This window comes from Roseateles asaccharophilus, from assembly GCF_004362405.1.
In the GTDB taxonomy this organism is placed as follows: domain Bacteria; phylum Pseudomonadota; class Gammaproteobacteria; order Burkholderiales; family Burkholderiaceae_C; genus Kinneretia; species Kinneretia asaccharophila.
The window spans coordinates 503,325-956,486 of sequence record NZ_SNXE01000001.1 but is presented as its reverse complement, the minus strand read 5'-3'; the positions used below and the strand labels follow the sequence as shown (position 1 = coordinate 956,486).

The 453,162-nt window shown below is 68.1% G+C and carries 394 protein-coding genes, 1 CRISPR repeat array and 1 riboswitch (2 of these 396 running past the window's edge); of the genes, 181 read left to right on the top strand and 213 right to left on the bottom strand.

The genetic code is table 11. From position 1 onward, the window contains the following. Positions 1-3,757: a CRISPR direct-repeat array (repeat unit 37 nt; unit sequence GCGTCGCCCGTCAGTGATGGCGGGCGTGGATTGAAAC); it reaches 230 nt to the left of the window's first position. Between the two features lie 217 nt (positions 3,758-3,974). After that, positions 3,975-4,499, top strand: a complete 525-nt coding sequence (locus DFR39_RS04195; protein WP_133602256.1) for a c-type cytochrome — start codon at positions 3,975-3,977, stop codon at positions 4,497-4,499. Here the strand turns inward: DFR39_RS04195 and cutA are convergent. Continuing rightward, positions 4,484-4,861: a divalent-cation tolerance protein CutA gene (gene cutA, locus DFR39_RS04190; RefSeq protein ID WP_133602255.1), complete on the bottom strand. Its 378-nt coding sequence runs from the start codon at positions 4,859-4,861 to the stop codon at positions 4,484-4,486. The genes DFR39_RS04195 and cutA overlap by 16 nt on opposite strands. A 50-nt stretch (positions 4,862-4,911) precedes the next feature. Here cutA and DFR39_RS04185 point away from each other — a divergent pair, with 50 nt between their 5' ends. Beyond that, complete coding sequence (locus DFR39_RS04185; RefSeq protein ID WP_133602254.1) at positions 4,912-5,598, top strand: hypothetical protein; 687 nt, start codon at positions 4,912-4,914, stop codon at positions 5,596-5,598. A 230-nt stretch (positions 5,599-5,828) separates the two neighbouring features. Beyond that, on the top strand, positions 5,829-7,811 hold the full coding sequence (locus tag DFR39_RS20105; RefSeq protein WP_246030664.1) for a bifunctional metallophosphatase/5'-nucleotidase: 1,983 nt from the start codon (positions 5,829-5,831) through the stop codon (positions 7,809-7,811). 39 nt (positions 7,812-7,850) lie between these two features. Here DFR39_RS20105 and DFR39_RS04175 read toward each other — a convergent pair whose 3' ends face one another. Continuing rightward, positions 7,851-9,101: a nucleoside recognition domain-containing protein gene (locus DFR39_RS04175; RefSeq protein ID WP_133602253.1), complete on the bottom strand. Its 1,251-nt coding sequence runs from the start codon at positions 9,099-9,101 to the stop codon at positions 7,851-7,853. 285 nt (positions 9,102-9,386) lie between these two features. On the opposite strand from DFR39_RS04175, the gene DFR39_RS04170 reads away from it, so the two are divergent. The 3 genes from DFR39_RS04170 to DFR39_RS04160 all read left to right on the top strand — a co-directional run bounded on the left by DFR39_RS04170 (position 9,387) and on the right by DFR39_RS04160 (position 11,847). Further along, positions 9,387-9,884: a hypothetical protein gene (locus tag DFR39_RS04170; protein ID WP_133602252.1), complete on the top strand. Its 498-nt coding sequence runs from the start codon at positions 9,387-9,389 to the stop codon at positions 9,882-9,884. Positions 9,885-10,036: 152 nt separating this feature from the next. Beyond that, a complete protein-coding gene (locus DFR39_RS04165; protein ID WP_211343787.1) occupies positions 10,037-10,648 on the top strand; it encodes a TetR/AcrR family transcriptional regulator in 612 nt (203 codons plus the stop codon). Next, a complete protein-coding gene (locus DFR39_RS04160) occupies positions 10,645-11,847 on the top strand; it encodes a DUF418 domain-containing protein (protein ID WP_133602251.1) in 1,203 nt (400 codons plus the stop codon). The genes DFR39_RS04165 and DFR39_RS04160 overlap by 4 nt, the downstream gene beginning before the upstream one ends. Positions 11,848-11,904: 57 nt before the next feature. Here DFR39_RS04160 and DFR39_RS04155 read toward each other — a convergent pair whose 3' ends face one another. From DFR39_RS04155 to DFR39_RS04130, 6 genes are all read right to left on the bottom strand, one after another. Continuing rightward, a complete protein-coding gene (locus DFR39_RS04155) occupies positions 11,905-12,678 on the bottom strand; it encodes a MetQ/NlpA family ABC transporter substrate-binding protein (RefSeq protein ID WP_133602250.1) in 774 nt (257 codons plus the stop codon). A gap of 34 nt (positions 12,679-12,712) precedes the next feature. Then, positions 12,713-13,378, bottom strand: coding sequence for a methionine ABC transporter permease (locus DFR39_RS04150; RefSeq protein WP_133602249.1), 666 nt, complete (start codon positions 13,376-13,378; stop codon positions 12,713-12,715). Further along, positions 13,378-14,385, bottom strand: coding sequence for a methionine ABC transporter ATP-binding protein (locus tag DFR39_RS04145; protein WP_133602248.1), 1,008 nt, complete (start codon positions 14,383-14,385; stop codon positions 13,378-13,380). The genes DFR39_RS04150 and DFR39_RS04145 overlap by 1 nt, the downstream gene beginning before the upstream one ends. 102 nt (positions 14,386-14,487) lie before the next feature. After that, complete coding sequence (locus DFR39_RS04140) at positions 14,488-15,039, bottom strand: hypothetical protein (RefSeq protein WP_133602247.1); 552 nt, start codon at positions 15,037-15,039, stop codon at positions 14,488-14,490. Next, positions 15,036-15,839: a carbon-nitrogen hydrolase family protein gene (locus DFR39_RS04135; protein ID WP_133602246.1), complete on the bottom strand. Its 804-nt coding sequence runs from the start codon at positions 15,837-15,839 to the stop codon at positions 15,036-15,038. Before DFR39_RS04135 ends, DFR39_RS04140 begins: the two co-directional genes overlap by 4 nt. Positions 15,840-15,875: 36 nt before the next feature. Beyond that, entirely contained in the window at positions 15,876-19,964 is a 4,089-nt protein-coding gene (locus DFR39_RS04130) for a YhdP family protein (protein ID WP_133602245.1), read from the bottom strand. Positions 19,965-20,106: 142 nt separating this feature from the next. On the opposite strand from DFR39_RS04130, the gene glnE reads away from it, so the two are divergent. The 4 genes from glnE (at position 20,107) to DFR39_RS04110 (ending at position 25,191) form a co-directional block, all read left to right on the top strand. Continuing rightward, positions 20,107-22,884: a bifunctional [glutamate--ammonia ligase]-adenylyl-L-tyrosine phosphorylase/[glutamate--ammonia-ligase] adenylyltransferase gene (glnE, locus tag DFR39_RS04125; RefSeq protein ID WP_133602244.1), complete on the top strand. Its 2,778-nt coding sequence runs from the start codon at positions 20,107-20,109 to the stop codon at positions 22,882-22,884. Further along, positions 22,860-23,471, top strand: a complete 612-nt coding sequence (gene rrtA, locus DFR39_RS04120; protein WP_133602243.1) for a rhombosortase — start codon at positions 22,860-22,862, stop codon at positions 23,469-23,471. The genes glnE and rrtA overlap by 25 nt, the downstream gene beginning before the upstream one ends. Positions 23,472-23,478: 7 nt before the next feature. After that, a complete protein-coding gene (locus DFR39_RS04115; protein WP_133602242.1) occupies positions 23,479-24,378 on the top strand; it encodes a DMT family transporter in 900 nt (299 codons plus the stop codon). Positions 24,379-24,486: 108 nt separating this feature from the next. Further along, complete coding sequence (locus tag DFR39_RS04110; RefSeq protein WP_162849421.1) at positions 24,487-25,191, top strand: response regulator; 705 nt, start codon at positions 24,487-24,489, stop codon at positions 25,189-25,191. Here DFR39_RS04110 and DFR39_RS04105 read toward each other — a convergent pair. Continuing rightward, positions 25,155-25,784 carry a glutathione S-transferase C-terminal domain-containing protein gene (locus tag DFR39_RS04105; protein ID WP_133602240.1) on the bottom strand — a complete coding sequence of 210 codons (630 nt, stop codon included), beginning with the start codon at positions 25,782-25,784 and terminating at the stop codon, positions 25,155-25,157. The two genes, DFR39_RS04110 and DFR39_RS04105, sit on opposite strands and share 37 nt — an antisense overlap. A 219-nt stretch (positions 25,785-26,003) precedes the next feature. Here DFR39_RS04105 and DFR39_RS04100 point away from each other — a divergent pair, with 219 nt between their 5' ends. Together DFR39_RS04100 and DFR39_RS04095 are read left to right on the top strand one after the other, a co-directional pair. After that, entirely contained in the window at positions 26,004-27,143 is a 1,140-nt protein-coding gene (locus DFR39_RS04100) for a YjgN family protein (RefSeq protein WP_133602239.1), read from the top strand. Next, complete coding sequence (locus DFR39_RS04095) at positions 27,143-28,192, top strand: M48 family metallopeptidase (RefSeq protein ID WP_133602238.1); 1,050 nt, start codon at positions 27,143-27,145, stop codon at positions 28,190-28,192. Before DFR39_RS04100 ends, DFR39_RS04095 begins: the two co-directional genes overlap by 1 nt. 15 nt (positions 28,193-28,207) lie before the next feature. On the opposite strand, the gene DFR39_RS04090 is transcribed toward DFR39_RS04095, so the two are convergent. Then, positions 28,208-29,479, bottom strand: a complete 1,272-nt coding sequence (locus DFR39_RS04090) for an amidohydrolase family protein (protein ID WP_133602237.1) — start codon at positions 29,477-29,479, stop codon at positions 28,208-28,210. Positions 29,480-29,603: 124 nt separating this feature from the next. Here DFR39_RS04090 and purB point away from each other — a divergent pair, with 124 nt between their 5' ends. The 3 genes from purB to DFR39_RS04080 all read left to right on the top strand — a co-directional run bounded on the left by purB (position 29,604) and on the right by DFR39_RS04080 (position 33,305). Next, positions 29,604-30,980: an adenylosuccinate lyase gene (gene purB / locus DFR39_RS04085; protein WP_133602236.1), complete on the top strand. Its 1,377-nt coding sequence runs from the start codon at positions 29,604-29,606 to the stop codon at positions 30,978-30,980. A gap of 158 nt (positions 30,981-31,138) precedes the next feature. Beyond that, positions 31,139-31,378 (top strand): hypothetical protein, encoded by a 240-nt coding sequence (locus DFR39_RS20100; protein WP_246030663.1) that lies wholly within the window; start codon positions 31,139-31,141, stop codon positions 31,376-31,378. A gap of 7 nt (positions 31,379-31,385) precedes the next feature. Next, entirely contained in the window at positions 31,386-33,305 is a 1,920-nt protein-coding gene (locus tag DFR39_RS04080) for a putative bifunctional diguanylate cyclase/phosphodiesterase (protein WP_246030662.1), read from the top strand. Here DFR39_RS04080 and DFR39_RS19950 read toward each other — a convergent pair. Next, positions 33,290-34,237, bottom strand: coding sequence for a GNAT family N-acetyltransferase (locus tag DFR39_RS19950; RefSeq protein WP_211343786.1), 948 nt, complete (start codon positions 34,235-34,237; stop codon positions 33,290-33,292). The genes DFR39_RS04080 and DFR39_RS19950 overlap by 16 nt on opposite strands. A 101-nt stretch (positions 34,238-34,338) precedes the next feature. On the opposite strand from DFR39_RS19950, the gene pyrF reads away from it, so the two are divergent. Next, positions 34,339-35,166: an orotidine-5'-phosphate decarboxylase gene (gene pyrF / locus DFR39_RS04070; protein WP_133602235.1), complete on the top strand. Its 828-nt coding sequence runs from the start codon at positions 34,339-34,341 to the stop codon at positions 35,164-35,166. A gap of 148 nt (positions 35,167-35,314) precedes the next feature. Further along, positions 35,315-38,593, top strand: coding sequence for a PAS domain-containing hybrid sensor histidine kinase/response regulator (locus tag DFR39_RS04065; RefSeq protein WP_133602234.1), 3,279 nt, complete (start codon positions 35,315-35,317; stop codon positions 38,591-38,593). Between the two features lie 28 nt (positions 38,594-38,621). Here DFR39_RS04065 and DFR39_RS04060 read toward each other — a convergent pair whose 3' ends face one another. Both DFR39_RS04060 and DFR39_RS04055 read right to left on the bottom strand, forming a co-directional pair. Then, entirely contained in the window at positions 38,622-40,922 is a 2,301-nt protein-coding gene (locus DFR39_RS04060) for a xanthine dehydrogenase family protein molybdopterin-binding subunit (protein ID WP_133602233.1), read from the bottom strand. Beyond that, complete coding sequence (locus tag DFR39_RS04055; RefSeq protein WP_133602232.1) at positions 40,919-41,383, bottom strand: (2Fe-2S)-binding protein; 465 nt, start codon at positions 41,381-41,383, stop codon at positions 40,919-40,921. The genes DFR39_RS04060 and DFR39_RS04055 overlap by 4 nt, the downstream gene beginning before the upstream one ends. Positions 41,384-41,446: 63 nt before the next feature. On the opposite strand from DFR39_RS04055, the gene ypfH reads away from it, so the two are divergent. After that, on the top strand, positions 41,447-42,163 hold the full coding sequence (ypfH, locus tag DFR39_RS04050; RefSeq protein WP_133602231.1) for an esterase: 717 nt from the start codon (positions 41,447-41,449) through the stop codon (positions 42,161-42,163). A gap of 35 nt (positions 42,164-42,198) precedes the next feature. On the opposite strand, the gene DFR39_RS04045 is transcribed toward ypfH, so the two are convergent. Then, on the bottom strand, positions 42,199-44,574 hold the full coding sequence (locus tag DFR39_RS04045) for a winged helix-turn-helix domain-containing protein (RefSeq protein ID WP_162849420.1): 2,376 nt from the start codon (positions 44,572-44,574) through the stop codon (positions 42,199-42,201). Between the two features lie 375 nt (positions 44,575-44,949). On the opposite strand from DFR39_RS04045, the gene DFR39_RS04040 reads away from it, so the two are divergent. The 4 genes from DFR39_RS04040 (at position 44,950) to DFR39_RS04025 (ending at position 51,284) form a co-directional block, all read left to right on the top strand. After that, complete coding sequence (locus tag DFR39_RS04040) at positions 44,950-47,505, top strand: beta strand repeat-containing protein (protein ID WP_162849419.1); 2,556 nt, start codon at positions 44,950-44,952, stop codon at positions 47,503-47,505. A gap of 12 nt (positions 47,506-47,517) precedes the next feature. After that, entirely contained in the window at positions 47,518-48,615 is a 1,098-nt protein-coding gene (locus DFR39_RS04035) for a trypsin-like serine protease (RefSeq protein ID WP_133602415.1), read from the top strand. Positions 48,616-48,682: 67 nt separating this feature from the next. Beyond that, positions 48,683-50,083 carry a hypothetical protein gene (locus DFR39_RS04030; protein ID WP_133602228.1) on the top strand — a complete coding sequence of 467 codons (1,401 nt, stop codon included), beginning with the start codon at positions 48,683-48,685 and terminating at the stop codon, positions 50,081-50,083. A gap of 280 nt (positions 50,084-50,363) precedes the next feature. After that, a complete protein-coding gene (locus DFR39_RS04025; RefSeq protein WP_211343805.1) occupies positions 50,364-51,284 on the top strand; it encodes a GGDEF domain-containing protein in 921 nt (306 codons plus the stop codon). Positions 51,285-51,286: 2 nt separating this feature from the next. Here the strand turns inward: DFR39_RS04025 and DFR39_RS04020 are convergent, their stop codons facing one another. The 9 genes from DFR39_RS04020 to DFR39_RS03980 all read right to left on the bottom strand — a co-directional run bounded on the left by DFR39_RS04020 (position 51,287) and on the right by DFR39_RS03980 (position 66,370). Beyond that, on the bottom strand, positions 51,287-52,993 hold the full coding sequence (locus tag DFR39_RS04020; RefSeq protein ID WP_133602226.1) for a M14 family metallopeptidase: 1,707 nt from the start codon (positions 52,991-52,993) through the stop codon (positions 51,287-51,289). Between the two features lie 139 nt (positions 52,994-53,132). Beyond that, positions 53,133-53,894 carry a LytR/AlgR family response regulator transcription factor gene (locus tag DFR39_RS04015; RefSeq protein ID WP_211343785.1) on the bottom strand — a complete coding sequence of 254 codons (762 nt, stop codon included), beginning with the start codon at positions 53,892-53,894 and terminating at the stop codon, positions 53,133-53,135. After that, a complete protein-coding gene (locus DFR39_RS04010; protein ID WP_133602224.1) occupies positions 53,891-54,175 on the bottom strand; it encodes a sensor histidine kinase in 285 nt (94 codons plus the stop codon). The genes DFR39_RS04015 and DFR39_RS04010 overlap by 4 nt, the downstream gene beginning before the upstream one ends. A 35-nt stretch (positions 54,176-54,210) precedes the next feature. Then, positions 54,211-54,984, bottom strand: a complete 774-nt coding sequence (locus DFR39_RS04005) for a histidine kinase (RefSeq protein WP_162849418.1) — start codon at positions 54,982-54,984, stop codon at positions 54,211-54,213. A gap of 79 nt (positions 54,985-55,063) precedes the next feature. Continuing rightward, positions 55,064-55,822 (bottom strand): class II glutamine amidotransferase, encoded by a 759-nt coding sequence (locus DFR39_RS04000; protein ID WP_133602222.1) that lies wholly within the window; start codon positions 55,820-55,822, stop codon positions 55,064-55,066. A 172-nt stretch (positions 55,823-55,994) separates the two neighbouring features. Then, a complete protein-coding gene (locus DFR39_RS03995; protein ID WP_133602221.1) occupies positions 55,995-57,233 on the bottom strand; it encodes an NAD(P)/FAD-dependent oxidoreductase in 1,239 nt (412 codons plus the stop codon). A gap of 219 nt (positions 57,234-57,452) precedes the next feature. Beyond that, positions 57,453-60,224, bottom strand: a complete 2,772-nt coding sequence (locus tag DFR39_RS03990; RefSeq protein ID WP_133602220.1) for a TonB-dependent receptor — start codon at positions 60,222-60,224, stop codon at positions 57,453-57,455. A gap of 838 nt (positions 60,225-61,062) precedes the next feature. Beyond that, entirely contained in the window at positions 61,063-63,843 is a 2,781-nt protein-coding gene (locus DFR39_RS03985; RefSeq protein WP_133602219.1) for a TonB-dependent receptor, read from the bottom strand. Positions 63,844-64,192: 349 nt separating this feature from the next. Next, a complete protein-coding gene (locus DFR39_RS03980) occupies positions 64,193-66,370 on the bottom strand; it encodes a malate synthase G (RefSeq protein WP_133602218.1) in 2,178 nt (725 codons plus the stop codon). A 146-nt stretch (positions 66,371-66,516) separates the two neighbouring features. Between DFR39_RS03980 and DFR39_RS03975 the strand changes: the two genes are divergently transcribed. After that, positions 66,517-67,446, top strand: a complete 930-nt coding sequence (locus DFR39_RS03975; protein WP_133602217.1) for a LysR family transcriptional regulator — start codon at positions 66,517-66,519, stop codon at positions 67,444-67,446. Position 67,447: 1 nt separating this feature from the next. Further along, positions 67,448-67,903 (top strand): DUF2214 family protein, encoded by a 456-nt coding sequence (locus DFR39_RS03970; RefSeq protein ID WP_133602216.1) that lies wholly within the window; start codon positions 67,448-67,450, stop codon positions 67,901-67,903. A 59-nt stretch (positions 67,904-67,962) separates the two neighbouring features. Here DFR39_RS03970 and DFR39_RS03965 read toward each other — a convergent pair whose 3' ends face one another. Both DFR39_RS03965 and DFR39_RS03960 read right to left on the bottom strand, forming a co-directional pair. Further along, positions 67,963-68,262 carry a PsiF family protein gene (locus tag DFR39_RS03965; RefSeq protein WP_133602215.1) on the bottom strand — a complete coding sequence of 100 codons (300 nt, stop codon included), beginning with the start codon at positions 68,260-68,262 and terminating at the stop codon, positions 67,963-67,965. Between the two features lie 104 nt (positions 68,263-68,366). Next, a complete protein-coding gene (locus DFR39_RS03960; RefSeq protein ID WP_342776698.1) occupies positions 68,367-69,740 on the bottom strand; it encodes a serine/threonine-protein kinase in 1,374 nt (457 codons plus the stop codon). A gap of 37 nt (positions 69,741-69,777) precedes the next feature. On the opposite strand from DFR39_RS03960, the gene argS reads away from it, so the two are divergent. The 7 genes from argS to DFR39_RS03925 are packed head-to-tail and all read left to right on the top strand — an operon-like array spanning position 69,778 to position 77,200. Further along, on the top strand, positions 69,778-71,487 hold the full coding sequence (argS, locus tag DFR39_RS03955) for an arginine--tRNA ligase (protein ID WP_133602214.1): 1,710 nt from the start codon (positions 69,778-69,780) through the stop codon (positions 71,485-71,487). 9 nt (positions 71,488-71,496) lie between these two features. Next, positions 71,497-72,144: an SPOR domain-containing protein gene (locus DFR39_RS03950; protein ID WP_133602213.1), complete on the top strand. Its 648-nt coding sequence runs from the start codon at positions 71,497-71,499 to the stop codon at positions 72,142-72,144. A 52-nt stretch (positions 72,145-72,196) separates the two neighbouring features. After that, positions 72,197-72,865 (top strand): thiol:disulfide interchange protein DsbA/DsbL, encoded by a 669-nt coding sequence (locus DFR39_RS03945; protein WP_133602212.1) that lies wholly within the window; start codon positions 72,197-72,199, stop codon positions 72,863-72,865. 59 nt (positions 72,866-72,924) lie between these two features. Further along, positions 72,925-73,560 (top strand): lipopolysaccharide transport periplasmic protein LptA, encoded by a 636-nt coding sequence (gene lptA / locus DFR39_RS03940; protein WP_162849417.1) that lies wholly within the window; start codon positions 72,925-72,927, stop codon positions 73,558-73,560. Beyond that, a complete protein-coding gene (gene lptB / locus DFR39_RS03935; protein ID WP_133602210.1) occupies positions 73,557-74,324 on the top strand; it encodes an LPS export ABC transporter ATP-binding protein in 768 nt (255 codons plus the stop codon). The genes lptA and lptB overlap by 4 nt, the downstream gene beginning before the upstream one ends. 15 nt (positions 74,325-74,339) lie before the next feature. Then, complete coding sequence (locus DFR39_RS03930; protein WP_133602209.1) at positions 74,340-75,872, top strand: RNA polymerase factor sigma-54; 1,533 nt, start codon at positions 74,340-74,342, stop codon at positions 75,870-75,872. A gap of 59 nt (positions 75,873-75,931) precedes the next feature. Continuing rightward, complete coding sequence (locus tag DFR39_RS03925; protein ID WP_133602208.1) at positions 75,932-77,200, top strand: THUMP domain-containing class I SAM-dependent RNA methyltransferase; 1,269 nt, start codon at positions 75,932-75,934, stop codon at positions 77,198-77,200. Between the two features lie 6 nt (positions 77,201-77,206). Here DFR39_RS03925 and DFR39_RS03920 read toward each other — a convergent pair whose 3' ends face one another. From DFR39_RS03920 to DFR39_RS03840, 17 genes are all read right to left on the bottom strand, one after another. Beyond that, complete coding sequence (locus DFR39_RS03920; protein ID WP_133602207.1) at positions 77,207-77,962, bottom strand: 16S rRNA (uracil(1498)-N(3))-methyltransferase; 756 nt, start codon at positions 77,960-77,962, stop codon at positions 77,207-77,209. A gap of 96 nt (positions 77,963-78,058) precedes the next feature. Then, positions 78,059-78,577, bottom strand: coding sequence for a hypothetical protein (locus DFR39_RS03915; protein ID WP_133602206.1), 519 nt, complete (start codon positions 78,575-78,577; stop codon positions 78,059-78,061). Between the two features lie 81 nt (positions 78,578-78,658). Beyond that, positions 78,659-80,332, bottom strand: coding sequence for a long-chain-fatty-acid--CoA ligase (locus DFR39_RS03910; RefSeq protein ID WP_211343784.1), 1,674 nt, complete (start codon positions 80,330-80,332; stop codon positions 78,659-78,661). Between the two features lie 159 nt (positions 80,333-80,491). Further along, a complete protein-coding gene (locus DFR39_RS03905) occupies positions 80,492-80,905 on the bottom strand; it encodes a hypothetical protein (RefSeq protein ID WP_133602204.1) in 414 nt (137 codons plus the stop codon). Between the two features lie 56 nt (positions 80,906-80,961). Next, a complete protein-coding gene (locus DFR39_RS03900; RefSeq protein WP_133602203.1) occupies positions 80,962-82,023 on the bottom strand; it encodes a vanadium-dependent haloperoxidase in 1,062 nt (353 codons plus the stop codon). Further along, complete coding sequence (locus tag DFR39_RS03895; protein ID WP_246030693.1) at positions 82,002-82,412, bottom strand: ankyrin repeat domain-containing protein; 411 nt, start codon at positions 82,410-82,412, stop codon at positions 82,002-82,004. The genes DFR39_RS03900 and DFR39_RS03895 overlap by 22 nt, the downstream gene beginning before the upstream one ends. Positions 82,413-82,500: 88 nt before the next feature. Further along, positions 82,501-84,627, bottom strand: a complete 2,127-nt coding sequence (locus DFR39_RS03890) for a hypothetical protein (protein WP_133602201.1) — start codon at positions 84,625-84,627, stop codon at positions 82,501-82,503. Continuing rightward, on the bottom strand, positions 84,543-85,574 hold the full coding sequence (locus DFR39_RS03885) for a hypothetical protein (RefSeq protein WP_133602200.1): 1,032 nt from the start codon (positions 85,572-85,574) through the stop codon (positions 84,543-84,545). Before DFR39_RS03885 ends, DFR39_RS03890 begins: the two co-directional genes overlap by 85 nt. 73 nt (positions 85,575-85,647) lie before the next feature. Then, positions 85,648-86,208: a hypothetical protein gene (locus tag DFR39_RS03880; protein WP_133602199.1), complete on the bottom strand. Its 561-nt coding sequence runs from the start codon at positions 86,206-86,208 to the stop codon at positions 85,648-85,650. Next, positions 86,205-86,690 carry a hypothetical protein gene (locus DFR39_RS03875; protein ID WP_133602198.1) on the bottom strand — a complete coding sequence of 162 codons (486 nt, stop codon included), beginning with the start codon at positions 86,688-86,690 and terminating at the stop codon, positions 86,205-86,207. Before DFR39_RS03875 ends, DFR39_RS03880 begins: the two co-directional genes overlap by 4 nt. A gap of 3 nt (positions 86,691-86,693) precedes the next feature. Continuing rightward, positions 86,694-86,954: a hypothetical protein gene (locus DFR39_RS03870; RefSeq protein ID WP_133602197.1), complete on the bottom strand. Its 261-nt coding sequence runs from the start codon at positions 86,952-86,954 to the stop codon at positions 86,694-86,696. Positions 86,955-87,031: 77 nt separating this feature from the next. Beyond that, positions 87,032-87,646, bottom strand: coding sequence for a hypothetical protein (locus tag DFR39_RS03865; protein WP_133602196.1), 615 nt, complete (start codon positions 87,644-87,646; stop codon positions 87,032-87,034). Continuing rightward, the gene (locus DFR39_RS03860; RefSeq protein ID WP_133602195.1) at positions 87,643-88,215 is read right to left on the bottom strand and encodes a hypothetical protein; all 573 of its coding nucleotides are present in this window, start codon (positions 88,213-88,215) and stop codon (positions 87,643-87,645) included. Before DFR39_RS03860 ends, DFR39_RS03865 begins: the two co-directional genes overlap by 4 nt. After that, the gene (locus DFR39_RS03855; RefSeq protein ID WP_133602194.1) at positions 88,187-90,880 is read right to left on the bottom strand and encodes a hypothetical protein; all 2,694 of its coding nucleotides are present in this window, start codon (positions 90,878-90,880) and stop codon (positions 88,187-88,189) included. Before DFR39_RS03855 ends, DFR39_RS03860 begins: the two co-directional genes overlap by 29 nt. 477 nt (positions 90,881-91,357) lie before the next feature. Then, positions 91,358-92,782, bottom strand: coding sequence for an NAD(P)(+) transhydrogenase (Re/Si-specific) subunit beta (locus DFR39_RS03850; RefSeq protein ID WP_133602193.1), 1,425 nt, complete (start codon positions 92,780-92,782; stop codon positions 91,358-91,360). Next, positions 92,779-93,096, bottom strand: coding sequence for an NAD(P) transhydrogenase subunit alpha part 2 (locus DFR39_RS03845; protein WP_133602192.1), 318 nt, complete (start codon positions 93,094-93,096; stop codon positions 92,779-92,781). Before DFR39_RS03845 ends, DFR39_RS03850 begins: the two co-directional genes overlap by 4 nt. A 5-nt stretch (positions 93,097-93,101) precedes the next feature. Continuing rightward, positions 93,102-94,217 carry a Re/Si-specific NAD(P)(+) transhydrogenase subunit alpha gene (locus DFR39_RS03840; RefSeq protein ID WP_133602191.1) on the bottom strand — a complete coding sequence of 372 codons (1,116 nt, stop codon included), beginning with the start codon at positions 94,215-94,217 and terminating at the stop codon, positions 93,102-93,104. A gap of 193 nt (positions 94,218-94,410) precedes the next feature. On the opposite strand from DFR39_RS03840, the gene DFR39_RS03835 reads away from it, so the two are divergent. Next, the gene (locus DFR39_RS03835) at positions 94,411-94,917 is read left to right on the top strand and encodes an NUDIX hydrolase (protein WP_133602190.1); all 507 of its coding nucleotides are present in this window, start codon (positions 94,411-94,413) and stop codon (positions 94,915-94,917) included. Here DFR39_RS03835 and DFR39_RS03830 read toward each other — a convergent pair. After that, positions 94,804-95,781: a lysophospholipid acyltransferase family protein gene (locus DFR39_RS03830; protein WP_133602189.1), complete on the bottom strand. Its 978-nt coding sequence runs from the start codon at positions 95,779-95,781 to the stop codon at positions 94,804-94,806. The genes DFR39_RS03835 and DFR39_RS03830 overlap by 114 nt on opposite strands. Beyond that, on the bottom strand, positions 95,778-96,041 hold the full coding sequence (locus tag DFR39_RS03825; RefSeq protein WP_133602188.1) for an acyl carrier protein: 264 nt from the start codon (positions 96,039-96,041) through the stop codon (positions 95,778-95,780). Before DFR39_RS03825 ends, DFR39_RS03830 begins: the two co-directional genes overlap by 4 nt. Before the next feature lie 160 nt (positions 96,042-96,201). On the opposite strand from DFR39_RS03825, the gene mnmA reads away from it, so the two are divergent. Continuing rightward, the gene (mnmA, locus tag DFR39_RS03820) at positions 96,202-97,311 is read left to right on the top strand and encodes a tRNA 2-thiouridine(34) synthase MnmA (RefSeq protein ID WP_133602187.1); all 1,110 of its coding nucleotides are present in this window, start codon (positions 96,202-96,204) and stop codon (positions 97,309-97,311) included. A gap of 28 nt (positions 97,312-97,339) precedes the next feature. Here mnmA and DFR39_RS03815 read toward each other — a convergent pair whose 3' ends face one another. Continuing rightward, positions 97,340-97,798, bottom strand: coding sequence for a CAP domain-containing protein (locus tag DFR39_RS03815; RefSeq protein ID WP_162849415.1), 459 nt, complete (start codon positions 97,796-97,798; stop codon positions 97,340-97,342). A gap of 200 nt (positions 97,799-97,998) precedes the next feature. Here DFR39_RS03815 and DFR39_RS03810 point away from each other — a divergent pair, with 200 nt between their 5' ends. Further along, positions 97,999-98,448 (top strand): hypothetical protein, encoded by a 450-nt coding sequence (locus tag DFR39_RS03810; RefSeq protein WP_133602185.1) that lies wholly within the window; start codon positions 97,999-98,001, stop codon positions 98,446-98,448. A 58-nt stretch (positions 98,449-98,506) separates the two neighbouring features. Then, on the top strand, positions 98,507-99,220 hold the full coding sequence (locus DFR39_RS03805) for a 2OG-Fe(II) oxygenase (RefSeq protein WP_133602184.1): 714 nt from the start codon (positions 98,507-98,509) through the stop codon (positions 99,218-99,220). Between the two features lie 93 nt (positions 99,221-99,313). Here the strand turns inward: DFR39_RS03805 and DFR39_RS03800 are convergent, their stop codons facing one another. The 3 genes from DFR39_RS03800 to DFR39_RS03790 form a co-directional block, all read right to left on the bottom strand. Then, on the bottom strand, positions 99,314-102,460 hold the full coding sequence (locus tag DFR39_RS03800) for a S8 family serine peptidase (RefSeq protein WP_133602183.1): 3,147 nt from the start codon (positions 102,458-102,460) through the stop codon (positions 99,314-99,316). A 33-nt stretch (positions 102,461-102,493) separates the two neighbouring features. Continuing rightward, positions 102,494-103,180 (bottom strand): NF038120 family PEP-CTERM protein, encoded by a 687-nt coding sequence (locus DFR39_RS03795; protein ID WP_211343783.1) that lies wholly within the window; start codon positions 103,178-103,180, stop codon positions 102,494-102,496. 348 nt (positions 103,181-103,528) lie between these two features. Then, positions 103,529-106,207 (bottom strand): S8 family serine peptidase, encoded by a 2,679-nt coding sequence (locus DFR39_RS03790; protein WP_133602181.1) that lies wholly within the window; start codon positions 106,205-106,207, stop codon positions 103,529-103,531. Positions 106,208-106,437: 230 nt separating this feature from the next. On the opposite strand from DFR39_RS03790, the gene DFR39_RS03785 reads away from it, so the two are divergent. Further along, positions 106,438-107,013 carry a PEP-CTERM sorting domain-containing protein gene (locus tag DFR39_RS03785; RefSeq protein ID WP_162849414.1) on the top strand — a complete coding sequence of 192 codons (576 nt, stop codon included), beginning with the start codon at positions 106,438-106,440 and terminating at the stop codon, positions 107,011-107,013. A gap of 67 nt (positions 107,014-107,080) precedes the next feature. Here the strand turns inward: DFR39_RS03785 and DFR39_RS03780 are convergent, their stop codons facing one another. The 16 genes from DFR39_RS03780 to ssb form a co-directional block, all read right to left on the bottom strand. Further along, positions 107,081-107,536, bottom strand: coding sequence for a hypothetical protein (locus tag DFR39_RS03780; RefSeq protein WP_133602179.1), 456 nt, complete (start codon positions 107,534-107,536; stop codon positions 107,081-107,083). Between the two features lie 47 nt (positions 107,537-107,583). Beyond that, a complete protein-coding gene (locus DFR39_RS03775) occupies positions 107,584-108,117 on the bottom strand; it encodes a type II secretion system protein (RefSeq protein ID WP_133602178.1) in 534 nt (177 codons plus the stop codon). A gap of 11 nt (positions 108,118-108,128) precedes the next feature. After that, on the bottom strand, positions 108,129-108,524 hold the full coding sequence (locus DFR39_RS03770; RefSeq protein WP_133602177.1) for a type IV pilin protein: 396 nt from the start codon (positions 108,522-108,524) through the stop codon (positions 108,129-108,131). Further along, positions 108,524-109,036 carry a type II secretion system protein gene (locus DFR39_RS03765; protein ID WP_133602176.1) on the bottom strand — a complete coding sequence of 171 codons (513 nt, stop codon included), beginning with the start codon at positions 109,034-109,036 and terminating at the stop codon, positions 108,524-108,526. The genes DFR39_RS03770 and DFR39_RS03765 overlap by 1 nt, the downstream gene beginning before the upstream one ends. Next, positions 109,033-111,219: a secretin N-terminal domain-containing protein gene (locus tag DFR39_RS03760; protein WP_133602175.1), complete on the bottom strand. Its 2,187-nt coding sequence runs from the start codon at positions 111,217-111,219 to the stop codon at positions 109,033-109,035. Before DFR39_RS03760 ends, DFR39_RS03765 begins: the two co-directional genes overlap by 4 nt. Before the next feature lie 5 nt (positions 111,220-111,224). Then, a complete protein-coding gene (locus DFR39_RS03755; protein ID WP_133602174.1) occupies positions 111,225-111,776 on the bottom strand; it encodes a hypothetical protein in 552 nt (183 codons plus the stop codon). Next, positions 111,773-112,375: a GspMb/PilO family protein gene (locus DFR39_RS03750; RefSeq protein WP_133602173.1), complete on the bottom strand. Its 603-nt coding sequence runs from the start codon at positions 112,373-112,375 to the stop codon at positions 111,773-111,775. The genes DFR39_RS03755 and DFR39_RS03750 overlap by 4 nt, the downstream gene beginning before the upstream one ends. After that, positions 112,372-113,745: a hypothetical protein gene (locus DFR39_RS03745; protein ID WP_133602172.1), complete on the bottom strand. Its 1,374-nt coding sequence runs from the start codon at positions 113,743-113,745 to the stop codon at positions 112,372-112,374. The genes DFR39_RS03750 and DFR39_RS03745 overlap by 4 nt, the downstream gene beginning before the upstream one ends. After that, entirely contained in the window at positions 113,726-115,258 is a 1,533-nt protein-coding gene (locus DFR39_RS03740; RefSeq protein ID WP_246030692.1) for a GspE/PulE family protein, read from the bottom strand. Before DFR39_RS03740 ends, DFR39_RS03745 begins: the two co-directional genes overlap by 20 nt. Next, positions 115,255-116,469: a type II secretion system F family protein gene (locus tag DFR39_RS20360; protein WP_133602171.1), complete on the bottom strand. Its 1,215-nt coding sequence runs from the start codon at positions 116,467-116,469 to the stop codon at positions 115,255-115,257. Before DFR39_RS20360 ends, DFR39_RS03740 begins: the two co-directional genes overlap by 4 nt. A gap of 43 nt (positions 116,470-116,512) precedes the next feature. Continuing rightward, complete coding sequence (gene gspG, locus DFR39_RS03730; protein ID WP_133602170.1) at positions 116,513-116,944, bottom strand: type II secretion system major pseudopilin GspG; 432 nt, start codon at positions 116,942-116,944, stop codon at positions 116,513-116,515. A 220-nt stretch (positions 116,945-117,164) separates the two neighbouring features. After that, positions 117,165-118,271 carry an HD-GYP domain-containing protein gene (locus DFR39_RS03725; RefSeq protein ID WP_133602169.1) on the bottom strand — a complete coding sequence of 369 codons (1,107 nt, stop codon included), beginning with the start codon at positions 118,269-118,271 and terminating at the stop codon, positions 117,165-117,167. After that, on the bottom strand, positions 118,268-122,116 hold the full coding sequence (locus DFR39_RS03720; RefSeq protein WP_162849413.1) for a response regulator: 3,849 nt from the start codon (positions 122,114-122,116) through the stop codon (positions 118,268-118,270). Before DFR39_RS03720 ends, DFR39_RS03725 begins: the two co-directional genes overlap by 4 nt. 44 nt (positions 122,117-122,160) lie before the next feature. Further along, a complete protein-coding gene (locus tag DFR39_RS03715; RefSeq protein WP_162849412.1) occupies positions 122,161-123,045 on the bottom strand; it encodes an ABC transporter substrate-binding protein in 885 nt (294 codons plus the stop codon). A 161-nt stretch (positions 123,046-123,206) separates the two neighbouring features. After that, entirely contained in the window at positions 123,207-123,923 is a 717-nt protein-coding gene (locus DFR39_RS03710; RefSeq protein WP_211343782.1) for a DUF6928 family protein, read from the bottom strand. Between the two features lie 344 nt (positions 123,924-124,267). Then, positions 124,268-124,822, bottom strand: a complete 555-nt coding sequence (ssb, locus tag DFR39_RS03705) for a single-stranded DNA-binding protein (RefSeq protein WP_133602166.1) — start codon at positions 124,820-124,822, stop codon at positions 124,268-124,270. 138 nt (positions 124,823-124,960) lie between these two features. Between ssb and DFR39_RS03700 the strand changes: the two genes are divergently transcribed. Genes DFR39_RS03700 through recQ form a run of 4 tightly spaced genes read left to right on the top strand, consistent with a single transcriptional unit; the run spans position 124,961 to position 129,556 of the window. Next, positions 124,961-126,079 carry a sensor histidine kinase gene (locus DFR39_RS03700; RefSeq protein ID WP_133602165.1) on the top strand — a complete coding sequence of 373 codons (1,119 nt, stop codon included), beginning with the start codon at positions 124,961-124,963 and terminating at the stop codon, positions 126,077-126,079. Continuing rightward, positions 126,076-126,828 carry a LytR/AlgR family response regulator transcription factor gene (locus DFR39_RS03695; RefSeq protein WP_133602164.1) on the top strand — a complete coding sequence of 251 codons (753 nt, stop codon included), beginning with the start codon at positions 126,076-126,078 and terminating at the stop codon, positions 126,826-126,828. Before DFR39_RS03700 ends, DFR39_RS03695 begins: the two co-directional genes overlap by 4 nt. Continuing rightward, positions 126,825-127,643 carry a head GIN domain-containing protein gene (locus DFR39_RS03690; protein ID WP_133602163.1) on the top strand — a complete coding sequence of 273 codons (819 nt, stop codon included), beginning with the start codon at positions 126,825-126,827 and terminating at the stop codon, positions 127,641-127,643. The genes DFR39_RS03695 and DFR39_RS03690 overlap by 4 nt, the downstream gene beginning before the upstream one ends. A 38-nt stretch (positions 127,644-127,681) precedes the next feature. Continuing rightward, positions 127,682-129,556 carry a DNA helicase RecQ gene (gene recQ, locus DFR39_RS03685; RefSeq protein WP_133602162.1) on the top strand — a complete coding sequence of 625 codons (1,875 nt, stop codon included), beginning with the start codon at positions 127,682-127,684 and terminating at the stop codon, positions 129,554-129,556. A 106-nt stretch (positions 129,557-129,662) separates the two neighbouring features. Here the strand turns inward: recQ and DFR39_RS03680 are convergent, their stop codons facing one another. Both DFR39_RS03680 and DFR39_RS03675 read right to left on the bottom strand, forming a co-directional pair. Then, positions 129,663-135,548 carry a YDG domain-containing protein gene (locus tag DFR39_RS03680; RefSeq protein ID WP_133602161.1) on the bottom strand — a complete coding sequence of 1,962 codons (5,886 nt, stop codon included), beginning with the start codon at positions 135,546-135,548 and terminating at the stop codon, positions 129,663-129,665. 54 nt (positions 135,549-135,602) lie between these two features. Beyond that, positions 135,603-137,285, bottom strand: a complete 1,683-nt coding sequence (locus tag DFR39_RS03675) for a ShlB/FhaC/HecB family hemolysin secretion/activation protein (protein ID WP_133602160.1) — start codon at positions 137,283-137,285, stop codon at positions 135,603-135,605. Positions 137,286-137,540: 255 nt separating this feature from the next. On the opposite strand from DFR39_RS03675, the gene DFR39_RS03670 reads away from it, so the two are divergent. Both DFR39_RS03670 and DFR39_RS03665 read left to right on the top strand, forming a co-directional pair. Beyond that, complete coding sequence (locus DFR39_RS03670) at positions 137,541-138,338, top strand: response regulator transcription factor (RefSeq protein ID WP_133602159.1); 798 nt, start codon at positions 137,541-137,543, stop codon at positions 138,336-138,338. Further along, positions 138,335-140,764 carry a sensor histidine kinase gene (locus DFR39_RS03665; RefSeq protein ID WP_133602158.1) on the top strand — a complete coding sequence of 810 codons (2,430 nt, stop codon included), beginning with the start codon at positions 138,335-138,337 and terminating at the stop codon, positions 140,762-140,764. The genes DFR39_RS03670 and DFR39_RS03665 overlap by 4 nt, the downstream gene beginning before the upstream one ends. Here DFR39_RS03665 and DFR39_RS03660 read toward each other — a convergent pair. The 5 genes from DFR39_RS03660 to DFR39_RS19790 all read right to left on the bottom strand — a co-directional run bounded on the left by DFR39_RS03660 (position 140,730) and on the right by DFR39_RS19790 (position 144,031). Continuing rightward, a complete protein-coding gene (locus DFR39_RS03660; protein ID WP_133602157.1) occupies positions 140,730-141,044 on the bottom strand; it encodes a hypothetical protein in 315 nt (104 codons plus the stop codon). The two genes, DFR39_RS03665 and DFR39_RS03660, sit on opposite strands and share 35 nt — an antisense overlap. 256 nt (positions 141,045-141,300) lie before the next feature. Further along, positions 141,301-141,486, bottom strand: coding sequence for a hypothetical protein (locus DFR39_RS03655; RefSeq protein WP_133602156.1), 186 nt, complete (start codon positions 141,484-141,486; stop codon positions 141,301-141,303). Between the two features lie 228 nt (positions 141,487-141,714). Beyond that, on the bottom strand, positions 141,715-141,957 hold the full coding sequence (locus DFR39_RS03650) for a hypothetical protein (protein WP_133602155.1): 243 nt from the start codon (positions 141,955-141,957) through the stop codon (positions 141,715-141,717). A gap of 146 nt (positions 141,958-142,103) precedes the next feature. Further along, the gene (locus DFR39_RS03645) at positions 142,104-143,657 is read right to left on the bottom strand and encodes a hybrid sensor histidine kinase/response regulator (protein WP_162849410.1); all 1,554 of its coding nucleotides are present in this window, start codon (positions 143,655-143,657) and stop codon (positions 142,104-142,106) included. Positions 143,658-143,866: 209 nt separating this feature from the next. Next, a complete protein-coding gene (locus DFR39_RS19790; RefSeq protein ID WP_162849409.1) occupies positions 143,867-144,031 on the bottom strand; it encodes a hypothetical protein in 165 nt (54 codons plus the stop codon). A 163-nt stretch (positions 144,032-144,194) separates the two neighbouring features. On the opposite strand from DFR39_RS19790, the gene uvrA reads away from it, so the two are divergent. Further along, positions 144,195-147,113 (top strand): excinuclease ABC subunit UvrA, encoded by a 2,919-nt coding sequence (gene uvrA, locus DFR39_RS03640; RefSeq protein WP_133602153.1) that lies wholly within the window; start codon positions 144,195-144,197, stop codon positions 147,111-147,113. A gap of 58 nt (positions 147,114-147,171) precedes the next feature. Here the strand turns inward: uvrA and DFR39_RS03635 are convergent, their stop codons facing one another. Further along, entirely contained in the window at positions 147,172-147,960 is a 789-nt protein-coding gene (locus DFR39_RS03635; protein ID WP_211343781.1) for an MHFG family PEP-CTERM protein, read from the bottom strand. A 317-nt stretch (positions 147,961-148,277) separates the two neighbouring features. Between DFR39_RS03635 and DFR39_RS03630 the strand changes: the two genes are divergently transcribed. Beyond that, on the top strand, positions 148,278-148,694 hold the full coding sequence (locus DFR39_RS03630; protein ID WP_133602152.1) for a response regulator: 417 nt from the start codon (positions 148,278-148,280) through the stop codon (positions 148,692-148,694). Between the two features lie 68 nt (positions 148,695-148,762). Here the strand turns inward: DFR39_RS03630 and DFR39_RS03625 are convergent, their stop codons facing one another. The 7 genes from DFR39_RS03625 to DFR39_RS19785 form a co-directional block, all read right to left on the bottom strand. Then, a complete protein-coding gene (locus tag DFR39_RS03625) occupies positions 148,763-149,185 on the bottom strand; it encodes an SWIB/MDM2 domain-containing protein (protein ID WP_133602151.1) in 423 nt (140 codons plus the stop codon). Between the two features lie 194 nt (positions 149,186-149,379). Further along, positions 149,380-150,507 (bottom strand): alpha-hydroxy acid oxidase, encoded by a 1,128-nt coding sequence (locus DFR39_RS03620; RefSeq protein ID WP_133602150.1) that lies wholly within the window; start codon positions 150,505-150,507, stop codon positions 149,380-149,382. Then, positions 150,504-151,187, bottom strand: coding sequence for a Fe2+-dependent dioxygenase (locus DFR39_RS03615; RefSeq protein WP_133602149.1), 684 nt, complete (start codon positions 151,185-151,187; stop codon positions 150,504-150,506). The genes DFR39_RS03620 and DFR39_RS03615 overlap by 4 nt, the downstream gene beginning before the upstream one ends. A gap of 109 nt (positions 151,188-151,296) precedes the next feature. Then, positions 151,297-153,555 carry a TonB-dependent receptor gene (locus DFR39_RS03610; protein WP_133602148.1) on the bottom strand — a complete coding sequence of 753 codons (2,259 nt, stop codon included), beginning with the start codon at positions 153,553-153,555 and terminating at the stop codon, positions 151,297-151,299. Between the two features lie 149 nt (positions 153,556-153,704). After that, the gene (locus tag DFR39_RS03605; RefSeq protein WP_133602147.1) at positions 153,705-154,124 is read right to left on the bottom strand and encodes an ExbD/TolR family protein; all 420 of its coding nucleotides are present in this window, start codon (positions 154,122-154,124) and stop codon (positions 153,705-153,707) included. A 22-nt stretch (positions 154,125-154,146) separates the two neighbouring features. Beyond that, positions 154,147-154,920: a MotA/TolQ/ExbB proton channel family protein gene (locus DFR39_RS03600; protein ID WP_246030661.1), complete on the bottom strand. Its 774-nt coding sequence runs from the start codon at positions 154,918-154,920 to the stop codon at positions 154,147-154,149. Between the two features lie 32 nt (positions 154,921-154,952). Next, positions 154,953-155,723, bottom strand: a complete 771-nt coding sequence (locus DFR39_RS19785; RefSeq protein ID WP_162849408.1) for an energy transducer TonB — start codon at positions 155,721-155,723, stop codon at positions 154,953-154,955. Between the two features lie 169 nt (positions 155,724-155,892). Here DFR39_RS19785 and DFR39_RS03585 point away from each other — a divergent pair, with 169 nt between their 5' ends. Further along, positions 155,893-156,249 carry a phage holin family protein gene (locus DFR39_RS03585; RefSeq protein ID WP_133602411.1) on the top strand — a complete coding sequence of 119 codons (357 nt, stop codon included), beginning with the start codon at positions 155,893-155,895 and terminating at the stop codon, positions 156,247-156,249. 24 nt (positions 156,250-156,273) lie between these two features. Here DFR39_RS03585 and DFR39_RS03580 read toward each other — a convergent pair whose 3' ends face one another. Next, a complete protein-coding gene (locus tag DFR39_RS03580; RefSeq protein WP_133602410.1) occupies positions 156,274-157,854 on the bottom strand; it encodes a M48 family metalloprotease in 1,581 nt (526 codons plus the stop codon). Positions 157,855-157,952: 98 nt separating this feature from the next. On the opposite strand from DFR39_RS03580, the gene moaC reads away from it, so the two are divergent. Next, complete coding sequence (gene moaC / locus DFR39_RS03575; RefSeq protein ID WP_133602143.1) at positions 157,953-158,435, top strand: cyclic pyranopterin monophosphate synthase MoaC; 483 nt, start codon at positions 157,953-157,955, stop codon at positions 158,433-158,435. Between the two features lie 18 nt (positions 158,436-158,453). On the opposite strand, the gene DFR39_RS03570 is transcribed toward moaC, so the two are convergent. The 14 genes from DFR39_RS03570 to recA form a co-directional block, all read right to left on the bottom strand. Beyond that, a complete protein-coding gene (locus DFR39_RS03570) occupies positions 158,454-160,211 on the bottom strand; it encodes a PglL family O-oligosaccharyltransferase (protein WP_133602142.1) in 1,758 nt (585 codons plus the stop codon). Between the two features lie 58 nt (positions 160,212-160,269). Next, on the bottom strand, positions 160,270-161,673 hold the full coding sequence (locus tag DFR39_RS03565) for an O-antigen ligase family protein (RefSeq protein ID WP_211343780.1): 1,404 nt from the start codon (positions 161,671-161,673) through the stop codon (positions 160,270-160,272). Positions 161,674-161,750: 77 nt separating this feature from the next. Then, entirely contained in the window at positions 161,751-162,209 is a 459-nt protein-coding gene (locus DFR39_RS03560) for a pilin (RefSeq protein ID WP_133602140.1), read from the bottom strand. 225 nt (positions 162,210-162,434) lie between these two features. Continuing rightward, positions 162,435-163,220, bottom strand: coding sequence for an MBL fold metallo-hydrolase (locus tag DFR39_RS03555; protein ID WP_133602139.1), 786 nt, complete (start codon positions 163,218-163,220; stop codon positions 162,435-162,437). A gap of 174 nt (positions 163,221-163,394) precedes the next feature. Further along, the gene (locus DFR39_RS03550; protein ID WP_133602138.1) at positions 163,395-164,051 is read right to left on the bottom strand and encodes an FHA domain-containing protein; all 657 of its coding nucleotides are present in this window, start codon (positions 164,049-164,051) and stop codon (positions 163,395-163,397) included. Positions 164,052-164,115: 64 nt separating this feature from the next. Beyond that, positions 164,116-164,904, bottom strand: a complete 789-nt coding sequence (locus tag DFR39_RS03545; protein ID WP_133602137.1) for a Stp1/IreP family PP2C-type Ser/Thr phosphatase — start codon at positions 164,902-164,904, stop codon at positions 164,116-164,118. A gap of 30 nt (positions 164,905-164,934) precedes the next feature. Beyond that, positions 164,935-165,999 (bottom strand): serine/threonine-protein kinase, encoded by a 1,065-nt coding sequence (locus DFR39_RS03540; RefSeq protein WP_133602136.1) that lies wholly within the window; start codon positions 165,997-165,999, stop codon positions 164,935-164,937. A gap of 7 nt (positions 166,000-166,006) precedes the next feature. Then, on the bottom strand, positions 166,007-166,753 hold the full coding sequence (locus DFR39_RS03535; RefSeq protein ID WP_133602135.1) for a TerC family protein: 747 nt from the start codon (positions 166,751-166,753) through the stop codon (positions 166,007-166,009). 203 nt (positions 166,754-166,956) lie between these two features. After that, positions 166,957-167,850, bottom strand: coding sequence for a succinate--CoA ligase subunit alpha (gene sucD / locus DFR39_RS03530; RefSeq protein WP_133602134.1), 894 nt, complete (start codon positions 167,848-167,850; stop codon positions 166,957-166,959). 23 nt (positions 167,851-167,873) lie between these two features. After that, on the bottom strand, positions 167,874-169,034 hold the full coding sequence (sucC, locus tag DFR39_RS03525; protein WP_133602133.1) for an ADP-forming succinate--CoA ligase subunit beta: 1,161 nt from the start codon (positions 169,032-169,034) through the stop codon (positions 167,874-167,876). Positions 169,035-169,058: 24 nt separating this feature from the next. Beyond that, the gene (locus DFR39_RS03520) at positions 169,059-169,643 is read right to left on the bottom strand and encodes a DUF2889 domain-containing protein (protein ID WP_133602132.1); all 585 of its coding nucleotides are present in this window, start codon (positions 169,641-169,643) and stop codon (positions 169,059-169,061) included. A 210-nt stretch (positions 169,644-169,853) separates the two neighbouring features. Next, positions 169,854-170,417 (bottom strand): regulatory protein RecX, encoded by a 564-nt coding sequence (locus tag DFR39_RS03515; protein ID WP_133602131.1) that lies wholly within the window; start codon positions 170,415-170,417, stop codon positions 169,854-169,856. Continuing rightward, positions 170,414-170,869, bottom strand: a complete 456-nt coding sequence (locus DFR39_RS03510) for a nuclear transport factor 2-like protein (protein WP_133602130.1) — start codon at positions 170,867-170,869, stop codon at positions 170,414-170,416. Before DFR39_RS03510 ends, DFR39_RS03515 begins: the two co-directional genes overlap by 4 nt. A gap of 37 nt (positions 170,870-170,906) precedes the next feature. Then, the gene (gene recA, locus DFR39_RS03505; RefSeq protein ID WP_133602129.1) at positions 170,907-171,944 is read right to left on the bottom strand and encodes a recombinase RecA; all 1,038 of its coding nucleotides are present in this window, start codon (positions 171,942-171,944) and stop codon (positions 170,907-170,909) included. A 147-nt stretch (positions 171,945-172,091) separates the two neighbouring features. Here recA and DFR39_RS03500 point away from each other — a divergent pair, with 147 nt between their 5' ends. Both DFR39_RS03500 and DFR39_RS03495 read left to right on the top strand, forming a co-directional pair. Beyond that, a complete protein-coding gene (locus DFR39_RS03500) occupies positions 172,092-172,763 on the top strand; it encodes a response regulator (protein WP_133602128.1) in 672 nt (223 codons plus the stop codon). Positions 172,764-172,818: 55 nt separating this feature from the next. Then, entirely contained in the window at positions 172,819-174,336 is a 1,518-nt protein-coding gene (locus DFR39_RS03495) for a sensor histidine kinase (protein ID WP_133602127.1), read from the top strand. A gap of 12 nt (positions 174,337-174,348) precedes the next feature. Here the strand turns inward: DFR39_RS03495 and rodA are convergent, their stop codons facing one another. From rodA to DFR39_RS03470, 5 genes are all read right to left on the bottom strand, one after another. Next, positions 174,349-175,503 (bottom strand): rod shape-determining protein RodA, encoded by a 1,155-nt coding sequence (rodA, locus tag DFR39_RS03490; protein WP_133602126.1) that lies wholly within the window; start codon positions 175,501-175,503, stop codon positions 174,349-174,351. Next, entirely contained in the window at positions 175,500-177,524 is a 2,025-nt protein-coding gene (mrdA, locus tag DFR39_RS03485) for a penicillin-binding protein 2 (protein WP_133602125.1), read from the bottom strand. The genes rodA and mrdA overlap by 4 nt, the downstream gene beginning before the upstream one ends. Further along, the gene (gene mreD, locus DFR39_RS03480; protein WP_133602124.1) at positions 177,521-178,039 is read right to left on the bottom strand and encodes a rod shape-determining protein MreD; all 519 of its coding nucleotides are present in this window, start codon (positions 178,037-178,039) and stop codon (positions 177,521-177,523) included. The genes mrdA and mreD overlap by 4 nt, the downstream gene beginning before the upstream one ends. After that, positions 178,036-178,974, bottom strand: a complete 939-nt coding sequence (mreC, locus tag DFR39_RS03475; RefSeq protein ID WP_133602123.1) for a rod shape-determining protein MreC — start codon at positions 178,972-178,974, stop codon at positions 178,036-178,038. The genes mreD and mreC overlap by 4 nt, the downstream gene beginning before the upstream one ends. A 78-nt stretch (positions 178,975-179,052) precedes the next feature. Beyond that, positions 179,053-180,096 carry a rod shape-determining protein gene (locus DFR39_RS03470; protein WP_133602122.1) on the bottom strand — a complete coding sequence of 348 codons (1,044 nt, stop codon included), beginning with the start codon at positions 180,094-180,096 and terminating at the stop codon, positions 179,053-179,055. Between the two features lie 288 nt (positions 180,097-180,384). On the opposite strand from DFR39_RS03470, the gene gatC reads away from it, so the two are divergent. Genes gatC through gatB form a run of 3 tightly spaced genes read left to right on the top strand, consistent with a single transcriptional unit; the run spans position 180,385 to position 183,639 of the window. After that, positions 180,385-180,684 (top strand): Asp-tRNA(Asn)/Glu-tRNA(Gln) amidotransferase subunit GatC, encoded by a 300-nt coding sequence (gene gatC, locus DFR39_RS03465; RefSeq protein ID WP_133602121.1) that lies wholly within the window; start codon positions 180,385-180,387, stop codon positions 180,682-180,684. After that, positions 180,684-182,180 (top strand): Asp-tRNA(Asn)/Glu-tRNA(Gln) amidotransferase subunit GatA, encoded by a 1,497-nt coding sequence (gene gatA / locus DFR39_RS03460; protein ID WP_133602120.1) that lies wholly within the window; start codon positions 180,684-180,686, stop codon positions 182,178-182,180. Before gatC ends, gatA begins: the two co-directional genes overlap by 1 nt. A gap of 1 nt (position 182,181) precedes the next feature. Then, positions 182,182-183,639 (top strand): Asp-tRNA(Asn)/Glu-tRNA(Gln) amidotransferase subunit GatB, encoded by a 1,458-nt coding sequence (gatB, locus tag DFR39_RS03455; RefSeq protein WP_133602119.1) that lies wholly within the window; start codon positions 182,182-182,184, stop codon positions 183,637-183,639. Positions 183,640-183,654: 15 nt separating this feature from the next. Here gatB and DFR39_RS03450 read toward each other — a convergent pair whose 3' ends face one another. The 6 genes from DFR39_RS03450 to DFR39_RS03425 all read right to left on the bottom strand — a co-directional run bounded on the left by DFR39_RS03450 (position 183,655) and on the right by DFR39_RS03425 (position 192,096). Further along, complete coding sequence (locus DFR39_RS03450) at positions 183,655-185,010, bottom strand: TolC family protein (RefSeq protein ID WP_162849406.1); 1,356 nt, start codon at positions 185,008-185,010, stop codon at positions 183,655-183,657. 44 nt (positions 185,011-185,054) lie between these two features. Next, the gene (locus DFR39_RS03445; RefSeq protein WP_133602117.1) at positions 185,055-187,085 is read right to left on the bottom strand and encodes an ATP-binding cassette domain-containing protein; all 2,031 of its coding nucleotides are present in this window, start codon (positions 187,083-187,085) and stop codon (positions 185,055-185,057) included. A gap of 14 nt (positions 187,086-187,099) precedes the next feature. Continuing rightward, a complete protein-coding gene (locus DFR39_RS03440) occupies positions 187,100-188,239 on the bottom strand; it encodes an efflux RND transporter periplasmic adaptor subunit (protein WP_162849405.1) in 1,140 nt (379 codons plus the stop codon). A gap of 181 nt (positions 188,240-188,420) precedes the next feature. Further along, positions 188,421-189,095 carry a hypothetical protein gene (locus DFR39_RS03435; RefSeq protein ID WP_133602115.1) on the bottom strand — a complete coding sequence of 225 codons (675 nt, stop codon included), beginning with the start codon at positions 189,093-189,095 and terminating at the stop codon, positions 188,421-188,423. After that, on the bottom strand, positions 189,095-189,772 hold the full coding sequence (gene pyrE, locus DFR39_RS03430; protein ID WP_133602114.1) for an orotate phosphoribosyltransferase: 678 nt from the start codon (positions 189,770-189,772) through the stop codon (positions 189,095-189,097). The genes DFR39_RS03435 and pyrE overlap by 1 nt, the downstream gene beginning before the upstream one ends. 95 nt (positions 189,773-189,867) lie before the next feature. Further along, positions 189,868-192,096, bottom strand: a complete 2,229-nt coding sequence (locus DFR39_RS03425) for a TonB-dependent receptor (RefSeq protein WP_133602113.1) — start codon at positions 192,094-192,096, stop codon at positions 189,868-189,870. Positions 192,097-192,340: 244 nt separating this feature from the next. On the opposite strand from DFR39_RS03425, the gene DFR39_RS03420 reads away from it, so the two are divergent. Further along, a complete protein-coding gene (locus tag DFR39_RS03420) occupies positions 192,341-193,141 on the top strand; it encodes an exodeoxyribonuclease III (protein ID WP_133602112.1) in 801 nt (266 codons plus the stop codon). 169 nt (positions 193,142-193,310) lie between these two features. On the opposite strand, the gene DFR39_RS03415 is transcribed toward DFR39_RS03420, so the two are convergent. After that, entirely contained in the window at positions 193,311-194,219 is a 909-nt protein-coding gene (locus DFR39_RS03415; protein ID WP_133602111.1) for a LysR family transcriptional regulator, read from the bottom strand. Positions 194,220-194,325: 106 nt separating this feature from the next. Between DFR39_RS03415 and DFR39_RS03410 the strand changes: the two genes are divergently transcribed. Then, the gene (locus DFR39_RS03410; protein WP_133602110.1) at positions 194,326-195,090 is read left to right on the top strand and encodes an isochorismatase family protein; all 765 of its coding nucleotides are present in this window, start codon (positions 194,326-194,328) and stop codon (positions 195,088-195,090) included. 47 nt (positions 195,091-195,137) lie between these two features. Further along, on the top strand, positions 195,138-195,968 hold the full coding sequence (locus tag DFR39_RS03405) for a pirin family protein (protein ID WP_133602109.1): 831 nt from the start codon (positions 195,138-195,140) through the stop codon (positions 195,966-195,968). Positions 195,969-195,983: 15 nt separating this feature from the next. Here DFR39_RS03405 and gpmI read toward each other — a convergent pair whose 3' ends face one another. Both gpmI and DFR39_RS03395 read right to left on the bottom strand, forming a co-directional pair. Continuing rightward, entirely contained in the window at positions 195,984-197,639 is a 1,656-nt protein-coding gene (gpmI, locus tag DFR39_RS03400; protein WP_133602108.1) for a 2,3-bisphosphoglycerate-independent phosphoglycerate mutase, read from the bottom strand. 95 nt (positions 197,640-197,734) lie between these two features. Further along, positions 197,735-199,276 carry a methyl-accepting chemotaxis protein gene (locus DFR39_RS03395; RefSeq protein ID WP_133602107.1) on the bottom strand — a complete coding sequence of 514 codons (1,542 nt, stop codon included), beginning with the start codon at positions 199,274-199,276 and terminating at the stop codon, positions 197,735-197,737. A 149-nt stretch (positions 199,277-199,425) separates the two neighbouring features. Then, positions 199,426-199,521, bottom strand: a riboswitch (cyclic di-GMP riboswitch). Positions 199,522-199,777: 256 nt separating this feature from the next. On the opposite strand from DFR39_RS03395, the gene DFR39_RS20355 reads away from it, so the two are divergent. Continuing rightward, entirely contained in the window at positions 199,778-201,349 is a 1,572-nt protein-coding gene (locus DFR39_RS20355) for a methyl-accepting chemotaxis protein (RefSeq protein ID WP_133602106.1), read from the top strand. 32 nt (positions 201,350-201,381) lie between these two features. On the opposite strand, the gene DFR39_RS03385 is transcribed toward DFR39_RS20355, so the two are convergent. The 3 genes from DFR39_RS03385 to DFR39_RS03375 form a co-directional block, all read right to left on the bottom strand. Further along, positions 201,382-202,482, bottom strand: a complete 1,101-nt coding sequence (locus tag DFR39_RS03385) for an HD-GYP domain-containing protein (RefSeq protein WP_162849404.1) — start codon at positions 202,480-202,482, stop codon at positions 201,382-201,384. A 218-nt stretch (positions 202,483-202,700) separates the two neighbouring features. Further along, complete coding sequence (locus DFR39_RS03380) at positions 202,701-203,777, bottom strand: MBL fold metallo-hydrolase (RefSeq protein WP_133602104.1); 1,077 nt, start codon at positions 203,775-203,777, stop codon at positions 202,701-202,703. Between the two features lie 33 nt (positions 203,778-203,810). Then, the gene (locus DFR39_RS03375) at positions 203,811-204,482 is read right to left on the bottom strand and encodes a TetR/AcrR family transcriptional regulator (protein ID WP_133602103.1); all 672 of its coding nucleotides are present in this window, start codon (positions 204,480-204,482) and stop codon (positions 203,811-203,813) included. A 71-nt stretch (positions 204,483-204,553) separates the two neighbouring features. On the opposite strand from DFR39_RS03375, the gene DFR39_RS03370 reads away from it, so the two are divergent. Together DFR39_RS03370 and DFR39_RS03365 are read left to right on the top strand one after the other, a co-directional pair. Continuing rightward, positions 204,554-205,018: an ABA4-like family protein gene (locus DFR39_RS03370; protein ID WP_133602102.1), complete on the top strand. Its 465-nt coding sequence runs from the start codon at positions 204,554-204,556 to the stop codon at positions 205,016-205,018. A gap of 10 nt (positions 205,019-205,028) precedes the next feature. Further along, positions 205,029-205,805 carry a hypothetical protein gene (locus DFR39_RS03365; RefSeq protein ID WP_133602101.1) on the top strand — a complete coding sequence of 259 codons (777 nt, stop codon included), beginning with the start codon at positions 205,029-205,031 and terminating at the stop codon, positions 205,803-205,805. A gap of 49 nt (positions 205,806-205,854) precedes the next feature. Here DFR39_RS03365 and DFR39_RS03360 read toward each other — a convergent pair whose 3' ends face one another. Further along, entirely contained in the window at positions 205,855-206,298 is a 444-nt protein-coding gene (locus tag DFR39_RS03360) for a Cd(II)/Pb(II)-responsive transcriptional regulator (RefSeq protein WP_336622252.1), read from the bottom strand. Between the two features lie 54 nt (positions 206,299-206,352). Here DFR39_RS03360 and DFR39_RS03355 point away from each other — a divergent pair, with 54 nt between their 5' ends. The 7 genes from DFR39_RS03355 to DFR39_RS03325 all read left to right on the top strand — a co-directional run bounded on the left by DFR39_RS03355 (position 206,353) and on the right by DFR39_RS03325 (position 215,665). Next, the gene (locus tag DFR39_RS03355) at positions 206,353-208,620 is read left to right on the top strand and encodes a heavy metal translocating P-type ATPase (RefSeq protein ID WP_133602100.1); all 2,268 of its coding nucleotides are present in this window, start codon (positions 206,353-206,355) and stop codon (positions 208,618-208,620) included. Positions 208,621-208,670: 50 nt separating this feature from the next. Beyond that, positions 208,671-209,042, top strand: coding sequence for a DUF2946 family protein (locus tag DFR39_RS03350; protein WP_133602099.1), 372 nt, complete (start codon positions 208,671-208,673; stop codon positions 209,040-209,042). Positions 209,043-209,129: 87 nt separating this feature from the next. Further along, the gene (locus DFR39_RS03345; RefSeq protein WP_133602098.1) at positions 209,130-210,389 is read left to right on the top strand and encodes a TolC family protein; all 1,260 of its coding nucleotides are present in this window, start codon (positions 209,130-209,132) and stop codon (positions 210,387-210,389) included. Positions 210,390-210,412: 23 nt separating this feature from the next. Beyond that, complete coding sequence (locus tag DFR39_RS03340; RefSeq protein ID WP_133602097.1) at positions 210,413-210,937, top strand: hypothetical protein; 525 nt, start codon at positions 210,413-210,415, stop codon at positions 210,935-210,937. Next, positions 210,934-212,064, top strand: a complete 1,131-nt coding sequence (locus DFR39_RS03335; RefSeq protein WP_133602096.1) for an efflux RND transporter periplasmic adaptor subunit — start codon at positions 210,934-210,936, stop codon at positions 212,062-212,064. The genes DFR39_RS03340 and DFR39_RS03335 overlap by 4 nt, the downstream gene beginning before the upstream one ends. Before the next feature lie 18 nt (positions 212,065-212,082). Then, positions 212,083-215,202 (top strand): efflux RND transporter permease subunit, encoded by a 3,120-nt coding sequence (locus DFR39_RS03330; protein WP_133602095.1) that lies wholly within the window; start codon positions 212,083-212,085, stop codon positions 215,200-215,202. Positions 215,203-215,254: 52 nt separating this feature from the next. Beyond that, the gene (locus DFR39_RS03325; protein WP_246030660.1) at positions 215,255-215,665 is read left to right on the top strand and encodes a hypothetical protein; all 411 of its coding nucleotides are present in this window, start codon (positions 215,255-215,257) and stop codon (positions 215,663-215,665) included. 11 nt (positions 215,666-215,676) lie between these two features. Here DFR39_RS03325 and DFR39_RS03320 read toward each other — a convergent pair whose 3' ends face one another. Continuing rightward, positions 215,677-216,219 carry a cysteine hydrolase family protein gene (locus tag DFR39_RS03320; protein WP_133602094.1) on the bottom strand — a complete coding sequence of 181 codons (543 nt, stop codon included), beginning with the start codon at positions 216,217-216,219 and terminating at the stop codon, positions 215,677-215,679. 118 nt (positions 216,220-216,337) lie between these two features. Between DFR39_RS03320 and DFR39_RS03315 the strand changes: the two genes are divergently transcribed. After that, on the top strand, positions 216,338-217,369 hold the full coding sequence (locus tag DFR39_RS03315; RefSeq protein WP_133602093.1) for a GlxA family transcriptional regulator: 1,032 nt from the start codon (positions 216,338-216,340) through the stop codon (positions 217,367-217,369). 255 nt (positions 217,370-217,624) lie between these two features. Here DFR39_RS03315 and DFR39_RS03310 read toward each other — a convergent pair whose 3' ends face one another. Continuing rightward, positions 217,625-221,659, bottom strand: a complete 4,035-nt coding sequence (locus DFR39_RS03310; RefSeq protein ID WP_211343779.1) for a helix-turn-helix domain-containing protein — start codon at positions 221,657-221,659, stop codon at positions 217,625-217,627. 740 nt (positions 221,660-222,399) lie between these two features. Here DFR39_RS03310 and DFR39_RS03305 point away from each other — a divergent pair. From DFR39_RS03305 to DFR39_RS03275, 7 genes are all read left to right on the top strand, one after another. Continuing rightward, complete coding sequence (locus tag DFR39_RS03305) at positions 222,400-225,660, top strand: GAF domain-containing protein (protein WP_162849403.1); 3,261 nt, start codon at positions 222,400-222,402, stop codon at positions 225,658-225,660. Further along, complete coding sequence (locus tag DFR39_RS03300; protein WP_133602090.1) at positions 225,653-227,113, top strand: response regulator; 1,461 nt, start codon at positions 225,653-225,655, stop codon at positions 227,111-227,113. Before DFR39_RS03305 ends, DFR39_RS03300 begins: the two co-directional genes overlap by 8 nt. Positions 227,114-227,362: 249 nt before the next feature. Further along, entirely contained in the window at positions 227,363-227,923 is a 561-nt protein-coding gene (locus tag DFR39_RS03295; protein ID WP_162849402.1) for a GNAT family N-acetyltransferase, read from the top strand. A 61-nt stretch (positions 227,924-227,984) separates the two neighbouring features. After that, on the top strand, positions 227,985-229,436 hold the full coding sequence (locus DFR39_RS03290) for a flavin monoamine oxidase family protein (protein WP_133602088.1): 1,452 nt from the start codon (positions 227,985-227,987) through the stop codon (positions 229,434-229,436). Positions 229,437-229,506: 70 nt separating this feature from the next. Continuing rightward, a complete protein-coding gene (locus tag DFR39_RS03285) occupies positions 229,507-230,148 on the top strand; it encodes an MBL fold metallo-hydrolase (RefSeq protein ID WP_133602087.1) in 642 nt (213 codons plus the stop codon). A 151-nt stretch (positions 230,149-230,299) separates the two neighbouring features. Further along, complete coding sequence (locus DFR39_RS03280; protein ID WP_133602086.1) at positions 230,300-230,959, top strand: helix-turn-helix transcriptional regulator; 660 nt, start codon at positions 230,300-230,302, stop codon at positions 230,957-230,959. Between the two features lie 85 nt (positions 230,960-231,044). After that, the gene (locus DFR39_RS03275) at positions 231,045-231,704 is read left to right on the top strand and encodes a Crp/Fnr family transcriptional regulator (protein ID WP_133602085.1); all 660 of its coding nucleotides are present in this window, start codon (positions 231,045-231,047) and stop codon (positions 231,702-231,704) included. Positions 231,705-231,731: 27 nt separating this feature from the next. Here the strand turns inward: DFR39_RS03275 and DFR39_RS03270 are convergent, their stop codons facing one another. Beyond that, a complete protein-coding gene (locus tag DFR39_RS03270; RefSeq protein ID WP_133602084.1) occupies positions 231,732-232,688 on the bottom strand; it encodes a M48 family metallopeptidase in 957 nt (318 codons plus the stop codon). A gap of 49 nt (positions 232,689-232,737) precedes the next feature. Here DFR39_RS03270 and DFR39_RS03265 point away from each other — a divergent pair, with 49 nt between their 5' ends. Further along, entirely contained in the window at positions 232,738-233,238 is a 501-nt protein-coding gene (locus DFR39_RS03265; protein ID WP_246030659.1) for a flavin reductase family protein, read from the top strand. Between the two features lie 68 nt (positions 233,239-233,306). Further along, complete coding sequence (locus DFR39_RS03260; RefSeq protein ID WP_133602083.1) at positions 233,307-234,227, top strand: type 2 periplasmic-binding domain-containing protein; 921 nt, start codon at positions 233,307-233,309, stop codon at positions 234,225-234,227. A 46-nt stretch (positions 234,228-234,273) separates the two neighbouring features. Here the strand turns inward: DFR39_RS03260 and DFR39_RS03255 are convergent, their stop codons facing one another. After that, entirely contained in the window at positions 234,274-234,654 is a 381-nt protein-coding gene (locus DFR39_RS03255; protein ID WP_133602082.1) for a tautomerase family protein, read from the bottom strand. A 9-nt stretch (positions 234,655-234,663) separates the two neighbouring features. Continuing rightward, positions 234,664-234,834, bottom strand: a complete 171-nt coding sequence (locus DFR39_RS19780; protein WP_162849401.1) for a hypothetical protein — start codon at positions 234,832-234,834, stop codon at positions 234,664-234,666. 112 nt (positions 234,835-234,946) lie between these two features. Here DFR39_RS19780 and DFR39_RS03250 point away from each other — a divergent pair, with 112 nt between their 5' ends. From DFR39_RS03250 to DFR39_RS03230, 5 genes are all read left to right on the top strand, one after another. Continuing rightward, on the top strand, positions 234,947-235,870 hold the full coding sequence (locus tag DFR39_RS03250; RefSeq protein WP_162849400.1) for a LysR family transcriptional regulator: 924 nt from the start codon (positions 234,947-234,949) through the stop codon (positions 235,868-235,870). Between the two features lie 66 nt (positions 235,871-235,936). Continuing rightward, positions 235,937-236,350: a thioredoxin domain-containing protein gene (locus DFR39_RS03245; RefSeq protein WP_133602080.1), complete on the top strand. Its 414-nt coding sequence runs from the start codon at positions 235,937-235,939 to the stop codon at positions 236,348-236,350. A 74-nt stretch (positions 236,351-236,424) separates the two neighbouring features. Further along, the gene (locus DFR39_RS03240) at positions 236,425-236,889 is read left to right on the top strand and encodes a hypothetical protein (RefSeq protein ID WP_133602079.1); all 465 of its coding nucleotides are present in this window, start codon (positions 236,425-236,427) and stop codon (positions 236,887-236,889) included. 84 nt (positions 236,890-236,973) lie between these two features. Then, positions 236,974-237,228, top strand: coding sequence for a hypothetical protein (locus DFR39_RS03235; RefSeq protein WP_133602078.1), 255 nt, complete (start codon positions 236,974-236,976; stop codon positions 237,226-237,228). Between the two features lie 16 nt (positions 237,229-237,244). Next, positions 237,245-238,285 (top strand): transporter, encoded by a 1,041-nt coding sequence (locus DFR39_RS03230; RefSeq protein ID WP_133602077.1) that lies wholly within the window; start codon positions 237,245-237,247, stop codon positions 238,283-238,285. Positions 238,286-238,302: 17 nt separating this feature from the next. Here DFR39_RS03230 and DFR39_RS03225 read toward each other — a convergent pair whose 3' ends face one another. The 4 genes from DFR39_RS03225 to DFR39_RS03210 all read right to left on the bottom strand — a co-directional run bounded on the left by DFR39_RS03225 (position 238,303) and on the right by DFR39_RS03210 (position 245,695). Continuing rightward, entirely contained in the window at positions 238,303-240,102 is a 1,800-nt protein-coding gene (locus DFR39_RS03225; RefSeq protein ID WP_133602076.1) for an ABC transporter substrate-binding protein, read from the bottom strand. A gap of 17 nt (positions 240,103-240,119) precedes the next feature. Beyond that, positions 240,120-241,964: an ABC transporter substrate-binding protein gene (locus DFR39_RS03220; RefSeq protein WP_133602075.1), complete on the bottom strand. Its 1,845-nt coding sequence runs from the start codon at positions 241,962-241,964 to the stop codon at positions 240,120-240,122. Further along, positions 241,961-243,796 (bottom strand): ABC transporter substrate-binding protein, encoded by a 1,836-nt coding sequence (locus DFR39_RS03215; protein ID WP_133602074.1) that lies wholly within the window; start codon positions 243,794-243,796, stop codon positions 241,961-241,963. The genes DFR39_RS03220 and DFR39_RS03215 overlap by 4 nt, the downstream gene beginning before the upstream one ends. A gap of 72 nt (positions 243,797-243,868) precedes the next feature. Beyond that, positions 243,869-245,695, bottom strand: coding sequence for an ABC transporter substrate-binding protein (locus DFR39_RS03210; protein ID WP_133602073.1), 1,827 nt, complete (start codon positions 245,693-245,695; stop codon positions 243,869-243,871). Between the two features lie 382 nt (positions 245,696-246,077). On the opposite strand from DFR39_RS03210, the gene DFR39_RS03205 reads away from it, so the two are divergent. Genes DFR39_RS03205 through DFR39_RS03195 form a run of 3 tightly spaced genes read left to right on the top strand, consistent with a single transcriptional unit; the run spans position 246,078 to position 249,776 of the window. Further along, positions 246,078-247,016 (top strand): ABC transporter permease, encoded by a 939-nt coding sequence (locus DFR39_RS03205; protein ID WP_133602072.1) that lies wholly within the window; start codon positions 246,078-246,080, stop codon positions 247,014-247,016. After that, positions 247,013-248,068, top strand: a complete 1,056-nt coding sequence (locus tag DFR39_RS03200; RefSeq protein ID WP_133602071.1) for an ABC transporter permease — start codon at positions 247,013-247,015, stop codon at positions 248,066-248,068. Before DFR39_RS03205 ends, DFR39_RS03200 begins: the two co-directional genes overlap by 4 nt. A gap of 4 nt (positions 248,069-248,072) precedes the next feature. Continuing rightward, positions 248,073-249,776, top strand: coding sequence for an ABC transporter ATP-binding protein (locus DFR39_RS03195; RefSeq protein WP_211343778.1), 1,704 nt, complete (start codon positions 248,073-248,075; stop codon positions 249,774-249,776). A 154-nt stretch (positions 249,777-249,930) separates the two neighbouring features. Here DFR39_RS03195 and DFR39_RS03190 read toward each other — a convergent pair whose 3' ends face one another. Next, complete coding sequence (locus DFR39_RS03190; RefSeq protein ID WP_133602069.1) at positions 249,931-250,833, bottom strand: LysR substrate-binding domain-containing protein; 903 nt, start codon at positions 250,831-250,833, stop codon at positions 249,931-249,933. Positions 250,834-250,965: 132 nt separating this feature from the next. Here DFR39_RS03190 and DFR39_RS03185 point away from each other — a divergent pair, with 132 nt between their 5' ends. Together DFR39_RS03185 and DFR39_RS03180 are read left to right on the top strand one after the other, a co-directional pair. Further along, positions 250,966-251,409, top strand: coding sequence for a DoxX family protein (locus tag DFR39_RS03185; protein WP_211343777.1), 444 nt, complete (start codon positions 250,966-250,968; stop codon positions 251,407-251,409). 11 nt (positions 251,410-251,420) lie between these two features. Continuing rightward, complete coding sequence (locus DFR39_RS03180) at positions 251,421-251,729, top strand: hypothetical protein (RefSeq protein WP_211343776.1); 309 nt, start codon at positions 251,421-251,423, stop codon at positions 251,727-251,729. Positions 251,730-251,855: 126 nt separating this feature from the next. On the opposite strand, the gene DFR39_RS03175 is transcribed toward DFR39_RS03180, so the two are convergent. The 4 genes from DFR39_RS03175 to DFR39_RS03160 are packed head-to-tail and all read right to left on the bottom strand — an operon-like array spanning position 251,856 to position 254,885. Further along, positions 251,856-252,257 (bottom strand): DUF6463 family protein, encoded by a 402-nt coding sequence (locus DFR39_RS03175; protein ID WP_246030658.1) that lies wholly within the window; start codon positions 252,255-252,257, stop codon positions 251,856-251,858. After that, positions 252,254-253,606, bottom strand: coding sequence for an ABC1 kinase family protein (locus DFR39_RS03170; protein ID WP_133602068.1), 1,353 nt, complete (start codon positions 253,604-253,606; stop codon positions 252,254-252,256). The genes DFR39_RS03175 and DFR39_RS03170 overlap by 4 nt, the downstream gene beginning before the upstream one ends. Then, complete coding sequence (locus tag DFR39_RS03165; protein WP_133602067.1) at positions 253,603-254,148, bottom strand: DUF2867 domain-containing protein; 546 nt, start codon at positions 254,146-254,148, stop codon at positions 253,603-253,605. Before DFR39_RS03165 ends, DFR39_RS03170 begins: the two co-directional genes overlap by 4 nt. Next, complete coding sequence (locus tag DFR39_RS03160) at positions 254,145-254,885, bottom strand: TetR/AcrR family transcriptional regulator (RefSeq protein WP_133602066.1); 741 nt, start codon at positions 254,883-254,885, stop codon at positions 254,145-254,147. Before DFR39_RS03160 ends, DFR39_RS03165 begins: the two co-directional genes overlap by 4 nt. A gap of 156 nt (positions 254,886-255,041) precedes the next feature. Between DFR39_RS03160 and ubiG the strand changes: the two genes are divergently transcribed. From ubiG to DFR39_RS03135, 5 genes are all read left to right on the top strand, one after another. Continuing rightward, positions 255,042-255,794 (top strand): bifunctional 2-polyprenyl-6-hydroxyphenol methylase/3-demethylubiquinol 3-O-methyltransferase UbiG, encoded by a 753-nt coding sequence (gene ubiG / locus DFR39_RS03155; protein WP_133602065.1) that lies wholly within the window; start codon positions 255,042-255,044, stop codon positions 255,792-255,794. Further along, positions 255,791-256,501, top strand: a complete 711-nt coding sequence (locus tag DFR39_RS03150; protein ID WP_246030657.1) for an SDR family NAD(P)-dependent oxidoreductase — start codon at positions 255,791-255,793, stop codon at positions 256,499-256,501. The genes ubiG and DFR39_RS03150 overlap by 4 nt, the downstream gene beginning before the upstream one ends. A 128-nt stretch (positions 256,502-256,629) precedes the next feature. Further along, entirely contained in the window at positions 256,630-258,711 is a 2,082-nt protein-coding gene (locus tag DFR39_RS03145; protein WP_133602064.1) for a GGDEF domain-containing protein, read from the top strand. After that, on the top strand, positions 258,708-260,720 hold the full coding sequence (locus DFR39_RS03140) for a GGDEF domain-containing protein (protein ID WP_133602063.1): 2,013 nt from the start codon (positions 258,708-258,710) through the stop codon (positions 260,718-260,720). Before DFR39_RS03145 ends, DFR39_RS03140 begins: the two co-directional genes overlap by 4 nt. Positions 260,721-260,769: 49 nt before the next feature. Next, positions 260,770-262,422 (top strand): SulP family inorganic anion transporter, encoded by a 1,653-nt coding sequence (locus tag DFR39_RS03135; protein WP_162849399.1) that lies wholly within the window; start codon positions 260,770-260,772, stop codon positions 262,420-262,422. Here the strand turns inward: DFR39_RS03135 and DFR39_RS03130 are convergent. Then, positions 262,419-264,290 (bottom strand): hybrid sensor histidine kinase/response regulator, encoded by a 1,872-nt coding sequence (locus DFR39_RS03130; RefSeq protein WP_162849398.1) that lies wholly within the window; start codon positions 264,288-264,290, stop codon positions 262,419-262,421. The two genes, DFR39_RS03135 and DFR39_RS03130, sit on opposite strands and share 4 nt — an antisense overlap. Before the next feature lie 156 nt (positions 264,291-264,446). Here DFR39_RS03130 and gshA point away from each other — a divergent pair, with 156 nt between their 5' ends. From gshA to DFR39_RS03115, 3 genes are read left to right on the top strand one after another with little or no spacing between them, the layout of a single operon-like run. Beyond that, the gene (gene gshA, locus DFR39_RS03125; protein WP_133602060.1) at positions 264,447-265,976 is read left to right on the top strand and encodes a glutamate--cysteine ligase; all 1,530 of its coding nucleotides are present in this window, start codon (positions 264,447-264,449) and stop codon (positions 265,974-265,976) included. Positions 265,977-266,007: 31 nt separating this feature from the next. Beyond that, a complete protein-coding gene (locus DFR39_RS03120) occupies positions 266,008-266,343 on the top strand; it encodes an antibiotic biosynthesis monooxygenase family protein (protein WP_133602059.1) in 336 nt (111 codons plus the stop codon). A 50-nt stretch (positions 266,344-266,393) separates the two neighbouring features. Continuing rightward, a complete protein-coding gene (locus tag DFR39_RS03115) occupies positions 266,394-266,798 on the top strand; it encodes a GFA family protein (protein ID WP_133602058.1) in 405 nt (134 codons plus the stop codon). Positions 266,799-266,857: 59 nt separating this feature from the next. Here the strand turns inward: DFR39_RS03115 and DFR39_RS03110 are convergent, their stop codons facing one another. From DFR39_RS03110 to DFR39_RS03100, 3 genes are all read right to left on the bottom strand, one after another. Continuing rightward, positions 266,858-267,199: a DnaJ family domain-containing protein gene (locus DFR39_RS03110; protein WP_211343774.1), complete on the bottom strand. Its 342-nt coding sequence runs from the start codon at positions 267,197-267,199 to the stop codon at positions 266,858-266,860. Positions 267,200-267,260: 61 nt separating this feature from the next. Beyond that, entirely contained in the window at positions 267,261-268,889 is a 1,629-nt protein-coding gene (locus DFR39_RS03105; protein ID WP_133602056.1) for a phytase, read from the bottom strand. Next, complete coding sequence (locus DFR39_RS03100) at positions 268,889-271,402, bottom strand: TonB-dependent receptor (protein WP_133602055.1); 2,514 nt, start codon at positions 271,400-271,402, stop codon at positions 268,889-268,891. Before DFR39_RS03100 ends, DFR39_RS03105 begins: the two co-directional genes overlap by 1 nt. A 200-nt stretch (positions 271,403-271,602) precedes the next feature. On the opposite strand from DFR39_RS03100, the gene DFR39_RS03095 reads away from it, so the two are divergent. Together DFR39_RS03095 and DFR39_RS03090 are read left to right on the top strand one after the other, a co-directional pair. Beyond that, a complete protein-coding gene (locus tag DFR39_RS03095) occupies positions 271,603-272,529 on the top strand; it encodes a GGDEF domain-containing protein (RefSeq protein WP_133602054.1) in 927 nt (308 codons plus the stop codon). Then, the gene (locus tag DFR39_RS03090) at positions 272,519-273,553 is read left to right on the top strand and encodes an AraC family transcriptional regulator (protein ID WP_162849397.1); all 1,035 of its coding nucleotides are present in this window, start codon (positions 272,519-272,521) and stop codon (positions 273,551-273,553) included. Before DFR39_RS03095 ends, DFR39_RS03090 begins: the two co-directional genes overlap by 11 nt. Positions 273,554-273,575: 22 nt before the next feature. On the opposite strand, the gene DFR39_RS03085 is transcribed toward DFR39_RS03090, so the two are convergent. From DFR39_RS03085 to DFR39_RS03070, 4 genes are all read right to left on the bottom strand, one after another. Beyond that, on the bottom strand, positions 273,576-274,136 hold the full coding sequence (locus DFR39_RS03085) for a phosphatase PAP2 family protein (protein WP_133602052.1): 561 nt from the start codon (positions 274,134-274,136) through the stop codon (positions 273,576-273,578). 188 nt (positions 274,137-274,324) lie between these two features. Further along, the gene (locus tag DFR39_RS03080; RefSeq protein ID WP_211343773.1) at positions 274,325-274,717 is read right to left on the bottom strand and encodes a nuclear transport factor 2 family protein; all 393 of its coding nucleotides are present in this window, start codon (positions 274,715-274,717) and stop codon (positions 274,325-274,327) included. Further along, positions 274,717-275,262: a DUF2939 domain-containing protein gene (locus DFR39_RS03075; RefSeq protein ID WP_133602051.1), complete on the bottom strand. Its 546-nt coding sequence runs from the start codon at positions 275,260-275,262 to the stop codon at positions 274,717-274,719. The genes DFR39_RS03080 and DFR39_RS03075 overlap by 1 nt, the downstream gene beginning before the upstream one ends. Beyond that, a complete protein-coding gene (locus DFR39_RS03070; protein ID WP_133602050.1) occupies positions 275,259-275,912 on the bottom strand; it encodes a LysE family translocator in 654 nt (217 codons plus the stop codon). The genes DFR39_RS03075 and DFR39_RS03070 overlap by 4 nt, the downstream gene beginning before the upstream one ends. 180 nt (positions 275,913-276,092) lie before the next feature. On the opposite strand from DFR39_RS03070, the gene DFR39_RS03065 reads away from it, so the two are divergent. Then, positions 276,093-276,395 carry a 2TM domain-containing protein gene (locus DFR39_RS03065; protein WP_133602049.1) on the top strand — a complete coding sequence of 101 codons (303 nt, stop codon included), beginning with the start codon at positions 276,093-276,095 and terminating at the stop codon, positions 276,393-276,395. Between the two features lie 32 nt (positions 276,396-276,427). Here DFR39_RS03065 and DFR39_RS03060 read toward each other — a convergent pair whose 3' ends face one another. Continuing rightward, positions 276,428-276,796, bottom strand: coding sequence for a VOC family protein (locus DFR39_RS03060; protein WP_133602048.1), 369 nt, complete (start codon positions 276,794-276,796; stop codon positions 276,428-276,430). A gap of 117 nt (positions 276,797-276,913) precedes the next feature. After that, complete coding sequence (locus DFR39_RS03055) at positions 276,914-277,453, bottom strand: hypothetical protein (RefSeq protein ID WP_133602047.1); 540 nt, start codon at positions 277,451-277,453, stop codon at positions 276,914-276,916. A gap of 109 nt (positions 277,454-277,562) precedes the next feature. Here DFR39_RS03055 and DFR39_RS03050 point away from each other — a divergent pair, with 109 nt between their 5' ends. Continuing rightward, positions 277,563-277,982, top strand: a complete 420-nt coding sequence (locus DFR39_RS03050; protein ID WP_133602046.1) for a hypothetical protein — start codon at positions 277,563-277,565, stop codon at positions 277,980-277,982. Positions 277,983-278,231: 249 nt separating this feature from the next. After that, the gene (locus DFR39_RS03045) at positions 278,232-278,573 is read left to right on the top strand and encodes a 2TM domain-containing protein (protein ID WP_133602045.1); all 342 of its coding nucleotides are present in this window, start codon (positions 278,232-278,234) and stop codon (positions 278,571-278,573) included. 36 nt (positions 278,574-278,609) lie between these two features. On the opposite strand, the gene DFR39_RS03040 is transcribed toward DFR39_RS03045, so the two are convergent. Next, positions 278,610-279,176: an ATP-binding protein gene (locus DFR39_RS03040; RefSeq protein ID WP_133602044.1), complete on the bottom strand. Its 567-nt coding sequence runs from the start codon at positions 279,174-279,176 to the stop codon at positions 278,610-278,612. Continuing rightward, complete coding sequence (locus tag DFR39_RS03035; RefSeq protein ID WP_162849395.1) at positions 279,167-280,027, bottom strand: helix-turn-helix domain-containing protein; 861 nt, start codon at positions 280,025-280,027, stop codon at positions 279,167-279,169. The genes DFR39_RS03040 and DFR39_RS03035 overlap by 10 nt, the downstream gene beginning before the upstream one ends. 88 nt (positions 280,028-280,115) lie before the next feature. Here DFR39_RS03035 and DFR39_RS03030 point away from each other — a divergent pair, with 88 nt between their 5' ends. Next, entirely contained in the window at positions 280,116-281,480 is a 1,365-nt protein-coding gene (locus DFR39_RS03030) for a cytochrome P450 (protein ID WP_162849394.1), read from the top strand. Between the two features lie 23 nt (positions 281,481-281,503). Here the strand turns inward: DFR39_RS03030 and DFR39_RS03025 are convergent, their stop codons facing one another. Continuing rightward, positions 281,504-281,995, bottom strand: coding sequence for a P-loop NTPase family protein (locus DFR39_RS03025; protein ID WP_133602041.1), 492 nt, complete (start codon positions 281,993-281,995; stop codon positions 281,504-281,506). Positions 281,996-282,275: 280 nt separating this feature from the next. Between DFR39_RS03025 and DFR39_RS03020 the strand changes: the two genes are divergently transcribed. The 3 genes from DFR39_RS03020 (at position 282,276) to DFR39_RS03010 (ending at position 287,141) form a co-directional block, all read left to right on the top strand. Then, positions 282,276-283,892, top strand: coding sequence for a PAS domain-containing sensor histidine kinase (locus tag DFR39_RS03020; RefSeq protein ID WP_133602040.1), 1,617 nt, complete (start codon positions 282,276-282,278; stop codon positions 283,890-283,892). Positions 283,893-283,983: 91 nt separating this feature from the next. Then, positions 283,984-285,123, top strand: a complete 1,140-nt coding sequence (locus DFR39_RS03015; protein ID WP_133602401.1) for a PQQ-dependent sugar dehydrogenase — start codon at positions 283,984-283,986, stop codon at positions 285,121-285,123. Continuing rightward, entirely contained in the window at positions 285,120-287,141 is a 2,022-nt protein-coding gene (locus DFR39_RS03010; RefSeq protein ID WP_133602039.1) for a TonB-dependent receptor family protein, read from the top strand. Before DFR39_RS03015 ends, DFR39_RS03010 begins: the two co-directional genes overlap by 4 nt. A gap of 17 nt (positions 287,142-287,158) precedes the next feature. On the opposite strand, the gene DFR39_RS03005 is transcribed toward DFR39_RS03010, so the two are convergent. The 3 genes from DFR39_RS03005 to DFR39_RS02995 form a co-directional block, all read right to left on the bottom strand. Continuing rightward, positions 287,159-287,551 carry a YkvA family protein gene (locus DFR39_RS03005; protein WP_133602038.1) on the bottom strand — a complete coding sequence of 131 codons (393 nt, stop codon included), beginning with the start codon at positions 287,549-287,551 and terminating at the stop codon, positions 287,159-287,161. Between the two features lie 34 nt (positions 287,552-287,585). Next, the gene (locus DFR39_RS03000; protein ID WP_133602037.1) at positions 287,586-289,274 is read right to left on the bottom strand and encodes an AMP-binding protein; all 1,689 of its coding nucleotides are present in this window, start codon (positions 289,272-289,274) and stop codon (positions 287,586-287,588) included. Positions 289,275-289,435: 161 nt separating this feature from the next. Beyond that, positions 289,436-290,746, bottom strand: coding sequence for a tryptophan--tRNA ligase (locus tag DFR39_RS02995; RefSeq protein WP_133602036.1), 1,311 nt, complete (start codon positions 290,744-290,746; stop codon positions 289,436-289,438). Between the two features lie 123 nt (positions 290,747-290,869). Between DFR39_RS02995 and DFR39_RS02990 the strand changes: the two genes are divergently transcribed. Continuing rightward, a complete protein-coding gene (locus tag DFR39_RS02990; protein WP_162849393.1) occupies positions 290,870-293,209 on the top strand; it encodes a putative bifunctional diguanylate cyclase/phosphodiesterase in 2,340 nt (779 codons plus the stop codon). On the opposite strand, the gene asd is transcribed toward DFR39_RS02990, so the two are convergent. Next, the gene (asd, locus tag DFR39_RS02985) at positions 293,151-293,993 is read right to left on the bottom strand and encodes an archaetidylserine decarboxylase (RefSeq protein ID WP_133602034.1); all 843 of its coding nucleotides are present in this window, start codon (positions 293,991-293,993) and stop codon (positions 293,151-293,153) included. The two genes, DFR39_RS02990 and asd, sit on opposite strands and share 59 nt — an antisense overlap. Positions 293,994-294,276: 283 nt before the next feature. Between asd and DFR39_RS02980 the strand changes: the two genes are divergently transcribed. Beyond that, complete coding sequence (locus DFR39_RS02980; RefSeq protein WP_162849392.1) at positions 294,277-295,041, top strand: PEP-CTERM sorting domain-containing protein; 765 nt, start codon at positions 294,277-294,279, stop codon at positions 295,039-295,041. Between the two features lie 34 nt (positions 295,042-295,075). Here DFR39_RS02980 and DFR39_RS02975 read toward each other — a convergent pair whose 3' ends face one another. Next, positions 295,076-296,050 (bottom strand): GGDEF domain-containing protein, encoded by a 975-nt coding sequence (locus DFR39_RS02975; RefSeq protein ID WP_133602032.1) that lies wholly within the window; start codon positions 296,048-296,050, stop codon positions 295,076-295,078. Positions 296,051-296,288: 238 nt separating this feature from the next. Here DFR39_RS02975 and DFR39_RS02970 point away from each other — a divergent pair, with 238 nt between their 5' ends. The 4 genes from DFR39_RS02970 to DFR39_RS02955 all read left to right on the top strand — a co-directional run bounded on the left by DFR39_RS02970 (position 296,289) and on the right by DFR39_RS02955 (position 299,490). Continuing rightward, entirely contained in the window at positions 296,289-297,230 is a 942-nt protein-coding gene (locus DFR39_RS02970; protein WP_133602031.1) for a hypothetical protein, read from the top strand. A gap of 127 nt (positions 297,231-297,357) precedes the next feature. Beyond that, positions 297,358-297,711 (top strand): GntR family transcriptional regulator, encoded by a 354-nt coding sequence (locus tag DFR39_RS02965; protein WP_133602030.1) that lies wholly within the window; start codon positions 297,358-297,360, stop codon positions 297,709-297,711. Then, complete coding sequence (locus DFR39_RS02960; protein ID WP_162849391.1) at positions 297,708-298,589, top strand: ABC transporter ATP-binding protein; 882 nt, start codon at positions 297,708-297,710, stop codon at positions 298,587-298,589. The genes DFR39_RS02965 and DFR39_RS02960 overlap by 4 nt, the downstream gene beginning before the upstream one ends. Positions 298,590-298,608: 19 nt before the next feature. Continuing rightward, positions 298,609-299,490, top strand: coding sequence for a hypothetical protein (locus DFR39_RS02955; protein ID WP_133602028.1), 882 nt, complete (start codon positions 298,609-298,611; stop codon positions 299,488-299,490). 23 nt (positions 299,491-299,513) lie between these two features. On the opposite strand, the gene DFR39_RS02950 is transcribed toward DFR39_RS02955, so the two are convergent. Together DFR39_RS02950 and corA are read right to left on the bottom strand one after the other, a co-directional pair. Then, positions 299,514-300,368, bottom strand: coding sequence for a ferritin family protein (locus DFR39_RS02950; protein WP_133602027.1), 855 nt, complete (start codon positions 300,366-300,368; stop codon positions 299,514-299,516). A gap of 493 nt (positions 300,369-300,861) precedes the next feature. Next, a complete protein-coding gene (gene corA / locus DFR39_RS02945) occupies positions 300,862-301,836 on the bottom strand; it encodes a magnesium/cobalt transporter CorA (RefSeq protein ID WP_133602026.1) in 975 nt (324 codons plus the stop codon). A 475-nt stretch (positions 301,837-302,311) separates the two neighbouring features. On the opposite strand from corA, the gene hpf reads away from it, so the two are divergent. The 3 genes from hpf (at position 302,312) to hprK (ending at position 304,343) form a co-directional block, all read left to right on the top strand. Next, positions 302,312-302,650, top strand: coding sequence for a ribosome hibernation-promoting factor, HPF/YfiA family (hpf, locus tag DFR39_RS02940; protein ID WP_133602025.1), 339 nt, complete (start codon positions 302,312-302,314; stop codon positions 302,648-302,650). A 237-nt stretch (positions 302,651-302,887) separates the two neighbouring features. Further along, on the top strand, positions 302,888-303,358 hold the full coding sequence (locus DFR39_RS02935; protein WP_133602024.1) for a PTS sugar transporter subunit IIA: 471 nt from the start codon (positions 302,888-302,890) through the stop codon (positions 303,356-303,358). 19 nt (positions 303,359-303,377) lie between these two features. After that, on the top strand, positions 303,378-304,343 hold the full coding sequence (gene hprK / locus DFR39_RS02930; protein WP_133602023.1) for an HPr(Ser) kinase/phosphatase: 966 nt from the start codon (positions 303,378-303,380) through the stop codon (positions 304,341-304,343). A 27-nt stretch (positions 304,344-304,370) separates the two neighbouring features. On the opposite strand, the gene fur is transcribed toward hprK, so the two are convergent. Next, entirely contained in the window at positions 304,371-304,796 is a 426-nt protein-coding gene (fur, locus tag DFR39_RS02925) for a ferric iron uptake transcriptional regulator (RefSeq protein ID WP_133602022.1), read from the bottom strand. A 95-nt stretch (positions 304,797-304,891) separates the two neighbouring features. Here fur and DFR39_RS02920 point away from each other — a divergent pair, with 95 nt between their 5' ends. The 9 genes from DFR39_RS02920 (at position 304,892) to DFR39_RS02880 (ending at position 314,786) form a co-directional block, all read left to right on the top strand. Next, positions 304,892-305,443, top strand: a complete 552-nt coding sequence (locus DFR39_RS02920) for an outer membrane protein assembly factor BamE (protein ID WP_133602021.1) — start codon at positions 304,892-304,894, stop codon at positions 305,441-305,443. Next, positions 305,440-306,252, top strand: a complete 813-nt coding sequence (gene dapB, locus DFR39_RS02915) for a 4-hydroxy-tetrahydrodipicolinate reductase (RefSeq protein WP_281277217.1) — start codon at positions 305,440-305,442, stop codon at positions 306,250-306,252. The genes DFR39_RS02920 and dapB overlap by 4 nt, the downstream gene beginning before the upstream one ends. A 26-nt stretch (positions 306,253-306,278) precedes the next feature. Then, positions 306,279-306,932 carry a MotA/TolQ/ExbB proton channel family protein gene (locus DFR39_RS02910; protein WP_133602020.1) on the top strand — a complete coding sequence of 218 codons (654 nt, stop codon included), beginning with the start codon at positions 306,279-306,281 and terminating at the stop codon, positions 306,930-306,932. Positions 306,933-306,945: 13 nt separating this feature from the next. Further along, a complete protein-coding gene (locus tag DFR39_RS02905) occupies positions 306,946-307,371 on the top strand; it encodes an ExbD/TolR family protein (protein WP_133602019.1) in 426 nt (141 codons plus the stop codon). Between the two features lie 57 nt (positions 307,372-307,428). Then, a complete protein-coding gene (leuS, locus tag DFR39_RS02900; protein ID WP_133602018.1) occupies positions 307,429-310,083 on the top strand; it encodes a leucine--tRNA ligase in 2,655 nt (884 codons plus the stop codon). After that, positions 310,083-310,583, top strand: a complete 501-nt coding sequence (locus tag DFR39_RS02895; protein ID WP_133602017.1) for an LPS-assembly lipoprotein LptE — start codon at positions 310,083-310,085, stop codon at positions 310,581-310,583. Before leuS ends, DFR39_RS02895 begins: the two co-directional genes overlap by 1 nt. A gap of 10 nt (positions 310,584-310,593) precedes the next feature. Next, the gene (gene holA / locus DFR39_RS02890; RefSeq protein WP_133602016.1) at positions 310,594-311,667 is read left to right on the top strand and encodes a DNA polymerase III subunit delta; all 1,074 of its coding nucleotides are present in this window, start codon (positions 310,594-310,596) and stop codon (positions 311,665-311,667) included. Positions 311,668-311,766: 99 nt separating this feature from the next. Then, positions 311,767-312,357: a methylamine utilization protein gene (locus DFR39_RS02885; protein ID WP_246030655.1), complete on the top strand. Its 591-nt coding sequence runs from the start codon at positions 311,767-311,769 to the stop codon at positions 312,355-312,357. Between the two features lie 8 nt (positions 312,358-312,365). Then, positions 312,366-314,786: a putative bifunctional diguanylate cyclase/phosphodiesterase gene (locus tag DFR39_RS02880; RefSeq protein WP_246030654.1), complete on the top strand. Its 2,421-nt coding sequence runs from the start codon at positions 312,366-312,368 to the stop codon at positions 314,784-314,786. A 17-nt stretch (positions 314,787-314,803) separates the two neighbouring features. On the opposite strand, the gene DFR39_RS02875 is transcribed toward DFR39_RS02880, so the two are convergent. The 6 genes from DFR39_RS02875 to DFR39_RS02850 form a co-directional block, all read right to left on the bottom strand. After that, on the bottom strand, positions 314,804-317,524 hold the full coding sequence (locus DFR39_RS02875) for an ATP-binding protein (RefSeq protein WP_246030687.1): 2,721 nt from the start codon (positions 317,522-317,524) through the stop codon (positions 314,804-314,806). Positions 317,525-317,601: 77 nt separating this feature from the next. Beyond that, complete coding sequence (locus DFR39_RS02870) at positions 317,602-318,528, bottom strand: 2-hydroxyacid dehydrogenase (protein WP_133602014.1); 927 nt, start codon at positions 318,526-318,528, stop codon at positions 317,602-317,604. Between the two features lie 4 nt (positions 318,529-318,532). Next, positions 318,533-319,033 (bottom strand): CinA family protein, encoded by a 501-nt coding sequence (locus tag DFR39_RS02865; protein WP_133602013.1) that lies wholly within the window; start codon positions 319,031-319,033, stop codon positions 318,533-318,535. A gap of 7 nt (positions 319,034-319,040) precedes the next feature. Continuing rightward, complete coding sequence (locus DFR39_RS02860; RefSeq protein WP_246030685.1) at positions 319,041-319,532, bottom strand: phosphatidylglycerophosphatase A family protein; 492 nt, start codon at positions 319,530-319,532, stop codon at positions 319,041-319,043. A 104-nt stretch (positions 319,533-319,636) separates the two neighbouring features. Further along, the gene (gene thiL, locus DFR39_RS02855) at positions 319,637-320,602 is read right to left on the bottom strand and encodes a thiamine-phosphate kinase (RefSeq protein WP_133602011.1); all 966 of its coding nucleotides are present in this window, start codon (positions 320,600-320,602) and stop codon (positions 319,637-319,639) included. A 50-nt stretch (positions 320,603-320,652) separates the two neighbouring features. Then, a complete protein-coding gene (locus DFR39_RS02850) occupies positions 320,653-321,153 on the bottom strand; it encodes a DUF2059 domain-containing protein (protein WP_162849390.1) in 501 nt (166 codons plus the stop codon). A 204-nt stretch (positions 321,154-321,357) separates the two neighbouring features. Between DFR39_RS02850 and DFR39_RS02845 the strand changes: the two genes are divergently transcribed. Beyond that, positions 321,358-323,739 carry a fatty acid cis/trans isomerase gene (locus tag DFR39_RS02845; protein ID WP_133602009.1) on the top strand — a complete coding sequence of 794 codons (2,382 nt, stop codon included), beginning with the start codon at positions 321,358-321,360 and terminating at the stop codon, positions 323,737-323,739. 30 nt (positions 323,740-323,769) lie between these two features. On the opposite strand, the gene udk is transcribed toward DFR39_RS02845, so the two are convergent. From udk to DFR39_RS02830, 3 genes are read right to left on the bottom strand one after another with little or no spacing between them, the layout of a single operon-like run. Continuing rightward, complete coding sequence (udk, locus tag DFR39_RS02840; RefSeq protein ID WP_133602008.1) at positions 323,770-324,414, bottom strand: uridine kinase; 645 nt, start codon at positions 324,412-324,414, stop codon at positions 323,770-323,772. Between the two features lie 40 nt (positions 324,415-324,454). Further along, complete coding sequence (locus tag DFR39_RS02835; RefSeq protein WP_133602397.1) at positions 324,455-325,189, bottom strand: glutathione S-transferase N-terminal domain-containing protein; 735 nt, start codon at positions 325,187-325,189, stop codon at positions 324,455-324,457. 38 nt (positions 325,190-325,227) lie between these two features. After that, complete coding sequence (locus DFR39_RS02830; RefSeq protein WP_133602007.1) at positions 325,228-325,725, bottom strand: GreA/GreB family elongation factor; 498 nt, start codon at positions 325,723-325,725, stop codon at positions 325,228-325,230. 321 nt (positions 325,726-326,046) lie between these two features. Here DFR39_RS02830 and DFR39_RS02825 point away from each other — a divergent pair, with 321 nt between their 5' ends. From DFR39_RS02825 to DFR39_RS02795, 7 genes are all read left to right on the top strand, one after another. Further along, the gene (locus DFR39_RS02825) at positions 326,047-327,411 is read left to right on the top strand and encodes a HipA domain-containing protein (protein WP_211343771.1); all 1,365 of its coding nucleotides are present in this window, start codon (positions 326,047-326,049) and stop codon (positions 327,409-327,411) included. A 238-nt stretch (positions 327,412-327,649) separates the two neighbouring features. Beyond that, positions 327,650-329,197: a type I restriction-modification system subunit M gene (locus tag DFR39_RS02820; RefSeq protein ID WP_133602005.1), complete on the top strand. Its 1,548-nt coding sequence runs from the start codon at positions 327,650-327,652 to the stop codon at positions 329,195-329,197. A 15-nt stretch (positions 329,198-329,212) separates the two neighbouring features. Beyond that, the gene (locus DFR39_RS02815; protein WP_133602004.1) at positions 329,213-329,875 is read left to right on the top strand and encodes a nucleotidyltransferase family protein; all 663 of its coding nucleotides are present in this window, start codon (positions 329,213-329,215) and stop codon (positions 329,873-329,875) included. Beyond that, positions 329,859-330,143, top strand: coding sequence for a hypothetical protein (locus DFR39_RS02810; RefSeq protein ID WP_133602003.1), 285 nt, complete (start codon positions 329,859-329,861; stop codon positions 330,141-330,143). The genes DFR39_RS02815 and DFR39_RS02810 overlap by 17 nt, the downstream gene beginning before the upstream one ends. Positions 330,144-330,153: 10 nt before the next feature. Continuing rightward, entirely contained in the window at positions 330,154-331,428 is a 1,275-nt protein-coding gene (locus DFR39_RS02805; RefSeq protein ID WP_211343770.1) for a restriction endonuclease subunit S, read from the top strand. 1 nt (position 331,429) lies between these two features. Beyond that, positions 331,430-332,545, top strand: coding sequence for an ATP-binding protein (locus tag DFR39_RS02800; RefSeq protein ID WP_133602001.1), 1,116 nt, complete (start codon positions 331,430-331,432; stop codon positions 332,543-332,545). Positions 332,546-332,548: 3 nt separating this feature from the next. Beyond that, a complete protein-coding gene (locus DFR39_RS02795) occupies positions 332,549-335,653 on the top strand; it encodes a type I restriction endonuclease subunit R (RefSeq protein ID WP_133602000.1) in 3,105 nt (1,034 codons plus the stop codon). Here DFR39_RS02795 and DFR39_RS02790 read toward each other — a convergent pair. The 3 genes from DFR39_RS02790 to arsD all read right to left on the bottom strand — a co-directional run bounded on the left by DFR39_RS02790 (position 335,599) and on the right by arsD (position 338,577). Next, positions 335,599-336,300: a GNAT family N-acetyltransferase gene (locus DFR39_RS02790; RefSeq protein ID WP_162849389.1), complete on the bottom strand. Its 702-nt coding sequence runs from the start codon at positions 336,298-336,300 to the stop codon at positions 335,599-335,601. The genes DFR39_RS02795 and DFR39_RS02790 overlap by 55 nt on opposite strands. Before the next feature lie 103 nt (positions 336,301-336,403). Beyond that, positions 336,404-338,203: an arsenical pump-driving ATPase gene (arsA, locus tag DFR39_RS02785; RefSeq protein WP_133601998.1), complete on the bottom strand. Its 1,800-nt coding sequence runs from the start codon at positions 338,201-338,203 to the stop codon at positions 336,404-336,406. 11 nt (positions 338,204-338,214) lie between these two features. Continuing rightward, positions 338,215-338,577 (bottom strand): arsenite efflux transporter metallochaperone ArsD, encoded by a 363-nt coding sequence (gene arsD / locus DFR39_RS02780; protein ID WP_133601997.1) that lies wholly within the window; start codon positions 338,575-338,577, stop codon positions 338,215-338,217. Positions 338,578-338,685: 108 nt separating this feature from the next. Between arsD and DFR39_RS02775 the strand changes: the two genes are divergently transcribed. The 9 genes from DFR39_RS02775 (at position 338,686) to DFR39_RS02735 (ending at position 346,402) form a co-directional block, all read left to right on the top strand. Beyond that, complete coding sequence (locus DFR39_RS02775) at positions 338,686-339,012, top strand: ArsR/SmtB family transcription factor (protein ID WP_133601996.1); 327 nt, start codon at positions 338,686-338,688, stop codon at positions 339,010-339,012. 64 nt (positions 339,013-339,076) lie between these two features. After that, the gene (locus DFR39_RS02770) at positions 339,077-339,574 is read left to right on the top strand and encodes an arsenate reductase ArsC (protein ID WP_133601995.1); all 498 of its coding nucleotides are present in this window, start codon (positions 339,077-339,079) and stop codon (positions 339,572-339,574) included. 21 nt (positions 339,575-339,595) lie between these two features. After that, a complete protein-coding gene (locus DFR39_RS02765; RefSeq protein ID WP_133601994.1) occupies positions 339,596-340,099 on the top strand; it encodes an arsenate reductase ArsC in 504 nt (167 codons plus the stop codon). Positions 340,100-340,108: 9 nt separating this feature from the next. Beyond that, positions 340,109-340,816 carry an aquaporin gene (locus DFR39_RS02760; RefSeq protein WP_133601993.1) on the top strand — a complete coding sequence of 236 codons (708 nt, stop codon included), beginning with the start codon at positions 340,109-340,111 and terminating at the stop codon, positions 340,814-340,816. A 126-nt stretch (positions 340,817-340,942) separates the two neighbouring features. Further along, positions 340,943-341,461 (top strand): MarR family winged helix-turn-helix transcriptional regulator, encoded by a 519-nt coding sequence (locus DFR39_RS02755; RefSeq protein ID WP_133601992.1) that lies wholly within the window; start codon positions 340,943-340,945, stop codon positions 341,459-341,461. Continuing rightward, on the top strand, positions 341,443-343,296 hold the full coding sequence (gene arsN2 / locus DFR39_RS02750) for an arsenic resistance N-acetyltransferase ArsN2 (protein WP_133601991.1): 1,854 nt from the start codon (positions 341,443-341,445) through the stop codon (positions 343,294-343,296). Before DFR39_RS02755 ends, arsN2 begins: the two co-directional genes overlap by 19 nt. A 6-nt stretch (positions 343,297-343,302) precedes the next feature. Then, the gene (locus DFR39_RS02745; RefSeq protein ID WP_133601990.1) at positions 343,303-344,487 is read left to right on the top strand and encodes an MFS transporter; all 1,185 of its coding nucleotides are present in this window, start codon (positions 343,303-343,305) and stop codon (positions 344,485-344,487) included. 41 nt (positions 344,488-344,528) lie between these two features. Then, positions 344,529-345,872 carry a M16 family metallopeptidase gene (locus tag DFR39_RS02740; RefSeq protein ID WP_246030653.1) on the top strand — a complete coding sequence of 448 codons (1,344 nt, stop codon included), beginning with the start codon at positions 344,529-344,531 and terminating at the stop codon, positions 345,870-345,872. Then, positions 345,869-346,402 carry an ABC transporter gene (locus tag DFR39_RS02735; protein WP_133601989.1) on the top strand — a complete coding sequence of 178 codons (534 nt, stop codon included), beginning with the start codon at positions 345,869-345,871 and terminating at the stop codon, positions 346,400-346,402. The genes DFR39_RS02740 and DFR39_RS02735 overlap by 4 nt, the downstream gene beginning before the upstream one ends. Positions 346,403-346,415: 13 nt before the next feature. On the opposite strand, the gene DFR39_RS02730 is transcribed toward DFR39_RS02735, so the two are convergent. Both DFR39_RS02730 and DFR39_RS02725 read right to left on the bottom strand, forming a co-directional pair. Beyond that, positions 346,416-347,066 carry a response regulator transcription factor gene (locus DFR39_RS02730; RefSeq protein ID WP_246030652.1) on the bottom strand — a complete coding sequence of 217 codons (651 nt, stop codon included), beginning with the start codon at positions 347,064-347,066 and terminating at the stop codon, positions 346,416-346,418. After that, positions 347,020-349,176, bottom strand: coding sequence for a PAS domain-containing sensor histidine kinase (locus DFR39_RS02725; protein ID WP_133601988.1), 2,157 nt, complete (start codon positions 349,174-349,176; stop codon positions 347,020-347,022). Before DFR39_RS02725 ends, DFR39_RS02730 begins: the two co-directional genes overlap by 47 nt. A 149-nt stretch (positions 349,177-349,325) precedes the next feature. On the opposite strand from DFR39_RS02725, the gene DFR39_RS02720 reads away from it, so the two are divergent. From DFR39_RS02720 to DFR39_RS02705, 4 genes are all read left to right on the top strand, one after another. Continuing rightward, positions 349,326-351,623, top strand: a complete 2,298-nt coding sequence (locus DFR39_RS02720; RefSeq protein WP_133601987.1) for an NADP-dependent malic enzyme — start codon at positions 349,326-349,328, stop codon at positions 351,621-351,623. A gap of 379 nt (positions 351,624-352,002) precedes the next feature. After that, complete coding sequence (locus tag DFR39_RS02715) at positions 352,003-352,398, top strand: guanyl-specific ribonuclease (RefSeq protein WP_133602394.1); 396 nt, start codon at positions 352,003-352,005, stop codon at positions 352,396-352,398. Between the two features lie 57 nt (positions 352,399-352,455). Continuing rightward, positions 352,456-352,851, top strand: a complete 396-nt coding sequence (locus tag DFR39_RS02710) for a barstar family protein (RefSeq protein WP_133601986.1) — start codon at positions 352,456-352,458, stop codon at positions 352,849-352,851. Between the two features lie 304 nt (positions 352,852-353,155). Continuing rightward, entirely contained in the window at positions 353,156-354,448 is a 1,293-nt protein-coding gene (locus tag DFR39_RS02705; RefSeq protein ID WP_133601985.1) for a solute carrier family 23 protein, read from the top strand. Positions 354,449-354,466: 18 nt separating this feature from the next. Here DFR39_RS02705 and rsmA read toward each other — a convergent pair whose 3' ends face one another. The 3 genes from rsmA to DFR39_RS02690 are packed head-to-tail and all read right to left on the bottom strand — an operon-like array spanning position 354,467 to position 358,995. Next, the gene (rsmA, locus tag DFR39_RS02700; RefSeq protein ID WP_133601984.1) at positions 354,467-355,240 is read right to left on the bottom strand and encodes a 16S rRNA (adenine(1518)-N(6)/adenine(1519)-N(6))-dimethyltransferase RsmA; all 774 of its coding nucleotides are present in this window, start codon (positions 355,238-355,240) and stop codon (positions 354,467-354,469) included. 10 nt (positions 355,241-355,250) lie between these two features. Then, entirely contained in the window at positions 355,251-356,567 is a 1,317-nt protein-coding gene (locus tag DFR39_RS02695; protein WP_133601983.1) for a peptidylprolyl isomerase, read from the bottom strand. Further along, complete coding sequence (locus tag DFR39_RS02690; RefSeq protein WP_133601982.1) at positions 356,560-358,995, bottom strand: LPS-assembly protein LptD; 2,436 nt, start codon at positions 358,993-358,995, stop codon at positions 356,560-356,562. The genes DFR39_RS02695 and DFR39_RS02690 overlap by 8 nt, the downstream gene beginning before the upstream one ends. Before the next feature lie 123 nt (positions 358,996-359,118). Between DFR39_RS02690 and DFR39_RS02685 the strand changes: the two genes are divergently transcribed. Further along, on the top strand, positions 359,119-360,180 hold the full coding sequence (locus DFR39_RS02685; RefSeq protein WP_133601981.1) for an aminoglycoside phosphotransferase family protein: 1,062 nt from the start codon (positions 359,119-359,121) through the stop codon (positions 360,178-360,180). Here the strand turns inward: DFR39_RS02685 and DFR39_RS02680 are convergent. After that, a complete protein-coding gene (locus tag DFR39_RS02680) occupies positions 360,167-361,198 on the bottom strand; it encodes a LysR family transcriptional regulator (protein ID WP_133601980.1) in 1,032 nt (343 codons plus the stop codon). The genes DFR39_RS02685 and DFR39_RS02680 overlap by 14 nt on opposite strands. Before the next feature lie 111 nt (positions 361,199-361,309). On the opposite strand from DFR39_RS02680, the gene DFR39_RS02675 reads away from it, so the two are divergent. The 3 genes from DFR39_RS02675 to DFR39_RS02665 are packed head-to-tail and all read left to right on the top strand — an operon-like array spanning position 361,310 to position 364,488. Then, entirely contained in the window at positions 361,310-362,620 is a 1,311-nt protein-coding gene (locus DFR39_RS02675; protein WP_133601979.1) for a UDP-N-acetylglucosamine 1-carboxyvinyltransferase, read from the top strand. A gap of 20 nt (positions 362,621-362,640) precedes the next feature. After that, on the top strand, positions 362,641-363,543 hold the full coding sequence (locus DFR39_RS02670; protein ID WP_133601978.1) for a TIGR02285 family protein: 903 nt from the start codon (positions 362,641-362,643) through the stop codon (positions 363,541-363,543). Positions 363,544-363,552: 9 nt separating this feature from the next. Beyond that, positions 363,553-364,488: a pseudouridine synthase gene (locus DFR39_RS02665; protein ID WP_133601977.1), complete on the top strand. Its 936-nt coding sequence runs from the start codon at positions 363,553-363,555 to the stop codon at positions 364,486-364,488. Between the two features lie 21 nt (positions 364,489-364,509). Here the strand turns inward: DFR39_RS02665 and soxB are convergent, their stop codons facing one another. The 8 genes from soxB to DFR39_RS02625 form a co-directional block, all read right to left on the bottom strand. Next, positions 364,510-366,243, bottom strand: coding sequence for a thiosulfohydrolase SoxB (gene soxB, locus DFR39_RS02660; RefSeq protein ID WP_133601976.1), 1,734 nt, complete (start codon positions 366,241-366,243; stop codon positions 364,510-364,512). A gap of 56 nt (positions 366,244-366,299) precedes the next feature. Continuing rightward, a complete protein-coding gene (soxX, locus tag DFR39_RS02655; protein WP_133601975.1) occupies positions 366,300-366,950 on the bottom strand; it encodes a sulfur oxidation c-type cytochrome SoxX in 651 nt (216 codons plus the stop codon). An 18-nt stretch (positions 366,951-366,968) separates the two neighbouring features. Next, positions 366,969-367,775 (bottom strand): sulfur oxidation c-type cytochrome SoxA, encoded by an 807-nt coding sequence (soxA, locus tag DFR39_RS02650; RefSeq protein ID WP_133601974.1) that lies wholly within the window; start codon positions 367,773-367,775, stop codon positions 366,969-366,971. A 37-nt stretch (positions 367,776-367,812) separates the two neighbouring features. Next, positions 367,813-368,124: a thiosulfate oxidation carrier complex protein SoxZ gene (gene soxZ, locus DFR39_RS02645; RefSeq protein ID WP_133601973.1), complete on the bottom strand. Its 312-nt coding sequence runs from the start codon at positions 368,122-368,124 to the stop codon at positions 367,813-367,815. A gap of 143 nt (positions 368,125-368,267) precedes the next feature. Next, the gene (gene soxY / locus DFR39_RS02640) at positions 368,268-368,732 is read right to left on the bottom strand and encodes a thiosulfate oxidation carrier protein SoxY (protein WP_133601972.1); all 465 of its coding nucleotides are present in this window, start codon (positions 368,730-368,732) and stop codon (positions 368,268-368,270) included. A gap of 68 nt (positions 368,733-368,800) precedes the next feature. Next, positions 368,801-369,856: a c-type cytochrome gene (locus tag DFR39_RS02635; protein ID WP_133601971.1), complete on the bottom strand. Its 1,056-nt coding sequence runs from the start codon at positions 369,854-369,856 to the stop codon at positions 368,801-368,803. Continuing rightward, entirely contained in the window at positions 369,840-371,207 is a 1,368-nt protein-coding gene (soxC, locus tag DFR39_RS02630) for a sulfite dehydrogenase (protein WP_133601970.1), read from the bottom strand. Before soxC ends, DFR39_RS02635 begins: the two co-directional genes overlap by 17 nt. A 13-nt stretch (positions 371,208-371,220) precedes the next feature. After that, complete coding sequence (locus tag DFR39_RS02625) at positions 371,221-371,586, bottom strand: ArsR/SmtB family transcription factor (RefSeq protein ID WP_133601969.1); 366 nt, start codon at positions 371,584-371,586, stop codon at positions 371,221-371,223. A gap of 146 nt (positions 371,587-371,732) precedes the next feature. On the opposite strand from DFR39_RS02625, the gene DFR39_RS02620 reads away from it, so the two are divergent. Continuing rightward, a complete protein-coding gene (locus tag DFR39_RS02620; RefSeq protein WP_162849388.1) occupies positions 371,733-372,755 on the top strand; it encodes a GGDEF domain-containing protein in 1,023 nt (340 codons plus the stop codon). 33 nt (positions 372,756-372,788) lie between these two features. On the opposite strand, the gene DFR39_RS02615 is transcribed toward DFR39_RS02620, so the two are convergent. The 12 genes from DFR39_RS02615 to DFR39_RS02560 all read right to left on the bottom strand — a co-directional run bounded on the left by DFR39_RS02615 (position 372,789) and on the right by DFR39_RS02560 (position 385,966). After that, positions 372,789-373,607, bottom strand: a complete 819-nt coding sequence (locus DFR39_RS02615; RefSeq protein WP_133601967.1) for an HDOD domain-containing protein — start codon at positions 373,605-373,607, stop codon at positions 372,789-372,791. A 53-nt stretch (positions 373,608-373,660) separates the two neighbouring features. Next, positions 373,661-374,422, bottom strand: coding sequence for a TSUP family transporter (locus DFR39_RS02610; RefSeq protein WP_133601966.1), 762 nt, complete (start codon positions 374,420-374,422; stop codon positions 373,661-373,663). Between the two features lie 268 nt (positions 374,423-374,690). Continuing rightward, complete coding sequence (locus tag DFR39_RS02605) at positions 374,691-375,620, bottom strand: CysB family HTH-type transcriptional regulator (RefSeq protein ID WP_133601965.1); 930 nt, start codon at positions 375,618-375,620, stop codon at positions 374,691-374,693. Further along, positions 375,617-376,654 (bottom strand): sulfate/molybdate ABC transporter ATP-binding protein, encoded by a 1,038-nt coding sequence (locus tag DFR39_RS02600; protein WP_133601964.1) that lies wholly within the window; start codon positions 376,652-376,654, stop codon positions 375,617-375,619. Before DFR39_RS02600 ends, DFR39_RS02605 begins: the two co-directional genes overlap by 4 nt. Further along, positions 376,651-377,538, bottom strand: a complete 888-nt coding sequence (gene cysW, locus DFR39_RS02595) for a sulfate ABC transporter permease subunit CysW (RefSeq protein ID WP_133601963.1) — start codon at positions 377,536-377,538, stop codon at positions 376,651-376,653. Before cysW ends, DFR39_RS02600 begins: the two co-directional genes overlap by 4 nt. Then, positions 377,535-378,425: a sulfate ABC transporter permease subunit CysT gene (cysT, locus tag DFR39_RS02590; protein WP_133601962.1), complete on the bottom strand. Its 891-nt coding sequence runs from the start codon at positions 378,423-378,425 to the stop codon at positions 377,535-377,537. Before cysT ends, cysW begins: the two co-directional genes overlap by 4 nt. A 14-nt stretch (positions 378,426-378,439) precedes the next feature. After that, a complete protein-coding gene (locus DFR39_RS02585) occupies positions 378,440-379,453 on the bottom strand; it encodes a sulfate ABC transporter substrate-binding protein (protein WP_133601961.1) in 1,014 nt (337 codons plus the stop codon). Between the two features lie 152 nt (positions 379,454-379,605). After that, positions 379,606-380,076: a hypothetical protein gene (locus DFR39_RS02580; RefSeq protein WP_133601960.1), complete on the bottom strand. Its 471-nt coding sequence runs from the start codon at positions 380,074-380,076 to the stop codon at positions 379,606-379,608. 89 nt (positions 380,077-380,165) lie between these two features. Then, positions 380,166-380,729, bottom strand: coding sequence for a tRNA-uridine aminocarboxypropyltransferase (locus tag DFR39_RS02575; protein WP_133601959.1), 564 nt, complete (start codon positions 380,727-380,729; stop codon positions 380,166-380,168). Positions 380,730-380,804: 75 nt separating this feature from the next. After that, the gene (locus DFR39_RS02570) at positions 380,805-381,818 is read right to left on the bottom strand and encodes a sulfate ABC transporter substrate-binding protein (protein ID WP_133601958.1); all 1,014 of its coding nucleotides are present in this window, start codon (positions 381,816-381,818) and stop codon (positions 380,805-380,807) included. Positions 381,819-381,910: 92 nt separating this feature from the next. Then, positions 381,911-384,694: a PAS domain-containing hybrid sensor histidine kinase/response regulator gene (locus tag DFR39_RS02565; RefSeq protein WP_133601957.1), complete on the bottom strand. Its 2,784-nt coding sequence runs from the start codon at positions 384,692-384,694 to the stop codon at positions 381,911-381,913. A gap of 24 nt (positions 384,695-384,718) precedes the next feature. Beyond that, positions 384,719-385,966, bottom strand: a complete 1,248-nt coding sequence (locus DFR39_RS02560) for a YfiM family lipoprotein (RefSeq protein ID WP_133601956.1) — start codon at positions 385,964-385,966, stop codon at positions 384,719-384,721. Between the two features lie 87 nt (positions 385,967-386,053). Here DFR39_RS02560 and DFR39_RS02555 point away from each other — a divergent pair, with 87 nt between their 5' ends. After that, the gene (locus DFR39_RS02555; RefSeq protein WP_133601955.1) at positions 386,054-387,382 is read left to right on the top strand and encodes an APC family permease; all 1,329 of its coding nucleotides are present in this window, start codon (positions 386,054-386,056) and stop codon (positions 387,380-387,382) included. A gap of 185 nt (positions 387,383-387,567) precedes the next feature. Then, positions 387,568-388,374 carry a hypothetical protein gene (locus DFR39_RS02550; protein ID WP_133601954.1) on the top strand — a complete coding sequence of 269 codons (807 nt, stop codon included), beginning with the start codon at positions 387,568-387,570 and terminating at the stop codon, positions 388,372-388,374. 66 nt (positions 388,375-388,440) lie between these two features. On the opposite strand, the gene DFR39_RS02545 is transcribed toward DFR39_RS02550, so the two are convergent. Both DFR39_RS02545 and DFR39_RS02540 read right to left on the bottom strand, forming a co-directional pair. Then, entirely contained in the window at positions 388,441-389,319 is an 879-nt protein-coding gene (locus DFR39_RS02545) for a LysR family transcriptional regulator (RefSeq protein ID WP_133601953.1), read from the bottom strand. Further along, positions 389,316-390,317, bottom strand: coding sequence for an MBL fold metallo-hydrolase (locus DFR39_RS02540; protein ID WP_162849387.1), 1,002 nt, complete (start codon positions 390,315-390,317; stop codon positions 389,316-389,318). Before DFR39_RS02540 ends, DFR39_RS02545 begins: the two co-directional genes overlap by 4 nt. A 99-nt stretch (positions 390,318-390,416) precedes the next feature. Here DFR39_RS02540 and DFR39_RS02535 point away from each other — a divergent pair, with 99 nt between their 5' ends. Beyond that, positions 390,417-393,245 carry a DEAD/DEAH box helicase gene (locus DFR39_RS02535; protein WP_246030651.1) on the top strand — a complete coding sequence of 943 codons (2,829 nt, stop codon included), beginning with the start codon at positions 390,417-390,419 and terminating at the stop codon, positions 393,243-393,245. 83 nt (positions 393,246-393,328) lie between these two features. Here the strand turns inward: DFR39_RS02535 and DFR39_RS19775 are convergent, their stop codons facing one another. Continuing rightward, the gene (locus DFR39_RS19775; protein ID WP_162849386.1) at positions 393,329-393,493 is read right to left on the bottom strand and encodes a hypothetical protein; all 165 of its coding nucleotides are present in this window, start codon (positions 393,491-393,493) and stop codon (positions 393,329-393,331) included. A gap of 125 nt (positions 393,494-393,618) precedes the next feature. Between DFR39_RS19775 and DFR39_RS02530 the strand changes: the two genes are divergently transcribed. Together DFR39_RS02530 and DFR39_RS02525 are read left to right on the top strand one after the other, a co-directional pair. Beyond that, positions 393,619-393,975, top strand: coding sequence for a thioredoxin family protein (locus tag DFR39_RS02530; protein WP_133601951.1), 357 nt, complete (start codon positions 393,619-393,621; stop codon positions 393,973-393,975). A gap of 40 nt (positions 393,976-394,015) precedes the next feature. Then, entirely contained in the window at positions 394,016-395,398 is a 1,383-nt protein-coding gene (locus DFR39_RS02525) for a leucyl aminopeptidase family protein (RefSeq protein WP_133601950.1), read from the top strand. 4 nt (positions 395,399-395,402) lie between these two features. Here DFR39_RS02525 and DFR39_RS02520 read toward each other — a convergent pair whose 3' ends face one another. From DFR39_RS02520 to DFR39_RS02505, 4 genes are read right to left on the bottom strand one after another with little or no spacing between them, the layout of a single operon-like run. Next, on the bottom strand, positions 395,403-397,067 hold the full coding sequence (locus DFR39_RS02520) for a GMC family oxidoreductase (protein WP_419789832.1): 1,665 nt from the start codon (positions 397,065-397,067) through the stop codon (positions 395,403-395,405). Positions 397,068-397,074: 7 nt separating this feature from the next. After that, positions 397,075-397,716, bottom strand: coding sequence for a MarC family protein (locus tag DFR39_RS02515; protein WP_133601948.1), 642 nt, complete (start codon positions 397,714-397,716; stop codon positions 397,075-397,077). 4 nt (positions 397,717-397,720) lie between these two features. Next, positions 397,721-398,503 (bottom strand): helical backbone metal receptor, encoded by a 783-nt coding sequence (locus tag DFR39_RS02510; RefSeq protein WP_133601947.1) that lies wholly within the window; start codon positions 398,501-398,503, stop codon positions 397,721-397,723. Next, positions 398,500-399,417, bottom strand: coding sequence for a hypothetical protein (locus DFR39_RS02505; RefSeq protein WP_133601946.1), 918 nt, complete (start codon positions 399,415-399,417; stop codon positions 398,500-398,502). Before DFR39_RS02505 ends, DFR39_RS02510 begins: the two co-directional genes overlap by 4 nt. Positions 399,418-399,670: 253 nt before the next feature. Between DFR39_RS02505 and DFR39_RS02500 the strand changes: the two genes are divergently transcribed. After that, positions 399,671-400,132 (top strand): RNA recognition motif domain-containing protein, encoded by a 462-nt coding sequence (locus DFR39_RS02500; protein ID WP_133601945.1) that lies wholly within the window; start codon positions 399,671-399,673, stop codon positions 400,130-400,132. Between the two features lie 78 nt (positions 400,133-400,210). Here DFR39_RS02500 and DFR39_RS20350 read toward each other — a convergent pair whose 3' ends face one another. From DFR39_RS20350 to DFR39_RS02460, 8 genes are all read right to left on the bottom strand, one after another. After that, positions 400,211-402,571, bottom strand: coding sequence for a carbohydrate binding family 9 domain-containing protein (locus DFR39_RS20350; RefSeq protein ID WP_133601944.1), 2,361 nt, complete (start codon positions 402,569-402,571; stop codon positions 400,211-400,213). Between the two features lie 184 nt (positions 402,572-402,755). Further along, complete coding sequence (locus DFR39_RS02490; RefSeq protein WP_133601943.1) at positions 402,756-403,547, bottom strand: SDR family oxidoreductase; 792 nt, start codon at positions 403,545-403,547, stop codon at positions 402,756-402,758. Continuing rightward, on the bottom strand, positions 403,544-404,221 hold the full coding sequence (gene lptC / locus DFR39_RS02485; protein ID WP_133601942.1) for an LPS export ABC transporter periplasmic protein LptC: 678 nt from the start codon (positions 404,219-404,221) through the stop codon (positions 403,544-403,546). The genes DFR39_RS02490 and lptC overlap by 4 nt, the downstream gene beginning before the upstream one ends. Continuing rightward, positions 404,221-404,808 carry a KdsC family phosphatase gene (locus DFR39_RS02480; protein ID WP_133601941.1) on the bottom strand — a complete coding sequence of 196 codons (588 nt, stop codon included), beginning with the start codon at positions 404,806-404,808 and terminating at the stop codon, positions 404,221-404,223. The genes lptC and DFR39_RS02480 overlap by 1 nt, the downstream gene beginning before the upstream one ends. After that, positions 404,808-405,797, bottom strand: coding sequence for a KpsF/GutQ family sugar-phosphate isomerase (locus tag DFR39_RS02475; RefSeq protein ID WP_133601940.1), 990 nt, complete (start codon positions 405,795-405,797; stop codon positions 404,808-404,810). Before DFR39_RS02475 ends, DFR39_RS02480 begins: the two co-directional genes overlap by 1 nt. A 63-nt stretch (positions 405,798-405,860) precedes the next feature. After that, a complete protein-coding gene (locus DFR39_RS02470) occupies positions 405,861-406,103 on the bottom strand; it encodes a hypothetical protein (protein ID WP_133601939.1) in 243 nt (80 codons plus the stop codon). Between the two features lie 127 nt (positions 406,104-406,230). Beyond that, positions 406,231-406,896 (bottom strand): MORN repeat-containing protein, encoded by a 666-nt coding sequence (locus tag DFR39_RS02465; RefSeq protein ID WP_133601938.1) that lies wholly within the window; start codon positions 406,894-406,896, stop codon positions 406,231-406,233. 96 nt (positions 406,897-406,992) lie between these two features. Continuing rightward, on the bottom strand, positions 406,993-408,264 hold the full coding sequence (locus DFR39_RS02460; protein ID WP_133601937.1) for a Glu/Leu/Phe/Val family dehydrogenase: 1,272 nt from the start codon (positions 408,262-408,264) through the stop codon (positions 406,993-406,995). A gap of 290 nt (positions 408,265-408,554) precedes the next feature. Here DFR39_RS02460 and DFR39_RS02455 point away from each other — a divergent pair, with 290 nt between their 5' ends. The 6 genes from DFR39_RS02455 to DFR39_RS02430 all read left to right on the top strand — a co-directional run bounded on the left by DFR39_RS02455 (position 408,555) and on the right by DFR39_RS02430 (position 414,705). After that, positions 408,555-410,552 carry a monovalent cation:proton antiporter family protein gene (locus DFR39_RS02455; protein WP_409845763.1) on the top strand — a complete coding sequence of 666 codons (1,998 nt, stop codon included), beginning with the start codon at positions 408,555-408,557 and terminating at the stop codon, positions 410,550-410,552. An 83-nt stretch (positions 410,553-410,635) separates the two neighbouring features. Continuing rightward, positions 410,636-411,898: an acyl-CoA dehydrogenase family protein gene (locus DFR39_RS02450; protein ID WP_133601936.1), complete on the top strand. Its 1,263-nt coding sequence runs from the start codon at positions 410,636-410,638 to the stop codon at positions 411,896-411,898. Positions 411,899-412,003: 105 nt separating this feature from the next. After that, on the top strand, positions 412,004-413,488 hold the full coding sequence (locus tag DFR39_RS02445; RefSeq protein WP_133601935.1) for a GGDEF domain-containing protein: 1,485 nt from the start codon (positions 412,004-412,006) through the stop codon (positions 413,486-413,488). 38 nt (positions 413,489-413,526) lie between these two features. After that, positions 413,527-414,069 (top strand): adenine phosphoribosyltransferase, encoded by a 543-nt coding sequence (locus DFR39_RS02440; RefSeq protein WP_133601934.1) that lies wholly within the window; start codon positions 413,527-413,529, stop codon positions 414,067-414,069. Positions 414,070-414,080: 11 nt separating this feature from the next. Next, positions 414,081-414,314 (top strand): DUF2805 domain-containing protein, encoded by a 234-nt coding sequence (locus DFR39_RS02435; protein ID WP_133601933.1) that lies wholly within the window; start codon positions 414,081-414,083, stop codon positions 414,312-414,314. Continuing rightward, on the top strand, positions 414,304-414,705 hold the full coding sequence (locus tag DFR39_RS02430) for a DUF2237 family protein (protein ID WP_133601932.1): 402 nt from the start codon (positions 414,304-414,306) through the stop codon (positions 414,703-414,705). The genes DFR39_RS02435 and DFR39_RS02430 overlap by 11 nt, the downstream gene beginning before the upstream one ends. A gap of 16 nt (positions 414,706-414,721) precedes the next feature. On the opposite strand, the gene mnmE is transcribed toward DFR39_RS02430, so the two are convergent. The 5 genes from mnmE to rpmH form a co-directional block, all read right to left on the bottom strand. Then, positions 414,722-416,110 carry a tRNA uridine-5-carboxymethylaminomethyl(34) synthesis GTPase MnmE gene (mnmE, locus tag DFR39_RS02425; RefSeq protein ID WP_133601931.1) on the bottom strand — a complete coding sequence of 463 codons (1,389 nt, stop codon included), beginning with the start codon at positions 416,108-416,110 and terminating at the stop codon, positions 414,722-414,724. A 246-nt stretch (positions 416,111-416,356) separates the two neighbouring features. Beyond that, positions 416,357-418,015, bottom strand: coding sequence for a membrane protein insertase YidC (gene yidC, locus DFR39_RS02420; RefSeq protein WP_133601930.1), 1,659 nt, complete (start codon positions 418,013-418,015; stop codon positions 416,357-416,359). Then, positions 418,012-418,362, bottom strand: a complete 351-nt coding sequence (gene yidD, locus DFR39_RS02415; RefSeq protein ID WP_133601929.1) for a membrane protein insertion efficiency factor YidD — start codon at positions 418,360-418,362, stop codon at positions 418,012-418,014. The genes yidC and yidD overlap by 4 nt, the downstream gene beginning before the upstream one ends. Before the next feature lie 3 nt (positions 418,363-418,365). Further along, positions 418,366-418,887, bottom strand: coding sequence for a ribonuclease P protein component (locus DFR39_RS02410; protein ID WP_162849384.1), 522 nt, complete (start codon positions 418,885-418,887; stop codon positions 418,366-418,368). A 17-nt stretch (positions 418,888-418,904) separates the two neighbouring features. Then, positions 418,905-419,039: a 50S ribosomal protein L34 gene (rpmH, locus tag DFR39_RS02405; RefSeq protein WP_054021782.1), complete on the bottom strand. Its 135-nt coding sequence runs from the start codon at positions 419,037-419,039 to the stop codon at positions 418,905-418,907. A 392-nt stretch (positions 419,040-419,431) separates the two neighbouring features. Between rpmH and dnaA the strand changes: the two genes are divergently transcribed. From dnaA to gyrB, 3 genes are all read left to right on the top strand, one after another. Continuing rightward, positions 419,432-420,910: a chromosomal replication initiator protein DnaA gene (dnaA, locus tag DFR39_RS02400; RefSeq protein WP_133601927.1), complete on the top strand. Its 1,479-nt coding sequence runs from the start codon at positions 419,432-419,434 to the stop codon at positions 420,908-420,910. A 96-nt stretch (positions 420,911-421,006) separates the two neighbouring features. Then, on the top strand, positions 421,007-422,131 hold the full coding sequence (dnaN, locus tag DFR39_RS02395) for a DNA polymerase III subunit beta (RefSeq protein ID WP_133601926.1): 1,125 nt from the start codon (positions 421,007-421,009) through the stop codon (positions 422,129-422,131). 114 nt (positions 422,132-422,245) lie between these two features. Further along, positions 422,246-424,753 carry a DNA topoisomerase (ATP-hydrolyzing) subunit B gene (gene gyrB / locus DFR39_RS02390; protein WP_133601925.1) on the top strand — a complete coding sequence of 836 codons (2,508 nt, stop codon included), beginning with the start codon at positions 422,246-422,248 and terminating at the stop codon, positions 424,751-424,753. Positions 424,754-425,039: 286 nt separating this feature from the next. Here the strand turns inward: gyrB and DFR39_RS02385 are convergent, their stop codons facing one another. Next, positions 425,040-425,549, bottom strand: a complete 510-nt coding sequence (locus tag DFR39_RS02385; protein ID WP_211343769.1) for a hypothetical protein — start codon at positions 425,547-425,549, stop codon at positions 425,040-425,042. A gap of 261 nt (positions 425,550-425,810) precedes the next feature. On the opposite strand from DFR39_RS02385, the gene DFR39_RS02380 reads away from it, so the two are divergent. The 5 genes from DFR39_RS02380 to DFR39_RS02365 all read left to right on the top strand — a co-directional run bounded on the left by DFR39_RS02380 (position 425,811) and on the right by DFR39_RS02365 (position 431,613). Then, a complete protein-coding gene (locus DFR39_RS02380; RefSeq protein ID WP_133601924.1) occupies positions 425,811-426,701 on the top strand; it encodes a phosphoribosyltransferase-like protein in 891 nt (296 codons plus the stop codon). After that, positions 426,688-428,583 carry an ORC-CDC6 family AAA ATPase gene (locus DFR39_RS02375; protein ID WP_133601923.1) on the top strand — a complete coding sequence of 632 codons (1,896 nt, stop codon included), beginning with the start codon at positions 426,688-426,690 and terminating at the stop codon, positions 428,581-428,583. Before DFR39_RS02380 ends, DFR39_RS02375 begins: the two co-directional genes overlap by 14 nt. Next, the gene (locus DFR39_RS02370) at positions 428,580-429,497 is read left to right on the top strand and encodes a hypothetical protein (RefSeq protein WP_133601922.1); all 918 of its coding nucleotides are present in this window, start codon (positions 428,580-428,582) and stop codon (positions 429,495-429,497) included. The genes DFR39_RS02375 and DFR39_RS02370 overlap by 4 nt, the downstream gene beginning before the upstream one ends. Positions 429,498-429,503: 6 nt before the next feature. After that, positions 429,504-430,619: an N-6 DNA methylase gene (locus DFR39_RS20445; RefSeq protein WP_419789833.1), complete on the top strand. Its 1,116-nt coding sequence runs from the start codon at positions 429,504-429,506 to the stop codon at positions 430,617-430,619. A gap of 130 nt (positions 430,620-430,749) precedes the next feature. Next, on the top strand, positions 430,750-431,613 hold the full coding sequence (locus DFR39_RS02365) for a protein NO VEIN domain-containing protein (protein WP_246030650.1): 864 nt from the start codon (positions 430,750-430,752) through the stop codon (positions 431,611-431,613). Positions 431,614-431,616: 3 nt separating this feature from the next. On the opposite strand, the gene DFR39_RS02360 is transcribed toward DFR39_RS02365, so the two are convergent. The 3 genes from DFR39_RS02360 to DFR39_RS02350 all read right to left on the bottom strand — a co-directional run bounded on the left by DFR39_RS02360 (position 431,617) and on the right by DFR39_RS02350 (position 434,278). After that, entirely contained in the window at positions 431,617-432,558 is a 942-nt protein-coding gene (locus tag DFR39_RS02360) for a phosphorothioated DNA-binding restriction endonuclease (RefSeq protein ID WP_133601921.1), read from the bottom strand. After that, a complete protein-coding gene (locus DFR39_RS02355; RefSeq protein ID WP_133601920.1) occupies positions 432,555-433,517 on the bottom strand; it encodes a nuclease-related domain-containing protein in 963 nt (320 codons plus the stop codon). The genes DFR39_RS02360 and DFR39_RS02355 overlap by 4 nt, the downstream gene beginning before the upstream one ends. A gap of 182 nt (positions 433,518-433,699) precedes the next feature. Then, positions 433,700-434,278 (bottom strand): hypothetical protein, encoded by a 579-nt coding sequence (locus DFR39_RS02350; RefSeq protein WP_133601919.1) that lies wholly within the window; start codon positions 434,276-434,278, stop codon positions 433,700-433,702. Between the two features lie 264 nt (positions 434,279-434,542). Between DFR39_RS02350 and DFR39_RS02345 the strand changes: the two genes are divergently transcribed. Continuing rightward, positions 434,543-434,905 (top strand): hypothetical protein, encoded by a 363-nt coding sequence (locus DFR39_RS02345; protein WP_133601918.1) that lies wholly within the window; start codon positions 434,543-434,545, stop codon positions 434,903-434,905. Positions 434,906-434,974: 69 nt separating this feature from the next. Next, positions 434,975-435,229 (top strand): hypothetical protein, encoded by a 255-nt coding sequence (locus DFR39_RS02340; RefSeq protein WP_246030649.1) that lies wholly within the window; start codon positions 434,975-434,977, stop codon positions 435,227-435,229. A gap of 97 nt (positions 435,230-435,326) precedes the next feature. Here the strand turns inward: DFR39_RS02340 and DFR39_RS02335 are convergent, their stop codons facing one another. The 3 genes from DFR39_RS02335 to DFR39_RS19770 all read right to left on the bottom strand — a co-directional run bounded on the left by DFR39_RS02335 (position 435,327) and on the right by DFR39_RS19770 (position 437,795). Next, positions 435,327-435,782, bottom strand: coding sequence for a hypothetical protein (locus DFR39_RS02335; RefSeq protein WP_133601917.1), 456 nt, complete (start codon positions 435,780-435,782; stop codon positions 435,327-435,329). 173 nt (positions 435,783-435,955) lie between these two features. After that, positions 435,956-437,191, bottom strand: a complete 1,236-nt coding sequence (locus DFR39_RS02330) for an RtcB family protein (RefSeq protein ID WP_133601916.1) — start codon at positions 437,189-437,191, stop codon at positions 435,956-435,958. Positions 437,192-437,639: 448 nt separating this feature from the next. Then, the gene (locus tag DFR39_RS19770) at positions 437,640-437,795 is read right to left on the bottom strand and encodes a hypothetical protein (protein WP_162849383.1); all 156 of its coding nucleotides are present in this window, start codon (positions 437,793-437,795) and stop codon (positions 437,640-437,642) included. A 157-nt stretch (positions 437,796-437,952) separates the two neighbouring features. On the opposite strand from DFR39_RS19770, the gene DFR39_RS02325 reads away from it, so the two are divergent. Beyond that, positions 437,953-438,324: a hypothetical protein gene (locus tag DFR39_RS02325; protein WP_133601915.1), complete on the top strand. Its 372-nt coding sequence runs from the start codon at positions 437,953-437,955 to the stop codon at positions 438,322-438,324. Here the strand turns inward: DFR39_RS02325 and DFR39_RS02320 are convergent. Then, on the bottom strand, positions 438,318-439,706 hold the full coding sequence (locus DFR39_RS02320) for a Gfo/Idh/MocA family protein (RefSeq protein WP_133601914.1): 1,389 nt from the start codon (positions 439,704-439,706) through the stop codon (positions 438,318-438,320). The two genes, DFR39_RS02325 and DFR39_RS02320, sit on opposite strands and share 7 nt — an antisense overlap. 146 nt (positions 439,707-439,852) lie before the next feature. On the opposite strand from DFR39_RS02320, the gene DFR39_RS02315 reads away from it, so the two are divergent. The 13 genes from DFR39_RS02315 to phnD all read left to right on the top strand — a co-directional run. Further along, on the top strand, positions 439,853-440,809 hold the full coding sequence (locus tag DFR39_RS02315) for an NAD(P)-dependent oxidoreductase (protein ID WP_133601913.1): 957 nt from the start codon (positions 439,853-439,855) through the stop codon (positions 440,807-440,809). Positions 440,810-441,451: 642 nt separating this feature from the next. Continuing rightward, positions 441,452-442,075: a DUF2242 domain-containing protein gene (locus DFR39_RS02310; protein WP_133601912.1), complete on the top strand. Its 624-nt coding sequence runs from the start codon at positions 441,452-441,454 to the stop codon at positions 442,073-442,075. Positions 442,076-442,311: 236 nt separating this feature from the next. After that, a complete protein-coding gene (locus DFR39_RS02305; RefSeq protein ID WP_133601911.1) occupies positions 442,312-443,235 on the top strand; it encodes a dihydrodipicolinate synthase family protein in 924 nt (307 codons plus the stop codon). 10 nt (positions 443,236-443,245) lie between these two features. Next, positions 443,246-443,866, top strand: a complete 621-nt coding sequence (locus DFR39_RS02300) for a TRAP transporter small permease (RefSeq protein WP_133601910.1) — start codon at positions 443,246-443,248, stop codon at positions 443,864-443,866. A 1-nt stretch (position 443,867) separates the two neighbouring features. After that, a complete protein-coding gene (locus tag DFR39_RS02295) occupies positions 443,868-445,124 on the top strand; it encodes a TRAP transporter large permease (protein ID WP_133601909.1) in 1,257 nt (418 codons plus the stop codon). 29 nt (positions 445,125-445,153) lie between these two features. Then, entirely contained in the window at positions 445,154-446,143 is a 990-nt protein-coding gene (locus DFR39_RS02290) for a TRAP transporter substrate-binding protein (RefSeq protein WP_133601908.1), read from the top strand. An 8-nt stretch (positions 446,144-446,151) separates the two neighbouring features. Beyond that, a complete protein-coding gene (locus DFR39_RS02285) occupies positions 446,152-447,678 on the top strand; it encodes an aldehyde dehydrogenase (NADP(+)) (protein ID WP_133602389.1) in 1,527 nt (508 codons plus the stop codon). Between the two features lie 191 nt (positions 447,679-447,869). Continuing rightward, positions 447,870-448,514, top strand: coding sequence for a YitT family protein (locus DFR39_RS02280; RefSeq protein WP_133601907.1), 645 nt, complete (start codon positions 447,870-447,872; stop codon positions 448,512-448,514). A 149-nt stretch (positions 448,515-448,663) separates the two neighbouring features. Then, a complete protein-coding gene (locus DFR39_RS02275) occupies positions 448,664-449,035 on the top strand; it encodes a hypothetical protein (protein ID WP_133601906.1) in 372 nt (123 codons plus the stop codon). Between the two features lie 20 nt (positions 449,036-449,055). Further along, entirely contained in the window at positions 449,056-449,505 is a 450-nt protein-coding gene (locus tag DFR39_RS02270; protein ID WP_133601905.1) for a hypothetical protein, read from the top strand. A 75-nt stretch (positions 449,506-449,580) separates the two neighbouring features. Beyond that, positions 449,581-451,875, top strand: a complete 2,295-nt coding sequence (locus DFR39_RS20345) for a helicase-related protein (RefSeq protein WP_133601904.1) — start codon at positions 449,581-449,583, stop codon at positions 451,873-451,875. A gap of 108 nt (positions 451,876-451,983) precedes the next feature. After that, complete coding sequence (gene phnC, locus DFR39_RS02260) at positions 451,984-452,865, top strand: phosphonate ABC transporter ATP-binding protein (RefSeq protein WP_133601903.1); 882 nt, start codon at positions 451,984-451,986, stop codon at positions 452,863-452,865. A 51-nt stretch (positions 452,866-452,916) separates the two neighbouring features. Next, positions 452,917-453,162, top strand: partial view of a phosphonate ABC transporter substrate-binding protein gene (phnD, locus tag DFR39_RS02255; protein ID WP_133601902.1) — the start only. It continues 738 nt past the right edge of the window; 246 of the gene's 984 nt are visible here — the first part of the coding sequence; its start codon is at positions 452,917-452,919; its stop codon lies off the right edge, out of view.

Here is a 453,162-nt window from a genome sequence, read left to right as displayed (position 1 = left end):
TGATGGCGGGCGTGGATTGAAACAGCGCGGCATCGGCCTGCTTGTATGGGGCCAGTGCGCGTCGCCCGTCAGTGATGGCGGGCGTGGATTGAAACAACGCCAGATTGGGCTGGTTTTACACGCCAGGGAGCGTCGCCCGTCAGTGATGGCGGGCGTGGATTGAAACACTTTTCCCGCATCAGGATGCGCTGGTGCGCTGGGCGTCGCCCGTCAGTGATGGCGGGCGTGGATTGAAACACCGAAGCCCGAGCCGGAGCCAGCCCCTCAGAACTGCGTCGCCCGTCAGTGATGGCGGGCGTGGATTGAAACACCCCTCAGCAGCGAGCCAGCATGGATGGCCTTGTGCCGCGTCGCCCGTCAGTGATGGCGGGCGTGGATTGAAACATCACCGAGCATGCCCAGGCGGCGAACCAACGCACGCGTCGCCCGTCAGTGATGGCGGGCGTGGATTGAAACGGCTGCTGCGACGGGCAGACTGGTCTGGCCAGCCGGCGTCGCCCGTCAGTGATGGCGGGCGTGGATTGAAACAGAAAGCCACCCATGCGAATCATCCTTGCCCTTGGCGTCGCCCGTCAGTGATGGCGGGCGTGGATTGAAACCACGCGGTATCAAACTGAGCGAAGCCCGCTTCAGGCGTCGCCCGTCAGTGATGGCGGGCGTGGATTGAAACTATTCAAGGACGCCGCATGAACTGCATCGATCAAGCGTCGCCCGTCAGTGATGGCGGGCGTGGATTGAAACCACGCTGGCGGCCATGCTGAATCTGCGAGACCAAGCGTCGCCCGTCAGTGATGGCGGGCGTGGATTGAAACCATCCCTGAGCGCGCAAATCGTCGTCGTGCGGCGCGTCGCCCGTCAGTGATGGCGGGCGTGGATTGAAACCCTGTTCACCTCTGGCAGAAGATCGCCAGCCCGGTGCGTCGCCCGTCAGTGATGGCGGGCGTGGATTGAAACCGATGTGGTTGATGCTGTGGGCCCGGCACTCTCCGCGTCGCCCGTCAGTGATGGCGGGCGTGGATTGAAACCCTGAACGACCCGGCCAAATACCCGACGCGCTCGGCGTCGCCCGTCAGTGATGGCGGGCGTGGATTGAAACAAACCTAATCCACCGCCGCAACGAGCGTGCGATCGCGTCGCCCGTCAGTGATGGCGGGCGTGGATTGAAACAGCCACATGGAGCAGCACGTGCGTGACGTGCGCAAGGCGTCGCCCGTCAGTGATGGCGGGCGTGGATTGAAACACCCTGACCGTCACCGACGCGCAGGGGCTGACCACGCGTCGCCCGTCAGTGATGGCGGGCGTGGATTGAAACAGCCCGTATCTTTAGCAGCTACCTGCGCCGCCACAATGCGTCGCCCGTCAGTGATGGCGGGCGTGGATTGAAACACCGTCAGCGGCAACGTGCTGACGATGACCACCGCACGCGTCGCCCGTCAGTGATGGCGGGCGTGGATTGAAACAGTCCATCAAGGCCGGCGAGCATCCGCTTTACAGCCGGCGTCGCCCGTCAGTGATGGCGGGCGTGGATTGAAACCCCATCGCCATGATGTCGCGGCACTGGCGCCGGAGCGTCGCCCGTCAGTGATGGCGGGCGTGGATTGAAACCAGGCGGCGGAGTCCTCGATGATGTACCAGCCAGGCGTCGCCCGTCAGTGATGGCGGGCGTGGATTGAAACGAGCGAGTAGAGCGCACTCATGCCGCCACCTCATGCGTCGCCCGTCAGTGATGGCGGGCGTGGATTGAAACCAGGCGGCGGAGTCCTCGATGATGTACCAGCCAGGCGTCGCCCGTCAGTGATGGCGGGCGTGGATTGAAACCTGGCGGCCCTCTTGCGCGGCCAGGCTCTGCTGCGCGTCGCCCGTCAGTGATGGCGGGCGTGGATTGAAACTGGTTCTGGCCCTGCTCTGCGCGGTGCCGCTGATGCGTCGCCCGTCAGTGATGGCGGGCGTGGATTGAAACAGGATCTGGGCTAGGGCCTCGTACATGGCAGGTATGCCGCGTCGCCCGTCAGTGATGGCGGGCGTGGATTGAAACACGTCTGGGGCTGTTTCCACGTCACACCCACCTAGCGTCGCCCGTCAGTGATGGCGGGCGTGGATTGAAACGGCTGGTGCTGGTGCAACCATTCAGAGCGCGGGGACGCGTCGCCCGTCAGTGATGGCGGGCGTGGATTGAAACTTGACAGCCTCGGCGGCATCCTCGTCGGCCTTGAGCGTCGCCCGTCAGTGATGGCGGGCGTGGATTGAAACAGCCAGACGATGGAAATTTCCATGCGCGCCTACGGTGGCGTCGCCCGTCAGTGATGGCGGGCGTGGATTGAAACACCGACAGCGCCTTCACCCTGAACGGTCAGGTCGGCGTCGCCCGTCAGTGATGGCGGGCGTGGATTGAAACTAGTCGCCATCGCCGCCGCAGACCAATACCTGGGGCGTCGCCCGTCAGTGATGGCGGGCGTGGATTGAAACAACGATGACGTCTCCGACGCGGCGATGAAGCTGCGCGTCGCCCGTCAGTGATGGCGGGCGTGGATTGAAACATTGCCGAGCACGGTCTCATGCCGACTGAGGCCGACGGCGTCGCCCGTCAGTGATGGCGGGCGTGGATTGAAACTAAGGACTGACCATGACCGAGACCATCGAACTGATGCGTCGCCCGTCAGTGATGGCGGGCGTGGATTGAAACCTGTATTCGGTCCAAGCCAAGCAAGTCAAGGAGCGCGTCGCCCGTCAGTGATGGCGGGCGTGGATTGAAACTTGTCCACAGGCGAACCAATCAACACGCAATCAGGCGTCGCCCGTCAGTGATGGCGGGCGTGGATTGAAACGTCCGAGCAGCCGCCGCGCTAGGAGAGGGCATGGGCGTCGCCCGTCAGTGATGGCGGGCGTGGATTGAAACTGATCGACCTGCGGGAACATGCTGGCGGGCTGGTGCGTCGCCCGTCAGTGATGGCGGGCGTGGATTGAAACTAGTCGCCATCGCCGCCGCAGACCAATACCTGGGAGGCGTCGCCCGTCAGTGATGGCGGGCGTGGATTGAAACGTCCTCAGTGTCAGATGACGACCTGGCGGCTCACGGCGTCGCCCGTCAGTGATGGCGGGCGTGGATTGAAACTCCTGGTCCTGCAGGGGCTGGCGGCGCGCGGTGAGGCGTCGCCCGTCAGTGATGGCGGGCGTGGATTGAAACTTTGGCGGACACCATGCGCATGCGTGATCCGCGCGCGTCGCCCGTCAGTGATGGCGGGCGTGGATTGAAACTGACGGTGCCTTCAAATCGAACCAGGCCAACGCGGTGCGTCGCCCGTCAGTGATGGCGGGCGTGGATTGAAACTTAGCGTGGGTGTACTCGGGCCACACGATTGGCGCGTCGCCCGTCAGTGATGGCGGGCGTGGATTGAAACGCTCGCAACGAACTGCTCTTCCCGGCCCGCCAAGGCGTCGCCCGTCAGTGATGGCGGGCGTGGATTGAAACATTGCAGAGACTTTGCTGCAGCGAATAGCCAGCACGCGTCGCCCGTCAGTGATGGCGGGCGTGGATTGAAACCGCCCCAATCGCCACAGTGCCACCTCATGGCACCGGCGTCGCCCGTCAGTGATGGCGGGCGTGGATTGAAACACGGCATAGGCCGTGATCAGGCGCTGCTGCGCGCCGGCGTCGCCCGTCAGTGATGGCGGGCGTGGATTGAAACCACTCGGCTGGTAGGTGCCGCGCCACGCTTGGTCGCGTCGCCCGTCAGTGATGGCGGGCGCGGATTGAAAAGTTTCCGGCAGCTGGGAAATGGTCAGGCCACGGGGCATCTCCCGCGAGCAACGGCAAGTACGGATGAAGTACAGCACGATGCGTCGGTGGCTCTTGCAATTGCGCTGCCACATTTGACGCAGCGCTGCCAGACACCGCTCCCGCAAGACCCGACCCCGGTGCACAATCGACTCAGGCCGCTGCGCCTTCGCGGTGGCCGGCTCCCAAGGAGGCAGCGATGAATGCACGTGCGATCAGCAGCCAGCGTTCCCGGATTCCTGGCCTGGCCCTGTTGGGCAGCGGCGCCGTTCTGTTGACGGGCCTGGCGGGCTGCGCCGGCCATGGGCAGGTGGAGCTGGCCAACCGCAAGCCGGCCGAGCAGCTGGCGCGCGAGACGCGCGAGGCCCAGCCCTCCGCCTCGGTGTACAGCGGCTGGCGGGTGTTCCAGGACAAATGCGCGCGCTGCCATGGCAGTGACGCGCGCGGCAGCGCCCAGGCCCCCGATCTCCTGCCGCGTGTGGGCGATATGGGCCAGCGCCGCTTTGTGGGCCTGGTGCTGAGCCGCTATGACTGGGGCTTGCCGCCCGACCAGGCCCGCGGCAGCGAGGCGCAGATCGAGGGCGTGATACAGCGCCAGCAAGGTGCGCTGAGCATGCCGGCCTGGCAGGGTGAGCCCAGTGTGCAGGCGCACATCACGGACCTTTATGCCTATCTCAGCGCCCGCTCCAGCGGCGCCCAGGGGCCGGGTCAGCCCTCGCGCTGAAAGCGCGGAGCGGCCGGGGCGGTTTGCGCCGCCACCCACCGGGCATAGGGCTCATAGACCGGCCCCAGGGCCTGAGCATGGATGGCGGGCAGCTCGTAGGGATGCAGCTCGCGCAGGGCCTGCTCCAGCGCTGCATACAGCTCGGCCCGGGTCTTGAGCAGCAGGCGGAATTCGCCCTCTTGCTGCAAACGGCCGTCCCAGCGGTAGAAGCTCTCCACCTCAGAGATCTGCGCGCAGGCCGCCAGCCCTCGCTCCACCATCTGGCGCGCCAGGGCCTGGGCCGCGGCCCGCTCGGGCAGGGTGGTGAAGACGGCGATCAGGGCCGGTGCAGACGGGCCTTCTGGCGGGACATGGGCATTCATGTGCGCATTGTGCGAGCCGGGTCTTGCCGCATCAAGGACAATGGGCTGCCATGATGACGACCCAGTTCCAGGACTCCATCCAAGACCGTCTGCGCCACGCCGTGCAGGCCTCCCTGCCCTGCCAGGCCGCGCCGGTGCAACTGGCCCTGGGGGCGCTGCTCTCGGCCCAGCAGGAGCCGGTACACGCCCTGATCGCCTGCAGCCTTGATGAGGGTGATCCGACCCTGCATGTGGGTGCGGCCCTGGACCTGGTGCATATCGGCCTGCAGCGCCTGCATGCGCGCGTGGACGCCGCACCCGAGACCGCTGGCGCGGCCGCCCTGCTGGGCACGGCGGGCAATGTGCTGGCCGGCGACTATCTGACCAGCGGCGCCTTCAAGCTGCTGGTGCACTGCAACGACCTGGCGGTGCTGCAGCATGTGGCCGATGCCATCACCCAATGCTGCGAGCTGGAATGCACGGACATGGGCCGCGCCGAGGCCAAGGCTTCGGCCCGCGCCCGGCCCATGGGCGGGGCTGCCGCCCGGGCCGGCGCCATGCTGGGCGGGCTGGATGAGGCCGCCCAGACCCTGGCCCAGCGCTATGGCGAGGCCATGGCGGCCGCCCTGCTCTGCGGCGCGGCTGAGGCCGGACGGGCCAGCCTGCATGCCGCCGCCCTGCAGGCCGCCCAGGCCCTGCAGGACGCCACGGGCAAGACCCGCCCCCTGGAGCTGGCGCGCGCCCGACTGGGCGGCTGAGTGACGCGCTCAACCCTCGCGCTGGTAGGGGCCGGACTGCTCCGCATGGGCTAGCAAGCCTGTCACGCAGGGGTTGCGGGGGCTGCCTAAGCTGAAGGCTCGAGGCTGAGCAAGGCGCGGCGAACTGCTGGCACCTCGCCCCCTGGCAGGTCGCGGGGCGCGGAGGCGGTGGAAGTAATGGCGCATGGCGCGGCCAGTCTTCCACTCTCTCCTCCGGGCACTCTCGCACCATGTTCTCCCCGCAAACCTCCAAACTCGCCGCGCGCCGGCCCCTGGGCATGAGTGCCCTGAGCCTGGCGCTGTTCATTGCCTTCGCGCCGGCGCAGGCCGAAAAGCTCACCCTGCTGCATGTCGGCGACCAGGAGTCCTGGCTGCTGTCGGCCCAGGGCAATCTGCGCGACAACGCTTCCCAGGCCATTTCCTTCTACGGCGGCGTGGACCGTCTGGCTTCGGTGATGGCCAATGCCCAGGCACAGGCCGAAGCGGCCGGCCGCACTGTGCTCAAGCTCAATGCCGGTGACGCCTTCCTGCCCGGCCCGCGCTGGAATGCGAGCAAGGCCTTGCTGGGCACGGCCCACGCTGATGGCGGTCAGGATTTCTTCGATGCCATCGCGATGCGACACATCGGCTTCCATGCGGCCGTGTTCGGCAACCATGAATTCGACGAAGGCGCCGCCACGGCCGCACGCTTCGCCGCCGTCTCGGGCACGACCTATCTCTCGTCCAACCTGAATTTCCAGTCCACGCCCGCCTTCGCCAGCCTGGCCAATGCGGGCCGCGTGGCACCGTACACCATGGTCAGCACCAGCAAGGGCCACCAGATCGCCCTGGTGGGCGCCACCACGCCCTTGCTGCCGCGCATCTCTTCGCCGGGTCCGGTGTCCCTGCTCAACCACGATCCGCTTCAGAGCGAACAGCAGAACCTGATCCGCATGACCGAGCTGGTGCAGCAGAACGTTGATGCCGCGCGCGCCGCTGGCGCCAAGACCGTGGTGCTGATGAGCCATCTGCAGAACTGGAACAACGAGCGCCAGATCGTGATTCCGCGCCTGCAGGGCGTGGATGTGGTGGTGTCCGGCGGCGGCCATGAATTGATGGCCGATGCCGACGACCGCCTGCTGCCGGGAGACGCTCGCGCCCTCACGGGCCACCCCCAGCTGGTCAAGGATCGCACCGGCCGTGATGTGGCGGTGGTGACATCCTCCTTCGGCAATCGCTATGTGGGCGAGCTCAATATCGAGGTGGACGACAGCACGGGCGCCATCCGTGCCATCGAGGGCTCGCGTCTGCTGCGCGTGAGCGGCAATGCCGCCGATGCCGACCGGGTACAGGGCGACAGCTTCCTCAAGACGTCCGTGATCGATCCGGTCAAGGGCTATGTGGACGTGCTCAACAGCACCCGCATCGGCAGCTCCCAGGTGAGCCTGAACGGCGTGCGTGGCAGCAAGGGCCTGCCCGGCAGCTTCGAGGCCGGCGTGCGCAATAGCGAGACCAATCTGGGCAATCTGGTCGCTGATGCCATGCGCTTTGCGGGCAAGGCGGATGTGGCCATCCAGAACGGCGGCGGCATACGCGCCGGCATCGCGGCCGGCGATGTGACCGTGGGCGACACCTTCAATGTGCTGCCCTTCACCAATCTGGTCCGCCGGGCACCCAGCGTGGACGCCGGCCAGCTCAAGCAGATCCTGGAGCACTCGGTCGCCACGGCCTCGGCGGCAGGCGATGTGAATGGCCGCTTTGCCCAGGTTTCGGGCCTGCGCGTGATCTATGACACCCAGCGCAATGCCGGCAGCCGGGTGCTCAAGGTGACGCTGGACGATGGCACGGTGCTGATCGACAACGGCGTGGTGGTGAACGGACTGCGCCGCTTCTCGCTCTCCACCATCGACTTCACGGCCGCCGGCGGTGACGGCTACCCCTTCGCCGCCGCGGGCGTGTTGTTCGAGAACGCCGTGGACACCATCACCTACCAGGAGGCGCTGGAGCGCTTCATCAGCAGCCCCCTGGCACAAGGCGGCCTGGGCGGCCTGATCACCGCGGAACGCTATGGCACGGCCAACCCCTTGGACGCCGCCGGCCGCCTGGTCGATGTGGCCCTGGCGCCCATTCCCGAGCCCGGCACCTACGGCATGATGGCGCTTGGCCTGGGCCTGCTGGGCTGGCTGCAGCGCCGTCGCCGCACGGCCCACCCAGCGGCTGCGGCAGCGGCCTGATGAGAGCGGGCTGCGGCGGCAACCGCCGCAGCCCGCGCTTTACTTGAAGAACCAGTAGCCCACGCAGATCGCACCGATCACGCCCACCACATCGGCAATCAGCCCGCAGGTCAGGGCGTAGCGGGTCTTGGCGATCTTGACGCTGCCGAAGTAGACGGCCAGCACATAGAAGGTGGTCTCGGTGGAGCCCTGGATGATGGCGGCGAGCTTGCCCTCGAAGCTGTCCACGCCATAGGTCTTCATCACATCCACCATCAGGCCGCGCGCACCGCTGCCCGAGAGCGTCTTCATCAGGCCTACCGGCAGGGCCGGCACGAAGTCGGTGGGCAGGCCCAGGGCGCCCACCACCCAGGCGATGCCGCCCACCACATAGTCCATGCAGCCGGTGCTGCGGAACACCGAGATCGCCACCAGGATGGCCACCAGATAGGGAATGATGCCGATGGCCACGCCAAAGCCTTCCTTGGCGCCCTCGACAAAGCTCTCGTAGACATTGATGCGGCGCCAGGCGCCCACCGCGATGAAGAGCACGATGATGGACAGGATCACCAGGCTGCCCAGCAGGCCGATGTACTTGGCCATCACCTCGGGCGGGTACTGGTGCAGCCAGCCGAAGAGGCCGGCCATCAGGGCGACGAAGCCGCCGAAGAAGGCCACGACCGGCGCGCTGAAGAGATTGATGCGCTGGTACACCGCCACCGCCACCAGGCCCGCCATGAAGGAGATAAAGGTGCCGATCAGGGTGGGCAGAAAGATGTCCGCCGCATTGAAACCCACCAGGCCCTGATCCACCGCCAGGGCCTGGCGGATGGCGATCACCGAGGTGGGGATCAGGGTGATGCCCGCGGTGTTCAGCACCAGGAACATGATCATGGCGTTGCTGGCCGTGTCCTTCTGCGGGTTGAGCTCCTGCAGCTCCTTCATGGCCTTGAGCCCCAGCGGCGTGGCGGCATTGTCCAGGCCCAGCATATTGGCGCTGAAGTTCATCACCATGGAGCCACCGGCCGGGTGGCCCTTGGGCACCTCGGGGAAGACCTTGGCAAAGAAGGGCGCCATCAGGCGCGCAAAGATCTGGATCACGCCCGCGTGCTCGCCGATCTTCATGATGCCCAGCCACAGGCTCATCACGCCCACCAAGCCCAGCGAGATGTCAAAGCCCGTCTTGGCCATGTCGAAGATGCCGGTCAGCACCTGGGTAAAGATGGCCATATCCCCGTTCAGCAGCAGGCGCGCCAGGGCCACGCCAAAGCCGATCAGGAAAAAGGCGATCCAGATGTAGTTGAGCACCATGGGCGGGGAGAACAGGGTTGGCCGGGAAAGGTGCCCATTATTCCGGCTGTGCAGGGCCTATCCATGCCGGTTGACGCTGGCGTGATAACCGGGAGTGATGCGGCGGTCCTGCCCGCGGCGTCGGCAGCCATGCTGCAGCTCATCCTGCCGATGCTGCATCTGGTCGTGCGCCGGGTGACAGGAGCGCCCCCCGTCCATAGGGTAGGCGTTCGTCCGACACACCAAGCCGAGCTCACAATGCCGAACACCCTCGCTCCCGCCCCAAACACCCGCCGCCTTCGCGCCATGATCATCCTGCTGGTGGCCGTGCTCGCGCTGCTGCATCTCGGCTGGCAGTGGACCCACGGCGGCATCGTCAGCCATCACCTGCTCGCCAATCCGGCGCTGCCGGCCGTGTCCAACGGCTGGGGCATCATCGCCCTGCCGGCCCTGGCCTGGGCCCTGTCCGGCAGTTTCCTGCGCCGCGCAACATCCCGCCCGGCCGCACGTGCCATCCTCGTCGCCGCCTTTGCCGGGGCCGCAGCCGGCACGGCCCTGTCCCTGGCCTTCAGCCTCGGGTCCACCGATCACGCGACGCTCGTGCTGCTCGCGATCCTGCTCGCCGGCGTTGCATGGCCGGTCTACCGCGCCGAGTACCTGCTGGGCTTCGTCCTCGCGATGAGCTGGGTCTTCGGCCCCATCCTGCCCATCCTGGTGGGCGCGGTGGTCGCGCTGGCTTCCTTCATCGTCCGCCGCATCGCCTGGCCCGCGATAGCCTGGATGGCATCGCGGCTGCGGGCCTGAGGCAGGGCTGGAACCGGCAGCCCGGCGCAGCAGTACCTGCGGGCGTCGGTGCCGATGAACCGGTGCAAGGCAGACGTGCAAGCACCGACAGGCGCGTTACGCGCGGCGATTTAAATTAACATACCGATCACTCTGTTAATTAATTACGTCACGTGGCTCGCACCATCAATCCCGACGAATACGACGCCCGCTACCGCGCGCTGCTGGAGGCGGCCAAGGTCTGTTTCGCGCGCAAGGGCTTCCACCGCACCAGCACCGCGGAAATCTGCGCCGAGCTGGGCGTCAGCTCGGGCAGCCTGTTCCACTACTTTCCGAACAAGAAGGCCCTCATCAGCGCCATCGTCGAGCAGGAAGGCCTGGAGACGGCGCAGTACCTGGATGGACTGCAGGCACAGCCGGACCTGGCGGCGGCACTGCGCGACTTTGTCGATCTGGTCATCAGCCTAGCCAGCGATGCGAGCTTTGGCCGACTGGCGCTGGAGATTGCGGCCGAGGCGGCGCGGGATGCCGAGATCGGCGCCCTGGTCGCGCGCAACGACGCGGAGTTGCGCCGCCGGCTGGCCCTCTTGGTCGGCGAGGCCAGGGCACGCGGCCAGATTGCGCCGACCAGCACGCCGGCCGCCGTGGCCCAGGGCATCGCGGCGCTGATCGACGGCATCTTCAGCCGCGTTGCGATGGACCCTCAGTTCCGCCCGAGCAAGCTTCGGCCCGTCTTTCAGCAGATGCTGGCCGGCATGCTGCAGCCGTCGGGAGCATCGCCATGAGGGCCGCTGAGCCGGACCGGATCGACAGTGTCGACGCGCTGCGCGGCTTCGCCCTGCTGGGCATCTTGCTGGTCAATATCGGGGCCTTTGCCTCGGCCTTCTACGGCAAGGACATCCCCGACCCGGCTTTTGACGCGCCGCTGGACCGTAGCCTGCGCTTTGTGATTGCGCTGCTGTTCGAGACCAAGTTCTACCTGCTGTTCTCCTTTCTGTTCGGCTACAGCTTCACGCTGCAGATGCGCTCGGCGGACAAGGCCGGGGCCTCGCTGGCGCAGCGCATGCGGCGGCGCCTGGCCGGCTTGGGGCTTTTTGGTGCCCTGCATGCCGTCTTGCTCTTCCACGGCGACATCCTGACCAGCTACGCCGTGCTGGGCTTGGCGCTGCTGGCGCTGCGGCACAGGCCGGACCCGCAGCTGCTGCGCCTGGCAGCCTGGCTGATCGGCCTGACCGCCCTGGCCTGGGGCCTGCTCGCCGGACTGCTCAGCCTGCTGGAGCCCCTGCCGCCGGACCGCGCTGCAATCTTGGCCGAGGCGCAGGCCGCCACCCACGCCTATCGCGACAGCGCGGCCGGCGTCGTGGCCCAGCACCTGCGCGAGCTGCCCGGGGTCGCCGCGCTGCTGCTGTTCGTGCAGGCGCCCTGCGCGCTGGCCATGTTTCTGCTGGGCTTGGTGGCGGGCCGGCGCGAGTTCTTGGCGCAGCTGCAAGCGCATCGCGACGTGATGCGGCGGCTGCTGGGCCTGGGGCTGGGCATAGGCCTGCCGGGTGCGGCCTGCTATGCCTATAGCGCGGTCTATGCAGCCGACTCACCCGCCCTCGCCCTGGCCGGCTTCGCCATCAGCCTGGCCAGCGCGCCGCTGCTGACCGGCGCCTATATCGCGCTGGCAATGCAGAGCTTAGAGCGCAGCCCGGCGCTGCGCCGCCTACTCGCGCCGGCCGGGCGCATGGCGCTGTCCAACTACCTGCTTCAGTCCTTGGCCTGCGCGCTGATCTTCCACGCCTACGGACTGGGCCTGATCGGCCAGCTGGCGCCGCTGCCGGTGCTGGGCATCGCACTGGCGCTGTTCGCGCTGCAGCTGCTGCTGAGCCGCTGGTGGATGGGCCGCTTTGCCTACGGCTGGCTGGAATGGCTGCTGCGTGCGATCACGCTGGGCCGCTGGCCGGCCTGGCGCCACAGTCCCGGTCCGGCAGAGGGGCGCTGAGATGAAAAACGCCCGGCCAGGCCGGGCGTTGCGCAGGTGCTCAGGGGGCGACGGCAATCAGAAGGCCGGCACCACGGCGCCGCTGTACTTGCCCTCGATGAACTTCTTGACCTCGGCGCTGTTGAGCGCGGCGGCCAGCTTCTTCAGGGCTTCGCTGTCCTTGTTGTCGGGACGGGCGACCAGCCAGTTGGCGTAGGGCGAGCGGGCGTCCTCGATGGCCAGGGCGTTCTTCACCGGGTTGAGCTTGGCCTCCAGCGCGTAGTTGGTGTTGATCAGGGCCAGGTCCACCTGGGGCAGGATGCGCGGCAGGGTGGCGGCCTCGATCTCGCGGAACTTCAGCTTCTTGGGGTTCTCGGCAATGTCGCGCGGCGTGGCCAGGATGTTGTCGGTGCTCTTGAGCTTGATCACACCGGCGCGGTCCAGCAGCAGCAGGGCGCGGCCGGCATTGCTGGGGTCGTTCGGGATGGCCACGGTGCCGCCGGCGGGCAGCTCGCTCAGAGCCTTGTGCTTGCTGGAGTAGGCGCCGAAGGGCTCCACATGCACGGCGGCCACGGCGACCAGATTCGTGCCCTTGCCCTTGTTGAACTGCTCCAGATAGGGCTTGTGCTGGAAGAAGTTGGCGTCCAGGCGCTTCTCGGCCACCTGCACATTGGGCTGCACGTAGTCGGTGAACACCTTCACCTCCAGCTCCACACCCTGCTTGGCCAGCTGGGGCTTCACGAATTCCAGGATCTCGGCATGCGGCACGGCCGTGGCGGCCACGCTGAGCTTCTGGGCAGCGGCCAGGCCGCTGAGGGCCAGGGCGGCCAGGGCGATAGCGATCTTTTTCATGGGTACAACTCCTCTAGGTACTACGGGAAAAAATTCAACGACGGGTGTAGCGGCGCACCAGCCAGTCACCCAGCATCTGCAGCAACTGCACCAGCAGCAGCAGCAGGGCCACGGTCACCACCATCACCTCGGTCTGGAAGCGCTGGTAGCCGAAGCGGATGGCCAGGTCGCCCAGGCCGCCGCCGCCGATCACGCCCGACATGGCCGTGTAGCCCACTAGGGTGATGGCGGTCACGGTGATGGCCGAGAGAATCGCCGGCCGCGCCTCGGGCAGCAGGGCCTGCCAGACGATCTGGCGCGTGCTGGCCCCCATGGCCAGGCCGGCCTCGACGATGCCGCGGTCCACACCGCGCAGCGCGCCTTCCACCAGGCGGGCAAAGAAGGGCGTGGCCCCCACCACCAGGGGCGGAATGGCGCCCGCCACGCCGAGAGACGTGCCCGCCACCAGCAGGGTGAAGGGGATCAGCACGATCAGCAGGATCACAAAGGGCAGGGAGCGCAGCACGTTCACCACCAGGGACAGCAGCGCATACAGGCGCGGCGCCGCCAGCAGCTGGCCGCGGTCAAACAAAAAGAGCGCCACACCCAGGGGCAGACCCAGCAGCACGGTGAAGAGCAGGGAGCCGCCAAGCATCAAGAGCGTGTCCCAGGAGGCCAGGACGATCTCGGCCCAGTCAATGGCGTTGAGCAGGGCGTCCATCAGCGTTGCACCTCCACGCGCACGCCGCGCTCTTGCAGCAGGGCCGTGGCCGCGGCCAGATCGCCGCCGGACACCGAGATCACCAGCTGCCCATAGGGCTCGTCCTTGATGCGATCAATGCGGCCCGAGAGGATGCCGAAGTCCAGGCCCGAGCGCCGCGCCACCTCGCCCAGCAGGGGCTCGTAGGTGCGCTCGCCACGGAAGGTGAGCTGCAGGATGCGGCCGGGCACATGGGCGTAGTCATCGCTGAGCTGACCCTCGTCCACCTGCTCGGCCTCCTGCACAAAGCGCCGCGTGGTGGCGTGCTGGGGGTGCAGAAAGACCTCGGCCACCGGGCCCTGCTCCACGATCAGGCCGCCGTCCAGCACGGCCACGCGGTCGCAGACGCGGCGCACCACCTCCATCTCATGCGTGATCAGCACGATGGTCAGGCCCAGCTCGCGGTTGATCTCGGCCAGCAGGGCCAGGATGGAGCGGGTGGTCTCGGGGTCCAGCGCGCTGGTGGCCTCGTCGCACAGCAGCACGCGCGGCTCGGTGGCCAGGGCGCGGGCAATGCCCACCCGCTGCTTCTGCCCACCGGAGAGCTGGGCGGGGTATTTGTGGGCCTGGTCGGCCAGGCCCACGCGCTGCAGCAGGGCGGCCACGCGGGCCTCGCGCTGCTCGGGTGAGAGCAGGCCGGCGATCTTCAGCGGCCAGGCCACGTTCTCGGCCACGGTCTTGCTGGCCAGCAGATTGAAGTGCTGGAAGATCATGCCGATGCGCTGACGCGCGCCGCGCAGCCCCGCCTCATCCAGGGCCAGCAGGTCCTCACCCGCCACCTGCACGCGACCGCTGTCGGGCCGCTCCAGCAGATTGATCAGGCGCAGCAGGGTGCTCTTGCCGGCGCCCGAGGCGCCGATGATGCCGAAGACCTCGCCGGCCGCAATCTGCAGATCAACCCCGCGCAGCGCCGTGACGCGCCGCTCACCCAGGGCATAGGACTTGTGAATTTGTTCGAGAGAGATCACCGGGACTGCCAACCCGGGTCACCGGGGCCTTGCGAAGAACACAGGGCCCGGATGCTAGTGAAAACCCTAGATCAACAGAAGAACGGATTAGTAATTAGCAAATTACAGCGCCAGATTCGGCAGATCGCGCAGCATGATCTCCAGGGTGGCGCGGATGGCGCCCTCGTTGGCCAGCTTGATGCGCTCGGGCTGGGAGAGCATGGCCTCGCTGAACTCGGCCTTGTAGGCGGCGCGCACGCTGCGCTGGTAGAGCACGGTGCCGCTGGCCCGCTCCACCAGGCTGTAATGCACATTGGCGCCCACCGTGGTGTCCAGCGACACCATGGGCTGGACCAGGCTGAGCAGCTGGACCTTGAGCTGGTAGCGCGAGACCTCGGGCTTGTCGGCCCACAGGCCCACGGCGCGCAGCGAGTCTTCCAGGGCATGGCCCAGGGCCGGATTGCTGACCTTGGAGCCCCAGAAGCGGCCGGTCTCGGCACCGCCCGCCACCGCCTCCAGTGCCACCTGGCCGCGCAGGGCGACCGGCATGAAGCTGCGCAGCTGCAAGGCCGTGCCCGCCGGCACCCCCATCTGCAGCGACTGACTGGGCGTGCCGCAGCCCCCCAACAGCGCCAGGGATGCCAACCAGGGCAAAACGGTTGCGTGTACCTTCATAGACGTCGGTGTTGCAGGGCCGGCAACTGCTGGCGCACCCGGGCCAGACGCTCCAGGTCCAGCTCGGCGATGGCCAGGCCCTCGCCCTCCGGCAGGCAGGCGAGTACCTCGCCCCAGGGGTCCACGATCATGCTGTGCCCCCAGGTCCGGCGCCCATTTTCATGGAGCCCGCCCTGGGCCGGTGCGATGAGATAGGCGATGTTTTCGACCGCACGTGCGCGCAGCAGCAGCTCCCAGTGCGCCTGGCCGGTGGTGTGGGTGAAGGCGGCGGGCACGCTGATCAGGTCCAGCGGCGCCGCCTGGCCCATGGCGCGGTAGAGCTCGGGAAAGCGCAGGTCGTAGCAGACCGAAAGCCCCACGCGCAGGCCCGCGGCCTGGGCCACCACCGGAGCCTCGCCGGGCTCCAGCACACGGGCCTCGTCATAGCGCTCGCGGCCGTTGTCAAAGCAGAAGAGATGCAGCTTGTCGTAGCGCGCCACGCGACTGCCATCGGGCGCAAACACCAGGCAGCTGTTGCGCACCCGGGCCGGGTCGGGCGTGGCCAGGGGCAGGGTGCCGCCGATGATCCACAGGCCCAGCTCGCGCGCCGCCTGGCTCAGCATCTGCTGGATGGGGCCCTGGCCCAGGGCTTCCGCGATCGCCAGCTTGGCGTCGTCGCGCAGGCCCATCAGGCAGAAGTACTCCGGCAGGGCCGCCAGCTCCGCCCCCTGGGCGGCGGCCTGCTCCAGCCAGTGGCGCGCCCGCGCCAGGTTGTGAGCCACATCGGGGCTGGACACCATCTGGATCGCGGCAAGCTTCATGGACACGGTCCTCGCTCAGGGAAGGCTGTGGGGCGGCTAGGGGGCGGAAGCGGCTGCGGCGGACGGTTCGGCCGCGGCCTTGGCGCGCGACACGCGCTCGACCTTGGGGTCGTCCCAGCTGCCGCTGACGCGGAACTCGCGGGTATTGGCCGCCATCATGGGCCGGCGCAGCACCAGCTGGGCGAGGAACGTGCCCAGCCCCACGGCGGGGTTGATGGCGGCATAGGCCAGGGCCGCGCCGCCGGCATTGATCTCGGGCACCACCAGCACGCGCAGGTCCTGGGTTTCGCGCGCCAGATCGGCCTGGCCCTCCATCAGCACCACGGCCTGCACCCCGCTCATGCGCAGGTTCTGGCTGCTGGCCACGCCCTGGGCAATCTTGATGTCACCGCCAAACCCGTCGAAGGCAAAGCCCTCGCTGAACACATCGCGGAAGTCCAGCGCCAGGCGGCGCGGCAGGGACTGCAGGCTCAGAATGCCCAGCAGCCGCCCCACCCCCGGCTCGGCCTGCAGAAACTGGCCGGCGTCCAGGGCCAGATTGAGCTGGCCGGCCATGCTGGGATAGTCCGGCGCCAGGGGCGAGCCCTGCCAGCTGAGCTGGCCCGCGGCCTGGCCCTTGCCGCCACGCAGGATGCGGCCCTGGCCCAGGCGTTCCAGCAGATTGCCCGCGTCCGCCACATCCAGCTTCCAGTCCAGCACGGTGCGGCGCTGGCCGCGCCCCGGCTCGGGCAGCCATTGGCCCGTGGCATTGAGCACGGCGTCGGGGTGGCGCAGCTGCAGGCGGGTCAGGCGCCAGTCACGCTGTGGCCCCTGGGCCTGGGCCTCCACCTCCAGCCGGCCCAGGCGCTTGCCGCGCAGCTCGAAGTCTTCCACCACGATGTCCAGGGCCGGCACCTGGGCCTGGCTGCTGGCGGCCGGCGGCCCCTGCTCCAGCAGGGCGCTCACGCCCTCGGCCTCGCTCTTGGGCAGGGACAGGCGGGCCAGGCGTGCATGGATGCGCGGGGCCTGGCTGCCGCGGGCCTGGCGCATCTCGAGATAACCGCTCAGCTGTTCGGCCTCCAGGGTGGCGCGCCAGATGCCGGGCTCGCTGCCCCGGCTGATGCCCGCCACCACCTTGCTCAGGGGCCGGCCGGCCACGCGCAGGGACGGGGCCCGCAGCGCGATCTGGCCGGGCGCGTAGCCGCCCTCCAGGGCCTCGGCCCCGCTGGCGCCCGCGCCCAGCAGACGCTGAGCCACGAGCTGCCAGGCATCCAGATCGAGCTGGGGCGGGCTGGCCTGCATCACCACGCCCTGGGCCGGCAGGGCCGGCAGCCGGTCTTGCAGGGCCAGCGCCCCGGCCAGCACCCGCGGGCTGGCCCCGCTCAGATCGCGCTGATAGTGCAGCTGCAGGGCCGTGCCCAGCTCCAGCTTCAGCTCGTCGCGCCCCTGGGGCAGCAGGCTGTTCTGGTAGCGCAGGGGCAGGCTGGACTCGGCCGTCTTGCCCAGGGGCGCGGGCAGCTCCGAGGCCAGGCCCTGCAGGCTGCTGCTCAGGCTCAGCTCGGTGCCGCCCTCGCGCAGACCCAGCTGCAGGCGGTAGCTGGTCTGCCCGCTCAGGGACTGAGCCAGGCGCGAGACCGGCCCCAGTTCCGTGGCCCGCCGCAGCCCCTCGGCCGTGAGCAAGCCCTGGCCGCTGATGCGCAGGCTGCCGTCGCGCTGGGTGCTGCCCTCGAAGCTGGCGTCACCCCCCAGCACGCGGGCCTGGCCGCCCTGGATGCTGACGCTGCGCCGGTCAAAGTCGATGCGCGCCCGCGCATTGGCCAGCAGGGGCACATCGGGCCGTATGCGCAGCTCGTTGCCGCCCAGCACGACCTGACCCTTGACCTGGGTCTTGTCGGTCTCATTCAAAGGCATCCGCAGGCCCAGGCGCAGCTGGGCGGGGCCGTTGCCGCTGGCCTCGCGCAGGCCGCCGCCTATCCACTCCCCCACCGGCGAGAGCTTGAGATAGCGCAGCAGCTCGGGCAGCGGACCACGCCCCTGACCTTCGAGCTCCAGCACCTGCTCGTGCATCAGGTCCTTGATGCCGCCATTGACGCTATGCAGCTCATAGCCCAGCACGCGGGCGCGGGCATTGCGGATGCGCATGCTGCCGCGCTCGAAGACCAGCTCGGCCTGCAGCTTCTCCATGGGCGGCCAGGCCGGCTCGGCCCCGGCCACGCCCGGCACATAGGCCAGGCTCAGGTCCTGGGCCTGGGTGCTGATGCGGAACTGGCCCTGCTGCGCCACGTCATAGGGGAAGTCCCAGAGGTCGCCGCTCAGCTTGAACTGGGTGTTGCGGGCCTCGCCGCTGCGGATGGCGTCGCGCACATAGCTGCGCGCCACCGGCCCCACGCCCAGGGGCAGATAGCGGGCCACGCGCGCAGCCTGGGCGCGGTCCAGCCGCCCCTTGAGCTCCAGATGCCCCGGGAAACGCCCGGCACGCCCGCGCTCCAGCCCGCTGGCGCCACCGGGGCCGGTCTTCCACAGCGCCTCCAGCTCGCCGCGCACATCCTCATTGGCCAGCCGCACGTCCGTGAGCTTGAGCTCGATGGCCGGGGGCTTGCCACCGGCTGCGGGCTCGATGCGCCAGCTGAGCTGGGCGGACAGTCGCTGCATGGGCAGGACGGGCTCCTCGAACACGCCCGGAAACTCCAGCTGCCCGTCCCGGATCTGCAGCCGGGCCTGGCCGCCACGCTCGCTGGCCTCCAGCTGCAGGCTGGCGCCCGCGAAGCCGGGCCGCCCGACCGCCTGGTCCGGCGCCGGGCGGGCCGCCAGGCGCAGATCGCTGAGGCCGGCCTTGAGCCGGTAGCTCGTCGGGTTCTGCAAGGCCCCTTCCCAGCTGGCCTTGAGCTCGCTCACCAGGCCCTGGGGGGCCAGCTCGGCCAGCCACTGGCGCTGCGCCGCGCTCAGGGGCAGGCGGCTGGCAATGCGGTTCATCAGGGCCAGGTCCAGACGCTGCGCGCTGAGTTCACCAGCCCGCACCGCGCCGGGCAGGCCCTCGGGCCCGGCCGGGGCCCGGCGCAGGCTGAGGGACCAGTCGGAACGCGGCCACACCAGCTCGCCGTCCGCACTGTCCTCCAGTTCGAAGCCCAGCTGGCGGGCGCTGAGCACCGTCCCCTGGCTGGTGTTCTGCAAGGCCAGCCGGCCCTCGATGCGCGACAGCGCCAGCGGCTCCATCTCGGCGCCCAGACGCAGGCGCACGGCACGCAGGCCCATGTCCAGGGTCAGGCCCTGGGCCTGGCCGTTCTTGATCTCGGCCCAGGCACGCAGGGCACCATCGCCCTCGCTGAGCTCGAAGGGCAGATCCACATGGCGGCGCAGCTGCCGCACATCGGCGCGCGGCAGCTCGGCATAGAGCTGGCCGCTCCAGAAACGCAGCTCGCCCGGCCGCTTGAGCAGGGACTGGTTGAAGCGACCGCGCAGGCTGAAGCGCTGCCCCCAGTCGGCCGGCGGCGTGGCATCCAGGCGCAGCTCGTGCCGGCGCAGGCCGTTGCGCATCACCAGGTCCAGGTCCACCAGCTCCAGGGGGGCGGCGCCACGCTTCTCGTCCCGCCAGCGCACCCGACCGCGCTGGATCACGAACTCATGCTGGGAGAAGAACCAGTCGGCCAGGGCCTCGCCCCCGCTGCTGCCGTCCTGGGCCAGACCCGCCACAAAGACCCGACCCTGGGCATCGCGACGCACCTCCAGCTCGGGCGCATCGATCAGCAGTTGCTCGAAGCGCAGCTCCAGGGCCCAGATCGAGCGGGCCGACAGGGCCGCCGCCACCCGCGGCAGCCGCAAGGCCTCGCGGCCGCTCGCATCGCGCAATCGCACATCCCGCAGCTCCACCGCCGGCACCCAGCTGCCCGAGCGCGCCGCGATCTCGCCGATCTCGGCCTGAAGCCCCAGGCTGCGCGAGGCCAAGCGTTCCAGCTCGGGGCGCCAATCATTGATGTGGGGCAGAATCGCCCAGTGCAACAGCAGCCAGGCCGCCAGCAACAGGCCCCATAGCAGCAGGAGCAGGGCCAGCGCCCAGCGCATGCCGCGCAGCAGCCACCGCAGCGCCCGCCTGGTCGCTCGCCCGGCGGCATGATCGAAGGCGGCCGTGACAGTTGCAGTGAACGACATGAAATTGGGAGCGCGCCGTGGAGCAGAGATCGACAGGGGAAGATGGCATCACCGCCGGTGCCGCTTGCCTCGATGTTCTCGGTCTTGACGCAGCCCGGCACTCCCAGGTTGGCCGAGATTCTGGCACAGCGTGCCCCCTCACATGAGTTCGACCCAGCATCCCTTGCAGTCCCATCCGCCCGCCACGGCAGCCCAGGCCGAGCACAGCCGCTTTGTGCAGCGCATACGCCGCCGCTACGCTCAAGAGCTGACCCTGCTGCCGCCCGGCCTGCCGGACCTGGCCGGCATCCAGGCCCTGGTGGCTGAGCTGCAGGCGGGCGGTCGGGCGCTCGCCGCGGCCTTGCGCGTGGCACGCCAGCTGGTGCTGGAACGCCTGGCGGTGCTGGACGTGGAGCAGGGCTGCTCCATGGCCGACATCACCCTGGCCATGACCCATCTGGCCGAGGCCACCCTGGATCTGGCCCTGGCCGAGGCCCGCAAGGCCCAGGACGAGATCAACGGCCAGCCGCGCAATGCGGCGGGCGAGGTGATCGACTTCTGGGTCGTGGGCATGGGCAAGCTCGGTGCACGCGAGCTCAATGTGTCTTCGGACATCGACCTGATCTATGTCTATGACGACGAGGGGCAGACCGACGGCGCCAAACCCATCACCGCCCACGAGTACTTCGCCCTGGTGGCCAGGCGCCTCTATGCCCTGATCGGCGAGGTGACCGAGGACGGCCAGGTCTTCCGCGTGGACCTGGCCCTGCGGCCGAACGGCAACTCCGGCCCGCCGGTGGTAAGCCTGGCCATGCTGGAGGAATACTTTCTGGTGCAGGGCCGCGAGTGGGAACGCTTCGCCTGGCTCAAGAGCCGGGTGGTGGCGCCGCTGGACCCGGCCGCCAAGCAGCGCGCCCTGGCCCTGCGCAGCCTGGTGACGCCCTTCGTCTACCGCCGCTATCTGGACTACGGCGTGCTGGAGGGCCTGCGCCAGCTGCACCGCAAGATCCGCGACGAGGCCGGCCGCCGCGCCGCCGGGCGGCCCGAGCGCGCCAATGATGTGAAGCTCTCGCGCGGCGGCATCCGCGAGATCGAATTCACCGTGCAGCTGCTGCAGGTGGTGCGCGGCGGCCAGTTCCCCGAGATCCGCACCCGCTCCACGGTCAAGGCCCTGCGCCGCCTGGCCGCCCGCGGCCTGATGAAGCCGGACATGGCCGAGCAGCTGATCCAGGCTTATGAATTCCTGCGCCGGGTGGAGCACCGCATCCAGTATCTGGACGATCAGCAGACGCATTGCCTGCCCTGCGAGGATCGCGACCTCTCCTGGATCGCGCACAGCCTGGACCTCAAGCCAGGCTCCAGCCGCAGCGGCTGTGCGCCCGGGGTCTGCGAGCTGCTGGACCGGCTGTGCGAGGTGCGCGAGCTGGTGGCCACCGAGTTCGATGCCCTGCTGCACGACGGCCAGTCCCCCAAGCCCGGGGCCTGCAAGGGCGGCAACTGCGGCGGACCGGCCCTGCCGGTGGATGCCGAGGAATTTCTGGAAAAACTGCCGCCCGAGCTGGGTGAGGCGGTGCGTCGCTGGGCCCTGAGCCCCCGGGTGCAGGCCCTGCGCGAGGAATCGCGTTTGCGCCTGGCCAAGCTGGTGGGCCGCGCCGCCCAGGCCGTGCAGGAGCAGGAGTGCGAGCTGGCGGGGGCCCTGCGCTTTGTGGACTGGATCGAACCCCTGCTGCGCCGCGAGAGCTATCTGGCCCTGCTGGTGGAGCGGCCTGCCGTGCAGACGCGCCTGCTGCGCCTGCTGGGCCTGGCCCGCTGGCCCATGCGCTATCTGATGCTGCACCCCGGCGTGATCGATGAGCTGGCCGACACCCGGCTGCTGAGCCAGCGCTTCGAGGGCGCGGAGTTCATTGCCGATCTGCACGCCCGCCACGCGGCCTGGGAGCGCAGCGGCGAGGCCGACGAGGAAGCCCTGCTCGACACCCTGCGCCGCGCCCATCATGCGGAAGTCTTCCGCACCCTGGTGCGTGATGTGGAGCGACGCATCACCGTGGAGCAGGTGGCCGACGAACTCTCCGCCCTGGCCGACGCCACCCTGCAATGCGCCATCGACTGGGCCTGGGCACGCCTCAAGCAGGCCCACCGGCCGGCACCGCGCTTTGCCGTGGTGGCCTACGGCAAGCTGGGCGGCAAGGAGCTGGGCTATGGCAGCGACCTGGACGTGGTCTTCCTCTTTGACGACGAGGACGAAAACGCCCACGAGATCTACGCCGCCTTTGTGCGCAAGCTCATCACCTGGCTGACCCTGCGCACCGCGGCCGGCGAGCTCTTCGACATCGACACCGCCCTGCGCCCCAATGGCAACTCGGGTCTGCTGGTCACCTCGCTGCAGTCCTTCGAGAACTACCAGACCGGCCGCGGCAGCAACACCGCCTGGACCTGGGAGCACCAGGCCATCACGCGGGCGCGCTTCTGCGCCGGCGACCCCGCCCTGGCCGCACGCTTCGAAGGCGTGCGCCGGGCCGTGCTGACCGCACCGCGCGACGCCGCGGCCCTGCGTGCCGAGGTGCAGGCCATGCGCGAGAAGGTGCGGGGCGCGCGGCCGGTGCGTGCGGGCGAGTTCGAGCTCAAGCACAGCCCCGGCGGCATGATGGATGCCGAGTTCGCCCTGCAGTACCTGGTGCTGACCCAGGCCGCCGCACACCCGGAGCTGCAGGACAACGCCGGCACCATTGCCCTGCTGCAGCGGGCCGAGGCCGCCGGTCTGCTGCCCATGGGCGTGGGCCAGGCCGCGGCCGCGGCCTACCGCGAGCTGCGCCGTGCCCAGCACCGGGCGCGCCTGGATGAGCAGCCCACCTCCCTGCCCGAGGACCGCCTGGAAGCCCTGGATCTGGCGCGCCACCGCGATGCGGTGCTGGCCCTGTGGCACAGCGTCTTCCCGGGCTGAGCGCGCGGCGAGCGTCGGGCGCCTGGCCGGCCCTGGCCGCAGCCCTGGCCCTGCTGGCCCTGCTGGTCTGGCCCCTGCCCCGCAGCGGCCTGGACTGGCAGCCCGGCCTGGCCTGGCAAGAGCCCTGGCGCGCCTGGAGCGCCGCCGCCGTGCATCTGAGCCTGCAGCATCTGCTGGCCAATCTGGCCGGCTGTGCCGTGCTGGCCTGGGTGGGCTGGCGCGCCGCGCTGCCGCCGCGCGCCGCCCTGGCCTGGCTGCTGGCCTGGCCGCTCACCCAGCTGGGCCTGCTGCTGCTGGCCCCTTCCCTGCCACACTACGGCGGGCTCTCGGGCGTGCTGCATGCCGGCGCCGCCGTGCTGGGCCTGGCCCTGACGGCCGCCGGCCGCCCGGCGCGCGAGCGTCATATCGGGCTCGCCCTGCTGCTGGGTCTGGCCCTCAAGCTGGCGCTGGAGCAACCCCTGGGCACGCCGCTGCGCCAGGTGGAGGGCTGGGACATCGCCATCGCGCCCGCCGCCCATCTGAGCGGTGCGCTCGCCGGTGCGATCTGCGCGCTGCTGCTGCAGCGGTCGCCCGCGCGCCCGGCATGATGCGCAGATGAACCGCGACCAGCGCCACAGCCATCTCGACACCCGCGCCATCACCCTGCTGCTGGGCTGCTGCGTGCTCTGGGGCCTGAACCAGGTGGCGGCCAAGGCCGCGCTCAGCGAGATCACGCCGCTGTGGCAGGCCGGGCTGCGCTCGGCCGGCGCGGCCGTGCTGGTCTGGCTCTGGGCGCGCTGGCGCGGCATCGCCCTCTTCCAGCGCGACGGCACCCTGCCCGGCGGTTTGCTGGCCGGCGCCCTCTTCGCGGCCGAGTTCGCCTGCATTTTTGCGGGCCTGCAGTACACCACCGCCTCGCGCATGGTGGTCTTCATCTACCTCAGCCCCTTTGTGGTGGCCCTGGGCATGCCCTTCATCGCGCGCAGCGAGCGGCTCTCGCTGCGCCAGGCCGGCGGCCTGCTGCTCGCCTTTGGCGCCGTGGCCTGGGCCTTTGCCGAGGGCTTCGGCACCAAGAGCGGCTCCGAGCTGCAGTGGCTGGGCGACAGCCTGGGCCTGCTGGCCGCCCTGCTCTGGGGCGGCACCACCCTGGCAATCCGCGCCACGCGCCTGTCCAGCGCCAGCGCCGAGAAGACCTTGTTCTACCAGCTGGGCGTCTCGGGCCTGGCCCTGATGCTGGCGGCCTGGGCCCTGGGCGAGCCCTGGCCGACGGCCTGGAGCGCACGCCTAGCGGGTCTGCTGGGCTTCCAGACGGTGATCATCAGCTTTGCCAGCTATCTGCTGTGGTTCTGGCTGGTGCGTCACTACCCGGCCACCCGCCTGGCCAGCTTCACGCTCGCCACTCCGCTGTTCGGCCTGCTGGCCGGCGCCCTGCTGCTGGGCGAGCCCATCAGCGCGCGGCTGGGCCTCGCCCTGCTGGCCCTGGCCGCGGGCATCGTGCTGGTGAACAAGCGCTGAGACGCGAACGGATCCGTGCGCAGAGCGCGCAGCGTGACACACCCGGTCGCGGGATTGTCTCGTCACATGAAGTCGGGACAATCAGTACGCCATCCGAATCCCGTCCGCATGCCTTCCGTCTTTCTGCTCCGTCGCAACCGTCCCGCGCTGCTGAGTGCCCAACGCGCGCTCTTCGGAGCACCAGAGCAGGATCGGGCGATGCGCTGGACTTGCGTGGGCGCCAGCGACCGGCTCTACGAGGCACTGCCCCGTATCGCGGAGCTGGCCCCCGATGTGCTGGCCTGCGATCTGCGTCTGGCCGATGGTCATGTGCTGGCCCTGCTGCAGCGCCTGTCGACGCGGCCCCGGCCCCGCCTGCTGCTGCTCAGCAGTCTGGTCGACGACCCCCTGCTCTTCGAGGCCCTGGCCGCCGGAGCCCAGGGCTACTGGGTGGATGCGGGCGCCAGCGCCGGACTGGTGGAGGCCCTGACGGCCTGCCAGGGCGGCCAGGCTCCCATGTCGCCGGCCCTGGCCCGTCAGACGCTTGAGACCCTGGGGCTGCCGCGCAGCGAGCTGCTGCTGGCCCACAATGTGGCCGCCTCGCAAGACCTGGCCCCCGCAGTGCCGGGCGACATCAAGGGCCTGGCGCGCTGCGAGCAACATCTGCTGACCCTGGTCGCCCAGGGGCTGCTGATCGAGGAAATCGCCCAGCGCTGGCAGCTGCAAGTCAGCGAGATTGCGCGGCGCCTGGCCGACATCTACACCCTGCTGCAGCGCCGGCTCGCGCTGCGCCGGCCTCAGGCGGCGGGCGGCGCGGTATCGATGAAGCTCTGACGGGTGGACAGCTTGTCCAGCATGCGCGCCAGGTTGGGATAGGGCGTGCGCCAGTCCACGGCTGGGAAGCGGAAGTCCAGATAGGCCAGGGCGCAGCCCACGGCGATATCGGCGAGGGTGAAGTGATTGCCCGAACACCAGGCCTTTTCGCCCAGGCCCATGCTCATGGCCTTGAGGGCCGCCTGCAGCTTGCCCATCTGACGCTCCACCCAGGCCTCGCAGCGCTGCTCGGCCGTGCGACCGGCCCAGGTCTGCTCCAGCCGAGCGGCAATCGCCGCGTCCATCAGGCCATCGGCCAGGGCTTCCCAGGTGCGCACCTCGGTGCGCTCGCGGCCACGCTCGGGAATGAGCTTGCCCACGGGCGAGAGCGTGTCCACGTACTCGCAGATCACGCGCGAGTCGAAGACGGCGCCGCTGATCGAGTCCTGGCCTTCCATGACCAGGCAGGGCACCTTGCCCAGGGGGTTCATCTTGAGGATGTTGTCATTGCCCCAGACGTCTTCCAGCACGAACTGGTAGTCGAGCTTTTTCTCCGCCATCACGATGCGGACCTTGCGGACATAGGGGCTGGAGAGTGAACCGATGAGCTTCATGGGGTGATATTGCGGGCATGGCGCCTTGTTGTCGCGGATTCTAGCCAAGCACCTGTTGCGCCGCGGGCTGGACAAAGCGGCGCGGCTGGGGCATGCACATATCCCTCCAAGGGGGTCTTGTGAGGCGCGCTCGCGCCAACGAGACTGGCGCTCCGGCCCAGGTCATCGCCCTCGTGGCTTCCCCACGGCCACATCGCACAAGCTCTGGACCACTCACCCATGCATGACACCTCCCTGTTCGGCCCCAGCAGCCAGAACCCGGCCCGCTATTTCCGCGTCGAATTCACAGGTTCGGGCAGCGAGTACTTCCGCATCTGGATCGTCAATCTGCTGCTGATCATCCTCACCCTGGGCCTGTACCTGCCCTTCGCCAAGGCGCGCCGCCTGCGCTACTTCTACAGCAACACCCTGATCAATGGCCAGGCCCTGAGCTTCCACGGCGATCCCTGGAAGATGTTTCGCGGCTTTGTGCTGCTGGCCCTGCTGATGGGCAGCTACGCCCTGGCCGGTCAGCTCTCGGCCCTGGCCGGCGCGCTGGCCTTTCTGATCCTGTGCGCGATCTGGCCGGCCCTGTGGCGCGCCGGGCTGCAGTTCCGCCTGGCCCATACCAGCTGGCGCGGTCTGCGCATGCGCTTCGAGGGCAATCTGGCCGGCGCCTATCTGGCCTTTGCCCCGCTCTACCTGCCGGCGCTGCTGATGCTGCTGGTCGGCACGATCTGGGCACCTGCCCTGCAGGAAGGCCCGGCCGAGTTCGCCGCCCCGCAGGCCCTGATGCTCGTGGCCCTGGGCCTGGGCGTTGTGCTCCTGCCCCTGAGCCTCTACCTGATCAAGCGCTACCAGCATGGCCACTACGCCATGGCGGCCCAGCGCAGCTATCTGAAGGCCGGCCCCGGCGACTTCTATCGGCTGGCGCTGAAGGCTCTGGGCCTGCTACTGCTCTGCCTGGCCCTGTTCGCCGGCCTGGTGACGCTGAGCATGGGCCTGCGCAGCATCTTGCTCTTTGTGCTGCTGGCCCTGGCCTTCTACCTTGGCCTGGGCCTGCTGATCGGCCCCTATCTGGGGGCGCGCCTGCAGAACCTGGTCTGGAACCGCACGCGCAGCGAGGAGCTGCGCTTTGACAGCGATCTCAGCGCCCGGGCCCTGATCAAGCTGAGTCTGAAGAACTGGCTGCTGACCCTGATCACCCTGGGCCTGTACCGTCCCTTCGCCGCCGTCCACACCGCCCGCCTGCGCCTGGAGGCCGTGCGTGTGCGCGTGCAGGGCGAGCTGGACGCCTGGGTGGCGGAGCAGAGCCTGCAACAGCCCGACGCCGCCGGCGAGGCCGCGGGGGACTTCTTCGGCATCGATATGGGCCTGTGATGCCGCAGTCCCGGGCGGGCCCTAGCCCCAGGCTGTGCCTGCAGTACTTTGACGGGCGCCATGCCCGGGTGCAGCGCGCCGAGATCTGGCGCGAGGGCCAGGAGCTGCTGCTGCAGCCCGAGCTCGGGGCGCTCCAGCGCCATGCCCTGCGCCGGGTGCAGTGGCCCGAGCGCCAGCGCCACGGCCAGCGCCAGGTCTTGCTACCCGACGGCGGCGTGCTCAGCTGCACCCAGGCCGCCGACTGGGACCGCTGGGCCCGCGCCTCCGGCCTGCGGGAGTCCATGGCCGTGCATTGGGCACAAAGCTGGCGCCTCACGCTGACCGCGGGGCTGCTTCTGGTCGCACTGCTGGCCCTGCTGTGGTGGCAAGGTCTGCCCCTGGCGGCTCGCAGCCTGAGCGAGGCCGTGCCGGCGAGGCTGGAAGCTCAGCTGGGTGAACGCACGCTGGACGGCCTGGATGGCCTGCTGCTCATGCCCAGCGCCCTGCCTGCCTCGCAGCAGGCCGCCATCGCCGCGGACTTTGCCGCCCGGCTGACGCGCGCGCGTGAGCGTGGCGAATCCTGGCCGGAGTACCAGCTGCTCTTTCGCGCCGCTAGCCCGAGCCTGGGGCCCAATGCCCTAGCCCTGCCGGGCGGGCAAATCGTGCTCACGGATGCCCTGGTCCATTTGCTGGCCGACCAGCCCGACGCCCTGGCCGGCGTGCTGGCCCATGAACTCGGGCATGTGCGGGGCCGCCACGGTCTGCGGATGACGGTGCAGGCCGGTCTGGCCAGCGCCTTGGGCGCCCTGATGCTGGGCGACTTCTCGGGTGTGCTGGCCTCGGCCCCGGCCCTGCTGCGCAGCCAGGCCTATTCGCGCGAGCTGGAACAGGAGGCCGATGCGGCCGCCCTGCAGCTGCTGCGGGGCGATGGCCGCGACCCACGCGTCATGCTGGTCTTCTTTGATCGCATCGAGCGGCAGCACCCCGAGCAGCGTTCATCGGTCTGGGCCACGGCGATTGCCAGCCACCCCAGCGGTGAGCAGCGGCGGCGCTTCTTCGGCGGCGAGTGAGGCGCCGAGCCCGGCTCAGCGCGCCAGGGTCCAGTCCACCGTGGCCGGGCGGCCGGGCAGGCTGAGCTGGGCCGTGGCGGGCGCGCAGCGGCTCAAGACCCGGCCCCCGCGCACCACCAGCAGGCGCTGGGCGCGCAGGCGCACGGCCTCCACCGGATCGCGCGCCTGCAGCAGCACGAAGTCGGCCTTGCAGCCGGGCGCTAGGCCATAACCCTCCAGGCCCAGGATGCGCGCGTTGTTGACCGTGACCGCCTCGAAGCAGGCCCGCATGCCAGCTTGCGATGTCATCTGCGCCACATGCAGGCCCATGGCCGCCACCTCCAGCATGTCGCCGCTGCCCAGCGAGTACCAGGGGTCCATCACGCAGTCGTGGCCGAAGCCCACGTTCACGCCCGCGGCCAGCAGCTCGGGCACGCGGGTCATGCCGCGGCGCTTGGGATAGCTGTCGTGCCGGCCCTGCAGGGTGATGTTGATGAGCGGGTTGGCCACCGCATGCAGCTGGCTTTCCGCCATCAGCGGGATCAGCTTGGAGACGTAGTAGTTGTCCATGGAATGCATGGACGTGAGATGGGAGCCGGTGACCCGGCCCTGCAGGCCCAGGCGCCGGGTCTCATAGGCCAGGGTCTCGACATGGCGGGACAGGGGGTCATCGCTCTCGTCGCAGTGCATGTCCACCCTCAGGCCGCGCTCGGCGGCCAGCTCGCACAGCAGGGTCACGCTGGCGGTGCCATCCGCCATCGTTCGCTCGAAATGCGGAATACCACCCACCACGTCCACGCCCAGGTCCAGGGCGCGCTTGAGGTTCTCCAGCGCGCCCGGCGCGCGCAGCACGCCGTCCTGCGGGAAGGCCACCAGCTGCAGGTCCAGATAGGGCTTCACGCGCTCGCGCACATGCAAGAGGGCCTCCACGGCCAGCAGGCGCGGGTCGCAGATGTCCACATGGGAGCGGATGGCCAGCAGGCCCTTGGCCACCGCCCAGTCGCAATAGGCCAGGGCACGCTCGACCAGGGCTTCCTGCGTCAGCAGGAGCTTGAGCTCGCCCCACAGCGCGATGCCCTCCAGCAGGGTGCCGCTCTGGTTGACCCGGGGCAGGCCGTAGCTGAGCGTGGCGTCCATATGGAAATGGGCGTCCACAAAGGGCGGGCTCAGCAGCCAGCCCTGGCCGTCGATGATGTCCACCCCCTCGGGTGCGCTCAGCTGGGGGCCCAGCGCGGCGATGCGGCCCTCTTGCACCAGAAGGTCCTGGCCGCGGCGGCCATCGGGCAGACAGATATTGCGGATCAGCATGGGACAGGCAGGAGCGCGGGCACGGCGCCCGCTGCCAGCCATGGTACGCAGGGCGGGCCGGGCCGGATAAAATCCGCGGGTTTGCCCCAAGCCTGTGCGGCCCTCGCTCCGCGCCCAAGCCATCATGACCTCTTCCGCCTTCTCCAGCATCAGTGCCCTCTCGCCCCTGGATGGCCGCTACGCGTCGCGCGTGGCCGCGCTGCGTCCGCTGCTCTCCGAGTTCGGCCTGATGCACCGCCGCGTGCAGGTCGAGGTGGAGTGGTTCATCGCCCTCTCGGACGCCGGTTTTGCCGAGTTCAAGCCCCTGAGCGAGGCCGCCCGCGGCCTGCTGCGCGGCCTGGTGACACGCTTCTCCGAAGCCGATGCCCAGGCCATCAAGGACATCGAGAAGACCACCAACCACGACGTCAAGGCCGTGGAGTACTGGCTCAAGTCGCGTTTCGAAGGCAATGCGGAGCTCAAGGCCGCCGGCGAGTTCGTGCACTTCGCCTGCACCAGCGAGGACATCAACAACACCAGCCACGGCCTGATGCTCAAGGCCGCGCGCGAGCAGGTGATGCTGCCCACCCTGGACCGCATCGTGGACAAGCTGTCCGGCATGGCCCACGCCCTGGCCGCCGTGCCCATGCTCAGCCGCACCCATGGCCAGACCGCCAGCCCCAGCACCGTGGGCAAGGAGATCGCCAATGTGGTGGCGCGCCTGGCGCATGCGCGCGCCCGCATCGCCGACGTCAAGCTGCTGGCCAAGATGAACGGCGCCGTGGGCAACTACAACGCCCACCTCAGCGCCTGGCCCGAGCATGACTGGGAGACCTTCAGCCGCCGGGTGATCGAGCAGCAGCTGGGCCTGACGTTCAACCCCTACACCATCCAGATCGAGCCGCATGACTACATGGCCGAGCTGTTCGACGCCTTCACCCGCGCCAACACCATCCTGATCGACTGGTCGCGCGATGTCTGGGGCTATATCTCCCTGGGCTACTTCAAGCAGCGCACGGTGGCTGGCGAGATCGGCAGCTCCACCATGCCGCACAAGGTCAACCCCATCGACTTCGAGAACGCCGAGGGCAACTTCGGCCTGGCCAATGCCCTGCTGAGCCATCTGAGCCAGAAGCTGCCCATCAGCCGCTGGCAGCGCGACCTGACCGACTCCACGGTGCTGCGCAATATGGGCGTGGCCCTGGGCTATGCCCTCTTGGGCTATGAATCCCTGCTCAAGGGTCTGGACAAGCTGGAGGTCAACGAGGCTGCCCTGGCCGCCGACCTGGACAGCGCCTGGGAAGTGCTGGCCGAGCCCATCCAGACCGTGATGCGCCGCTACGCCCTGCCCAACCCCTATGAGCGCCTGAAGGAGCTGACCCGCGGCAAGGCCATCACCCGCGAGTCCATCCAGGCCTTCATCCAGACCCTGGAACTGCCCGAGGCCGAGAAGCAACGCCTGCTGGCCATGAGCCCGGGGGACTACACCGGCAAGGCTGCCGAGCTGGCTCGCCGGGTCTGAGCGCCCGACCACGGGGCACGTGGCGGCGAGGCCGCAGCGTGCCCCAGCTCCGGGCAGGACGGGCCGGAATCGCCCACAATCGCTGCATCCCAGCCTGACGCCACCGGATGCACAGCCACGTTGCCACGCCCCCCGCACAGCCCGGCATGAGTACAAGCATGCAGGCGGAACGCGAGCGCGATCTGCTGCTGCAGTTCGCCGGCGTAGGCATCGTCTATGTGCGCCAGCGCATGCTGCTGCGCTGCAACGAGCGCTATGCCGAAATCTTCGGCTACCCCAACCCCCAGCACATCGAGGGCTGCAGCGCGCTGGAGATCTACCCCAGCGAGGCCGACTACAAGCAGCTGGGTGCCGAGGCCTACCCACGCCTGGCCGAGGGGGGGCAGCTACAAGTCTGAGCGCCTGATGAGGCGGCGCGGCGGCCAGCTCTTCTGGTGCAGCCTCACCGGCCGCCTGATTGATCCCGCCCATCCGGAGGCCGGCTCGATCTGGATCGTGGACGATATCGACGACCGCAAGCGTGCCGAAGCGGGCCTGGCCCAGCTGATGCTGGAGCAGCAGCTGATCTTCGACCACGCCATGGTGGGCATCGTCTTCCTCAAGGACCGGCGGGTGACGCGCTGCAACCGGGCTTTCGAGCAGCTCTTCGGCTACGCGCCCGGCGAGCTCAACGGCCTGAGCTCGCGCAGCTGGTATCTGGACGACGAGGGTTGGGAGCAGGCCGGCCGGGACTGCTATGCGCCCTTCAGCGAGGGGCGCGCCTTCCAGGGCGAGATGATGCTGGCCCGTAAGGACGGCAGCCCCGTCCATTGCGAGGTGCGCAGCAAGGCCATCGAGCCCTCGGACCTGTCCCAGGGCTCAATCTGGATCACCATGGACATCAGCGCCCGCAAGCAGGCCGAGGCAGCCGTGCTGCAGGCCAAGGCCGAGCTGGAGGCCCTGGTGCAGGAACGCACACAGCAGCTCAGCCAGACCGTGCAGGCCCTGGAGGACAAGATCCGCGAGCAGCATGCGGCCGAGGCCCGCATCCAGAGCCTGGCCCATTTCGACTCGCTCACCGGCCTGCCCAACCGCCTGCTGCTCAAGGAACGCGCCGAGCAGGCCCTGGAGATCGCCCGCCGGCAGGGGCATCAGCTGGCCCTGATGTTCCTGGACCTGGACCACTTCAAGCGGGTCAATGACTCGCTGGGGCATCGGGTCGGGGATGTGCTGCTGCGCCAGCTGGCCCAGCGCCTGCGCAGCGCCTTGCGCGAGCCCGATACCGTGGCACGGCTTGGCGGCGACGAGTTCGTGATGGTGCTGCCCGACACCGATGCACAGGGCGCCGCCCATGTGGCGCGCAAGCTGCTGGGCCTGTGCGCCGAACCCTTTGTGGTGGAGCAGCATGAGCTGAGCACCTCACCGTCCATCGGCATTGCCATCTTTCCCGAGGACGGTCAGGACTTCGACACCCTGTGCGCCAGCGCCGATGTGGCCATGTACCGCGCCAAGCGCGATGGCCGCAACGCCGCCCGCTTCTTCACCGCCGAGATGCAGGCGCAGACCCTGCGCGCCCTGACGCTGGAGAACGCCCTGCGCCGCGCCCTGGAGCGCGAGCAGCTGCATCTGTGCTACCAGCCGCAGGTGGAGCTGGAGCGGGGGCTGATCACGGGCGCCGAAGCCCTGCTGCGCTGGGAACACCCCGAGCTGGGATCGGTCTCGCCCACCGAGTTCATCCCGGTGGCGGAGAGCTGCGGCCTGATCCTGCCCATGGGCGAATGGGTGATCCGCGAGGCCACGCGACAGATCCGGCAATGGATGGCGCAGGGACTGGGGCCGGTGAAGGTGGCGGTGAACCTGTCCTCGGTGCAGTTCCGCCATCTGGAGCTGCCCCAGCTGATCGATCAGATCGTCAAGCAGGCCGGCATTGATCCGGCCCTGCTGGAGCTGGAACTGACCGAGGGCATGGCCATGCTGGAGCCGCAGCGCGCCATCGAGACCATGCGCGAGTTGCACCGGCGCGGCCTACAGCTGGCCATGGACGACTTCGGTACCGGCTACTCCTCGCTGAGCTATCTGAAGAAGTTCCCGGTCTACAAGCTCAAGATCGATCAGAGCTTTGTGCGCGACCTTACCGAGGACCCGGAGGACCGGGCCATCGTCGCCGCCATCATCAGCATGGCCACCAGCCTGGGCCTGCAGACCCTGGCCGAGGGCGTCGAGACCCAGGGCCAGCTGGACATCCTGCGCCAGCAGGGCTGCCGCGAAGCCCAGGGCTGGCTCTTCGGCCGCCCGCTGCGCGCCCCCGACTTCGCCGCCCTGCTGGCGGCTCAGCGCACCGGCTGAACGGGTGCGGCATCGTCCTCCCAGACCAGGGAGGCAATGCGCCAGCGCCCCTGCTCACACAGCAGCTGCAGGCCCTTGCGGCCCTCGCCACCATAGGGCTGACCATCCAGCAGGCCCTGTTTGCGATAGCGCATCCAGACCTGGGCCAGCCCCCCGGCCTGGCGCACCTCGGGGGGCTGGCTCATCTGCTCATGAAACTCACGCAGCCGCCCGCCCGGCATCAGCAGGGTGGCGCGAGGCGGCAGGAACTGGCGCAGATCCATGTGCTGGGACAAGCCGCCGTTCAACACATGGATGCGCGCATCCTCGGCAAACAGGGCCGGCAAGGCGGCCAGGGGCGGCAGGGCCCCGCCGCGGTTGTCAAAGGCGGCCCAGAAGCGCGCCAGCAGCCCCTCCAGGCCCGCGGGCCAGGGCGAGGGCTCAGGCCGGCGCCAGCGATACAGACGCGAGGGCTCGTCGTAGGCCTCGGTGGACTGCAAGCCCTCGTCAACAAAGCCGATGTCCAGCAAGAGCCGCCCCGAGTCCTGGTTGTGGGGCGCCGTGGTGGCCAGCAACTCATCCAGATCCAGGACTCGACGGGCGTAGTCCAGGCAGGCACGGGCCGCCTCGCGGGCATAGCCTTGACCCCAGTACCGGCGCAGCAAGGCATAGCCCAGGTCCGGCAGGGGGAGGCCGGGGCGGTGGATCAGACCGCACAGGCCCAGCGGCACCCCGTCCCCGCGACGCTCCACGAGCCAGAAGCCCTGCCCCTGCCGCCAGTAGACGGGCAGCAGCTTGTCCTCGATCCAGGCCCGGGCTCCGGCCTCGTCACGCACCCCGGCATCCGAGATATTGGCCTTCCAGGCCGGCTCATTGATCAGCTCCAGCGCGAACGCGGCATCCGCGGGCTCAAACCAGCGCAGCCGCAGACGCTCGCTCTCCATGACCTGCATGGTGTCCCCTCCCCTGCCTGAGGCCCAAGACTCATCAAATCCGGGTAAAAGCAGGACAATACGCCACCTCAACCCGCCCTGACCTCGGTCGCAACCCGCCCATGAATTTCATCCAGCAGCTCTCCAAGGCCGAACAGCTCAACGACTCGATGCTTTGCGTGGGGCTGGATCCGGAGCCGGGCAAGTTTCCCGGCGCCTGGAAGGGCGATGCGGGCCGCATCTACGACTTCTGCGCCGCCATCGTGGACGCGACCAAGGACCTGGTCAGCGCCTTCAAACCCCAGATCGCCTACTTCGCCGCCCACCGCGCCGAGGACCAGCTCGAGCGCCTGATGGCCCACATCAAGCGCGTGGCGCCCGGCGTGCCGGTGATCCTGGACGCCAAGCGCGGCGATATCGGCTCCACCGCCGAGCAGTACGCCAAGGAAGCCTTCGAGCGCTACCAGGCCGATGCCGTGACCGTCTCGCCCTTTATGGGCTTCGACTCCGTCGAACCCTATCTGCGCTACCCCGACAAGGGCGTGATCCTGCTGTGCCGCACCTCGAACGCCGGCGGCAATGACTGGCAGATGCAGCGCCTGGCCGATGTGCCGGGCCAGCCCCGCCTGTTCGAGCACCTGGCCCATCTGGCCCAGACCCAGTGGAACAAGAACGGCCAGCTGGGCCTGGTGGTGGGCGCGACCTACCCCGAGGAGATCGCCCGGGTGCGCGAGCTGGCGCCCAGCCTGCCCCTGCTGATCCCGGGCGTGGGCGCCCAGGGTGGCGACGCCGCGGCCACCGTCAAGGCCGGCTGGCGTGCCGGCGGCCCCATCATCGTCAACAGCTCGCGCGCCGTGCTCTACGCGGGAGCGAGCTTGGAAGACTTTGCCAGCGCAGCCCGGCGTGCTGCTCAGGCCACCCGAGAGCAGCTACAGACCGCCCGTGGCTAAAGATTGCTGGCGAGAACTATTCCTCAGTTGGTCGCATCGGCTGCGAACAACCCCGGCTTTGAGGGGCTGAACGGATGTTCAGCCGGTCGGTTTCTGGCGGAGACTGCGGACCTTTCATGAGCCAAGGCCCTTTGTGCGCGCCAGCCCCGTGAGCAAGGACATACCCGACGATCTGAGCAGCCTGGTTGGGCAGGATCTGGAGCCCAACGGCCCCCAGGGCCGTCTGGTACTGCGCGTGCAGCAGCATGCGCGCCCCCTGCTGCTGGGCAGCGGCAGCCTGCTGTGCACCCTGACCGGCATTCTGCTCTGGCTGGGGCGCGCCCCCGGCGAGCCGCTGCACGGCCTGCTGCCGCCCCTGCTGGCCTGGGGCATTGCCCTGCTGTCGGCCCTGGGGCTGTGGCGGCTGCGCGCTCTCGTGACCGACAGCTTCGCCCTGCTGCTGATGGCGCTGATCACGCTCTTGCCGGTGTGCATCGCCCTGTCGCGGCAGCAGGGCCTGTCCAGCATCGGTCTGGGCTTGCTGGGCCTCATGGTGGCCCTGGCCACGCTGCTGCAGGGCCCGCGTGGCGGCCTGCCCATCTTCGGTCTGGCCCTGCTGGGCCTGGGCGGCCTGAGCTGGGCCGAGCTCGATGGCTGGGGCCCGCCCGGCGCCCCCCAGCTGGGTTCACGGCTGGCCGCCCACCTGATGATGCTGTTCGGTGGCCTGGTAACAGGTCTTGCCGCCACCCGCATGCTGGGTCACTCCCTGCGCGAGGCCGGTGAGCGCAATGCGCGCTTCCGCCACCTGCTGTCCATGGCCGCCGACTGGTACTGGGAAATGGACCGCGAGTTCCGCTTCACCCACCTGGCCGAGGCCGCGGACAAGCGCTCCGGTCTGGAGCTGGACAAGCGTCTGGGCAAGACCCCCTGGGAAATTGCCGATATGGGTCTGAGCGACGAGGAGATGGACGCACACCGTGCGGACCTGGAGGCCCGTCGCGCCTTCCACGGCCTGGTGGCCCGGCGCCGCGCGCCGGATGGCAGCCTGCGCTTCGTCTCCATCAGCGGGGAGCCGCGCTTCGACAGCCAAGGCAGCTTTCGCGGCTACTGGGGCGTAGGTCGCGACGTGACGCACGAGGTCCAGGCCGAGCAGGCCGTGACCGCCACCGAGACCCGCTACCGCGAACTCTTCCGTCGCTCGCCCAGCCCCTTGGTGCTGCACCGCTGGGGCCGTGTGCTGGACGCCAACCCGGCCGCCATGGCCATGTTCGGCTACACCCAGCGCTCCAGCATGATCGGTCAGGACCTGTTCTCGCACTACGAGCCCGGCGACGACGAACGCGCCCGCCAGCGCGCCGCCAAGCTGGAGAGCCTGCCCGTGGGCGGCATGCTGCCCATGGCCGAGTTCCGCCTGCGCACGCTCTCACGCCGCCGCCGGCTGGTACAGGCCACCAGCGTGCGCGTGGATGCCACGGCCGGCCCGGCCACCCTGTCCTTCTTCATTGACCAGACCGAGCAAAGCCGCGCCCAGGAGGCCCTGCGCCGCAGCGAGGGCCTGCTCTCGCATCTGGTGGCCACCAGCCCCGATGTGATCACCCTCACCGAGATGGAGTCCGGCCGCTTTGCCATGGTCAACAAGACCTTCGAGCGGCTCTCGGGCTACAGCACCGAGGAGGTGCTGGGGCGCAGCTCCGAAGATCTGGGGCTGTGGCAGCGGGCCGGCGAGCGCGAGCGCGTGATCCAGGGCGTGCGGGAGATGGGCCGCGTCACCGAGGTTCCAGCCAATTTCGTGACCAAGAGCGGCGACGTGGTCTCCATGGTGCTCTCAGCCGCCCCCTTCAATATGGATGGCCAGGCCTATCTGGTCATCAATGCCCGCGATGTGACCGAGAGCGAGCGCACCCGCCTCGTGCACGCGGCCATTCTGCAGAACGCCTCCATCGGCATCGCGCTCACCCGCGACCAGCACTTCGTGCAGGCCAACCCCCTGGTGGAGCAGATGTTCGGCTGGCCGCCGGGCGGCCTGATCGGCCAGCACGGCTCCGTGGTCTGGCCAGGTCCCGAGGCCTATGCCGCGGCCGGCGAGGAAATCGGCCAGCGCCTGGCCTTTGGCGAGCAGGTCGAGGTGGAGCGCCCCATGCGCCGGCGCGATGGTTCCACCTTTCTGTGCCGCATTCTGGCCAAGGCCGTGGATCCAGACCACCCCAGTCGCGGCGGCACCATCTGGATCATGGAGGACGTGACCGAGAAGCGCCGCGTCGAAGCCGCCCTGGCCCAGGCCAAGGACGAGGCCCAGGCCGCCAACCGGGCCAAGAGCGCCTTCCTGGCCAATACCAGCCACGAGATTCGCACCCCGCTCAACGGCCTGCTGGGTCTGGCCCGCATGCTGCAGCAGCCCGATCTGGACGATGGCACCCGCCGCCAATATCTGGACCAGATGCTGGACAGCGCCGAGAGCCTCTCGGGCCTGATCTCGGACATCCTGGACCTCTCCAAGATCGAGGCCGGCCGCCTGACCCTGGAGTCCGTGCCCTTTGCCCTGCGCGACATGCTGGCCACCATGCGCATGGCCTATCTCACCCTGGCCCAGGCACGCGGTCTGGGCTTCCGCATCGATGTGGACGAGGCCGTGCCCGCCTGGGTGGTGGGCGACCCGGTGCGCACGCGGCAGATTCTCTCCAACTACCTCACCAATGCCCTCAAGTTCACCGAGAGCGGCTCGGTGGCGGTGCGGGTGCGCCAGCTCGACGAGGAACGCCTGCGCATCGAGGTCAGCGACACCGGGCCCGGCATCGCGCCGGCCATGCAGGCACGCCTGTTCCAGCCCTTCACCCAGGCTGATGAATCCACCACACGCCGCTACGGCGGCACGGGCCTGGGCCTGTCCATCTGCCGCGAACTGGCCGGCCTGATGGGCGGCACGGTGGGCGTGGAGAGCACACCCGGCCAGGGCTCCACCTTCTGGGCCGAGCTGCCCCTGCCCGGCACGGCCACCCCCATCAGCACCCAGCTGCGCGAGGCCCGCGACAACCAGGACCTGCAGGGCCTGCGCGTGCTGATGGTGGAGGACAACCCGGTGAACATGATGATCGCCGTGGCCCTGCTGGAGCAGTGGGGCCTGGAAGTCTCCCAGGCCAGCGACGGCGCCCAGGCCGTGGAAGCCATCAACGCCCAGGCCAGCATGGGCAAGCCCTTTGATGCGGTACTGATGGATGTGCAGATGCCCGTGATGAGTGGCCATGAAGCCACGCGCCAGATCCGGCGGCGCTTCAGCGCCGAGGCCCTGCCCATCGTGGCCCTGACGGCCGCCGCCCTCCTCTCCGAGCGCGAGGAGGCTCAGGCGGCCGGCATGAACGACTTCCTGACCAAGCCCATCGACGCCCTGCGCTTGCGCGCGACGCTGGTGCGCCTGATCGGGCACCACGACAACGACCAGCGGCGGTCCTAGAGCGCCTGCGCGGCGCCGTGAGACGGCCTCAGCCCCACAGCGGCAGACGCCGCCGCCGCTCACCCGTGAGCGCGAACAGCGCATTCGCCAGGGCCGGCGCCACCGGCGGCACGCCCGGCTCACCCACGCCGCCCGGCGGATTCGTGCTGGCGACCCGATGGGTTTCGATGCGCGGCGTCTGGGCCAGGCTGAGCAGGGGATGGTCGGCAAAGCCGCTCTGGCGCACCGCACCATCGGAGCCGATATCGATGCGCCCCCACAGCGCGGCCGTGAGGCCGAAGATGATGGCGCTCTCCATCTGCCGCTCGACGATGGCCGGGTTCACCACCTGGCCGCAGTCCAGGGCGCAGACCACGCGCAGCACGCGCGGCTGAGCATCGGGCTCCAGGCGCAGCTCCAGCACCTGGGCGACGATGCTGCCAAAGCTCTCGTGCAGGGCCAGGCCGCGCGCCACGCCTTGGGGCAAGGCCTGACCCCAGCCGGCCTTCTCGGCCGCCAGGCGCAGCACCGCCGCATGACGCGGCAGGGCCGCATCCAGCCACTGCAGGCGGAAGTCCAGCGGATCGCGGCCCGCCGCATGGGCCAGCTCGTCCACAAAGCTCTCGATGAAGAAGGCGTTCTGCGAATGCCCCACCGAGCGCCAAAAGCCCACGGGCACGCCGCTGTGCGTGGCCAGATGGGCAATGCGCTGGTGGGCCAGGGCATAGGGATGGTCCAGCAGGCCCTCGGCCGTGGTCTTGTCGGGCGCCTCGAAGCGGCTGCTCAGGGCCGGCAGCACGCGCTCCATCCAGCGCGGCGAGATGGCGTCGCCCGCGCTACCGACAAGCAGGGCCTGGGGCCGGCCCTGGGCGTCCAGCCGGGCGCGGCAGAAGGCGGCGCCTGCGGGGCGGTAGAAGTCGTGGCGAAAGTCTTCCTCGCGCGACCACAGCAGCTGCACCGGCGCGCCGCCGGTCTCCAGGGCCACGCGCACGGCCTGACCCACCAGGTCCACCTCCAGGCGCCGGCCGAAGCCGCCGCCCAGATACGTCACATGCACCTCCACCGCCGACTCGTCCACCCCCGCCACCCGCGCCGCCAGGGCGCGCGCCAGACCCGGCACCTGGGTGGGCAGCCAGAGCGTCACCCGGCCATCCTTCACCTGCGCCGTGCAGTTCATGGGCTCCAGGGTGGCGTGGGCCAGATAGGGTGCTTCGTAGAGCGCCTCCACCAGGCGCTCGCCCTCGGCCAGGGGCTGGTCCAGCTGGGCGGCCGCATCGCCGCTGCGGCGAAAGGCCGTCCCCTCGCCCGCCGCGGCGCGGCGCGCGGCCTCGCGCAGCTGCTCGGCGATGCGCTCGCCGTCCAGCGCGCCGGCCGGGCGGCCCTGCCACTGCACGTCCAGGGCCTGGGCTGCCTGCTGGGCGCGCCAGCTGTTGCGCGCCACCACGGCCAGGGCCGGCGCACTGCCGGCATAAGGCGGCAGGCGCACCAGGCGCAGCACATCGGGCAGGCGCAGGGCCGCGCTGGCATCCACCGCGCCGGGCGAGCCGCCCAGCATGGGCGCCTGGCGGATGGCGGCGTAGAGCAGGCCCGGCGGGCGCTGGTCGATGCCGAAGCGCGCCGAGCCATCCACCTTGGCCGGCACATCGCGGCGCGGTGCGGGGCGGCCGATCAGGCGCCAGGCCTCGGGCGGGGTCAGGCTCACCTCGCCGGGCGGGGTGGCGGCCGCCGCGCGGGCCAGCTCGCCGTAGTGGGCACGTTTGCCGATGGCATGGCTGACCCAGCCCTGCTCCAGCTGCAGCTCGGCCAGAGCCTGGCCCCATTGCAGGGAGGCCGCGCCCAGAAGCTGCTGACGCGCCGTGGCCGCAGCCCAGCGCAGCGACTCCCAGGCATCGGCCACGCTGGAGCTGCCGCCGGTGGCGTTGACGCCCAGCTCGCGCGCCAGCTTGGTCACGCTCCACTGGCCCAGGCGGGCCAGTATGCTTTCATGCCCCGGCTCGGTGTGCTGGGGCGCCAGGGGCAGCTGGCCCACGAACATGGCCACATTGCCGTAGAGGCTCTCATTGCCGGCCGGAATCAGGCGCACCCGCGCCAGCGGGAGGCGCAGCTCCTCGGCCACCAGCTGGGCCAGGGCCGTGTGCACGCCCTGCCCCATCTCGCTGCGCGGCATGGCCAGCAGCACATCGCCGCTCTCGGCCTCGATCTTGATCCAGGCGTTCAGGCCCAGCTCGCCTTCGACCCGCGGCAAGGTGTCGGCGCGGCCCAGGCGGCTGCGCGGCGGCAGGGCTGCCACGCCCACCAGCAGGGCCCCGGCGGCGGTCAGCCCCGAGAGCAGCAGGGTGCGACGCCTCATGCCTTGGCCCCCGCCAGCTGGGCGGCCGCGGCATGGATGGCGGCGCGCACGCGCGGATAGGTGCCGCAGCGGCAGAGATTGGTGATGGCCGCATCGATCTCGGCATCGCTGGGCTGGCGGTTCTTGCGCAGCAGGGCGGCGGCGGCCATCAGCATGCCGCTCTGGCAGTAGCCACACTGCGGCACCTGATGCGCCACCCAGGCCTGCTGTAGCACATGGTCGGGGCCCAGGCCCTCGATGGTGGTGATGGTGCGCCCGACCACGCTGGACAGGGGCGTGACGCAGCTGCGCCGGGCTTCGCCGTCCACCTGCACGGTGCAGGCGCCGCAGGCCGCCACACCGCAGCCGAACTTGGTGCCGGTGAGATCCAGCCCGTCGCGCAGGGCCCAAAGCAGGGGCATGGCGGGATCGCTGGCATGTTCGGGCAGACGCTGGAGCTGCCCGTTGACTTTGAGTTCCATGATGTCCTTGAGCGCCTGATAAGGCCGCCGCGCAGCATAGCGGGAAGGCGCGACAATTGCGGCATGAATGCCTATTCCGCCCCTGCTCTTGCCCTGCTGCCCGCCGGCGGCGCAGCGCCCGAGTTGCTGTTCCTGCTGTTTCACGGCCTGGGTGCCGATGCCCAGCAGATGCGACCGCTGGCCGAGGCCCTGCGCACGCAGTATCCGCAGGCTGCGGTGCTAAGTTTCGATGCGCCCGAGCCCTTTGATGGCGTGCCGGGCGGCGGCAGTGGCTACCAATGGTTCTCGGCACAGGGCCTGGATGATGAGAATCACCCGGCGCGCGTCGCCGCAGCGCTGCCGGGCTTCATCGCCCTGGTGAGGGCCTGCGCCGCCCAGCATGGCCTGGCCTGGGAGCGTGTGGCGCTGGGCGGCTTCTCCCAGGGCGCCATCATGGCGCTGGAGGCGGTGCAGGCCGAGCCCCAGCTGGCCGGCCGGGTGCTGGCCTTCGGCGGCCGGCATGCGCAGCTGCCCGCGCATGCGCCCGAGCAGGTCTCGGTGCATCTGCTGCACGGCATGGCGGACACGGTGCTGCCCTACCAGTACGCTGTGGAGTCGGCCCAGACCCTGGTGCGGCTGGGCGGCGATGTCACGGCCGATGTGCGCCCCGGCATCGGCCACGAGCTGCATCCGGTCCTGATCGACAAGGCCATGGAGCAGCTGCGCACCTTTGTGCCAGCGCGGCTGTGGCGCGAGGCCATGCTGGCTGCGGCCGAGCAGGAGCGCCAGCAACAGAGCTGAGCGCAGCCCCTCCCCCGCCGCTGGGCGGCGCTCACTCAGGCCAGCAGTCTTTGGCGCTGCTGGCGATTCGAGTCCTCGATGCGGGCCAGCACCGCCTTGAACCTCGGCAGCTCTCGTAGGCTTTGCAGTGCCGGGTCTTGCGCCAACCACCAGCCCCGTCGCCAGCCCAGGCGAACCGCATCCTCCAAGGCCGCCAATGCCGCCTCGGGCTGGCCTCGCATCGCGGCCATGCGGGCGCGGTGGTAGCCGATGGCATGCCAGACATTGCCCTGTTTGGCATAACGCTCGACAAAGCTGGACGCTTGCTCGATGAAGGGTTCCGCCTCTTCGCGGCGCCCGGTGGCGTGGTAGACGGCGGCCACATCAAGCCAGGCATGCTGGCCCAGAAAAGTTCCCCATTCGTTGTACAGCGGCACGGGGTCGGCCAGAACCAGGCCCACGACAGACGCCAGGATCTTGTGCGCCTGCTCGGGCTGCCCCAGCAGCAGGCGCAGCAGGGCGAGCTCGATGACCGCGTCGCGCTCCTTGCTCTGCGCGGGCAGAGCGTCCACCGCCTTGCGCAGGGCCGCCTGATCCTGCGCACAGACCCATGTGCGCAGCGCGGTCACGCGCGCCCAGGCCGGCTGCGCGCTCTGCGCCTGGAACTGTGCAAAGGCCCGACCGGCTTCGTCGACCATGCCCAGATCGAGGTAGACCCATGCCAGCTGCTCCCACAAGTAAGCGCGGTTCGGGTTGATCAAGAGGGCTTTGCGATAGCCTTGCACCGCCTCATCGAGCTGCCCCCTGGCGAAGCCGATGATGCCCAGACCCCACTGACCGTTGGGATGCTGGGGCGCCAGGGTGATGGCGCGCCGATAGGCTTGCTCGGCCAGCTCATAGCGGCCCGCGTTGGTTGCCGCCACACCCCTCAGATGCTGGATTTGCGGCGCCAAGGGGCTCAGCTCGGCGGCGCGGCTGTAGTAGCTGAGCGCGCGGGCCGGCCAGCCGGCGCTGTTCTCGGTGCTTCCTGCCCAATACAGCAAGGTGGCGTCGTGCGGCGCCTTGGCCAAGGCCCGTTCATGCCAGAGCCGGGCTTCGTCATGCTGGCCGCGATGGGACAGCTGACTGCCTTGCGCGCCCAGGGCCAAGGGCAGCTCCGGATCCAGCTTCAAAGCCCGATCGATCAAGGGCTGGGTGCGTGCGTCCATGGCCCTGAAGCTCAAGCCCGTGCCGTAGAAGTACTCGCCCGTCCAGGTCACGGCCAGGCCCACATAGGCCAAGGCAAAACCTGGGTCGGCATCGACAGCGCGCTGGAAGTAATCGCGCGCCTTCAAGATGCCCTCGATCTGCCCCCCGCGCTGGTGGTGCAGACCCAGCAGGTAGAACTCATAGGCATCGGCCAAAGGCACCGGCTTCGCATGGGCTGGCAAGGGCGCCACGCCCAGGGCCCGAAGCGCCGCATTGGCCACGCTTTCGGCCAGGCTGCCCAGGGCGGCAGCGGGCGACTCCAGCACCTGCTGCCAAAGCACTTCGCTGTCCGCAGCACGGTGCAGGCTGAGCTTGAGTGAAAGGCCCTGCTGCCAGCGCCGCAGCTCACCCCAGAGCACATGGGTCACCGCCAGTTGCGTGGCCTGCGGCGCCAGATCCTGGGCACTGCGGAACTGGAAGGACGTAGCACGAGCCGCCACCCGAATCTGCTGATGGCGAGACAGGGCGCCGATCACACTTTCGGCAAGGCCCTCAGCCAGGGGCTGCTCCAGCTCTTTGGGCGAGGCGTCATCAAAAGGAAGGACGGCCAAAGTGATGTCAGCGGCCGGTGTGCGCGTAGCGCGCTGCCAAGCCCACCATCCGCCTGCGCCGAGCAAGGCCGCCGCAGCCGCCGAGCCGCCGAGCAGAAGGCGCCGGCTCGGGACAGATGGCAAGGATGGTGCGGCGGAGGCAGGAAGGGTGGGCGGCACCGGCGGGGCCTCGCGTTGATCGGTCGCGCGCCGCCGTGGTTCAAGCTCAGGTTCAGACTGCAGCGGCTGCAGTGTCGCCCCCGCAGCCGGGGCCGGAGTGGCTGGGCCCCCCACCTCGCTGACCGCGGCCACCAGGCGATAGCCCTTGCGCGGCACGGTGACGATGTACCTCGGCTGACTGGCCTCATCGCCAAGCACGCTGCGCAGCTGCGAGATCGACTGGTACACCGAACTCGGGGTGACCACCAGGTCCCCCCAGACCTCGTCGAGCAGCTGATCCAGGGTCACCAGTTGCTGCGGCCGGCGCGCCAGGGCCATCAGCAAGCGCATCTTGCGGGGCTCCAGCTTGAGCACCTGCTCACCCCGTCGCAGCTCGTCCAAGACCGGATCGGCCTGCCATTCGCCGATCTGCAGGGTCCGCTCGGCCGAGGAATCGACGCCTCCACCCGGACCCAGAGACTCGGGCCTGCTCATGAGAAGTGCCGGTAAGCCATTGATTTCATTGAAAGAATAAAACCTTGAGAGAAACGCAAGAGTTCCATCAGGACTTACCGGGGCGTGGCCGCCGACCATGGCGACAAATTGACATCAAGTCAGGGAGCCCCGATGAGCAACAAGCAGCCTCAGCCAGAGTTTCGGAGTCGCACACAAGATCAAGGCAGCGAGCCGAGAGATTGTGTGGGAGCGCAGCACGAAGTTCGGGCCCTTCGCCCCCCTAACTTGGAATTGGGCGGAGTCTCTCCTTCTCGGCATTGCACACTCACTGGACTGGCTTCGAAACAACGGCAAGCGCAGCGCGCGAAGGCGGCGAAGCCCAAGCTGACGCACATCGCCATTGCCTGGCTGCCCTTGCTGTTCATCGGCCACGCTCACAGCGCCACCCTGACCTGGACCGGACCGCAGGGCGGCAGTTTCTGGGATGTGGTCAACAACTGGAACAGCGGCAGTGCCGGCCTGCCGCGGGCCGGCGACACCGTGCTGCTGGGCAACGCCAACACCGTGATCCGAGCCGTCTTGCCCATGCCGGCGGCAGCCACCATCACCGGCACCGGCACGCTGACCATCCACAGCGGTGCCGCCCTCACGCTGAGCGACAGTGCCAGCCTGGGCGGCCTGAACCACAGCGGCACGCTGAACAACACCGGCCGGGTGCTCGTGACGGGGGCCAGCACCCTAAGCGGTGCCATCCTCAGCGGCGCGGGCACCACGCGCTACGAGGGTGCGCTCACCATTCAAGGCAACCGCAGCGCGCTCACCGGCGGGCAGACGCTCGAACTGACAGGCAGCACCACCATGCTGGCGAACATCGCCACCGGCCTGTCGGTCGGGTCCGGCGCGCGCATCGTCAACCAGGGCAGCTGGCTGGACACCACCAGCGTCAACACCAGCCTGAGCGGCAACGGCGGCACCAGCGTCTTTGACAACCAAGGTAGCTTCAGCAAAGCCAGTGCCAACACCACCACGACCGTGGGCGGCTTTGGCCTGAGCTTCAACAACAGCGGCAGCGTCAATGTCGAGGCGGGCACGCTGAGCCTGATCGGCAGCGGCGCCAGCACCGGGCAGATCCGCGTGGCCAGCGGCGCCACGCTGGACTTTGTTGGCCATGGCGCCAACTTTGACTTGAACCGCGACGTGAGCAACTCCGGGAGCTTCCAAATCCGTGCTGGCGTCGTCAACGCGGCACAGGGCTTGGCGCTGGGCAGCCAGACCGTCTTCACCAACGGCGCGCTGAACCTGGGCGGCGACAGCCAGTTCGATACCTTCAACTTCGTCGGCGCCGGCCGGCTGAACAACAACGCCGACCTCCTCGTTACCGGGCCCACCACCTGGGGCGGCGGCACCTTCGCGGGCACGGGCACCACGCGGCTCGAAGGCCCGGTGAGCCTGGTAGGTACCTCGTCCAGCACGATCAGCGGTGGCACGCTGGTGATGGCCGGCACCACCACGCACACGGGCAGCGGCGGCATCAACATCAACGCCAGCAACACCCGCCTCCTCAACGAAGGCAGCTGGCTGGACCAGGCCGGCGGCAACGTGGGCATAGGCGGGAGCGGGGCCGCCGTGTTCGACAACACCGGCCGCTACCTCAAGACCGGCGCCTTCACCACCAGCATCGGCACCTCTGGGGCGGCGTTCAACAACACCGGCACGGTGCAGGTTGAGGCCGGCACGCTGAACGTCTTGGGCGGCGGCAACAGCCCCGGCCAGTTCACCGTGGCGGCTGGCGCCACGCTGCAGTTCAGCGCCGGCACCATGACCTTGGGGCGGTCAGTCAGCAACCTGGGCAGCTTCCGCGTGGGGGGCGCCGCCATCGTCAACGCCGCACCAGGTCTTGAGCTCGGCGGCAACACCGTCGTCAGCGCCGGCCGGCTCAACCTGGGCGGCAACAGCCAGTTCGAGCGCCTCGACTTTGTCGGCAGCGGTACGCTCGCCAACAGCGGCAACCTCGTCGTCACCGGGCCCACCACCTGGGGCGGCGGCACCTTCGCGGGCCCGGGCAGCACGCGGCTGGAAGGCGCGGTCAGCCTGGCGGGTGCCGCCACCAACACCGTCAGCGGCGGCACGCTGGTGCTGGCCGGCACCTCCACCCACACCGGCAGCGCCAGCATCAACACCAATGCCAGCAACACCCGCCTCGTCAACGAAGGCCGCTGGCTGGACCAGGCCGCCGGCAACATCAGCATCGGCGGCAGCGGCGGCACGCGCTTCGACAACACCGGCCACTACCTCAAGACCAGCGCCTTCACCACCAGCATCGGCAGCTCCGGCACCGCGTTCAACAACACCGGCACGGTGGACGTGCAGGCCGGCACGCTGCAGGTATTCACGGGCTTCAACAACACCGGCCGGGTGAACATCGCCGCCGGCGCTGAGCTGCAGGGCAACTTCACCGGCTTTGCCAATGCCGGCACGCTGGCGGGCGACGGCACGGTGCGCGTGGCCGACCAACTCACCAACACCGGCACGCTGGCCGCCGGCGGCCTGAGCGACGCCGGCACGCTGAGCCTCATCGGCGGCCTGACGCAGCAAGCCAGCGGCATCTTCCTGGTGGACCTGGGCGGCACGGCGGCCGGCAGCTTCGACCTGCTGGCCATCAGCGGGGCTGCCACGCTAGGCGGCACCCTGGCCGTGAACCTGCTGAGCGGCGCGCAATTCAACGTGGGCGACAGCTTCACCGTGATGACCTGGGGCCAGCGCCTGAACAACAGCCAATTCGCCAGCCTGGACCTCTCGCATGCCGCGGGCTACACCTTTGCGGCCGACTACGGCGACAACAGCCTGACGCTGCGCGTGATGACCGCGCCCGTGCCCGAGCCGGGTAGCTGGGTGCTGATGGCCGTCGGCCTAGCAGGTCTGGGCGCGCTGCAGCGCCGCCGTCGTATCCCGTCCCGCCCAGAAGCCTGAGGTGCCACGACCATGCCACACAGCCTCCGCCCCATCACATGCCCCGATCAACCGCAGCCCGCCACGACGGCCCGCCTCACGCTGGCGCTGCTGGCCGTGCTGTGTAGCGCCGTCAGCGCCCCCTCGGCATCGGCCATGTCCAACACCAGCAATCCCGTCAACTGGCGCATCGAAGCCTCAACCCGCTTCAACGAGGTCAGCCTCGACGGCCTGGCGCGGCTGAGCTACACCTTGCCCAGTGGCTCGGGCTCGATGTGTTCGGGCAGCTTGCTGGACGGCGGTCTCTATGTGCTGACGGCTGCGCACTGCGTGGACAACGGAAAATCCAATTTCCGCTTGGAGTTCGGCGTGGTCAACGACGTAGCCAAGGCCAACAGCAGCGTCAGTCAGGTGATCATGCACCCCAGCTGGGCCGGAGATGTGACCACTCAGGCCGACCTGGCCCTCCTGAAGCTGAGCACACCCCTCACCGGCGCACAGGGCTTTCAGATCCACCGCAGCAGCGCCCTCGGCCAGTCCGTCCTGATGACCGGCTACGGCACCACGGGCTTGGGTGGCAGCAACAGCCCTCCCAGTTTTTCCGATCGGGCCTATGGCCACTGGGGCATGAACACCTTCGACGCCACGGCCATTCAGTTCATCGACGCCGCCCAAGCACAGGGCTTGCCCGATCTGGGTACCTGGTCGAACGCCCATGGCGAGATCTATGTCGCCGACTTCGACAACGGGGACAGCCGCTACAACACCCTGGGCCGCCTCAATGGCCTCAGCAGTGGCTTGGGCATTGCCAACGAGGCCTTGATTTCCGGTGGCGATTCCGGAGGCGGCGACTTTGTGTGGGACGGCAAAGCCTGGTTGCTGACGGGTGTCCACAGCTGGAGCTGGGGTTTCTGCAGTGGCCGGATCACGAATCCGAGTTGCGACTTCAGCAGAGCCAACGAAAGCGGCTTCGGCGATCTGATGGGCAGCACGGCGGTCTACAGCCATGTTGACTGGATCAGCTCCGTGACCGGCATGACAGCCCCCGTGCCCGAGCCCGGCAGCTGGGCGCTGATGGCTGCAGGTCTGGGTCTTCTAGCCTGGCGCCGGAACCCGCAGCGTCCGGCCTGAGCCGTATGAGCTGCACGCCCTTGCCTCGCGCAACTTCTTCTGTCTCACAACTCAGGGAGCTCTCATCATGGCGCTGCACAAGACCCCCTACCGCCGTGTCCAAGGCCTTGGCACTGGGCTGGCGCTGATCGCAGCCGGTATCGCCGTATGCCTAGTCGGACCGGGCTCCGCCTCGGCCCAGGGCGCTATCCAGATCGTCAGCATCAGCGAGCCCGAGGGGCAAAGCGGACAGCGCGAGGTCTGGCTGCCGATCAGCTTGCCGGCCGATATCCACCCACAGTCCCAGCTGCGGCTGAGTACCCTCCCGGGACCTTCACCAATGGCCGTCGGCGGCAGCAGCTGCACGCCGGGCGTGGACTTCATCACCGTGGTGGACAAGCCCTTCCGGGTCAATCCCAGCTACCCCTTCGTGCCAGTGACGATCTGCGGCGATACCGTGGCCGATGGCAACAAGTACGTCCGGGTGCAGGTCGCGCATGGCACCCGCACCGGCGAGGGCCAAGTGCTGATCGTTGACGAGGACGGGCCGCCGCGCGTGATCTCGCTTTCGCGGGTTCGGGTGCAACGCAGCGCGATCCCCTTCATCCGCACGCCAGCCACCTTTGAGCTGCGACTTAGCCATCCGGCCCCCAACGACGCCGAGGTGCAGATTCCCTACTTCACCGAGAACGGCACGGCCGTGCCCGGTGCCTGCCGTTTTGAGCGTCGGTCTGAACCTTTGCCCCCGCCCCTGAGCCAGGTCGGCTTCGTGATGGTCTGCACGGGCGACTATGAGGCACGGCGGGATGTGCTGCGCCTGCCGGCGGGCGCCACACAAGGCAGCTTCAGCATCCAGGTGCTGGGCAGCAGCAGCCAGCAAAGCAGCTGGTTCGGGGTGCGGCTTGGCCAGCCCGTGAATGCCCAGCTTGGACCAGCCAATGCCTGGAGCAGCATCGCCAACATCGAGCCGGCGGCGCCACTGACAGGCGTCACGACCAGCGCCGCTCCCCTAGGGCGCAGCCGTGCGATGGTGCCAGCCGAACGGCTGCTCAGCGGTCGCCCCTTCGTTCTGTCTATCGGCTGGCGGGCGCCAGACGCTCAGGGCTGGAACGCTGTCGAGCATCTGGATCTGCGCCCAAGAGAGTCCGCCGCAGGGGACGGGTGGTGGCGCTGGGAGCGGCACAGCGGCCAGTTCAGCATCTGCCAACCCAGCCAATCGGACGGACCGCGCTCACGGCTGAACGCGCAGTGCCGGCACGCAGGCCCCGAGGAGGTGCTGGCTCTGGGCGAGGCGCGACTGCATCCCGCTCTCAGCCGGGTGCAGGGCCAGGGGGATGGGCTGAGCCTGCGGCTGACACTGAGCTTCGCAACCCGGCGTCCGGCGGGCAAAGCGCAGCTTGAGCTGGCCGCCACCGATCGCTTCGGCAATCAGGGCGGCTTCGAGACGGTGCTGGATGCGGCTCTGGCTCCCGATAACCCGAGCCACTGATTCGCCTCCACGCCCCGACCCGCCCGCCTGCTTGCAGAGGGGCGATCTCAGTCCAGCACCACCTCGGTGCACAGCCGCTTGAGCTCGGGCTGGGATAACGCGACCTGGCTCATCCTGCGCGGGCGAGCACCTTGACCTGGCGACGCCGGCCTGCCCACAATGGGCCAAACAAACGGTCGCCGCGCCGGTAGATATGCAGGTCTCTCTCAACCACGAGGCGGCTGGCGGTGCCGCCCCTGACGCCGCCGAGGCTCGCTTGCTGGCACCTTTGCTGGCCTTGATGAGCCAGTCTCAGCAGGGTTTCGCCCTGTTTGACGAGCACGACCGGCTGCAGTGGGCCAATCCCGTCTTCCGCGAAATCCTGGGGCTGCGGCCCGACGAGTTTCCGAGCTGGCCCGATCTGATGCGCCTGGGATGGATGCGTGAGAAGGGCACCCAGGTGGTCACCGACGACTTCGAGCACTGGCTTCGGTCCGCCCAGCTGCGACGTGGCAAGCTGCCCTTCCGCACCATAGAGACCAGCCTGATGGACGGGCGCTGGGTCATGACCACAGAGACCACGGCACCCAATGGCTGGATGCTCTGTGTGATCAGCGACATCAGCGAACTCGGGCGCGACTGGCGCGTACTGCGCCAGGAGCGGGACCAAGCGCGAAAAGCCGCGTTCAGTGACGAGCTGACCGGCCTGAGCAACCGACGCTACCTTCTGGAGAACCTGCGGCGCAAACTCGGCCCGCACAAGGCAAGCGCGGCGGCGGTGGTGCTTCTGGACCTCGATCACTTCAAGCAGGTCAATGATGTTCATGGGCACGAAGTCGGCGATGTCGTGCTCAAGCACTTCGCAGGCCTGCTACAGGCGGAGGTCGGACGACAGGAACTGGCGGGTCGTCTGGGCGGCGAGGAATTCCTGCTGGTGTGGGATATTGGCGACACCTCGCTGCTGCGGGCGCGCATGGACCGCTTGCTGGAACGCGTACGTCAGTCCAGCCCCGCCTACCAGGGCGGGGTCTTGCGCTACACCTGCTCAGCAGGCGTCGCGCAGGCGCTGCCGGGCGAGTCAGAAGCCCAGCTGATACGCAGGGCGGATGCGGCGCTCTACCAAGCCAAGCAACAGGGCCGGGATCGTTGGGTACTGGCCGACGCCACCGCCGTGATGCCGGAGCGGCGAGGGTCACGCAGCCAGCGAGCCACACCGGACTGAAATCAGTCCAGCACCACCTCGGTGCGCACCGTGCCGGCACGATCGGCGCTGGCGCTGAGCGCCAGGCGCGTGCCCTTGGGCGCGCGCACCACCCATTCGCCCACGGCGCGGTCGGCCGTGATCTCGCGGCTGGGCAGAAAGGCCTGCTGGCTCTGCTTGGGCGCGTGGCCTTCCAGCTGCGGGCCTTCCATGCGCTCCTTGCCGCTGACCAGGCTGACCTCGGGGGTGCCGGCGGGCAGATGGATCTCGAACATCAGGCCGCGCACCACCTTGCGCTCCAGGGCGCGCTTGGTCACATAGGCGGGCAGATAGCCGCTATTGGCCACGGCCAGGCGCACGCGCCAGGTGTCGGGGCCCAGGGCGCGCACCTCGGTGCGCAGCAGCTCCAGCTTGGGCAGGGAGAGCGCGATCTGGTTCATCCAGCGCGGGAAGCGTGCGGCCTCGCGCTCGCGCAGATGCGGCGGCGGGTTGCGCCAGAAGTTCATCTTGTCCCAGCCGCCGATCTCCACCGGGCCCAGCTGCGGGTGGAGGAAGGGGCGCCAGTCCACATGGGCCTGGCCGCCGCACTGCTCATCGCTCCACTTGAGCAGCTTGAGATCGTCTTCCACCGGGTGCTCGCGGAACCAGTCGATCCACTTGTAGCCCTCGATGCCGGCTTCCTTGTTGGGCGACCAGAGCTCCACCACCCAGAACAAGGCGCCCAGATGCTCGTAGACCCAGTCCTGGGTGCCGGTGATGACTTCCTTGGGGTGGTACTTGAACTCGTGCCAGATGCTGATGGCGGGGTAGCCGCTGTGCTGCTCGCCCAGCTTGGAGAACTGCTTGTAGGCCCAGAGGTCCTCCGGGATCATGTCGTCGTCGCTGCAAGTGCCCATGGGGCGCAGGATCACGCCGCTGTGCGTGTGGTAGCTGATGGCGGCGCCGATGTTCGGGTGGGTGGTGATGAAGTCCACCATGGCCCGCACCTCGGGCTCGCTGGTCGGGTAGGGGCCGGCGCCGACCTGCTTGAACTCCTGGCGCCACTCGCTGGGGAAGTTGCGGTTCAGGTCCAGGCCCTCGCGGTCCTTGTTCACCGTGACGGTCAGGCCGTCGTGGTTCTTGATGAAGCCCTCGGGCATCAGGCGGTAGTACTCGCCGCCAAACTCGCCGGGCTCGCGCGCCACCATCAGGCGCGGGTCGCCGGCATGCTTCTTGTAGCCGCCGTGGGGGTCTGGCACACGCATGGTGAGGATGCGGCCGTCGCCATCCACGTCTTCCATGGTGAGACCGTCCACCGGCTCCTCGTCGAAGGGGTAGCGGCGGGTGGAGGAGCGGATGTGGCGCGGCCGGTCGGCCAGGGCCAGTTCGGCGCCGTCGGGGTTGAGGCGCGGCACCATGTAGATGGTGCGGCTGTCCAGCAGCTGGGTGACCTGTTCATCAGCGCCGTAGAGCAGGACCAGATGGTGCAGGTAGTACAGACAGGTGGTGCAGGCGGTGAGCTCGGCGGCGTGGATATTGCCGTCCAGCCAGAAGGCGGGCTTGTCCACATCGGCACCGGTGGCGGTGTTGGTCAGCACCAGCACCCAGATATCGCGGCCCTCGTAGCTCTGGCCGATGGAGCGCACGGAGACCAGATTGGGCCGCGCCTCGGCATAGGCGAACAGCAGCTGGGTCAGCTCCTCGTAGCGCGGAAACTGATCGAAGCGCGGTGTGGGCAAGGGCAGGGTCATGATGCGCTGAACCGGCCAGGCGGTTCTTCAGATGGTCTTGCGCGCCGATTGTGCCGAAAGCGCCCCGCCCGCGCCCCTGGGGATGACCTGGGCCGCGCGGCGTGCGAACGAGCGCGCGGGCGCAGGCTGAGCCCTCACCCTACTGGCCCTTGAACAGGCCCTGGAACTGGCGCGACACCGGCAGCTTCTCCTCGCGACCCTTGAGCGTGAGCTGCATGGTGCTTTCGTCCACGCGAATGGCGCTGGCCACACAGCGGCAGTTGACGATGACCGAGCGGTGCACCTGCCAGAACTGCTCAACGTCCAGCTGGGTCAGCAGCTCTTTCAGCGGCGTGCGGATCAGGGCCTCGCCGCCCTGGTGGACCACGCGGGTATAGCGGCTGTCGCTCTCGAAGTAGATGATCTCGTCCGGGGCAATGAGCTTGATCTCGCGACCCAGGCTGGCCTGTATCGGCCGCTGACCTGGCCTCGGCGCCCCTGGCAGCAGTCGCTGCAGAAGATCCCGCAGGGCGCCCGAATCCGGAGTCAGGGACATGCGCGAGGCCCGCTCACGCACCCTGCCGAGGGTCTGCAGCAGGCGAGCATCATCCACGGGCTTGAGCACATAGTCCACCGCGCCCGCCTCGAATGCGCTGAGCGCATGGTCGCCATGGGCGCTCACGAACACGATCTGGGGCGGTGCCTCGAGCTGCGACAGGCGTCTGGCGACCTCCAGACCATTCAGACCGGGCATGCGGATATCCAGGAGGCAGACATCGGGTTCATGTTGCAGGGCCTCATCCCAGGCGTCCACACCATTGCAGCTCTGTGCTACCAACTGAACGTCTGGGGCCAGCCTCTGGAGCGCAGTGCGCAGTTGCTCGCGCGGGCCTTCTTCATCGTCGGCGATCAGTACTTTCATGCGGCTTGCTCCCGGCTTGAAGGGATCATGATCCGGGCCAGGCATCCCGGGTCCTGCGGCTGGAGTTCAAGGCGGGCCGCCTCGCCATGGAGCTGGCGCAGGCGATTGCGCGTATTGGACAGGCCCAGTCCTTCATTGACCCGTTCCGCGGTCATGCCCTGGCCGCTGTCCTGCACCTCCAGAGTCGCCCACCCCTGAGCCTCATTCAGGGTCGCCCTTACATCGACCGCCCCGCCGCGCAATGCCGGCTCGATGCCGTGCACGATGGCGTTCTCTACCAAGGTCAGCAGGGCACCAGGGGGCAGGGCCAGCTCACTCAGCGCTGGCGCCGCCGACACGGACCACACCAAGCGCCCCCCAACCGAGCCTGCATGATCTCGAGATAGCTTCGGACGATCTGCAACTCCTGAGCCAGCGAATGACTCTCCCGCTCAAACATCGGCAGGGTGGCACGCAAGTACTGGGTGAATGCGCGCAGGGTGCTGCCGGCACGCGGGTCCCGGGTGTCGACCCAGTGCTGGAGCGAGGCCAGGGTGTTGAAGAGAAAGTGCGGCTGTATCTGTGCCGTGGCCAGGCGGCGAGCAAGCCGCGCTTGCTGGGCTTGATCATCCAGCTCCCGCAGGCGAGCTTCGATCTGCTGCACCCGCATCAGGCTCAGCATCCACCAGGCGCTGCAGGACACCAGCACAATGGCGGCATAGCTCAGCAGATGGACTTGCGCCGCTTCGCGACCGAGCAGCCAGCGAAGCCCCAGGGCGCATCCGACCAGGCCCAAGCCCGCAGCAAGGGTGTAGAGATTGAGTCTGAGCCGGGTAGGCTGAGCCCAGAGCTGCTGGGCTACCCAGAGCGACAGCAGGGTCAGCAGCAGGGCCCCGGCAGCCAGCCCCGGAGCCAGACCGGAGGGGATCTCCGCGTAGTTGATAGCCAGCAGCGTGATCACATTGGCCAGGACATAGTGATTGATAGCCTTGGGCCAGGGCTGTGCGCCGGCACGGGCCATCTCTTGCGCGCTGAAGACACGCCTGGGCCCAGGCCACAACCACTGGGACCAGTGCAGGATCGCCTTGCCGGTGTCGGAGCTGGGATGCATGACGCGCAGTCTAGTCACGCTGCACAGGACCAGATCCACGATGGGATGACTGGCCCTGGCAGCCGGCGAACCCCGTGAATCAGGCGGCGAACAGCGCCCCGCCCACAAAAACCTTGAGCTCCCCGGGCTGGAAGGCAACCCAGTCCTCATTGGAGGTCAGGGGCTCGGTGGCGATCACGGCCACACGGTCTTGATGGGTGGTGTGCTGGGCAAAGTCTATGCTCAGGTCCTCGTCCGCCAGCTGGGCCTGGCCGAAGGGATGGCGGCGCAGCAGATAGTGCAGCTTGGTGCTGCCATGCGCCCACAGGGCCTCGCCGTTGGACAGCAGCATATTGAAGGTGCCATGGCGGTTGAGCCGGGGCGTGAGCTCGGCCAGGGTGCGGCTGAGCTCCTCAATGGTGGGCACGGCGCAATGGGCCTTGGCCAGCTCCTGCATCAGCCAGCAGAAGGCCCGCTCGCTGTCGGTATCGCCCACGGGCTTGAAGGCGGCGTGCAGCTGGGGGTGAAAGTCCACCAGATTGCCGTTGTGGGCAAACACCCAGTAGCGCCCCCAGAGCTCGCGCTGGAAGGGATGGGTGTTCTCCAGCGCCACGCGGCCCTGGGTGGCCTTGCGGATATGGGCGATGACGTTGTCGCTCTTGATGGGGTAGCGCTTGACCAGCTCGGCCAGGGGCGAGACGCGGGCACTGTGGTGGTCCACGAAGTGGCGCAGGCCCCGGCCTTCGAAGAAGGCGATGCCGAAGCCGTCCTTGTGCTCATCGGCCCGCGTGGCCAGGCCGGTGAAGCTGAACATCACATCGGTCGGCGTGTTGGCATTCATGCCCAGCAACTGGCACATATCAGTTATCCATGGTGGCTAGAGCCGGCAACTGCAGCGTATGAAACTCGCGGGCCGAGCGCCGGGCCGCTCCCAAGCCGGCCCGCCATGGCGATGCTTGCCGGTCAATCCGGCAAGCATCGCCGCCCCCTCGGGGGGCCGGCCAAGATAGGCCTTGGACGAGGGGCTCACACTACTCCCAGATGATTCGCGTCAGCCCGCGCCAGCTCACCAGATTGCCGGGGTTGCTGGTCTCGTTGAGTACGCCGCTCATACGACGCAGCAGGCGCTCGCTCTTGTGGGCGCGCCAGATCAGCAGATCGGTGAGCCAGGGATAGGCGTTGATGCGGTTGGCCCGCTCGTAGAGCTCGTACTTGGGCTTGAGGGCGCGCAGCCCCGCTTCGTACTGCGCTCGCACGGCGGCGTCATCGTCACTGCCATGCGCCAGCAGGGCTTCGGCGGCCAGCATGCCGGTTTCCATGGCCTTGCCAATGCCCTCGCCGGTGAAGGAGTAGGTGGAGCCGGCGGCCTCGCCGATGACCATCAGGCCGGGGCGGCTCCAGCGCGCGCCGGTCAGGGTGCAGCGCAGGGGGGCACCCTTGAGCTCGCCCACCAGCTCGCCCACGCGCATCAGCTCGGCGGCCGGTGCATAGTGCTCGACGAAGGCATCGAAGATGGCTCGCAGGTTCACGTCCTTCTTCTGCCCCTTGCCGGCCAGATCGCGGTGGCTGTCAGTCACACCCACGCCGATATTGAAGTGGCCGTCCGGCGCGGGAAAGATCCAGCCGTAGCCGGGGCGCACCGACTTGTCCCAGACCACCTCCAGGGCCTTGATGCGCCCCACCATCTGCGGCGCCTTCACATAGCCGCGCAGGGCGACGCCGCTGGGGGTGTGGCGCTCGCACATGCCGGCGGCCGTCAGGGCCTTGGGCACGGCGCCGGTGGCCAGCAGCACGCAGCGCGCTTGAATCTCATGCAGGTGGCCGTCGGGCAGGCGCAGGCGGGCCCCGATCACGCGGCCCGAGGCATCCTCCAGCGGCGCCTCGAAGCGGGCCTGCCGAAACTGCGCCCCCGCCTCCTGGGCGGCCTCCAGCAGCAGACGGTCCAGCTCGCGGCGCGGCAGCACGGCCAGGGTTCCCGGCACATCGATGCGACCGCCGCGCGGGCCGATGCAGCCCACGTGCGCCACGGGCTGGGCGCGTGCCATCACGGCCTCCAGCAGCCCTAGCTTGGCCAGGGCCTGGTGGGCATCGGGAATGAGGCCATCGCCACAGATCTTGTCACGCCCGGGTGCATGCTGGTCCACCAGCAGCACCTCAACACCCCCACGCGCCAGCTGGCGGGCGGCGGCGCTGCCGGCCGGGCCGGCGCCGATGATCAGCAACTCGCAGCGCTGCGGCATGGGCATGAGCTGATCCGGCGATTCCGACATATTCCCCTCCTTGTGTGGGCTGACATTCTAGAAAGACTGTGGGGCTGTGCCAGCGATGCCGACACCGCAGTTGCTCATCACGCCTGCATAGGTACTTGGTGACCGTTTCGGCCCAGCGATGGGTCTGCCGAAGGAACAGTCTGCCCGTCAAAAACGAAGAAAGGCCCCGAGGGGCCTTTCAAAATGGGCCGGACTTGCTCCGACCCGACTGCGGTCACATCAGAACTTGTAGGCCACGCGACCGTAGAAGGTGCGCAGGAACGAGTCCGTGTAACGCGGATCGTAGCCCACATGGTGGGAGCCACCGGTACGCAGCGACAGCGGGGGCGCCTGGTCGAACAGGTTCTTGATACCGAACTGGAAGTCCAGAGCCTTGTTGTGCTTGTACTGGGTCAGCCAATCGAAGGTGTAGTACTCGGGCACCTGCAGACGCATGGCGGGCGCGAGGACCGGGCGCTTGGCCGCGGCGCTTGCAGCCACATCGATCACGTCCGTACGCTCCATGTCGGAGTAGCCAGAACGGTAGTTGAAGGACAGGGTGTTCGTGAACTTGCCGCTCTGCAGGCTGGCGGAAGCGCGCAGGATGTTGCGGAAGGACACGGCATTGTTGATGCCGAACTTGCCCAGGCTGGATTCCCAGACATCGCTGGTACCCGGCCGGGTATAGCTGGATTCGATCAGGTAGGTGCCCGAGACCGTGGTCGTCAGGCGACCCAAGCCGGTGTCCACGCGACCGGTGATGTCCCAGTCAATGCCGCTGTTCTTGGCACGGCCGATGTTCACCGAAGCCAGCTTGAAGGCGTAGTAGTTCTTGCCGTCACCCGGATCGGTGAAGGTGGTGAACAGATCCTTGTAAGTGGCCGGATTGCCGAAAGCCAGGGCTTCGGAAACCGACGACACCTGGTCACGCATCTCGACGTTCCAGTAGTCCATGCCCATCGAGACCGCGTTGGTCGGCTCGAAACGCATACCCAACAGGAACTGCTTGGAACGCTCGGGCTTCAGCTCCGAATTGCCCTCGCTCAGACGCTGGTACTGGGCACGGCCCGGACGGCAGAACTCGGTGCCCGGGAAGGGGCAGGCGTAGGGGTTGCTCGTCACGCCGGACGGGGTGCGGGGACGGGCCACATCCAGCATGCTCGGTGCCTTGAAGCCGGTACCGTAAGAGGTACGGAACATCAGCTCACGGCTGGGCTGATAGCGCGCCGAAATCTTGTAGGTCGAGGCGCTCATGTCCTTGCTGGCCGTCGCACCCGTGTCCTTGTCGGTCACGCCATCGATGGTGTCGTAGCGCATGGCCGCCGTCAGCTCAAGCTGCTTGCTCACAGGCATCAGCAGTTCGGCGAAAGCACCGGCCGTCTTGCGCTCCAGATTGAACCGCGGAATGGCAGAAAAGTTGAAGAGCACGGTCGAGGTGCGGGCCGCCTCGGTGGGGATCTGGCTGAAGTGATAGTTGCGCACATCACCGCCGACGCCCAGCATGGCGTCGCCGCCAGGCAGCTTGAACACCGAGCCCGACGCACGCACATCGGCGCCGGTCAGCTCGGTCTGCTCGGTACGCACCGAGCCATTGAAGATGGTGGCGCGGATCTTCTCAAGGGTCTGAGGGGTCTGCTGACCAGCCAGCGCAAAGGGATTCAGCTCGCCACTGGAAATCAGGGCATTGGTGGGCGTGCGCAGGGAGTAGCCGTCGACATACTTCTCGTTGATGTCATTCTTCGAGTAAGTCAGACCACCCGACACGTTCCATCCGGCGATCTCCGACTCACCGCCAACCACAAAGTGGGTGGAGTCGGTCACCGTCTGGGAGGTGCGCCCGCCGAAGTCCAGGTTGCGATAGGTCGCCGTCACCGAGGAGACGTTCGCATCGGGGATGCTGCCCAGGTAGGGGCGCACGTAGGTGTTGTACTGAGCCGAACCCTTCGCGATCGGGATATTGACGGCGTTGGCCGCAATCTTGGCGGTCAGGTCATGACGCGAAAGAGACAGGTCCGTGAACAGACGCGTGTTAGGCGTCAGCATGAAATTGGCGGTGCCAAAGAAGCTGTCGCGGCTGGACTCGGGGAAGATCTCCAGCGTGGATGCAAAGTCAAAGTAGCACTGCGCATCCTTGCCTTGGGCGAGGGGGTTGGCCTGCACAAACAGCTCGTGTGCCGGAGCGCACTTACCGGTCTTCTCGTACTCGGGGTTGAATGCGGTGTACTGACCGGCGTAGATGCCACCCGTCAGGGCCACCGAGACGTTGCCCGGAATGGCGTGGGGCGCGCCACGGTTGTAGAAGTATTGCTTGCCGTTGTTCTCGAAATTGATGAACGCGCTCTTGGCGAAATCGCGATCCGTGGCCAACAGCTGACGTTGCTCATCGTGGCGATACGACAGCAGAACGTTGAAGCGATCCTTCTCCAGATCACCAAAACCCCAGGTGCCGCTGGCATTCCAGCTTTCACCACCGCCGCTGGGACGATCCATACGGAAATCCAGATCGCCGCCCTGGTAGTTGCGCTTCAGGATGAAGTTGACCACGCCGGCAATCGCGTCCGAGCCGTACAGCGCCGAGGCACCGTCGGTCACCACTTCGACGCGCTCAATCGCGCTCATGGGGATGGCGTTCAGGTTCACCGCGCTGCCGGAGCCCGAAGGAGCCACGCGACGGCCATTCAGCAGGGTCAGCGTGTACTCTTCGCCCAGGTCATGGATCGAGGCCGTCGTGCGACCGCCCGAATTGGTACCGACAGCGGTAGTCGTGACAGAGAAGCCCTGCATGGCGGGCAGCTTTTGGATCAGATCCGTCACGGTCGTCGCGCCGCTGCGAGCGATGTCAGCAGAGGTCAGGACTTGAATGGGCACAGCACCCTCAGCCGCAATGCGCTTGATGCTGGAGCCGGTGATGGTCACACGCTCAAGCGTTTCTTGAGCGAAAGAAGGCAGGGCTGCTGCTGCACCCAGGGCGATCAGCACCGCGGTGCTGACTGCTTTACGTTTGTAGTTCATTGAACACTCCGAAAAATCACTTGATTGATGGCCTCTTCGTGAGCGGCATCATCTGCATTGAGGTGCCGAGGGCCCGTCCGCCCTTCGCACGCCGGACCACACTGTTAACGAATCGTTAACCGCACCCTCTCGGGGGTTGCCCCAATTGAGGCGCCCCGCGCATCCCTAGGAAGCTCCAAACACCAGCTTTCTAGAGAAAACCCCTAGATCGACAGGACCCCAAGAAAGGCAAGAGTTGTTGTCAGACAACGCCGATGTGCGAATACGGGTTTATCACTATCCGACTCGTCAAGCTACGCCGGCGCATGGTCCCGTCTTGGCGTGTGGCCTGCGCCCCCCCAATCGGCGTGATAGACCCAAGGACCATTGATCGTGTTGAATCGCAACGCTAGGCATCCGTGGCGATCCAAGCTTCGGGATAGGTCTGACGAGCAGCGCGGGGCTTACAAGGCAACGCAGCGCACCTTCAACAACCCTTTACTCATCGATCTCCCAATGAACATTCATCTCTTGCTAGCAGGTGTGGCGGTCTTATTCACGGCGTGCGCGTCAAACTCGGATCAATCGCCGCAGCAAGCGATGAGTGCCCCGGCCCGTTGCACCAGTGAAACGCCTATTGGCTCCAGCATCCCCACGGTGCGCTGCCGCACTGCTGAGCAGATGGAGCGAGATCGCATGGAAGCCCAGAAGATGGACTCCACGCTGCGAGCCGCCACACCGCGACGCCCCGGCGAGTAAGCCTCTCGTTGCCGATCAGGCCGCACTGGCAAGGCAACAAGGCTGACCAACAAAAGAAAAGCGGGCCTCGGCCCGCTTTTCAGTTGCTGCGCTTAATCGCTCAGAACTTGTAGGACGCGTTCAGATACACCGTACGGCCGCGGGGGTCGTACTGAGTGACGTCGTAGCCGCTCTGGAACTGGTTGCTCACCGGGACAAAGATGTCAGGCACCTTGTTGAACAGGTTCTTCACGCCCAGGCCCAGGGTCAGATTCTTCACGCCGCGATAGAACACTGCGGCATCGAAGATCGAGTAGTCGCCCACATAGGTTGCGTCACCATTCAGATCGTTACCGGCGCGGTAGCGCGAGGTGTAGTTCTGGGTGAGCGCCCCCGTCCAAGCGCCTTGCGTGTAGGCCGCCGTGAGCGAGTGCTTCCAGCGCAGGATAACACCGCCATTGTTGGCACCCAGCACGGGAGCACCGTTAGCCTCCACCAGGGTACCGACCTTGCGAGACAGATTGCCACCGGCGCTGGTTTGATCAAACTTGATCATGTAGGTGCCGTTGAGCAGCACATCCAGTCGACCTGCACCCAGTTGGGTCTTGAAATTCGAGAACAGATCAACGCCCTGCACCTTGGCCTTGCCCAGGTTGGAGGTGACGGTCAGCACCTGATCGATGTCGTTGCCGGCCAGAGTCACCAGGCCCTGGTAGGCCGGATCGCCAGCGCGGAAGCGGGAAACCACTTCCTGGGCGCTGGGCGTATCGATGATGTTATCGATCTGGATGTTGAAGATGTCCAGGCCGATCGAGAAGTCACGCGTCGGGTTGAACACCACACCGATGGTGTGGGCCTTGGACTCCTCGGGCTTCAGCTTGGGGTTGCCGCCAGTCACGCCCTTGACCTGCAGATCGGTCTGGCCGGTCGCCGGATCATCGAACTGCTCGGTAGTGCCGATGACTTGAGGCTGCCACAGCTCGGGCAGGGACGGCGCGCGGAAGCCGGTGTTGTAGGACGCCCGGACCAGCACCTGTGGCACGGGACGGTAGGTCGCACCCAGCTTGTAGGTGTTGGCGGTACCGAAGTCGTTGTAACGGTCGGTACGCACGGACGCCGTCGCCTCCAGATTCTTCAGCACCGGGGCCACCACTTCGCCGAATGCGGCGCGGATGGTGCGGCTCTTGTCGATCGCGAAGGCTGCGCCGCCCGCACCAGCGATGTCGCCGCTGCCCGGAATGGGCGCGGGAGTGCGCTGCAGGCTGTCCTTGCGCGACTGCAGGCCAGCCGCGTACTGCACGGCACCGGCGGGCAGTGCGAACAACTCACCCGACAGGCGGGCATCCATACCCTGGTTCTTGGACACGGCGTCCAGCGAGGGGCCCACGTAGGCGGCTGCCTTGAGCTTGTCGGCCAGGGCGCCGGTCTGCACGCCGCCGGCAATCCACGGGTTCCAGTTGTTGGCCGGGTCATTGATGATGCGGTTGTAGTCCGTCACCGAGAAAACGCCGCCCGTCCACTTGCCTTCGAGCTGGCTCTTGTTGGTGAAGAAGCCGACCTCGTAGTCCTGGTTGGCGATCACGCCCTTGGAACCCAGGACCAGACGGCTTTGCTTGGCGGTGTCGGTGGTCTGGCGGCCGCCGTAGTCAAACACCCGCGCCGTGATGGCCAGCGGCTGGCCCACCAAAGCGGTGTAGCCGTACTTGGTAAGGTAGTCCGCTGCGATCTTGTAGTTGGGGTTGCTGGGGTAAATGATCAGGGAAGGATCAACCTTCTCCTTCTCCAGCCGCGCATTCGAACCTGCCGCGAAGCCGCGGCGCAGCGGCGGCGTCTGGTAGGTCATCTGCACTTCGCTTTGCGCAAAGAGCAGATCGGCGAACAGTTCGTGGTTGTCATTGATCCGGAAACCGAAGTTGCCGGTCAGCGCAGCCAGTTCACGCTTGGGCGTCAGCCCCACGAAGGAACCCGTATCGAACGCGCAGAAAGGTGCGCCGACATTCAAGGTCGGGGAGATCTTGTTGGTGCGGGTCGGGTTCAGCGCCATATTGATGTCGCCGCACTTGCCCTGATCGGCCAGCGGGTTGCCGTAGCCGGTGCCGGGCGATGTGCCGAAATTGGGCTGGCGATCATTGGGGTACTGCCCCGGGAACACCGCACCCTCGATATTGCCCTGACCGGTCGCGCCCGAAGAGTAGTAGGGCAGCACCGTGGCGGTCTTAGAGAAGTCACGGTCCTTGCCGAACAGGGCGGTTTCCTTCTCGAAGGTCCCCGAAACAACGGCGCGGAAAGGCGAGTTCTCGCCGAAGCCGGCCGTGATGCTGGCGCGCTGGGTCTTGCCGCCGCCCGAGGTGGTCGGGGCGCTGGTGTAGGCGGCCAGCTCGACACCGCTCATGGACTTGGTCAGGATGAAGTTGACCACGCCGGCCATGGCGTCCGAACCGTAAACGCTGGAGGCGCCGTCCTTGAGGATTTCAACGCGCTCGATGGCCGCCAGAGGAATGGTCGCCACGTTGACAGCGGAGCTGCCATCGGCAAAGGAGGCCATGCGACGGCCATTGACCAGCACCAGCGTGCGGGCGTCGCTCAGACCGCGCAGGGAGATGGTGGAGTTGCCATAGGTCGAGGAGCCGGCGCCCTCGGCGGCAGACGTGCCACCTGCGGAGGACATGGACGAAATCGTCTGCAGCAGCCCTTCCACACTGGTGACACCCGTGCGAGCGATGTCCTGCTTGGTCATCACTTGCACCGGCAGGGCCGAATCGGCCTCAATGCGACGAATGGCCGAGCCGGTGATCTCGATGCGCTCCAGCTTCTCCTGAGCCAGAGCCGGAGCACTGGTCAGCGAAAAACCACCACTCAAGACAAGCAGCGCGGCGGCGCTGACTTTCGTTTTCTTAAACATGCAGACTCCTGAAAGTTGAGGGTTTTGACCCTTGTGAGCGCGCGGGCGCTTTGTGGGCGACACGGGCGAACTGAAAAATTTGCCACCCTGATTCTCCGAATCCGTTCTTGGGCAGCGAGGGCGTGATTCCCCTAGCCCGCCAGGCGGAAGTGCGACTTGAGCACCGCAGCAAGCATTTCGGAGTGCATAAATACTTCTTTCACATCAATCACTTAGCACCAGAAAACTCATTGCGCCACTGCACACTCATCTGTTGCGGGCGAGCCTGAATGCGATGTCTTTGCGCCGCGATTTCCGCAACTTCGTAGCTCTGCCGCAACAGTCCCCCCCCACCGCGCCTTGATCAATCTCAGCCCTGCTTCACCTTCAGCCGCCACGCATGCAGCAGCGGCTCCGTGTAGCCGCTGGGCTGGACCTTGCCCTTGAAGACCAGGTCCAGTGCGGCCTGGAAGGCGGCACCCTGGGGGTTTTGCGACAGGCTCTTGTAAGCCGGGTCGCCGGCGTTTTGCTGGTCCACCACGGCGGCCATGCGGGCGAAGGTCTCGCGCACCTGGGCTTCGGTCACGATGCCGTGCTCCAGCCAGTTGGCGATGTGCTGGCTGGAGATGCGCAGGGTGGCGCGGTCTTCCATCAGGCCCACGCCGTTGATGTCGGGCACCTTGGAGCAGCCCACGCCCTGGTCGATCCAGCGCACCACATAGCCCAGGATGCCCTGGACGTTGTTGTCCAGCTCCTGCTGGCGCTCCTGCGCGCTCCAGCTGGGCTTGGCGGCCACGGGCACGCTCAGCAGCTTGTGGAGGATGTCCTCGCGTTCGGCGTCCAGGTCAATCTTCTCCAGCTCCTGCTGCACCGCGGCCACATGGACCTGGTGGTAATGCAGGGCATGCAGGGTGGCGGCCGTGGGGCTGGGCACCCAGGCGGTGTTGGCGCCGGCCTTGGGGTGGCCAATCTTCTGCTCCAGCATGGCGGCCATCAGATCGGGCATGGCCCACATGCCCTTGCCGATCTGGGCACGGCCGCGCAGGCCGCACTGCAGGCCCACCAGCACATTGCTGCGCTCATAGGCCTGGATCCAGGCGCTGCTCTTCATATCGCCCTTGCGCAGCATGGGGCCGGCCAGCATGGCGGTGTGCATCTCGTCGCCGGTGCGGTCCAGGAAGCCGGTGTTGATGAAGGCCACGCGGCTGGCCGCGGCGGCGATGCAGGCCTTGAGGTTGACGCTGGTGCGGCGCTCCTCGTCCATGATGCCCAGCTTGACCGTGCTGTCCGGCAGGCCCAAGAGCTGCTCCACGCGCCCGAAGAGCTCGGCCGCGAAGGCCACCTCGGCCGGGCCATGCATCTTGGGCTTCACGATGTAGATGGAGCCGGTGCGCGAATTCCCGCGGCGCTTCAGGTCATGCAGGGCGATGGTCGTGGTGATGACCGCATCCATGATGCCCTCGGGAATCTCGCGGCCGCCCTGCAGCAGGATGGCGGGATTGCTCATCAAGTGGCCGACATTGCGCACGAACATCAGCGAACGGCCATGCAGGCTGAGCTCGCCACCGGCGGGCCGCTGGTAGACGCGGTCGGCGTTCAGGCGCCGGGTGAAGGTCTTGCCGCCCTTGCTGACTTCCTCGGTCAGGGTGCCCAGCTGGATGCCCAGCCAGTTGCTGTAGGCCAGCAGCTTGTCCTCGGCATCCACGGCCGCCACCGAATCCTCTAGGTCCAGGATGGTGGACAGGGCGGCTTCCAGCACCACATCGGCCACGCCGGCGGCGTCGCTGCGGCCAATGGGCGTGCTGCGGTCGATCTGGATATCCAGATGCAAGCCGTTGTGCACCAGCAGCACCGAGCGCGGCGCCGCGGCCTCGCCCTGGTAGCCCACGAACTGGGCCGGATCAAGCAGGCCCGTGCTGGCACCGCCAGCCAGGCTCACCTGCAGGCGGCCATCCTGCACGGTATAGGCCGTGGCGTCCTTGTGCGAGGCGCCGCCGGCCAGGGGCGCTGCCTGGTCCAGCACCTGGCGGGCAAAGGCGATGACCTTGGCGCCGCGCACCGGGTTGTAGGCGCCGGCGCGTTCCGCGCCGTCGGTCTCGGGAATGGCATCGGTGCCGTAGAGCGCGTCATAGAGCGAGCCCCAGCGCGCATTGGCCGCATTCAGCGCGTAGCGGGCGTTCAGGATGGGCACCACCAACTGCGGGCCGGCCTGCAGGGCCAGCTCGGCATCCACATTCGCGGTCGTGGCCTTCACCTGGGCCGGGACGGGCACCAGATAGCCGATCTGCTCCAGGAAAGCGCGGTAGGCCGGCATGTCGGCAATGGGGCCCGGATGGGCGCGGTGCCAGGCATCCAGCTCGCTTTGCAGGCGATCGCGCTCGGCCAGCAGGGCCGCGTTCTTGGGCGCCAGATCGTGGGCAATGGCATCAAAACCGGCCCAGAAGGCGGCGCTGCTCACGCCGGTGCCCGGCAGCACCTGCTCCTCGATGAAGCGGTAGAGCGCGGAATCGACCTGCAGGCGATGGGCGGGGGTGCGGGAAGCGGTCATGGCGGAACTCCTGACTGAGCTGATGAAGAGAAAAGACATTGCGATGCAATTTATGCGAGGCGGCAGGCCGGATTCATCGCGTCCAACGCATGTAATGATGCTCAAAAACGCAAAAATAAGCGCGACGGCCATGCACAATCACGGGCATGGACCGCTTGAAGCAGATCGAATCCTTTGTGCTGGTCGCCACCAAGGGCAGCCTCACGGCGGCCGCCCAGACCGAGGGCGTGGCCCCCGCCGTGATGGGACGGCGCATAGATGCCCTGGAAGAGCGCCTGGGCGTGAAGCTGCTGGTGCGCACCACGCGGCGCATCACCCTCACCCACGAGGGCAGCAGCTTTCTGGAGGACTGCCAGCGCCTGCTGGTGGAGTTTGCCGATGCCGAGGCCGGCGTGAGCGCCGGGGGCATCAAGGCCAGCGGACACCTGCGCATCACGGCGCCGGCGGGCTTCGGACGCCGCCATGTGGCGCCCCTGGTGCCCGAGTTTCTGGCCCGGCATCAGGAGCTGAGCCTCTCGCTCAATCTCTCGGACCGGGTGGTGGACATCGTCAACGAGGGTTTCGACTGCGCGGTGCGCGTGGGGGATCTGGCGGATTCCAGCCTGGTGAGCATGCGCCTGGCGGACAACCGGCGCCTGTGCGTGGCCACACCGGCCTATCTCAAGCGCGCCGGCGTGCCCCAGCACCCCAGCGAGCTGGCGCGGCATCAGACGCTGAGCCTGTCCTCGGAGGCCAGCCAGGCCCGGGGCTGGGCCTTCTGGGTCGACGGCCAGCTCTATCACTGGCGCCCGCAGGGCCGGCTGGACTGCAGCGATGGCCAGGTCCTGCATCAATGGTGCCTGGCCGGCCTGGGCCTGGCCTGGCGCAGCCTCTGGGAGGTCGAAGCCGATATCAAGGCCGGGCGCCTGCAGTCGGTGCTGGATGCCTTCGCCGCCCCACCCAATGGCATCTACGCCCTGGTGCCCCAGCGCAAGCATCTGCCCTTGCGGGTCCGGCTGTGGATAGACTTTCTCAAACAGCATTACGGCAGCCCGGCCTACTGGCAGCAGGCCGCCGCCGCCGCCAACGGACCCTGACATGACCCTGGAAGCCCTGCTCGCCGGCCTGCACCTCGTGGCCATCCTCAGCCTGGTGGTCTTTCTCAGCAGCGAGGCGGCGCTCTGCCGTGTCGAGTGGATGAATGCCGCCGTGGTGCGGCGGCTGGCGCGGCTGGATGCCATCTACGGCATCACGGCCGTGGCCGTGCTGCTCACGGGCCTGGCCCGCGCCTACTGGGGCATGAAGGGCGGCAGCTGGTACTGGAGCCAGCCCCTGCTGCACGCCAAGCTGGGCCTGTTCGTGGTGATCGGCCTGCTCTCCATCCAGCCCACCCTGCGCTTTCGGCGCTGGCTGCGCACGCTGGAGGCCGACGGCACCCTGCCCGCCGAGGCGGAGATCCGCAGCACCCGCGCTCGCATCATGCTGCAGGCTCATCTGCTGATCCTGATCCCCATCGCCGCGGTGATGCTGGCGCGCGGTGTGGGCACCCGCTGAGAACGGCGCCCCATGCAAAACGGCCCCGCGAGCGGGGCCGTTTCGTTGCTGGCCGGAGCTCAGCTCTTGTTGCTGAGGCATTCCTTCATGAAGGCCTTGCGCTCATCGCCGGTCTTGCCCTTGGCGTCGGCATTGCAGGTCTTCATCTTTTCCTGCTGGGGCGTGCTGGCGGCTGCGGCGGGCTTGGCGGAGAGGCATTCCTTCATGAAGGCCTTGCGCTCATCGCCCTTCTTCTCGCCCGCGTCCTTGTTGCAGGCCGCCATCTTGGCCTGCTGGGGCGTGGGCGCTTTCTTCTCCTCGGCCTGCGCACCGGTCGCAGCGGCAAAAGCCAGGGTCAGCAGCGCGATATGAAGCTTCATGGTGAGGTTCCTTCCTGATGAGTGTGGGCACCATGCAGCACGGTGCCGCATGAATTCCAACACAGCAACGCCCAGGGCTCAAGCCGGTTGACCCGGGCGAACGATCACATGATGCGCCGGGGATGCGCCAAGGCCTCGTGGGCGGCATGCAGGCGCCGCACCAGCACCTGGATGAAGGCCCGGTCGAAGCGGTGCTGGCACTCGGGGCTGAGCTGGCCCAGGGACTCGGGCGTGAAGGAGATGGTGGTGCAGACCTCGCTCACCTTGATGTCGGTGCTGTGGCGACGCAGGGCGGGATTGGGCGCCAGATAGGCCATCTCACCCACCGAGGTGCCCTTGCCCAGGGTCACCACCAAGGTGCCGTCGCGGAAGACCTGCACCTCGCCCTGGGCAATGATGTGGAAGCTATTGCCCTCCTGGCCCTTTTTGTAGAGCGCATGGTCCACGGGGTAGCGGCGCCAGCGCGCGCGATGCACCACCTCCCACAGCTCCACATCGCCAAAGTCATGGAAGAACTCCAGCTCGCGCAGCAGATTGAAACGCTCGGAGTCCTTGACCTCGTAAAGCCGGGCCAGGGGGACCAGCTGGCGCGCCACCAGCTCGGACAGGGCGCGGCCGAAGTCCTCCCAGTTCTGATAGCGCTCGCCCGGATGCTTGGCCAGGGCCTTGAGCACCACGGCATCCAGCTCCGGCGTCACGCCACCCCGCTGCCCGATCAGGGATGCCGGCGCCTGGTGGTAGATCTGGTGCATCAGCGCCATCTGGGTGGGCGCATCAAAGGGCGGCCGGCCGGCTATCAGGTGGTAGAGCACGGCGCCCAGGGAGTAGATGTCGGCGCGGCAGTCCACATCCCCGCCTTCGATCTGCTCGGGCGGCATATAGGACAGGGAGCCCACGCGATGCACCTGGGTGGCGTCGGAGCGCAGATTCAGGGCACTGCCGAAATCGCTGACCTTCACATCGGTGAGCTGGCCCTGCGCATCCAGCACCGCCAGCAGATTGGCCGGCTTCACATCGCGGTGGATCAGGCCCTGCCGGTAGACATAGGACAGGGCCATGGCGCACTTGAAGCCCAGCTCCACGATCTGATCGAGGGGCAGGAGGCGGTCGCTGCGGCAGAAGCTCTTGAGCGTGACCCCCTGCACATACTCCATGACCAGGTAGGGCGCGTCCGGGTCGGGCACGGCGTCCAGGATTTGCACCACGTTTGGATGCTGGAGCCGCCCCGCCAGCGAGGCCTCGGCGGCGAAAAAGCGGTGGCTGATCTGCCCCTCGGAGCCGCCATGCTCGCTCAGGGCCCAGGCCCGCACGCGCTTGACCGCCACCTCCAGCCCCTGGAAGTCGTCGCGCGCCAGGAAGACATCGCTGGTCGCGCCCTCGCCCAGGCGGCGTACCACGCGGTACTTGCCGATGTAGGCGGGCAGGTCTCCCCCGCCGGGGCCGCTTGTGCTCAGCGTGCTGCTGCTGTCCATGACCATGGGCGCCATCATATGCGCCGCCCGTAGAATTCGAACCATGATTCAAGCCAAGCAGGATTTGCTCGCCGCCCTGGGCGAGGCCATCCAAGAACTCAGCCCCGGCGCCGCGCTGGCGCCCGCCTTCGAGTCGCCCAAGCAGGCCAGCCATGGCGACTACGCCATCACGGTGGCCATGCAGCTGGCCCGCCCGCTGAAGAAGAACCCGCGCGAGCTGGCCGAAGCCCTGGTGGCGGCCCTGCAGCGCCGCCCCGCCTTCCAGACCTGGGTCGAGGCCCTGGAGATCGCCGGCCCCGGCTTCATCAATCTGCGCCTCAAGCCCGCCGCCAAGCAGGCCGTGGTGGCCGAGGTGCTGAGCGCGGGCCCCGCCTTCGGCGACCAGCCGGCCAATGGCCGCCATGTGATGGTGGAGTTCGTCTCGGCCAACCCGACCGGCCCCCTGCATGTGGGCCATGCCCGCCAGGCAGCGCTGGGCGACGCGATCTGCAGCCTGTTCCAGACCCAGGGCGCCCAGGTCACGCGCGAGTTCTATTACAACGACGCCGGCGTGCAGATCGCCACGTTGGCCAACTCCACGCAGATGCGTCTGAAGGGCGTCAAGCCCGGCGACGCCGACTGGCCCGAGGCCGCCTACAACGGCGACTACATCCAGGACATCGCCGACGCCTTCCTGCGCAAGGAGACCGTCAAGGCCGATGACCGAGAGTTCACCGCCAGCGGCGACGTCGAGGATCTGGAGGGCATCCGCCAGTTCGCCGTGGCCTATCTGCGCCACGAGCAAGACCTGGACCTGCAGGCCTTCGGCCTCAAGTTCGACAACTACTTCCTCGAGAGCAGCGTCTACGCCGGTGGCCAGCTGGAGAAGGCGGTCGAGCGCATCGTGGCCAGCGGCAAGACCTATGAGGATGGCGGCGCGCTGTGGTTCAAGTCCACCGACTACGGGGACGACAAGGACCGCGTGATGCGCAAGTCCGACGGCGGCTACACCTACTTCGTGCCGGACGTGGCCTATCACGTCAACAAGTTCGAGCGCGGCTACACCAAGTGCATCAACATCCAGGGCACCGACCACCACGGCACCATTGCCCGCGTGCGCGGCGGCCTGCAGGCGCAGAACCTGGGCATCCCGCAGGGTTTCCCGGACTATGTGCTGCACAAGATGGTCACGGTGATGAAGGGCGGCGAGGAGGTCAAGATCTCCAAGCGCGCCGGCAGCTATGTGACCCTGCGCGATCTGATCGACTGGACCAGCCGTGACGCGGTGCGCTTCTTCCTGATCAGCCGCAAGGCCGACACCGAATTCACCTTCGATGTGGACCTGGCCCTGAAGCAGAACGACGAGAACCCGGTGTTCTATGTGCAGTATGCGCACGCCCGCATCAGCTCCATCATCCGCAACTGGGGCGGGGACGAGGCCACGCTGACCGCCGCCGATCTGTCCCTGCTGAGCGCGCCCACCGAGGCCGCGCTGATGCTCAAGCTGGCCGACTACCCGCGCGTGCTCAGCGCCGCGGCCGAAGGCCTGGCCCCGCACGACATCGCCTTCTACCTGCGTGACCTGGCCGCGGCATTCCACAGCTACTATGCAGCCGAGCGCGTGCTGGATCAGGCACCCGCACTGACCCAGGCGCGTATCGCGCTGCTGGCGGCCACCCGCCAGGTGCTGCGCAATGCGCTGGGCGTGCTGGGCGTGAGCGCGCCGGAGGCGATGTCGCGTGACATCGCCACGCAAGACCAACCTTCCGCTTGAGGAGCGTGCATGTCTAAGGCCCAGGCCAGCCAGCGGGGCGGCTTTGTCCTCGGTTTGATCGTCGGCCTGTTGCTGGGTCTGGGCCTGGCCCTGGGCGTGGCGCTCTACGTCACCAAGGTACCCATTCCCTTTGTGAACAAGGTGCCCCAGCGCACCGCCGAGCAGGACGCCGAGGAAGCCGCCCGCAACCGCAACTGGGATCCCAATGCGGCCTTGGGCGGTCGGGCCAGCGCCAAGGCCGCCAGCGGCGTGGTGGGCGGCGCCAGCCCCGAGCCGGTGCCCGCGGCCACCGCACAAGCACCGGCTGCGGCCTCGGCACCTGCTGCCAAGCCGGCCTCTGCGCCAAGCGCCAACGTGCCGGCCGCCAAGCCGGCCGCCAGCGCCCCTGCGCCCACAGGCACGGCCGCAGCAGGCGGCGACCCCTATGTCTACTTCGTCCAAGCGGGCGCCTACACCCGCAGCGAAGACGCCGAGGGACAGCGTGCCAAGCTGGCCATGCAAGGCTTCAGCGCCAAGATTTACGAGCGCGAGCAATCCGGCCGTACCGTCTATCGCGTGCGTCTGGGGCCGTTGGACAGCCGCGATGAGGCCGAGGGCCTGCAGCGCAAGCTCGAATCCGGCGGCATGGAAGCCAATCTGGTGCGCGTGCAACGCTAAGGCGAAGGCCTTAGGATGCAGCCGCAGTTTTCAACGCGCAGAGGAATTCGGAATGAAGCGTCGTGAGTTTTCGGCCCAGCTGGGCCTCGGTACCCTGGCCCTGAGCCTGCCCGGCCTGAGCCTGGCACAGGGCGGTCCGGTCGAGGGCCGCCACTACCAGCGCCTGGCCCAGCCCCTGCCGGGCACGCCGGGCAAGATCGAGGTGGTGGAGTTCTTCTGGTACGGCTGCCCGCACTGCAACACCTTCGAGCCGGCCCTGGCCGACTGGGCGGCCAAGCTGCCCGCCGATGTAAGCTTCCGCCATGTGCATGTGGCCTTCAACGCCCGTGTGCGCCAGCACCAGCGCCTGTTCTACGCCCTGGAGGCCCTGGGCAAGGAGAAGGAAGCCCGCGCCCGCGTGTTCGCGGCCCTGCACCTGGAAGGCAAGCCCCTGGACAGCGTCAAGGCCATGGCCGAGCTGGTGGCGCCCTTCGGCATCGAGGCCGCCAAGTTCGAGCAGGCCTACAACTCCTTCGGTGTGCAGACCAAGTGCCAGCAGGCCGAGAAGCTCAGCGAGGCCTACCGCATCGACGGCGTGCCCGCCATCGGCATCGGTGGCCGCTTCCTGACCTCGCCCGCCATGGCCACGGGTGGCCAGCGCATGAGCGAGCTGGAGTCGGGCCAGCGTGCCCTGCAGACGACCAATTTCCTGATCGAACGCCTGCGTAGCGGCAAGGCCTGACCCCGGGGATCGCACACTCCCCCGCCGGGGCTAGAATGGTCTGCAAGAAACATGCCTTTATGACCTTGTCGCCATTCTCGCCCCCCTTGCTCCGCCGCCATCTCCTGCTGCCCGCGCTGGCCCTGCTGCTCAGCGTCGGGGCGGCGATGGCCGAACGGGCCGATCGCGACAAGCCCATCAATATCGACTACGACCGCGGCGGCGTCGATCTGGTCAAGCAGCGCACCGAGTTCAGCGGCAATGTGGTCTTGACCAAGGGCAGCATGCAGCTGCGCGCCGAACATATGGACGTGCGCGAGACCGCCGATGGCTACAAGCAGGCCTATGCCAACGGCGCCACGGGCAAGCCGGTACGCTTCCGCCAGGCGCGCGACGTGCCCGGCGAGTTCATCGAAGGCTGGGCCGACCAGGTCGAGTACGACACCCGCTCCGACACCATGCGCTTCATCGGCAATGCGGTGCTGCGCCGTCTGCGCGGCAGCACCGTGGCCGACGAGGTGGCAGGGGCGATCATCCATTACGACAACCGCTCCGAGGTCTTCAGCATCGAGGGCGGTCAGGCCTCGCCACATCCCGCCGGTCGCGGCCGTGTGGTGATGATGCCGCGCGCGGCCTCGGCGCCCGGCCCGACCGCTTCCGAGCCGGCCCTCCCCCTGCAGCCCAGCCTCAATCTGCGCCCGCGCCAGCCCTCATGAGTTCCGTCGAAGCCCAGGCAGCGCCCAGCCGACTGGAGGCCGAGGGCCTGCAGAAGACCTATGGCGTGCGCAAGGTGGTGAAAAACGTCCACCTTGATGTGCATAGCGGCGAGGTCGTGGGCCTGCTGGGCCCCAATGGCGCGGGCAAGACCACCAGCTTCTATATGATCGTGGGTCTGGTGCGCGCCGATGCCGGCGAGATCCGCATCGACGGTCAGCCGGTGCAGCGCCTGCCCATCCACCAGCGCTCGCGTCTGGGCCTGTCCTACCTGCCGCAGGAGGCCTCCATCTTCCGCAAGCTCAGCGTGGAGGAAAACATCCGCGCCGTGCTGGAGCTGCAGCTGGACGAACGCGGCCGCCCCTGGCCCAAGACCCGCATCGATGAGGCGCTCAACAGCCTGCTGGCCGAGCTCTCCATCGAGAAGCTGCGCGACAGCCCCGCGCCGGCCCTGTCCGGCGGTGAGCGCCGTCGCGTGGAGATCGCGCGCGCCCTGGCCACCCAGCCGCGCTTCATCCTGCTGGACGAGCCCTTCGCCGGCGTGGATCCCATCGCCGTGCTGGAGATCCAGCGCATCATCCGTTTCCTCAAGCAGCGTGGCATCGGCGTGCTGATCACCGACCACAATGTGCGCGAGACCCTGGGCATCTGCGACCGCGCCTACATCATCAGCGAGGGCACGGTGCTGGCCGAAGGCACACCGCAGGAAATCGTTGAGAACGCCGACGTGCGCAAGGTCTATCTGGGCGAACACTTCCGGATGTAAGGGACGGCGAGCCGCATGAAGCCCTCCCTGCAGGTTCGCCTCAGCCAGCATCTGGCGCTCACGCCCCAGCTGCAGCAATCCATACGCCTGCTGCAGCTCTCGACCCTGGAGCTGAACCAGGAGGTCGAGCAGATGCTGGCCAGCAATCCCCTGCTCGAAACCGAGGAGGAGTTCGGCCACAGCAGCGCCATGGAAGTGAGCGCCCCCGAGCTGAACCCCAGCCGCAGCCAGGAGGCGGAGGCCGCCGCGTCGGAAAGCGGCGGCGGCGAGGCCGAAGCCCCGGCCGAGGAAATGCGCGCGGAAGACTTCGGCACCACCGAGCGCGAAGACTGGGAGAACGGCACCGAGGGCGACGACTTCGACGGCATTCGCGAGCTGCCCGGCAGCAGTGCCGGCAGCGGCAGCGCGGGCGATGAGGATGGCGAGCGCCCCGAACAGGAGGCGTCCGGCATCAGCCTGCAGGAGCATCTCTACCAGCAGATGGCCGGCATGATGCTGGGCCCCGAGGATAGGGCCGCGCTGCAGGTGCTGATCGAGTCGCTCAACGAGGACGGCTACCTGGAAGACAGCCTGGACGAGATCGCCCAGTCCCTGGCCGGCGAAGATGCCGCGGCCGAGGACCTGGAAGAGCTGCAGGACCGCCTGCGCTGTGCCCTCAAATGGCTGCAGAGCATGGAGCCCGCCGGCGTGGGCGCACGCGATCTGGCCGAATGCCTGGTGCTGCAGCTGCGTACCAAGCCGCGCAGCACCGCCCAGGCGGTGGCCATCCTGATCTGCAAGCAGCATCTGGAGCTGCTGGCCAAACGCGATGCACGGCGCCTGATGTCGCTCACCGGGGCCGACGAGCCCCTGCTGCGCGAGGCCCAGGCCCTGATCACGGGCCTGGAACCCAAGCCCGGCCGCCCCTTTGCGCGCAGCCAGGCCCAGGCCGTGGTGCCGGACGTGATCGTGCAGAAGGTGGGGCGCGAGTTTCGCGTCATGCTCAACCCCGAGGTGGCGCCCAAGCTGCGCATCAACGAGCTCTATGCCCAGGCCCTGCGAGCCCAGCGCGGCGGCGTGAGCAACACGCCCCTGGGTGCCCAGCTGCAGGAGGCGCGCTGGTTCATCAAGAACATCCAGCAGCGCTTCGACACCATACTGCGCGTGTCGCAGGCCATCGTGGAGCGGCAAAAAGGCTTCTTCACCCACGGCGAGCTGGCCATGAAGCCCCTGGTGCTCCGAGAAATAGCCGACGAGCTGGGCCTGCACGAGTCCACCATCTCGCGCGTGACCAATGCCAAATACATGGCCACGCGCTTCGGCACCTTCGAGCTCAAGTACTTCTTCGGCTCGGGCCTGTCCACCGAGGCCGGCGGCAATGCCTCCAGCACCGCGGTGCGCGCACTGATCAAGCAGTTCGTGGCCGCCGAAGACCCGGCCAAACCGCTCTCGGACAATGCCCTGGCCAGCATGCTGGAGGAGCAGGGCATCCAGGTGGCGCGCCGCACCGTGGCCAAGTACCGCGAGGCGCTCAAGATCGCGCCGGCCAATCTGCGCAAGAGCCTCTGAAACCGCAGCCGGCGCGCGTCGGGGACAATAGCGGCTTTCCCGCTGTCCCCCTCCCGCCCATGGCCCGCCCCGAAACCCTGTATCTCTTTGCCTCCTGCCCCGCCGGTGTCGAGCCCTGGCTGGAGGCCGAGATCAAGTCCATCCTGCCGCGCGCCGGCGTGGAGGCGCTGCGTGGCGGGGTCTCGGTGCACAGCGATGCCGAGGGCGTGATGAAGCTCAATCTCGAAAGCCGCCTGGCCCAGCGCGTGCTGGTTGAGGTGATCGAGGGCGGCTACCGCCACGAGGACGATCTCTACGCCCTGGCCCGCCGCGTAGACTGGGAGCGCTGGATCACGCCCCAGCACACCCTGCGCGTGGACACCACGGCCCATCGCTCGCCGCTCAAGAGCCTGAACTTCGCCACCCTGCGCATCAAGGACGCCATCTGCGACCAGCTGCGTGAGTCCCAGGGCGAGCGCCCCAGCGTGGACACCCGCGCCCCTGACCTGCCCGTGGTGCTGCACCTGGGCGCCGAGCGCGCGGCCCTGTATATCGACACCTCGGGCGAGCCCCTGTTCAAGCGCGGCTGGCGCGAGGACAAGGGCGACGCCCCGCTCAAGGAAACCCTGGCCGCCGCCATGCTGGCCGCCGCCGGCTGGAAGGGCACGCCCGAGACCGGCGGCGCCCTGCAGGACCCCTGCTGCGGCTCCGGCACCATCGCGGTGGAAGCCGCGCAGATCGCCTGCGGCATCGCGCCCGGGCTCTCGCGCCGCTTTGCCTTCGAGCGCCAACTGCCCTTCCAGCCCCTGCGAGAGCGCTGGGCCCAGATCAAGCAGGAGGCGCGGGCCCGCATCCACGCCCCGGCCGTGCCCATCTACGCCAGCGACGTGGCCTTCCGCATGGTGGACTTCGCGCGCCGCAATGCCGAGCGGGCCGGCGTGGCCCAGTACATCCAGTTCAACGGTGGTGACGCCCTGGAGCGCCCCGCGCCCAAACTGCCCGAGGGCATGCCCGGCAGCATCCTGATGAACCCGCCCTATGGCGAGCGCATCGAGGTGCGCGGCAAGGCTGCGGCGGTGCGCGATGCCGGCGGCTCCGAGGCGCGCGACGGCGGGGACGACTTCTTCCCGCGCCTGGCCGCGCACTGGAAGCGCGCCTACACCCAGCACAACGCCGGCTGGACCGCCTGGCTGCTGTGCCCGGACATGAAGCTGCCGAGCAAGATGCGGCTCAAGGAATCGCGCCGCATCCCGATGTGGAACGGCCCCATCGAATGCCGCATGTTCCGCTTCGACCTGGTCGCCGGCTCCGCGCGCAAGCAGCGCGGCGAGGACGCCACGGAGCGCTGAACCCGCTCAGGGCTGCGCGCTCAGCTCCTGCAGCGACAGCCAGCCCAGCACCGCCAGCGGTGCGGTATCGGCGCGCAGGATGCGCGGCCCCAGCAGCAGGGCCTCGAAGCCCTGGGCGCGGGCCGCGGCCTCCTCGGCCGGACTCAGGCCGCCCTCGGGCCCGCTGAGCACCAGGACATCGCCCCCCGCCACGCCGGCACGCTCCGCAATCGGGCGCGCGGCCGTCGGGCTGAGCAGCCAGCGGCGCTGCGGCGGCTGTGCCTCTTGCGGGCCCAGGCCCTGCAGCCAGGCGCCCAGGCTCTGCACCGGCGCAATCTCGGGCAGCACGCAGCGCCCGCTCTGCTCACAGGCCGCAATGGCCACGCCGCGCCAATGCGCCACCTTCTTCTCGGCGCGTTCGCCGGCCAGGCGCAGCACCGAGCGCTCGCTCATCAGGGGCTGGATGCGCGCGACACCCAGCTCGGTGGCCTTCTCGACCAGGCCGTCCATGCGGTCATTAGCGGGCATGACCACGGCCAGGGTCACGGCCTGGGCCAGCTCGCGCGCGGGGCGCTCGCTGCCCAGCAGACGCACCTGGACCTCGCTGCGCCCGCGCATGGCCAGCACCTCGGCCTGCCACTGCAGCCCCGAGCCATCGAACAGCAGCAAAGGGCTGCCCGGCTGCAGGCGCAGCACCTGCACATGGCGGGCGGCGGCGGCGGGCAGGGTGAATTCGGGGCTCGCGCTGGCGAGCGGCTCATCGACGAAAAGGCGCGCAGGCATGGACAAGATGCGGTCAGGACGGTGGGGTCCGCGCCCGGGCCTGGCGGCCACGAGGCGCGATAGCTGCGCATTGTGCGCCCTGCCGGCGCCCCTGGCTCAGTCCAGCCAGGCGACCATCCCTTCCCGCAGTTCCTGGGCAGCGGCAGGCCCCTTGGCCTGCTGCACACGCACGAGCAGGTCGGCGGCCAGCTTGCGCAAGGCCGGCAAGTCCTGGCACTGCTCCAGCTCCAGGGTGAACACATAGCCCTTCATCAAGCCCAGCTGGCGCGGGGCCTGGGCGGTGAGGTAGGCATAGAGCTCGCTGTAGAGCCGGGCCACATCCGCCCCGGCGGGAGGGTTGGGCGCCTCGGCCTTGGGAGCGGGAAGCTCGGCGGCGGGCTCGGGCGCGCGCGCGGTGGCCCGCACGCCGCCGGCCTGGGCGGCGACCAGGCCCTTCTCGAGCAGCAGGGCAAGGTCCTGCTCGCCCACGCCCTGCACCAGGGCCAGCCACTGGCGGGCCGGCTTGCTGGCATCCATCACCAGCAGCAGATTGCGCGCGCTGCGCGATAGCGGGAGGCTGCGCGACTTGATTTCTTCGCGTCCCGCCTCGGTCTTGGAATAGTTCTGATCCAGCATGCCTGTGTCTCCTCCGGGTGGCTGCCGGCTGGAATCTAGCGCGCGCGGTCTCCGCTGGGGCGAGCGCGCGGCGCCAGAGTCTTATTTTTTGTCGCGGAGTTCACGCCGCAGGATCTTGCCTACGGGCGTCTTGGGCAGCTCGGTGCGGAACTCGACGATCTTGGGGCGCTTGTAGCCGGTCAGATTGGCCTCGCAGAAGGCCCGCACCTGGTCCTCGTCGATCGCCGGATCCTTCTTGACGATGACCAGCTTGACCGCTTCGCCCGCCTTGGCATCGGGCACACCCACGGCCGCGGCTTCCAGCACGCCGGGCATCTGGGTGATCACGTCCTCGACCTCGTTGGGGTACACATTGAAGCCGCTGACCAGGATCATGTCCTTCTTGCGGTCCACGATGCGGAAGAAGCCGCGCTCGTCCACCATGCCGATGTCACCGGTGCGGAAGTAGCCGTCGGCCGTCATGACCTTGGCGGTCTCGTCCGGACGCTGCCAGTAGCCGGCCATGACCTGGGGCCCACGGATGGCGATCTCGCCGGTGCCGCCAATGCCCACTTCCTTGCCCTCGTCGTCCAGCAGGCAGAGCTCGGTGCTGGGCATGGGCAGGCCGATGGAGCCGGTGTAGGCCGTGCTGTCGGTGGGGTTGCAGCTGGCCACGGGCGAGGTCTCGGAGAGGCCATAGCCTTCCACGATGGGGCAGCCGGTCTTCTCCAGCCAGAGCTTGGCCGTGGCCTGCTGCACCGCCATGCCGCCGCCCACCGAGATCACCAGGCCGCTCCAGTCCACCGTGCTGAACTGCGGATGGTTGGCCATGGCCAGGAACAGGGTGTTGACCGCCGGCAGGCTGTGGAAGCGGTGCTTGGACAGCTCCTTGAACACCGCGGGCAGATCACGCGGATTGGGGATCAGGATATTGCAGCCGCCCACATGCATGGACAGCATCATGTTCGTGGTGAAGCCGAAGATGTGATACAGCGGCAGGGCGCAGACGCTCATCAGCTGCTCGCCCTGGGGCACCTTCTTGAGGGCCGGCTGGTACCAGGCCTCGGCCTGCAGGGTGTTGGCCACCAGATTGCGGTGCAGCAGCACGGCGCCCTTGGACACACCGGTGGTGCCGCCGGTGTACTGCAGCACGGCCACATCGCCCGGGCCCACCTTGGGCGCGGTGTAGCTCAGGCCGCGGCCCCGGGCCACGGCCTCGTTGAAGCGCACGGCGCCGGGCAGCTCGAAGGCCGGCACCAGCTTCTTCACCTTGCGCACCACATAGTTGACGATCAGGCCCTTGGGGAAGCCCAGCATCTCGCCCATAGAGGCCAGCAGCACATGCTTGACCGGGGTGTTGGCGATGCACTGCTGCAGGGTGGCGGCAAAGTTCTCCAGGATGACGATGGCCTTGGCGCCGGCGTCCTTGAGCTGGTGCTCAAGCTCGCGCGGGGTGTAGAGCGGGTTGACGTTCACCACCACCAGGCCGGCGCGCAGCACGGCGGCCACGGCCACCGGGTACTGCATCACATTGGGCATCATGATGGCTACGCGGTCACCGCGCTCCAGGCCCAGGCTCTGGAAATAGGCGGCCAGGGCACGGGAGGCTTCATCGATTTGCGCAAACGTGATGGAGCGGCCCAGCATCTTGTAGGCGGGCTGCTGCGGGTACTTCTTGAACGCCCCCTCCATCAGGGCCACCAACGAGGGGTACAACTCCGCGTTGATGTCCGCCGGCACGCCAGCGGGGTAGTTCTTCAGCCAGATCTTCTCCATCAATAGGTCTCCATTTGCGGCCCGGATTCTCCCTGATGCTGGTAAACACCAGCATCAGGGGATTCGATAGCGGTGCGTAGAGAGGGCTCTCGGGTGCGCGGGGCACCAGGATGGGGACTGGTCTGGTGGCTGTGGCGAAAAACCCTCAATCCGGGCGTCTCATACCCCCACGCTGGCGCAGCGCAGCGGACCGTCAGCCTGGTAGACCGACAACTGCGCCGGCATCGCGGGCAGCAGCTGCTGCAGCGCCGCGCGCACCAGTTCAATGTCTGGGCAGACAAACCCGCCCAGCGCCACCAACTGCCCGCTCGCACGGCAGCGTCGTTCCCGGCCGCACTCATCGATGAAGGACAGATCGATCCAAGGTGCGGGATTGAGCTGCTCATACGGCCCCATATACCGCCCGCTCAGTTGGACCGGCTCCAACGCTATGCCATGGGCAAGGGCCTGGCCATGGCGCGGCCCCGCCTCAAGGTAGAAGCTGACTGCGGCCCAGGGCGTGCTCAAGGCGAGCCATGCCGGGAATTCGAACACCAGGATCCATATCAGGCGATGACCGACCAGCCATTTCAAGAATTCGGCTTTGGTCTTCCTGGTGGTGCTCGTCGTGCAGTACCCTGAGGTGGGGCTTACGGCGACGCGCCCCAGGCCGGCGAGGCGAGAACCTTGTCGGCGACCTGGCGGCCGAGCTTCAGCCCATCTTCGTTGTCGTGGCGGAAATGGATGCCCGCGAGCAGGCGCGACAGCGCTGCCTCCTCGGCCATGGCATCGAGCGCCGCCGCTCGTGCCGGGATGGTCCGTCCCAGGATGCGCGCCGCAGCGCCGCTGAACGCGGCATGGCCGGAAACATACGAGGGAAAGGGCGGCGTGAGCAGCGCAGGTTTGAGCGGCTGTCCGGTCAAAGGGGCTGCCACCGTGACCGGCCGCGCCGTCCAGTAGTGGTATTTGCAATCCCAGACCGCCAGAAAAGTGTCGGCCAAGGCCACGTTGAGCTGAGCAAACAGCCGCGCCGTCGCGGCCGCACCCAAGCCGACCCGTTTGACCTCTTCCAGAGCGATCTGGTTCCAGTGCCCGGGCGGCGTCACGGAGCCATGCCCATCCACCCAGAACTTCGCAATCTCAAGCTGGGCGGGTGACAAGCTACGCGCGACCTCCTGGACCTCTTTCAGATCCTGCAGATAGCGCGGCGAGCCATAGGCCGGTGGTACCGGGCGAAACTCGGCATTGGATGAGAGCATCCAGGGCGTCCAGCCAGGCGCAAACGGCTCATCGGGGGGGTAGTAAAAGTAGGGCGGCGTCGGTTCCCAGGCGCCAGGGCCGTAGTAGCGCTGCTCCCCGTAATACTGGAGCCGCAAGCCATTCCAGCCACGCTGGGCGCCGTCCTGCTCGGCATATTGCACCACGGTGCGTCCGACTTGATAACCGAGCAGCATGGCTTGCCGGTCGGCATCGTTGAGTTCGCCCAGGGCCTGACCCGACAACTTTGCGGCGATTGCGAAGCCGAGCCGGTCAAAAGCCCGTTCTTCGGCCGCAAACAGATAGCCCAAGACCTGGGCCGCCGCCATCGAAAGCGCCAGCCGGCTGTCCTGCCCGCGCGCCAAGGCCAGTGCCTGAGCGTCATGCATGGCCACATGCATCAACGCGAGTCCACGTGCCCCTCGGGTCGGCATCATCTTGTGCTTGACGAACATGTCAAGCTGGATGCGAGTCCAGGCGAGTGTCGGCGGCTCTGCCCGCCATGAACAGCGTTGATGAGCGGCGTCAGCCCGCGCCAGTCCTGCGCATTGACCTCGGCCTGATGACTCAAGAGCAGATCGACCATCTGCAGCTGACCCAGGGCAGCGGCGCTGTGCAGGGCCGTGGTCTTGCGCAGAGGTTCTCGCGCCGACGGTGCGAGACCGGTCGCCAAAAGGGATCCGACCGTGCGGACTTCACCCTGCGCCGCGTACTGCACCAGGCTCATCGCAGCAATGGGCACCTCCGCCCGCGCCAGCCGAGCCCGGGCTTGTTCCGCAGCGCTTTGCGCATGGGCCGCACCGGCAAACCAGGCTGCGAGCAGCACTGTCGTCAACCTCTTCATCAAGGACGCACTCCCGATTCTTTGCGCAAGTTGTTGTGAAACTGAGCCAAACCGGTCTGGTTGGACTTGGCCCCGATGGCATGGGCTTTCAAGCGGCCACCGTCAGTAAAGCCGAACAGCTGCGGCAGGACGGACCCCAATCCCAGGTGTCGCCATTGAGCGGCCGTCGTTTGGTACTGCTGCAATGTCGGGTAACACCGCTAGTCGGCAGTGCCAAGTCCAGCTGGATGCGAGCGCCGTCGTCGCCGACAATCTCACGTGCCGCCACGATACGGGCATTGCGTGGGTGGACGAGCTTGACCGTGCCCCGGTCGCCAATGACTGTCGTCTCGACGGCCGCAGTCACTGCTACGGGTTCGAACACAAGATCAACACGCCGCTGATTCAGTTCGTCAACAAGTTCCAGCGGCACCGTGCCGATGGGTCCATCGCTCAGCAAGGCGTCGGACAGACGCAGATTCAAGGCCAACGTCGTGCGGGCAGACAGCTGCAGATCACGAAGCAACCGCTCGCCGTCGGCATCCAAACTACCTTGCGCTTTGACCAGGGTCAGCCCGGCTTCGTCATGAACGCTTAGCTGCACAGGTCCGAGCGGCAAGTTCTGGTGCTCAAAGTTGCCGTCCACATCGGCCACGATCTGTTCGACCAGCTGGATCTGGTCTGCCACGCCGGCGCGCACCAACACGGGCCGGCCCGCTGCGGGCGCACCATTGCGCTGGAAGACACGACCGGCGGCCTGGGCCCCAAAACGGGCCGGCGCTACGGCCGTCCAAGCTTGCGCCAGGGTGGCGCGACCCGCCACGGTGACCAACATGCCGTAACTTCCCAGATTGACAGCCTCAGGCGTCAACGGCGACACGATCAAGGTGTGGCGACCGCTGGACTGCGCGTAAAGACCGCGCAAAGCTTGCGCCGCAGGCGCTGGGTTGCGGGCTGGATCAAAGCCTCGGCCTTCACCCAGCTTGGCACCGTCAGGTCCGTACAGCTCCAGCTTGACCGCGCGCGCAGCGGGCGAGCTGTCGACCGCCAAGCCCAGCACGGTCGCATCGATGGCTTCACCGGCTGTGGCCTCAAAGGAGAACAGCGAGCGCTGCTGCGTGATGCGCTGAGTCCCGCTGGCTTCGGCGGGGAAGTCGACCAGCCGCTCCAGCGTCTGACCGTCGCTCGCGCTGTTCACCTCAATGGTGAAGGCTTGGACGCGTCCCTTCCAGCGCAGCTCGAATTCATTGCTTCCCTGCGGCAGCAAATCGGTCTCGAAACGGTCGCCGGTGGAACGCAGCAGACCGACGGCACAAGCCGAGGGGCAGACCGAGTTCTTGACAAAGAGCTGGGCATCGAGTGCGCCGTAGTTGGCTGCACCCATCACCGCGGCGCGCAGGCCGAGACGGGTTTGGACGATCTTGTCGTTGAGCTGGATTCGGACGTTCTGCAGGGTTCCAGGTGCAGCAGCACTCAGGTCGACATCGATCCGCCCGCTGGCGCCGTCGCTGGTCACCGCCTCCAGACGGTAGGCTCGTGCCCCCAGATAGCGCCAGCCGAAGGCGCCGTCCGCGCGACTGCTGCCCGTGGCCGCAATGATCCAGGTCCGCAAGCCCTCGTTGTACCAGCTGAGTTGCAGCGTGGCGCCGGCGACCGCCGTCACGCCGTCCTTGGCGAAGACCTGTCCGAGCATGCCCAGTTGCGGGTCGAGCAGGAAGTCCTGCCGGCGCTCGCCACCAGGGCCCGCGGTTTGGATCCAGGTCTCGCGCACGAGCTCGGTCCCAAGCTTGAGCAGGAGCCGGTATGAGCTGTTGGCTGCCAGGCCGCGGAAGGCGTAGCTGCCGCTTCCATCAACAATTTGGCGCAAAGGCGCGCCCGTGCCGTCGCGCATCAGCTCCACGCTGACACCAACAGCGGGAGCGCGGTTCGGTCGTTGCTGCACGTCGCCGACCAGGGCTGCCGCCAGGGCCGGGCTGGCTCCACCGCCACGCAGAACAAAGGGCAGGACGGAGCCGGCGCTGAGATAAGCAACGCCCGGCTCAGCGACATAGCCTGCGCTACCGCTCAGCACCGAGACCTGACCGGCGTTGACCTGGTCGAAGAAGGCGTCGCCATTCGAATCGGTGCGCTGCAACGGCAGTGAACCGCCCTCTACAGCGCGCGCATAGGCATCGCTGACGCCGACCTCGACACCGGGTTGAGCAGCACCGGCCGCATCCACAACCCGGACGCGCACCAAGCCAGTCCCCCCCCATTGAGCTGCAACTGGAGCTTCTCAGGCGCTACGCCGCCCTGGTGATCGAAATAGAACGCCGAACTGGCGGCGCGCCGCTTGACCCGATCGACCACCGTCACCTGCCCCGAACGGGAGGCGAGGAAAGGCAAATCGGTGAAACGATAGTTTCCTGAAGCCTCGGTTCGAACCAGCTTGTCTTCATGGCCCGGGATGCTCAGGCGAACTTCAAGATTGCCCGCAGAGCTGCCATCGGCCTGAGTCACGCGGCCGTTCAGCTGCGCCGGGCCGACCAGCTTGAGCATGCGGCTGGTGCTGACGCCATCGTTCTCGGCCGTGATGGTCACGAATGCCGGAATGGGCATCATGGCAGCGAAGGTCTGGAATGAGTTGCCCTGCAGGAAGACCTTGCCCTCTTCATCAACGCCGACGAAACCGGGGGCCGAGGAACGATAGCCCGTGCCGCTGGCGCGCGCCGTCACGCTCTTCTCGCTGCCGTCCGGGTAGCGGGCCGTGGTCGAGCCGCGAAGCTGCGCATCCGGGCCGATCACGCTTTTCGAGAATTCAAGACGAAGTGAGCTGGGAACCGGCGTCTTCAATCCCCAGACGATGGGGTCGGGGGTGATCAGCTGTTGTTCGAAGGCCGGGAAGGTCAAGGGGGTTTCGCCGACCGTGCCGTCATCGCAGGTCACGCGCACGCGGAATGGCTGGCCACTGGCGCCAACACCGAAAGGGGCGATCCCGCTGCCGGGCAGATTCTCAAGCACGTAGTCGCCACTGGCGGTGAGCGGCGTACTTCGGTTCTGGGCGCTGGCGATGCAACTGACGCCGGGCGCCTGCCCGGCTGTTGCCGGCCCCGCCAGCACCAGCATCGCAGTCACAACGCCACACAGCAGCAACTTGCTCCAAGGGCGCATGCTGCCGGACAGCCGTGCGAACAAATGGACCAAACTCGTTCTCATTTTTCTCCTCCCGATCCGTATCGGTGACTGAGCGTCTGGATGCCGATCAGCTTCGGTCGAACTACTTGGCCAACCTCTGCACGCGCTTCGTCTCGTTGCGCCAGCCCTGCATCACAGCCGATTCGACAGGCTTCATGGTGAGTTGATAGCCGCTTGGCGTCTTCGTCACCGCCACGGAATCAGTCAGTGCGACCTTGCCGTTCGCGGTCAGTGTGAACTCGACAAAAGTCAGATCGCGGTATTCGGCCTTGCGTTGCAGCTGCATCGCGCGGTCCTTGAACAACGTGGCCCACTGCGCAAGGCGTTGGGCCTTGTTCCGGCCCATTCGCTTCTCGTTTTCTTCGATCATGCGCACCGACTCCGCGTCCCAGCCGCCAAACGCGGCCTCCTCGTCGCCGGCCGCCATGGCCTTGAGGTAGCGGATCACCGCCGCCTCGGGCGTAGGCGCTGCCGGCAGCTGCGCCCGGGCCACGTCCACCGGCGGCTGGTACTGGTAAACCTTGACGGGGTGCACCAGCTCCTCGATCACGTTGATGTGGCTGGGTCCGCTGGTTGGAAAGCCCTGCGCCATGCAGGCGGGCGCGAGGGAGAGCAGCAGGCTCAGAAGGGCGATGGGTTTCATGATTCACGCTCTCCTTGTGTAGCGGGCCAGGCCCGCCGTATGAATGTCCAGGCCACCACAACCAAAGCGGCCAGGGCGATGGCTCGCAAGGCGACGGCGACGATCACGGAGTTCCAGCCGCTCTGGTCGCCAAACCAGGCGATGCCGGGCAGCCCGTGCATCACCCGGGCGGGCTGATCACGGCAGTTGTCGGCAATCCAGGCCCGACCGCGCTCAATGTCCTCGGGCCACTCGCGCTTACGGGGCGAGTCCTCCAGCGGGAAGAACATGCGATCGCCCTCATATACCCGGCCTTGCCATTCGTACTGCATGCGCAGGAAAGCAAAGCCGCGCCGCGACGCGGCACCATCCACCCACTTGCCCTCCAGGCAGCGCGCAGGCACTGGGTGGAAAAGCTGGTCACGCAGTAAGAAGGTCAGCCCCACCGCCGCTGCGCAGAAGCAGCAGGCGGTCAGCAGGAACCGAACAAACAGCGAGCCCATGGCTCAGAAACCGACCGAGAACGAGATCGACTTGCCCTGCCAGATCGGCACCTGGATATCCAGGATGGTCCAGCTCAGCAGGCCGTAGTTGATGGACGACTTGATGAAGAACTGGGCAAAGGCATCGTTGATTAGTGAGTTCGTTTTGGGGTAGGCCGAGCCCGCCGTATGAAAGCCCAAGCCGCGGCGAATCACATCGACCAGCGCATTGCTTTCCGTGCACCAGTGCCGCTGCACCGTCCTCGAAGCAGATGTTGTCGTCATACGTCCTCCCACCATTCCCGCGCATCCCGACGGGTCGTCTTCTTTGAATCAAAGCCCCAAGGCGCTCCAAACCCACCCTATCGCAACGCTTCGAGCAGTTGCTTGAAGTCGCCGCCAGGGACGCCAATGCGCTGAATCCGGGAGTTCGGCGCAGCGCGGCAACACATCACGGGATCATCGGCAAGCGCTTGCGTCAGACGCCATTCGCCGTCCTCTCGAGTCAGCGCATAGGCATCGGTTGCGACCGTCTTACTCAATTCCAGGCGCGAGGACTGCAGTTCGATGATCACGTAGTCACCATACGAGATCTGCTTGCTGAACTCGTAACGAGTGCCAGCATGCTGGGCTTTCGCCGCCGCCACGAGGTCTGCGGTAGCGAATTTGGCGTTGCGCTTCTCGATGAACCGCTGGGACGACGCCGTCCAGGACTTCAGCGCGCCATCCATGTCGCCAGCCGCGAGCTTGTTGAGGTAGCTCGCCAGTACCGCAGCAGGCGTCCTGCCTGAGAGCGGCGCGCCACCCTCTCCCGCCACGAAAACGACAGGCGTCCGGTAGGCCGAAACCTGGTAGGTGTGCAGCGTCTCGACGATCAACTGCTGCATTCTGGGCGGCTGCAGCTCCTGCGCCTGGCATGGATGGGTCGCTAATCCTGCGATGACCCATGCTGTGGCCCGAAACACCTGCAACTTCATGAAGAGCTCCTTCCAGAACATCCATTGCGTAGCGCCCTCACGGTCGCCACCGAAAAACCTATGGTCAGCAGCAGAAACGGAAGCAGGACGAGCAGCCGCCCCCAATCGATGTCCTTGCCTACCGCGCACCGGTCCAGTTGATCGGAGCGGTGGAACGCGATCTCAAGCTGCCAGCGAGCCATATGACGTCGCAACTCACGCTCCACTGTTTCGCGATCCTCAGAAATCCAGTCGCCGAAGACGTCCGCCTGCCCCCTGAGGCGGCACCGCATCGCCACGCCATCGCCTTCGCTGAACGTGATGTCGACCCACGGCACAGGATTGGATTGACTCCAAGGCCCAACGTATCGCCCAGACAGCCCAACATCTTCGGTATCGACACCGTAGGTCGCAACATGGCCCCGCAGCGGCCGGGCATCGACGAAAAACTGAATGTCGGTCAACCAAGCACCCCCCAGATCGAGGGTCGGCAACCCGAAGACAAGAATCCACAGGACCCGATAGCCAAACAGCCATGACCAGAACCTCCAGGTCTTCCGCTCACAGGTTGCCGAGGGACGAGATTCCACTGACGGTCCCCTTGTCTGACAGCGTGACGTTGACGAGCGTGAACTTGAAGTCGCCGAGCTTGTATTCGCCGATCTTGAAGAAGGCGTTCCAGTACCAGTCACCTAACTCCCTGAGCGCGCGTTTCGAGATCGGAGAAGCCGTGGTCGAGGATCCGCCTCCACCACCGAACGACAGGGCCGTGAACTCCAAGGGCACCTCCTTGCCGTTGATCGGTGCCGTTCCCTTGATGGTCGCGTCGAGCAGGGCCACGGTGACCCCCCCTCCGTAAGAGATGCTGCCCGCCCCCTTGCGCTCACACTCGTCCCAGATGAGCTCGCCGCCCGTCCCAGCTGTACCGAAGTACGCCTTGATCTTGGTAAAGGCACCGAGCTCATCGACGCCGCCGGCCTTTGCGAGATGCGACAGGCCCGGCGCCTTCAACCAGTTCCACTTGAACTCGATCTCGATGTCGCCGCCGATGTTGATGTTGGTCGACAAGGCGCCTTCGCGCTTTGAGCAGCAGATATGGCTCTCGCGCAGGGAGCCCGCGATCTTGCCCTTGACGGACAACTCGGCGCCACCCATCTTGCCCAGCCAGCTTGCGATCGAACCCTTGTAAAGCTCCTTCAGCTTCGGCTCGAACGACACATTGATGACATTGACATCGAAGCGCGTGTCACGTTGCCCGTCCTTTCTTTTGTCCGCCTTGCAGTTGCCGCCTTGACAGGTCTTGCACGGACTGTCCTGGCACATCTTGTTCTCCTGAGCAGGATCAGGCACGCAGGTCGGACAAGGCGGTGAGCCCCTGTTCTCGAACTTCTGGCATTCCGGACATTTGGTCGCGGCGGTCTTGCAGTCGTCATAGCGACACAGGCCTCCCCAGCCGGCCTTGGTCACACCGGATCCCGCATCGGTGAGCAGCCAGGCTCCGTCGCTCGACACGGTCGCGCGCCCCATCGGCACGTACTGCCCCAGGTCGTGATCCCACTGCACCACCGGCAGGTTGTCGCCCGGCTCTTCAAGCGTGCTGTTGGGCATCTGCACCTCGATCGGCGGATCGAAGCGCGTGCCCGCCGGCTGGATGGTCCAGGCCGGCACGCCGAACTGCGCCCCACCGGCGGGAGGTGCCATCGGCAGCTTGTCGGCCGTCACCGGACTCACCACCAGGGTGCCGGTGCGCGAGCCGTCCGGGAAGGTCACGCTATTGGCCTTGACCTTCATCTGGAAGCCTTCCAGGCCCGGAATCGTCAGCACCACATCCTCGGCTCCGCCCACCACCTTGGCCTCGCTGACCAGCAGCGCCGGCAGATAGATCGCATGGGCCAGCTCGTTCTTCTGCCCCCGCACCACATAGGCCTCGAAGTGCAGGCTGGGCCACTGCGGCTTGGCCGGGTCGTTGCTCGGATTGACCGCCCGGCCATCGATGAACAGATCGATCCGCCCCGGCGGCACATTGCCGATCTCGAAGTAGCCCTTGTCGTCGCTGGTCGCAAGCAGCGGCGTGCGGCCGATGCTGACCTTGACGCCCTCGATCGGCGCTCCCTTGTCGCTGTAGATGAAGCCGCCGAAGGTGGCTGGTCCATCGCTGGCCTTCTTGGCGCGGATCACGAAGCTCGCGCCCCCGACACTGGCGGCTGGACCATCGAAGCTGGGGGCGTCGCCCGTGGCCGCTCGGGCGCTGATGCGCACGATGCCGGGCTCGCTGCCGATATGCGGGCGCACACCGACCACGCCGTTCTTGTCGGTCGTCACGACGATGCTCTGCCCGTCAGGTGCAGCGGCAGCGCCCGGCGTGTCGGCAAAAAAGGCCGCGCCCTCGGTGACACGGAACTCGACCTTGACATTGGGGAGGTAGTTGTTGCCGCCGTCGCGGACAACGGCGCTGAGGATCTCCATCGCCTGCGCATCGGTCTCGGCGATCTGGTTCAAGCCAAGGTCGGCGGTGATCCGCGCTGGCACGCCGCGTTGCGTGTTAGCAATGAACAGCACCGCCTCGCCGCCAAGCATGGGCGCAATCGCACGCACGAGGTTGGCGCCGGGTCCGCTCTGCTTGCCGGCGGTGAACCAGGCTGCTGCACGCCCTTGCGCGTTGGTGCGCACGGAGATCGCACGCGCCGTGTAGTTCGCATCGCCGCTGGCCGACTGACCCGTGTTCGGGCTCAGCGATCCGGTGCCACGCTCGACCACGAACTCGATCTGCTGGTCCTTCACCGGCTCGCCATCCTTGTCGAGCGCCAGCACCGTCAGCGGCTTCGGCAGCTCCTTGCGGCCCGGACCGGTCTGGTGATGCCCGTCGACGATCAGCAACCCGGCCAGGCCGGTATCGGCGCGGTGCACATCGAGCGTCTGCGCGCGCTCGTTGCCGAGGTGGTCGATCGCGCGCACTTTGATGCGATTGAGGCCCTCGCTCAGCGCCACCCGGCCGAGCAGGAAATAGCGGTCGGCAACAACGGCCTCGCGTTCGGCCTGGTCGTTCACGGAAATGTAGACCTGCGGCTCGGGCGCACCGAACATGGCCTCGACCGCGTCATTGACCATGCCGCGCACATCGACCCACGCCGCGCGCGTGATCTGGCCGCCGCGCGGCGACTCGACGTTCAAGATTGGTGCCGTCTGGTCAACCGACACGCTGATCGCGGCCGACCCAACCCGCCCCTTGGCGTCGGTCGCCACCGCGGTCTGCAAATTGACCCCTTCGTGGAGAAAGAAGCGCGGAAAGGTGAAATTGAGCCCACTGGCATGCTCGCGTTCTGAAGCTCGTAGCGGTACTCGTAGCGCGACGGCTCGGCCAGCGACTCCAGCTCGAAGCGCAGGTACACCGGCGCTGCCCATGCCGCAACGCCGCTGACGGCGAGAGCGGCCAGGCAGACAGCGCGCCGCCCCAAAGCAGCAACGATGCGGATTGACATCGGAGTCATCCCTCGGACCAGAGCTTTTGTGGGGGCCCAACCAAGTCAGGCCGTGCGAATGTCGCACCATACTAACGGCAAGTCGTAAGCCTGCGAAGCGCTGTTACCTGCCCTCCCACCTTTTGGGGGTCAGGTGTTGCCAACAGGCATTCATTCACACGACCGCCATCAACCAGCCAGGCCGCTTGTCCCTGGCCATGACGGCCGTCCTTGCACTGATGAGGGAGCCCGTGAGACCGCGGCGACCAAGCCCCTACTCCACCGCCTTCAGCATGTCTTCCACCACCTTCTTGGCATCGCCGAAGACCATCAGGGTCTTGTCCATGTAGAAGAGCTCGTTGTCTAGGCCCGCATAGCCGGCGGCCATGGAGCGTTTGTTGACGATGATGGTCTTGGCCTTGTAGGCCTCCAGGATGGGCATGCCATAGATGGGGCTGCCCTTGATGTGCGCCGCGGGGTTGACCACGTCGTTGGCACCCAGGATCACGGCCACATCGGCCTGGCCGAACTCGGCGTTGATGTCCTCCATCTCGAAGACCTGGTCGTAGGGCACCTCGGCCTCGGCCAGCAGCACATTCATATGGCCGGGCATGCGACCGGCCACCGGGTGGATGGCGTACTTGACGTTGATACCCTTCTCGCTGAGCTTGTGGGCCAGCTCCTTGACCGCGTGCTGGGCACGCGCCACCGCCAGGCCGTAGCCCGGCACGATGATCACGCTCTCGGCATTGCCCAGGATGAAGGCGGCGTCATCGGCGCTGCCGCTCTTGACCGTACGCTGCACCGCTGACCCCGCGGCGCCGGCCGCGGCATCGCCACCGAACCCGCCCAGGATCACGTTGAAGAAGCTGCGGTTCATGGCCTTGCACATGATGTAGCTCAGGATGGCCCCCGAGCTGCCCACCAGGGAGCCGGCAATGATCAGCATGCTGTTGTTGAGCGAGAAGCCTATGCCCGCCGCTGCCCAGCCCGAGTAGCTGTTGAGCATGGACACCACCACCGGCATGTCGGCCCCGCCGATGGGGATGATGAGCAGCACGCCCAGGGCAAAGCCCAGGGCCAGGATCAGGGCAAAGTCTGTCCAGCTCTGCGAGTGCCAGAAGCCGAAGCAGAAGAAGGCCGCCGCCAGGCCCAGGGCCAGGTTGAGCTTGTGCTGGCCGGCAAAGACCACCGGCGCGCCCTGGAAGAGGCGGAACTTGTACTTGCCGCTGAGCTTGCCGAAGGCGATGACCGAACCGCTGAAGGTGATGGCGCCGATGAAGGCGCCCAAAGCGAGCTCGATGCGGTTGCCGCCGGGTATGGGGCCGCCCTTCTCCGTGATGCCGAAGGCCCAGGGCTCCAGCACCGCGGCCGCCGCGATGAAGACCGCCGCCAGGCCGATCATGCTGTGCATGAATGCCACCAGCTCGGGCATCTTGGTCATCTCGACCTTGTTGGCCATATAGGCGCCGATGCCGCCGCCGATCACCAGGCCAGCCAGCACATAGGCCAGACCCGGCCCCTGACCGCCGGCCAGCTTGAGGATCAGGGCCGCCGTGGTGAGCACGGCAATCGTCATGCCCACCATGCCGAAGACATTGCCGCGGATGGAGGTGGTGGGATGGGACAGGCCCTTGAGCGCCTGGATGAAGCAGACGCTGGCCAGCAGATACAGGAGGGTGACAAGGTCCAGGCTCATGGCTTGACCCCCGTGCCGGACTTCTTGTCCTTCTTTTTGAACATCTCCAGCATGCGCCGGGTCACGAGAAAGCCGCCGAACACATTCACCGCGGCCAGGGCCACGGCCAGGGTGCCCAGGATCTTGCCGGCCTCGGTCTCGGTGAGGGCCGCCGCCAGCATGGCGCCGACGATGACGATGGCCGAGACCGCATTGGTCACCGCCATCAGCGGCGTGTGCAGGGCGGGCGTGACGTTCCAGACCACGTGGTAGCCCACATAGATGGCCAGCACGAAGATGATCAGATTGGTGATGGTGGGTGAGATCAGTTCCATGCTCATCAGCTCCGCAAGACCTGGCCCTCGCGGCAGACCAGCACGGCCGCCACGATGTCGTCATCCATGGGCACCTGCAGCCCGCCCTCCTTGGGGAGCACGAGCTTGAGGAAGTCCAGCACATTGCGTGCATACAGCGCCGAGGCGTCCGCCGCCACCAGGGCCGGCAGATTGGTTTCGCCCACCAGGGTCACGCCATGCTTGAGCACGGTGCGCCCCGGCTCGGTCAGCGGGCAGTTGCCACCGGCCGGGGCCGCCAGGTCCACGATCACCGAGCCCGGCTTCATGCTGCGCACCATGTCCTCGCTCACCAGCACCGGGGCCGCGCGGCCGGGAATCAGGGCGGTGGTGATCACCACATCGGCCTGGGCCACGCGCTTGGCCACCTCCACCTTCTGGCGCTCCAGCCAGCTCGGCGGCATGGGGCGGGCATAGCCGCCCACGCCCTCGGCGGCCTCGCGCTCCTCGGCCGTCTCGTAGGGCACGTCGATGAACTTGGCGCCCAGGCTCTCCACCTGCTCCTTGACGCTGGGCCGCACATCCGAGGCCTCGATCACCGCGCCCAGGCGCTTGGCCGTGGCAATGGCCTGCAGGCCCGCCACGCCCACGCCCAGAATCACCACCCGCGCGGCCTTCACCGTGCCGGCCGCCGTCATCAGCATGGGGAAGAAGCGCTGGTATTTGTCCGCCGCGATCATCACGGCCTTGTAGCCGGCGATATTGGCCTGGCTGGACAGCACATCCATGCTCTGGGCCCGCGTGGTGCGCGGCGCCGCCTCCAGCGCAAAGGCCGTGAGGCCGGCCGCGGCCAGGCGCTCCAAACCCGGCCGGTCAAAGGGATTGAGCATGCCCACCAGGGCGCTGCCGCGCTGCATCAGGGGCAGTTCCTCGGGCTCGGGCGCGCGCACCTTGAGCACCAGGGGCGCGGCCAGGGCCTGGGCCTGCTCGCCCAGCTCAGCGCCGGCGGCGGCAAAGGCCTCGTCGGTGATGCTGGCCGCCAGGCCGGCGCCGCGCGCGATGCACAGCGTGTGGCCCTGGGCCTTGAGCTTCTTGACGGTCTCGGGGGTGACGGCCACCCGCGTCTCGCCGGCCGCGCACTCGCGCGGAACTCCAATCAACATCGGGACTCCCTCCTGTTGTCCGGCACCTGTTGTGGGCAGGGCCGGTCGGACATGCTTGCACGGAGCTTACATGGCCGATTGCCGCCGCCTAGCCGCCGGCGCGACAGGGTTTGTCCTAGCGTGGGAACTTGACCACAGGCCCGCAACAGGGGCAGCATGCGCGGCCTGCACCGCCCACCCCAACGAGCCTTTCATGAGTCCGCAACGCTTCAAGCCCTCCGTCACCGTGGCCGCCATCATCGAGCGCGAGGGCCGCTATCTGTTGGTGGAAGAGGAAACGCCCGAAGGCCTGCGGCTCAACAACCCGGCCGGCCATCTGGAACAGGGCGAGACGCCGCTGCAGGGCGCGGTGCGCGAGGCGCTGGAGGAGACCGCGCACCGCTTCCGGCCCGAGGCGCTGCTGGGCCTCTATCTCTCGCGCTTCCGGCGCGAGGCCAGCGGCGAGGACGTGACCTATCTGCGCATTGCCTACTGCGGCGGCCTGGAGCGCGATGGGCCGGTGCCGGGCCTGGCCCTGGACCAGGGCATACGGCGCTGGCTCTGGGCCAGCCCCGAGGAGATCGCGCAGGCGCGCGATGCCGGCCGCCTACGCAGCCCGCTGGTCTGGCGCTGCCTGGAAGATCATCGAGCCGGCCGCCGCCTGCCCCTGGATCTGATCCAGGCCGACGACAGTCTCTTCCAGCCCGAGCTGCGACCCTGAGCGAGCCCGAAGGGCCTCTGGGCACGGCTGGTCTTCTGGCCGCCAGCGCCGATAGGACCAGTCCCAGTGCGAGGGGTGGGCTCGGATCACCTGTTCCAGGCGCTGGTACAGGCGCTGCAAGGCCCCCGCCAGCGCGGCGCCCTGCCGCCCCGGCGGCTGGGCTTCCAGGGTCTCGAAGCGCACGCGATAGCGCCCCGCGCCCTCCTGCCAAGCATAGCCCAGCAGCAGCGGCTTGCGGGCCAGGGCCGAGAGCAGCAAGGCCCCGGTCGGCGCCCGCGTGTTGCGGCCAAAGAAGCGCACCGGCAGGTCCTGCCCATGGTGGTCGGCATGCAGGGCGATGTAGCGCCCGGCGCGCGCGGCGTCCAGCAGCCGGAAAAAGGCGCCGGGCTGGCGTTTGTCCAGGCAATCGATGCCCACCCGGCCGTACAGCATCTCACCCTGTTGGAGCCAGGCTGGAATCTTGGCCAGGGTGCTGCAGCGCCCGGTCAATCGCTGCAGGGCCAGGGCCACCACCTCGTAGCAGCCCATGTGCAGGGTGGCCACGCTGGCGCCGCCCCCGGACTGCAAGATGGCGCGCGCCTGCTCATCACCGAACTCGATGTCCAGCGCCAGCTGCTCCAGCCAGAAGCTGTCCAGCACGCCCTGGCAGATGTGCTGGCTGACCTGACGCGCCATGCGCCGGCGAGAAGGCGGCGCCAGCCCCGGCAGGGCCAGGGCCAGGTTCTCGTCAAGACGGCGACGGGTGCGTGGGGCGAGCTGCAGCAGCACGGGACCCAGCCCATGGGCCAGGCGCTGGCGCCAGCGCATGGGCAGACCGCGCAGGGCGCCCATCATCAGGCGCAGTCCGGCATGCTTGATCTTCATGTGCCGCCCCAGCCGCACAGCCTCGCGCAGAGGTAGTTCTCCAGACTGCCCAGGGTGGCCAGGCTGCCAGCGGGCATCTCACCCGGTTCGATCAGCAGGCCGAAGCGATCCTCCAGGGCCTGCAGCAAGGCCAGCTGCCCCAGCGAGTCCAGCGCCGGCACGGCGCCCAGCAAGGGGCTGGCGGGCTCCAGCCGCGCCGCCTCCACACCCAGGGTGTCCGCCAGGATCTGGCGCAGGGTCAGGCCTATGGTCGTCATCATTCCTCTCTCCCTCGGCAGCGCGGCCGGGCGGCAGCGCTGCCGTGTTCATTCAGCCGGCGCACTCTAGCGAGCCGTCGGCCGGAGCGGATGAAGATCGCATGAGTGCCGGCTTAAGCCCCGTCCGGGCGCATGTGCTGCGCCCTTGGGGGAAAATCGGGGCATGAGTGAGAAGAAGCACCGCATCGTCGTCGGCCTGTCCGGCGGCGTCGATTCCGCTGTCAGCGCCCATCTGCTGAAGCAAGCCGGCCACGAGGTGGTCGGTATCTTCATGAAGAACTGGGAGGACGATGACGACAGCGAGTACTGCTCGTCCAATATCGACTTCGTGGACGCCGCCGCGGTGGCCGATGTGATCGGCATCGAGATCGAGCATGTGAATTTCGCCGCGGACTACAAGGACCGCGTCTTCGCCGCCTTCCTGCAGGAGTACCAGGCCGGCCGCACGCCCAACCCCGACGTGCTGTGCAATGCCGAGATCAAGTTCAAGGCCTTTCTGGACCACGCCATGCGCCTGGGCGCCGAGAAGATCGCCACCGGCCACTATGCCCGGGTGCGCGAGCTGGGCGGCGAGTTCCAGCTGCTCAAGGGCCTGGACCCGCTCAAGGACCAGAGCTACTTCCTGCACCGCCTCAACCAGGCCCAGCTGGCCAAGACCCTGTTCCCGGTGGGCGAGCTGCCCAAGACCGAGGTGCGGCGCATGGCCGAGGAGATCGGCTTGCCCAATGCCAAGAAGAAGGATTCCACCGGCATCTGCTTCATCGGCGAGCGGCCCTTCCGCGAGTTCCTCAACCGCTATCTGGCCCACCAGCCCGGCCCCATCAAGGACGAGCGTGGTCGCAAGCTGGGCGAGCATGTGGGCCTGTCCTTCTACACCCTGGGCCAGCGCCAGGGCCTGGGCATAGGCGGCATCAAGGACAAGGGCGCGCCGCGCGGCGGCGGCGAGCACGCGCCCTGGTTCGTGGCCCGCAAGGACCTGCAGACCAACACCCTGGTGGTGGTGCAGGGCCATGACCACCCCCTGCTGCAAAGCCATTCCCTGCTGGCCGACGATCTGAGCTGGACCAGCGGCCGCATGCCGGAGTTCGGTGGCTACGGCGCCAAGACCCGTTACCGCCAGGCCGACGCCGCCTGCGCCCTGCAGCCCGGCGAGCGCAGCATCCGCCTGGACTTCCCGCAAGCCCAATGGGCCGTCACGCCCGGCCAGAGCGCGGTGCTTTACGCCGGCGAGGTCTGCCTGGGCGGCGGCGTGATCGCCGAGGCCCTGCCCTGAGTCCCGCGGCCGCCCCGGCGAGCCGCCACTAGCGCAGGGTGTCGGAGCCCCGGGCCTCGCTGCGCTGGGCCTGGGTGCGCAGGCCGCGGCCCATGTGCAGCACCCAGAAGCGGCCGTAGCGTCCCGGCGCGGCCACACAGGCCAGGCCCATATGCTCATAGTCCGGCTGCATCAGGTTGTCACAGTGCTCGGGGCTGTCCAGCCAGAGGGCCAGGGTCTCCTCCAGATCCACAGGACCGGCGGCCAGGTTCTCGCCAGCCGTGCGCAGCAGATAGCCCGCGGAGCGCAGGCGCTCGCGCAGGGTGGCGGCCTGCTCGCCGCGATGACTCAGCAGATCACGCCGCGCCAGCTCCTCGGCATAGCGCCAGGCCGAGCGCGCCAGGCTCGGGTCCCATTGCAAAGGGCCGGCCGGCAGCAAGGTCTGGCTGCCGCAGCGATGGGCCTGGGCGCGCAGACGGTTGATCTGCTCCAGCACCTGCTCGGGCATGGGACGGCAATCGCCAGGCAGGGGGCCCTCTGCCCGGGCCTGCATGCCCAGACACAGCCACAAAACCCAGCACCACCCCAAGCGCATTGCCGCTCCCTACTGCTCCAAGGAGCGGGCATTCTGGCGCAAAAGCGGCAGGGTCCAGCCCGCCGAGCTGCGCCCTATTGCACACAGTTACCAGCTGGTTCAGCATATCCGGCATGACAGCCCCTATCCGCCTCACCCCAAAGCTCCCATCCTGGCATCTTGGCGCAGCGCTGCTGCTGAGCTTGGCGCTGCCGGCCTGCGCCGTGGAACCCAAGGCGGCCGGCCTGCCGGCCCGCAGCGCCCCCGAGCTGCTAAGCCAGATGCAGGCCCAGATCGGCGATGCGGCTTGCGATACCGACCAGCAATGCCGCAGCCTGGCCGTGGGCAGCAAGGCTTGCGGCGGACCTGAGGCCTATCTGGCCTGGTCCACACGCCGAAGCCAGGAGTCTCGCCTGCAGGCACTGGCCGCGGAGCACACAGCGGTGCGCCAGGCCGAGAACCAACGCAGCGGCATGGCATCCGACTGCGCCCTGCTCACGGACCCGGGCGCCCGCTGCCAGGCCGGGCGCTGCGTGCTGCGCGGACCGCAGCAGGGCGGAAGTCCCGGCGGCAGCGCGCGCTGAGTCCGGTCACGGGCGCTCGGCCTAGAATCCGCCCGCCCCAGCACTCCGCCGCCACACCATGTCCGCTCCCGATTTCATCGAGGTCTACGACGATGTCCTCGATGCCGCCACCTGCCAGGCCTGGCTGCAGCGTTTTGAGGAAGGCGGCCAGGCCCAGCGCGGCGCCACCGGCAGCGGTGTGGACCTGAGCATGAAAGACAGCTGGGACATCCAGCTTGATCGCGTGCCCGGCTGGGGCGACGTCCAGGCTCAGCTCAACCAGGCGGTGCTGCACTGCCTCAGACGCTATCTGCGCCGCTACGCCCATGTGGCCCTCGCGCCGCTGCAGCTCAAGATGCAGGACCCGGGCAGCGGCGAGCTGCGGGTACTGGATGCCGAGGCCGTTGCCGGCCTGAGCGATGACTTGCTCAACGGTCTGGTGGCCAAGGTGTTCCGCCCCGGCAGCATCAATATCCAGAAATACCTGGCCGGCCAGGGCGGCTACCCGCACTGGCATTGCGAGCAATACCCCAGGCAGGATCAGGGCGAGGCCCTGCACCGCGCGGTGCTCTGGACGCTCTACCTCAACGATGACTTCGAGGCCGGCGAGACGGAGTTCCTGTACCAGCAGCGCAAGATCAAGCCACGCCGAGGTAGCCTGCTGATCGCGCCGACCGCTTTCACCCACACCCACCGCGGCAACCGTCCCGAGGGTGGCGACAAGTACATCGCCACCAGCTGGGTGCTCTACCAGCGCGCGGAACAGCTGTACGCCGGCCAGGCAACACGCTGAAGGCCGGACGGGCCAATGCAAAGGGCCGCAAGCACCTGAATGCCTGCGGCCCTTGTGCGGAGCTGCCAGCAGCTCCGCGGGGATGATCCCGGCTTACTCCTGCGCGTTCACAGGACGACCGCTCTTGGCCAGCGGCACCGGATCATTGGTCAGCACCTCCAGCAGGGTCACGCCCTGACGCACGCCACCCACACGGTAGGCCGCGGCACCCAGATAGCGCTGACCCAGCGGCAGACCCGACCAGCTCATACCCACCGTGGCTGTGCCGCCGATGACGGCATTGGCCGGCGCCAGCACGCGGAAGTTGCCTCCCACATCGCTGGGACCGACGATCCAGGACGACAGGGTGTAGTTGGTGGAGGGACGACCCTGCAGGCTGTACGAGATCACGCAGACCTTGTAGTTGCCGGCGGCCGGCGAGGTCAGCTGCACGCTCTCGTTGGAGCCGTCGTTCAGGCTGCCCGCCAGCGCGTTGCCGGCGTTGTCCAGCAGCAGCATGTCCAGATCGTCTTCCTTGCCCGCGAGCTGACCACCCGTGGTGTCCGCGTTGAACAGCGAGAAGCGCATCGCCAGCGTGCCGGCCGGCACGGCAACGTCATGCACCTTCACCGCGGGCGAATTGTTCGCGCGGCAGATGGTGGTGGCCGTGCCGGTGTTGGTGCCGGTCAGGGTTGCGGCGCTGCGGGTGGCCGCTTTCAGACCACCCCGCTCCACCACCATGGAGCCGGCAAAGCCGGTGCCGATGGTGAAGAGCTTGCTGCCGGAGGCGGCTTCGCTGTAGACCGAGGCCGGAGCGGCCAGGGCCGTGGCGCGGGCCGTCAGGGGGCTGCGCACATTGCGCGTGCCGTCCGACCAGGTCAGCGAGCCATAGACCCAGGTATCCAGCGGCGCGGTGCTGCGGGTCAGCTTGACCGTGTAGGTCTGCTTGGCACCCGGTGCGATGGTGAAGCTGCTCGGCGACACCTCCACATTGAAGCCAGGCATCTCTACCTTGGCGGTGTAGGTGGCCGAGCTGTCGCTGACATTGGTCACGGTACGCGTCAGGGTCTGCGAGCCCATCACGCTGGCCGCGGTCAGGGAGGCCAGGTTCAGGTTGTGCGGCTGGATGGTGCCCACGGCCGCGCAGGTCGCGGCACTGAACATATTCAGACTCAGGCCGCAGGTGAAGCGCGCGTAGTCGATGGCCGTGGCGTCATAGACCAGGCCCGGATCGGTCGCCAGATTGGGGCGTACCTGACCGGAACCCTGAGCCCAGGGCAGACGGCCATTGGCATTGGCGGTGGCACTCCAGGCCAGGGGCAGGTTGACACCGTCGTTGTAGGTGTCGCCCGCCGTCGTGGCCAGGGCCGACTTGATCATGGCCGGCGTCCAGCTCGGGCGCTGCTGCTTGATCAGGGCCGCCAGGCCGGCGACATGCGGGCTGGCCATGGAGGTGCCGGAGATCATGCCCTCGGCCGTCTTGCTGGTGCTGGCGCCGCCGCGGATGGCACTGGCTTCGGCAGCCGTCAGGCCGGGCACATAGCCCGCCACGATGTCAACACCGGGCGCCGCGAAGTCGGGCTTCAGGATGTTGTTGTTGGCGACGTTGGGGCCGCGCGAGGAGAAGCCTGCCGTCTGGGGCGCCAACACATCGCCAAAGCGCACCTGGGCCACGCCGATGGAGCCCTGGGCGGCCGGGTTGGCGGCCACGAAGTTCTTCACCGCGACACCATCTGCCGCATTGATGTGGATGGTGGGCACCGAGTGCGGCTCGGCCACCAGACCCGCGCCGTTGTCGGCCAGGATCATGCCGATACCACCCGCCTGCAGCACGGCCAGGCTCTTGTTGACACGAGCCGTCGCGCCGCGGGTGCAGACCACGATCTTGCCCGCCACCTTGACGGGGTCCAGGGTCACCACGCCGTCGGCAGCGCCGTAGCAGAGATCGGCCTGGGTCGGATTGGCCCCGGACAGGGCTGCGGCCGTCGCCAGGATCAGATTGCTGCTGGCCACCGGCGTCTGGTTGACGGAGGCGCCCACATAGCTGCCGCTGCCTTCCACCACTGCCTCTGCACCCACGGTGCGGTCATGCGTGGATGCGGCCACCGTGGCATGCCAGGGGCCGAGATTAGACACCGGGTTGGTGTTGGGGCCGGAGTTGCCACCGGCCGCCGCCACGAAAACACCCGCATTCGAGGCATTCAGGAAGGCGGCCTGGATGGCGTCATTCAGCGTGCCGCCGCCGGCGGTGGGGCCGATGGAGTAGTTGATAACGTCCGCGCCATCCTTCACCGCTTGGTTGATGGACGAGACGCTGCTGGCCGTGGCGCAACCGCCGTTGGTGGCCGTGGTTCCGGTGAAGCAGGTCTTGTAGGAGGCAATACGGGCACGCGGCGCCACACCGGACATGGAGCCCATGTCGATGCCGTTGATGGTGGACGGCACATTGGCATTGCCACCGGCCGTGCTGGCCACGTGGGTGCCGTGGCCACCACCATCACGTCCGGTCAGGAACTCGGTCGCAGCGATGGGCGCATTCAGGGCCACAAAGGAGCGCACCCCCAGCAGCTTGTTGTTGCAGTTGCTGGCCTTGACGCTGCCGCTGTCGCTGCCGCGCGAGGTTTCGCACCCAGCGCCCTTCCACTTGGCCGGCGGCGGGCCGTAGGCCAGGGTGCCGCTGGGGTCATGGGTGGGCACGCCGTTGGCGTCCACGCGGTCGGCAAAGCTCAGGTTCTCGGGCCAGACACCGCTGTCCACGATGGCGATGATCATGTCCTCGCCGGCCTTGTCCTTGCCACCGGCCTGCTCCCACAGGCCCGCAGCCTTGTCCAGGCCCAGGAAGCTGGAGGTGTAGCTGGTGTAGGGCTGCAGCATCTCGTCAGCCTCGATCCGGGCCACGCCGCTGTTCTTCTTCAGCGCGCGGACCTCGGAGTCGGTCAGCATGGCGGCAAAGCCATTCAGCACCACGTCGTAGCGGTGCGTGATGTGGGCCGGATTGATGGTGCTGATGACGTCGTTCTGCTTCTGCTCCAGATAGGCGATATAGGCCTTCACATCGGCCGCGCTCACATCCAGACGCGAGCCCGGTGCGGGCTTGGTGGCCGGCAGGCCGGCGATGCCGCCCTCATAGGATGCGACCGGCGCATTCGCCAGTTGCACGATGTAGGAGCGACGAGTTTCCTGGGCCTGGGCACTCATGGCCATGGCGGCCAGCAGGGTGGCCACCGCCAGCGAGGCGGGACGCAGTTTCTTGCTGTTCATAGTCTGTCCTTGTTCCGGTTGGTGCTCGCGGCCTCAGATGGAGGAGCGACGGCGACGCAGCGCGGCCAGACCGGCCAGGCTAAGGCCCACCAGGGCGATGCTGCTGGGCTCGGGCACGGCATAGGCCAGGTTGTCGACGGCAAACTGGGCCTGGTTGCCGGCGGGGTTCTCACAGTCCCCATTGGCGGTGTAGAGGCAGGCGTAGACGTTCACGCCGCTGAACCAGGTGCTGGCAAAGCCGGCAGACAGATCCCAGGAGGCGAAGCTGAAGTTACCGTTGGCATCGGCAGCGCCGAACTCGCGGCTTTCAAACACGCTGGCGCCATCCAAGCCCAGACCCTCGACCACCAGTCGGCCGAAGTTCGCCAGGCCGGTGATGGGCATGGGGCCGACGAAGCTGAAGTCCAGCGACTTCAGGCTCACAAAGCGGCCACCGGCGGACAGGTTCAAACCGCCATCATTGAGGCCGGCAAAGTAGTTGCTGTCATTGCCGACCGGGCAAGCGGTCACAAAGCAGCTGAGGGGATCGGCGCCATTGGTCAGCGCACCCGCGAGACCCGAGGGGTCACCCAGGACGGTGGCGCGCACATCGGTCTGGGAGACCAGCTCGCCACCCGCATAGATGGTGGGGGTCAGGTCTTCAAAAGTCAGCAGACCGGCCGAGGCCGTACCGCAAGCGGCCAGGGCCGCCAGGGCCAGGGCTTTTTTCATCAGCTTCATCATCTCAATCCTTTTGCTATCCCGAAGTCTTTTGGACCAACCCATTGGCCCGAACTCACTTCACTGACTAGCGGGTTGCTTGCCAGGGCGGGTTGCGGGCTCAAGCTGCGGACAGATCGGGATAAGGCCCCCAGCTTGGAGAGGCCATTCTCATGACAAGCTTTCGTGAAAGAACCCCGAATTCCCCGACGCTCAAGCAGGGGGGCACAGGGTTTTCCTAGCCAAACCCGAGGCTATGGCATCGTCCGTTTGGGTTATAGAAAAGCGATCGAGGACGGCGCCGGCACAAGAAGCGGGCAGAAAAAAACGGGCCCGAAGGCCCGTTTCATTTTTTGAAGTGCTGGGGAATCAGAGCGCGGCGGGACGCGCAATCTGCACCGGCACCGAGTTCCAGGTCTCCCAGTGCGAGGGTTCCGCCGCATTGCCCAGGGCCTTGAGCACCGAGACGCGGATCAGATAGTTCCCGTTGGGCAGCGTGCCTTGGCTGGTCGTGCCGTTCCAGGCGCTGCTCTGGAAGCCATTGGGCGTGCCGCTGCGGCCCAGGAAGTGCTCCTCGCTGATCACGCCGCGCGGCGCCAGCGTCGCAGCATCGAGCGCCTCGACCTTCAGCGTGCGCGGCTGATGATCCAGATGCAGCAGCACATAAGGCACATCGCTACCCACCATGGTGAAGCTGGCGGCTTCCGTCTGCCTTTGGAACTGATTGGTCGCGGTGTTCAGACGCGCCAGCCAGGGGAAGCCGCTGGTACCGGGCGACAGCACCTGCAGGGCCTGGTAGTCACCCTTGAAGCCGGCATAAGGCACCTGGATGGGCGAGCCATCACCCTGCGGCGTCAGCGTGATGTAGCCACCATAGAGCGACGAGTCCTGCAGCGCGGCGTTGGCTGCAATCGTCACAGTCACGCTGGCCGTGCCCTTGGCGGGCACCACCACGGTCGGGCTGCTGAAGCTCACCGTGGCGGGCGCATTGTCATAGCCCGTCGGCGCATAGCTGGCGCCCGTATTGGCGTTGTTCTTGCGCGCAGCCACACCTGCGGTATGGCCCAGCTGGTAGGTGACCGGCACGGCAGCATCATTGCGAATCGTCAGGCGCTGCACTGTGGGGCCAGCCTGGCTTTCGCCGGTGGAGATCTTGGCGGGCAGCACGAACTGCTGGCTCTGCACCGCGGCCACCACGTCGACCATGCCCGCACCCTGGCGGAAGCTGTGATCCAGCAGGCCCGATGCCGGATTGCCCGACCAGGCCTTGGGCTTGGCGGTATTCAGCAGACGGGTGTGCATATTGATGGCCGGCGGCGCATTGCGGCCCACGATCACGCTGTCGCGGCCCGTGGCTGAGGTCGGAATGGCCTGCAGCACCAGGGCCGCCACACCCGCCACATGGGGGGCCGACATGGAGGTGCCGCTCAGCGTGGCATAGCCGCCGGCCTCCAGCGGATAGGCCGAGTAGATGCCGCCACCCGGGCCGCCGATATCGGGCTTGAAGCTCAGATCGGCCGCCAAGCCGAAGGAGCTGAAGCCCGAGATCAGGCCGCCCGTGCCGAAGGGGTAGCCGACGGAATCGCCCGTCCAGCTCAGCAAGGTGTCACCCGCGCCGATGGCGTCATGCAGCACCTTGCCCTGGGCGGCCGTGATGCCGACCACGGGAATGGTGACCGCGGGCGCGTTGGGCGGATTGGGGGCGGCATTGGCATTCACCGCACCGGGCTGGTTGTTGTAGAGCACCACGGCCACGGCACCTGCCGCCTGGGCATTGAAGGCCTTGTTGTAGAAGCCGCAGGACCCGCGCCGGATCAGGGCAATCCTGCCGCTCAGGCTGCCCTCGGGCAGGGGGCTGCAGGCATCGGGAGCGGTGATGGCCAGGTCCGGCTGGTTGGCCGCGCCGGTGCGGGCCATCAGCGCGCCGCCGGACAGGGGCGGCAGCGGCACACCGCTGGCGGGGTTGTATCCATACGGCGTACCGCCGACCTTGAAGGAGGTCTGGGCATTGTCGAAGGAGGCCACGCCAATCACGCCATCGCCCACACCCGGGGCGCCGGCGGCATACAGACCATCGGGCTGGCTGCCGCCAGGACCGCTATTGCCGATGGAGGCCACCATCACCACGCCCTTGCGGGCCAGTCGCGCCGAGGCCTGGGCCGTAGGGTACTGCGGCCACTGACGTGAGGCGCCCAGACTCTGGTTGATCACCTGCATGCCATCGGCCAGAGCCTGTTCCAGGGCCGCCAGGATGATGTCCGAGGTGGTGCTGCCATTGCAGCCGAAGACCCGGTAGGCGCCCAGCTTGACGTCGGGAGCCACACCCTTGAGTCCGCCGCCATTGGCACCCACGATGCCGGCCACATGCGTGCCATGGCCGCCGCAATCGTCGGGTCGGGCATCGGGCGTGGGCGTGGGGTTGTAGCTGGCGCTGGTGGGATCGGCGTTGAAGCTGTCGCCCACGAAGTCCCAGCCGGCCACGATGCGGGCACTGGGGAAGGGTGTGCTGCCATTGCTGCCGGAGCCGCCAAAGGCCGGGTGGTCGATATCGATACCGCTGTCGATGATGCCGACCTTGATGCCAGCCCCCGTGAGACCCAGGGAATTCTGGGCCACATCAGCACGGCTCAGGGCCAGGGCGCGGTTCAGATCCTGCACCGAACCCGCCACCTGCTCGGGCGTGGGCGCGTGCACGACCTCGATGGGATGCAAGGCCTTCACACCGGCCATGCGTGCCAGCTTGGCGCGCTCGGCGGCGCTGACCGACACGGCCAGGCCATTGAACAGGGAGTTGAAAGCCCGACGTTCGGTGTACTGGAGCCGAGCCTGGCTGGCCGCGGCACGAAAGGCGTTCTGCTCCGCTTGCACCGCCGCGAGACTCGCGCCGTCGGCCACGGGTCTGCCGGCCAACTCGACGAACCACAGCTGGCTGCTCTCCGCGGCCGCGGCCGGCAGGGACTGGGCCAGGGAAACGCTGGCCGATGAAATCGCACCGATCATGCCGATGGCCAGCACCACCGGCTTGACACTGAACTTCCACGCAGACATAGAGCTCTCCGGTTTTCGAAAGCACAAATACTCGCCAGACCGGCTCGACAACGAACTGGTGCTTACCCGGGGCCAGGGGGGGGATCCCCCCCCAAAAGAGGGGGATGCGCCGAAAACCTCAGGCATCACCGCTTGTGGCGACCTGCGCGTGGTGGCAGATTGGGCCTCCCAACGTGCTCGCAAACACGGCAACGCTCAAGCGCGAGCGTCAACAATTCTGGAGCGATGAAATGCAGATGAGTCTTTTCAAGCGCAGCGCCATCAGCATGGCCCTGGCCGCTGCCGCACTGGGCGCCAGCGGCGCCGCACAGGCCGGTCTGACCACCACCCTGGACATCGGTGGCATCTTCAGCAACGCCGAGCTGGGCAGCGCCGAGAACGAGGTCCGCTTCCTGAACCTCACGGGAGGCGCCCACATCACCGGCATCTCCTGGGATGTGCATCTCACGGCCAACGAAGTCAACGACTTGCCGAGCTGGCTCTCTGACATCGGCGTGGACCTCAACAATGGCGGTCTCGACGGCTTCTCCCTGTTCGCCGGCCTGGGCAACAACGTTCCCGGCTCGGGCCGCTTCACCGGCAGCGCCAACCTGATCGATCTGGGCGTCGACTTCTTCCTGGGTCAGGACGGCCGCCTCAATTTCGAGTTCTTCGAGTACTTCGACGACTTCGCCGGCCAGGCCGATGGCCGCTGGGATCGCGGCACGCTGACCGTGAGCTATGTGCCCGAACCCGCCAGCTACGGCCTGGTGGCCCTGGCCCTGCTGGGCGCGGGTCTGGGCGCACGGCGCCGCAAGTCCTCCTGAGACTCGCTCAAGCCAAGACAAAGGGCCGCAAGACGCGGCCCTTATTTAATGCCGGCCGCAAGGCCGGTCAGATCCGGCTGTCGCCGCTGCCGGCTCTGGGCGTCGGGTCCGCGCCGGGGCACAGCAGCCATTGGCCCCGCTGACTGGCGTGATAGACGGCCACCCGGCCCTGATGCCTGAGCAGCAGGCGCCAGCCCGGCACCAGGGCCTGGGTGTAGGACAGGCCGGGCTGGGGGCAGCCCAGGGAGCCGTCGGGCCACACCACGGCCTCAACGCGGACATCCAGCGCCGCGTCGGCGCGCAGACGCCAGCGGGCCATCGCATCGGCGCGCACGGCCGCCTCAATGGCCGCCACACTGGCACGACCATCCGGTCCGGGCGGGACCAGCCCCCCGCCGCGCTGGACGGGCACGGCGTTCTCGGCGGCATCGGCCGGCAGGGACTGCGCGTCCGTCATGCCGGGCAGCACGCCAAGGGCCAGCGAACACAGACTGAAAAGCGCATGGGCGATCCTGAGCTTCATGTCTGGGCATTCTAGGCTTGGGGGCGGTTCAAGCCTAGGCACCGACCCTAGCCCGTCGTGAGCGGCGGCGCCCCAGGCTCCACGGGTTGCACGGGCAACGCCGGCGCATCTGCGTCCGCCCCCGGGCCACGCTCATAGGGCAGGCTCAGGAAGCGCCAGTCGCTGGCCTTGCCCAGGGCGCTGCCATCGGGCGCCGTCTGGCGCAGCAAGAGACGCTCCTCGCGGCTGTGCACGCCGCTGAAGCCGCCGGGCTGGCTGGCCTCGGGCAGCAGCACCCAGTCGGGCTTGCCGCTGAAGGGGTCGACATAGGCGCGGCGCAGATGGTGCAAGGGCTTGGGGCCGCGCACATCCAGCAGCAGGTCCTCCAGGGTCTGGGGGTAGCGGGGCATGCCGCTAGGCGTGGCCTTGGCATAGCGCGCGATCGCGCGTGCGATCTCCCCGCCTCGGAATTCCAGCTCGCGCTCGCGCTCACGCTGGGCCGCCGTGCTCCAGAGCTGACCCAGGCCCGCCAGGGCCGCGCCCGTGATGGCCACGAAGAAGAGCAGGCCCAGATAGGTGAAGCCGCGCTGCCGCCCTGCCATGCGCGCCCCGCTCACCAATCGGCGTAGAGCCGGCCATCACTGGCGCGGCCGGCGGCGCCGCTGCGCACATCGTAGAGCTGGCCCTTGAGCTGGGCGTCGGGCGGTGGGGGCAGCTCCACCCAGGCATCGCGGCGCCCGGCCACCGGATCTTCGGGCACCTCGCGCACATAGCGCGCGCTGGCCAACTCCTCCAGGCTGTCGGGATAGCGGCCGCGGTCGGCGGCAAACTGGTCGATGGCATCGCGCAGGGTGGCCAGCGAGCTGCGCAGCGCCACCTCCTTGGATCGATCCAGGCTCTGGAAATAGCGCGGCGCCGCGATCGAGGCCAGCAGGGCCACGATGGCCATCACCACGATCAGCTCGATCAGGGTGAAGCCCGCGGCGGCTCTTGGGGTCTTGCGCTTCATCACCAGTCCCGGTAGCGGCTGCCGTCCAGCGCCTGGCGCTCGGAGCGGGAATAGACATCGAACACATCGCGGCCCTCGCGCGGCTCGTTGGGCGGGCTGTCCGAGGCGCGCAGGCCCCAGCTCTGCTCCGCCTCCAGGGCCGGGTCGGCAAAGGGGTCGCGTGGCAGACGACGCAGAAAGTAGAGCTTGCGGCCCTCGGCGGACTTCACATCCGGCACGCCGCGCACCAGATCGCCCAGGCTGCGCGGGTAGCCGCTCTCCTGGGCTCCCACCTCGATCTGCCCCGCCTCGGCCGCCCTCTTGTAGGCATCGATGCCCCCGCGGATCTGGCGCAGGGCCTCGCGCAACTGGAACTCCTGGCTGCGCTGCACCGAGAGCAGCAGCATGGGCCGCGCCGCGGCCGCCAGCACGCCCAGCATGGCCAGCACCACCAGCATCTCGATCAGGGTGAAGCCACGGCGGCGCCCAGGCTCAGCGAGCCTGGGCGCCGCGAGTGGCCGGGGCTGGCTCATTTGTCGACCGTCACCAGGCCCGTGCCTTCCAGACGCACCGGCGGGGTCTCGCCGTTGAGGCCGGAGGCGCTGAGATTGCCCACGCCCACATTCAGCACCTGGCCCGCCGCCGCTGGCAGGGCGCGCAGCACCAGCACGCGCTCGCCGCGCGGCGTCAGCTCGAAGGGCAGGCGACCGGGCGCCGCATTGCTCACCGCCTGGGCGGGCTGCAGGCGCGTGGCGTCAAACTCCAGCTCGCCCTTGACCGAGAAGCCGCTCTCCTGGCGCAGGGTCACGCTGACGGTGCCGCCCGCGGCAATCTGCGGGCTCACATCCAGCTTGAGCACGGCCTCTTCATTGCCCGGGGCGGCATTCACCGCCGCGGCGGGATTGGCACCCGGCGCCGGCAGCGCGCGCGCGGCCGCGCCCGCCAGGCCCACACCGGCACGGGCCTGCTCGCGCAGCCGGCTGCTGAAGGCGCCGGGCGAGGCGTCGGTGCCACCGGGCAGGCGGGTCAGATGCGCATCGGGCAGGGAGACATTGCGCACGATGCGCGGCGTGATCAGCAGCACCACCTCGGTCTTGTTACGCTTGTCCTCCTGCACACCGAAGAGCTTGCCCATCAGCGGCAGGCGCGAGAGCCCGGGCACGCCCACCGAGTTGCGGCGGTCGTCATCGCGGATCAGGCCGGCCAGCACCTGGGTCTCGCCATCGGCCAAGCGCAGCGAGGTGGAGGTCTGGCGGGTGCCGATCTGGTAGGCCGTGGTGCCGCCCGGGCCCTTGACCTCGGCGATCAGATTGCTCACCTCCAGGCCCACCTTGATCACCACCTCGCTGTCGAGCTGGATGGTGGGTTCCACATCCAGCTTCAGGCCCACATCCAGATAGGAGACCGAGGCCGCCACCGAGGTGCTGCCGGTGAAATTGGTGGTGGTGGTAAAGACCGGCACCTTCTCGCCGATATGCACCTTGGCCTTGTCGCGGTTGCGCACCCGGATCTTGGGATTGGCCAGCAGATTGTTATTGCCCGCCGTGCCGCGCAGGGTGGCGGTGAGCGCGGGGTTGGCCACCGTGGTGCGGAAGTTGTTGCGGTTGCGGATGTCGATCTGCCCATCCCCGCCCGGAATGCCGTAGCGCACTTCCTCCGGCCACTTCAGGCCCATGGCCTCCACCTGGTCCGAGGCCAGCTCCATGACCTCCACCTCCAGCATCACCTCGGGCTCGGCCAGATCGATGGAGGCAATGAGCCGCTCCACCAGACGCATCACCTCGGGCGTGTCGCGCACCACCATCAGGTTCAGGCGCTCATCGATATGGATATCGCGCACCTTGGCGATGGTGCGCACCATGGCCTGGGCCGATTTCACATCGGCATTGGAGAGATACAGGGTGCGCGTGATCAGCTCCTGGTGCTCGCGCTGCTTGGCCTGGGTGTTGGGGAAGATCAGCACCGAGCTCTCATTGAGCAGCTTGCGGTCCAGCTGCTGGGTGCTGAGGATCACGCGCATGGCCTCGTCCAGCGTGACCTGGCGCAGAAACACCGTGACCTTGGCATCGCCGCGCACATCCTTGTCGAACACGAAGTTCACATTGCTGGAGCGGGCCAGGGCCTCGAAGATCTGGCGCAGCGGCGCATCGCGGAACTCCAGGGTCACCGGCTTCTGGAAGGCCGCGCCCAGCTCGCCGCCGCCCAGGGCTTCCAGCGGCCGCGCCTGCGCCATCTGGCTCAGCAGGGCGCGTGCGCCGGGATGGTTGGGCGACTCGGCCAGGATCTCACGGGCCAGGGCCTCGGCCCGGCTCAGCTTGCCCTCGCGCTGAGCCTGGCGGGCCTGGGTCAGCAGGGCTTCATGGCGCTGGCCGCGCTCGATCTCCAGCTCGAAGCTGGACAGGCGCGGGTGGGCCGCATCCACCTCGCGCAGCTGCGCCATCCCGGCGCGCGCCTCGTCCCAGCGGGCGGCGCTGCGCTGGGTCTCGATCTGCATCACTAGGCGGTTGGCCAGCTGCTCGCGTGTGCGGCGCTCGGCCGCGCGCAAGGCCTTGTCATCGGGGTTCTGGCGCTGGGCCTGGGCCAGCACGCCATGAGCCTCGCGCAGCTGGTTGCTGCGCGACAGCTCCTCGGCCTCGCGCAGGGCCGGATGGGCACAGCCCGCCAGCGCCAGGGCCAGGATCAGGGGGAGCAGGCGCCCCGTCGTCGGCTTGTTCATCGTGTTCACGAGGGTCTGAATGTGAGGGTCTGAGTCTGCTGGCCGGGCAGCCAGGTCAGGGCAAGGCCGTTGGGGCCCACGCTGTCCACGCGCCACTGGCCGTCGATCACGTCGCCGGCCTTGGCCGCCAGGCTGCGATTGCCACTGGCCAGCAGGGCCTGGGCCGGCGCACCGGCCTCTTCCATGCGACCGATCAGCTGATAGGGAAAGGGTGGGGCCGGCGGCGGGCCCGGATTCACCGGCGTCACCGGGGTGGCCGCCACGGGTGGCGGCGGCGGCGGTGGCGGGCTCCAGGCCGCCAGCTGTGTGCCGCTGGCCTCGGGCCAGGGCGCACGCTCGGCCAGGCTCCAGGCCGGGGCCGGCGCATCGCTGGCGGAGGCCGCCTGCGCAGCGGGCCGGGGGGCGGAACGGGTGGGCGCGGCCAGACCCGCTGCGGTCTCAGCGCCCTCGTCCTCCAGCTGGGCCGCCCACATGGTGGCGGCCACGGCCGCAGCCAGGCCGGCGGCGAGCAGGTACTGGCGCGGCCCCAGGGCCTTGGGCTCGGCAGCTTCGCTCATCGCGCGCCTCCTTCGCTGAGTGCCGCGCGCCCATGCAAGGACCATTGCAGCTCCGCTTCCAGCTCCGCACTGGCCGGATGGCTGCGGCGCAGCTTGAGCCCGTCCAGGCTCAGGGCCGGGTCTTGCCTGAGCGCCTGCTCCAGATAGGCGCGCACGGTGGCGTAGCTGCCCTGCACCGGCATGCTCACGCGCAGGCGCTCCAGGCCGGTATTGGCATCGACGCTGAGGCGGTGCTCGGTGCGCGGCGTGGACACGCCGGCGCGCAGGGCCGCTTCCAGCAGATCGGCCAGGCGCTGCTGGCGCAGCTCGGGCCCGGGCAGGCCGGCCCGCCACTGCTCGGGCGTGCCCTGATCGGCCGCGGCGCCGCTGGCGCGCTGCAGGCGCAGCTGGCGCTGCAGCTGCTCGGCCTGGGCCTCCAGGGTCTGCTGCTCCTGATGCCAGCGCTGGACCAGACCCAGCTCCAGGCCGCCGGCCACGAGCAGGGCCAGCAGGCCCAGGGCGCCGGGCCAGCCCAGGCGACCCAGCCGGCGCAAGACCGGCATGCGGGCCAGCAGCGCTTGCACGGGCAGAGGCAGGGATGAGAGCTTCAGGCGCTTCATGGCTGCCCTCCCCGGCTGCGGGAAACCTGGGCCAGCTCGGGCCGCAAGGCCTCGGGCTGCAGGCGGGCGCTGAGGTCGAAGCGTTGGCCCGGCGCGCCCTCGGTGGCGGTCTGGAAGCGGGCCAGCACCACCTCGCCCCAGCCCGGCGCGGCCGAGAGCCGCTCCACCAGCTGCAGGGCCTGGGCCTGGTCGCTGGCCAGGCCGTTCAGGCGCAGCTCGCGGCGGCCGGCACTGTAGTCCAGGCCCAGCCAGGCGATGTGCTGGCCGGCCGCGGGATCCACCAGGCCGGCCTGCTCCACATTGGCCAGCAGGGCGCCCCAAGGCTGGCGCAAGAGCGCCTGCACCTCGACGCTGCTGCGCAGGCGCTCCTGCTCCAGCGTGGCCTGGGCGCGTGCGGCGGCCTTGGCCGCGGCGGGCGGCGGCGCCACCGGGCGGCGTTGCAGCTGGGCCTGCAGATGGGCCTGGCGCTCGCGCGCCGTGCGCAGCTCGGCATGGGCACTCCAGGCGCTCCAGGCCGCCGTGCCCAGCACCAGCAGGCCGCAGGCCAGCAGGGCCCAGGCCAGGCGGTGGGGTGGCTCGGCCGGGGCGGCAAAGTCCGGGCGCGGGATGGGCGCCTCACCGGCGGGCGGCACACGCTCGAACTCATCCGGACGCGGTGCCGCGGCGTTCAGATCGCCCAGCTGGCGCACGCCCGGCAGGGCCGGCATGCGCGGCGCGTCCAGACCGTAGCCGGCCAGCAGCACGGGCAGCTCGGGCGCGTCCACACGCAGCTCGGCCAGCAGGTCCATCAGGGCCTCGACCCGCGGCCCGGCCAGGCGGCGGTGTTGCAGCAGGCGCAGCTGGCCGGCCTCAAGCCGCATCCAGCTCAGCAGATCGCCCTCCACCCAGGCCAGGGCGGCCTGCGGGGCGCGGGCCCAGTCGGGCTGCTGGCTCAGGCAGCGCTGCAAGAGTGCTGCCCAGGCCGGGCGCAGGCCACGCAGGGCCACACCTCGCTGCACCAGGCCCTGGCGCAGGGCCGCGAGGTCCAGGCCATGCAGGGCGCTGGCACCGGCGGCTTCACCGGCCCGCCAGGGCGCCAGGGCCCAGCGCTGGGCGGCGGCGCCGAAGTAATGCGAGAGCAGCTGGCGCGCATAGGCCTGCAGCGCGGCCTCGTCCTCCAGGGGCAGGCCCTGCTCGCAGACCAAGTGCTGCAGGGCGCGCTCCGAGACCACCAGGTCCAGGGCCTGGCCCGCGCGCAAGGGCTCCAGACCCTCCAGGCCGCGGCCGTCCAGCCAGGCCAGGCGCGGCTTGGCCAGGCGGGCGCTGAAGGCCTGGCGCCAGCGCAAGACCTGGCCCCCCGGGGCGGGCGGGCTACTCGTCGAGAGTGACACGCTCGAGCTCCTCGAAAGTGGTTTCACCGCGGCAGACCGCGGCCAGGGCCATGGCGCGCAGCGGCTTCATGCCGCGGCTGCGCGCCGCCTCCTTGATCTGGGACATGGGGGCCCGCGCCGCGATCAGGTCGCGCAGGCCGTCGTCCAGGCGCAGCAGCTCGGCCACGGCGCGGCGGCCGCGGTAGCCGCTGCCGCGGCAGTGGCCGCAGCCCTCGCCGCGCAGAAAGCGGTGGCCCGGGTCCGCGCGCAGGCCGTGGCGGGCCAGCAGCGCGGCATCGGGCTCATGCGGGCGCGCGCAATGCGGGCAGACCAGGCGCACCAGGCGCTGGGCCAGCACGGCGTTGAGCGCCGACACCACGTTGTAGAGGTCCAGGCCCATGTGCATGAAGCGCCCGATCACGTCGAAGGCATTGTTGGCGTGCACGGTGCTGAAGACCAGGTGGCCGGTCAGCGCCGCCTGCACCGCGATCTGGGCGGTCTCGGCATCGCGGATTTCGCCCACCATCACGCGGTCGGGGTCGTGGCGCAGGATGGAACGCAGGCCGCGCGAAAAGGTCAGGCCCTTTTTCTCGTTCACCGGGATCTGCACCACGCCGGGCAGCTGGTACTCCACCGGGTCTTCGATGGTGATGATCTTGTCCTGACCGGTGTGGATCTCGGCCAGCGTCGCGTAGAGCGTGGTGGTCTTGCCCGAGCCCGTGGGGCCGGTGACCAGCAGCATGCCGTGGGGCTGGCGCGCCTGGGCGCGGATGGCGGCGCGCTCCTCGGCGCCGAAGCCCAGGGCGTCCAGCGTGAGCGAGCCCTGGTCCTGCTCGATGCGCGCGCGGTCCAGCACCCGCACCACCGCGTCCTCCCCGAAGACGCTGGGCATGATGGAGAGGCGGAAGTCGATCTCGCGGCCCTGCACGCGCAGCTTGAAGCGGCCGTCCTGCGGCAGGCGGCGCTCGCCGATGTCCAGCTCGGCCATGACCTTGAGGCGCGAGACCAGCTGCTCGGCCACGGCCGCGCCGTCCACCGCGCGCACCTGGGCCATCACGCCATCGATGCGGAAACGGATATTGGCGCCGCGCGCGGTGCACTCGATGTGCACATCGCTGGCCCCGTCCTGCAGCGCGTCGTAGAGCGTGGCATTGAGCAGGCGCACCACCGGCGAGGCCTGCTCCGAGAGGCGCAGGGCCGAGAGCTCCTCGGCCTGCTGGCCGGCCGCCGCACCCGGGTCCAGGCCCTCGTCCACATCGGAGAGCGCGCGGAAGTCCGCCTCGCCCGCGCCCAGCCAGTGTTCCACCGCCGCGGGCTCGCAGCGCAGCCAGCGCACCGGGGCCTGCAGCCGGGTCTCCACGCTCTGCAGCAGCAGAGCGTCCTGCTCGCGCTCGGCCAGCAGCACCAGGCGCTCGCCCTGGCCCATGGCCAGCACCGCGCGCCAGCGCTGCGCCTGGGCCTGGGGCCAGCGCTCGAAGTCCAGATGCCAGGGGCCGTGCTCGGCGGGCAGCCAGTCGGAGAGGGAATGCGTCACTGCACTTGCTCCACCAGTTGGAAGATGGGCAGGTACATCAGGACGATGATGCCGCCGATCAGCACGCCCATGATCAGCATCAGGGCGGGGTTGATGGCCCGGGTCAGCAGCTCGGTCAGGCGGGCCGCCTCCTCGTCGTGAAAGGCCGCGGCCCGCTCCAGCATGGCGGGCAGCTCGCCGCTGCGCTCGCCCACGCGCACCATGCGGCGCGCCACGGGCGTGGCCAGGTCCTGCGCTTCCAGCGCGTCGGAGAAACGGCCGCCCTGGGCCACCTGCTCGGCGGCCGCGGCCACGGCCGGGCGCCAGGGCGCGGCCACCACATCCTGCACGATGCGCAGGGCCGGCAGGGCCGGCACGCCGGCACCCAGCAGCATGGCCAGGCTGCGGTACAGGCGCGCCAGGGCCAGCACGCGCAGGCGCGGGCCCAGGCCCGGCAGGGTCCAGAGCCGGGCCTGCAGGCGGGCGCGCAGGCCGGCATGGCGCCACAGGGCAAGACCTGCCCCCGCCAGGGCGGCGATACCGCCCAGCACCAGCCAGGGATGGGCGCCGGCCGTCTGGCCGAAGCCGATGAGGACGCGCGAAGCCCAGGGCAGCTCGGCGCTGGTGGCCTCCAGGATGCCGGCAAAGCGCGGCAGCACAAAGAGCAGCAGGAAGAGGATCACGGCCGAGCCCACCAGCAGCAGCATGGCCGGGTAGACGCAGGCTGCCACCAGGCGCGAGCGCAGGCTCTCCACCCAGGCCAGATAGCGCGCATGCTGGGCCAGGGCCACGCTGAGCTGGCCGGTGCGCTCATTGGCCGCCACGATGGCGCAGACCAGCTCGTCAAAGGCCAGGGGCTGGGCGCGCATGGCGGCCGAGAGCGGCTGGCCCTGCTGCACCGCGTCCACCACACCGTCCAGGGCGGCGCGCACGCCGGGCTGGGTTTCCTTCTCGCGCAGGGTGCTCAGGGCCTCCAGCAGGGCGATGCCGGCATCCAGCAGCACGGCCAGCTCCTGGCTGAAGAGCTGCAGGGGAAAGCGGGCACGGCTGCCACGGCGCCAGCGCGGGCTGCGTTCGGCGGCCGAGACGGCATCCAGCTCGCGCACCTCCAGCAGGTGCTGGGGCAGGACGCCGGCCGCGGCGGCCACGGCCTGGCGGTCGCTGGCCTCCACCCGGCGCGAGGCGGCGGCCCCACGCGCGGGGTCGAACACACGAATCAGGTACTGCGGCATGGGGAGCGCGAGGCGGGCGGGTGCGCGGAAGCGGCCGGCCCGCTCACCAGCTGGTCAGATCGGCATCCTCGCCCTCGCCGCCGGGGCGGCCATCGCGGCCCAGGGAGATCAGGTCGTAGTCGCCATGCTCGCCGGGCGAGCGGTACTGGTAGTCCTTGCCCCAGGGGTCCTTGGGCACGGCCTTGGAGAGATAGGGCCCGGCCCAGCGCGGCTCGTCGGCCGGCTTGGCCACCAGCACGGCCAGGCCCTGCTCGGTGCCGGGGTAGCGACCCACATCGATACGGTACTGGTCCAGGGCCTTGCCCAGGGCGTCCATCTGGGCGCGCGCCGCCTTGACCTCGGACTTGCCAATCTGGCCAAAGAACTTGGGCCCCACATAGCCGGCCAGCAGGCCGATGATGACCATCACCACCAGCAGTTCCAGCAGGGTGAAGCCACGGACGCGACGGAGGGGCTTGGATACAGCGGCGGACATGGGCGACAGGGTGGACAACAAGAAGACGAAGCAGGTCCCGGAAAGGAAGCGACTATCCCCGGCTCATTCCCCAGCCGCAATCAGGACTTGCGCCCCCCCTGTTTCGGGTGGACAGCGAACTGTATGGCGCCTAGATGACAGGAGTGCGAGACATGGCGAGCGGCGATTTGCGCGAAGAACGCACAAATCAGGAACTTCGGCGAGCGGCGGGAGGGCTGGCTCAGCCCGCCCGATCCTGGAAGCGCGCCGCGATCGCGATGAACTGGGATTCCACGCGCAGAAAGGCATCGACCACATCGGGATCGAAATGCTGGCCCCGTCCCTTGAGGATGATGGCGCGGGCGTCCGCATGGCTCATGGCGGGCTTGTAGACCCTGGCGCTGATCAAGGCGTCGTACACACCCGCGAGCGCCATCAGCCGCGCCGACACCGGGATGGCCTCACCCGCCAGCCCCTGCGGGTAGCCGCTGCCGTCCCACTTTTCCTGGTGCGAAAGCGCGATCTCCTTGCCGAAGCGCAGAAAGGGCTGCTCCTCATCCAGGCTCTCCTCGGCGCGGCGTATGGCCTCGTAGCCCAGTGTGGTGTGCGTCTTCATCACCTCGAACTCCTCCGGCGTCAGCCGTCCCGGCTTGAGCAGGATGGCGTCGGGGATGCCGACCTTGCCGATGTCATGCAAGGGCGCGGACTTGAACAGCAGGCGGATGGCGTCCGGCGTCAAGACCTCGGCGAAGCGAGGGTGCGCCTGCAGCTGTTCGGCCAAGGCCTTCACATAGTGCTGGGTGCGGCGCAGGTGGTTGCCCGTCTCGTTGTCGCGCGTCTCCCCCAGAGACGCCATGGCGAGCACCACCACGTCTTGCAGGACCTCGTTCTCCCGGGCACGCCGCGCCACTTCAGCCGCCAGGTAGGCGCTGCGATCACGCAGAAAGTCCGCTGCCGCCTTGAGCTGCAGCTGGGTACGGACGCGGGCTTCCACAATGGGCGGGCTGATAGGCTTGGTGATGTAGTCCACCGCCCCCAGTGACAGTCCGAAGGTCTCGTCCTCGACTTCGGACCTGGCGGTGAGAAAGATCACCGGGATGCCCTGCGTGAGTGGGTCCGCCTTGAGGCGTCGGCACACCTCATAGCCGTCTGTGCCCGGCATCATGATGTCCAGCAGTATCAGATCGGGCTGCGGCGACTGGGCAGCCAACTCCAGCGCCTTGAGTCCGCCATTGGCCACCTTGACCCTGTAGCGGAACTTGAGCAGTCCCACCATCAAGGCCAGGTTGTCGGGCACATCGTCCACCACCAGCACGGTGGCGCGGTCGCTGGGCTCTGCTTCAGTCATGAAGGCTCCGCTTGGATGTAGGGGCTGATGAGCGCCAAGGCCTCGTCGTACTTGAACTGGTGGACCAGCGAGAGCAGCCTCCCGGCCTCGCTGCCGAGACGGGACTGGAGCGCCGCGCCGTGCTGGTCGACCCAGACCAGGGCCTCCGAGTCGCCTTCGCGCAGCAGCGCGTCCAGGGCCCTCAGATCGGATGCGGCGGCCACCGGCCTGGCACCGGCCTCAGCGCTGCCCGCATCAGCTTGGTCGCTGCGATGCATGCGCAGGGCCTTGGAAAGGGCATCGCCCAGGGTGCGCGCCGCATCCTCCATGACCGCGAGCGCTTCCACGGCCGACTGCGGTTCGGCCAGCAGGCGGCGCTCCACCAGTTCGCAACGGTTGTGGAGCAGGGTCGCTCCCAGATTGCCGGCCACGCCCTTGAGCGTATGCACATGCAGGCGCAGCGGCTCGATGTTCAGCGGTGGACGAGCGCCTGAACGCAGACTGGCACTGAGCGCCACCAGCTCCGGCAGGGTGACCGCCTGGCTGTCCACGAAACGGCGCAGCAGATCGAGGTACAGCTCGGTCTTGTGCCCGCAGCGGCGAAGACCATCGCGAAGATCCAGCCCATGGATGCCTTGCAGGGTGGCCAGGCGCGGGTCGTTGGCCACAGGGGCCGGCCCCGCAGGCGCCGCGCTGCCGCGATGGCCGGGCAAGCAGCGACGCACGACGGCGGCCAGGGCGTCGGCATCCACGGGCTTGGCCACAAAGTCGTTCATGCCCGCCGCCGCACAGCGCTCGCGGTCTGCGCTCATGACATTGGCGGTCATGGCAATCACGGGCAGCTGTTCCCAGCGGGCATCTCGGCGCAGGGCCCGCGTCGCGGCCAAGCCGTCCATGACAGGCATGTGCATGTCCATGAACACCAGATCGAAGGGCTCGGCCTGCTCCAGCCGTGCCAGCGCCTCCTGCCCGTTGGCGCAGATCTCAACCGTGAGGCCCAGATCCTGCAGCATCTCGCGCGCGATCTGCTGATTGATGGCGTTGTCCTCCACCACCAGCGCCCGCCCTTGCACCGGCGCTGGCTGGGCGCGAGCGGCGACATCCACGGCAGGCGCCAGCGCCGCTTGCGGCAGCAGACTCAGCAGCAGGTTGTCCAGCAGTACCGAGGCGTTCAAGGGCTTGACCATGACGGTGGAAAAGCCGCTCTCCAGCGCATCGCGGAGCACCTCTTCGCGGCCGCGGCCGGTCACCAGCATCAGCCGAGGCTTGTGCGCCATGGGCAACGCACGGATCGCACGCCCGGCATCGATGCCATTCATATGCGGCATGCTCCAGTCCAGCAACACGAGGTCATAGGGCTCACCCGCCTCGTGGGCAGCCCGCACGGCGGCCACGGCCTCATCGCCATCCTGGACGGCGCTGGTGCTCAGTCCCAGATGATGCAGCAGCCCTTCGAGCACCTGACGGGCCGCGGCGTTGTCATCCACGACCAGCGCACGCCGCCCCAGGAGTTGCGCCGGATCACCCTTGGAAGTCGGTTCCTGAGCCGGGCGCTGGCCGGCTTGCAAGCGAACCTTGAACCAGAAGGTGGAGCCTGCCCCCAGTTCGCTGCGAACACCGAGTTCACCGCCCATCAGATGCACCAGGCGCTGCGAAATGGCCAGCCCCAGACCGGTGCCCCCATGCTTGCGGGTCGTCGAACTGTCGGCCTGCTGGAAGCTCTGGAACAGCTGTGCCATCTGCTCCGCGCTCAGGCCGATGCCGGAGTCCTGCACCTCGAAGTGCAGCCCCAGGCCCGCCGCCTCGTCGCGCTCGCGGCTGACCCGGATCACCACCTGCCCGTGCTCGGTGAATTTGACGGCGTTTCCGCACAGATTGATGAGCACCTGCCCCAGACGCAACGGGTCGCCGATCAGGAAGTTGGGCACATCGGGCGCCACATCCAGGACCAGTTCAAGCCCCTTCTCGGCGGCCTTGCCGCCCACCAGGGTGAACACATTGTCCAGCACCGGCAGGAGCTGGAAGTCCACCAGCTCCAGGGCCAGCTTGCCGGCCTCCACCTTGGAGAAATCAAGAATGTCATTGATCACCCCGAGCAGATGCTCGGACGAGAGCTTGATCTTCTGGAGGTAGTCCCGCTGCGCATCGTTCAGCTCCGTGCGCAGGGCCAGATGGGTCATGCCGATGATGGCATTCATCGGGGTGCGAATCTCATGGCTCATATTGGCCAGGAACTGACTTTTCGCTTCGTTGGCCTTCACGGCCTGGGCCTGGGCCGCCGCGAGCGCCTCGGCGGCGGCATGTTCGGCGCTCAGGTCTTCAATGATGGAGAGCGCCAGCGACTCACCGCCGCGCTCCAGGCGCCGCGCGGAAAAGCGAACCCAGAACTGGCTGCCGTCCTGGCGTCGAGCCTGCATCTCGCCGCGATGAACCTTGCCAGCCGCCAAGTCCGCATACATCTCGCGGCCGACCTTGTCGTAGTCTTCCTGGCACACATACCAGTCGCGCGCACTGCGACCGACGGCCTGCCCGGGTTCGTAGCCCAGCAACTCCTCGGCCTTGGCGTTGGCGCGCAGCACCCGCCGGTCCTTGATCAGCAGGATGCCGACCGGCGCACTGTCCACGATGAGGGAGACCTCGTGGGTCAGATCGGCCAGGCGATCACGCTCTTGCGCCAAGGCTTCGGCCGTGGCCTGCAAAGCCGCCGTGCGCTCCACCACCGTGGCTTCCAGCGAGGCATTCAGCGTACGGATGGCCTCCTCGGCGCGCTGGCGCTCGGTGACATCGCGCAGGATCACCGTGTAGAACTCTTCAGCCCCCACACGGCCGTGGGAAATGGAGGCCTCAGCGGGAAACTCCTCGCCGTTCCAGCGGCGTCCGCGCACCACGGCGTTGGCGCTCATCTGTCGCCCCGTCGCGCCGCTGCGGCCAAAGCGATGCACCAGCTCCGGGTGGCTGGCGCGGTAGCGCTCGGGCAGCAGCACTTCCACCAGCTGACCCAACAGCACCGCTTCCTCGACGCCGAACATCGCCGTCGCGGCACGGTTGGCCATCACGATGCGCCGCTCGCCATCCACGGTGATGATGGCGTCCATGGCCGAGTCAACCAGCGCGGCAATGCGCGCATGCGCCGTCTCGATGTCCTGCCGCGCAGACTGGATGTGCTGCGCCATGGTGTTGAAGCGCTGGGCCAGCCCCTTCACCTCCGCGGGGCCGACCTCAGGCACCGGCTCGCTGAGATGGCCCGAGATCGCCAGTTCCTGGCTCGCATGGCCGATGATGGCCAGCGGTGTGGTGACCTGGCGCCGCAGAAAGATCGCAAAGCCCGCGCAGACGAGCATGGCCGCCAACAGCACCGGCATCACATCCTTGAGGGCATCGAAGCGCGCCCGCTGCAGCTCGTACGAGAGGTCAAACACCAGCCACACCACGCCGCGGTCGTGATTGCGGATCTGCCCCGATGCGGCCTGACCGTCCAGCACACCGAAGGACAGCGCGATACCGGCGGTGCTCTGGTCCGTCCACAGCAAGGGAAGGCGCGTCTGCAGCGCCTTGGCAAAGCGCTGTGCGTCAAAGTCGCCCAGGGCATCCTGGGCCGGCTTGCCTTCCAGACGCCGGGCGGGGTGGGCCAGCACCACCCCCTGCTGGTTGATGATGGCCAGCTCGCGCGCACGCGGCTCGGTCGCGGCCAGAGCCACCTCCGCAGACAGGCGCTCAGGAGCGCTGCCGAGCTCGTAACGGGCCGAGCGCGACAGCTTGTCCGCCGTCGCCAGCAAATCACCCTCAGCGTTTTTCCACACATCGCTGCGGTGCGAGTTCCACTGATGCACAAAGGAACTTCCAACGGCCAGCAGCAGTATCAGCAACAGAGCCAGAGGCAGGAAAACCCGCAGCTTTATGGGTCGACGGCTCATGCGCCGCCCCGCAGCCAGCGGACATCAATCAGCGCCGAAGCATCCACAGGGCTGGCGATCAGCCCGTTGCGGTGCAGCAAGGCGGCGAGCTCGGGCAGACCCTCCGCCACCCGCCCGCCGGGCGCGAGCAGCGCCTGGTTGGCCGCGCGATTGGGCAGCTCCAAACCCCTGAAGGCGGCCGGAACGTCCTGCGCATCGACTTGAAGATGTGCCGCCAGTTGCTCCACCACGCTGCGGGGATCGCTCTGAAAACGGGCCAGGGCGCCGAAATGGGCCTCCACCAGGCCGCGGATCGCATCGGGGCGCGTCGCAAGCATGTCGGTACGGACGGCCAGCACATCAACGATGCGACCGGGCGCTTCCTGGCTGTCGAACAGACGTACCGCCCCTGCGGCCTCCAGCTGGCTGACCCAGGGTTCTGCGGTCACGGCCAGATCCGCCGCACCGCTGCGCAATGCGGCGGCGGTTTCGGGAAGCGGTGTGGTCACCAGACGCACATCATCGGGACGGAGTCCCGCCGATTCGAGAAAGGCCGAGAGCATCAGCGCCCCCACCGCGCTGCCCTCCACCGCCACGCGCTTGCCACGCGCCATCTCCGGACGACTCAGCCCGGCGCGCGCCATCACGGCATCGGCACCCGCGGACACATCAAGCACCGCCACCACCTTGAGGGGCAGACCGTCGTGCAGGCCCGTGAGCACCTCATCCAGCGTCAAGGCCGCCGCCTCCAGCCGCCCCAAGGCCAGGGCGCGCAGCACATCCGTGTTGGAGCGCAGCTCCTGCAAGCGAATGCCGCCGGGCTGCAGCAGGCCCAGATCCTCGGCCAGAAACAGAAAGCTGTATCCGGCAAAGGGGATGGCCCCCACCCTGAAAGGCGCCATGGGCGCCCGGCAAGCCCCAAGTCCCGCGCCAAGCGCCAAGCATCCGCCCAGCAAAAGCCGGCGCCGAACCGACACAGAACGTGCTTTGAACGGTATGGCCATGGGTGGCTTGAGCATACAGCGATCACGCCGCCTCGCGCCAAGCCCCTCTGCTCAAGACTTCACCAAAACTTCCACCAGGGCTTGGGCGTGCTCGGCTTGGTCGGCTCAGACGCCGAGGCTGGTAGGGCTATGGCGGGCGGACGGGCGGGCTCAAACCTGAGCAAGCGAATGCGCTCGGGCTGTTGCACCGGCAGCGCGGGGTCTACTGCGCCTTCCAGCTGAAAGCCCAGCAGTTCGCGCAGCACGACCTCACCGAGCTCCAGCGGGTGAAAGGGCAGCGGATAGGGCTCGCCTCCTTCCTCGGCCTCTTCCTCGGGGTCACCTGCGGGATGAGCGCCCTGCCAGTAGGGCAGCTCGAACGCGAAACGCTCGCCCAAGTCCTCCATCACCCCGCCATCCGGCGCAACACTGAGGGATCGCCTCAAGACGCCGTCCTCCCAGACGGCAAAGGCCAGCCAGTCCACCACACTGTTCATCGAGTGCAGAATGGTTCGGCCCTGGGCAGCGATGAAGCGCGGTGGCAAGCGCGAGGGCTCGTCGATCGCCACCTCGGCCGCCACCAGAATGCGCAAGCCCTCGGAACAGCCCGCCAGCACCAGACCGTCGCGCACATAGGTCCAGGACAGATCGGCCTCGCCGGGGCGCAGAAAGGGCGTGTCGGGAAACAGCGAAGCGACAAAGCCTGCCGTGGCGGCTTCATCGGGGGCGGGCAGGGTCGCCAGCGCCTGGCGGGCATCACCTTGAGACTGGATCAGCAGGCAGGTCTTGGAACCCATGGGATTTCCTCACGATGCGTTTCACACTTCGGGTGGCCCTGCCCACTGCCGACCAGGTCGCGGGGGGGCTCCCAGAACTCGTGGTGGATTGGAGGCAAGGCGGCCGGTCTCGTCAATCGCTCCTGGGAGGGGTGCGAGCCCGGCAAGGGCCTTTATCCGCGAGCGCGTGTCAAAACAAGAGCAAGTCCTGACCCTTGGCCCCGCCGTCCGAGATGCGGCGCACCATAAGCAAAAAGCCCCAGACGCCGGGCGCCTGAGGCTTGCTATCTGTCCATCACCGCTGCCGTCGTGACTCCCGTCTCGCGGCTGGGGCGAGTCTGGGGGCCATGGGCGCGATCAAGCGGTCAGAAGGGGATATCGTCGTCCATATCGTCAAAGCCCGTGGCCGGGCGGGGTGCCGGTGCGGGACGCGGGGCCGGGGCGCGCGGTGCGGCTGCGCGCGGGGCCGGGGCGTCGAAGTCGCCACCGCCCATATCGCCACCGCGGTCGCCGCCACGGCTGGCACCGCCGCCGCGGCTGTAGCCACCGCCGCCGCCAGCGCCACCACCCATCTCGTCACCGCCGTCGCGGCTGCCCAGCAGCTGCATCTGGTCGGCAATGATTTCGGTGGTGTATTGGTCGCGGCCTTCCTTGTCCTGCCACTTGCGGGTGCGCAGGCGGCCTTCCACGTAGAGGGGGCGGCCCTTCTTGCAGTACTGGCCCACGATCTCGGCCAGCTTGTCGTTGAACACCACGCGGTGCCACTCGGTCTCTTCCTGGCGCTCGCCGCTCTCGCGGTTCTTCCAGTTGCGGGTGGTGGCCAGGCTGATGGTGCAGAAGGCCACGCCGCTGGGGTTGTAGCGCAGCTCGGGGTCGCGACCCAGATTGCCGATGAGAATGACTTTGTTGACCGAGGCCATAGATGCGCTCCGCTGGCGTTTCCTGATTTCTAAGCCTGGGATTATGCCGCCCCGTCCAGCCGCACCCCATGCCCAGGATCCCGCACTTGGTCACCCTGGACCGCTAGACCCGGGAGGCGCCCCTAAGATGCCGCCACCATGCGCCAGCCTCCTGACCCTAGCGACACCAGCAACCGCCGACTCTGGCTGGCCTACGCCGGCTTGTGCCTGCTGAGCTGGATGCTTTACGCCATGGCCGGGGCCGAGCTGCAGCGCGGGCTCTGGCAGCTCTGGGCCGCCGCCTACCAGGCCACGCTGAGCCTGGGTCCGGCCATGCTGCTGGGGCCCCTGGTCTGGCCCTGGGTGGCGTGGCTGGAGCGCCGCGGCGAGCACAGCGCCACCACCGCCCAGCCCCTGTGGCTGCTGCTGCACGGCCTGGGTGCGCTGAGCTTTGCCGCGGCCTGGCAGCTGCTGGAGTTCGCTCTGGCCCGGAGCCTGTTCGGGGCCATGCATGCCGGCGCGATGTTCGAGCAGACGGTGCTGTGGCGGGCCATCTGGGGGGTGTTCGTCTACATCGCCCTGGCCTGCGGTTTCACGGCGGTGCTGCATGCGCGGCGCGCGCGGCGCAGCGCGCTGGCGGCGGCGCAGGCCGAGTCGGCCCTGGCGCGGGCGGAGCTGGCGGCCATCAGCGGCAAGCTCAATCCGCATTTTCTGTTCAACACCCTGAACTCCCTGATCGCCCTGACCCGCAAGGACGCCAAGGCGGCCGAGGCGGCCCTGCTGCGCTTCTCGGGCATGTTGCGCTATGTGCTGGACAGCAAGCGCGGTGCCGACACCCGGGTCAGCCTGGCCGAGGAGCTGGAGTTCGTGCGCGACTACCTGGCCCTGGAGTCGCTGCGCCTGGGCGAGCGGCTCACGGTGCGCTGGGAGGTGGAGCCCGAAACCCTGCAAGACGAGATCCCGCCGCTGAGCCTGCAGCCCCTGGTGGAGAACTGCGTCCAGCATGGCGTGGCACCGCGCGCCCAGGGCGGCAGTGTGCGCATTGCCGCACGTCGCGACGCGCTCAACGAGGGCCTGGCCCTGACCGTGCAGGACGATGGCCCGGGCTGCGACCCCGCCTTGCTGGACGCAACACCCGCGCCCGGGGCTCGGCGCGGCATCGGCCTGAGCGCCCTGCGGCGCCGCTTCGCCCTGGACTACGAGGGCCGCGCCCGCCTGAAGATCCACTCCGCCCCCGGCGCGGGCTTTCGTGTCGACCTCTGGATACCCCAAGCATGAACAAGATCCGCACCCTGATCGCCGAGGACGAACCCCTGGCCAGCGAGGCGCTGGCCGACTGGGTGCGCGAGCTGCCCCAGCTGGAGCTCGTCGCCTGCTGCGCCGACGGGGCGAGCGCGCTGGCGCAGATCCGCGCGCTGCAGCCCGAGCTGGTGCTGATGGATATACAGATGCCGGGCATGACCGGCTTGCAGGTGCTGCGCGCCCTGGGCGAGGCCGGGCTGGAGAAGCGCCCTGCCGTGATCTTCACCACCGCCTACGACGAGCATGCGCTGACCGCCTTCGAGCTGCATGCGGTGGACTATCTGCTCAAGCCCTTCGCGCAGGAGCGCTTTGTCGAGGCGGTGGAGCATGCGCTGGGCCAGCTCGGTGCGCCCCTGCCCACCCAGGCGCTGGAACACAGCCTGCAGCAGCCCGAGGCGCCGCTCACCCGCATTCTGGTGCGCGACCAGGGCAAGATCTTTCCGCTGGCCGTGGAGGCCATCGAGTACCTGCGCTCCGACACCAAGTACACCGCGATCGCCAGCCGTGGCCGCCAGTTCCTGGTGCGCCTGCCCATCACCAGCTTCGAGCAGCGCCTGGACCCGGCGCGCTTCCTCAAGCTGCAACGCAGCTGCATCGTGAACCTGGACTTCGTGGAGTCCATGACGCCGGACGAGAGTTCGCAGCTGGTGGTGCAGATGCAGGACGGCATGCGCTTCACGGCCAGCCGCGAGGTCTCCAAGAAGTTGAGGGAGCAATCGATATGAGCAGCCATCCCCTTGCCCCGCCGCTGCGGCCCCTGTGCCGCGCCCTGGCGCTGCTGGCGCTGGCCCTGCCGGCCCTGGCCCAGCAGCCCTCGCAAGCGCCGCAGTCCCCACAGCCTCCCCAAGCCGTCCAAGCCCCGCAAGCTGCCCAGGGCCCACAGGCGCCCCAGAGCCCTGGCAAGGCCTACGCCCCAGGCCCCTTCCAGCGCCTGGTGATCAGCGGCGCCGCCGAGGTGCGTCTGCAACAAGGCGAGCGGGACACGGTCTTCATACGGGGCGACGAGGCACTACAGAACAGCGTGGAGCTGCGGCTGACCGGCAATGAGCTGCTGGTCCAGCCCTCGGGCGGCTGGAAGTTCTGGCGCAGCAGCCGCCTGCAGATGGAGGTGACGATGCGGCAGCTGGATAGGCTGGCGATCACGGGCAATGGCGAGGTGCATGCGCCGGCCACCTTCCGGGCCGATCGTCTGGATGTGAGCATCTCGGGCTCGGGCCTGGTGCGCTTTGACGATCTGCAGGCGCAGCGCCTGAGCTTCGCCATTGCCGGCTCCGGCGAGGGCCAGATGCGAGGCCAGACCAACGCGCTCTCGCTGGCCATCTCCGGCAAGGGCAAGCTAGAGGCCGCGCAGCTGCGCAGCGAACGCGCGGCGGTGGCCATCAGCGGGGTGGGCGATGTGCAGCTCTGGGCCACCCGGGTGCTGAGCGTAAACATCATCGGCGCCGGCACGGTGGAGTACTGGGGCAGCCCCCAGATCAGTCGCGCCATCTCGGGGGTGGGCAAGCTCAATGCGTTGGGAGAGTCGCCGCCCGGGCCGTGAGCGGTCGAGGGTCGGCTAGGGCGACAATAGCGGGCTCCATGACCGATCCCCACGCCCCGCAGCAGATCCTGCAAGAAGTCTTCGGCTACAGCGCCTTTCGCGGCGCCCAGGCCGATATCGTCCAGCATGTGACGGCGGGGGGCGACGCCCTGGTGCTGATGCCCACCGGCGGGGGCAAGAGCCTGTGCTACCAGGTGCCGGCCATCGCCCGGCACCGCAGCGGCCAGGGCCTGACCCTGGTGGTGAGCCCGCTGATCGCCCTGATGCACGACCAGGTGGGCGCACTGGAAGAAGCCGGCGTGCATGCCGCCTTCCTGAACTCCACGCTCAGCAGCGAGGACGCCAGCCGCATCGAGCGCGAGATGCTCAGCGGCCGCCTGGTGCTGCTCTATGCCGCGCCCGAGCGCATCACCAACCCGCGCTTTCTGGCCCAGCTGGACTCGCTGCATGAGCGTGGTCTGCTCTCGCTGTTCGCCATTGACGAGGCGCATTGCGTCAGCCAGTGGGGCCATGACTTCCGCAGCGAGTATCTGGCGCTGTCGCTGCTGCATGAGCGCTACCCCGATGTGCCGCGCGTGGCCCTCACCGCCACCGCCGACGACATCACCCGGGCCGACATCATTGCCCGCCTGCAGCTGGAGCAGGCGCGCGTTTTCATCAGCAGCTTCGACCGGCCCAATATCCGCTACGCCATCGTCGAGAAGGACGCCAGCCCGCGCGAGCAGCTGCTGCGCTTCATCCGCGAGGAGCATGAGGACGAGGCCGGCGTCGTCTACTGCCAGAGCCGCCGCAAGGTGGAGGAGACCGCCGCCTGGCTGGAGGCTGCGGGCCTGAAGGCCCTGCCCTATCACGCCGGCCTGGACGCGGCGGTGCGCCAGCGCCATCAGGACCGCTTTCTGCGCGAGGACGGCATCGTGATGGTGGCCACCGTGGCCTTCGGCATGGGCATCGACAAGCCCGATGTGCGCTTCGTCGCTCATCTGGACCTGCCCAAGAACATCGAGAGCTACTACCAGGAGACCGGCCGCGCCGGCCGCGACGGCGCCGCCGCCGACGCCTGGATGACCTATGGCCTGGCCGATGTGGTGAACCAGCGCCGCATGATCGACGAAAGCCCCTCGGACGAGGACTTCAAGCAGGTGCAGCGCGGCAAGCTCGATGCCCTGCTGGCCCTGGCCGAGGCCACCGACTGCCGGCGTGTGCGCCTGCTGGGCTACTTCGGCGAGCACAGTCAGCCCTGCGGCAACTGCGACAACTGCATCAGCCCGCCCGCCACCTGGGACGCCACCGAGGCCGCGCGCAAGATGCTGTCCTGCATCTACCGCTTCCACCAGAACGGCGGCCAGCGCTTCGGTGCCGGCCATCTGATCGATGTGCTGCGCGGCAAGAGCACCGACAAGGTGACGCAGTACGGCCACCACAGCCTGTCCACCTGGGGCATAGGCGCGGACCTGAGCGAGCAGCAGTGGCGCGGCGTGCTGCGTCAGCTGATTGCCCTGGGCCATGTCTTCACCGAGGGCGAGTACCACACGCTGGCGCTCTCGGAATCGGCTCGCGCCGTGCTCAAGGGCGGGGTGCAACTGCTCTTGCGCGTGCCCAGCGCCGCGCCGCGCCGCGGCAGAGGTGGCAGCAGCTCGCGCAGCGGCAGCGCCGGCAAGAGCCGCGCAAGGGCCGAGGCCCTGGACCTGGACGCCAGCGCCCAGCAGCGCTTCGAGGCGCTCAAGGCCTGGCGCGCCGAGGTGGCCAAGGAGCATGGTCTGCCGGCCTATGTGATCTTCCAGAACGTCACCCTGGCCGAGATGGCACGGGTGCATCCGCACAGCCTGGACGCGCTGGGCGGCATCTCCGGCGTGGGCGCCAAGAAGCTCGAGGCCTATGGCCGCGAGATCCTGCGGGTGCTGGAAACCCTCTAGGACGGCGGCAAAAGAAATGGGCGGTGAACGCGCCGGCATCGACGCGCCCACCGCCCACCAGAGGGCGCCGACATCAGCGCCCTCGGCTCCTCCCTGAGCGCGGGAATCAGCCCTCGAAGCTCAGCAGCACGGCACGCACCTGGTTGGGCGAGACACCGGCTTGCTGCTTGAGGGTGCTGAGACTGAAGGTGCTGAGCGCCTCGTGACCCAGGCTCTCGGCCAGACGCGGGGCCAGGGTGCGCAGGGTGCCGTCCTCCAGCCACTCCAGACGCAGCCAGACGCTTTCGCCATTGGCAAGCTCCAGCAAGGTCTCGGCGCGACGGCTGACCGCGGCACGCGCCGCCTCGCGCTGGGGCGCGGCGGAGGCCACCGGATTCACCGCCAGGCTGTCGCCCAGATCATCCACACGCAGCTGGGCCAGACCCTGGGGCTGGGTATTCCCGCTCTGCTCGCGGTAGACCGGCAGCAGGCTCTGGCGCGGCTCGCTCAGGGCCTCACCGCTGGTGGCCAGGCTGAGCTGGCCCTGGTGGCTGATCACCTGCTCCATGGAGAAGGCGCTGGCCGCAGCCAGGCTGTTGCCCGGGCCACCTTGAGCGGCGCCGGCGGCAGCTCCCCCACCGGTCGAGCCGGCCGCCAGGGCGGCATCGCCCGCCAGGGCCGAGGCATCCACCAGCCCGCCGATGAAGCCGGCGCCTCCCGCAGCCTGAGCCGCTGCCGCGGCGATGCCGGTGGCCGCCGAGCCGGAGGCCGGCGCAGCGCCCGGCACGGCGCCGGACTGGGTGCCATTGCCACCCAGAGGCTTGACCAGCAGGGCCGTCGTGGCCTGTGCGCTGCTGGCCGGCAGGATGCTGGCCAGGGCCTGCAGCAGAGGCTGGCTCAGGCGGTAGTTGGCGGCGTCCGCGCCGCTCAGGCTGAGCTTGATCTGCACGGGCTTGCCCAGGGCAACGGCAGGCGTGTCAAACAGCCCTTCGCCCTGCAGACCCAGCTGGTCTCCCGCCACCAGGCCCTGCAGGGCGGGCAGCAGCAGCTCGGCATCGTGCTTGCCGTCGTAGATCTTGTCCTTCACCCCCACGGCCGGCAGCTCCAGGGTCTTGGCACGGATCTCGCCCTTGGCCTTGGGGGCGGCGTCGGCCAGCTGGTAGTTGCCGGCATCGGCGCCGCTGAGCGCCAGCTTCACCGCCACGTCCTTGCCCTGACCCGCGTTCTTGGTGTCGAACTGGCCCTGGGTCAGCAGGCCCAGCTGATCACCCGCCACCGTGCCGGAGAGCTTGCCGCTCACCGTTGCGTCGCGCAGACCGTCGTAGACCTTGCTGGCCACGGCCAGCTGCTCCACCGTCACGGTCTTGGGCGTGATGGCGGCCTCGCTGGCCACCACACCGCCGACAAAGCGGTAGTTGCCGGCATCGGCACCGCTGAGCTGGCCGTCAAGCACCAGCTGCTTCTTGCTGCCCACATGCTTGTCGGCAAAGCGAACGCTGGGTTCCTTCATGCTGATCGCGTCGCCCGCCACCAGACCCAGCACCTCCAGCTTGGCACCCACGGCCGCGGTGCTGCCGTCATAGACCTTGCTGGCCACGTCGGCACGCAGCGTCACCTCGCGCGGCGTGATGCTGGCGCTGGTCTGCTGGGCCAGCGTGTAGTTGCCGGCGTCGGTACCGCTGAGGGTGAAGCCATCCAGCGTGACGTTCTTGCCCTGACCCACGTTCTTGTCGGCAAAACGGGCCGTGCCCGAGGCGAGGTCCAGGCTCACGCCATCGCCGGCCACCATGCCGATGAACCGGGCAGCGCCGATCTGGGCAAGGGTGCCGCCGTCATAGACCTTGTCGCTCACGCTGCCGGCCGCGAGCGAGAGCTGCTTAGCCGTGATGCGGCCAATGGCGCCACTGGCCGTCGTGCTGGCCAGGCGGTAGCCATAGACCTGCACCGCGCCCTTGCTGGCGCCGCTAATGGCCAGGCCATCCACCGACACCTGCTTGGCATTGCCCACGTTCTTGTCGGCATAGCGGGCCGGACCGCCCACGGTGTAGTTCACCGTGTCGCCGTCGATGGCGCCGCTGCTGGCGAAGTTGCCCGCACCCAAGCTCGCATCGCGCAGGCCGTCGTAGACCTTGCTGATGCTGCCGATCAGCGTCACCGTGATGGTGGGCGCCACGGTGTAGAGGAAGCCATGGCCCGTGCCCAGCACGCTGCTGGACGGCGTGGCGTCGTACTGCTTGAAGGCGCTGCTCAGGCCGCCACGGGTGTCCGCCGTGGGCGTGGTGGAGTACACCAGCCAGCGGCCCGCGCCGCCGGCCGTCAGGGCCGAGGCCCCGGCGTTGTTGACGAAATTGCGACCGGCCTGCAGCAGCAGGGGCGTGCCGGCCGCGCTGCTGTTGCCGGCGCTCACCGCCTGGTTCAGGATGAGGTCCGAGTTCGCGCCCAGGGCCCGCAGGTCCACGCTGTCACTGGCGCTGACACCGTTGAGTCCATCGGCCGTGCCCACCGTCAGGCTGGTCTCGTTGCTCAGCTTGAGCTGCGCCACACTGGCGGCGATCTCGCCGACCTGGTGGTTGCTGGCGCTCAGCACGGCATTGCCCGTGCTGCGCAGTGCCAGCTTGGCGGCCGTGATGCGGCCGCTGCCGCTGATGCCGACGCCCGCCTTGTCGTTCAGCGACAAGGTGCCCGTGGCTTGCACGGCGTTATTCAGCATCAGGCCGCCCTGCTCGCTGCTGATGTGCAGACTACCGGTGACAACGCGCTGTGTGCCGGCTTGCGTCAGATTGCGGGCTCGCACATCCAGCTTGTCAGCCACCGTGACCTGCAGCGCATTCAGCGTCACGTCGTGGTCCTGCGCATCGATGCGCATCACCTTGACGTTGTTAAAGGCCTGCAGGCTTGCCTCGCTGAGCTTGCTGGCCACACCGCCCACCGTGAATGCGGTGCCGGCGCCCGGCCGCGCGAACTCCACGGTGGCCAGCGATTGACCGCTGACCGTGGCCTTGTCGCCCGGCACGGAAGCGTTCGCCGCGACAAACTCGTCGGCTTCCAGGCGCAGCGTGGACGCGGTGCTGTTGAAGTTGATCGGCGCCTTCAGGCCCAGCACGCCATTGCCGCTGGATTTCAGCGTGACGCTGCTGGCCCGGTCGATGCTCAAGCCCGCCAGGCCGTCCACCGTGCCCAGACCCCAATTGGCCTGCGAGCTGGTGACGCTGCTGTCCCCACCGGTCTTGAGCGCCAGGGTGCTGAAGTTGAAGGTGCTGTCGCTGATCTCGGCGCCTGCACCGGCCGTGACGGCCAGATTGGCCGCCGCCACACCGCCGTTCACGCCCAGCACGCGCTGGCCGCTCTTCAGATGCACCGAGCTGGCCGTGGTCGTGATGTCGCTGTCGAACACCAGATTGCCACCGTCGCTGCGGCCCACCTCCAGCGTGCCCGCATTGACCTGGCCGATCGTGGCATTGTTCAGGCCCGTGCCCAGATGCAGCTCGTTGGCGGCCGTCATCTGGCGCAGCGTGACCTTGCCGGCGCCGCTGTTGGCGGTGACGGCCTTGCTGATGTTGATGGTGTCGCCAGTCAGGGTCAGACCGCCTGCGGTGTTGGTCAGGGTGCCCGCGGTGATGTCCACGGTCTTGTTGACCATCTCGAAGAAGCCGCTGGCATTGAAGCTGAAGTCGCTGCCCACGCTCACCGTGCCCGTGCCGTCCTCGCGGCCGATGGTCAAGTTCTTGATGCCGGGCAGCTTGGCCAGGGTGGCGGCCGAGGCAAAGCCGCTGGCATCGCCCAGCACCATATTGGTGGCCGCATCAAAAGGCTCCAGGCGCAGAGAGGCTGTGCTGAGGTTGTTCAGCGTGGCGCTGCCCCAGTCGATGGCGCCGGCGCGCAGGGTGAGCACGCCGCTGCCGGTGTCCAGTTTCACACCCACATTGCCGAAGCGGATGGTGCCGTCCGTGTAAATCTTGGAGCCGCCCTTGAAGGTGAAGGCTGTGTTCACGTCCACGTCGCCGCTGGCCTTGAGGAAGCCGCCCAGGACTTTCTCACCCGAGCTGTGGCTGCCATCAGCCTTGAAGAAGATGCGGCCAGTGCCCAGATCCATATCGGAGTTCAGCACCACCGCACCCGTACCCGCGGACAAGTGCAGATGGCCGCCGCCCGTGCTCAGAGGCTTGCTGAGCGTCAAGCCGCCGCCACTCATATTGTCGGAGTCGGCCCACATGCGGACATAGCCGCCATGGGTGGTGATGGAACCACCCACCGTGATGCCATCGGCCCCGAACAGCGTGATGGACGCGTCCGCAGGCGTGCCACTGCCGACGCTGCTGACGTTGTGGGTCGGCAGGGTGGCGACATTGGCACCCGTGCCATGGGCAATCAGATTGGGCGCATTGATGATTTCGCCGGTATCGGTACCGCCGGCCACCATCATGATGCTGCCGCGCCCAAAGACCTCGATGGTGTTGTCCTTGTTGGCAAAGCTGATGTTGCCGCCAACACCGCCCGTCTCCACACGCAAGCTGACATCGGGCTGCATGCTGATCTTGCCGTCACCGCCGTTCTGGCTGAGATCGGTGAAGCTGATGTTGCCGCTGGCCTGCAGCAAGACGTTGGCAGCCTGCGCCTCCAGATCCTTCTCGAAGACCTCGCTGCCGCTGATGTCGCCACTGCCGGCGCCGCCCTTGACCGTGATGGTGGCCGGATCCAGCAGCAGATCGCCGGTGCGTCCCTTGGCCGCGCGGGCATCGGTGTGGCCGCGGTAGGCCAGCTCCTGCTTGCCCGAGACCTCGGCGCGGCCGCCGTCGCCGCCCTGGGCGCCGCCGCGCACGCCAATCGTGCCGGCGAACTCGGTGCGGCCGTCGGACCAGAACACCACCTCGCCGCCGTGGCCCTGCTCGCGCGCGTCGGCGCGGGCCGTGCTCGCGGCATCGACCTTCAGGGTCTGGGCATTGCGCAGGCTGGCGTCCTGGCCCTGCCAGCCACCGCCCACATGGATCAGGCCGCCGCCGGTGGCGCCGCTGGCCTCCAGGTTTGCACCGTTCAGGCTGATGTCACGACCCTGCACCTCGATGCGCCCACCCTGCCCCTGGGTCGAGCCGGCGTCCAGCGTGCCACGCAGCTGCACGCTGCCCTGCTCGCCGCCGTCCAGCATGATGCGACCACCCTGCAGGCTCAGGCCGCGGGCTTCGATCACACCGTCCATGTTCAGCACGCTGGCGCGCAGTGCGCTGGCGCCCTGAGCGCTGAGCAGCACGCGCTCACCCTCGATGCGACCGCTGTGGCGCAGCTCGGCGTCCAGCGCGGCACGCTCCACCTGCACCTGCAGCAGACCATCACCGCCAAAGTCCAGGGCCACCTTGTCGGCCGCCACCAGGGCCGTCTGGCGGGCCTGCACCGTGCCGCTGTTGTCCAGGCTGGGCGCCAGCAGGGCCACCACCTCGCCTTGCAGCCGACCTTCGTTGCGAATGGCGCCGGCATGGCCCTGGCGCTCGAAGCGCGCGCGCCCAGCCAGGAAGTCCTCGTCCTTCACGCCCAGGCTGGCAGCCACCAGGGCCCCCACCTGCACCTGGGCGCCCTTGCCGAAGGCCACGCCCTGGGGGTTGATCAGCCAGACCTGACCATTGGCCGTGAGCTGACCGTCGATCTGGCTGGCGCCGCCGCCGAGCACGCGGTTGAGGACCACGGCGCTGGCATGCGGCTGTTCGAAGCGCACGCTGGCGCCGCTGCCGATATTGAAGCTGTTCCAGTTCAGGATCAGCTTGTCGCTGCCCTGCTGCACCGTCATCTGGCCACCCTGGCTGTTGATCTGGGCCTGACCGGCGCCTATCTGCGCCCCGCCCGGCAGCACCTGGGCGCTGCTCAGGCCCGTCAGGCCCAGCAGCACGCCGGCCAGCAGGCCGCGGCTGAGGCCGCCGCTGCGCTTGCCGCGTGCCTTGGCGTTCTCGGGTACCGGCACATAGCTGGCGCTCTCATCACTCCAGACCAGGCGGAAAGCGTGGTTCATCGAAGCCTTGCTTGTCATCTTGCGTTCTCTCGTAGTCGTGCGTGCTTGGGTTCAGGCCTGCGGCGTCGGCGCTCAGAAGCGCAGGGCGGCCTGGACCCACAGATGGTTGCGGCCGCTGCGGCCGTCGGCGTTCAGACCCTTGGGGCTCAGGCCCGGGTTGTCGCCCAGAGCACGGGCATAGGCCGAGCGCAGGGTCCAGCGCTCGCCATAGAGATTCAGGCCCAGGCCGGCGCCGGACAGCGCATAGCCGTTGCTCTGCGTCGCACTCAGGGCGCCCGTCCAGGGACGGGTGTGGAGCTGGATGCGCCCGTGGTCCACAAAGCCCAGGGCTTGGGCCCGCAGGCCCTGGGCCAGGCTGAAGTCGCGGCGCAGTTCCAGATTCATCAGCCAGCCGCTGTCGCCGCTGGCCTCACCCATGGCCTGGCCGCGCACGCCGGCCGGGCCGCCCAGGATGAACTTCTCGGAGGAGTCCAGATTGCGCCCGCCCTGCTGGCCGCTGGCGCCCAGAAAGAGGCTCCAGTCCGGCGCAGCTTCGAAGGACTGGACGCGGGAGGCACGCCAGAACAGTTTGCTGAAGCCGCCGGCGGTGCGGGCGCTCAGGGCGTCGACCAGGCTGTCGGCCGCGTTGTTCAGCTTGAGCTGGCCGCCGGCCAGGCCCAGGCTCATTTCATGCTGGGCCAGCTGACCCAGCTGGGGCGCGACCAGATTGCCGCTCAGGGTGGCCGAAGCCTTGACGATGCGACGGGCACGTATCTCCTGGCCCAGCGCCTTGTCGTTCATGGACTTGCGCTCCAGCTCCACCGAGCCCCAGAGGTTGGCGCCACGCGCGCGCAGCAGCGGGTAGCTCAGGCCGGCGCTCAAGCTGCCGGCCGTGCCACTGAGCCCCAGGGGGGCCGAATCGCCGCCCAGCTCATAGCGCAGCAGGCTGGTGTTCAGCTGGGCGCGCAGGCCCTGCGGATTCAGGCCCAGGCCATAGCCCAGGGCCAGCTGATCATTGCCGCGGGCATGGCTGAGCGAGGCGCTCAGCACATCGTCGGCAGCGAGGGGTCGGTACAGCTGGGCCTGGGCGCTGCTGCGCCATTCGCCGGTGTAGCGGTTGCCAAAGCTGTCCAGGCCCAGCTGGGCATCCCAGCGGCGGCTGCTGTCGGCGCGCACCAGCATGCGGCTGCTGCCGGCTTCCTTGCCCTTTTCCAGGCTGGCGCGTGCCTGTACGCCCGGCACATCGTTGATCAGCAGCAGGGCGCGCTCCAGCTGCTCGCTGCGCACCGGCCCGGGGGGCAGGGCGGCATCGGCAATGGCCGCCAACCAGGCGGCCAGCGCGGGCTCGGCATTCAGCACCTTGATGCGCTCGGCGCCCGACTGCAGACGGCCCGGCAGCACCGCAATCTCCAACTCGCCCTCACTCAGATCCTGGCGCGGCAGATAGGCCCTGGCCAGCGGATAGCCCGCGGCCTGCAGGGCCTGGCTCACACGGCCAGCCAGCTGCAGCAGCTGGGCGTGGCTGAGGGTGCGGCCCCGCGCATCGGCCACCAGGGCCTGCAGGCTGGCTTCCTCGACCAGGCCATCCGCGCCCGTGAAGCGCACGCGCTCGATGCGGGCCCGCAGACCCGGCTGGGCCGCCACCGCGTCCAGCGAGGGCAGCTGCACGGCCGGAGCACTGGGCGCCGGCAGGCGCGGCGCACTCTGTTCCAGGCGCTGCTGCTCGTTGAGCAGCTGACCGGCGTCCGGCGCAGCTTGTGCGGATAGCGCCCACATCATGGCAGGCAGCACGGCCGGCGCCCAATTCCTTTTGCGTGCGCCAACCGCACGCGACAACGACTTCTTGTTCTTGCCCATGGCCTGGTCCTCGGGGGTAATTCCAATCAAGGCCACGTTTATCGGCCAGGCGCGTCCGGCGGGGCTTTGCCAATCCGCCCGGGACTTTTGCCAATCCGATAGGGGCGCATACAAGCGTCGGGACTTCGTGGATTCCTCACGCACGCCGCGACATGCCCGACAATCACGGCCGTGATGAATCGCGCAGTTCCAGAATCGACACCCCTGCCCCTGCTGCTGCTGGTGGATGACAAACCCGAGGAGCTGCGCTGGCTGATCCCGCTGCTGCAGCCCCATTTCCGCCTGGCCCTGGCGGCGGACGGACTCTCGGCCCTGCACAAGGCCGAAAGCCTGCAGCCCGAACTGGTACTGCTGGACATCAATCTGCCGGATCTGGACGGCCTGACCCTGGGCCGCCGCCTCAAAGCCAGCCCCAGCACCGCCGAGGTGCCCCTGATCTTCCTGAGCGCCCACAACGAGCCCGCCGCCCGCATCGAAGGGCTGGGCCTGGGCGCCGTGGACTTCATCGGCAAGGATGCCCACCCCGAGGAGGTGCTGGCCCGGCTGCGCCTGCATCTGGCGCTGTCACGTCGCCTGCGGGCCGCGGAGCGCCCGACGCGCGACGCGCCGACCAGCACGCCCGACCAGACCCTGCTGCGCAGCATCTGCAGCCATGTCCAGGCCCATCTGGACCAGGGTCTGAGCGTGGCCGCCATCGCTCGCCACTTCGGGCTGAGCGACAAACGCCTGCTGAGCCTGTTCCGCGAGCAGCTGGGACAGACGGTGTCGGGCTATATCAGCGAGGAGCGCATGCGCGCCGGCCAGCGCCTGCTGCAGCAGACCCGGCTGGAGGTGCAGCAGATCGCGCAGATGGTGGGCTATGCCAACCCGGCCAATTTCGCCACCGCCTTCCGCGAGCGCCATGGCCTGAGCCCGCAGGCCTACCGACAGTCCTTGCGCCAGGGCTCGGAGCCTGCCGAAGCCTGTCCATGAGCCGGACCGCAGGCCGGCTCGCACAGGCGCTGCTGGCTCAGCTGTTCCTGATGCTGTGCCTGCTCGGGTCGGCGGCGCTGCAGGCGCAGCCCCTGCTGACGCTGAGCACCACCACCGATCAGGCGCCCAGCCTGGATCTGCGATCCAGCATGAGTCTGCGGGTGGAGCCGGGCCCCAGCGGACCGGCACCCGATCAAGCGCCGCCAGAGCTGCGTGAGGGCCGCGGCTTCAAGCCGGCCAGCACCGCCGATCTGAACCCGGGCTACACCCGCGACACCTACTGGCTGCGCCTGCGGCTGCACAACCCGCAGCCGCGCCCCGAGCAGCGCGTGCTGCTGCTGGAGCCCGCGCGGCTGGAGTCTGTGACCCTGTATTGGCATGGCGCAGCGGCCGCTGGCTGGCAACGCAGCCGCGCCGGCACGGACCAGCCCTTTCATCTGCGCGAGCTGCCCCTGCGCGACCAGGCCTTTGTGCTGAACCTGGCGCCTGGCGAGGAGCGGGTGCTGTTGCTGCGGGTGAGCAGCCGCAGCGCCCTGGCCCTGCGCGCCAGCCTGTGGCAGCTCGGCCCCCTGCTGCAGCGCCAGCAGCAGCTGCTCTGGTTCGACGGCATGCTGCACAGCCTGAGCCTGGGTGTTGGACTGATCGCCCTGCTGCTGAGCCTCAGCCAGCGCTCACCCGGCTATGCGCTGACGGGGCTCTTCCTCGTCGCGGCCACACTCTATGAAGGCTCGCTGCGCGGCACCAGCTTCATGCTGCTCTGGCCACAGGCCACCGACTGGGCCCAGCGCGCCCTGGGCGTGAGCGGCGTGCTGGCCACCCTGCTGCAGGCCATGGCCCTGCACGTGCTGCTGGCACTTCCGCGCCTGCAGCCGCGCCTGGCTCGCATCCACCAGCTGCTGATGGCTCTGAGCCTGCTGCTGATCCTGTACGCCTGCGTGGGTGACTACCATCTGGCCACCCAGATCGCCAATCTGGGCAATACCGCCCTGGCCGCCTGCGGCCTGATCGCCGGCCTGCGCGCGGCGCGGGACGGTCACTTCATGGGCCGCATCTGGGCCGTGGTCATTGCCACCCAGCTCCTGGGTCTGCTGCCCCGCTATCTGGTGCTGAGCGGCACGATTCCCTACCTGCCCCTGCTGGACTATCTGGGCACCCTCGTGGCCCTGGCCGGCGGGCTGGCGGTGCTGATCGGCATGGCCCGCCATGTCGCGGACGAGCGTATGCGTTACGCCCAGGGACTTGAAGCCGCCGTGCAGGCGCGCACGGCCGAGCTGGCCAGCGCCCATGCCGAGCTGCGTGCCAGCGACGCCGCCAAGGGCAGGCTGCTGGGCTATCTGGGCCATGATCTGCGCGCGCCACTGGCCTCGGTGCTGCAGCTGGCTCGGCAGCTGCAGCCCGGTGCGGACTTCGAGAGCAATCGCCGCGCCATCGAGCAGGGCGGCCGCATGTTGCTGGACACCCTGGACGAGCTGCAAGGATTTGCGCGCCAACCGGAGGCCGTGCTGCCGCGCGAAGCCCTGCCTGCACCGCTCTACCTGCCGGGTCTGTTGCGGGAAGTCGGGGACCAGGCCCAGGCCCTGATGCGCAGCCGGGGCCAAGCGCTGCAGCTGCTGCCGGCCCCGGACTTGCCGGGCGTGGTGGAACTGGACGGGCGCCGACTGCGTCAGGTGCTCTTCAATCTGCTGTCCAACGCGGCCAAGTACGGCGACGGCGCACCCGTGCAGCTGCAGGCCTGGTCGGAAGGTGCCAGCCTCATCTTGGCCGTCCGGGATCATGGCCCGGGCATTCCCGAGCCCGAGCAGGCCCAGATCTTCAAGCCTTTCCATCGCCGTGCCAGCAGCCGCGGGCTGCCGGGCCTGGGCCTGGGCCTGAGCATTGCCCAGCAGACGGCCCAGGACATGGGCGGCACCCTGAGCCTGGAGAGCCGGCCCGCCTGGGGCAGCCGCTTCATCCTGCGTCTACCCCTGCAGCTGGCGCTGGAGTCTCAGGTGCTGTGGCCCACGCCGAGCTCCGAGCTGCCTGCGGATCTGGGCGAGGGGCTGGCGGCTCTGGTGCTGGACCCCTGCGAGAGCGCCGCCGAGGCGCTGTGCGAGCGCCTGCTGATGGCCGGCTTCGAGGTGGAATGCTGCAGCCATGTCGAGCAGCTGGAACCCGCCTTGCAAGGCCTGGCACGTCGTGCCACGCCCTGCCTGCTGGTGCATGAGCCCGCCATGCTGCAGGCCTTGCCCGGCGGCTGGCAGGCCCTTGTTGCCCGCTGGCCGTCGCTGCAGGCCCTGGCCTGCGCCGCAGCCCCAGCTGACGAGCAGTGCCTGGCCAAGCCCTTGAGCGATGGCGCTTGGCGGCTGAGTTTGATGGCGATGACCGCCAACGCACGCAGGGCCATGAGCAGGCTCAGCACTGAGCCACAGCCTCCTGCTGCGGCCTGAGCGACTTGCCGCAATCCAGCGCCAGCAGGCTCGCAGGCTGGGACCAGCCGCTGCTGCGCCCCTCGATCAACACCCGGGGAAGCCGGGCCGTCACCACGGGCGCGGCCTGCTCCGCACTGGGGCGCTGGCTCTTGCCCACGATCACCACGCGTTCCAGCACCATGACGGGATGCTGCGGGGTGGAGATGTAGTCCGCCATGGCCAGCACCGAGCCCCAGGCGAGCACGGCACCCAGGCCTGCCACGCAGGAATGTGCAAAGGCGTGCAAAGCGAGTTTCATGTGAGGCTCCTTGACTGCTGGCCGGGACATCCGGCGCCTGCGATGAAATCAGTGTCGGCGCCCGGGCTCGCGATCACCAGGCAGATGCGACGAAGCGCAGCGGCGCCACGCCCAACTGCCGGCAGCGCCGATGAAGCCGCTGCGGCAAACGCCCTCAACACGGGGCTGGGCCCAGTGTCAGAGCCAACAAAAAGCCCGGCCTGAGCCGGGCTTGATTGAAAGGGTGTGAGAACGAGGGCGCAGCCTGCCTCCGAGCTCAGAGCGCCGCCTGCTCGGGCTGCGGCAGGGGCGGCAGGTTCTGACCCGGTGCCTGGGCGGCCTCAAGCCGCACCACGCTGTGGTGCTCGCGGGCTTGCAGGCCCTCGGCCAGCAGCAAGGCCGTCAGGACGGCGCTGGCCACGGCTGCGATGGCGGTCAACAAGGTCTTGGTGCTGGCGCTCATGCGTGACTCCATGGGGTCTTGTCAGGCGAGATCCTGGCGGCAGTCTCGGGCCTCGGCGTCGGGCCTGCCACTGCGGCGCGACGAACTGCGGTCCCGTGGGACTGAACGGCTGTGGGGATGGCGCGAAAAGGGCGGGAAGCCGAGTCAGGGCCGCACCTGCGATGCGGTCTTGGCTCGGCTCCCCGGCGGCGGTGACGAGGGCAACTCATGCTGGTGCACGGCTGCACATCAGACGCGGCGCTGCGGCTTGGCGGCAGCCAGCTGGGTGTTGCCGGCGCTGCCCAGGCTGCGGCCCTCGATCACCACGCGCGGCAGCTGCACCACCTGCTGGGCCTGGCTGGCGGGCACCGACTTGCCGGTGATGACCACGCGGGGCAGCTGCTCGATCTTCTGGGCCGAGGCGGCACCGGCAAACATCAGGCCGGCGGCCAGGGTGAACAGGACTTGGACGAGGGCTTGCTTGCGGTTCATGTTCTGACTCCTTGCTGTGTTCGACACGGCACCGTGCTGTATCGATGGAGTCAGTATCTGCAGCCTGCGCGGCCGCCGCGAGCGGGCTGCGACGAACTGCAAGCATGGGCGACCGAATGGTCGCTGACGGCGACCAGCGTCGGCGCTCAGCGCGCGCGTTCGAGCTCGCGACGCACCACGCCGGCCAGGTCTTCCAGGGTCTTCTCCTTGCGCAGCAGGGCTCGCACGCCCAGGCGCTGGGCCTGCTCGCGCAGGGACTCGGTGATATGCCCCGAGCTGATGACCACGGGCAGCCATGGCCTCTTTCGCTGCAGCTCGGCCGCCAAGTGCAGGCCCGAGCCGCCGGGCATATTGAAATCGCTGACCAGCAGATCCACATCACCGGCGGCCACCCGATCCAGGGCCTCGGCGGCATCGCCGGCCAAGCTGACCCGGTAGCCCTGGCGCCGCAGCAGGCCTTGCACGGTCAGGCGCATCACCTCGTCATCATCCACATAGAGGACATGCTGCCCCTGCCCCTCGCCCGACAGGCTCAGCAGGGGTGCCGGTTCGGTCACCGGGCCTTCCCAGTCCAGCAGGGGCAGGTAGAGATGAAAGCAGCTGCCCTGGCCGGGCGTGCTGTCCACCTGGATCTCACCCCCATGCGCCAGCACGATGCCATGCGCCACGGCCAGACCCAGGCCCGTGCCCTCGCCCTTGGGCTTGGTGGTGAAGAAGGGCTCGAACAGATGGCTGCGGGTGATGGGGTCCATGCCCTTGCCGTCGTCACGCACCCACAGATGGGCACGCGGCGCCGCACCCTCGTGCTGTACATCAAGGCCCAGCTCCACCGTGCCAGCCTGGCCCTCGAGGGCATGCCAGGCATTGGTGCACAGATTCATCAGCACCTGTTGGATCTGGGTGGCATCGGCCTGCACATAAAGGGCTGGCTCGGGCAGGTCCAGTTCCAGCCGCACATCGCGCGGCACGGCGGCCCGCAACAGGGCCACGCTCTCTCGGATCAGATCCTGCAAACGCACCGCCTTGAGCTGCTGAGGTTGACGTCGCCCGAAGGCCAGGATCTGCTGCACCAGGCTGCGAGCGCGCTCGCCACCAATGCGGATCAGGCCCAGATGCACGGCCGCCGGGTGGGTGGGTGGCAGCTGCTCCAGCGCCAGGGCCACATTGCCCAGCACCGCCCCCAGGAGGTTGTTGAAGTCGTGGGCGATGCCGCTGGCCAGACGGCCTATGGCCTCCAGCTTCTGGGCCTCGCGCAGCTGGGCCTCCAGCTCCTGGCGCCGCGCCTCGGCCTGCACCCGCTCGCTCAGGTCGATGTCCACACAGTAGAGCTCGGCCTCACCACGGCAATTGCGTTGCATCGTGTGGCTGGAGAAGACGTGGACGGGGCGACCATCCTTGCGGCGCAGCACCAGCTCCTCGGCCGGTATCGACACCCGGCCCGAGGCCAGCCACTCGCGGGTGCCCACGATCACCTGCTCCCGCATCTCCTGCGGGATGATCAGATCCTCCAGCTTTTGCCCCAGGGCCTCCTGCTTGCTGTAGCCATAGAGCTGCTCGCTGGCGGCGTTCCAGAAGATGACTCGCCGCTCGGCGTCGTAACCCTGCACCGAGACCTTCTCCACCCCTTCGAGCAGAGCGCGAAAGCGCTGCTCGCTCTCCAGCAGTGCGCGCTCCAGACTTTGCGTGTGCAAGCCGCTCATGTCATCGCTCCCTGTTGGCATGACACCAACACAGCGGCGTCTCCTGCGGGAGACGCCGCTGCGTTCCGAGATGCAAGGGCATTGTTGCGCCCGCTTGCGCAATACGACAAGCCGTAAAAAAGGGTGGCCCCCCAGCACGGGACAGCCCTGCCCCTTACATCGGCTTCAAAGCAACAGTCTTTGAACCGGTGAAGGGCATGAACCGGCCCTCAGTGGGCCGTGCCCCCGATCAGGCGCAGCAGCAGGGGCATGCGGCCGGCGCTCAGGTCCTGGGCTGCGGACAGCTGGGCAGCATCACCCAGATCAAAAGCGCCCAGCAGCAGCGTCCCGACCAGGACCAGGCCAAGCAAGAGGAGCAGGAGGCGGGGCTTCATGGTTGCGCAGTATCCATCAGCCGCTGGCGCGGCGCTCTCCCCCTCAAGATGGAGAGCCGCAGCGTGCTGACAGCACATGTCAGCAAGGCTGGCACCGCTTGGCCCCAGCGGCCTATGATGGCGGGTTTTCCCGCGTCGCCACGGCCGGCTGGCCGCCTCTCCCATGCCCGACTCCAAGCCCTTCACCCCCGTGCCCGAGGCGCAGCAAATCCGCGTCCGGGGCGCGCGCACCCACAATCTGAAGAACATCGATGTGGACCTGCCGCGCAACCAGCTGGTGGTGATCACGGGCTTGTCGGGCTCGGGCAAGTCCAGCCTGGCCTTCGACACGCTCTACGCCGAGGGTCAACGCCGCTACGTGGAAAGCCTCTCGGCCTATGCCCGCCAGTTCCTGCAGCTGATGGACAAGCCCGAGGTGGACGTGATCGAGGGCCTCTCGCCCGCCATCTCCATCGAGCAGAAGGCCACCAGCCACAACCCCCGCTCCACCGTGGGCACGGTGACCGAGATCCACGACTATCTGCGCCTGCTCTACGCGCGCGCCGGCACGCCCTTCTGCCCCGACCACCACCTGCCCCTGGAGGCGCAGAGCGTGAGCCAGATGGTGGATGCGGTGCTGGCCATGAAGGACGAGTCGCGCCTGATGCTGCTGGCCCCGGTGGCGCGCGACCGCAAGGGCGAGTTCGTGGAGCTGTTCCAGGACCTGCAGGCCCAGGGCTATGTGCGCTTCCGGGTGGACGGCATCACGGTGGAGGCGCCCGACATCCCGGTGCTCAAGAAGGCCGAGAAGCACGATATCGACGTGGTGGTGGACCGCATCAAGCTCAGGCATGAGGGCGCCGACCAGCTGCGCCAGCGCCTGGCCGAGAGCTTCGAGGCCGCGCTGCGCCTGGCCGAGGGCCGCGCCCTGGTGCTGGACCTGGACAGTGGCGCCGAGACCCTGTTCTCCAGCAAGTTCGCCTGCCCCGTCTGCAGCTACTCCCTGCCCGAGCTGGAGCCGCGCCTGTTCTCCTTCAACTCGCCGGTGGGCGCCTGCCCCAGCTGCGAGGGCCTGGGCCAGGTCACGGTCTTCGACCCCGAGCGCGTGGTGGCCTTCCCCTCGCTGAGCCTGGCCAGCGGCGCAGTCAAGGGCTGGGACCGCCGCAACCCCTATACCTTCTCCCTGCTGGAGACCGTGGCCAAGCACTATGGCTTTGATATCGAGCTGCCCTTCGAGGAGCTGCCCGAGCAGGCCCGCACGGTGCTGCTCAACGGCTCGGGCGAGGAAGAGATCGCCTTCAGCTACCAGGGCGAAACCGCCAGCGGCAAGAAGCGCAGCATCAAGCGATCCCATCCCTTCGAGGGCATTCTGCGCAGCCTGGAACGCCGCTACAAGGAGACGGACTCCTCGGCCGTGCGCGAGGATCTGGCGCGCTACCAGGCGGCCAAGCCCTGCCCGCATTGCGAGGGCTCGCGCCTGCGCCGCGAGGCCCGGCATGTGGTGCTGCAACCCGCCGATGCGCCCGAGGGCCATATCGGCCGCCCCATCTACGAGGTGGAGCACGCCACCTTGCGCGAGGCCCTGGACTATTTCGAAGGGCTCAAGCTCAAGGGTGCCAAGGCCGAGATCGGCGCCAAGGTGGTGCGCGAGATCGCGGCGCGCCTGCGCTTCCTCAACGATGTGGGCCTCAACTACCTGAGCCTGGACCGCAGCGCCGACACGCTCTCGGGCGGCGAGGCCCAGCGCATCCGCCTGGCCTCCCAGATCGGCTCGGGTCTGACCGGCGTGATGTATGTGCTGGACGAGCCCAGCATCGGCCTGCACCAGCGCGACAACGACCGCCTGATCGCCACCCTGCGCCGCCTGCGCGATCTGGGCAACTCGGTGCTGGTGGTGGAGCACGACGAGGACGCCATCCGCGCCGCCGACTATGTGCTGGACCTGGGCCCCGGCGCCGGTGTGCACGGCGGCCGCATCATCGCCCAGGGCACGCCCGACGAGGTGGCCGCCCATCCGGAGTCGCTCACCGGCGCCTACCTCAGCGGCCGCGCACGCATCGAGGTGCCGCGCGAGCGCCACAGCCTGGCGCGCCAGGACAAGCCGCAGACGCTCCGGATCGTCAATGCCCGCGGCAACAACCTCAAGGGTGTGACGGTCGAAGTCCCCGTGGGCCTGCTGACCTGCGTGACCGGCGTCTCGGGTTCGGGCAAGAGCACCCTGGTCAATGACACGCTTTACGCGGCCGTGGCCAAGAAGCTCTACCAGGCCCACCAGGACCCGGCGCCGCATGACGAGATCGAGGGCCTGGAAGCCTTTGACAAGGTCATCAATGTGGACCAGAGCCCCATCGGCCGCACGCCGCGCTCCAACCCCGCCACCTACACCGGCCTGTTCACGCCCATCCGCGAGCTCTTTGCCGAGATGCCCACGGCGCGCGAGCGCGGCTACGGCCCCGGCCGCTTCAGCTTCAATGTGGCCGGCGGCCGCTGCGAGGCCTGCCAGGGCGACGGCGTGCTCAAGGTGGAGATGCACTTCCTGCCGGATGTGTACGTGCCCTGCGATGTCTGCCACGGCAAGCGCTACAACCGCGAGACCCTTGAGGTGCTCTACAAGGGTAAGAACATCACCCAGGTGCTGGACATGACTATCGAGGACGCGGCCGGTTTCTTCAGCGCCGTGCCCAGCATCTCACGCAAGCTGCAGACCTTGATGGACGTGGGCCTGGGTTATGTGAAGCTGGGCCAGAGCGCCACCACGCTCTCGGGCGGTGAGGCCCAGCGCGTGAAGCTGGCCCTGGAGCTGAGCAAGCGCGACACCGGCCGCACCCTCTACATCCTGGACGAGCCCACCACGGGCCTGCACTTCGGCGATATCGCCCTGCTGCTCAAGGTGCTGCACCAGCTGCGCGATGCGGGCAACACCATCGTGGTGATTGAGCACAACCTGGACGTGATCAAGACCGCCGACTGGCTGATCGATATGGGCCCCGAGGGCGGCTCCGGCGGCGGCCAGCTGCTGATGGCGGGCACCCCGGAGGCTCTGGCCGAATGCGCGGCCAGCCACACGGGCCGGTATCTGAAGCCCCTGCTGGCGCGGGGCTGACGGAAGGATCGGAACAGGGATCGAGACCGGGGCCGGCACAGGCCGGCCGGTCCGGGCATCAGGCTTGGGACTGGCGGCGACGCGCCCAGAAAGCCAGCCCGACCAAGCCCGCCAGCATCATGGCCCAGGTACCGGGCTCGGGCACGGGCGGCGGCGGGGTGACGGTGGTGATGGCCCCCGGCGGCAGGGGCGGAATGCCCCCGAAGCCCGCGGAAGGCGGCGGCTGCAGGATGCTGCCACCGCCCACGGGGATGCCGGCGCCCGTGGGGGGCAGGCTGGCACCCGTCACGGGTACACCGGAGATCTGGGCAAAGGTGGGCTCGCCACCACCGCCGGCCACACCGGCGCCGGTCGGCTCCATCTCAAGCAGGCCCTGGGGATCTTCACCGGCACGTGTGGAGGACGCCACATTGCTCGCCGTAGCGGGCGCGGCGGCACGGGCCGGCGCTTCGCGGGTGATGCGGCTCACATTGCGGCAGACCGTGGGCACCAGGATGCAGTGCCCGTCCTCGCAATAGACCAGGCCTCGCTCCTGCATCTTCTCGGTCCAGCCGGTACGGATCACGGTATTGCAGAAACTCGACTTGCCGAAGTGCATATCGCGAATCTGTGCACCGTAGCGAGCCTGGCCCTGGATGGCATCACGCGTGATGGTGACCATCTCGTCATACTGCCGCGCCTGCATGCGCTGCTTGAGCTTGGCGCGAGTCGCCGCCGGGATGTCCTGGTAGCGATCCACGGCCGCGACCACATCGCCCATGAAGGGATTGACCCCTGGGCGGTCCCAGGAGCACTGGGGCAAGGTGGCGCCGGAGGCGGCCAGAGCGATGGCGGCAAGCATGGACATGGACCTGAACCCTCGTGAACCGCCTGTGGAGGCAGCGGATCGGGACTTGGTTTTTAGAGGTCTGCAGTGTAAGAGTCCGACCGGGCATGGGGCCGGACAAGCCCCCCCAGGCGCGGGAGGGCGCGGCGGACTTTTGTCACGCTAGCGGCCTCCGATGCAGGCCAGACCCCTGTCACGACCCCGGCACCTGCGGCCAAGACCGGAATTCCCGCTTGCTGGACCCAGAGATTGCCGGCTTAGGCCCCCGAGGCTGATATCGTGCGGGCTGCGCCACCTTTGGCGCTTCGCTTGACCTCCGACTACCGTCCCTGCGCTCCATGTCCGTCCACGCGTCCCGGCGTCATGTCCTCTACGTCGAGGACGACCGCATCAATATCGTGCTGATGGAAGAGGTGTTTCGGCGTCTGCCGGATGCCTGGTCGCTGGACTGCGTGGAAGATGGCGCCCAGGCCCTCAGCGTACTCGGCGAGCTGCGGCCGGACCTGCTGCTGGTGGACATGAATCTGCCGGACATGAACGGGCTGGAGCTGCTGACGCGCCTGCGGGCGCAGTACCAGGGCCTGACAGCCCTGCCCTGCGTGGCCCTGTCCGCGGACGCCCTGCCCGAGCAGGTGCAGGCCGCACGCGCCGCCGGCTTCACGGACTATTGGATCAAGCCCATCGACGTGCTTCAGTTGGCCGAGGCGCTGCAGGCGCTGGACTTGTCCGGCTGCGGCGGCAGCCAGCGGCCATAAAAAAAACCCGGCCGGAGCCGGGTTCTGCGTGCATCGCGGCCGCCTCGGGAGGCGACCGGACAGCGAGCTCACTTGAGGTGGCTGTTGATCAGCTTGGTCATCTCGAACATATCGGCCTTGGCCTTGCCGAAGATCTCCTTCAGCTTGGCGTCGGCATTGATGATGCGCTTCTGCACCTCATCCTGCAGCTTGTTCTTCTTGATGTACTCCCAGACCTTCTTGGTCACGTCGGTGCGCGGCAGAGGGGCGGCACCCACGATGGCGGCCAGAGCCGCGCTGGGAGTCAGGGCCTTCATGAAGGCGGCGTTGGGCGTGCGCTTCTTGGCAGGCGCGGCGGCCTTCTTGGCCGGGGCCGCCTTCTTCGCCGGTGCTGCTGCCTTCTTGGCCGGAGCGGCCTTCTTCGCCGGTGCCGCCGCCTTCTTCGCCGGAGCGGCCTTCTTGGCCGGCGCCGCCTTCTTGGCGGGCGCAGCAGCCTTCTTCGCAGTTGCCATGTCGATTCTCTCCATCAAAGTTTGGTTGATGTGCCGGGTCCGGGCGAAGGTCGCGTACCTGCGTACAAGCCTTCAATCTCTCTGGCACCTAGCGCAGGCAATGGTACTGCGCGCCTACCGCATTGAGAAGGCTCTGCAAGGGGAGGAATGCCCCAAAAGACCGCCTGGAATGCGCTCTTTGTCGCGGCCCCGCATCAGATGCGCGATGGCCAGAGCAAATGTGCCCCCGCCTCGCCCACATCACGGCATCCGACAAGTGCCATGGCGATCTCGAATTCATCGCGCAGAAGACGCAGCGCCTGGGCCACGCCCAGTGCACCCGCCGTGGCCAGGGCATGCACATAGGGGCGTCCCAGCAGCACCGCGTCGGCACCCAGACACAGGGCCTTGAGCACATCGCTGCCACGCCGGATGCCGCCATCCACCAGCAGCGGCAGGTCCGGTCCCACGACCTCGCGCAGCAGGGGCAGCAACTCGGCGGTGCTGGGCAGCGCGTCCAGGGTGCGCCCGCCATGGTTGCTCACCACCAGACCGGACACACCGCGTCGCATGGCCTCGCGCGCATCCTCGGGATGGCACAGGCCCTTGAGCAGCAGGGGCAGCGGGCTGCGCTCACGCAGCCAGTCAATCTCGGACCAGGTGGCGGCGCGCGGCATCAGGCCATCAAACAGGGCACTCTGCCCCGGCGCCAGGTCGAGCGGCTTCTTGCGCCCGCCCAGATTGACGGCACGTACATCGTCAGGCAGCTGAAAGCCGGCGCGGCGCTCGCGGTCGCGCGCCCCCTGCACCGGCGCGTCGACGGTCAGCACCAGGGCTTCAAAGCCAGCGGACTGAACCCGCTGCAGCAGCTCGGCCATGAAGCCCCGGTCATCGCGCCAGTAGAGCTGGAACCACAGGGGGCCGCTCGTCGGCTCCTGGCGCATGGCGCGCGCCACGGCCTCCATGGGCACGCTGGCCTGGGCGCTGAGAATCATGCCGGCGCCCTGGGCGGCCGCGGCATAGGCGCTGGCCAGCTCGCCGTCGGGATGGGCCAGGCGCTGATAGGCAATCGGGGCCAGCAGCAGGGGCGTCGGCCAGGTCTTGCCGAACATGCTCGTGCGCGTGTGGCCGCCGCAGAGATCGCGCAGCACGCGCGGCCACAGCTTGAGGGCGTCCCAGGCCGCGCGGTTGGCCCGCATGACCTGCTCATCGGCGGCACCGCCATTGAGGTAGGCCCAGGCCGAGGGCGTCATGCACGCCTGCGCATGAGCCTCGAAGTCGGCCAGGTTCACGATGCCTTCGGGCAGGCTTTGCAGCGCGGGACGCTCGCCGGACTCGCTCATGTGTCGGCCCACATGCGCAAGAGGTTGTGATAGGTGCCGGTGAGCTGCACCGTGGCCTCGGACTCGCCGTGTTCGGCCCGCAGCCGCATCAGACTCATGTCCATCTCGTAGAGCAGGCGGCGCTGCTCGTCGCTGCGCACCATGCTCTCGATCCAGAAGAAGCTGGCCAGGCGCGCGCCGCGCGTGACGGGGCTCACATGGTGCACGCTGGTGCCGGGGTAGAGCACCATATCGCCGGCGGCCAGCTTGACGCGCTGCTCACCGAAGGTGTCCTGCACCACCAGCTCGCCGCCGTCGTAGTCCTGCGGATCGGCCAGGAAGAGGGTGCAGGAGATATCGGTGCGCACGCGCTGCTGCCCACCGGGCAGGTAGCGCACAGCCTGATCGACATGGGGGCCATAGAAATTGCTGGCGCCGCCATAGCGGTTGAACAGGGGCGGCAGCACCCGCTTGGGCAGGGCGGCCGAGAAAAAGATGGGGTGCCGCTCCAGGGCCTGGAGCACCAGCTGCTGCAGGGCCTGGGCCTCCCGGCTGGCACCCGGGAGCTGCTCATTGTTCTTGACCAGGGCGGCCTGGCTGCCGGCGGTGTTGCGACCATCTTCCCAGGCCGCGCTGCGCAGCAGGGCCTGGGCCTGGCTCAGGGCTTCGGGGGACAGGACTTGCTCGATCTTCAGGAGCATGGGCTGTGGGTCCTTCGCAAAAAAAAGGGCCCGAGGACGGGCCCCGGGCCAACAAAGGCCTTGATGGAGAGGAGTTTAGCGAACCGGCGCCGGCCGGCTCTGTCCTGGATCAGAACTTGTGCGCCAGGGTCAGCTGGTAGTTGCGCGGCTTGCCGGGCACATAGTGACCGCGGTAGAGCACGTCGGCATACAGCTTGTCCGTGATGTTGGTGGCGTTGAACTTGAGGGACAGATTGCCCTGCACGTACTCGGCCATCAGATCGGCGGTGATGAACTTGGGCGCGATGATGGTGGTGGACAGCTGGGGCGTATCCGAGCTGCGGGCATTGAGGCCGCCGCCGACACGCCAGTGTTCGTTCAGCTTGTAGGTGGTCCAGATGGTGCCGCTGTGGCGCGGGGTCAGGCCCGGGCGCGAACCCACGGCCTCGCCCTGCAGGCTCACACCGTTGACGGCCGAGCCCTTGGTGACCTTGGCATCCGGGATGTAGGCGTAGGAACCGAAGACCTCCCACTGCGGCGTGATGCGACCGGCCAGGTCCAGCTCGAAGCCGGCGGCACGACGAGCACCGGACAGCACATAGTTGGTGGCATTGACCGTGAGTTCGTCGCGGTTGCGCTCGTTGTACTTCTCCGAGTGGAACAGGGCCAGGCGGGTGCTCAGGCGGCCCTCAAACAGGTCCAGCTTGGCGCCCAGCTCGATATTGCGGCTGCCCTCGGGCGGGGTGTTGCTGCCCAGCGCGTCGAAGCGGTAGGTATCGCCCGAGGTGTTGAAGGAGGTGCCGTAGGAGAAGTGGTAGGACTGGGTGGCCGAGGGCTGATAGATCACGCCGGCGCGCTTGCTCCACAGCGAGTCCACGCGGGAGCGAACAGCCGCCACCTGTGTGACCGCACCCGCGGCGCTGCGCAGCTCGGGCTGGCTGTAGCGGCCATCAAAGCGGTCCCAGCGCAGGCCGGCCAGCAACTTCCACTGCGAGCTCAGCTGGATCAGGTCCTGGGCATAGAGGCCCAGGGCCTTGGCGTCGAAGTCGCTCACCAGACGGGTGATGCGGCGCGACTCGTCGACGCTGGCACCGTCATTGGGCGTGCCAATGGTCGTCGAGGGCTTGAGCATCGTGGGGCTGTTGGGCGCGATGCCGTAGTTGTTGAACTTCTCCTGCGCCAGGTCCAGGCCCGCCTGGATGCTGTGGTTCAGATCGAAGAAGCGGTGCTTGCCGCTGTAGTCGCTCTGCAGATAGGCCGTCTCCATGTCCATGATCTTGGCGTGCACGCCGCCGCCGGAGCGGTTGAGTCGCGTGTCGGGTGTCAAGGTCGAGGCAAAGACCGGCGTGGCAAAGCGGATGGCGCTGGCGCGCTGGTCACGCTCGTAGTTGCCCACGCGCAGGGTGGTGCGCAGCTCGCGATCGCTGCTGAAGCGGTGCACATGGCCCAGGGTGGCCAGAGTGACGGTGCTGGCGTTGTAGTCGCTGGCCGCGCCGTAGTAGTTGCGCGCGTCGATGGGCAGCATCACCGGGGTGGAGTCCGTGGGGGACTTGCGCACCCAGGGCAGGCCGTAGTTGATGCCGTTGTCGTTGTCCAGGAAGTAGAAGCTGGCCAGGAACTCATCGGCCGTGCCCACGCCCATGCGATAGGCCGCGGCCACGCCCTGCTTGTTGATCTTGTTGCCGTAGTTGTTGGCATCGGTGACCATGGCGTTCACCCGCAGGGCGGCGTCCTCGCCGGTCTTGAGGTTCAGGTCGGCCGTGAGGCGGAAGTAGTCGCCCGAACCGATGGTGCTGGCCACCTCGCCCTTGTTGATCAGCACCGGCTCCTTGCTGACCTGGTTGACCGCGCCGCCGGTGGAGCCACGGCCGAAGAGCATGGAGGCCGAACCACGCAGCACTTCCATGCGCTCGTAGTTGAAGGTGTCGCGCTCGTAGAAGGCGGGGTCGCGCATGCCGTCCAGGAAGATGTCGCCGGTGGCCTGCAGGGAGAAGCCGCGCAGACGGATGTCTTCCTCGCCGCCCTCGGCCGCCAGGAAGGAGATGCCGGCCGTGTTCTTGAGCGCGTCCTTGAGCGTGTCCAGATTGCGGTCATCGATCAGACGCTCGGTCACCACGGTCACCGATTGCGGAATGTCGCGCAGCTCCTGCTTGCCCTTGCCGATGCGGGTTTCGGTGGCCTGGTAGTCCTCCTTGCCGGCGCGCTCGGTGCTGGCCTTGGCGCGCACCACGGGCAGGGCGTTCTCGGTCTTGGCCGGCTCGGCGGGGGCGGTCTGGGCCAGGGCGGCCGAGGCCAGGCCGAAACCGGCGGCCAGGGCGCCCAGGGGCAGCAGGGCCGCGGCCGGGCGCGACAGGCTGCCTGAGGTCTTGAGATGCTTGCGACGGGACATGGAAAAGGTACTCCGTTGGGTTTTGAGGGCGTGACGCCGCCTCGGCGGGCCTGGCTTCCGGCTTGGCCTGCCGAGACGCGGTCGTCCGCGTTGTGTGAAAGCAGTGACGCTGTGGAGCGCGGCCCGCAGGCCGCGCGGCGATTCGGGGTTTACTGAACCTCGGGCTCGCTGACGAAGCCCACCTTGCTGAGACCGGCCTTGGAGGCATCCCCCAGGGTCTCGGCCACCAGGCGGTAGGGCACGTTCTGGTCGGCGCGCAGATGCACCTCGGGCTGGTTCGGCTTCTGGCCCTCGGCCGCAAAGCGGGACTGGGCCTCGGTGCGGCTGACGGCCTCGCCGTTCCAGAAGCGCTGGCCGGCGGCATCGATGGCGAACTCCACCTTCTCGGGCTTGAGCTCGTTGGCGGCGGCACTGACCTTGGGCAGGTCCAGCTTGACGGCATGGGTCAGCAGCGGCGCGGTGACGATGAAGATCACCAGCAGCACCAGCATCACATCGATGAGCGGGACCATATTGATCTCGGCCACCGGCGCGTTGCTGCGCTTGCTGTCAAAGGAGGCGAAGGCCATGACTTGCTACTCCCCCTGCGGCTCAGGCGGTGGCCGGCTTGAGCGGGCGCACATTGGCGCCTTGCTGGGCGGCGGCGCCGGGCGCCTCGCCCAGGGTCAGGAAGCTGTGCAGCTCGTAGGCAAAGGCGTCCAGGCGGGCGCTGAACACGCGGTTGCCGCGGTTGAAGGCGTTGTAGGCAATCACGGCGGGAATGGCCACGGCCAGACCGATGCCGGTCATGATCAGGGCCTCGCCCACCGGGCCAGCCACCTTGTCCAGGGTGCCGGCGCCGCTCATGCCGATGGCCAGCAGGGCGTGGTACACGCCCCAGACCGTGCCGAACAGGCCCACGAAGGGCGCGGTGGCGCCGATGGTGGCCAAGGTGGTCAGGCCAGACTCCAGGCGGGTGGTCTCCTCATCCAGCACCTTCTTGATGGTGCGGGTGATGAAGTCATTGGCGCTGCCGGCCTCGGCCAGGCGCGCCGCGCCGTGGCGGGCATGGTGAGCCTGGGCGTGCAGGGCATGGGCGCTCAGGTGCGAGAAGGGATCACGCGCGCCGTGGGTGCTGATCTCGGCCTGCACCGCGTCCAGGGAGCGGGCATTCCAGAAGAAGTCCAGAAAGCTCGCGCTGCGCTTGTTGCGCAGGTACTGGGTCAGACCCTTGGCGGCGATCAGGGCCCAGGAGGCCACGGACATGACAACGAGCACGCCCAGCAGAAACTTGCCGACGGCGTCGGACTGGGCGATGAAGTGGCCGAAGCCGGGATTGACGGGCGCCACGGTGGCGGCGGTGGTGAGTGCGGTGCTTGCGTCCATGGGAACTTCTTGCTTGGGATTCGGGGGTGGTCTCAGCGGTCCAGCTCGTAGGACAGCAGGGCCGTGGTCTCCCATTCAATGGGCTGACCGTTCTCGGTATAGGGGGCGAAGCGGGCGCTGCGGATGTCCTGCAGGGCCTGCTGGTCCAGGCGGGCAAAGCCGGAAGACTTCTTGATGGAAGCCTCCTTGAGCAGGCCCCGGGCATCCACCACCACGCGCAGATGCACCAGGCCCTGCTCGCCCAGACGGCGCGAGAGCAGGGGCACGGTCATCTTGGGCTCGACCAGATAGCGCACGGCGCTGGGCGGAACCAGCTTGGGCGCAGCCGGGGCCGCGGGTGCCGGCGGGGCGGGTGGCGCCGGGGGCGCGGGCACGGCGGCCACGGGCGCCGGGACCGGTGCCGGCTCGGGAGCCACGAAGGCCGGCGGCGCCGGCGCCGGCGAAGGGGCGGCGGCAATCACGGGCGTGGGCGCCGGGCGTGGCTTGACAGGCTGGGCCGCGGGCGGCGGCGGCGGGGCGGGCTTGGGCGGCTCGGGCGCCTGGATCAGGCTGACCATGATGGGCGCGGCCTCCACCACGGCCTGGCGCACCGCATCCACCTGCAGCAAGGCCCAAACACCCAGCACATGGGCCGACAGCACGCCGCCGGTGAGCAGGCGCCGCGCGATGGCCCCCAGCTCATCCCGAGGCACGGCATGCACGGGCGGCGCCGAGCGAAAGCCTGCGCCCGATGGTGGCGTCGGGAAGCGGGGCTCGGTCGGTTCGTCAGTGGCCTGGAAGAGGGCCGAGGAGGCTTGGGTCACGGGCTTGGAGCGCCTGAGGCGCCTGCGGGTTCACAGCAAGCCAGATCGTAACATTAATGCGAACTATTCTTATTAGTAATCAATAAGTGGCCCTCGGCGGCGCAGATTCTTGTCCACTGCGCGCAACAGCGGCATGGTGTGCGCATAGCGCTTGTATGCTTCCCGCATGATCAAGACCCTCTCGCGTTGGCTGCTGCTGGCGGGCGCCCTGCTGCTGGTGGCCAGTCTCTATCCCGGTGTACAGGTCAAGAGCTTCGGGGCCGCGCTGATCGCGGCCTTGGTGCTGGGCCTGCTCAACACCTTGCTTCGCCCCATCCTGGTGCTGCTGACCCTGCCGGTCACGGTGCTGAGCCTGGGCCTCTTCCTCTTCGTGATCAATGCCCTGATGTTCTGGGCCGCCGCCTCGGTGCTGGACGGGCTGGCGGTCACCAGCTTTGGCGCCGCCCTGATCGGATCCCTGATCTACAGCCTGTGCGGCATGGGCATCGATGTGATCATCGAGCGCCTGTTCCCCGAGGTGGACTGAGTTGCGGCGGCAGCGCCGCCCTGCTCAGGGCGCGGCGCTGCTGCGCAGGGGCAGCTCGGCGCCGGGCGGCGCTCCGCGCGGGTAGAGCTCGGCCAGCAGCTGGCGGCGCTCGTAGATCAGGCTGCGCAGCCGGGCATCGATGACGGCCGCCTCGATCTGGTCGACCTGGGGTCCGCGCGACTGGTTGAGGCCGGAGCGCAGACGGTCGATGGCGCCGTTGAGATCGCCCATAGCCGCCCTCGCCTCGCCCAGGGCGCGCACCGAGCGCAGGGGGCGGTCCAGCTTCTGCCACAGCTGGGCCAGCAGATTCCAGGCCAAGGCGTCGCGGGGATTGAGGCTCACATGGGTCTGCAAGGCCTCGGCGGCATCGCGCGCCGCTTGCGGATCGGCGTCGTAGATGGCGAGCTGGGCGCGCTGCATCATCAGCGGACGTGAGCGGTCCTTGGCCAGCGGGGCCAGGGCGGCATAGCCACGATCGGACTGCTCCTGGGCCTGGGCCAGTTCGGCACGCAGCAGGCGCAAGGCGCGGCGGGCCCGGGCCTCGTCGCCGATGAGCTCCAGCAGCTGCTCCGCGCTGTGCAGGGCCGTCTCGGCACGCGGCCAGTTGCGCAGCTTGATGGAGGCCAGGGCGCTGGCATAGCGTGCGCCCAGCTGCTCATAGGCATTGCCGCGGGTGCCCGCGTCCAGGCCCTGCTGCTGGGCCAGGATTTCGGCGCGGCCGTCCATCAGCACGCGGGCACGTGCCGCCATCAGGGCATGTTCGGCCAGCCCCTGGGGGCGAACCGGGGCCACCGCGCCCAGACGCGAGCGCGCCTCACCGATGCGTTCGCTGGTCAGGGGGTGCGAGCGCAGATAGGGGTAGGCCCCCGAATCCATCAGGTGATAGGCCTGCTCCATGCGCTCGAACATGCTCATCATGCCGGCCGGGGCATAGCCTGCATGGCCCATCAGATTGAAGCCCACACGGTCGGCCTCGCGCTCCATATCGCGCGAGAAGCTCAGCGATGCCGCCGCCGCCGCGGCCTGGCTGCCCACGATGGCCGCCTGCACCGCATTGGCATTGCCTGAACGTGAGGCCGCGAGGATGGCGGCGATCATGCCGGCCGTGGCCAGCAGGCTGTTGCGAGAGTCCCCCACCATGCGGCGGGCGATATGGCGCTGGGTGACGTGCGAGAGTTCGTGCGCCAGCACCGAGGCCAGCTCGTCCGGCGCGCCGGTCATGGCGATCAGGCCCAGATGCACGCCCACAAAGCCGCCCGGCAGCGCAAAGGCATTGACGCTGCGGTCGCGCACCAGAAAAACTTCCCAGGCGAAGCGGGTGCTGGTGTCCTCGCCGATATGACCCAGCTGACGCCCCGAGGCCACCAGCGGCGCCCACAGACGCTGCACGTATTCGAGCAGCATGGGGTCATCCAGATAGTCCGGGTCGACACGGATCTGCCGCATGATCTGATCGCCGAAGCGGCGCTCGTCATTCACATCCAGGTCTTGCGAGACCGAATCCCCCAGAGCCGGCAGACTGACTTGGGCCTGCGTCAGGGGCGTGGCCGACAGGCTCAGGGCAGCCACCAGGGCCACCGCGAGACGGCGCGGCCGATTCATCATGCGGGTCAAGGGCGTCACTCCCGAGGCACGGAGCCGGAAAACAAGGTCACTATGATGACAGACCTTTGATTGCTCGATTGTTTCCAGCCGCCATCATCATGAGCTCACCGCTGACGCATTTTGACTCCCAGGGCCAGGCCCATATGGTGGACGTGGCCGGCAAGTCCGAGACCCATCGCGTGGCCCGCGCGGCTGGCCGCATCCGCATGCAGCCGGCCACCCTGGCCCTGATCGCGCAGGGCTCGGCCAAGAAAGGCGATGTGCTGGGTGTGGCCCGCATTGCCGCCATCCAGGGTGCCAAGCGCACATCGGATCTGATCCCGCTGTGCCACCCCCTGCCCATCACCCGGGTGGCGGTGGAGTTTGAGCTGGATGAGGCCGCCAGCGCCGTGATCTGCAGCGCGCAGGTCGAGACCCTGGGCCGCACCGGCGTGGAGATGGAGGCCCTGACCGCCGTGCAGATCGGCCTGCTCACCGTCTATGACATGTGCAAGGCCGCCGACCGCGGCATGGTGATGGAACAGATCCGCGTGCTGGAGAAGCAGGGCGGCAAGAGCGGGGCCTGGCACGCCGAGGTCTAGGCCGCGGCGCGCCGCGCCTCAGCGCATCTCGCGATAGCCGAAGTCGCGCGCCGCCGGCTCGCACTGGAAGGGCAGGTCGCGGAGGCCGGCCTCGCGCAGGGCCTCGCACTCAAGCAGCCATTCCTCACCCTGCTTGCTGCGGAACTCGCGCAGGCGCGCCACCACGTACCGGGCTCGCTCCACATCGCCGCTGGCGTTCAGCGATTTGGCCCAGGCCATCATCAGGCGTACGTCGATGAGGTTATGGGCCGTGCGCTGGGCGGCCTCCAGGGCCAGGGGGCCCGGGATCCAGGTGGTGGCTGCCGCATAGTCGGCCTGGGTCGCAAAGAACACACTGCCCTGCCCTCGCTCTATACGCGACTCCAGCGAGGCTGCCTTGGCGGGCGGCATGTAGATGTCCACCACACGCAGATAGTCCCAGACCGCCAGCGCGCTGCCGGTCAGCATCAGCACACCGCCCATCCTTAGCAGGCCGGCGCCGACGGCGGGGCGCGGAGCCGGCGCGCGCTCCGGAGCCAGGCAGACACCCAGCGCGAACAGCGTGGGCAGCAGGAAGTAGGCATACCAGAGCGGGTACTCGAGCAGGCTGTGCAGGCCGATCATCAGCACCACCATGAAGGCGCAGCGCCTCATCAGCGCCAGCTCCCCGCCCGGGGCGCGACGACTGCCCAGCCAGGCCGCGAACAGCACCCAGGTCAGCAAGCCCAGCACCAGCAGCCCCAGGGGCCAGCCCAGCTCCACCAGCAGCTGCATGACGATGTTGTGCGTGTGATCGAAGAAGGCCACGGGCCGATCCGGGAAGGGCGTCATGGTCCAGGCCAGATTGAATTCACCCCAACCCACGCCGGTCCAGGGATGCATCTTGAGCAGGGTCCAGGCATTGGCCAGGATGGCCAGGCGCGAGGGCGAGCCCGCGCCCTCGGCCAGACGGGACTCGGCCCCGAAAGCCTGACCGCTGGCATGCGACCAGCCGGAAAGCACCGCCCAGCTCAGGGCCAGCATCAGGGGCGTGGCCATCAGCGCCCAGCGCTCGGCCCGCGGCAGACGCCGGTCGAGCAAGCCCCACAGCGCTAGCAGCACCACGCCCAGCATGCCGGTGCGCGAAGCACTTAGCACTACACCGAACACCAGGGCGAACAAGAGCACAGGCAGCAACCAGGGCCGGCTGCGGCGGCCGAGTTGCCCCGCGGCCGACAACCAGACCGCGGCCACGCAGGCCCACATCAGCAGGCTGGCCAGATGATTGGGCTGGCGCAGATTGCCCACGGCCCGACCGGCGATGCCGGAGCGGGCAATGAGATTGCCGTCGGCCAGCTGGGGCGCGAAAACCTGGATCACGCCGATGAGCAGGGACAGCAGGCCCGCCGCCAGCAAGCCCCAGCAGAATCCCGCCCACAGGCTCGGTGCCGGGCCGCTCCAGCCCGGGCCGACGCGCGCGCCGTACTGCAACACCAGCAAGGCCGCCACCAACAGGGCGCCGGCCTGCCAAGCCAGGCTCATGGGCAGATCATTGAGCCAGGGCGACAGCAGGGCGCTGCCCAGGAGCAGCAGCAGCGCCAGCACCGCGGCACGCATCGCGGCGCCGCCGCCACGCAGCGATGGACCACCAGACGCCACCGGCCAGAGCAGCAGCGCGGCACCCCAGGCGCCCAGGGCCAGGAGTTGATTGAAGAGCGTGGCCGAGGGTGTCAGGTTGTAGGCCAGCAGGGGCGGCAGCGCGGTGGCCAGCAGCGGCCCCCAGGCCGGGCGGCCCTGCCCTTGAGACATGGATTGCATGGGGGCGAATGATGGCATGGCGCCGCAGCTTCACCGCGCGGCTCCGGTCATCGACGTCCTAGAACCAGCCGTCTTGCCAGAAACGGGGGCTGTAGTGCGTGGCGCCCACGGGCTCCTGGGCACCCTGAATGCGCACCGGGGTCTGTCGGAACTCCTGCCACGCACCCACCAACACATAGAGCTGCGCCAGCAGCAAAAGCGTCAGCCCCACGCGCCAGAGGGCCAAACGCAGCCGAGAGGGTCGCGTCGTCCCCGAGTCTGCCAGGGGCTCCTGCGGCAAGCGCTGCAGCAGCAGGATCACCGTGATCAGGATCCAGAGCTGGGACAAGGGCATCACAAAATTGCCCGAAAAAGCCCCATCCACCAGTGCGCCCACCAAGCCGGCCCAACAGCCCAGCGCCAGGGCATCGGGCGTCTGCGAAAGGTGCTGACGCAGTCGCTGCGTCATGCGCCAGAACCAGCGCAGCAGCACGAAGATCAGGATCAGGAAAAAGGGCAGGCCGTACTCCGCCGCGATCTGCAGATAGATGTTGTGGGGGTGGGCCGCCTCACCGTTGAACTGGTTCGCATAGTGCATGGGCCCCACGCCCAGCCAGGGATGGGCGGCAATCATGTCCAGGGCAATGCGCCAGAGGTAAAAGCGCGCCTCGATGCTGCCCCGCTCGCCCAGCTCGCGAAAAGCCGGAACGGGCTCCATGCCCAACAGCCACGGCAGCAACTCGATGATGAGCAGATATAGAGCACCGCCGGCCGCGAAGGCCAGAACAAATCGCCGCGCATAGGCGCGTCCGGCCGGACCAAACCAGAGCAGCACCAGCAACAGACCCACGACCAGAGCCAGCAAGGTGGCACGCCCCATCAGCAAAAGCAGAAAGAAGGCGTTTGCCACCAAGGCGAATGCAGCCAACCCACGCCACAGCCCACGCACGGCCGACCATCCCAGCAACCCCAGCAGCAGGGGAATCAGCAGGGTCTGCACGTGATTGAAGAAGCGGGGGTTCACGTAGCCGGCGAATACCCGCCAGTAGTCCAAGGTCCGATCCAAAATCAGACCAGAGACGATGAGCAAAAGCTCCAGGATCGCGTAAGCGAACACGCCGGCAACAAGAAGCTGGGTCAGCGCCATGTCGTGCGATTCTTTTCGCTGCGGCCTTATGCCGGCGGCGCAGCCGAGAATCACAGCAACAGCGACTGCAAATCCACACTCTCGCAACGCTACGTCCGGGCGGGCACTGAAAGCGACCGAGGCGCCGCCTAGCAACAGCAACCCCCAAGCCCATGTCTGTGCCCTAGCTAAATGCAGTCCGGGCACATCACTGGACAGCAAACACGCACCGACCCAAGCCGTGCTCAGCAGACACAACACAAGGCGTGGCACATCATGTGCAAGCCCTTGCCCCCATGGAAGTAAAGGCAACACGAGAGCCGCCAACAACAACAGGGCAAAACGTAGAGCGTCCAAGGTGTTGAGACCAACGCTGGGGTGCAAACGAAAAAGGGGCCTAAGCCCCTTTCCCGTTAACCGAATCAGGCACCAACTCAGGAGCCGGTGTTCTTCTCGATAGCCGACTTCAGGTTGGTATTCTGGACATCGGTCGAGATCGACCACTTGACCGAGTCCGTACCAACGATAGGGGCAAAGGTCACCTTCTTGCCGCTCAGGTCCGTACCTGCGGCAGAAGAGAAGGTCAGCTCAATCGCCGAGGCAGAGGTGGTGGTGATGGAGGAAACCTCCTTCGCCGGAGCGGTCGTTGTGTTGGCGGGCACGCCGTCGCTACCAGCCGTGCAAGTCGTCAACGCCCCCGAATTCGTTTGGGCGCAGATGGCGATCGCCTTCTTCCAGGGATCCACCACGGCCAAGGCGTTAGCGATACGAGCCTTGCTGGTGTAATCCTTGTACTGAGGAATGGCCACAGCAGCCAGGATGCCAATGATCGCCACGACGATCATCAGTTCGATCAGGGTGAAACCCTTTTGGACTTTGCGCTTCATGCTCATGTCAGACTCCTGCGGAAAGAGAGGTTGGGGAAGAGACATCCCCCCTGAATGCAGGGGTCGTGCCAGCTTGTGAAGCGCTCCACGGCGTGATGAAGATCACGGACACCCCGCATCCGGAGGCTCGCAGCTGACCATTTTTGTCAGCCCGACGGGCGCGTTTTGTTGCCCCGGCGCTCAGGCTGACAAATTTTGTCAACCCCTTCGAAATCCTTTCGTAACAAGGACTTACAGCTCGATGAGCTGGCCGGCTCGCAGGGCGGCGATGCGGCGCGCGCCGGCAAGAGCCCCAATCTCGGCCATCACCGCCTCCACCTCGCCCGGCTTGATATGGGTGATGTGGATCTGCGGCTCACCCTGGAGCTGGGCCAGCTCACGGCCCAGGGCCGCGGGGCAAAGGTGGCGGCTGATGGTGGCGAGTTGCTGCTCCTCGTCGCTGAAGGCCGTCTCAATGACCAGATGCGAGACCCGCAGCTGGGCCAGGCGCTGCCAGAGCAGGGGGTTGGGGCCGGTATCCCCGGTGTAGACCCAATGGGCGTGATCCCGACCGCCCCCCGCGTCCACCGCAAAGCCGCAGGCCGGCACGGTATGGGCGGCGCTGAGCACTTCGATCATGCGGCCGCCCAGGTTCAGGCGCTGCCCCACCTCGAAGGGGTGCAGGGTCAGCACGGGACGCTCGGCGCTGGGCAGGCGGGTGAAATCGGGCCAGATCACGCCGTTGAAGAGGTGCTGACGCAGAGCCTCCAGGGTGGGCGCCAGGGCATGGACCTGGATGGGTGGGCGGCCGGCCTGGGCCCGCAGGCGCAGCACCGAGTCGGCCAGCAAGGGCAGGCCCAGCACATGGTCAAGATGGGAATGGCTCAACAGCACATGGTCCACCCGCGCCAGGGCGGACAAGTCCAGATCGCCCACGCCGGTGCCGGCGTCGATGAGCACATCGTCGTCCAGCAAAAAGGCGGTGGTCTTGTAACCGGCGGCGATGGCGCCGGAACACCCCAGGACTCTGATCTTCATGCGCGGCGTTTTCTTGAGCCCGGGGCTCGTTCAGCAGGGCTCCCAATTTACGCGGCCCTGCCGCCAGCGCGAAGCCTGATGCCGTGAGATTGTCCCGACTTCATGGGAGAAGCCTGTCGGAGCGTGACTTGCTGCACGCGGCGTAGCAGGCAGCGGGCGCCGCCCCGCTGAGGCTCAGCCCGGCTGAACAAACTGCATCTGCGTGCCCGCCAGCTCGATCACATCGCCGCTCTTGAGGGCGATGGACTCGCCCGTCAAGGGCGCGCCGTTCACCGTGGGACGGGCGCCGCCTTCCACATGGGCGAAGACATAGCCGCTGGGCCGCTTGGTGATGGAGGCCACCTGCACGCCGGGCTTGCCCACGGTGGTGACCACCTTGGTGAGGCTGACCTCGCGGCCGGCAGCTGCACCCGTCAGCACCCGGATGGAGGCCGGGCTGGCTGAACTCGCGGGGGTGCCCAGGGGACCGAAGGCCGAAGGCATGCCGAAGCCACTGGGCGTACCGCCCGGCTTGAGAATCATGGTCTTCTCGTAGTCGGCACTGTCCTCGAGCAGAAACTTGATCTTGTACTTGCCGACCTCGACGACATCGTTGCTGTTGAGCAGCTGCTTCTTGATGGCCTTGCCGTTGATGTAAGTACCGTTGGTGGAGTTCAGGTCTTCGATGAAGACGTCGTTACCCACCATCTGGAGCACGGCGTGCTCGCCGCTGACCGCCAGATTGTCGATGACGATGTCGTTGTAAGGCCGCCGCCCGAGCGTGGTCTTGTCCTTGGTGATCTGCACCTCCTTGATCACCACGCCGTCGAGCGAAACCACCAGTTTGCCCATGCTTGACCTCAGTCCTGTTATCTCATTGTTGTGCCGCCCGGGACGGACGGCGCCGGCTGCGCCTTCAGCGCCGGCCGAAAGGCCACCAGGTCCGGCTGACGGGCTTGACGCGCCCCTCGGCGCGAGCCAGCACGATCGCAATATTATCCTTGCCGCCCATGTCATTTGCGGCGGCAATGAGTGCCTGGGCCGCTTCGGACAGCGAAGGGTGGTTTATCAACAACTGTGCCAGGGCATCGTCGTCCAGCATGTCGGACAGGCCGTCGGAGCAGAGCAGGAAGAGATCGCCCGGCTGCACCTCATGCTGATGCAGCTCCAGCATGACGGTGTCTTCCACACCCACGGCGCGGGTCACCAGATTGCGATTGGCAGAAAAGGCCGCCTCTTCGGGCGTCAGCAGGCCCGCATCCAGCTGCTCCTGAAGCAGGGAATGGTCACGGGTAAGCTGGGTGAACTGGCCGCCACGCAGGCGGTAGGCGCGTGAGTCGCCCACATGTCCCAGCAGGAGTCCATCCTCGCGAAACACGGCCACCACCAGGGTGGTACCCATGCCCGCATAACGCGGGTTGGTGTTGGCGGCATTGAAGATGGCGCGGTTGGCGTTGTCCACGCAGATGTCCATGGCCCGGCGCACATCGGCCGGTCCGGCCTTGCCGCCCGTTTCCTTGAGCCAGCGGCCCAGCTCGGCCTTGATGAAGCTGGTCAACATCTGGCTGGCGACCTCGCCGGCGTTGTAGCCGCCCATGCCATCGGCCAGCACGGCCAGACCCACGTCCGCCTCCACGGCCACCGAGTCCTCATTGTTGTCGCGGGCGCGGCCAACATCGGTAGCGCTGTAGATCTCCACGGTCATGGGCTGAGATAGTTGGTCGGAACGACGAGCTCAGGCATTGTGCCCCGGTTCACCACGATCAAGTCGCGCGGTCCGATCGAAGGGGGCTGCAGGCGTGAAATCCTGAGCGGCTGGTGCCGGGTCTTGCCACGTAGCCCCCATCTGGGCCAGCACGGCATCCAAATCCTCAGCCATGGCCTCGCCACCGGCATAACGCAGCTCGGGTCGCTTCTCCAGGGCCAGAGCAAGCACCAAGGCCAGGGACTCGGGCAGGCCGGGGCGGTAATGCCGCACATCCGGCGGAGCCTGTCTGGCAATCTGCTGCATCAGCGCCGCCATGGAGTCGGCTTGATGCGGCAGGCGCCCCGTGAGCAGCTGGTAGAGCATCACTCCCAGTGAGTAGAGATCACTGCGCCCATCCACGTGCAGACCTGCCAGCTGCTCGGGCGACATGAAGGACGGCGTGCCCAGGACCAGACCGGTACGCGTGCGGCTGCCGTCGGCCAGACGGGCCACGCCAAAGTCCATGATCTTGAGCGAGCCCGAAGCGGGCTCGTACATCACATTGCTGGGCTTGATGTCGCGGTGCACCACGCCGTGAGCATGGGCATAGGCCAGGGCCCGGGCCAGGCGCCCCCCCATGGCCAAGACCTCACGCACCGGCAGCAGCCGGTCCGCCACCGCGTAGTAACTGAGGTCGCGGCCCGGGGCGTACTCCATGGCGATCCAGGCATCCTGGCCGGACTGCCCAGCATCCAGAACGCCGAGTATGTCGGGATGCCGCAGCTGACGCGCCGCACGCGCCTCGCGCATGAAGCGCTGGCGCACATCGATCAGATCCTCGGCGGCGAACTCGCGCTGCAGAGCCAGGCGCTTGATGGCCACTTGGCGGCCGCTGGATTTCTCGGTGGCCAGACAGACCACGGCCATGGCCCCACGCCCGAGCTCGGCACCCAGGGTATAGGCCGAGAGATCACCCGCCCCCTCCTGGCCCGAGGGCTGGCGGGGCGAGCTTGTGGCAGGGGCACTGGGCCCTTGTGCAAGCGGCTCGGCCTCCGGCGCGCGACCGGCACCGCTCAAGCGGTCCAGGGTGCGCTTCCAGAAGCCGGATGCCATGATGCGATCAGGCAGCGGCGCTACCGCCGCCTCCACCCTGGCGGGCAGCAACAAGCTTGCCCAGGGCCAGGACCAGCAGCGCCCCGGCAACGCCGCATCCGTAGTACAGGGCGGGCAAGACCTGGCTGCTGCCCGGCTTGTCGCCCTCGACCATGGGCACATAGGCCGAGAACGCGGGATCACCCACCATCATGGTGCCGGCAATCCAACCCAGCAGCATGGCGCCCAACACGATGACCATGGGGAAACGGTCCATCAGCTTGATCACCAGCTGGCTGCCCCAAACGATGATGGGGATGGAGACCAGCAGACCGAAGATCACCAGCGGCATCTGATGACCACCGCCCGCGCCTTCGGCTGCGCCCGCAATGGCGATCACATTGTCCAGGCTCATCACGAAGTCCGCCACGATCACCGTCTTGACGGCGGCCCAGAGCTTGTCGCTGGCCTGGATATTGCCGTGCTCGTCCTCGTCTTCCGGGACCAGCAGCTTCATGCCAATCCACAGCAGCAGCAGACCGCCCACCAGCTTGAGGAAGGGCAGCTTGAGCAGGGTGAGGGCGAAGAAGATGAGCACGACGCGCAGCAGGATGGCTCCTGCGGTGCCCCACAGGATGCCCATGCGCCGCTGGGCCTCGGGCAGCTTGCGGCAGGCCAGTGCGATCACGACCGCGTTGTCGCCGCCCAGCAGAATGTCGATCATGATGATCTGGCCGACGGCAAGCCAGAACTCGGGGCTGGTGAACATGTCCATGTGAGGAGCTTTGTAATAAGGGGTTACCACGACCCGTGCCGGACTATAGCCGGGCCTCTTGCGCATGGGGTGCGCCAATGCAAAAAGGGGCCAAAGCCCCTTTTTGCTTGGCCGCAAAGAATGCGACCAAATTGTGCGCTGCGGTAGGCCGGGCGCCGATGCGTGGATTTACGCATCGGGGACCGAGCCCCGCGGCAGGTCGATTACAGCAGGCCCTTGAGCAGGCGGCCCATCTCGGACGGATTGCGGGTCACGGTGAAGCCGCACTCTTCCATGATGGCCAGCTTGGCGTCGGCCGTGTCAGCACCGCCGGAGATCAGCGCGCCGGCGTGGCCCATGCGCTTGCCCGGAGGGGCGGTCACGCCAGCGATGAAGCCGACAATGGGCTTCTTCATATTGGCCTTGCACCAACGGGCGGCTTCCGCCTCGTCCGGGCCGCCGATCTCGCCGATCATGATCACGGCATCGGTATCCGGATCGTCGTTGAAGGCCTTCATCACATCGATGTGCTTCAGACCGTTGATCGGGTCGCCACCGATACCGACGGCCGACGATTGACCAATGCCCAGCTCGGACAGCTGCGCCACGGCTTCATAGGTCAGGGTGCCGGAACGCGACACCACGCCGACGCGACCCTTCTTGTGGATGTGGCCGGGCATGATGCCGATCTTGATCTCGTCGGGCGTGATCAGGCCGGGGCAGTTGGGGCCCAGCAGCAGGGTGCGCTTGCCGCCGGCGGCTTCCTTGGCCTTCATCTTGTTGCGCACTTCCAGCATGTCGCGCACGGGGATGCCTTCGGTGATGCAGATGGCCAGATCCAGATCGGCCTCAACGGCTTCCCAGATGGCGGCGGCAGCGCCGGCGGGCGGCACATAGATCACGGAAACAGTGGCACCGGTCTGGGCAGCGGCTTCCTTGACCGTGGCGTAGATAGGAATCTCGGAGAACTTCTCGCCCGCCTTCTTGGGGTTCACGCCGGCGACGAAGGCGTTCTTGCCGTTCGCGTAGGCCTGGCAGCCCAGGGTGTGGAACTGACCGGTCTTGCCCGTGATGCCCTGGGTGATGACCTTGGTGTCTTTGTTGATGTAGATCGACATGATTTCTTTCCTTGCAGCAGGGCTTACTTGACGGCGGCGACGATCTTGGTCGCGGCTTCGGCCATGGTGTCGGCGGCGATGATGGGCAGACCGGACTCGGCCAGCATCTTCTTGCCCAGCTCTTCGTTGGTGCCCTTCATGCGAACCACCAGCGGCACGGACAGGTTCACGGCCTTGCAGGCGGTGATCACGCCTTCGGCAATGGTGTCGCACTTCATGATGCCGCCGAAGATATTGACCAGGATGCCCTTCACTTCCGGGTTCTTCAGCATGATCTTGAAGGCCTCGGTCACCTTCTCGGCCGTGGCGCCACCGCCCACGTCCAGGAAGTTGGCCGGCTCGCCACCGAACAGCTTGATGGTGTCCATGGTCGACATGGCCAGACCGGCGCCGTTCACCAGGCAGCCGATATTGCCGTCCAGGCTGATATAGGCCAGATCGAACTTGGAAGCCTCGACTTCGGCCGGATCCTCTTCGTCCAGATCGCGGTAGGCCACGATCTCGGGGTGACGGAACAGGGCGTTGGCGTCGAAGTTGAACTTGGCGTCCAGGGCGATCAGATTGCCCTTGGAGTCGCAGTTCAGCGGATTGATTTCCACCAGCGACGCGTCGGTGTCCATGTAGCACTTGTAGAGCTTGGCGAACAGGTCCACGGCCTGGTCGATCGAAGCGCCGGTGAGGCCGATGGCCGCAGCGATCTTCTTGCTCTGCTCGGCGGTGAGACCCACCAGCGGATCGATCATCTCGGTGATGATCTTCTCGGGGGTGGAGTGCGCGACCTCCTCGATGTCCATGCCGCCTTCGCTGGAAGCGATGAAGGCCACCTTCTGCGTGCCGCGGTCGGTGACCAGCGAGACATACAGTTCGTTCTTGATGTCCGCGCCTTCTTCGATGTAGAGGCGGCGGACCTTCTGACCGGCCGGGCCGGTCTGGTGCGTGACCAGCTGCATGCCCAGGATCTGCTCGGACAGGGTCTTCACATCATCCATCGAGCGGGCCAGCTTGACGCCGCCGCCCTTGCCACGGCCACCGGCGTGGATCTGTGCCTTGACCACCCAGACCGGGCCGCCCAGCTTCTGCGCGGCTTCCACCGCTTCTTGCACGGTGAACGCGGGAATGCCGCGCGGCACCGGCACGCCGAACTGGCGCAGGATTTCCTTGCCCTGGTACTCGTGAATCTTCATAGGGGTCTCGCTTAGAGGGAAAAGTCAGGAAGGGGATGTGGTCAGCGCGGCGGCCGGAGCCGGGCGATACCAACGCGGGTAATGGGTTTGCACCACGGGGCCATCGCTGCGCAGGGCGTGGCATTTGTCGATCTGGAAGGGCGCACGGCCGGTGCCGGTGTCGCCCTCCTGGGTATCGAGCACGACACCAGCGAAAGCCTGGATCACCGCCGTCGGCAGAACCTGGCTCAGTTCGGTGAGGTGGGTGCAGGCCCGGGTACCGGCCAGGCGCTCTTTCACGCCGGCGCGGAAGCCTTTGAGTAGATTGAGTCCGGCCAGACCGGCATAGGCATCACCGTGCTCACCGCAGTAGCCGGGATAGGGCATGCCCATGGTGGTCGACGTCGCGGCCAGCACATTCAAGGCCCGGTCCACCACCAGGCGCAGCAGCATGTCGTGCACCGGCTCGCCGGCGCGGCGCAGACCCGAGGCCAAGGCGATGTCCCGGGTCTTGATGTCCTGCAAGGTGGCTTCAACGTCGAACAAACCGTCCTCGCGCGCAAACACCTGCACATCGATCGCGCGACGGTGCAGCAAGCGGCGCTCGGCAACAGGATTGAGCAAGGACATGGAGCGTTGAAACTAAGGCGCAATCAAGCCCGCCAAACCGCCAACAAGGGGGGGCGGGCACAACTGCCAAAGACCATCAATGTAGCATGCTGCGCTGCCGCAAGCCTTTCGCCAGGCTGTCAACGCGCACCGCGGGGTCGCAAAACCGACCAACCGGTCGATTCTGCACCCGTCCGCTCGCGGCCCGCAAGCATCCAGCTGTGCGCCGGTTCAGTCATGATCGCCGCGCAGCACGCGACGCACCACCTCCGGCGAAAAACCGCGCCCGACCAGGAAGCGGGTCTGCTTGGCCCGCGCCGACGCGTCCTCGGGCGTCACGCCGCCGAACTTGCGCTGCCAGACCTCCCGGGCCCGCCCCAGCTCGCTGTCCTTGAGCCGCGCCTGGGCCTCGGCATCCAGGCTCAGCCCATGCTGGGACAACTCCTGCTGAATGCGCCGGTTGCCATAGCGGGCCGCACGGGCATGCACGCGCGATTCCACGAAGCGGCTTTCGTCCAGATAACCTTGGGCCTGCAGCCAAACCAGCAAGGTGTCGACTTCGACCTCGATGTCAACGTCGACCTCAGGCGAGTCGGCGCCGGACACGGGTTCGAACACCGCCCGCGGCTGCGCATCCCCTTCCTCAGCGAACGCGGCGGCCGCCTCGGCCTGCGCCGCCCGCTCGGCCGCCCGAGCGCGGGCCAGACGCAGCAGCTTGCCGCGCAGCTCCATCAGGCTGTGCTCGCGCTGCGCCAGCAAAGCGATGGCTCGCATCTTGAGGGACAGCGGCTTCACCCGTCCTCCGGCAAGCGCAGGCTCAGACCGGCGCGGCGATCCGGCGGCAGCAGCTCCCGGCCCGGCAGACCGGACTGGCGCCAGGTGGGCGGCGCCTGCACATCGCTCCAGTACTCGTCCAGCGCCGTGATACGGCCGCCCCTCAGCTGGAAGTAGCTATTGGCGTAAAAGGAGCGACCCTCCTGGTCCACGCGCAACAGGCTCAGCACCTGGCCAGGCGCCAGGCTGTGCAGGGCCAGCAGGTGCAGGCGCCAGCCCTCGGGATAGATTTCGTTGACGTGCACCACCGCGGCCGCGCCCACAAAGCGTTCGCCTGTGGCCCACCACTGGCAGCAGGCCTCGGGATGCAGCAGCTCGCGCGCCTCGCCCCAGCGTCGGGCCTGGTACAGGGCCCAGAAGCGCTGCACCAGGGCACGCTCCTCGGCCTCGGGCCCGGTGAGAGGCGCTGGCACGTTCTGCGGCGAGCTCACAGCCTGAACGATGCCGGCCTTACTCGGCGTCCACCCCGCCCAGCAGGGGCACGCCCAGGGATTCGCGGATCTTGTTTTCTATCTCGCGGGCGATGTCGGGGTTCTCGCGCAGGAACTCGCGGGCGTTGTCCTTGCCCTGGCCAATCTTCTCGCCGCCGTAGGCATACCAGGCGCCGGACTTGTCCACCACCTTGGCGACCACGCCCATATCGATGATCTCGCCCTCACGGCTGATGCCCTCGCCGTAGAGGATGTCGAACTCGGCGGTCTTGAAAGGAGGCGAGACCTTGTTCTTGACGACCTTGACCTTGGTCTCGGAGCCGATCACCTCCTCACCCTTCTTGATCGAGCCGATGCGGCGGATATCCAGGCGCACCGAGGCATAGAACTTGAGGGCATTGCCGCCGGTGGTGGTTTCGGGCGAGCCGAACATCACACCGATCTTCATGCGGATCTGGTTGATGAAGACCACGGTGCAATTGGTCTTCTTGATGGTGGCGGTCAGCTTGCGCAGGGCCTGGCTCATCAGACGAGCCTGCAGGCCGGGCAGGGCGTCGCCCATCTCGCCCTCCAGTTCGGCCTTGGGGGTCAGGGCGGCCACCGAGTCGATGATGATCAGGTCCACCGAACCGGAGCGCACCAGGGCATCGACGATTTCGAGCGCCTGCTCGCCGGTGTCGGGCTGGCTGATCAGCAGGTCTTGCAGGTTCACGCCCAGCTTCTGGGCGTACTGAACGTCCAGCGCATGCTCGGCGTCGATGAAGGCGCAGACGCCTTGCAGCTTCTGCATCTGGGCGATGACCTGCAGGGTCAGGGTGGTCTTGCCCGAGGATTCCGGGCCATAGATCTCGATCACGCGGCCGCGCGGCAGGCCACCCACACCCAGGGCAATGTCCAGCCCCAGGGAGCCGGTGGAGACCACCTGGATGTCCTCGATCACCTCGCCCTCACCCAGGCGCATGATGGAACCCTTGCCGAATTGCTTCTCGATCTGGGCAAGTGCGGCCTGCAGGGCCTTGGCTTTCTCGGTATTGGCGTTCTTGACGGGGGCGTCCATGGGCTATCTCCTGTTTCGGCTGTGCGCATTATGGCGCAATCTGTATATGCGTACAGTAGTTTAGACAGACCCTGCTGCCATTCAATGTCAGCAGTCCCGGCCTCCCTAGAATGTCGGTCCATAGGCGGAATAGAACTGGGGACAAGCATGCGCATCCTGATCGCGGAAGACGACCAAGTGCTGGCCGATGGACTGCTGCGCGCCCTGCGCGCCTCCGGCTATGCCGTGGACCAGGTCAGTTCCGGCACCGAGGCCGATGCCGCCCTGGCCTCGCATGAATTCGATCTGGTGATCTTGGACCTGGGATTGCCCAAGCTGCATGGTCTGGAAGTGCTGCGCAAGCTGCGCGCCCGCGGTGCCACCATGCCGGTGCTGATCCTGACGGCCGCGGACAGCGTGGAGCAACGCGTCAAGGGGCTGGACCGGGGCGCCGATGACTATATGGCCAAGCCCTTTTCCCTGCAGGAACTGGAGGCGCGGGTGCGCGCCCTCACCCGCCGCGGCCTCGGCACCGCCTCCTCGGTGATCAAGCATGGCCCGCTGAGCTTCGACGCCACCGGGCGCGTGGCCTACATCAATGACCAGATGGTGGAGCTCTCGGCCCGTGAGCTGAGCCTGCTGGAGGTGCTGCTGCAGCGCGCCGGGCGCCTGGTCAGCAAGGACCAGCTGGTGGAGCGCCTGTGCGAATGGGGCGAAGAGGTGAGCAACAACGCCATCGAGGTCTACATCCACCGCCTGCGCAAGAAGATCGAGCAGGGCCCCATCCGCATTGCCACGGTGCGGGGTCTGGGCTACTGCCTGGAGAAGATTCCCGGATGATGGCCTCAGCCCGCCGGAGCCCGGCATGCCCGCGCGTCTGATCCGGAAAGACTAGATGGCCGAGCGCGAGCACCGCTCCCTGTTTGGCGAGATCCTGGACTGGATGCTCGCCCCCTTGCTGGTGATCTGGCCCATCAGTGTGGCGCTGACCTGGCTGGTGGCCCAGGGCATTGCTGGGCGGCCCTATGACCGCGAGCTCGGGGAGATGGCCCGCAATCTGGGCCTGCAGGTGGCGGCCGCCCAGGCGCCCGAGGGACGGCGCTCGCGCTACGCCCTGGCCCCCGAGGCCGCCGCCCTGCTGCGCGCCGACGAGGCCGACACGGTCTTCTACCAGGTGCTGGGCCTGCGCGGCGAGTTCCTCAGCGGCGATCGGCATCTGCCCGTGCCGGAGGCTGAAGCGCCCATCGTGCCCTGGGTGCTGCACTTCCGCGACGATGAGGTGGGCGGAGAGAACGTGCGCGTGGCCTACCTCTGGGTTGCACCCGAGGGCATGGCCGGCAGCACCCAGACCATGCTGGTGCAGGTGGCCGAGACCCTGGGCAAGCGCTCACGCCTGGCCAGCGAGATCATCAAGGGCGTGATCCTGCCGCAGTTCGTGATCCTGCCGCTGGCCGTGCTGCTGGTGTGGATGGCGCTGGCGCGCGGCATTGCGCCACTCAATGACCTGCAGCGCCGCATCCGCTCGCGCGAAAGCTCGGACCTGAGCCCGATCGACGAGCGCCGCATTCCCGACGAGGTGGCCCCTCTGGTGCGCGCCATCAATGATCTGCTGGGCCGGCTGGACCAGTCCATCAGCGCGCAAAAGCACTTTCTGGCCGATGCGGCCCATCAGCTCAAGACCCCGCTGGCCGGTCTGCGCACCCAGGCCGAACTCGCGCAGCGCGAGATCGACGAGGGCCGCAGCTCGCCGGCCGAGCTCAAGCGTTCGCTCAAGCAGATCGCCCTGTCCAGCCAGCGTGCGGCCCATATGGTGAACCAGCTGCTGGCCATGGCCCGCGCCGAAGACCAGGAGCACGCCCAGCGGCGCAGCGATGTCAACCTCTCCGGCCTGGCCGTGGAAACCGTGCGTGACTTCGTGCCGCGCGCCCTGGACAAGCACATCGACCTGGGCTTCGAAGGGCCGGATGCCAGCCAGAGTGCGCTGCGCGTGCATGGCCATCCGCTGCTGATCCGCGAACTGATCCGCAATCTGGTGGACAACGCCCTGCTCTACACCCCGGCCGGGGGCACGGTGACGGTACGGGTGGTGGAGGATCCCTTCGGCCAGGTGGTCGTGCTCCAGGTGGAGGACTCCGGCCCCGGCATTCCCGAGAGCGAGCGCGAGAAGGTGTTCCAGCCCTTCTATCGCGCCCTGGGCACCAATGTGGATGGCTCGGGCCTGGGTCTGGCCATCGTGCGCGAGATCGCCCAGGCCCATGACGTGGAAATCACCCTGGACGCAACCCGCAGCCTGCGCCCCGGCCAGGGCACGGAGGACGGCCAGGGGCCGGGTGCGCGCTTCACCATGCGCTTCGGCGCCAGGCCACGCGCCGAGGGCAGCACCGCCGAGGGCGATGCGGGCCTGGAGCCCTGAGCGCCGCCCGACTCAGCCCTTCTTGCCGCGCCGGCTCTTGGCGATCGCCAACAGAATGCCCAGGCTCAGACCCAGGGTGACCATGGCGGTGCCGCCATAGCTGATGAAGGGCAGGGGCACACCCACCACCGGCAGGATGCCGCTGACCATGCCCATATTCACGAACACATAGGTGAAGAAGGACAGGGTGATGGCCCCCGCCATCAGCCGGCCAAACAGGGTCGGCGCCTCGGAGGCGATCATCAGCCCGCGCAGGATCAGCGCCGTGAAACCCGCCAGCAGGGCCAGCGCGCCCATCAGACCGAACTCCTCGCCATAGGCCGCAAAGATGAAGTCGGTCGTGCGCTCGGGAATGAACTCCAGATGGGTTTGCGTGCCCTGCATGAAGCCCTTGCCGGTCAGCCCGCCGGAGCCGATGGCGATCTCGCCCTGAATGATGTGAAAGCCCTTGCCCAGCGGGTCCTTGTGCGGGTCCAGCAGGGTGCAGACCCGGTGCTTCTGGTACTCACGCAGCACCGGCCACTCGACATCGGGTTGACAGATCTTCTCCTCGCTCATGACCAGGGCGGTGATGCCGGCCGCTCCCAGAATCATGGCCGGCAGGATGATGCGCCAGGGAAAGCCGGCAAAGAACACCACGAAGAAGCCGGCACCGAAGACCAGGATGGACGTCCCCAGGTCGGGCTGCTTGGCCACCAGCAGCGTAGGCACGGCCAGCAGCGCCAGGGCAATGCCAAAGTCCATAGTGCGCAGCTGGCCCTCACGGCGCTGGAACCACCAGGCCAGCATCAGGGGCGTGGCGATCTTGAGGATCTCGGAGGGCTGGATCACGATGCCCACATTGAGCCAGCGCGTCGCGCCCTTCTTGGTGATGCCGAACAGGGCCGTCGCCACCAGCAGGGCCACGCCCAGGGTGTAGAGCGGCACGGCAAGGGCCATCAGGCGCTGCGGCGGCACCTGGGCCACGACGAACATGATGGCGGCCGCCAGGGCCATATTGCGCGCATGGTCCACAAAGCGGGTGCCATGGTCGAAGCCCGCCGAATACATGCTCATCAGGCCCAGGCCGGCCAGCCACAGCATGGCCAGCAGCAGGGGGGTGTCAAAGCCCTCCAGCAGGGGCTTGAGCCGCTGTCGCAGCGGCGGCTTGCTCAGTACCGCATTCATGGACGCACTCCTGAGGCGGCCGAGGCTGCAGCCGACGGGGCCGACGCGGCCGCAGGCGGCGGTGCCGAGGCCGCCATGCCCGGCAGGGCCAGGGCCGAGATGGGGCGCGGCGCCCCGATCGGGGCCATGCTGCGCCCCTGCTGGGTCAGGGCAATATCTTCCTCGCTGGGCAGCTGCGAGGCCAGCACAAAGTCAAAGACCCGACGTGCAATCGGCGCGGCGGCCGCCGAACCCCAGCCCGCGTTCTCCACGATCAGGGCCAGGGCGATGGTGGGCTGCTGTGCGGGCGCGAAGGCCACGTAGAGCGAGTGGTCGCGCTTGCGCTCGTCGGTCTTCACGTCCTTGTACTTCTCGCCCGCACGCAGGCCCACGGCCTGGGCCGTGCCGGTCTTGCCACCGCTGGTATAGGGTGCGCCCGCGAACACCAGGCGCGAGGTGCCTTCCTGGGTCACGCCAAACATGGCGTCGCGGATCACCGTCACATCCTGGGGCCGCAGCGGCAGGGGACTCAGGGCGTCACTGGAGATATGGCGACGCTCATGGCGCACCACATCCTCGATCTCGCGGACCAGGCGCGGCCGGAAGCGCTGTCCACCGCTGGCCAGCACGGCGTAGGCCTGAGCCAGCTGCAGCATGGTGAAGTTGTTGTAGCCCTGGCCGATGCCCAGGGAGATGGTCTCGCCGGCGTACCACTTCTGCTGTTCCGGGCGCCTGAACTTCTTGCGCTTCCAGTCGGTGGAGGGCAGATCCCCCGTCACCTCACCCTGCAGATCGATGCCGGTGCGCTCCCCCAGGCCAAACGGGGCCAGCTCGTCGTGGATGAGGTCCACGCCCATCTCATTGGCCAGGGTATAGAAGTAGACATTGCTGGAGCCCACGATGGCCAGGCGCATGTCCTTGGGACCCGGCCTGTCGGTCTCCGGGCTGCCAAAGGTGCGGCCGCCGAAGTTGAAGGTCAGGTTGTCCATGATGACCGTGCCCGGCGCCCGCTTGCCGCTGGTGAGCGCGGCCATGGCCATCAGCGGCTTGTAGGTGGAGCCCGGCGGGTAGGTGCCGCGCAGGGCACGGTTGAGCAGGGGCTTGTCGGGGTTCTCGTTGAGCTCGCGCCAGTTCTCCACATCGATCCCATCCACGAAGAGGTTGGGGTCGAACGTGGGCTTGGACACAAAGGCCAGCACCTCGCCATTGCGTGGGTCCAGGGCCACCAGAGCGCCACGGCGGTCCTTGTAGAGCTCCTCCACCAGGGCCTGCAGGCGGATATCGATGGACAGCACCAGGGTGTTGCCGGGCGTGGGCGGCTTGTGGGCAAGGCGGCGCACCGCACGCCCGCCGGCACTGGTTTCCACCTGCTCGAAGCCGGTGATGCCATGCAGCTCGCGCTCGTAGGCCTGCTCCAGCCCCAGCTTGCCGATGTACTCGGTGCCGCGGTAATTGGCGATGTCCTCCTCGTCCCACTCGTCCATGGCCTTCTTCTCGGCCTGGTTGATGCGGCCGATATAGCCGATCAGGTGGCTGCCCACCTCGCCCAGCGGGTAGTGCCGGAACAGGCGCGCCTTGATCTCCACGCCGGGGAAGCGGAAGCGCTGGGCGGTGAAGCGGGCCACCTCTTCATCGCTGAGCTTGGTGCGTATGGGCAGGGACTCGAAGCTCTTGCTCTCGTCCATCAGGCGCTTGAAGCGCCGGCGATCCCGGGCCTGGATCTCCACCACCTGGGACAGGGCGTCGATGGTGGCCTCCAGATTGCCGGCCTTGCTGGGCGTGATCTCCAGGGTGTAGGCCGAATAGTTGCTGGCCAGCACGATGCCGTTGCGGTCCTTGATGAGGCCGCGATTGGGCACGATGGGCACCACGGTGACGCGGTTGTTCTCGGCCCGCTCCGCCAGATTGTCATGCTGCAGCACCTGCAGATAGACCAGACGGGCCACCAGCAGCCCGAAGCAGAAGAGCACGAAGACCGCCGCCGCCAGCACCCGCAGGCGAAAGCGCGACAGCTCCTGCTCAAGGTTCTTGAGAACGGTCACAGCGGTCTATGGGCATCGGGATCGGGCGGACGGCGCTGGGGCGCGAGCAGCAGCCAGCTGGCCAGGGGCCAGAGCGCAGCCTCCAGCACCGGTGCCAGCACGAGGGTCCAGCCCGGCCACATGCCCCCCACCATCAGGCGCACCAGCACGGAAATGGCCTGGGCCAGCAGGAAGAGCGGCAGCACCTGGGCAGCCTGGCCCAGCAGGCCGAACCAGAGCAGACGCCGGTGCAGGGCAATGGCCCCGAAGCTCAGCACGCTATAGGCCAGGGCATGCTGGCCCAAGAGGGCGCCATGCTGCACATCCACCAGCAGACCGAACACAAAGGCCCAGCCCACACCCACACGGCGGGGCTGGTGCACATTCCAGAACACCAGCACCAGGGCCAGCACATCGGGCATCCAGGCCTGACGTCCCACGGGCACCATGTCCACCAGCAGGGCCAGCAAGAGGCTGAAGGCGATGAAGAGGGGGTTGGCCGGCAGCAGCAGCTGGTGGCCACGCGGCATGATCATGGCTTGCCTCCCGAAGCCTTGGCACCGCGAGCGGGCGCCGAGGCCGCAGCCGAGGCGGCTTGGGCCTGGGTCCGCATCTTCTCCAGCTCCTGCAAGGGCCCCAGCACCAGCACATGACGCACATCATCGAGCTGGGCCACCGGCTGCAGGCGCACCCGAGCAAAGCTGGTGTCGCCACGACGCTCCACGCTGGCGATGCGCGCCACGGGCAGGCCGGGCGGATACACCCCGTCCAGGCCCGAGGTGGTCAGCAGATCGTTCTGGCGCAGATCCGCATTGGCCGCCATGAAGCGCAACTCCATGGCCCCACCCTCGGCCCCGCCGAATGCCGCGCCGCGCTGCTGGCTGCGCGTGTTGAGCACCGGGATGGCGGCATCCTTGTCCGACAGCAGGGTCACCTCGGCCGAGAGCAGATAGACCCGCGTCACCTGGCCCAGCACCCCGGCATCGTTGATGACGGGCGCGCCCAGGACCACACCCTGACGGCTGCCCCGGTCGATGACGACGCGGCGCGAGTAAGGGTCCGAAGCCTCGTACAAGACCTCCGCCGCCAGCGAGGGCACCTGCAGGGCGGGCCGCAGGTCCAGCAGGGCGCGCAGGCGCTGGTTCTCCTGCTGCAGCTGTTCGGCACGCGAGAGCCGCTCGGCCTGCTGCACCAGCTGGCGGCGGGCCTGGTCCTCGGCGGCCATGGCGCGCTCGGTACCGCGCAGATAGTCGCCGGCACGCTCCCAGGCGTCCACCGGGGCCAGCAAGGCGCGCTGCAGGGGATGCAGGGCCAGGGCCAGGGCGGCCCGGGCCGGCGCGGCCAGCTTGAAGCGCGCATCCGCCACCATCAGGAAGATGGCCAGGGCGGCGCAGAGCAGCAGCTTGCTCAGCGCCGTCGTGCCCTGACGGAAAAAGGGCGGCGGGGTGCGATCCAGGGTGCCCAGTGGCATGGCGTGAAAAGAGTCAGACCGCGTTCAGACAAAGATCCAGGCAATGAACAAGGGGCCCGCAGGCCCCCTTGCTGGCGTTTACTCCGAGGTGAAGATGGAGCCCAGACGCTCCATGCGCTCCAGCGCCATGCCGCAGCCGCGCACCACGCAGGTCAGCGGGTCTTCGGCCACCAGCACCGGCAGGCCGGTTTCCTCGGCCAGCAGGCGGTCCAGATCGCGCAGCAGGGCGCCGCCGCCGGTCAGCATCATGCCGCGCTCGGCGATGTCGGCACCCAGCTCGGGCGGGGTCTGTTCCAGCGCGTTCTTCACGGCCGAGACGATCTGGTTCAGCGGATCGGTCAGGGCTTCCAGGATCTCGTTGCTGGAGATGGTGAAGCTGCGCGGCACGCCCTCGCTGAGGTTGCGGCCCTTGACTTCCATTTCCTTGACCTCGGAGCCGGGGAAGGCGGAACCGATCTGCTTCTTGATGGCTTCGGCCGTGGGCTCGCCGATCAGCATGCCGTAGTTGCGGCGGATGTAGTTGATGATGGCTTCGTCGAACTTGTCGCCGCCGACGCGCACGCTGCCCTTGTAGACCATGCCGCCCAGCGAGATCACGCCCACCTCGGTGGTGCCGCCGCCGATGTCGATGACCATGGAGCCCGAGGCCTCGGAGACCGGCAGGCCCGCGCCGATGGCAGCGGCCATGGGTTCCTCGATCAGGTAGACCTCGGAGGCGCCGGCGCCCAGGGCGGCGTCACGGATGGCGCGCTTTTCCACCTGGGTGGAGCCGCAGGGCACGCAGATGATGATGCGGGGCGAGGGACGCAGCAGCTTGGTGTCGTGCACCATCTTGATGAACTGCTTGATCATCTGCTCGGTGACCACGAAGTCGGCGATCACGCCGTCCTTCATCGGGCGGATGGCCTCGATATTGCCGGGCACCTTGCCCAGCATGGCCTTGGCCTCGGCGCCCACGGCCTGGATGGTCTTCTTGCCGTTGGGGCCGCCCTCGTGGCGGATGGCGACCACCGAGGGCTCATCCAGCACCACGCCCTTGCCGCGGACGTAGATCAGGGTGTTGGCGGTGCCGAGGTCGATGGCGAGGTCGGTCGAGATGTAGCGACGCAGGGAAGCGAACATGGTGTGTCGGGAGAAGCCTTCAGGGGGGCGGGGCCAGAAAACGGATTCGCGCTGAAGGCGGGCTGTAGGGCTCGTCGGTTCAAAAAAACGGCAGCCTCAGGAGGGCTGGCGGCTGCCGCCGGACTTGTTCGTCGTCCCATGCGCAAAGAGGCTGCTCGACCTGGGCAGGCCGTGCAGCCCCGTTGCCATGGAGATAAGCGGAGATAATACCCGATCACCCCTGCTTTTCCGGGTAGCGCAAGCCCGTATCGGGGCTTTGAATTTGCCACTTTTCGATACCGCCGACCCATGGCCCTGACCCCCCAAGATGTGAGCCGCATCGCCAATCTGGCGCGGCTGGAGCTTTCCGAGCAAGAGCAGACCGCGATGCTGGGTCAGCTCAATGGCTTCTTCTCCATCGTCGAGCAGATGAGCGCGGTGGACACCAGCGGCGTCGAGCCGCTGTACACCCCGCTGTCCGCGGTGCAGGAGGTGCAGCTGCGCCTGCGCGCAGACGATGTCACCGAGACGGATCAGCGCGCGCTCAACCAGCGCAGCGCCCCCGCCGTCGAGGACGGTCTGTTCCTGGTGCCCAAGGTGATCGAGTGATGAGCCCCAAATCCCTGCATGAGATGGGCGTGGCCGAGCTGGGCCGCGCACTGGCCGACAAGGCCGTTTCCAGCCGCGAGGCCACCCAACAGCTGCTTGCAAGAGTTACCGCCCACGACGCGGGTCTGGGCGCCTTCCTGCATGTCGATGCCACGGCCGCCCTGGCTGCGGCCGAGGCGGCCGATGCACGCCGTGCCGCGGGCGAAAGCGGTGCCCTGCTGGGCGTGCCCCTGGCGCACAAGGACATCTTCGTCACCCAGGACATGCCCACCACCGCCGGCTCCAAGATGCTGAGCGGCTACCTCAGCCCCTTCGATGCCACCGTGGTGGCGCGTCTGAAGGCCGCGGGCACCGTGTCCCTGGGCAAGCTCAACTGCGACGAGTTCGCCATGGGCTCGGCCAACGAGAACTCGGCCTACAAGCCCGTGGCCAACCCCTGGGACGCCACGCGCGTGCCCGGCGGCTCCTCGGGCGGATCGGCCGCCGCGGTGGCGGCCCGCCTGGTGCCCGCCGCCACCGGCACCGACACCGGCGGCTCCATCCGCCAGCCGGCCAGCTTCACCGGCATCACCGGCATCAAGCCCACCTATGGCGTGTGCTCGCGCTACGGCATGATCGCCTTCGCCTCCAGCCTGGACCAGGCCGGCCCCATGGCCCGCTCGGCCGAGGACTGCGCCCTGCTGCTCTCCGCCATGAGCGGCTTCGACGAGCGCGATGCCACCAGCGTGCAGCAGCCCGCCCAGGACTTCCACGCCCAGATGCTGGCCGCACGCGAAGGCGCCACGGCGGCCCAGCCGCTCAAGGGCCTGCGCATCGGCCTGCCCCGGGAGTTCTTCCCCGCCGGCCTGTCGGCCGATGTGGCCAAGGCCGTGCGCGAGGGCCTGACCCAGCTGGAAAAGCTGGGCGCCACCCTGGTGGACGTGAGTCTGCCCCGCACCGAGCTGGCGATTCCGGTGTACTACATCATTGCCCCGGCCGAGGCCAGCTCCAACCTGAGCCGCTTCGACGGCGTGAAGTTCGGCCACCGCGCGGCCGAGTACAGCGATCTGCTGGACATGTACAAAAAGACCCGCGCCCAGGGCTTTGGCGCCGAGGTCAAGCGCCGCATCATGATCGGCACCTATGTGCTGAGCCATGGCTACTACGACGCCTACTACCTGCAGGCGCAGAAGCTGCGCCGCATGATTGCCGACGACTTCCAGCAGGCCTTCGCCCACTGCGATCTGATCGCCGGCCCGGTGGCGCCCTCGGTGGCCTGGCAGGCCGGCGAGCAGGGCGACGACCCGGTCAAGGCCTATCTGGCCGACATCTTCACCCTGCCCGGCTCCCTGGCCGGCCTGCCCGGCATGAGCGTGCCGGTGGGCTTTGGCGAGGGCGGCATGCCGGTGGGCCTGCAGCTGCTGGGCAACTATTTCAAGGAGGGTCAGCTCTTGCACACGGCCCACGCCCTGCAGCAGGCAACCGATTGGCACCAGCAGACTCCGGCCGGATATTGATATGACGAGCAGCCCCAGCAAACTCATCCGCGGCTACGAGGTGGTGATCGGCCTCGAGAACCACGTCCAGCTCTCCACCCAGAGCAAGATCTTCAGCGGCAGCTCCACCGCCTTCGGTGCCGCGCCCAACACCCAGGCCAGCCCCGTGGACCTGGCCCTGCCCGGCACCCTGCCCGTGCTCAACCGCGCCGCGGTGGAGCGCGCCATCCGCTTCGGCCTGGCCGTGGGCGCCAAGGTGGCGCCGCTGTCCATCTTCGCCCGCAAGAACTACTTCTACCCCGACCTGCCCAAGGGCTACCAGATCAGCCAGTTCGAGATCCCGGTGGTCCAGGGCGGCACGGTGGAGTTCTTCCTGGGCGAGGAAAAGAAGACCGTGCGCCTGACCCGCGCCCACCTCGAAGAGGACGCGGGCAAGAGCCTGCACGAGGACTACCACGGCCAGTCGGGCATAGACCTGAACCGCGCCGGCACGCCCCTGCTGGAGATCGTCTCCGAGCCCGATATCCGCTCGGGCGCCGAGGCCGCCGAATACGCCAAGACCCTGCACGCCCTGGTGATGTGGCTGGGCATCTGCGACGGCAATATGCAGGAAGGCAGCTTCCGCTGCGACGTCAACGTCTCGGTGCGCAAGCCCGGCCAGCCCTTCGGCACGCGCCGCGAGATCAAGAACCTCAACAGCTTCCGCTACCTGGTGGACGCGGTGAACTACGAGGTGAACTGGCAGATCGACCAGATCGAGGACGGCCTGGCCATCCAGCAGGCCACGGTGCTCTACAACCCCGACACCGGCGAGACCCGTGCCATGCGCAGCAAGGAAGACTCGGCCGACTACCGCTACTTCCCCGACCCCGATCTGCCGCCCCTGGTGATCGCGCCGGAGTGGGTGGAGCAGGTGCGCGGCGAGATGCCCGAGCTGCCCTCGGTGATGGCCAAGCGCTTCGTGGAGGCCGACGGCCTGCCCGAGTACGACGCCAGCATGATGACCCAGAGCCTGGCCACGGCGCGCTACTACGAGGCCGCCAAGGCCGCGGGCGCCGCGCCCAAGCTGGTGGCCAACTGGGTGATGGGCGAGATCAGCAAGCGCCTGAACAGCGAAGGCATCGAGATCACTGCCGCGCCGGTGGGCCCGCAGCGCCTGGCCCAGCTGATCGCGCGCATTGCCGACGGCACCATCTCCAACAACGCCGCCAAGCAGGTCTTCGAAGCCCTGTGGAGCGGCGAGGGCTCGGAGGTGGATGCGCTGATCGAGGCCAAGGGCCTGAAGCAGATGAGCGACACCGGCGCGATTGAAGCCATCCTGGACGAGGTGCTGGCCGCCAACCAGAAATCGGTGGACGAGTTCCGCGCCGGCAAGGACAAGGCCTTCAACGCCCTGGTGGGCCAGGCCATGAAGGCCACCAAGGGCAAGGCCAACCCCGCTCTGGTCAACGAGCTGCTGAAGAAGAAGCTGGGCAGCTGAGCGTCACGGGCCGCCTCAGCCGCTTGCCAATGCCATCTGCAGCGCCAGCCGATTGAGCCATTGGCGCAGACGCAGCTGTATGGCCTCTTGCTCAACAGACAGGCGGGCGTTGCGGGCCTGCAGCCAGTCTGCGCGGGCGATCACGCCCAACTCATAGCGCAGGGCGGCCAGCTTCTCGGCTTGCTGGGCCTCGGCGAGGCGGGCGCCATTGGCCAGCGCCTGCTGGCGCAGCTCGCGGCGCTCGGCCGCCAACTGCTCCACCTCGACCAGGGCCTTGTGCACCGTGTCGCGCAGGCTCAGGGCGGCGCTCTCCACCTCGTTGACCGATTGCGCGCGCTGCAGGTCCAGGCGGCGCCAATCGACCAGGGGCACGATCAGGCTGGACGAGAGTGTGGCCACGGGCCGATCCAGCCAGTCGCGCCAATGGCCGCCGCCGGTGCCCACGCCCAGGCTGAGACTTAGGCTGGGATAACGCGCCGCTTCACTGGCGCGCCACTGCGCCAGGGCGCTGTCCACCTGGGCCCTGGCGCGTTGCACATCGGGGCGGCGTTCCAGCACCTCGGCCGGTGCGCCGGGCTGCCAGTCGCCCGGCTGGCTGGCAGGCAGCTGCGGTGACTCGGGCAGCGACGGCGCCAGCTCATCCAGCAGCAGGCCCAGGTTCAGGGTCTGCTGGCTGCGCTCGCGTGACAGCTGGGCCAGGCGCGACTGCAGGCCCTGGAGGCTGATGGCCGCCTTGTCCACCTCGATGGGCAGGAGCTTGCCCTCGCGCACGCGCAGCCGGGTCAGGGCCAGCACCGCCTCGGCACCTTGCAGCTGCTCGCGGATCAGCGGCTCTTCCAGCGCCAGCGCAGCCAGGCTCCAGTAGCTTTCGGCGACGCGCTTGCGGATCAGCAGCTGGGCCGCGGCCCAGTCTGCCCGCTGACCGGCCACCTGCGCGGCCTGAGCCGCCTCGCCATGGGCCAGGCGCTGCCACAGATCGACTTCATAGCTGACGCTGGCATTGAGCGCGTAGCTGCGCTTGAGGGCCCCCTGCTCCAGCGCGCGGCTGCCTGCCGCACTGCCGCTCAGGCTGGGCTTGAGGCCACGCTCCAGCTGGCTCTGGCCCAGCTGCTGCTGGGCTCGCTCCCAGCGCTTGAGCGCCAGAGCGATGTCGCGATTGGCCCGCAAGGCCTGATCCTGCAGCGCGCTCAAGCGCGCATCAGCGGGGACGGCGCTTTCCGCCGGGCCATGGGACTCAAGCTGCTGCCACTGCGCCGGCAGCACGTGGGGGCTCACAGCCCTGGGGCCAGTTGCCGTGGCCGGCCCCTGGGCGCAGGCCGACAGCAGGACACCGATGCCCAGGGTGATCAAGGCCGGGGTCCGGGATTTCAAACTTTGCTTCGCCCACATCGCGTCTGTTTCCGTCTTTGCGCTCATCATTCGCGCGTCAGTGCTTCAACCGGGCTCAGCGCCGCAGCACGGCGTGCCGGCACGGTGCCGAAGACCAGGCCCACCACGCTGGACACGGCGAAGGCCACGCCCAGGGCGGCCCAGCTGACCTCAACCCTGAGCTCCTCTTGCGCCACATTGATGCCCTGCGCGCACAACCAACTCAGGAACACGCCCAAGGCCCCACCCAGGCAGCACAGCAAGACCGCCTCAACCAGGAACTGCAGGCGCACATCGCCCTGGCGGGCGCCGATGGCCATGCGAATACCGATTTCCCGGGTGCGCTCGCTGACCGAGACCAGCATGATGTTCATCACACCGACCCCGCCCACCAGCAGCGAGATTGCGCCCACCCCGGCGAACAGCAGCGCCATGGCGCCCGTGATTTGCTGGAACTTGCGGAACTCCTCATCGGCGTTCCACGCCTCGAAGTCCTCCACCCCATGCAGGGCCTTGAGCCGGTAGATCAGCTGCTTGCGCACTTCGGCCGGGGGCACGGTGAAGTCCAGCAGCACATTGAACTGATCCGCGTCCACACGCACATCCAGCTTTCGGCTGAAGGTGGTGTGGGGCGTCAACACCTGACCCAACCAAGGACCGAAGGAAAGGGCTCCGCCGGTTCCCGGTGCGACCACACCGACGATGGTGAGGGGCAAGGCCACGCCAACGGGCACAGCGGCGCCACTGGTGCCGGCAAGTGCTGCGCCGCCTTCGGCCGGCGTGCCTTGCGGGGCCACCAGAAGCGTGCGCCCCAAGGGTGACTCTCCCGGCTTGAAAAGGGCTTTGCGTGCCTTCTCGTCAATCACCGCCACTTGAGTGGTCGCCGCAAAGTCCATGGCGTTGAAGTAGCGCCCCTCCACCAGCTTGAGCTTGCGCCCGACCAGGGTCTGGGCCTCGGCGCCGAGCACACTGACCATGGCATCGCGCGAGGCGTGGCGCGCGGTCAGCTGGATCTCGCGCTCCACCGTCACGGCCTTGACCCCGGGCAGGGCGCGAACGGCCTCGATCTCGCTGGGCCGGAAGGGCTGAGCCTGGGTGCCCGGTGGCAGCTGGGAATTGCCGCGGGACACCGGAATGCGGCCAGACATCAAACTGCCCACATCTTTCTCGATGCTGCCGCGGGCGGCCCCCGTCAGGGCCAGGATAGACACGACCGCCGCAATGCCGATGCTGATGCCCAGCATGGACAGCGCGGTGCGCAGCCGGTTGCCCCGCAGCGACTGCACGGCCGATTGCAGGGCCTCGCGCCACTGCATCTGCAGCCGGCCCCACCGACTGCCACGCGACCACACCATGGACTCCTTGGCCTGGGGATCGACCGGACGGTGCTCAGCCGGCGTGCCGCTGTCCCTCAAGACCTTGCCATCCCTCAACTCGATGATGCGATGCGCATGGCTGGCCACATGAGCGTCGTGGGTGACCAGGATGATGGTGTGGCCGCGCTCGTTGAGTTCGCGCAGCAGGACCAGCATCTCCTTACCGCTTTGCGAATCGAGTGCGCCCGTGGGCTCGTCGGCCAGGATGATCTGGCCGCCGTTCATCAGCGAGCGGGCGATGGACACGCGCTGCTGCTGTCCGCCCGACAGCTCATTGGGCTTGTGGTGCATGCGCTCGCCCAGGCCCAGACGCGTGAGCAAGGCCTCGGCGCGCTCACGCCGTGCGCTGCTGCTGGCGCCGGCATAGACGGCCGGCAGCTCGGCATTGGCGCGCGCATCCATATGCGGCAGCAGGTGGTAGCGCTGGAAGATGAAACCGAAGCGCTCGCGCCGCAGGCCGGCCAGTTCGTCGGGCCCCAGCTGGCTGGCATCCTGGCCATCGATCAGGAACTGGCCGACGGTCGGGCTGTCCAGGCAGCCCAGCACATTCATCAGCGTGCTCTTGCCCGAGCCAGATTGGCCAATCACGGCCACGAACTCGCCGGCCTGGATGCTGAGGTTGATGTCCACCAGCGCGGGCACCTCGATGGCGCCCAGGCGGTAGTGGCGGCCGACGCCGCGCAGTTCGATCAAGGGGTGCATGGGTTGCAGCCCGCTTACTTCGAGACCGAGGCCGAGGCGGCGGACGCAGCCTGCTCAGCCGCCGAGGGCGGCGCCAGCAGCACCTTTTCGCCGGCCTTCAGGCCATCGAGCACCTGGACACGGGCACCGTCCTGCAGGCCGGTGCGCACCTGGCGCGGGTGCTGCTTGTTCTGCGCATCGAGCACCTGTACGACAAAGCGACCGTCTTCACTGCGTTCGCCCAGGGCCACCATGGGCACGCTGAGCACCTTCCTGGCCGCGCCCGTCTCGACATTGACCTGCACCGTCATCTCGGGCAGCAGCTTGCGGGCCTTGTTGTCCACCTCGAATAGCACGTTGTAGAAGACCGCATTGCCGGCCCGTTCGGGCACCGGCTGGATCACCCGCACCTTGCCCTCGTAACGCTGCGCCTCACCGGCCAGGGTGATGAAGCGGGCCTGCTGACCGACCTTGATCTGGGCAATATCGGCCTCGGGCACGCGGGCACGCACGGTGATCTCGTCCAGATTGGCCAGGGTCACCATCACCGGCGTGATCTGGGCGGCGATCACGGTCTGGCCTTCCTGCACCGGCAGATTGACCACGGTGCCGTCCATGGGTGCGGTGATGGAGGTATAGCCCAGGGAGAGCTTGCGCTTGTCCAGCTCGGCCTGCAGGCGCTTGAGGTTGGCGCTCTGACCACGCAGATCGGCCTCCAACTTGGCCAGTTCGGTATCCGCGCGCTCGGCCTCGGTGGCGGCCGTGGCCTCACCGGCCAGCAGACGGCGCTGGCGCTCCACCTCGCGGCGGGCAATCTTCAGATCGGCCTGGCGGACCTCGATCTGCGCGAACTGCTGGGCCACCGCGGCCTCGGCCTGCGCGACTTCGCTGCGTGCCAACTCGGGGTCCAGGCTGACCAGCAGCTCGCCTTTCTTGACCTGCTGGCCCAGCTGCACATGGAGCTGGCGCACCTGGCCGCTGACCTGGGCGCCGACATCGACCTTGAGCCGGGGCTGCAGCACGCCAGCCGCTTGCACGGTCTGCGTAATGTCGGCCAGACTGGCTTCGGCGCTGGGCGGTACCGGCGATGGCGCGGCGGGTACAAACTGCCGGTAGGCGATGTAGGCGCCCAGCAGCACGAGCAGCACAGTGGCACGCAGGCGCCAAGACTTCAAGCGGCGCCCAGGCGTCGCCTCAACCAGATTTTTCCGCACAGACTCTTCCCCGTCGCATCGTTAGGTTTTGATGCGGCGGCAATGTATCAATGCGCTCCTGCGAACCCGATGACAGGCACCAAGGTATCGGAATCTGCGTCTTTGCGGCTCAATCGCTGAGCCGCACTCGACTCAAGCCCAGTCAGTCCAGGCTGCCTGGCGCAGCACCCGCCCAGAGCCTCTTGAGCCGGCCCAGCTCGGTGTCGTAGAGCTTGTTCACGCGCACCAGCTCGGCCTTCTGGTTCTCGATCAGCAGGCGCTGGGCGTCGGCGGCCGCCTCGTTCTCGGCCAGCTGCTGCTTGAGCTTGGCCGGCAGGGTCTTGCCCTTGTAGAACTCGGCCTCGTCCAGCAGGGGCTTGCGCTCGGCCGCCAGCTCCTGCAGACGGCGCTCGGACATCTGCGTGGCCTTGTTCACATCATCCAGCGCCGCTTCGCGGGCGGCCTGGTGAGCCGCTTCATTGCGGTAGCGCTGCAGCAGATTGCGGTCGCGCCGGATCGCATCCTGCTGCGCCGCGCGTTCCGCAGCGGCTCGGCGCTCACGCGCTTCGTTGGCCGCTTTTTCCTCGGGCGACATGGCCGGCGGCAGCACGGTGCGCAGGGAGCCATCGGAGTTGAGGACGCGCTGCTCGCGGCTGTTGCACTCCGCAATCCATCGATCCGATGTCAGGCGGCGACCATCCGGGGTGACGCAGGTGTAAATGCCGCCCCCTCCACTCTTGCTCTGAGCCCATGCCGCCGGCAGATGGAAGGCAGTGCCCAGGCAGGCAAGCGCCAAGACGGGCAGCGCGGCGGGCAGCGAAGAGGGGCGGGACAGCATCACACTCCGTAGCGGTCTCGGTAAGCCTGCACCGCAGCCTGATGGCCCGCGGCGCCGGGATGGCTGGTGGTCTTCAGATACTGCAGCAGGTCGGCCAGGCCGGCAATGGCGCAAACCGGCAGTTGCAGCTGCTGGGTGACGTACTGCACGGCCGACCAGGGCATGTCCACGCCGTTCTCGGCCGCCTTTTCCTGGCGGTCCAGGGCGATGGCCACACCACATGGGGTGGCACCGGCGGACTTGATCATCGCGATGGACTCGCGCACCGAGGTCCCGGCCGAGATCACGTCATCGATGATCAAGACCCGACCCTGCACCGGCGCGCCCACCAGGGTGCCGCCTTCGCCATGGTCCTTGGCTTCCTTGCGGTTGTAGGCAAAGGGCTTGTTGTGCCCCAGGCGGGCCAGCTCCATGGACACCGCGGCGGCCAGGGTGATGCCCTTGTAGGCCGGGCCGAAGATCATGTCGAACTGCAGACCCGAGGCCAGCAGGCGCTGGGCGTAGAAGCTGGCCAGACGGCCCAGCTTGGCGCCGTCATCAAACAGGCCGGCATTGAAGAAATAGGGCGAGAGCCGGCCGGCCTTGGTCTTGAACTCGCCAAAGCGCAGCACGCCCGCCTCCACCGCGAAGGCGACAAATTCCTGGGCCAGGGGATCGGGTTGGGTGCTGCTGTTCATGGCGGGGCTCTGGTTCAAATCGTTGCGGATTGTAGAGGCCGAAAAAAGGCCCGGCCCCTTGCGGGACCGGGCCTGTTGCACAGCGGGGCCGCGGCTTAGAACAGGGCCTTGAACTGCACACCGTAGGTGCGCGGGTCGTTGATGAAGCCGGTCAGGTTGTTGAAGTCGATGGCGCCGTTGACCACCACCTTGTCGGTGATGTTGCGCACAAAGCCGGCCACCTCGTACTTGCCGTTGTTCCACAAATAGCCCACGCGCAGGCCGCCTTCGGTCAGCGGCTTGCCGGTGAACTCCACCGCGCGGTAGAGGAAGAAGTTCACCTTGGAGCGGTAGGCCCAGTCCGTGTAGATGTAGTACTCGTTGCCGTCGGCGGTCGGGATGCTGTAGCGGGCCGTCAGATTGGCGATCCACTTGGGCGCATTGGGCAGGGGGTTGCCGTAGATGCTGTAGTTGCCCTGGGCGTCGGGCGTGCCGATCATGGTGGCGCCGCTGCCGGCCGGGGGCATGGCCAGGCTGCGGTCCTTGATCTCGGTGTCGTTGTAGCTGGCACCCAGGGTCAGCAGCAGATTGTCGGTGGGCAGCAGTTCCAGGTTGAGCTCAAAACCGCGGCCCTGGCCCTTGCTGGCGTTCAGCAGGGTGTTGACGTTCTGCGTGCCACCCACGGCGGTGAGCTGCTGGTCCTTGACGGTGTAGCTGAACACGGTGGCCGAGAGCCGGCCGCGACGCTGCCAGAACTCGCTCTTGGCACCCAACTCGTAGGAGGTCACCGTCTCGGGACGCGCCTGGCTCTGCGGGCCAAAGCCGCTGGCCGGGTAGATGGAAGCGGCACGGAAGCCGGTGGCCACGCGGGCGTAAAGATTCGTCTCGGGGCTCAGGGTGTAGGTGCCCGAGAGATCCCAGCTGACCTTGCTGTTGTCGGTGCTGGCGCTAGTGCCGGCGCTGGTGTTGACCTTGCCGGTGGTGGACAGGTTCTTCTTGTCCTGGGTGTAGCGCAAACCGCCACGCAGATTCAGATCGGCGCTGAGGCGGTAGTTCACCGAGCCGAACACGGCCCAGGCGCGGTTGGTCTGGCGGGTGCTGACCAGGGCGTCGGCGGGCGCGGCCAGGTAGTCGATCGACTCCATGGTGTAGCGTTCGTCGAAGAGGTAGAGGCCGGCCTGCCAGCGCAGCGGGCCATTGCCGCTGGACTCCAGGCGCACTTCCTGGCTGAGCTGGCGGTGGTCGCGCAAGGCGTCGGAGGTCTCGACCGGGAAGAACACCTCGCCTTCCTTGTCATAGGGCGGCAGCTTGAAGTTGCTGGGAATGACACGCAGGATGTAGCCGCCGTCCACATCGGCGCGGCTGAAAGGCTTCACCGTCTCGATGCCGGTGATGGAGTGCAGGGTCATGCCATCCAGCGCCCACTTGATGCGCAGGCTGCCGCCGGTGGCGTGCAGGCTCTGCTCATTCTTGGCATTGAGATAGGACTTCTTGGGATCGAAGCCCGCAATCAGATCGTTCGTGCCGGGCTTGATGATGCTGGCGCGGAAGAGGCGCGGGCTGCCCTCCAGCTCGCGGTTGTGCAGATTGAACAGGGCGCTGAAGCCCTGGTTGGGCTCGTACAGGGCCTGCAGGCGCACCGCGCGGTCTTCATAGCCCTCGGTCTTGCTCGTGGGGCTGTTGGGCACCTGGTTGGTGACCCAGTCGTCGCGGCGCTGCAGCTGTGCCGAGACGCGGGCCGACCAGTCGCCGCCCAGGGGCAGATTGGCCGCGCCTTCCAGCGTAGCGCTGCCAAACGTGCCGTAGGAGGCGCTGATATAGCCGTCCTGCTTCTTGGACGGGCGCACCGAGTCGAACTTGACCACGCCACCCGGGGTGTTGCGGCCGAACAGGGTGCCTTGCGGGCCGGCAATCACTTCCACCGACTTGACGTCAAAGACCGGGAAGCCTTTGAGGATGGGGTTCTCCTGCACCACATCGTCATAGATCAGGGAGACGGGCTGGGAGGCATTGAGGCGGAAGTCGGTATTGCCGTAGCCGCGCAGATAGAAACGCGGAAAGGCTCGGCCAAAGGAGGACTCGATGTTCAGGCTGGGCACGCGGCCGGACAGGAAGCGCACGTCCTGGCCGCCAGAAGCCAGCACATCCAGCTTCTCGCCGGACAGGGTGGACACCGCGGTGGGCACGTCCTTGATGTTCTCGACGCGGCGCTCGGCCGTGATGGTGACGGTTTCGAGCTGGGTCTTGTCGCTGCTCTGGGCCAAGACGGGCCAGGCGCTCAGGGCCAGGCTCACGGACAGGGCCAGCTGCACGGGACGCAGGGCTTGGGGCTTGATGTCGCGCATGCGCATTACTCCGGGGAAGAGATGAGAGGGCTTGGGGCGGATCGGGCTCTGAGGGCCGCAGCGGCCTGACGTGGGCCGGCAACGATCTGCGGCCAATCTAGCAAGCCGGGCGTGGAGCCGTCATCCCAAGTTAGCGTTCCGGCCCGGTCGCTGTTGCCAAAACCCCGCATTCGTTTGCGCGCCGTTTGCGCAAAGCGGCGCTGCGATACTTGCGCTCCGCTTGTTGCCCCGCCTCATCCAGACCATGCGCTTCATCACCGCCAACCTCAACGGCATCCGCTCCGCCGCCACCAAGGGCTTTTTCGACTGGCTGCCCCAGCAGCAGGCCGACGCTCTGGGCGTGCAGGAGCTCAAGGCCCAGGCCGATGCGGTCGAGGGTCAGTTCTGCAGCCCCGACGGGCTCAAGGGCCATTTCCATTACGCGCAGAAGAAGGGCTACTCCGGCGTGGGCCTCTACACCCGCGAGGAGCCCAGCGATCTGATCGTCGGTTTCGGCGTGCCCGAGTTCGATGACGAGGGCCGCTGGATCGAGAAGCGCTTTGACAAGCCGGGCCGCAAGCTCAGCCTGATCTCCTGCTACTTCCCCAGCGGCAGCAGCGGACCCGAGCGCCAGGAGGCCAAGTACCGCTTTCTGGCGGCCATGGCCCCGCACCTGGCCGCGCTCAAGGCAGAGCGCGAGTTCATCCTGGTGGCCGATGTGAACATCGCGCACAAGGAGGCCGACCTGAAGAACTGGAAGGGCAACCTCAAGAACAGCGGCTTCCTGCCCGAGGAGCGCGCCTGGCTGGACCAGCTCTTCGGCCAGGCGGACGGTCAGGGCGGCCTGGTGGATGTGTACCGCCAGCTGCACCCCGACACCACGGACGCCTGCTACACATGGTGGAGCAACCGCGGCCAGGCCTATGCCAAGAATGTGGGCTGGCGCCTGGACTACCACTTCGCCACGCCCAAGCTGGCGGCCCTGGCGCAGCGTGCGGCGATCTACAAAGACCAGAAGTTCAGCGACCACGCGCCGCTGACGGTGGACTACGACTTCGCGCTGTGAATCGAGCAAGCGTGAGTCACTCAAGCGCCATTGGATTCAACCGTGTCGCAGCGATGAATCAGCGGCCCGCATGAACTGCTCAAACTCTGGAAGCACCAGGGGCCGACTGAAGAGGTAGTGCTAGCCCTAGGAGTCAGTAGGCCATGCCGAGTGCGGCGGACACCACCCGTCAAGTCGGCAGAGGTTCGCCTCGCAGCTGTGCTTCCAGCAAGGGCAGGAACTGCCGCAGACGGGCCGGCATCAGACGCGAGACCGTCACCAGATACACCGGCACGGGCCTGAGCCGCCACGCGGGCAGCACAGGCAACAAGCGCCCAGCTGCGACATCGGGCGCAACCAGCAGCTCATCCAGGGCGGCGATTCCGGCCCCACGCAGAACCAACTCCCGTTGCATGCCCATGCTGCCGGCCACAAAGCGAGCCTGCACAGGCACCGACAACGACGACACCTCGGGCTCGCGCCGCTGCAAGTGCCATTGCGGCTGGGAAGCGCTGCGGCGCAGACCGATGAGCACATGGTCTGCAAGATCTTGCGGCTTCTGCGGGCGTGGCTTGCCATTCAGGTAGTCCGGCGAGGCATACAGCGCCCGGCTCAGCTGCCCCAGGCGCCGAGTCACCAAGCTGGCCTCGGTTGTGGGGCCCAGGCGTATGGCGGCATCAAGCTGCTCGCTGAACAGATCGGCATAGCGCGCACTCAGATCCAGTTCCACCCCCACTTCGGCATGACGCCGAGTGAAGGCCAACAGCGGCTCTGGCAGGTACAGGCTGGCAAATTCTGGCGTGCAACTCAGACGCAGCACGCCGCTCACCCTGTCCTGCAGGACGGCCAGATCCGCATGAGCCTGGCGGGCCTCCTCGACCAGCGGTGAGCAACGGGCGTAGTAGGCCGAGCCCATCTCGGTGAGTTCCACACGGCGCGTCGTGCGGTTCAGCAGCCGACTGCCTATGGCTGTCTCCAGCTTGGCAATGCGGCGTGACAAGGTGGAGGCGGGCAAGTCCAGACGCTCCGCCGCGCGCGAGAAGCTGCGCGTGTTCACCACTTCCACAAAGAGGGCGATGTCGCTGAGACTGGGCTCCACAACTATTCCAAAAATGAAATATTAAGTTTTATTAAATCTATTTATCTTGATTTTGCACGAATCTAGACTGCCGCTCGTCGAGATCACCCATCGCACGAGAGCACCCATGAACTCCAAGGACAGACGTCACTTTATGGCCGGCAGCGCCGGTGCCCTGGCAGCACTGAGCGGCCTGGCCGCAGGCTCGGCGCCGGCCAATGCCGCCCCCTCGAAACCCGCCCGCAACACCAAGGACCAGCCCATGATGCAAGGACACGCCGCCTGCAAGATCGACAACACCGCCGTCGTACTGATTGACCACCAAGTCGGCACCATCGGCTGGGCCGGCGAACTGGCCAACGACGAAGAACGCCAACAGCTCAAGATGTGGGTGCGCGTGATGGCCGGCTTTGCCAAATCGGCCGGCATGCCCGTGGTGCTGACAAGCAGCCTGGAGAACGAAGCCCAAGGCCCTCTGCTGCCCGAGTTCAAGACCTTGCTGCCCCAGGAATACGAGGCTCGCATCCAACGCACCGGCGTGATCAACGCCTGGGACGATCCGGCTTTCGTCAAGGCCGTGCGGGCTACCGGCAAGAAGAACCTGATCATGGGCGGCTTGACCACCGACGTCTGCCTGGTGCCGCCGGCCCTGTCGGCCAAGGCTGATGGCTTCAACGTGGTGGCCTTGATGGACATCTCTGCGGCCTGCACGCGCATTGCGGCACAAAACTGCCGCGAGCTGCTCGGCAAAGCGGGCATCGATCTGATGACCGTCACGCCCATGATCACCAGCCTGCTGGGCAACTACAAGAACCCTGCGTCGGCGGGCTTCTTCAAGGCCTTTGAGCGTGAGGGCGTGTTCCAGGCCTTCGGCAAGGGCAATCTGCGCTGAGAGACCGCCGATCCCTGCGGCCGTGCTGAAGGGACCGGCACACCATCATGACCAGCTTCAGACACCTGCTGTCGCGCACACGGGGCCAGTCACAGGGCGCCATCACGCGCCTGATCGACCCCTATGTGTTGGGCGAAAAGCTCAAGCCTTTCGTTTTTCTCGACTACTTCGAAGCTCGCGTCCAGCCAGGGTTTGGCTTCGGCATGCACCCACACTCGGGCCTGGCAACGCTGACCTGGCAGCCCCACACGGACGTGCGCTATCACGACACAACCGGGCAAAGCGGTGTTCTGCCCGCTGGCGGCGTCGAGTGGATGAACGCCGGCGGCGGTGCCTGGCATCGCGGACATCTGTTGGGCCAAGGAATGGCGAAAGGCATACAGCTCTGGGTGGCCATGCCACCCGAGATCGAGGAAGCCACAGCTGTCGGCCTGTACATCCCCCCCGCTGCCGTCCCGCTGCAGGCCTTGCCCGATGGACAGATGCGCGTGCTGCTCGGCCGCTACGGCAACAGCGGCAGCAGCATTCCAGCGCACCAGGATATGTTCTGCGGGGTACTGGAACTGCGAAACGCCACCGAATACCACGTGGAGGTTCCCTCCGGACACGATGTCTGCTGGGCCTGTCTTTTTGAAGGACAGGCCATGATTGCAGGTGTTCGCGCCAGCCGAGCCGAGCTACTGGTACTCGGCGGTGCAGGCCGCATCAAGGTCAAGACTTCCGGACCGGCTGCCGTGCTGATAGGCACGGCCAAGCGCCACGAGTTCCCGCTGGTGCTCGGTGGAAGCTCCGTGCACACCAATCCGAAGTCTCTGATGCGGTCTCAACACCGCATACGGCAGCTAGGCCGAGAGCTGGCCCAGGCTGGCCAGCTGTGAGGTCTGCTGCGGCCCTCAACCCTTCAAAGTCAGCAGGCTCTCGTCCCAGTCCGGGTGCTTTTCATAGCCCAGCAGATGGGCCGTGGTGGCCGCCACATTGGACAGGCCGGCCTCGGGCGTCTGCTTCAGGCCCAGCTTCAGGCCCGGGATGTTCTGGTACAGGATCAGGGGCACCGGGTTGAGCGTGTGGGCGGTCTTGGCCTTGGGGCTGCCGTCCTTGTTCAGCGCGGGCTGGCCGGTCTTCTTGTCCAGCTCGAACATCTCGTCGGCATTGCCGTGGTCGGCCGTGATCAGGGCCACGCCGCCGGCGGCATCCACGGCCTTGAGCAGGCGGCCCAGGGCCAGGTCCACCGCCTCCACCGCCATGGTGGCGGCGCGGAAGTTGCCGGTGTGGCCCACCATATCGCCATTGGCGAAATTGCAGCGCAGCAGCTTGTGGCGACCGCTCTGCAGGGCCTCGATCATGGCGTCGGCAATCTCGGCGGCCTTCATCCAGGGGCGCTGCTCGAAGGGCACCACATCGCTGGGCACCTCCAGATAGGTCTCGCCCTCGAACTTGCCCGAGCGGTTGCCGTTCCAGAAATAGGTCACATGGCCGAACTTCTGGGTCTCGGAACAGGCGAACTGGCTGATGCCCATCTTGCTGAACCACTCGCCCGAGGTGTTCTTGATGGCGGGCGGCGCGACCAGAAAGCGGGCCGGCAGCTTCAGATCGCCGTCGTACTGCAGCATGCCGGCAAAGGCCACCTTGGGGCAGCGCCGACGCTCGAACTTGTCGAAGCCGGCGCCTTCCTCGAAGGCACGGGTGATCTCCAGCGCGCGGTCGCCGCGGAAGTTGAAGAGCACCACCGCGTCGCCATCCTCGATGGTGCCCACGGGGCGGCCGTTCTCGGCAATCACGAACTCGGGCAGGTCCTGGTCGATCACGCCAGGGTGCTGGGCGCGCAAGCCCTCGATGGCCGCCGCGGCCGAGGCGAACTGCTGGCCCTGGCCCAGCACATGGGTCTTCCAGCCGCGCTCCACCATGGGCCAGTTGGCGTCATAGCGGTCCATGGTGATGGTCTGGCGGCCGCCGCCCGAGGCGATGCGGGCGTCAAAGCCGTCCGTGCTCAGCTCGGCCAGCAGGGCCTCGAAGGGCAGGACATAGTCCAGGGCGCTGGTCTCGGGCACATCGCGGCCGTCGATCAGGGCGTGCACGCGCACCGACCGGATGCCCTCCTGCTTGGCGCGCAGCACCATGGCCTTGAGGTGGTCGATATGGCTGTGCACATTGCCATCAGACAGCAGGCCCATGAAGTGGATGCGCCCCGTGCCGGCCTTGGCAAAGGCCACGATCTCCTGCCAGGCCTGCCCCTGCCAGAGCTCGCCCGAGGCAATGGAATTGGCCACCAGGGCCGCGCCCTGGGCATAGACCTGGCCGGCGCCCAGGGCGTTGTGCCCCACCTCGGAATTGCCCATGTCATCGTCCGAGGGCATGCCCACCGCCCGACCATGGGCGCGCAGCTGCACATGCGGGTACTCGGCGAACAGGCGGTCCAGCGTGGGCTTGTTGGCGGCGGCAATGGCGCTGCCCGCGCCGGTCTTGGACAGGCCGTAGCCGTCCATCACGATGAGCACGACGGGGCCGATGGCGGCGCGGGTCTCGGAAAGGGCTTGAAGGGTTTGCAGCATGGGATGTGCCTGGGAAATGAGCTGGCTGTTCACCGCGTGTGAACAGCCGCCATTCTGACCCAGGGCCAGCCCGCGAGGCGCCGCGCGCCGGTAACTCAGCGGAACACGCCGATGGCATCGGCCAGCAGCTCGGCCTGCTGGCGCAGGCTCTGCGAGGCCGCGGCGCTCTGCTCCACCAGGGCCGCGTTCTGCTGGGTCACCTGGTCCAGATGCCCCATGGCCGTGCCCACCTGGACTATGCCCTGGGACTGCTCGCGGGTGGCCGCGCTGATCTCGCCGATCAGGTCCGAGACACGCCGCACCTGGGCCACGATGCTTTCCATGGACTTGCCGGCCTCGTCGGCCAGGGCCGTGCCGGCCTCCACACGCTCCACGCTGCTGCCGATCAGCACCTTGACCTCACGCGCCGCCTCGGCGCAGCGCTGGGCCAGCATGCGGACCTCGCTGGCCACCACGGCAAAGCCGCGCCCCTGCTCGCCGGCACGCGCCGCTTCCACCGCCGCATTGAGCGCCAGGATATTGGTCTGGAAGGCGATGTCGTCGATCACGCCAATGATGTCGGCCATCTTGCGGGAGCCCACCGAGATCTCGCCCATGGTCGCCACCACCTGGGCCACCACGCGGCCACCCTGGGCCGCCGACTCGCGCGACACCCCGGAGATCTGGGTCGCCTGGGCCGCCGTGTCGGCATTGTTGCGAACCGTGGCCCCCAGCTGCTCCATGGACGCCGCCGTCTCCTCCACGCTGGCGGCCGACTGCTCGGTGCGCACGCTGAGGTCCTGATTGCCCACCGAAATCTCGGTGGCCGCGGTCTGCACCGTCTGCACCTGCTGGCTCACATCGTCCACCAGCCAGCGGAACATCAGGCCCAGCTGACCCAGGCTGCGCAGGGTCATGCCGATCTCATCCACGCGGTCCAGGCGCAGCACCTCACGGCTGGCGCCGCTGGCCACGGCCAGGGCCTGCGCGCGCAGCAGCTCCAGGGGCCGCGCCAGCTGACGCTCCAGCAGCAGCGACATCACCACGGCCGCCAGCGCACCCACGCCCGCCCAGGTCGCCAGCTGGGCGGGGCCGCCGATCAGCCCGCCGGCCAGGCTCAAGCCCAGCCACAGCCCCAGCATGTTCAGGCGTATGCGGCCGCGCACCGACAAGGTCTTGCCCAGGGTGAACAGCGCCTTCCAGCCCCGGTTCAGCAGCACGCCCTTGTGCAGCCGCACGTCGCCGGCCCGCCCCTCGCGCATCTCGCGGTACAGGGCCTCGGCCGCATCCACCTCCTCCCGCGAGGGCTTGGTACGCACCGACATATAGCCCGTGTGGCGCCCGTCACGCACCACCGGCACCGCATTGGCGCGTACCCAGTAGTGATCGCCGTTCTTGCGCCGGTTCTTCACCAGGGCCGTCCAGGGCTCGCCGCCCTTGATGGTGGCCCACATATCGGCAAATGCCTCGGCCGGCATATCGGGGTGACGCACCAGATTGTGGGGCTGGCCCCTGAGCTCCTCGCGGCTGAAACCGCTGGCAGCGACAAAGGCGTCATTGGCATAGCTCACATGGCTGCGGGTGTCGGTGGTCGACATCAGGGTGCAGTCATCGGGCAGCGGGTACTCGCGTTGCGTAACGGGCGACTTCGTGGTCATGAAATGGATCAGCAATGGCAGGCCTGTCCTGCCGGCGCAGTCTGCGCCAGGCGGGATGAGTCAGGGGCTCGATGAAGACGGGGCACCCGCAAGCCAGAGCACGCAGACCAAGATCTGCCGGGCCGCATGAGCTGATGACGGCCATAGCGGCCGGCAACCCCGCTATCGTGGCTCGCCTGCAGGGGAGAGCGGTAGACCGGAGGCTTTGCGACCCCGTCTTTCAAGCGGGTGTGCCGTAATCGTGTGGGCCCGGATTGTCATTGATACAGATCGAAACACCGGGGCCATCGACCTGACACCCTCCCATGAGCGGCCTGGGTCGTGAATTGCTCCACGCGATGACTGCGCCACCGTGTCTGAAGAAGAAGGGGCCTCGTCGGGCACTGTGGCCCAAACACCGCAGAGCCCTCGGCAAAGTGCGCAAAGCGGCATATAACCGAGAGCGGAAACAAGACAAATGAGCCAGGGGCCGGCAGGGCCCGCCAGCCAAGGAGACACCTCATGAACGGGAACGCTTGGAGCTTCCGGCGTCGTATCGGCCTTTTGATTGCGAGTGCCGTCATCGGCATTCTGGCGATCGTGGCCTACGGCGCCATCAAGTCCTATCAGTCCGTGATGGAGCAGCGGCGCGAAGTGTTGAAGGCTGCCGTCGAGTCGGTACACAACACCGTGATGCACTACCGCAAGCTCGCCGTGGACGGCAAGCTGGCACAGGACGCCGCCCAGGCCGCGGCGCGCGAGGCGGTGCTGGGCGCGCGCTTCGGCGGCAAGGACAGCCGGGCCGAGTACTTCTATGCCTGGACCCTAGAGGGCGTGAGCGTCGCCCACCCGGTCAAGCCCGAATGGGCCGGCAAGAACATGGCCGACACGATCAAGGACGCTCAGGGGCGCTACACCCTGAAGGACATGGCGGCCGGCCTGCGCAGCAGCGGCGCCAGCGGCCGCGCCTTCGTGGACACCCATTTCCCCCGCCCGGGCGGCACCGAGGCCCTGCCCAAGCTGCAGTACGTGATCCAGGTTGAGGGCTGGAACTGGATGGTGGGGTCGGGACTCTATATGGACGATGTGAAGGCCGAGGTCTGGCGTGCCGTGCTGAACGAACTGGCCGTGGGCATGATCGCGCTTGTTGCCGTCGGGCTGATTGGCCTGGCCATCATGCGCGGCGTGCTGCGCCAGCTGGGCGGTGAGCCCGCCCAGGCCATCGCAGCCATGCAGGCCGTGGCCCAGGGCGATCTGAATCTGCGCATTGCCGACCCCCAGGATCCCAGCCTGATGGGTCGGCTGCAGGCCATGGTGGACTCGCTGCGCCAGACCGTGGGCCAGGTGCGCGGCGCCACCGACTCCATCAGCACGGCCGCCGGCGAGATTGCCCAAGGCAATCACGACCTGTCGGCACGCACCGAGCAGACCGCCTCCAATCTGCAGCAGACGGCCAGCTCCATGGAGCAGATGAGCGGCACCATCGCCCAGTCGGCCGATACCGCGCGCCAGGCCAACCAGCTGGCCGTTTCGGCCGCCGAGGCCGCGCAGCGCGGCGGCGAGGTGGTGGAGCAGGTGGTGCGGAGCATGGACAGCATCACCCAGAGCTCGCGCAAGATCGCCGACATCATCGGCGTGATCGACGGCATTGCCTTCCAGACCAATATCCTGGCGCTGAACGCCGCCGTGGAAGCGGCGCGTGCCGGCGAGCAGGGCCGTGGCTTTGCCGTGGTGGCTGGCGAGGTGCGCAGTCTGGCCCAGCGCAGCGCCGAGGCGGCCAAGGAGATCAAGAGCCTGATAGGCACCTCGGTGGGCAATGTGGAGCAGGGTGCCACCCTGGTGGAGCAGACCGGCCAGGCCATGCAGGACATCGTGGCCAGCGTGCGCCGGGTCTCCGACCTGATCGGCGAGATCGCCGCGGCCTCCAGCGAGCAGCGCGACGGCATCCAGCAGGTCAATCAGGCCGTGACCCAGCTGGACCAGATGACCCAGCAGAACGCCGCCCTGGTGGAGCAGTCGGCCGCGGCCGCACAGTCCATGCGGGATCAGGCGCAGCGCCTGGCCGAGGCCGTCTCGACCTTCAAGCTGGGTTGAGGCGGTGAGTGAGGGGCGCGGTCGGGCGGCCCTCAGGGGCTGCCCACCAGCGCCGCGACCTGCTCTTCAGACAAGCGCATGGGCAGGGCCTGCGCCGGCAGCAGGGCCACGATGGCGTAGTCATCGCGCGCGCTGTCGCGCAGCTGCGGGCTCAGGCGCGGCTCGCCGGCCGCATTGGTCAGGGCGGCCACACGCGGCTGGTGGGCCTTGTCCCCCACGCCCACCACCAGACCCAGCTCGCCCGAGGCCAGGCGCACCACGCTGCCCGGCGGGAAGATGCCAAAGGCCTTGATCACCGCCGCCGCCAGCGGGCTGGTCTCGGCCATCTGGTGCAGCTCCCGCCCCGCCTGCTGAGCGCTCATGGCAGGGCGGTTGGCACGCGCGCTCAGGCGTGCGGTGTAGACATCGGCATAGCGCAAGATTTCAGCCAGCTCGCCCACATCGCTGAGCTTGCGCGGATAGCCCGCCCCACCCGGCACCTCATGGTGCTGGATCACCGCCTCCAGCCAATCAGCGTCTTCGATCCCGGCCTCGGCCAGCATCTCGGCGCTGCGTATGGGATGCTGGTGGATCTGTTCGCGCTGCAAGGCCGTGAGCGGCGACACCTGGGTGGCCAGCTTGGCTTGCAGATCCAGCATGCCCAGGTTCATGGTCAGTGCCGCCTGAAAAGCACGGCGCTGAGCCGCCACATCCCAGCCCAGATAGCGCGCCGCCGCGTGGCAGGCCGTGGCCGCGTGAATGGAGTGATCCACCCCATAGTGCCCGCCGCCGCCATCGGGCTGCCGCACCACCTGCGCAAGCGCCACATTGGGAGAGCTGTCGATCAGGGACATCAGCAGATCGGTGCTGCTGCGTACCGCCGCAGCCAGCTGATCCGGCCGTGTCCCCAAGGCGCGTCGCACATCCCCGCCGGCCTGCTCCCAGGCGGCGGGCAATTCGGCCGCCGAGCGCTGCGTCCGCCGCTTGCTGCGCACCGGCTGCTGCATGGCACGCGCCAGTTCCTCCACCTCCACCAAAGCGCCACGCTGGAACAGCTCGTCCAGCTGTGCGTCATCGGCGATCACCTGCCCTCTTGCGAGCAGGAGCATTCGGCCGGCATCGCGCACGCTGAAAGGCAGCGGTTCGCCCAGCACGATGCGATTCTTGACAGAGGCAAGCGAACAGACACGCATGACAGGCGCAGGAGCGGGAAGGGGATGGGCGCCCGCTGTGTTGCGGGTCTGGAGTGCTTCTCACTCTACATCGGATACGCGGACGCCAACTTGACAAAAAGGCTGCCCATCCCTCCCTTGGCACACCGCCAGAGCTGCTATTCGCCCGCAGCAGCTCGGTGCAGCCGGATCGGAGCCGCTCAGTCGCGCCCGCCCTCCACAGGCAGCCCTTCCGCCCGCCAGCGCAGCATGCCGCCGCGCAGATTGGCCACGCGCTCCAGGCCGGCCTTGCGCAAGAGCACCGTGGCCTGGGCCGAGCGGGCGCCGGAGCGGCAGATGGTGACGATGGGGCGGCTGGCGTCCAGCTCAACGATGCGCGCACCGAGCTCACCCAGGGGCAACAGGCGCGCGCCGGGCAGATGACCCAGGGCGTCCTCGAACTCCTCGGGCTCGCGCACATCCAGCAGCTGCAGACCGGCCGCGGGAGACAGGCGCTCGGCCAGGGTGGCGGGGCTGATCTCCCAGATGCCGCCAAAGCTCAGCTCCAGCGGCGCCCAGTCGGGCTCGCCGGGCACGGCCTGCTCCTGCTCGGGTCGGCCGCAGCGCAGATTGGCCGGCACGGCGATGGCCATCTGCTTGGGATGGGGCAGGCCCAGATGATTCATATAGCCGCTGAAGTCGGCCTCGCTGGCATCGCCGCCCAGGCGCGGGTTGTAGCGCAGCTCCTCGGCCACGCTGGTGACGGTGAGGCCGCGGTAGTCATGACCCGGGTAGAGCAGGCAGGCCGGCGGCAGGCTCAGGATCTGCTCCCGCACCGAGCGGTAGAGCTGGGCCGCGCTGCCCTGCTGGAAGTCGGTGCGGCCACAGCCGCGGATCAGCAGGGCGTCGCCGGTGAAGGCCATGCTGTGGTCATCCAGCACATAGCTCAGGCAGCCATTGGTGTGGCCCGGCGTGGCCCGCACTTCCAGGTAGCGCCCGCCGAACGACACCTTGTCGCCCTGGCGCAGCAGGCGGTCGGCGTTCTCGGCACCGGCCGCCGCCGAGAGCAGGATGGCGCTGCCGCTGCGCTGCTTCAGGCGCCAGGCCGCCGTCACATGATCGGCATGCACATGCGTGTCCAGCGTGGCCACCAGGCGCAGGCCCAGCTCGCGCAAGAGGGCCAGATCGCGCCGCTCCTGCTCGTAGACCGGGTCGATCAGCAGGGCCTCGCCCGCCGATCCCAGCAGATAGGTGTAGGTGGATGAGGTGGGGTCGAAGAGCTGGCGGAAGATGAGCATGGCGGGGCCGGAACAAGGGCTGGGGCCCTCACTTTAGCCCTGCGGCAGATCGGCGGCCAGGCCTCGCAGCTGCTGCTCCAGCAGCGGTGCCAGGGTATCGCGCAACACCGACTCGCGCGGCGCGCCCTGCAGCGCATCGTCCAGCTGATGAGCCAGCTGCAGGTGGGCAAAGCCGTGAACCACGGACCAAACGGCCAGCAGGCCCTGCAGCTGCGTCGCGGACAGCGGCGCCTGCGGCGGCAGCCGGTACAGCGCCCGCATGCCGTCCTCCAGCACGCCATAGGCCGCCCGGCCGCTCTGCCGCAGCTGCGCGTCGTGGTTGTCCTCGCAGCGGAACATCAGCCCGAAACGACCCGGGTGGCGCAGGGCAAAACCCACGTAGCCCAGGCCCTGCTCGCGCAGCCGCGCGATCGGGTCGTCGCCGCCGCGCGCATTGCCGGCCTCCAGCGCCTCGCGCAGTCCGTCAAAAGCCTGGATCGCCACCGCGGTCAGCAGGCCATGCGCATCGCCGAAGTGATGGGCCGGTGCGGCCGGGGACACGCCCGAGCGGCGTGCTACCTCGCGCAGCGAAAAGCCCTCCAGGCCGCGCTCGGCCAGCAGGCCCTCGGCCGCCTCAAGCAGGGCTTCGCGCAGCGCGCCGTGGTGGTAGGCGTCTCGCGGCGCAGCGCTGCGGGCGCGTGAAGGTTTCGAGGGCGAGGCGGACATGGCAAAAGACTTAACTTGACAGCGTTCAAATCATAGTCGAGACTGCATCTGAACGTTGTTTAGATAAATCCATGCTCATCCCCTTGCTCGACCCCGACACCGTCTTCAACTACGGCAGCCGCCTCGCGATGCTGGGCTGGCTGCTGCTGGCGCTGTCGCCGCAGGGTGCGCGCTGGACGACCCGCGCCCGCTGGATCAGCGGCCGGCTCATCCCCGGCCTGCTGGCCCTGGCCTATGTGGCGCTGTTCCTGCAGAACGGCATGGGCGATGGCGGCTACGACTCGCTGGCGGCCGTGCGCCGCCTGCTGGACCAGCCCGCCCTGCTGGCGGCCGGCTGGTTGCACTACCTGGCCTTCGACCTCTTCGTCGGCCGCTGGATCGCCGAGCGCTGCGGCGCGATGGGTGTGGCCCACCTGCTGCTGCTGCTGCTGCTGGCGCTGACCTTTCTGTTCGGCCCGGCCGGCCTGCTGGCCTACGCGCTCTTGCGCGCCGGCTGGCCGCGCCGTCCCGAACCCACCCCTGCACAGCCTGCTTGAGGAGCCACGGATGCAAGCCCTGACCCTGATCCCGTCGACCACCGGCCCGAGCTGGTGGCGCGAACTGCTGCGGCGCGAGCGCCGGCTGGCGCTCTACGGCGCCCTGCTGCTGGCCCTGGTGCTGCCCATGGCCCTGGCCTGGAGCCTCGATGCGCGTGAGCTGCGCGGGGTGAATGTCTGGATCAAGCCGATCAAGTTCGCCCTGTCCATCGCCCTGCTGGCCTGGACCACGGCCTGGTTCGCCGGCCACCTGCCGGCCGCGCAGCGCCGGGGCCGGACGCTGAGCGCCCTGGTGGCAGTGCTGATCGCGAGCGCCAGCTTCGAGTTCATCTACATCACGCTGCAGGCGGCCCTGGGCCAGGCCTCGCACTACAACACCGGCGACGCCTTCCACGGGCTGATGTACACGCTGATGGGCTTCGGTGCCCTGCTACTGACCGCCACCCAGCCCTGGCTGGCCTGGCTGCTGTGGCGCCACCCGGATCCGCGCCAGCCGCCCGCCTTGCGACTGGCCATGCTGCTGGGCCTGGTGCTGACCTTCGCCCTCGGGGCCAGCGCGGGCACGCTGCTCGGCCCGCGCCAGCCCCCCGAAGGAGGCCTGCCGCTGCTGGGCTGGGTACTGTCCGGCGGCGATCTGCGGCCGGCCCACTTCCTCGGCATCCACGCGGCCCAGCTGCTGCCGCTGCTGGGCCTGCTGTGGCCGCAGCGCGGCTGGGTCTGGGCCTGCGCCGGCGCCTACACGGCCGGCTTTGCCGGGCTGGTGGCGCTGGGTCTGTCCGGCACCTGAACACCGGCCGCCGCGAGAGCGGCCATGCGGCGGGGTGCGGGGGCGAGGCTCATGCGGGGCTGCCTTGACCGTGGCAGGCGCAGGCCTCGCCATGGGCAGCGGCCACCAGCTCCTCCAGGATGCCGCAGCCGTGGTGGGCATGGTCGGCGTCGCAGCGCGCGCGCAGGGCCACCAGCTGCTTTTCCAGGGCCTGCATGCTGGCCAGGCGGGCGCGCACCTTGGCCAGCTGGGCGGCCACCAGGGCATCGACCTCGGCCAGGCGGCTCGCGTCCGTGGTCTGCAGGCTCTCCAGCAGCAGGGCCACATCGGCCAGGGACATGTCCAGGGCCCGGCAGTGCCGGATGAAGGACAGGCGCTCCAGATGCTGCTGGGTGTAGGCGCGGTAGCCGTTCTCGCTGCGCGCGGGCGCGGGCAGCAGGCCGCTCTTCTCGTAGAAGCGTATGGTTTCGATGTCCACCCCGGTGGCCTGGGACAAGGCGCCGATTCGCATCATGATGCTCCGAGCATAGCTTGACTCTGGAGTCGCTACAGACTGTGTAATCGCGTCATGGCTCATCAACACCCGGACCCCACCGCCCCGGCCGCCGTCTGCTGCGGGGGGCATGACCACCCCACCCACCACGAACCGGGCGCCGCGCCCGCCCCCCACGCGCCGGCGCCCGCGGCCGTCGCGGGCCAGCGCCGCAGCCGGCTGCACATCGCCGGCATGGACTGCCCCACCGAGGAGGCCCTGCTGCGCCAGGCCCTGGCCCCTCTGCAAGGCGTGAGCGCCCTGCATTTCGACCTGATGGGCCGGGTGCTGAGCGTGGACCACAACCTGGCCGACGAGGCCCCGCTGCTGCGCGCCATTGAAGCCACCGGCATGCAGGCCAAACCCCTGGAGACCGCCGCCGCGCCCCCGGCGCCGGGCCCCGCCGTCTCGCGCCGCCAGCGCTGGATGATGGGTCTGGCCGGTGTGGCCGCCGTGGGTGCCGAGGCCCTGGCCTTTGGCGGCTGGGGCGACCGCCATCCCGCGGTGATCGCCCTGGTGCTGGCCACCCTGCTGCTGGGCGGCCTGCCCACGCTGCGCAAGGGCCTGATCGCGCTGCGCCATCTGCAGCTCAATATCCATCTGCTGATGAGCCTGGCCGTCATCGGCGCCATCATCCTGGGCCAGTGGCCCGAGGCGGCCATGGTGGTCTGGCTCTTCGGCCTGGCCGAGATGCTGGAGGCCCTGAGCCTGGAGCGCGCCCGCAAGGCCATCCAGGCCCTGGCCGAGTTGGCGCCGGAGAGCGCCCTGATGCTGCAGGCCGACGGCCAGTGGCTGGTGCGCGAGGCCGCCACCATTCCCCTGGGTGCGCGCCTGCGCCTGCGCCCGGGCGAGCGGGTGGCGCTGGACGGCCGCGTGCTCAGCGGCGAGTCCAGCGTGGACGAGGCCGCCATCAGCGGTGAGAGCCTGCCCGTGGCCAAGGGCCCAGGCGATCTGCTGCTGGCCGGCAGCGTCAACCAGGCCGGCCTGCTGGAGATGGAAGTCACGGCGCCCAAGGGTCAGACCTTGCTGGACCGCATGGCCGAGGCCGTGCAGCAGGCCCAGGGCCAGCGCGCGCCCACCCAGCGCTTTGTGGACCGCTTTGCCCGCATCTACACACCCATCGTGGTGCTGGGTGCCGTGGCCCTGGCCCTGCTGCCGCCCCTGCTGATGGCCGGCCAGGACTGGAGCACCTGGTTCTATCGCGCCCTGGTGCTGCTGGTGATCGCCTGCCCCTGCGCCCTGGTGATCTCCACCCCGGTCACCATCGTCAGCGGCCTGACCGCCGCCGCGCGCCGCGGCCTCTTGATCAAGGGCGGGCTCTATCTGGAGCAGGGCCGGCATCTCAAGACCATTGCCCTGGACAAGACCGGCACCCTGACCGAGGGCCGGCCGGTGCTGAGCGAGGCCCTGGCGCTGGAGCCCGCGCTGGAGCGGGGTCAGGTCTTGCATATTGCCGCCTCCCTGGCCGCGCTCTCCACCCACCCGGCCTCGGCCGCCATCGTGGCGGCGCACGACACCGAGACCCTGCCCCTGCTGGCGGTGGACAGCTTTGAATCCCTGGCCGGCCGCGGCCTGGCCGGCCGCATCCAGGGCCAGACCTGGCTGCTGGGCAGCGCACGCCTGATGCGCGAGCGCGGCCTGCCCGATGGCGGGGCCGAGCGCGAGCGCCTGGAGGCCGAGGGCCAGACCGTCAATGTGCTGGCCCGCGAGGGCCTGCCCGTGGCCCTGCTGGCCGTGGCCGATCCGCCGCGCCCGCACAGCGCCGAGGTCATCCGCCAGCTGCACGCCCTGGGCCTGCGCTGCGTGATGCTCTCGGGCGACAACCCCGGCGCCGCGGCGGCCGTGGGCCGGGCCGTGGGCCTGGATGTGGACGGCGGCGAGGTGCGCGGCGGCCTGCTGCCCGAGGACAAGCTGGCCGCCATCGCCCAGCTGCCGGGCCCGGTGGCCATGGTGGGCGACGGCATCAACGATGCCCCGGCCCTGGCCCGCGCCGATATCGGCATCGCCATGGGGGCGGGCGGCACGGCCATTGCCATCGAGGCCGCCGATGTGGCCCTGATGCAGGACGATCTGCGCCGCCTGCCCGAATTCATCGCGCTCTCGCGCCACAGCGCGGCCGTGCTGTGGCAGAACATCGCGCTGGCCCTGGGCATCAAGGCCGCGGTGCTGCTGCTCACCCTCTTCGGCCTGGGCTCGCTGTGGCTGGCGGTGTTCGCCGATGCCGGCGCCAGCGCCCTGGTGGTGCTCAACGGCCTGCGCCTGCTGCGCTGGCGCGCGCCCCGGCCGCAGATGACGGCGGCGTAATCCCGCAGCCGACACGCCGTCATTCCCCGCCGCTACACTCCGCCCCCATCATGCTGCGCCGTCTGGTCCTGATCCTGATGCTTGCCCTGCTGCCGCTCCAGTGGACCTGGGCGGCCGCGGCCAGCGTCTGCCAGCATGAGGAGATCGTGGCCACGGCGGACGGCAGCCTGCCCAGCCCGCATTTCGGCCACCACGAGCACCAGCACGAGCAGGAAGACGGCCATGAGCCGGGCCAGGCCGGTCCGGACCTGGACTGCCCCAGCTGCCATGTGGCCACGCCCGCCCTGCTGCTGCCCCGGCTCGATCCCCAGCCGCCCCTGCTGGCCGCGCGCGTGGCCACGCCCTACCAGCGCTCCATCACCGCCGGCCTGCCCGAGCGCCTGATCCGACCGCCCCACAGCCCGCGTCTCGCCCGCGATTGAGACGCCGCGGCCCGCCTGCCGGACCGCGCCCATCCATCCCGCCGCCGGGCCTGCCGTGCCCGGCGCTGAGAGAAGGCTGTGCTTTTCATGTTGACGAGATTCCGGACGGGCCTGCGCCGTCTGAGCGCCGGGACCGGTCTGGCCGGCCTGGCGCTGCTGAGCGCCGGGGCCCTGGCCCAGGCGGACACGCCCCCCATCACCCTGGCCCAGGCCTTCGAGGCCGCCTGGGCCCGCCAGGCCGAGGCCCTGAGCGCCCCCACCCTGCGCGAAGCCGCCCGGCAGCAGGGCCAGGCCGCGCGGCGCTGGAGCGCCGAGCCCCCCACCCTGGAACTGGGCCTGGCCAGCGACCGCTATCTGGGCCGCAACAACGGTCAGCGCGAGCAAAGCCTGGGCCTGGCCCTGCCGCTGTGGCGGCCGGGTGAGCGCCAGAGCAGCCAGGCCCTGGCCGATGCCGAGCTGGCCGCCGTGGACAGCCGCAGCGCCGCCGCGGCCTGGCGCCTGGCCGGCCAGCTGCGCGAGGCCTGGTGGGCCCGGCAGCGCGCCCGCCAGAACGAGGCCCTGGCCCAGGCCCGCGAGCGCAGCGCCGCCGCCCTGGCCCGCGATGTGCAGCGCCGCGTGGCGGCCGGCGAGCTGGCGCGCAGCGATGCGCACCAGGCCGAGGGCCTGCTGGCCGCTGCCCGCGCCGAGGCCGCCCTGGCCCGGGCCGAATCCACCCAGGCCCTCCTGGCCCTGAAGGCCCTGGGCGTGGGCACCGAGCCCGAGGAGCGGCCCGAGCCCCTGCCCGAGCTGCCGCCCGAGTTCGTCGAGCCCGACCTGACCCACCCCGCCCTGCGCGAGCTGCAGGACCGCCGCCTGCTGGCCGAGCGCCAGCGCGCCCTGGCCGCCACCCAGGGCCGCGCCAGTCCGGAGCTCTCGCTCAGCAGCAGCCGCGAGCGCGGCGCCTTGGGCGAGGCCTATGGCCGCAACCTCAGCCTGGGCCTCAAGCTGCCCCTGGGCAATGAGGCCGGCCAGCGCGCCCGCCTGGCCACGGCGGGCTCGGCCCTGATCGAGGCCGAGGCCCAGCTGAACCTGGAGCGCCAGCGCCTGGGCAGCGAGCTGGCCGGCGCCCGCGCCCGCCTGGACGCCGCCGAGCAGGCCCTGGACGCCGCCCGCCAGCGCGCCCGCCTGGCCACCGAGGCGCACGGCTTCATCGAGAAGTCCTTCCGCCTGGGCCAGAGCGATCTGCCCGCCCGCCTGCGCGTGGAGCTGGAGGCCTTCGAGGCCCAGCGCCAGCAGGCCCTGGCCCAGCTCGCCCGCCATCAGGCCGTCTCCGCCCTGCGCCAGGCCCTGGGCCTGCTGCCGCAGTGATGTCACGCATCCGAGAACCGCAGATGAAACACCGCTTGCTTCTTCCCCTGCTGCTGGCCGCGCTGCTGGCCGCGCCGGTCCAGGCCCATGAGGGCCATGACGAGGCCCCCGCCGCCGCCACGGGCCAGGCCCTGCCGCGCTTTGCCGCCAGCTCCGAACTCTTCGAGCTGGTGGGCGTGCTGGACGGCCGCCAGCTCACCCTCTATCTGGACCATGCGGCCAGCAATGCGCCGGTGCAGGGCGCCACGCTGGAGCTGGACTTCGGCGGTGCCAAGCTCAAGCCCGTCCCCAAGAGCGAGGGCGAGGGCCAGGGCGAGTTCACCCTGCAGCTGGAGCGCGAGCCCCAGCCCGGCCTGATCCCGGTCACGGCCACCGTGCTGGCGGGCAACGAGAGCGATCTGCTGGCCGGCGAGCTGGACCTGCATGCGCACGAGCCGGCCGCGCCGGCCGCCAGCGCGCGCTGGAAGTACATCGCCGCCGGCGCCCTGGCCCTGCTGGGTCTGGGCGCCGGCCTGCGCCTGGGTCGTCAGCGGAGGGCCGCCGCATGAGCCGCACCGCCCTGATGTCCCTGCTGGCCGCCAGCCTGGCCCTGAGCCTGAGCTTGAGCCTGCCCGCCGCCTGGGCCGGCCCCGGCCATGACCATGGCGACGCCCCGCCCGCCCCCAGCGCCAAGGGCCCGCAGCGCCAGAGCGATGGCAGCGTCTTTGTGCCCAAGCCCGCCCAGCGCCAGATGAGCCTGCGCACCCAGCCCGGCGAGGTCCAGGCCCTGCCGCGCGCCTTCACCCTGAACGGCAAGGTGCTGATGGACCCGAATGCCGGCGGCAAGGTGCAGACCATGCAGGCCGGCCGCCTGGAAGCCGGCCCGCGCGGCCTGCCCAGCCTGGGCCAGAGCGTGCGCAAGGGCGAGCTGCTGGCCTATGTGCAGCCGGCCAGCGACAGCCTGGAGCGCGCCGCCCAGGCCGCCCAGCTGGCCGAGCTGCGCGCCAGCCACAGCCTGGCCGAGAAGCGCCTGGCCCGCCTGAAGGAGCTGGCCGACAGCGTGCCGCGCCGCGAGATCGAGGCGTTGGAGAGCGAGCTGGCCAGCCTGAGCGCGCGCATGGCCGCGGTGGGCGGCGGCCTCTCGGGCCGCGAGGCCCTGCTGGCCCCGGCCAGCGGCGTGATTGCCGCGGCCCATGCCGTGGCCGGCCAGGTGCTGGACGCCCGCGAGCTGGTGTTCGAGATCGTGGACCCCACGCGCCTGCAGGTCGAGGCCCTGGCCTTTGACGCAGCCCTGGCCGCCGATGTGGCCGGCGCCCATGTGAGCGTGGGCGGCAGCGCCCTGCCGCTGCGCCTGGTGGGCGCGGCGCGCGCGCTGCGCGAGCAGGCCCTGCCCCTGCGCTTCCAGGTCGAGGGGCCAGGTCTTGCCGGCCTGGAGAAGCTGGCCGTGGGCCAGCCCCTGCCGGTGGTGGTGCAGACCAGGAGCCAGGTGCAGGGCGTGGCCCTGCCGGCCGCGGCGCTGCAGAAGAACCCGGCCAACCAGCCCATTGTCTGGGTCAAGCACTCGGCCGAGCGCTTCGAGCCCCGCGTCGTGACGGTCCAGCCCCTGGATGGCGCGCGGGTGGCGGTAACGCAGGGCCTGGCGGCCGGTGAGCGCGTGGTGGTGCAGGGCGCCGTCCTGCTCAACCAGATCCGTTGATAGAAAAGGTAGCCTGTCATGTTCAAGTGGCTACTCGACAACAGCCTGGCCAACCGCCTGCTGGTGCTGATCCTGGGCGCGGTGATGATGGCCTACGGCCTGTTCACGCTGACGCGCACGCCGGTCGATGTGTTCCCCGATCTCAACAAGCCCACGGTCACCCTGATGACCGAGGCCGGCGGCATGGCCGCCGAGGAGGTGGAGCAGCTCATCAGCTTTCCGCTGGAGACCGCGATGAACGGCATCCCCGGCGTGGAGGCGGTGCGCTCCAGCTCCAGCGCCGGGCTGGGCTTTCTCTACATCACCTTCGACTGGAGCACCGAGATCTACCGGGCGCGCCAGATGGTGTCCGAGCGCCTGGCCGCGATGGAGGGCGGCCTGCCGCCGGGCATCGTGGCGCGCATGGGGCCGGTGAGTTCGGTGATGGGCGAGATCATGCAGATCGCCATTCCGGTGGACAGCGCCCGCATCAGCCCCATGGCGGTGCGCGAGTATGCGGACTGGGTGCTGCGCCCGCGCCTGATGGCCCTGCCGGGCGTGTCCCAGGTCATTCCCATCGGCGGCGAGGTGCGGCAGTTCCAGGTGCAGCCCGACACGGCCCGCCTGGCGGATCTGGGGCTCACGCTGGAGCAGCTGGAGGCGGCCCTCAAGGGCTATGCCGCCAACAGCTCGGGCGGCTTTCTGGAGCTCAACGGGCGTGAGTACCTGATCCGCCATCTGGGCCAGAGCTCGGCCCTGGAGGACCTGCAAAACCTGGCCCTGGGCGCCCGCAACGGCCAGCCCCTGCTGCTGCGCCAGGTGGCCGAGGTGCGCTTTGCCGCCGCCCCGCGCCGCGGCGATGCGGGCTTTGGCGGCCAGCCGGCGGTGATCCTGGGCGTGCAGAAGCAGCCGGGCGCCGACACCGTGGCCCTCACCCAGCGCATCGAGGCGGCGCTGCAGGAGCTGCAGCGCTCCCTGCCCGCCGGCATGGAGACGCCGCGCGTGACCTTCCGCCAGGCCAGCTTCATCGAGGCCTCCATCGGCAATCTGCAGGGCAAGCTGCTGGCCGCGGCCGGCTGCGTGGCCCTGGTGCTGCTGCTCTTTCTGGGCAATCTGCGCAGCACCCTGATCGCCCTGGTGGCGATTCCGGTGTCCATCCTGATGACGGTGCTGGTCTTCCGCTGGCTGGGCCTGTCCATCAACACCATGACCCTGGGCGGTCTGGCCATTGCCATCGGCGGCCTGGTGGACGACGCGGTGGTGGACATCGAGAACGTGCTGCGCCGGCTCAAGGACAACCGCGCCCGCCCCGAGGCCGAGCGCCTGAGCCCCCTGCTGGTGGTGGCCCGCGCCACCATGGAGGTGCGCTCGGCCATCCTCTACGCCACGGTCATCATCGTGCTGGTCTTTGTGCCCCTGTTCGCCCTGCCGGGCATCGAGGGCCGGCTCTTCATGCCCCTGGGCGTGGCCTTCATCGTCTCCACCCTGGCCAGCCTGCTGGTCTCGGTGACGCTGACGCCGGTGCTCAACGCCTATCTGCTGCCGGGCATGAAGTCCCTGGACCATGGCGACACCCGCCTGCTGGTCTGGCTCAAGACCCATTACCGGCGCGGCCTGCAGCGCGTGCTGGAGCGCCCGCGTGCCGCCCTGGCGGCGGGCGGCCTGGCGGTGCTGGCCGCGGCCGCGGCCGTGCCCTTCTTTCCCACCACCTTCTTGCCGCCCTTCAACGAGGGCACGCTGCTGATCGGCATGCGCCTGAACCCCGGCGTCACCCTGTCGGAGAGCGCGGCCCTGGCCCGCCAGGCCGAGACCCTGGTGGCCCAGGTGCCCGAGGTGGTCTATGTAGGCCGGCGCAGCGGCCGCGCCGAGCTGGACGAGCATGCCGAGGGCGTGCATGTGAGCGAGCTGGACGTGGGCCTCAAGCCCGCCGCCGAGCTGAGCCGCTCCATGGACGCCATCCAGGCCGATATCCGCTCACGCCTGGTGAACCTGCCGGCGGCCATCGCCATCGGCCAGCCCATCTCGCACCGCATCGACCACATGCTCTCCGGCGTGCGCTCCCAGATCGCCATCCGCATCTTCGGCGAGGACCTGGACCAGCTGCGCGCCCAGGCCGATGCCCTGCGCACGCGCCTGGCCGGCATTGAAGGCCTGGCCGATCTGGAGATCGAGAAGCAGGTGCTGGCGCCCCAGATCAAGGTACGGGTCGATGCCCAGGCCCTGGCGCGCCACGGCCTGGCCGCGCCCCAGCTGCTGGCCCAGCTGCAAGGCCTGGTCGAGGGTCAGCAGCTGGCCCAGATCAGCGAGGGCAGCCGACGCTTTGCCCTGGTGCTGCGCCTGCCCGAGGCGGCGCGCGCGCCCGGCGGCCTGGAGGGGCTGATGATCAGCACCCCGCTGGGCAGCGTGCCCCTGTCGCGCCTGGCCCAGGTGGAGGAGAGCGACGGCCCCAACCAGATCAGCCGCGACGACGGGCGCCGCCGCATCGTGCTCTCGGCCAATGCCCAGGGCCGGCCGCTCTCGGAGGTGGTGGCCGATATCCGCGCGGTGGTGGGCCAGACCCCCCTGCCCGAGGGCTACTTCATCACCCTGGGCGGCCAGTTCCAGGCCCAGGAGGAGGCGGCGCGCCTGGTGGGCCTGCTGTCCCTGGTCTCGCTGAGCCTGATGTTCGTGGTGCTCTACAGCCGCTACCGCAGCACGGTGCTGGCCCTGCTCATCATGGGCAACATCCCCCTGGCCCTGGTGGGCGCGGTGCTGGGCCTCAAGCTCTCGGGCCAGCCGCTCTCGGTGGCGGCCCTGGTGGGCTTCATCACCCTGGCCGGCATCGCGGTGCGCAACGGCATCCTCAAGGTCAGTCACTACGTCAACCTGATGCGCTTCGAGGGCGAGGCCTTTGGCGCGCCCCTGATCCTGCGCGGCTCGCTGGAGCGCCTGGCCCCGGTGCTGATGACGGCCCTGGTGACCGCCTTCGCCCTGGCGCCCCTGCTCTTCGAGGCCGAGCGCCCCGGCACCGAGATCCTGCATCCGGTGGCGGTGGTGATCTTCTCGGGCCTGATCAGCGCCACCCTGCTGGACACCTTCCTCACGCCCCTGATGTTCAAGCTCTTCGGCCGCGCCCCGGCCGAGCGCCTGGCGCGCGACAGCCAGGGCGAGGCGCTCTGAGCCCTGCTGATTGATCCCCTCCCCCCATTTCCCCCATCCAAGGAGAACACGCATGTCGATGATCAAGAAAACGCAGCCCTATCTGTACGGCCCCCTGCTGGCCCTGACGCTGCTGGCCGGCACCGCGGCCCAGGCCGGCGGCAATCACCAGCACGATCACAAGCCCCTGCATGGCGGCATCGTGGCCGAGGCCAGCGATCTGGACTTCGAGCTGCTGCTGAGCCGGCCCGGCCAGATCACGCTCTATGTGCGCGACCACGGCAAGCCCCTGGCCCTGAACGGCGCCAGCGCCCGCCTCACCCTGCTCAGCGGCAGTGACAAGCGCGAGGCCAGCCTGGTCGCGGTGGGCGGCGAGCGGCTGGAGGCCCAGGGCGACTTCAAGCTGGCCGCCGGCAGCAAGGTCGTGGCCCTGGTGCAGCTGCCGGGGCGCAAGCCGGTGAATGTGCGCTTTGCGCTGAAGTAAGGGCCGGGCGGCTAGCGGGCCTCGGGCGCGCCCGGCAGCGCCTCGGCCACCGTCGCCAGACGGACCCGGGTGGACAGGGCATTCAGGGCGATGGCATGCAGCATGGGGCTGACCGTGGTGCAGGCATCGCTCAGCACCGTGACCTGGCGGTACAGGTCGGCCCGGCGCGAGAGCGCGGTGTGGGTCACGCAGTTCTGGGTCATCATGCCGCACAGCAGCAGCTCGTTCACCTGCAGCTGCTGCAGGGTTTCGTGCAGCGTGGTCTGCTCGAAGCTGTCGGCAAAGTGCTTGATGACGACGGGCGCCTCGGGCACGGCAGCCAGGACGTCCGCGTGGATCGCGACACCGTGGGTGCCCGCATTGAAGAAGGGCGAGATGCCCTTGCTGCCATCGGCAATGTGCTGGACGTGAATCACCGGCATGCCTTGCTGCCTGGCGCGGCGCATGGCCTCGAGGACGCTGGCGAGCGTCTCGTCGGGCTGGTGCAGGGGGAAGGCGCCCCCGGGGAAATAGTCGTTCTGCAGGTCGATGACGATCAGGGCGGGCCGGTTCATGCTGTTGTGCCTTGGTTGAATGGGTCTGAGCCTGCATTCTTGGAGCGCGCCGCCGATCCGCCCATTGGCCTGAACAATGGTTTGCGGCAAGATCGGGCCATTCGATGGCAGCTTCTTGATGGCGAAGAAAGAAAACAAGCAAGCGGCGGCCGCTGCTGCGGCGCCCCCCGCGATCCGGGTCGCCGTGATCGCCTTCCGGGGTGTCAGCCCCTTTCATCTGGCCATTCCGGGCGTGGTGTTCGGTGAAGCCTTCGGGCCCTCACCGGCCTTCGAGGTCTTTGTGTGTGCCGCGGAGCCCCAGCCCTTGCGCACCAGCATGGGCTATGAGCTCTCGGGCCTGCGCGGTCTGGCGCAAGCGGCGGCGGCCGATGTCATCGTGGTGCCCAGCTGGCGCGACGTGGAGGAGCGGCCGCCCGAGCCGCTGCTCAAGCTCCTGCGCCAGGCGCATGCGCGTGGTGCGGACGTGATCGGCCTGTGTCTGGGCGCGCATGTCCTGGCGGAGGCGGGCCTGCTGGCCGGCAAGCGCGCCACCACGCACTGGGAGTACGCCCAGCGCATGGCCGCGCGCTACCCGGAGGTGGAGCTGCTGCCCGATGTGCTCTATGTCGAGGAGCCCGGCCTCATGACCTCGGCGGGCACAGCGGCCGGCATCGATGCCTGCCTGCAGTTCGTCCGCCAGCGCCTGGGCAGCAGCAAGGCCACGGAGCTGGCCCGGCGTCTGGTCGTCGCGCCGCATCGGTCTGGCGGTCAGGCCCAGTTCATCCACCAGCCCCTGCCGCTGACCCAGGGCAGCAGCCGGCTCTCCCAGCTGCTGGCCGATGTGCGCGCGAGCCTGCACGAGCCCCACACGCTCGACACCCTGGCCGCCGCCGCCTGCATGAGCCGGCGCCACTTCACCCGCCTGTTCCGGACCATCACCGGCACAACGGTGCATCAGTGGCTGCTGACCGAGCGGCTTCAGCGCGCGCAGAACCTGCTGGAGCGCACCGACCAGTCGATCGAGGCCGTGGCCGGGCTGGCCGGCTTCGGGTCCGCCGAGTCCTTGCGGCTGCACTTTCGGCGCAACTTCAAGACCTCACCGCAGCAGTGGCGGCGGGCGTTTCAGGGGGAGTTGGCGGCTGGGGCGGCGCCGACCGCCTTGGCGAGGTAGTCCACGAAGGCCCGCACCCGCTGCCCGAGCTGCCACCGGCGTGCTGAACTGGTGGCCGAGGTCAAGAACCGGGGGCTGGGCTGTGAGGTGGGGCGGCTTTGCAGCGGTTGCTGTCCGTCAGGATCCCAAGCGGGATGACTGCTTCCGGCCAGGAGCGGTCTTTCGCATGCTCCCCTGAAAGCGGTTGCTCTCGCAGCGACGCCTCTTGCACCGCGATGCCTGGCGGGTAAGCGGTGCCATCGGCTCGGCTCTCAGCTAGTCATCTTCTTCCTCAATAGCTTCCTTTGACTTGCGCTGACGCGCTATCGCATAGCGAGCGTCCTTGAGCAGTCTGTCGTATAGGTCGAACGCTGGTTCGGCTCGGCTAAGCGACGCCAACATCCGCTCGCAGTGCTGTTCCATTCGGAGGTCCTCCGGGAACGGTTCCCCAGGAGTTCCTCCACGAATTCCGGAGTGTGTTGCCGCGGCGATTGCCGACCGAATCTCATCCAGAGCTTCCTCGCCAACGAGTTCGGCCGCGTTGAGGATGTCCTGGATAAACTTTGAGTGTTCATAAATGAGAGCTGGCTGGCTCTCCTGCAGCACTCTGGCAACCAGCATGGCATGGGCTTGGGTGCCCGAGGACATCCAATCAAGCAGAAGGTTGAGCAGGGCTTCACCGTAGTCTCCGCAAAGGCCGGAGACTGTCTCGCCAACCTGGCGTGTGCTCGGAATGACCTTCGACTCTTCGAGGGCCCAGTCGAGGAAGTCCCGCAATAGCCGTGGCCCGGCCTCGACTTCCATCAGGCCAAGGCCCTTCCCGTTGTGCTCTTTGCTCAGTGGCTCGTAAGACCAATCGTTTCGTCGTTTCGCTTCCACGAGTCGTGCCATAGCCAGCGTGATGACCGACAAGGGATCTTTCTTGATTGATGCTGCGAGGAATGCACGGACCCAATAGTCGTCTAGCTCCTTCAGCACAACTAGCTTCCTCAGCAACTCGTTCCGTCGGCTCGCGACGTCAGCCTCCGAAATAGCCTTGTCGCCGGAGAGCCACATGAACATGTCGTGAGTTGCGCGCGCGTTGACCGCAAAGTCCGCCAAACAAATGAGCTCGACGGCCAGCGCTGGACTTCTGCTGGCCACCTGGCGAGTGAGGTTCGAAGCGAACAATAGAACGGTCGGGTCCTTCGACTCAAAGATGCGCTTGAACAGCTCCACTTCTTGGGGCGTGTAGGGACGGGAGGGCTCGAACCGCATATACGCCTCAGCGAGCTGCGCCAACACCTTAGCGGACCTCTCTGATCGGATGACATATTCGTTTACGAGACTTGAGTCGCCGGCCTCAACGACCGCGCTCAGTGCTGCGCCTACGTACTGTTCGAGACGACCGGATCGGCCCTCGTTGCTCCTCAAGAGGAGTTCGGTAGCAAGGCCGTTTACCGAAGCAAGTAGATGGTTGACGAGAAAGATCGACGACCCAAATCCGTCGTGTGCGACGGTGGCAATTTCCTCCAAGGAGGCATGTAGTTCTTCAAACAGGCGGCTTGGCTCTGGGAACGCGGCGATGAGATCTGCCGTGAGGAGTTGACGGTCCTTCACGTGTTCTTCGCGTTCGAGATCTTCGCTTAGCCTCCATGTATCCGTCCCCCAGCCGTCTACGAGTGCGCGTGTGAGTCGAGTCCGAATGTCTCTGTTCAACAAGGAGAGGATGGCTTGAGCCTCAACTGAGGCCTCGGGCCAGCCGTGAAACGCATGCCAGGAGATGGACTGCGCGACCCGAACCAGGACGACGGGCGACACGTGAACTTCGTTCAGAACAACCTTGAGTTCTCGCAATAGTTCTACTTGCTGTTGCTTCCAAGCATGGTCGGGCGTGCCGCCATGCATAGGCCCCCGCAGGGCCTGGGCTATCGTCTGCGCCGAGAGAAACGCTCGTCGTGGAGGCCCCTCCCGCAGGTACTTGAGTAATGCACTAGTTACTTCGTCCCTGACTTTTCGGGCCCATTCCAACGGCAGTTGGTAGCGGGTAATGGTCAAGGCCGAGCGGGAGAAGCGCCTCGTCTCCATCTCGGTCCGCAGCGCTCCTTCCAGAATGGAGAAGGGCGTATAAGTCGACTTGAGCGAGGCAGGACGTTCCAGAAGCGCGAGCGCGAAGTGAACGACCTCTCGCACGTACTCGATTGGCTTGTTCAACTGGAACTCGGCCAGCTCCTTGAGGATTCGAATGCCGTGGCTGGGCTGCTGGTGAAGCGCGCGGGCGTCGTTGCGTCCAGCAGTCCACAGCAGCCGACATGCTTCTTGGACGTGGTCGTAGGTGTACGCCGCGTAGCGCACCATGTTGCATACGGATGAGCTGTCCCCATGCCCCTCGGCGATGAGTCGCTCCGCGAAGTCCAGCGCAAAACTGGGTTGATAGTACGCAACGGCCTCGACTGCCTCTACGTGGGGATTGCTGTACCGATCACCCCACCGCAGCTTGGGGCCAAGACTGGTCAGTAGCGCGCTGTCATCTGTCTTGCCCCTGCGCAGGCGCCAGTCTAGGCGACCAAGATTAACGAACATGTTTTTCAGGTGGTCCGCACCGGCGAGGTCGAAGACTTGGGTGACGCGCTCGTTGGCTGTGCCATCCGCGTTGAGGTAGTTCGAGCGAATGATTTCATCGGCCAACAGGTCTGGAGCGAGCCTCGAGCGAAGCCCACGCTTGAACAGGACGCCGGCTTCTCCGAGAAGTCGCATTAGGCGACTGGCGTCCGGCGGCGCTATCCCCTCGGCTTTCAACAGGATGTTGAGCAGGCCTGGGTCGTCCGGGATGATGGGTTGAAGGAGTCCGATTACGCGCAGGATTGCCCTCAGCCTTGGAACGTCCTGCCCTGTAACTAAGGTAACGGTGATGACGTCCTGAAGGCTTCTCAGCACATAGATACGGAACTCCTCTGCATTGCCAAGAAGCGCGAGCGACACACCATCGCGTGCGACCAACTGCGCTGCCAAGACAGTGACGAGCGGCGTGGTGTACGTTGCGCGCGCAATCTCGACAGCCGCTGCTGGTGGTGCCTTGCATTCGGCGAGGACGGATTCGGCCAGTGCTTGAGCTTGCTCCCGAGTCTGCGGACGCATATCAGCAAATCTGACCGAAGGCCCAGAGAGGCTTACGTCGGCAGCCTGCAGCCGCAGCGCTTCTTTCCCATAGGGGCGAAGCGATAGGAGCAATCGCGAGCGGTTCTCGGGAACAGCCGCGTACCTGAGGAGGATGCCGAGATCTTCGCGTTCGTGCGCATCATCGACGACGAGTAGCGTGGCGGACCCTCGGCTGTCGCGCAGCCTGTCCAGATGGTGGGCCTTGACCTCTTCGGTCGCAGACACAAACCGAACATGCAGGGGCGTGCTCTGTGGAAGCCGTTGGGTCACTTCGCGTAGAACACGACTCTTGCCAGAGCCGGGTGCACCTACGAGACACGTTAGGACGACAGACTCGTCTTGGACGCAGTCAACAACCTGTGAGATTTCCTCATCGCGACCGACGAGCGCCCAGGAGTGGTTGAAGAAGCGGTCGGAAACCAGGAACGGTTTGAAGAAGTCCTCGGGACTCTGAATGGGCCCCGGCTCATCAATGCCAAGCAGGTCGAGGCGCTGGCCACTGAAGTACCGGTCGACCAGGTCGAGGCGGTCGACCAACGGCAGGTCGTGAAGCCGTCGGGTAATGTCCTCTCGGTCCCACAACTCCCAGCCAGCGTGGGCTGCCATCGCATCGCGAGAACTTGGGCTCGCAACGCTGGACAGCAGGAGCACCTTGAGGTCTGCGGCGTAGGTCTGCTCGGCCACCGCGGTATGTACCTTCTGGGCGCCGAACTCATTGACGCGCTTGCACTGAAAAGAATGGGTGCCGAAGGGGCCGGTGGCGAAGATATCGATGCCGTGCTGCTTGTGCCCTGTGCCCCCATAGCGATGCACCGTGCCTCCGTGGGGCTGGTACATCCGGTGCAAGAGGGCGGCGCAGAAGCTCTCAAACGTCTCCGGCGGAAGGGCGGAAAGCGGCAGAGGCCGGTCGTGCGAGGTGGCGGTCTCGGCGCGAGCGTCCACAGGTGCCGCTTGGTACCCGGCCGCCGCCAGGAGTTCGTTGTCCTTGGCCCGCACCAGCCGCTCCAGCACCGCGATGTCGGTCAACCGAGGGCGCGCAAGCCCTCTCTCCCAACGGCTCACCGACTGCTGGGTGACACCAAGAGCGGTTGCCAGCTCTTGCTGCTTGGTGAACCCGGCAGCAACGCGAAGTCGAGCCAGAAGTTCGCCAAAGGCCGGGTAGGGCGCGGGCATATGAGGCGCTTGCATTGATTTGTGGCTCTTCACACACACACAGAATAACGTACCGTCTGAGCATCGTTTCTCGACCCGAGACGATCAGGTGTCGGAGGCACCATGGCGCACAACCCAAGCTCGACCGCGGAAGGGGTGTGCCAAGCCGCGCTTCAACTAACGACACGTACTGCGCGTTCAGGGACGGACTGGGGTGGCGGTCGCGACAAGCACCCGTCTCAAGAGGTAGCCGCAGAGTACCTATGGGAGTTGTTCATCAAGCAGGCGCAGTCCTGAACACTGGCTGCAGCCACTGTTCTCAGCAGCAGAAAGTCAGTTCAGCACGTCTTTAGAACAGAAGCTATCAAATCGGCGCCCGTAGTTTTCGAATGGCCGGTTTCGCAGTAGGTCGGTGGCTGGAAAGGGCCCGCAGAAGACATCCGCGTCGAGTAACTGCCTTTGCGAACTCTGTACTACCGCTGCGGGTCGTGAGCGGCCATTCATGTGGCGAGGACCAGCGACTGTCACCAGCCTGAAGCTGACACAACCTAGCTCACGGCCGCTCTGCAGCAGCGACCCAGATACGCTGCGCAGCAGCGCTCACAGCCCGCCCAGCGCCCCGCCCTTAGGAACTTTTAGGCCGCGTTTAGCAAGATTTCAGAAGCACTGTCGGCTGCAGGAAACAGCGCGCCAGCGGCCCGTGATTTGCGAGCAGGGCCGCCGCAATGAGGGCGGCAATCGCCCACATAATCCCGGCGCCCATGCCTAGCAAACCGACTTCAGCCCGCAGCAGCATCCCCACCCCCTCATGGCCCGACAGGCTGGACCGCCTGGCGCGGCTGCCGCTGCGGCTTGGGGGTTTGAAGCGCGAGTCGGCGCTGCTGAGCGCGGTGCTGGACGAGGCGCTGCAGCTGCTGGGCGCCCAGCGGGTGTTGCTGGTGCTGCAAACGCGCCTGAGCCCGCCGGCCATCGCCGGCGCACGCCTGCCGGGCCAGGAGCGCGCCGAGGCCCTGCTCGACGCCGTGGGGCCCTGGCTGCAGGAGGCGCTGGACAGCGGCGCCAGCCGGCTGCGCCACGGGCCGCCCGGCGCGGAGCCCAAGCGGCAGCGCAGCTGCCTGGTGGCGCCCCTGATGGCGCCCGAGGGGCCGCTGGGCTGCCTGTATGCCGATATCGAGGGGCCGCAGGGGCGCTTTGAAGCGGCGCACGGCGCGCTGCTGTCCGCCCTGGCGGCACAGGCCGCCCTGGCGCTGGCGCAGCAGCGGGAAATGGCGGCGCTGCAGCAGGCGCTGGCGCAGCGCCAGGCCGCCGCCCAGGAGGCCGCGGCCGCGCTGAAGGCCAGCGCCGAGGTGCTCAAGGTGATTCAGGGCGCGGCGGCAGACAGCCAGCCGGTGTTCGACAAGATTCTGCAGAACTGCAAGCGCGTCATCCCCTGCTCCGACATGGGCCTGCTGGTGGTGGACGACGAAGGCAGCATGCGCATCGGCCGCGTGCAGGGGCCCCACGGGCGCCTGATGGCCCGCAACTACCTGCCGCAGCCGGTGGGCCGCAGCATCATCGGCGAGGCGGTGCAAAAGCGGCGCGTCATGCATTACCCGGACGCGCTGAACGGCGCGGACGTGCCCCGCAGCGTTCGCCGCGTGGCCGAGGCCCTGGGCAATTTCGCGGGCCTGGTGCTGCCCATGGTGGTGCAGGGTCGGGTCATCGGGGCCTTGGTCATCGCGCGGCTATTCGCGCAGCGGGCCTGGCCGCGCTACACCAGCAGCGAGATCGCGCTGGCCCAGTCCTTCGCGGACCAGGCGGTGATCGCGCTCCAGCACGCGCGCTTGTACCGCGAAACCCAGGAGGCGCTGGAGCAGCAGGCCGCCAGCTCGGAGGTGCTGCAGGTCATCACCTCGTCGCCGGGCAATCTGCAGCCGGTGTTCCATGCGATTGCGGGCAAGGTCGCGCGCCTGTGCGAGGCCGATGACGGCGGGCTGTGGCTGGTGCGGGGCAGCCTGGCCCGGCCGGCCGGGGGCTGGGGCGATCTGGGCAACTGGCCCGAGGCCGTGCTCGATATGCAAAGAGAGTTCCCGCTGGAACATCTGCTGGGCCCCGAGCCGCTCAAGCGCGCCTATGTGCATCTGAGCGATCTGATGGACACGCCCGCCTACAAGGCCGGCCTGGCGGTGGCCACGGGCTTTGCCGACCGGGGCGGCGTGCGGACCTGCCTGATGGTGCCCCTGGTGGACGACGGCCAGGTGGTGGGCATTCTGAGCGCGATCCGGCGCACCGTGCGCCCCTTCAGCGACCGGCAGATCGCGGTGGTGCAGGCCTTTGCGGCCCAGGCCCAGCTGGCCATGAAGAACGCGCGCCTGATCAACGAGACCCAGGAGGCCCGCGAACAGGCGGAATGCGCCAAGCGCCAGGCCGAGGCGGCCAATGAGGCCAAGACCGCCTTTCTGGCCACCATGAGCCACGAGATCCGCACGCCCATGAATGCGGTGATCGGCCTGAGCGGCCTGCTGCTGGACACGCCGCTGAACGAGGTGCAGCTGGACTATGTGGCCACCATCCGGTCCTCGGGCGACGCGCTGCTGGACATCATCAACGACATCCTGGACTTCTCGAAGATCGAGGCCGGGCGCATGGAGGTGGAAACCCAGCCCTTCGATGTGCGCGCCTGCATCGATTCGGCCCTGGATCTGGTGGCCTCGCGCGCGGCCGAGAAAGGCCTGGCGCTGCGGCTGCGGGTGGACGAGGCCGTGCCCGGCGCCGTGGCCGGCGATGTGACACGCACGCGGCAGGTGCTGCTCAATCTGCTGGCCAATGCGCTGAAGTTCACCGAGGCGGGCGAGGTGCTGCTGAGCGTGGACCTGGGGCCGGAGCCCGGCAGCCTGCACTTTGCCGTGCGCGACACGGGTATCGGCCTCTCCGCGGCCGACCACGCGCGCCTGTTCGAGAAGTTCAGCCAGGCCGACTCCAGCACCACGCGGCGCTACGGCGGCACCGGCCTGGGGCTGGCCATCAGCAAGCGCCTGGCCGAGGCCATGGGCGGCGCCATGTGGGCCGAGAGCGCCGGCCCCGGCCTGGGCTCGACCTTCCACTTCAGCATCAGGGCGACACCCTGCGAGCGACCTGCGCATGAGCCGGCGGGCAGCGCCCCCGGCCGGGCGGGCCCCGCGCCCGCAAGCGCACCGGCGAGGGCGCAGCAGGGGCCCGAGGCCCAGGGCCTGGCCGCGCGCCACCCGCTGCGCATCCTGCTGGCCGAAGACAACACCGTGAACCAGAAGGTGGCGCTGCGCCTGCTGCAGCGCATGGGCTACCGCGCCGATGTGGCGGCCAATGGCCTGGAGGTGCTGGACGCCCTGGCCCGCCAGCCCTACGACCTGGTGCTGATGGACCTGCACATGCCCGAGATGGACGGGCTCAGCGCCACGCGCGAGATCGTGCGCCGCATGGGCGAGCACAGGCCGCGCATCGTGGCCCTGACCGCCAGCGTGCTGCCCGCCGAGCGCGAAGCCTGCCTGCAGGCGGGCATGGACGGGCATGTGGTCAAGCCCATCGAGGAAGACATGCTGGCCACCGTGCTGGCGGCCAGCCCGCTGCGGCGGCCGGCCCGCGCGCGGGCGCCTGCGCCTGCGCCTGCGCTGGTGCCTGCGCCTGCGCAGGCGTCTGCGCTGGTGCCTGCGCCTGCGCAGGCGTCTGCGCTCATCGATCACGCCATCCTGGCGCGGCTGCGCCAGAGCGCCGGCCAGGACTTTGTGGCCGAGCTGGTGCAGGCCTTTGCCGAGGATGCGCCGGGCCTGCTGCAGGAGCTGGAGCGGGCCCAGGCGGCCGGCGAGGCCGGTCGCTTCATGAGCGCGGCCCATGCGCTGCGCAGCAATGTGCTGACCTTCGGGGCCCTGGGCCTGGGCGAGGCGGCGCGGGTGCTGGAGCACGAGGGCCTGCCCGCCGACCCGGCCGCACTGCACACGCTGAGCACCGGCCTGGCGCCGCTGGTCGCGGCGCTGCGGGCCTTCATCGAACCGAACTCCCATGTCTGACTGTCACGACTTCGGCCACTTCTGTGTGCGCCTCGCTCAACGCCAGGTGCTGGTCCACGGTGAGCCGGCCGCGCTGGGCAGCCGCGCCTTCGAGGTGCTGCGCGCCCTGCTGGAGCGGCGCGAGCGCGTGGTGAGCAAGGACGAGCTGATGCAGCTGGCCTGGCCCGGCGTGGTGGTGGAAGAGAACAATCTGAGCGTTCAGGTGGCGGCCTTGCGCAAGCTGCTGGGCGCCAGCGTCATCACCACCGTGGCCGGGCGGGGCTACCAGTTCACGCCGCCCAGCGCGCCCCGCCCGGACGGCATGGCCGCACCCGCCGCGCCCACCGCGCCCACCGCACTGGCGCCGCCCCGGCACGGCACACGGGGGCATCTGCTGGTGGCCGAGGACAACCGGGTGAACCGCCTGCTGCTGGTGCGCTCGCTGGAGCTGCTGGGGCATCAGGTCACGGCCGTGCTCGACGGCCGCCAGGCGCTTGAAGCCCTGCGCACGCGGCGCTTCGACCTGCTGCTGCTGGACCTGGCCATGCCGCATATGAGCGGCTTTGAGGTGCTGGAGGCCATGGCCCGCGACCCGGAGCTGCGCGACGTGCCGGTGGTGGTGACGAGTTCGGTGGAGGCGGTGGACCAGGTGGCGCGCTGCATCGAGCTGGGTGCGGATGACTATCTGCACAAGCCCGTGGACCCCACGCTGCTGAAGGCGCGCGTGGCCTCCAGCCTGGAAAAGGCGCGCCTGCGCGAGCAGCAACGGGAGTTGATCCAGCGGCTGACCGCGGCCGCTGCGGCACAGGCCCCGCGCGCCAGCGAGAGCAGCGTGATGCAGCAGGCCGAGCGTGTCGAGGCGGTCGTGCTGGCCGTCAAGCCGCGCAGCGCCGCCCAGGCGATGTGCGCCACCCAGGCCGCCGCCGAGCAGATGCGCTGGCTGGACGAATGCCACACCCTGTGGCGCGACGCCGTGGCCAACCACGGCGGCGTGCTCATGGGCGAGCTCGGGGGCACCCTGCTGGCGCGCTTCGGCGTCGGGAGCGGCGCGGCTGAGGCCGCCACCATGGCCCAGGCGCGCCTGTCCGCCACCCGCGCCGCGCTGGACATGGCCGAGATGCAGGACCTCTTCAACGCCGAGCGCCTGGCCCTGGGCCGCGCGGGGGGTGGCCTGGCCGTGGGCATTGCCAGCGGCGCGCTGACGCTGGTCGCGCCCCCCGCCGCCGCGGGCCTGCCCGCGCCGGGGCGCTGCACGGGCGCAGCGCTGGATGCCGCACTGGCGCTGAGCTGGCAGGCCGATGCCGCCGGGCCGGACGGCACAGAGGACGCGAACGCGCACCAGATCTGGCTGGATGCGGCCACCCAGGCGGCCCTGGTCGGCCGGGTGGCCACGCGGGCGCAGCCCCTGCCGGCCGCCATGGCGCCCGGCGCAGCGCTGTGCCACGCGGGCGTCTTTGCCGTGACGCTGCGCTGAGTCCGCATCCGATGGGTAGGCCTGTTTAGCAAGACTTAGGCGCAGCCTTAGCAAGGCTGAAGGACGGCAGGCGGGGATGGCGAACACAGTTCAGCCATCGACCACGAGGGCCCACCGGGCCCCTGCCTCGGAGCACCGTCCATGCACGCCTGTACACACCGCCCGACGATTGCCTGGGCACGCCGCCGCCAGCCGCTACAGGCTGGGCATGGGGCTGGGCCTGGGGCTGGAGCTGGGGCCCGGCGCCCCTTGCGGCAGCGCCTGCTCGCCGCCCTGCGTCACCATGCCGCCCGTCTGGCCCAGGTCTGGGGCGCGGGCGGCAGTGAGCCCGCGCCCCGGCTGCGCCCGGTCGACGCCCAAGACCTGGGCGCCATGGGCCGCTATCTGATGGACCTGGGCACAGAGCGGCGCCGGCTGCGCTTTCACGGCGGCGTGAATCCGTCCGAGCGCCTGCTCTCGCAGATGACGCGGGTGGATGGGCGCTCCCAGCTGGCGCTGGTGGCGGTGGTGCCTGCCGGCGAGGGCGAGCTGATCGTGGGCGAGGCCTGCTGCCAGCTCGACCGCAGCCGGCGCTGCGCGGAGTTCGCGATCTCGGTGGCGCAGCTCTGGGAGGGCAGCGGCCTGGCGCGAGCACTGCTGGAGGCCTTGCTGCGGTCCGCCGCCGCCTCGGGCATGGGCCGCATGGCCTGCGAGGTGCTCGCCGACAATGCGCGCATGATCACGCTGCTGGCACGCACGGGCTTCGAGCCCGAGCCGGTGGCCGAAGCCGGCGTGCAGCGCTGGCAGATCAGCCTGGCGGAGCCCCGGTGAGAGCGGGTGGCCAGTGCCGCTGAAAGCGCCGCCCCTCAGCACCGCAAGCAAGGATCTCCGCATGAAACGACGCCAGGCTTTGGGAGCCACCGGACTGGGGCTGGGATCGATCTTGAGCATGGGCATGGCTCCGGCCCTGGCGCAACTGCAGCGGGCCAGTGACCGCCAGCCCGTACATGCCGCCGATGCGCCGCGCGTGATCGTGGTGGGCGCGGGCATTGCCGGCCTGGCGGCGGCTCAGCGTTTGCGGGCCGCCGGCCAGCGGGTGCTGGTGCTGGAGGCGCGCGAGCGCAGCGGTGGCCGCATCTTCACCAGCCAGGCCTGGCGCGGACCGGCCATGGACCTGGGCGCCTCCTGGATCCATGGGGCGGGCCCGGCCAATCCGCTGACCCAGCTGGCGCGCCGCATCGGGGCGCGCACCTTCAGCACCGATATGGAGAACGCCCAGGCTTATGACGGCCTGGGCGGCGAACTCCGCGCGGCGGAGCAGCGGCGCCTGGCCGATCTGCGCGGCCGGATCGGCGAGCTGCTGGCCGAGCGCGAGCTGGAGGCCCGCGATGTCTCGCTGCAAGCCCTGGTCTATGAGGCCCTGGACTACACCGAGCGCCCGGCCCCGCAGCAGCGCCTGATCGACTTCCTGCTCAATAGCGAGTTCGAGCATGAGTACGGTGCCGCGACCCGCCAGCTCTCGGCCCGCTGGTTCGATGCCGGCAGCGCCTACGAGGGCGGGGAGCTGATCTTCCCCGATGGCTACAAGGCGCTGATCGATCATCTCTCGACCGGGCTGGACATCCGGCTGCAGCATGAGGTGCGGGAGATCGACTACCAAGGGGCGGCCGGTGTCACGGTGCGCACCCAGCACGGCAGCTTCAGTGCGCCGCAGCTGATCGTCACCCTGCCGCTGGGCGTGCTCAAGGCTGGCAAGGTGCGCTTCAGCCCGGCGCTGCCCAGCCGCAAGCAGATCGCGATCGAGCATCTGGGCATGGGGGTGCTGAACAAATGTTGCTTGCTGTTTGAGCGCGCCTTCTGGGATACGCAGCTGGACTGGCTGAACCATTTGCCACCGACGGGTCGGGCGGGGCAATGGACCGAGTGGGTGAGCCTGGCGCGCCCCAGCGGTGCCCCGGTGCTGATGGGTTTCAATGCGGCGGACCATGGCCGTCGCATCGAGGCCATGAGCGACGCGGCCCTGGCGCAGGACGCCATGGCGGTGCTGCGGCGCATGTTCGGCAGCCAGATCCCGGCGCCGCAGGACGTGCTGGTCAGCCGCTGGGCCAGCGACCCTCATGCCCTGGGCGCCTACTCCTGCCATGTGCTGGGATCGCATCCGGCGCAGCGCGACGATCTGGCCCAGAGCGTCAACGGGCGTCTGTTCTTTGCCGGCGAAGCCACCGACAGGCAGCACTACCAGACCGTGCACGGCGCCTACCAGTCGGGGCTGCGCGCGGCCCAGGAGCTGCTGAGAGCGGGCGGGGGCCAGCAGGCCCGCGCCCCTGTGTCCCACAGCGCTTGAGACCTGGCGCCGGCAGACGGGATCTCATTTGGAACAATGAGGGATCCATTGTTCCCCGCACCCGACCCGCATGAGCCTGCGCTACCTCACCCTGCCCGTCACGCCCTTTGCCCAGAACTGCTCCCTGCTGTGGTGCGACCAGACCCAGGAGGCCGCCCTGGTGGATCCGGGCGGGGAGCTGCCCCGGCTGCTGGCGGCCGTGGCCGAACGCGGGCTCAAGCTCCAGGCGATCTGGCTCACGCACGCCCATATCGACCACGCGGGCGGCGCGGGTCAGCTGGCGCGTGAGCAGGGCCTGCCCATCATCGGGCCGCATCGCGGTGACCAGTTCTGGATTGACGGCCTGCCCCAGCAGAGCGCCATGTTCGGCTTCCCGCCGGCCGAGGGCTTCACGCCCACGCGCTGGCTGGAAGACGGGGACACGCTCAGCCTGGGCCGCGAGACGCTGACGGTGCGCCACTGCCCGGGCCATACCCCGGGCCATGTGGTGTTTCACTCGGCCTCGGCCCGGCGCTGCTTTGTGGGCGATGTGCTGTTTGCCGGCAGCATAGGCCGCACCGACTTCCCGGGCGGCAATCATGCGGAGCTGATCGCCTCCATCACCCAGCGCCTGTGGCCCATGGGCGATGACACGGTCTTCATCCCCGGCCACGGCCCGGAGAGCAGCTTCGGCGCCGAGCGCCGCAGCAATCCCTTTGTGCGGGACCGCTGAGCCCCAGACCTGCGGCGGGACCCGTGTCGCCGATGTGAATTTTTCACAAAGTTCGGCAGCAAGATTCACCGCCGCCGCGGGGCATCCCTCCTTAAGCTTGACCCCATCAAGAACCGCGCCGCTGTGACGGCCGCTCACCAGGGAGTTCAATATGCTGGAGATGCTCGCCCCCTCGCCGCCGTCCCGCGGCCCCGGCCCGCAGGCCCGCCCAGAACGCCGCAGCGCCGCCTCGCTCAGCAGCCACTGGCTGGGCCTGGTGCTGGAGGAGTTGGACTATGGCGTGCTGCTGCTCAACCAGCGCGGCGAGGTGCTGTACAGCAACCGCGCTGCCCGTCAGGCCATGAATCAGGGACATCCGCTGCTGCTGCAGGGCCATCTGTTGCGCACCCGCAGTCCCAAGGACGGCAAGCCCTTCTTCGATGCCCTGGCCCAGGCCGAGGACGAGGGCCGGCGCTGCCTGCTGCGCCTGGGCGAAGGGGCCGAACAGGCGAATGTGGTGGTGGTGCCGCTGAACCGCGATGTGGAGCAGGCCGCCGTGCTCCTGGTGCTGGAGCGCCGCCAGCTCTGCGGCGCCCTGGCCGTGCAGTGGTTTGCGCTGCGCTACGGTCTCACCCCGGCCGAGACCGAGGTGCTCAAGGCCCTGAGCGACGGCCATGAGCCCGCCGGCGTGGCCCAGCAACAGGGCGTTGCCATCTCCACGGTACGCACGCAAATCCAGAGCATCCGTGCCAAGTCCGGCACGCCCAGCATCCGCGAGCTGCTGCGTCAGCTGGCTGTGCTGCCGCCGTTGATGTCGGCCTTGTACAACTAAGTTGTGACTGACGCCGGCGTTTGCATCTCTTAACATCCGACGCTCGGGCCGGGCTGTTCGCCATGCGCCCAAAGGGAGAGCGTCCATGGACACGCCGGTTCTTGCACAAGCCCTGATCGCCAGCCCCGTGACGGGTTCGGTCGAGCCCGCCCTGGCGGCGCTGCCACCCTCGCTAGCCGCCCTGGCCGTACGCGGCTGCCCCCGCAGCTACCGCAAGGGCACCCTGCTGCTCGAAGAAGGCGCCCAGGGCGACAGCATCTATCTGGTGCTCTCGGGCCGCTTGCGCGCTTTCGGCTGCGATGCCCGCGGTCGCGAGATCACCTATGGCAGCTATGGGCCTGGCGACTATGTGGGCGAGATGAGCCTGGATGGCGGCCCGCGTTCGGCCAGCGTGATCACCGAGGACGCCAGCCGCTGCGTGATGCTCAGCCGCGAGTCCGTCCTGGCCCATATTGCCCAGCATCCTGAGTTTGCACTGGACCTGCTCACCCGCGTGATCCGCCGCGCGCGCGCCGCCACCCTGTCCACCAAGCAGCTGGCGCTCAACGATGTGTACGGTCGGCTCAAGGCCCTGCTGGAGAGCACGCCCGATGAGCGCCTGACACACCAGGCCATGGCGCGCCGCCTGGGCTGCTCGCGTGAGATGGTGTCCAAGCTGATCAAGGATCTGGAGCAGGGCCAGTACCTGGCGCGCAACGGCGCCGGGCGCTACACCCTGCTACGCCCGCTACCCGGGCGCTGGTAGATCGCGGCCCGCGGGGGTGTCGGCGCCTCAGCCGGCGCGCTTGGGCAGGGGCGGCGCCACCTCGAAGCGCTGCGCCGGCTTCTCGGCCCGGGCGTACAGCCCCTCCACCTTGGGCAGATTGGCCTGGATGTCGCGGATGCGGCTGGGGCCGGCCGGGTGGGTGGACAGCCATTGCGGCGGCGCGCCCTTGCTGGCCTCGCCCATCTTCTCCCACAGGCTCACGCCGGCGGCCGGGTCATAGCCGGCGCGGGCAGCCAGTTCCATGCCCACCAGATCGGCCTCGCTCTCATCCTCGCGGCTGAACTTCAGGGTCAGCAGCTGGCCGCCCATATTCAGCACCGCATCGCCCACATTGCCCAGACCCAGCAGGCTGGAGACCAGGCCCGCCCCGATGCGGGTGGCCGTGGTCTTGGCCATGCGCTCGCGGGCATGCTCGCGCAGGGCGTGGGCCACCTCATGGCCCATGATGGTGGCCACCTCGTCGTCATTGAGCTTGAGCTTTTCCAGGATGCCGTAATAGAAGGCGATCTTGCCGCCCGGCATGCAGAAGGCATTGAGCTCGGGGCTGCCCAGCAGATTGACCTCCCAGCGCCACTGGCGGGCACGCGGATTCCAGCCATAGGAATGCGGCACGATGCGCTGGGCAATGGCGCGCAGGCGGCGCAGCTGCGGGTTGCTGTCGGGCGCCAGCGCGCCCTGCTGGCGCGCCTGGGCCAGCATCTGCTGGTACTGCTGGGCGCCGGCCTGCTCCACCTGCTCGGCAGGCACCAGGCGGGCGATGCTGCTCTGGTTGCCGACCTCCACGCCCTCGCGCGCCCAGGCCGGCGTGGCCGCCAGGGCCCCCGCGCCCACCAGGCCGCTGAACAGACGGCGGCGCGAGAGCCGCGCGGCCGGGCGATGGCAGTCGCAGCGACCGAAGCCGTAGTCCGGTGCGGCGCTCAGATCCAGGGTGTCGGGGCAGTGAAAAACGTCATCGTGCTGCATGATGGCCGTATTCTGAGCCAGATCAACGGGCTGACCGACAATAGGGGCCATGGTCATGCCGCCCCTGTCTCCTCCCGACGCCCAGCAGTTTCGCGCCGCCCTGGGCATGTTTGCCACCGGTGTCACCATCGTCACCGCCCGCGCCGCCGACGGCAGTCTGGTGGGTCTGACGGCAAACTCCTTCAACTCCGTCTCCCTGAGCCCGCCCCTGGTGCTGTGGAGCCTGGCGCGCAGTGCCGGCTCCATGCCGGTGTTCAGCCAGGGCTCGCACTACGCCATCAACATCCTGGCCGCCGACCAGAAGGAGCTGGCCCAGCGCTTTGCCACCCGCAATATCGACCGCTTTGCCGGCGTGGCCTGGCGCGAGGGCGCGGGCGGCGCGCCGGTGCTGGACGGCGTGGCCGCGGTGTTTGAATGCGCCAACCGCAGCCAGTACGAAGAGGGCGATCACGTCATCTTCGTGGGCGAGGTCGAGTCCTGCGCAGCCCGCCCCGGCAGCCAGCCCCTGATCTTCCACGGTGGCCGCTATTACACCGAACTGCCGCTCTGAGCGGCGCCCCCGAGCTTTCACCTAGCGCCAGCTTGATGCAAGCCAGCCCGTTTGCAATGGCATGAATGATGCCCCTCATCTCCCCTGAACCCACCGGCCTGCGGCGAGCGTGCTCGCGCCGACGTCTGCTGGCCGGCCTGGGTGCCGGCCTCGGCCTGGGCATGCTGGCTGGCAGCCCGGCGCTTGCAACGACGCCCGAGCGCCTGCCCATCGTGGTCTCGGACGATGTGCTGCGCGACTACCGGCGCTTTCTGGCCGGCCGCGAGCCGCTGGAGGTGCAGGACTTCGGCGGGCCGCACGGGCGGCGCGATGTGGCCGAGCTGGTGCTGCTGCACAAGGCCCTGGCCGAGGGCGGCGGCCCCCGCAGCACCGAGCTGCTGGAGCGCCCCACCTCCACCCGCCTCAAGGCCGATCTGCGCGCCGGTGTCGGCGCCTGCACGGGCACCAGCTACTGGCGTCGCGACTTCGAGGATGAGGACCCCGACCTGCTCTTCAGCCAGCCGGTGCTGGAGAACGGCGAGTTCGAGGTGGGGCTCTACACCATGCCCGGCAATCATCTGGCCCAGAGCGCGCGCGGCCTGGACGATCTGCGCCGCCTGCGTCTGCTCTCCAACCGCGAGTGGCGGGTGGATTGGGAGACCCTGGTGCAGCTGGGCCTGGGGGACAGGCTTCACCACGTCAGCAACTGGAGCAATATGCCGCGCATGCTGCAGGGCGGCCGCGCCGATGCCTTGCTGGCCCCCTTCCAGCCCGGGGTCGATATGGCCCTGCAGGTGGACGGCATCACCCTGCTGCCCATACGCGGCCTCAAGATCTCGATGCGGGGCACGCGTCACTACGTGCTGTCGCGCCGCCACCCGGCCATGGCCGCCCTGCTGCGCCAGCTCGACACGGGCCTGCAGAACCTGCGCCGCAGCGGCCTGATCCGCCAGGCCTATACCCAGTCCGGTTTCTTCCATCCCGAGGTCAAGCGCTGGACCCGGCTCTGAGTTGCCGCGGGCCAGGGCCAGGCGGGCTGGCATGGGCCCGTGAGGGCTAGACGTGCAACAGCCGCCCGCCGCCGAATGACCAGCTCTCCCAGCCCGTCTCCACAAAGACGAGCATCAGCTGCTCGGTATCGATGCCGGCCTGGGCCAGATCGGTCTTCAGCTGCTGCAGCAGCTTCTGCTTGACCTTGGCACTGCGTCCGACCGACCAGAGGATTTCAATCAGCACGAAGTCGGGGCCGCGATCGGCCTGCAGATCCGGGTAACGCGGGTCGACGCGCAGATCCTCGGCCGGCAGTTCCAGCACCCGCTGGAAGCGGTCGGTAGCCGGCACACCGACCGCGACCAAGGCGGCATGCACCGCGTCCAGCACGGTGTTCTTGAAGCTCGCCGGCTTGGGCTGGCGGACGGTGAGCGTGACCAGGGGCATGGCGGGCCTTCAGTAGTAGCGCGAGTGCGGATAGCCGGGCTGCACCCAGCGGACCTCGGCCTTCCGAGCCCAGGCCAGGAGCCAGCGGTCCAGCACGGAGCCGGACGGCTGCGCGGCGGCAGCGGCGAGGGCCGGCGGCCGGTGGGCGGTGCGAAAACGCAGCAATGAGAGGGTGCTCATGAGGAACTCCTGGGACGGTCAAGCGCGGTTTGCACTCGATGGCATGGATGCTATGTTTGCGTCGACGCACAAACAACGCCTCAAACCGCAGACAGAAATTGCAAATTTGCACATGACAAGCCGTTCTACCGACCATCCCGCCGAATCCCTGAACTGGGACGATCTGCGCTATGCGCTGGCGATTGCCGAGGCCGGCTCCCTGGCCGGGGCGGCCCGCGCCCTGGGCGTGCAGCACACCACGGTGCTGCGCCGCCTCGATGCCCTGGAGCAGCGCCTGGGGGCGCGCTTGTTCGAGCGTCACCGCCAGGGCTATCGCTCCACGGAGGCCGGTGAGCTGATGGCGGCTCAGGCTCGCGCCATGGCGCCGGGAGTGGCTGAGCTGCAGCGTCGCATCCTCGGGCGTGACACCGCGCTGCAGGGCCCGCTGCGCCTGAGCACCGCCTTCGTCGCCATGCTCTACCTGCTGCCCCGGCCGCTGGCCGACTTTGCTCGCGCCCATCCGGGTATTGCGGTCGAGATCAGCGAGAACTCGGCCCTGGTCGATCTGTCGCGGCGCGACGCCGACATCGTGCTGCGCTTCAGCGCCCAGGTGCCCGAACATCTGGTGGGACGCCGACTGGGCGAGATGCGCATGCGCATCTATGCGGCGCGGGGCGCACGCCATCTGCCGCAGGTCCAGACCCCGGTGGCGCAGCTCTGCCAGAACTACCCCTGGATCGGCTATGAACGCGACCGCAGCTCACGCTTTTACGACCGCTGGCTGCGCCGCCATGTGGCGGACGAGCGTATCGTGATGCGGGCCGACCTGATGCAGTCGGCCGCCGCGATGGCGCGCACCGGCCTGGGCCTGGCCTTGCTGCCGACGCTGATCGAGCCCCATGAGCCCGAGCTCCTGCCCGTTTCCGAGGTCCTGCCGGAAATGGACATTCCCGTCTGGCTGCTGACCCATCCGGATCTGCGGGACACCGCCCGGGTGCGAGTCTTCATGCAGCAGATGGGGGACGCGCTGGCCCGCTGCCTGGCGGCGGCGCCCTGACAAGCCGTTACCGCCTGGCACGCTCTTGCAACGCCTGCGGCGAGGCAGCGGCTCAACAATCCGGCCATGCGTCTCACCTGCCCCCACTGCCAGACACGCAACGTCGTCCCCGAGGCCGCCGCCGGGCTGGACCCGAGCTGCGAGCACTGCGGCAAGACCCTGCTCAGCGGTGAGGTGGTGGAGCTCTGCGAGACGAACTTCGATGCCGTCGTCGCCGGCAGCGACTTGCCCATCCTGGTGGACTTCTGGGCCCCCTGGAGCGGACCGGCCCGCATGATGACGCCCCAGCTCAAGCAGGCCGCGCGCCAGCTCAAGGGACGGGCCCTGCTGGTGCGCATCAACAGCGACACCAGCCCGCACCTGGCCCGGCGCTACGCCATCGCCAGCATTCCCACCCTGACCCAGCTGCGCGGCGGTCAGGAGGTGCAGCGCATCAACGGCCCGCTGCAGGCGCCCGAGATCCTGGCCTGGATGCAGTAAGCCAGGGTTCACACAAACGTCATCCGCCCGCCATCAGCGCGGGGCAGCATGGCAGGGCAACACCTGCTGTGCCCATGAACCCTGACTTCATCCCGTGCAAGACCGAAGCCGGCCGGCAGCGCCTGGCCGAGCGCGCCTCCCTGCCCGCGGCACTGCGCGCCCTGCTCATCATGGTGGATGGGCGCAAGTCCATGGCGGCGCTGCGCCCCCTGGCACAGGGCCTGGGCCTGGCGGCCGACGCCGCCTTCGCCCAACTCCAGCAGCAAGGCCTGATCAGCCAGCCAGCCGCGCCCGCCACGCCCGGCACCACAGGCCCATCGGCCGCCCAGCGCCTCTTGCGCAGCAAGGTCTACGCCCTGGATCTGGCGGCCCGCATGCTGGCCGGACGGGACGAGGCCCTGCGCGAGCTGGCCCGTGAAGTCGACTCCGAAAGCAGCTTCCAGCGCTGGCTGGACGAGTGCACGGCCGAGATCGGCCGCCGCGCCGATGCGGAGCGGGCCGATCTGTTCCGTCAGCGGGTGCTGCTCAACACCGCCTGAGCTCCGCGAGCCGGCTTCATCAAGCGGTCACCGGAGGCCTTCATCATGCGGCTCTGTTGCAACCCCAGCCTCAACCCGCCCGCCATGGCCCGCCTCGATGATCTGCCGCAGGACCCGCTCTGGGCACCGCTGTCCAGCACGCTCAGCCGTGCCGGCTTCGAGCCCCGGGACTTCGAGCTGCGCAGCGGCCCGCGCAGCGAGCTGGGCCATCTGATCACGCTGCGCCGCCGCTCCACCGGCCAGCGCCGCCACTACACCGTGATGCCGGGCAGCCCCTGGCTGTTCAATGCCTTTGCCGACCTGACCGGCGGCTGCTTCGGTCAGCCGGCCCCGCACTGAGGTCCGCATCCAGCCCATGCCCGGCCTGCCTGGCGCTCCCGCCGCCATCTCCAGCTACGGCTGCGATGCCGACGGTCTGATCTGCGGCTACCGCCTGCATCCGGAGCGCCCGGCCCAGGCCCTGAGCCAGGCCAGCGAGGCCCTGCCATTGCATCCGGACAGCGCCGCCGCCGACGGCAGCGTGCTGTGGCTGCACTTCAATCTCAGCCATGCCGGCGCCGAGGCCTGGCTGCGCAAGCACGCCACCGATCTGCCCGAGAGCTTCTTTGAAGCCCTGCACGAGAGCGCCTCGCGCTCCACCCGCATCGAGCGCGACGGCGACAGCCTGCTGGCCGTGATCAACGACGTGACCTTCGACTTCAGCTTCGAGGCCAGCGATCTGGCCACGCTGTGGCTGGCCCTGAGTCCGGGCCTGGTGCTGAGCGCCCGGCGCCGTCCCCTGCGCGCGGTGGACCGGCTGCGCATGGCCGTGCGGCGCGGTGAGCCCCTGGGCTCGGGCCTGGAGCTGCTGACCCATCTGCTGAATGACCAAGCCGATGAGTTGCAACGCATCGTGCGCCAGGCCACCCAGCGGGTGGACGAGATCGAGGACGCCTTGCTGGCCGGCCGCCCCGAGGCACAGACCGCCGAAATCGCCTCGCTGCGACGCCTCATGGTGCGGCTGCAGCGCCTGCTGGCGCCCGAGCCCAGCGCCCTGATGCGCATGCTCAGCAGGCCGCCCGCCTGGGTGACGGTGGAGGCTCGCGAGCAGCTGCGCCGGGCCAGCGAGGAGTTCGCCCTGGTGCTGGGCGATATCGCGGCCCTGCAGGAGCGCATCAAGCTGATGCAGGACGAGAACGCCACCCGCGTGGCCGAGGCCAATAACCGCAGCCTCTTCACCCTGACCATGGTCACGGTGCTGGCCCTGCCCATCAATCTGGTCTCGGGCCTGTTCGGCATGAATGTGGGCGGCATTCCCCTGGCCGAACATGGCCGGGGCTTCTGGATCATGCTGGCCCTGATCGCCGGGCTGACCGGGGCCATCGCCTTTCTGGCCCTGCGCCGCATGCGGCGCTGACCAGCGCCTGCCGGGCCTCAGCCCTGCAGATCCACGTAGCGCCACCAGTCGCGGTTGAAGGGGTGGCGGCGGTAGCCTTGAACCCGGGGCTGCCAGAGGTCCACGCGGATGGCGTGGGAGTGCGCGATATAGGGCATATAGGCCAGCATCAGCCGGTTGGCCTCGCGCATGGCGGCCAGGCGTTCGGGGCCGTCGGGCAGGCGGCGCTGGCGCTCGTAGAGCCGGTCATAGGCCGGCAGCTGCCAGCGCGCGTCATTGGACTGGCCGGCATTGGGCCCGTAGGCCATGGCCAGGAAGAAGTCGCCGTCGGGCGCGCTGATGTCCCAGCTGAAGCCCCACATCATCAGCTGGCCGGCCAGGCTCTTCTTGATCAGCTCGCCAAACTGGCTGGTCTCGAACTCCATGCGCAGGCCCAGGGCGTCCATGCGCTTTTTCCAGAGCTCGTTGACCGCGCGCTGGTTGGAGTGCGCCGTGCCGGCCATGCGCAGGGTCAGGGGCTGGCCATCGGGATGCTCGCGCCAGCCGTCGCCGTCGCGGTCGCGGTAGCCGTAGATGTCCAGCAGGGCGCGGGCACGCGGCAGGTCGGCGGCACTGAGCTCGCTGCGCAGCTGGGGGTCATGGCCGTAGATCACGGGCGGCAGCAGGGACTGGGCCGGCACGGCCTGGCCCTTGAACACCACGCGGATCTCCTGCTCGCTGTCATAGGCCAGGGCGATGGCGCGGCGCAGGGCCACGCGCTCGGGCGTGTTGCCGCCCACCTGGGGGTCCTGGCAGTTGAAGAAGGTGAACTTGACGTCGGGACCCAGGCTGGTGCGTGCCTGCATGCCACGCTTGGCCAGATGCGGCGCCAGCCGCCCCCCGGGCATGACCACGGGGGCCAAGCCGGGCGGCAGGGTCAGCACATCGAGCTCGCCGCCCTGGAAGGCCAGCCAGCGCGGCTGCGACTCCTCGATGATGGCGACATGCACCTCGTCCAGCAGGGGCAGACGCCGGCCGGCCAGATGCGCGGCCATGGCCTGGGCCTGGGCATCGTCCGGCGGGGCCACGCTGTCAAAGCGCTGCTCGCGAAAGCCGGGGTTGCGCTCCAGCACGATGAGGGAGCCGCGCCGCCAGCGCGCCAGCCGGAAGGGGCCCGTGCCCACGGGGTGGGCCATCAGCTCCTCGCCATAGGCCTGCACCACCTCGCGCGCCACCGCGCCGGTCAGGCCCGCATTGGCGAAGTGGTGCACAAAGCGCGGATCACCCTCGGCCAGGCGGATCTCGAAACGGTAGCGGTCCAGGGCGCGCAGGCCCGGCACCGGACGGTCGTAGTCGAAGGGACGCTGGCTCTTGATCGCCGCCTGGCGAAGCTCGTTCAGGCCCAGGATCTGGGCACCCTCGAACTGGTAGAGATGCTCGGTGCGCAGGCGCGGATCGAAGAAGCGCTTGATGCTGTAGACATAGTCCTCGGCCACCAGCTCACGGCGCTGACCCTTGAAGGCCGGATCGTCAGCAAAGAAGATGCCGGGCCGGATGCTGAAGACGAAGTGCCGCGCATCGGCGCTGATCTCGGGCAGGGCCGCCGCCGTCAGCGGGCGCAGCACCGCCCCCGGGGCCAGCGGGTCGTAGCACAGCGGCGGCTCAAAGATATGGGCGTTGATGTGCACCGAGGTCTGGTCCGAGACCTGGGGCGGGTCGAAGCCCACCTCCGCGGTCTGGAAGGCGACGCGCAGCACCTTGCGGCCGGTGGCCGCCAGGCCCGCGCCCGGCAGGGCCACGCCGGCGGCGGCCAGGCTGCCCAGCAACAGATCGCGGCGACGCGGGGTGATGCAGCTCATGGCCGGCATGCGCAGGCTCAGCGCGCGGTCTCGCGCTTGCTCTCGTCAATGTCCACGTACTGCCACCAGACATTGCCGAAGGGCGGGCGCTTGTAGCCGATCAGCCAGGGCTGGCTGAGGTCGTTGATGATGCGGTGCACCGTGTACTTCTGCGGCATGAAGGCCACCGTGATGCGCTGCGCCTCGCGCAGCAGGGCCAGGCGTTCGGGGCCGTCCGGCAGCTCCTGCATGCGCTTGTAGATGGCGTCGAAGCGATCGTTGCGGAAGCGCGCCAGGTTCTGGCCACCGGCGTCCGGGCCGTTGAGGATCTGCAGACCGTCCTGCACATCGGGCGAGGCGGCGCTATAGCCCAGCTGCCAGATCTGCAGCTGGCCGGCGCGCGCGCTCTTGAGCTGCTCGGGCCACTTGCCGGCCTTGATCTTGAAGCGCACGCCCAGGGCGTCCATGTTCTTCTTCCAGAGCTCGTCGAACTGGCGCGAGAGCGCGTCGGGCTGGCTGGCGTACTCGATCTCCAGGGGCTTGCCATCGGGCAGCTCGCGCCAGCCGTCGCCGTCGCGGTCCTTGTAGCCGTACATCTCCAGCAGGGCCTTGGCGCGCGGCAGGTCGAAGTCGCTGTTCTCGGTCTTGAACTCCGGGTCGTAGCCGTAGGAGAAGGGCGCCACCACGGACTGGGCCACGATGGCCTGGCCGCGCCGCGCCAGACGGATCTCGCGGCCCACATCGGTGGCCAGGCTGATGGCGCGGCGCAGCGCCACCTTATCGGCCGTGTAGCCGCCCACCACCGCATCTTCCATATTGAAGTAGTAGAGCACCCGGTCGGTGTTGAGCACGCGCTCCAGCTGCACACCGCGCTTGGCCAGGTTGGGCGCCAGCTTGCCGTGCGGCAGGGCCACGCCGCTGAATTCCAGGGGCACGGACACCAGATCGAACTCGCCGTTCAGAAAGGCCAGCCAGCGCGGCTGCGACTCTTCGATGATGGAGATGTGCACCTCGTCCAGCATGGGCAGGCGACGGCCCTTGAAACGGGCGGCGAACTCCTGGGCCCGCGCATCGTCGGCATTGGGCTCGGCGTCGTAGACCAGCTCGCGGTAGCTGGGGTTGCGTTCCAGCACGATCTGGGAGCTGCGGCGCCAGCTCTTGAGCTTGAAGGGCCCCGTGCCCACCGGATGCTCCATGATCTTGTCGCCGTAATGCTCCACCACCTCGCGGGCCACGGCGCCCATCAGGCTGTTGTCCGCCAGGGTAAAGAGCAGGCGCGGGCGCGGCTCTTTGAGCTTGATCTGCAGGGTGTAGCGGTCCAGGGCGCGCAGGCCCTCGACAGGGGTGTCGTAGTCGAAGGGCTTCTTGTTCTTGAGCGCGGCCTGGCGCAGCTCGTCCACGCCCAGCATGCCGATCGAGGCCATGCCGGCGTAGACGGGGCTCTTGGTGGCCGGGTCGAAGAAGCGCTTGAAGGCGTAGACAAAGTCCTCGGCCACCAGCTCGCGCGGCTTGCCCTTGAAGACCGGGTCATCGGTGAAGAAGATGCCGGGCTTGAGCTTGATGGTCCAGGTCCGGTAGTCGGCGCTGACCTCGGGCATATCGGCCGCCACATTGGGCTTGATCTTGTAGGGACGGGCCAGATAGTCGTACTTGTACAGGCCCTCGAAGAGATGGCCGGTGACGATGCGCGAGTACAGATCGCTGAGCTGGGCGGGGTCGAAGCCGGTCTCGGAGGCCAAGAAGGCATAGCGCAGCACCTTGGGCTCGGCCGGCGCCTCACTCTTGTTCGCCAGGGCCTGGGGCACGGCGCCGCTCAGCAGCAGGGCGGCGGCAAGAGGCGCAAGGGGCGCCAAGGCGCCGGCAAAGAGTTGTCTGCGTTTCATGGTTGGGCTTTCAGGGTCGGGTCCACATCCACGTACTGCCACCAGTCCTGCCAGAACAGGGCGCGACGGTAGCCGATCAGCCAGGGCTGGTTCACATCGGTGATGAGCCGGTGCACATGGTTGCGATAGGGCAGGTAGACCGCGGCGATGCGCTTGGCCTCCTCGATCAGGGCCAGGCGCTCGGGGCCGTCGGGCAGGGTCTGCATGCGCTCGTAGAGGCGGTCAAAAGCCGGCAGCTTGAAGCGCGAGAGATTCTGCCCGCCCGTGGCCGGGCCGTAGAGGCGCTGCAGCGCCGCCTGCGCATCGGGCTTGTCGGCCGAGGAGGCCACGCCCCAGATCTGGAACTTGCCGCCGCGCACGCTCTTGAGGTTCTCGGGCCATTTGGCCGTCTTGAACTCGATGCGCAGGCCCACAGCCTTGAGGTTCTTCTGCAGGATCTCGTCGAGCTGGCGCGAGGCGCTCTCGGGCTGGGTATGGCGGGTCAGGGTCAGGGGGCTGCCATCGGGCAGTTCGCGCCAGCCATCGCCATCGCGGTCCACATAGCCATAGAGCTCCAGCAGGGCCTTGGCCCGGGCCGGATCGAAGTCGCTCATGCTGCTCTTGAACTGCGGCGCATAGCCGGTGGTGTGAGGCACCACGGGCGACTGCGCGGGAATGGCCTGGCCGCGGCGCACCAGACGGATCTCGCGGTCCACATCGATGGCCAGGCCGATGGCGCGGCGCAGGGCCACCTTCTCGGCCGTGTAGCCGCCCACCACCGGGTCTTCCATATTGAAGACGGTCATGGTGGACTCGGGGCCCACGATGCGCTGCGCCTGGATGCCGCGGCGCGCCAGGCCGGGTGCTAGCTGGCCATTGGGCAGGGCCTGGCTGATGAACTCGGCCGGCACGCGCTCCAGATAGTCCTTCTCGCCGTTCAGAAAGCTCAGCCAGCGCGGCTGGGCTTCCTCAATCACCGAGATCTCCACCCGGTCCAGCATGGGCAGGCGGCGGCCCTTGAAGCGGGCCAGCAAGGCCTGACCCTCGGCATCGTCGGCCGCGGGCTCGGCGTCGTAGAAGCGCTCGCGGTAGCTGGGGTTGCGCTCCAGCACCATGCGCGAGCTGCGCCGCCATTCCTTGAGCACAAAGGGCCCGGTACCCACCGGATGCTCCATGCTCTTGCCGGGATAGGCCTCGATCACCTCGCGCGCCACCGCGCCATAGAGGTCGGAGCCGGTCAGCAGGGCCTGCAGCAGATGGGGTCGCCCCTGCTGCACCCGGATCTGCAGGGTGTGGCGGTCCAGGGCGCGCAGGCCCTCGATGGGGCTGTCGTAGTCAAAGGCCTGCTTGCTCTTGAGCGCCTGCTCGCGCAGGGCCTTGAGGCCCAGGATGCCCGCGTCCTCCATCGTGGCCCAGGCCGGGCTCTTGAAGGCCGGGTCGGCAAAGCGCTTGAAGCTGTAGACATAGTCCTCGGCGACCAGCTCACGCTTCTTGCCGCCAAAGGCCGGGTCGTCGGCAAAGAAGATGCCGGGCTTGAGCTTGATGGTCCAGGTCCGGAAGTCCTCGCTGACCTCGGGCATGGCCGCCGCCGTCAGCGGCTTGAGGCGCACCGGCCGGGCCAGATGGTCGTACTGGTAGAGGGCCTCGAAGATGTGGGCGGTGATGGTGCGCGAGTAGATGTCGGAGAGCTGGGCCGGATCAAAGCCCGTCTCCGCCACCTGGAAGGCGTAGCGCAGCACCTTGGCCGCGGGGGGCGGCGCATCGGCCGCCAGCGCCCGGATGGGCCCCAGGGACAGGGCCGTCAGGGTGCCCAGAGCGGCCAGAGTGCAGAGTTGGCGACGCAGGATCTTCATGGTGGCTTACACGCTTCTCGCTAGTCGGGCCGCCCGGTCGGGCGCTGCACTCGGGGGCTCTGGGGCGCAGGCTCAGCGCGCCTGCTGCTTCTTGAGCTGTTCGGTGTCGATGTCCACGTACTGCCAGAAATCGCGGATGAAGACATTGCGGTCAAAGCCGATCACCCAGGGCTGGGCCAGGTCGGTGAAGAGGCGGTGCACCGTGATCTTGTAGGGCATGTAGGCGATCATCAGCTTGGCCGCCTGCTCCATCAGGGCCTGGCGCTCGGGGCCGTTGGGCAGCAGCTTCTGCTTCTGGTAGAGCTCGTTGTAGGCCGGCAGGTCGAAACGCGACTTGTTGGCCTGGCCCTTGGCGCGGCCATCACCCAGGGCCAGGAAGGTGTCGCCGTCCGGCGCGGTGGCCACCCAGGACACGCCCCACATCATCAGCTTGCCGGCATTGGCGCTCTTGAGGTTCTCGGGCCACTTGGCGGTCTTGAACTCGATGCGCACGCCCAGGGCGTCCATATTCTTCTGCCACTGCTCGATGAGCTGGCGGCTCTGGCTGTCGGGCTGGGTGGCGTACTCGATGACCAGGGGCTTGCCGTCGGGCAGATCGCGCCAGCCGTCGCCGTTCTTGTCCACATAGCCGTACAGATCCAGCAGGGCCTTGGCCTTGGGCAGGTTGTACTCGCTCATCTCGGACTTGTAGTCCGGGCGGTAGCCGAAGGTGCCGGGGCCGAAGGGGCCCTGGGCCGGAATGGCCTGGCCGCGGCGCGGCAGGCGGATTTCCTTGTCGATGTCCACGGCCAGCGAGATGGCGCGACGCAGGGCCACCTTCTCGGGCGTGTAGCCGCCCACCACCGGGTCTTCCATATTGAAGTAGCTGAACGCCACTTCCGGATAGGGGAAGCGCACCGAGCGCATGCCTTCCTTGGCCAGATTGGGCGCCAGCTTGCCGTTGGGCGTGGCGATGCTCACGTACTCGGAGGGCACTTCCTCCAGCACATCGGCCTCATGGCGCAGGAAGGACAGCCAGCGCGGCTGGTTCTCCTCGATGATGGCGATCTCCACCCGCTCGGTCAGGGGCAGGCGGCGGCCCTTGAGCTTGGCGGCCTGGGCCTTGAGCACCGGGTCGGCATCGGCGGGCGGCTGCTCGTCGTAGAGCTCTTCGCGATAGTTCGGGTTCTTCTCCAGCACGATGCGCGAGCTGCGGCGCCATTCGGCCAGGCGGTAGGGCCCGGTGCCCACCGGGTGCTCCATGATCTTCTTCTCGCCGTAGTACTCCACCACCTCGCGCGCCATGGCGCCCAGGAAGGCCGAGTCGGCAAACTGGTTGATGAAGCGCGGATCGCCCACGCCCAGCTTGACGCGGAAGGTGTAGCGGTCCAGCAGCTGCAGGCCCTCGACCTCGCGGTCGTAGTCAAAGGGCTTCTTGGCCGCCATCAGCTCCTTGCGCAGCTCGGACAGGCCCAGGATCTGCACGTTCTCCAGCAGATAGAGGTTGCGGCTGTTGAGCGCCGGGTCGTAGTGGCGCTTGATGGAGTAGATGTAGTCGGCCGCGGTGAGCTCGCGCTTCTTGCCGCCAAAGGCCGGATCGTCCGAGAAGTAGATGCCGGGCTTGATGCGGAAGGTCAGGGTCTTGAAGTCTTCCGAGATCTCGGGCATGGCCGCGGCCGTCGAGGGGCGCAGCTGGTAGGGGCGGGCCAGATAGGCGAATTCCAGCGGCGCCTCGAAGATGCCGGCGGCCACCGTCTTGGAGTAGCGGTCCGAGATCTGGGCGGGATCGAAGCCGGTTTCGGCCACGCGGAAGGAATACCTCAGCGTCTTGGTGGGCTGGGCCGTCTGGGCCGCCACAGTCAGGGAGAAGGCGCCGAGCAGGGCGGCCAGGCCAGCAGCCCTTGCAAATCCACGTCGCATCACGTCAAGAATCCTTATCTCGCAAACCACAACGCCACCGGCCTTGTGGGCGGCGGGGCGCATCACTACAGGGGACCGGCGCGGATGGGCGCGGGCTCCGGGCGAAGCCGCGCAGTCTAAGGCGCCGGGAGGCTAAAAGCCATGCACGGCAACCCCAGGAGCGCGGCCCCCAGGGTGCATCGGGCGCGCATTTTCGCCCAGAAATGCCCGGTTTCGCCCCTGTTCATGGGGTTCACGCGGGGCTTTTCCCGAAAACCAAGGGCAAATGCGGGTTGTCCCCAGGTCCGCGTCCATTAGACTCCCGCCTGTTTTCGCCCTGGGAACCCCGGTCGCCACAAGTGCCCGGGGTTTCGTTTTAGACCTTGCTTGGAGACCGACAGCGATGGCGGCATACCTGATAAGGCGCCTGTGGCAAATGATTCCCACCCTGCTGGGCGTCGTGCTGCTGGTGTTCTTCCTCTTCAAATACTTCGGTGGTGACCCCGCCGAGATCCTGGGTGGCCTGAATGCCAGCCCCGAACAGATCGAAGCGATCCGCGAACAGCTGGGTCTGAACAAGCCGGTCTGGGAACAGCTCTTCATCTTCCTGAAGCAGATCGTCACCTTCGACTGGGGCAAGAGCTGGGCCACCAACGAGTCGGTCGCCAACCTCTTCGCCAGCCGCCTGCCGGCCACGCTGACGGTGATGCTGCCCATCCTGGTGCTGGAAGTGCTGCTGGCCATCCCCTTCGCCCTGGGCGTGGCCTATGTGCGCGGCAGCCTGACCGACCGCTCGGTGATGATCATCACCACGGTGGCCGTGTCCATCTCCCTGCTGGTCTATGTGATCGTGGCCCAGTATGTGTTCGCCTTCCGCCTGGGCTGGTTCCCGGTGCAGGGCTGGACCGACAGCGTCTGGACCAACCTGACCACCTATGCGCCGCTGCCGGTGCTGGTGGCCGTGGCCGTGGCCCTGGCGCCCCAGACCCGTCTGTACCGCACCTTCTTCCTGGATGAGATCGGCCACGACTATGTGCGCACCGCGCGCGCCAAGGGTCTGACCGAGAAGACCATCCTGCTCAAGCATGTGCTGCGCAACGCGATGATCCCCATCCTGACCAATGTCGCGGTGGCACTGCCGGGCGTGTTCGTGGGTTCCTTCCTGCTGGAGGTGTTCTTCTCCATCCCGGGTCTGGGCCGCGAGATCCTGCTGGCCGTGAACCGCAGCGACTACCCCGTCATCCAGGCCTTCGCGATCTACATCGCCTTCCTGACCATGGTGGTCAACCTCCTGACTGACCTGCTGTACAAGCTGGTCGACCCGCGCGTGGTGCTGAAATGAGCGCAGTGCTTTCTACCCCCAACACCGCTGCGGCCAAGCCGCAGCGCTCCGAAGGCGTCTGGGCCGCGTCCTGGCGCCGCATGCGTGCCGACAAGGTGGGCATGGTCTGCATGACCATCGTCGGCCTGTTCCTGCTGCTGGTCATCGCCTCGGGCGCCGGCCTGGTGGCCAAGGACTGGCAGAAGGAAGTGGGCGTGGCCAATGCGCCGCCCACCTTCATGGGTCCGGCTCCGGCCGAAGCCATGGGCACCATCGCCACGCCCAAGGGTCCCAATGTGGACCTCTCGGACATCGACCCGCTGGCCCCGCGCTACCAGGAATGGGAAGAGCGCGCCAAGCAGTTCAAGACCGAGGAAGTGGTCAAGGCCGAGACCCTGCCGCTGGGCGGTGACCGCCTGGGCCGCGATGTGCTGGCCAAGGTGATCAAGGGCGCCGAGGTCTCCATCATGGTGGGCGTGCTGGCGGCCGTGGTGGCCACCATTATCGGCACCGTGCTGGGCGCCATCTCGGGCTTCTTCGGCGGCAAGGTGGGCGACTTCCTGGAGTGGCTCTACAACGTCTTCACCGCCATCCCCGGCATCCTGCTGATCTTCGCCTTCGCCGTGATCTTCGGCCGCGGCGTGCTCTCGGTGGTGATGATTCTGGGCCTGGCCGGCTGGCCCGGCATCTACCGCCTGATCCGCGCGGAGTTCATGAAGCATTCGGTGCGCGAGTATGTGCGTTCGGCCGAGGCCATTGGCGCCTCCAAGACCAGCCGCATGTTCAAGCACATCCTGCCCAATGTCTCGCATGTGGCCCTGGTGCAGCTCTCCCTGCATGTGGTGGCCTTCATCAAGAGCGAGGTCATCCTGTCCTATCTGGGTCTGGGTGTGGGCGTGGACCAGGTCTCCTGGGGCACCATGCTGTCCGAGAGCCAGAGCGAGCTGATCCTGGGCTACTGGTGGCAGCTGGCCGCCGTGACCGGCTTCATGGCCATCTTCGTCACCGCCTTCGCGCTCTTCACCGATGCGCTGCGCGATGCGCTGGATCCCAAGCTGCGTGGCCTGGAGTAAAGACATGCTTCTGAGTATTCAAGACCTGAAGGTCGCCTTCCGCATGGGCAAGGTCGACGGCCAGATGCAGCGCCAGCTGGCCGTCAAGGGCGTGAGCTTCGACATCCCCGAGAACAGCACCGTGGCCCTGGTGGGCGAGTCGGGCTCGGGCAAGAGCGTCACCGCCATGTCCATCCTCAACCTGCTGCCCAGCAACGCCGAGCGCGAGGGCAAGATCCTGTTCCAGGGTCGTGACCTGCTGCAGACCTCGCTGTCCGAGCTGCAAAGCGTGCGCGGCCGCGAGATCGCCTGCGTGTTCCAGGATCCCATGACCTCGCTGAACCCCGTGTTCACCGTGGCCGACCAGATCATGGAGCCCCTGATCAAGCACATGGGCATGAGCCGCAAGCAGGCCCTGGTGCGCGCCGAGGAGCTGCTCAACGAGGTGGGCATCCCCGAGCCCAAGCGCCGCCTCAAGGCCTACCCGCACGAGATGTCGGGTGGCCAGCAGCAGCGCGTGATGATCGCCGTGGCCCTGGCCTGTTCGCCCAAGCTGCTGATCGCCGACGAGCCCACCACCGCGCTCGACGTGACCATCCAGCGCCAGGTGATGGAGCTGATGGCCAAGCTCAAGGAAACGCACAAGATGAGCATGCTGTTCATCTCGCACGACCTGGGCGTGGTGGGCGAGATCTCGGACCAGGTGGTGGTGATGCGCCACGGCCAGATCCGCGAGAAGGCTCCGGTGGCGCAGATCTTCAAGAACCCGCAGGACAGCTACACCAAGGCCCTCTTGGCCTGCCGCCCCTCGCTGAGCGAGAACCCGGCCCGCCTGATGGTGATCGACGATCACATCGCCGGCCAGAACGGCGAGCAGCGTGCCCGCGTGGAGGGCAAGGCCAAGGACCCGAACGCCCCCGTCATCCTGGAGGTGCGCGGCCTGAAGAAAAGCTTCTTCTTCAAGGAAGGCCTGTTCGGCAAGAAGGAGTTCAAAGCCGTCAAGGGCGTGAACTTCCAGCTCAAGAAGGGCTACACCCTGGGCGTGGTGGGCGAGTCCGGCTCGGGCAAGACCACCATGGGCCTGACCCTCTTGCGTCTGCACGAGCCCACCGGCGGCGAGGTGATGTTCGAGGGCAAGGACCTGCTCAAGATGAGCGGCAACGACTGGCAGAAGATGCGCCGCCGCATCCAGGTGGTGTTCCAGAACCCCTATGCCTCGCTGAACCCGCGCTTCACCATCGGTCAGACCCTGGTCGAGCCCATGGAGATCCACGGCATCGGCGCCAACCACAGCGAGCGTCTGGCCACGGCCAGCGCCCTGCTGAAGAAGGTGGGGCTGGACGACAGCGCGCTCAACAAGTACCCGCACGAGTTCTCCGGCGGCCAGCGCCAGCGCATCGCCATTGCGCGCTGCCTGACGCTCAAGCCCGAGGTGCTGGTGCTGGACGAGGCCGTGTCGGCCCTGGACGTGTCGGTGCAGGCCCAGGTGCTCAACCTGCTGAAGGATCTGCAGGACGAGTTCGGCCTGAGCTACATCTTCATCAGCCATGACCTGGCCGTGGTGAAGTTCATCTCCGACGAGGTGCTGGTGATGCAGAACGGCGATGTGGTCGAGCAAAGCGAGACCCAGGCCCTGCTGGCCGCCCCCAAGCAGGAGTACACCCGCCGCCTGCTCGGCGCCGTGCCGCGTGGCTACCAAGAAGAAGGCGCCGAGGTCTCGGCAGCCTGAGCGCCAAGCGCTCGCAGCGCCGGGCCGGGAGGCCGCGGGTGATGCGAGCGCTGCCGCCTGCGCCCGCCGAGGATGAGCATGCGGGCGCCCCGATCAATAGCGCCGAGGCCGCGGTACTGACCGTGACCTCGGCGGGTGCCATCCCCGGGCAGCCTCACAGCGACGGGCGGGTGGCATCGCGCAGCAGCGCATCGCGCACCCACGCCACGGCTTCCTCCGGCGCCGTGCGGCACATCAGCATATAGGGATGAGGCGCCGGCAATGCCGGTCCCGGGAGCGGCAAGAGACTGCCCTGGCGCACCGCGTCTTCGCAGAGGTCCTGCGGCAAGAGCGCCACGCCCGCACCGAGCATGGCGGCATGGGCCGCCAAGTGGGCCAGATTGAAGCGCAGACCAGGCAGAGGCCCATGCACCGGGACGCCGGCTTGCTCAAACCAGTCCGCGAAGCCCGGCGAGGGCCAGCCGCGGTCCTCGATGCTCAGATGCAGCAAAGGCAGCATCGCCACGTCGGCAGGACGCAGATCGCGCCCGCGCCCGAACAGCGCCGGTGATGCATAGGCGCGGAAGGGACCGCTCAGCAGAGGCTGCTGGCTGTGGCCGGGTAGCTCGCCGCGCTGGAAATAGATGCCGATGTCAGCATTCATCGCACCGCTGGCTCGGTGCTCGGCCGCAATCACCCGGATCTCAAGCTCGGGGCGCTGGCGACTCAGGGATGCGACACGCGGCGTCAGCCAAAGCGCAGCGACGCTGAATTGGGTTCGGATTTTCACCACCGGGCGCAGCTGGTGATCACGTACCGCGCAGCTGGTGCTGACCAGGCGCTCGAAGGCATCGCGGATGCGCAATGCATAGTCGCTGCCCGCCGGCGTCAGGCTCACGCCATTGGCACTGCGCTGAAACAGCGCACGTCCCAACCAATGCTCCAGCTGCTTGATCTGATGGCTGACGGCCGCCGCGGTGACATGCAACTCACCGGCCGCGCGCGCAAAGCTCAGATGCCGGGCAGCCGCCTCAAAGGCCCGCAGCGCGGGCAGGGGAGGAAGCGCTCGTTTGTCCATGGCACGAGTAGACACCAAATTCAGCTAAGCCTGTGGCTCAAGAATTTCAGTTTGCGGCGCATGAGTCAGCGGGCGAAGATGAGATTCATCGCATCGAGACCTAATTGGCCTTGGGCCAATCCCAATTCGACCATGAAGTTCAAGCCCTTCCCTCAGCTCGCGCAGCGCCAGCACATGGCTTGGGCCGCGCTGCGGTGCACGCTGGCCTTGCTCGTGGCGGCCCATGGCGTTGCGCGTCTGACCCATGGTGCGGTACGTCCCTTCGGCGACTGGTTGCAAGCGCAGGGCTGGCCAGCGGGGATCTGGCTGGCCAGCGGCATCACGGCACTGGAAATTGCCGGGCCGCTGCTGCTTGTGCTGGGTCGCGGAGTGCGTCCGCTATGCCTGCTGCTGGCAGGCCTGTATGCGATGGGCATTGCACTGGTGCACGCGCGGGCGGGCTGGTTCGTGGTCGGACTGGGTCGCAATGGCGCCGAGTACTCGGTGCTGCTGATCGTTTGTCTGCTGCTGCTGGCCTGGGTGCAGCCGACAGCCCCCGCCTCATCAACCCACTCCAGGCGTTTCGAGACCCCATGAATCCTTCTTTGTTGCCATTCTTCTCAATCTCGCGTGCGCTGACCCTGGGCGCCAGCCTCATCTGCCTGCTGCCGCTGGTGGCCTGCTCCTCGCTGGCGGAGAAGAGCAATATGCTCAGCGACGAGCGTGTGATTGCGGAGTCTGCGGGCGCGCTGGGCCTCGCGCCAGCCGAACTCAGCTTGCAATCGCGGCACACCTCGGGGACCAACACCTACGCGGTGCTTCGAAGCCGTGCGGGCAAGGAGTACAGCTGCACCATCAACGGTGGCAACTTGCTGTCCTTCGGCATGAGCAACCCGCCGAGCTGCCAGCGCAAGTAGCGCAGGCGCTGAGCCGCTGCCGCAACCGCAGCATCGCTGCGGCATGCGCGGAACGCCGCCCCACACCGCCAACAACCATCTGGCCACCCCGCCGGACGTGGCCGCGCAGCAAGCGCGCGCGGCCGATCAGGGCCAGGAAGTCGGCGACGCCCCGCCGGCCACCGGGCGTGGACGCAGCAGTGCCCACGCCACCGGCAGCAGCAGCCAGAAGCCCGAGGCCGGCATCAGCACGATGCCCAGCACGCTCAGGGCCAACAGCCCCCAGCCCAGCGGGCGTAGCGATGCCGCATCCACCCGGCGCTCCAGCAAGCTCAGGGCCTGTCCCAGCAAGGCCAGGGGTGCGCCAAACAGCAGGAACCAGGTGACGGCGCCCAGCAAGGGATCGACACCCACGGCATCGAACACCCCCAAGTGCAGCAATTGCTGCAGCGGCCCCGCGAACACCAGGAGCCCGAACAGCGTGTGCAGCGCGGCCACGGCCAGCAGCCAGCGGCCCATCCAGGGGCGAGTCGGCGACAAGGTCTTCATGCGGTCTCTCCGTTGATCCAGGGATTGCGGGTGCACACCCGGGCGCCCAGCTGCGCCAGCAGCTGGTTCAGGCCCAGGAAGGCGCGGTCGAAGTAGGGCAACTCGGGAGGCAGGTCGTGCAGATGCCGGATCGCCAGGCGCTGCTGCGCAACGTCCAGATTGGGCAAGGGCGCACGCATGCGGAAATCGAATCGGGGCTGGCGAAAGGGCGCCAGCTGCCAGTCCAGCAGCGGCGCCAGCGCGGGCCGCAGCTCGCGGCGGAAGGCGCTCAGGTCCAGGCCCACATCGATCAGGCCCAGGTCTCGATAAGCCTGGTGCAGGGCTGCATCACCATCGGGCCTGAGGGCGGCCGACCAGGCCCGTGCCAGCGCCCCGACAAAGCGGGGCGGCAGGACCCGCGTGCAGCCAAAATCCAGCAGGCCCAGGCGGCCCTGCGGCATGAAGAGGTAGTTGCCGGGATGGGGGTCGGCATGCAGGCGCCCCAGCTCGAAGACCATCTGCATGAAGCTGTCAAAGATCAGTTGGCCATAGTGATCGCGCTGCGCCTGGCTGGGCTCGCCCGCCAACCATTCGGCCAGGTGCAGGCCCGGCAGGGCCTGCATGGCCAGCAGCTGGGGGGTGCTGAGCTCGTGGCAAACCACGGGCACGACCAGCTGCGGCAGACGCGGCGCCAGCGCGGCCCGAAACTCATCCATCGCACGCGCTTCCTGCGCATAGTCCAGCTCGGCCGCCAGGCTGGCCTCGATATCGGCCAGGACCCGACCCAGCAAGGCCTCATCGGGCAGGGCAGCCTCGCCCAGCGCCAGGCTGCGCAGGGGACCGAGCAGCAGACCGCGCAGCAGACGCATATCGCTCGCCACGGTGGCGGCGATGCCGGGGTACTGGAGCTTGAGCGCCAGCTCGCGGCCATCGGCCAGCCGGGCCCGATGCACCTGCCCCAGGCTGGCGGCCGCAAAGGCCTGCGGCTCGAACACAGCAAAGCGCTCGCTCCAGTCCGGCCCCAGGGCCTGACGCAGGCGTTTGCCCACCAGGGCCTGATTCATGGGCGTGGCCTGGTAACAGGCCCGGGCCAGCTGCGCACGCAGGGCCTCGGGCAGCAGCCGGGTGTCGCTGCTCAGCAGCTGGGCCGCCTTCAGCGCCACCCCCTTGAGCTGATTGAGTGCAGCAAACAGGATGCGGCCCAGCTCGGCCTCATGGGCCGTTCGGGCCGCGTCGCGCTCAGCCCCATCGCGCGCCAGCTCCTGCGCCTTGTGACTCAAGCGGGCGACGCCAGCGCGTGCCAGCGCGGTACCGGCGATGGCGCCGCGCGCGAGGCGTCCGGTGCGCGGAGGCCGGCTGGCGGCAGTCATGCCCGGCGCTCACGCCGCAGCTGGCGCATCACCTGACGCAGCATCAGCGGCACGATCAGGCTGTGGACGGGCCCCACCACCGCCATGTAGAGCCAGCCCAGGCGGTTGTACTCATGCACCACCGTGCTCAGGGCCAGGCGGCTGCCACCGTCAGGCTGGGTCAGGCGCAGCAGGGACAGGCGCACATGCAGGTGCTTGTCTCTGTCACCCAGCACGAGCTCCCCCGGCCAGCGCTCCTCCAGCGTGAAGATGCCGAGCCGATCACCGATACGGAAATGCTCGGCCGGCTTGCCACCCGTCTGAGCGGCCAGGCCGCCCAGGTCCTTGAGTCCGACCAGGCGCACGACCCGGTTACGCAAGCGCATGAGCGCCCCCATCCAGGCCGGCGTGCGCCCACTGAGTTGCAGCCAGATCGACAGCAGGTCACGGCCCGGGTCGGGATCGGGCAGCAGGTAGCAGTCGGCAAAGTCGGCCGTCGCCAGACTGGGCGCGAGCACGCTTTGCGCCGGCACGGCGATCTTGCTCAAGGTCCAGGACTTCATGGACGGGCCTCCCTGGCGGCACCCAGGCCGCGTCGCGCCAGGCTCAGCAGCTCCAGCGCACCGCCCCCCTGAAGCAGGCGGGCCAGCTGGTTGCGCAGCAGAAAGCCGCCCAACTCGCCCAGCTTGTTGATCAGCCCGCTCTCCAGCATCAGCACCAGCAGACCCAGGCTGAGATCGGTGAGCTGGGTGGTGTCGGAGAACTCCGCGCTCTCGTCCTGCAACCAGTAGACGACGATGGCGAACACATAGTCGGCCATCAGCCCGGCCAGCAGGCCCTTGAAGCCGCAGGCCGCAATCTGGCCGGCCGCCTCCGCCTCGGCCAGCCAGGCCTCGAACTGAGCCTTCAGTGCCGCCTTGCCGGGCAGCGCATCGCCCAGCAGCAGCAGCGGGTTGTCGCGTGCCAGGCCGCGGGTGATGGCGACGAACTCTCGGTCCGGCAGCAGGCACTCAAGCACCGCATCCACCAGGCGCTGCAGACGCTCCTGCAAGCCGTAGTCCGCCAGACCCTTGGTCTTGAGCGTCTGGGCCAGGGCCTCGCGCACAGCCAGCTCGTAGTAGCCCAGCACCAGCTTTTCCTTGCTGGGAAAGTATTTGTAGATCGTGGCATCCCCCAGGCCGGCGGCGCGCGCGATCTGCTTCATGGTGGTCCGCTCATAGCCCTGGCTGACGATCAGCTCCACCGCAGCCGCCAGCAGCTGGCGCTGGTTCTTGTCCTGCTGGGATTTTGAAATCCTCATTTGCTATCCATTAAATAAGCAATGAATCAATTTATTGGATAGTACGCATGCAAAACAAGAACTGCAAGCGCTGGCCAAGCCGAGACAACCCCAGGCCGGCATGGGTCGGGGCCGCCCAGCACAATGCTAGGACCTTGCTGACCCAGCCCAGCCCCCATGAGCGCCGCCGCCCCAAGCCCCACCATTGACCCGGTCGAACGCCAGCGCTACGAGCGCCTGGCCGCCCTGTGGTGGGATCCGCGTGGCCCCATGCGGCCCCTGCATGTGCTCAACCAGCTGCGCAGCGCCTATCTGCTGGAGCATCTGGCCGCGCACTTCGGCCGGGCCGCGGCTGATCTGCGCGGCCTGCGGGTGCTGGACCTGGGCTGCGGCGCCGGACTGGCCAGCGAGGCCCTGGCGCGGGCAGGCGCCCAGGTCCTGGGCATCGATGCCGCGCCCCGCAATATCGAGGTCGCCCGGGCCCACGCGGCCGCCCAGGGGCTGAGCATCGAGTACCGGGCCGGCGAGCTGGTCGAACAGCTGCGCCCCGAGGAAGACTTCGACGTGGTGCTGGTGCTGGAGGTGGTGGAGCATGTGCAGAACCTGCCCGGCTTCTTTGCCCAGGCCGCGGCCCGGCTGCGCCCGGGCGGCACCCTGGTGGCCTCCACCATCAACCGCACGCCCATGAGCTGGCTGCTGGCCATCGTCGGCGCGGAATATGTGTTGCGCCTGCTGCCACGCGGCACGCACCGCTGGCAGCAGTTCGTCAAGCCCGCCGAGCTCGATGCCCTGGCCGCCGCCAGCGGCCTGCGCCTGGCGGAGAGCCGCGGCCTGCGCTATGTGCCCCTCTTGCACCGCGCGGGCTGGACGGGCTCACGGGCGGTGAACTATCAGAGCCGCTACATCCGTCCGGCGGCCGGCGGCGCATGACGATGTTGGCGCGCCTGCCGCCGTCCTATCGCGCCCTGGTGCTGGGCGCCAGCGGCACGCTGGGCAGCGCCTTTGTGCGAGCCCTGCGGGCCGATGCCCGCTGTGCCACGGTGCAGGGCCTGTCGCGCAGCGGGCAGCCCGCCCTGATCCTGGAGCAGGAAGACAGCCTGCGCGAGGCCGCGGCCGCCGTGGCGTCCGAGGGCCCCTATCACCTGATCATCGATGCCACCGGCGCGCTGACCATAGACGGGCGCGGTCCCGAGAAGCGTCTGGCCGAGCTGGATGCCACCGGCCTGGCCCGCAGCTTCCAGATCAATGCCACAGGGCGGGCCCTGCTGCTCAAGCATTTCATTCCCCTGCTCGCGCCGCGAAATCAAGCCAGCATCCTGGCGGTGCTGTCGGCCCGGGTGGGCAGCATTGCCGACAACCGGCTGGGTGGCTGGTACGGCTACCGTGCGGCCAAGGCGGCCGGCAATATGCTGCTGCAGACCGCCGCCATCGAGGCCCAGCGCAGCCGGCCCTTGGCCGTCTTTGCCGCGCTGCAGCCCGGCACCGTGGCCTCGCCCCTGTCCGCGCCATTCAATGCCGGCCACGCCCTGACCGATGCCGATGCGTCGGTCGCCGGCCTCCTGCAGGCCCTGGGCCGGCTGGAGCCCGCCGCCGGCGCCCGTTTCATCGATCACCGGGGCCTGCCCATCCCCTGGTAGGCCGGTCATCGCACGGTCAAACGTGCATATTCACCACGCTCGCCCGTCTAGGGCGCACCCCAGTCTGTGCGGGCCGCCCATACTTCTACACTGCAGGCATAAAGACAAGGGAACCGCCGCCGCGCGCGATGAATCGACCGAGCCTCTGCCAGCCCCGGGCCGGGCGCAGCCATATCGCCGCCTTGCTGCTGGCTGTCAGCCTGGGCCTGAGCGCCTGCCAGCGCGACACCGACACGCCACCCCCTGCCTCCGCGACGCAGAGCGAAGCACAACAGGCGATCTGGCAGGAGTTCGGCCGCATCGAGCGCGAGGGCCGGGCGCGGGCACGGGAGAGCGAGCAGCGCCTGCAGGCATTGCAGGCCAGCACGCAGCCGGCCAGTGCCGAGCGGCTGGAGCTTCTGGCCCTGCGCGGCCTGATGGCCGCCTACAACCGTGATCGCCCGACCCTCGAGGCCGTGCAGCGGGACCTCGATCACTGGCCCCTGCCCGCTGCGCAGCCCTCCGCCGAGCTGGCGATTGCCACCATGCGGGCGCTGGACCATCAGGTGCGCGGTGATCTGCGTGAGGCGGTCGCCGCCCTGGCCATGCAGGCGCTGAAGTCCCAGCAGCAACAACAGCTCAGCCCCCAGATTCTTTGGCGGGCACGTCTGGCCTGGGCCTCCATCAAGTCCGACAGCGGCATGCTGGATGAGGCCCTGAGCATGGCGCTGGAAGCCGTCAAGCAGGCCGACAGCATGGGCCAGTCCTGGCGCCGTGCCGTGGCGCTCAACGAGCTGTCCTATGCCTATACCCGCGCCCAGCAACCCGAGCAGGCCCAGCGCGCCAGCGCCGAGGCCCTGGCCGCTGCCAAGGAGGATCCGGCACCGCTGCTGATGCACAGCATCTTCACGATGCGCGGTATCGCCTATGCCCAGGACGCCGACCCCAGCCACACCCAGCGGGCCTGGGAGCAGGCGCTGCAATACGCCCGGGAGGCCGGTGCCGACGGCGCCCTGGCCCTGTCACTGGCCAACTACAGCGACCATCATCTGCGCCGCGGCGAGTACGAACGCGCCCTAGAGCTGGCCAGCCAGGCCCTGCCCCTGGCCCGGCGGGAACAGGCCCTGAGCATCGAGGTCCTGGCTTTGCACAATATGGGCCTGGCCAAGATCGGTCTCAAGCGTGTGGCCGAGGGCACACGCGATGTGCGCCAAGCCATCACCCTGGACGAACAGCAGGGCGCCCTGGCCTATGCGGCTGAAGGCTGGCGCGAGCTGGGTCAGTACCTGGAGAAGGCGGGCGATTGGGGCGGCGCCATCGAGGCCCACCACGCCTACCGCCGCCTGATTGACCAGGTGCTGCGCGAAGACACGCGCAAGACGGTGCTCGAAACCCAGGCCAGCTACGAGGCCGAGCGGCGCGCCAAGGAGATCGAGCTGCTCAACCATGACAACAGCCTCAAGGCCGAGCGTATCCGCGCCCATGAGCTGGAAATCAAGCTCTGGGCCACGCTGGCGGCTTGCGTGCTGATCTGCGCCGTGCTGCTGGGCATGAGCTACCGCCGCATCAGGCGCACCAATGCCGCCCTGGCCAGCAGCAATGAAAGCCTGAAGCTGCAAAGCGAACGCGACCCGCTCACCGGCCTGTCCAACCGCCGCCACTTCCAGGCCGCGATCAAGCGCCTGGCGGATGCCGGCGGGCTGTCGGGCACCGTCTACCTCATCGACATCGACCACTTCAAGCGCATCAACGATCAATGGGGTCATGCCGCCGGCGACAGCGTGCTGATCGAGGTGGCCCGGCGCCTGCGCAGCGCGCTGCGCGAGGACGATCTGGTGGTGCGCTGGGGCGGCGAGGAGTTCCTGATCATCGTGCCCTCGCGCGAAGCCGAGGGCGCCAGCACCCTGGCCCAGCGCCTGCTCAGGCTGCTGGCCCTGCCGGTGCAACATGGCGCGGTGGCCGTGCCCATCAGCGCCTCCATCGGTTTTGCCAGCTTCCCCGTCGCCCCGCATGGACTGAGCCTGGGCTGGGAACGTGCCATCGATCTGGTGGACACCGTGATGTACATGGCCAAGGCGCATGGGCGCAACAAGGCCTATGGCGTGGAGCATGCCGATGCCCGCAACGAGCAGGAGCTGGACGCCCTGGCACGGCAGCTGGAGCAGGCCTGGCAGCAGGGCCGCGTCGGCCTGGTCGCCATCAATGGCCCGGTTCTGGAGGGCGCGCCATGAATCGCCGGCTGCTCGTCTTCTTGCTCAGTCTTTGCGCCCCCCTGCTCGCCCAGGCCGAGACGCGCCTGGCCGCCGCGCTGGACCGCGAGCTCGACCGTGAGCTGTCGCATCTGGTGGCGCGGGCCTACGACCGGCCCGATGCAGCCCTTGAGGCCTTGCAGGCCTTGCGGCAGTCCCGCCCCGCGGGCAACGCACTGGGATTCACGTTGGCCGAGGGCCAGATCCTGGTACACCGCGGGGACATTCAGGGGGCCGAGGCCATCGCCGGCATCTTGGAAGGCGAGCCGCAAGGCCAGGCTCTGGGCCTGCTGCTGCGCGCGCTGATCGCTGATCGCCTGGGGCGTCGGGCCGAGGCGGCCGAGCTCGCGCGCGCCAGCCTGCAGAGCCTGGAGGCCGGCTGCCGGGATCAGGGTCTGGCGCAGGCCATCGAGCGAGGGCAGTGCGAGTTTCGCGCTGTCTGGTCCGCACTGCGCGTCCTGGAGCGCGAGCAAAGCGCACAAGGGCGGCTGGCGGAGGCCGAGTCCATTCTGAGGCGCTCGCTGGCGCTCGCCCAGGCTGGTGCAGACCGACATCTGAGCGCCATCAGTCTCAACAGACTGGCTGTGCTGAGCCAGGACCAGGACCAGCCCGATGCCGCCAGGCGCTGGCTGATCGCAGCGCAGGAGCAGGCGAAAGAGCTGCCCGGCACCCTGGCTCGGGTCAAGCAGTCCGAGGCCATCGTGGCCTCCAAGCGAGGCGACGCACAAGGTGTGCTGAACGGCTACGAGGAGGCGCTGGCCCTGGCGCAGCAGGCCGACGCCCCGCGCACCGAGGCTCAGATACGTGTCAATCTGGCGGATCTGCATATGCACAGCGGACGGCCAGCCTTGGCCGTTCGCGAGGCGCGCCTGGCCCTGCCCGTGGTGCTGGCCTTCAAGGACCTCCGGCTGGAGCGCACCCTGCGCCACAACCTGGCCGTGGCCCTGCTGCTGCAGCGGCAGTTTGAGGCTGCCCGCCGCGAGCTGGTGCGGGCCGAGCAACTGGCACGCGAGCTGCCGGACCCGGCCCGCCGCGCCGAGGAGCTGCGCGAGATCGGTCACGCCTGGGCCAGCAGCGGCCAAGCCCGGGAGGCCATCACCGTGTTCCATGCGGAGCGCGAGCTATCGGCCCAGATCCACGCCAGCCAGCGCGAGGCGCAAATGCAGCAGCTGCAGCTCAAGTACGACAGCGAGCGCAAACAACGTGATCTGGAGCTGCTGACGCGGGAGCGCAGCCTCAAGGACCAGCAGCTGGCCAACCATGCCATGGCCCAAGGCGTGGGACTGGCGCTGGCGGTGCTGCTGGGCCTGTCCCTGGTGCTGGTGGTGGTGATGCTGCAGCGGGTGCGCGCGGCCAATCGCCAGCTCAAGGCCAATCAGCAGCTGCTACGCGCCCAGAGCGAGCGCGACCCGCTCACCGATCTGGCCAACCGCCGCCACTTCCTGGCCGTGATGCAGCAGCAGTCCGAGCAGCTCTTCGCCGGCGGGCTGCTGATGATCGATATCGACCACTTCAAGCATGTGAACGATCAGCATGGCCACGCGGCCGGCGATGCGGTGATCCGTGAGGTGGCCCAGCGTATACGCAGCTCGGTGCGGGACCAGGATCTGGTGGTGCGCTGGGGCGGCGAGGAGTTTCTGGTCTTCACCCCCAATGTGGAGCCCGCCGATCTGGCGCGCCTGGCCGAGCGGGTGCTGAACAGCGTGGGCAGCCAGCCCGTGGCCACCGACAACGGCCCCCTGCGCGTGACCGTCTCCATAGGCTTTGCGCATTTCCCCCTGCCCCCGGCCAAGCTGCGCCAGCATTGGGAGCAGGCCGTGAACTGGGCCGATATGGTGCTCTACACCGCCAAGGCCCAGGGCCGCAACCAGGCCGTGGGCCTGGCGGCGGTGGACGCCCGAGATGCCGCGGTGCTCAGCGAGATCGAGGCCGACTTCGACGCCGCCTGCCGGTCGCAGCGTGTGCGCCTGCAGCACATCCCGGGCCCCTGAGCGGGCATACTCGCCGCCTTCGTCCCGCCATGGAGCTACAGAATTGAGCATGACGCGAGATCCAGCACCCCAAGGCGGTTGGCGCACCTACCGCCAGCAATATCTGCGCGAAGACCTGCTGGCGGCCCTGGTCGTCAGCGTGCTGCTGATCCCGCAGAGCATTGCCTATGCCATGCTCGCCGGGCTGCCGCCGCAGGTGGGCCTGTACGCCAGCCTGCTGCCCCTGATGGCCTATGCCGCCCTGGGTTCCAGCCCGCATCTGGGCCTGGGCCCGGTGGCGGTGCTGGCCCTGGTGATTGCCCAGACCCTGGCCCAGGCGCCGCCGGGCGTCAGCCCCAGCGAGGCAGCCCTGGTGCTGGCGGCCGAGGTGGGCATCATCCTGGCCCTGGCCGCCGCCCTGCGCCTGGATGCGCTGGCGGCCTTGCTCAGCGTGCCGGTGCTGCACGGCTTCGAAACCGGCGCCACCCTCTCCATCGCGGCCAGCCAGCTGCCGGTGCTGCTGGGCAGCCCGGCCAAGGGCTTTGAGCTGCCGGCCCTGCTGGAAAGCGCCGCGGCCAGCGGCTTCGCCTTCCAGCCCCTGGCCGCCGCCTATGGTCTGGCGGCCCTGCTGCTGCTGCTGGCCGCCAGGCGCTGGCTGCGCGGCATGTGGGCGCGCCTGGCGCCGCTGGCCGTGCTGCTAGGCGCCATGGCCCTGGCCGCGGCCAGCGATGCCCTGAGCCGCGGCGTGCCCCTGGTGGGCACCCTGCCGCCCCTGCATCTGGGCCTGTCGCTGCCACGCCTGGATGCCCAGCTCTGGCTGGCCATGCTGCCCGGCGCCCTGATGGTGGCCCTGGTGGGCTATGTCTCCAGCCTGGTGGTGGCCGAGTCCCTGGGCCGGCGCGCCAATGTGCGCATCGACGCCCGTGCCGAGCTGCGCGGCCTGGCAGGCGCCAATATGGCCGCGGCACTGAGCGGTGGCATGCCGGTGGCGGCCAGCTTCTCGCGCAGCGTGCTGATGGCCGATGCCGGCAGCCGCACCCGCATGACCGGCGTCTTCATCGCCTTCGCCATGGGCGGCGCCATGCTGGCCCTGGCCGGCCCCCTGGCCCTGCTGCCCAAGGCGGTGCTGGGCGCCACCATTCTGGTGGCCGTGCTCTCGGGCCTGAAGCTGGGCCCCTACCGCGATGCCTGGCGCTACGCCAAGCCCGAAGGGCTGCTGATGGTGGCGGTCAGCCTGATGGTGCTGTGCTGGAGCGTCACCGCCGCCCTGGGCCTGGGCGTGCTGGGCTCCATCGCCCTGCTGCTGCAGCGCACCGCACGGCCCCATGTGGCCCTGCTGGGCCGCGTGCCCGGCACCGAGCATTACCGCAATGTGGACCGCTACGAGGTCGAGCGCCTGCCCGGCGTGCTGGCCCTGCGCATCGACGAGAGCCTGCTCTTCACCAATGCCCGCAGCCTGACCGATGTGGTGCAGACCTATCTGGCCCCCCACCCCGAGACCCGGCGCGTGGTGCTGCAGATGACGCCGGTCAACGCCATCGATTTCAGCGGCCTGGAGGCCCTGCGCGAGCTGCACGACACCCTAGCCCGGCGAGAAATTCGCCTGGACCTCAGCGAGGTCAAGGGCCCGGTGCTGGACCGGCTGCGCGCCGGCCACTGGGAGCGCTGGTTCCGCGGCCGGCTCTTCCTGAGCCACCACCAGGGCATGGAAGCGCAGGACTAGGGCCGCCCCGGCGCCCGCGCCTCAAGCCGCTGCGCCAGCAGATCGTCCAGGCCGCGCAGAAAGCGCCCCATCTCCAGGGGCTTGGTCCAGTAGTCATCAAAGCCCAGGGCCAGGGCGGCCTGGATATCGCGCTCCTGGGCGTTGGCCGAGAGCGCGATCACCTTGCAGTGCGCCAGCTCCGGCGCCAGGCGCAGGGCGCGCAGCACCTGGCTGCCATGCAGATCGGGCAGCTGCATGTCCAGCAGGATCACATCGGGCCGCAGCTGCAGGGCCAGGGCCAGGCCGGCGCGGCCGCAGTCGGCGCTGCTGAACTCGAACTGCGGGCGCAGGGCCATCAGCTGGCGCACCAGCAGCAGATTGGCCGGCGTGTCCTCGATATAGAGCAGCTTGCGTCGACACCCCGATGCCGGCGCCGGATCCTGGATCAGGGCGGGCAGCTCGTCCAGCGGCGCCGGCTGGGTGTCTTCTTGATCGGCGGGCAGCCAGACTCTGAACTCGCTGCCGCGACCCGGCTCGCTGTCCACCTCGATGCGTCCGCCCATGCGCTCGGTGAGCTGGCGCGCAATGCTGAGCCCGATGCCCGTGCCCGCAATGCCCTCCAGCTCGGCACCCAGGCGGTTGAAGGGCTCGAACAGGCGTTGCCGGGCCTCGGGGCTGAGTCCGCGCCCGCTGTCGCGCACGCACAGGGCCCACTGGGCCGAAGCCGCCTCGGCCCAGCCGGGCTCGCTGCCGCGCACATCCACCTCCACCCAGCCCTGGGGCCGGTTGTACTTGATGGCATTGGTCAGCAGATTCAGCAGCACCTGTCCCAGACGCCGGCGGTCCGCACGCACCCGGCCGCCCAAACGCGGGCGCGCCAGACGCAGGCTGATGCCGGCGGCCCGTGCCTGATCGTCCACCCAGCCCAGGGCTTCGCGGGCCAGCGCGTCCAGCGCCACGGGCTCGTCACGTAGCTGCTGGCGGTCGGCCTCCAGGCTGGCCAGATCCAGCACATCGTCGATCAGGGCCAGCAGATGGCGGCCGGCCCCCTCGATATGCGCCAGGCGCTCGTGCTGGCGCTCGCTGAGGAACTCGCTGCGGTCGTAATGCATCAGCTGGGCAAAGCCCAGCACCGCGTTCATGGGCGTGCGCAGCTCATGGCTGACACGGGCCAGAAACTCGGACTGGGTGCGCTTGAGCTGGGCCAGGCGCTCGTTCTCTAGGGCCAGGGCCTGGGCACGTCGCCGCTCGGTGACGTCCATATTGATCCCGGTCATGTAGGCCGGGCGCCCCTGGGCATCGAAGACTGTGCGCCCCCGGCTGACCAGCCAGTGCAGTGAGTCGTCCGGCCAAAGCACGCGGAACTCCCACTCATGCGTCTCGCGAAATCCCGTGCCCTCCACATAGTCGCGGGCAATGCGCTGCCACTGTTCGCGATCCTCGGGGTGCAGGCACTGCAGGGCCAGCTCGTCCGGGGCACGGGGATCGTCGGGCTGCAGGCCGCGCAGGTGATACATCGCATCGCTCCACTGGGTGCGCTGCCCGGGTGCCCGCCGCCACACACCCACCCCACCGGCCGCCAAGGCATGCAAGACACCCGCGGGGGCCGCCGGCGCCAGCCATAGCAGCAGGGCGCCCTCATCCGCGGGCAGCACCTGGGCCTCGAAGTCCAGGGTCGCGCCCTCCATGCGCCAGCGATGACTGCGGGCATCGGTGACGGCCAGCACCTCGGGCGCCAAAGCCTGCCAGGCACGCTCCTGGGAGGCGTCGTCGAGGCCCTGCTGTGCCGCCCACTGCCTGGCCGCGCCATTGGCTTCGGCCAACAGGTCACCGTCGCGCCGCCAGATGCGCAGGGCCGGATGCAAGACCAGACGCCAGAACTCATCCATGGAAGTGGCCGCGGCTGTTGCCGTCGAGAGTCTCAGGCCAGTGTAGCCCCAGGGCCGGGGAGGCCGGGGCGCTGAACCGTCGGAAAAAGGCCCGATGGCTGCACCCTTCATCCGCATCTGGTAACTTCCGCGGTCTAGAACGACAAGGACCGCCGCATGAGCGAAGCATCCAAGCAAGCGCCGCAGGCACCGGCCATCACACAACTACAAGGCATACGTCGAGGCATCGAGAAGGAAAGCCTGCGTGCCCTGCCGGGCGGCATGCTGGCGCTGACGCCACATCCGCTGCAGCTGGGCTCGGCGCTGACGCACGACAAGATCACCACCGACTTCAGCGAAAGCCAGCTGGAGCTGATCACCGGCGTCCATGCCAGCGCGGACGCCTGCCTGGCCGAGCTGCAGGAAATCCACCAAGCCGTCTACCAGGTGCTGCAGACCGAGGGCGAGGAGCGCCTGTGGGTCAGCTCCATGCCCTGCGGCCTGCCCACCGACGAGACCATTCCACTGGGCCGCTACGGCAGCAGCAATGTGGGCCGCTCCAAGAGCATCTACCGCATGGGCCTGGGCCAGCGCTATGGCCGGCGCATGCAGACCATCTCGGGCATCCACTACAACTGGAGCCTGCCCGAAGTCAGCACCGAGCAGTACTTCGGCCTGATCCGCAATTTCCGCCGCCACAGCTTCCTGCTGCTGTACCTCTTCGGTGCCTCGCCGGCGCTGTGCTCCACCTTCGTGGCCGGCCGCCAGCATGAGTTGCAGGCCCTGGGCAGCCACACCTTCCACATGCCCTACGGCACCTCGCTGCGCATGGGCCGGCTGGGCTACCAAAGCGATGCCCAGTCCTCGCTGTGCGTCAGCTACAACTGCCTGGAGCGCTATGCCGCCTCGCTGCAAGACGCGCTGACACGTCCCTACCCTGCCTATGAGGCCATCGGCGTGCGCAACCCCGGCGGCGACTACAACCAGCTCAGCCCCACCCTGCTGCAGATCGAGAACGAGTTCTACGGAACCATCCGTCCCAAGCGCGTGATCCGCCAGGGCGAGCGCCCCCTGCATGCCCTGCGCGAGCGCGGCGTCGAATACGTCGAGGTGCGCTGCATGGACCTCGACCCCTTCGAGCCCCTGGGCATCAATGCCCAGACCATGCGCTTCCTCGATGTGTTCCTGCTGCACTGCCTGACGCAGGCCAGCGCGCCGGACACGCCCGAGGAAATCGCCGCTCTGGGCGCCAACCAGCACCGCACCGCTGCGCGCGGCCGCGAGCCGGGCCTGCGCCTGCAGCGCGGCGGCGCCGAGGTCGATCTGCGCGAATGGGGCGCCGAGATCGTCGAGCAATGCGCGCCGCTGGCGGCCCAGCTGGATGCCCTGCAGGGCGGCAGCGAGCACGCCGAGGCCCTGGCCATGGCCAGGGCCCGCCTGGCCGACGCCGCGCTGACGCCCTCGGCCCGCGTGCTGGCCGCGATGAAGCAGGACTTTGGCGACTCGCACGTGGCCTTCATCCGCGCCCAGTCCGAGCAGACCCGCCAGCGCCTGCTGGCCCTGCCCTGGAGCGAGGCGCAGACCGATCGCTATGTCCGCATGGCGGCCGAATCCATCGCCGCACAACGCCGCATCGAGGCGGCCGACACGGTGGACTTCGAGACCTATCGGCAGCAGTACCTGGCGGCGCAGAGCCTGGTGGTCTGAAGTCGGGCGACAAGCCGGGGAGCGAGCATCCGTGATTCTTGAAATCGCCCAGCTGCAGATCAGGCCCGGCCAAGGGGCTGAGTTTGAAGCGGCGTTTCTCCAGGCGCAGCGGATCATTGCGTCGATGCCGGGCTACCTGGGCCACGAGCTCCAGAAGTGCCTGGAGCATGCTGACCACTACATGCTCCTGGTTCGCTGGGCCTCGGTGGAACACCACGAAGTCGGCTTTCGCAAGTCGCCGCAGTACCAGCAGTGGCGCGAGCTTTTGCATCACTTCTACGACCCCTTCCCGACGGTGCTGCACTACACCCACGTGGCGGGGCCTGGCCTGAGCACGCCCGCTGCCACTGAAGCGCAGCGTCCCTGAGTCCATACCGCGGCCTAGGATAGGTCTGCCCGGAGTCGGACCGCCCGCCCATGAATCCACCTAGTCCTCCACCCCCTCTACACGGTTCCTGCAACTGTGGTGCCGTGCGCTTCACACTGATGCAGCCGCCCACCGAAGCCACGGCCTGCCACTGCACACAGTGCCGCAAGCAGTCGGGCCACTACTTCGCATCGGCCAATCTGCCCAAGTCGGCGCTGCAGCTGTCGGGAGCGGAGCACCTCAGCTGGTACCAGGCTTCCGACAAGGTGCGCCGGGGGTTTTGCTCACGTTGTGGCTGCTGGCTGTTCTGGGAGCCCATCCACAGGGACTGGACCTCGGTCGCGCTGGGGGCGCTAGACGGCGCCACGCACCTCGCCCTGGAGCGCCACATCTTCGTGGCGCACAAGGGCGACTACTACGAGATTGCCGACGGGCTGCCGCAGAACCAGGACTGAGCGCGCCAGTCCCTGGGCTCGCTCATCCACCATCGACGCCGGTCGGCTGCCGAGCGGCGCTAGAGGGAGCCGCTGGCTCGCAAGGCTTCGAGCCGCAGGGAAATCCGCTGCTCCAGCTCACTGAGAGACTTCTGGAGCGCCAGCCGATCCGGCTCGGTGCTTGCCGCTGCAAGCGCGGCGCGCAGCTGGGCGCGTTGATGGAACAACTCCACCTCGGGCGGCACCACGCCGGCGTTCTTGAGGATCTTGAAACCCATCCTGAACTCGTCCGGCGTCTGCACCCAGCCCGCGTCGCTGAGCATGGGCTTGCCATAGCTCTGCGCCGTGCTCAGCTCGCCAGATCGATGGGCTTCGTCGAGCTTTCGTCCGATCTCGTCTTCACGCAGTTGAAGCGGATTCACAAGCATCTCCAGCGATCGATGGAAATGCCATGCTAACCCGTGCCATGCGGCCCCCAGGGCCTCACAGCCCCAGCTTGTCCGCCACCTCGCGCCAGGGCACCAGCTTGAAGTTCTGCGTGCCCTGGGGCAGGCGCTTGCGGCCGTCCTGCACCACCAGCAGGCCCTCGCGGTAGGGGCCGCCCAGATTGGCCGATGTCAGGTCCAGGCCATCGGTCTCCGAGGCGCCGTCTATGCCCAAAGCGGCATTGATGCCAATGCGGAAGGTTCCGCGCAGCGCGTGCGGCGCATCGGCCTCGTAGACCGCATAGCTGTCATTGCCCTGGGACGACACCACCAGGAAGCGGCCCTTGGGTGAGTCGTGGATGGCCAGGCCCTCCACATCGCCGTGCAGGGACTCGCTGACCGGGATCACCAGCTGCGGCTGGGCCTCGGCCACATCCAGCGCCACGCGCCAGACACCGCGCTTTTCCTCGCCCACAAAGAGCTGCTGCTTCGCCTCGTCCACCACGCAGCCCTCGGGCTGGCTGGGCAGGCGGAACTCGCGCACCAGGGTGGCGCTCCAGCCGCCCTTCTGCACGGCATCGCGCTTCAGGCGGAACTGGCGCACACGGCCGTCCTTGTCGTTGGGAAAGGCGTCCAGCCCGCCCTCGGCATTGCGGCCCACGCACAGACCGTAGATATCGTCCAGGCCCGTGGGCAGGCGGGCCAGCTCGCGCACGCGCCCGTCCTGGCGCGAGATGCCGAACAAGACCAGGGCATGCTCATCGCGCTGGGTGGCCACGGCCAGATCCAGGGACTGTGCGCCATAGCGCAGACCCTGGCGCAGATCCACATTGTTGATGCGGCCCACGGGCAGGAACTGGCGCTCGCGCCCCTGCAGGTCATAGACGGCCAGGCCCAGCTTCTTGTCGGTGCCCAGGATCAGGCTGCGCTCGCCCCGGAGCGGATGCACCCAGATGGCCGGATCGTCGGCCGCATCGCCCTGGGCGCGCACCGGCTCGGTCTGCGCGCTGGGCAGCACGATGGCCGGCGCGGGCGCCGTGGCCTGCGCCACCGGCGTGGCGGCCAGCCAGGCGTCCAGGCGCTGCAGCAGGGCCTTCTCGTCGGACTGGGCATCGGCCAGCACCAGGCGGCGGCCCTCGCGCTCGGCATCGGCCGCATAGCGCCACAGGCCCACGCCCGGCTCGGCGATGTAGAGCGCCGCCTCGGCATCGCGCACCCGGCAGGCCAGGGGCGCGTGCGGCGTGGCCAGACGGCGCAGCTGGCGCGGCGCGCTGCGGCCGCTCTCGTCCAGCAGCCATTGCTCCGAGAGCCCGTCATCACCCAGCAGGAAGAGCTGCAGCAGGCCTTGCGCATCGCGGTGCAGGCAGAGCTGCTCGGTGGCATAGGCCGGGCCGCTCCAGCGTGCCAGCTGCTTCAGCTGCTTGCCATCCGGCTCGGCGCGCAGCAGCAGCAGGCGGCCGCTGTCGGCATCCTGCACCAGGGCCAGTGTCCGGCCCTGGCTGTCGAGGCGCTGGTCCCAGCGCTTGATGCGCAGCTTGAGCTGGTCGCTGAGGCGGCCATCGGCCGCACGCAGCTCCAGGCCCTGCTTGCCCAGGCTCAGGGTCTGGGCTTGGGTCGGGGTGAGGACTGCAGCCAGGCTCATGGCCAGAGCCGCCAGGGCCAGGCCTTGCTTGATCACTTGCTTCATCAGAACACCGCCGCCTTCACACCGATCTTGATGCTGCGACCATACTGCTCGAACTGCGCGTTGCGGGCCTTGTCGGCCTGGTAGACGTAGTACTTGGCATTGGCCAGGTTCAGGGCCTCGAAGCTCAGCTCCACGCGCGGATTGAGCTGGTAGCGCAGCGAGAAGTCCACCTGCTTCTGGCTGTCCACCTTCAGATCGCGGGCAGCGTCAAACACATCGCCCACTTCCAGCAGATAGGGCGATTTGTGGTTGAGCGCCAGGCGGGTGCTCAGGCCATGGCCCTCCCAACCCAGGCTGAGATTGAGCGTGCGGTCCGACTGGCTGGGCAGCGAAATCTCGCGCGACTTCCACTGGCCGCCATCAAAACCGCCGATGCGGGCCGTGGAGTCGACGAAGGTGGCATTGGCACCCACGATCAGGCCGTTGAGGGGCGCGGGCAGCTGGCGCAGCAGCTGGCTGTAGGCCAGCTCCAGACCGCGCACCGTGGCCTTGTCGCCGTTGGCATAGCTGTGTACCGCGCTGAAGGCCTCCCAGCCCTTGCTGCCGGCCAGATCGGTCTGGAACACGAAGTCCTTGATGTTCTTCTGGAACACATAGGCCGAGATGGCGCCATCGCGGCCGCCCTGGCCCAGCGCGTGCTCGATGCCCAGATCCAGATTGCGCGAGCGCAGGGGCTTGAGCAGGGGGTTGCCCAGCTCGGCCTCGTCACCATCCACCACGCGGCCGGGCGAGAGCTGGCCGAAGCTGGGGCGCAGCACCGAGTTCGTCAGCGCGGCGCGCAGCTGCGTGTTCTTGCTCATCAGGTCCTGGCGCAGCAGCAGGGCAGGCAGCCAGTGGCTGCTGCGCGTGTTGGCCTTGCTGGCGCTGATCACGTCGTCCAGCGCCGCGAAGCCCTCGGCGCTGAAGGCAATGCGCTCGTAGCGCAGGCCGCCCAGCAGCTGGGTGCCGCCCCGCTCCCAGCGCAGCTGGGCATAGCCGGCGTCCACGTCTTCCTGCATGGCGAAGTCGTTGGAGGACGAGTCCACGGCATCGCGGAACTTGGCGGGGTCAAGACCCGACACCAGGCGGCGCAGCGCGTCGGCATTCAAGGCCGGCCCAAAGCTGCCCCAGGCATAGTCCACCGCGCCGCCAGCCAGGAACTGGTCCATGGCCAGGGCGCTCTTGGCAATGCCGGCCTTGCTGAGGTTCTTGGCGCTGTAGGCGTAGGTCTCCTGCTCATTGCGCTTGTCGCGGCGCGTGGCCTTGAGGCCGGTCTTGAGCTCCAGCTCGGCGCCGCCGGCCAGCTCGAACTCGCGCTGCAGGTCCAGCTTGGCGTGGCGCACACGGTCATTGGCCTTGGAGTCCTCGATCTTGAACTTGTCCAGCGCGTAGCCGCTCGTGCCGGCCAGCGTCGCGGGGCCGAGCAGCTGCGGGCGCTGCGTGCCGCTAAAGCCCACGCCGCTGAAGCTGCTCTTGAAGGCCGAGGAAGCCAGCGCATTCGGCTTGGCCTCGCTGGCGCGGCCCTGGCCGGCCTCGGCATTGAGCTGCCAGTCGCTCAAAGCCAGATGGCTGCCCAGCACCAGGGAGTTGCTGCGGTTGTTCTCCACGCGCGACTTCAGGCCGCGCAGCACGCTGGCCTTGCCCAGGGCGCCACTGGCCTGTGCATCATCGAACTCAATCGCCTGCGACTGGCGGGTCTCGGTGTCGTCGAACTGGCTGGCAAAGCCGCGCAGGTAGAAGTGCCGGCCCTGAGCCGGCTTGTAGTCGAGATTGATCGCGGCGCCCAGGCGCTCGCGCAGGATCTCGTAGCGGCGCAGCTCGAACTCCTCCAGCTTGCTGCCGTCCCAGGCGCCGCCGGTCTCCACATTGTCGCTGGCAAAGCGGCGCTGGTCGGCCGAGAGCGCCAGGGCGAGGCCCAGGGTGTTGCCCAGGAAGCGGTCGGCAAAGGTCAGCGAGCCGCGGGGCCGGGTCTTGCCGGCATTGGCATCGTGGTTGGCGCCCAGATCCAGGCTGAGCAGCTTGCCGGCCAGGTCAAAGGCCGAGAGCGTGTTCACCGCCACACTGCCGCCGATGGAGTTGGCATCGTCGGCCGGCGTCAGCGTCTTGGCCACCACCAGGGAGCGGATCAGGCCGGCCGGCACCACGTCCAGCCCGGGCGCGCGGCGCTCGGCCTCGGAGGCCGGCACGGTGGCGCCGTTGATGGTGACGGCGTTGTAGTCGGGGCCCATGCCGCGCACGCGGATGAAGCGGCCCTCGCCCTGGTCGCGCTCGACCGAAACGCCCGGCAGGCGGGCCAGGGCCTCGGCGGCATTGTTGTCGGGCAGGGCGCCGATGGCATCTGCATGCACCACGCTCATCACACCCAGGGCAGCGCGCTGCTTGTCCAGCGCCCCACGCAGATTGGCGCCCTGGCCGGTCACACGCACCGTGTCCAGCTTTTCGGGGGTGGCGGTCTGGGCTTGGGCGGACCAGGCCAAGGCCAGGCTGAGGCTGAGCAGGCTGAGCCGGAGGGGATGGGCAAAAGAGGCAGACATGAGGGTGTGAGGGCGCTGACGCCGGGCAGTCGAGGAATGGCTGCGCATGCTGGTCGGCCGCCATGGCAGTTGCGTGACAGCGCGCCCGGCCCGGGCACAGCGGCGCAGCCACGGGCCCAGGCTGAGCTTTTGGGACTCCCCCCGCATCTTGCCCAGGCTGTGTGACAGCCCTGTCACACAGGCCGCCTAGCATGGCGCCCATGTCCCTGCTCAAGCTGCTGCGCGCCGGTCTCTTGCCCGCCCGCGCGCCCATGCCCCTGCTTGCCCCGGTGCTGGGCCTGCGCCATTTCGGCCATGGCCTGCTGCTGCTGGCGGCCTTGCTGCTCCTGCCCTATGCCCTGCTGGGCACGCCCCGGCCGCTGGCCCAGTGGCGCTGGATGGATGTGCTGGGCGAGGGCGGCATGAGCCTCATGGTGGCCGTGTGGCTGGCCTATCTGCGCGCCGCAAGGCCCGCCGGTCCGGTGACCGATCGCCTGTGCCTGGGCATGGCCGGCATGCTGCTGGGCGGCTATGTGGACCTGCTGGACGAGTTCTGGCTGCTGCCCAAGGCCATGGTCTGGGACAACTGGCTGGAGTCCCTGCTCACGCCCCTGGGCATGGCCGTGCTGACCTGGGGCCTGCATCTGTGGCGGCAGGAGCAGCTGGCCCTGAACCGCCAGCTGGGCACGCGCGAGCGCCTGTTCCGGGATCATCGCCGCATCGACACCCTCACCCAGCTGGGTGACGCCGCCTATATGGCGGCCCAGATCGAGCTGGAGCGCCAAGCCGGTCGCGGGGGGCACCTCTGCATGCTGGGCTGGCCCGGCTTCGAAGCCGCCGTGGCCCGACAGCAAGGCCTGGCCGCCGCCGACCAGCTGCTGCGCAATGCCGGCAGCCTGCTGGCCCTGCATCTGGCACCGGGGGAGCTGCTGTGCCGCTATGCCGGCGACCGCTTCGTGCTGCTGCTCCCGGCGCAGCAGGGCGGCGCGGCACGCGCCCGGGCCGAGCTGCTGCGCCGCGCCCTGCAGGACTGGGCCCAGGGCCCCGCGCTCACGCCATGCCTGGTCGGTCTGGACCTGGCGCCCGATGACCGCCTGGCGCCCGAGCAGCGCCTGCAGCAGCTCGCGAGTGGCCTGCATGGCGCTTGAACTGCCCTCGCTCTATCCGCCACCGGCGGCGCCCGGTGCGCCGGCCGCCGCGCGCTATGAGCTGGACAGCCCCTGCCTGGCCTGGACCGACCAGGCCGTGCTGCTGGCCGAGTTCGCCCGCAGCCGCGACCTGAGCCCGCTGCAGCCGCCCAGTGGCAGCGGCCTGATCAGCCCGCGCCAGCTGCTGGCCCTACTGGAAGCCCTGCGCACCGAGGGGGGGCCCGACACCGCCTTCGTGATCGGCCGCCACTGGCTGCCGGGCCATTACGGCCTGGCCAGCCAGGCCTTGCAGGAGGCGCCCGATCTGCTCACGGCCCTGCAGCTGCTGTGCCGGCATGCCGGCAGGCTCTGCCCCCTGCTGACGCCGCGTCTGCTGCTGGACGATCAGGAGCTGATCCTGGTCTGGACCGAGGCCTGCGGCCTGCCGCCGGGCCTGCGCGGCTTTGTGATTGACCTGCATATGAGCGCCGTGACCGGCCTGGCCGACTGGCTGGGCGGTCAGCGCCTGCCCTGGCGCTACAGCTTCAACCGCACGGCCCCGCGCGATCTGGCCCAGCATCTGGTCTATCTGCAGGCTGGCGAACCCGCCGACCTGCGCTTCGGCTGCCAGGCCGATGCCATGCGCCTGCCCCTGGCGCTGGCCCGCCAGCCCTGGCCCACCCGGCCCGGCCGGGCCGCCGCGGCCCTGGCGGCGGGGGCCGACCCCGGCTCCCAGGCCCGCGGCCTGATCGCGGCCCTGCACGACCGCCTGCTGCCCGCCCTGGACAGCCCGCCCAGCCTGGAGCAACTGGCCGCGGAACTGGGCATGAGCCCCGCCACCTTCAAGCGCCGCCTGGCCCAGCATGGCAGCCACTACCAGGCCGAGCTGGACCAGCTGCGCGCCCTGATGGCCCTGTACCTGCTGCAGCTGCGCGGCCAGCCCAACGAGGCCGTGGCCCAGGCCCTGGGTTTCTTCGACGGCGCCAACTTCCGCCGCTTCTTCAAGCGCTGGACCGGCCTGCTGCCCAGCGCGGTAATGCGCTGAGCATGTGCCAGCGGCCCCGGGTTCAGGGCTGCCAGTGCAGGCTCAGGAACACACCGCCGTCCTGCACACTGAGCTGGGCCTTGGCGCCCAGGGGCTCGACCCGCCAGCGCGCCATGCCATAGGCCAAGCCGGCCGAGGCCAGCACCTCGCTCCAGCGATGCCGGTCAGCCTGCACCCGGGTGTGACCCACATAGGTGGCCGCCAGATAAAGGGGCCAGGCCTTGTCCAAGCCATGGCGCAGATGCACATAGCTGGCGGCGCTGAAGGCACGCGCCGCATGACCGCTGGGAAAGCTGGTGTCGCCCTGCCCGTCGGGGCGGGTGACGCCCGTGCTCTTCTTCAGCAGCTCGGCCACACCCGTGGTCAGGGCAAAGGTCTGGGTCAGCTGCCAGGCCCCCTCCCAGTCGCCGCGCCAAGCCTCCACCGCCAGGGTGCCCAGGGGCAGCGCCAGGCTCAGATGGTCACCCAGACGCCGCTCGCTCATGGCCGCCAGATCCAGGCTGGTGCCGGCCAGCAGACCCGCCAGGACCGGACGCCACCCGCGCCGCGAGCAGCGGTACAGATCGGAATGCAAGCTGTTCATGGGGGACCAGCCTAGACGGTGCGGCTTGGCCCGGGCGGCAACAGGGTTTTGAGGCCGCAGCGGCCTGGGCCCTCAGGGCAGCCGGATCACTGCCAGCCGGTATGGCCCTTGCGGTTCAGCAGCATGCCCTGGACTTTTCCAGGGGCGGCAACTTCCGCCGCTGCTGCAAGCGCTGCAGCCGCGACTGTTCATGCTTCAAAGGGCTCACAGGGTGTGCCCTGATGGAAACGCATCTGCCAATCCGCGCCGGGCTCGCGGCTCCAGATTGAGCAGCGGTTGCTGTGGCCCTGCAGCGTACCGTCTGCCTGGCGATGGGCACTGCGGTAGGTGAGCAAGTACTGCCCCTCGGCCAAGGCTTGCAACTCCATGTCCTGCGTATGCACCGTGACCTCGGCTTGTTCAGCAGTCAGCCGGTCCAGGATCTGCTCACGGCTATAGCGTCGGCCGGATCGGCCATGCTCGCGAAACGCAGGGTGCAACAGTTGCTCCAACCTGGCCCGGCTCTGGCGCGTCGCCAGGCCATGCAGCTCGCACTCCAGGCGCCACACAAGGGCAGTCTGTGTCTCGTCCAGTTTCATCATCAAGGCAACCTCATCTCCGCCAGGCGCCAGCCGATCAGCCCCTGGCGGTGCAGCACCAGGGCAATCGGCTCCTCGCCGTCGCCCTCGCGCCGCAGGCTGAAGACAAAGCGACCCGGGCTCTCGTAGCCCATCTCGGTCAGCAGGCGCGGCCGGTCCTCCTGGGAACCGGCCGGCGGCTCACGGCCGCCGGGCAGGCCCAGGGGCGACTCGCCTTGCAGGATGCGACCCAGGGTCTCGGGGGTGATCAGCACATCGACCATGGGCCCCAGCAGGGCGGCGGCCACGGCCGCGCCCATGGCGGCGGCGGGTGTGGGGTCGCCGCGCTCATTGCGCTCGCGCCCGGCCAGGCGATCCTGGACGCTGAGCTTGAGGTGCTGCCGCAGGGCCGGAAAGTCCACATGGACGGCCAGGGCCTGGGCATCGCGCTCCCGGGCGGCCTCGCGCAACTGGTGCACGGTCAGATAGGGCGTGGCGTACAGGGCCAGGCCCGCCACCAGGGCCAGGGCCAGCAGGGCGGTTTTGAGGGGCCGGCGTGTCTTGCTCATCGTTCCGACAGTGCAAGCTTGAGCCCGAAGCTCAGAAACAGGGCCCCAATGGCCCGGTTCAGCCACTGCGCCAGGGCCCCGCCCACCCGCAGACGTGCGCTGGCGAAAGCCGTGGAGAGGGCCAGGAAATGGCACCACAGCATGCCGTTGAAGTTGAAGATGGCCCCCAGCACGATGAAGGCCAGGGCCTTGTGCGGCGCGTCCGGGGCGATGAACTGCGGCACAAAGGCCAGGAAGAACAGGGCCACCTTGGGGTTGAGCACATTGCTCAGAAAGCCCTGGACGAAGACCTTGCGCAGGGGCAGGGCCACGCTGGCAGCCGCCTCCCCGCTGGTGGACGCCGCTTCGCCGTCCCGGCGCCGCCGCGCCAGCAGCATCTGCAGGCCTATCCACACCAGATAGGCCGCACCCACCCACTTGAGCAGGGTAAAAGCCCAGCTGGACGCCGCCAGCAGGGCCGAGAGCCCCAGGGCCGCCGCCAGCACATGCACGCAGGTGCCGGCGCCTATGCCCAGCGCCGCGGCCGAACCGGCCCGCCAGCCCTGGGTGGCGCTGCGCGTCATGATCAGGATGGAGTCCGGCCCCGGCGCGATGTTCAACAGCAGGCCAGAGACGATGAAGAGGGGGATGTCGTGGATGCCGAGCTGCATGGTGTGGCCAGCATAACCGCGGCTGCCATGCGGCAGCGGGCGACGTCCTGCCACTGGCACCCGGCGCCTGACGCTTCACGCCGCCGGCTTGCCAGTCGTCGCAAGCCGCTGGGCGAGAGGCGCGGCAGCGCGCAAAGTCCAGCCATCGACAGCAACACGCACCACGCCCAAGGAAACGCCATGATCACCAGCAACAACGCCGCCACCGACAGCCTGAGCCGCGAAGACGCCCAGCTGCGCCGCCAAGCCCGCCGCCGCGTGGAGCTCAAGCTGGGCTGGCTCAAGCACGCCACGATCTTTGTGCTGGTGAATCTGGGCCTGCACCTGCTGGGCGATGGCCAGCGCTGGACCCAGTTCCCGCTCTGGGGCTGGGGCCTGGGCCTGTCCATCCACGGCCTGGTCACCCTGATGGCCCTGGGCGGCGGCGATCTGCGCGAGCGCATGCTCAGCAGCGAGCTGGCACGGATGAAGGCCCGCGGCTGAGCGGCGCCGCGGGCCGAGTCGGCACCGACCCGTTACTTCATCGAATGCAGGCCCACCTTGTTGCCCTCGGTGTCGATGAAGTGGGCGAAAAAGCCGTAGCCATTGCCGATCTCGGTCTTGGGCACGGCAATCCGGCCTCCCGCGCCTTCGACACGCGCAAGCATCGGCGCGAGGTCGTCTCCGCCGTTCAGATACACCAGCGTGCCAAGGTCCGAGGGCTCCCCGCCCTCACCGTGCACCAGGGCGCCACCCACGGCCTCGGGGTCGCTGGACAGCATGCCCAGGGTGAGCGGCCCCATGGTCATGGGCTCGATGCTGATGCCCAGCACCGTCTCGTAAAAGCCCTTGGCGCGGGCAAAGTCCGTGACGGGGATCTCAAACCAGTCCAGTGCGTGTGCCATGTGGATTGCTCCGGGTTTCGGGTGGGCTTGAAGCCTAGCACCGGGAGCGCTGATTGGCGCGGCCTTGTCCCCAATCCAGGCGCCGCTCACGGCGCCGCGGGCCGAGCCGCAGCCCCCTCAGGGCGCCCGCGGCACCGGCACATCGACGCGCCGCTGCAGGGGGTGGCGTTCAGCCAGGGCTCGCGCCTCCTCGCGCCGACGCTCGAAGTCGGCGTCGCTGTCAAAGCTGAAGGCGCCCGCGGCCGGTTCGCAGTCAGGCCCCGCACAGCGCAGCAGCAGGCTCGACGACGCGCCGGCCCGGAGTTCCGGCAAGCGGCTGCGGCCCGGCCCCGGGCAGCGGTACTCGGCCTCGGTGTAGCGCAGGGTCAGCGGCCGGCCCACGGCCAGCTCGCCGCGCAGCACCTTCTGCACCTGGACTTGCGCCTGCACATGCTGCAGGGCCGGGCAGCCATTGCCCGGCTCCTCACGGCGCTCCACCGTCAGCACGGTGGCCCGGATGCTCAGCGGCGCCGCCGCACGCTCTCTTGACCCCTTCTCCAGCCGCTCCAGCAGGGCCTGCGCCTCGTAGGCCGGGGCCATGACGGCCCATGTCCGGACGGGCCCGAGCGCGCCCAGCAGCAGGACGCACAACAGCACAACAGGGCGGACTGGCTTCATGGGCGACACTCCCGACATCGCATGACGATTTCAACAAGGCTCAGCGCCGATGCTAGCGTGCCGCCGCATTCGACTGATCCCAAGCCGCGATGGAGAAGCTGCTGTGCCCATGAACAAACACGATCCGCGGCGGCGTCCCGCGCTGGGTCTGCTTCTGGCCCTGCTCAGCCTGGGGGCAGGGCCCGCCTGGGCCGACAAGGCCCAGCCTCTGGATCCCCGTCAGGCCCAGGCCCTGTGGCAGGACGGACGTTGGCTGGCCTTACAGGCCGCCATGAAGTCCGCCCTGCAGATGCAGTGTGAGATTCCCCCGGCGTCCGCCACCCTGGCGCGTGAGATCACGCCCCCGGCCGCGACCTCCACGCCGAGCGCGTCCGCGCCCGCCAGCGCCGACTGGCGCTCACGGCAGCACGAGCTGCTGCTGCCCTGCACGGGGCAGCAGGGGCTGCGCGCCCTGCGAATCCGGGCCGAATATCTGCCCACGGTCTCCGAGCCCCTCAATCTGGAGCTGAGCCTGCTGTTCCAGCGCTGAGCCCACGCGCAATTCGCGAGCCCGGCGTACCGATCGCGCTCACCCTTGAGCCGGGTAGGCCAGGCCCCACCCCCTTGGCAGGCTTGCACGCGCGGTAGCGACCCAGCCATCGGCGCTACGCCGCTGTCGATCCACGCCGTGCGCTGGCCATCCGTCGCAAGCGCCTGGGCCGCAAGCCAGGTGCCCGGCAAGATGCGCTCATCGCTCGCCACCGCGGGCACAACACCCACCGCACCCCGGGAGACCCAGATGAACAGCACCCTGCACAACAGCCAGCCCAACAACAGCCAGGACAGCGAGGCCCTGGCCCAGCAAGAGCAGGCGGAGCGCCAGCTGCTGCGCCAGGCGCGCCGCCGCGTGGACCTCAAGATGGGCTGGCTCACGCACGCCTGCGTCTTCGTGCTGGTGAACCTGGGCTTTGCGCTGCTGGGTGACGGTCAGCGCTGGACCCAGTTCCCGCTCTGGGGCTGGGGCCTGGGCCTGGCCATCCACGGCGTGGTGACCCTGCTGGCCCTGAACGGCGGCGGCCTGCGCGAGCGCATGCTGGCCAAGGAGCTGGAGCAGCTCAAGCGACACAAAGCTCAGCCGTGATCAGGGCCAACGGTGTGCTCCAGGCCCCTCTCGGGTTCAGGCGCCATCGGCCTCGGCACGGAGTGGCTTGCCATTGAGCACCAGCTCAAGCCCTGGGTTAACCTCTTGCACAGCGCTCAGCCACTTGACAAGGGCAGCCACGTCCATGGCTTGAGCGGCAAGCCCGGCCAACACTTCTCCGGCAAGGCAATTGCCGGTTTCGAGGTTTTGCTCGTCGACAAGCTGATGCGCGAGAAGCGTGCCACGCCCGAAACGTAGACGAAGCGTCTGCGTCGACTTCCGAACGGTGACATCCAGGCTTTCACACAGCTGGTTCAGCAGCGATATACCCAGTCCCTGCAGCTGTACCGGCGGCGAGTCCGCACGGCCAAACGGAAACGCCAGATGCCCATAGATGAAATCCAGGTATGGCGCGCCCTCGACCGTGCGAGAGACGGAATGCCCTCGCCCATCGTCGGAAACCGAGAACTCGGTCCCGGAACAGTTCACGACGATACGCCTCGCGTGTCCGAGCTGATGCTCGCCGAGCGCGTACAGCACGAGGGTCTGCACGATCCGAAGGGGCAAGTCAAGTTCGGTGTGTTGCAAGGCGCTCAAACCCATACCCGATATGCCCAGAACGCCTCGTGGCTGAAGATGCGCCGGCGCAGCTCCTCGGGGCTGAAGCCGCTGACGCGGCGGATTTCCCTGCACAGATGGGCCTGATCCGCGTAGCCGGCGTCCTGGGCCAGGGCGCTCCAGAGCACGGCGCCTGCTTCCAAATCGCCGCGCGCCTGATGAAAGGCGGCCTCCGCACGGCTGATGCTGCGCAAGGCACGCAGGCTCTGCCCGCTCCAGCGCTTGATACGACGCTCGACCTGGCGCAGGCTCTCGCCATGACCACCGGCCACGGCCTTCAGCGCCAGGTTCTCCATCCAGTCGCGGTAGCGTCGCGGCGGCGCCGTCTGGGACTGAGCCAGGGCACGCCAGCGGGGCAACAAGAAGGCCTCGAGCCTGGCTTGGCAGGCATGCTCATCCGGGGCCGCCAGCAGGGACGCGCTGAGCGTCTGCCACTCCGGCCCCAGCACCGACTCGATCGACTCGCAGCCATCGACCAGGGATGCCAGGTCCAGGCCGGTCAGCGCATGCAAGGCATCGGGCAGCCACGCCACCATGAAGCAGCGCGTGCCGGCATCCGAGCGGAACTGTGCCGGCCGGCTGCGCGGGCCGCCCACCAGGGCGCGACCGGGCAGCCGCCGCTCGCTGCCGTCGTCCAGCACCTGCACGCCATCGCCATCGAGCACCCAGGTCATGCCGCAGTAAGGCGTGGCCGGGAAGTGGCTGCTGCGCTGCTCGTCCGTCAGGGCCCCGGCCGCCAGCGTGTCTCGCCACATTGAGGCATACAGGCAGCCGCTGAGCGCCAGGCTGGGGGCGATCAGCCGGGCGATGGCATCGGGGTGGCGATCACTGTCCATGCCCGCAGTGTAGTGAGCCCGCCCACGTCGCCCGCCCATGTCGATTTCGTTCAAGACGCCGCTTGAGCCGACGCTCATGATGCGCAGCATGAACACACAAACCCTGCCTAGCGCCTCCGCAAGCCGGCCGCCGGGACCCACCGGCCTGGGCTTTGACCGCCTGCGTGCCATGAGCCGCGACTACCTGGGAACCCTCGGCGCCCTGCATGCGCGCCATGGGGACATCGTCCGCCAGCGCTTCATGCACCTGGTGGACTACAGCTTCCTGCACCCTGAGCATGTGCGCGACGTTCTGGTCGCCTCGCATGACAAGCTGATTCGATGGGAACGCGGCACCGAGGTCTTTGCCAGTGCCCATGGTCACAGCGTGCTGGTGGCCGAAGGCGCGGCCTGGAAGCGCCAGCGCCAGATGCTGCAGCCCGCCTTCTCGCCACGTCGGGTCGAGGGCTTCGTGCCGCGCATGGTGCAGGCCAGCCAGGACAGCCTGGCCGGATGGGCAGGCGCATCGGAAATCGACTTCGAGGCGGCCATGACGCAGACGACCATGGCCGTCATCATGCAAACGCTGTTCTCGCGCACGGATGCGACGCAAGGGCGTGCCATCGCCGCCGCCGTGCACGATCTCAGCATCGAGGGCATGAAGGAGTTCTACTGGCCCGTGAGCGCTCCGCTGTGGGCCCCCTGGAAGGCGCGCAAGCGCCGCGCCCTGGCGCTGCTGGATCAGTACATCGAAAGCCAGATCCGTGAGCGCCTGGCCAGCCCGCAGACGCACCAGGACCTGCTGGGCCTGATGCTTGAGGCCCGCGACCCCGAGGATCAGGGCCTGAGCGCCCGCGGCCTGCGCGACGAGTGCATGACCACCTTTCTGGCTGGCCACGAAACCACCGCCGCGGCGCTGACCTGGTGGGGCTGGTGCATGGCCGCCCATCCCGAGGAACAAGCCCGCATCGCCGATGAGGTGCTGTCCCTGCTGGCCGATCGCGCACCCACGGCCGCCGATCTGCCGCTGATGCCGCGCCTGGCCCGGAGCTTCAAGGAAACCCTGCGCCTCTTCCCGCCGGCGGCCGGTCTGCTGTCGCGGCGAACCACCGAGCCCCTGCGCGTCGGCGGCTACGAACTGCCCCCCGGCAGCATGGTCCGCCTGACCCCCGCCCTCACCCACCGCGACCCACGCTGGTTCGAGGACCCCGAGGCCTTCCGCCCCGAACGCTTCGACGCAAGCAGCGGCCACCCCGAGATCCCGCGCGGCGCCTGGCTGCCCTTTGGTGCCGGTCCGCGGGTCTGCCTGGGCAGCCACTTCGCGCTGACGGAAATGGGGGTCATAGCCGCGCAGATCCTGCAGCGCTACGAGCTGCGGCCGCTGGCCCACCGGCCACCGCCGCGGCCAAGACTGGATGTCACGCTGCGGCCCGACCAGCCCCTGCGGCTGGGCCTGCGGCGGCGCGGCAGCTAGGCGGAGCGGCTCCGACGCCGGGGCTAGACCTCATCGGTGCGCACCAAGACCGGATGCTCGACCTTGGCCCCTAGGTGGGCGTCAAAGATGCGGCGGTGCGCGGCATAGGACCAGGCGTCATCCCGCGTGTAGTAGGCCGCCACCCAGTCCTGCAGCGCGGCCAGCATCGAGTTCTGCGCCTCCATCGAGGCGTATTTGTGCGGCTCCCAGGGCCGCCGCAGATTGTTGGCTAGGCAGGCCTCGAGGCCTGGGTTGAGAAAGACCAGCTCGGTGCAGTGGCTGGCCGCCGTCTGGACCAGCTCGCCATAGCAGCCCTCGATCACCCAGCAATCTTCGCTGTCGATGAAGGCCTGCAGGGACGCAGCAATCTCCTGCGGCTGGCGCTGAACCGCGATCTGACCCGGCTCCCACACGATGGCGTCCAGGTCCAGGTGCGCAAGCCCCTGCCGCGCCGCCACGGCCTTGGCATAGCTGCTCTTGCCCGAGCCGGAATTTCCGTAAACAAGAATTCTCATGAACGACCTCGGCGCTGTGAAGCGCGGCACCAGCACCTGCACGACCCGCAAGCGACAACGGCGCCGATTCTAGGCAGCGCCTGGGGCGCCTGCACCCGCTGTCCGGCCTCGGCAACACGCGTGACAGGGCTGAGGCGACACCGCGCAGTCCGTGATCCGGTTGTGGCAAGACCTGGCCCTTGCGGGCGACTTGCGGGCGACTTGCGGGGCGAACAGCGGACCAGCGCGCTGGGGATGTCGCTAGACTGAGCTCTGTAACAGGAATCGTCCCCAGCCCCTCATGCGCCAGACCGCGACCGAGCCGACCATCAGCACCGACCTGCTGGACAGCCTGGCCCAGCAGCTGCCGGGCGTGCTCTACCGCTGCGCCCTGGACCCGGACTGGACCATGCGCTACATCAGCTCGGGAATCACGGCGCTGGCGGGGCATCCGCATACCGACTTCATCGGCAACCGGGTGCGCAGCTATGCCAGCCTGATTCATCCAGAGGACCGCGCCCATGTGGAGCGCTGCGTGCGCGAGGCGGTGGCCGCGCAGCAGGCCTATGACATCGAGTACCGACTGATCGACGCGCGCGGCGAGCAGCGCTGGGTGCAGGAGCGCGGCCGGGGCGTGTTCGACACAGCGGGCCAGCCCCTGCATCTGGACGGCGTGATCCTGGAGACCACGGCCACGCGGCGGCTCAGCGCCCAGCTGCAGGCCATCATCGAGCATGCGCCGAATGTGGCCATCCAGAGCTATGACGCGCAGGGCCGTGTTCTGAGCTGGAATCCGGCGGCGGAGCGGCTGTTCGGCTGGCGCGCCGCCCAGGTGCTGGGGCGGCGCTTGGACGAGTTCCTGCTGTCGGCCGAAGACTTCCAGGCCTTTCTGGCCGGCCTGCGCCAGGTGGCGGCCCAGGGCGGCGCCTCCACGCCCAGCGAATGGAGCTGCCAGCGCCCCGATGGGGGTCTGGCCCATTGCCTGGCCACGCAGTTCGAGATCCCGGCCCTCAGCGGCGAGGAGCGGCTCTTCATCTGCATGGACGTGGACATCGGCGAGCTGCACGAGGCGCGGACGGCCCTGGCGCGCAGCAACCTGGAGCTGGAGAGCCGGGTGGCGGCACGCAGCCAGGAGCTCCAGCAGGCCATGACCCAGCTGATGGAGGCCGAGAAGCTGGCCGCGCTGGGGCGGCTGGTGGCGGGCGTGGCCCATGAGCTGAACACGCCCATCGGCAATGCACGCACCGTGGCCAGCACCCTGGTGCAGCAGATGGCCGACTTCAAGCGCCGGCTGCGCGAGCGCGAGCCGCTGCGCCGCAGCGAGCTGGAGCAGTTCCTGGAGGCCAGCGAGCAGGCGGCCCGGCTGGTGGAGCGCGGCATGTCGCGCGCGGCCGAGCAGATCAGCCGCTTCAAGCAGGTGGCGGCCGACCAGCACAGCACGCAGCGCCGCCGCTTTGCCCTGCGCGACGCCCTGGGCGATATCGTGTCGGCCCTGCAACCCCAGTTCCGCACCGGGCCGCACCGCCTGCATCTGGATGAGATTGCGCCGCTGAGCCTGGACAGCTATCCCGGGCCGCTGGAGCAGATCATTGCCAATCTGGTGCAGAACGCGCTGATGCATGGCCTGGATGGGCGCAGCGAGGGCGGCGAGGTACGCATCGCGGCCGAAGCCGGACCGGCCGGCAGCGTGCTGATCACGGTGCGCGACAACGGCCGCGGCATCCCGAGCGAGATGGCGGGCCGGGTGTTCGAACCCTTCTACACCACCCGGCTGGGGCGCGGCGGCACGGGACTGGGCCTGCATATCGCGCACAACCTCAGCAGCGGCGTGCTGGGCGGCAGCCTGCAGCTGCTGCCCCCGGATGCGCAGCGCCCCGGCGCCTGCTTCCGGCTGCGCCTGCCCCTGGTCGCGCCCTGAGCCCGGCAAAGCCCTGCACCGGCAGGGATACGGTGGCTTGGGCAAGATGCGCGCACCGCTTTACCGCCGCTCAACGCCGCCCACCGCCGCCATGTCCCTCAAGCCCTCACCCGCCGCCTGTCTGCTGATCTGTGCCGCCGCCCTGTCCGGCGCAACGGCCCTGGCCCAGACACCCGCCCCTCGCCATGTGGAAACCGTGGCCAGCGGCCTGGAACGCCCCTGGGCCCTGGCCTTTCTGCCCGGCGGTGACTTCCTGGTGAGCGAGAAGCCGGGCGCGCTGCGCGTGGTGAGCGCCCAGGGCCGCATCGGGGCGCCGCTCACGGGCCTGCCGGCCATCCAGTTTGCCGGCCAGGGCGGCCTGCTGGATGTGGTGTTGGACCGCGACTTCGAGCGCAGCCGCGCCCTGTCCTTCTGCTTCACCGAGGCGGGTGCAGGCGCCGACAAGGGGCGCAATGGCACGGCCCTGGCCCGTGCCACGCTCAAGGCCGACCGCACGGGGCTGGAGCAGGTGCAGATCATCTTCCGCCAGGCTCCCAAGATGGAAGGGCGCCACCACTTCGGCTGCCGCATCGTGGAGTCGACCGATGGGCAGAGCCTCTTCCTGACCCTGGGTGAGCGCTTCACCGGCATGCAGCGGGCCCAGACCCTGGACAACCATCTGGGCAAGGTGGTGCGTGTGCTCAAGGACGGGCGCCCCCACCCGGACAACCCCTTTGTGAAAACCGCCGGGGCCCTGCCCGAGATCTACAGCCTGGGCCACCGTCACCCCCAGGGCGCCCTGCTGGACGCCACCGGCCAGCTCTGGATCCATGAGCACGGCCCCCAGGGCGGGGACGAGATCAACCGCGTGCTGCCCGGCCGCAACTATGGCTGGCCCGTCATCACCTATGGCGAGAACTATGGCGGCGGCAAGATCGGCGTCGGCATCACGCACAAGGACGGCCTGGAGCAGCCGGTGTGGCAGTGGACGCCCTCCATCGCCCCCTCGGGCTTTGCCCGCATCAGCAGCAGCGCCTATGGCAGCGACTGGCAGGGCAGCTATGTGGTGGGCGCGCTCAAGTTCCGCCAGCTGCAACGCGTGAGCCTGGACGCCGAGGGCCGCATCGTGGGCAAGCCCCTGGTCTTTGCCCAGGACATCGGCCGCGTGCGCGATGTGCGTGAGGGCCCCGATGGTCTGCTCTATGTGCTGACCGAGGACGAGCCCGGCCGCCTGCTGCGCCTCAAGCCTTGATCGCCACCCTGCTGCTGGCCCCGGCGGTGGCCCTGCCGCCGGTGCAGATCAGCGGCGGCCTGCGCGCCGGGCCGCTGCTCGAGACACCGGCGGCCGTGGCCCTGCTGGATGCCCAGGCCCTGGCCCAAAGCGGTCCGGGGGTGCATCTCAGCGAGTCCCTGGGGCGTATGCCCGGCGTGTGGGCGGCCGATCGCGGCAATGCCGCGCAGGATCTGCAGCTCAGCGTGCGTGGCTTCGGTGCGCGCGCCAGCTTCGGCGTGCGGGGCCTGCGCCTTTTTGTGGACGGGCTGCCGGCCACGGCGCCCGATGGCAGCGGCTCCGTGAGCCATTTCCCGCTGGATGCGGCAGCGCGGCTGGAGCTGCTGCGCGGCCCCTTCAGCGCCCTGCACGGGGTGCACAGCGGCGGCGTGCTCAGCCTGCACACGCGCGCACCGCAGGGCGGACCCACGCGCTGGCAGGGCGATGTCTGGGCCGCCAGCGACGAGCAGCAGCAAGTGCGCCTGCAGGCCGAGGGCGGCGCCACCAGCGCGCCCTGGCGCCTGGGCCTGGCGCATTGGCGCAGCGCGGGCCAGCGCCCGCAGTCGCAGGCCGAGCGCAGCCTGCTGGACGCGCGCTGGGACTTTGTGCCCGGCTGGAGCGCCCGCCTCAATCTGCAGAGCCAGCCGGCCGAGGATGCGCTGGGCCTGAGCCGCGCCCAGTGGCTGAGCGATCCCGAGGGCGTCACGCCCGCGGCCCTGGCCTTCAACAGCCGCAAAACGCTGCAGCAGCAACAGCTGGGCCTGAGTGGCAGCTGGGGCGGGGGCTGGCAGCTGCGCAGCTGGCTGCTAGGCCGGCAGGTGTGGCAGTGGCAGGCCCTGCCGGTGGCCAGCCAGCTGCCGCCCAGCCACCCCGGCGGGGTGATCGCGCTGGAACGGCAGCAGCTGGGCGCCGACCTGCGCCACGAGGGCCCCGTCTGGACCCTGGGCCTGCAGCTGGACACCCAGCGGGAGCAGCGGCGCGGCTATGAGAACTTCATCGGCCCCAGCCTGGGCGTGACGGGCACGCTGCGCCGCGATGAGCGCAACCAGGCCCTGGCGGCCGAGGTCTATGTGCAGGGCGAACACCGGCTGAGCCCGGATCTGGTTCTGCACACCGGCCTGCGCCTGGGGCAGCAGCGCCTGCGCAGCCAGGACCGCTTTCTGCGCAACGGTGACGACGGCGGGCGAGCCCGCAGCCCGGTGGCCCTGCCCGCCCTGGGACTGGTGGGCAGCATGGCGCCCCAGACCCGCTGGTTTGCCAGCCTGGGCCAGGCCCGCGAAACGCCCACCCTGGCCGAGCGTGCCTACCGGCCCGACGGCAGCGCCGGCCTGAACACCGCGCTGCGCGCCCAGCGCAGCCGGCAGGCCGAGGCCGGGCTGCGCCAGAGGGGCGGCAGCGGCGAGCGCGCCTGGGCGCTGGAGGCTGCCGTGTTCGTGGCCCGGACCAGCGACGAGATCGTCAGCGCCCGCAACAGCGCGGGTCGCAGCGCCTTTGCCAATGCCGGCAGCACCCGTCGCCAGGGTCTGGAGCTGCAGGCGCAGGGCCCCCTGCCTCAGGGCTTGGAGGGACTGCGCTGGGCCCTGGCCCTCAGCAGCTTGAGCGCACGCGTGAGCGAGGCCTACACGGTCTGCGGCGCGCCCCCCTGCGGCACGGCCAGCTTGATCGTGCCGGCCGGCGCCCGGCTTCCCGGCGCACCGGCGCGCACGCTGCGCCTGGACCTCTCCACCGCGGACGGTGCGCCCTGGCAGGCGGGGCTGACGCTCAGTGCCCGCAGCCGCCTCTGGGCCGATGAACGCAACACCGAGGCCGCCCCCGGCGTGGCCCTGCTGTCGGCCTGGTGGCGCTGGCAACTGGCTGCGGACAGCAGCCTGAGCCTGCGGGCCGACAACCTGGCCGACCGGCGCCATATCGCCAGCGTGATCGTCAATGAGAGCAATGGCCGCTTCTACGAGCCGGGCCCCGGACGGCGCCTGAGCCTGCAGCTGCAGCAGCGCTGGTGAGGCGGCGGGCCGCCGGTTCAGGCCCCGTCCAGGTAGCGGACCAGCCAGACGATGAGCACCGCAGCCAGCAGCAACCAGATCAGCACCACGCCGGCCGCGGCGGCCCAGCTGCGCGGGCGCGCCAGCAGCTGCTGGGCGCGCACGCGGGCCCGGGCCATCACGGGTGGGGGCATAAGCTTGAGCACCAGCCACAGGCCCAGGGGCACCAGCAGCAGATCGTCCAGCCAGCCCAGCACCGGAATGAAGTCGGGGATCAGGTCGATGGGGCTGAGCGCATAGGCCGCCACCAGCAGGGCCAGCAGGCGCGGGCCGCGGGGGGCGGCCGGATCGCGGGCCGCGAAATAGACACTCAGAATCTCGCCCTTGAGCAGCAGGGCCCAGCTGCGCCACAGGCCTCGTCGTTTTGCCATGCCGGCATTCTGCGGCAGGCCGGCGCGGCCCGCCTCAGTCGCCCATGATGACCTTGTCGCGCTTGGCCACCCACTTCTCAAACTGCGTGGCGTAAGCCTCTTCGACCTTGTTGCGTTTGACCTTGAAGGTGGGGGTGATGAAGCCGTTGTCCACCGTCCAGGGGGTCTTGAGCACCACCAGGCAGTCGAGCTGCTCATGCGGGTCCAGGCGGGCGTTCACATCGTCCAGATGCTGGCTGAGCTGGGCCATGAGCTGCTCGCGGTCGGCCTGGGAGCCGCTGCGCTGGGCGGCGTCGGGCGAGAGCATGACCAGACCCAGGGGCTGGCCCAGATTGGCCCCGGTGACCATGCAGGCCTCCACGGCCGGGTGCATGACCAGACGGTCCTCGATGGGCGCAGGCGCCACGTACTTGCCCTTGCTGGTCTTGAACAGATCCTTGACCCGGCCGGTGATGCGCAGGCAGCCGTCGGCGCGCAGCTCGGCCTTGTCGCCGGTGCGCAGCCAGCCGTCCTCGGTGATCGCCTCGCGGCTGAGGCCGGGCTCCTTGTAGTAGCCCAGCATCAGGGCGGGGCTGCGCATCTGCAGCTCGCCATTGGCCGGATCGATGCGGGTCTCCACCCCGTCATAGGCCGGGCCCACCGTGCCCTGCTGGTTCTTGCCCGGCACGGTGATATGGGAGACCGCCAGGTTCTCGGTCATGCCATAGCCCTCGTTGATGGGCAGGCCCAGGCGCTCGTACCACTGCAGCAGGGCCAGGGGCATGGGCGCGGCACCGCCGGCGGCGATGCGGCACTGGTTCAGGCCCAGGGCCTTGAGAATCTTGCGCCGCACCAGACCGCCGATCAGCGGGATGCCCAGCAGGCGCTCCAGCTTGGCCGGCGGCATCTTGGCGTGCACGCCCTGCTGGAACTTGACCCACAGGCGCGGCACCGAGAAGAAGACGGTGGGCAGGGCGCGCTGCAGGTCGGCGGTGAAGGTGTCCAGGCTCTCGGCAAAGAACAGGTGCATGCCGGTGCGCAGCCAGCCATGCTCCACCAGCACCCGCTCCACCACATGGGCCAGGGGCAGGTAGGAGAGCATGCGGTCCTCGCCATGCAGGGGAATGCGGGCCAGGCCGCTCTGGATGGCCCAGGCAAAGCCGGCAAAGCTGTGCATCACGCCCTTGGGGTTGCCGGTGGTGCCCGAGGTGTAGATCAGGGTGCAGAGCTCGTCCGCGCCGCGCAGGATGTCGCCGCTGAGCGGGGCGGTGCGGGCGCAGATGGCGTCCCAGCCCTCGTACTCGGCGCGGGCCGAGTCGGGCGAGAGCGGGTAGCTGTAGCAGGGCAGACCGGCGGGCACGCCGGGCTTCATGCCGTCCCAGCCGTCGAGCTTGCCCACGAACAGGGCCTTGGCCTCGCTGTGCTCCAGGATCTGGCGGATGGTGTCGGGCGCCAGCGTGGGATAGAGCGGCACGGAGACATGACCGGCCATCCAGATGGCCAGATCGCTCATCAGCCACCAGGCGCAGTTCTTGGACAGGATGGCCACCTTGGAGCCGGGCTCCCAGCCCTGGGCCTTGAGGTGGGCGGCCATGCGCCGCACCTGATCGGCCACCTGGGCCCAGCTGAAGTCCTGCACCCGGCCGCCGCCCATGGGCTGGCTCAGGGTGATGCGGTCGGGGGTCTGACGCTCCCAGTGGTACAGGCGCTGCAGGGCCAGGCTGTCGGCGGGGATGGTGGCCATCCGGGTCTCCTCTTGTAGGTCTTGATAGGCAGGATAGCCCGGACCCAGAGACCCGGCGCACCCTTGTCAGGGTCTCTAGGCTAAAGACCCCGGACCGGTGCGCCTAGGGGGTTTTCGCGGCCCTGCCGCAAGTCAGAGAGAACTCTCTAAAACCGGGCGTCTCAGTCCTGGGACTCGGCCGCCTGCAAGGCCTGCAGGGCCTCGTGCAGCTGGACCTCGGCCACGCCCTCGGCGCGCTGCACCGGCGCCTGCGCCAGCGCGGCCACGCCCTCCTTCTTCAGCCGGGCCACCCATTGGCCGGCCTCGCGGCCCTGGGCAAAGCCCTGGCTCTGCAGCAGCAGGCCGCCGTCGGCGGCATTGAGCTTGAAGTAGAACTGGCCGTCGGCCTCGCGGTACTGCTTGAAGACCGGCAGGGCGGACTTGGCCTTGGCCTGGGGCGCGGCCTTGGCCTGCAGGGGCTGGAAGCGGCGCAGGCCCACGGCCTCGCGCAGGCGCTGCAGCAGCGGGGCGGCCAGGGCGCGGGCGCGGGCCGCGCCTTCCATCAGGATGGTCTCGATGCGCTCGGGCTCGGCCATCAGGGCGTCGTAGCGTGCGCGCATGGGGCCGATCTCGGCCTCGATCAGCTCGAAGAGCTGCTGCTTGGCCTCGCCCCAGGCCAGGCCGGCGCGCAGCGCGGCGCGGAAGGCCTCGCGCTGGGCAGGGGTGGCAAAGGCGTCGTAGATCTGCACCAGGTGCGAGCCCTCGGGCTCCTTGGGTTCGCCGGGCAGCTTGGAGTCGGTGACGATGCGGGCGATCGCGTCCTTGAGCGCCTTGGACCCGCCCTCGAAGAGCGGGATCACGTTGTCGTAGCTCTTGCTCATCTTGCGGCCGTCCAGGCCCGGCAGCAGCTCCATCTCTTCGTCGATGCTGGCCTCGGGCAGGACGAAGAAGTCCTCACCGCGCCCGAAGAGGTGGTTGAAGCGCTGGGCCACATCGCGCGCCATCTCGATGTGCTGCACCTGGTCCTTGCCCACGGGCACGCGGTGGGCGTTGAACATCAGGATGTCGGCCGCCATCAGGATGGGGTAGCTGTACAGGCCCATGGTGACGCCGGCGTCGGCGTCCTCGCCCGCGGCCAGATTAGCGTCCACCGAGGCCTTGTAGGCATGGGCGCGGTTCATCTGACCCTTGCTGGTGACGCAGGTCAGCAGCCAGGTCAGCTCGGGGATCTCGGGGATGTCGCTCTGGCGGTAGAAGACCACGCGCGAGGTGTCCAGGCCCGCGGCCAGCCAGGTGGCGGCAATCTGCAGGCGCGAGGCCTCGATGCGGTCGGGCTCGTCGCACTTGATCAGGGCGTGGTAGTCCGCCATGAAGAAGAAGCTCTCCACGCCCGGCGCGCGGCTGGCCGCGATGGCGCGGCGCACCGCGCCCACGTAGTTGCCGAGATGCAGGGTGCCGGTGGTGGTGATGCCGGTGAGAACGCGTTGGGTCATGTCGTGGAAGAAGAGCTGTGGGCGGCGGGCGCAGCCGCGCCGGTGCAACACGTATTCTCGCCCAGGCTTCCGACCCGGACCGGGCTTGGGCTAGCATCCCCCAGCGGTACTCCAGGAATGGTGATGACCCCTTTGCTGCTGGTCAGTGCGATCCAACTCGCCATGTTCGGCTTGGCCATGCTCTTGCTGTGGCGCCAGGAGTACCGCTACCGCTACGTCCGGCTGTGGGGCTGGAGCTGGGTGCTGCTGGCCCTGGGCCTGACCGGGGGGCCGCTGATGCAGGACCACTTCGCCCCCGGTGGTGCGCTGCGTGCGCTGCAGGCGCTTCTGGCCTCGGCGGCCCTGATGGGATCGCAGCTGCTGCAGCTGATGGGCAGCCTGGACTTCCGCGGCCGGCGCCTGCGCCTGGGGCTCTGGCTGCCCGGCCTGCTCGTCGTGATGACGGTGCTCGCCACCCTGGGCACCTGGCATATGCCCAGCGCCGTGCTCTTCGGCGGCCTGGTTCTGGGGCTTGGCGCCATGGTCAGCGCCTGGCTGCTGTGGCAGCAGGGTTCTTCCCAGGCGCGCTGGGTGGGGGTCTGCTTCGTGGCGGCCGGCTTGGTGCACGCCACCGGCCCCCTGCTCGACCCCTCGGGCCGTTCGGTCGTGACCTACGGGCTCGGGGCCATTGTCCAGCTGGTGCTGAGCCTGGCGCTGATCCTGCTCTCGCTCGAACGCGCACACGCCCAGGCGCGCCTGCAGGCCGAACGCTTCACACGCCTGGCCGAACGCTCGCTGCAAGGACTGGTCGTGTTGCGCGGTCGTCAGCTGCTCTACGCCAACCCTGCGGCCCTGAGCATGTTCGGCTACACCGAGCTGCAAGCCGCGCAGCAGAGCGATGTGCTCGATGCGCTGGTCGCCCCCGAACAGCGCGAACAGGCCGTGCGCCGCCATCTTGAGCTGGTGCAGAACCCCGAGGCGCATTTTGAGTGGGAGGAGACCCGCCGCCGGCGTGACGGCCGGCTTCTGCACCTGCATGGCTTGTCCAGCCAGATCATCTGGGACGGTGCGCCGGCGGAGCTGCTGGCCCTGATCGACGACACGGCCCGCCATGTCGCTCTGGAGGCCCTGCGCCACCAAGCCCTGCATGATGATCTGACCGGGCTGCCCAACCGCAATTTCACAGTGGAGCGTCTGCGCGATCTGACTCGCCCGGGCGCCGCGCCCTTTGCGCTGGTGTCGGCCGATATCGACCGCTTCCAGCTGGTCAATGAAACCCTGGGCCACGCGGTGGGCGATGCCCTGCTGCTGGCCGTGGCGCAGCGGCTGCGCAGTGAGCTGGCCGATGTGGCGACCGTCGCGCGTTTGGGTGAGGACCAGTTCGTGCTCCTCGTGCAGGGCCCGCAAGCGGGCGAGCGCGCCGCGGCCCGCCGCTTTGTCGAGCGGCTGCTGCAGCTCTTTCAGCGCCCCTTCGCGGTGGAGGATGCCGAGCTTCATGTGCACATCTCGGCCGGCGTGGCCCTCTTTCCACTGGATGGCAGCGACGGCGCCGCCCTGCTGCGCGCGGCCGATACCGCGGCACACCGCGCCAAGGCGGAACCGGGGCCCAGCTATGCGTTCTTCGAGGCGTCGATGAACCAGGCGGCTCAAGAGCGCATGCTCGCCGAACAGTCGCTGGCCAAGGCCCTGGAAGCCGGAGAGTTCGAGCTCCTGTACCAGCCCAAGGTCCGGGCCGGCTCGCGCGAGCTGCTCGGCTTCGAGGCCCTGGTTCGCTGGCAACGACCCGGGCACGGCCAGGTCAGCCCGGCGGAATTCGTGCCGGCCGCCGAGCGCACCGGGCAGATCCAGGCCCTGGGGGCGCTGATCGTCGCACTGGCGACGCGTCAGCTGCGCGACTGGCTCGATCGCTTCGGGGAGGTGCTGCCGGTGGCCATCAACGTCTCGCCGCTTCAGTTCGAGGATGCGCGCTTCGTGCCGCGCCTGCTGGCCGCCATCGAGGCGATGGATCTGCCGCGAGGCAGCCTGCAGATCGAGATGACCGAGTCGGCCGCGATCGGCCATATTGAAGAGGTCCGACCGCAGCTGGAGCGGCTGCGGCAGGCCGGCGTGCTGTGTGCGCTGGATGACTTCGGCACCGGCCAGTCATCGCTGACCATGCTGCGCCAGCTGCCGATCTACTCGATGAAACTGGACCGCAGCATGATCGCGCCCCTGCCTCAGCATGAGGCGAGCGCGGTGGTGCGCGCCACCTGCGCCCTGGGTCATTCGCTGGGCCTGGAGGTCGTGGCCGAGGGCGTCGAGACCGAAGAGCAGGCCCTGGCGGCCGAGGCTCTGGGATGCACCCAGCTGCAGGGCTATCACCTGGGACGGCCGCTGCAAAGCACGCAGGCCGGCGAGCTGCTGGCGGGCCGGCTGAGCGCGGCGCTCAGCGCGCCATCGTCTCGCCCAGACGCACCGGCCCCGCCGGGGCCCAGGCCGGGTTGAAGTTCAGCTGCTGGGCGGCCGGGAAGAGCATCACGACGGTGGAGCCCAGCAGGAAGCGGCCCATTTCCTGCCCTTGCTGCAGGCGGATGTCCTGATCGGCATAGGACCATTCGCGCACCTGGCCGGGGCGGGGCGGGTTCACCACGCCATGCCAAGTGGTGAACATGGAACCCACCACGGTGGCGCCCACCAGCACCAGCACGAAGGGGCCTTGCTCGCCCTCGAACACGCAGACCACGCGCTCGTTGCGGGCGAACAGACCCGGCACGCCGCGCGCCGTGACCGGATTGACCGAGAACAGCTCGCCCGGCACATGGATCATGCGCAGCAGGCGCCCGGCGCAGGGCATGTGGATGCGGTGGTAGTCGCGCGGGCTCAGATAGAGATTGGCAAAGAAGCCGTCCTGAAACTGCGCCGCCAAGCCGGCATCGCCGCCCACCAGGGCCGTGGTGCTGAAGTGATGCCCCTTGGCCTGGAAAATCTGATCGCCCCGGATCACGCCGAACTGGCTGATGGCGCCATCCACCGGGCAGATCAGCGAGGCCGATGCCAGCGGACGCGCACCCTGGCGCAGCGGCCGGGTGAAGAACTCGTTGAAGCTGGCATAGGCGGCCGGATCGGGCTGGGCCGCCTCGGCCATATTGACGCCGTAGCGGGCGATGAAGCGACGTATGGCCCACTGCGTCAGGCCGCCCAGGCGCGCCGAGGCAAAAGCCCCCGCCAGCCGGGTCAGAGCCTGCTTGGGCAGCAGGTGTTGCAGCAGCACGGCAAGACGTTCGGACAAGGCGGGCCCCGGGGCTTGAGTTGGGTGAGGCGCGGATTGTAGAGGGCCAAAGAGCACAGGGGCTGCACACCCCGGCTCAGCGCAAAGAGCTCGCAAATGTCGTCATTCTTTGCGCAAATTTGCGCAAACGGCGCCAACCAGCGTCGATGCCCCCGCATTCATGGGATGCCGGCCCTCGGCGTGTCGCCATGACACAGGAGATTCACGCTTTCCCTGAAGCATGGGCCTTTGCTGCACTGCAGTATGCCCACCACAGGTTTTCCATCACCGAGGGAGTCTCCCCATGTCCAAGCGTTTCTTTGCCCTGGCCGCCTTCGCGGCGGCCAGCCTGTCGGCCCAGGCCCAGGTCCAGCTGACGGCTGCTTCTCTGAACTACAGCCAGAACTTCGACACGCTGGCCAGCAGCGGTACCAGCAGCAGCCTGCCTGCAGGCTGGGCCTTTTTGGAAGGCGGCAGCAATGCCAACACCACTTACGCGGCTGGCACCGGCAGCGACACCGCAGGCAACACCTACAGCTTCGGCAAGGCAGGTAGCACCGAACGCGCCCTGGGTGGCCTGCGCTCGGGCAGCTTGGTGCCGCAGTTCGGCGTGTCCTTCGTCAACCTGGCCGGCCGCGCCATCGAGAGCGTGAGCATCGGCTACATCGGCGAGCAGTGGCGTCTGGGCGGCACGGGTCGCACTGACCGCCTGAGCTTCCAGTACAGCACCGATGCCACCACGCTGAACAGCGGCACCTGGACCAACCTGAGCGCCCTGGACTTCATCGCCCCCAAGAACAGCACACCCACGGGTGCCCTGGACGGCAATGCCGCCGCCAACCGCAGCGCGCTCTCGGGCAGCATCGCCGGCCTGAACCTGGCCCAGGGCGGCAGCCTCTGGCTGCGCTGGAGCGATGTGGACGTCAGCGGCTCCGATGACGGCCTGGCCATCGACGACTTCAGCTTCAACGCCACCCTGGCCCCCGTGCCCGAGCCCAGCACCTATGCCCTGCTGCTGGCCGGCCTGTGCGCCGTGGGCCTGATGAGCCGCCGCCGCCTGGGCCGCTGAAGCACCGGCCGCCGGGCTGCCGGGCTGCCGTCTTTCAGCGCGGCCCGGCCAGCTTGCGCGCGCGCTTGGCCTCGTACATGGCCTGGTCGGCCGCGGCCAGCCAGGCCTCGAGGGTGGCATGTCGCTCGCGGTCATAGGGCACCGCGCCCACACTGAAGTCCAGGGCATATCCCCGCGCGCTGCTGAGCTTGTAGGCCTGCAGCAGGCTGCGCAGGCGCTCCAGCGCAGCGCTGGCCTGCTCGGGCGAGCTCTCGGTCAGCAGGACCAGGAACTCGTCCCCCCCTTGGCGGGCAATCACATCCGAGCCCCGGAAGGCTTCACCCAGACACTGGGCAAAGGCCCTCAGGGCCAGATCGCCCTCGGCATGGCCGAAGCGGTCATTGATGGGCTTGAACTCGTCCAAGTCCATGTAAAGCAGGGTCGCGGGCTGGCGATGCCGCTCGCACCACTGCAGCGCATGCTGGGCCAGCGCCATGAAGCCGCGCCGGTTGGACAGACCGGTCAGCTCATCCAGCGTGGCCATCTGCACGGCAGCCAGTTCTTGCTCGGCCATGCGCGCCAGGTCGCGCAACAGGGCCAGATCATCCGCGCTCATCTGGCGCGGCTCGGTGTCGATCAGGCACAGGGTGCCCAGACGCCCGCCCACGCCGACCGACAAGGGGCAACCTGCATAGAAGCGGATATGGGGTTCACCCGTCACCAGCGGGTTGTCGGCAAAGCGCGGGTCTTGCGTGGCATCGGGAATGAGGAAGATCTCGTCGGCCAGGATGGCATGACCACAGAAGGAGACTTCCCGCGGAGTTTCGGTCGCGTTCACGCCCACGCAGGACTTGAACCACTGCCGGTGCGCATCGACCAGGCTGATGAGCACGATGGGAACCCCGAACAGACGCTTGGCCAAGCGGGTCAAGCGGTCGAAGCGCTCCTCCGTCGGAGTATCGAGAATGTTCAGGGACCGCAGAGTGGCAAGGCGCAGTGCCTCGTCAGGGGGCAGATCCGGTGCTTGCATGGCGGCGGAGGATCGATGGAGGGGCGGCCACAGTCTAGCCCGCAGGAAGCCTGCACACCACAGGACGCTGGGTATCGAGCCAGGTGCAACAAGACCGCTGCTTGCCCCACGGCCGCGGCGACTCAGAGGGCAGTCATGTGCAGCGCGCCTGGAACTACAAACTGTCTCAATCGGCGACGGCACTCGTCGTACGATGCCCTCACACTCCAACAATCAACGAAAAAAGAAGGATCCTCCCATGCGCATCCTGCTTGCTGTGGCGCGCGGACTGTCCGCCGCCTTCGTCCTCCCATGCCTGCTGTTGCTGGCCAGCCCCGGCGCACAGGCATTCGGCGATGGCTGGCGCCGCTGCGCCAGCGAGGGCTCCGTGTGCCAGATATCGGGGTCCGCCCTGGTGAGGTACGGCGTGCCCGGCAACTGGACCACGCGCTCCGTACGTGGCGACGTGATGTGCAACAACGATACCTTTGGTGATCCCGCCCCAGGTTCGCCCAAGCAGTGCGAAGTGGCGGGGCGCCACGGCGGTGGCAATCAAAATGACGATGACTATGTCTTCTGTGCCACCGAGGGTCAGATTTGTCGCTTCCGAGGCTCGGCCGATGTGCGCTTCGGGCAGGGAGACCGCTTCTCCACGAGGCGCGCTTACGGCAGCGTCCGCTGCGATGTGACCGCCTTCGGCGATCCTGCTTTTGGGGTGACCAAACACTGCGAAGTACCGCGCCGCGCACTGCTCGACAACGGCAGCGGTGGATCGGGCGGCTCCTGGGGCCAGGATGATGGCTGGCGCTATTGCGCAGCAGAAGGGCAGACCTGCAAGGTGCGCGGGCGGGCCACAGTCCGCTTCGGCGATGGCCAGCGCTTTGCCAAACGTGATGTCCGCGGTGAGGTGGCCTGTACGACCGACGTATTCGGCGACCCCAGTTTCGGCGTGATCAAGCACTGCGAGGTCCAGACTTCGGGCTGGGGTGGCGGGTGGGGTGGCGAAGGCGGCAGCCAACGCTGGCAAGCCTGCGCCGACGAGGGCGGGTACTGCCGCTTCAGCGGCCGGGCCCAGGTGCGCTACGGCACGGACGGGCGCTACCAGTACCGTGATGCCTGGGACGGCGTGCGCTGCAACAACGATGCCTTTGGCGGCGACCCCTACCCGAACCGCCGCAAGCGCTGCGAGGTGATGCGCTAGGCGCTGCACAAGTCCGCCCCCCCTGTGCAGCCTGTACTCGCCCGGCTGCAGTCTGTCGCAGAGCGCTGGGGCGGCCCGGCATGGCTTGATATGGTGTGCTACATCAGCAACACACCTGGATCCCACCATGCCGGAACGCTGGAATGATTCGAGTCCCATCTACCAGCAGCTGGCCGACCGTCTGGCCGTGCAGCTGCTGGACGGCGAGCCGCCCGAGGGGCAGGCCCTGCCCTCGGTGCGCATGCTCGCCAGCCACTACCTGATCAATCCGCTGACCGTGGGCCGTGCCCTGCAGGCCCTGGTCGAGCAGGATCTGGTGGAAGCCCGGCGCGGGCTGGGCATGTATGTCAAGACGGGCGCGCGTGCCCGTCTTCGCCGCTCGGCCCGCGAGCAATTTCTGCGCGAGGAATGGCCCGCCCTGCGGGCCAAGCTGCGCCGCCTGGGCCTGGAGCCCCAAGATCTGAACTGGGAGATGCAATGAGCAACGAGAACCTCGTGCAGGCGCGTGGTCTGAGCCTGCGCTATGGCAGCAAGACGGCGGTCGACAATATCGGCTTCAGCATTCCCAAGGGGCGGGTGGTGGGCCTGCTGGGCCACAACGGCGCGGGCAAGACCTCGCTGATGAAGGCCCTGGTGGGACTGATGCCCGCCCAGGGCGAGCTCCAGGTGCTCGGTCTGGACCCCTTGCGCCAGCGCGAGCAGCTGCTGTCCGGCCTGTCCTATATCCCGGATGTGGCGGTGCTGCCGCGCTGGGCACGGGTAGACGAGCTGATCCGCCTGATGAGCGGCTTGCAGCCCAATTTCTCGGCCGATCGCGCACGTGCGCTGCTCAAGCGCACAAGCGTGGGGCCGCGCGACAAGGTCAAGACCCTTTCCAAGGGCATGGTCACCCAGCTGCATCTGGCCCTGGTGGCCGCCATCGACAGCCGTCTGATGATCCTGGATGAACCCACCCTGGGCCTGGATGTCATGTCGCGCAAGGGCTTCTACGAGATGCTGATCGACGAGTGGTGCGACGGCGAGCGCAGCGTGCTGATCTCCACCCACCAGGTGGAGGAGATCGAGACCCTGCTCTCGGACGTGATGATGCTCGATGAAGGTCGCCTGGTGCTGAACATCAGCCTGGAGGAGATCGACTCACGCTTTGTCGCGCTGAGCCACGACCCGGCGGCCGCCGAGGCGGTGGCTGCCGCCCACCCCTTGCTGCGCTACCGCCAGCAGGGACAGGCCATGGCCTTGTTCGATGGCGCGCCGCCGCTGCAGGTCGAAGCCCTGGGCCGCCGCATGCGCCCCAGCCTGGTGGACCTGTTCATGGCGCTGACGCGCAAGCCCGAAATCCAGCCCAGTGCTCAGGTCTGAGCGCAAGGAGACACCCATCATGTGGACACAACGATTCAAGACCCTGATGCTGCGCGAGTGGATGCAGCATCACCGCGGCTGGCTGCTCCTGATGCTGGTACCGCCCCTGCTGTTCATGGCCCTGCTGCCCGTGGGCCATGTCGAGATGGACGAGGACCTGCATCCGACCGTGCTGGCGGATATGGTGGTGTCCGCCAGTGCCGTGCTGATTGGCGCCATCATCTGGGTCACGACGGTGTTTCAGCTGCCCGGGCTGGCACGGCGCGACCAGCAGGATCGCTCCATCGAGTTCTGGCGCTCCCTGCCCGCCAGTCATAGCGAGAGCCTGGGTGCCCTGCTGACCATGCACGTGCTGCTCCTCCCGATGCTGGCCGTCTTGGTGGGCAGCGTGGTGGGCCTGCCGGTCGCCGCCGGCCTGGTGCTCAAGCTGGGCGGCACGGCCGCCCTGGCCGAGGTGTCCTGGTCAGGCCTGCTGCTCAGCACCCTGTTCGGTGTGGTGCGCCTGATGCTGGGCTCGCTGCTGATGGCCTTGTGGCTGGCGCCCCTGCTGCTGCTGCTGATGGCCGCCTCGGCCTGGCTCAAGCGCCTGGGAGTGCCCGTGGTGCTCGGCGTCTTGGGCATAGGGGGCCTGGTCCTGGACAAGGTCTACGGCCTGCCCATCGTGTGGCAGCTGATGAAGACCCAGCTCGAGGGCGCCCTCAAGGCCTTCATGAATCATCTCAGCGAGTTTGAGCATGCGCAGCACAGCCCCGAGAAGCTGAGCGCCGCCGCCGGCCGCTGGGCCTGGGACGATGGACTCGCCGCACTGGGCGGCCTGGCTTCACCCCACCTGATCGGCGGCCTGGTGCTGGCCGGCCTGTGCTTCTGGCTGCTGGTGCTGCAGCGCCAGCGCAGCCACTGAGCCGCACGCAAGCAGCCTGCCGCTCAGGCGGCGGGCTGGGGCTGGGCCGCCAACTGGGCGCCCAGCTCCTTGCGATAGCGATTGAGCTCCTGGACGCTGGCAAAGCTGCGCTCCATCAGCAGGCTCATATTGTGGAGAATGCGCTCCACCACCTTGCCCTCCCACACGGCATCGAACTGGATCTGCTTGTCCAGCCAATGCTCGAGCCACTGCGGATCGGGCAGACGGCTCTGGATGGTGTCACGCGGGAAGAGTGCGGCGTTGACATGGAGGTTGGTCGGGTGCAAGGCCTGGGCGGTGCGTCGGGCACTGGCCATCAGCACCCCGACCTTGGCGAATGCGGCGCGTGCCTCGTCACCGAACTTGCCCATGGCCCGCTTCATATAGCGAAGATAAGCGCCGCCGTGGCGGGCCTCGTCACGCGACAGGGTCTCGTAGATGGCCTTGATCACCGGCTCGGTATGCCACTCGGCAGCGCGCCGATACCAGTGGTTCAGCCGGATCTCGCCGCAGAAATGCAGCATCAGCGTCTCCAGCGCCGGCGCCGGGTCGAACTCAAAGCGGATCTCGTGCAACTCCTGCTCGGTGGGTACGAGATCGGGGCGAAAGCGCCGCAGGTACTCCATGAGCACCAGGGAATGCTTCTGTTCCTCGAAGAACCACACGCTCATGAAGGCCGAGAAGTCGCTGTCCTCCCGGTTGTCACGCAGGAACATCTCCGTGGCGGGCAAGGCGGCCCACTCCGTGATGGCATTCATCTTGATGGTGTGCGCCTGATCGTCGCTCAGGCGTGCCGGGTCAAAGCTGGACCAAGGGATGTCGGTGTCCATGTTCCAGCGCACGGCCTCTAGCTGCTTGAAGAGTTCGGGATAGAGCATGGCCTGTCCTTGCTTGAGCGTCTCTGAGCACTTTTTGATTCTATGCCCGGCCCCTGGCGGCAGGCCGGGCCAACGAAACAAGACCCCGCGCCGGCGCCCGGCTCTTGAAAATGCCTAAAGTCAGCCCAAGTACTGCCGTACAACAGTACAGGCTCTTGGCTGTAGCGGCTTGAAGGGACAAATCCCCCGGGGGCTGCTCATCAAACCTGAACACAAGGTACACCTAGCATGCTGGACTGTCGTGGCACTTGCCAGCGCCAGCACCGAGAACATAGTTCCCAAAGGCCGCACAGCAGCTATATATTTGGAGCAAGATTTCGATCGTGAGACCGCCTCCACACGGAGGCAGAAATCCCGAGGCCCTTCTCCTCCTCCTCCCTCCCTCCCTCGTTGGGCTCGGGGCGTCTTGCGATCTCTTTTATGCCCGGGGCTTCCGCATTCGCGGAAGCCCTTTTCGCTTGGAGGAACCGCCCGGCCGAGGCAAAAATGAGCCTCAGCGCATCCAGCCCTTGCGGCGGAAGTAGATCAGCGGAGCGGCCACCGAAGCGGCCATCAAGAGCAGGGCGTAGGGGTAGCCCAGGCTCCAATCCAGCTCGGGCATGAACTTGAAGTTCATGCCGTAGATGCTCGCAATCAAGGTCGGCGGCAGCAGGGCCACGCTGGCCACCGAGAAGATCTTGATGATCTTGTTCTGATTGATGTTGATGAAACCAACCGTGGCATCCATCAGGAAGTTGATCTTGTCGAACAGGAAGGCCGTGTGGCTGTCCAGCGAGTCGATATCACGCAGGATCTGGCGCGACTCCTCGAACTGCTCGGCATTGAGCATGCGGCTGCGCATCATGAAACTGACGGCGCGCCGCGTATCCATCACATTGCGGCGGATGCGCCCGTTCAAGTCTTCCTCACGGGCGATGGCGGCCAAGACCTCGGCGGCCTCGGCATCATTCACCTCGCTCTTGAGCACGCGAGCGCTGACCTTCTCCAGGCTGTCGTAGATGCCCTCCAGCACATCGGCCGAATACTCGGCGTCGGCATCGTAGAGCTTGAGCAGCACATCCTTGGCATCCTCGATCAGGGCCGGGATGCGCCGCGCCCGCAAGCGCAAGAGCCGGAAGACAGGCAGATCCTCCTTGTGGATGGAGAACAGCACATTGTTGAAGAGGATGAAGGCCACACGCACATTGCGCGGGGAGCTGTCGTCATCAATCAGGAAGTCCGAGCGGATATGCAGCTCGCCGTTGTCTTCCTCGTAGAAGCGGGCGGACTCTTCCAGGTCATCGTCAACGATGTCTTCGGGGATGTTCAGGCCGAAATGATCACGGATCCAACCCTTTTCCTCGGCACTGGGATCTTCAAGATCCACCCAGATGGGGCGAACCTGGGACAAGGCCTCGGAACTGGCGATCTCTTCCTGGAACAGTCCGCCCCGCAGGCGGCCATTGTCCAGCGTGAAAACATTGAGCATGCAGAAAAACTCCAGCGCACCAGCGCCGTCGGGTGAGGACGGGCGGGCCGTCCGGATGGGTCTGAGGTCGGGGCTACCGTCTCACTCCGGACTGGCGGTCGGCACAACACGCGTGCTACCGGCTGCAGGCACTGGAGTGGACGGTCACCGCGGGTGATCGCTGTCCAAGAATGACTCCAGAGATGGGGCGAAAGAATTATCACATCCGCCACAGGGTGGCGCAAAGGCCAACAGCGCATTGAAGCACAGCTATGCCCGCTTGGGACGGGCAACACTCCGATTGGGTAGGGCATTGGCTTCAAATTCTTGTCACATGGCAGAGGGCGGCGCACACTGGACTCGACAGCTCAGCAGCCAAGCCTCCGCTACCCACCGCCCCTCAGCATCCGACACCCCGCACCCGATTCAGCATCTTCCGTCCCTGCCTAATTCCCTGAATTCGGCTTTTCCGTCCACCCTCGTGAAAGGAGGCTCTATGAACCTGACAATCAGCGGCCACCATCTTGAAGTGACACCGGCGCTGCGTGAGTACGTGCTTACAAAGTTGGACAGGGTGACCCGCCACTTTGACCAGGTCGTCGACATCAACGTCCTGCTCACCGTGGAAAAGCAAAAGGAGAAGGATCGCCGGCAACGTGCCGAAATCAATGTTCACGTCAAGGGTCGTGACATCTTCGTGGAACAGTCCCATGAAGATCTTTATGCCGCGATTGATCAGCTGATGGACAAGCTGGATCGCCAAGTCTGTCGACACAAGGACCGGGTGCAGGACCATCATCACACCTCGCCCAAGCGTCTGGAGCTGGGCGCCTGAGTCCCAGACCTGCACCCTCTGATACTGGCGGCCTGCGGGCCGCTTTTTCTTGCGCGAACCCGGCTGTGCGCAGAGCACGCTTGTTGTTGCTGCGCCGCCGCAAAGACGCGCACAAGTACCGAGCCTTGCAAGACTCGGAAACCAAGATCGGGACGATGATTCCTATAATCCGGCTCCTAGCTACCGAAAAAGCGTCCCGCCCAAGGCCCATCAAGCCCTAACCGGCGCTGCGACCCGATGAACCGTCTTGCCGCCATCCTGCCCGCCAGCAATGTGCTGGTGAATGTGGACGCCTCCAGCAAAAAGCGTGTCTTTGAGCAGGCTGGCTTGCTGTTCGAAAACAATCACAGCATCGCGCGCGCCTCGGTCACCGACAACCTCTTTGCCCGGGAGCGTCTGGGCTCAACCGGACTGGGCCATGGCGTGGCCATTCCGCATGGCCGCATCAAGGGCCTGAAGAACCCGCTGGCCGCCGTGCTGCGTGTGCAGCAGTCCATAGGCTTCGATGCGCCGGATGACGAGCCCGTCAGCCTCCTGATCTTCTTGCTGGTTCCCGAAGCCGCCACCCAGCGCCATCTGGAAATCCTCTCGGAAATCGCCGAGATGCTCTCCGACCGCGAGCTGCGTGAACGCCTCAAGACCGAGCATGAAGCGGCCGATCTGCACCGCCTGATCTCGGCCTGGGAACCGCTGAAGTCGGTCGCCTGAGTCACAGCCCCAGAGCCGCGTGAAAGTTACCTCCATCAGCGCTGACCGGCTCTTCGAGGAGCACCGACGGTCTCTTCGCTGGGAGTGGGTGGCGGGGCACGCTCACCCCGAGCGCCGCTTCGACGAGGGCGCGCTCCGCGAAGCACAGTCCGCCGCCGACCTGGTGGGCTACCTCAACTACATCCACCCCTACCGGGTCCAGATCGTCGGCCGGCGCGAAGTCGCTTACCTGAGCGAGGCCTCGGGCGAGGTGCTGGACCGGCGCATCGCGCGCATCGTCACCCTGGAGCCGCCGGTCATCATCGTGGCGGACGACCAAACGCCACCCGACCGCCTGGTGGCCATGTGCGACCGCGCCGATATCCCGCTCTTCATCACCGCCGACTCGGCCGGCCACGTGATTGATGTGGTGCGCGCCTATCTGGCTCAGCTCTGCGCCAACCGGACCACGCGGCACGGCGTCTTCATGGATATTCTGGGCCTGGGCGTGCTGCTGACCGGCGAGTCCGGCCTGGGCAAGAGCGAACTGGGCCTGGAACTGATCTCGCGCGGCCATGGCCTGGTGGCCGACGACGCGGTGGACTTTTTCCGCATCGCCCAGACGGCCATCGAGGGCCGCTGCCCCGAGCTGCTGATGAATCTGCTGGAGGTGCGCGGCATCGGCCTGCTGGACATCAAGGCCATCTTTGGCGAGACGGCGGTGCGCCGCAAGATGCGGCTCAAGCTCATCGTGCATCTGGTCCGCAAGGAAACCATGGAGCGCGATTTCGAGCGCCTGCCCTATGAGCCCCTCTACGAAGACGTGCTGGGCATGCCGGTGCGCAAGGCCGTGATCGCCGTGGACGCGGGCCGCAATCTCGCCGTGCTGGTGGAGGCGGCGGTGCGCAACACCATCTTGCAGCTGCGTGGCATTGACACCTACCGCGAGTTCGTCGAACGCCACCAGCGCGCCATCGAGAACGGCCAGCTCGACGACCCCAGCTAGTGACTCACGCCGGGTTGATCAGCGTGATCAACCCCGATGCGGGCAGGCCTTCTTGGTGCAGCTCGCGTACAGCGCCAGGGAATGCTCCTGCAATGCGAAGCCGCGCTCCTTGGCAATGGCGTGCTGGCGCTCCTCGATCTGCGCGTCGTAGAACTCTTCCACGCGGCCACAGCTCAGGCAGACCAGATGGTCGTGGTGATGGCCCTCATTGAGCTCGAACACCGCCTTGCCGGACTCGAAGTGGTTGCGCGAGAGCAAACCGGCCTGCTCGAACTGGGTCAGCACGCGGTACACCGTGGCCAAGCCGATATCTGCCCCCTCGGTCAGCAGGGCCTTGTAGACGTCTTCAGCGGTCATATGGCGCTGCGCCGTGGTCTGGAAGATCTCCAGAATCTTGATACGGGGCAGGGTGGCCTTGAGGCCGCTGTTCTTGATTTCTTCGGTCCGGTCCATGGGGTTCTGCGCTGGGCAAACCCCCTTGGGCCTGCCGCTAGAATGGGGCAATCATAGCCAGCAATGGGCGTCCTGCGCCCCAAGGCCCCGAAGATATGCGTTCCATCATCCCGACGTCCCTGGCCGCCCTGGCCCTGCTTGGCCTCGCCGGCTGCTCCTCACTGCCCTCGTGGGACAGCCTGCCCTCGGTTTCCGGAGACAAGGTGCTGGGCCTGGTCACCCCTTACCGCTTGGAAGTGGTGCAAGGCAATGTGCTGACCAAGGAGCAGGTCGCCATGGTCAAGCCCGGCATGAGCCGCAACCAGGTGCGAGACCTCTTGGGCTCGCCCCTGCTGACCGATATCTTTCACGAGAACCGCTGGGATTACGCCTTCTCCATCCGCCGCCAGGGTGCCGCACCACAGGCCCGCCATCTGGTCGCTTGGTTCGAGGGTGACACGCTGAAGTCCGTGGATGTGCCGGACGATCTGCCCAGCGAAAAGGAATTCATCGCCTCGATCAACACCTTCAAGGCCGGAAAGGTGCCCAAGCTGGAGCTGAGCGAGGAGGAGCGCAAGGCTCTGCCCGTGCCGGTCAGGCCGGCCGCCCAGGCCCAGGAGCCCGTGGGCCCGGTGCGCAGCTACCCGCCGCTGGAGCCTCGCTCGTGAGCGCGCCCGTTCTGAATATCGCCATTGCCGGGGCCTCCGGCCGCATGGGTCGCATGCTGATCGAGGCCGTGGTCAACGCCCCCGACTGCCGTCTCAGCGGCGCGCTGGACCGGACCGACAGCCCGGCCCTGGGCCAGGACGCCAGCGCTTGGCTGGGCCAGGCCAGCGGCGTGGCCATCACCGCCGACCTGCGCCAGGGCCTGGCCGGCGCCGATGTGCTGATCGACTTCACCCGCCCCGAGGGCACGCTGGCCCATCTGGCCATCTGCCGCGAGCTGGGCACCAAGGTCGTGATCGGTACCACCGGCTTCACCCCCGAACAGAAGGCCGAGGTGGCTGCCCATGCCCGCGAGATCGGCGTCATGATGGCGCCGAACATGAGCGTGGGCGTGAACGTGGTGCTCAAGCTGCTGGACCTGGCCGCCCGCTCCCTGTCCACCGGCTACGACATCGAGATCGTCGAGGCCCACCATCGCCATAAGGTGGACGCCCCCAGCGGCACCGCCCTGGCCATGGGCGAGGTGGTGGCCCAGGCCCTGGGCCGCGACCTCAAGAGCTGCGCGGTCTACGGCCGCGAGGGCGTCACCGGCGAGCGCGATCCCTCCACCATTGGTTTTGCCACCGTGCGCGGCGGCGATATCGTGGGCGACCACACCGTGCTCTTCGCCGGCATCGGCGAGCGCATCGAGATCAGCCACAAGTCCAGCAGCCGCGTCACCTATGCCCAGGGCAGCCTGCGCGCCGCCCGCTTCCTGGCCGCCAACGGTCCCGGCCTCTATGGCATGGACGACGTGCTTGGCCTGAAGTAAGGGCGGGGCAGGGAGGGACTCCATCCATGCAAGCGGGCTTCGCAGGCTACTGGGCCCAGGCCGATGGGGTCTCGCGTGGCGTGGCCCTGCTGATGCTGCTGATGTCCCTCAGCGCCTGGGTGCTGATCTTCTGGAAGAGCTGGGCTCTGCGGCGCGCCCGACGCGATCTGCAGCGCGCCGTGCCCGCCTTCTGGGCGGCGCCGGACCTGGACGCCGGTCGCCAGGCCTTGCTGGGCCTGGACCGCGAGCAAATCCTCCTGCCCCTGCTCGATGCGGGGCGGGCAGCCCCGGCCGGCCCCTGTCTGGAAGCCGCCGGCCGGCTCGAATCCCAGCTCACCCGCCGACTGCGCGACGCCCTGCATGCCGTGCTGCAGCGCCTGCAATACGGTCAGGTCATGCTGGCCTCCATCGGCGCCACAGCGCCCTTTGTGGGCCTGTTCGGCACCGTCTGGGGCATCTACCACGCCCTGCTCCAGCTCTCCGCGGGAGGGCAGCTCAGCATCGAGCGCATTGCCGGCCCGGTGGGCGAGGCCCTGGTGATGACGGCGGCCGGCCTGGCCGTGGCCATTCCGGCCGTGCTGGCCTACAACGTGTTCGGCAAGCTCGTCGCCGCCTGCGAGGCCGAGCTGGAAGGCTTTGCCCACGATCTGCGCGAGCTGCTGCAGAGCGCGGCCGGCTGAAGAGGGCCGCAGCATGGCTTTCGGCCGCCTGGAACGCCGCGAAGCGCCCAAGCCCATGGGCGAGATCAATATGACGCCGCTGATCGACGTCATGCTGGTGCTGCTGGTGATCTTCATGATCACCGCACCGCTGATGAGCAGCTCCCTGCGCCTGGACCTGCCGCGCAGCGAGGCCGCCACGCCCAGCGAGGCGCCGGCCTTCATCGGCGTGACCATGCTGGCCGATGGCAGCCTCTATGTGGACGACGATCGCGTGGAGATCGGTCTGTTCCAGAGCCGCATGAAGATTCTCGCGACGGCACAGCCCGGCCTGGAAGTGCAGCTGCGCGCCGACAAAAGCGTGTCCTATGGCCAGGTGGCCCAGCTGATCGGCTGGATACAGGCCGCCGGCCTGAGCCGCATCGCCTTCGTTGCCGAAGCGCCCGCCGCCCCGCGCTGAACTGCCGGTGCGGCAGCGCCTCCTACAATCGGCGGCTTCAGCGCCCCGTGCTCCATCATGAACGACAAGTACGCCCCGAACGAGATCGAAGCCGCCGCCCGGCAATACTGGCAGTCCCGCGACGCCTATCGCGTCAGCGAGGACCAGAGCAAGCCCAAGTTCTACGCCTGCTCCATGCTGCCCTATCCCAGCGGCAAGCTGCACATGGGCCATGTGCGCAACTACACGATCAACGACATGCTCACGCGTCAGCTGCGCATGAAGGGCTACAACGTGCTGATGCCCATGGGCTGGGACGCCTTCGGCCTGCCGGCCGAGAACGCCGCCATGAAGGGCAAGGTGCCGCCGGCGCAGTGGACCTACTCCAACATCGCGTACATGAAGTCGCAGATGCAGGCCATGGGCCTGGCCATCGACTGGTCGCGCGAAATCGCCACTTGCCAGCCCGAGTACTACAAGTGGAACCAGTGGCTGTTCCTGAAGATGCTGGAGAAGGGCATCGCCGAGCGCCGCACCCAGGTCGTCAACTGGGACCCGGTAGACCAGACCGTGCTGGCCAATGAGCAGGTGATCGACGGCCGCGGCTGGCGCTCCGGCGCCCTGGTCGAGAAGCGCGAGATCCCCGGCTACTACCTGAAGATCACCGACTACGCCGAGGAGCTGCTCTCGGCAGTCAGCAATCCCGAGGACAAGAACTACCTGTCCGGCTGGCCCGAGCGCGTGCGCCTGATGCAGGAGAACTGGATCGGCAAGAGCCAGGGCCTGCGCTTCGCCTTCCCGCACGACATCAAGGGCGCTGACGGCGCCCTGATCCAGGACGGCAAGCTGTACGTGTTCACCACCCGCGCCGACACCATCATGGGTGTGAGCTTCTGCGCCGTGGCGCCGGAGCACCCCCTGGCCGCGCATGCCGCCGCCGGCAACGCCGAGCTGGCCGCCTTCATCGAGGAATGCAAGCAGGGCGGCACCACCGAGGCCGAACTCGCCACGCAGGAAAAGAAGGGCATGCCCACGGGCCTGGTGGTCACGCACCCGCTGACCGGCGCCCAGGTGCCGGTGTGGATCGGCAACTATGTGCTGATGAGCTATGGCGACGGCGCTGTGATGGGCGTACCCGCCCATGACGAGCGCGACTTCGCCTTTGCCAACAAGTACGGCATCGAGATCAAGCAGGTCGTCGCCGTCGAGGGCCAAAGCTTCTCCACCACGGCCTGGGCCGACTGGTACGGCGACAAGACGCAAGGCGTCTGTGTCAACTCCGGCGTGCTCGATGGCCTGGGCCACAAGCAAGCCGTGGACAAGGTCGCCGAGCTGCTCGGCGCGAAGGGCCTGGGCGAGAAGAAGACCACCTGGCGCCTGCGCGACTGGGGCGTGAGCCGCCAGCGCTACTGGGGCACGCCCATCCCCATCATCCACTGCGAGGAGCATGGCGCCGTGCCGGTGCCTGAAGATGCCCTGCCGGTGGTGCTGCCCGAGGAATGCATCCCGGACGGCAGCGGCAACCCGCTGGCCAAGCATGAGCACTTCCTGAACGTGCCCTGCCCGGTCTGCGGCAAGCCCTCCCGCCGCGAGACCGACACCATGGACACCTTCGTGGACTCGTCCTGGTACTTCATGCGCTACTGCGATGCGCAGAACCCCGACGCCATGGTCGGCGCCGGCACCGAGTACTGGATGCGCCCCGGCGCCGCCATGGACCAGTACATCGGCGGCATCGAGCACGCCATCCTGCACCTGCTCTACGCCCGCTTCTGGACCAAGGTCATGCGCGATCTGGGCCTGGTCAAGATCGACGAGCCCTTCACCAAGCTGCTGACCCAGGGCATGGTGCTCAACCACATCTACTCGCGCCGCAGCGACAAGGGCGGCATCGAATACTTCTGGCCGCACGAGGTCGAGAACGTCTTCGACGAGAAGAGCGGCAAGATCATCGGCGCCAAGCTCAAGAGCGATGGCTCGGCCATCGACTACGAGGGCGTGGGCACCATGTCCAAGTCCAAGAACAATGGCGTGGACCCGCAGGAGCTGATTAACCAGTACGGCGCCGACACCGCCCGTCTGTTCGTGATGTTCGCCAGCCCGCCCGAGCAGACCCTGGAGTGGAACGATGCCGGCGTCGAGGGCGCCCACCGCTTCCTCAAGCGCGTCTGGGGATTTGCCGCCAAGCATGCCGAGGTGCTGAAGGCCGCGGGCAGCGACTTCGCCGCCCTCAGCGAGGAGGGCAAGGCCCTGCGCCGCGAGGTGCATCTGGTGCTCAAGCAGGTCAGCTACGACTACGAGCGCATGCAGTACAACACCGTGGTCTCCGGGGCCATGAAGCTGCTGAATGCGCTGGAAGGCTTCAAGGATGTGGGGCCCCAAGCCGCCGCCGTGCGCGAAGGCGTCTCGGTGCTGCTGCGCGTGCTCTACCCCGCCTGCCCGCACATCAGCCACACCCTGTGGCAGGACCTGGGCTTTGCCGCCGAGCTGGGCGATCTGCTGGACGCCCCCTGGCCCCAGGTAGACGAGGGCGCCCTGGTGCAGGACCAGATCGAGCTGATGCTGCAGGTCAACGGCAAGCTGCGCGGTTCGCTCAAGGTGCCGGCCCAGGCCGACAAGGCCGCCATCGAGGCCGCCGCCCTGGCGCATGAGAAGTTCGCCGAGTTCAGCGAAGGCAAGCCGGCCAAGAAGGTCATCATCGTCCCCGGCCGCCTGGTCAACCTCGTCGTCTGATGACACTGCGCCGCCGCACCCTCCTGCTCGCCACCCTGCCCCTGGGGCTGGCCGCCTGCGGCTTTGCGCCGCGGCGCGAGCCGGAACTGCGCTTTCGCAGCCTGGGCCTGCAGGGCTTCAGGCCCGGCTCGCCCCTGGCGGCGGAGCTGCGGCGCCAGCTGCTGGCGCGCACCTCGGTGCAGGTGCCCGAGGACTTCAACCGTGCCGAGCTGGTGCTGGAAGCGCGACGCGACGACCGCGACAAGCGGGCCCTGGTGACCACCAGCGCCGGACAGGTGCGGGAGTGGGAGCTGCGCCTGCGCGTGGACTATCTCTTGCGCACCGCATCCGGCGAGATCCTGCTGCCACCCACCGAGCTGCGCCTGAGCCGCGAGATGAACTACACCGAGACCCAGGCCCTGGCCAAGGAGCAGGAGGAGGCCCAGCTCTTCCGCGCCATGCAGTCCGATGCGGTGACCCAGATCCTGCGCCGCCTGGCCACGGTGCGCCTCCCCGGCTGAGCCCCGCGCCGTGCAGATCCGCCCCGACGCACTCCCGGCCCAGCTGGCCAAGGGCCTCAAGCCCCTCTACACGGTCTACGGCGACGAGCCCCTGCTGGCCCAGGAGGCCTGCGACGCCATCCGCGCCGCGGCGCGAGCCCAGGGCTATGGCGAGCGCAAGGTCTTCACCGTCAGCGGCGCCTATTTCGACTGGGGCCCGGTGCTGGGCGCGGCCCAGGCCCTGAGCCTGTTTGCCGAGCGCCAGTTCATCGAGATCCGCATTCCCTCGGGCAAGCCCGGCAAGGAGGGCTCCGAGGCTCTGCAGCGCTACTGCGAGGCCCTGCCCGAGGATGTGGTCACCCTGGTCAGCCTGCCCCGCCTGGACAAGACCCAGATGAACGGCGCCTGGTTCGGCGCCCTGGACGCTCATGGCCTCACCGTGCGCGTGGACCCGGTGGAGCGCCGCGCCCTGCCGCAGTGGATCGCCCAGCGCCTGGCGGCCCAGGGCCAGCCCGTGGCCGAGGGTGAGGAGGGTCAGCGCGCCCTGGCCTTCTTTGCCGACCGGGTGGAGGGCAATCTGCTGGCCGCGCACCAGGAGTTGCAGAAGCTCGCCCTGCTGCACCCCCAGGGGCCGCTGAGCTTCGAGCAGATCGAGCAGGCCGTGCTGAACGTGGCGCGCTACGACGTGTTCAAGCTCAGCGAGGCCGTGCTGGCCGGCCAGCTCACCCGGGTGCTGCGCATGCTGGACGGCCTGCGCGCCGAGGGCGAGGCTGCCGTGCTGGTGCACTGGACCCTGGCCGAGGATGTGCGCGCCCTCAAGCGCGTGCGCGAGGCCGTGGAGGCCGGCAAGCCCCTGCCCATGGCCCTGCGCGAGGGCCGCATCTGGGGTGCCAAGGAAAAGCTCTTCGAGCGCATCGTGCCCGGCCTGCGCCTGGCCCAGCTCACGCCCCTGGTGGAGGCGGCCCAGGTCTGCGACGGCATCGTCAAGGGCCTGCGCCATCCCGGCTGGCCCCTGGAGCCCTGGGACGCCTTGCAGCGCCTGGCCCTGATGCTGATCGAGGTGGCCGCAGCCCCGCGCGCGCCCAAGCTGGCCCTGCGCCCCTGAGCGCACGGCCGTGTCGCGCGGTTCCCCGGGTCAGCCCCATTCCGGCTAGAGTCAGTGCCGTTGCGTTGAACGGCACCACGTGCCGAAAACATGCGGGCTTTGTATCGACATGCGCTGATCCTGGGATGGCTGGGTGGCTGCGGCTGCAGCATGGCCCTGCCCTGGGCCATTGAGGTGCTTGATGCCAAGGGTCAGCCCCTGGCCAACGCCGTGGTCGCCGTCGAGCTGCAGGGACAGGCACGCACGGCGCCCCGTGGCACGCGGGCCGAGATGGTGCAGCGCGAGCGCCAGTTCCAGCCCGCCATCCTGACGGTTCAGACGGGCACGGCGGTGTTTTTCCCGAACTTTGACACCGTCCGCCACCACGTCTATTCCTTCTCCCCGATCAAGCCCTTCGACATCAAGCTCTACTCGGGCACACCGGCCGAGCCCATCGTGTTCGACAAGCCCGGTGTCGCGGCACTGGGTTGCAATATCCACGACCGCATGAGCGCCCATATCGTCGTCGTCGACACGCCCCTGTTCGCCCTGACCGACGCCACTGGGCGCGTGCAGCTGGACCTGCCGCCGGGGCAGCACAGCGTGCGCCTGTGGCATGCCAGTCTGCGCAAGCCTCAGCTCCAGATGCAAAACCTGATGGTCAACGCACAAATGTCCGCCCCCAGCCGACTCCGACTTGCCGAGGACTGAGCCCGCCCATGCCGCGCCCACTTCCCGCCTTCCTGAATCCGCGCCGCATCGAAGGCCGCATCGTCGCCCTCTTTCTGGCGCTGCTGCTGCTGGTGCAGCTCGCCAGCCTGGCCTTCACGCGGCAGACCATCGAGGCCAACGCGGAGCGTGCCATCGACGCCAAGCTGGCCACGGCCGGCCGCATGATGCAGCGCCTGCTGGTACAGCAGGCTGCCCGCGAGCAGGCTGCGGCCGAGCTGCTGGCGGCCGACTGGGGCTTCCGCGAAGCCCTGGGGCGGGGCTATGGCGAGCAGGAGGACCGGGACACCATCAGGGATGCGCTGGCCAACAACGGGGAACGCGTCGGAGCGGCCCTGGTGGCCTACACCGACCTGGATGGTCGCCTCGTGGCGGCCACCCGCCCTGGCATCGAGGCCTTGCTGAAGTCCCTGCGCGAGGGCGCGGACCCCGAGTTGCCCGCCATGGTGCTGCTGGACGGCCAGCTGCTGCAGCTGGCCACCGTGCCGGTGAAGGCTCCGACCTTGATGGGGCATGTTCTGATGGGTTTCGCCCTGGACGACACGCCCCTGCAGGACCTCAAGCGCCTGGTCAATATCGACGCGATGTTCCTGACCGCCCCGCGCGATCAGCCCTGGGTCGAACTCGTGTCCCTGCTGGAGCCCCGTGAGCGGGAACAGATGGGCAGTGTGCTGAACCACCAGGAGCCCGGCCTCACGGTCATGCGGTCCTGGGGTGATCAGCGCTGGGAGCTGCGCCTGATGAGCCTGCCCCTGCGCGATCTGGCCTCTGGCCCGCCAAGCCGAGCCGCCGTGGCCATGTGGGCCTCGGTAGATGAAGAAATGGCGCCCTACCGCCAGCTGCAACTCAGCCTGCTGGCCCTGACCCTGGCAGGTCTGCTGGCTTTTGCGGTGGGCAGCATCTTCACGGCGCGCCGCATCAGCCGGCCCATCGCCTCCCTGGCCGAATCGGCCGAGCGCCTGGGCCGCGGCGACTATGAAACCCCGGTCACGGCCAGCTCCACGCTGGGCGAGGTGAGCGAGCTGGCCAGCGCCTTTGAGCTCATGCGCCACGACATCCGTGACCGCGAGGCTCAGGTGCACCGCCTGGCCTTCTGGGACCCGCTCACCGGCCTGCCCAACCGCGAGCAATTCAGCCAGCGCCTGAGCGCCCGCCTGGCCGAAGGGGGCGAACACCCCTGCGCCGTGCTGATGCTGGACCTGGACCGCTTCAAGCATGTCAACGATGTGCTGGGTCACGCCTTCGGTGACCGCCTGCTGCGCAGCGTGGCGGTGCGCCTGCAAGCCTTGCAAAACACGGAAGGCAGCCTGCTGGCCCGCCTAGGGGGTGACGAATTCGCCCTGCTGCTGGAGGGCGCCGACGAGGCGGCCGCCCTGGCCCAGGCCGCACGCATTCACCAGGACTTCGTCACACCGCTGTGCATAGACGACCAGACCGTGGACCTTGGGGCCGGCATCGGCATTGCGCTGGCGCCCTCGCAGGGCCGTGACACCCGCATCCTGCTGGCCCGTGCCGAGCTGGCCATGTACGCCGCCAAACGCCGCCAGAGCGGCAGCATGGTCTACGAAAGTGCGCTGGACGCCGGCAGCCAGGAGGCCCTGTCGCTGCTGAGCGAGCTGCGCCGTGCGATCGAGCGCCAGGAACTGCGACTGTTTCTGCAGCCCAAGGTGGACTTCAAGACCGGCCAGGTGCACAGCGCCGAAGCCCTGGTGCGCTGGGAACACCCCGAGCGTGGCCTGGTGCCGCCCATGCAGTTCATTCCCTTTGCCGAGCAGACCGGCTTCATCCGCCAGCTCACGGCCTGGGTGATCGAGGAATCGGCCCGCTTTGCGCAGCAGGCCAGGGCGCGGGGCCTGTCGCTTCGCATCAGTGTCAACCTCAGCACGCGCGACCTGCTGGACCAGGAACTGCCTGCCAAGATCGCGGCCCTGCTGGGCCGGCACGGTACCGACCCCTCCATGCAATGCCTGGAAATCACCGAGAGCGCCATCATGGACGATCCGCAGCGCGCGCTGCAGACCCTGGAGCGCTTGTCGGAGATGGGCTTCAAGCTCTCTATCGATGACTTCGGCACCGGCTACTCCTCCCTGGCCTACCTGAAGCGCCTGCCCGTCAACGAGCTCAAGATCGACCGCAGCTTTGTGATGGCCATGGAGCGCGATCTCGATGACGCCAAGATCGTGCGCTCCACCATCGAGCTGGCGCACAACCTGGGCCTGTCGGTGGTGGCCGAGGGCGTGGAGACCGGCAAGGCCTGGAAGCTGCTCGCGGCCCTGGGCTGCGATGAGGGCCAGGGCTACTTCATCGGGCGCCCCGTGCCCGCCGCACAGCTCTTGGACTGGTTGCCCCGCTGGAAGGCGCCGGACCTCGGCGACGAATCCCTGGATACCGTCTTCGCCGGCCTGAACTGAACCGGCCTCGCGCCGGCTCAGGGCGTGCGCAGCGGCAGGGACATGATGAAGCGGCTGCCGCGTCCCGGCGCGCTGTGGGCATGGATCTCGCCACCCAGCACATGGCAGACGATGGTGTGGCAGATGGCCAGGCCCAGTCCATTGCCGCCCTGGCCGAAGCGGGTGGAGAAGAAGGGGTCGAACACCCGCTCCAGCACCGCCTCGCTCATGCCACGCCCGTTGTCGCGCACCTCCAGCCGGCAGCGCCCCTCGTCCAGCGGCGCCGCCAGCACCGTCACCACGCCGGGCCGACCGGGCTCCAGCCCGTGCAGCAGGGCATTGCCCACCAGGATTTCCAGCGCCTGACCCAGGGGGCCGGGATAGCTGTCCAGCCGCAGCTGGGCGTCGATTTCCAGGCGCAAAGCGTGTCCGGCACGCGTGGCCCGGGTCGCCAGGACATGAAGCCGCTCCGCCGCCAACTCGGCCAGGAGGAACTCACGGCGCTGCTGGACATCCCGCTCCTGCACCACCTGCTTGAGGTTGTCCACCAGGCTGGCGGCGTTGTGCATATTGCGCTCGATCATCTCCAGGCCGCTGAGCGAATCGCGCGCATAGCTCTGCCAATCGCTGCGCCTCAGCGCACCACCTCCCTCAACCCGCTGCACCATCTGACGGGTCGCTCCCAGCAAGGTGCCGGTGGCCAGCAAGCTGTTGCCAATCGGTGTGTTGATTTCATGCGCCACCCCCGCCACCAGGGCGCCCAGGGCCGCCAGCTTCTCCTGGGCCAGCAGCTGGCGCTGCAGGGCCGAGAGACGCTGGTAGGCGTGGGCATTCTCCAGCGCGATGGCGGCATAGGCCGCCAGGCTGCGCACGATGAGTTGCTCGCGCTCCCCATAGGCCGCGCTGCGCGGCGACTGCAGGCTCAGCACCCCCACCAGGCGCTGCGCCACCATCAGGGGCATGAACACCAGGCTCTGCGGCTGCGGCGTGTCGGCCACCTGGGCGGCTACGGCCAGCTCGTCGGGCGCATCCAGCACGAACTCGCGACGCTCGCGGGCGCAGCGGGCCACATAGGAATCGGGCGCATCCAGGGCAATCGGCGGGTCCTGGAAGGGCTGCCCGTCCTCCACGCCGAACTCGCACTGCAGGCGGCTGCCGCCCTCGTCCAGCAGATAGACCATCATGCAGCTGGCATGCAGCAGGGCGTGCACACGGCGCTCCAGCACCTCCAGCACACGATCCACCTGCAGCTCGGCCGTGATCTCCTGGCCCACCCGGCCCAGATGCTCCAGCACCGCATGTGCATCCTTGAGCGCCTCGAAGCGCGCCGCCTCCGAGGCCGCCAGGCGCCGCAGATGCTCGCTCTCGGCGCGGGCACGTTCGATCTGGTGATGGGTGTGCATGGCGCGCGAGCGCTGGCGGGCGTCCTCGCTGAAGCCCTGCTCGCGCAGCGCACCGGCCCGGCGCGAGAGCTCGAAGGCCGTCTCGTACTGGCCCAAGCTCGCATGCGCGCGTGCGGCACCATCCAGCAGAGCCGGTGGCAGGCGGTAGCCGGGCAGGGCCTGCGCCTCCTCCAGGGCCTGGGCATAGCACTGGCGCGCCTCCTCGCCGCGCCCCAGGCGCAGCAGCAGCTCACCCAGCTGGCCGTGCAGCTCCGGCAGCTGGCCGCGCTCATGCTGGGACTGACACAAGGCCAGGGCCTGCTGCACGGCCTGCACGGCGTCCTCGGCCCGCTCCAGGGCCGGCAGGACGCGGGCGCGCCCCCGGGCGGACTCGATCTGCAGATCGATCCACCCCCCCACCACGGCCTCACGCCCCAGCTGCTCAAAGCCCTGCAGCGCGGCCTGGGCATCACCCAGATCCATGAACACATCAGCCAGATACTGGCGCCCCAGGGCCGTGGTGCGGGCCTGGGGCCGCGCCGCCTGCAGCTGCAGGCATTCCTGCAAGAGCTCGCGCGCCTCGCCCAGCTGCCCCAGGCGGCGCAGGGCCTCGCCGGTATGGGCCAGACACAGGCTGATCATGCCCGGCCAGCGCGCCGAGCGGGCCAGCTCCAGGGCCCGCCGCAGCCAGTCGATGGCGCTCTCGTAGTCGTGCATCCGGGTGAAGGTGAAACCCAGATTGGTGGCCAGGGCGATGGCGCGGCGCAGCTGACCGCTGTGCAGGGCCTGGCTGTAAGCGGCGGAGCAGGCCTCGATGGACTCCAGGAACTGGCCCCCCAGGGCCGCCAGCATGCCGCGAAAGTCGTTCAGCGCCGCGGCGCACAGGGCATCGCGCTCATCGGCCGGCGGCAGACTCGTAGCCCAGCGCGATTCGGCCTCGGCACGGTCACGCAGCACCTCGGCCCGCGCCAGGCTGGCCTCGAAAACAAGGCGGCGGCGCGCATCGCCCCCGCGCTCGGCCAGGGCAATGGCCTGTTCCAAGGCGCGGTGCAGACCCGGGGTGTCGCCGCGGTCGGCCGCCAGGTAGTAGTGCAGCCACTGCACATCGGCCAGGCCCAGCGCGTCCTGCGCGGCCGCGAAACCCTGCTCGGCACGCTGGAGCAGCCGCTCGGACTCGTCCAGCCGTCCCAGCAGCAGCACGCATTCGGCTTCGGTCAGCCACAGGCGCGGCGAGGGCGGCACGCCGCGCAGCAGCTGCAGGGCCCGCCCGGTGTCGCGCTGGCGCAGGGCCCAGGCCAGCTCCAGGGCCAGGCCCGGCTCGGGGGCCGCCCGGTAACGCGCCTCCAGGGCCTGCACGGCCTCCTCGGTGGCAAACATCTCGATCAAGGCCTGGACTCCAGCCATAACGCAGATGGTCTATGTATCCCAACGTGCATCAAGGCTAACCCAGATGCTCAGTAAGCGCGCTCCCGACTGACCCCATGGGCCAGGGGGCTTCCGGCACGCCAGGCCCGCACATTGGCGGCCACCAGGGCGGCGGCGCTGCGCGCATCGGTCTGGGCCGCGGTGTGGGGCAGCACGGTGATCTGCTCATGGCCCCAGAAGGCATGCTCCGCCGGCAGGGGCTCCTGCTGGAACACGTCCAGCACCGCGTGGCCCGGCCGGCCCCGGGCCAGGGCGTCCAGCAGATCGGCCTCCTGCACATGGGCGCCGCGTGCCAGGTTCACCAAGCCGGCCCCGGGCTTGAAGCGGGCCAGGCGCGCCGCGTCGAAGAGCCCGCGCGTGGCCGCGGTCAGGGGCAGCAGATTGATCACGGTATCGGCCTCGGCCAGGGCGGCATCCAGCACCTCCAGGCCGCCATGCAGGCAGCGCACGCCGGCCAGCGCTGCCGGGCTGCGGCTGTAGCCGCTCACCGCATAGCCCTGGGCCGCCAGAGCCTGGGCCACGCGGCCGCCCAGCTCGCCCAGGCCCAGCACCAGCACCCGCCACTCGGCGGCGCGTGGCTGGGCGGGCTGACGCCATTCGCGGCGGCGCTGCTGCGCCTGCACCTGGAAGAAGCCGCGGTGCAGGCCCAGCACGGCCCAGAGCGCGGTCTGGGGCATGGCCTCGTTCATGGCCGGGTCCACCATGCGCGCCAGGGGAATGCCCGGCGGCAGGGTCTCGTCCGCCAGCAGCTTTTCCACCCCGGCCCAGAGCGACTGGATGAAGCCCAGGCGCGGCAGGCCCTGCAGGGCACCGGGCGCCGGATTGGCCACCACGGCGATCTCCACCTCGGGCTCGGGCGCCAGCACAAAGCGCTCCTCGGGCAGGGCAGCACTGAGCAAGGCCAGCCACTGGTCCCGCTCGGCCTCGGGCCAGCGCCCGCTCAGCAGAATGCTCATGGGCTCAGGCTTCCCGGTCTTCCAGGGCCTCGCACAGGGCCATCAGGCCCGAGCGCAGGGTGGCGACACGCACCGCATGGCGGTCGCCCGCGAAATGCTCCTGCCAGACACGGGGCGGCTCGCAGCCATGGGCCAGGGCCAGCCAGACCGTGCCCACCGGCTTCTCGGCGCTGCCGCCGCTGGGGCCGGCAATGCCGGTCACGGCCAGGGCCCAGTCCAGCGGCGCATGGGCCAGCAGGCCGCGTGCCATATGGGCGGCCACCTCGGCGCTGACCGCGCCATGCAGATCGATCAGGGCCGCCGGCACGCCCAGCAGCTCGGTCTTGGCCTGGTTGCTGTAGCTCACCACACCGCGCTCGAACCACTGGCTGGAACCCGAGAGGCTGGTGCAGGCCGCGGCGATCAGGCCGCCGGTGCAGCTCTCGGCCGTGCCCATGCGCTCGCGGCGCCGGATCAGGGCCACCGCAATGCGCTCGATCAGCTCATGTTCTTCGGGAAACAGCATGGCTTATTCACCCCACAAGACTGCGCCACAAGGCGATGACGAGCAGGGTACATCCGGCCGCCACGAAATCGTCGAACAAGATGCCAAAGCCCTGGGCCCAGCCCACGGGCCGGCCGCGCTGACCCTTGAACAGGCCGTCGGCCCAGCGCACGGGGCCGGGCTTGGCGGCATCGAAGAAGCGGAACAGGGCAAAGGCCACGGCCTGGCCCCAGAAGCCGGTGGGCATCACCAGCCACAGCACCGCCCAGAAGGCCAGCACCTCGTCCCAGACGATGGCACCCGGATCGGGCGTGCGCAGGTTGCGGGCCGTCACCGTGCAGGCCCACCAGCCCAGCAGGGTGCCGCCAGCGATCAGCCAGCCCCACTGCGCGTCGCTGAGCCAGACATCCAGCACCAGAAAAGCCGCCCAGGCCCAGAGCGTGCCCACCGTGCCCGGTGCCTTGGGCGCCAGACCGCTGCCAAAACCCAGAGCGATCCAGTGCGCCGGATGGCGCAGCATGAAGCCGGCCGTGGCGCGGCGCGGGGCCAGGTCTTGCTCGGGGGCGCTGGCCGGCGCCTCGGTCCTTGCTTGCTCGGTGTCCGTGCTGCTGCTGCTCATCGTCATCAGCTCTTGAAATGGTCGAAGGAGGCCACGGCCCAGTCCAGGGCCTGGCCCTGGGCGTCGAGCAGGCGCAGTCCCGGCTCGGCCTCCAGCCGGCCCACGCGCGTGACCGGCGTGGCGCTGGCCGCGCTGGCCGCCTGCACCGCGGCGCGGGCCGCGGGCGGGGCGCTGAAGATGAGCTCGTAGTCATCGCCCCCGGACAGCGTGCACAGGCGCTGCAAGGCCAGGGGCTGATGCGCCAGGGCAGCGCCGCGCGGCAGGGCATCGGCCTGCACCGTGGCGCCCAGGCCGGAGCGCGCCAGCACATGGCCCAGATCGCCCACAAAACCGTCCGACACATCGATGGCGCTGTGCGCCAGGCCGCGCAGGGCCTGGCCCAGGGCCACGCGGGGCTGGGGGCATTCCATGGCGCGGCGGGCGGTCTCGAAGTCCTGGGCGCTCAGCGACACGCTGCCACGGAAGGCCTCCAGGGCCAGGCGCGCATCGCCCAGGCTGCCCGAGACATAGAGATCGTCGCCCGCCCGCGCGCCGCTGCGCAGCAGGGCCTGGCCGGCCGGGGCCTCGCCCATCACGGTGATGCAGAGATTCAGCGGGCCGGCCGTGGTGTCACCGCCCACCAGGGCGATGCCATGCGCATCGGCCAGCGCGAACAGGCCGCGCGCCAAGCCTTCCAGAAAGACCTCGTCCGCCCGCGGCAGGGCCAGGGCCAGGGTGAAGGCCCGGGGCGTGGCGCCACAGGCGGCCAGGTCCGAGAGATTCACCGCCAGGGCCTTGTGGCCCAGGCGCTCCGGCGCCACGGTGGACAGGAAGTGCCGGCCCTCGACCAGCATATCGGTCGAGACCAGCCACTGCGCGCCCGGTGTCGGGCCAAGCACGGCACAGTCGTCGCCAATGCCGAGCGCAACACCCGGCTGCGGCGCCCTGGTATCGCGCGTGAAGAAGCGTTTGATCAGGTCGAATTCACCCATGGGGTGGATTGTCTCAGCCTGGGCCTGCTGCGCGGGCAGGCCGACGCGACTCAGCGAGTGCTGGAGAGCTTGGCTTCTTTGATGGCCTCTTTCAGGGCGACCTGCATGCGCGGCATGGCGGACTGCATCAGGGTCTGGGAGAGCTGCATGGACTTCTGCATCACCACGGGCATCTTGTGGATCAGGGCCTGGCCCGCCGGGCTGGCATAGAAGCTGAGCATGCCATCGACCTCCGCCTGTTCGAAGGTCTCCTGGTAGAGCTTGACGAACTGCGGCTTGAGCGTCTGCCAATTCATCTCGCTGCGCATCACGCTGATGAACTTCGCGGGCACGGCATCCAGCACACGCTGCTGCTCTTCGCTCAAGGTCTTGCCTCGGGTGGCCTGCTGCATGCCAGCCCGCATCACCTGTTCCATGTGGACGAACATGGCATCCATCATCGACTCGGCCTTGGTCACCTGCAGCAGGGCCTCCACCGAGGCCTGGCTGGCGGGGGCGGCATGCACGGCACAGGCACTTGCCAAGGCCAGGGAGAGGAGCAGTCGACGCATCTGAATTTCCTTGGGGGTCTCGGGTGTGGACAGCGATGCCGTGTCAACGGCACGGAGCGCACATCTTGCCAGCCCCGGTGCACGCAGCATGCCCCCCGGAGTGGGGAAACCCCAATCGGCGGCCAGCACAGCCCCGCGCTTGGTTAGCATCGCTCAAGCCGCGGTTCACAGCTGCGCCCAACCTTGCCCCGGAGAACTCCGCCCATGCGCCTGCCCCTGATGCTTCTCTCCCTGAGTCTGCTGGTGGGCTGTGCCAGCTGGGTGTCGGGCGCCCTGGACGCGCGCTACGGCCCGGCCGAGCCCACGCGCTTTGACCAGGCACGTCTGGCGCCGCCGGGCGTGCCCAGCTACCAGCAGCACATCAAACCCATACTGGACGGGCGCTGCGTGGTCTGCCATGGCTGCAATGACGCCCCCTGCCAGCTCGACCTGAGCAGCTGGCAGGGCGTGGCGCGCGGCATGAGCAAGGCCAGCGTCTATGGCGAGCTGCGCCTGGACCCCGCGCCGCTCACCCGGCTGGGCCAGGACGCGCAGCGGGCCTCGCAGTGGCGGGGCATGGGCTTTGAGCCCGTGCTCAACGAGCGCCTGGCCACGCCGGAGCAGCAGCTCTCGGCCAGCATCCTGTGGCGCAGCCTGGTGCTCAAGCAGCAGAACCCGCTGCCCCTTGGCGATGTACTGCCCGCCAAGGACTTCGACTTCTCGCTGGACCGCGCCCACAGCTGTCCGCGCCTGGATGAGTACGAGAGCTATGCGGCGCGCCATGCGCAGGCCGGCATGCCCTATGGCCTGCCCGGCCTGAACGCGGCCGAGCAGGACACGCTGCGGCGCTGGCTGCTGGCCGGCGCGCCGGACGATGCGCCCGCGCCGCTCCCCGCCACGCTAATGGCTCAGATCCAGGCCTGGGAGCGCCTGCTCAACGGCAGCAGCCGCAAGGACCGCCTGGTCGCCCGCTATCTGTACGAGCATCTCTACCTGGGCAATCTGGTCTTTGCGGGCGACGCCGAGCGCCATGTCTTCAAGCTGGTGCGCAGCAGCACGCCGCCCGGCCAGCCCGTGCAGCTGATCGCCACCCGCCGCCCCTTTGACGACCCTGGCCTCGCGCGGCCCTACTACCGGCTGCAGCAGGAGCGGCGCACCGTGCTGGCTAAGACCCACATGCCCTATGAGCTGAGCCCGGCGCGCCTGGCCCGCTGGCAGCAGTGGTTCTGGCAGACGCCGTACCAGGTGGACAGCCTGCCGAGCTACGAGCCCGAGCTGGCCTCCAACCCCTTCAAGACCTTTGCCGACCTGCCGGTGCAAAGCCGCTACCGCTTCCTGCTGGATGACGCGGGCTACTTCGTCGCCAACTTCATCAAGGGCCCGGTCTGCCGTGGGCAGACGGCGCTCAATGTGATCAACGATCGCTTCTGGGTCTTTTTCGTCGACCCCGATTCCGCCGCCAGCGAGCATGCGGCCCAGCTGCTGGCACGCCAGGCCGAGGTGCTGCACATGCCCGCGGCCGAGGGCAGCGACGCCAGCCTGCTGGCCTGGCGCGCCATGGCCGCGGCCGACGATGCGCTCAAGGCGGCCAAGACCCAGCACATGGCCCGGCTCTTCGGCAGCGGGGAGCGCAAGCTGGACCTGAGCTTTGTGTGGGACGGCGACGGCCACAACCCCCATGCCGCCCTCACCATCTTCCGGCACTTCGACAGCGCCACGGTCGAGCAGGGCCTGCTGGGCGATCCGCCCAAGACGGCCTGGCTGATCGGCTACCCCCTGCTGGAGCGCATCTTCTACCTCCTGGTCACCGGCTTCGATGTCTATGGCAACACCGCCCACCAGCTGCAGACGCGCCTGTCCATGGACTTTCTGCGCATGGAGGGCGAGGCCAACTTCCTGATGCTGCTGCCCCATGCCGCGCGCCTGCCCCTGCGCGACGCCTGGTACCGCGGCTCCAGCGAGGAGGTCAAGGGCCGCGTGCTGGGCCGGCAGTACCAGTTCGAGGCCGAGCCCGGCATCGCCTACCCGCCCCAGGTCGATCCGCAGCAGCACCTCTACGGTCTGCTGAACCAGCGCCTGGCCGCCGTGCTGAGGCCCGAACGCCATCAGATCACGCCTGCGCTGGAGCCCGACCCGAAGGCCCGCCGCGCCCTGCAGGCCCTGGCCGCCCTGCGCGGCAGCGCCCTGCAATGGCTGCCCGAGGCCACGGTGCTGCGCGTTGACGAGAACCCGGCCCGCGCCGACGGCGGCCCGGGCGCGCGCTACTACAGCCTGTTGCGCAACACGGCCCACCTCAATGTGAGCACCCTGTTCCGCGAGCGCGCCATGCTGGTGCCCGAGGAGAACACCCTGACCCTGCTGCCCGGCTTTGTGGGGGCCTATCCCAATGCCTTGCTGCGCGCCAGCCCGGCCCAGCTGCCCGAGCTGCTGCGGGCCGTGGAAGGCCTGCAGTCGGAGGCGGACTACCGGGCCCTGGCCGACCGCTTTGCCATACGCCGCAGCCATGCGGATTTCTGGGCGGCCAGCGACGCGCTGATGCAGGCCTACCAGCGGCACTCACCCCGCGAGGCCGGCGTGCTGGACTGGTCGCGCCTGGAAAACCGCTGATGAAGGCCGGGCGCCCGGCCGCGGCGCTCCTCAGCCGCGCTGCGCGCCGTTCGACAGCAGGCTCATCACCTTGGTGGTGATGATGTCCACCGCCGGGCCATTGGCCCCGTGCGGCAGGATCACATCGGCATTGCGCTTGGTCGGCTCGATGAACTGCTTGTGCATGGGGCGCACGGTTTCCAGGTACTGGTTCACCACCGACTCGGTGCTGCGGCCCCGCTCCGAGATATCGCGCTGCAGCCGGCGGATGAAGCGCACGTCCGAGGCCGTGTCCACATAGATCTTCAGCGACATGGTGTTGCGCAGCTTGGTGTCGTACAGGGCGAACAGGCCCTCCACCACGATCACCGGCGCGGGCTTCACGGTGATGGTCTCGCGGGACCGGTTGTGGGCCGCGAAGTCATACACCGGCATCTCGATGGCCTCGCCCTTGCGCAGCGCGGCCAGGTGCTGGGCCATCAGCGGCCAGTCAAAGGCATCCGGGTGGTCGTAGTTCTGATTGCAGCGCTCCTCGGGCGGCATGTGCGACTGGTCGCGGTAGTAGTCGTCCTGCATCACCACCGCCACGTTCTCCGCCCCGATGGCGGCCACCACCTGGCGCGTCACGGTGGATTTGCCGCTGCCGCTGCCCCCAGCGACACCGATGACGAAGGGCTTGTGAGGGTTTTTGGGCATGGTGTGTGGGGGCGGCTTGGGAAAGAAACGGCCCGGGACTTTACAGCGTGATGACGGAATTATCCGCGGGCGGCTTGTGCATGCAGGCCAGGAACAGCGGGGCGCTGAGCCAGCCCTCCAGCCAGGCCCGCAGCGCGCTCAGGTCCAGGCTGGCAAACCAGGGCGGGTCCACCGCGGCGAACTGCCGCACAAAAGGCATCAGGGCCAGGTCGGTGGCGCAGGGCGTGGCGCCGCCCAGATAGGGCGCGGCGCCGTCTTGCAGGCGCCGATCCAGGGGCCGCAAGAGCAGATCCACGGCGCGGTCGCGGTGGGCATGGGGCGGCACCGGCTCGCCGGGCTCGCTGGCATAGCGCTGGGGATACTTCCAGCGATCCAGATGGCGCTTGAAGTCGCCGTCATTGAGCTGCAGCAGGGCGAGGTTCTCGGGCGTCTGCGCCCGCGCCCACCAACCCTGCGCATCGGGGGGCGCTGTGGTCGTCGCCGCCGCCTCCAGCAGCGCCCAGCGCATGATCTCCCAGCTCTCCTCGATCACGCGGCCATCCGGCAGCTGCAGCACGGGCACCGTGCCCTTGGGCGAGAGGGCCAGCAAGCTGGCCGGCTTGTCGCGCAAGCTGACCTCCACCGCCTCGAAGGCCTGGCCGGCCTGCAGCAAGGCCATGCGCGCGCGCATGGCATAGGGGCAGCGACGAAAGGTGTAGAGCCGCGGCAAGGACGGCGCCGCGGGCCGCAGCGCGGGGTCTGTGGAAGTAGGGGCTGTGGGCGTGGGTGCGTGCATGGCCAACAAGACTTTCTGTTTGTTTGCTTGCCTGCGGGTCACTCGACGCGCAGCACCTCGAACTGCTGCCGGCTGGCCGCCACCTGGATGCTCAGCTCATCCCCCTCGTGCTTGCCCAGCAGGGCCCGGCCCAAGGGGGCGGCGCCGCTGATGACCTGCACGAACTGGCCGTCCTCCAGCGCCAGCTTCATGCTGCCGCCGTCCGGGCCCAGAAACAGCAGTTGCTGCTGCTGTTTCTCATCGTCATCGGCATGGCCCAGGCAGACCAGGGCGCCGAGCTGTATGCCTTGGCCGGCGTCGTAGGCGCGGGGGCGGAACTGCTGCCACTGGCCGATGGCCTGGCGTATGGCCTCGGCGCGGCGCGCCTGGCCGGTGGCCAGGTAGGACGCTTCGAGGCCCAGGGTGTCGTACTTGTTCTCGGCGATGTTTTCCTCGTGGGTCGCCGTTTCATGCGCCGTGCGCGCGCCCTGCTCGGCCTGCAGCAGGTCTTCGGCCAGCCGCTCCAGCACCAGCCGCTGCAGCAAGAGTTTGTCCATGGTGATCAGCAGCCCAGCCCGGTTCTTGCGGGGCCTGGGACGAAAAGCCTGCCCCGGCGAAACAGGGCGTGCGTGGGTTCCTAGATAGGGGATTCGCGGCGGATTCCGGGCGCATCTGGGAGAGGCCCGAGAAGCTGCAACGCGTACGGCGGGATTATGTGCGGGCGCGAAAACAGGCCAAACCCAGGCGGACTCAGGCCGCCCTCGGCGGGCGTGTCCTCTGAGCGCCCGGTCCGCAGCCGGCATCGCCCTCGGCCCGCGATATGCAGGGCCGAAAAGGTGTGCATATAAAATGCGCCGAACTATTCACGAGAAATTCAAGTGAACGCCGCCAGCCGTCCATCGAGCGCCGAACTCTCACAGGAGATTGAGCGGCAGCTTCGCTACGGGCCACGGACGGCTGCGCAACTCATTGCCGCGCTTGGCATCAGTCAGCCCACGCTTTCCCGAACTATTCAGGCTCTGTCGAGCACGGTGACGAGTTTCCGTGTCACGGGGGTCCGAACGCCCCTGTACGGCCTGCTGCGTCAGCTGCCCATGGGCCTGAGTGCGCGCCAGCGCATCTACCGGCATCTGCGCGACGGCCATATCGAGCCCTTTGCCGACGTCGAGTTCCTGGCGGGCGGCGCCACCGTGGAGCGGATCGGCACGCTGACGCGCCTCTATGAAGGCCTGCCGCCCTATCTGCTCTTCGCCGCGCCCTCGGGCTTTCTGGGGCGGCAGCTGGCCCATGAGGCCGCGGCGAAGAGTCAGCCCTTTCCCAGCAGCCTCAAGGACTGGAGCGACGACCATCGGGTGGCTTACCTCTTCACGCAGGGCCTCAACCTGCCCGGCAACCTGATTTTCGGCAGCGCCCCGCTTGAAAGGGAGCTGGCCTTCTTGGCCCTCACGCCAACGCCGGCAGAAGACAAGATCGAGTACTACGTCGGCATGGCCAGCGCTCTGCGTGGCGCCGCCTATGGCTCCAGTGCCGGTGGTGAGCAGCCCAAGTTCCTGTGGCTGACGCAGGACAGCGGGCACGTCATCGTCAAGTTCGCCAAGCTCGGCAGCCGCATGGCCGAGCTCCTGCCGCTGGAGCACCTGGCCCTGCGATCGCTGGCCGAGGTCGGCGTTCCCGCCAGCCGCACTCAGTTGCTGGCAGGCGGCGGCTCTGTCTTTCTTGAAGTGCAGCGCTTCGACCGCATCGGCTTGAAGGGCCGTGTCGGCATGCTGTCGGCCGGCTCCGTGGACGACGAGTTCTTTGGCATGCGGGACTCCTGGTCCGAGTTCGCAGCACGCTGCGAGCGAGAGCGCTACCTCAAGGCCGAGGACGCCCGGCACGTCGATGTCATGGCCGCCTTCAGCGAGCTCATTGGCAACAACGACCGGCACTTCGAGAACATCTCGCTGCTCATCCGCGAGGACGGTGAGTACCAAGGCGTCGCGCCGGCCTACGACATCCTCCCGATGCGCTACGCCTCGCTCGGCGGTGGCCTGGACCCGGACCTGAGGCCCATCGAGCCCAAGGTCGGCACCATCGGCGCCCAGCCCGCGGTGTGGGCACGCGCGGCCGCGGCGGCCGAGCGCTTCTGGCTGGCGGCGATGAACGAGGATCTACCGGCCCCTCTGTCGCCGGAGATGCGTCAGCTGGCGCACGAGAACCTGAAGGCCGCCCGGTCCTTTGTCGGGCCACTCCTTCCGCGCTGAAATGAAGTGGGCGGGGAGCCCGGTCACCGGCTGCTACAGGCCGATCAAGGGCTGGCTCGGATAGGGGTGGTCAGTGACACGGCTTGCCGTCGGCCGGCTGTTTGGCAACAGGCGCCATGGCAAGCACGCCCGACCCACGTAGACTCGCGGCCAAAGCCGCGGCCACGGTAAGCCCCATCAGTTTGGGCCACCGCGTGGCCAGCAGACCGCCGATCGGCAACGCCTTGCACCACGAATCATGACAAGCCAACAACAACGCGCAGCACTGCAAAGTCAAATCTGGAAAATCGCCAACGAAGTCCGCGGCGCGGTCGATGGCTGGGACTTCAAGCAGTACGTGCTGGGCACCCTGTTCTATCGCTTCATCAGCGAGAATTTCGTCGACTACATCTCGGGCGGCGACACCAGTGTGAACTACGCCGCCATGGCCGACGATGACGAGAACATCGAGGCCGCCAAAGACGATGCCATCAAGACCAAGGGCTACTTCATCTACCCCAGTCAGCTCTTCGTGAACGTGGCGGCCAATGCCAACACGAACGAGAGCCTGAACACCGACCTGGCCAACATCTTCAAGGCCATCGAGGCCTCGGCCAGCGGCTACCCGTCCGAGCTGGACATCAAGGGCTTGTTCGCAGACTTCGACACCACCAGCAACCGCCTGGGCAACACCGTTAAAGACAAGAACTCACGGCTGGCCGCCGTGCTCAAGGGCGTGGCGGAACTGGACTTTGGCGACTTTGATGCCAGCCACATCGACCTGTTCGGCGATGCCTACGAATTCCTGATCTCCAACTACGCCGCCAACGCCGGCAAGTCAGGCGGCGAGTTCTTCACGCCGCAGCAGGTGTCCAAGCTGATTGCGCAGCTGGCCATGCACGGCCAGACCAGCATCAACAAGATCTACGACCCTGCCTGCGGTTCGGGTTCGTTGTTGCTGCAGGCCAAGAAGCAGTTCGATGCGCACCTGATCGAAGACGGCTTCTATGGGCAAGAAATCAACCACACCACGTACAACCTGGCGCGGATGAACATGTTCTTGCACAACGTGAACTACGACAAGTTCCACATCCAGCTGGGCAACACGCTGGAAGAGCCGCACTTTGCCGATGAACGGCCCTTTGATGCCATCGTCTCCAACCCGCCGTATTCGGTGAAGTGGATCGGCAGCGACGACCCCACGCTGATCAACGACGAGCGCTTTGCCCCAGCCGGCGTGCTGGCGCCCAAATCCAAGGCCGACTTTGCCTTTGTGCTGCACGCGCTGAACTACCTGTCGGCCAAGGGGCGTGCGGCCATCGTGTGCTTCCCCGGCATCTTCTACCGGGGCGGGGCTGAGCAGAAGATTCGCCAGTACCTGGTGGACAACAACTACGTGGAGAGCGTGATCTCGCTGGCGCCCAATCTGTTTTACGGCACCACCATTGCCGTGAATATCTTGGTGCTGTCCAAGCACAAGTCCGACACCACCACACAGTTCATTGACGCGAGCGGGTTATTCAAGAAGGAAACCAACAACAACGCGCTGCTGGATGCCCACATCGAGCAAATCATGGCCGTGTTCGACAGCAAGGCGAATGTGGATCACTTCGCTTTATGTGTGCCGTTCGAGAAGGTGGCGGCCAACGACTACAACCTCTCGGTCAGCAGCTATGTCGAAGCCAAGGACACCCGCGAGGTGGTGAACATCGTCAAGCTCAATGCCGAGTTGAAAACCACCGTGGCCCGCATTGATAAGCTGCGCAATGACATCGATGCCATCGTGGCAGAGATTGAAGGCGCTTGAATCAAGGTCAACCCCATGACACTCAGCAACAGCCAGATCACACAGCTGGGCGACAGGCTGCGCGGCGGCGAATTCAGCGATGCCGATTTGGCGATGCTTGATGAGTTTCGGCAAACCTTCACTGAGATCGATGACCGGGCCTATCAGCTCATCCAGCGCACGCTGGCATCCACCCCTGGGTGGACCGGCACCAAACGCAAGCGCAAGACGCAGCAATCGATTGTGGACAAGCTGCGGCGCCAGCCCAAGTTGCGACTGCCCCAAATGCAGGACATCGCCGGTTGCCGGGTTGTGATTCAGGGTGGCAATCAGGCGGCAGACAAGCTCAGCAAGCTGCTCGTGGGTGCATTTGAGACGCTGCAATGGCAGGTGGAGCGCAAAGAGCGGCACGCTCATGGCTACAGGGCGACCCACATCATCGCTAAAGACGGCCAGAAGTTTTACGAGATACAGCTGCGAACCTATGCGCAGGACATCTGGGCCAATTTGGTGGAGAGCTTGTCGGATGAGAAAAACACCCTCAAGTACGGTGGCAACGTCCAAGAGCAAGCACTGATCAGCCAGTTGCAAGTTTTGGCGGAGCGGTTTGCCTTGATTGACCAGCATGCCCATATGGTGCCGCTTGAAGGCTATCAGCAGCAGCTAGAGGAAGCGATTCGCCATGTATTTACTCATTGAACATAATCGCACCACCAAAGAAACGCACTGGACAGAGTTCAGTGATTACGCCGCGGCCCAGCTGGCTTGCCTGCAAAAAGAGCAAAGCTACTTTCACGCCCATCGCCCCGAAATGGAAGTGGTGGTTTTTGAAGCCAACTCCATCGAGGACCTCAAGCGAACCCACAGCCGCTATTTTGTGGCTGAAGGCCAAAAAGACAATGCGAAGGATGCATTGGTGGCCATTGGGCTAATTGGTTTGGCGATTTATCTGCTGAATAAGAAGTGAGTTGGTGAGTATGGCGTTTTTGCAAAGGCTATTGGCTGGGGCGAAGGTAGAGTGGCTGGCGCTAGGGAATGTCACATTACCTACAAGCAACATCAGGTGGCGCGACGCTGAACGTGCTTATCGTTACATTGACCTCACATCCGTGGATGTCGAGACTAAAGCTATTGGCGAGACTACTGAAATTCGAGCAAGCAACGCCCCGAGTCGTGCCCAAAAGCTAGTTGAAAAAGACGACCTAATTTTTGCGACAACACGCCCAACACAACAGCGTTATTGTTTAATTGGTGACGAGTATGCAGGCGAGGTTGCCAGCACTGGCTACTGCGTTTTACGTGCCAAGCGGGAAATTGCCCTGCCAAAATGGATACTTCATTGGGTTTCTTCCCGTGATTTCAAGACATACGTCGAAGAAAACCAAAGTGGATCTGCATATCCCGCTATTTCAGATGCAAAAGTAAAGGACTTCAAAATCCCAATCCCCTGCCCAGACAACCCCAAAAAATCGCTTGAAATCCAAGCCGAAATCGTCCGCATCCTGGATGCCTTCACCGAGCTGACCGCCGAGCTGACCGCCGAGCTGACCGCCGAGCTGACCGCCAGGAAGAAACAATACAACCATTATCGGGATCATTTGTTGAGTTTTGAAGATGGGGAGGTGGAGTGGAAGCCTTTAGGAGAAATTGGCGAATTCATTCGCGGGAAGCGCTTCACCAAGGCAGATTTTTCTGAAGACGGAATTCCCGTCATCCACTATGGCGAGATATACACCCACTACGGGGCATTCGCAGATCGAGTCTACTCCAGGGTCAGGGCTGAATTGGAGAGTTCACTTCGTTATGCACAGCCTGGTGATGTTGTGATCGCGGGCGTGGGTGAAACTGTTGATGATGTTGGCAAGGCGGTGGCCTGGATTGGGGCTGAGCCGGTTGCGATTCACGACGACAGTTATGCCTTTCGGCACTCCATGAATCCCAAGTTCGTTTCCTATGTGATGCAGACCGCGGCATTTATTGACGAGAAAGCCAAACATGTGTCGCGCGGCAAGGTGAATCGATTGCTGATCAGCGGATTGGAGAAGGTCAATATCCCTGTCCCGTTCTCCGATGACCCCGAGAAATCGCTCGCCGAACAAGCCCGCATCGTCGCCATCCTCGACAAATTCGACGCCCTCACCAACTCCATCACCGAGGGCCTGCCCCGCGAAATCGAGCTGCGCCAAAAGCAATACGCTTACTACCGCGACTTGCTGCTGAGCTTCCCTAAACCAGTGGTCGTAGAGGCGTGACATGGGCAAGAAGCTCGAAGAGATAGCCCAGCAACTGAAAGACACCAACAAGAAGGTGCAGCTGATCTATGCCTTCAACGGCACGGGCAAGACTCGCCTGTCGCGGGCGTTCAAGCAGTTGATTGCGCCAAAAGGGGATGGTGATGACGCGTCGCCGTCGGATTTGGCCGACAAGAAAATCCTCTACTACAGCGCCTTCACAGAAGACCTGTTCTATTGGGACAACGACTTGGGGCGGGATGCTGAGCCCAAGCTGATGATTCAACCCAATGCGTTCACCAAGTGGGTGCTGGAAGATCAGGGTCAGGACCAGAGCATCACCACCACCTTCCAGCGCTACACCAGCGACAAGTTGACGCCACATTTCAGTGCAGACTTTTCATCCGTCAGCTTCTCGTTTGAGCGCGGAAACGAGGCACCAGAGCCGCACATCAAGATCTCCAAGGGCGAAGAGAGCAACTTCATCTGGAGTGTGTTCAATGCTCTGCTGGAACAGGTGATTGCCGAGCTGAACATCCCAGAAGCGTCCGGCAGATCCACCGACGCCTTCAATAAACTGACCCATGTCTTCGTGGATGACCCGGTGAGCTCGCTGGACGAAAACCACCTGATCGAGCTGGCGGTGAACCTGGCCTCGTTGATCAAATCGAGTCAATCGGACCTGAAATTCATCATCACCACGCACAGCCCGTTGTTCTACAACGTCCTGTTCAATGAGCTCAACAGCAAGACGAGCTACTTGCTTGAGCGCTTCGAAGATGGGAGCTTCGAGCTCACCGAAAAGCAGGGGGATTCCAACAAGAGCTTCTCGTACCACCTGCACTTGCTGAAGACCATTGAGCAGGCCATTGCGGAGAGCAAGGTCGAGCGATATCACTTCACCTTGCTGCGCAATCTCTACGAGAAGACCGCCAGCTTCTTGGGCTACCCGAGATGGTCCGAGCTTTTGCCTGATGACAGGCAGCTCTACCTGAACCGAATCATCCAGTTCACGAGTCACAGCACGCTGTCCAATGAAGCCGTTGCGCAACCAACGCCGGCTGAAAGCGCGACGGTCAGGCTGCTCGTGGAACATCTGAAGAACAACCATGCCTTTTGGCAGCCGCAAGGTGCCTGACTCATGAACGACTACAAGGCCATCGCCGAGTCCAAGAACTTCATCGTCCTTGACCAGTACACCCGCGAATGGAAGGTCGCAGAGAGCTACCAGAGCGAAAGCGATCTGGAGCGTGAGCTGATCCAGGATCTGGTGAATCAGGGCTACGAGTTCGCTCAGTTCATCAAGACGCCTGTTGACCTGCTGGCCAACGTGCGTGTGCAACTGCAGACGCTCAACGCCGTGCAGTTCACCGATGGTGAATGGCAGCGCTTCGTCGAATCTTGGCTGGACAAGCCCAGCGATGGCATCGTCGAGAAGACCCGCAAGATCCACGACGACTACATCCACGATTTCGTGTTTGACGACGGGCGCATCCAGAACATCTATCTGCTGCACAAGAGTGAGAAGAACATTGCCCGCAACAAGCTGCAGGTGATCAAGCAGTTCGAGCAAACGGGCACGCACGCCAACCGCTACGACGTGACCATCCTGGTCAACGGCTTGCCACTGGTGCAGGTGGAGCTGAAGAAGCGCGGTGTGGCCATCCGTGAGGCCTTTAACCAGGTACACCGCTACAGCAAGGAGAGCTTCAACAGCGACCAGTCCCTGTTCAAGTTCTTGCAGCTGTTCGTGATCTCGAACGGAACCGACAGCCGCTACTTCGCCAACACCACCCAGCGCAACAAGAACAGCTTTGACTTCACCATGAACTGGGCGAAGTCGGACAACACGCTGATCAAGGATCTGAAGGACTTCACGGCCACCTTCTTCCAGAAGCACACGTTGCTGAACGTGCTGCTGCACTACTCGGTGTTCGACGTCAGCAACACGCTGCTGGTGATGCGGCCCTATCAGATTGCTGCTACGGAACGCATTCTGTGGAAGATCAAGAGCAGCCATCTGGCCAAGCGCTGGAGCGACGTGGAGAGCGGCGGCTTCATCTGGCACACCACGGGCTCTGGCAAGACCCTGACCAGCTTCAAGGCGGCGCGCCTGGCCACCGAGCTGGACTTCATCGACAAGGTGTTCTTCGTGGTGGACCGCAAGGATCTGGACTACCAGACCATGAAGGAGTACCAGCGCTTCTCGCCGGACAGCGTGAACGGCTCAGACAGCACGGCGGGCCTGAAGCGCAACCTCGAGAAGGACGACAACAAGATCGTCGTCACCACCATCCAGAAGCTCAACAACCTGATGAAGAGCGAGGCGGACCTGCCCATCTACGGCAAGCAGGTGGTGTTCATCTTCGACGAGTGCCACCGCAGCCAGTTTGGTGAAGCACAGAAGAACCTCAAAAAGAAGTTCAAGAAGTTCTGCCAGTTCGGCTTCACCGGTACGCCGATCTTCCCGGAGAACGCCTTGGGCGCCGAGACCACGGCCAGCGTGTTTGGCCGCGAGCTGCACTCGTATGTGATCACCGATGCCATCCGGGACGAGAAGGTCTTGAAGTTCAAGGTGGACTACAACGACGTTCGCCCGCAGTTCAAGGCCATCGAGACCGAGAAGGACGAGAAGAAGCTGAGTGCAGCAGAGAACAAGCAGGCGCTGCTGCACCCCGACCGCATCCGCGAGATCACCCAGTACATCCTGACCCACTTCCGGCAGAAGACCCACCGGCTGCATGCAGGCAACAAGGGCTTCAACGCCATGTTTGCCGTCAGCAGCGTGGATGCCGCCAAGCTGTACTACGAAAGCTTCCGGGAACTGCAGAAGGCCAGCGACAAGCCGCTGAAGGTGGCCACCATCTTCTCGTTCGCCGCCAACGAAGAGCAGGATGCGATTGGCGACATCCAGGACGAGAGCTTCGATGTCTCGGCCATGAACAGCAGCGCCAAGGAGTTCCTGAGCGCGGCTATCGCCGACTACAACACGCTGTTCAAGACCAACTTCAGCGTGGACAGCAACGGATTCCAGAACTACTACCGAGACCTGGCCAAGCAGGTCAAGGCCAAGGAAATCGACCTGCTCATCGTGGTGGGCATGTTCCTGACGGGCTTCGACGCCCCGACGCTCAACACGCTGTTTGTCGACAAGAACCTGCGCTTCCACGGGCTGATGCAGGCCTACTCCCGCACCAACCGCATCTTCGACGCCACCAAGACCTTCGGCAACATCGTCACCTTCCGCGACCTGGAGCAGGCGACCATCGACGCCATCACCCTGTTCGGTGACAAGAACACCAAGAACGTGGTGCTGGAGAAGAGCTACAAGGAGTACATGGAAGGCTTCACCGATGCGGCCACCGGTGAGGCGCGGCGTGGCTTCAAGGAGGTGGTGCAAGAGCTGGAGGCCCGCTTCCCTGACCCGGCAGCCATTGAGAAGGAGTCCGACAAGAAGGCCTTCGCCAAGCTGTTTGGCGAGTACCTGCGCGTTGAGAACATCCTGCAAAACTACGACGAGTTCGCCAGCCTGAAGGAGCTTCAGACCGTCGACCTAACGGATGCTGCGGCGGTGGAGGCGTTCAAGGCTAAGCATTACTTGAGCGATGAAGATCTGGCGGCTCTGCAGGCTATCACGCTCCCCGCTGAGCGGAAGATCCAAGACTACCGCTCCACCTACAACGACGTTCGCGACTGGTTGCGCCGTGAGAAGGCGGGCGCCGAGAAGGAGAAGTCGACCATCGACTGGGACGACGTGGTCTTTGAGGTGGACCTGCTGAAGTCGCAGGAGATCAACCTCGACTACATCCTCGAACTGATCTTCGAGCACAACAAGAAGATCAAGAGCAAGAGCGAGTTGGTGGATGAGGTGCGCCGGGTGATCCGCGCGAGCCTGGGTAACCGCGCCAAGGAAAGCCTGTTGGTCGACTTCATCAACCAGACCGATCTGAATCAGCTCGGCGACAAGGCCAGCGTGATCGCTGCGTTCTTCAAGTTCGCCCAGGCTGAGCAGCAGCGTGAAGCCCAAGACTTGATCGCGACGGAAGGCCTCAACGCCGACGCAGCGAAGCGCTACATCACTACCTCACTGAAACGAGAGTTTGCCAGCGAGAACGGCACCGAACTCAACGCGGTGCTGCCCAAGATGAGCCCCTTGAATCCGCAGTTCAAGACCAAAAAGCAGACCGTCTTTCAGAAGATCGCTGCCTTTGTTGAGAAGTTCAAGGGGGTGGGTGGGATGCTCTGACACTCCCACACATACTCCTCATCATCCACCGCCTCCCCCCGAATCACATCGTTGCCGGGCAGGATGCGGTGGAAGTGAAAACCGGCCTTGAGCAGCACGCGGGCGGAGGCCTGGTTGCCCACGGTCACGGTGGCGGCGCAGCGCTGCGTGCCGCAGCCGGCCAGGTGGGCCAGCACCGCGCTCACGGCCTCGCTGGCGTAGCCCTGACCCCAGAAGGGGCTGAAGAAGTAGTAGCCCAGATTGGGAGCGAGCAGCGCGGCTGCAGATGCAGAGGCAGATGCAGTTACGGCGGCAATTGCGCTGGCCGCTGCGGCTTCATCAGGCACCTCCGCCTGGGCGGGCGCTGCAAGCAGCAGCTCGGCATCCACACGCCCCAGCAGCTGGCCGTCGCTGGCCCGGAGCACGGCCCAGACGGGCCAGGCACAGAGTCCGTCCGGCGAGCGGTAGCCGCGCTGTGCCAGGCGGCACCAGTGCTCGGCCAGCTGGGCCTCACTCTCGGGTGGGTCCAGGGAGATCCAGCGGTACAGGGCGTCGTCCTGGACCAGGGCGGGATAGAAGGCCGGTGCGTGGCGCTCGTCCAGGGGTTCGAGCCGCAGGCGCGGGCTGGACAGGGCGGCGCACAGGGCCCGCGCAGTCTCGGGTGGCATGGCTACTGGCATCGGCCGCAGTGTAGGAGGAGAGCGGGCGCGCGTGACCGCCCCCGCCCACCCCCAAGGCTCAGCTCAGCTCAGCACGGCGGCTCAGCTCAACTCAGTCGGGCCGCCGCCCCAGCAGGGCCTGGAGCTTGTCGGCGCCCACGGGTTCCTCGGCCAGCAGGGGCACCAGGGCATAGCGCACGGCATGCTGGCGCGCCACGGCCTCGATAAAGGGCTGTTCCTTGGCGGCCCGGGCGCGCAGCAGGGCCGAGCGGGCCCCGGTGGCGGCCACGCTGTTGTTGATGATCCAGGCCCAGGGTTCGATGCCGGCACGCCGCAGGTCTTGCTGCAGGCCCGCCGCCTCCTGGACCGGGGTGTTCTCGGCCAGGGTGACGATCAGCACCTTGGTGCGGCTGCTGTCCTGCAGCTGCATCATGGGCGTGGTGTAGTGCAGGCCCGTGCCCTCCATCTGGCGGGCGATCTCGCGGTGGTAGGCGCCGGTGGCGTCGAGCAGGAGCAGGGTGTGGCCGGTGGGCGCCGTGTCCATGACCACGAACTTGCGGCCCGCCTCGCGGATGATGCGCGAGAAGGCCTGGAAGACGGCGATCTCTTCGGTGCAGGGCGAGCGCAGGTCTTCTTCCAGCATGGCGCGGCCCTGGGCATCGAGGCCCTTGCCCTTGGTGGCGAGCACCTGCTCGCGGTAGCGCTGGGTCTCGCGCTGCGGGTCGATGCGGCTGACGCTGAACAGGCCCGGGTCCACGCCCAGCTCGCCGGCCAGGGTGTCGCTCAGATGGGCGGCGGGGTCGGAGGTGCTGAGATGGACCGGCAGCCCGCGCCGGGCCAGCTCCAGGGCCAGGGCGGCGGCCAGGCTGGTCTTGCCCACACCGCCCTTGCCCATGACCATGATGAGCCCGTGGCCCGGGGCGGCCAGGCCGTCCACCAGCTGGGCCAGGCTGGGCGCCGCCTCGCCGGCCAGGGCCGGGGCGGCGTCCGGCAGGGGCGGCGGGCTGGTACTACTGGCACCGGCGTCGCCCGCATCCAGCAGCTGGCGCAGCGCCGCCAGGCCCACCAGATCGAAGGGCATGAGCGCGATCTCGTCGCGCGGCAGCTCGCGCAGCACGGCGGGCATGGCGGCCAGGGCCGCCTGCTCGCGCCGCAGCACGGCGGCGGCCAGCGCGTCCAGCGGCGCCTCGCTGGCCGGCATCAGGCCGTTGATGACCAGGTGCTGGCGGCTCAGGCCCACATGCACCAGCTCGTCGTGGGTGCGCGCCACTTCGCGCTGGCTGGAGGCCTGGGCCCGCGCCACCAGGATCAGGCGGCTGCGGGCGGGGTCGGCCAGGGCCTGCACGGCGGCCTTGTACTGGCTGCGCTGCTTCTCCAGACCGGCCAGGGGGCCCAGGCAGGAGGCGTCGCCCTTGCCCGCCTCCAGAAAGCTGTCCCAGGCGCCGGGCAGCTGCAGCAGACGGATGGTGTGACCGGTGGGCGCGGTGTCGAAGAGCACATGGTCAAAGCGCTGCTCCAGCGCGGCATCGGTGAGCAGGCCGGTGAACTCGTCAAAGGCGGCGATCTCGGTGGTGCAGGCGCCGGAGAGCTGCTCCTCGATGCTCTTGACCACCTCGCTGGGCAGCACGCCGCGCACCGGGCCGGCAATGCGGTCACGGTAGGCCTGGGCCGCCGCCTGGGGGTCGATCTCCAGGGCCCAGAGGCCGGGCACCTGGGGCACGGGCGTGATCTGGTTGCCGATTTGCAGATCAAAGACCTGGCCCACATTGGAGGCCGGATCGGTGCTGACCAGCAGCACGCGCAGCCCGGCGTCCGCCAGCCTGAGCGCGGTGGCGCAGGCCAGGGAGGTCTTGCCCACGCCGCCCTTGCCGGTGAAGAAGGCAAAGCGCGGCAGCTGTTCCAGATAGCGCATAAGGCCTCCGCTCAGCAGCACTTGCCGCCGCTGCAGCAGGCACCGGAGGCCGGCACCGGCGCCGGCTGCGCCGCCAGACCCAGCCACTGCGCCAGCTGATCACGGCCCGGGTAGCGGCCGGCCAGCACCAGCTGCCCGTCCAGCAGGGTCAGGGGCAGGGCGCCCTGGCCGGCGCGCTCCAGAAAGCCGCGCACCAGCGCGCTCTCGGCAAAGGCCAGGGGCTGCTGGGCCAGATTGAAACGCTCGACGCTGCCGCCCTGGCTGCGCGCCCAGTCGATATCGGCCGCGGCACGCACCAGCTGCTCGTCCAGCTCGGGGCCGCACACACCGCTGCTGCAGCACAGGGCGGGGTCATAGATCTGGATCTGGGGCATGGAGAACTCCTTGAAGTCTGCCAACCGGCACGGGGCCAGTTTGCGCGGGTTTTCTGACGCTAGGCTTGTGTTGCGTCAACATTTCCAATTCTATAGAATTATCCAACTATGGAAGAGACCGACGTCATTCGCGCCCTGGCCGCCCTGGCCCAAGCCCACCGGCTCAAGGTGTTTCGCCTGCTGGTGGTGGCCGGTCAGCAAGGCCTGACCCCCGGGGCCCTGGCGGAGGCGCTGGAGCTGCCCGCGGCCACCCTGTCCTTTCACCTCAAGGAGCTCAGCCACGCCGGCCTGGTGACGCAGGAGCGGGTCAGCCGCCATCTGGTCTACCGCGCGGCCTTCGGGCAGATGAACGAGCTGCTGGCCTATCTCACCGAGAACTGCTGCCAGGGCCAGGCTTGCCTGACCCCGGCCAGCGCGAGCTGCCAATCCTGCTGAACCAGGGCTGAACGCCTGCCGAATTCCCACCCCGTCCGCCAACCCCGCGCTTGAAGGAAACCCCGTGAGCTCCCCCCAGACCTACAAGGTGCTCTTCGTCTGCACCGGCAATTCCGCCCGTTCCATCCTGGCCGAAGCCCTGATGAAGCAGCTGGGTCAGGGCCGCTTCCAGGCCTTCTCGGCCGGCAGCCACCCCAGCGGCAGCGTCCACCCCCTGGCACTGCAGACCCTGCAGTGGCTGGGACTGCCGAGCGAGGGCTACCGCAGCAAGGGCTGGGAGGAGTTCAGCGGCCCGCAGGCACCGGCCCTGGACTTCGTGTTCACCGTCTGCGACCGCGCGGCCGGCGAGCTGTGCCCGGTCTGGCCCGGCCAGCCCCTGACGGCCCACTGGGGTCTGCCCGATCCGGCGGCCGCCCAGGGCACGCCCGAGCAGCAGCTGCAGGCCTTCCATGACACGGCGCTGGCGCTGAAGCGCCGCATCGAGCTCATGCTGGCCCTGCCCCTGAGCACCCTGGATCGCATGTCGCTGCAGCAGGCCGTGCGCGATATCGGCCAAGCCTGAAACACCCACACCCTGATCGCCATGAGCATCCACGTCCTGATCCTTTGCACCCACAACTCCGCCCGCAGCGTGCTGTCCGAGGGCATGCTCAACCATCTGGCCCGCCGGCTGGGCCGGGATGTGCAGGCCCATAGCGCCGGCAGCGCCCCCAGCGGCCGGCTCAACCCCTTTGCCCTGGAGGCCCTGCAGAACGCGGGCGTGGACACCAGCGGCTACCGCAGCAAGAGCTGGGACGAGTTCACCGGCCCCGAGGCGCCGCCCCTGTCCATCGTGATCACCGTGTGCGACAGCGCCGCGGCCGAGCAGTGCCCCGTGTTCTTCGGTGGCCAGGGCCAGCCGGTCAAGGTGCACTGGGGCTACCCGGATCCCTCCAATGCCGAGGGCGGCGATGAGGGCAAGCGCCGCGCCTTCGAGCTGACGCGCCAGGCCATCGGCTACCGCATGCTGCAGCTGCTGGCCCTGCCGCTGGAGCGCATGGACCGCAGCGAACTGGCGGCCGCGCTGAACGCCATCGCCAAGAGCTGAGGACGCCGCATGAGCTCGCGCACTTCGCAGAAGCTGCTGGCCGAGGGCCTGGGCACGGCCCTGCTGCTGACCGTGGTCATCGGCTCGGGCATCATGGCCGAGCGCCTGTCGGGCGGCAATGTGGCCCTGGCCCTGCTGGCCAACACCCTGGCCACGGTGGGCGGCCTGTATGTGCTGATCGAGGTCTTCGGTCCGCTCAGCGGCGCGCACTTCAATCCGGCCGTGTCCCTGGTGATGAGCCTGCGTGGCGAGCTGGCGCCGCGCCTGCTCCTGCCCTATGTGCTGGCCCAGCTGCTGGGCGCGGCCTGCGGGGCCTGGCTGGCGCACGCTATGTTCGAGCTGAACCTGCTGCAGTTCTCCAGCAAGCTGCGCGGCGGCACGGGCCAGTGGATCGCCGAGGCGGTGGCCACCTTCGGTCTGCTGCTGGTGATCCTGCGCGCGCCGGGCACGCGGGTGGCGGCCATGGTGGCCGCCTATATCGGCGCGGCCTACTGGTTCACGGCCTCCACCTCCTTCGCCAATCCGGCGGCGGTGTTCGGCCGCATGTTCAGCGACAGCTTTGCCGGCATCGCCCCGGCCAGCGCCCTGGGCTTTGTGCTGGCCCAGCTGCTGGGGGCCCTGGCCGCCCTGGGCGTGCATCGCCTGCTGAGCGCCGCCGCAGGCCGCCCGGCCCCCGAACAGAAGACCATGACCGCCGCCAGCACCCAGCGCGGCTGAGCGAACCGAGTGCGCTGAATGGAGCTCAGGGGGCTGCGGCCCCCTTGCTTCAAACCAGATAGTTGCTATTGACAACCGAAAGGGCGGACCGCATGCTGCGCCGAGATAGTTGCTACACACACCCACATGCCCGAATTGAATCTGCCCTCGGACGCCAGCCCCGGCAATCTGCTGCGCGAGGTGGCGCGTCTGTACACCCGGGCCCAGCGCGTGGTGGCCGACTGCTGCCGCAGCACCAGCACCCAATGCCATCTGCTCACCGAGCTGGCGCGCTCCGGCCCGCTGCCGCTGTCGGAGCTGGGCCTGCGCCTGAGCCTGGAGAAGAGCTGGGTGTCGCGCGCGGTGGAGGCCATGGCTGCCCGTGGCTGGGTGAGCAAGGTGCCGAACCCGTCCGACGCAAGGAGCTGGCTCGTCACGCTCACCGACGACGGCGTGCGCACCGTCAATGAGCTGAACCAGACCCTCGACGCTCATGCCGAGCTGCTGCTGAGCCGCCTGGGCGCGCCCGAGCGCGCAGCCGTCGAGCAATCCCTTCTGATCCTGCTGAAGGCCCTGCGCAGCGATCCGGCAGCCAGCTGCTGCCTGCCGCCCGGGGCCGATACCGCACAAGCCAAGGACGATTCATCATGTTGCCCACCTCCCTGACCCTGCGCCAGGCCGGCCCCGCCGACTGGCCCGCCATCCAGGCCCTGCTGCAAACGCTGGGGCTGCCCACGGCGGGCGCCCAGCACCATCTGGCCACCTTTGTGCTGGCCCTGTCCGGCGAGGAACTGCTGGGCTGCGCCGGCGCCGAGGTCTATGGCCGCCATGCCCTGCTGCGCTCCGTGGCCGTGGCGCCCGCCTGGCAGGGGCGCGGCCTGGGGCGCCGGCTGCTGCAGGTGCTGCTGCAGCAGGCCCGGGCCCGCGAGATCGCCAGCCTGCATTTGCTCACCCAGGGCGCCAGCGGCTATTTCACGCGCCTGGGCTTTGCGGTCGCCCCGCGCAGCAGCGCGCCGGCGGGCCTGCAGGCCTCGGCCGAGTTCCGCGGCGCCTGCCCGGCGGACGCGGTGTTCATGAGCCTGGCGCTGCAGGCGCCGGCCCCGGCCATGGCGGACGATCTGCCGGTGGCGGTGCTGGGCGCGGGGCCGGTGGGCCTGGCCGCCGCCGCGCAGCTGCTGGAGCGCGGTCTGCCCTTTGTGCTGCTGGAGGCCGGCGACTCGGTGGGCCGCAATCTGCTGGATTACGGCCATGTGCGCCTGTTCTCGCCCTGGCGCTACAACATCGACGCCAGCATGGCGCGGCGCCTGAGCGCCAGCGGCTGGACGGCACCACCCGAGGACGAGCTGCCCCTGGCCGCCGAGGTGGTCGAGCGCGTGCTGCGGCCCTTTGCAGCCCTGCCCGAGCTGGCTCGCGCGCTGAAGCTGGGAGCGCGCGTCAGCGCCCTGAGCCGCGAGGGCATGGACAAGGTCAAGAGCGCGGGCCGGGAGCGGGCGCCCTTTGTGCTGCGCTACCAGCAAGACGGCCGCGAGCATGAGCTGCGCGCCCGCGCCGTGCTGGACGCCACCGGCACCTGGAACCAGCCCAATCCCCTGGGCGCCAACGGCCTGCCCGCCCGCGGCGAGGCCGAGGCGGCGGCGCAGATCCACTACGGCATTCCCGATATCGCCGGGGCCCAGCGTGCCCGCTATGCCGGCCGGCGCACCCTGGTCGTGGGCGCCGGTCACTCGGCCGCGAACGCCCTGCTGGACCTGGCCGCGCTGGCCCGCGAGGCGCCCGGCACCCGCCTGGCCTGGGCCCTGCGCTCCAGCGCCTTGCACAAGGCTTTTGGCGGCGGCGCCGCCGACGCCCTGCCGGCCCGCGGCGCCCTGGGCAGCGCCCTGCAGCAGCTCAGCCAGGAGGGCGGGCTGGAGGTCCTGAGCGGTCTGCGCATCGAGGCCGTGCAGCGCGAGGCCGATGGCCGGCTCACCGTGTCGGGCCGCGATGAGCAGGGCCAGGCCCTGAGCCTGGCCGGCTTTGATCAGATCATCTGCGCCACCGGCCAGCGCCCCGATCTGAGCCTGGGCCGGGAGCTGCGGCTGCGGCTGGATCCCTGGCTGGAGTCCACCGAGGCCCTGGGCCCCCTGATCGACCCCAATCTGCACAGCTGCGGCACGGTGCGTCCCCACGGGCACCGCGAGCTGGCCCACCCGGAGCCGGGCTTCTACACCCTGGGCGTCAAGAGCTATGGGCGCGCGCCCACCTTTTTGATGGCCACGGGCTTTGAGCAGGCCCGCTCGGTGGTGGCTGCCCTGGCGGGTGATCTGGAGGCGGCCGACCGGCTGGAACTGGCGCTGCCAGAGACCGGGGTCTGCAGCCTGGGGGGCAGCGCCAGTGCACCCGCAGCACCGGCCAGCCCGGCCGCGGCGGGCTGCTGCCCCACGCCGGCATCGGCTCCGGCGCCCGCGGCCTGCGCCACCGCCTGCCAGCCGGCCACGCCGGCACGCAGCGCCTGCTGCGGCTGAGGCGCCATGCAGCTCGACACCCGCCGCAGCGGCACGGTGCTGGCCCTGGGCACGGCCCAGACCCTGGCCTGGGCCTCGTCCTACTACCTGCCCGCCGTGCTGGCCCAGCCCATGGCGGTCGCGGTGGGCCTGCAGGGCGCGCATGTGTTCGCCATGTTCTCGGCCGCGCTGCTGCTGGCGGCCCTGATCGGCCCCCTCGCCGGGCGCCAGATCGACCGCCATGGCGGGCGCCCGGTGCTGGCCCTGAGCAATCTGGGCTTCGCGGCGGGCCTGGCCCTGATGGCCCTGAGCGAGCAACCCGCCAGCCTGATGCTGGCCTGGGCCCTGATGGGCCTGGCCATGGGGGCCGGGCTCTACGAGGCGGCCTTCGCCACCCTGGTGCACCTGCACCGGCAGGACGCGCGCGGCATGATCACCGGCATCACCCTGATCGCCGGCTTTGCCAGCACGGTGGGCTGGCCCCTGAGCAGCTGGCTGGCCGTGCAATGGGGCTGGCGCGAGGCCTGCTGGACCTGGGCGGCCCTGCATCTGCTGCTGGGCCTGCCCCTGAACCTGAGCCTGCCCCGGCGCGGGGCCGCGGCGCCGGCCAGCCCGCCCGGCGGGAGCGCGGCCCCCGCCCAGGAGGCGCGTGGCGGGCAGGGCCGGGCCATGCTCGCCCTGGCCCTGGTGTTCGCGCTCAACGGCTTCATCGCCACGGCCATGGCGGCCCATGGCCCGCGCCTGCTGCAGGCCCTGGGGCTGGGCATGACCGCCGCCGTGGCCGTGGCCGCCCTGATCGGGCCGGCCCAGGTGGCGGCGCGGCTGTTCGAGTTCGGCGCGCTGCGGCGGGTCCATCCCCTGCAGTCGGCGCGTCTGGCCACCCTGGCCCATCCCCTGGGCGGCCTGGCGCTGCTGCTGCTGGGCGCCCCCGCCGGCCTGGCCTTCGGCCTGCTGCATGGCATGGGCAATGGCTTGCTCACCATCAGCAAGGGGGCCCTGCCCCTGGTCATGTTCGGAGCCCAGGGCTATGGCCAGCGCCAGGCCCTGCTGCTGGCGCCGGGCCGGGTGCTGCAGGCCCTGGCGCCCTGGCTCTTCGGCCTGGCGCTGGAGCGCTGGCAGGGCCAGGCCCTGTGGCTGAGCACGGGCCTGGGCCTGCTGGCCCTGCTGGTGCTGCTGCGCATGCGCCCCCACAGCAGCAGCCCCAGCGCCTAGCGGCGACACTATCGGCCTGCCCAACGCCTGGATTTCTGCTCTTGCGCTCCGCGACTTCTGCCTCGGCACACCTGCCCACCCCCTGGTTCAGCACCCTGACCAATGGCCTGCGCCTGGTCGCCATTCCCATGCCCTGGCGCGCCACGGTAAGCCTGTCCGTCTTTGTGCGCACCGGCAGCCTGCATGAGCATCTGCCCCGGCTCAATGGCATCAGCCATGTGGTGGAGCACATGGCCTTCAAGGGCACGGCCACGCGCGACTGCCAGCGCATCAATCTGGACGCCGAGGCCCTGGGCGCCGATGTCAACGCCCACACGGACAAGGACCACACGGCCTTCCATATCGAGGGCCTGCCCGAGGATCTGCCGGCCTTTGTGGACCTGCTGGCCGACATCGTGCTCAACCCCAGCTTTCCCGAGGAGGAGCTGGCGCGCGAGCTGCGCGTGATCGAGCAGGAGTACAACGAGTACGAGGAAGACCCGTCGGCCCTGGCCTTCCGCCTGTTCGACCAGGCCTGCTACGGCAGCAGCCACCCGGCCGGGCGCCCCATCATCGGCACGCGCGCGAACATCCGGCGCTTCAAGCGCCGGGACCTGCTGGACTATGTGGGGCGCCAGTACAGCGCCTGCAATGTGGTGATTGGCGTGGCGGGCCCGCTGGATGCGCGCCGGTTCAAGGCCTTGCAGCGCCAGATCGAAACCCAGACCGGCTTTGGCGCCATGCCGGCCGGCACGCCCAATCTGATCGAGCAGCCGGCCTGGCAGGGCGGCCTGAAGGCCAGGCGCCTGGCCGGCAGCGGCCAGACCCAGCTGGTGCTGGGCTTTGCGGCGCCGGCCCTGCCCGAGGGCGAGGCGCGCACCCTGCCGCATGTGCTGGCGGCGGCCCTGCTGGGCGAGGGCATGAGCTCGCCCCTGCTGGACGAGATCCGCGAGCGCCGCGGCCTGGCCTACAACGCGGGCTGCGCGGCCGATATCTGGCCGCATGGCGGCCAGTTCGTGATCGATGCCGCCACCTCGCCGGAGCAGGCGGTGGAGCTGCTGGAAGCGGTGCATGCGCTCTTGCGCCGCCACGCCGACGGGGCCGACCAGGGGGTGGCGCTGGAGCGCGCGCGGCGCCAGCTGCGGGTGCGCGCGCTGCGCGGCCTGGAGCAGCCCTCGCGCCGGCTGGAGGCGGCCGCCCAGGACCTCTTCAGCTTTGGCCGCCTGCGCGACACCCAGGACTGGCTGCGTCATCTGGACGCGGTGACGCCGGCCCAGGTGCGCGCGGTGTTCGAGGCCATGCAGGAACAGGACCGCGCCCGGCCCGCCCTGGCGCTGGCCGGCAGCGTGCCGGCCAAGGCGCGCGAGCGTGCGGCGGCCCTGTTCGGACTGGATGGCGCGGCATGATGAAAAACAGCGGCCAGGACTTCCCGCCGGCGCTGAACCCCGGGCCCGGCCTGAGCTTTGTGCGCGGCGGCGAGGGGCGCGGCAAGACCCGGCTGCTGGCCCAGCTGGCGGCGCAGGCCGCGGCCGAGGGCCGCAGCGTCTGGCTGGAGCAGCCGGCGGATGCGGCGCACGACGCGGTGGTGGCGCGGGACTGGCTGGCGCAGCGGCAAGGCCCGCAATGGAGCCCGGCGGTGGCGGCGGCCCTGGTGCAGGCCTTTGCGCTGGCGGAGCATCTGGACAAGCCGCTGTACATGCTGTCCGCCGGCTCCCGGCGCAAGCTGGGGCTGCTGGGCGCGGCCGCCAGCGGCGCGGCCCTGACCCTGCTGGAGACGCCCTATGCAGCGCTGGACGGCCGCTCGGCGCGCGTGCTCACCGAGCTGCTGGCCGAGGCGGCCGAGGGCAGTGAGCGCGCCTGGGTGCTGGCCGATTACGAGCTGCCGGCCGGCCTCGCCGGCGTGCGCCTGGCGGCCACCGTGGACCTGGGCGACTGAAGCCGGCCGGCGCTCAGCCCGGCTGGCGCAGCAGATTGGACAGCTCCACCGCGGACTTGACGTTCATCTTCTCGAACACCCGCGCGCGGTGGACCTCGACGGTGCGCACGCTGATGTGCAGCTGGTCGGCGATCAGCTTGTTGGGCAGACCCTGGATGACCAGGTTCATGACCTCGCGCTCGCGTTCGGTGAGATCGCCCATGCGCGAGGCCAGCTGACCGCGCGAGACACGCGCGGCAATGGCCTCGGCACTCCGGGCCAGGGCCTGCTCCACGCGGTCGACCAGGGCGTTGTCGGAGAAGGGCTTCTCCACGAAGTCGAAGGCGCCGCGCTTGACCGCGGCCACGGCCGTGGGCACATCGCCATGGCCGGTCAGGAAGATCACGGGCAGCGAGGCGGCGAGGCCGCGCTCGATCAGGCGCTCGAACAGGGCCAGACCGCTCATGCCGGGCATGCGCACATCCAGCAGCAGGCAGCTGGGTGCATCGGGCCAGCCCTCGCCCTGACCGGGGCGGGCATCCAGCATGGCCTCGAAGGCCTCGGCGCTGGGAAAGCCCTCGGAGAGCAGGCGGCGCGAGCGCAGCAGCCAGGCCAGGGCGTCGCGCACCACCTCCTCGTCATCGACGAGGTACACCATCGGCAGCTTGACCGTTGTCTGTTGCATGCGGGTCTGTCTCCTGCGGGATCGGGTCGGGCGCACGGCCGGTGGCGGCACCACCGGCGGGATTATCGGCGGGCAGGGTGAAGCGGAATTCGGTGCCCCGGCCCTCGGCCACGGGGCTGCTGAAGTCCATGGCCCCGCCATGCTGCTCCACCACCGTGCGGCACAGGCTCAGGCCCAGGCCCATGCCCTCGCTGCGGGTGGTGAAGAAGGGGGTGAAGAGCTGCTTGGCCACGCCGGGGGCGATGCCGGGGCCGCGGTCGATGATGGCAAAGCTGACCCAGCGCGGGCCGGCACGGCGCACGCGCAAGACCAGCACGCGCTCGGCCAGGGGCGTGGCGGGGTCCATGGCCTGGATGCCGTTGCGCGTGAGGTTGAGCAGCACCTGCTCGACCATGGTGCGGTCGCAGCGCAGGCGCGGCGGCGGCTGCTCGATGTCCAGGTCGATGCGCGCCCCGCTCTTGCGGGCCTGCAGGCGCACCAGGGGCAGCACGGCCTCCAGCACCTGATCAGCACCGACGGCCTCGCGCGCCTGCTCGCGGCGGCGCACGAAGTCATGCACGCTCTTGATCACGCGGCCGGCCCGCTCGGCCTGCTCGGCGATGCGGGTGACGGCCTGGCGCACCATGGCCGGGGTCTGCGGGTCCTCGGCCTCGCGGGTCATCAGGTTCAGCGAGGCGGTGGCGTAGCTGGCAATCGCGGCCAGGGGCTGGTTGAGCTCGTGGCTGAGCAGGGAGGCCATCTCGCCCACGGTGGCCAGACGGGCCGTGGCCTGCAGGCGCTCCTGCTGCTGGCGCGAGAGCTCCTCCATCTTGCGCTGGCCGCTCACATCCAGCACCGCGCTCATCCAGCCGGTCTGCTGGCCCTGGGCGCTGACCAGGGGCGCCTCGTAGATCATCACCGGGAAGCGCTCGCCGCTGCGGCGCATGAACACCGTCTCGAAGCCCTGGCGCTCCTGGCCGGCCTCCCAGCGCTCGACCCGGCTGCCGTGGCGGCGCCAGTACTCGTCCACGTGCTCGGGCGGCCAGTAGGGCGGAGCCTGGGGCGGCGCACCGCGGCCCAGCAGCTCCTCGCGCTCAAAGCCCACCAGCTTGCAGAAGGCCGGGTTCACATAGGTGATGCGGCCCTCCATATCGCGGGCGCGCAGGCCCGTGATCAGGGAGTTCTCCATGGCCTGGCGAAAGCTCAGCGATTCGGCCAGCGCATGCTCGGCAAAGGCGCGGCGGCGTCCGTCGCGCGCCAGCAGCAACACAACGGCGAACAGGGCCAGCGACAGGCCCATGACCAGGGCCGTGGCCAGATTGGGAATCAGCTTGGGCTGGCCGCTGGCGCTGTCCACGCGCAGCTGCAGGGCCTGGCCCGGCAGATCCACCACGCGCTCGGCGATGTAGACGCCGGCCCCGCGGCTCAGGCCCACGCGCGCCAGGCGGGTGCCGTCGCCCTCCACAAAGGAGATCTCGTAGCCGCGCAGCAGCTCGGGGGGCACCGAAGACTCCAGCAGCTGGCGCAGGCCCACGGTTGCCACCAGAAAGTGCTGCAGCTCACCGGCACGCAGCTGGGGCAGACACAGGTCCAGCACCTCCTGGCCATCGCCGCCGGGCAGGGGCACGAAGTAGCTGCGCGAGTAGATCTGCGAGCCGTGACGCAGGGCGGCCGTGCAGGCCAGATCGGTCTCCAGCTGCAGCTGCTCGCGCGGGATCTGGACGAAGAGGGGCGCGGAATAGGGCGAGTTGGCACTGTCCTGGATCTCGCGCTGCGCATCGCGCAGCTCCAGCCGCAGCAGCGGGCGGGTGCGGCGCAGCAGCTCGGAGGCGTCATCGCGCCAGCGCGGGTCCTGCTGGCTTTGCCAGAGCAGGGACTGCAGGCCTTGCAGATCTCGCCCCGCCAGCTGCTTGGCCCGCACCGCGACCTCGGCCGCCGCCAGTTCCACCTGCTCCTGGGCCTTGGAGGCCTCGTAGCTCAAGGTCAGCAGCACCAGCAGGGTCTGGGCCACCAGCAGCAGGGCCACCAGGGCGCCCCACAGCAGGGCACGGCGCCAGCGCCGCCAGCCGGTGGCGGCGACGGGCGGTGCGGGCGGGGGCGCGGCGGGCGCCGGGTGTTGCGGTACATCCATGCAGGGCGCAGTATCCTGTGGGCTCATGCCGAGCAGATGCGCAGTTTCGCGTATCCGAGGCTGCGATTCCCGCGCCACACTGCAGGCTTTCGCACGGCTCCCTACAATCCCTGACCCGCTTTCGCGGTGCTCAGACATCGAATACGCCTATGCCCACGTCCGAAGAAAAACGCGCCCAGCTGCGCCAAGCTGCGCTGGAGTACCACGAGTTCCCGACCCCGGGCAAGGTGGCGATTGCGCCGACCAAGCAGCTGGTGAACCAGCGCGATCTGGCCCTGGCCTATTCGCCCGGCGTGGCGGCGGCCTGCGAGGAGATCGTGGCCGATCCGGCCAATGCCTTCCGCTACACCTCGCGCGGCAATCTGGTGGCCGTGATCACCAACGGCACCGCCGTGCTGGGCCTGGGCGATATCGGCCCGCTGGCCTCCAAGCCGGTGATGGAAGGCAAGGGCGTGCTGTTCAAGAAGTTCGCCGGCATCGATGTCTTTGACCTCGAGATCGACGAGAAGCACGATCTGGACAAGCTGGTCGATGTGATCGCGGCGCTGGAGCCCACCTTCGGCGGCATCAATCTTGAAGACATCAAGGCCCCGGACTGCTTCTACGTGGAGCGCGAGCTGCGCAAGCGCATGAAGATCCCGGTCTTCCACGATGACCAGCATGGCACCGCCATCGTGGTGGGTGCGGCCCTGCTCAACGGCCTCAAGGTGCAGGGCAAGGACATCAAGTCGGTCAAGCTGGTGACCTCGGGCGCGGGCGCTGCCGCCCTGGCCTGCCTGAACCTGCTGCTCAAGCTGGGCCTGCCGCGCGAGAACATCTGGGTGACGGACCTGGCCGGCGTGGTCTACGAGGGCCGCACCGAGCTGATGGATGCCGACAAGGCCCAGTTCATGCAGAAGACCGAGGCCCGCAGCCTGCGCGAGGTGATCGCGGGCGCGGACGTGTTCCTGGGCCTGTCGGCCGGTGGCGTGCTCAAGGCCGATATGGTGGCCAGCATGGCCGCCAAGCCGCTGATCTTCGCCCTGGCCAACCCCACGCCCGAGATCCTGCCCGAGGAAGTCAAGGCGGTGCGCGACGACGCCATCATGGCCACCGGTCGCACCGACTACCCCAACCAGGTCAACAACGTCCTGTGCTTCCCCTACATCTTCCGCGGCGCCCTGGACTGCGGCGCCACGACCATCAATGACGAGATGGAGATCGCGGCGGTGCACGCCATCGCCGAGCTGGCCCAGGCCGAGCAGAGCGAGGTGGTGGCCGCGGCCTATGCCGGCGCCAACCTGAGCTTCGGCCCCGAATACCTGATTCCCAAGCCCTTCGATCCGCGGCTGATGATGAAGATCGCCCCGGCCGTGGCCCAGGCGGCCGAGGCCTCGGGCGTGGCCAGCCGCCCGATCCAGGACAAGGAAGCCTATCTGGAGAAGCTGCAGAGCTTCGTCTACGCCTCGGGCACGACCATGAAGCCCATCTTCAACCTCGCCAAGCGCGCGCAGCACAAGCGTGTGGCCTATGCCGAGGGTGAAGAGGAGCGCGTGCTGCGCGCGGTGCAGGTGGTGGTGGACGAGGGCCTGGCCCGACCCACCCTGATCGGCCGCCCGGCCGTGATCGCCCAGCGCTGCGAGCGCTTCGGTCTGCGCCTGCAGGAGGGCCGCGACTACGACGTGGTCAACACCGAGTACGACGAGCGCTACCGCGACTACTGGCAGACCTACCACCAGATGGCCGAGCGCAAGGGCGTGACCCAGCAGCTGGCCAAGATCGAGATGCGCCGCCGCCTGACCCTGATCGGCTGCATGATGCTGCACAAGGGCGAGGTGGACGGCATGCTCTGCGGCACCTGGAGCACGCCCTCCATGCACCTGCAGTACATCGACCAGGTCATCGGCAAGCGCGCCGGCGTCAAGAACTTCGCCTGCATGAACGGCCTGCTGCTGCCGGGCCGCCAGGTCTTCCTGGTCGACACCCACGTCAACTACGACCCCACGGCCGAGCAGATCGCCGAGATCACCGTGATGGCGGCCGAGGAGCTGATGCGCTTCGGCATCCGCCCCAAGGCGGCCCTGCTCTCGCACAGCAATTTCGGCTCCAGCAACTGCCCCTCGGCCCTGAAGATGCGCGAGGCCCTGGGCCTGATCCAGGCCCAGGCACCCTGGCTGGAAGTGGACGGCGAGATGCATGGCGACACCGCCCTGGACGCCAACTACCGCGCCCAGCTGATGCCGCGCTCCACCCTCAGCGGCGAGGCCAATCTGCTGGTGCTGCCGAACATCGACGCCGCCAATATCAGCTACAACCTGCTGAAGACGGCGGCCGGCGGCGGCATCGCCATCGGCCCGGTGCTGCTGGGCGCGGCCAAGCCCGTGCATGTGCTGACGCCCTCGGCCACCGTGCGCCGCATCGTCAATATGACGGCCCTCACCGTGGCGGACGCCAACGCCGCACGCTGATCGGACCGCGGGGCCCCGGCCCCGCCTCGGTGCATCGCCCCGGAGTGCCGCTGGCCTGAAGCGGCACGCCGGGGCGCACTTTTTTGCGCCCTCGCCGGACCCCGCGCGGCCCGTCGCTGCCGCAAATTTGCGCACCACAGCGGTGCATACCCCCCGGGCCAAGCGCCGGCCTTTACAAAAGTTTGTAAGAGCTCACCAGAGAGTTTGATGGCGCCATGGCGCAGTGAATTCGCCGTCTAAGTCGAGTGTGTGCGCACGCTAACAAAACCCTTTATGACGCTCTAGGGGCCGGTCCCGGCTTGAGCTTTTCGGGCTCATTCGGTACCATCTTGCTTTCAAAGTTCAGGGTAAACCCGTGTTTTTGCTCGATCGGTCACCGATGTGGCCATCTTGGCGCAGGCTAGGACTGGCCGCCACCTTGGTGGCGACACTGGTCTCCGGCGCCCCGGTACAGGCCAAGCCGCCGACCGATGCGACGCAGGACACGGTGGCTTTGGCAGATCTGCCTCGCGAAGCCCGACACACGCACCGTTTGATTCTGGCCGGGGGTCCTTTCCCCTACGAGAAAGACGGCAGCGTGTTCGGCAACCGCGAACGCTTGCTGCCCGCCAAGGCCAGGGGTTACTACCGCGAATATACCGTCAAGACGCCCGGCTCCCGTGATCGGGGCGCGCGTCGACTGGTCTGCGGCGGCACACCTCCCACCACACCCGACGCTTGCTATTACACCGACGATCACTACAACAGTTTCAGGCGTGTGATTCCCACACCCTGAAGCCAGCGCAGTGAGCGGCGGCCAGAGTTCTTGTGACTATCTAGGAGGATCGCGACCATGCTTTTGCAGAACGTCCGTCCCAATATCGTGCAGGCCATACGGGCCTACCGCGTGGAGGACTTGATGCGCGCCGCCCAGGAGGCTGGCCATCACTTCCTCTACGCCAATCTGAGCGAGGCTCAGTCGAAGCAGGATGTGCTGGAGCTCATCGCCCAGTCCTTCCTCTTCCCCGCACATTTCGGCAAGAACCTGGACGCCCTGCATGACTGCATGACCGATCTGGTCCACAAGTCCGGCGCGCAGCCGGGCTTTGTGGTGGTGCTGGAGCAGCTGCCCGACAACATCCGCTTTGACCGCGAGGCCCGCGAGCAGCTGCTCGATGTGTTCCGCGACACGGCCGATTACTGGGCCGACCGCAAGGTCCAGTTCCGGTGTTTCTATTCTTTTCAGTAGCCCGCTCCCAAGAAAACGGGTCATGGGAGCGGGCTGCTGAGGTGGCCCCGGTTGCTGAAAAGCCCGCTGCAAAGAGCAGCAAGACAGCGGCGAACGCCAACTTCGGCATGAATATGCCGATGATGAGCAGCGCCTTTGATACCTCCATGTGGCTCAGCGCCGCATGAGCGAGCGGGGCCTACGCCCCGCTGTGCGCACAAGCACAAGGCCTCCGCAGCGCGGAGGCCTTTTTCTTTGGTAATCCCGGGTGGCGAGCCTGAGCGCCACTCCTACACTGCCCCACGTCACAACAAGAGCAAAACCCATGAGCAACAACGCCCTGTTCCGCTGGCGCGAAGTCAGCCCCGCCGCCGACGCCGTCGTCGCCCCCGATGAGCGCCTGCCCTGGCCCCAGACCCTGGCCATGGGCGTGCAGCATGTGATCGCCATGTTCGGCGCCACCGTGCTGGCCCCCATCCTGATGGGCTTCAACCCCAATGTCGCCATCCTGATGAGCGGCATCGGCACCCTGATCTTCTTCCTGCTGGTGGGCGGGCGCGTGCCCAGCTATCTGGGCTCCAGCTTCGCCTTCATCGGTGTGGTGATCGCGGCCACGGGCTATGCAGGATCGGGCGCCAACGCCAATCTGGGCCTGGCCCTGGGCGGCATCATCGCCTGCGGCCTGCTCTACACCTTGATCGGCTTCGTGGTCATGGCCACCGGCACCCGCTGGATCGAGTCCCTGATGCCGCCGGTGGTGACGGGTGCCGTGGTCGCCGTCATCGGCCTGAACCTGGCCGGCATTCCCATCAAGAACATGGCGCCCACGCCTTTTGACGCCTGGATGCAGGGCCTGACCTTCATCAGTGTGGCGGCCGTGGCGGTGTTCACCCGCGGCATGGTGCAGCGCCTCTTGATCCTGGTCGGCCTGATCCTTGCCGCCCTGATCTATGCGCTGCTGACCAATGGCCTGGGCCTGGGCAAGCCCATCGACCTCAGCGGCGTGGCCAACGCCGCCTGGTTCGGCATGCCCAGCTTCACCGCCCCGGTCTTCGACGGCAATGCCATCCTGCTGATCGCCCCGGTGGCCCTGATCCTGGTGGCCGAGAACCTGGGCCATGTGAAGGCGGTCGGCGCGATGACGGGCCGCAATATGGACCCGCTGATCGGCCGCGCCTTCGTGGGTGATGGCATTGCCACCATGGTCTCGGGCTCGGCCGGCGGCACCGGCGTGACCACCTATGCCGAGAACATCGGCGTGATGGCCGCCACCAAGATCTACTCCACCGCGGTCTTCGTGGTGGCGGCCCTGATTGCCGTGCTGCTGGGCTTCAGCCCCAAGTTCGGCGCCCTGATCCAGGCCATTCCGCTGGCCGTGATGGGCGGTGTGTCCATCGTCGTCTTCGGCCTGATCGCCGTGGCCGGCGCCAAGATCTGGGTGGACAACAAGGTGGACTTCTCCGACAACCGCAATCTGATCGTTGCGGCCATCACCCTGGTGCTGGGCACGGGCGACTACACCCTGAAGTTCGGCGGCTTCACCCTGGGTGGCATCGGAACCGCCACCTTCGGCGCGCTGATCCTGTGGGCCCTGCTGGGCCGGGGCCGACGCGCTTAAGTCGGAGTTCGGCGCCGCTCAGGCGCCGACGGCCTGCGCCAGCGCCACGTACTCGGCCACCGGCACCTCCTCGGCGCGGCGTTGCAGGTCGAAGTGGCCGCCGTAGCCACGGCCTTCGAGCCAGCGGCCCAGGCTGTGACGCAGCAGCTTGCGGCGCTGCGAGAAGGCGCTGGCCACCAGTTCTTCGAGCAGGGCCGGATCCAGTGTGGCGGGCTGCTCATAGGGCAGCATGCGCACAATGGCCGAGTCCACCCGCGGTGGCGGATCGAAGGCCTCGGGCGGGACATCCATGATGGACTCCACCTGATAGCGCCACTGCAGCATCACCGACAGGCGCCCGTAGTCCTTGCCGCCGGGGCCGGCGGCCATGCGGTCCACCACTTCCTTCTGCAGCATGAAGTGCTGGTCGACCACACGGTCGACGAAGCTCAGCAGATGGAACAGGATGGGCGTCGAGATGTTGTAGGGTAGGTTGCCCACCACGCGCAGCCGGCGCCCGCGGGCATCGGCCAGCGCACCGAAGTCCACCTTCAGCACGTCCGACTCGACCACCTCGATATGCTCGCGCTTCCTCATGCGCGCAGCCAGGTCGCGGTCCAGCTCGACCACCGTCAGCGGCCGGCTGCTGGCAGGCATGCGCTCCAGCAGGGGCAGGGTCAGCGCACCGAGCCCGGGGCCGATCTCGACCAGGGCATCGCCCTCGGCCGGGGCAATGGCATCGACGATGCCATCAATGATGACGCGGTCAGTCAGGAAATGCTGACCAAAGCGCTTGCGCGGGATATGGGCCATCAAGTGCTTCTTACTGCCACTCGCGCAGCTCGACGAAGGCCCGGGCGCGCAGGTCGCGCACCCATTCCTTGTAGGCGTCTTCGTACTTCTGCTCGCGCAGGGCATTGCGGGCCTGCTCGCGCAGCTGCTTGGGGTCCACCTCGACTTCGCGGCGCTCCTCCACCTTGATCAGGTGCAGGCCGAAGCGCGAGACCACGGGATCGGACAGCCCACCCACGGGCAGGGCGTTCATGGCCTCCTCGAACTCGGGCACAAAGGCGCCCGGCACGACCCAGCCCAGATCACCGCCCTGGGGCGCACTGCCGTCCTCGGAGTTGTCGCGGGCCACGGCCTCGAAGCTGACACGACCGGCCTCGATGGCACGCTTGAATTCCTGCAGGCGACGCGCGGCCAGCTCGGCCGGCAGCTGGGGCGAGGGGCGCAGCAGCACATGGCGGGCGCGGGTCTGGGTCACCAAATTGCCGCCCTCGCTACCGTCGCGGCGTTGCACCAGCTTGAGCACATGGAAGCCGGCGCCCGAGCGCAGCAGCTGGGGCGCCAGCTCACCGCTCTTGAGGTCACGCACAAAGTCCACAAAGGCATCGGGCAGTCGGTCGGCCTGGCGCAGACCGATCTCGCCACCGCGGGCCTTGTTGCCGTCTTCCGAAACCTCGCGAGCCACGGCAGCGAAGTCCTCACCGGCCTTCACGCGCTGCAAGGCCGCCTCGGCCTTGGCGCGGCGCTCGGCCACCACGCTCTCGGCCGCGCCCTCGGGCACGGTCACCAGGATCTGGGCCAGATTGAGCTGCAGGCCACCGGCGCGCTGCTTGCGCTGCTCGGCCAGGAACTGGTCGATCTCGCCATCGGTGACGCGGATGCGCCCCTGCACCTCGCGCTCGCGCACCCGCTCGGTCATCATCTGGTCGCGCAGGTTCTCGCGGAAGCGCTTGTAGTCGATGCCCTCTTCCTTGAGCCGTGCACGCAGCTGTTCCATGCTCAGGCGGTTCTGGGTGGCCACATTCGCCACCACGCGATCCAGTTCGGGCTCGTCGACCCGGTTGCCGTTCTCACGCGCATGGGTGACGATGACGCGATCCTCGATCAGGGCCTCCAGAGCCTGCTTGCGCAGGGCCTCCGGGTCCGCCGTCTCGCCGCGCTGACGGGCTTCCGCGCGCAGACGCTCGTAGCGCTGGTTGACCTCGCTGGCCGCCACCACGTCCTGGTTGACCACCGCGGCGATATGGTCGCCCGGCTTCAGGGAGCTGGCGCCGCTTTGCGCCACGGCGACGCCGCAGGCCAGAGCCAGGCTCAAGGCGCCGGCCAGGGTTCGAATGGACAGATCAGTCATAGGATCGATTGGACGAGCGGGGATCGCTCAGCTGGCGGTAACCGGGAATATTGTCTCTCAGGACCCCCAGGGCATTGGAGCCCAGGCGGGACAGTCCCACGAACTCCAGCTGCAGCAGCAGCCGGGTATTGGTTTCGGCGCGGCCGGTGGACAGGCGCTCGGCGCCCATGCGCAGGATCCAGCAGCCGGCGTCGTATTCCACGCCCACCACCGAATCGGTCAGGCGGCGGTCCTTGAGGCTGTACTGCAGGCGGCCCGCGCTGTACCAGGCGCCGCCGCCCTTGCAGCCCACACCGCCCGAAGCCGCGTCATTGAGGCTGCGCGTCTGCTCGCGCGCGGCCGCGGCACCGAACAGCGGCCACTGCCAGCCCAGCTCCAGCTGCTCACTCTGATCCCGCACCAGGCGGTAGGCGGCGCTCAGGGTGCGGTAGGCACCGGGTGAGTAGCGTGCGCGCAGGCTGGTGCGCACATTGCGACCGCTGTCGGGGTTGTATTGCAGGGCGCCATCCAGCCACCACCGTTGACTCAGGTGTGCGGAGCCCAGCAGCAGCAGATCGGAGAACTTCTGCGTGCTCGGCAGCCCATCGGGCGTGAGCTGCTGGTCACGGAAGCGATAGCGCTGCACCAGACCCAGGCGCAGCAGCTCCTCGCCGCGCTCGGACTCCAACCAACGCGTGGTCACGCCTGCGGTCAGCTGGTGGGCATCCGAGACCCGGTCCACGCCCGAGAACTGGTTCTCGGTGTAGATGGAGTCGAAGTTGAAGTCCTTGGGCGCGGCATCGAAATTGGGCAGTCGGCTCTGGTCTCGATAGGCCGTGTTCACATAGAGCAGACGCGGCTCCAGGGTCTGCTGCAGCTCGCGCCCGAAGAAGCGGGTCTGGCGCTCCAGGATCCAGCCATGGTCCACACTGAAGCCCGGCACCGTGCGGCCGGCGCTGCGGCGGCCATCGGCCAGGGGGCGGTCCAAGGCATAGCTGGCGGCGTTGACCGAGAGCTTGGGGATCAGCCACCAGGCCGCCCCCCCCATGGGCAGGCTGACATGGCCCAGGGCATGCACCCGCTCACCCGTCATCAGCTGGCTGGACAGGGCCTCACGGGGCAGGTCGAAGCGGTTGTACTCCAGCTCCAGGCTGCCCTCGAGACGGGCCTGCCGCCCCCAGGGAATGAAGCCAGCCAGCACACCCTCGTCCGCCGCCGTGGACAGGCGCATGCCGATCTGAGGGCTGCGCTGATAGGGCGACTCAAAGCGCGCCGCCGGATCGGTCCCCTGCAGCAGCTGCCACTGCTGCACCCGGGCATAGCTGCTGGCCTCGCCCCAGGCAAAGCTGCGGCTGCGGCTCAGCTGCAGATCGCTGGCCAGCAGGCGCTGGGTGGGGCTGCTGATGCGCTTGGGCAGGTCCTTCCAGTAGTCGTCGTCCGACACCCGCTCGGCCTGCAGCCGATACAGCCAGCCCGGCCCCAACTCCCCCGCATTGGCCAGATTCAGGGCCCAGCGCTTGCGCTCGGCCACCCGGTCCCAGGGCAGCCAGGCCAGATTGAGCTGACCCTTGTGATGAGGCTCCAGATAGCGGAATTCGCTGTCCAGGCCCACGCCGCGGCGGGTCATCACGAAGGGCGTGAGGGTGGCATCGCGCTGCGGCGCGATATTCCAGTAATAGGGCAGTCCCAGCTCAAAGCCGCTGCGCTTGTCCAGGCCCACATCGGGCGGCAACCAGCCCGACTTGCGTTCCGAGCCCAGGGGAAAGCTCAGGGCCGGCGCAGCCAGTATGGGCAGGCCCTGGAAACGCAGCACCGCCCCCGTGGCCAGTCCCTCGTTGGCCTCGAAGTCCATGCGCAAGGTCCGGGCGCTTAGCTCCCAAGCCGGCGTCTGTCCCGGCTCGACAGCGGGGCAGCTGCTGTAGGTGGCGGCCTCGGCGCGCAGGCGCTGAGGCCCCAGGAAATGCAGGCTGCGCGCCTGCCCGCCCCCCCCGGTCTGGGAAAAGAAATAGCTGGGCTGGGCAAACTCGCCCTCGAAGCGGTCCACAAAGAGCTGGACGCTGGGCCCGCGCACCACGGAACCGTTGCGGCTGAGCTCCACACCGCCTTCGGCCCGCGCCAAATCGGTGGGCATCTGATAGCTCAAGGTATCGGCACGCAGCAGCAGATCGCCGTAGCGCAGCTCCACCGCGCCCTCCGCCTGGGCCTGCTGATCCACCTGAGCCTGCAAGGCGCGCGCACTCAGCACCAGGGCCGGCTTGCTCTGCTGCCCGGGCGCACCCGGCGGCGTCAGCAGGCGCACCGGACGCAGGCGCAGCGGCTCATCGGCCGCCTGCAGCTCCACGGGCTGCGGCTCGGCCGCGGCCTGGGCCCAGGATGCGCCCGCCAGGCCCAGGGCCAATAGCAGCGGATGCAGGGAAAACTTGGCGGGGGGCGTCAGGGGGCGCAGCACGGCGGCGACGAACGACTTCTTCGAACGTGGAGGGTGGGAATCCGCGGCCGCTTGCCGACGGTTTGTAGAATTCATTATCCATGAGGGCCCCGACCTGGCGCGCCCCGTTCTCGCCCCGCCCGCATGAATCCCATCGACTGGCCCGAACCGGCCCGCCAAACAATACTTCTCGACTGGTTGAACGCCCTGGCCGAAGCCCAGGGCCTGCGGCCCGAGACCCTGCGACTCGCCCACGCCGACGCCAGCACCCGTCGCTATCTGCGTGTCGACCGCCAGGGCGGTGGCAGCCGCATCGTGATGGACGCCCCGCCCCAGCACGGTTCCATGCGCGCCTTTGTGGAAGTGGGTGCCCAGCTGGCCGCCTGCGGCCTGCATGTGCCCGAGGTGCTGGACTTTGCCGAGGACCGCGGCCTGCTCCTGCTCTCCGACCTGGGCGAGCAGCCCTATCTGCAGGCACTGCAGCAGGCCTCGGCCGGCGAGGCCGACCGCCTGATGCGCGACGCCATCGGCGCCCTGATCCGCTGGCAGCGCGGCGGCGACGCCAGCCGCCTGCCCGTCTATGACGAGGCCTTCATCCGCCGCGAGCTGCAGATCTTCGTGGACTGGTGCGTGGGCCGCGAGTTCGGCCGCCAGTGGAACGAGACCCAGCAGGCCTGGTGGGAGAAGACCTGCGCCGCCCTGGTGCGCTCCATGCTGGCCCAGCCGCAAGTGCCCATGCACCGGGACTTCATGGTGCGCAATCTGATGGTCTGCCCGGCCGAGGCCGGCAATCCCGGCATCCTGGACTTCCAGGACGCGGTGCGCGGCCCCATCGCCTACGACATGGCCTCCCTGCTGCGCGACGCCTTCATCTCCTGGGACGAGGAGCGCGAGCTGGACTGGGCCATCCGCTACTGGGAGCAGGCGCGCAAGGCCGGCCTGCTGGCGGACCACGAGTTTGGCGAGGACTTCGGCGCCTTCTGGCGCGCCCTGGAATGGGCCGGCCTGCAGCGCCACCTCAAGATACTGGGCATCTTCTGCCGCCTCAAGCACCGCGACGGCAAGCCCGCCTATGCCGAAGACCTGCCGCGCCTGTTCGCCTACGCGATCAAGGTCTCCACCCGCTATATCGAGCTCTCGCCCCTGACCCGGCTGCTGGAAGATCTGCAGGGCCATCTGACGCAGACCGGCTTCAGTCTGCGCTAAGCGGCTCGACCAGGGCCTGGGCAGGCGCGGCGGCTTGCGGCGCCGCCGCGCCACAGACCTCCACGCGGGTTTCACAGCCGGCCGCGGCCAGCCAGGGATCGCGGTCCTCGCCGCCAAAGACCTCGAGCAGAAAGTCCAGAAAGGCCCGGGTGCGGGCCGGCATGTGCTTGCGCGAGGGCATGGCGGCCCAGATGTCCACGCTGAAGAGCCGCCACTCGGGCAGCACCCGCTCCAGGGCATGCTCCATCAGCGCGTCCTCGATCAGGAAGGAGGGCAGGCCCGCCACGCCCAGGCCGTGCAGGGCGGCGGCGTAATTAGTGTCCAGATGGCTGGTGGCCAGCACCGGCTTGCGTGGCACCAAGGTATGGGTCTCGCCGGGGGGCTCATCATCGCCCCAGGCCCCGCGCTGGAACACGATGCCGCGCTGCAGCTCGGAGCGCGGGGGCAAGAGGGTGTCGTGCTCGCGCAGCTCGTCCGGATGTCCGGGACGGCCGCGCCGGTTCAGATACTCGGGCGAGGCACACAGAATGACCTCGGTACGCGCCAGGCGCCGCGCCACGAAATCCCCGTCCAGGGGATGGCGGGTGTGCAGGATGGTGATGTCGAAAGACTCGTCCACGGCCTCCACCCCGCCGGGCGAGCTCAGTTCCACCGTCACCTGGGGAAACTGCTTGTGAAAGCGCGGCAGGTGCTTGGCCAGCTGGTGCACGGCAATGGCCGGCGGCACCAGCACCCGCAGATGGCCGCGCGGCTCGGTGCTGGCACTGGTGGCCAGGGCCGTGGCCTCGTCCACCTCCGACAGGATGCGCCGGGCCCGCTCCAGATAGGCCTCGCCGATATCGGTCAGGGCCAGGCGCCGTGTGGTGCGGTTGATCAGCCGGGCCCCCAGATGGTCCTCCAGCTCGGCCACCAAGCGGGTCACCACCGCCGGCGCCAGATCCAGGGCCCGTGCCGCGGAGGCAAAACTGCCCTCGTCGATCACGCGCACGAAAACTCGCAGAGCCCTGAGCTGATCCATGCCTAGCCACTCCTGAAATGCGCTGCAAGTCTAGTTGAGCCGCTGGGGTGGCCGGCCAAGGTCGATAATTGCGGCCCAGCCTCCCGCATTTCCCTCGGCAATCCGCGCAGCATGTCCAATCTGATCGTCCACGGCGGCAACCCCCTCAAGGGCCGCATCATTCCCTCGGCCAACAAGAATGCCGTCCTGCCCATACTCTGCGCCACCCTGCTGAGCGCTGAGCCCATCCGCCTGCGCGGCGTGCCCGAGATCACCGATGTGAAGAAGATCCTGGAGGTCTTCCGCAAGCTGGGCAGCTCGGTGCAGATGGACTTCAAGACCGGCATCCTGGACATCCACCACCGCGACACGCATTTCGACCCCGCCGTGGACCGCCTGCCCGAGGAAATGCGCAGCTCCATCATGCTGGTGCCGGGCCTGATGGCGCGCTTCGGCGCCGCGCGGGTGGAGGACGACGTCAAGGGCTGCACCCTGGGCGCGCGCGAGATCGATCCCCATGTGGAGGTCTTCGAGCGCTTTGGCGCCCGCGTCGAGCGCCTGGCCGACGGCCTGTCCCTGCATGTGGCCGGCAAGCTGCGCGCCAACGACCACTGGACCGACTACGCCTCGGTCACCACCACCGAGAACTTCGTGCTCTGTGCGGCCCTGGCCGACGGCAGCTCCACCCTGATGAATGCCGCCAGCGAGCCGCATGTGCAGGAGTTCTGCCAGTTCATGCAGATGCTGGGCGCCAAGCTGGAGGGCCTGGGCACCTCGCGCCTGAGCATCCATGGCGTGGAGCGCCTGGGCGGCGGCGACTTCACGTTTGCCGAAGACTTCCACGAGATCGTCACCTTCCTGGCCCTGGGCGGCATCACTGGTGGCGATGTGCAGGTAAAGAACTCGCACCCCGAGCAGTTCCCCCTGATCGACCGCACCTTCGCCAAGTTCGGCGTGCAGATCACGCATGAGGACGGCTGGTCGCGCGCCAGCATCGTGGCACCGGACGGCCGGCTCAAGGTCAAGGAACCCTTCACCCGCAACATCCTGCAGAAGGTGGAGGCCGCGCCCTGGCCCTATCTGCCGGTGGACCTGCTGCCCATCTTCGTGGCCCTGGGCGTCAAGGCCGAGGGCAGCATGATGTTCTGGAACAAGGTCTATGACGGCGCCATGGGCTGGACCTCGGAGCTCTCCAAGTTCGGTGCCCATGCCTTCCTGTCCGACCCGCACCGCATGGTGACCTTCGGCGGCAAGCCGCTCTCGCCCGCCGAGGTGGAAAGCCCCTACATCATCCGCGTGGCCATCGCCCTGCTGATGGTGGCGGCCAGCATCCCCGGCCGCTCGGTGATCCGCAACGCAGCGCCCATCCGCCGTGCCCACCCGCACTTCGCCGAGAACATCGGCAAGCTGGGCGTGCGCGTCGAGTGGGTCGAGGGCGACTGAGCCTGTCGCCAGCGCGCGCCATGCCGCTTCGCCGTCTCGCCGCCGGGCTGGCCCTGCTGGCCACGGCCACCCTGGCCATGGCCCAGGACCCGCCGCGCCTGCGCTGGCTGGTCCAGGACGTGCCGCCCTACTTCAGCTACCTGGGCAGCCGTGCGCCCAGCCGTCCGGAGGAGCTGGGCCAGGGCGAGGTGGACGGCTTCTTGCGCCTGCTGATCCAGCGCCTGCCGGACTACCGCCACGAGTTCGTGGAGGCCAGCACGCCCCGCTATGAGAGCTGGTCGCGGCAGGGCGAGACCCTGTGCAGCGTGCTCCATGTGCGCCGGCCCGAGCGTCTGGACTGGCTGCACTTCACGCCCCTGCATCCGGCCTTGCAGGCGCGGCAGATCCACATCATCGTGCGCAAGGAGGCGCTGCCACGCTTCGAGCAGGATGGACAGGCCCTGCAGCTCGCCGAGCTCCTGCAGCGGCGCGACCTGGTGGGCCTGCTGCCGCGCGACCGCAGCTTCGGCCCCCGCATCGACAGCCTGCTGGCCGAGCAGGGTCCTCGGGGTCCGCACACCATCGCCGTGACCCGCAACACCCAGCTGCTGGCCATGTTGCGCGCCAAACGCATGGACTACACGCTGGAGTACCCCAGTGTGGTCCAGGAATTTCTGCGCCAGCAGGGCGGACCGGCCGATCTGGTCCGCCTGCCCCTGGCCGAAGGCCGCAGCACCCAGCTGGCCACCGCCTCCTGCAGCCGCACGCCCGAGGGCCGGCAGCTGATCGAGGCCATAGACCTGGCCATGCGCCAGCTGGCCCAGGATCCGCAGCGTGAGCGCCTCCTGCGCAGCTGGCGCGGCAGCGCCATGGACGAGGCCGAGCAGCAGAAGCTGCTGCGCTATCTGGACGAGCGCGCCCGCGGCGGCCCGCAGATCGAGTAGGCACGCGCCATGGCTCGCCCGCCCAAGCTGGCCCTGCCTCTGCGCGAGGGTGTGGCCGCCAGCGCCCTGGCCTGTCCGCCCGGCCCCTGGCCGCGCCTGCTGGACTTTCTGGCCGAGCGCCTGCCCCTGGTGAGCCGCAGCGACTGGGCCGCGCGCCTGGCCGCGGGCGAGCTGCTGGACGAAGGGGGCCAGGCCTTGCCAGCCGACCCGCCCTACCGCGCCGGCTGCCGCATTTACTACTACCGCCAGCTGGCCCAGGAGCCCGAGATCCCCTTCGCCGAGCAGATCCTGTTCCAGGACCCGCATCTGCTGGTGGCGGACAAGCCGCATTTCCTGCCCGTCACGCCCAAGGGACGCTATGTGCAGCAGACCCTGCTGACGCGGCTGCGCCGTCGCACCGGTCTGGCCACACTCACGCCCATCCACCGCCTGGACCGCGAGACCGCGGGCCTGTGCCTATTCGCCATCCGGCCCCAGGACCGCGATGCCTACCAGGGCCTGTTCCGCAAGCGCGCGGTCGAGAAGGTGTACGAGGCCATCGCGCCCGCGCCCGAGCGTTCAGGGCAAGACCTGGCCCTGCCCCTGCGCTACCGCAGCCGCCTGCAGGAGCGCGCCGAGGCCTTTATGCAGATGCAAGAGGTGGCGGGCGAGCCCAATGCCGAGACGCTGATCAGCCTGCTGCAGTGCCTCCCCGGCGGCCTGGCACGCTACGAGCTGCGCCCCAGCACCGGCCAGAAGCACCAGCTGCGCGCCCAGATGAGCGCCCTGGGCCTGCCCCTGCTGGGCGACCGCATCTATCCCCTGCTGCAGCCCGACGAGGCGCAGCCCAGCTTCGAGCGCCCGCTGCAGCTGCTGGCGCGCGAGATCGCCTTCACGGACCCGCTGACGGGCCAGGCGCGGCGCTTTCACAGCGCGCTGCGCCTGCCCTCCTGCACCCTGCCCTGATCAGGCCGGGCGACGGCGGTATCAAGCCATGCCGGGATTGCCGGCCGCGCCCACCAGGGTGGGGCTGTTGAGCCGGCGTGGGGCCACGCGCCCGCCGGGGCTGGCCTTGAGCCAGCCCTCCACCAGCTCCCACACCGGCTTGCTGCCGGCCTGGGCGGCCTCTTCCGACACCGGGGCCCAGCCCGCCACCTTGTAGCGCTTGCCGGCCTCGATGAGCCGGCCGTTCAGGCGCATCTCGTCGATGCGCGCGCCCATGCCGGCCGTGGGCGTGCAGCGATAGCTCAGGCCGCCCACCCGCACCATGTCCCCGCCCTGCTGGTAATAGGGGTCGGGGTTGAAGAGGTTGTCCGCCACGTCCTCCAGCACGGTCTTGATCATCTCGCCGCTCATCTCGGTGAGCGTGGTGTGCGGATAGGTGATGGCGGTCTGGTCCATCAGGAATTCGCGCGTGATGGTCTGGCCCGGCAGCAGGGTCGTGCCCCAGCGAAAGCCCGGCGAGAAGGCTACTTCAGCCCCCTGCGCCTGCATCAGCGCGTCGCAGAGGAGCTGGTCCCAGCTGCCATTGAAATTGCCGCGGCGGTAGAGCAGACCTTCGGTGACGGCCAGGGGTTCGGCCAGCCTGGCCGCATAGGGCGCGCGCAGCTTCGTGATCAGGGCCTGCATCTGGGCGTCGGCCGGCAGCAGATTGGCGAACACCGGCAGCAGGCGGTAGTGGAACTCGGCCGCGCGGCCGTTCCTCACCTGCACATCCAGCACGCCCAGGAACTTGCCATTGCTGCCCGCATTGGTCACCAGGGTCTGGCCGCCGCGGTTCTTGACCGCCACCGGCAGCGGCACGCCGTCATGGGTGTGGCCGCCCAGGATGACGTCCAGGCCCGAGACTCTGGCGGCCAGCTTCAGGTCCACATCCATGCCGTTGTGGCTGAGCAGCACCACCAGTTGCGCCCCCTTGGCCCGCACCGCGTCGATCTGCTGCTGCAGCTCCTGCTCGCGGATGCCGAAGCTCCAGTCCGGCACCAGATAGCGCGGGTTGGCGATGGGCGTGTAGGGAAAGGCCTGGCCGATGATGGCCACCGGCACGCCGTTGATTTCCCTCAGCGTGTAGGGCGCGAACACATCGTCGCCAAAGTCATGGGTCTTGACGTTGTGGGCCACGAAGTCCAGCCGGCCCTTGAAGTCCTTGTCCAGGATCTCCTGCACGCGCTGCTGGCCGTAGGTGAACTCCCAGTGCCCGGTCATCACGTCCACGCCCAGCAGCTTGCAGGCCTCGACCATGTCCTGGGCCTGGGTCCACAAGGAAGTGGCCGAGCCCTGCCAGGTGTCGCCGCCGTCCAGCAGCAGGGCGCCGGTCCGGCTGGCCTTCAGGCGCTTGACCAGGGTGGCCAGATGGGCGAAACCGCCAACCTTGCCGTAGCGGCGCGCGGCGCGCTCGAAGTCCAGATAGCTGAAGGCATGGGCCTCGGCCGTGCCGGGGCGTATGCCCGCCGCCTTGAGCAGCTGCTCGCCCACCAGATGGGGCAGCTGGCCCAGTTGGGAGCCGAAGCCCAGATTCACGCTGGGCTCGCGGAAATGGATGGGCAGCAGCTGCGCATGGCAGTCGGTCATGTGCAGCAGCGACACCGCACCCGGACCCTTGAAGGGCGGTGGCAGCTCATAGGGAGAGGCCGCCGCCGCGTGGGCCTGGCGGCCGAGGCCGAAACCCGCCACCGAGGCGGCGCCCAGCAGCTGGACGAATTCGCGTTTGCTGAGGTTCATGAGGGCAAGGCTCCGCCGGCCCCGCGGGGCCGATCAAGACAGGGGGGACGAACGCGCTACTGCGCGTTGACAGGGGATTTGGGGTCCAGCAGCAGGGCCATGATGTCGCGCACCTGGGCCTCGGTCAGCACGCCGGCGTGGCCGAAGCGCGGCATGCCGGAGCAGGCGTTGTAGGCCTTGGCGTTCCAGATCTTGCCCCAGGTGTATTGCACGATGGCGGCCGTCTCGGGGGCGGCGGGATCGCTGACGCCGCGCAGCTTGCCGTACTGGTAGAGGCTGGGGCCGATGGTGCCGAAGCTGATCTCGGCCTTGCTGATCTGGTGGCAGTTGTAGCAGTTGCCGCCGCTGGGCGCGCCGGCCGCATCGGTCCAGGTCATGCCGCGGCCATTCTGTGCCAGCTTCTCGCCCTCGCGCCAGTCACCCAGGTACTGGCCGCCGGCAGGCCACTTGATCGTGGCCATCTGCTCGGCCTCGATGCGCTGCTGGGTGGCCGCGTCCGGCTGGTTCTCGGCGGAGCAGGCTCGCTGGGCCAGGTCTTGCTCGACCCGGTCCATCTTGGCGATGCCCTGCCCACGGAAGGATGCCTTCATCATGGCCTGGGCCTCGGCATCCAGCTCGGCGCTGCTGGGCAGGCTGGCGCAACCGACCAGGGCCAGGGCGCTCAGGCCGCCGGCCAGGGCCAGCATCTTCTTGTGCTTGCTGTGCATGGGACTCTCCTGCGGGCTTCAGCGCTTGATGGAAGGGGCGATGGAGACGGCCCCCTTGCTGTTGACGCCCATATAGGTCGCCAGGGCGATGGTCACGTCCGAGGCATAGCCCGGGAAGGGGAAGCGCTGCTGGCGGAAGCAGTCGTTGAGGCGGCGCTGCATGCCCCAGAGCTCGCCGCTGGAGACGCGGTAGGCCGGCCAGGCCGCGAAGCCCACGCCGTCACCCGGGTTCTTGGTCAGATTGGGCAGGTCCTGCAGGCGGATGCGCTTGCCGTCCTCGCCATGGCAGGAGGCACAGGCGAAATCGTAGGGGCCGCCGCGGAAGAAGAAGGCGCGCTTGCCCAGCTCGTAGCTGCGACGCTCCTGCTCATGCGCCTGGGGCAGATTGAACTTGAGTCCGCGCGACTCGGCCGAGATCCAGGCCACCAGGCCCTCGAGGTTCTTCTGCTCCTCGCGGCCAAAGGGGGTGGCGGCAATCTGCTTGGCGTCCAGGCCCTGCAGGGTCTCCATGCAGCTCAGCAGGCGGGACTCCAGGTCCTGCATGCGGCCGGTGTCGGCAAAGTAGCGCGGCAGCTCCACGAAGGCGCCCTTGACCACGCCGGGGCCCTTGCCCAGATCGCAGCGCTCCAGCGAGGCGTTCTTGGGCCCGCGCCTGGTCTTCCACAAGTCCTCGCCCCTGGCCTCGAACAGCTCGGCCGGGTTGCCATCGGCCAGCATGGCGCGGTATTGCGCGATACCGTCGGCCGAGCTGGTCTGGGCCAGGGCCGGCGCGGCGCACAGGCCCGCCAGCATGCAGGCCACGGCGGTGCGAACGAGTTTCCGCATGCGTGTCTCCTTGTGCTTGTTATCGGCCCGGTGGGGCTCAGGCGACCGTGGCCTCGTCCGTGCGCTTGTCGCCGCGGTTGTCGACCCAGCTGACGCTGAGCTTGTCGCCGGCCTTGGCGCCCTTGACCGTGAACTGCAGAAAGGGGTTCTTGGAAACGGCCGGGCCCCATTGCGCCGTCATCACCGTCTTGCCATTCAGGGCCGCGCTGACGTCGGTGATGTACCAGGCCGGAATGGTCTTGCCGGCGGCATCCTTGCGCTGGCCGGTTTCCATCTCGTGGCTCATCAGCACACGCACCACCGCATTGCCGCCTTGCGCCTGGGCGCGAATTCGCATCGGATCTGCCATTTGTCTATCTCCTGTTCGTATTCAAGTCGTTCGCCGGGCCGCCCCAAGAACGACGCCTGCAAGCGACCATGGGGCCAGGGCCCCGAGGCGCTTGCGCCCCCTCGGGGGGCCGCTCGCGTACCCGCGAGCGAGGGGCTGACACTTCACCCGCCGCAGCCACCCAGGGTGACCTTGACTTCCTTCTGGGCAAACAAGACCTTGTTGTCGGCGGTGATGGCCACGGCGTAGACATTGGAGGTCTGACCCATCTTCACCCGGGTGGACATGCTGGGCTCCACCGCATCGCTGACCTCGAAGGCCGCTGCCAGCACATTGGGATTCTTCTCGACCAGGAGCAGCAGGCGCTTGACGCCCGCAGCCGCACTGGCCACCCCCAGGGGCACGACCGCACCGTTCTCGGCGATGTCCGGACCGGTGAGCGTGACTTCCTTGCTCTCCACCGGCTTGGCCGTCAGGCCCATGGCCTTGAACATCTCGTCCATGCTCTTGGCATCGAAGGCGGCCCGGTTGAGCGCCTGGGCCTGGGCCAGGCCCGGCAGCAAGCCGGCGCTGGCCAGCAGGCCAGCCACCACGGCGCTGTGTTGCATCATGTCTCGGCGATTCAGCATGGCGTCTCCTTGATCTCGATCATCTATTGTCGGGCTTGAGTGCCCCGTCCGCAGCGTGGGCGTGCGCATCACGGCCTGGCCCCCTCGGCCAGCCAATCCACGATGGCCTTGAGATCGGCCTCGGGCACATGGGCCTGGGCCGGCATGGGCACCGGCCCCCAGACGCCGGCGCTACCGCTTCTGAGCTTCTCACTGAGATAGTCGCGCCGATCCGGCCGATCACGGTAGCGCGCAGCCACCTCGCGCAGAGAGGGGCCGACCAGCTTGCCGTCCACCTGGTGGCAGGCCAGGCAGGCGTGCTGCTGCAACAGGGCCGTGACCGGCTTGGCCACGGCCGGCGCCGCCGTGGCCTGGGCGGCCGGGGCCGCCGCCTTGCGCAGCGTGTCCTGTCCGCGCTGCGGCCCCACCAGGCGCTGCTGCTGGGCCAGATTGCCGTGGGCATCGCGGGCGAACTCCGGCAGGTAGGAGCTAATCCTGGGCTCGGTTGCGCAGTTCTTCATGCAGGCCGACCCCTGCACATCGGGCTGGCGCCGCTGGCCATCGGGCCACATGGTGAGCGTGTTGATCTTGCCGTGACGGTTGGGCAGGCGCTGCTGCACCTGGGCCATATTCTTGTCGGACAGCTCGCCGTCGGCCGGCAGCACATCGGCCAGGGAGAGCAGATAGGCCGTGACCGCATAGACCTCGTCCGGCTTCAAGGTCTTGGGCGCGGTCCAGGGCATGGCGCGGTTGATGTAGTCCCACAAGGACGTGATCTCGGACACCTTCATCATGGTGGTCCGGCCGGGATAGCTGTTGTTGCGCAGGGCCGCCACGCGGCCGGTCCTGATGTCTTCTTTCGTGGTGCCGCCCACCAGGGGATTAAAGACCTCGTTGGACTCGCCGAACACGCCGTGGCAGCCGGCGCATTTGGCCTCCCAGAGATCCTGGCCCTGGGCCACGGTGCCGCGGCCCGGCGGCAGGCCGCGCAGATCGGGGCGCACATCGATGTCCCAGGCCCTGAGCTCGGCCGGGGTGGCCGTGCGGCCTATGCCCTCGAACCTCGGGGCCGATGTCTGCGCCTGGGCCAGCGAGGCTGCGGCCAGCAGCGCGGCCACCAGCAGGCGGCTAGGAGAGCTGAACATTCTTCACCTCCCCGGACTCCTGCACCAGCCAGGTCTGGATGGCGTTGTTGTGATAAATCGAGCGCGTGCCGCGCACCGCGCGCAACTGGCCGTAGTTGGGCTGCACATGGCCGGTCTCGTCGGTGGCCCGACTCATGACCAGGGCGGGCCTGCCGTCCCAGACCCAGTCCAGATTGAAGCGGGTCAGGCATTTGTCCATCACCGGGCCCTGCAGACGCGCCGCGCGCCAGTTGCGCCCGCCATCCACCGAGACATCCACCTTGGCGATGCGCCCACGGCCCGACCAGGCCAGGCCGCTGATGCTGTAGAAGCCCTTGTCCAGCAAGACCTGACCCCCGCTGGGCGTGGTCACCACGCTCTTGACCTCCTGGATGGAGGTGTACTCGCGGTGCAGGCCGTCGGGCATCAGGTCGATATAGTGGATGTTCTCGTCCTTGGTCGCCCAGGGCTGGTCCCCCACCTCGATGCGGCGCAGGTATTTCACCCAGCTCACGCCCTGCACACCCGGCACCACCAGGCGCAGCGGGTAGCCGTTCTCGGGGCGCAGCATCTCGCCGTTCTGGCCATAGGCCAGCAGCACCTCGCCGCGCCTCACCAGCTCCATGGGAAGGGTGCGGGTCATGGAGGAGCCGTCGGCGCCCTCGGCCAGCACGAAGCGGGCGCGCTTCAGGTCGACGCCGCACATTTCCAGCACATCGATCAGGCGCACGCCGGTGAACTCGCTGCAGCTGAGCATGCCGTGGGTGTACTGCACGGTGGGCACGGCCACATTGCCCCACTCCATGCCGGTATTGGCGCCGCACTCGATGAAGTGAAAGCGCGAGACGCTGGGCAGGCGCATCAGCTCGTCCATGGTGAAGACCATGGGGCGCTTGAGCATCTTCTCGTCCGAGCCGTTGACCATGAGGCGATGGCCGCTGGGATCGATGTCCCACCAACCCTGGTGATGGCGCTCGAAGTGCAGGCCGCTGGGCGTGACGATGCCGAACAGGCCCTGCAAGGGCGCGAAGGACACCGAGGCCTGGCGGGTCTGGGTCAGCCCCGGACTCGGGCGGCGCTGCAGATTGGCCTCGTACCTGGAGGGCTTGCCATAGCCCTCCAGCGCCACCGGCTGGCCCAGGGCCGTGGAGTGCGGCGGCAGATTCAGGATGTTCGGATCACCGCCCCCGGCCGGCACGGGATTGGCCTGGCCGCGCGCGGCCCCCGCCAGCAGGGCCGCACTGGCCGCGGCAAAGGCAGCGCGCAGCAGGCCGCGCCGCGCCGGCAGCGATGCTTCGCTCGCCAAGCGCTGGAGATCGAGGAAATGCTCCGGGGCCGGCAGCAGGCGGGCGGGTCTCAGGGGCGCGCTCATGACAATCCGGCGCTCAGTGACGCGGCGCCAGCAGGCGCTGCTCGGGGGCCAGGGCGGCCGGGTCCTCGATCTCGATGGCGATCTGGGTGCAGACCGCGCGGCACAGGGCCACGGCGCGCTCGTTCTGCACGCGGTAGAAGATCTGTACCCCCTCCCGCCGCCGGGCCAGGATGCCGGCCCGGTAGAGATGGGCCAGATGCTGGGAGACATTGGGCTGGCTGCTGCCCAGCTCGCTCACCAGCTCACCCACCGTCTTCTCGCATCGGCACAGGGCGCTGATGATCTTGAGGCGCAAGGGGGTGGCCATCAGGCCGAACAGCTCGGCGGCCATCTCGTAAACGCGATCGGCCTCGTCGGGGGCGGATTGAGCGCTGTCCATGTCTACCAGCTTTCCATCCAAATATAAGTAATTACGAATTTAGTTCGTGATCCCGCCCCCGCACCCCGGACATACCCGGAGTCGATGCCCATGCCGCGGCATCCATGCCGCGGGCACAATTTCACGAGTCCCCGCAAGCCCTTCGCATGAAGCTCAGCCCCCGCCTCCTCCGCAAGGCCCTGACCTCGCCCGCCGGCGCATCGCTCAAGACCCGGGCGATGCTGCTGATGCTGAGCGTGGGGCTGTCCGGCGTGGGCCTGGCCAGCCTGATACGCAGCCACCACGAAGCCAGCCTCGGCACGGATCAGGTCCTCGGCATGGCCTTGCAGGATCTGCTGCTGGTGCTGGCCGTGGGCCTGGTCTTCATGCTGCTGCTGGAGAACGCCCTGCTGCGCCCGCTGCGCCGTCTGGCGGAGCAGGCCCATGCCTTCGACCCCACCCAGCCACCTCCCAGCTGGCTGGAGAAGCAGGACGGCGGTCCGCGCGAGCTGCAGCAGATCAACCAGGCTTTCGAGCGCGTGCAGCAGAGCATGGGGGCCCAGCTGCGCCGCGAGCAGAACCGGGCGGAGCAACTGCGCCTCGAGGTGGAGCAGCGCAGCCTGGCCCTGGAGCAGGCCCGGCTGGCCCTGGAGTCCGCCCAGCGCGAACTGGCCAGCCTGAGCCGCCACGATGCCCTGACCGGCCTGGCCAACCGGCGCGAGTTCGATGATGCGCTGCGCCGCGAGTTCAAGCGTGCGCAGCGCCAGCAAGGCCTGCTGGCCTTGGCGGTGCTGGACCTGGACCACTTCCGGGCCTACAACGAGGCCCTGGGGCGGGAGGCCGGCGACGCCGTCCTGCGGCAGATGGCCCAGCTGCTGGCGGACCGCTTCAAGCGCGACACCGATCTGGTGGCGCGCCTGGGCGGTGAGGAATTTGGCGTGCTGCTGCCGGGCTGTGACCGCGATCAGGCCCAGGACCTGCTGGAACAGCTGCGCGAGGCTCTCGCGGCCCTGGCCATCCCGCATCCCAAGGGCTCAGCCACAAGCCCTCGGCTCACGCTGAGCGTAGGTCTGGCCGTCTTCCGCCCGGCGCAGACCTATCTGAGCCCGCAGGCCCTGCTGCAGGCGGCCGACGAGGCCCTGTACGTGGCCAAGCACGCCGGTCGCGACCGCCTCAGCCTGGCGGCCTGAATCTCACCGCCACCGCCGGACGCCGGCCCGGGCTTATCGGCCGTGCGCCTGCGCTTCCTGCAGCTGCTCGCTGACCCGGCGTGCGGCGCGCAGCACCAGGGTCTCGTCCAGCTGGGCCTGGGGGGCGATGGCGCGGGCCACGTCTTCCAGCTCCTCGGGCTTGTGCATCAGAGCCCAGGCCATGACGGAGATGGCGCAGACGCTGCGGCGCTGCACCAGGTCGGGAATGATCAGGCTGTCCTGCATCTGCACATGGTGGCGCACGCTGGCCACCGCGGCCTGGGCCAGGCCCCAGCTCTCGCACAGGGCGGCGCCCAGGGCATCGTGGCTCACGCCAAAAGCCGTGTGCTCCAGCTGCACCAGCTCGGCGTCGCGCGTGGCGGCGCGAAGCATGGCCGGGTAATGGGCCGAGGCATGACGGTACAGCACGGCCTTGCCACATTCCTCGAACAGGCCGGCCGAGTGTGCGGCCCAGGGGTCCACACCCAGCATCTGGCCCATGCGCCCCATCAGCAGTCCGCGTCGCGAGGCGCGCTGCCAGACCGGTTCCAGCTCGGCCGCCGAGGGAAAGGCGGCACGCAGGCCCATCTCGAAAGTGATGGCCGCGACCTCGCGCATGCCCAGATAGGTCAGGGCCTGGTGCACGGTCTGCACCCGGCCCTGCAGGCCGTAAAGCGAGGAGTTGACCGCCTTGAGGACCGCCGCGGCCAGGGCCATATCGGACTCCACCAGGGCCGAGATGGCCGGCAGGTCCACATCCTCATCCGCCATCAACAGGGACAGCTTGACCAGCACCTCGGGTTGGGTGGGGATCTCGATGTCAAGCGAACGGAGTTGGGGATCGACGGGCATGAGGGCGTGATTTGCGGAGATGAGCAGTGGGCGAATGGTAGCGCCAGCCGCGGCTAGCGCATGAAAGCATCCCAGCCGGTCTTCAGGATCAGGGCACTGACCACCAGCACGAACATGCCGCGCACAAAGCCCGCCCCATGCTTGAGGGCCAGCCGGGTGCCCAGCAGGCTACCGAGCACATTGGTCACCGCCATGACCGCCGCGATATGCCACCAGACATGGCCCTTGAGCGCAAACAGCAGCAGGGCCGAGGCATTGGTGGCCGTGTTCAGCAGCTTGGCACTGGCCGAGGCGTGCAGGAAATCAAAGCCCAGCAGGCGCACGAAGAGAAAGACGAAGAAGCTGCCGGTGCCGGGACCGAAGAAGCCGTCGTAGAAGCCGATGGTGAGCCCGATGGCGCTGGCCACCAGGGCCTCGCGCCCGCCGCGGTAGCGCGGTTGATGCTCGCGGCCCAGGTCCTTCTTGAGCAGGGTGTAGATCAGCACCGCCAGCAGAATCAGGGGCAGGGCCTTGCGCAGACCGCTGGGATCCACCAGGGTCACGGCCCAGGCCCCCACAAAACTGCCCCCCAGGGCCGCGCCTGCGGCGGGCAGCAGCGCGTGCCAGGGCAAGGTGACGCGGCGGGCGTACTGCAGACTGGCCCAGGCCGTGCCCCAGATGGCCCCGCCCTTGTTGGTGCCGAACAGGGTGGCCGGCGCCGCGCCCGGAAAGACGCTGAACAGGGCCGGCACCAGGATCAGCCCACCGCCACCCACGATGGCATCCACAAAGCCGGCCATCAGGGAGGCCAACGCCACGGTCAGAAGTTCAAGCATTCAACAAGCCGGCGCCAAGCGCAATAAAAACGGGCACCACTGAGGTGCCCGCGAATGGTGACAGTGTCACCGAATTCTCTTGTCTTGATTCTGAACGCTTTGCTTTGTTTGTCTCCTCAGCCCCGCCTGGCAGCCGCTGTTCGCACAATGACCGCATCGAGTGCCTTGCAATGTAGGCACTTGGGCTCATGCACGCACTTGGGGTTTTCACTTGTGAAGATGCACCGCAATGGTGCGATGCGCGGCGGGGGGTGGACGGCGCCCGTCCTCAGACCGGCTCACCGTCCAGGGCGGCGCGCACCACCTCCTCGCTGAGCTCGGCCACGCATTCCTGCAGGAAGCGATAGGCAAAGCCGCGCAGATAGTGACCGCGCTTGAGCGCGATGCGGGTGGTGTTGGCCTGGAACAGAGCCGAGGCGTCCAGCAGCTGCAAGCCCTGGTCGCGCTGGGGCTCGAAGGCCATGGCCGCCACGATGCCCACGCCCAGGCCCACCTGCACATAGGTCTTGATCACATCGGCGTCCAGGGCCGACATCACGATGTCCGGGCTCAGGCCCGCGGCGGCAAAGCTGGCATCGATGCGCGCCCGGCCGGTATAGCCCTCGTGATAGGTGATGAGCGGATGCTCGGCCAGCTGCTCCAGACTCAAGGCCCCGGCGCGCGCCAGGGCATGACCCTCGGGCACGACCACGGCATGGCGCCACTCGTAGAAAGGAAAGGTGACGAACTGATCCTGGGCCTGCAGGGCCTCGGTGGCGATGCCGAGGTCCGCCTCGCCCGACTGCAGCAGGGCCACGATCTCGGCCGGGCTGCCCTGATGCAGCACCAGATGCACCTTGGGAAAGGCCGCCTTGAAGCGAGCCACCACCTGCGGCAGGGCGTAACGCGCCTGGGTGTGGGTGGTGGCGATGGTCAGCCTACCCTGCTCAGCACCCGAGAACTGCTCGGCCAGGCGCTTGATGTTCTTGGCGTCCAGCAGCATGCGCTCGACGATGACGGCCAGCTCCTTGCCCGGCTCGGTCAGGCCCAGCAAGCGCTTGCCGCGGCGCACGAAGAGCTCCACGCCCAGCTCGTCCTCCAGATCCTTGATGTGCTTGGACACCCCGGACTGCGAGGTGAACAGGGCCGCGGCCACATCGGTCAGATTGAAATTCTGCTGGACCGCCTCGCGAATGATGCGCAGCTGCTGGAAATTCATGCGGCCTGGACCTTGTGCTCGAACAGGCTCAGGCGCGAGGCGCTCAGGCGCACTGCTTGGCCGGACTGCAGGTTCAGCGCCGCCGCCTGCTCGCGGCTGAGCTCGGCCTCCAGATGACGGCCGTCGGCCGCGCTCAGTTCCACACGGCTGGCCGCACCAAAGCTCAGCACCCGCTCCACCCGGGCCGCTAGGCCGGCGGCGGCCGGGTCGGTGATGATCTGCAGCTCATGCGGGCGGGCATAGGCCAGCACCGGACCGGCCGCGCCGGCGCCATGACCCAGCTGGCCGATCTCCTCGGCGTGCTCGAAACGGTTGACCGCGCCGAGGAAGCCGTAGACGAAGGGCGTGGCCGGGCGCTCATAGACCTCGGCCGGCGTGCCCACCTGCTCCACCTTGCCGTGATCCATCAGCACCACGCGGTCGGCCACTTCCAGGGCCTCTTCCTGATCGTGGGTGACGAAGACGCTGGTGATGTGCAGCTCATCATGCAGGCGGCGCAGCCAGCGGCGCAGCTCCTTGCGCACCTTGGCGTCCAGGGCGCCGAAGGGCTCGTCCAGCAACAGCACGCGCGGCTCCACGGCCAGGGCGCGGGCCAGGGCGATGCGCTGGCGCTGGCCGCCGCTGAGCTGGGGCGGAAAGCGGTCGGCCAGCCAGTCCAGCTGCACCAGGTTCAGCAGCTCGTGCACCTTCTTGCGGATCACGGCCTCGCTGGGCCGCTGCTTGCGCGGCTTGACGCGCAGACCGAAGGCCACGTTGTCGAACACCGTCATGTGGCGGAACAGGGCGTAGTGCTGGAACACAAAGCCGACCTGGCGCTCGCGCACATGGGTGTCGGAGGCGTCTTCGCCATCCAGCAAGACCTGGCCCCGGTCGGCCGTCTCCAGACCCGCGATGATGCGCAGCAGCGTGGTCTTGCCGCAGCCCGAGGGGCCCAGCAGGGCGACCAGCTCGCCGGTCGGGAAGTCGAGGCTCACATCGCCCAGGGCGGTGAAGCTGCCGAAGGACTTGTGGACATTGCGGACTTGAATGCTCATGGCTGCGTTTCCAGGCGGGCCCTGCTGGCGCGCCATTCGATGAATTGCTTGAGAACCAGGGTCACCAGGGCCAGCAGGGCCAGCAGGGACGCCACCGCAAAGGCCGCGGCAAACTGGTACTCGTTGTAGAGGATCTCGACATGCAGGGGCAGGGTGTTGGTCTGGCCGCGGATATGGCCCGAGACCACCGAGACCGCACCGAACTCGCCCATGGCGCGTGCATTGCACAGGATCACGCCGTAGAGCAGGCCCCATTTGATATTGGGCAGGGTCACATGCCAGAAGGTCTGCCAGCCACTGGCGCCCAGCACGGTGGCGGCCTCCTCCTCGTCGCGGCCCTGGGCCTGCATCAGCGGGATCAGCTCGCGCGCCACGAAGGGGAAGGTGACGAAGACCGTGGCCAGCACGATGCCCGGCACCGCGAAGATGATCTTCACATCGTTCGCCTGCAGCCAGGGGCCGAACCAGCCCTGGGCGCCGAAGAGCAGCACATAGATCAGGCCCGCCACCACCGGCGAGACCGAGAAGGGCAGGTCGATGAAGGTGATCAGGAGCTGCTTGCCGCGGAAGTCGTGCTTGGCAATGGCCCAGGCCGCGCTGACGCCAAAGACCAGATTCAGCGGCACCGAGATCAGGGCCGCCAGCAGGGTGAGCTTGATGGCCGAGACCGCGTCGGGCTCGATCAGGGCGGCCAGATAGGTGTCCCAGCCCTTGCGCAGCGCCTCGGTGAACACGGCCACCAGGGGCAGGATCAGGAAGAGCACAAAGAAGCTCAGGCCCAGGGCCAGCAGGGTGTAGCGCACCCAGGGCGCCTCACGCGTGGCGGGGTTGCTCTGGTAGCGGCCCTTGGGCGCGCCCAGGGTGGAGCTGACGGCGCCGCTCATTTGCGACCCTCCTGGCCATTGCGGCGCGCACTCCAGGCCTGCAGACCATTGATGGCCAGCAGCAGCACGAAGGAGAAGATCAGCATCACGGTGGCAATCGCCGTGGCGCCCACATAGTCGTACTGCTCCAGCTTGGAGATGATCATCAAGGGCGTGATTTCACTGACCATGGGAATGTTGCCGGCGATGAAGATCACCGAGCCGTACTCGCCCACGGCGCGGGCAAAGGCCAGGGCGAAGCCCGTCAGCAGGGCCGGCAGCACGATGGGCAGGACCACCAGGCGGAAGGTCTGCCAGCGATGCGCGCCCAGGGAGGCTGCGGCCTCCTCCAGCTCGGTCTCCATGTCTTCCAGCACCGGCTGCACCGTGCGCACCACAAAGGGCAGGCCGATGAAGATCAGGGCCACCAGAATGCCCAGGGGCGTGAAGGCCACCTTGATGCCCCAGGGCGCCAGCAGCTGACCCAGCCAGCCATTGCCGGCATAGAGCGCCGTCAGGGAAATGCCGGCCACGGCCGTGGGCAGAGCGAAGGGCAGGTCGATCAGCGCGTCCACCAGCTTCTTGCCCGGGAACTCGTAGCGCACCAGGGACCAGGCCAGGATCAGGCCAAAGACCACATTGATGGCCGCGGCCAGCAGGGCGGTGCCAAAGCTCAGCTTGTACGAGGCCAGCACCCGCGGCGCGGTGGCGGCGGCCCAGAAGGCCTCAAAGCCATGACCGGCCGCCTTGATGAAGACCGCCGACAGCGGGATCAGCACCAGCAGCGAGAGATAGAACAGCGTGAAGCCGAGCGTAGGCCCGAAACCGGGCAACACGCGGCGCGGCTTGCGGCGTGGCGCGCTGGCGGGCGCGGCCGCACCAGAGCCGAGAACGGCGGTGGTGGTCATGGCAGAGGACTCGCTCAGCGCTTGGCGTTGGCCAGCACCAGCTGGTCGTACACGCCGCCGTCGGCGAAGTGGGTCTTGGAAACGGCCGGCCAGCCGCCCAGCAGGGAGTCCACGGTGAAGGTCTTCACCTTGGGAAAGCGCTGGGCATGGCGGGCGGCCACGGCGGCATCGCGGGGACGGAAGTTGTGGCGGGCGATGATCTCCTGCGCCTCGGGCGAGAACAGGAAGTCCGCATAGGCCTTGGCCGCCGCGGCCGTGCCTTTCTTGGCCACCACCTTGTCGACGATGGCCAGCGGGGCCTCGGCCTCGATGGTGATGCTGGGATAGACCACATCGAACTTGCCCTTGCCGACCTCGTTCTCGATCAGCTCGGCCTCGTTCTCGAAGGTCACCAGCACATCACCGATGTCGCGCTGGGTGAAGGTGGTGGTGGCGCCGCGGCCACCGCCGTCCAGCACCGGCACATTGGCCAGCAGCTTGCCCACGAACTCGCGGGCCTGGGCCTCGCTGCCGCCCTTGGAGATCACCGAGCCCCAGGCCGCCAGATAGGTGTAGCGGCCATTGCCCGAGGTCTTGGGGTTGGGCACGATGACCGAGACCCCGCTGCGCGCCAGATCGGCCCAGTCCTTGATGGCCTTGGGATTGCCCTTGCGCACCAGGAACACCGTGGTGCTGGTATAGGGCGCGGCCCCATGCGGGAAGGCCTGGCGCCAGTCTTTGCGCAGCAGGCCCTTGTCGGCCAGCAGATCCAGGTCGGTGGCCTGGTTCATGGTGACGATATCGGCCTCCAGGCCGCCCGCCACGGACAGGGCCTGACGGCTGGAACCACCGTGGGACTGGCTCACGGTCACGGTCTTGCCCGTCTTGCCCTGGTAGTGCTTGGCAAAGGCGGGGTTGATGTCCTTGTAGAGCTCGCGGCTCACGTCGTAGGAGACATTGAGCAGGGCTTCCTGAGCCAGGACGGGGGCGGCCGCCGCGGCACTCAGGGTGAGGATCAGGAGGGATTGGCGAAGGGCGGGGAGCAGCATGCGATTCTCGTACTCGGGCTCGGTGAGCCTGGGCCTGTGGGTGCGAAGGCCGCCAGAGTGCCAAGAAGCGCTTATTCGTGGAACAACAGTTTTTGTATTTGCTAATTCGGAAATTGCTTATAAGCCAAGGTCCATAGCCAGCAGGCCCATGCTCAGCCCTGCGGCCTGAAGCGGCGCGCCAGGCTGCCCGCCGTCACCACGCCGGCCAGGGCGGCCACCATATTCAGCAAGCCCCACAGCGGCGGCACCAGGGAGGACAGCAGCATGGCGGTCAGCGAGAGACTGCTGTAGTGCGGCATCTGGGCCGCCGCAAAGACGCCGTAGAACAGCCAGCCCAGCCAGGCCACACCCATGCCCCAGATGCAGGCGGCGGTGGTGGGGCGGCGGCCGCGCCGCTGGGGCCGGACCGTCAGATAGCTCCAACCCAGGGCCAGCACAAAGACCGGCAGGGCATAGACCAGGGACTCCCCCATGATGCGAGAAGCGCTGTCCCGGCCGCCAAAGACATAAAAGAGGTCATTGGGACCGAGCAATTCGGCCAGCAGACGGCTCATCAGCATGGCCGCGCAGTAAAGGGCCAGGCCGGAGAAGAAGGCGCCAATACGCCGCGTGTGCAGCATCATGATGAAACTCGCTGGAATGAGAGCAATGTCCCATTCTCGGGCGACACGAAGGCATGTGCCAGCCGCCCCCCCCTGTCCAGAGGGGCGTGCTAGCCCCGATGCCGGCGCTCGGCCAGGCGACTCACCAGGCTGTCGAAGGCCCGCCACAAATCATCCAGCCCCTGAATTCCGGGGTCCAGCTCTTGCAGGGCCAGGGCGGCAGCCTCCAGCGTGGAGAGTTGGTCCGGCCGCTGCGCCCGGCGCACGCTGTAGCGCGAGACAGCCGGCCCGGCCCACGAAAACCTGGGCAGGGCCTGCAGGGAAGGGTTCAAGGCGAGCATCTTGCGGCTCTTGCGCCAGGTGCCGTCCAGCAGCACCAGCCGGCTCGGCTGCCAGCCCCGGGGCCAGGGCCCATCCCCCTCACCGGGGTAGAGCAGGGCCGCACCGCTCAGCCGGGCCGGGTCCAGCAGGCCCGGGCCGAACTGTTCGCCCACCAGCAGCTCGCTGCGCGGCGCCAGACACAGATGCAGCAGGCGCGCGGTGTTCTTGGCCTGCAATTCCTCCAGCGGGTGCTGCAGGATCAGCAGCTCGATGCGGCTGCGGACCGGCCGCACCAGATCGCAAAGGCAGGTGCTCGGCGGGTGCAGGCAAGCAGGGCAACGGGGGCGGGACATGACAGGGGCGGACGGACCAGGGAGCGATCATGACACGCCCCCCTGCGCCCCGACCGGCGCCCCGACCTGCACTCTTTAGCGACCCGGCGCGTAGATCTGGTCGAAGACGCCGCCATCATCGAAATGGGTCTTCTGCGCGGTGCGCCAGCCGCCGAAGACCTCGTCGATCGTGATCAGCTGGGTGCGCGCGAACTGCTTGCTGTACTTGGCGGCAATCTTGGCGTCGCGGGGGCGGTAGTAGTGACGGCCGGCGATTTCCTGCCCCTCCGGGCTGTACAGATACTCCAGATAGGCCTGGGCCTGCTTGCGCGTGCCGCGCTTGTCCACCACCTTGTCCACCACGGCCACCGGCGGCTCGGCCAGGATGGAGAGGCTGGGCGTGACGATCTCGAACTTGTCCGGGCCCAGCTCCTTGACGGCCAGATAGGCCTCGTTCTCCCAGGAGATCAGCACATCGCCGATGCCGCGCTCGGTGAAGGTGGTCAGGGAGCCGCGGGCGCCCGAGTCCAGCACCTTGGTGTTCTGGTAGATGCGCTTGACGAAGGCCTTGGCCGAGTCGGCATTGCCACCGGGCTGCTTGAGCGCATAGGCCCAGGCCGCCAGATAGTTCCAGCGCGCACCGCCCGAGGTCTTGGGATTGGGGGTGATCACCTCCACACCGCTGCGCGCCAGATCGGGCCAGTTGTTGATGGCCTTGGGATTGCCCTTGCGCACCAGGAACACAATGGTCGAGGTGTAGGGGGCGGCGTTGTGGGGCAGGCGTTTTTGCCAGTCGGCCGGGATCAGCTTGGCCTTGTCATGCAAGGCGTCAATGTCATAGGCCAGGGCCAGGGTCACCACATCAGCCTCCAGGCCATCGATCACCGAGCGTGCCTGCTTGCCCGAGCCGCCGTGCGACTGCTTGACGTTGATTGTCTCGCCCGTCTTGGCCTTCCAATGCTTGGCAAATGCCGCATTGAAGTCCTGGTAGAGCTCGCGGGTGGGGTCGTAGGAAACATTGAGCAGGGTGGTCTGGGCCTGGACGGCCAGGGTGCTCGCGCCCAGTGCCAGGGCCAGCAGGGCGCGACGCAGCAGGGAAGTGGCTTGCATATTCACAGGGTTCTCGGTGCGATGTTCGGAAGCGGGTGGACATCACTCTAGGGATGCCGCCCGCCGCGCGGAACCAAGAACTTCTGCTTTGCTTATTCGCGCCGCGCAGACTGCCAGCTCGGCAGCTCGTCCAGCAGGGCCAGCAGATGCCCCACATCCAGCGGCTTGGTCAGGTAGTCGTCAAAGCCGGCCGCCCGCCCCCGCGCCACATCCTCGGGCTTGGCATTGGCGCTGAGGGCCACCACACGCAGATCCGCGGTCAGCGGGTCGGCACGCAAATGCGCCAGCACCTGATAGCCATCCATGCCGGGCAGGTTGATGTCCAGCAAGATCAGGGCGGGCCGGCGATCGCGGGCCAGGGCCAGGCCCTGGGCAGGCTCCAGGGCCTTGAGCAGCTGCACCTCGGGCCTCAGGGCCACGATGCTCTCGATCAGCAGCAGATTGGCCGGGTTGTCCTCGATGCAGAGCAGCTGCTGGATGCCGGCGCGGGGCTGAGCGGGGGCCGGCCCCTTCATCAGCGCCGGCAGGGGCCGGGCCTGGGGTTCGGGCGCCAGGGGCAGCTCGATCCAGAACTCGCTGCCCGCGCCGGGGCGGCTGTCCACGCCCACCCGCCCTTCCATCAGCTCCACCAGGCGCTTGACGATGGCCAGGCCTATGCCTGTGCCCTCGATGGCGGCCTGATCGGCATCCAGACGCTCAAAAGGCACGAACAGCCGAGCCTGCTGCTCGGGGCTCAGGCCGCGCCCCTGGTCGCACACGCTCAGGCGCAGGCGAGGCGCCGATCCCTCGCGCAGCAGGGCCGCGCGCAGCCCCACCTCGCCCTGGCTGCGGTTGTACTTGATGGCGTTGGACAGCAGATTCAGCAGCACCTGCTTGAGCCGCACCGGGTCGGCCCAGACCTGCGCCTGGGGCAGGTCCTCGGGCCCGGGCAGGCGGACGGAGCGCACCCGCGCCTGCGGGCGCAGCAGGGACAGACAGTCCTGCAGCACGGGCGCCAGGGCCACGGACTCGGGCTGCACGCTGAACATGCCGGATTCGATGCGCGCCAGATCCAGCACCTCGTTGATCAGGTGCAGCAGATGCTGTCCCGCCTTGAGGATCTCGTTCACATAGTCGTCGCCGCTGGGCTCGCGGGCCTGCATGGCCATGAGCTGGCCAAAGCCCAGGATGGCATTGAGCGGAGTGCGCAGCTCATGACTCATGCGCGAGAGGAACTCGCTCTTGGCCGCATTGGCCCGCTCCGCCTCCTGCTTGGCACGCAAGAGTTCGGCGGTGCGCTGCTGCACGCGCTGCTCCAGCTCCTCGTTGAGCTGCAAGAGCCGCGCCTCGGCCTGCTTGCGCTCACTGATGTCGGTGATGGAGCCGCGCACCAGGCGCTGGCCGCTGGCCGGCAGGCGCACCAGGCGGACCTCACAGGGCACCGGCTCGCCGTCGGCGCGCAGATGCACCCACTCGAACACCGGCTGACCGCCATCCAAGGCCTGCAGCATCCAGCCCATGGCAGCCAGATCGCTGGGTCGGCCATCGGGTTGCTGCGCGGGGCTCAGCTCGGCGGGGCTCAGGCGCAGCAGGGTTTCGCGTCCGTGACCGAACAGACGCAGCGCTCTCTCGTTGACCTCGACAAAGCGGCCGATATCGAGATCGAACACCACGATGGCCTCGGGCGCCAGCTCGATCTGCAGGCGAAAGCGGGCCTCGCTCTCGGCCAGGGCCTGGGCGGCGCGGCGGCGCTCCGTCACATCCAGGGTGGTGCCGAACATGCGCAGGGGCTTGCCACTGGCATCGAAACGGACCTCGCCCACCTCCTCCAGAATGCGTTCGCCATCGGGCCGCTGCACGCGGAACTCGGCGTGGTAGTAGCCGTCGCGCCCCTGGGCCAGCAACATGGCCAGTTGGGCCTCGACCTGCTCGAAGTCCTCGGGATGAACCAGCTGTTGGAACAGGGCCTTGCTGGGCTGCACCGAGCCCGGTGCGAAGCCGAAGAGCCGGTACTCCTCATCCGACCAGCTGGCCTCGCCCGTCTGCAGGTCGATATTCCAGTTGCCCTGGTGGGCCAGGGCCTGGGCCTCGGCCAGCTGCTGCTCGCTGCGCGACAGCTGCTCCAGGGCGCGTCGCTTGTCGCTGACATCGCGCAGCACCACCAGCAGGCAGGGCCCCTCGGCCAGATGAACCAGGCTGGGGCTGACATCGGCGTGGAACACCTCGCCGTCGGCGCGCTGGAAACTCAGCTCCTGCACCGGCGCCACATCACCACGCTGCAGCAGGGCCATCAGCTTGCGCAGCCGCCCCAGCGATTCCGGCGCCAGCAGCTGGTCCGGTGCGAGCAGCAGCAGCTGCTCCTCGGCATAGCCCAGCATGCGGCAGCAGGCGGGATTGGCCATCAGCAGCCGCCCCGCCGCCAGGTCCGCCAGCATGATGCCCTCCAGCGCCTTGTCGTAGATGACGCGCAGCTTGGCCTCGCTGTCGCGCAGGCGGCGCTCCAGACGCTGCTGCTCATCCACATCCCAGAAGCTGCCGCAGATGCCCACCACCCGGCCGGCGGCATCGAAGAGGGGGGTCTTGACCGTGTGCACCAGGGCGTCGCGCCCATCGCCCCGATGCAGCTCCTCGAAGCTCGCGGGCAGGCCACTGGCCATGACGCCCAAATCATCGGCGCGGTACTTGTCGGCCAGCTCGCCGGGGTGGAGATCCTGGTCTCGTCGGCCCAGGATCTGCTCCCGCGCCATTCCCTTGGAGGCGGCATAACGGCGGTTGACCGCCACATAGACCCCTTCAGCGTTCTTGATGAAGACGCTGTAGGGGTAGTGCTCCACCAGGGCCGCATAGCGGGCCAGGGTGTCGTGCGGGGGAAGGTCGTCGCGCAGGGCCGGGGTCACATGCCGCAGTATGCGAGGCCGGCCTCAGGGCAACAAGGGGGCCAGAAGGGGGGAGGCATCCAGCCGCGTCTCGATGCTCTGCTGCATGGCCTGGTAGGCCGGACTGCCGATCTCGCCATAGCGCTGGCGGAATTCGGCGGCACTCAGATACTCCGGCAGGTCGGACACATCGGGCAGCAGGGCCGACTCGGCCACACCGGACGCCAGGCGCTGCTGCAGGCGCTGGGGCTGCTGCACCGCCAGCAGGCCCAGGCGGCTGCCGGCACGGTCGGCCGCGATGTCATTGAAGCTGAAGCCGCTGCCATCGCGGCTGTCGGCAATCTCCTTGTAAAGCCCGATCGCATCGGCCAGCGGGCCGCCGGCATGGGCCGACAGCGCGGCCGAGATCAGCCAATGCATGGGAAAGTCCGGCCGGCCGTGCAGGCTGAACTCCACAACGGGCCGCGGCCAGCTGCGCGCCGCGGGCAGCAGGGTGCCCAGGCCGCGGCCGCTGGCCTGGGCCGCCAGCACCAGGAGCAGGGCCCGGTTTTCGGCCGTCGCATCCCCCGTGGCGCTGCGTTCGGCGGCCAGGGCAAACAAGGGGGGCAAGACCTGGCTCAGGGACACCGGTCCCCGCCACTGGCGCGACAGGCGATGCAAGGCCTGGTGATAGGCCTGCAGCCGGGCCTGCTCCGCCGCGGGCATCAGGCTGTCCAGCAGGCGGCGATAGCTGTCATGGCGCCATTCATAGACCAGCTGCAGCTGCCCGGGGCGCACACTCACATGGCGCAGGAGCTGGCGGGCCAGGCGCAGTTCCTCGTTCATGGCCAGGCGGGTGAGCAACTGCTCGCGCAGCCAGGCCGCCAGCCCATCGGGCACAGGCAGAGCGCCCAGACGCAGATCGCGCAGGGCGGGCAGGCCGGCGTCCTCCTCCAGGCGGGCCCGGACATTGAGCCAGAAGGGGCCGCCCAGGGCCCAGCTGGCCTCCAGTTCCGCCGCCCCGGCCGTCAGACGCGCCTGGGCCGCGGCCTGCGGATGGCGGCTGGACAGATAGGCCAGCAGCAGGCCCAGCTCCTGTTCGCTCACCCTGAGGGTTCCCAGACTCCCGGGCGCCAGCTGGCGCGGGTCATTGCGGCGCAGAAAATGCTTGGCCTGTTCCACATCGGCCGGCGAAATGGCGGCCGGCGGCGGCGGGACCAGGGGTCGGGTCTGCACACCCAAGCCCACAGCCACGAACAGGGCCAGCACCAGCACAAGCAGGGTCCAGCCCAGGTATTTCAAGAAGCTTCTCATCGGCCGGCCAGTCTGCCAGCTTTGTCCGACAGTCTGGCGAATGGGAGCCAAGTAGGCGCCAAGTTCCAGCGGTTAGCATCGCCGCCCATGTCCAAAACCGCCCTGCCCCAGCCCCAGCTTGATGTGCGGCATGCCGTGTCCGTCTGCGTCGGCATGGTGATAGGCGCTGGCATCTTCAAGACCTCGCCGATGGTGGCCGGCGCGCTGGCCAGCGATACCCAGCTCTACCTGGCCTGGGCCTTCGGCGGCCTGCTGTCCCTGGTGGGGGCGCTGTGCTTTGCCGAGATGGCAGCGGCCTTTCCCGATGCCGGCGGCGACTATCACTTCCTGCGCCGCGCCTATGGCCAGCGCCTCGGGTTTCTCTTCGCCTGGTCGCGCTTCGCGGTCATCCACACCGGCTCGATGGCCCTGCTGGCCTTTGTGTTCGGCGACTATCTGGCCCAGGCCATCGACCTCAGCCCCTGGCTCGGCCCCTATGCCAACGCGGTGCTGGCGGCCGGCCTGATCCTGCTGCTGACCGCGCTGAACCTGGCCGGCGTGCGCGTGGGCCTGGGCACCCAGCTGGGCCTGATGAGTGTGGTGCTGGGCGGGCTGGCACTGCTGGGCGGGGCCGGCGTGTCGCTGGGCGACATGCCGCCGCAAACACCGCTGAGCACGGCCGGCGCCACGCCCGACTGGGGCACGGCCATGATCTTCGTCTTCCTGGCCTACGGCGGCTGGAGCGATGCGGCCACCCTGTCGGCCGAGATGCGCGATGCCAAGCACGGCATCGCCCGCGCCCTGCTGATCGGCCTGGCCCTGGTGATGGGTCTGTACCTGCTGGCCAACTGGGCCTATCTGCAGGGCCTGGGCCTGGCCGGCCTGGCCGCCAGCGAAGCGCCGGCCGCCGACCTGATGCGCGCGGCCTTCGGGCGCGGCGGCGAGTTGTTGATCGTGGGCATCGTCACCCTGACCGCGCTGTCGGTGATGAACGCCATCCTGATCGCCGGGCCGCGCACCACCTATGCCGCGGCGCGGGATCTAGCGCGCGAGCTCCACCTCGGCAAATGGAACGCCAAGCGCGGCACGCCGACCGCCGCCGTGCTGGCCACCAGCGGCGTGGCCCTGGCCCTGGTGGGCTTCGGCGCGGCCACGCGCGGCGGCTTCTCGACCATGGTCGATTACCTGTCGCCGGTCTACTGGTTCTTCTTGTGCCTCAGCGGTGCCGCCGTCATCGTGCTGCGCCGGCGTGAGCCGGATGCGCCGCGACCCTTCAAGGTGCCGCTGTACCCGCTGCTGCCGCTGCTCTTCGTGGGCTGCTGCGCCTATTTGCTCTATGCGAGCCTCGTGTATGTGAAGGCGGGGGCGCTGGTGGGGGTGGCGGTGCTGGGGGGGGGGGCGATGCTGTTGTGGCCCATGACGAGGAAGGGCCGCTAGGGCGTGGGTGATGCCTGGCCGGCGGCTGCACTGGGAATGTGTGGCAGGTCGAGGCTGTGCGCAGCCGATCAAGCCACGGCCATCCAAGGGCAGCTATCGACCCGGAGAGATCTTTGATGAGCCCGAATACACCTTCACTGTCACCGACAAATAGGTCGCCACGCCCAACTCAGCAGGAAGCATTGATGCAGCTTATCTTCAGCTCCCGGACTCGCCGCAAGAGCTCCTCGTCAGGGCAAGCCCAGTTTCAACAGCACCGGCACATGGGGGGCTTGGTGCTGGCGGTGGCGTTCGCACTGCTGGGTTGCCGGCCCAGTGCCGAGGAAGAAGCCAAGACGGCTGCGCGCTTGAAGGCTGAGGCGCAGCGGCAGGAGGAGCTTTGCCGTGATCGGGCCGACTGTGGCGAGAAGCCGCCGGCGGAGCTCAAGGTTGACTACAAAAAACACGCCCTTCGCAAGTGGAACAACCATTGGTTCTTGGTGCCCAGGGACTACAACGCGGCTCAAGGCATGGGCTTTCTGTGGCCCCTTGAGAGGGCTCGCCTCAAGGGGCCGTCCGGGTATGACCCCAATGTGTGGGCGATTGAACTGCATATCCGTTCCCACGACATCCCACCAGAGCCTCGTGGCTACGTGCGCATCCGGCTTGCCGAGCGAGAAGGGCGCGTCAGCAACAGAGTGACGCTGCGGCCCGGCCTGGATCGCCTGCGGTACCGATATGTGGATGACGAAACGGGCAAGCCTTCGCTTTCACCGAACGCGGTGTTCACTGAGTATGTCGCCACCGATAGGAGCGACCCCGAAGGTCAGCCACCGGTGTTGCGGTGCAAGACCAATGCTGCGGACCCAAAGCAGGCCGGAGGCGGCGGTGGCTTCATGTGGCGGGATGGCATTTACGTCGGAGTCTTGATTCGCGCCGGAAACATCTGCGAGGACTGGCCCGCGATTTACGACGAAGTGATCCGAGTTCTTCAAATGACTGAGAAGGTTTGAACGTGTTTCTGAGCGCTCAAACGATGAGTTGGCGTCAGAGGTAGAGTCGGGGCGACGGTCTGCGGCTCAGGCCGCGCGGCTGAGCGCCGGCCCGCCCCAGGCGCGGGCGACTTCCAGCACCCTGGGCAGCAAGCCCTCAGCGCTGCCGGCATGGGCCAGTCCGATCTCGCGCCGCTGGCCCTGCAGGGCCGCCACGTCCTGGCGCAGCACCAGACCCGGCGGCAGGGGCCCCAGGGGGCGCGGCGCAATGCTCAGGCCCACGCCCGCGGCCACCAGGGCCAGAGCCCATTCCTCGCTGTGCACCTGGGCGCAGACCCGCGGCCGCAGCGCGGCCAGGGCCTCGCGCCAGTCGGCCACTCGCTCGCAATGGCAGCGTTCCACAAAGGGCTGGCCCACAAGATCCGAGGGCTGCAGCCGGGGCTGCCGGGCCAGGGGATGGTCGGCCGGCAAGAGCAGCACATAGTCTTCTTGCCACAGGGGCTCGAAGGCGCCCAGCCCCGCCGGTGCGCAGCCGCGCGCGCCCAGCCAGACCTCCGGGGTGTCGCCATCCTCGGGCGCCAGCAGGCGCAGCTCCAGATGGGCGATGCCCTCGCGCAGCGCGGCCAGCAGCTGGCCGCACAGGGCCGGGCTCAGCGAGGCCTGCAGGCCCAGGCTCAGGCGCGGCCGCGTCTCGGCGGGCCGGAAGGCCGCCGCCATGGCCTGGGCATCGGCCAGCAGACGCTGGGCCATGGGGTAGAGGCGCTGGGCCGCCGGCGTGGGCGCCAGGCCGCGCTGCTGGCGCACAAAGAGCCGCTGGCCCAGCTCGGCCTCCAGCTGGGCGATGGCGGCCGAGATGGCCGGCTGGGACACATGGCAGCGCCGCGCCGCGGCCAGGGCGCTGCGGGCCTCGTAGGCAGCGGCGAAGTAGCGCAGATTGCGCAGGTTCAGGGCGGGACTCGGGCTCATGGGCGGGTGGGCGCCGTCAGCCGGGGCAGGCGCGGCAGCAGGGTTTCGTCATGGGCGGGCACGATCTGCAAGCCCGGATGCGCGCGCATCAGGCGGTGCAGCTGCACCAGGGTGGCCTGGTTGCGGGCCTCGTCGTGATCCAGATGCAGGAGATGCCGGGCCAGCCAGCTGCGGTCGGCCGGGCGGGCAATGCCTTCCAGGGTCCAGCTCACATCGCCGCTGAAGAGATAGCGCGCGCCCGAGGGCAGGGTCAGAAACAGGCCGATCTGGCCGGCCGTGTGACCGTCCAGGGGCACCAGAACCGCCGAGCCATCGCCGAACAGGTCCTGGTGGGCCGGGAATCCGAGATAGGGCCCGCCCTCGAAGCGCAGCTCGCGCCAGGCCTGATGCCCCTGGAACTGGCTGCGCAGAAAGTAGGGCGCCGCGCCGGCCTCGGCCTCGGCACGTTCGGCCGCCGGCACCCACAGGGGCAGACCGGGAAAGTCGGGCAGTCCGCTGACATGGTCCCAATGCAGATGGGAAACCAGGGCAAAGTCGGGCCGCGGCGCCCCGATGGCCGCCAGCTGAGCGGCGGCCGGCCGTACCGGCCCGTAGCCGAAGACCAGACGGTGGAAGAGATGGTTGACGGCGAACTGCTGGTCCACCCCGGCCCCCAGGCCCAGGTCGAAGAGGAAGCTGGCCCGCGGGTGGCGCACCCACACGGCCATATGCACGGGCTGGCGCAGGCGCAGCCAGCTGCCACCACCCAGGATCAGGGCCTCCAGCGTGCCGCGGGACTGCGAGGTCTCGATCACCCGGAAGTCCAGGCCCGCCGGGGGCCGGGCGGGCGGCAGCTGCGCCGGGATCTCGGGCAGGCCGGCCGCGACGGCAATGGCCTGGGCATCCAGGGGCCGGTCCAGCCAGGCCAGGCTCAGACCCAGCAGCAGCAGCAGCAGCAGCAGGGCGAACAGCACAGCCAGACGGCGGCGCCAGGGGCGCTTGGAGAGGGTTTCTTGCATGGCCGCCACGATAGGCCGGCGCCTGTCATCAGTGAAGTCGTATTTTCTTAGATGAGTGCAAAGTTCAGCTGATAGCAGCAGCAAGGACAATGCGCCCCCATGTCCGCCACGCCACCCGCCCTCCCGACCCGGCTCTGGCCGCCGGAGGCCGAGGCCCTGCCCCGGCTCTTCAGCGCCGCGCGCCTGCGCCGCGGCCGGGCCCTGCAGGCCGAGCTGCGCGAGGTCCGGGCCGACGGGGAAGGCGCCAGCGCCCGCCTGGGCTCGCACGAGCTGGTGCTGCAGGGCGTGGCCGACGCCCAGGGCCAGCCGCGTTACAGCGCCCTGTGCAGCTGCAAGACGCGCGAGTTCTGCGAGCATGCCGCCGCCCTGATGCTGCGCCTGGTGGAGGAGGCCGATGCGCCGCGCCGCGAGGCCCTGCTGCAGACCTGGGTCCAGGCCCTGCGCCGGCGCGCCAGCCGCGCGGAGCTGCAGGCCCTGCCGCGCCTGCCCGAGGCCGATGCCGCCCGGCTGATGGATCTGCTGGTGCATCAGGAAGAGGCCGCCCGGCCGGAGCCGGAGCCACCGCCCGAGCCTGCGCCCCCGGCCGAGCCCGCGGGGGAGAGCGGGCGCTTTCGCCCCCGCCTGATCCTGCAGACCCTGGGCCGCGGCGAGGGCCTGCTGGGCCTGGCGCCGCGCGGCCCCATCGGCCCGCGCGGCGAGCAGGTCAGCGTGGCCCAGGTGGACTGGACCTACCAGCTGGCCGATGGCGAGCTGCTCAGCCTGCCCGCGCCGCGCCGCCTGCTCAACAGCCGCCCGGCCGCCCGGCTCAACCTGGGCGCCCGCTGGCTGCAGCGCGATCTGGCGGCCGAGGCCGAGGCCCGCGACCAGCTCTGGGCCACCGAGCTCATCCCCCTGGAGCCCGAGCTGCTGCAGTGGCGCAGCCCCCTGGCGGCGCGCGGCCACGAGCAGCTCTGGACCCTGGCCCAGGAAGACTTCTTTGCCGACTTCTTTCTGGAGCAACTGCCGCGCCTGCGCGAGCAGGGCTGGCTGGTTGAGGTGCGGCCGGGCTTTGCCCACCGGCCCCAGCCCGCCACGGCCTGGACCCTGGACATCCAGCCTCTGGGCCTGGCGCGGCGCCAGGGCTCCTGGCTGCTGAGCCTGGGCGTGGAGGTGGACGGCGAGAACCTGGACCTGGCTCCCCTGCTGGCCGATCTGCTGCGCCGCGACGCGCGCTGGAGCAGCCGGGCCGAGCTGGCCCGCATCCCGGACGAGGCCCTGATCCCCTTGCGCGCCCCGGGCGGGCGCCGGGTGCTGGCGCCGGCCGAGCTGCTCAAGAGCATTCTGGGCGCCCTGGTCGATCTGCTGGACCGGCGCGAGGCCCTGGAGGGCGGCCCCCTGCCGCTCTCGGACTGGGACGGCCTGCGCCTGGCCACCCTGGACCCGCGGCGCTGGCAGTTCCGCGGCGAGGGCGAGCTGCGCCGCCTGGCCGAGCGTCTGCTGGCGGCCGGCAGCCCGCCGCCGGTGGACCCGCCCGCCGGCCTGGGTCTGGCCCTGCGCCCCTACCAGCGGCACGGCCTGGCCTGGCTGCAATACCTGCGCGCCCAGGGCCTGGGCGGCATCCTGGCCGACGAGATGGGCCTGGGCAAGACGGCCCAGACCCTGGCCCATCTGCTGCTCGAAAAAGAGGCAGGCCGCCTGGACCGACCGGCCCTGGTGGTGCTGCCCACCTCCCTGCTCTTCAACTGGCAGGCCGAGGCTGCGCGCGTGACACCCGGTTTGCGGGTACTCACCTTGCACGGCGCCGAGCGCCATGCGGACCTGGGCCGGCTGGGCGAGTTCGATCTGGTGCTCACCAGCTATGCCCTGGTCTGGCGCGACCAGCAAGCCCTGGAGGCCCAGCCCTGGCATCTGCTGATCCTGGACGAGGCCCAGTGGGTGAAGAACGCCGCCGGCCGGGCCGCCCAGGCCCTGCGCCGCCTGCGCGCCCGCCACCGCCTGGCGCTGACCGGCACGCCGCTGGAAAACCATCTGGGCGAGCTCTGGGCCCAGTTCGACTTCCTGATGCCCGGCTTTCTGGGCGATGAGCGCGGCTTCCAGCGCCAGTGGCGCAAGCCCATCGAGGAGGGCGGCGAGACGCTGCGCGCCGAGCTGCTGGCGCGCCGGGTGCGGCCCTTCATCCTGCGCCGGCGCAAAAGCGAGGTGGCGAGCGAGCTGCCGCCGCTGAGCGAGGCCCTGCGCCGCGTGAGCCTGGAGGGCCGGCAGCGCGAGCTCTATGAGAGCGTGCGCGTGGCGGCCGATATCCAGGTGCGGCGTGCCCTGGCCAAGCAGGGTCTGGGCGCGGCCCAGATCACGGTGCTGGACGCCCTGCTCAAGCTGCGCCAGGTCTGCTGCGACCCGCGCCTGCTGGCCGGCAGCCCGCCCGAGGCCGGCAGCGCCAAGCTGGACCTGCTGATGGCCATGCTGCCCGAGCTGCTGGCCGAGGGGCGGCGGGTGCTGGTGTTCTCGCAGTTCACCCGCCTGCTGGATCTGGTGGGCGCAGCGTTGACGGAACGCGGCCTGGGCTTCGAGACCCTCAGCGGCCAGGTATCGGCGGCGCGACGCGCCGAGATCGTGGCCCGCTTCCAGGCCGAGGAGCAGCCCCTGCTGCTGATGAGCCTGAAGGCCGGCGGCGTGGGCCTGAACCTCACCGCGGCCGACACCGTGATCCATCTGGACCCCTGGTGGAACCCGGCCGTGCAGGCCCAGGCCAGCGCACGGGCGCACCGCATCGGCCAGAACAAGCCGGTGCTGGTCTACAAGCTGGTGGTGGAAGGCAGCATCGAGGAGCGGATGCTGGAGCTGCAGCAGCGCAAGGAGGCGCTGGCGCAAGGCCTGCTGGGCAGCGACCCGGCCGAGGCGGCCAAGTTCAGCGAGGCGGATCTGCGGGTTTTGCTGGCGCCGCTGGCTTGATTTGAGGCACCAGTATGGTGCCCAAGTCGCCCGCCGGTCCCCCAGGGGGACCGCCTGCGTACCCGCAGGCGAGGGGCGTCAATTCAGCGCTTGCGGTCAAACCGCAGCGCGCGGGCCAGGCTGCGGCGGTCGCAACCCAGGCTGGCGGTCTCGAAAGCCTCGTGCTTGCGGCCCTTGTTGTCGCAGTGCCACTCAGGCAGGGGCAGGCGACGGGGTTGCGGTTCGGTACGGAATTGGCTTTTCATCATGGCTTTACTGCCCCAACATGGTGCCCAACGGGGCTACCGTGCCTCCCTAACGCCGGTCCGCAATGGACGGTTGACAGCGGGGTGCAACAAATCGTCGGGCCGGATTTCTCGCTACAGTCGGCGCCATGTCCAGCCCTGCCACCCCCGCCCCCCTGCTCGTGGCCTGCCTGTGCGCCGCCTGGTGCCGGGTCTGCGAGGGCTATCACGAGGTCTTTGCCCAGCTGCGCGAGCAGCATCCGGACTGGCGCTTCCTCTGGGTGGACATCGAGGACGACGCCGAGCTGGTGGACGATCTGGAGGTGGAAACCTTCCCCACCCTGCTGGTGGGCCGCGGCGCCGAGCTGCTCTTCCTGGGCCCGGTGACGCCCGAGCTGGCCACGGTGCAGCGCCTGCTGGCGGCGCTCGAGACCGCAGCGGCCCAGACCCAGGCGAGCCCCGCTGGCCGTGCGCTACTCGCCCGTTTGCGACAGAGCTGCTGCTGAGACAATCCCCGGCTGTTCATTCCCCACCAGGACAGCTGCCATGACGGTTCAATTCAAGAACAAGACGCCGGCCGCCGCGATCGCCATTACCGTGGTCGACCGCGCCGCCTTCCAGGCCCTCAGCGCCTCCTTGCCCGCCCCGACCCGACAGTGGCTGGCCACCGTCGGCTTCAGCGGTGCGCCCGACACCCAGGCCCTGGTGCCCGGCCCGGACGGCAAGCTGGCCCAGGTCTTTGCCGGCGTGTCCGGCGCCAACGCGCCCTTCGCCCTGGCCCATCTGCCCCTGGCCCTGCCGGCCGGCAGCTACTGGCTGGACGCCAGCGCCGGTCTCAGCGTGGACGCCGAGGCCGCGGCCCTGTCCTGGGAACTGGGCGGCTACCAGTTCGATCTCTACAAGAAGGCCAAGCGCGAGCCCGCCACCCTGGTGATGGCCGACAGCCCCGAGGCCCAGCGCGGTCTGGCCCTGGCCACGGCCATCACGGCCACGCGCGATCTGGTCAACACCCCGGCCGAGCATATGGGCCCCGAGGAGCTGGCCAAGGCCGCCCAGCTGCTGGCCAAGCAGCATGGCGCCAAGTTCAGCCAGATCGTGGGCGATGCCCTGCTCAAGAAGAACTTCCCGGCCGTGCACGCCGTGGGCCGCGCCGCCGCGCGTGCACCGCGCCTAATCGAGCTGAACTGGGGCAACCCCAAGCATCCGCGCATCGCCATCGTGGGCAAGGGCGTGTGCTTTGACACCGGCGGCCTGAACATCAAGGGCGGCGAGGGCATGCGCCAGATGAAGAAGGACATGGGCGGTGCCGCCAATGCCCTGGGCCTGGCCACCCTGATCATGGCGCTCAAGCTGCCGGTGCGACTGCAGCTGCTGATTCCGGCGGTGGAGAACGCGATCTCGGGCAATGCCTACCGCCCCGGCGATATCGTGCCCACCCGCAAGGGCCTCAATATCGAGATCGGCAACACCGATGCCGAGGGCCGCGTGGTGCTCAGCGACGCCCTGGCCTATGCCAGCGAAGGCAAGCCGGAGCTGATCATCGACCTGGCCACCCTCACCGGCGCCGCCCGCGTGGCCCTGGGTGCCCAGCTGCCCGCCCTGTTCAGCAAGCATTTCGACACCGCGCGCGATCTGGTGGACCTGGGCCTGAAGCTGGACGACCCGCTGTGGCACATGCCGCTGTGGGCGCCCTACAAGGGCGGCATCGAGAGCACGATCGGCGACATCGTCAACACCGGCAAGAGTGCCCTGGCCGGCGCCATCAACGCGGCCCTGTTCCTCGAGTACTTCGTGCCCGAGAACCAGGACTGGCTGCACATCGACCTCTTCGCCTGGAACGACGGCGCTCGCCCGGGCCGCCCCGTGGGCGGCGAGGCGCAGACCATCCGCACCCTGCTGGCCTATCTGGAGCAGCGCTTCACGGCCTAAGCGCTCAGGTGCCGCCGAGCACCCACTCGGCGGCCTTCTCGGCAATCATCAGCGTCGGCGAATTGGTGTTGCCGCTGGTGATGCTGGGCATCACGCTGGCATCCACCACGCGCAGGCCCGCCACGCCGCGCACGCGCAGGCGGCTGTCCACCACGGCCATCGCGTCCTCGGCGCGGCCCATCTTGCAGGTGCCCACGGGGTGGAAGATGGTGGTGGCGATATCGCCCGCCAGGCGGGCCAGCTCCTCGTCGCTCTGGTACTGCGGACCCGGCTTGTATTCCTCGGGCCGGTAGGCGGCCAGGGCCGGCTGGGCCACGATGCGCCGAGTCAGGCGCAGGCTCTCGGCCGCGATGCGCCGGTCGTCCTCGGTGCTCAGGTAGTTGGGTGCGATCGCCGGAGCGTCCGCCGCATCCGCCGAGCGTATGCTCACCGTGCCGCGGCTGGTGGGATTGAGATTGCAGACGCTGGCCGTGAAGGCCGGGAAGCCGTGCAGGGGCTCGCCGAAGGCATCCAGCGAGAGCGGCTGCACGTGGTACTGCAGATCGGGCCAGGTCTTGTCCGGCGAGCTCTTGGCGAAGGCGCCCAGCTGCGAAGGCGCCATGCTCATGGGCCCGCTGCGGCGCAGCAGGTACTCCAGGCCGATGGCGGCCTTGCCCCAGAGGCTGTTGGCCAGGGTGTTCAGGGTCTTGGCGCCCTGCACCTTGAAGACCGCGCGGATCTGCAGATGGTCCTGCAGATTGGCGCCCACGCCGGGCAGGTCCTGCTGCACCTCGATGCCCAGGCCCTGCAGCAGAGCCGCCGGCCCCAGGCCCGAGAGCTGCAGGATCTGCGGGGAGCCGATGGCGCCCGCGGCCAGCAGCAGCTCGCCGCCGGGCTTGAGCCGCACCGTTTCCAGGCCCTTGGGCGTGCCCACCTCGGCGCCGCGGCAATGCAGGGCACCGTCCTCGCGCTCCAGCAGCAGGCGCCGCACCTGGGCGCCGGTCCAGAGCTCGAAATTGGAGCGCCCCAGGCACAGCGGGCGCAGAAAGGCCTTGGCCGTGTTCCAGCGCCAGCCCTTGCGCTGGTTGACCTCGAAATAGCCCACGCCCTCGTTGTTGCCGCCATTGAAGTCTTCGCTGGCCGGGATGCCGGCTTGCTGGGCGGCCTGGGCAAAGGCGTCCAGGATGTCCCAGCGCAGGCGCTGCTTCTCCACCCGCCACTCGCCGCCATGGCCGTGGCGGGCGCGAAAGTCTTCCGACACCGGTGCCGCCCCGGGATCCAGGCGCCAATGGTTCTCGTGCTTCTTGAAGTAGGGCAAGACCTGGCCCCAGCGCCAGCTCTCATCGCCGCAGGCCTGGGCCCAGGCCTCGTAGTCGCGCGACTGGCCGCGCATATAGATCATGCCGTTGATGCTGGAGCAGCCGCCCAGCACCTTGCCGCGCGGGTAGCGCAGGCGGCGCCCGTTCAGGCCCGCGGCGGCCTCGGTCTGGTAGAGCCAGTCGGTGCGCGGATTGCCGATGCAGTGCAGATAGCCGACCGGGATATGGATCCAGTGGTAGTCATCCACCCCGCCGGCCTCCAGCAGCAGCACGCGCCGGCGCGGGTCGGCCGAGAGGCGGTTGGCCAGCAGGCAGCCGGCCGTGCCGGCGCCCACGATGATGGTGTCGAACAGCGCGGCGTCCTGGCTCACAGACACCTCAGCGCGCCAGATGCGAGGCCAGCACCGGGAAGAGCTTGGTCAGGCCGTCGGCCAGCAGTTCCACCGCCAGGGCGGCCAGGATCAGACCCATCAGCCGGGTCATGATGTTGATGCCCGTCTGGCCCAGCACGCGGGCGATGCGGCCCGAGGCACTGAACACCGCGAAAGTCACCAGGCCCACCACTACGCCATAGCCCACCAGGGCGGCTTGCTCCCACCAATGGCGGGTCTTCTCTGCGTAGATCACCATGGTGGAGATGGTGGCCGGACCGGTGAGCAGGGGAATGGTGAGCGGCACCACGGCGATGCTGGCGCCGGCATCCACCTTGCTGGCGCCCTCCTGCACGTCCTCCTGCCGGGATTCGGCCGGCTGGGCGTTGAGCATCTGGATGGCACTGATCAGCAGCAGGGTGCCCCCGCCCACCTGGAAGCTGGGCAGGGAGATGTTGAAGAACTCGATCACCTTGAGGCCGGCCACCGCGCTGACCGCCACCACGATGAAGGCGGTGAAGGCACTGACGCGTATGGTGTGCTGGCGCTGCTGGCGCGAGAAGTTCTGCGTGAAGTGGATGAAGAAGGGGATGACCCCGATCGGATTGACGATCGCCAGCAGGGCGATCAGGGGCTTGAACAATTCCATGAACTCATTGTGAGTGCTGGGCCAGGCCTCGCAAATAGGCCAGACCCTGGGCCGCGCGCGGGCCGTACCAGCTCAGCAGCTCGCCATCCACCAGCTGCACCCGGGCCTGCGGGCACAGGGCCTGGGCAATCGGCAGGTGTTCGGCCTCGAAGCGGTAGGGCTCCGAGCTCAGCAGCACGCGCTCTACCCGCGCCAGCCAGGGCTCATCACCACGCAGCACCGGGTAGCGGGCCGCGCCGGACTCGCCGCCCAGCACATCGGGCCAGCTGAGCCAGCCCACGCGTGCGAGCATGCGGGCGATATAGGTGTCGCGCGCCACCGTCATCCAGGGCTCGCGCCAGATCAGGTAGAGCACCGCCTCGCCCGGCCAGGCCTGGGCGGCGCAGCGCGCCAGCTCGGCCCGCAGGGCTTCAGCCAGGGCCGCGGCGCGCTCGGCCACACCCTCAAGGGCACCGAAGGCCACGCGCATTTGCTCCAGCAGCGCCAGGTTGTCGGCCGGGCCCTGCGGGTGCGTGACGATGATGTGGGGCACGAACTCGCGCAGGGCCTGCACGGTCTCCAGCCGGTTCTCGTCCACATTGACGATCACATGGCTGGGCGCCAGGCGGCGCAGCTTGTCCAGGTTCACATCCTTGGTGCCGCCCACCTTGGGAATGGCGGCCATGGTCTGGGCCGGGTGGATGCAAAAGCCGGTGCGCGCCACCATGAAGGGCGCCAGGCCCAGGGCCGCCAGCAGCTCGCTGATTGAGGGAACCAGGCAGGCGATGCGCGGGGAGGCCGGGCTCATGACGGGTCCGATGCCTGCAGATCGCGCAGCACCAGATAGACGGCACAGCAGCCCCGCAGATACACCAGGCCCGGCAGCACCAGGGCCAGTGCCGCCACCACCCCCCCGCCGGCCATGGCCGCCTGGCTCATGGGCGTCTCGGGCAGCGGCGCACCGCTGGCGCCCAGGCTGCGCAGACCGTAGCCCAGGAGTGCGGCCATCAGCTGCTGGGGCTGCAGATCGATGTCCGCCCCCCAGATGGCCAGCAGGGCCAGAACCCGCCCCCCGGTCAACACCACAAAGCTCACGGCCGCGCTGGCCAGCGCGGTCAGCAGCAAGACGGCCGCCATCAGCACCAGCGCCTCCGGCAGGCGCTCACGCGCCTGGCGGCGCAGCAGGGCCAGGGTGTCCCGCACGCCCTGGCCGGACCAGATGGCCGGACCGGTGAGCGGCCCCACCAGCAAGGCCACCAGCAGGGCCGCCATGCCCAGCAAGAGCACGCCCACGGGCACGGTGAGCGTGAACAAGGCCTGGCCGATGGCCGGCAGGCGTGCCGCCCAGAGCAGGCCAGTCAAGGCGGCCACCAGCAGTCCCAGCAGGATCAGCACCGCCAGCACACAGAGCAGCACCCGGTGTGCCTGCCCCAGGGCATCACGGAAGGCATCGCGCACATCGCGCACCGGGCGCCCCTGGCTCTGATCCATGAGCAGCAGGCCGGTGGTGTTGACCCCGTAAAAGGCGACAAGCAGTGCGAGCGCCGCCCAGGCCATGCCCCAGCCGCTCTCCTGCCGCGCCAGGGCCGCCTCGGCCGAGGCCAGCAAGAGGCCGGTCAGACACAGGGTGCTGAGCAGGGCATAGAGGGCGGGCCCGTTGCGGGCCGCATCCAGACTGGCGAGAACCCGGTTGAGGGCCTGAAGCGTCAATGATTGGGACATGGTGTGCGAGGCAGGGGGAGGCCATGATAGCCAGCCCCGGGCGGGCGAACTTTTGCCCGCTTTGCGGCAAGAAACCGCGTTTTACGGGTTTTCTCGCGGAACCGAAAAACAACAGTTGCCCGGTGCGCTGTGCGCATCGACGAAGCGCACACCGCATAATGGGTCGGCCTGTGTCTGGACGCCACGCCGTCGATTGAATGTTCACGATGGGTTGAAGCTCGACATGGTTTTTAGGTATTGAAAGGGCTTCCCCATGGGAAACAAGCTTTATGTGGGCAATCTGGCCTACACCGTGCGTGACGAGTCTCTGCAAGAGGCGTTCTCGCAATTCGGCACCGTGACCTCCGCAAAGGTCATGATGGACCGCGAAACCGGCCGTTCCAAGGGCTTCGGCTTCGTGGAAATGGCTTCGGATGCCGAAGCGCAATCCGCCATCAACGGCATGAACGGCCAGCCTCTGGAAGGCCGCGCCATCGTCGTGAACGTGGCACGTCCCCGTGAAGAGCGTCCGGGCGGCTTCGGCGGCGGCGGCAGCCGTGGCGGCTTCGGCGGCGGTGGTGGCGGCGGCTACGGCGGTGGCCGTTCCGGCGGCGGCGGCTTCGGCGGCGGTGGCCGTTCGGGCGGCGGCGGCTTCGGCGGCGGCGGCGGTGGTGGCTACGGCGGCGGCCGCTCCGGCGGTGGTGGCTACGGCGGTGGCAACCGCGGCGGCTACTGAGCCCTCCAGCTCCACAAGCAAGAAGGCGCCCTCGGGCGCCTTTTTTCATGGCCGCTGAATGACGCGGCCCCCTCTCGCTCACTCGTAGCCCAGCACCGCCTTGGCGAAGAGCTCGGTCTGCCACTGCTGTCGCTGCCAGTCGCGCGAGCGCGCCAGGCCCAGGCTGAAGACCCGGTTCAGGCCCTGGCGGTGCTGGGCCACCAGGGAAACCTGGCGTTGGCGCTCCCGTGCGCCCTCCAGGGCCGGCTCGGCCAGGGGCTCGGCACGGCGCCTGAAGTGGCTGTTCTGACCGATCAGGCGCAGCGAGTCGCGTGGGCTGAGGTGCAGCACGGCCAGGCTTTGCAGGGCCAGGTCGCGGAAGGCGCGGCGCGCTTCGGGCCCGCGCACAAAGCCCTGTTCGGCGCGCTGCTCGAACTCCAGCCAGGCGCCGCGCGGCAGCTCGGTGCGCAGCTTGGCCTCCAGCAGCAACCAGGCGCCGCGGCCGGTGCGATCGGCCTCCACGTCCAGGCGGCGGCCCCACTCCAGCTCGGCCGCCAGCCAGGTGAGCCAGGGCGCGGGATTGCTGCCCGTGCCCAGGCTGAGGGTGCGCAGCGCATGCAGGCGGCCGCCGCTGCGGGCGCGCTGCGCGTCCAGGCCCAGATGGCCCCAGAACTCGCTGTTGCGCGCCGAGGTGAACCAGAAGCCCGGCTGCACCCGGCGCTCCAGCAGCTCGCCGCCGGACACGCCGTGGCGGGGGTCGCTGAGGGTCTGGGTCTGCAGCAGCTTGAGCTGCAGCTCGGACTCATAGACCGGCAAGCCCGCCAGCAGGCCACCGCCCAGGCGCCGGTGCGTCTGCAGCAGCAGTCGCTGCACGCCGGACTGGGGCACGAAGCCGTTGTCATGCGCGAAGCGGGCGCTGATGCGCTCGTAGTAGGCGAGATTGTTCCAGTCCTCGTTGCGGCGCTGCCAGCTCAGCCAGAGGTGCTGGCCCGGCTCGGCGGCCTGGGCCTGGGCCTGGGGGCGATCGTCCTGCGCGGCATCGAAGCCCACGCTGGTGCTTGAAAGCAGGAGCTGGCCGCGCAGCAGATCGCTGCCGCTGGCATGCCAGCTGGCCTCCAGGCCCAGCACGCGGTTGCTGCGCCCGGCGCCATAGTCGCGCTGCGAGAGTAAGCCGCCCAGGGACCAGGGCCCCTGGTGCCAGCGCCCGCGCGCAAAGCTGACCGTTGAGCCGGCCGGCTGGCGATAGGACTCGGTGCCATAGGCATGGGCGCGCAGCAGCTCGCCGCCGCCGGCATCGCGCAGCTGCATCAGCGTGGCCTGGGCATCGCTGCCGCGCCAGGTGGCGCGCAGCCCCCAGTCGGGGTCGGTGATGGCGCGGGAGTAGAAGGCGGCGAGCGAGCGCAGGGAGCCGCTGTCGTCCAGCTCGGCCGAGCCGGCGATATCGGTGCTCTCCAGGAAGAAGGGCCGCTTCTCGGGCACCGAGAGCGCAAAGCGCGTGTTGCCGGCCAGCTGGGGCGTGTCCAGCTCCACCTGGGAGAAATCGGGGTTGAGCGTGGCGTCCAGCACCCAGTCGGCGCGCGGGCGCCACTTGATCTCGGCGCCCAGGGTCAGGTCTTGCTCGCGCTGCCGCCCCGCGGGGTCGCGGCTGCGGCTGGCACGCGCGGTGAGCTCGGGGCGCAGGTTCAGAAAGCTGCGCTCGCGCACCGTCTCCACCAGATCGCCCAGGCCCTCCAGGGGCTGGAGCTCGGCGATGAAGTTCAGGGCCTCGCGCGTGAGCGGGGCGCTGACCAGCAGATGGCTGGCCTCGCGCGGCACGCTGCGCGTGACCATCAGGCGCCAGGGGCGTGTGCCGCAGTCGGCCTGGGGCGGCGCGCCGGCAGGGCAGTTGGCGTCCGGGTAGCGCAGGGCCGCCAGGGGCCAGCGCAGCTCCACGCTATAGCCATCGTCCAGGCGCCGGGTGGCGGCCTGCACCTCGAAATCGGGGGCGAAGTCCTCCACATCGTCCTCGGCGGTGAATACGCCGTCGGCCAGCACGCCCGCGGCATTGATACGCACGAACTGGGCCGAGCGGCGCAGGCCCACCGGGTCCAGCAGCACGGCCACGAAGTCCTGGTCGCGCCGGACCTGGTCGCGGCGCGTCAGCGGCGCGCGGATACGCTCGGGCGCGTCGTCATGGGCGCGGATGCCAAAGACCAGGGCATCGCCCTGCACCAGCACCTGCACCGTGGTGCGCCAGGGCGGACGCTGGCCGTCCTCGGGCAGAAAGGTATGGAAGGCCTCATGCACGGGCGCGCGGGCCCAGGCGGGCTCGTCCAGCGCGCCATCGATGCGCAGGCTGGCCGCCTCGGCCGCGGGCAGGCGCAGGGCCTGGGGATTATTGGAAGCGGCGGCGGGCAGGCTGGCGGCCAGGCACAGCAGGGCGCCCAGGGCCAGCGGGTTCAGTCGCTGTTTCATCATCATGGTCTCGGGGGCGCAGCCATGGGGCGGCGCCGCAGCTCGTCACGGGCAGGCCGCGCTAGGCTGTGGGCGGGCCGGGGTGGCAGAGGTCGCGTGAGCGCCCCTAGCAGGGGTGGAGAACCTTGAGCATGGTGAGGGCCTTGTTCGGGCGGGCAAGCGTGCGCAGTGTAAGCCCGCGCGACCCGCTTCAGCCGCCCGCGCGGTGCTTGCGCGGGCGCCCGGCCAGCAGCTTGTCGAACAGGGCGTTGGGTAGCAGGCGCAGCAGCTTGGCCACCACGCCCATCTGCCAGGGGATGACGCGGTAGCTGGCCCCGGCCGTGATGGCCTCGAAGGCGCGATCGGCAAAGCCGGCCGGCTGCATCAGAAAGGGCATGCTGTAGCGGTTTTGGCGCGTCAGCGGGGTGTCGATATAGCCGGGACAGATGGTCACGACCTTGACGCCGGAGGGCCGGCACTCGCCGCGCAGGCTCTCGCAGTAGCTGATCACGGCGGCCTTGCTGGAGCAGTAGGCTGCATGGCCGGGCAGGCCGCGGATGCCGGCCACGCTGGCAATGCCCACCAGGGCGCCGCTGCCGCGCGCGTTCATGGCGGCGATGAAGGGCTGGAAGGTGGCGGCCAGGCCGAGATTGTTGGTCTCGTAGATGCTGCGCATGACTTCCAGGTCCTCAAAGACCGCGCTGTCGATGCCGATGCTGATGCCGGCATTGGCGATCACCACATCGGGCAGGCCCTGGGCCGCCAGACAGGCGCGGCCGGCGCCGGTGATGGAGGCGATGTCGCGCACATCGGCGCCGTAGACGGCCCAGCGGCCGGCGTCCAGGCCCTGCTCGCGGGCCCAGGCCTGCAGCTCGGCCTCGCGCCGCGCCACCAGGGCCAGGCGGTAGCCGGCCCGGTAGTAGCGCAGGGCCAGGGCCTGGCCGATGCCGCTGGAGGCGCCGGTGATGAAGACCAGGGGGGCGGCGGAAACGAGAGCACTCATGGGCGGGGGCTTCGGGGGGCTATACGCGCGTGGCTGCGGCCGCCGAAGCTCAGGCGTCCGTCCAGGTGGTTGTACTCAAAGCTGCGTGCCTGGATGTCGCCGCCGGCATAGCGCAGCCGGGTGGGCAGATGGGAGCGCAGCAGCTCGCGGTTGAGAAAGGCGTGCAGGAACTCGCCGTCCATGCGCAGGCGCGGCTGGTCGGCCAGCACGCCGTCCTTGCCGGCCTCGTAGCGCTCCACGCTCACATCCCCCATGAGCTGCAGCTCGCTGCCATCGCCATTGCCCACCGCGCGCTTGGCGGTCGCCAGGGTCAGGCTGCCATCCGGCCCGGTGGCGCTCAGGCGCACCTGGTCAATCTCGATGGTGTCGGTATCGGGGTAGTGGCGCATCTCGGCACCCTCGATGCGAAAGCGCAGCTGGCCCTGGGCATCAAAGCGCTGCAGCTCAAAGCCCTCCATGCGGTAGTCGGGCACATGGCGGGGCGGCACCGGCTCCATGGGCCCGTCCGGCGCGGGCGTGTTCTTGACCAGCCACCAAGTGCCTGCGGCCAGCAGGGCCATCAGCAGCAGGGGCAGGTAGTTGGACAAGAGCAGCTGCAGGCGCCACAGCCAGGACTGGCCCACGCGGGGCCGGACCGCTTGCGAACCGCTGGGGGGCGGCGCCAGGGTGGCCATCAGGGCTGGCCCCCATCCAGGGTGGACAGATGGCCGTTGAGCAGATCACCATAGCGACCGGCCGCCATCAGCAGCAGATCGCAGCATTCGCGCGCGGCGCCATGGCCGCCGGGGGCGGCGGTCACATGGTGGGCCACGGCCTTGACCTCGGCATGGGCCTGGGCCGGGGCGCAGGCAAAGCCGGCGCGCAGCATCAGGGGCAGATCGGGCCAGTCGTCGCCCATGGCGGCCACCTGATCCCAGGCCAGGCCCAGGCGGTCCAGCAGGGGCTGGGCCACGGCCAGCTTGTCCTTGGCGCCATAGACGGCGTGCTTGAGGCCCAGATCCGCCACGCGGCGGCGCACGGCCGGCGAGTCACGGCCGGTGATCACGATGGGCGTGATGCCGCCCTGGTCCAGCAGCTTGAGGCCATGGCCGTCCAGGGTGGAGAAGGCCTTGAAGCCCTCGCCCTGCTCGCCGATGTAGATGCGGCCATCGGTCAGCACGCCGTCCACATCGAAGATGGCGGCCTTGAGCCCCAGTCCGGGGCCCTGGGCCTTGAGCAGAAGTTCGGGGGCGAAGCGCAGGGCGGGTGTCAGGCTGTGCATCAGATGACCTTGGCTTGCATCAGATCGTTGATGCTGATCGCGCCTATCAGGCGCTGCGCCTCGTCGGCCACCAGCACCAGGGTGATGCGGGCGGATTCCATCAGGTCGGCCGCGTCCACGGCCAGGGCCTCGGCGGCGACGGTGCGGGGGTTCTTGGAGGCCACATCGGCGGCCGTGAGCGCGCGCAGATCGCTGCCACGCTCCACCAGGCGGCGCAGATCGCCATCGGTGAAGATGCCCAGCACGCGCTGCTGGGCGTCCACCACCACGGCCGCGCCCAGGCCCTTGGCGGACATCACGCGCATCATGTCGGTGAAGGGCGTCTCGGGCGCCACGGTGGGCAGAGCCTCGCCGCTGCGCATCAGGTCGCGCACATGGGTGAGCAGCTTGCGGCCCAAGGCGCCACCGGGGTGGGAGCGGGCAAAGTCCTCGGGCTTGAAGCCGCGTGCATCCAGCAGAGCCACGGCCAGGGCGTCGCCCAGAGCCATCTGGGCCGTGGTGCTGGCCGTGGGCGCCAGGTTCAGGGGGCAGGCCTCCTGGCCCACCTGGCTGTCCAGCACGATATCGGCATGGCGGGCCAGGCTGGACTCGGCGCGGCCGGTCATCGCAATGATGCTCACGCCCAGGCGCTTGAGCACGGGCAGGATGGCGTTGAGCTCGTCGCTCTCGCCGGAATTGGACAGGGCCAGCACCACATCCTTGCCCGTGACCATGCCCAGATCGCCGTGGCTGGCCTCGGCCGGATGCACAAAGAGCGCGGGCGTGCCGGTGGAGGCCAGGGTGGCGGCGATCTTGCGCCCTACATGGCCGCTCTTGCCCATGCCCATCACGGCCACGCGGCCCTGGCAGGCCAGCACGGTCTGCACCGCACGCACAAAAGACTCACCCAGACGCGGCGCCATGGCACTGATGCCGGCGGCCTCGATCTCCAGGGTCTGGCGGCCCATGCGCAGGGCGAGGGCGGCGTCAAAGGCGGGAACTGCGCTCATAGGCCGGCAGTGTAGCGGCGTCGTACCCGGCAATGACCCCGCCGCGACAGCGCAGCCGCCGGCTCAGTTGATCCCCTGGCTCTTGGCCTCGATCAGCTCGGCCATGACGCGCAGCGCCTTAGCGACCTGCATCTGACGCTCGCTGCGGCCTTGAATGACGTGGTGGGTCACCGCGAGACCCGATCCATGCAGGCCGTTGAACACGAAGAGGCCCACCATATCGGCCTCAGCCTTGTTCAGGATGTCGCGGCTGTAGTCGTCGTAGAGCGATCCGCTCTGACCTGCAGCCTCCCTCTTCTTGCCCATGATTCGATTCCCCCTGGCTGTCGTGGCTTCGATATCCGGCAAGGCATCGGGACCTTGGACGCCTGACGCCGGTTGAAAGCCTCATTTCAGCAAGAGGGCGTGCCGGAATCTGGCAGCAGGGCTGCCCTCAGACCCCGTAGTTGAAGTCAAAGCGCTGCTCGAAGACATGGTCGCCCGGGCACTCATAGCGCTCTCGTAGCGCCAGCTGGACCGCAGTCACCAAGGTCCGTTGGACTTCCCGCGGAATCTCTTTCTCCAGTGCGCGCACTTCTATGCTCACCACCCGACCGCCCTTCACGACCGCCAGCGCGCGATAGGCTGCGCGCCCCTTCCAGTCCAGCGCAGGGACATCGGGCTTGCCCATACGCGTGCAGACTTCCTCGGCCTTGCCGGTGATGTCCGGTCGGCTGGCGGGCTTGACTTCGCGGCGCTCGCCACTGGCCGAGACAAGCTGGGTCGACCCACGCGACTTGCCATCGACAAATTCACTCTCAAGCAAGGAGCCATTGGCCAGGAGCAGGGCACCCTTGCCCTGACGCACCCCCCCTACCAGCGTTCCAACAAAGGCCAGAGCCGGCGCGCCCCGGGCAGACACCCATTGCTGCGTGCCCTCGCCCTCGGCCAGGTTGTTCACGCAGCCGCCGGTCCAAGTCACTGTGGCGCCGGGCTGACCTACGAGTGCATGCTTGCAGCCCTTGTCATCGGTCACCCAGGAGTCCTGGGCCTGAGCCCCGCCGATGCACAGCATCAGCAAGGCCGCGAGCGCGCCGCGCCCCTGTGTTCGAAACTGCATACATCCTCCCTTTGGCATCTTGTTGAAGTGGCGGTGTAGTGTGCCAACAAAAAAAGGGCGCCATTCGGCGCCCCTGTGGCTAGATGCCCTGGCAGGTCAGGGATACAGACCGCGTTCTTCGCGGGCTTCCAGCACGCGGGTGCAGGCCACGGTGAAGGCCGCCGTGCGCAGGGAGATGCGGTGCTTCTCGTGGGTTTCCCAGATGCCCTTGAAGGCGCCGATCAGGATCTGGTCCAGACGCACATTGATCTCGTCCTCGGTCCAGAAGAAGCTGGAGAAGTCCTGCACCCATTCGAAGTAGGACACGGTCACGCCACCGGCGTTGGCAATCACGTCCGGCACCACGACGATGCCGCGGTCGGCCAGCACGGCGTCGCCGTCCGGGGTGGTGGGGCCGTTGGCGCCTTCCAGCACCAGGCGAGTCTGCAGGCGCTGGGCGCGCTCGGCCGTGATCTGGCCTTCCAGGGCCGCCGGGATCAGCACATCGCTCTTCACATCCCAGAAGCTTTCGTTGGACGCATGGTCGGCCCCCTTGAAGCCGGCCACGCCACCGGCCTGGGCCACATGGGCCAGCAGGTCGGCCATGTCCATGCCCTTGTCATTGACGATGGTGCCGCTGTGGTCCTGCACGGCCACGATCTTGGCGCCATTGGCGGCAAACATCTTGGCCGCCACCGAGCCCACATTGCCAAAGCCCTGGACCGCGATGCGCGCACCTTCCATGGGCACGTTCAGACGGCGCATGGCCTCGCGCCCCACCACGAAGACGCCGCGACCCGTGGCCGCCACGCGGCCCAGCGAGCCACCCAGGGGGATGGGCTTGCCCGTGACCACGCCGGTGGCGGTGGCGCCCACGTTCATGGAATAGGTGTCCATCATCCAGGCCATGATCTGGCCGTTGGTGTTCACGTCCGGCGCGGGGATGTCCTGCTGCGGGCCGATGATGATGCCGATCTCGCTGGTGTAGCGGCGCGTGACCTTTTCCAGTTCCTTCATGGACAGGGTCTTGGGATCCAGGCGGATGCCGCCCTTGGCGCCGCCATAGGGCAGATTGACCGCCGCGTTCTTGACCGTCATCCAGGCCGACAGGGCCATCACCTCTTCCAGCGTGACGTCGGGGTGGTAGCGCACGCCGCCCTTGCCCGGGCCGCGGGTCAGGCTGTGCTGCACGCGGTAGCCCTCGAAGTGCGCGATGGTGCCGTTGTCCATCTCAATGGGGATGTCCACGATCAGGGCGCGCTTGGGACGGCGCAGGGTCTCCACCCAGCGCGCCAGCTTGCCCAGATAGGGCTCGACCGCGTCGATCTGGGAGAGGTAGGTGCCCCAGGGACTGTTGCGCGTGGGAGAGACGAAAGACAGGTTGGGCATGAATGAAATGCTCCGTAACTTTTGAGTGGCGCGAACGGTATCGCGAAGCCGGCAGCCCGAGGAGCCCGTCTCGAAGCCGAGTGCACATGCGGCCATGCGGCCCGTGCATAGAGATGCAAACTATTCTCTCGACCGCACTTCAGCGCAATTTTCTTGCGTCAAAAATAGGAGGGCTTACCCTGATGGCCGTCAGCCAGGGCATGCACATGCAGGCTGTGCATGAGCATGCCCGACCCTACCCCGGGGCAATGCTGGCCGCCCGGGCGCTGGCCAGCCCTTAATATGCCCCGATGATCACCTCGCTGGACCTTGCCCTGCTGTATCTCGTTGCCGCCGTTCTCGGGGTTGTGGTCTGCCGCTCGCTCAAGCTGCCGCCCATGCTGGGCTATTTGGTTGTGGGGGTGCTGATCGGGCCCAATGCCCTGGCCCTGGCGGGCGACAACGCGGCCATCCGCTATCTGGCCGAGTTCGGCGTGGTCTTCCTGATGTTCGTGATCGGGCTGGAGTTCAATCTGGCCAAGCTGCGCAGCATGCGCCACCTGGTCTTCGGCCTGGGCCTGCTACAGGTGCTGCTGACCATCGCGGGCACCTTGCTGGGCCATGTCATGCTGCTGCACGGCCTGGCCCTTTTGGGTGTGCAGTGGGAGCTGTCCTGGCAAGGCGCGCTGGTGCTGGGCGCGGCCATGGCCATGAGTTCCACCGCCATCGTGGTCAAGCTCATGGCCGAGCGCCTAGAACTGGAGAGCGAGCATGGCCGGCGCGTGATGGGCGTGCTGCTGTTCCAGGATCTGGCCGTCGTGCCCCTGCTGGTGATGATTCCCGCCCTGGGCAGCGAGGGCGGCAGCATGCTGCAATCCCTGGGCTGGGCGGCCATCAAGGCCGCGGCCGTACTGGGCGTGCTGCTGCTGGGCGGACAGAAGGTGATGCGCTGGTGGCTCACCCTGGTGGCGCGGCGCAAGAGTGACGAGCTCTTCATGCTCAATCTGCTGCTGGTCACCCTGGGCCTGGCCTGGGTGACCGAGCACGCCGGCCTGTCCCTGGCCCTGGGCGCCTTCGTGGCCGGCATGCTGATTGCCGAAACCGAGTACAAGCACCAGGTGGAAACCGACATCCGCCCCTTCCACGATGTGCTGCTGGGCCTGTTCTTCATCACCATCGGCATGATGCTGGACTGGCGCCCGGTCTGGGAGCAGTGGCCCCTGGTGCTGGCCTTGACTCTGGCGCCCACCCTCGCCAAGTTTGTGCTGATCACGGGGCTGACCCGCCTGATGCGGGCCCCCACGGGGGTGTCACTGCGCACCGGCCTCTACCTGGCTCAGGCGGGCGAGTTCGGCTTTGTGCTGCTGACCCTGGGGGCCGCACACCATCTGATCGCCCCCCAATGGGTGAGCCCCGTGCTGGCCAGCATGGTGCTGTCCATGCTGGCCACGCCCATCCTCTTCATGTACAGCAACCGCATCGTGATGAAGCTCTCGGCCAATGACTGGCTGATGCAGTCGGTGCAGCTGACCACCATTGCCAAGAAGTCCATCAAGGCCGATGCCCACGTCATCATCTGCGGCTATGGCCGCAGCGGCCAGAACCTGGCCCGCCTGCTGGATGCCGAGCACATCCCCTACATGGCCCTGGACCTGGACCCGGACCGCGTGCGCCAGGCCGCCGCCGCAGGCCAGAGCGTGGTCTTCGGCGACGCAGCGCGGCTGCAAAGCCTGATGGCCGCGGGCCTGGCCCGCGCCAGTGCCGTGGTGGTGAGCTATCACGACACGCCCTCGGCGCTGAAGATCCTGCAGCTGGTGCGCTCGCACGCGCCCCAGGTGCCGGTGGTGGTGCGCACCATCGATGACACCGATCTGGAGCGGCTGCGCGCCGCCGGTGCCACCGAGGTCGTGCCCGAGGCCATCGAGGGCTCCCTGATGCTGGCCAGCCATGCCCTGGCCCTGGTGGGCGTGCCCATGCGGCGCGTTCTGCGCCTGACCCGCGATGCGCGCGATGCCCGCTACGGCCTGCTGCGCGGCTATTTCCACGGGGCGGATGACGACACGGCGGATGAGCGCGAGCAGGCCCGCCTGCGCTCCGTCACCCTGCCTCCGGCCACACCGTTTGCCCAGCAGCCCCTGGGCCATCTGGCCCTGCATGCCACCGGGGTCTCGGTCGTCTCCATACGCCGCCTCAGCGGCGCGGTGGTGGCGGCCACGGACGAGCTGCTGCTGGACAGCGGCGACACCCTGGTGCTGTCCGGCCGCCCGGAGGCCCTGGCCCTGGCGGAAGAGAAGCTGCTGCGGACCTGAAGAGGGCTGGCGCCTGCGCGACAGCCAGGCGCTGCGGGCTGCGCGACACTCATTCGTCATCGCAGCCCAGGACGCCGCCCGCCATGCACTTCGACTACAGCCCCAAGGTCCAGCAACTGCGCGAGCGACTGCTGGCCTTCTTCGACCAGCACATCTATCCGAATGAGCGCCGCTTCCATGAAGAGGTGGAGGCCAATCGCCGCGCCGGCAATGCCTGGGTGCCCACGCGCCTGATCGAGGAGCTCAAGCCCCTGGCGCGCGAGGCCGGGCTGTGGAATCTGTTCCTGCCCCGCTCGGCGCGCGCCCCCGAGGGCCTGTCGAATCTGGAATACGCGCCGCTGTGCGAGATCATGGGCCGCGTGGCCTGGGCGCCCGAGGTCTTCAACTGCTCGGCGCCCGACACCGGCAATATGGAGACGCTGGAGCGTTACGGCAGCGAGGCCCAGAAGGTCCGCTGGCTGGAGCCTCTGCTGCACGGCGAGATCCGCTCGGCCTTTCTGATGACCGAGCCCGATGTGGCCTCCAGCGACGCCACCAATATCGAGTGCTCCATCGTGCGCGAGGGTGAGGAGTACCTGATCAATGGCCGCAAGTGGTGGTCCAGCGGTGCGGGCGATCCGCGCTGCAAGCTCTTCATCGTGATGGGCAAGACCGACCCCACGGCGGGCCGGCATGAGCAGCAGTCCATGATCCTGGTGCCGGCCGATGCGCCCGGCGTGCGCGTGATCCGGCCGCTCAGCGTGTTCGGCTATGACGATGCGCCCCACGGTCATATGGAAATCGAGCTGAAGAACGTGCGCGTGCCCGCCAGCAACATCCTGCTGGGAGAGGGCCGCGGCTTCGAAATCGCCCAGGGCCGCCTGGGCCCCGGCCGCATCCACCACTGCATGCGCTCCATCGGCGCGGCCGAGCGTGCCCTGGCGCTGATGTGCCAGCGCGCCATCGCCCGCCACGCCTTTGGCAAGACCATCGCCCAGCAGACGGTGACGCAGGAACGCATCGCCGAGGCGCGCTGCAGCATCGAGCAGGCGCGCCTGCTCACGCTCAAGGCCGCCTACATGATGGACACCGTGGGCAACAAGGTGGCCAAGGCCGAGATCGCCATGATCAAGATCGTGGCGCCGAATATGGCGCTCAAGGTCATCGACTGGGCCATCCAGGTGCATGGCGGCATGGGCGTCTCGGACGACACGCCCCTGGCCTATATGTGGGCCTTGCAGCGCACCCTGCGTCTGGCGGATGGTCCCGACGAGGTCCACCGCAATATGCTGGCCAAGCTGGAGCTGTCCGCCCACATGAAACTGCCCGCCGACAGCGTGCAGCCCCCCATCACCCGCGGGGCCTGACAGGCGGCGCTCAGGGCCGCAATCCCCCCATGGGAGGGCCCTGGCGCCATTGCGCTCGGGGGGCTAGCATCGCCTGCTTCATCGGTCAGCACACGCCCCCCGCCCATGTCCCGACCCCTGCCACCGCGCACCTGGCTTCCCCTGGCCCTGGGCCTGGGCCTGCTGCTGCAGCTGCTGGTCTGGCTGGGCGCCCTGGGTGCCGAGGCACTGGCGCCGCGCCTGCCCTGGCTGGCCGGGCTCAGCCTGGCCCTGAGCCTAGCCGTGGCGGCCCTGGCCCTGTTTGCGCTGGCCTATGAACGGGCGCGTGCCGAACGGGCGCGCACCACGCTGGAAGAGGCCATAGACGCCCTGCCGGCCAGCGTGGAGATCTTCGACGCCCGCGACCGCCTGGTCGCCTTCAACAAGCGCCTGGTGGAGCTCTACCCCCACAAGCTGCGCGAATTCCAGCGCGGCGCCAGCTTCGAGCAGCTGGTACGCGCCTCGCTGGAAAACGGCGGCGTGCCCGAAGCCCTGGGCCGCGAGTCCGAGTGGCTGGCCGAGCGCAAACGCCAGCGCGGCACCCAGACCGCTCCCCTGCTGCAGCGCGTGCACGACGATATCTGGCTGCATATCTTCGAGCGCCGCACGCCCTCCGGCGGCATTGTGGGTGTGCGCCTGGAGGTGAGCGAGCTGGTGCGCGAGCAGCAGCGCCTGGCCGCCAGCCAGGCCCATCTGCAGGCCCTGATCCACGCGGCCGGCAGCGGCATCGTCTCCCTGGACACCGAGGGCCATATGCTGGAGGTCAATCCGGCCTGCGAACGCCTGTTCGGCTTTCCGGCCGCCGAGCTGCGCGGCAGCCACCTCAGCATGCTGGTGAACAATCTTCCTGCGGGTCCGCAAGACCTGGCACGAGCCCGCGACGGCCAGGAATTCAGCGCCCGCCACCGCGACGGCCACGAGCTCTGCGTGCACCTGGTCGTGGCCGAAGTCCGTACCGCCACCACCCATATCTTCGTGGGCATGCTCACCGACCTCAGCGAGCGCAAGCGCCAGGAGCTGCGCCTGCGCCAGGCCAATGAGCTGCTGGCCCGCCAGTCCACCACCGATGGCCTCACAGGCGTGGGCAACCGCCGCCTCTTCGACCAGGCCCTGCAGATCGAGTGGCAGCGCAGCGCACGCGCCGGCACCCCGCTGGCCATGCTGCTGGTCGATATCGACCACTTCAAGCAGTACAACGACCACTACGGCCATGTGGCCGGCGACGACTGCCTGCGCCGCGTGGCCACCCTGCTGCGCTCCTGCGTGGGCCGCGGCGGCGAGCCGGTGTGCCGCTACGGCGGCGAGGAATTCGCGGTACTGCTGGTGGACACCGATCTGGCCGGCGCCCAGGTCGTGGCCCAGCGCTGCCTGGACAGCGTGCGCCTGGCGGCCATTGAACATGCGGCCTCGCCGCTGCGGCCGGCGGTCAGCCTGTCCATCGGCGTGGCGGCCTGCGTGGCCCAGGCCGATCATCCCGCCCAGCGCCTGATCGAGGCGGCAGATGCCGCGCTCTACCAGTCCAAGCAGGGCGGACGCGCCCGCATGAGCAGCCACATGCAAAAAGTCTGCTGAATCGGCCCAGCGGCGCCGCCCGCGCGACAATCGGGCCCATGCAAGACGCCCTCGCCTTCTTGAAACAGCAGATCCGTACCGTGCCCGACTGGCCCGAGCCGGGTGTGCAGTTCCGCGATATCACGCCCCTGCTGTCCAATCCGCGCGCCTTCCGCGTGCTGATCGACCAGTTCGTGCACCGCTACTTCGACCAGCAGCCCACGGCTGTGGCCGGGCTGGACGCGCGCGGCTTCATCATCGGCTCGGTGCTGGCCTACGAGCTCAACATCGGCTTCGTGCCCATCCGCAAAAAGGGCAAGCTGCCCTTCACCACGGTGGAAGAGACCTATGAGCTGGAGTACGGCAATGCCACGGTGGAGATGCACACCGATGCCGTGAAGACCGGCGACCGCGTGGTGCTGATCGACGACCTGATCGCCACCGGCGGCACCATGATGGCCGGCAAACGCCTGCTGGAGCGCCTGGGCGCCACCGTGATCGAGGGCGCCGCCATCGTGGACCTGCCCGAGCTGGGCGGCTCCAAGCGCCTGCGCGACAGCGGCCTGCCGCTGTTCACCCTGGTCGACTTCGAGGGCCACTGAGCCCCCCACCCATGGCCAAACCCATTCCCCGCCTCAGCCCCGAGCAGATCCAGGCCGTCGTGAAAACCGCCTGGGAAGACAGCCCGCCCTACAACAAGGTGCTGATGGAGCATGGCGTGGGCGCCGGTGCCCTGGTGCAGCTGATGAAGCGCGAGCTCACCAGCAGCGCCTTCAAGCTCTGGCAGGCCCGTGCCAAGGCCACCAAGGCGCCCACCGTCAAAGCCCGCTGGCCCTATGGACGCTGACCGCGAAAGCTCCGCCCAGGAGCCGCCCCTGCCCCTGGGCGCCCTCAATGTGATGGGCACGCCCCTGGTGCCCTGCTCCTACGACCCGCTCACCGGCTTCTTCCGCGACGGCTGCTGCAACACCGACGCGCAGGACCTGGGCAGCCACCTGATCTGCGCCCGGGTCACCGAAGAATTCCTGCGCTTCTCGCAGGCCGCAGGCAATGACCTGAGCACCCCGCGGCCCGAGTACCGTTTTGCCGGCCTCAGGCCCGGCGATCGCTGGTGCCTGTGCGCCCTGCGCTGGCTGCAGGCTTATGAAGCCGGTGTGGCTCCGCCCGTGGTGCTGGAGAGCACCCACATCCAGGCATTGAAGTTCGTGACGCTGGAGCAGCTCAGGGCGGCGGGCTGAGGGGCTGCCGCCCGCCTCACTTGCCAATACAAAAGCTGCTGAAGATCACCCCCAGAAGCTCATCCGCCGTGAAGGCGCCGGTGATTTCGCCCAGGGCATCGTGGGCCAGGCGCAGCTCCTCGGCCAGCAGGTCCAGTGCGGGAGGCTGCTGGGTGGAGACGGCGTGGGCCAGCTCCAGATGCTCGCGGGTGCGGCGCAGGGCCTGCACATGGCGCTCGCGCGCGATGAACTGGCCCTCGGGCACGGTATGCCAGCCCACCTGCTCGAGCAGGCGCTTTCGCAGCGCTTCCAGGCCCGCGCCGGTCTTGGCCGAGAGCGTGAGCGCGCCGGCGGGCAGGGCCTCGGCGGCCACGGCATCGGCCTTGTTGTAGAGCTGCAGGATGCGGGCCGGGTCCACGGCGGCCAGGCGGGCGCGGATCTCGGCGTCCTCGGCCTCGTAGGCGGGCTCGCCCACGCGGGTGAGGTCGTGCAGGAAGAGCACCACGTCGGCGTCCTGGATGGCCTCCCAGCTGCGCGCCACGCCGATGCGCTCCACCACGTCCTCGGTCTCGCGCAGGCCGGCGGTGTCGCTGATGTGCAGGGGCACACCCTCGATCTGTATGGTCTGGCTGACCTTGTCGCGCGTGGTGCCGGGAATGGGCGTGACGATGGCCAGCTCGGCGCCGGCCAGGGCGTTGAGCAGGGAGCTCTTGCCCACATTGGGCTGGCCGGCCAGCACCACCTTGATGCCCTCGCGCAGCAGGGCGCCCTGGCGGGTGCGGTCCAGCACGCCGTCCAGGCGCTCGGTCAGGCGGGCCAGGCGGCCCAGGGCGTCGGCCTGCTGCAGAAAGTCGATCTCCTCTTCGGGGAAGTCCAGCGTGGCCTCGACCAGCATGCGCAGCTGGATCAGGGCATCGCGCAGGGCCCCCACCTCGCTGGACAGCGCGCCCGAGAGGGCGCGGCTGGCGCTGCGGGCCGCGGTCTCGGTGCTGGCGTCGATCAGGTCGGCCACGGCCTCGGCCTGGGCCAGGTCCAGCTTGCCGTTGAGAAAGGCGCGCTGGGTGAATTCGCCGGGTTCGGCCAGGCGGATGTGCTTGAGCTCGGGCGTGGCACCTGCCGCCTCCAGGCAGCGCGCCAGCAGCAGCTGCAGCACCACGGGCCCGCCATGGGCCTGCAGCTCCAGCACATGCTCGCCGGTATAGCTGTGCGGCGCCGGAAAGAGAAGGGCCAGGCCCTGGTCGATGGCCTCGCCGGTGGCGGCGCGAAAAGGCAGGTAGCTGGCCTCGCGGGGCTTGAGGCTGCGGCCGCACAGGGCCTGCACCAGCGGGGCCAGGTCTTGCGGTGAGGAGACACGCACGATGCCCACGGCGCCCCGTCCGGGGGCGGTGGCAATGGCGGCGATGGGGTCCTGGTGACGCGAGAGCATGGCGCGATTGTCTGACGTTTGTCAGCCCTCACCCGGCACAGAAGATGGCGCGGGGGAGGCTGCGCCGGAAACTCTCGTGAGCGTCCGGTGCCAGCCCAGCCCGCCGCCCCAGGGTTCAGACATCGAACCGGTCGGCGGGTCACTGCCCCGCATGAGCCCATTAAAGCCCCCAGCGCCCCATGAAAAAAGCCCCCAGACGGGGGAGCGTCCGGGGGCTTTCGTGATGGAGTGGCGTTTGGGCCGGCTTCAGTGCTGTACGCCCATCTGCTTGTTGATCATCCACTGCTGGGCAATCGACAGGATGTTGTTCACCAGCCAGTAGAGCACCAGGCCCGAGGGGAAGAAGAAGAACATCACGCCAAAGGCCAGGGGCATGATCCACATCATCTTGGCCTGCACCGGATCCGGCGGGGCCGGGTTCAGCCAGACCTGGAACAGGCTGGTGACCGTCATCAGCACGGGCAGGATGTAGTACGGGTCCTTGGCCGAGAGGTCGGTGATCCACAGAATCCAGGGCGCGTGGCGCATTTCCACGCTGGACAGCAGCACCCAGTACAGGGCGATGAAGAAGGGCATCTGCAGGAAGATGGGCAGGCAGGACCCAATGGGGTTGACCTTCTCCTCGCGGTAGATGCGCATCATCTCCTGCTGCATCTGCTGCGGCTTGTCCTTCAGGCGCTCGCGCAGCTCCATGATGCGCGGGTTCACCGCCTTCATCTTGGCCATGCTGCGGTAGGCGCTGGCATTCAGCCAGTAGAAGGCGATCTTGAGCAGCACCACCAGGGCGATGATGGCCCAGCCCCAGTTGCCCAGCAGCTTGTGCAGCTGGTCCAGCAGCCAGAACAGGGGCTTGGACAGGATGGTGAACCAGCCATAGTCCTTCACCAGCTCCAGACCGGGGGCCAGCACGGCCAGCTTCTTCTCTTCCTGCGGACCCACGAAGAGCAGGTCTTCGGCGCTGACGCTGGCACCGGGCGCGGCCTGGCCCATGGGGAAGACCATGCCGACGGTGTAGAGGTTGTTGTCCACCTTGCGCGCGAAGAACTCGCGCGGGCTCTGCGCATTGCGCAGCCAGGCACTGGCGAAGTAGTGCTGCACCATGGCCACCCAGCCATCGCTGGCGCTCTTCTCGAACTCGGCCTTGTTCTTGCCGATGTCCTCGAAGTCCAGCTTCTGGAACTTGGCCTTGTCGGTGTAGACGGCCGGGCCGGTGAAGGTGGCGTAGAAGCTCGACTCGCCGGGGCCGGCGCTGCCGTCACGCATCAGCTGCACATAGAGCTGGGGCGACAGGGGGGCCGCGGAGAGGTTCTGCACCTCGTGCTTGACCGAGACGGCGTAGTCGCCGCGCTTGAAGCTGTAGGTCTTGATCAGCTTGACGCCGCCCATCTCGGGCGACTCGAAGCGCACCACCAGCTCCTGCGCACCCTCGGCCAGCTCGCGGGCGCCGGGCTGCACGGTCATGGCGTTGAGGTGGTTGGGCGCACCGGCAATGCCCACCAGACCGGTCTGGGCCACATAGGTGTGGCCGGCGCTGCGCTTGAGCAGCACCACATTGCCGCTGGGATCGCTCTCGTCCTTGTGCTTGAGCAACTCGACGCGCACCAGGCTGCCGCCCTGGCTGTCCAGGGTGGCCTTGATCACATCGGTGCGGATCTCCACGGTCTCGCTGGCCGGTGCCTGCACCGTCGTGGCGGGTACGCCGGGGCTGCCGGCTGCGGCGGTGGCCGCCGGCAGGGCCGCCGAGGCCGGCACGCCGCCCGCGGGCGCCGACGCGGCCGCGGCCGGCTTGGCCGGCGCGGGACTGAACATGGAGGGGTGACCGTTGTGCTTTTGCCAGCCGTCCCACAGGAGGACCAGCGACATGGTGAACACCACCCACAGCACGGTGCGGCGTATATCAGTCATGGGGAAGCTTCTTGGTTGGAAGAAGAAGAGGGAGAGGAAGGGGCATCGTCGCGCCTGAGACCGCCGCCGAAGCGGCTGAACAAGCGTGGCGGATTGTCGGGCACCGGATCATGCCCGCCCAGACAAAATGGATTGCAGCGCAGGATGCGCGCTGCGGCCAGATAGCTGCCGGCCAGGGCGCCATGGCGCTCCAGGGCCTGCAAGCCATAGTTGGAACAGCTGGGCTGGTAGCGGCAGCCGGCCTGCAGCCAGTGGCTGAACAGCAGCTGGTAGCCACGCACCAAGCCCATCAGCAGGCGCTGACCCAGGCTGCGGGGCTGCGGATCGGTGCTGCTGGCGTTGCTCATGGCTCAGGCACCCGTGGGGGCGGCCGGCGCGGGGGCCGGCTTGGCAGGAGGCAGGGGCCGTGGCGGCCGGGCCAGCTTGCCCACCAGCTGGGCCAGCTCGTCGCGCGCAGCCAGGCGCAGCGCCTCGGAGGCGGCGCTGGGGTACTCCTTGCGATCGAAAGGCGCACGCAGGCGCACCACCCAGAGACCGGGCGGCACCACACCACGTTCGGCACCGCTGGCGAAAGCGGCGCGAATCTGGCGCTTGAGCAGGGAGCGGGTCACGGCGCGGCGGGCGTGGCGCTTGGGCACCACCAGGCCCAGCCAGCAACCCTGGGGCAGGGCCTGTACCAGGGTTTCATCCACAAGGCTGTGGGCCACCTGTGCATCAGCTGTTGATAACTCAGCAGCTTCTGTGGACAAGTTTCGTCCAGGCAGGCTGGGAACGGCCGTGACATGGTAAGCGGCGAAGTGGGGGCTTCGCACCCGACTGGGCGCCCCCAACACGCGCTCAAAGTCGGCCGATCGCTGGATGCGGCCGATCACGATCTTTGCGTCCCGGCTTAGACGGCCAGGCGCTTGCGGCCCTTGGCGCGGCGCGCAGCGATCACGGCGCGGCCGCCGCGGGTCTTCATGCGAACCAGGAAGCCATGGGTACGGGCGCGACGGGTCTTGGAAGCTTGGTAAGTGCGTTTCATGCTGGAACCTCTACGAAGGCGAGTAATGCTAGGTGCGCTAACTGCGCCTAGGGGGCTGTGTTTGCAGCCCAGGTCGGTTAGCTCGGAGGAGATGGGCGGCTGCCATCGCGCCGGGCTTCTGAGCCCTCTCAGATCGATGCAGCCCCGGGCCCTGGCAGCTTGCGGCAAGCCCGAGTCCGACGCCGGCACCCGATGCCCGGCACCCGCGCGCCTGAACCTCCAGCGCCCGGAAAACCCGCGATTACACCAAAAATCCCCAGGGCGGTCAACGAGCGTCAAGCCCCAACTGGGGATTAAGAGGGATTGACCCGGCCGAAATTTCTGTGGATAACCTGGGGTCTGGCGGCCCCAAGACCCGTACAATCCGGCCGCTCAAGAACAAGTTTTCCACAATGAGCGCTGATCTCTGGCAGCGCGGCTGCGAACGGCTGGCCGCGGAACTGCCCGAACAACAATTCAACACCTGGATCCGCCCCCTGCCGCCGGCCGACGTGGCCGATGGCGGTGCCGATGGCGTGCTCGTCTCCCTGCGTGTGCCCAACCGCTTCAAGCTGGACTGGATCCGCAACCAGTACGCCGGCCGCATCGAATCCATCCTGAGCGAGCTGGCCGGCCGCCCGGCCCGGCTGGAGCTGGCCCTGGCCCCGCGCGAGCCCCTGGGTCGCGTGGCCCAGCCCGCCAACCAGCCCGTGGCCCTGGGCCAGGTGCTGCACAAGGGCATGCACCCCGCGTCCACCCCCGCCGCGCCCTCGTCCGCGGCCCCGGCCCAGGTCTCGGTGGCAGCGCCGGCCGCCGTGGCCGCCCAGCCGGCCCCGAACCTGGCGGCCCAGACCCCGCCGCCCAGCGCCAGCCGCCACCGCATCAACCCGGCCCTGACCTTCGACACCCTGGTGCCCGGTCGCGCCAACCAGATGGCCCGCACCGCCGCCCTGCATGTGGCCGGCGCGCCGGGTGCCATGTACAACCCGCTCTTCATCTACGGCGGCGTGGGCCTGGGCAAGACCCACCTGATCCACGCCGTGGGCAATGCCCTGCTCAAGGACAAGCCCGATGCGCGGGTGCTTTACCTGCACGCCGAGCAGTTCATCTCCGACGTGGTGAAGAACTACCAGCGCAAGACCTTTGACGAGCTCAAGGCCAAGTACCACTCCCTGGACCTGCTGCTGATCGACGATGTGCAGTTCTTCGCCGGCAAGGACCGCACGCAGGAGGAGTTCTTCAACGCCTTTGAAGCCCTGCTGGCCAAGCGCGCCCACATCATCATGACCTCGGACACCTACCCCAAGGGTCTGGTGGACATCGACGAGCGCCTGACCAGCCGCTTCGACGCCGGCCTGACGGTGGCCATCGAGCCGCCCGAGCTGGAGATGCGGGTGGCCATCCTGATCAAGAAGGCCGAGGCCGAACAAGCCCCCATGCCCGAGGACGTGGCCTTCTTCATTGCCAAGAACGTGCGCGCCAATGTGCGCGAGCTCGAGGGCGCCCTGCGCAAGGTGCTGGCCTACAGCCGCTTCTCGCACAAGGAAATCAATATCCAGCTGGCCCGCGAGGCGCTCAAGGACCTGCTCTCCATCCAGAACCGCCAGATCTCGGTGGAGAACATCCAGAAGACCGTGGCCGACTTCTACAAGATCAAGGTCGCGGACATGTACAGCAAGAAGCGCCCGGCCAGCATCGCCCGGCCGCGCCAGATTGCCATGTACCTGGCCAAGGAGCTGACCCAGAAGAGCCTGCCCGAGATCGGCGAGCTCTTCGGCGGCCGCGACCACACCACCGTGCTGCACGCGGTGCGCAAGATCGGTGGCGAGCGCCAGAAGAACACCGAGCTGAACCAGCAGCTGCATGTGCTGGAGCAGACGCTCAAGGGCTAGGGTTCCTCCAGCCAGAAACACCCCTTAACTGGGTGAAAATAGGCGGCATTGCCCAAAAGGCGGCTTAACTGCCAAAACCAGCGGAGAGAGGTCGAGATGATTGTGTTGAAAGCCACCCAGGACAAGGTGCTCGCGGCCCTGCAGGCCGTGGCCGGCATCGTCGAGCGGCGCCACACCCTGCCCATCCTGGCGAATGTGCTGATACGCAAGCAGGGCTCGCAGATCGAGCTCACCACCTCGGACCTGGAAATCCAGGTCCGCACCACGGCCGAGCTGGACGGCGACGCCGGCAACTTCAGCACCACCGTGGGCGCGCGCAAGCTGATCGACATCCTGCGCTCCATGCCCTCGGACCAGACGGTCAGCCTGACGGCCAATGCCAGCAAGCTCACCCTGCAGGGGGGCAAGAGCCGCTTCACCCTGCAGACCCTGCCGGCCGACGACTTCCCCCTGGTGCAGGAGGCTGCCGACTTCGGCCCCGCCTTCAGCGTGCCGCAGAAGACGCTCAAGGGCCTGATCAACCAGGTGCACTTCGCCATGGCGGTGCACGACATCCGCTACTACCTCAACGGCATCCTCTTCGTGGCTGAGGGCAAGACCCTCACCCTGGTGGCCACCGACGGCCACCGCCTGGCCCTGGCCCAGGCCCAGCTCGAGACCGAGATCCCCAAGCAGGAGGTGATCCTGCCGCGCAAGACCGTGCTGGAGCTGATGCGCCTGCTCAAGGACGGTGGCAAGGGCGAGGAGGAAGAGCAGCCCATCGAGATGCGCTTTGCCGGCAACCAGGCCAAGTTCAGCTTCTCGGGCATGGAGTTCGTCACCAAGCTGGTCGAGGGCAAGTTCCCCGACTACAACCGCGTGATCCCCAAGAACCACAAGTTCAAGGTCACCCTGGGCCGCGCGCCCCTGCTGGCCAGCCTGCAGCGCGCCGCCATCCTGACCAGCGAGAAGTTCAAGGCCGTGCGCCTGAGTTTCGAGCCCGGCCTGCTCTCCATTGCCTCCAGCAATGCCGAGCAGGAAGAGGCCAAGGAGGAGATCGAGATCGACTACGGCGGCGACCTGATCGAGACCGGCTTCAACGTCACCTACCTGATGGACGCCCTCTCGAACATGAGCCAGGACATGGTCTCCATCGACCTGAACGACAGCGCCGCCAGCGCCCTGATCACCATCCCGGACAACGACGGCTTCAAGTACGTCGTGATGCCGATGCGGATTTGAGGCCCGCCGGCCTCAAACCCGCTTTGCGGTGCATGTTTGCACCCCCTGCCCCCGCCACGCGGGGGTTCTAGTTAGTGAGTTGTAGCGGCCGCTACGCGGCCTTGAGTACCTGCCATGAGTGACAACACCACCCCCCAACAGCCCACCGACGGCGGCGATTACGGCGCCAGCTCGATCCAGATCCTGGAAGGCCTGGAGGCGGTGCGCAAGCGCCCCGGCATGTATATCGGCGACACCTCGGACGGCACCGGCCTGCACCACCTGGTGTTCGAGGTGGTGGACAACTCCATTGACGAGGCCCTAGCCGGCCACTGTGACGACATCATCGTCACCATCCACACCGACAACAGCATCAGCGTCATCGACAACGGCCGCGGCATCCCCACCGGCGTCAAGATGGACGACAAGCACGAGCCCAAGCGCTCGGCCGCCGAAATCGCCCTGACCGAGCTGCACGCCGGCGGCAAGTTCAACCAGAACAGCTACAAGGTCTCGGGCGGCCTGCACGGCGTGGGCGTGAGCTGCGTGAACGCGCTCTCCAAATACCTGCGCCTGACCGTGCGCCGCGATGGCAAGGTGCACCAGATCGAGTTCAAGAAGGGCGTGCCGCAAGACCGCGTGCTGCAAATGCGCGACGGCTTCGAGGTCAGCCCCATGCGCGTCATCGGCGACACCGACAAGCGCGGCACCGAGGTGCACTTCCTGCCCGACACCGAGATCTTCCAGCAGAACAACGAGTTCCACTACGAGATCCTGGCCAAACGCCTGCGCGAGCTCAGCTTCCTGAACAACGGCGTCAAGATCCGCCTGGTCGACGAGCGCAACAACAAGGAAGACAACTTCGCCTACGCCGGCGGCGTCAAGGGCTTTGTCGAGTTCATCAACAAGGGCAAGACCACCTTGCACCCCAATATCTTCCACGCCGTGGGCGAGAAGGTCAGCGAGCAGGGCACGAACATCGGCGTGGAAGTGTCCATGCAGTGGAACGACGGCTTCAACGAAAACGTCCTCTGCTTCACCAACAACATCCCGCAGCGCGACGGCGGCACCCACCTCACCGGCCTGCGCGCCGCGATGACCCGCGTCATCAACAAGTACATCGAGGACAACGAGCTGGCCAAGAAGGCCAAGGTCGAGGTGGCCGGCGACGATATGCGCGAAGGCCTGGCCTGCGTGGTCAGCGTCAAGGTGCCCGAGCCCAAGTTCAGCTCGCAGACCAAGGACAAGCTGGTCTCCAGCGAGGTGCGCGCGCCGGTGGAAGAGATCGTCTCGCGCCTGCTGACCGACTACCTGCTCGAGAACCCGCTGGACGCCAAGACCATCTGCGGCAAGATCCTCGACGCCGCCCGCGCCCGCGAGGCCGCCCGCAAGGCCCGCGAAATGACCCGCCGCAAGGGCGTGCTGGACGGCCTGGGCCTGCCCGGCAAGCTGGCCGACTGCCAGGAAAAAGACCCCGCCCTGTGCGAGATCTACATCGTGGAGGGTGACTCCGCCGGCGGCTCCGCCAAGCAGGGCCGCGACCGGAAGTTCCAGGCCATCCTGCCCCTGCGCGGCAAGATCCTGAACGTGGAGCGCGCGCGCTACGAAAAGCTGCTCACCTCCAACGAAATCATCACCCTGATCACGGCCATGGGCACCGGCATCGGCCGCGGCGCCGGCAGCGATGACTTCAACCCCGACAAGCTGCGCTACCACCGCATCATCATCATGACCGACGCGGACGTGGACGGCGCCCACATCCGCACCCTGCTGCTCACCTTCTTCTACCGCCAGATGCCCGAGCTGGTGGAGCGCGGCCACATCTACATCGCCCAGCCGCCGCTCTACAAGGTCAAGGTCGGCAAGCACGAGCAATACCTCAAGGACGGTCACGAACTCGACGCCTTCCTGCTCAAGGTGGCCCTGCAAGACGCCGAGCTGCGCACCAGCGCCGAGGGCGGCGAGGTGCTCAAGGGCGAGGCCTTCGAAACCCTGGCCCGCAAGTACGTGCTGGCCGAGAACGTGATCGAGCGCCTGTCCAACTGGATGGACTTTGAAGCCCTGCGCGTGCTGGCCTCCGGCCTGGCCATCAACCTCGACACCAAGGAAGCCGCCGAGGAAGCCGCCCGCGCCATGCAGGCCGCGCTCAACGAGGCCGAAGTCACCAGCGAGTACGACGCCCGCACCGACAAGCTCTTCCTGCGCATTGCCCGCAAGCACCACGGCAACACCCGCGCCAGCATCATCAATGCCGACTTCGTGCACGGCGCCGACTACGAGGTGCTGGCCGAAGCCGGCCGCACCTTCAAGGGCCTGGTGGGCGAGGGCGCCGTGGTCAAGAAGGGCGAGGGCGAAAAGGCCAAGGAAAGCGCCGTGGCCGACTTCCGCGCCGCCATGGCCTGGCTCATGCAGCAAGCCGAGAACGCGGTGGGCCGCCAGCGCTACAAGGGCCTGGGCGAAATGAACCCCGAGCAGCTCTGGGAAACCACCATGGACCCGAACGTGCGCCGCCTGCTGCGCGTGCAGATCGAAGACGCCATCGAAGCCGACCGCGTGTTCACCATGCTCATGGGCGACGAAGTGGAGCCGCGCCGCGACTTCATTGAGACGAATGCGCTCCGCGCAGCGAATATCGACGTGTGATTCGTCTTAGCCGTCGGGGGCAAGTAGTACTTTGCGCGGCCCGTACCCCGCAAGTTGGCGAAGGGCCCGTGTAGTGGACACCGCAACGCAGGCTCATCGCACCCCAGCGCAGCGGCACTGGCAGGAGCCATAGGGTTGACAAGCGCTTGACACGGAGTGCCACCCCGTAAGCTGGCACGACAAGAGCTGCTGGTCTGGCTCAATTCGCGTGCGCACTTGGCGGAGGAGCGCACTAGTTTCAGCGCTAGGTGCCCAGATGACTGACGATGTCCCAGAGCTACCGACATCATGCCGCACCTGTACAGCCCACCGATATAGCGATTGCATGGTCAAGCTCGCGTGGCTGATTGGAGCCGCTCGCCTGCAAGTTGACCTGGCGGAATTTTCGCCATGCGTAGTATTCGGCCGACACGTTGTTCTTGTTCCATCCGTGGTCGGCCGTAGCAACCCTTGCCTCCTTGGGTGTCACCGTCGGATTGGCGTCCAGCCAATCCCATACTGCTCGGCAGACACCTCCGGGTGCGGGTCGCCTGACGCCATTGCGCACCTCCAGCTGCGCTCGGGCAGTCGGTTGGCGTTCAATTTCGGCACTTAGAGTCGCTGACATCGGCACAGTGGGCGGCGCAGCGCCTTGAACACACTCGCAGCCAGCCTTACCGTCCACGAAACCGAAGCGCACATCGTCGCCGTCCTTGTGAACCGTGATGACCACGTGCTCTGCGGGGATCCCGGCTTGAACACCAGCGCGCCGTGCGTTCGTCCGTTTCGTATAGGCCCAAGTTTCCATGTTGCCCATATCAGTTGATGGAGGGCAAACGGTAGGGCTGCGAACGAAGGCGGCGCAAGCGATAGACCGACGCCGCGTCAGTCAATGACGGCCCGCTTCCTCGAAACCGCCTCCTTCTGCGCCCAACGTCCAAGAGAACCCCACCCCCAACCATGCGCCAGGCATGGAACAATTGCAAATCAGAGCAGGCGCCAACGCCTAATGGCTGACGAACCAAATAATGCTGATGCTCCGTTCGATTCAAATAATATTCATCCAGGGGGATGACCGGTGCGCGTAGACGTATATGTAAAGGATGTCCTGGCCCGCTGCGAGGCGTTAAAGCGAGCAGGAATGTGGCTATCGGAGCCAACGATTCGGCCGCGAGCTTGGATCGAGAATTTTGACGATAACGACAAAATCCTAGCCGCTCAATTGCTAGAACGCTTCGTCTTCTATAATCAGAGGCTCACTGATTCACTATTAACAACGTCGTTTTACAGCATTGCCGATGGACTGAAGAAAGGCCCCACCGCGCCCGCGAGAGAACAGCTGCTGCAAGCATTACCAAATGCCGTCTTCACGCCCGTTTCCGGCGAGACCCCGAATCCTACAGATTCGGGCTATTTTTTATGCCGCCGTACACGCCAAGTCCTGAATGTTGATGAGGCCCAAATAAAGATTACGAGTGAAGCGATTAAAGCAGCAGAAGCCGGGCAGCCCGTCGTTTTCGTAGATGACTTTATTGGCTCCGGTGATCAGTTTTTAACCACATGGCAAGACAGCAGCACCGGGACCTCTTTCGAGGCGATTCAGTCCAAGGTCGGTTTCACTGCCATCTACGTCAGCCTTGTCGGCACCGAAATGGGCATCACCAATATTGGTAATAAGGCGCCTTCCGTGGCAGTATGTGTAACGCACAAAATCGACGACCGCGGAACACTCTGGGGGCTTCAGGCGTCAAATCAATCGCTGTATAGCCAGATCGATTCACTATTAAAAAGATACACGCCGAGACTTACACCGCACGATGCATACATGCATCAGCAGCAGTATTTAACATATGGGTACAAGCATCGCGGGCTCTTCTTTGCCTTCGAACACTCCGTGCCCGACGCAACATTGCCGATTTTCTGGTGTCGTGGCACCAATAACTGGGAGCCATTAATTGAGCGAACCTAACCCTCAAACCCAGGCCGCAACACTTCGGCAACTATTTGGGGACAACAGAGCCGAGTGGCCAGCCGCCAACTTTCGAGATCTGTTCGTCACTCCAACCTACTTGACAAAGCTGGAGGCACGCCGCCCGTGCATACTGGTTGGTGGACGTGGCACTGGCAAAACGACCGCACTACAGTCTTTAAAGTTTGATTCATGTCTTGAACGGCTGAAAGATGCTGGGCAGTCATTCGGCGATCAAGAGTACTTCGGATTCTTAATTCGAATCAATAAGAATCGAGTCAGAAGTTTTCATGGACGGGACGAGACTTTAGATTGGGCGAAGTACTTCTCACACTACTTCAATCTTCTCGCATGTTTCGAGCTCAGCTCGCTTACAAGCTGGCTGCAGGATCAATCAGGCAAGGCCTTTCCTAAGGAGGCCATTCAAGCCATTGCGACTGATCTCGGGATTCTTGACTTCTCTGGCACATCTGCACCAGAGCTGGACACTGCGATCAAGAATCAGATCTCAAAGCTCCAGCTCAAAGTAAACAATCCAACGAGTTCACTAGAAGTCGTTCTGTCCATGGCTGAGTCGCCTATACGTACTTTTGTGGATGCATTGGAAGAACACGGGTTGTTAGACGGGCGCATCATATTTTGCTGCATTGACGAATATGAAAACTTGCTTGATTATCAGCAAGCAATCCTGAATACCTACATCAAGCATGCATCGCCGCCCTTGTCATACAAGATTGGCGTCCGAAAGAATGGCTTAAGAAATCGACAAACTCTGGACGGACAAGATCTACTGAAGACACCGGACGATTACTATGAAATCGAGATTGCCGACGAAGGTTTTGAATATTTCGCCAAACAAGTTGCCTCGGTAAGACTAAGGGCAGCGCGCGCTAGTGGCGTCCCTGTCCCTGGAAAACTCTCTGAATTCTTGCAGGACCTTAGTTTTGGCGAAGAAGCCGAACTACTGGGAGCGAGCCGTGTGGCGAGAGCGGTTCTGCAAGAACTACAAGGCACTGACGAATTTGAATATTTTCAGTCAAAACCTGCCCATGAGACTTATTTCCTCAAATACTGGCAATCCAGCGAAGGCAGCTCCCTAACCAACCTCGCAAAAGACTGGATCGCAAACGAGCGCGAATGGCAAGTCCGCCTCGGAAACTATGGATACGCGAGCTTGTTCTGGCTGTCAAAGGGCAATAAAGGGGCCCGAATTAGGAAGTATTACTGCGGTGAGCGGATTTTTTTGGCGCTCGCGAGCGGCAACATCCGTTACTTCCTTGAACTAATTGACTGCTCGGTTACTCACGAATTATCAGATGGCAAGGCATTCCCGACCATTCTCAGCCTCTCACCAAAATCTCAAACACTAGCGGCACGAGAGGTCGGAGAACGGCGACTAAACCAGCTAGAAGGCCTTGCGGACCACGGAGTTCAGCTAAAGCGACTAGTTCTTGCCATCGGCAAGGTGTTCTTTGAGCTCGCACGCGAACCATTAGGAAAAACTCCTGAGGTAACGTCGTTTGTCTTATCGGGCAAAGCAAATGAGATTTCAAAGATATCTGACATGCTCAGTGAAGGTGTGGGCCACCTAGCGTTTGAGGTGGAGCCGGGGACCAAGCTTACGAGCCGAGCCGAAACTCGTGAAGACGAGTACAGACTCCATCGTATATTCAGTGCATTCTTCGAAATCTCTCATCGAAAGAAGAGACGAATGACATTTGATGCTCAGGACCTGATCGCCGTGCTTGGCGATCATCCCGGGCGGGCAATCTCATCGATGCTTGAGAACAAGCCACAAGTCGAAGAGGACGAGCTTCCCGAACAGCTGGCGCTCTTTTCAGCGTTCTATGGCGACACCGAAACTGGGGCCGCGCAGAAATGAAAATGCCGCCGGAACACACCCTGAGGTTCGACAGCTTCAGACTTACGGACCTGCTTGTCGACGAGACTGTTATTTCAATTGAAACCTCGCCAGAAGAGCGTGGCAGGATCGATGCTTGGGAGGAATTGAAGCGCGCAAAATCTGACCGCCTCATCCTAGTGCAGGACACCACCCCCGACACAGTCACAGTGTTGAGCAGGAATGAGAGCCAAACTGTCCAACTAACAGATGGCGCTCGGCTTGTTTCGCTGGCCGATAGCGACAATGTACTCATTGATATCACCGCTTTGCCGCATCATGTTTGGGCGCCGGTATTTCAGGCCCACCTTAAGGCGGGCAAGCAGGTTCGCGTTCTATATGTCGAACCTGACGGCTATAAAACACATCCCTCCCCAGCATCAGCAAACCTATTCGATCTGAGCATATCATTTGGCGGCCTTTCGCCCCTACCCGGTTTTGCGAAGCTCGCTGGTCCAGCCGATGACGAACCCGCGCTCTTTGTTGCATTTCTTGGTTTCGAAGGGAACCGTGCTGAACGAATAATTAATCAGCTAGAGCCACAGCCAAGAGTAATTCCCGTAATTGGGGCACCTGGATTTCAAATCAACTATCCAGCGATAACAGTTGCCTGCAACCGATCCTTTCTTAACGAATTCGACTGCAATGCCGACATTCGACTAGCTAAAGCAAGTTGCCCGTTTGAGGCGTTTGAGACGCTAGCCTCAATACGCCAAGACTTTCCCGATCATTACTTGTACATAGCTCCTGTAGGTACGCGTCCGCATGCGCTTGGAGCACTGCAGTACGCGATAGCTAACGAGAGTCATTGCGAGATACTATTTGATCACCCTGTTCGACAATCTAACCGAACCAATGGCCGAGGTCTCATTCACGTCTTCAGCTTCGCCCCTTGAGAAGATATGACAGCTGGGATTGACTCCGACAAATACTACACACCGCCTGCTATAGCCAGCCGCGCGCTTGAGCGTGCGCAACTTGCAAGCACACCCACCATCTGTGCCGACACGGCTTGTGGTTCGGGAAGCCTGCTCGCTGCAGCAGAAGAAGTACTGGAAGCAAGGCACTGCTTGGGGATTGATAGTGACCCTCTCGTGATTCGGCAGCTTCGGCGGGAAAAGCCGGACTGGCGCCTGTATGTTGGAGACCTCCTAAAACGGCATCGCCCCCCACCCACTGATTTCCCTGGAACGTGCTATGGCGTAGATTTGCTCGTCCTGAACCCACCTTTCAGTTTGGGTTCGAGGAAATATGTCACTGTCAAATACTCAGGGCACTCGGTGAAGTGTAGCGTCGCAATGGCTCATATCTTGCGAAGCTTGGAACTATTCAGACCAAACCAGGGCGCTATTGCGGTTGTACCTGAGTCACTGCTTTATTCGAACACCGACCAAGACGCTCGCGAGCTTCTTGATCAGGACTTCTCTCTCACCGAATTACTGCAACTTAGCATTTACACCTTTAAAGGCGCGCGGGTCAATTCGTCATTTGTACAATTCAGAACCCCGAGTGGCAGACCTCTTTCTTCGATCGAAGTTATGCCACAGCCAGAAGATTCAATCCCAACAACCGTAGTACGCGGTGGGTTGCAGATGCATGCCTTTGAGCGAGCTCCATCTGGCGTTCGAGTTATTCATTCAACAACACTCAGATCTATTGCAGATGCCGGAATTACCGCGGCCACCGAAAGGACATGCGCTGTCGCCAAGGGTCGAATATCTGGATGGATGTTGCTGCTACCGAGAGTCGGCTCACCTAAAGAAGAGGCATTTCGCGCCTTCTATTCCAAAGACGCAATTCAACTATCAGATTGCGTGATAGGAATGAAGTTCCCCTCAAAGGTCGCAGCATTTAGCGCTCAGCGGCGAATTCGAGCCCATTGGAAATCCCTCCTATGCCTATATAGAGGGACAGGCGCGCGATACATCACAATTGATCGCCTTGTTGACTGGCTGTATGGTATTGGCATTCATGATCGCAATGCCATGAAGGAAATGAGTGAGCTCACCCTTATTTAGCTCAAGGGAATCTTGCGCACCAATGAGAAAGGGCCCCGCCTAAACGACAGGGCTTTGAATACCTATCAGGGCCCACATTCCAGACTTCTGAGTTGACGGACGCAAGCAACTAACCACGGACCGCGCTTCGTTGAAGCGGCAGCTAAACGGCGCGACTCGACCGCCAAATTCGGAATTTGATGTTCTCGGCCGGCAACGGATTGATCTCGTCCGATTGGTGCTGGACCTGAATGGGCAGAGCTTCAACAAGGCTGAGCGGCGGCGTCGCCTGCAGCCCCTGCTCCATCAGCGCTCGGACGCGTCTATCGAATTCAAGCGGCGCAATATCAGCGCCGTACTCCAAGGGCTCGGGATTCCGCCGCTACGCGGCTACTTGCCCGCGAGCAATGTTCAGCGCGAGCTCGTTGAAGAAGTAGGGCGGCAGCTTGGTTCACGCAAGGACGTTGATACCTCGGCCCTGTCCGCCGTTGAACGCCCGACACACGTACCAGACCAGTACGACTTTTCGAAAGTGCGTTCGGACGCGCCCAAAGTCAATCATCGAACCGCTGAGCCATCACCCGCGTACTTGCGCACGCCGATCAAACGCGATTACTTCGAGCGCGAGGCCAGCAATCGCAAGATGGGCCTTGCCGGTGAGGAATTTGTTTTGCGCTACGAGCAGTGGCGGCTCGCCCACCTCGGACTGGGGCAGTTGGCTGACAAAGTGGAGCATGTCGCTGTGACCCAAGGCGACGGCCTGGGCTACGACATTCGCAGCTACGCACTGGACGGCAGCGAGCGGCATCTGGAAGTTCAGACCACGGCCTTTGGGCAAATGACGCCGTTCTTCGTGTCCAGCAAGGAAGAGCGGTTTTCACGGGATCACGCCGAATCCTTCGTGCTCTGCCGAGTTTTTGACTTCCGCTCGTCGCCTCGATTGTTTGAGCTGCCCGGTCAAATCGCACAGCACTGCAATCTCGATCCCGTGACATTCCGAGCTAGTTTCCAGTAGCCGCTACTGCCGCGCCGGTGTCTTGAAAATGTTCTTCTGATTCCAGGCTAGATACTCGGCACCTGGGTTCATGGCGGGTGACTGCGGCGAAATCATGGGCCGGCCATGGAACTGCATTTGAGCCGCGCCAATTGCGTGCTGGCTGAAGACGATGCGGCGCTCCAAGGGTTCGACGGTAAACGCCCCCATATCGAACATCTTGTGATGCGTAGCGCACAGGCTCAGGCCATTGACCACCAAGTCGGGACCATCAGCCGTGTGCCATTGAATATGGGCAGCCTCCAGGCCCACTGGCATGTGGCTCACACGCAGATCAAAGCCGCAGATACAGCAACGGTATTCATAGGCCCGCAGCACCTCGTCTCGGAAGCCCGCATCCCTGCGGCGCTTGGATACAGCGGGCTTGCCATAGGCGGGTGCCTCAGGCTCGGCCAGCCGCCGAGCATCAGATGACATGTCGAGACCCAGGACCTGGATCAGGTCTTCGTGCAGGCTGGGAGGAAACGTGGTCGTCAGCAACCGGGCGGCGACCTCAACCAACAAGCCGGGGTCTCGTCTTAGTGCCTCATAGACGGCCGGACTGAACCCCGCCTCAATCCCCGCGCTTCGAAGTTCGCCGAGATTGGGCGTTGCCGCTGGCGGTCGCTCCAGCAGGGTGGCTGGCCCCTTCAAATCCCACAGCGAGCCGTTCCCGTCGGTGCGCAAATGCCAGAAAGGGTAATGCCGTGAACCCGGAGCACTGCTCGGGCCGAATTGGGTCAATAGCGCTTTGAGCTCTTGGTCGTAGGCGGCAAATGGTTGCAGGCGAGCTTCACCCCGCTGGAGGTGCGCCAAGGCCAGCAAGAGCATCAATGGCTTGTGAGGCGCATAGACCCCGCGCCGCAGCGCCCGCCGAATCTGATCGACCTCAGCAAGTACCTGCTCCCGCTGAGTAGCCGCGTTCATGCAGCCTCCGCCTGGTGCGCGCGGCAGAACTGCAGCCCGCCGAACCGCCTCGGGTTGTTCCAACAGAACTTGCCCTCGGCGTAGCTAATCTTTGAATGGCATTTCACACATTCCAGCTTGCGGTAGAGCGGATGGTCTTCGACCGACTGGGTGGCTTGCGGACTTGCCTCAGACTTGGCACGAGCCTCGACGCTATTGGCCGTGGCCGGCTGGGCCGACTTGGCAGGGCGAGGTGCCATGAACGCCGGTAGCGCCAGAGGATCTTGAGGCCGATGCTGGCGAGCAAGCTTTTCGGCCCAGCTCTTGAGTGTGTCGCTGCTGTGCACATTCATCAGCATGCCGAACGTGGCACCGACGCCCATGCGCTCATTCACATAGCGCTCATGCCAGCTGGCGATTTGGTCCGCCTTGATCACGTCGCGAGTATCAAAGGCATTGGGTTTCGGCCGCTCAATGATGGCCTTCGGGTGGAGCAGCACTGCGTGATGAAAGACTGGCTTCAAGCCTGCCCGGCCCGTGATGTCCAAGCGCTCCAACAGACGGGTAAGCACCCGCTCATGTCGCCTGCTTTGCTCCAAGGGGGAGGGGATCCCATAGGCCTTGGTATTGCCATAGCGCACCGTGAACTCACCGTGCTCATTGATCTGTAAATGGCCGCTGAAGCACTTGGTCTCAAAGAGATAGATCTGCAAGGTACGGTGCAAAACCAGATGGTCGATCTGGGCCACCTCACCGTCGACACTGACCCGCAGGTCATGCAGTACCGCACTGTTGCTGCTGTCCTTGAGCCAGTTGTCGATGTAGTAGGCGGCGTCGCGTTCGCCCTGCAGGCCCAGTTGCAAACGATCCAGCTCCTCGCGCAGCCATTGCCGCTGCCGGGCGTCCAACTGCGTGGACTGTTGGAGATCGTTCAGAAGTTGTATGCGCTTGCGTTTGTCGTCGGCGGTCTTGATCAGCACGGTTGTTTGCGAGGGGCTGCTGCTGCCACCATATCCACTGCTGCGGATGCCGCATCAGCTCCACCCTCGTCTTGTAGTTCATATCCCTATGCGGCGGATTCTGCCGCTTTCGTGGACCAACAAGCGCGATGCTGGCCTGCGCGTCCTGTGCTGAATGTCACCACTTCGGCACAGCGGGCTGATCAATCAGCCCCGACCCCCACCTCATACACCCTCACCTCCCCACCCCCATGCATCACCCGCTCGCGCAGCCGCCAGCCGGCGCGCAGCATCAGGCTGTCCGAGGTGGCGGTGGCGCAGAAGAGGGTGGTGGCGTGCAGGGCCTGGTGGCGGTAGAGCGCACGCGCCTCGCTCACCAGGGCCTGCAGCAGCAGCAGGCCTATGCCTTGGCGGCGCAGGGCCTGGGGCACCAGGGCGGCGCCGGCCCAGGGGCCCAGGCCGGGGCAGGGGGCAAAGGGCTCGGTCTTGATGGCGGCAAAGCCGCAGAGACGCTCGGTGCCATCCGAACCCTTGGCATCGGTCTGCAGGGCCACCAGGCCCAGGGGCAGGGCGGCGGGGTCGGGCTGGGCATAGGCCAGCAGATCGCGGCGGGCGTCGCCCGGGCCGCCGGGGCCGTAGTAGCCGGGCCATTCGGCCTGGAACCAGGCTTGCAGCTCGGGGATGAGCTCGGGGCGCTCGCGCAGGGGCTGCACGCGCAGATGCCGCAGCGGCGAGGGCGGCTGCGCAGCGCTTGGGTGGCTGGGTGAATGAAGCAGGCTCATGGCCGCCAGCCTAACCCAGCGGCGGCCGACCTCGCGTCAATCAATGGTCAATAGTCGGCTTTGCAATATCGCCACAAGCCGCATGAACATTGACGTTGCGGGGTCGATGCCGATGGTCAGAGCTCCTGGAAACCGATGCAATAGGCATCAGTTTCTGGGAGTTCCGGAGCAAGGCTTGCTTGATGGCTGCCAATGACTCCAGCGGCGCCTCAGGATAATCCCGCCCATCACGCTTCCCCCCCATTTCAGCCGCCTCCACCCCCCATGAACGATGCCGCCCTCCCCGACCGCCTGCAAGCTCTGATCGACGAGCGCGTGTTCAACTTTGCGCAGGCGGCGCAGCGGCACTTCAAGACCAATGACTTGGTGGTGCTGCTGGACTTCCGAGCCGAGACGCCGGAGCTGGAGGCGCTGCCGCGGCAGGCGCTGGCCGAGGCGCAGGAGCTGTCGCTGGAGGTGAAGCTGAAGCTGGCGCGGCCGGCCTCGGCCTTGAGCCCGGTGTTCGGGGCGCCCGAGCAGGCCTTCTGGTTTGTGGTGATCCACGAGGATGAGGATGCCGACTGCGGCGCCATCAGCGCGGCGGTTCAGGGCGCGCCGTTTGCGGACAAGCTTTCGGGCCAGGGCTGAAGGACTGTCGCTGACGCCCTTTTGCACTCTTGCACGCTTGCCTGCTTGTCTGCTTCCCGTACCGCATCGATGAACAAACCCTCCCCCCTGCGCCGCCTGCTCTCCCTGCGCGCCCCTTCCCCAGCGCCCGCGCCGGCCGGGCCGGTGGATGATCTGGCGCAGGCGCGCGCCCTGATCGCGGCCATCGATGCGGGCGGCATTCCGCTGTACCCGGGCAAGGTGAACCAGATCGCGCGGGCGCTGGGGCTGGAGGTGTCGCGCGAGGCGCCGGTGGAAGAGACCGTGGCGCGGATACGGGCGCACTTGCAGGCTGAGGGCGGCTGAGGAGAGGGCCCCGCCGCAGACGAGGTGTCAGCGGGCAGGTGAGCCGCCGCCCGCCTCAAGCAGCGGCGGCCGGCCTCGCGTCAGTCCCTCGCGTCAATCAATAGCGCCAGGGGTTCTCGGGCCGGCGGTCCCAGCGGTCGGGCACGCCGTCGCGGTCGCTGTCGCGGCGGGCTCCGCGGCGGTAGGCACCGCGGTCATCATCATCGTCGTCATCACGCTGGTAGTAGTGATGATGGTGATGGTGGTGCTTGTGCTGATGCCGGCGCTCGCGGTAATGGCCGTAGGCGGGCGGGCCGTAGACGATGGGGGCGGGGTGAACATAGATGCCGCGCGGGGGCGGCAGGTACACCACACCCGGGTGGCCAGGGTGGCCGTGGCCGGGCGAGCCTATGGTGACGGACCAGCGCACATCGGGGTTGGCCTGGGTGCTTTGCAGGGTGGCCAGGCTGCCCAGAACCATCAGCAGCAGGGCGGCTGCGGCCTTCTTCTTCCCGCAGCAGCTGGCAGGCGCGGACACGGGCAGGTCTTGGGCATGCGGTGAGTTCGGCAACATGGGCGCACTCCTTCCTGGCTGGTGAGGTGGCAAAGGGTCAAGGGGCCCGCGGAAGGGCGGGCAACGAGCGCTCAACGCTGCTGCGCCGAGCCTGGCTGACAGGCAATTTGTAAGCGCCGGCTTCGAGATGTGAAGCCGACGCTGCCGCTGCCCAGCACCCCGGGTGCTCTGGCTCAGCCCTTCACGCACACCACCTGCTTCAGGGTGTGCAGCACCTCCACCAGATCCTGCTGGGCGGCCATGACGGCGTCGATGTCCTTGTAGGCCGCGGGCGTCTCGTCGAGCACGTCCTTGTCCTTGCGGCATTCCACGCCCTCGGTGGCCGCGCGGTGATCGGCCAGGGTGAACTGGCGCTTGGCATCGCCGCGGCTCATCACGCGGCCGGCGCCGTGCGAGCAGCTCTCGAAGCTCTCGGGGTTGCCCTTGCCGCGCACGATATAGCTGCGCGCGCCCATGCTGCCGGGGATGATGCCCAGCTGGCCGGCCTTGGCGCTGACGGCCCCCTTGCGGGTGACGTAGACCTCCTCGCCGAAGTGGCGCTCCTTCTGCACATAGTTGTGGTGGCAGTTCACCGCCTCGATGTGCGACTGGAAGTTCTTGCGGATCACGGTCTTGGCCGCCTCGATCACGCGGCGCATCATCAGCTCGCGGTTCAGGGCCGCGAACTTCTGGGCCCAGCCCACGGCACGCACATAGTCGCCGAAGTAGCGCGCGCCTTCCTCGAAATAGGCCAGGTCGCGGTCGGGCAGATTGGCGTTGTGGCGCAGCGCGTCCTGCTTGGCCAGCTCGATGAACATGGTGCCGATGGCATTGCCCACGCCGCGCGAGCCCGAGTGCAACATGAACCAGACAGCGCCGTCCTCATCCAGGCAGACCTCGATGAAATGGTTGCCGCTGCCCAGGGTGCCCAGATGGTTGCGGTGATTGGTCTTGGCCAGCTTGGGGTAGTCGCGGCAGAGCTCGCTGAACTCCGGCTCCAGCTGGGCCCAGGCCGTGTCCACCGAGCCCGGCACCTTGCCCCAGGCGCCCGGATCGCGGGCACCGGGCGCGCGGCCATGGGGCACGGCGCGCTCGATGGCGCTGCGCAGAGGCGCCAGATTGTCCGGCAGGTCTTCGGCACGCAGCGTGGTCTTGGCGGCCATCATGCCGCAGCCGATGTCCACGCCCACCGCCGCCGGGATGATGGCGCGCAGCGTGGGAATGACCGAGCCCACCGTGGCGCCTATGCCCAGGTGCACATCGGGCATGGCCGCGATGTGCTTGAAGACGATGGGCAGGCGCGCGGCATTGGCCAGCTGACGGCGTGCCGCGTCTTCCACCGGCACGCCGCGGGTCCACATCTTGATGGGCACGCCACCGGGCACCTCTTCCTGCAGATGGTTCTCTTGTTGTTCTTGCTTGTTGTTCATGGTCTTCTCCCTGAGGCCGTTTGCCAGGCGGGCCTCGCATTTGAATCAAGGTCATCCCTCACGATAGTTGAGGGTGGCCGGTGACGGGTTCCGGCGCCGCCCAATCCTCGCGGCCGGTTTGGCTTCGCGAAGCGCGAGCTCCACGCGAAGCGGTCTGGTGAAGCACAGGACCCGAGGATCCGACTTCGGCTGTGCCCGAGCGCGACGCTCCCGTCGGAGCTGGTGTGTCGCTGCACGTGGGGCTGGCCCTTGCGATCGGCCCCGCGCACATCCCGGACCGCCAACACCATTGCAGCGCGGCCACGGAGTGCAAGGACACAGCCGAAGTCGGACGGCGACTCCCTGTGTCTTCTCAATCAAGCGACGCCGCCTCGGCGTCCAAAAGCAAGAGGCCCGGATCCTTGCGGAATCCGGGCCTCTGGGTGACAGAGCTTGGAGTGCTGACGCCCTAGGCGCCGCGCTCTCCCGGATGCAGGAACTTCCGACCTTCTGCTGCTTCAGCAGCGCGAATACCGACACGCGCGCTCATCCCGCCCAAGGCGGCCATGCGCAGCGCGCAAGCGGCTGTCAGGCGGGCGTTGATGAGAGGGCGGCGGGTCTTCACGATGGGTCCTTTCCTGGAAATCTGTGGCTGATCTTGTCGGGCAGCCGGCTTGGCCTGTCCCGTGGCTGCGCACTGTAAATAGTCTTTACTCCACGGTCAAGCCCTTGCGACAATCGCGCTGTTGTCTCTTTGCCTCAGCTGTCCGCTGGCTCCCACCGTGGCCGATACCACTCTCGCGCGTCGCCAGAACGTGCTGATTCTTTTCCAGGCCTTTGCCGAGCAGGCCCTGGCCGCAGGCGCGCCGCCCAAGGGCCTGGAGCAGGCCTTTGCCGCGCAGCTGCAGATCTCGCCCAGCATGTGGAGCCAGATCAAGAGCGCCCGCCCCATTGGCGACAAGCTGGCGCGCCAGATCGAGGCGCTGTGCGCGCGGCCCGTGGGCTGGCTGGACGAGGACCATCCCGAGGCCCCGCCCAGCCCGGCCGAGCGCGAGTTCATGGCCCTGGCCCTGGCTGCCTGGCGAGCAAGCAATGGCGCGGGACGCAAGCTCCTGCGCCAGGAGCTCAAGCGCGTGCTGGAAGACGCTCAGTAGCGCTCATCGAAGGCGAAGATGGGCTTGCGCGTTTTCCAGGCACCCGCCGTGAAGTCCGGAAACTCCAGGGTCTTGAAGCCCTGGGCGATGGACTGCTCGGAGAGCGGCGTGATGGCGCTCCAGGCCACGGCGTCGTAGATGTCGATGGGCATGGGCGCGCCGGCCTTGAGCGCCTCCACAAAGGCATGGATCACGAAGAAGTCCATGCCGCCATGGCCCGCGCCCTCGGCGGCGGCGGCATGCTTCTTCCACAGCGGGTGCTCGAACCGGTCCTGGTAGGGCTGGAAGGGCTCCCACTGGTGGGGCTTGCTGCGGCCCTCGATGTGGATGGACTGGTTCACGTCCATCCACAAGCCCTTCGTGCCCTGCACGCGAAAGCCCAGGGAGTAGGGGCGGGGCAGGGAGGTGTCGTGCTGGAGCAGGATGGTCTCGCCGTTCTCGCAGGCCAGGCTGGTGGTGACGATATCGCCCAGCTTGAAGCGCACCCGCGCATTGGGATGGTCCTTGCCGCCCTGGGCCTGCACATAGTCCTGCAGGCCGCGCGCCTTGCTGGCAAAGGCGTTGATGTGGGTGAAGCGGTTGCCGCGGTGGATATTGGCGTACATGGCGCAGGGGCCAATGCCATGGCTGGGGTAGAGCTCGCCATTGCGCTGCACCGAGTGCTCGGTGCGCCAGCGCGCCTCGCTCCAGCCCTTGGGGCCGAACTCCACGCCGCCGCCATAGGGCTTGGCGGGGTCGCCGCTGTTGAACTTCACGGCGCGCAGATCATGCTGGTAGCCGCCCTGCAGATGCACCAGCTCGCCAAAGAGCCCGGCGCGCACCATCTGCAGCACGGCCAGCACATCGCGGCGGTAGCAGACGTTCTCCAGCAGCATATAGGGCGTGCCGGTTTGGAGCTGGGTGTTGAGCACATCCCAGTGGTCCTGCAGCGTGATGCCGGCCACCACCTCGCAGCCCACGGCCACCCGGCCCTGCATGGCGCCGATGGCCATGGGTGCATGCCACTCCCAGGGCGTGGCGATGATCACGCCGTCCAGCCCGGCCTTGGCCAGCATCTGGCGCCAGGCCTCGGGGTCGCGGTCCTCGCCCCAGGTGGCGGGGCGGGGGCGGCCGGCCTTCTCGGCCATGGCCAGGGCCTTGGCCAGCATCAGGGGTTCGATATCGCAGAGCGCGGCCACCTCCACGTCCTCGCGGCGCAGCAGCTCGCGCAGCAAGACCTGGCCCCGCAGCCCGGTGCCAATCATGCCCAGGCGCAGACGCGTGCGGGGGCGGGCCGGAGCCATGGCGCGCACGGCGCCGCTGCTGGCAGCCAGGCCCAGGCCGGCGGTGCTGGCCAGCAGCAGCGCGCGGCGCTGTGGGGATTTCAGGGATGGTGGCGTCATGGGCGTCTCCTCCGGCCGGTGTGAGTCTTGTTCTGGCCGGGCACTCTGCCAGAAATTGCGCGGCACCCGGCCCGGGGCTTGCCCCCAAGTTCGCAGCACGCACCGCCCATGCGCCAGAGGCCCGGGCTGCGGCGATGATGGGCGGCATGAAGACCACATCGCCCAAGAAACCCCTGTGCCTGCTGCTCGTGGCCCTGGCCGATGAGTACAAGGCCCTGCTGCACGAGCGCTTCGAGCTGATCGACGCACCCACCGCCGCCCTGCGCGCCGCTGCCATTGCCCAGCGTGGCGCCGAGATCGAGCTGGTGCTCAGCAATGGCGCCACCGGCCTGCGCGCCGAGGAGATGGACGCCATGCCGCGCCTGCGCCTGGCCGCGGCCCAGGGCGCCGGCTACGAGAACCTGGACGTGGCGGCCGCCAAGGCCCGCGGCCTGGCCGTGTGCAACGGCGCCGGCACCAATGACAGCTGCGTGGCCGACCACACCCTGGCCCTGCTGCTGGCCAGCGTGCGCGCCCTGCCGCAGCAGGACCGCGCCCTGCGCGAGGGCCTGTGGCGCGACGCCCTGCCCCTGCGCCCCAGCCTCAACGGCCGCCGCCTGGGCGTGCTGGGCCTGGGCACCATAGGCCGCAAGATCGCGCTACGCGCCCAGGCTTTCGAGATGCAGATCGGCTATCACAACCGCCGCCCGCGCCCCGATGCAGCGGCCGACTGGGCCTATTTCGACAGCCCGCGCGCCCTGGCCGAATGGGCCGACTATCTGGTGGTGGCCGCGCCCGGCGGCGCCGACACGCGCCATATCGTCAATGCCGAGGTGCTGGCCGCCCTGGGCCCGCAAGGCCATCTGGTGAATATCGCGCGCGGCAGCCTGGTGGACACCGCCGCCCTGGCCGAGGCCCTGGCCGCGGGCCGCCTCGCCGGCGCGGCCCTGGATGTGTATGAGAGCGAGCCGCGCCCGCCCGAGGCCCTGCTGGGCTTTGCCAATGTGGTCCTCACCCCGCATATCGCGGGCTGGTCGCCGGAGGCCATACGCGCCACCGTCGAGCTCTTCATCGCCAATGTCCAGGCCCTGGACCAGGGCCAGCCCCTGCTGACGCCGCTGTGAAGCGGGCGGCCGCGGCACCCCTCCCCGCCGCCGCGGCCCTGAAATCCCCCTCGATCCCATCGCGTTTTTCAGCGCTTCCGCGGGCCGCCCGGCCCGGGGAATGCCCCGGCTTGCGCGCCTGCATGGCCGCGCTAGGCTGGGCCTGGGCCGCGTGCACACCAAGGCTGGCAACGGCCCCGAGCCCGCGGCAGGACGTCAATCGGCGCCACGTCCTTTCTGGTGGATGTTCGCGGTTTCCGCCGTCACGGATTCCGTGTTTCCTTACTTCCTTACTTCCTTGCTTTCCGACGTTCCGAATTGACGACTTTCGCCGGTCGGCCAAGCAGGCCGGCGGCACGCAAAAACGGCCCGAAAACACAGCAAAACAAGGCAGACCCCGCCGGGCGGGGATGGGGGGAGGGCGGCAAAGAATGGGCAGAGGCCCAAACGGGCCGCCGGCCGGGAAATGGGGGGCCGAAAAAGTGGGCTGAGCGCGGCCCAGGCGCGCGCGCCGGCCTGGAAAAACAAGGCAGACCGTTACAACTTGTATCGGCGCGGCGGCCCCAAAGTGGCGAGAGCCGATCGGGGTGGCGGCATCGACATGGGGTGGTGTGGGGTAGGGGGTGGCGGAGCGCCGCGGGCTCAGGCGGGATAATCACGGCCATGTTCAGCCCCCTCTTTGCGCGCACCGGTTTCCAGCTGCTGCTGCTCTCCCTGCTGAGCGGCTGTGCCAGCAAGATCAGCCTCAATCCCCTCAGCCCGCCCCCGCCGCCCAAGCCCGTCTACCAGAGCGAGCGCTTCCAGGCGGACGAGACCTTCTCCCGCTTGTTTGACGCCAGCGTGGACGACACCTGCGAGGCCGCCCGCCGCGCCCTGCTCAGCCAGGGCTATGTGCTGAGCCTGGCCAACAAGGGCATGGTCAAGGGCAGCAAGGGCTTCCAGCCCGAGGGCGAGGTGCATGTGGAGATCAGCTTCAACATCGTCTGCGTGCCCGATGGCAGCAACGGTCAGCTCTCCACCGCCTATGTCAGCGCCCAGCAGGATCGCTATGTGCTCAAGAAGAGCCCCAACTCCACCAGCATCGGCGTGAGCGCCATCGGCTCCATCTCGGTGCCCCTGTCCTCCACCCAGGACTCCCTGGTCAAGGTGGCCTCCGAGACCATTCCGGCCGGCGCCTTCTACGACCGCTTCTTTGCCCTGATGCAGCGCCTGGTGCGCGAGCTGGGCAATGGCGAAGGCGGTGGCAGCACCGCCCTGGACGGCGACAACAGCACGCCCCAGCGCTAAGCCCGCGGGCGCCGCCCGGCGCCCCAGCCCCATCACCCATTCCCCTTGCGAAGCCGCCCGCCCGGCAGGACGGATGGCGGCCTGCCGCGCCCAGGGCGCTGCACTGGCGGCCCCGTGCCGGGCCCGGCCGAACTCATGGTTTACGCCGATGTATGTCTGAAATACTCTAAATATATTTATAGAGAATTTCAGAGCCAGGCCCCTGCGCGGGGCCTCCACATCCCCTAGGAGTCCCCATGAGCACCCCCCACCAGCCGCGCTGGAGCGGCATCTTCCCGGCCGTGACAACCAAGTTCCATGCCGATGAGCGCATCGATGCCGAGGGCACGGCCCGCCACATCGACTTCCAGATCCGCAACGGCATCCATGGCCTGGTGACCTGCGGCTCTCTGGGCGAGGCCAGCACCCTGACGCTGGAGGAGAAGGTGGAGGTGGCGCGCATTGCCCTGCAGGCCGCCGAGGGCCGCATCCCGGTGCTGGCCAATGTCTCCGAGACCAGCACCCGCGAGGCCCTGCGCTATATCGAGGCCTGCAACAAGATCGGCGTGGCCGGCTATATGGTCATGCCCTCGGTCATCTATGTGGCCGATGCCCGCGAGGCCATGCTGAATGTGCGCAGCATGGCCGAGGCGGCGCAAAAGCCCATCATGGTCTACAACAACCCGGTGGCCTACCGCGTGGACCTGAAGCCGGAGCACATGCAGGAGCTGGCCGACTGCCAGTGGATCGCCGCCATCAAGGAAAGCACCGGCGACATCCGCCGCATCACCGATCTGCGCAACGCCCTGGGCGACCGCTACCAGCTCTTCTGCGGCGTGGACGATCTGGCCTATGAGGCCCTGGCCCTGGGCGCCGACGGCCTGCTGGCCGGCGTGGGCTGCGCCTTCCCGCGCGAGACCGTGGCCCTGTTCGAGCTGATGAAGGCCGGCCAGTGGGCCGAGGCGCTGAAGCTCTACCAGTGGATGACGCCCATGCTGCACCTGGATGTGTCCAACAAGCTGGTGCAGAACTTGAAGCTCATCGACGTGCTGGCCGGCGTGGGCAGCGAGCATATGCGCAAGCCCCGCCTGCCCCTGATCGGCGAGGAGCGCGCCTTCGTTACCGCCGTGGTCGAGAAGGCCCTGGCCACACGGCCCGAGCAATACCGCTCCGTCGCCTGAGGACAGCGCCATGCAAGACCCTGCTGCACCGACGCGACAAGGCTGGGCCCGCTGGGTGCAGCAGGCCTCCGGCGCCATCCTGGCGCTGGAGCGCCTGGCCCTGATGGGGCTGATGGGCTTGCTGACCCTGCTGATCCTGCTCAATGTCGTGACCCGCTACACGGGCATGCCGCTGTACTGGGTGGACGAGGCCTCGGTCTACACCGTGGTCTGGCTCTGCTTTGTGGGCGCCTCCGCCATGACGCGGCTGCGCCTGGACTTCGCGGTGACCCTGCTCACCGACTGGCTCAGCGAGCGCAACGCGCGGCGGGTCAAGGCCCTGGCCACCTTCGGCGTGCTGCTCTTCGGCCTGGCCCTGCTGACCATGTGCTGGGTCTGGATGGACCCGGTGGGCATCGCCCGTTACGGCTTCGACGCCAAGGCCTATGCGGCCGACAGCTTCAATTTCCTCTACACCGAGCGCACCCAGACCCTGAACTGGCCCAGCTGGGCCGTGCAGCTGGTGCTGCCGCTCTTCGGCATCGGCTTCACGGTGCATGCCGCGGCCAATCTGGTGGAGGACCTGGGCCTGCGTCCGCGGGCCGAGATTCGCGGCTTTGATCTCGGCAATGCCGAGGAAACGGTGAACTGAGATGAGCACCGGCATCTTCTTCCTGCTCGTGATGCTGCTGGGCGTGCCCATCGGCGTCTGCCTCTGCCTCTCGGGCATCGTCTACATCTATGCCAGCGACGCCCAGGTGCTGTTCCAGTCCTTTCCCAGCCAGATGTTCGGCGGGGTGGACAGCTACGGCCTGATCGCCATTCCGCTCTTCATCCTGATCGGCGAGATCATGAGCAGCGGCGGCATCACGCGCCGCCTGGTGGAGCTGGCCATGGGCTTTGTGGGCGCGGTGCGCGGCGGCCTGGCCTACGTGAACATCCTGGCGAACATGATGCTCGCCTCCATCATCGGCTCCGCCACTGCCCAGGTGGCCATCATGTCCAAGATCATGGTGCCGGAGATGGAGAAGCAGGGCTATGACAAGACCTTCGCGGCCGGCGTCACCGTCTACGGCGGCATGCTGGGCCCCATCATCCCGCCCTCGGTGATGTTCGTGGTCTACAGCGTGCTGGCCCAGGTGGCCGTGGGCGACATGCTGATGGCCGGCCTGCTGCCCGGCATCCTGCTGACCCTGCTGTTCTTCGTGCTCATCGCCTGCATGGGCTATTTCTACAAGTACCCGCGCAGCGAGAAGAAGAGCCTGCGCGAGCGCGGCCGCATCATCCTGCGCGCCTCGCCCACCTTGCTGATCCCCATCGTGATCGTGGGCTCCATCCTGGCCGGCCTGGCCAACCCCACCGAATCGGGCGCCGTGGTCTCGGTCCTGGTGGGCCGCTTCGTGACCCGCGAGTTCCGCTTCGCCATGCTGCCGCAGATCCTGCTGCGCGCCGCCGTGTACTCGGCCATCGTGCTCTTCCTGGTGGCCGCCGCCGCGGTCTTCTCCTGGTTGCTGATCTACGGCAAGGTGCCCCAGGCCGCCGCGGCCTGGATCCAGACCGTGGCCAAGGACCCGGTGAGCTTTCTGCTGATCACCAATCTGATCCTGCTGGTGATCGGCACCGTGATCGACGGCATCCCCGGCCTGATCATGACCGTGCCCATCCTGCTGCCCATCGCCACCGAGATCTATCACATCGACCCGCGCCACTTCGGCGTGGTGGTGGTGGTGAACCTAGTGCTGGGCCTGATGTCGCCGCCCGTGGGCCTGAGCTTCTTCGTGGCCGCCGCTGTCACCGGCGCCAAGCCCGGAAAGATGTTCCTGGTCACCTTGCCCTTCTTCCTGATCTGCTGTGTGGCCCTGGTGCTGCTCTCGCTCTTCCCCAGCCTCTCCCTCGGCCTGCTGAACTGAACCCCCACCCAACCACAAAAGGTTCCGCCATGACCCTGCTGACCCGCCGCCACTTCGTCCAAGCCAGCGCCGCGCTGGCCGCTCCGGCCTTCATCGGCCAGGCCCGCGCCCAGGGCAAGGAGTTCCGCCTGGGGCTCATCACCCCCGCCGGCCATTCCTGGAACCGCGCCGCCCTGGCCTTCGCCGAGACCCTGAAGAAGGAGACCAACGGCCGCCTGAGCGCCACCGTCTTCCACTCCGGCCAGCTGGGCAATGAGTCGGCCATGATGCAGCAGCTGCAGACCGGCGCCCTGGACATGGGCTGGATCCAGGCCGCCGAGCTGGGCTCGCGCGTGGCCAGCATCGCGTCCATCAACGCTCCCTACCTCGTGCGCTCCACCACCGATGTGGCCAAGCTGGTGCGCCACGAGGCCGCGCTCAAGCTGCTGGAGGTGCTGCCGCGCGAGACCGGCACCGTGGGCCTGGGCTGGGGCATCACCGGCATGCGCGTGGTCTTCTCCACCAAGGAGATTGCCAGCGTCAAGGACCTCAAGGGCATGAAGCTGCGCATCAACCCCACGCCGGTGTATCGCGACTTCTACCAGTCCCTGGGTGCCGCGCCCACACCCATCCCCACGCCCCAGGTCTTCGACGCCATGGCCAATGGCCAGGTGGACGGGCTGGAGGCCGATATCGAGTTCTCCTGGAACCAGCGCTTCGACAAGGTGGCCAAGGCCATGCTGCAGATGAACGCGCTCTTCATGCCCTTCGCCCCCCTGGTCTCGGGTCGGGTGTGGAAGGACCTGGATGCCAAGGACAAGGAGCTGATCCGCGGTCTGGTGCGCCAGAGCCTGGACGCGCAGATCCGCGACATCGTCACCACCGAGCTGGGCCTGATCGAGCGCTTCAAGGCCCTGCCTTTCCCCATCCGCACCGAGCCCGGCCTGGACACCGCCGCCCTGGCCCGCGAGTTCGACAAGGTCTGGCTGCCCAAGTCCCCGCAGATCGCCGAGCTGCGCAAGGTGGGAGCCTCGCTGTGAGCGTGTCCATGATCACCGGCGAACAACTGATAGGCGCCGGCGCACGCTACGGCCGGGCCGGCGAGCTGCAGGCCTGGAGCATGCTGCAGGGTCAGGCCTTGCCCGAGCGCTTTGGCGGCGGCGACGCGGCCGATGTGGACGCCGCCTGCCGCCTGGCCCAAGCCGCCTTCGACCCCTTCCGTCAGACCCCGCCCGAGACCCGCGCCCGCCTGCTGGAGGCCGTGGCCCAGGGCCTGCTGGACCTGGGCGAGGTGCTGATTGAGCGCGCGCACCTGGAAAGCGCCCTGCCCATCGTCCGGCTGCAGGGCGAGCGCGGCCGCACCGTGGGCCAGCTGCGCCTCTTCGCCCGCGTACTGCGCGAGGGCCACTGGCAGGGCCAGCGCTGGGACCCCGCCCAGCCCGAACGCCAGCCCCTGCCGCGGCCCGATCTGCGCCTGCGCCAGATCGGCCTGGGCCCGGTGGCCATCTTCGGTGCCAGCAACTTTCCCCTGGCCTTCTCGGTGGCGGGCGGCGACACGGCTTCGGCCCTGGCGGCCGGCTGCCCGGTGGTGGCCAAGGCCCACCCGGCCCACCCCGGCACCTCGGAGCTGGTGGGCCGGGTGATCCAGCAGGCCGTGCGTGAGCTGGACCTGCCCGAGGGCGTGTTCTCACTGCTGCACGATGCGGGCACCGCCCTGGGCCAGGCCCTGGTGGCGCACCCGGCCATCCAGGCCGTGGGCTTCACCGGCTCGCGCCGCGGCGGCCTGGCCCTGCTGGCCACGGCCCAGGCCCGGCCTCAGCCCATCCCGGTGTTTGCCGAGCTCAGCGCGGTAAACCCGGTCTTTCTGCTGCCCGGCGCCCTGAAAAGCCGCGCCGCGGCCCTGGCCCAGGGCTTTGCCGATTCCCTGACCCTGGGCGTGGGCCAGTTCTGCACCAACCCCGGCCTGCTGCTGGCCCTCGAAGGCCCGGAGCTGGACGCCTTCCTGGCCGCCGCCGGCCCGGCCCTGCAGGCCAAGCCCGCCGCGCCCATGCTCACACCGGGCATCACCGCGGCCTACGCCAGCGGCAGCGCCCGGCTCTGCGCCCAGCCGGGCGTGCAGGTCCAGGCCCAGGGTCCCGGTGCCCTGCTGGCCACCGCGCCGGCCAGCGCCTTCCTGGACAACCCGGCCCTGCACGAGGAGGTGTTTGGCCCCACGGCCTTGCTGCTGCGCTGCCGCGACGAGGCGGAGCTGCTGCGGGTGGCCGAGGCCCTGGAAGGCCAGCTCACCGCCAGCCTGCATGCCGAGCCCGAGGACGCGGCCCTGGCGCGCCGCCTGCTGCCGGTGCTGGAGCGCAAGGCCGGCCGCATCCTGGGCCGGGGCTTCCCCACCGGCGTGGAGGTCTGCGATGCCATGGTGCACGGCGGCCCCTGGCCCGCCACCACCAGCCCCCAGCACAGCTCGGTGGGCAGCCTGGCCATCCAGCGCTTTCTGCGCCCGGTCTGCTACCAAGACCTGCCGGACTGGCTGCTGCCCGAGGCCCTGCAGGACGAACAGCTTCGCCCTTCGGCGCTCTGACTCGGCACTGTCATCAAGCCATCACGCCGGGCGATTAGTCTGGTCTGTCTGTCATCATGTCCGCGCGGCTCTATGGGCCGCGGCACCGGCAGCTGCCCAGCGCGGCGGCTTGCCCAGGTGCCGATTTCCGGTATGCGACCCGCCCGCGGGCCTCGGCTCATGGCATGCTTGGCGGGCCCGAGCGCCCGCCCATGACCACGCCGCCCACCCCCAATACCGCCACCTTGCTGGACGATCCGGCCATCCGGCAGCACAGCTTCTTCGAGGACGCACAGGCCCTGTTCACGGGCGTGCTCTTCGTCTCCCTGGCCCTGATCCTGTTTGCCCAGGTGGGCCTGCTGACCGGCGGCACGGCGGGTGCGGCCTTTGTGCTGCACTACGCCACGGGCATAGGCCTGGGCAAGCTCTTCTTCCTGATCAACCTGCCCTTTTACTGGTTCGCCTGGACTCGCATGGGGCGCGAGTTCACGCTCAAGACCTTTGTGGCCATCGGCGTGCTGTCTCTGATGACGGAGTACTCGCCCCAGCTCTTTGCCATCGAGCGCATCCACCCGGCTTATGCGGCGGTGTTGGGTGGTCTGCTGCTGGGCTCGGGCTGCCTCTTCCTGGCGCGCCATCGCGCCAGCCTGGGCGGAGCCACCATCGTCTCGCTCTATCTGCAACAGGCCCGGGGCTGGCGGGCGGGCAAGGTGCAGATGCTGATCGACTGCTCCATCCTGCTGAGCTCCCTGGCTGTGGTCAGCCCGGACCGCGTGGCCTACTCGGTGCTGGCGGCCCTGGTGATGAATCTCTTCATCGCCGTCAACCACAGGCCGGGGCGTTACGCCGTGCTGTAAGCATGGGCCGGGCGGTATCGCCGCGCAGCTTCTTCTGCTAGCGTCGCAGCAGGATCTTCCCGATCCCGCTGTTTGCGGCCTGCAGCTGCGTCCGGGCCGCGCGTGCAGGGGTCCCGTCCCGGCGACCCGACGACGAGTGGAGATTCGCCTTGAAAGAACTCAAGCAAATGGCCGCGGCCTGCGCCCTGGGCCTGCTCGGCATGGGCGCCGTCGCGCAGAACAACGCCCCTCTGGCCTCCAAGGCCGACGCGGACGACATTGCCTTCGAGGAATCGATACGCAACTTCGGCTACATCTCGGGCACCGCCTACCAGTGCCTGGAACGCGACAAGCGCCTGGCGCATGAGCGTGAGGTGCTGGCCGCCTATGACGGGCTGGTGCGCATGTTCGGCTCGGACCGGGCCTTCTACTACGCCGCTGCCTTCGGTGCCGGCAGCACCGACGGCATAGACCGCAGCAAGTGCGCCTCCTTCCTGGAGCGGCACCGCGCCGCCATGGACGCCGGCAAGCGTGGCCGCTAGGCAGCGGTGGAGGTCAAACCATGAATCGAAGCATTGTTTCGGGCCTGGTCCTGCTGCTGGTGGGCGCCACGCTGCTGCCCATGGCACCGGCGGAGGCCAGCAACTGGGGCGCACGGCGCGAGTACCGTGAGGGCATGCGCGAGATCGCCCGCGAGCGCCGCGAGATGCGCAACAGCATCATGAACTCCTCCTCCCGTGCCGAGGCCCGGCGCGAGTACCGGGAAGGCATGCGCGAGATTGGCCGTGAACGCCGTGAGATGCGGCGCGAGATCGGGCGCGAGATCCGCCACGGTCAATGGCACGATGACCGCAACGATGGCGCGCGCCTGATTGCCGGCGTGCTGCTGGGAGCCGTGGTCGTGGCAGCGGTGCGCGGCCAGGAGCCGGAGCCACCGGCACCGGATCTGTGCTGGTACTGGTCCGACTCCAGCGGGGAGCGCGGCTACTGGGATCGTTGCGGCAGCAACTGAGTCGCCCCGGGCCACGCCGGTCCTCGTCCCACCAGGGCGCGGGGGCCGGCTGCCGTCTGTGTTCCACTCTCTACCGTGTCTGAAGTCCAATCCGCCTGTCCCGCCGCCGTCCCCGCTGACGCGCCCCTGAACTACGCCCTGCCCAATCCACGGCACGCGGCTCGCATCCCACCCGAGATCGGGCCCGAGCAATGGCTGCGCATACGCCAATCGGCCTACCAGCTGCCCCAGGTGCTGAGCCCGTCCGATGTGGACGAGAGCAACGGCCATGCCGGCAAGCCCGCCGATCTGGACCGCCTGGGCCTGATCCTGATCCAGAAGGCCGTCTCCGGCGGACGTCCCAGCCGCTGGATAGCCCCCCGCCTGATCGCCCCGGCCCTGGCCCATCTGGATGTGGTGGGCAGCGGCCCCACGGTGCGCGCCCTGATGCAGCAGCGCAGCCAGCAGCTCGAAGCCCTGGGCGTGCAGCGCGAGGGCCTGGGCTGGACCCGGCTGTGCAACCGCATGCTCAAGCTGGCGCATGAGGGCTGGCAGGTCCAGGTCTTCTACCGCGTGCCCCTGAACGAGCCAGCCCAGGAGGCCGCCATCTGGGCCTATTACCGCGACGGCGAGCACCAGGCCCTGCGCCAGGCCCTGGGCCAGCAGCCGGCCTATGAGCATGAGCAGCGCCTGCTGGCGCATCTGAACCAGCTGCTGATGCGCAGCGAGGCCATGGGCGTGAGCGCCGATCAGCTGGCCTCCCTGCTGCCGCGCCTGCAGTCGGAATGCGGCAAGCCCCAGCCCATAGACGCCCTGCTGGCCGCCTGCACCCGGGCCCAGGACCGCTGGGAGCGCCAGGTGGAAGAGCAGGGCACACTGGCCCGGCTGAACGACGAGCTGGCCTTCCGCGGCTACCCCGACAGCTTCCCCCTGGCCCGGCGCATGGGCCGCAAGATCACCCTGTTTGTGGGCGCGCCCAACAGCGGCAAGACCTATGGCGCCTTCGAACGCCTGGCCCAGGCCCGCGACGGCGCCTACCTGGCCCCGCTGCGCCTGCTGGCCCTGGAGGGCCGCGACCGCCTGGTGGGCCGCGGCGTGCCCTGCTCCCTGCTGACCGGGGAGGAGAACGTGCCGGCCGACAACGCCCGCGTGGTCTCCAGCACCATCGAGATGGTCAACACCAACAAGCCCATCGAGGTGGCGGTGATCGACGAGGCGCAGATGCTCTTCGACACCTACCGCGGCTGGGCCTGGACCCAGGCCATCGTGGGCGTACCGGCCCAGGAGCTGATCATCATCTGCTCGGCCTATGCCGTGCCCGCCATCGAGAACCTGCTGGGCCTGGCCGGCGAGCGCTGCGAGGTCAAGCACTTCGAGCGCAAGCAACAGGTGCAGCTGCTGGAGGCGCCCGTGCCGATTGCGGCACTGCAGCGCGGCGATGCGGTGGTGGCCTTCAGCCGCCGTGATGTGCTGATGCTGCGCGACCAGATCGCCAGCAGCGGCCACAGCGTCTCGGTGATCTACGGCGCCCTGCCGCCCGAGGTGCGGCGCCGCGAGGCCGAGCGTTTTGCGGAAGGGGCCTCGCAGGTGCTGGTGGCGACGGATGCCATCGGCATGGGTCTGAACCTGCCGATACGCCGCGTGCTCTTCAGCACCATGAGCAAGTTCGATGGCGAGGGTGACCGCCCCCTGGACACCTCCGAGGTGCACCAGATCGCCGGCCGCGCCGGGCGCTACGGCATGTTCGACGAGGGCTTTGCGGGCGTGCTGCGCGAGGCCGAACCCCAGGCCGCGCGCCACCTGCGCGAGCAGCTGGCCCGCAGCCCCAAGGCCCCGCGCGACTTCAAGGCCGCGGTGGCGCCCAACTGGTGGCATGTGCAGACCATTGCCACCCAGCTGGGTCTGGCGCGCCTGCATGCGGTGCTGAATGTGTTCATGCAGCAGCTGCGTCTGGATGATGCCCACTTCGCCGTGGCGGAGCTGGAGCAGATGCTGGAGCTGGCCGAGGCCCTGGACCGCGAGGCCGCCGCCCTGCCGCTCAAGAGCCGCTTCATCTACGCCCAGGCCCCGGTGGACAGCCGCACCCCCGGCCAGGTGCAGGAATACCTGGAATGGGCCGCCCGCCACGCCCGCACGGGCCAGGCCGGCCAGCCCTGGTTCCTGGACGATGTGGACGAACACAGCCGGCTGGACCGCATGGAACAGGCCCTGCGCTCCTGCACCCTGTGGCTGTGGCTGGATCTGCGCTTCCCCGGCGTTTACGGCAGCGTGGAGGCCGTGGTGGACCTGCGCAGCCGCCTCAACAACGGCATCGAGCATCACCTCAAGGGCAAGAAACCCCTGTGGCAGACCCGCGGCGGGCGCGGCGGACCACGGCGCGGGCGGGGCTGAAACGCCCGTCGGGGGCGGCTTTCAAGGGCCTGGCGGGCGCCGGACCTGTCATGCGGATGTCACCGGAGGTCTAGATGATTCGCGGCGTCGCCCACCTGGAGATGCCCGATGAACACGACGCCCTCGACGGCCGCTGCCGCCGCCATTGAAGTCCGTGACCTGTCCAAGCGCTTCGGCAATGGGCACCAGGCCCTGCGCGAGGTGAACCTGCGCGTGCAGCCCGGTGAGATGGTGGCCCTGCTGGGCGCCTCGGGTTCGGGCAAGTCCACCCTGCTGCGGCATCTGAACGGCCTGCACCGGGCCGATGCCGGCTCGGTCTCCGAGGTCCGGCTGCTGGGCCGCAACCTTCAAAGCGGCGGGCGCCTGAGCCCCGAGACGCGCGCCCTGCGCCGCGAGGTGGCCGCCATCTTCCAGCAGTTCAATCTGGTGGAGCGCCTGCCGGTGATGAGCAATGTGCTGGTGGGTGCCCTGCATCGCCTGCCCCTGTGGCGCAGCCTGCTGCGCGCCTTTCCCCAGCATGAGCTGCAGCGCGCCTATGAGGCCCTGCGCCATGTGGGCATCGAGGCCTGCGCCTGGCAGCGGGCGTCCACCCTCTCGGGCGGCCAGCAGCAGCGCGCCGCCATCTCGCGCGCCCTGGTGCAGGGCGCCAAGATCATCCTGGCCGACGAACCCATTGCCTCCCTGGACCCGGCCTCCAGCCGCCGCGTGATGGAGCTGCTGGCCCAGGTGAACCGCGAGCGCGGCGTCACGGTGCTGGTCTCCCTGCACCAGATCGACTACGCCTTTGCCTACTGCCCGCGCACCGTGGCCCTGCGCCAGGGCGAGGTGGTCTATGACGGCCCCACCGCCGAGCTCAGCGAGGAGCGCCTGCACCAGCTCTACGGCACCCAGGCCGGCGAGCTGCTGAACACCGGCCGCGACGAGGCCATGGCGCCCATGGGCGCCCGCTCGCCCCTGCCGCCGCTGACGGCCGTGCCCCAGGCGGCCTGAGCCCACACGCTTTCCCCTCACGTTCTCTTCCCCTCACCAGGAGTCGTTCCCATGTTCCAGCTCCAGCGTCGTGCCCTGGCCGTTCTGGCCCTTGCCGCCGTGGCCGCCCTGCCGCAGGCGCGCGCCCAGGCGCCCAAGGAAATCAGTTTCGGCATCATCTCCACCGAGTCCTCGGCCAATCTGAAGTCGGCCTGGCAGCCGCTGCTGGAGGACATGCAGAAGGTCACCGGCCTGAAGGTCAACGCCTTCTTCGCGCCCGACTATGCCGGCGTGATCGAGGGCATGCGCTTCAACAAG

What these genes read in the sequence shown, in the direction of transcription:
- DFR39_RS02800 (WP_133602001.1), top strand. Translation starts at nt 331,430, where the DNA reads ATGGGCAAGAAGCTCGAAGAGATAGCCCAGCAACTGAAAGACACCAAC.
- DFR39_RS02795 (WP_133602000.1), top strand. Translation starts at nt 332,549, where the DNA reads ATGAACGACTACAAGGCCATCGCCGAGTCCAAGAACTTCATCGTCCTT.
- leuS (WP_133602018.1), top strand. Translation starts at nt 307,429, where the DNA reads ATGAACGACAAGTACGCCCCGAACGAGATCGAAGCCGCCGCCCGGCAA.
- DFR39_RS02720 (WP_133601987.1), top strand. Translation starts at nt 349,326, where the DNA reads ATGCCCACGTCCGAAGAAAAACGCGCCCAGCTGCGCCAAGCTGCGCTG.
- DFR39_RS03675 (WP_133602160.1), bottom strand. Translation starts at nt 137,285, where the DNA reads ATGTGGGCGCTATCCGCACAAGCTGCGCCGGACGCCGGTCAGCTGCTC.
- DFR39_RS03635 (WP_211343781.1), bottom strand. Translation starts at nt 147,960, where the DNA reads ATGTCCATGCTTGCCGCCATCGCTCTGGCCGCCTCCGGCGCCACCTTG.
- DFR39_RS03625 (WP_133602151.1), bottom strand. Translation starts at nt 149,185, where the DNA reads ATGGCAACTGCGAAGAAGGCTGCTGCGCCCGCCAAGAAGGCGGCGCCG.
- DFR39_RS03925 (WP_133602208.1), top strand. Translation starts at nt 75,932, where the DNA reads ATGGCCCGCCCCGAAACCCTGTATCTCTTTGCCTCCTGCCCCGCCGGT.
- DFR39_RS04175 (WP_133602253.1), bottom strand. Translation starts at nt 9,101, where the DNA reads ATGGTGCTCAACTACATCTGGATCGCCTTTTTCCTGATCGGCTTTGGC.
- DFR39_RS03545 (WP_133602137.1), bottom strand. Translation starts at nt 164,904, where the DNA reads ATGACCGTGGAGATCTACAGCGCTACCGATGTTGGCCGCGCCCGCGAC.
- DFR39_RS02545 (WP_133601953.1), bottom strand. Translation starts at nt 389,319, where the DNA reads ATGAGCCCGAGTCCCGCCCTGAACCTGCGCAATCTGCGCTACTTCGCC.
- gspG (WP_133602170.1), bottom strand. Translation starts at nt 116,944, where the DNA reads ATGTCCGCCGCTGTATCCAAGCCCCTCCGTCGCGTCCGTGGCTTCACC.
- DFR39_RS02665 (WP_133601977.1), top strand. Translation starts at nt 363,553, where the DNA reads ATGGCTCGCCCGCCCAAGCTGGCCCTGCCTCTGCGCGAGGGTGTGGCC.
- DFR39_RS03900 (WP_133602203.1), bottom strand. Translation starts at nt 82,023, where the DNA reads ATGTTCGTCAAGCACAAGATGATGCCGACCCGAGGGGCACGTGGACTC.
- DFR39_RS03830 (WP_133602189.1), bottom strand. Translation starts at nt 95,781, where the DNA reads ATGAAGATCAAGCATGCCGGACTGCGCCTGATGATGGGCGCCCTGCGC.
- DFR39_RS03245 (WP_133602080.1), top strand. Translation starts at nt 235,937, where the DNA reads ATGCGTCTCACCTGCCCCCACTGCCAGACACGCAACGTCGTCCCCGAG.
- DFR39_RS03975 (WP_133602217.1), top strand. Translation starts at nt 66,517, where the DNA reads ATGGACCGCTTGAAGCAGATCGAATCCTTTGTGCTGGTCGCCACCAAG.
- DFR39_RS03355 (WP_133602100.1), top strand. Translation starts at nt 206,353, where the DNA reads ATGGCTCATCAACACCCGGACCCCACCGCCCCGGCCGCCGTCTGCTGC.
- DFR39_RS02535 (WP_246030651.1), top strand. Translation starts at nt 390,417, where the DNA reads ATGTCCGCCACGCCACCCGCCCTCCCGACCCGGCTCTGGCCGCCGGAG.
- DFR39_RS03645 (WP_162849410.1), bottom strand. Translation starts at nt 143,657, where the DNA reads ATGAGCGGCTTGCACACGCAAAGTCTGGAGCGCGCACTGCTGGAGAGC.
- DFR39_RS03325 (WP_246030660.1), top strand. Translation starts at nt 215,255, where the DNA reads ATGTCGATGATCAAGAAAACGCAGCCCTATCTGTACGGCCCCCTGCTG.
- DFR39_RS03380 (WP_133602104.1), bottom strand. Translation starts at nt 203,777, where the DNA reads ATGCTCATCTTCCGCCAGCTCTTCGACCCCACCTCATCCACCTACACC.
- DFR39_RS02620 (WP_162849388.1), top strand. Translation starts at nt 371,733, where the DNA reads ATGAAGCTCAGCCCCCGCCTCCTCCGCAAGGCCCTGACCTCGCCCGCC.
- DFR39_RS02560 (WP_133601956.1), bottom strand. Translation starts at nt 385,966, where the DNA reads ATGAGAAGCTTCTTGAAATACCTGGGCTGGACCCTGCTTGTGCTGGTG.
- DFR39_RS02860 (WP_246030685.1), bottom strand. Translation starts at nt 319,532, where the DNA reads ATGCTGCGCCATCCGGCGCACTGGATCGCTCTGGGTTTTGGCAGCGGT.
- DFR39_RS04160 (WP_133602251.1), top strand. Translation starts at nt 10,645, where the DNA reads ATGAGGGCCGCTGAGCCGGACCGGATCGACAGTGTCGACGCGCTGCGC.
- DFR39_RS03580 (WP_133602410.1), bottom strand. Translation starts at nt 157,854, where the DNA reads ATGATGAATCGGCCGCGCCGTCTCGCGGTGGCCCTGGTGGCTGCCCTG.
- DFR39_RS02830 (WP_133602007.1), bottom strand. Translation starts at nt 325,725, where the DNA reads ATGGACAAACTCTTGCTGCAGCGGCTGGTGCTGGAGCGGCTGGCCGAA.
- sucD (WP_133602134.1), bottom strand. Translation starts at nt 167,850, where the DNA reads ATGTCGATCTACATCAACAAAGACACCAAGGTCATCACCCAGGGCATC.
- DFR39_RS03500 (WP_133602128.1), top strand. Translation starts at nt 172,092, where the DNA reads ATGCGCATCCTGATCGCGGAAGACGACCAAGTGCTGGCCGATGGACTG.
- DFR39_RS04100 (WP_133602239.1), top strand. Translation starts at nt 26,004, where the DNA reads ATGCATGACACCTCCCTGTTCGGCCCCAGCAGCCAGAACCCGGCCCGC.
- DFR39_RS03540 (WP_133602136.1), bottom strand. Translation starts at nt 165,999, where the DNA reads ATGGCATCCGGCTTCTGGAAGCGCACCCTGGACCGCTTGAGCGGTGCC.
- corA (WP_133602026.1), bottom strand. Translation starts at nt 301,836, where the DNA reads ATGCTCAATGTTTTCACGCTGGACAATGGCCGCCTGCGGGGCGGACTG.
- DFR39_RS02735 (WP_133601989.1), top strand. Translation starts at nt 345,869, where the DNA reads ATGATGAAAAACAGCGGCCAGGACTTCCCGCCGGCGCTGAACCCCGGG.
- DFR39_RS03850 (WP_133602193.1), bottom strand. Translation starts at nt 92,782, where the DNA reads ATGAGCCTGGACCTTGTCACCCTCCTGTATCTGCTGGCCAGCGTCTGC.
- DFR39_RS02290 (WP_133601908.1), top strand. Translation starts at nt 445,154, where the DNA reads ATGACCCTGCTGACCCGCCGCCACTTCGTCCAAGCCAGCGCCGCGCTG.
- DFR39_RS03420 (WP_133602112.1), top strand. Translation starts at nt 192,341, where the DNA reads ATGCGCTTCATCACCGCCAACCTCAACGGCATCCGCTCCGCCGCCACC.
- DFR39_RS02765 (WP_133601994.1), top strand. Translation starts at nt 339,596, where the DNA reads ATGAGCATCCACGTCCTGATCCTTTGCACCCACAACTCCGCCCGCAGC.
- DFR39_RS03555 (WP_133602139.1), bottom strand. Translation starts at nt 163,220, where the DNA reads ATGAAGATCAGAGTCCTGGGGTGTTCCGGCGCCATCGCCGCCGGTTAC.
- DFR39_RS02435 (WP_133601933.1), top strand. Translation starts at nt 414,081, where the DNA reads ATGGCCAAACCCATTCCCCGCCTCAGCCCCGAGCAGATCCAGGCCGTC.
- DFR39_RS04025 (WP_211343805.1), top strand. Translation starts at nt 50,364, where the DNA reads ATGAGCCAGTCTCAGCAGGGTTTCGCCCTGTTTGACGAGCACGACCGG.
- DFR39_RS03995 (WP_133602221.1), bottom strand. Translation starts at nt 57,233, where the DNA reads ATGTCGGAATCGCCGGATCAGCTCATGCCCATGCCGCAGCGCTGCGAG.
- gpmI (WP_133602108.1), bottom strand. Translation starts at nt 197,639, where the DNA reads ATGCTGCAAACCCTTCAAGCCCTTTCCGAGACCCGCGCCGCCATCGGC.
- DFR39_RS03655 (WP_133602156.1), bottom strand. Translation starts at nt 141,486, where the DNA reads ATGAGCGCCAGCACCAAGACCTTGTTGACCGCCATCGCAGCCGTGGCC.
- DFR39_RS04015 (WP_211343785.1), bottom strand. Translation starts at nt 53,894, where the DNA reads ATGAAAGTACTGATCGCCGACGATGAAGAAGGCCCGCGCGAGCAACTG.
- DFR39_RS02270 (WP_133601905.1), top strand. Translation starts at nt 449,056, where the DNA reads ATGAATCGAAGCATTGTTTCGGGCCTGGTCCTGCTGCTGGTGGGCGCC.
- DFR39_RS03215 (WP_133602074.1), bottom strand. Translation starts at nt 243,796, where the DNA reads ATGAAGATCCTGCGTCGCCAACTCTGCACTCTGGCCGCTCTGGGCACC.
- DFR39_RS03775 (WP_133602178.1), bottom strand. Translation starts at nt 108,117, where the DNA reads ATGGCAGGGCGGCAGCGCGGCTTCACCTATCTGGGCCTGCTCTTCTTC.
- DFR39_RS03945 (WP_133602212.1), top strand. Translation starts at nt 72,197, where the DNA reads ATGAAGCGTCGTGAGTTTTCGGCCCAGCTGGGCCTCGGTACCCTGGCC.
- DFR39_RS03340 (WP_133602097.1), top strand. Translation starts at nt 210,413, where the DNA reads ATGAAACACCGCTTGCTTCTTCCCCTGCTGCTGGCCGCGCTGCTGGCC.
- DFR39_RS02745 (WP_133601990.1), top strand. Translation starts at nt 343,303, where the DNA reads ATGCAGCTCGACACCCGCCGCAGCGGCACGGTGCTGGCCCTGGGCACG.
- DFR39_RS03670 (WP_133602159.1), top strand. Translation starts at nt 137,541, where the DNA reads ATGAATCGCGCAGTTCCAGAATCGACACCCCTGCCCCTGCTGCTGCTG.
- DFR39_RS02580 (WP_133601960.1), bottom strand. Translation starts at nt 380,076, where the DNA reads ATGATGCTGCACACGCGGCGTATTGGCGCCTTCTTCTCCGGCCTGGCC.
- DFR39_RS02980 (WP_162849392.1), top strand. Translation starts at nt 294,277, where the DNA reads ATGTCCAAGCGTTTCTTTGCCCTGGCCGCCTTCGCGGCGGCCAGCCTG.
- glnE (WP_133602244.1), top strand. Translation starts at nt 20,107, where the DNA reads ATGAGTTCGACCCAGCATCCCTTGCAGTCCCATCCGCCCGCCACGGCA.
- DFR39_RS03015 (WP_133602401.1), top strand. Translation starts at nt 283,984, where the DNA reads ATGTCCCTCAAGCCCTCACCCGCCGCCTGTCTGCTGATCTGTGCCGCC.
- DFR39_RS02715 (WP_133602394.1), top strand. Translation starts at nt 352,003, where the DNA reads ATGTGGCCATCTTGGCGCAGGCTAGGACTGGCCGCCACCTTGGTGGCG.
- DFR39_RS03300 (WP_133602090.1), top strand. Translation starts at nt 225,653, where the DNA reads ATGTCTGACTGTCACGACTTCGGCCACTTCTGTGTGCGCCTCGCTCAA.
- DFR39_RS03840 (WP_133602191.1), bottom strand. Translation starts at nt 94,217, where the DNA reads ATGTTGATTGGAGTTCCGCGCGAGTGCGCGGCCGGCGAGACGCGGGTG.
- lptB (WP_133602210.1), top strand. Translation starts at nt 73,557, where the DNA reads ATGAGTTCCGTCGAAGCCCAGGCAGCGCCCAGCCGACTGGAGGCCGAG.
- DFR39_RS03335 (WP_133602096.1), top strand. Translation starts at nt 210,934, where the DNA reads ATGAGCCGCACCGCCCTGATGTCCCTGCTGGCCGCCAGCCTGGCCCTG.
- pyrF (WP_133602235.1), top strand. Translation starts at nt 34,339, where the DNA reads ATGAATTTCATCCAGCAGCTCTCCAAGGCCGAACAGCTCAACGACTCG.
- rsmA (WP_133601984.1), bottom strand. Translation starts at nt 355,240, where the DNA reads ATGGCCCATATCCCGCGCAAGCGCTTTGGTCAGCATTTCCTGACTGAC.
- DFR39_RS04105 (WP_133602240.1), bottom strand. Translation starts at nt 25,784, where the DNA reads ATGAAGCTCATCGGTTCACTCTCCAGCCCCTATGTCCGCAAGGTCCGC.
- DFR39_RS03965 (WP_133602215.1), bottom strand. Translation starts at nt 68,262, where the DNA reads ATGAAGCTTCATATCGCGCTGCTGACCCTGGCTTTTGCCGCTGCGACC.
- DFR39_RS03030 (WP_162849394.1), top strand. Translation starts at nt 280,116, where the DNA reads ATGAACACACAAACCCTGCCTAGCGCCTCCGCAAGCCGGCCGCCGGGA.
- DFR39_RS03535 (WP_133602135.1), bottom strand. Translation starts at nt 166,753, where the DNA reads ATGGACATGTTCACCAGCCCCGAGTTCTGGCTTGCCGTCGGCCAGATC.
- DFR39_RS03835 (WP_133602190.1), top strand. Translation starts at nt 94,411, where the DNA reads ATGAGTCCGCAACGCTTCAAGCCCTCCGTCACCGTGGCCGCCATCATC.
- DFR39_RS02320 (WP_133601914.1), bottom strand. Translation starts at nt 439,706, where the DNA reads ATGACGCCACCATCCCTGAAATCCCCACAGCGCCGCGCGCTGCTGCTG.
- ypfH (WP_133602231.1), top strand. Translation starts at nt 41,447, where the DNA reads ATGAATGCCTATTCCGCCCCTGCTCTTGCCCTGCTGCCCGCCGGCGGC.
- DFR39_RS03660 (WP_133602157.1), bottom strand. Translation starts at nt 141,044, where the DNA reads ATGAAACTCGCTTTGCACGCCTTTGCACATTCCTGCGTGGCAGGCCTG.
- DFR39_RS03365 (WP_133602101.1), top strand. Translation starts at nt 205,029, where the DNA reads ATGCAAGCCCTGACCCTGATCCCGTCGACCACCGGCCCGAGCTGGTGG.
- DFR39_RS02635 (WP_133601971.1), bottom strand. Translation starts at nt 369,856, where the DNA reads ATGTTCAGCTCTCCTAGCCGCCTGCTGGTGGCCGCGCTGCTGGCCGCA.
- DFR39_RS03190 (WP_133602069.1), bottom strand. Translation starts at nt 250,833, where the DNA reads ATGGACAAACGAGCGCTTCCTCCCCTGCCCGCGCTGCGGGCCTTTGAG.
- DFR39_RS03195 (WP_211343778.1), top strand. Translation starts at nt 248,073, where the DNA reads ATGCTTCTGAGTATTCAAGACCTGAAGGTCGCCTTCCGCATGGGCAAG.
- DFR39_RS02680 (WP_133601980.1), bottom strand. Translation starts at nt 361,198, where the DNA reads ATGGATCAGCTCAGGGCTCTGCGAGTTTTCGTGCGCGTGATCGACGAG.
- DFR39_RS02670 (WP_133601978.1), top strand. Translation starts at nt 362,641, where the DNA reads ATGCCGCTTCGCCGTCTCGCCGCCGGGCTGGCCCTGCTGGCCACGGCC.
- DFR39_RS02585 (WP_133601961.1), bottom strand. Translation starts at nt 379,453, where the DNA reads ATGCTGCTCCCCGCCCTTCGCCAATCCCTCCTGATCCTCACCCTGAGT.
- DFR39_RS03990 (WP_133602220.1), bottom strand. Translation starts at nt 60,224, where the DNA reads ATGAACTACAAACGTAAAGCAGTCAGCACCGCGGTGCTGATCGCCCTG.
- DFR39_RS03210 (WP_133602073.1), bottom strand. Translation starts at nt 245,695, where the DNA reads ATGCGACGTGGATTTGCAAGGGCTGCTGGCCTGGCCGCCCTGCTCGGC.
- DFR39_RS03000 (WP_133602037.1), bottom strand. Translation starts at nt 289,274, where the DNA reads ATGGCCACCATCCCCGCCGACAGCCTGGCCCTGCAGCGCCTGTACCAC.
- DFR39_RS03315 (WP_133602093.1), top strand. Translation starts at nt 216,338, where the DNA reads ATGGCGAAGAAAGAAAACAAGCAAGCGGCGGCCGCTGCTGCGGCGCCC.
- DFR39_RS03265 (WP_246030659.1), top strand. Translation starts at nt 232,738, where the DNA reads ATGGTCATGCCGCCCCTGTCTCCTCCCGACGCCCAGCAGTTTCGCGCC.
- DFR39_RS03405 (WP_133602109.1), top strand. Translation starts at nt 195,138, where the DNA reads ATGACCAGCTTCAGACACCTGCTGTCGCGCACACGGGGCCAGTCACAG.
- soxZ (WP_133601973.1), bottom strand. Translation starts at nt 368,124, where the DNA reads ATGGCAGATCCGATGCGAATTCGCGCCCAGGCGCAAGGCGGCAATGCG.
- DFR39_RS02385 (WP_211343769.1), bottom strand. Translation starts at nt 425,549, where the DNA reads ATGGGCAACATGGAAACTTGGGCCTATACGAAACGGACGAACGCACGG.
- dnaN (WP_133601926.1), top strand. Translation starts at nt 421,007, where the DNA reads ATGATTGTGTTGAAAGCCACCCAGGACAAGGTGCTCGCGGCCCTGCAG.
- DFR39_RS03570 (WP_133602142.1), bottom strand. Translation starts at nt 160,211, where the DNA reads ATGCAATCCATGTCTCAAGGGCAGGGCCGCCCGGCCTGGGGGCCGCTG.
- DFR39_RS03550 (WP_133602138.1), bottom strand. Translation starts at nt 164,051, where the DNA reads ATGGGCAAACTGGTGGTTTCGCTCGACGGCGTGGTGATCAAGGAGGTG.
- gatC (WP_133602121.1), top strand. Translation starts at nt 180,385, where the DNA reads ATGGCCCTGACCCCCCAAGATGTGAGCCGCATCGCCAATCTGGCGCGG.
- DFR39_RS02990 (WP_162849393.1), top strand. Translation starts at nt 290,870, where the DNA reads ATGACCCCTTTGCTGCTGGTCAGTGCGATCCAACTCGCCATGTTCGGC.
- DFR39_RS04035 (WP_133602415.1), top strand. Translation starts at nt 47,518, where the DNA reads ATGCCACACAGCCTCCGCCCCATCACATGCCCCGATCAACCGCAGCCC.
- DFR39_RS03760 (WP_133602175.1), bottom strand. Translation starts at nt 111,219, where the DNA reads ATGAACAAGCCGACGACGGGGCGCCTGCTCCCCCTGATCCTGGCCCTG.
- DFR39_RS04150 (WP_133602249.1), bottom strand. Translation starts at nt 13,378, where the DNA reads ATGGACGCCCTGCTCAACGCCATTGACTGGGCCGAGATCGTCCTGGCC.
- DFR39_RS02480 (WP_133601941.1), bottom strand. Translation starts at nt 404,808, where the DNA reads ATGCACAGCCTGACACCCGCCCTGCGCTTCGCCCCCGAACTTCTGCTC.
- DFR39_RS03305 (WP_162849403.1), top strand. Translation starts at nt 222,400, where the DNA reads ATGCCTAGCAAACCGACTTCAGCCCGCAGCAGCATCCCCACCCCCTCA.
- sucC (WP_133602133.1), bottom strand. Translation starts at nt 169,034, where the DNA reads ATGAAGATTCACGAGTACCAGGGCAAGGAAATCCTGCGCCAGTTCGGC.
- DFR39_RS02960 (WP_162849391.1), top strand. Translation starts at nt 297,708, where the DNA reads ATGAGCAACGAGAACCTCGTGCAGGCGCGTGGTCTGAGCCTGCGCTAT.
- DFR39_RS20360 (WP_133602171.1), bottom strand. Translation starts at nt 116,469, where the DNA reads ATGCCGCAGTACCTGATTCGTGTGTTCGACCCCGCGCGTGGGGCCGCC.
- mnmA (WP_133602187.1), top strand. Translation starts at nt 96,202, where the DNA reads ATGAGTGAGAAGAAGCACCGCATCGTCGTCGGCCTGTCCGGCGGCGTC.
- DFR39_RS03795 (WP_211343783.1), bottom strand. Translation starts at nt 103,180, where the DNA reads ATGAAGCTGATGAAAAAAGCCCTGGCCCTGGCGGCCCTGGCCGCTTGC.
- DFR39_RS03805 (WP_133602184.1), top strand. Translation starts at nt 98,507, where the DNA reads ATGTCCGCTCCCGATTTCATCGAGGTCTACGACGATGTCCTCGATGCC.
- DFR39_RS03225 (WP_133602076.1), bottom strand. Translation starts at nt 240,102, where the DNA reads ATGAGCTGCATCACCCCGCGTCGCCGCGATCTGTTGCTGGGCAGCCTG.
- DFR39_RS02675 (WP_133601979.1), top strand. Translation starts at nt 361,310, where the DNA reads ATGTCCAATCTGATCGTCCACGGCGGCAACCCCCTCAAGGGCCGCATC.
- DFR39_RS02935 (WP_133602024.1), top strand. Translation starts at nt 302,888, where the DNA reads ATGAACCGTCTTGCCGCCATCCTGCCCGCCAGCAATGTGCTGGTGAAT.
- DFR39_RS03920 (WP_133602207.1), bottom strand. Translation starts at nt 77,962, where the DNA reads ATGCCTGCGCGCCTTTTCGTCGATGAGCCGCTCGCCAGCGCGAGCCCC.
- DFR39_RS03100 (WP_133602055.1), bottom strand. Translation starts at nt 271,402, where the DNA reads ATGTCTGCCTCTTTTGCCCATCCCCTCCGGCTCAGCCTGCTCAGCCTC.
- DFR39_RS19790 (WP_162849409.1), bottom strand. Translation starts at nt 144,031, where the DNA reads ATGAAGCCCCGCCTCCTGCTCCTCTTGCTTGGCCTGGTCCTGGTCGGG.
- DFR39_RS03710 (WP_211343782.1), bottom strand. Translation starts at nt 123,923, where the DNA reads ATGGGTTCCAAGACCTGCCTGCTGATCCAGTCTCAAGGTGATGCCCGC.
- DFR39_RS02335 (WP_133601917.1), bottom strand. Translation starts at nt 435,782, where the DNA reads ATGTTGCCGAACTCACCGCATGCCCAAGACCTGCCCGTGTCCGCGCCT.
- DFR39_RS20350 (WP_133601944.1), bottom strand. Translation starts at nt 402,571, where the DNA reads ATGATGATGAAACAGCGACTGAACCCGCTGGCCCTGGGCGCCCTGCTG.
- DFR39_RS04185 (WP_133602254.1), top strand. Translation starts at nt 4,912, where the DNA reads ATGATGACGACCCAGTTCCAGGACTCCATCCAAGACCGTCTGCGCCAC.
- DFR39_RS02810 (WP_133602003.1), top strand. Translation starts at nt 329,859, where the DNA reads ATGTATTTACTCATTGAACATAATCGCACCACCAAAGAAACGCACTGG.
- DFR39_RS02285 (WP_133602389.1), top strand. Translation starts at nt 446,152, where the DNA reads ATGATCACCGGCGAACAACTGATAGGCGCCGGCGCACGCTACGGCCGG.
- DFR39_RS03070 (WP_133602050.1), bottom strand. Translation starts at nt 275,912, where the DNA reads ATGCAGCTCGGCATCCACGACATCCCCCTCTTCATCGTCTCTGGCCTG.
- DFR39_RS03075 (WP_133602051.1), bottom strand. Translation starts at nt 275,262, where the DNA reads ATGAGCAAGACACGCCGGCCCCTCAAAACCGCCCTGCTGGCCCTGGCC.
- DFR39_RS04000 (WP_133602222.1), bottom strand. Translation starts at nt 55,822, where the DNA reads ATGTGCCAGTTGCTGGGCATGAATGCCAACACGCCGACCGATGTGATG.
- DFR39_RS03445 (WP_133602117.1), bottom strand. Translation starts at nt 187,085, where the DNA reads ATGCACCCCTTGATCGAACTGCGCGGCGTCGGCCGCCACTACCGCCTG.
- DFR39_RS02345 (WP_133601918.1), top strand. Translation starts at nt 434,543, where the DNA reads ATGAACGATGCCGCCCTCCCCGACCGCCTGCAAGCTCTGATCGACGAG.
- DFR39_RS03470 (WP_133602122.1), bottom strand. Translation starts at nt 180,096, where the DNA reads ATGTTCGCTTCCCTGCGTCGCTACATCTCGACCGACCTCGCCATCGAC.
- DFR39_RS03970 (WP_133602216.1), top strand. Translation starts at nt 67,448, where the DNA reads ATGACCCTGGAAGCCCTGCTCGCCGGCCTGCACCTCGTGGCCATCCTC.
- DFR39_RS03040 (WP_133602044.1), bottom strand. Translation starts at nt 279,176, where the DNA reads ATGGGTTTGAGCGCCTTGCAACACACCGAACTTGACTTGCCCCTTCGG.
- DFR39_RS04110 (WP_162849421.1), top strand. Translation starts at nt 24,487, where the DNA reads ATGCCTTCCGTCTTTCTGCTCCGTCGCAACCGTCCCGCGCTGCTGAGT.
- DFR39_RS02440 (WP_133601934.1), top strand. Translation starts at nt 413,527, where the DNA reads ATGCAAGACGCCCTCGCCTTCTTGAAACAGCAGATCCGTACCGTGCCC.
- DFR39_RS02710 (WP_133601986.1), top strand. Translation starts at nt 352,456, where the DNA reads ATGCTTTTGCAGAACGTCCGTCCCAATATCGTGCAGGCCATACGGGCC.
- DFR39_RS03065 (WP_133602049.1), top strand. Translation starts at nt 276,093, where the DNA reads ATGATCACCAGCAACAACGCCGCCACCGACAGCCTGAGCCGCGAAGAC.
- cysW (WP_133601963.1), bottom strand. Translation starts at nt 377,538, where the DNA reads ATGAGCGGCGCCGTCAGCTCCACCCTGGGCGCGCCCAAGGGCCGCTAC.
- DFR39_RS02500 (WP_133601945.1), top strand. Translation starts at nt 399,671, where the DNA reads ATGGGAAACAAGCTTTATGTGGGCAATCTGGCCTACACCGTGCGTGAC.
- DFR39_RS03275 (WP_133602085.1), top strand. Translation starts at nt 231,045, where the DNA reads ATGGACACGCCGGTTCTTGCACAAGCCCTGATCGCCAGCCCCGTGACG.
- DFR39_RS02875 (WP_246030687.1), bottom strand. Translation starts at nt 317,524, where the DNA reads ATGTTTGCCACCGAGGAGGCCGTGCAGGCCCTGGAGGCGCGTTACCGG.
- DFR39_RS03780 (WP_133602179.1), bottom strand. Translation starts at nt 107,536, where the DNA reads ATGAAGCTCAGGATCGCCCATGCGCTTTTCAGTCTGTGTTCGCTGGCC.
- DFR39_RS04060 (WP_133602233.1), bottom strand. Translation starts at nt 40,922, where the DNA reads ATGAGGCGTCGCACCCTGCTGCTCTCGGGGCTGACCGCCGCCGGGGCC.
- DFR39_RS02370 (WP_133601922.1), top strand. Translation starts at nt 428,580, where the DNA reads ATGAAAATGCCGCCGGAACACACCCTGAGGTTCGACAGCTTCAGACTT.
- DFR39_RS02805 (WP_211343770.1), top strand. Translation starts at nt 330,154, where the DNA reads ATGGCGTTTTTGCAAAGGCTATTGGCTGGGGCGAAGGTAGAGTGGCTG.
- DFR39_RS19780 (WP_162849401.1), bottom strand. Translation starts at nt 234,834, where the DNA reads ATGAGCACCCTCTCATTGCTGCGTTTTCGCACCGCCCACCGGCCGCCG.
- DFR39_RS03880 (WP_133602199.1), bottom strand. Translation starts at nt 86,208, where the DNA reads ATGAAACCCATCGCCCTTCTGAGCCTGCTGCTCTCCCTCGCGCCCGCC.
- DFR39_RS03320 (WP_133602094.1), bottom strand. Translation starts at nt 216,219, where the DNA reads ATGAACCGGCCCGCCCTGATCGTCATCGACCTGCAGAACGACTATTTC.
- DFR39_RS02970 (WP_133602031.1), top strand. Translation starts at nt 296,289, where the DNA reads ATGCGCATCCTGCTTGCTGTGGCGCGCGGACTGTCCGCCGCCTTCGTC.
- DFR39_RS02920 (WP_133602021.1), top strand. Translation starts at nt 304,892, where the DNA reads ATGCGTTCCATCATCCCGACGTCCCTGGCCGCCCTGGCCCTGCTTGGC.
- DFR39_RS03140 (WP_133602063.1), top strand. Translation starts at nt 258,708, where the DNA reads ATGAATCGCCGGCTGCTCGTCTTCTTGCTCAGTCTTTGCGCCCCCCTG.
- DFR39_RS04140 (WP_133602247.1), bottom strand. Translation starts at nt 15,039, where the DNA reads ATGAAGGTACACGCAACCGTTTTGCCCTGGTTGGCATCCCTGGCGCTG.
- DFR39_RS03765 (WP_133602176.1), bottom strand. Translation starts at nt 109,036, where the DNA reads ATGAGCCAGCCCCGGCCACTCGCGGCGCCCAGGCTCGCTGAGCCTGGG.
- DFR39_RS20105 (WP_246030664.1), top strand. Translation starts at nt 5,829, where the DNA reads ATGTTCTCCCCGCAAACCTCCAAACTCGCCGCGCGCCGGCCCCTGGGC.
- DFR39_RS03050 (WP_133602046.1), top strand. Translation starts at nt 277,563, where the DNA reads ATGAACAAACACGATCCGCGGCGGCGTCCCGCGCTGGGTCTGCTTCTG.
- DFR39_RS02450 (WP_133601936.1), top strand. Translation starts at nt 410,636, where the DNA reads ATGCACTTCGACTACAGCCCCAAGGTCCAGCAACTGCGCGAGCGACTG.
- gshA (WP_133602060.1), top strand. Translation starts at nt 264,447, where the DNA reads ATGAGCGAAGCATCCAAGCAAGCGCCGCAGGCACCGGCCATCACACAA.
- DFR39_RS02360 (WP_133601921.1), bottom strand. Translation starts at nt 432,558, where the DNA reads ATGAACGCGGCTACTCAGCGGGAGCAGGTACTTGCTGAGGTCGATCAG.
- DFR39_RS04090 (WP_133602237.1), bottom strand. Translation starts at nt 29,479, where the DNA reads ATGCTGATCCGCAATATCTGTCTGCCCGATGGCCGCCGCGGCCAGGAC.
- DFR39_RS03930 (WP_133602209.1), top strand. Translation starts at nt 74,340, where the DNA reads ATGAAGCCCTCCCTGCAGGTTCGCCTCAGCCAGCATCTGGCGCTCACG.
- mnmE (WP_133601931.1), bottom strand. Translation starts at nt 416,110, where the DNA reads ATGCTCTCGCGTCACCAGGACCCCATCGCCGCCATTGCCACCGCCCCC.
- gyrB (WP_133601925.1), top strand. Translation starts at nt 422,246, where the DNA reads ATGAGTGACAACACCACCCCCCAACAGCCCACCGACGGCGGCGATTAC.
- DFR39_RS03330 (WP_133602095.1), top strand. Translation starts at nt 212,083, where the DNA reads ATGTTCAAGTGGCTACTCGACAACAGCCTGGCCAACCGCCTGCTGGTG.
- phnC (WP_133601903.1), top strand. Translation starts at nt 451,984, where the DNA reads ATGAACACGACGCCCTCGACGGCCGCTGCCGCCGCCATTGAAGTCCGT.
- DFR39_RS03375 (WP_133602103.1), bottom strand. Translation starts at nt 204,482, where the DNA reads ATGTCCGCCTCGCCCTCGAAACCTTCACGCGCCCGCAGCGCTGCGCCG.
- yidD (WP_133601929.1), bottom strand. Translation starts at nt 418,362, where the DNA reads ATGAGCAACGCCAGCAGCACCGATCCGCAGCCCCGCAGCCTGGGTCAG.
- DFR39_RS03260 (WP_133602083.1), top strand. Translation starts at nt 233,307, where the DNA reads ATGCCCCTCATCTCCCCTGAACCCACCGGCCTGCGGCGAGCGTGCTCG.
- DFR39_RS02820 (WP_133602005.1), top strand. Translation starts at nt 327,650, where the DNA reads ATGACAAGCCAACAACAACGCGCAGCACTGCAAAGTCAAATCTGGAAA.
- fur (WP_133602022.1), bottom strand. Translation starts at nt 304,796, where the DNA reads ATGGACCGGACCGAAGAAATCAAGAACAGCGGCCTCAAGGCCACCCTG.
- DFR39_RS02685 (WP_133601981.1), top strand. Translation starts at nt 359,119, where the DNA reads ATGAATCCCATCGACTGGCCCGAACCGGCCCGCCAAACAATACTTCTC.
- DFR39_RS03630 (WP_133602152.1), top strand. Translation starts at nt 148,278, where the DNA reads ATGTCCGTCCACGCGTCCCGGCGTCATGTCCTCTACGTCGAGGACGAC.
- DFR39_RS02910 (WP_133602020.1), top strand. Translation starts at nt 306,279, where the DNA reads ATGCAAGCGGGCTTCGCAGGCTACTGGGCCCAGGCCGATGGGGTCTCG.
- DFR39_RS02470 (WP_133601939.1), bottom strand. Translation starts at nt 406,103, where the DNA reads ATGGGCAAGAAGAGGGAGGCTGCAGGTCAGAGCGGATCGCTCTACGAC.
- DFR39_RS02555 (WP_133601955.1), top strand. Translation starts at nt 386,054, where the DNA reads ATGTCCAAAACCGCCCTGCCCCAGCCCCAGCTTGATGTGCGGCATGCC.
- DFR39_RS03665 (WP_133602158.1), top strand. Translation starts at nt 138,335, where the DNA reads ATGAGCCGGACCGCAGGCCGGCTCGCACAGGCGCTGCTGGCTCAGCTG.
- DFR39_RS03950 (WP_133602213.1), top strand. Translation starts at nt 71,497, where the DNA reads ATGTCTAAGGCCCAGGCCAGCCAGCGGGGCGGCTTTGTCCTCGGTTTG.
- DFR39_RS02460 (WP_133601937.1), bottom strand. Translation starts at nt 408,264, where the DNA reads ATGCCCAACCTGTCTTTCGTCTCTCCCACGCGCAACAGTCCCTGGGGC.
- DFR39_RS02625 (WP_133601969.1), bottom strand. Translation starts at nt 371,586, where the DNA reads ATGGACAGCGCTCAATCCGCCCCCGACGAGGCCGATCGCGTTTACGAG.
- hpf (WP_133602025.1), top strand. Translation starts at nt 302,312, where the DNA reads ATGAACCTGACAATCAGCGGCCACCATCTTGAAGTGACACCGGCGCTG.
- DFR39_RS03910 (WP_211343784.1), bottom strand. Translation starts at nt 80,332, where the DNA reads ATGGAGAAGATCTGGCTGAAGAACTACCCCGCTGGCGTGCCGGCGGAC.
- DFR39_RS03615 (WP_133602149.1), bottom strand. Translation starts at nt 151,187, where the DNA reads ATGCTCCTGAAGATCGAGCAAGTCCTGTCCCCCGAAGCCCTGAGCCAG.
- moaC (WP_133602143.1), top strand. Translation starts at nt 157,953, where the DNA reads ATGAGCTCACCGCTGACGCATTTTGACTCCCAGGGCCAGGCCCATATG.
- DFR39_RS02600 (WP_133601964.1), bottom strand. Translation starts at nt 376,654, where the DNA reads ATGAGCATTCAAGTCCGCAATGTCCACAAGTCCTTCGGCAGCTTCACC.
- DFR39_RS02965 (WP_133602030.1), top strand. Translation starts at nt 297,358, where the DNA reads ATGCCGGAACGCTGGAATGATTCGAGTCCCATCTACCAGCAGCTGGCC.
- DFR39_RS04195 (WP_133602256.1), top strand. Translation starts at nt 3,975, where the DNA reads ATGAATGCACGTGCGATCAGCAGCCAGCGTTCCCGGATTCCTGGCCTG.
- DFR39_RS02455 (WP_409845763.1), top strand. Translation starts at nt 408,555, where the DNA reads ATGATCACCTCGCTGGACCTTGCCCTGCTGTATCTCGTTGCCGCCGTT.
- DFR39_RS03220 (WP_133602075.1), bottom strand. Translation starts at nt 241,964, where the DNA reads ATGAAACGCAGACAACTCTTTGCCGGCGCCTTGGCGCCCCTTGCGCCT.
- DFR39_RS03270 (WP_133602084.1), bottom strand. Translation starts at nt 232,688, where the DNA reads ATGCAGCACGATGACGTTTTTCACTGCCCCGACACCCTGGATCTGAGC.
- DFR39_RS02465 (WP_133601938.1), bottom strand. Translation starts at nt 406,896, where the DNA reads ATGCAGTTTCGAACACAGGGGCGCGGCGCGCTCGCGGCCTTGCTGATG.
- DFR39_RS03235 (WP_133602078.1), top strand. Translation starts at nt 236,974, where the DNA reads ATGGCCCGCCTCGATGATCTGCCGCAGGACCCGCTCTGGGCACCGCTG.
- DFR39_RS03310 (WP_211343779.1), bottom strand. Translation starts at nt 221,659, where the DNA reads ATGCCCGCGCCCTACCCGGCCTTTGGCGAACTTCTGGCTCGACTTCGC.
- DFR39_RS02730 (WP_246030652.1), bottom strand. Translation starts at nt 347,066, where the DNA reads ATGCAACAGACAACGGTCAAGCTGCCGATGGTGTACCTCGTCGATGAC.
- DFR39_RS03060 (WP_133602048.1), bottom strand. Translation starts at nt 276,796, where the DNA reads ATGGCACACGCACTGGACTGGTTTGAGATCCCCGTCACGGACTTTGCC.
- DFR39_RS03800 (WP_133602183.1), bottom strand. Translation starts at nt 102,460, where the DNA reads ATGAACAGCAAGAAACTGCGTCCCGCCTCGCTGGCGGTGGCCACCCTG.
- DFR39_RS03495 (WP_133602127.1), top strand. Translation starts at nt 172,819, where the DNA reads ATGGCCGAGCGCGAGCACCGCTCCCTGTTTGGCGAGATCCTGGACTGG.
- DFR39_RS03985 (WP_133602219.1), bottom strand. Translation starts at nt 63,843, where the DNA reads ATGTTTAAGAAAACGAAAGTCAGCGCCGCCGCGCTGCTTGTCTTGAGT.
- DFR39_RS03715 (WP_162849412.1), bottom strand. Translation starts at nt 123,045, where the DNA reads ATGGCGCCTTTCAGGGTGGGGGCCATCCCCTTTGCCGGATACAGCTTT.
- gatA (WP_133602120.1), top strand. Translation starts at nt 180,684, where the DNA reads ATGAGCCCCAAATCCCTGCATGAGATGGGCGTGGCCGAGCTGGGCCGC.
- ubiG (WP_133602065.1), top strand. Translation starts at nt 255,042, where the DNA reads ATGAGCGCCGCCGCCCCAAGCCCCACCATTGACCCGGTCGAACGCCAG.
- DFR39_RS03410 (WP_133602110.1), top strand. Translation starts at nt 194,326, where the DNA reads ATGAACTCCAAGGACAGACGTCACTTTATGGCCGGCAGCGCCGGTGCC.
- DFR39_RS02570 (WP_133601958.1), bottom strand. Translation starts at nt 381,818, where the DNA reads ATGCAAGCCACTTCCCTGCTGCGTCGCGCCCTGCTGGCCCTGGCACTG.
- DFR39_RS03560 (WP_133602140.1), bottom strand. Translation starts at nt 162,209, where the DNA reads ATGAGCATGAAGCGCAAAGTCCAAAAGGGTTTCACCCTGATCGAACTG.
- DFR39_RS04005 (WP_162849418.1), bottom strand. Translation starts at nt 54,984, where the DNA reads ATGCATCCCAGCTCCGACACCGGCAAGGCGATCCTGCACTGGTCCCAG.
- DFR39_RS03290 (WP_133602088.1), top strand. Translation starts at nt 227,985, where the DNA reads ATGAAACGACGCCAGGCTTTGGGAGCCACCGGACTGGGGCTGGGATCG.
- DFR39_RS04135 (WP_133602246.1), bottom strand. Translation starts at nt 15,839, where the DNA reads ATGAAGCTTGCCGCGATCCAGATGGTGTCCAGCCCCGATGTGGCTCAC.
- DFR39_RS04130 (WP_133602245.1), bottom strand. Translation starts at nt 19,964, where the DNA reads ATGTCGTTCACTGCAACTGTCACGGCCGCCTTCGATCATGCCGCCGGG.
- DFR39_RS03610 (WP_133602148.1), bottom strand. Translation starts at nt 153,555, where the DNA reads ATGTCCCGTCGCAAGCATCTCAAGACCTCAGGCAGCCTGTCGCGCCCG.
- DFR39_RS02725 (WP_133601988.1), bottom strand. Translation starts at nt 349,176, where the DNA reads ATGGATGTACCGCAACACCCGGCGCCCGCCGCGCCCCCGCCCGCACCG.
- DFR39_RS02530 (WP_133601951.1), top strand. Translation starts at nt 393,619, where the DNA reads ATGTCCAGCCCTGCCACCCCCGCCCCCCTGCTCGTGGCCTGCCTGTGC.
- DFR39_RS04055 (WP_133602232.1), bottom strand. Translation starts at nt 41,383, where the DNA reads ATGGAACTCAAAGTCAACGGGCAGCTCCAGCGTCTGCCCGAACATGCC.
- uvrA (WP_133602153.1), top strand. Translation starts at nt 144,195, where the DNA reads ATGCCCGACTCCAAGCCCTTCACCCCCGTGCCCGAGGCGCAGCAAATC.
- DFR39_RS03200 (WP_133602071.1), top strand. Translation starts at nt 247,013, where the DNA reads ATGAGCGCAGTGCTTTCTACCCCCAACACCGCTGCGGCCAAGCCGCAG.
- DFR39_RS03280 (WP_133602086.1), top strand. Translation starts at nt 230,300, where the DNA reads ATGCTGGAGATGCTCGCCCCCTCGCCGCCGTCCCGCGGCCCCGGCCCG.
- DFR39_RS03230 (WP_133602077.1), top strand. Translation starts at nt 237,245, where the DNA reads ATGCCCGGCCTGCCTGGCGCTCCCGCCGCCATCTCCAGCTACGGCTGC.
- DFR39_RS02315 (WP_133601913.1), top strand. Translation starts at nt 439,853, where the DNA reads ATGAAGACCACATCGCCCAAGAAACCCCTGTGCCTGCTGCTCGTGGCC.
- DFR39_RS03750 (WP_133602173.1), bottom strand. Translation starts at nt 112,375, where the DNA reads ATGAAGCGCCTGAAGCTCTCATCCCTGCCTCTGCCCGTGCAAGCGCTG.
- DFR39_RS03845 (WP_133602192.1), bottom strand. Translation starts at nt 93,096, where the DNA reads ATGGAACTGATCTCACCCACCATCACCAATCTGATCATCTTCGTGCTG.
- soxY (WP_133601972.1), bottom strand. Translation starts at nt 368,732, where the DNA reads ATGCTGAATCGCCGAGACATGATGCAACACAGCGCCGTGGTGGCTGGC.
- DFR39_RS03650 (WP_133602155.1), bottom strand. Translation starts at nt 141,957, where the DNA reads ATGAACCGCAAGCAAGCCCTCGTCCAAGTCCTGTTCACCCTGGCCGCC.
- DFR39_RS02310 (WP_133601912.1), top strand. Translation starts at nt 441,452, where the DNA reads ATGTTCAGCCCCCTCTTTGCGCGCACCGGTTTCCAGCTGCTGCTGCTC.
- DFR39_RS03680 (WP_133602161.1), bottom strand. Translation starts at nt 135,548, where the DNA reads ATGACAAGCAAGGCTTCGATGAACCACGCTTTCCGCCTGGTCTGGAGT.
- DFR39_RS03915 (WP_133602206.1), bottom strand. Translation starts at nt 78,577, where the DNA reads ATGCTGGATCAGAACTATTCCAAGACCGAGGCGGGACGCGAAGAAATC.
- soxX (WP_133601975.1), bottom strand. Translation starts at nt 366,950, where the DNA reads ATGCACAGCAAGCACAAGAAGATGCTGGCCCTGGCCGGCGGCCTGAGC.
- rodA (WP_133602126.1), bottom strand. Translation starts at nt 175,503, where the DNA reads ATGAATGCGGTACTGAGCAAGCCGCCGCTGCGACAGCGGCTCAAGCCC.
- DFR39_RS02895 (WP_133602017.1), top strand. Translation starts at nt 310,083, where the DNA reads ATGACACTGCGCCGCCGCACCCTCCTGCTCGCCACCCTGCCCCTGGGG.
- dnaA (WP_133601927.1), top strand. Translation starts at nt 419,432, where the DNA reads ATGAGCGCTGATCTCTGGCAGCGCGGCTGCGAACGGCTGGCCGCGGAA.
- DFR39_RS03960 (WP_342776698.1), bottom strand. Translation starts at nt 69,740, where the DNA reads ATGGTCATGGACAGCAGCAGCACGCTGAGCACAAGCGGCCCCGGCGGG.
- DFR39_RS03770 (WP_133602177.1), bottom strand. Translation starts at nt 108,524, where the DNA reads ATGAAGCGCAAGACCCCAAGAGCCGCCGCGGGCTTCACCCTGATCGAG.
- DFR39_RS02280 (WP_133601907.1), top strand. Translation starts at nt 447,870, where the DNA reads ATGACCACGCCGCCCACCCCCAATACCGCCACCTTGCTGGACGATCCG.
- lptA (WP_162849417.1), top strand. Translation starts at nt 72,925, where the DNA reads ATGACCTTGTCGCCATTCTCGCCCCCCTTGCTCCGCCGCCATCTCCTG.
- DFR39_RS20100 (WP_246030663.1), top strand. Translation starts at nt 31,139, where the DNA reads ATGCAGGCGGAACGCGAGCGCGATCTGCTGCTGCAGTTCGCCGGCGTA.
- DFR39_RS02350 (WP_133601919.1), bottom strand. Translation starts at nt 434,278, where the DNA reads ATGAGCCTGCTTCATTCACCCAGCCACCCAAGCGCTGCGCAGCCGCCC.
- arsD (WP_133601997.1), bottom strand. Translation starts at nt 338,577, where the DNA reads ATGCCCCAGATCCAGATCTATGACCCCGCCCTGTGCTGCAGCAGCGGT.
- DFR39_RS02950 (WP_133602027.1), bottom strand. Translation starts at nt 300,368, where the DNA reads ATGCTCTATCCCGAACTCTTCAAGCAGCTAGAGGCCGTGCGCTGGAAC.
- DFR39_RS03095 (WP_133602054.1), top strand. Translation starts at nt 271,603, where the DNA reads ATGTCCCTGCTCAAGCTGCTGCGCGCCGGTCTCTTGCCCGCCCGCGCG.
- DFR39_RS03240 (WP_133602079.1), top strand. Translation starts at nt 236,425, where the DNA reads ATGAACCCTGACTTCATCCCGTGCAAGACCGAAGCCGGCCGGCAGCGC.
- DFR39_RS02845 (WP_133602009.1), top strand. Translation starts at nt 321,358, where the DNA reads ATGCGCCTGCCCCTGATGCTTCTCTCCCTGAGTCTGCTGGTGGGCTGT.
- DFR39_RS04045 (WP_162849420.1), bottom strand. Translation starts at nt 44,574, where the DNA reads ATGAGCAGGCCCGAGTCTCTGGGTCCGGGTGGAGGCGTCGATTCCTCG.
- DFR39_RS03755 (WP_133602174.1), bottom strand. Translation starts at nt 111,776, where the DNA reads ATGAGCGAAGCTGCCGAGCCCAAGGCCCTGGGGCCGCGCCAGTACCTG.
- DFR39_RS02850 (WP_162849390.1), bottom strand. Translation starts at nt 321,153, where the DNA reads ATGCGTCGACTGCTCCTCTCCCTGGCCTTGGCAAGTGCCTGTGCCGTG.
- DFR39_RS03285 (WP_133602087.1), top strand. Translation starts at nt 229,507, where the DNA reads ATGAGCCTGCGCTACCTCACCCTGCCCGTCACGCCCTTTGCCCAGAAC.
- DFR39_RS03135 (WP_162849399.1), top strand. Translation starts at nt 260,770, where the DNA reads ATGACGCGAGATCCAGCACCCCAAGGCGGTTGGCGCACCTACCGCCAG.
- recQ (WP_133602162.1), top strand. Translation starts at nt 127,682, where the DNA reads ATGACCGATCCCCACGCCCCGCAGCAGATCCTGCAAGAAGTCTTCGGC.
- DFR39_RS03045 (WP_133602045.1), top strand. Translation starts at nt 278,232, where the DNA reads ATGAACAGCACCCTGCACAACAGCCAGCCCAACAACAGCCAGGACAGC.
- arsA (WP_133601998.1), bottom strand. Translation starts at nt 338,203, where the DNA reads ATGCGCTATCTGGAACAGCTGCCGCGCTTTGCCTTCTTCACCGGCAAG.
- DFR39_RS02975 (WP_133602032.1), bottom strand. Translation starts at nt 296,050, where the DNA reads ATGCAAGCACCGGATCTGCCCCCTGACGAGGCACTGCGCCTTGCCACT.
- DFR39_RS03600 (WP_246030661.1), bottom strand. Translation starts at nt 154,920, where the DNA reads ATGGACGCAAGCACCGCACTCACCACCGCCGCCACCGTGGCGCCCGTC.
- DFR39_RS03150 (WP_246030657.1), top strand. Translation starts at nt 255,791, where the DNA reads ATGACGATGTTGGCGCGCCTGCCGCCGTCCTATCGCGCCCTGGTGCTG.
- DFR39_RS20445 (WP_419789833.1), top strand. Translation starts at nt 429,504, where the DNA reads ATGACAGCTGGGATTGACTCCGACAAATACTACACACCGCCTGCTATA.
- DFR39_RS03870 (WP_133602197.1), bottom strand. Translation starts at nt 86,954, where the DNA reads ATGACGACAACATCTGCTTCGAGGACGGTGCAGCGGCACTGGTGCACG.
- DFR39_RS03395 (WP_133602107.1), bottom strand. Translation starts at nt 199,276, where the DNA reads ATGACCACGAAGTCGCCCGTTACGCAACGCGAGTACCCGCTGCCCGAT.
- DFR39_RS04155 (WP_133602250.1), bottom strand. Translation starts at nt 12,678, where the DNA reads ATGAAAAAGATCGCTATCGCCCTGGCCGCCCTGGCCCTCAGCGGCCTG.
- DFR39_RS04030 (WP_133602228.1), top strand. Translation starts at nt 48,683, where the DNA reads ATGGCGCTGCACAAGACCCCCTACCGCCGTGTCCAAGGCCTTGGCACT.
- DFR39_RS03370 (WP_133602102.1), top strand. Translation starts at nt 204,554, where the DNA reads ATGCTCATCCCCTTGCTCGACCCCGACACCGTCTTCAACTACGGCAGC.
- DFR39_RS02510 (WP_133601947.1), bottom strand. Translation starts at nt 398,503, where the DNA reads ATGAGCCCGGCCTCCCCGCGCATCGCCTGCCTGGTTCCCTCAATCAGC.
- DFR39_RS03345 (WP_133602098.1), top strand. Translation starts at nt 209,130, where the DNA reads ATGTTGACGAGATTCCGGACGGGCCTGCGCCGTCTGAGCGCCGGGACC.
- DFR39_RS03605 (WP_133602147.1), bottom strand. Translation starts at nt 154,124, where the DNA reads ATGGCCTTCGCCTCCTTTGACAGCAAGCGCAGCAACGCGCCGGTGGCC.
- DFR39_RS03865 (WP_133602196.1), bottom strand. Translation starts at nt 87,646, where the DNA reads ATGAAGTTGCAGGTGTTTCGGGCCACAGCATGGGTCATCGCAGGATTA.
- DFR39_RS02475 (WP_133601940.1), bottom strand. Translation starts at nt 405,797, where the DNA reads ATGAGCGCAGTTCCCGCCTTTGACGCCGCCCTCGCCCTGCGCATGGGC.
- DFR39_RS03825 (WP_133602188.1), bottom strand. Translation starts at nt 96,041, where the DNA reads ATGATGACGACCATAGGCCTGACCCTGCGCCAGATCCTGGCGGACACC.
- soxC (WP_133601970.1), bottom strand. Translation starts at nt 371,207, where the DNA reads ATGAGCGCGCCCCTGAGACCCGCCCGCCTGCTGCCGGCCCCGGAGCAT.
- DFR39_RS03815 (WP_162849415.1), bottom strand. Translation starts at nt 97,798, where the DNA reads ATGCCCGAGCAGGTGCTGGAGCAGATCAACCGTCTGCGCGCCCAGGCC.
- purB (WP_133602236.1), top strand. Translation starts at nt 29,604, where the DNA reads ATGACCTCTTCCGCCTTCTCCAGCATCAGTGCCCTCTCGCCCCTGGAT.
- DFR39_RS02870 (WP_133602014.1), bottom strand. Translation starts at nt 318,528, where the DNA reads ATGAGCATTCTGCTGAGCGGGCGCTGGCCCGAGGCCGAGCGGGACCAG.
- DFR39_RS03360 (WP_336622252.1), bottom strand. Translation starts at nt 206,298, where the DNA reads ATGATGCGAATCGGCGCCTTGTCCCAGGCCACCGGGGTGGACATCGAA.
- arsN2 (WP_133601991.1), top strand. Translation starts at nt 341,443, where the DNA reads ATGTTGCCCACCTCCCTGACCCTGCGCCAGGCCGGCCCCGCCGACTGG.
- DFR39_RS04170 (WP_133602252.1), top strand. Translation starts at nt 9,387, where the DNA reads ATGATCATCCTGCTGGTGGCCGTGCTCGCGCTGCTGCATCTCGGCTGG.
- DFR39_RS02550 (WP_133601954.1), top strand. Translation starts at nt 387,568, where the DNA reads ATGCAGCTTATCTTCAGCTCCCGGACTCGCCGCAAGAGCTCCTCGTCA.
- DFR39_RS03790 (WP_133602181.1), bottom strand. Translation starts at nt 106,207, where the DNA reads ATGTCTGCGTGGAAGTTCAGTGTCAAGCCGGTGGTGCTGGCCATCGGC.
- DFR39_RS04095 (WP_133602238.1), top strand. Translation starts at nt 27,143, where the DNA reads ATGCCGCAGTCCCGGGCGGGCCCTAGCCCCAGGCTGTGCCTGCAGTAC.
- DFR39_RS02340 (WP_246030649.1), top strand. Translation starts at nt 434,975, where the DNA reads ATGAACAAACCCTCCCCCCTGCGCCGCCTGCTCTCCCTGCGCGCCCCT.
- udk (WP_133602008.1), bottom strand. Translation starts at nt 324,414, where the DNA reads ATGCCCAAAAACCCTCACAAGCCCTTCGTCATCGGTGTCGCTGGGGGC.
- DFR39_RS20355 (WP_133602106.1), top strand. Translation starts at nt 199,778, where the DNA reads ATGAACGGGAACGCTTGGAGCTTCCGGCGTCGTATCGGCCTTTTGATT.
- DFR39_RS02575 (WP_133601959.1), bottom strand. Translation starts at nt 380,729, where the DNA reads ATGTCCCGCCCCCGTTGCCCTGCTTGCCTGCACCCGCCGAGCACCTGC.
- DFR39_RS02430 (WP_133601932.1), top strand. Translation starts at nt 414,304, where the DNA reads ATGGACGCTGACCGCGAAAGCTCCGCCCAGGAGCCGCCCCTGCCCCTG.
- DFR39_RS03810 (WP_133602185.1), top strand. Translation starts at nt 97,999, where the DNA reads ATGACAGCCCCTATCCGCCTCACCCCAAAGCTCCCATCCTGGCATCTT.
- DFR39_RS02835 (WP_133602397.1), bottom strand. Translation starts at nt 325,189, where the DNA reads ATGCACGCACCCACGCCCACAGCCCCTACTTCCACAGACCCCGCGCTG.
- pyrE (WP_133602114.1), bottom strand. Translation starts at nt 189,772, where the DNA reads ATGAACAGCAGCACCCAACCCGATCCCCTGGCCCAGGAATTTGTCGCC.
- DFR39_RS03025 (WP_133602041.1), bottom strand. Translation starts at nt 281,995, where the DNA reads ATGAGAATTCTTGTTTACGGAAATTCCGGCTCGGGCAAGAGCAGCTAT.
- DFR39_RS02610 (WP_133601966.1), bottom strand. Translation starts at nt 374,422, where the DNA reads ATGCTTGAACTTCTGACCGTGGCGTTGGCCTCCCTGATGGCCGGCTTT.
- DFR39_RS03115 (WP_133602058.1), top strand. Translation starts at nt 266,394, where the DNA reads ATGAATCCACCTAGTCCTCCACCCCCTCTACACGGTTCCTGCAACTGT.
- DFR39_RS03175 (WP_246030658.1), bottom strand. Translation starts at nt 252,257, where the DNA reads ATGAAGACCTTGTCGCCGACTCGCCCCTGGATGGGCCGCTGGCTGCTG.
- DFR39_RS03145 (WP_133602064.1), top strand. Translation starts at nt 256,630, where the DNA reads ATGAATCGACCGAGCCTCTGCCAGCCCCGGGCCGGGCGCAGCCATATC.
- mreD (WP_133602124.1), bottom strand. Translation starts at nt 178,039, where the DNA reads ATGATCATGCCGCGTGGCCACCAGCTGCTGCTGCCGGCCAACCCCCTC.
- rpmH (WP_054021782.1), bottom strand. Translation starts at nt 419,039, where the DNA reads ATGAAACGCACTTACCAAGCTTCCAAGACCCGTCGCGCCCGTACCCAT.
- DFR39_RS03435 (WP_133602115.1), bottom strand. Translation starts at nt 189,095, where the DNA reads ATGCTGTCCCGCCCCTCTTCGCTGCCCGCCGCGCTGCCCGTCTTGGCG.
- DFR39_RS04080 (WP_246030662.1), top strand. Translation starts at nt 31,386, where the DNA reads ATGAGGCGGCGCGGCGGCCAGCTCTTCTGGTGCAGCCTCACCGGCCGC.
- ssb (WP_133602166.1), bottom strand. Translation starts at nt 124,822, where the DNA reads ATGGCCTCGGTCAACAAAGTCATTCTCATCGGCAATCTGGGTCGCGAC.
- lptC (WP_133601942.1), bottom strand. Translation starts at nt 404,221, where the DNA reads ATGGCCACCCTGGCGCCGCCCCCCAGCGGTTCGCAAGCGGTCCGGCCC.
- DFR39_RS03005 (WP_133602038.1), bottom strand. Translation starts at nt 287,551, where the DNA reads ATGGCAAAACGACGAGGCCTGTGGCGCAGCTGGGCCCTGCTGCTCAAG.
- DFR39_RS02705 (WP_133601985.1), top strand. Translation starts at nt 353,156, where the DNA reads ATGAGCAACAACGCCCTGTTCCGCTGGCGCGAAGTCAGCCCCGCCGCC.
- DFR39_RS03160 (WP_133602066.1), bottom strand. Translation starts at nt 254,885, where the DNA reads ATGAGGATTTCAAAATCCCAGCAGGACAAGAACCAGCGCCAGCTGCTG.
- DFR39_RS03165 (WP_133602067.1), bottom strand. Translation starts at nt 254,148, where the DNA reads ATGAAGTCCTGGACCTTGAGCAAGATCGCCGTGCCGGCGCAAAGCGTG.
- DFR39_RS03185 (WP_211343777.1), top strand. Translation starts at nt 250,966, where the DNA reads ATGAAGTTCAAGCCCTTCCCTCAGCTCGCGCAGCGCCAGCACATGGCT.
- DFR39_RS02605 (WP_133601965.1), bottom strand. Translation starts at nt 375,620, where the DNA reads ATGAATTTCCAGCAGCTGCGCATCATTCGCGAGGCGGTCCAGCAGAAT.
- DFR39_RS02305 (WP_133601911.1), top strand. Translation starts at nt 442,312, where the DNA reads ATGAGCACCCCCCACCAGCCGCGCTGGAGCGGCATCTTCCCGGCCGTG.
- DFR39_RS02865 (WP_133602013.1), bottom strand. Translation starts at nt 319,033, where the DNA reads ATGCTGTTTCCCGAAGAACATGAGCTGATCGAGCGCATTGCGGTGGCC.
- gatB (WP_133602119.1), top strand. Translation starts at nt 182,182, where the DNA reads ATGACGAGCAGCCCCAGCAAACTCATCCGCGGCTACGAGGTGGTGATC.
- DFR39_RS03980 (WP_133602218.1), bottom strand. Translation starts at nt 66,370, where the DNA reads ATGACCGCTTCCCGCACCCCCGCCCATCGCCTGCAGGTCGATTCCGCG.
- thiL (WP_133602011.1), bottom strand. Translation starts at nt 320,602, where the DNA reads ATGGGTGAATTCGACCTGATCAAACGCTTCTTCACGCGCGATACCAGG.
- DFR39_RS02525 (WP_133601950.1), top strand. Translation starts at nt 394,016, where the DNA reads ATGACGGTTCAATTCAAGAACAAGACGCCGGCCGCCGCGATCGCCATT.
- DFR39_RS02695 (WP_133601983.1), bottom strand. Translation starts at nt 356,567, where the DNA reads ATGACTGATCTGTCCATTCGAACCCTGGCCGGCGCCTTGAGCCTGGCT.
- DFR39_RS03205 (WP_133602072.1), top strand. Translation starts at nt 246,078, where the DNA reads ATGGCGGCATACCTGATAAGGCGCCTGTGGCAAATGATTCCCACCCTG.
- DFR39_RS02295 (WP_133601909.1), top strand. Translation starts at nt 443,868, where the DNA reads ATGAGCACCGGCATCTTCTTCCTGCTCGTGATGCTGCTGGGCGTGCCC.
- DFR39_RS02300 (WP_133601910.1), top strand. Translation starts at nt 443,246, where the DNA reads ATGCAAGACCCTGCTGCACCGACGCGACAAGGCTGGGCCCGCTGGGTG.
- DFR39_RS03350 (WP_133602099.1), top strand. Translation starts at nt 208,671, where the DNA reads ATGCTGCGCCGTCTGGTCCTGATCCTGATGCTTGCCCTGCTGCCGCTC.
- argS (WP_133602214.1), top strand. Translation starts at nt 69,778, where the DNA reads ATGATTCAAGCCAAGCAGGATTTGCTCGCCGCCCTGGGCGAGGCCATC.
- yidC (WP_133601930.1), bottom strand. Translation starts at nt 418,015, where the DNA reads ATGACTGATATACGCCGCACCGTGCTGTGGGTGGTGTTCACCATGTCG.
- DFR39_RS03255 (WP_133602082.1), bottom strand. Translation starts at nt 234,654, where the DNA reads ATGCCCCTGGTCACGCTCACCGTCCGCCAGCCCAAGCCGGCGAGCTTC.
- DFR39_RS02880 (WP_246030654.1), top strand. Translation starts at nt 312,366, where the DNA reads ATGCCGCGCCCACTTCCCGCCTTCCTGAATCCGCGCCGCATCGAAGGC.
- DFR39_RS19775 (WP_162849386.1), bottom strand. Translation starts at nt 393,493, where the DNA reads ATGATGAAAAGCCAATTCCGTACCGAACCGCAACCCCGTCGCCTGCCC.
- soxA (WP_133601974.1), bottom strand. Translation starts at nt 367,775, where the DNA reads ATGCGGAAACTCGTTCGCACCGCCGTGGCCTGCATGCTGGCGGGCCTG.
- DFR39_RS03425 (WP_133602113.1), bottom strand. Translation starts at nt 192,096, where the DNA reads ATGCGCGACATCAAGCCCCAAGCCCTGCGTCCCGTGCAGCTGGCCCTG.
- cysT (WP_133601962.1), bottom strand. Translation starts at nt 378,425, where the DNA reads ATGACCACCACCGCCGTTCTCGGCTCTGGTGCGGCCGCGCCCGCCAGC.
- DFR39_RS02615 (WP_133601967.1), bottom strand. Translation starts at nt 373,607, where the DNA reads ATGCCCGTCGATCCCCAACTCCGTTCGCTTGACATCGAGATCCCCACC.
- DFR39_RS19950 (WP_211343786.1), bottom strand. Translation starts at nt 34,237, where the DNA reads ATGCAGGTCATGGAGAGCGAGCGTCTGCGGCTGCGCTGGTTTGAGCCC.
- DFR39_RS04115 (WP_133602242.1), top strand. Translation starts at nt 23,479, where the DNA reads ATGAACCGCGACCAGCGCCACAGCCATCTCGACACCCGCGCCATCACC.
- DFR39_RS03055 (WP_133602047.1), bottom strand. Translation starts at nt 277,453, where the DNA reads ATGAAGCCAGTCCGCCCTGTTGTGCTGTTGTGCGTCCTGCTGCTGGGC.
- DFR39_RS02955 (WP_133602028.1), top strand. Translation starts at nt 298,609, where the DNA reads ATGTGGACACAACGATTCAAGACCCTGATGCTGCGCGAGTGGATGCAG.
- DFR39_RS03170 (WP_133602068.1), bottom strand. Translation starts at nt 253,606, where the DNA reads ATGACTGCCGCCAGCCGGCCTCCGCGCACCGGACGCCTCGCGCGCGGC.
- DFR39_RS02905 (WP_133602019.1), top strand. Translation starts at nt 306,946, where the DNA reads ATGGCTTTCGGCCGCCTGGAACGCCGCGAAGCGCCCAAGCCCATGGGC.
- DFR39_RS02445 (WP_133601935.1), top strand. Translation starts at nt 412,004, where the DNA reads ATGTCCCGACCCCTGCCACCGCGCACCTGGCTTCCCCTGGCCCTGGGC.
- DFR39_RS02755 (WP_133601992.1), top strand. Translation starts at nt 340,943, where the DNA reads ATGCCCGAATTGAATCTGCCCTCGGACGCCAGCCCCGGCAATCTGCTG.
- DFR39_RS03130 (WP_162849398.1), bottom strand. Translation starts at nt 264,290, where the DNA reads ATGGATGAGTTCTGGCGTCTGGTCTTGCATCCGGCCCTGCGCATCTGG.
- DFR39_RS03785 (WP_162849414.1), top strand. Translation starts at nt 106,438, where the DNA reads ATGCAGATGAGTCTTTTCAAGCGCAGCGCCATCAGCATGGCCCTGGCC.
- DFR39_RS03895 (WP_246030693.1), bottom strand. Translation starts at nt 82,412, where the DNA reads ATGAAGAGGTTGACGACAGTGCTGCTCGCAGCCTGGTTTGCCGGTGCG.
- DFR39_RS03690 (WP_133602163.1), top strand. Translation starts at nt 126,825, where the DNA reads ATGAGCAGCCATCCCCTTGCCCCGCCGCTGCGGCCCCTGTGCCGCGCC.
- DFR39_RS03035 (WP_162849395.1), bottom strand. Translation starts at nt 280,027, where the DNA reads ATGGACAGTGATCGCCACCCCGATGCCATCGCCCGGCTGATCGCCCCC.
- recA (WP_133602129.1), bottom strand. Translation starts at nt 171,944, where the DNA reads ATGGACGCCCCCGTCAAGAACGCCAATACCGAGAAAGCCAAGGCCCTG.
- DFR39_RS02540 (WP_162849387.1), bottom strand. Translation starts at nt 390,317, where the DNA reads ATGCAAGAAACCCTCTCCAAGCGCCCCTGGCGCCGCCGTCTGGCTGTG.
- DFR39_RS03090 (WP_162849397.1), top strand. Translation starts at nt 272,519, where the DNA reads ATGGCGCTTGAACTGCCCTCGCTCTATCCGCCACCGGCGGCGCCCGGT.
- DFR39_RS03250 (WP_162849400.1), top strand. Translation starts at nt 234,947, where the DNA reads ATGACAAGCCGTTCTACCGACCATCCCGCCGAATCCCTGAACTGGGAC.
- cutA (WP_133602255.1), bottom strand. Translation starts at nt 4,861, where the DNA reads ATGAATGCCCATGTCCCGCCAGAAGGCCCGTCTGCACCGGCCCTGATC.
- DFR39_RS03620 (WP_133602150.1), bottom strand. Translation starts at nt 150,507, where the DNA reads ATGAGCGAGTCCGGCGAGCGTCCCGCGCTGCAAAGCCTGCCCGAAGGC.
- DFR39_RS02760 (WP_133601993.1), top strand. Translation starts at nt 340,109, where the DNA reads ATGAGCTCGCGCACTTCGCAGAAGCTGCTGGCCGAGGGCCTGGGCACG.
- DFR39_RS02775 (WP_133601996.1), top strand. Translation starts at nt 338,686, where the DNA reads ATGGAAGAGACCGACGTCATTCGCGCCCTGGCCGCCCTGGCCCAAGCC.
- mreC (WP_133602123.1), bottom strand. Translation starts at nt 178,974, where the DNA reads ATGCCACTGGGCACCCTGGATCGCACCCCGCCGCCCTTTTTCCGTCAG.
- DFR39_RS02995 (WP_133602036.1), bottom strand. Translation starts at nt 290,746, where the DNA reads ATGACCCAACGCGTTCTCACCGGCATCACCACCACCGGCACCCTGCAT.
- DFR39_RS03725 (WP_133602169.1), bottom strand. Translation starts at nt 118,271, where the DNA reads ATGACTGAAGCAGAGCCCAGCGACCGCGCCACCGTGCTGGTGGTGGAC.
- DFR39_RS03105 (WP_133602056.1), bottom strand. Translation starts at nt 268,889, where the DNA reads ATGAAGCAAGTGATCAAGCAAGGCCTGGCCCTGGCGGCTCTGGCCATG.
- DFR39_RS03020 (WP_133602040.1), top strand. Translation starts at nt 282,276, where the DNA reads ATGCGCCAGACCGCGACCGAGCCGACCATCAGCACCGACCTGCTGGAC.
- DFR39_RS03700 (WP_133602165.1), top strand. Translation starts at nt 124,961, where the DNA reads ATGCGCCAGCCTCCTGACCCTAGCGACACCAGCAACCGCCGACTCTGG.
- DFR39_RS03875 (WP_133602198.1), bottom strand. Translation starts at nt 86,690, where the DNA reads ATGGGCTCGCTGTTTGTTCGGTTCCTGCTGACCGCCTGCTGCTTCTGC.
- DFR39_RS02505 (WP_133601946.1), bottom strand. Translation starts at nt 399,417, where the DNA reads ATGTCCCAATCATTGACGCTTCAGGCCCTCAACCGGGTTCTCGCCAGT.
- DFR39_RS03080 (WP_211343773.1), bottom strand. Translation starts at nt 274,717, where the DNA reads ATGATGAAACTGGACGAGACACAGACTGCCCTTGTGTGGCGCCTGGAG.
- DFR39_RS02515 (WP_133601948.1), bottom strand. Translation starts at nt 397,716, where the DNA reads ATGGAATTGTTCAAGCCCCTGATCGCCCTGCTGGCGATCGTCAATCCG.
- DFR39_RS03520 (WP_133602132.1), bottom strand. Translation starts at nt 169,643, where the DNA reads ATGTCCTTGCTCAATCCTGTTGCCGAGCGCCGCTTGCTGCACCGTCGC.
- DFR39_RS02490 (WP_133601943.1), bottom strand. Translation starts at nt 403,547, where the DNA reads ATGAGTGCTCTCGTTTCCGCCGCCCCCCTGGTCTTCATCACCGGCGCC.
- DFR39_RS02330 (WP_133601916.1), bottom strand. Translation starts at nt 437,191, where the DNA reads ATGAACAACAAGCAAGAACAACAAGAGAACCATCTGCAGGAAGAGGTG.
- soxB (WP_133601976.1), bottom strand. Translation starts at nt 366,243, where the DNA reads ATGAACCTCAGCAAACGCGAATTCGTCCAGCTGCTGGGCGCCGCCTCG.
- DFR39_RS02815 (WP_133602004.1), top strand. Translation starts at nt 329,213, where the DNA reads ATGACACTCAGCAACAGCCAGATCACACAGCTGGGCGACAGGCTGCGC.
- DFR39_RS04020 (WP_133602226.1), bottom strand. Translation starts at nt 52,993, where the DNA reads ATGACCCTGCCCTTGCCCACACCGCGCTTCGATCAGTTTCCGCGCTAC.
- DFR39_RS03695 (WP_133602164.1), top strand. Translation starts at nt 126,076, where the DNA reads ATGAACAAGATCCGCACCCTGATCGCCGAGGACGAACCCCTGGCCAGC.
- DFR39_RS02790 (WP_162849389.1), bottom strand. Translation starts at nt 336,300, where the DNA reads ATGCCACCCGAGACTGCGCGGGCCCTGTGCGCCGCCCTGTCCAGCCCG.
- DFR39_RS03085 (WP_133602052.1), bottom strand. Translation starts at nt 274,136, where the DNA reads ATGAACAGCTTGCATTCCGATCTGTACCGCTGCTCGCGGCGCGGGTGG.